Here is a 456685-nt window from a genome sequence, read left to right as displayed (position 1 = left end):
GCTTCTTGCCCGATCTGGCGGATCGCCTCGTTCGCGGTCGCCTTCGCGGCGGCGCTGGCGCGCGCGTCGCCGGGCTTCAGTGCCGCGAGCAATGCGGCCGCCGAAATCTGTTCGCGCAGCAGCAGCATGTCGACCATGCGGTGCTGGAGCGCCTGGAAGCTCGCCAGCGGCTGCCCGAACTGGCGGCGCTGCCGGGTGTAGACGAGCGTGTCGTCGAGCAGGACGCGCGCGAGCCCCGCCGCCTCGGCGCACAGCGCCGCGACCGCGGCCTCGACCGCGGCGGCGAGCGCCGCCTCGCCATCCTGGCCGGCGCCGATCTCGCTCGCGCGCGGCACCCACAGGCCGTCGAGCAGCAGGTCGGCGGCAGGCCCATCGTCGATCGTCAGATAGGCATGGAGCTTGTCGCACAGCGACGCCGCGGGCAGCAGGAACAGGCGGAGCCGCCCGCTCTCGTCACGCGCGGGGAGAATGATGTCGCTCGCTTCGGCGGCGAAGGGCACCGCGATCTTGCGCCCGGTCAGCGTCCAGCCGTCGGGCGCCGGCTCGGCGCGGGTGCGGATCGCGGCGATGGCGCCGCGCGTCTGCGGCTCCTCGATCGCGGTGACGACCAGCGCATCGCCGCGCACGATCGCGCCGACGCGCGCCTCTTCGCCCAGCGCGAGCAGCAATGTCGCCGACAGGATGTGGCAGTCGATGAAGGGGGTGACGGCAAGCGCCGCGCCCAGTTCCTCGGCGACGATCATCGCCGCGACGCGCCCGCCGCCGAAGCCGCCGATGCGTTCGGGAAGCGGCGCGGCGCCGACGCCGATCGCGGCATCGACCTCGCGCCATGCGGCGAGCTGCGCCTCGGCACCGCGCATTGCGCGCCGTTTCTCGAAGGGAAGCTGCTGCGCCAGAAAACGCGCGAGCGAGTCGCGCAGCAGCCGTTCTTCCTCGCTAAATTCCAGGTCCATGCCGCCGCCTATGCGCTGCACGACAAAAATTATCAAGTCTGATAATTTTTCACCAGCCCCGCGAGCAATGTCTCGACCGTATGCTGCCGATAGCGCGCGTGCAGATCGTCGTCGGCGTGGGGCTTCCCCTCGAACACCACCTGCAGCGTCAGCCGGTTCGAATAGAGGCCGTCGGCGGCGCCGATCGTGTTGAAGTAGAAGAGCTTGGGGTCGACGTCGCGGAATTCGCCCGCGGCGATGCCTTCCTCGATGATCCGCGCCTGCGCGCCCGCGATCTTTTTGAGCAGCTCGTCACCGATGTGCCGCACGCGCTCGGGCTCGGCGTCGCGGACCATATATTGGATCAGCCGGTTGAGGTAGGGGATGCGGTAATAGGTGTCGACGATGCCCTCCAGATGGATGCGCATCCGTGTCGTGGGGGTGACGTTCAGCCGGAACAGCGCGTCGAGTTGGCGGATCGCGCGCAGCACGTCGCGGTCGAGCAGCGCGGCGAGCATCCCTTCCTTGTCGCCGAAATAATAGCGGATCATGCCGTGGTTCACGCCGGCGCGCGCCGCGATCTCGACGATGCCCACGTCGATCTTGTCCTGTTCGCGCATCAGCGCGCTCGCCGCGTCGAGCAGGGCTTCGCGAATCGACCCCCGCGTCCGGCTTTCGGTTTTCTCGCTTGCGCTGGCCATCTTCGCTCCTTGCGCCCGACAGACCATCCCTCGCCCGAAATTGCAATTGCTGTTGCAATCTCTATCAGTGCTGATAACTATCACGACTGATAAGAATCGCAACGGGAGGGTTTGATGGACATGAACGGACGGTCGTTTCTGTTGGCGGGCATCGGGGTCGCGGCGCTGGCGGCCTCGCCGGCCCGTGCGCAGGACGCGAATGACGGTGGCGCCGCGGCGGCGGACGATGGCGTGATTGTGGTGACCGCGCAGCGCCGCGCCGAGGCGATCGACGATGTCGGTCTCGCGATCCAGGCCTTTTCGGGCGACACGCTGGAGAATCTGCGCGTGACCTCGACCGAGGATTTGCAGGCGGTGGTGCCCAGCCTCAACGTCTCGCGCGGCTATCAGGGGATTCCGATCTACACGCTGCGCGGCATCGGCTTCAACACGATCAACCTGTCGGCGACCTCGACCGTGGGCACCTATCAGGACGAGGTCGCGCTTGCCTATCCCTTCATGAACAGCGGGCCCATCTACGACCTCGAACGCGTCGAGGTGCTCAAGGGGCCGCAGGGCACGCTCTATGGCCGCAACACCACCGGCGGCCTCGTCAACTTCATCACCGCCAAGCCGAAGTTCGGCGAATTTTCGGGCGGAGTCACGGTCGAGGGCGGCAGCCAGCAGACGCTCAACAGCGAAGCCTTCCTCAACATCCCGCTCGGCGATGCGGTCGCGGCGCGCTTCGCCTTCCGCACCGAGGACAGCTGGGAGGGGTGGCAGCACAGCATCTCGCGCGACGAGAAGCTGGGCGAGGTTCATCGCTATGGCGGGCGCCTGACGCTGACGGCCGAGCCGGTCGACGGCATGAAGATCGAGATCGGCGGCAATATCTGGGTCAACAAGTCGGACACGCTCGCGGGGCAGGCGGTCGGCTTCACGCCGAACACCGACCCCGCCAGCGGCACGGTGTTCAGCCTGTTCAACGCAGCGGGCCTGCCGCAATATGTTGCCGCCAACGCAGGCGGCTGGGATTCGAACAGCGCCGACTGGGCGCCGCGTTCGGTGCGCGGGACCGATATCGGCATCGGCCCCGGCATCGACGGCCCGCTCCGGGAGGACAGCGACTTCGTCGGGCTGCGCGGCCTCATTCAGTTCGATCTCACCGACGACCTCAGCTTCATCTCGCTGACCGGCTACAACCGGGTCAAGCGCAACGCCAAATATGACTGGAGCGGCGCGCCCTATGAGATTCTGATCCAGCACGCCGAAGGCCGGATCGAGAGCATTTCTCAGGAGCTGCGCTTTCAGGGATCGACCGGCCCCGCCGACTGGGTGGTCGGCGGCTATTACGCCAACGACACGCTGACCGACACCAACCAGACCCTGCTCGGCCAGAACGCCAATGTCGGCGCGATCCGGGCGCTGATCGTCCAGCTTGGTCTCTTGAACACGCCGTTCAATTCGCCGGACTACACCGCCGCCGACGTCGCGCAATCCTTCCGCACCTATCGCGACCAGGCGGCGTTCGACACCGAGACATGGAGCCTGTTCGCGAGCGCCGACTGGCAGCTCGCCGAGACGCTGAAGGCGACCACCGGCGTCCGCTACACCAAGGACCGACAGGAATATGAAGGCTGCTCGCGCTCGATCGGCGATTCGATGCTGCCCAACGTCAACCTGTTCAACCGCGCCTTCTTCTTCCAGGTTTATGGCGTCTTCACCCCGCCGATCACCGCGAACCAGTGCAACACCTTCGACGTCGACACCGGCACCTTCGGGGCGGTCACCTCGACGCTGAAGGAGGATAATGTCGCGTGGCGTGGCGCGCTGACGTGGGAGCCGGGAGACGACGCGCTGCTCTATGCCTCGGTGTCGCGCGGTTACAAATCGGGATCGACCCCGGTCAACGCCGCGAACATCGCGACGCAGAACCGCCCGGCGCGGCAGGAACAGCTCACCGCCTATGAGGTCGGCACCAAGCTTGGCCTTGCCGACCGGCGGGTGCATCTCAACCTCGCGGCCTTCTATTACGACTATCGCGACAAGCAGCTCGCGGTCTACTTCGCCGACCCGATCTACACGACGCTGCTGCGCCTCGACAACATCCCCAAGTCGCGCGCCTACGGTCTCGACGGCGACGTCAGCCTCGACGTCACCGACAGCCTGAACCTCAGCGTCGCGGCGACCTGGCTCAAGACCGAGATCCAGGGCTATGTGGGGATCAACGCCGCGGGCCAGCCGTTCGACTTTGACGGCTTCGCCTTCCCCTACAGCCCCAAATTCTCGGGCGCCGCGACGATCACCTACGACGCCCCGGTCGGCGACCGGCTCGGCGTTCGGGCGATCCTCAACGGACGCTACCAGTCGAAGACCGGCAGCACGATCGAGGATTTCGCGCCGCTGCAGATCAAGGGTTATGGCATCCTCAACGCCAGCCTCGGTCTCTACAGTCAGGACGGCAAATGGGACGTGTCGATCTGGGGCAAGAATATCACCGACACCTATTACTGGATGTCGGCGGCGACCAACGCGAACACCGCGGTGCGCTTCCCCGGCCGCAGCCCAAGCTATGGCGTGACCGCGAAGTTCAACTTCTGACGGGCGGGCGGGCGGGCTTTGCCCGCCCGCTGCTTCGTAGCCTCAATGCGAGGCGCCCATCGACACCTGCTTGGGACGCGGCGCGCACCACACCGCGATCGCGGCGATCACGAACACGACCCCCGCCGCGAGGAAGAGGTGGAGCACTCCCAGCGTCGAGGCCTGCACCTCGACCATGCGGGTGACCGCGCCGCGCGCCTGCTCGAGGGTCAGCCCCGCCTGCTGGAGCCTGTCCATCGCGCCGCCAGTGTCGTTCATCGTCGCGACGAGCTGCGCGCGCGCCGAGGCGCTCGAATCGTCCCAGGCGGTGGTCGCGATCGCGGTGCCGACGGCGCCGCTCAGCGTGCGCAGGAAGCTCATTAGCCCCGCAGCATTGGTCTGGTCCTGCGCCGGCACGCTCGACAGCGCGAGCGCGGTCAGCCCGACGAAGAAGAAGGGCATGCCGATCCCCTGCAGGACATGCGGCCAGGCGAGAGTCCAATAATCGACGTCGGCGGTCCAGCCCGCGCGCAGGGTCGAGATGAAGGCCATCCAGAGGATGCCGGCGCTGATCGTCAGGCGGATGTCGACCTTGCCGATCGATCCCGCCGCGACCGGCGACAGCAGCACCGCGAACACCCCGAGCCAGGCGACGACGAACCCGGTGTCGGTCGCGGTATAGCCCGCGACCTGCTGTAGCCACAGTGGCGTCAGCACGACCTGCGCGAAGAAGGCGCCGAAGCCGAGCGATATGGCGAGCGTCGCGAAGCTGAAGCCGCGGAAGCGGAAGACGCGCAGGTCGACCACCGGATTGGCGTCGGTCAGTTCCCAGATGACGAAGGCGACGAAGCTGACCGCGGCGAGAATCGCGAGACCCACGATCCACGTCGAGCCGAACCAGTCATGCTCGCGTCCGGTGTCGAGCATGATCTGGAAGGCGCCGACCGAGACGACGAGCAGGACGAGGCCGACCGTGTCGATGCGCGCCTTGACGCGCTTCGTCTCGAACCCGCCGAGCATGCTCCCCACCCCGAAGGCGCAGATCGCGACGACCGGAAGGTTGATGAAGAAGATCCACGGCCAGCTCCAATTGTCGCTGATCACGCCGCCGAGGATCGGCCCGAGGATCGGCGCGGTGGTCGTGGTCATCGCCCAGATGGCGAGCCCGACCCCGGCCTTTTCCTTGGGAAAGATACGCAGCAGCAGGATCTGCGACAGCGGCATCAGCGGCCCGCCCGACAGGCCCTGCAGGACGCGGAAGAGGATCAGCGCGTCGAGCGTGCGCGACACGCCGCACAGGAAGGAGAAGAGGCCGAAGCCCGCGATCGAGATCAGGAACCAGCGCACCGTGCCGAAGCGCGCGGCGAGCCAGCCGGTGAGCGGCACGCTGATCGCGTCGGCGACCGCATAGCTGGTGATCACCCACGTCCCCTGCGTCGGCGACACCGCGAGACCGCCCGCGATATGCGGCACCGACACATTGGCGATGGTGGTGTCGAGCACCACGACGAAATTGGCGAGCGCGAGCGCGAAGGCCGCGGCGATCAGCCGCATGCCCGAGAGCGGTTGCGGCTCCGCGGGAAGGGTCGAGGCGGCGGCGCTGGCCATCGCGTCCTACCGGCCACGCGTGTCGATGGTCGCTTCCATCGACAGGCCGACGCGCAGCGGGTGCGCCTTCAATTCCCTGGGGTCGAGCGCGATGCGCACCGGCAGGCGCTGTACCACCTTCACCCAATTGCCCGTGGCATTCTGCGCGGGGATCAGCGAGAAGGCGGCGCCCGTGCCGCCGGCGATGCCGACGACCTTGCCGTGATAGACGACGTCGCCGCCATAATAGTCGGAGGTCAGCTCGACCGGCTGGCCGACGCGGATCTTCCTGAACTGGCTTTCCTTGTAATTGGCGTCGACATAGGCGGTGGCGATCGGCACGATCACCATGATCGGGGCGCCGGCGGCGATCCGCTGGCCGACCTGCACCTGCTTGTTGGTGACGATGCCGTCGACCGGTGCGCGGATCACCGTGCGTGCAAGGTCGAGCTTCGCCTTGTCGAGCCGGGCTTCCGCCGCCGCGACGTCGGGGGCGGTGTCGATCGTCGTGCCGCGCACGACTGCCTCAGCGGCACCGAGATCGCCCGCGGCCGAGCCGCGCGTCGCTTGCGCCGAAGTGACCCCCGCCGCGGCGAGGTCGCGCGCCGCCTGCGCCTGCTTGAGGCTCGCGCGCGCCGCGGTCAGTTCCTCGCCCGATACCGCGCCGGTGCCGGCGATGCTCTCGCGCCGCGCCAGCTCGGCGCGGGCGCGCTCGACCGTCACGTCGGCGTCGCGCAGCCGCGCCTCAGCCTGCGCAATCTCTGCCCCGCGCGCCGCGACGCGCGAGCGCGCGGCATCGGCGGTCGCATCGGCCTGGCCGTAGCGCTGGCGCGCCTGGCGCAGCGCCGCCTCGGCATCGGCGAGCGCAATGCGCTGGTCGGCGTCGTCGAGAATGATCAGGATATCGCCCTTCTTCACCGCCTGCGTGCCGCTGACGCGCACCTCCTCGACGGGGCCCGAGACGAGCGCGGTGACCGCGGCGCTGTCGGCGCCGACATAGGCGTTGTCGGTCGACACGCGGCCCGCCTGGGTCAGGAAATACCAGAGGCCCCACAGCGTCGCGATCGTGACGACCGTGATCGCGAGGATGCGGAGCAGCTTCTTGCGCTTCGCCAGCCGCGCCTCCTTCGCCTCGTCGCTTTCGGGCGTTTCCGGGGGAGGGGTGGGGGCGGCCGTAGCCTTGTCGTCGGCCATCGTCATTCTCCTGTTGCGGTCGGGGCCCGATAGCCGCCGCCGAGCGCGCGGATCAGGGCGATGTCGAGCGCGCGCTGGCGCGCCGTCAGATCGGCGACCGAGCGGCTCAGCGCGACCATGCTGTCTTCGGCGGTGAGCTGGGCGAGCTGGTTGTCGAGGCCGGCGCGGTAGCGAAGCCCGGCGAGCTTGGCCGCGTTGGCGGCGGCGGCGAGCGCGGTGCGGCGTTCGCCAAGCTGGCGCGCCGTCGCGGCGCGGCTCGCGACGATGTCGGCGACATCGCGCAGCGCGGCGACCAGCGTGCCGTCGTAGCGCGCGACCGCGGCATCATAATCGGCGCGCGCGCCGCGATAGCGGCCCTCGATGCGCCCGCCTTCGAAGATCGGCAGGCTGATCGCGGCGCCGCCATTGCCATATTTGGACCCGGCGTCGAACAGATTGCCGAGCCCCAGCGACTGGAAGCCGATCAGCGCCGACAGGCTGATGTTCGGATAATAATCGGCGCGCGCGACGTCGATGCGCTTCGCGGCCGCCTCGGCGCGCAGCCGCGCCGCGACGATATCGGGACGCCGCCCGATCAGCTCGATCCCCGCGCCGGCGGGGAGGTCGACCGCGGGAGCGGCGAGGGTCGGCCGCGCGATCGACCGCCCGCGGTCGGGGCCCGCGCCGACGAGCGCGGCGATCCGGTTGCGGGTCAGCGCGATCGCCTCCTCGAGCGCGGCGATGTCGCCGCGTGCCGAGGCGGCGCGGCTGTCGGCCTGGCTGGCGCTCGCCTGATTGTCGAGCCCCGCGCGGGTGCGGTCGGCGGACAGCTGCGCGCTCGCGCCGCGTACGCGCAGCGCTTCCCGGGCGACGTCGAGCGCCTCATATTGGCCCGCGAGGTCGGCATATGCGGCGGCGATGCCGGTGGTCAGCATCAGCCGCGCCTGCGCCGCATCGACGCGCGCCGCCTCGGCTTCGGAGGTCGCGGCGGCGAGTGCGGCGCGGTTCCGGCCCCACAGGTCGAGGTCGAAGGAAAAGGTCGCGGCGACATGGCCGGTGTCCTGAATGCCGTCGGGGACGAACTGCGGCGGGATGCCCATCGTCTTGCTCTGCTGGACGCCCCCCGCGCCGGCTTCGGCGCCGACGCGCGGGAGCAGCGCGGCGCCCGCCTGCTGCGCCAGCGCCTCGGCGGCGCGGACGCGGGCGGCGGCGGCGGTGATGTCGGGCGACCCCGCGAGCCCTTCGGCGATCAGCGTGTCCAGCTGCGGGTCGCCCCACGCCTGCCACCAGCCCCCGACCGGCCATGCCCCCGCCGCGTCGGCGAAGCTTGCGTCGGACGCGAGCGATTCGGGCGCCGCGGGCATTGGCCTGGGCCCCAGATCGGGCGCGGCGCAGCCCGCGATCAGGCTGAGAAGCGCGGTTGTCGTCACAATGAAACGGGGCATGGCATCCAACGATACTAGCTGGTATCATGCGGCCAATAGCGTCAGGAGATGGGTTGTCAATCGAAATGATACCAGTCAGTACGGTTTCCGGGGATGATGCCGCCGCGGTGCGGCGCAAGGCTTTTGTCGATGCGGCGCGCGAGGCTTTTCTCGCCAACGGCTATGCCGGCACGACCATGTCGTCGATCGCGGGCAAGGTGGGCGGGTCGAAGACGACGCTGTGGACCTATTTCCCCTCGAAAGAGGCGCTGTTCGAGGCGGTCGTCGACGATATCGTCCAATATTATGGCGCCGCGCTCCAGGTCGAGCTGCCAGTCGACGAGGCGGTGCTTCCGGTGCTCCGCCGCTTTTGCCAGGTGCTGATCACCACGCTGACCTCGGATCCGCTGCTCGCGCTCTACCAGCTCGTGGTCGGCGAGGCGCGGCGCTTCCCGCATCTGGCCGAGACTTTCTATGATCGCGGCCCGCGCCGCGGCAAGGCGCGGCTCGCGGTATGGGTGGCGGAAAAGATGGCGCGCGGCGAGCTGCGCCATGGCGATCCGCTGCAGGCGGTCTATCAGCTCGCCGGACTTTGCCAATCGGGGCTCTACCAGTTCACTTTGCTCAACCTGCCCGAGGCGCGGCGTGCCGACCGCGCGCGGCTTTCGGGCGAGATCGACGCCGCGCTCGACACTTTCTACCGCGCCTGGGGGCCGGAAGGCTGATCAGTCGCCGCGCAGTGCCACGAGATCGGCGGGCGAATTGAGGTTGGCGAGCGGCATGCCGGCTTCGATGCCCTCCATCCCCGCCTGCGCCGCCCAGCGCCGGACGGCGCCGTCGCCACCCTCGGCCAGATGGCGCGTCAAGGCTTCGGCGAGCGAGGCGGGCCAGCAGCCGACGATCGGCGCTTCGATCAGATAGCGGCCGGGGCCGGGGCGGCAGAGGCGGTCGAGCAGCGCGTCGTCGATCCGCGGCATGTCGCAGCCGAGCGACAGCACCGCATCATGCCCGGCCCCGGCGGCATGATGAAGCGCCGCGCACAGGCCTCCGAGCGGGCCAAGCCCCGGCGCCGGACGGTCGGGCAGATGGGGCAGCGCAAGGGGGCTCGCGGTCCGGCCGCAGACGACCACCTCGTCGGCATGGCGCTCGAGGATCGCCGCGACATGGGCGATCAATGGCCGTCCGTCCCAGACCGCGAGCGCCTTGTCGCTGCCGAAGCGCCGCGACTGCCCGCCGGCCAGGATGGCACCGAGCCGCGTCATGCCCGCCGCGCCGTGGGGTTAAAAAATAATTTACCCCGCCGCCTGGCCCCGCCGCAGGGCGCGCGAGACCGTCCCGCACCGCCGCTTACCGCGGTGCGCGGCGGGTCTGCGATGCCGTTCCGTGCGCGAATCACTTACCACCCCAACTTGATTTCGACCCCTGATGCTCTATTCCCTGCCGCGTGCAAGGTGACCCTGACAATTATATCAGTCTCCTTTCTGCCGCGCAGATCGAAACGTTGCGCCATGTTTTCGAGCACAAAAATTCCAAGGAAATCGCCCGGATCATGAACGTCTCGCCGCATACGGTCGACGAGCGCGTCCGGCGTTCGATAAAAAAACTCAATGTTTCCAATCGAGTGGATGCTGCCCGCTTGCTGGCGAGTAACGGTGTCTTCGACCATGTTACCCCCTATCAGCCATTGAGATATCAATTGGCCGAGCTAGGCGAGGCGCCCCCCGCCGCCGATGCGGAAGCGGGGCGCAGTTCGTTGCGGCGGGTCTTCGATATCGGCCTGCCCTTTCCGACCGCATCCCAGCCGACCAACCGGCATGGGTTGATGGAACGGATCGTCTGGCCGATTCTGATCGCACTCGCGACCATTTTGGCCTTCTCCGCCCTCTATTCGATCCTTGTCGGGCTCGGTCGGGTTTTGACCTGAATGTTCGAACCGAATGCTGCGGGGGGGAAACCGGTGGCATTCCTTTGCAAGGACCAGAGACTATGCTGAACCAACGTGTTTCCGCAGCAAAGAAGATCGCCACCGGGCTGCACCGGGCCGAAGATGCCATAGACGAGACGATGATCCGCATCGCGGAGCTGGCTGCGACGCTGCCCGCCGCGCGCCGCGACACCAATATGTCGGCGATCGTCGGCCAGGATGCGGTGGCGAAGGTCGCCAACGCCCTCGCCGCCGCCGGCGAAGTCCGCCAGCTCCTCACCGACGCGCATCTGGCGCTGAGCGTGACGCAGAAGGAGGTCGGGCTCGGCGCGCGCATGTTCGGCGCCGGCGTCAAGCCTCCTGCGGGCCGCCTCGCCGAGACCGGCAGCAACGATGGCGCCGCCGCGCCTGCGTTCGCTCGGGTATCGTAAGGGCCGACGATCGCATGTGGACCGTGGCGATCTATTATGGCGTGTTGCTGCTCACGGTGGCCGTCGCGGTGCGCCGCGGCGGACCGCTCGAGAAATGGGCGGCGTTCACGGCGCTGATCGCCTCGGTCTGCACAACAATCATGTCGCCTTCCCCGCAATGGACCGACATCGAGGTCAATATCTTCGCCATCGATCTGGTGACGCTCGCCAGCTTCTGGTTTCTCGCCCTTCGGACGCAGCGCTTCTGGCCCTACTGGATTACCGGCTGGCAGCTCATCGCGATCTTCGGGCACCTCCAGAAGCTGATGTTCGCGGAGATATTGGCGCGCCCCTACGCGCTCCTCTCGATGTATATTTCCTACCCGATCCTGCTCGTGATTCTCTATGCATCGAGCTCGGCAGGGCGTAGGGGCGACGTCGGAGCGTGAAGAAATCGCGCCCAGGGGGTCACACATGCAGCAATTTTCGAATCTCGAGATTTCCGAGATCAAGTCGCGGATCGACCAGATCCAGCAACTGCTCGGCAGCCGCGAAAGCGACGCGCTCGCCGAGCGAAGCGCCGATCGCCCGGCCGCGTCGCCGCCCGAGCTGGTCGACCGGATCGCGTTCAACATCCAGATGCGGCGAATCCGCAAAAGCCATTTCGCCGGGGCCCAGATGGCGGGCGCCAACTGGGACATGATGCTCGACCTGATGCTCGCGCGCGCCCACGGCCGCCTGCTCAGCGCGAGCGACCTCGCGACCGGTGCCGACGTTCCCTTGTCGTCGGGCCTCAGGATGATCGCGGCGCTCGAACAGCAGGGCTATGTCCGGCGCACGACCGACGAGAAGGATCGCCGCCGCTCGATCGTCCGGCTGACCGATGAGGGCGCGGCGCGGATGATGGCCTATTTCGACGCGGTGAATAACGCCTGGGTGGACCGGCAGCGCCGCGCGGCGTGATGGCCTGAAGACGTTGCGGCACCGGCCGGCGCCGCCTCCATCATTCCGTCATCGCGCGCATCATCGTCTCGATCCGCGCCATCGCATCGCGCTTGATCTGGCACACGCGCGCCGCGCTGACGTCGAGGGTGACGCCGATCTCCTGCAGGTTCAGCTCCTCGAAGAAATAGAGCTGGAGCACCAGCTGCTCGCGTTCGGGAAGCTCCGCGATGCAGGCCTTGAGCGCCGCGAGCGTGCTTTCGCGCTCGCAGGCGTCGCCCGCATCCACCGCGTCGGCGACCAGAAAGGCGCCGCCGTCGGTCAGCGCGTCGAGCGAGGTCGAGCGGCCATAGGTCGCGTTCTTTTCGAGCGCGAAATATTCCTCCGCCGACAGGCCGAAGGCTTCGGCCATTTCGGCTGCGGTCGGCGCGCGCATCAGATGCTGTTCGAGCGTGTGGCGCACCGATTGCAGGCGCTTGCCCGCGACCATCGCCGAACGGCCGACGTCGGCCTCGCGGCGCAACTGGTCGATCATCGCGCCGCGAATCCGCGTCGAGGCATAGGTGGCGAAAGCATAGCCGCGCTCTTCATAATGGCGGCTCGCCTCGATCAGGGCGATCAGCCCGGTCTGGATCAGGTCGTCGAGCTCGCTCGTCCGCGACACGCGCGAAAACACCTGCCACGCGATCTTGCGCACCAGCGGCGCATGCTCCTCGACCAGCGATTCGACGCTCTCGCCATAGCCGTGCGCGCGGAGCGCATGCGCGGCATGGAGGGCGGGAGCGCCCGCGCCGAACTGTTCGGCAGGCTCAAATCTCATGCGGCTGGTCCTTCATCTGATCGGCAGGCTCGTGCGACAGGCGCGCGGGTTCGGCGCCGATCGTCGCGACGATCTCGGTCGCCTTGTTGGCGGGGATTTCGAGGTAGGAGATGACCGCGACGTCGGGGAAACTCGCGCGCACCAGCCGCGACAGCGCCGGGCGGCAGATCGGCGAGGCGACGAGCGCGAAGCTGCGCGTCGAGAGGAGCAAGGGCTCGACCGCCTGGCCGATCTCGCCGAGGATTTTCATCGCCATGCCGTGCTCGAACGGCCATTCGGCGCCCGGATTGGCGCGCACCGCCTGATTGAGCAGCATCTCGACCTCGGGATTGAAGGTGACGACGGGGAGCGGCATGCGCGCGGGCACGATCGTCTGGACGATCAGCGCCCCGATGCGCTGGCGCACCGCCTCGACCAGTTCGACATCGCCGAGCTGCTGGCCCGACAGCGTCACCATCGCCTCGGCGATCTTGCGGAAATCGCGCAGCGGCACCCGCTCCTCGAGCAAGGTGCGGCAGAGGCCCGCGACGCGCGGCAGCGCATAGCCCTGCGGGCTCAGATTCTGGGCGAGCTGCGGATAGTGGAGCTTCAGATGGTCGATCAGCGCCTGCGCGTCGTCGAGCCCGAACAGCTCCGACGCCGAGGCGATGATGCTGTTGTTGAGGTGGGTGGCGACGACCGTCGCGGGATCGACGACGGTATAGCCCGCGGCGATCGCGTCGTTCTGGCCGCCCTTCGGGATCCACAGCGCGTCGAGCCCGAAGGTGGGGTCCTTGCACGGCCGTCCGCTGACCGGGCTGAGAAGGTCGCCCGAATCGAGCGCGAGCATCTCGTTCGGGAAGATTTCATCCTCGCCGACGATCACTCCGGCGACCGAGATGCGATAGGCGTTGCCGGGCAGCGACAGATCGTCGGCGACCTTCACCGCGGGGATGACGAAGCCGAGCTCTTTCGACAATTGCTTGCGGATGCCGGTGATGCGTCCCATCAGCGGCGCGCCCTTGCGCTCGTCGACCAGCGCGACGAGCGCATAGCCGATCTCGAGCTGGCACGGGCTCGCCTCGCTGACGTCGGCCCATTCGATATGGTGCGGGTCGGCGGCGGGCGCGGCGGGCGGCGCCGCGGCTTCGGCCTCGGCGGCGGCGCGGCGCATCTGCCAGCCGAGCGCGAAGGCCAGCGTGGCGGCGGGCAGGATCAGCATCTGCGGCATCGCGGGGACGAGGCCGAGGACGAAGAGGATGCCGCCGACCGCCATCCAGACGTGCGGCGAGGCGAACTGGCTGCCGATCTGACCCGACAGGTCGAGCGGCGAATTGACCCGGGTGACGATCGCCGCGGCGGCGATCGACAGCAGCAGCGCCGGGATCTGCGCGACGAGCGCGTCGCCGATCGCGAGCGTGACATAGGTGCTGCCGGCCTCGGAGAAGGAGAGGCCGTGGCTCGCCATGCCGAGGATCAGCCCGCCGACGATATTGACGAACAGGATCAGCAGGCCCGCGACCGCGTCGCCCTTCACGAATTTCGAGGCGCCGTCCATCGAGCCGTAGAAGTCGGCCTCGGTCGCCACTTCCTGGCGCCGCGCCTTCGCCTCTTCGGGGGTCAGCAACCCGGCGTTGAGGTCGGCGTCGATCGCCATCTGCTTGCCTGGCAGCGCGTCGAGGGTGAAGCGCGCCGACACTTCGGAGACGCGCCCGGCGCCCTTGGTGATGACGACGAGGTTGATGATCATCAGCACGACGAAGACGAACAGCCCGACGACATAGTCGCCGCCGATCAGCACCTGGCCGAACGCCTCGATGACATGGCCCGCCGACGCGGTGCCTTCATGCCCGTGGACGAGCACGACGCGCGTCGAGGCGACGTTGAGCGCGAGGCGGAACAAGGTCGCGAGCAGCAGCACGGTCGGAAAGGCCGAAAAATCGAGCGGCTTCGACGCCGACAGCGCGACCATCAGGATCGCGAGGCTGATCATGATGTTGCCGACGAAGCTGATGTCGAGAATCGTCGGCGAGACCGGGATCACCATCAGCGCGACGAGGATGAGCATCCCCGCCGGCAGCGCGGCGGCGCCGACCATACGGCCGATCCGGCGGAGGTCGAGCGCGGGCGTCATGCGCCGCCACCCAGCGCCGCGAGCCGCTGATAGGCCTGGGCGGCAAAGCCCATCGACAGGGTTTTCGGCATCGGCTGGATTTCCATCATCTGGAGCGGCGGACGTCCGCCGCCGTTCGCGCCCGAGACGCTCGCCATCCGGGCGTGCCAGCGGCTTTCGGCGGCGGGGGAATAGGCGGCGGCGTCGATCGTGCCGCCGCCTTCGGAGAGCTTGGCGGCGAAGCGCGCGCGGATCTCGCCGAGGCTGCGCATGCTGCCGTCGGCGGCGTAGAAGATGGGGCGGTTCGCCGCCGCCGCTTCGGGCAGCATCGCCGCGCCGGGCTGGTCCGGGTTCGCCTCCCAGCCGGCGAGGAAGCGCGTCGCGCCGCCGCTGCCGAGGAAATGGGCGAGATAGAGGTCGACCGGCTCCATCGCGCGGCCGAAGCGCCCTTCGAGCGCGGCGCGATTGTCGGCCGTCAGCGCCGCCGCCATGCTCGACGCCGCGGCGGGATCGTCGCGAAGACCGAGGATCTGCGCGCGCAGCGCCGGGTCCGCGACCGACAGCCGCCCCGACGCGTCGCGATCGATCGCTCCCGCCGCCCAGCCGAGCCCGTGCGCGGCGCCGTGGCGCTGCAGCGTCGCGAGCCAGGTCTGGCGGGTGAACTGGAACAGTCCGCGCGCCGACGAGGTCGGCGCCTGCGCGCTGGGGTTGAAGCGGCTTTCGACGCGCGCGACGTCGACCAGATAGTCGAAATCGATCCCGGTGCGCGCCGACGCGTCCTGCACCGCCGCCATCACGGGGGCGGCGCCGGGGGCCTGGGGCACGAAGGGGTTGATCGCAGTCATATCGTTGGTTCCGCTGGTTCGCGAAACCAAAAGCAATCATCGTGCCACTTTCGGGAAAGTGTCTCTTAAGCGATCTTTGTCAGTAGCTTAATGCAGCGCCCCGCGGTGCCACGCCGCGTAGGGCATGGTTCCTGTCAATCCGCTGACGCGTCCAGTCCTTGAGCACATTGACGCGGATCGCCGCGGCTTCGAGCTGCTTGAGCACATGGCCGATCAGCACACGCGCGCGCGCTTCGCTGCCCGGCGGGATCGCGGCGCCGCGGAACAGGATGACCGCGGTCGCGAGCGCTTCGGACGCGGCGATGATCGCCCCGGCGTCCTGCCCGTCGAGCGCGGCGACGAGCGCGTCGAGCCGCGCCTGCATCTCGTCCATCTGCATCAGCATGCGGGGCTACCCCGGTGAAAGTCGAGCATCGCGCGCGCGGTGGCTTCGGCGTCGACGCGATAGCTTCCCGACGCGATCGCGGTGCGCAGGCTTGCGACGCGCGCCGTGTCGACCGGCGGACCCTGGTCGGCGATCGTCCGGGTCAGGCCGATCAGGCGCGCGGCGGGTTCGGCTTCGGCGGCGGGCGGCATCGTGGCGGCGGCGGGCGCGGCACTCGCCGATCCGGCGCCGATCTTGCGCACGGTCACGGCGCGCATCACGCCCCCGACCTGCGATCCGATCTTGCTGTCACCCGACATTTTCGGCCTCCATCCTCGCGCCGTCAGAAAAGCGACGGGTCCGTATGGAGGGATTTAACGGCGGGGCGGTGAGGGGATTAAGCGGGGAGGACGGAAAATTTTCGGGAAGGAAAGAAGGCGGCGTCGGAAAGCCGACGGCCGCCCTATGGTGCGGCTCAGTCCTCGATCCGCGCTCGGCCGGGGCCGGTGACGACCGCGCTCAGGCTGCTGCGGTTGCCGTCGCCGCGCAGCGCGATCGTGTCGCCGACGCGCCCGTCCTCCGACGCGACGGCGCTATAGTTGATCGCGAAGCTTTCGGTCTCGATCGACACGCGGACATTGTCGCCGCGGCGGATCACCGGCGCGGCGGGACGGGCCGGGCTCGCGGCTACGAAGCCGGGGACGGCACCCGCGCCGCCGGTCATCGGCACGCGCACGCGCCAGCCGAGCGAGGCGCAGCGCACCGCGAGCGTCTGACTGTCGATCGCGGTGATCGCCGCCTGTTCGGGGCAGCGCTGGAGCTTGATGCGGCGGTCGATGGGGGCCGCGGTGCGGCCCATCGCGCTCGCCACCGTCGCGGTGAGCGCGTCGATCGCCTGCCAGTCCTCGCTCGCCTGCTGGGCATGGGCGGGGGGAACGCAAAGCGCAAAACCGGCGAGGCCGGCGATTAGCCTGATCGTCATGGTCCATCTCCTGTTGGTCCAAAATGGTTGCGGGCAGGGGTGCAGGATGCGTGCCAAGCGGCGTTTCGGGCGCGTTGGCGCGCGGGATACGGGGGCGTCGTCAATCTTTTGACGAGCGGCCGGGGTGACGCGTGAAGCCCCCGCCTCGTTTCGGGACAAGGTGCTGAAAACTCAACGCTAAACCGATTTGGCACGGCGATTGCATCATGTCCTTCGTGATTTTTTCCGCGCGTCTCGCGCCGGCGACCCGCCGGCCGGGACGGCGGCGAAAGGAAGGAATGGACATGGCATCCGAAAAGCTCTTCGGCCTGCACGCGACGGCGCTCCAGCTGCGCAGCCAGCGGATGATGATGCTCGCCTCGAACATCGCCAATGCCGCCACGCCGAACTACAAGGCGCGCGACCTCGACTTCTCGAAGGCGCTCGAACTCGCGCAGGATGGCGGTTCGACCGACGCCGCGATCCAGTATCGTGTCCCCGTCCAGTCGTCGCTCGACGGCAACACGGTCGAAATGGCGACCGAACAGACCGCCTTTGCCGAAAACGCGCTCGCCTACCGCTCCAGCCTCGCCTTCCTGCAGGGCCGGATCGGCACGCTGACGCGCGCGCTCAAGGGCGAATGACGATGGCCAATCTCTCGATCTTCGACATCAGCGGGCGCGCCATGTCGGCGCAGCTCGTCCGCCTCAACACCACCGCGTCGAACCTCGCCAACGCCGGCACCGTCGCGGGCAGCGAGGCGGGCGCCTATCGCTCGATGAAGCCGGTGTTCCGCACCGTGATGGACGGCGCCGGTCGCGCGACGGTCGCGGTCGACCAGGTTGTGACCTCGAAGATGGCGCCCTCGAAGCGGCACGATCCCGATAATCCGCTCGCCGACGCCGACGGCAATGTCTGGGAAGCCGCGGTCGATAGCGCCGCCGAGCTGGTCGAGATGGTCGAGACGTCGCGCCAGTATCAGAACAATGTCCAGGTCCTCGACACCGCAAAGGGCCTGATCAACGAAACGCTGCGGTTGGGGCAATAATCATGGCGATCAATGCGATAAACGGCGGCTCGACCGCCCCGACGACGGCGAGCGTGCAGCAGATGGGGCAGGGCGATTTCCTGCGCCTGATGACCGCGCAGCTCAGCCAGCAGGACCCGTTCAACCCGGTCGATAACCAGCAGATGGTGGCGCAGATGGCGCAATTCTCCAGCCTCGCCGGCATTTCGGAGACCAACACCACGCTCCAGCAGATTTCCGACCAGCTTCAGGCGCAGACCGCGCTGCTCGAGGAGATCCGCGCCAACACCCCGGCGACGCCGGCCACCGCATCCACCCAGGAAGGATAGTCCCATGTCATTCTACACATCGCTTTCGGGCCTCAAGGGCGCCCAGACCGAAATGTCGGTCATCTCGAACAATATCGCCAACGCCGGCTCGATCGGCTTCAAGCGCAGCACCGCCCAGTTCGGCGACATCTTCGCCTCGTCGCCCAACCAGTCGACGCGCACGGTCGCGGGACAGGGCACGCGCCTCAACGGCATCACCCAGCAGTTCACGCAAGGGTCGTATGAAACGAGCGAGAAGACGCTCGACATGGCGATCGTCGGCGAGGGCTTTTTCGTCGTCAAGGGCGCCCCACCCTCGAACGCGGTCACCTATTCGCGCAATGGCGCCTTCACTCCGCTCGAGGACGGCCGCGTCGTCGACACGACGGGCTCGACCCTGCAGCTGCTTCCGGTCGACGCCGACGGCAATGTCACCGACCGCACGCTCGGCGCCAGCTTCGACCTGGTGATCCCCAAGGCGTCGCCCGACAATCCCGATGCCGCGCTCGTCAATGTTTCGGTCGGCACCGACGGCCTGGTCACCGCGACCTTCGCCGACGGGTCGGGCCAGACGCTCGGCAAGGTCGCGATGGCATCCTTCCCGGCCACCGAAGGGCTGCGCCCGATCGGCGACGCGCATTGGCAGTCGACCGGCGAAAGCGGCCAGCCGGTCATCGATTCGCCGGGCAGCGGCGCGATGGGCGCGGTGCGTTCGGGCGCGATCGAGCGCTCGAACGTCGACATCACCGAGGAACTGGTGATGCTGATCGCGGCGCAGCGCAACTTCCAGGCCAATGCCAAGGCGATCGAGGGTGCGTCGCAGCTGACCCAGACCGTCATCAACATGAACTGATCGGCGTTTCGCCGCCTGCCTGGAGCCAAGCCATGGACCGCGTCATCTATACCAGCCTCACCGCGATGCGGGGCAGCATGGCCCGGCAGACGGCGATCGCCAACAATCTCGCCAACGTCAACACGCCGGGCTTCCGCGGCGAAATCGCCGAGGCGCAGACGATCTGGCTGCAGGGCAGCGGGGTCGGCGGGCGCGCGGTGTCGTCGGAGGAAGTGATCGGGGCCGACATGCGTAGCGGCACCATCGCCGCGACGGGGCGCGACCTCGACGTCGCGATGCGCGGCGACGCGATGCTCGTCGTCCAGGCGCCGAACGGCGAAGAGGGCTACACAAGGCGCGGCGACCTGCAGGTCGCGGCATCGGGCCTCCTCACCACCGGCGACGGCCACCCCGTCCAGGGCGCGCAGGGCCCGATCACCATCCCCGCCGCCGACGCGATCAAGATAGACGAAGAGGGGCGCGTCTGGGTCGTGCCCGCGGGCGGCGACCCCGAGAATCCCCAGCAGGTCGATCGGCTGCGCATCGCGAGCACCGCGGGATCGGACATCGTCAAGGGGCTCGACGGGCTGTTCCGCGTGCGCAACGGCGGCATCCTGCCCGACGATCCCGAGGCGCGGCTCGTCACCCGTTCGCTCGAAGGCTCGAACGTCACCGCGACCACCGCGCTCGTCGAGATGATCGAGGCGAGCAAGAGCTGGGATTCGCAACTCAAGCTGATCGGCGACGCACGCGACATGGACAGCGCGACCGCCAATCTGATGCAGCTGCCCCGTTAAGGAGAGTATCAATGAGCTTCGGTGCCTTGCACGTCGCGCGAACCGGCCTGGATGCCCAGAGCTTCCGGATGCAGGTGATCGCGAACAACCTCGCCAACGTGAACACCACGGGCTTCAAGCGCGATCGCGCCAATTTCGAGACGCTGTCGTATCAGATGATGACCCAGCCGGGGGCGACCTCGGCCGCCGACAACCGCTACGCGACCGGGCTCAACCTCGGCACCGGCGTCGAGCTGGCGGGCACGTCGCGCATCGACACGCAGGGGTCGTTCGCGGCCACCGGCAACGCGCTCGACATGGCGATCGACGGCGCCGGCTTCTTTCAGGTGCAGATGCCGGACGGGCGCATCGGCTATACCCGCGCGGGCAATTTCGACCGTGCGCCTGACGGCACGATCGTGACCTCCGACGGCAAGCCGCTGATCCCGCAGATCCAGGTGCCCGAGGACGCGACCGGCCTGTCGGTCGGCGTCGACGGCACCGTCTCGGCGACCGTGCCCGGCCAGTCCGACGCGGTTCAGCTTGGCCGCATCGAACTCGCGCGCTTCGCCAACCCCGCCGGGATGCAGGCGATCGGCGACAATATGCTCGTCGAAACCGCCGCCTCGGGCGCGCCGCAGGTCGGCGCCGCGGGCGAGGAGGGGCGCGGGTCCTTGCGCGGCGGGATGCTCGAGGGATCGAACGTCAACGTCGTCGAGGAGCTCGTCGACATGATCGAGACCCAGCGCGCCTATGAGGTCAATTCGAAGATGATCCAGGCCACCGACGAGATGATGAAAAATGCGACGCAGACTCTCTAGCGCGCTGATCCTCGCGCTCGCCGCCGCGCCCGTCGGCGCCGCCGCGAAGGACGAGGTTCCCGACGACGCCTTCGCCGCGACCGCGCCCGCCCCGCAGGCGCCGCCGCCGGCGAACGGCGCGATCTTTCAGGGCGGCTATGTCGCGCTGACCTCGGGCGGCCGCGCCGGGCGGGTCGGCGACATCGTCACCATCCAGCTCGTCGAGCGCACCATCGCGTCGAAGAGCAACGCCGCGAGCACCCAGCGCGGCGGCAGCCTCGGCCTCACCCCGCCGAGCACCGGCCCGCTCTCGCTGTTCAGTCCGAGCGACATCGGCATGGGCGGCAGCAACGAATTCAAGGGCAAGGGCGAAGCGTCGCAGTCGAACCAGCTCGCGGGCGAGATCAGCGTGACGATCGCCGAGGTTTATCCGAACGGCACGATGCTGGTGAAGGGCGAGAAGCTGCTCACCCTCAACCGCGGCGACGAGCGCGTCCAGATCTCGGGCCTGATCCGCGCGATCGACATCGGCCCCGACAACCGCGTCGCGTCGACGCGCGTGGCCGATGCCAACATCCGCTACGTCGGCAAGGGCGAGATCGCCCGCGCCAGCCGCCAGGGCTGGCTGCAGCGATTCTTCTCCATCATCAGCCCCTTCTGACGCTTTCGAGGATCCCTATCGTGACCCAGCGTTCCTTCCTTCTCGCCTTCCTCGCCCTGCTGGTCGCCAGCCTCGGCCTCGCCGCGCCCGTATCGGCGGCGCGGATCAAGGACATGGGCCAGTTCCAGGGCATGCGCGCGAACCAGCTCACCGGCTATGGCATCGTCGTCGGGCTCGCGGGCACCGGCGACGACAGCCTCGACTATGCGACGCTGGGCATGAAGGGCGCGGTGTCGCGCTTTGGGCTGACCTTGCCGCCGGGGGTCAACCCCGCGCTCAAGAACGCCGCGGCGGTGATGATCACCGCCGAGCTTCCCGCGTTCGCGAAGCCCGGCCAGCGCCTCGACATCACCGTCTCGGCGATCGGCAAGGCGAAAAGCCTGCGCGGCGGCACCCTCGTGCTCGCGCCGCTCTATGGCGCCGACGGACAGATCTACGCGATGGCGCAGGGCAATCTCGTCATCGGCGGGCTCGGCGTCGACGCCGCCGACGGGTCGAAGCTGACCGTCAACGTGCCGTCGAGCGGCCGCATCGCGAACGGCGCGACGATCGAGCGCGCGGTCGACACCGGCTTCGCCTATGGCGACCGGCTGGTCTTCAACCTCCATCAGTTCGACGCGACCAACGCGAAGCGCGTCACCGACGCGATCAACGGCGCGCTCGGCCCGGGGGCCGCGACGATGGTCGACGGCGCGAGCATTTCGATCCGCGCCGGGGGCAGCGGCGACGACCGCATGCGGCTCGTCTCGCTGGTCGAAAATCTCGACGTCGTGCGCGCCGAGCCGCCCGCGAAGGTCATCGTCAACGCGCGCACCGGCACCGTCGTGATCAACGGCGCGGTTCGCGTCGGCACCGCCGCGGTCACCCAGGGCAAGCTCACCGTGTCGATCAAGGAATCGCCGATGGTCGTGCAGCCCGCGCCGTTCAGCCGCGGCGAAACCGCGATCGAACAGTCGAGCGATATCAGCGCGACCGAGGAGTATCGTCCGGCCTTTCTGATGAAGCCGACCGCCTCGCTCGCCGAGCTGGTCGATGCGATCAATCGCATGGGCGTGCCGCCGGGCGACCTTGTCGCGATCCTCGAAGCGCTGTCCCAGGCGGGCGCGCTCACAGCCGAACTGGTAATCATATGATGACGTCCTATTCCACGCCCGCTGCCATCGCCCCCGTGCGCATGTCCGTGCCCGCGGCGGCGACGCCGACGCTGGCCGGCGGCGGCGGCGACGGCCTGCGCAAGGCGGCCGAGGCCTTCGAAGCGGTGATCCTGCGCCAGCTGATGGCGTCGATGCGCCAGGCGAAGCTCGGCGACGACATCTTCGGGTCGAGCGCGACCGACAATTTCCGCGAAATGGCCGACGCGCGCACCGCCGATTCGATCGCGTCGATGCGCCAGTTCGGCATCGCCTCGATGGTCGAGGGGCAGTTCCGCGCCCGCGTCGCGGCGAGCGGCGGGACCGGCTCCGGCGGAGGCGTGCAATGAGCGACCTGCTCGGCATCGGCGCCAGCGGGCTGCGCGCCTATTCGGCCGCGCTCGCGACGATCGGCGACAATATCGCCAACGCGCAGTCGCCGGGCTATGCGCGGCGCACGCTGCAACTGCGCGGCGCCCAGTCGGCCGGCGACACGCCGTTCGTTCGCGCCAACATCAACCCGGGTGGGGTCGACATCAATGGCATCAGCCGCTCGGTCGACGCGTGGCTGATCGACGACGCGCGCATCTCGTCGGGCGGCGCCGAACGCGCGTCGACGCGGCTCGCGTGGATGGACCGCGTCGAGGGCGCGCTCAGCGACGAGACCAACGGCATCGCCTCGGGGCTGACCAGCCTCTTCACCACCGCCGACCAGCTCACCGCCGATCCCGCCAACCGCACGCTGCGCAGCCAGTTCCTCCAGGCGGCCGACGACGTCGCCTCGGGCTTTCGCACCGCGGCGGGTCAGCTTTCGGATATGGCGGACGGCATAGCGGGCGCCGCAGATGGCGCCGTCGATCAGTTCAACGCCGATCTGAAGGCGCTCGTATCGATTAACGTCGGGCTCCGCAAGGCGCGTCCCGGCTCGACCGGCGAAGCGACCTTGCTCGACGAGCGCGATCGGCTGATCGACCAGCTTTCGGCGCAGGGCGGGGTCAGCGCGAGCTTCGACGATCGCGGCGCCGCGACCTTGCGCGCGACGGCGAGCGGCGACGTGCTTGTCGGCGGCGGCGAGGTGCATCCGATTTCGGTAACCACCGGCGCCGACGGCCGCCTGTCGTTCAGCGTCGAAGGCGGCGCGCCGTTCGACACCGCCACGGGCTCGCTCGCGGGCCTCGTCGAGGCGTCGAACCATGTCGCCGACCAGCGTGCGGCGCTCGATGCGATGGCGGCCGATTTCGCGGGGCAGCTCAACGCCGCGCACCAGGCGGGGATCGATGCGAACGGCAATCCCGGCGCGGCGCTTTTCAGCGGCGCCACCGCCGCGACGCTCACCGCCGCGGCGCTGAGCCCCGATCAGGTCGCGGCCGCCGACGCGTCGGGCAGCAACGGCAATATGCTCGCGCTCGGCGCGATGCGGGGAGCGAACGACCCCGAAGCGAAATGGTCGGGGATGATCGCCTCGCAGGCGCAGGCGACCGCCTCGGCGCGCGCGCAGGATGCCGCCGCGACGACGCGCGCCGACGCGGCGAGCGCGGCGCGCTCGGCGGTCAGCGAGATCGACCTCGACCGCGAGGCGGGGGACCTCTTGCGCTTCCAGCAGGCCTATTCGGCCGCCGCGCGGACGATCCAGGTCGCGCGCGAAACCATGCAGACCCTGCTGAACGCGGTCTAAGGAAGGAGGGTCCCTCATGATCAACGCCACCGGCAATCGCATGACGCGCGAAATCGTGCGCCAGACGCAGCTCGCCGACCGGATCGATCAGCTTCAGATCCAGGTCTCGACCGGCAAGCGGCTCCAGCGCGCCTCGGACGATCCTGTCGCCGCGCGCCGCATCGCGACGATCGGCACCGCGCAGGCGAGCGCGACGACCTGGGCCGCCAATGTCGCGACCGCGAGCGCGCAGGTGTCGCAGGCCGACGCCGCGCTGGGATCGGTGAGCAATCTGCTCGTCCGCGCGCGCGAACTCGCGCTCTCGGCGGCGAACGGAACGATGAACGCCTCCGACCGCGCGAGCGTCGCCGCCGAACTCGCGGGGATAGCCGACGAGATCGACGGGCTCGCCGCGAGCCGCGACGCGAACGGCGAGGCGCTGTTCGCGTCGGGCACCGCGAAGGTCGTGCGCTTCGACGCCGACGTCAGCTTCGCGCCCGTGCCCTCGGCGGCGGACGCTTTCGTCGTCGGCGGCAACCCGCTCTCGACCGGACTGCGCGACGCGGCCGCGGCGATCGCGGCGGCGGATACGGCGGGAATCAACGCGGCGCTCGATACGCTGGCGACCAGCATCTCGCACGTCGCCGACCAGCGCGCGACGATGGGCCTGTCGGCCGGCCGGCTCGAGCGTATCGGCGACGGGCTCGCCGCGCGCGGTATCGCGCTCGCCGACGAACGCTCGGCGGCCGAAGACACCGACATGCACGTCGCGATCGCCCAGCTCAACGCCACCACCTTGACGCTCGAGGCGGCGCAGGCGTCCTTCGCGCGCATCAACCGCCAGACCTTGTTCGATATTTTGGGCTGATCGCGCTCAATGTTTCGCGCGCGCCGCCGTTAATCATCGAAACGCCCGCCTGTTTTTCCGGGGTCCGGACCCCGATTGGAGTGAAGCCCGCATGTTTCCCGTCGTCGGCATCGTCGTTCTGATCCTGCTGGTCTTCGGGGGCTTCGCGCTGACCGGGGGCAATCTTACCCCCGTGCTCCATGCGCTGCCGCACGAGATGCTGATCATCGGCGGCGCCGCGGTCGGTTCGCTGATCATCGGCAATTCGGGCCGCGAGCTGAAGGCGCTCGGCGGCGGGCTCGGCAAGGTGTTCAAGGGGCCGACATACAAGAAGGCCGATTATCTCGACTGCATCCTGCTCGTCTCGACGCTGATGAAGATGATGCGCACCGAGGGACCCGTCGCGGTCGAGCCGCATATCGAGGATCCGGCGAACTCGCCGATCTTCCAGCAATATCCGAAGCTCCTGAAGGACCAGACGCTCGTTCATCTGATCTGCGACACGCTGCGCCTCGTCGTCGTTTCGTCGGGCACGCTCGACCCGCATGCGGTCGAGGAGGTGATGGACAATGCGGTGAAGAATCACCACCACCACGCGATCAAGCCTGCCGACGGCCTCCAGAGCCTCGCCGACGCGCTCCCCGCGCTCGGCATCGTCGCGGCGGTGCTCGGGGTCGTCAAGACGATGGGCTCGATCGACAAGCCGCCCGAGATATTGGGCGCGATGATCGGATCGGCGCTCGTCGGCACCTTTCTGGGCGTGCTGCTCGCCTATGGCCTCGTCGGCCCGTTCGCGGCGCGCGCGCGCGCGGTGATCGAAAGCGACGCCGCCATCTATCATACGGTAAAGCAGCTCATCATCGCCTCGCTCCACGGCCATCCGCAGCCACTGGTGATCGAGGCGGCGCGCTCGGGCGTCGACCATAGCAACCAGCCGAGCTTCGCCGAGGTCTTCGACGGAATGCGGGGCCGCTGATGGCGGCGCGTCCCAATACCCCGCTGCGTCCGATCATCGTCAAGAAGGTGGTCGAGGCCGGCCACGCCGCGCATCATGGCGGGGCGTGGAAGGTCGCCTATGCCGACTTCGTGACCGCGATGATGGCCTTTTTCCTCCTGATGTGGCTGCTGGGCGCGACGACCGAAAAGCAGCGCAAGGCGCTCGCCGACTATTTCGCGCCGACGATCGTCCAGGCGAAGCAGGACACCGCGGGCTCGACCGGCCTGTTCGGCGGCGATTCGCTCGTCGATGTCGACAAATATCCGCACGAGGCGGGCCAGACGGGCACCAAGGCGATGACGATCCCGCGCGACGCGACCGGCGGCCCGCGCGAGGCGATGGGGCGCCAGAGCGAGCGCGCCAAGTTCCAGCAGCTCGCCAAGGCGCTGATGCGCGAAGTGCAGGCGAAGGCCGAGCTGCGCCGGCTGGCACGGAACATCCGTTTCACCGAAACGCGCGAGGGGCTGCGCATCGACATCGTCGACGACGCCGATTTCTCGATGTTCGTGCTGGGCACCAACCAGCTCACCCCCGACGCCTCGCGCCTCTTCGCCCAGATCGCCGAGCTGGTGGCGGGGATACCGAACCAGCTGATGATCCGCGGCCACACCGACGCCGCGCCCTGGTCGGCGAAGTCGGGCACCAACAACTGGCGCCTCTCGGTCGAGCGCGCCGAGGTGACGCGCCAGTATCTCGAGTATCGCGGCATCGCCTCGAACCGCTTTTCGCGGATCGAGGGGGTCGCCGATCGCGAACCCTATGTGCCCTCGAATCGCTTCGATCCGCGCAACCGTCGCATCTCGATCACCCTCGGCTGGGGTGTCGCCGCCGAGGATTAGCGCCACTTTGGCACCATCCTGAAATCTTAACGACGCACTTGCGCGGCCATTATCGCCAATATGGTAATAACCCTTTATTTTGAATGGGTTGGTCTGTTTCGGTAAAGATGTTGTTTACCATTTTCCTCAATTCATTGCTCCATCAAAGGGGGCGCCGCCGAAAGGGGCGCGGTGGAGATGAACATGACCAAGGTGGGGCAGAACGACAGCGGCCAGGCTGCGCTCGAAACGGCGATCATCGGCAACAGCCCGGCGATCCGCCAGTTGCGCGAGATGATCCGCCGCGTGGCGCGGTCGAACGCCTCGGTGATGCTCTGCGGTCCCTCGGGATCGGGCAAGGAACTCGTCGCCCGCGCCATCCACGACGAAGGCATCCGCGCCGGCCACGCCTTCTCGGCGATCAACTGCGGCGCGATCCCCGCCGACCTCATCGAATCCGAACTCTTCGGCCATGAAAAGGGCAGCTTTACCGGCGCCACCGCGCGCCGCATCGGCCATTTCGAAGCGAGCGAGGGCGGCACGCTCTTCCTCGACGAAATCGGCGACATGCGCTTCGACATGCAGGTCAAGCTGCTCCGCGTGCTCGAGGACCGGACGATCGTCCGCGTCGGCAGCAGCGAGGCGCGCCGCGTCGATGTCCGCGTCATTTCGGCGACGCACCAGGATCTGGGCGCCGCGATCGCCGACGGCAAATTCCGCGAAGACCTGTTCTTCCGGCTCGGCGTGGTCGTGCTGCAGGTCCCCAGCCTCGCCGACCGCGTCGAGGATATTCCCGCGCTGATCCGCCACTTCCAGTGCCGGATGCCCGCCGACGCCAAATGCCGTTTCGACGAGGCGGCGCTGGCGCTGCTGCTGCGGCACGACTGGCCGGGCAACGTCCGCGAACTTCGCAACTTCGTCGAGCGCGCCAGCGTGCTCCACGGCGGCGAGACGCTCGGCGCCGACGATGTCGCGCTGCTCCTCAATCCCACCGCGCCGCGCCTGGCCGCCCCGACGACGACGGCCGGCACCGAGGACTTCCTCCTGCACGCCGCGCCGAAGACCCCGGCGCCGGGCCGCCCGATCGACCTCAAGCGCGAGATCGAGACGATCGAACTCGAACAGATCCACGTCGCGCTCGACCTTGCCGACGGCATCATCTCGGAGGCCGCGCGCCTGCTGACGCTCAAGCGCACGACGCTGATCGAGAAGATGCGCAAATATGGCGTCCACCAACAGGCGGCCTGACCGGCCGCGCCGCGTTCAGCCCTGCTGAAAAAGGGGTACTGGTCCACCCCTTCGCCGTCACCCGGTCGCCCGTCCCCACCTAGGGCGGCCGGGTGCAACGCGTTTTGGGGGGATGTTACGGGCCCTGTTCCCCCGTTCGCATAGAGCGAAGTCGAGATGCCCCGCGGGCCAGGAGTTAGGACGATGGGTGTCTCGACTTCGCTCGACACGAACGGAACGAGGGATCAGCGCAGCTGCCGCCACGCCGAACTGATCGTCAGAACCCCGTCGAGCAGCTCGGCGAACCCCTCGGCGCTGTTCGCCGCGACCGCGTCGTCGAGCTTGCGCCGCATGCTCCGATACACGCGCGACAGCGCCTCGGCGACCTCGGCGCCCGCCTCGCGGTCGAGCCCGGCGTCGAGGCCGATCAGGATCGCGCGCGCGCGGTGCGCGGGCTCGGTCGCCGACACGCGCTGCCCCTGCCGCACCATCGCGCCGAGGACGCCGACCGCGATCTCCAGCTCGTCGTAAAGCATCTGGACCAGCTCGACCGGATCGGCGGCGGCGGCGCGGCTTTCGTGCTGCAGCCGGCGATAGAGGCCGGTCGCGCGGACGGTCGAGGCGGTCGGTGGCACGGGTGGACGCTCTTAATTCTTCTGGTTGTTCCAGATCTCGATCTGCTGCTCGAGATAGGATTGCGTCGCCTTGAACGCGGCGAGGCGGGCGTCGAGCGACCCATATTGCTTCTCGAGCCGCGCGCGATAGGCGTCTTCGCGTTCCTCGACCTTGTCGAGCTGATCGGCGAGCGTTTCGCTCTTCGCGCTCAGCGATTTCGACACGCGGTCGAGCACGCCGTCGGTTGCGACCGCGGCGTCGCGGATCGCGTCGAGCGCGGCGGCGATGCCCGGATCGGTCGTCTCGGTGTGCGTCGCGTCGCGCCGCGGATTGAACAGCGCCTCGACCGCGCCCGCGTCGGCGGCGAGCGCCTTGTCGAGCTTGGCGCTGTCGAGCGACAGCAAGCCGTCCTTGGTGGTCGAGATGCCGATGTCGGTCAGCTTGCTGATCGCGGGGTCGCTGGTCAGCACCTTGCCGACGAGGTCGGCGAGCTGGCTTTCGAGCTGGCGGAGCGAGCGCGTGCTGCCCGACATGTTGGCCGCGGCCGCCAGGCTCTGCTTGACCTGGTTGTAGACCGCCACGAAATCACCGACGGTCTGCTTGATCATGTCGAGCGGCCGGCTCGCGCCGATGTCGACCGGCTGGCCGGGCGCCGCCTTCTTGAGCGTCAGCGACATGCCGGGGACGACGTCGTCGACGATGTTGGTCGCGCGGCTGAAGGCGACGCCGTCGATCGTGAACTGCGCGTCGCTGGCCGACTGGCCGAGCGTCATGCCGCCGCCCGCGCCGTAGCCGAAAGCGGCGAGCCCGGGGGCGGCGCCCGCGTCGGCGGTCAGGGTGAAGGCGTTCGCCTCGCCCGTCGCGCCCTTGACGATCAGGCGGTAGCCGCCTTCGTCGGCGATGATCGAGGCCGTGACGCCGGCGTCGCTCGCGTTGATCGCGGCCGCCAGCCCGTCGAGGCTGTCGTTCGCGGCGTCGATGGTGATCGCATGGTCGGTGCCGCCGATGCTCAGTGTCATCGCGCCTTGCCCGATGGCGGCCGTGCGATCGCTGACCACGCTCGAATAGGCGGTCAGCGCGCGCGCGAGCTGCGTCACCTCGATCGTTGCCGAGAAGCTGTCGGCGTGGAGGCCGGCGCGCGCGGTCGCCGACAAGACGCTGTCGTCGGACACGGTGGGCGTGCTGCGCAGGGTGCCGTCGCTGACCATCTGGCCGAGCGAATCGGCGAAGCCGTCGAGGTCGGCCCTGGCCTGGCCGACCGCGCTGATCCGCGCCTGGTTCTGCTGCGTCAGCTGGGTCAGCCGCTCGACCTTCGGCTCGCGCGAGGCGTTGGCGAGGTCGCTGACGAGCTGCGGGATGTTGATTCCCGATCCCATGCCGAGATTGTTGATGATGTTGGTGGTCATCGCGATATCCTTCGATCCCTTAACGGCGGCGCGCGGGCGGGATTAAGCCCGAACCTAACCCCTCCCCTTCAGGGGAGGGGCAGCGAGACTTGCGGGCTTGCCCGCTAGTCGCAGCGGGGTGGGCCGCGAGGCACGGCATTCGCTCGATGACCCCACCCCAACCCCTCCCCTGAAGGGGAGGGGCTTTCTGCTAGCCCTGGCGGCGGCCGTCGGGGTCGAAGCGATGCGATGCGGGCACGTCGACGACGGGTTGCGCGCGCCCTTCGGCCGCGGCGCGTTCGAGCTGGAAGACGAAGGCGAGCACGGTCGCGACGGCGACGAACAATTCCTCGGGAATCATCCGTCCGGCGCGCGCGGTGAAATAGATGGCGCGAGTGAGCTGCGGATATTCGAGCAGCGGCACCTCGGCGCTGCGCGCGAGCTCGCGGATCGCGAGCGCGACGTCGCCGCGGCCGCGCGCGACGACGACCGGCGCGGCATCGACGCCGGGGCGATAGCGCAGCGCGACCGAGAAATGGGTCGGGTTGGTCAGGATCACCGTCGCCTCGGACACCGCCTTGCGCGCCGATCCGCTCAGGATGTCGTGTGCGCGCTGGCGCTGCGCCTGCTTGAGTTCGGGGGCGCCGTCGGACTGGCGCATCTCCTCCTTCACTTCCTGCTTGCTCATCATCAGGCGCTTGTTGCGCTGGAACCATTGCGCGGGCACGTCGATCAGCGCGATGATCACCAGCCCGCCCGCGAGCGCGAGCATCGCATGGCCGATCGCGCGGCCCGCGAGCCCGATCGCGGCATTGAGGTCGGCGGAAGCCATCGTCATCACCGCAGGCAGGCTCCGCGCGACGAGCCAATAGCCGATGGTGCCGAGCAGCAGCACCTTGGCGATCGACTTGACGAGCTCGATCAGCCCCTGCGTCCCGAAGATGCGCTTGATCCCGCTCATCGGGTTGATGCGGTTGCCCTTGAAGGCGAGCGCCTTGCCGCGCCAGCCGAGCGAGCCGAGCATCGCGGGTCCGGCGAGGCTCGCGAGGATCGCGAGCGCGAAGAGGCTGGCGAGCGGCAGCAGGACCTCGGCGCCGTTCCGCAGCAGGGCTTCGCCGGGCGCGAAATGCGCGACGTCGTCGGCGCCCAGCGTCAGTCCGCGCCGGAGGAGGTCGCCCGCCGACTGGACGAGCCAGCCGCCCGCCGCGAACAGCCAGCCCGCGCCTGCGAGCATCATCAGCGCGGTCGCGAGTTCGCGCGACATCAGCACGTCACCCTCGCGCGCGGCATCGGCGCGCTTCTTGGGCGTCGGCTGTTCGGTCTTCTGGTCCTTCTCGGTGGTGCCCGCCATCGGATCAGCCCGCCGCGACCAGCCGCGCCATGTCGAGCGCGTCGGAGAGGAAGCGCGCGAGCGTCTCGGCCATCACCGGGGTCGCCATGCCGAGGAGCACGACGCCGGCGAGCAAAGTGGCGGGCAGCCCGACCGCGAACAGGTTCATCGCCGGCGCCGACCGCCCGATGACGCCCATGATCATCTGGACGAGGATGAGGACGAAGCCGACCGGCAGCGCGATCGTCAGGCCCGCCGCGAACATCAGGCTGCCGAAGCGGAGGATGCCGCCGATCGCGCCGAACGACGGAAAGGCGTTTCCGGGGGGCAGCGCGCTATAGCTGTCGACGATGATGTCGATGAGGACGAGGTGTCCGTCGGCGGCGAGGAAAAGCGCGGTCGCGAGCATCGAGAGGAACTGGCCGATCGCCGAGCTTGCGGTGCCGCTGAGCGGGTCGATCATCGACGCGAAGCCGAGGCCCATCGCGTTGCTGATCGCCTCGCCCGCGAGCAGCGCGGCGGCGAGCCCCATCTGGAGCACGAAACCGATCGCGAGCCCGACGACCACTTCGCCGATGATCAGGATGAAGCCCGGCCACGACACCAGCCCGTCCGCGGGCAGCGCCATGCCCGACGCGGCCACCGCGGGCACGCCGACCGCGAGCGCGATGACGAGGCGGAGCTGCACCGGCACGTTGGTCGCGCCGAACACCGGCGCCGCGAGAAAGGCGGCGCCCGGGCGGATCATCCCCAGCATCCAGAGCTGAAGCATCGCCTCCACATTGGGGATGTCGGCGGGGTTCATGCGCGGATGGTCAGCGCACCAGCGCCGGAATCTGCGCGAACAGGTCGCGGGTGAAATCGGTGAGCAGCACGAGGATGCTGCCGCCGAAGATCGCGAGGCAGATCGCGGTGACGATCAGCTTGGGCACGAAGCTCAACGTCTGTTCGTTGATCGAGGTCGCCGCCTGCACCATGCCGAGCAGCACGCCGACGACGAGCACCGAGATCAGGATCGGCGCCGAGGCGAGCGCGAGAATCCACAGCGACTGCTGTGCCACCCCGATGAAATAATCGGCCTCCACGACGCTATGTCCCGAAGGAGGAAGCGAGCGAGCCCATCGTCAGCGCCCAGCCGTCGACGAGGACGAAAAGCAGCAGCTTGAAGGGCATCGAGATCACCGTCGGCGACAGCATCATCATGCCGAGCGACATCAGCGCCGACGCGACGATCAGGTCGATGACGAGGAAGGGCAGGAAGATCAGGAAGCCGATCTGGAAGGCGGTCTTGAGCTCGCTGGTGACGAAGGCGGGCAGCAGGATAGAGAAGGGGACGTCCTTCGGGCTCGCATAGGCCGGCGCCTTCGCGATCTTCGCGAACATCATCAGGTCGGTCTTGCGCGTCTGCGCCATCATGAAGCCGTGCAGCGCGTCGCCCGAGCGCACCATCGCTTCGCCGATATCGATCTGTTCCTGGCCATAAGGTTCGATCGCGACGCGGTTCACCTCGCTGATCACCGGCTGCATCACGAACAGCGACAGGAAGAGGCTGAGACCAACCAGCACCTGGTTCGGCGGCGTTTGCTGCAACCCGAGCGCGTGGCGCAGGATCGACAGCACGATGATGATGCGGGTGAAGCTGGTCATCATCAGCAGCAGCGACGGCAGCACCGTCAGCAGGCTCATCAGGACGAGGATCTGGAGCGAGAGCGACAGCGGGCGGCCATCGCCGCCGATCTCGCTCACCGCGCGCGACAGGCCGTCGGCGGTCTGCGCATGGACGGCGGGCGCCAACGCGAGCAGCGCGAGGCCGCCGGCGAGCGCGGCGGCGCGCAGCCAGGGACGGCGACGGTCAGTCGACATGAAAATCGCCCTCGCGGTTGTCGGCGAGGCGGGTCACGCCGTTCCGCGAGACCGACAGCAAAATCTGCTGCCCCGCGAACTCGACGACCGCGAGCTTGGTGCCTGGGCCGAGCGGGAGCACGCCGATCATCTCGACCGGGCGGCCCTGTTTCTGCGGGCCGAGCGGCACACCCATCTGCACGCGCTTCCACAGCCACAGGCTGCCCCACGCCATGCCGCCGACGATCGGCAGCAGAATGAGGAGGCGCAGAATATATTCGAGCATCAGGCCCTCCGCTCGAAGCCGGCGAGCGCGCGGTCGGGCGCGACGACTTCGGCGACCTGGATGCCATAGCGGCCGTCGACGCTGACGATCTCGCCCTTCGCGATCAGCGTGCCGTTGGCGTAGATGTCGAGCAGGTCGGTCGCGGCGCGGTCGAGCTCGACCACGCTGCCTTCGCCCAGCGTCAAAAGGTCGGCGAGCGCCATCGAGGTCGACCCGACCTCGACCGAGACGCGCAGCGAGACGCCCGCGAGCAGGTCGAAATTGGGCGCGGCGGCGATGCTCTTGCCCTCGCGGCGATCGCGCGCGGCCTTGGGGGCTTCGCTGATGTCACTCATGATCCGGTCCTTTTTCGATGCGATCAATCAAGATGGCCGCGTTTCCATTGGCCTCGCCGATGCTCCCGGACGCGAAATTGCGGCCGGAGACGGTTATCGGGACATGACGCGGTATGGTTAACGGAATGATATCGCCGACCTCCAGAGACAGAAGTTTCGTCAGCGCGACCTCGGGGCGGGCGAGCACCGAGCGCACCGGCAGGCGCACGTCCTTGAGCGCGCGCGACAGCGCGGCGGTCCATACGGGGTCGCCAACCGGCTCGTCGGCGGGCGCGGGCATCGGTTCGGCGCCGCTGATTCCGCGCAGCGCCGCGAGCGGATAGGCGCAGACGATCGTCCGCCCCTCGAAGGGCGCGCCGCGCAGCGTGAAGCGCTGGACATAGAGCTCGTCCTCGGCGCGAACCGCCTGGAGTTTCGCGGGATCGCACGTGACGCAATCGAGCTGCGGCGCGATCCCCATCACCTCGCTCCAGGCGGCGGCGAGCTGTTCGCCGACGTCGCGGCCGAGCCGCGCGGCGAAGCGCTCCTCGGCGTCGGTCAGCTCCTCGCGCGTGCCCGCGAGCTGCCCCTTGCCGCCATAGAAGACGTCGACGAGCTGGAGAATCAGCGGCCGGTCGGCGGCGAGGATCAGCGGACCCTTGAGCGGCGGCGCGTGATAGCGCCAGAAGATCGCGGGCGCGGCGGCGGCGCACCAGTCGCCGAAGCGCACCTGCTCGGCGGACCCGCGCTCGACCTGCACCGTCGGCGCGCCGAGCGCGCGGACGAGATCGCGCAGCGACCGCGCGAAGCGGCTGGCGATGCCGTCGAGCGCGGGAAAGGCGTAATCATCGTCGGCCTTGCGTAGCAGCAGCGACGCCTTGGCGTCGGCGGAAGGGGTCTTGGCGCGCGCGGTCACTGGATCACCAGGCTGGTGAAATAGACATTGTCGATGCCGCCGAAGCCTTCCTTCTCGCGCAGCACGCCGTTGATCGCACTGCTCAGCCGCCGCTGGAGCATTTGCTTGCCCTGCGAGGTCGACAGCATCGCGGGGTCCTGTTCGGCGAGCTCCATCAGCACCGCCGAGCGGATCGGCACCATCTGGCGCTGGACGTTGGCGACCAGCTTGCCGTCGTAGAAGGTCGACAGGCTGATCCCGATCTGGAGAAAGCCCGATCCGTCGGCGAGGTTGGTAGTGAAGGCCTGATCGATCGGAATATAGGTGATCTCATATTTGCGCGGGTCGACCTTGAAGCGGTCGTTGGGCACCGACACGGTGCCGACCTTCGGCGGCGCCTCTTCCTTGCCGCCCTCGCCCGCGGGTGTGGCCTCGCCGCTTTCGCTGCGCAGGACGAGCTTGGGATAATGATCCTCGGGCTTCGAGGCCTCGGCGGCGAGCCCGCCGCCCATATAGATGCCGGCGCCGGCGCCGGCGCCGATCAGCACCGCGGCGCCGACGGTGAGCAGCAGCAGCTTCTTCATCTTGCCGCCCTTCTTCGGGCTTTCGGCTTTATCCTTGGTCATGGCTCGACCTTTCCTGTTCAGGCGAAGCGGCCGCGGCGGGCGGCGGCGCTGTCTTCGCGATGCGGTTCGGAGCGCGGCTGGGCGCGCTCGGCGGCGGTTTCGATGAGGTGGGCGGGGTCGTGCGCCGGCGCGCGGCCCTGGCCCTGCGACTGACGGCCGGTCTCGCCCGGGGTGCAGGTCACTTCGGCGCCGGCGACGCGGATGCCCTGCTGGCGCAGCTCTTCGACGAGCTTGCCCTGCGCGGCATGGACGACCGTCGCGGTCGCCTCGTGCTGGGTGTCGAGCTTCACCGACACGCCCGCCGCATCGCTCGTCATCGCAACGTCGAGGCGGCCGAGGTGGCGCGGCATCAGGCGAAAGCTGATGTCGCCGCTGTCGGATTTCGTTGCCGCGATGTCCGAGGCGAGCTGCGCGATCCACGCATCGTCGGAGCCCATGTCGAGCACGCGCTCGGCGACGGGCGCGGCGCTGGCGGCTGCGGCGACCACGGCAGCTCCGTGCGCGGCCAGCTGCGCGAACAGCACGGTCATCGAGGCGCCGGCGTCGGGGGTGGCCTTGCCGGGCTTCGGCTCGGCGACGACCGGTGAGGCGGGCTCGGCCGCCCGCGCCGTGGCTGCGGTCGTCGCAATCGGTGGCGTGTCGCCGGGCTTCGCTGCGGGCGCGGCGGTGGGCTTGGCATGGGGTGAAACGGGTGCGGCGAGCAGCGGCGGCAAAGCCGCAGCATCGACCGGCAGGTCGATGGCGTCGAGCACGGCGGAGGCGTCCTCGCTGTCGCCTTCCTCCCTGGGCGTGTCGACTGCCGAGCCGGGTTTCGGCGCCGCGGCACCTTGGGTCCCGGACAGGATGACGGCGGGCTGGGCAGTGGCAAAGCTGCCGTTCAGCGCGGCGAGCAGCGTCGCCGCCGCAGTCGCTCCGGGTGCGGCAGGGGCTGGCTGGCCGTCGGTCGGCGCGACGTCGGCATCGGGCGCGTCGGTGGCCGGCGCTGCGACGATCGCGGCATCGAGTGCGGGGGCGCTGACCGCCGGCGCCGCAGCGTGGAGCGGCCGATCGGCGGGAAGCCCGGCGAACAGTTGCTCGAAGCCGCCGTCGGATCCACCCGCCCGCCCGCCGCCGAGCGCGGCGAGGATCGAGGCGATTCCCGCCTGCGCGGGTGCCTGGGGCAGCGCGTTCATCATGCGACGCCGCCGTCGATCAGGCGCAGCTGCATGCCGCCGCGCACGCGATGCGGGCGGTTGGCGTCGGTGCGGCGTTCGAGTTCCTGTTCGGCCGATTTGCGGCCGCGTTCATAGAGGCGCACCGCCGATTCTTCCTTCGCCATCGCGCGCTGCGCGAGCGCCCCCATCTGGTCGCGGCGGGCGCTGGCGTGGGTCAGCGGTGCGGTCAGATTTTCCTTTGCGACGTCGAGCCGCATCGCGAGTTCGCCGACCGAATTGAGTGCGCGGCCGGCGACCGCGCCCTTGGCCATCGCCAGGTCGACGCGCAGCGTCTCGAGCCGCTTCGCGAGCTCGACCAGATTGGCGAGCTCGCCATTGGCGCGCGCCAGATTGGCCTCCGCCATCTGATGTTCGACGGAACGCACGCGAATGATCCGTTTGCGGCGTGCGGTGCGGGTGGTCATGCAGGATATCCTTCGATGAGAGACTGGCGGGAGGTTTCGAAATCGACCTGCGTTCCGGCAGGCTGGGTGACGAAGGCGAGCTGGTCGGCGTGCCGCGCGATCGCTTCGTCGAGCACCGGATCGCCGCCGGCGACGTAGGCGCCCATCAGCATCAGGTCGCGATTCTCTTCATAAGCCGACCACAGCTGGCGAAAGCGCGCGGCGGCGGCGAGGTGCGGGGCCTCGACCGAATCGGCCATGGTGCGCGACAGCGATCGCGCGACGTCGATCGCGGGATAGACGCCCTGCTCGGCAAGCTGGCGCGACAGGATGATATGCCCGTCGACGATCGCGCGCGCCGAATCGACGACCGGATCGTCGATGTCGCCGCCGTCGGCGAGCACGGTGTAGAGCGCGGTGACCGATCCGCCGGTCTCGCGGTCGATCCCGGCGCGCTCGCAGAGCGAGGGGATGAGCGCGAAGACCGACGGCGGATAGCCTTTCATCGTCGGCGGCTCGCCCAGCGTCAGCCCGATCTCGCGCTGCGCATGCGCGACGCGGGTCAGGCTGTCGATCAGCAGCAGCACCTTCTTGCCTTCGTGGCGAAAGGCCTCGGCGATCGCGGTCGCGCGCATCGCGGCGCGCAGGCGAAGCAAAGGGGGGTGGTCGGCGGGCACCGCGACGACGACCGATTTCTTGCGCACCGCGGGGGGCAGCTTGGTCTCGACGAAATCGCTGACCTCGCGGCTGCGCTCGCCGATCAGCCCGACGACGATGACGTCGCATTCGGTGCCCGCGATCATCTGGCCCATCAGCACCGACTTGCCGACGCCCGATCCGGCGACGATCGCGACGCGCTGGCCCTCACCGACGGTGAGCAGCCCGTTGATCGCGCGCACCCCCATGTTGAGCGGGCGGGTGACACGGCCGCGGCGCAGCGGATTGACCTTGCGCCCCGCGAGCGGCCATAGGAACTGCGACTTGACCGGCGGGCGGCCGTCGAGCGGATTGCCCTGCGCGTCGACGATGCGACCGAGCAGCGCCTTGCCGACCGGAACCATGCTCGACGCGCCGTGCGGCTCGACCGGCGCGCCGGTGACGAGCGGCTGATTGGTGTCGAAGGGCAGGACGAGGCTGCGGTGGCCGCGAAAGCCGACAATCTCGCCGTTCACATAATCGCCGCCCGCCGACTTGATGCGGACATTGCTGCCGAGCGGCTGGGGAAAGCCCGAGACTTCGAGCATGATCCCCTCGTGCGCGACGAGCGTGCCGATGCGGCGCGGGCTTGCCTTGGCGAGGTCGATCGGCGCGAGCAGCTGCTGCGCGGTCATGGCGAGGCGGCGCGTCATGCGGGCTCTTCCTCGCGGCCGAGCGCGGCGCGCAACTCGTCGAGATAGACCGATCGGCCATGCTCGATCCAGCCGGCGGAGGTTTCGATGCGGACGGTGCCGCGCATCATCGACGCGTCGGCCTCGACCGGCAGCGTCAGCGGGCTGCCCGTCAGCAGCGCGGCGTCGTCGGGGTGGACCCACAGGGTGCGCGCCTTGTCGCATTCGGCGATCATCGTCGCGGCGGTTTCGGCCTGCGCCGCGAGCCAGACGGCGTCGATCGGCGCCGCGGCGACGATCTGGCGGACGAGCCGCTCGACCGTTTCGGCGATCATCTGCGCGAGCTCCTCGCTCGGCTCGTCCTGCAGCGCCTCGGCCGCGGCGACGAGCGCGAGCAGCTGGTGGCGCTCGGCGGCGAAGCCGCTCTCGGCGAGGCGCTGACCCTCGGCTAGGCCGAGCGCGAACGGATCCTGCGCGGGTTCGCCCGCTTCGGGCTCGCCGGCGTCGGGCCGCGCTTCGGGTGCCGGTGCCGCGGGCTCGAACGAGCGCGGGCGGAAGCCGCCGGTGCGCGCCATGGCGGCGGTCAGCGCGATCGGCGCGAAGCCGGTTTCGATGCTGTGGTCAGACATAGTCGTCGGCTCCGCCCGCGATCACGATTTCGCCCGCCGCCGCCATCTGGCGCACAACCTGCATGATGCTCTTCTGCGCGTCGTCGACGTCGGCGCGCTTGACCATCGTCATTTCGGCCATCTCGTCGCGGATCGTTTCCGAGGCGCGCTGCGACATGGTGGAAAGGCAGAGGTCGGCCATCGTCTCGTCGGCGCCCTTGAGCGCAACCGCGAGCAGCGCTGCGTCGACCGAGCGCAGCACGGTGCCGAGGCTGCGCAGGTCGAGGTCGCGCAGATTGTCAAAGACGAACATTTCCTCCTCGATCGTCTGGGCGAGCTGGCGGTCGTGCTTCTTGAGCGCGCGGATCGTCCGTTCGGACAGGTGGCGCGGCATCACCTTCATGATCTTGGCGACGTCGCTCGGGCCGCCGATCGGCTGCTTGGCGACGCGCTGGCCGCCGATATTGGCGGCGGCGAGCACCGCTTCGAGATCCTCGATCGCGGCGGCGGGAACCGCGTTCAGCATCGCCGCGCGCAGCACCAGGTCGGCCTGCAGTCCCTCGTCGAGCGTCTCGATCGCGCGCGCGGCGACATCGGGGACGAGCACCGACAGGATCAGCGCGCCGACCTGCGGATGTTCGCTCGCGAGCAGCGCGCTGATCGCCTCGACATCCATCCAGCGCAGCATTTCGAGCGACGCAGCGCTCGACTGCGGCGCGACCGCGGCGAGGATATTGTCGGCGCGGACATTGCCGACCGCCTGGTTGATCACGGTGCGGATGCGCGTGTCGGCGCCGACCGCGAGCGCGCTGACCGAGCGGCTGCGCGTCACGAAGCGATCGAGCGCCTGGCCGATCTGGGTTTCGGTCGCGCTCGCGGTGTCGAACATCGCCTTGGCGAGCTGGCGGACCTCGTCGGGATCGAGATGCTTGAGGATCGTCGCCGCTTCGCTTTCGTCGAGCAGCATCAACAGGATCGCGGCGGCGGCCGAGCCGTCGACCGGCTGGGCCGGGGCGACGCCGAGAGCGGGGTCGAGATCAGCCACGGGCGCCCTCCTGCATCAGCTGGCGCACGACCAGCGCGGCGCGGGCCGAATCCTGGCGGACGAAGGCGCGGACCAGATTGGCGCGCGTTTCATAGCTCGGCGCCGCCTCGATCATTTCGAGGGTGATTTCGCGGCCCATGCGGCGGTCGCCGAGCGCCGGCGGCGCATCGGTCGCGGCGAGCAGGCTTTCCTCGAGCGCGGCGTCGCGCTCGGCGCGCGCGGCGGCGCGGGCCTTGGCCGCCTTGATCAGCGGCCGGCCGATGAACAGGAAGGCGAGCAGCGCGGCAAGGATCGCGCCGACCTGCTTGATCAGCGGCAGGAACCAGCCCTGGTCCCAGAAGGCGGGGCTCGCATCCTCGACCTTGGCAAAGGGACGCTGGCCGATCGCGACCAGGTCGCCGCGCGCGGCGTCGAAACCGATCGCGCCCTTCACCAGATTGTCGATCTTGGCGAGGTCGGCCTGACCGAGCGCCTTGGCGCCCTGGTTGAGCGCGACCGCGACCGAGACGCGACGCAGGCGGCCCTGCGGCTGGTGGGTCACCGAAATCTCGCGGCCGACCTCGTAGGAGCGCGCCGCGCGTTCGTTGCTTTCGCTGCCGGATCCCGCGGGGGCCGCACCCGCCGCCGGGGTCTGCGACAGCGTCGTCGCCGGTGGCGGCTGGTTCGACAGCGCGCCCGGAATGCCGACCGCGGGCGGGGTGCCCTGGCCGCTCACCGACTTGGTGATCTGTTCGCTGGTCAGCGCGCGGTCATTCTCGGGAAAGCTCTCGCGCGTCGCCTGGCTTTCGGACATGTCGACGTCGGCGTGGACCTCGACGCTATAATTCCCGGCGCCGAGCATCGGGCCGAGCAGCGTGTCGAGCGCGCGGCGGAAGCGGTCCTCCATCTGCGTCTGGAGCTGGAACGCCTGCATGTCGCCCGACGTCGCGGCGTCGGAGAGCAGCGCGCCGCGCTGGTCGATCACCGACACCTGGTCGGCGTTCATGCCGGGCACCGACGAGGCGACGAGGAAGCGGATCGCCTGCACCTGCCCGTCGGAGAGCGAGCGGCCGTTCTGGAGCGTAAGCATGACCGAGGCGGTCGCCGGCTTGTCCTCGCGGACGAACAGGCTGGGCTCGGCGGCGGCGATGTGGATGCGCGCGGTCTTGACCGCGTCGATCGCCTCGATCGTGCGCGCGAGGTCCGCTTCACGCGCGGCGCGCAGCGTCTCGCCCTCGATCGCGCGGCTCGCGCCCATCGGCAGCGAAGCGATCAGGCTGTCGCCGCTCGGCTGCGCCTTGGGCAGCCCCTGGCCGGCGAGCGCGATGCGCGCCTGATACAGCTTGTCGGCGTCGACGGTCAGCGCGCCGGTCACCGGGTCGATCGTGTGGCCGATGCCCTGCGACTGCAGCGCGTCGGCGACCGCCGCCTTGTCGCTGTCGCCGAGGCCGGCGAACAGCTGGGTCTGCGGCGCGGACTGGGTCATGAACCAGGCGAGCGCGGCGATGCCGATCGCGGTGGTGGTGGCGATGGCGGGCAGGGCGCGCTGGACCGCGGGCTGGCGGACGAACTGGCGCAGCGGCTCCATCCGGCCGGCAAAGGCGGGGGCGGGCAGGCGGTGGGCGTCGGGGACCGGCGCGAGGATCTGGGTGTCGGCCATCGATTACACCGGCATGTTCATGATGTCGCGGTAGGCGGAGAGCAGCTTGTTGCGTACCTGCAGCGTCGTCTCGAAGCCGAGCGAGGCCTTCTGCCGCTCGATCATCACGCTGACGATGTCGTGGGTGTCGCCGCGCTCATAGGCTTCGCTGAGTTCGCTGGCGCGGCCCTGCTGGGCATTGACCTGCTGCAGCGCGGCCGAGATCGCCGATCCGAAATCGGGCGTTTCGCCGCCGCCTTCGACCCCGCCGGCCGCGGCGCGGCCCGCGGCGCGCTGCAGCGCCTGGTTCTGGCTGAGGATCGAACTGCGCATCTGCAGCAGCCGGCTCTGGTCGATCGTGCTCATCTCTCTCATCCGTCCTGGGCGCGGCGGGTCGCCACGCGCCAAAAGAAGAATGCAAGGCGCATGCCAGAATTTTTAATGTCAGCATTTCAAAGTGATAGATATGGACAAGAGTGTCGAAGAACGCTGTCCGGCAAATTTTTGACGCGCCGGACTTAAGCTACGCCACGCCGTGCCGTTACTGGCTTTCGTGACCGCTCACCGAGCCCTCACGCTACGGGAATGGCCCTTTGGGGGGCTGGAAAGGAAGACCATGACTGTCATCAACACGAATGTGAGCGCGCTTCGCGCCCAGAATAATTCGCGTGTCGCGAACCGCATGCAGTCGCAGGCGATGGAACGCCTGTCGAGCGGCAAGCGGATCAACAGCGCGAAGGACGACGCCGCCGGCCTCGCGATCGCGACCCGCATGGACGCCAACGTCCGCGGCCTCAATCAGGCGGTCCGCAACGCCAACGACGGCATTTCGCTGGCGCAGACCGCCGAAGGCGCGATGGGCAACATTTCGAACATCCTCGTCCGCATGCGCGAACTGGCGGTGCAGGCGTCGAACGGCACGCTCGGCACCGACGACCGCGCCGCGATCCAGACCGAGGTCACCGCGCTGGTCGAACAGATCGGCGATATCGCGACGCGCACGACCTTCAACGGCACCGACCTGCTCAAGGGCGGCGCGTCGATCGACATCCAGACCGGCGTCAACAGCGGCGAGAAGGTGACGATCGCGATCTCCGACCTCCAGGCGACCGCGATCGGCGCGGTGGACGGCACCGGCGCCCTCGTCGCCGGTTCCGCGGTGTCGGACATTGACCTGTCGAACGCGGCCGATGCCTCGACGGCGCTCGGCATTCTCGACGACGCGATCCAGACGGTGGCGACCGAGCGCGCCAATCTGGGTGCGCAGCAGAACCGTCTCGAGGCGACCGTCGACAATCTGACGTCGACCGTCACCAATCTCGCCGACGCCAAGTCGCGCATCGAAGACGCCGATTTCTCGGCCGAATCGACGAAGCTCGCCGCCGCCGGCATCCTGTCGCAGGCATCGACCGCGATGCTCGCCCAGGCGAACCAGAGCCAGCAGGGCGTGATGAACCTGCTGCGCTAAGACGGCAGACCCTATCCGGGCTATATTTGGTTGGTCCCTTTCATAGCCCGGCACGATGCCCCGGTCCCCCACGACCGGGGCATCTTCTTTTGGGGCCGGGATCGCCGCGTTGGCGCGTCGCCATTTTTTTGACGCCCGCCGCTTAAGCCGCGCCGACACCCGCCGTTACTATCTTCGTGAAGCTCACCGAGCCGCACGCCACGGGAATGGCCCAGTGGGGCCGGAAAGGAAGATCATGACTGTCATCAACACGAATGTGAGCGCGCTTCGCGCCCAGAATAATTCGCGTGTCGCGAACCGCATGCAGTCGCAGGCGATGGAACGCCTGTCGAGCGGCAAGCGGATCAACAGCGCGAAGGACGACGCCGCCGGCCTCGCGATCGCGACCCGCATGGACGCCAACGTCCGCGGCCTCAACCAGGCGGTCCGCAACGCCAACGACGGCATTTCGCTGGCGCAGACCGCCGAAGGCGCGATGGGCAACATTTCGAACATCCTCGTCCGCATGCGCGAACTGGCGGTGCAGGCGTCGAACGGCACGCTCGGCACCGACGACCGCGCCGCGATCCAGACCGAAGTCACCGCACTGGTGTCGCAGATCGACGATATCGCGACGCGCACGACCTTCAACGGCACCGACCTGCTCAACGGCACGACCGATCTCGACGGCACCGGCGCGGGCACCGACGTCGGCACCATCGTTTCGATCCAGACGGGCATCAACGACGGCGACACGGTCGACATCGCGATCAAGTCCCTGACCGCCGAGTCGCTGGGCGTCCATGACGGCACCGACCCGATCGACCTGTCGAGCGCGTCGTCCGCCTCGGCGGCGCTGACGACGCTCGACACCGCGATTCAGACGGTGGCGACCGAACGCGCCAATCTGGGTGCGCAGCAGAACCGTCTCGAGGCGACCGTCGACAATCTGACGTCGACCGTCACCAACCTCGCCGACGCCAAGTCGCGCATCGAGGACGCCGACTTCTCGGCCGAATCGACGAAGCTCGCCGCTGCCGGCATCCTGTCGCAGGCGTCGACCGCGATGCTCGCCCAGGCGAACCAGAGCCAGCAGGGCGTGATGAACCTGCTCCGCTAAGACGCGTAAAACTACTGGGCTATATTTGGTTGGTCCCTTTCATAGCCCGGCACGATGCCCCGGTCCCCCACGACCGGGGCATCTTTTCATGGTCATCCGTCATTGCGAGCGAAGCGAAGCAATCCAGAGTAGCGTAAACCGCCCTGGATTGCTTCGCTTCGCTCGCAATGACGTTTCTCGGCCTCAATGAAAGTCCCGCGACTTGGGCAGGATGCGGACGTCGCGCGGGTGGCCGTGGCGCGGCATGGGGCCGCGTGGCGCGGCATCGTCCCCCAGCGCATCGAGCATCGCGGTGCGGTCGGCGACGCGGGTCGCCATCAGGTGGACGACGCCTTCCTTGCTCCGCTGCACCTCGCCTTCGACCAGCATCAGCCGCGACGCCATGACGGCACGCCGATAGCGTTCGAAATGCCGCGCCCACAGCAGCACGTTGACGATGCCGCCCTCATCCTCGAGCGTGATGAAGACCGCATTGCCCTTGCCGGGACGCTGGCGGATCAGCACGACGCCGGCGGTGCGGACGATCAGGCCGTTTTTCGTCGCGGCGGTTTCGCGGCAGCTCAGCACGCCTTCCTTCGCGAAGGCGCGGCGCAGGAACGCCATCGGATGCCCCTTCAGCGACAGCCGCGTCGTCTGATAATCGGTGAGCACATGGTGGGCGAGCGGCGTCGGCGGCAGCTTCGCATCCTCTTCCGCACCGAGTTCGTCCGCGCCGGCGGCGCCGAACAGCGGCAGCACCCCCTGCCGCACCCGCCGCGCCTCCCACAGCGCCGGGCGCCGCTCGGCCCCCATCGAGCGGCAGGCGTCGGCCTCGGCGAGCAGGCGCAGCGCGCGGCTAGGCAGCGCGGCACGGCGCGCCAGCTCCTCGACGCTGGCAAAGGGACGGGTGCGCGCACCGGCGATCGCGTCCGCCCATATCTCGCGAAATCCATCGACCTGCCGGAACCCCAACCGCAGCGCGAGGGTGCCGTCGGCGCGCCGCTCAAGGCTGTTGTCCCACCCGCTCGCATTCACATCGACCCCGCGCACCTCGACCCCGTGGTCGCGCGCGTCGCGGACGAGCTGCGCGGGGGCGTAGAAGCCCATCGGCTGCGAATTGAGGATTCCGCAGGCGAAGACGGCGGGGTGATAATGCTTGATCCACGACGAAACATAGACGAGCCGCGCGAAGGACTGGGCATGGCTTTCGGGAAAGCCATAGCTGCCGAAGCCCTCGATCTGCTTGAAGCAGCGTTCGGCGAATTCCTGCTCATAGCCGCGCCGCACCATGCCGCCGATCATCTTGTCGCGGAAATTGTCGATGGTCCCGACATTGCGGAAGGTCGCCATCGCCCGGCGCAGGCCGTTGGCTTCCTCGGGCGTAAAGTCTGCCGCTACCATCGCCAATTTCATCGCTTGTTCCTGGAACAGCGGGACGCCGCAGGTCTTGCCCAGCACATCGTGCAGTTCGTCGGCGGGATGTGGCGGTGCGGGTCGGGGAAACTCGACCGGCTCCTCTTTGTTCCGCCGCCGTAGATAGGGATGCACCATATCGCCCTCGATCGGACCGGGGCGGACGATCGCAACCTGCACGACAAGATCGTAGAATATTTCCGGCTTGAGGCGGGGCAGCATGTTGATCTGCGCCCGGCTTTCGACCTGGAACACGCCGATGCTGTCGCCTTTCTGGAGCATTTTATAAACGGCTTCGTCGTCGCAATCGATGTCGAGCTCCAGCGTGTGGTCGCCCAGTCCATGTTCGCGCATCAGGTCGTAGCATTTGCGGATGCAGGTCAGCATGCCGAGTGCGAGCACGTCGACCTTCATCAGCCCGAGCGCGTCGATGTCGTCCTTGTCCCATTCGATGAAGGTGCGATCCTCCATCGCGGCATTGTGAATCGGCACCAGCTCGTCGAGCCGCCCTTCGGTCAGCACGAAGCCGCCGACATGCTGCGAGAGATGGCGCGGCGCCTTGAGCAGTTCGCCGACGAAGCGATGCAGACGTTCGATCTCGCCATTATGCGGGTTGAGCCCGGCCTCGACGAGCCGTTCGACCGGCACCTCGTCGCCCCAGCTTCCCCAGCTCGTGTCGGCGAGCCGCGCGGTCACATCCTCGCTGAAGCCGAGCGCCTTGCCGACCTCGCGAATCGTGCTGCGCGGACGGTAGTGGATGACGGTCGCGGCGATCCCCGCGCGGTCGCGACCATAGCGGTCATAGATATGCTGGATCACCTCCTCGCGCCGCTCATGCTCGAAATCGACGTCGATGTCGGGCGGCTCGTCGCGCTCGGCCGACATGAAGCGCGAGAAGAGAAGTTCGTGCTTCATCGGGTCGACCGAGGTGACGCCGAGCAGGAAGCAGACGATCGAATTGGCCGCCGACCCACGCCCCTGACACAATATGGGCGGCTCCTGCGCCCGCGCGAAGCGGACGAGATCGTAAACGGTCAGGAAATAATAGACATAGCTCCGGCGCCGGATCAGCCGCAGCTCGTTCCCGATCAGCGCGCGGACTCTGGGCGGCAGCGGCGTCCCATAGCGTGCCTCCGCCGCCGTCTTCACCAGATGGTGGAGATAGTTGAACGGTTTCCAGCCCGGCGGCACCGGTTCGTGCGGATATTCATAGCGCAGGTCGTCGAGGCGGAAGCAGATTCGCGCCAGCAGCTTCGCGCTTTCCTCGACCGCCTTGGGATAGCCATCGAACAACCGCTTCATCTCCTCGGGGGATTTCAGATGCCGTTCGCCATTGGCACGCAGCAGCCGGCCCGCTTTCTGAACGGTTACCCCCTCGCGGATGCAGGTGATGATGTCGTGGAGCGGGCGCTGCGCGGCGGAGGCATAGAGCGCATCGTTGGTCGCGAGCAGCGGAACGCCGGTCGCCGCCGACAGGCGCAGGCGTTCGGCCAGCCGCCGCGCGTCGCTTCCGGTCCGCGGCATGGTTGCCGCCAGCCACACCGATTTCGGCCGCACCCGCTTGAGCGTGCGGAGCAGCGCCGCGTCGCCGTCCATCGCGATCAGCAACAGATCGCCCGAATGCGCGAGCAGGTCGTCGAGGGTCAGGATGCAGTCGCCCTTCTGCGCGCGCCGATTGCCGGTCGAGAGCAGGCGCGTCAGCCGCCCCCAGCCGTGGCGGCTGACCGGATAGGCGACGATGTCGGGGGTGCCGTCGGCGAAGGCGAGCCGTGCTCCAACCACCAGCCGGAAGCCCTCCACCAGCTTGGGCTTCTTGACCTGCAGATCTTTTAGAAAAGCCCACGCCCGCACCACCCCCGCGACGCTGTTGCGGTCGGCGATGCCGATGCCGCCGAGGCCCAGCGCCATCGCCTCCGCCACCATCGCGGCGGGGTGCGAGGCGCCGCGGAGTAAGCTGTAGTTGGTCGCGGCGACCAGTTCGGCGAAGGCGGGGGGCAGGGCGGGGGTCTCGCTCATGCGAACAGCCCGTGGATATACCAGCGCGGATCGGGCTTCTCCTCGTAGAGTCCGTGGCGGAACAGCCAGTAGCGGCGGCCCTGGACATCCTCGACGCGGTAATAGTCGCGCGTCAGCCCCTTGTTGTCGCGCCGCCGCCACCATTCGGCGGCGATGCGTTCGGGGCCTTCATAGCGGCGCACCGCGTGAAGCGCGCGGCGCCAGCGAAAACGCTGCGGCGAGCCGTCGGGCACCTCGGCGATCACCTCGATCGGCTGCGGCGGATCGAAGAGCCAGAAGGGGCGCAGCGGCGGCTCGCCGGGGTCGGGCGCGGGCCAGGGCTGCGGCGACGGCGCGTCGATCGCGGGGAGTTCGAGCTGCGCCTGTTCGGGAATATGCGTGTCGGCGGGGCGGTATCGGCGCACCCGTCCGCGCCCGAGCCGCGTCGCGAGCCGGTCTGCGAGTTCGTCCATCGCCGGCGCGCGCGCCGCGCCGCCTTCGAGCCTCAGCTGGCTCGCGCCCAACGCTTCGAGCCGCGGCACGGCGAGGCGGATCATGTCGAAGCCGAAACCGGGGTCGATCGGATCGCGCAGCACGTCGATCCGCTCGGCGAAAAGGCGCATGACCAGCGCGGCGTCGCGCGTCGGGGCGCCGGTCTCGACCGCGATCGTGCGCGCCAGCCCGTCGCTGCGGAAGAAGGTGGCGCGGAAATCGCGCCCGCCCTTGCCGCGCCCGGCAAGGGTCTCGATCGCTTCACCCGCGAGTTCGGCGAGCACCCCCATCGCGTGCGGCGTGCTCGCGACGGGCTCGGCGAAGCGGCGCTCGGCGGCGACGGGCGGCGGCGTCAGGCGCGGTGCGAGCGGGCTCGGCGCGTCGCCGAGCAGGCGGCGCAGCGCCTCTGCGGCCTCGGCGCCGAAGCGCGCGGCGAGGCTCGCCATCGGCCTGCTCGCGAGGTCGCCGATCGTCCGGAGCCCCGCGCGGGCGAGCGCGCGCGTCGCCTCGGCATCGAGTTCGAGCGCCGCGACCGGCAGGCGGCGGATCGCCGCCGCCTCGTCGGGGGCGGGCGGTGCCGGATAGCGCGCGAGTGCGCGCGCCGCGTCGGCGGTGGGGCCGAGCGCCGGGCGCACGGTCATGCCCGTCCGCTCGAGCCGCGCCTCGACGTCGGCGGCCAGCGCCGCCTCGCCGCCGAACAGATGGGCGGCGCCGGCGATATCGAGGATCAGCCCGTCGGGCGGGTCGAGCGCGACGAGTGGCGTATAGCGCGCGCAGCCCTGCGCGAGCCGGTTGAGCCAGTCGCGGTCGAGCGCCGGATCGTGCGGCACGACGCGCAGACCCAGCACCTGCGCGCGCGCGTCGGCGAGCGCCATGCCGGGGGCGAGGCCGAGCGTCGCGGCGCGCGTATCGACGGCCGCGAGACGCAGCGCGCCGCGCAGCTTTTCGGCAAAGACGAGCGGGGCGTCAGGCGGCCTAGGCGCCGCGCGACTCCAGCGCTCGGCGGGGAGCCAGGGGAAGAACAGCGCCAGATAGCGCCGCGTCGCGGAAGGCTTGATCGTCACGGTTCCACTCCAGCCGCCAGCGCGCGCCCGCGGGGCCAGCGCGCCAGCGCAGCAATTCGAGATCGAAGGCGGGCGCGCCCGGCGCGTTCGCCTCCAGTTCGCGCGAGGGCGCCGCCGCGATGCGCCAGCGCGTCTCGGCGATGCTCGGCACGGGCTCGGCCCCCAGGCGCAGCAGCAGCAGCACCGTCCCGGCATCGCGCGCGCCGAGCGCGAGCCGCCGCCCCGCGGTCAGATCGAGCGCGGGCAGGCGTCCTCGGCTTTCGACGACCACCGCCGTCGACCCGGGGCAGCGCAGCGCGTCATTCGCGGCGGCGAGCAGCGCCCTGGCATCCCCCGTCTCGACGAGCAGCAGCCGGTCGGGATCGCCGCCGAGCTCGGCGATGCCCGGCGCATAGAGATGCCCGCTCTGCCGCCCGGCGTCGGCGGTGCGCAGCCACAGCAGCGGCGCCGTGCCCCCGCCGCGCAAGGCGAGCAGCGCGACAAAGGCGGCGGCGCTCGCGGCGTCGAGCGAATCGGCGAACATCTCGTGCACCCGCCCCACCGCGAGCCCGCCGCCGAGCGCGGCGTCGAACCCTGCATGCCCGCTCGCCAGCCAGCCGTCGGCGCGCGCGCCGGGCGGTCCGCCGGAAGCGGCGATCCGGGCGACGCGGCGGCGCAGCCCGGCGAGAGGGGAAGACGACTCGCGCATAGCATGTTCTCTATATGTTCTATTAGCGCGCGAGTCCGGTCGCTTGTCAAGCGACGGCGATCATGGGTGCGAGAGCGGGGGTAAAATGAGTTCGCACAAAGACACGAAGCCACAAAGAAGGGGGATTCGCGGCGCAGCCGTAACCCTTCCAAGACAGCGTCTCGATACAGGGCTGCGAATGAATGGCGCCTAACGGCGCGATACAAGCCTCTTTGTGGCTTCGTGTCTTTGTGCGAAACAAAAATCCGTCGCTCGCACCCCGGCGCAAACGCCCAATCAGCACACTAAGGCTGTTCCGCCCCCGCTCCGCTATCACCCCCAAGCGCGCGGAACAGCGCGATTCGGGTCTGCGCGAGCAGAAGCTGGGTCGCGATCTCGCTGCGCCGCGCGGTGTAGAGGCTGCGCTGCGCGTCGAGGCTGGCGAGGAAGCTGTCGACCCCGCCCTTGTAGCGCGCGTCGGTCAGCGTCGCGGTGTCGGCCGCCGCCGCGCTGTTCGCCGCCGCGGCGCGCACCCGCTCGGCGATCGTGCCCTGCACCGCAAGCGCGTCGGCGACCTCGCGGAACGCGGTCTGGATCGCGCCTTCATAGCTCGAAAGCGCCGCGTCGCGCTGCGCCTCGGTCACCGCGACCCCGGCGCGGCGTCCCCCGAAATCGAAGATCGACGCGCTCGCCTCGCCCCCCGCCGACCAGGCGAAAGCGCCGCCGTCGAACAGGCCCGAAAGCGCGTCGCTCGCGAAGCCGAGCAGCCCGGTCAGCGAGATGGTGGGGAACAGCCGCGCGCGCGCGACGCCGATGTCGGCATTGGCGGCGCGGAGCTGATATTCGGCCTCGATCACGTCGGGGCGGCGCAGCAGGATCTGGGAACTCACCCCGGCGGGCAGCGCGACGATTGCGTCCGTGGCTTCGGCCAGGCTTGCGGGCAGCAGCGTGCGGTCGACGTCGCCGCCGACGAGCAGGCGAATGAGATTCTCGTCCTGCGCGAGCGCGCTCGTCTGCGCCGCGATCGAATCCTCTGCGGTCGCGAGAATCTGCTCGGCCTGGCGGAGGTCGGTGCGCGGGGCGATGCCGCCGTCGAGCCGCGCCCTGGTGAGCCGCACATTCTCGCGCGCATTGGCCGCGGTGTCGCGCGCGATCGCCAGCAGGTCGCGATCGGCGCCATAACTGGCCCAGGCGTCGGCGAGATCGGCGATCAGCGCGAGCCGCACCGTGCGCGCCGCCGCCTCGGTCGCGAGCGCGCGGTTGCGCTCGGCCTCGGTTGCGTTGGCGAGGCGCCCGAACAGGTCGAGCTCGAAGCCGGTGACCCCGCCCTGCAGCGAGAAATCGGCGCTGGCGCCGTTTGAGCCGTTCCCGCTGCCGCCGCGATCCGAATAGCCCGCTCCGGCGGTGATGCCGATCGCCGGCAATTGCGCCGATCGCGTCACCCGCACCTGCGCGCGCGCCGCGGCGACATTGGCAAAAGCGGTGCGCAGGTCGCGGTTGTTCGCGAGCGCCTGCTCGATCAGCGACTGCAATCGCGGGTCGGTGAAGACCTGCCCATAGGAAAGGGCCGGCAGCGCCGCCTCGCTCTGCAACAGATAGGCGTCGCCGACCGGCCAGCTTTGCGGCACCGGCGGCGGGGGCAGCACTGTCTTCGGCGCGAGCGAGCAGCCCGCGAGCAGCAGCGGCGCGGCGATCAGAGACAGGCGCGCGCGCGTCATGCCGGCATCTCCTGCGCGTCGCCGCGCTTGCCGAAGCGTTCGCGCAGCGCCGCGACCCCGTCGCGCACCCCGCGCCGCACGAGCACGAAGAAGAGCGGGATGAAGAAGATGGCGAGCAGCGTCGCGGTCAGCATCCCGCCGATCACCGAGGTGCCGATCGCGACGCGGCTGTTCGCCCCCGCTCCGGTCGCGACCGCGAGCGGTAGCACGCCGAAGATGAAGGCGAAGCTCGTCATCAGGATCGGGCGCAGACGGATCTTCGCCGCGGCGATCGCCGCCTCGATCACCCGTTTGCCCTGCCGTTCCTGCTGCTCGGCGAACTCGATCATCAGAATCGCGTTCTTCGCCGCGAGCCCCATCGTCGTCAGAAGGCCGATCTGCAGATAGACGTCGTTCTCGAGCCCGCGCAGGCTGACCGCAAGCACCGCGCCGACGAGCCCCAGCGGGATGACGAGCAGCACCGCGACCGGGATCGACCAGCTTTCGTAAAGCGCCGCGAGGCAGAGGAAGACGACGAGCAGCGACAATCCATAGAGCAGCGGCGCCTGCCCCGACGACAGCCGCTCCTGATAGGAGGAGCCCGCCCAAGCGACGCTGGTGCCGGGGATCTGCGCCGCCATCGCCTCCATCAGGTCCATCGCCTCGCCCGAGCTGGTGCCGGGGGCGGGCTGGCCCGAGATTTCATAGGCGGGAACGCCCTGGAAGCGCGAGGTGCTGCTCGGCGTCGTCGACCAGCCGATCCGCGAAAAGGCCGAGAAGGGCGACATGCCGCCGTCCGACGAGCGGACATACCATTGGCCGAGATCTTCGGGCGCCGCGCGATACGGCGCATCGCCCTGCACATAGACGCGCTTGACGCGCCCCTTGTCGATGAAGTCGTTGACGTAGCGGCCGCCCCACGCGGTCGACAGCGTGTTGTTCACGTCGCTGTTGCTGAGGCCATAGGCGGTCAGCCGCTGGGTATCGATGTCGATCTTCAGCGCCGCGACGTCGGGCAGGTCGCTCAGCCGCACCGATCGCAGCCTGGGATTGGCGTTCGCCATGTCGAGCAGCCGGTCGCGCGCGGCGGCGAAGTCCTCGCGGCTCAGCCCGGCGCGGTTCTGCAATTCCATCGTGAAGCCCGACGTGTCGCCGAGCCCGCGCACCGCGCCGGGGACGAGCGCGAAGATCTGCGCGTCGCGGAGCCCCGACAGCGCCCTGCTGGCGCGCTGGGCGATCGCGTCGGCGGTGTTTTCGGGGCCGGGGCGATCGTCCCAGTCGACCAGGTTGACATAGCCCTGGCCGGCGTTCTGCCCCGACGCTCCGCCGCCGCCGCCGGCCACCAGGAACAGCGCCTGCACATTATTCTTTTCGGCGCTGAGCAGGTAATCTTCGACCGCGTCGCGCACCTCGAACGTGCGCTCCAGCGTCGCGCCCGCGGGCAGGCGGAACTGGATCGCGACGCGGCCCTGATCCTCGTTGGGTAGGAAACCGCCCGGCAGACGGAAGAAGAGCAGCACGAGCAGCGCGACCGCGAGCGCGTAGATCGCGAGGAACAGCCATTTGCGGTCGACGACCTTGGCGACGCTGCCCGCATAGCTGGCGCTGGCGCGGTCGAAGCGCGTGTTGAAGCCATGCTTCGCACGCTCGAACATATCGTGGAGGCGCGGGAAGCGGCGGGTCTCGCCTTCCGCGCCATGCGCCCTGGGCTTGAGCAGCATCGAGGTCAGCGCCGGGCTCAGCACCAGCGCGACGAGCACCGACAGCGCCATCGCCGAGACGATGGTGATCGAGAACTGGCGATAGATGACCCCGGTCGATCCGCCGAAAAAGGCCATCGGCAGGAACACCGCGGAAAGAACGAGACCGATTGCGATGAGCGCGACCTGCAATTCCTGCATCGACCGGATCGTCGCCTCGCGCGCGGTCATGCCGGGGTTTTCCTCCATCAACCGCTCGACATTCTCGACCACGACGATCGCATCGTCGACGAGCAGGCCGATCGCGAGGACGAGCCCGAACAGGGTCAGCGTGTTGACCGAGAAGCCGGCGATATAGAAGATCGCGAAGGTGCCGAGCAGCACCACCGGCACCGCAATCGCGGGAATCAGCGTCGCGCGCCAGCTTTGCAGAAAGACGAACATGACGATGACGACCAGCAGGATCGCCTCGAACAGCGCTTTCTGCACCTCGCTGACCGACAGCTTGATGAAGCTGGTCGAATCATTGGCATAGGCATAGCCCAGCCCTTCGGGCATGTCGGCGGCCAGTTCGTCCATCCGCGCCTTGACCAGCTCGGCGGTCTTCAGCGCATCGGACCCCGGAGACAGCGAGATGGATATGCCGGCGCCCGGATGGCCGTTGACGCGGGTGACGCTCGTATAATTTTCGGCCCCCAGCTCGACGCGCGCGACATCCTTGATCCGCACCGTCGATCCGTCGGGCAGTGTCTTGAGGACGATATTCTCGAATTCTTCGGGCGTCTGCAGCTTTGATTGCGCGGTCACCGTCGCGTTGAGCATCTGGCCCTTGGGCGCGGGCAGCCCGCCGACGTCGCCCGCCGCGATCTCGCTGTTCTGGGCGTTGATCGCGCTGACCACGTCGCCGGGCATCAGCGATACCGCGGCGAGCCGCTGCGGGTTGAGCCAGATGCGCATCGCGTGCGGCGCGCCGAACACATCGACGTCGCCGACTCCGTCGACGCGCGACAGCGGGTCCTGGATGTTCGAGGTCAGATAGTCCGACACGTCCTGGTTCGATCGCGTATCGGTGGTGTCGAACACCGCGACGAGCAGCAGCGTGTCCGAATTGGACTTGCTGACGCGCACCCCGCGGCTCTGCACCTGTTCGGGCAGGCGCGAGAGCGCCGACTGGATCTGGTTCTGCACCTGAACCTGCGCGATATCGGGGTCGGTGCCCTTGGCGAAGATGGCGCGAATGGTCGCCTGCCCGCGCGAGTTCGACTGCGAGCTGAAATAGAGGAGGCCGTCGATCCCGGTCAGTTGCTGTTCGAGCACCTGAGTGACGCTGTTCTCGATCGTCTCGGCCGACGCGCCCGGATAGGTCGCGCGGATATTGACCTGGGTCGGCGCGATGTCCGGATATTGCTCGATCGGCAGCGAGAAAAGCGCGCCGAGCCCGCCCAGCATCACGATGATCGCCAGCACCCAGGCGAAGATCGGGCGGTCGATGAAGATGCGCGACATAGCGGGTTACTTGTCCTTCGCCGCCCGTCCGGCGCCCGCGCCCGCCCGCTGGGCACTGCTCGCCGCGACCGGACGGATCGCCATCCCCGTCTTGAGATTGCCGACCCCTTGCGTGATCACGCGGTCGCCGGCTGCAAGCCCCGCCGAAACGACCCAGTTGGTGCCCGACGTGCGCGTCGTGGTCACCTTGCGCCGCACGACCTTGTTGTCCTTGCCCGCCAGATAGACATAGGCGCTGCCGTCGAAATCGCGCTGCACCGCGGGCTGCGGGATGAGGATCGCGTCGGGCTCGATCGCCTGGTCGAACAGGGCGGTGACGAACATGCCGGGCAGCAGCAACCCCTTGGGATTGGGGAAGCGCGCGCGCAGCGTCACCGTGCCCGTCGCTTCGTTGACCGTCATCTCCGAAAACTGGACGGTGCCCGTGAAACCGTAGTCGCTGCCGTCCTCGAGCTTCAGGCGCACCGCGGTGCTGCCCGGCTGGGTGCCGCCGCCCGCGAGCGACTGGCGGAGTGCGGTGAGCTCGGCGCTCGACTGCTGCATGTCGACATAGATGGGGTCGAGCTGCTGGATCAGCGCTAGCGGTTCGGCCTGGCTCGCGCTGACGAGCGCGCCGGGGGTGGCGAGGCTGCGGCCGATGCGCCCGCCGATCGGTGCGGTGATCGTCGCATAGCGCAGGTTGATCCGCGCGGTTTCGAGCGCCGCGGCATTCTGCGCGACGGCCGCGCGGGCGACCCGCGCCGCGGCGAGCGCGTCGGTATAATCCTGCTCGGCGATCGCCTGCATCTTCGCGAGTGGCTCGAAGCGCTTCGCTTTCTCCTCGGCCGCTGCGGCGCTCGCCCGCGCGCTCGCCAGATTGGCCTCGGCCTGATCGACCGCCGCGCGATAGAGGCTCGCGTCGATCTGGTAGAGCGGCTGGCCCGCGCGCACGACGCCGCCCTCGGTGAACAGGCGGCGGCGGATCAGCCCGCTGACCTGCGGGCGCACTTCGCTGGTCTCGAAGGCGACGGTGCGGCCGCCGAGCTCGGTGGTGATCGGAACCGCCGACGCCGCGGCGACGACATAGCCGACTTCGGGGGCACCGCGGTCGCGTCCGTTCCGGTCGTCCTTGTTCGCGCAGGCGCTCAGCGACAGCATCGCGGCGCACAGGGCTCCGGTCAGGAGCAGCGGCCTCTTGTTGGGCATAGTCGATGTATCTCGTGTCGATCCGCGGGGAGGAACGGAGGATTGGGCTCTTATTCACCGCATCGGGCCGCTACTGGCAAGCGGATTAGCCTTTTTGCGACAAATTACGACAAATTTCCGTGTCGGGGGCCTGGCTCACCCCCAAGCATTGACACCGGTTACCATTACCGGTAGCCAGATGCCAGCTCCATTATCCAGCACAAGGACGCCGATCATGTTCGCCAAGACCTATCACGCCACCCATCCCGACATGATGGAGGATGTGTCGAACGACGATCTGCGCGCGCGCTATCTGGTCGCCGGCATGTTCGAGGACGGCCAAATCCACCTCAACTATTCGCACAACGAACGCTTCGTGATCGGCGGCGCGGTGCCGAAGGGCGGGGCGCTGACGCTCCCCGCGCAGAGCGAGCCCGCGTCGGCGGCGGGGCATCCCTTCCTCGAACGGCGCGAGATGGCGGCGGTCAACATCGGCAGCGACGGCGCGATCAGCGTCGACGGCCAACGCTTCGAGATGAAGAACAAGGAATGCCTCTATATCCCGATGGGGTCGAAGGAGGTGACCTTCGAGGGCGACGGCGCGCGCTTCTATCTCGCCTCGCTTCCGGCGCATAAAATATGCCCGATCAAGCATGTCACCCTCGACCAGGCGAACCCGCTCGCGCGCGGCGACCTCGCCAATTCGAACCAGCGGACGATCTATCAGCTCGTCATTCCGGGCGTGTGCGAAAGCGCGCAGCTGCTGCTCGGCCTGACCGTGCTCGAAGAGGGGAGCGTTTGGAACACCATGCCCCCGCACCTCCACGACCGGCGCAGCGAAATCTATCTCTATTTCGATCTGCCCGAGGAAAACGACCGCATCTTCCATTATATGGGCGAGCCCGACAGCATGCGGCACATCGTGATCGCGAACGAGGAAGCGGTAATCAGCCCGCCCTGGTCGATCCACATGGGTTCGGGGACCAAGAAATACGCCTTCATCTGGGCGATGGGCGGCGAAAATCTCGACTATACCGACATGAACGTCCTCGACATCTGCCAATTGAAGTAAGGACTGTTCCTGTCTTCATCGTCACCCTGAAACAAGCTCAGCATGACATTGGATTAAGATAACGATGCGAATGTTCGACCTCACAGGAAAAGCCGCGCTCGTCACCGGCGCCAACACCGGCATCGGCCAGGGCATCGCGCTCGCGCTCGCCGAAGCGGGGGCGGATATCGCGGCCGCCGGCCGCTCGCCCGCCGACGAGACCGTCGAAAAGGTCCGCGCTCTCGGCCGCAAGGCCGCCAATTTCAGCGCCGACCTGTCGGGCGTCGCCGCGGTGCAGCCGCTCGTCGACGCGGCGCTCGCCGAGTTCGGCCGCATCGACATCCTCGTCAACAACGCCGGCATCATCCGCCGCGCCGACGCGGTCGACTTCACCGAAGCCGATTGGGACGCGGTGATGGACACCAATTTGAAAACGCTCTTTTTCCTCTGCCAGGCGGTGGGCAAGCATATGATCGCGCGCGGTTCGGGCAAGATCATCAACATCGCCTCGATGCTGACCTTCCAGGGCGGCATCCGCGTGCCGAGCTACACCGCGTCGAAATCGGGCGTCGGCGGGCTCACCAAGCTGCTCGCGAACGAATGGGCGGCGAAGGGGGTGCAGGTCAACGCAATCGCGCCCGGCTATATCGCGACGAACAACACCGCCGCGCTGCAGGGCGACGAAGCGCGCAACCGCCAGATCGTCGAGCGTATTCCCGCCGGGCGCTGGGGCGACCCCGCCGACATCGGCGGCGCTGCGGTCTTCCTCGCCTCATCGGCGTCGGACTATGTCCAGGGCCATATCCTCGCCGTCGACGGCGGCTGGCTCGCGCGATAACGAAGAGGCGCCTCAAAATTTCCGTTCGCCCTGAGCTTGTCGAAGGGCTGTCCTTATCTTGAATGGCCGGAAGGAAGAAAGAACGGTGCTTCGACAAGCTCAGCGCGAACGGATTTGGGGAGGGACGCTGCGATGACCGGCCGCCTCGTCTTCTTCGGCGAATTGCTGATCCGCCTGACCGCGCCGGGCAACGAGCTGCTCATGCAGTCGCCGGCGCTCGCGCTGCATGTCGGGGGGGCGGAGGCGAATGTCGCGATCGGGCTTGCGCATCTCGGCCACGACTGCGCGATGGTGAGCAAGATTCCTTCGAATGCACTGGGTCGCGGTGCAGTGACGGCGGTGCGCGGCGCAAATGTCGATTGCACCGCCGTCACCCTCCATCCGGGTCGGATGGGCCTCTATTTCCTGAGCGTCGGCGCCGGCCTGCGCGCATCGGAAATCGTCTACGACCGCGCGGGGTCGAGCTTCGCAGCGAGCGGGGCCGAGGATTATGACTTCGACCGACTGCTGGGCGGTGCGCGCCTGCTCCACCTGTCGGGCATCACCCCCGCACTCGGGCCGCGCTCGGCCGCGGCGGCGCTCGCCGCGGCGCGCGCGGCGAAGCGGCTCGGGGTGCCGGTCAGCTTCGACGGCAATTACCGCGCGATGCTGTGGGAGGCGTGGGACAGCGACCCGCGCGCCATCCTGTCCGAACTGATCGGCACCGCCGACATCCTCTTTGGCAACCACCGCGACCTGTCGCTGGTGCTCGGCCGGCCGTTCAGCGGCGAGGGTGAGGACCGGCGGCGCGAGGCGGCCGAGGCGGGCTTCGCCGCCTTTCCCGGCCTCCGGATCATCGCCTCTACCGCGCGCCACACGCTGACCGCCGACCATCATCGCATCGCGGCGCGCGTCGACCTGCGCAGCGGTGCGCACCAGACCGGCGAGGTCGACGTCACCGGTATCGTCGACCGTATCGGCGCCGGCGACGCCTTCGCCGCCGGGGTGCTCCACGCGCATCTGACCGGTGGCGATGCGAAGACGATGGCCGAAACCGGCCTCGCGCTCACCTGCCTCAAGCACTCGCTGCCGGGCGACGCAAGCCGCTTCGGGCAGGCCGACATCGACGCCTTCCACGGCGGCGGGCTCGATGTCCGCCGCTGAGGGCGTCAGCCGCCGCGCGCTGCTCGGCGGCGCACTGGCTCTCGGCCTGGCCGGGCCGGTTCGGTCAGCCCGCGCGCGGGTGGGCGACGACCTCCTTCTCCAGGTCGCGGCACCCGATGGTACTTATCGAAGCCAATTTTATAACGGAACGCCTCCTTCCCATCGCTTCGCGGGAATTCGGTACGGCCGCGCCGCGCGTTTCGGCCGGCCGGTTCCGGTTCGTGCGGCGGAGCAGATGCCGGACGCCGTTTTCGGCCCTGCCTGTCCCCAGCGCGGCGACCGCTACCAGCCGCAATCCGAGGACTGCCTGTTCCTCAACGTCTGGACGCCGTCCCCGCGCGCCGACGCGAAGCGCCCCGTCATGGTCTATTTCCACGGCGGCGCCTATTCGACCGGCAGCGTCACCGACCCCATCAACGACGGCGCGCACCTCGCTGCGCGCGGCGATGTCGTGGTGGTCACCGTCAACCACCGGCTCAACACGCTCGGCTATCTCTATCTCGCGCGGCTCGACCCGCGCTTCCCCGACAGCGGCAATGCGGGGCAGCTCGACCTGATCCTCGCGCTCCAATGGATCCGGCGCAACATCGCGGCCTTCGGGGGCGATCCGGGCAATATCACCCTGTTCGGCCAGTCGGGCGGCGGCGCGAAGATCGCGACGCTGATGGCGATGCCCGGGGCCGAGGGGCTGTTCCACAAGGCGATCACGATGAGCGGGCAGCAGGTCACCGCCTCGGGCCCGCTCAACGCCACGCGGCGCGCCGAGGCGTTTCTCGCGGCGCTCGGCAAAGACGTCGACCCCGCGACCGCGCCGGTCGAGCAGCTGATCGCGGCGCTCTCCGCGACCGACCCGATCCTCGGCGGCGGCGTCTATATGGGGCCGGTGCTCGATATGAAGCACCTGATGCGCCATCCTTTCTGGCCCGATGCCGCGCCGCAGTCGCTCGGCATCCCGATGATGCTCGGCAATGCGGTGATGGAAACGCGCGCCTTCTACGCGCCCGACGGCAAGCAGCTGCGCGGCCTTTCCTACGACAATCTCGCGGCACGGATCGCGCCCGAGATGCGGGTCGATATCCATCCTGAATGGACCGTGGCGCAGTTCCGCGCCCGCTATCCCGCCGCGCCGCCGCTCGAGTTGTTCCACCGCATCGTCACCGCGGCGCGCAGCTGGCGCGGGCAGGTCGAAGAGGCCGAGGCGCGGGCGCGGGCAGGGGTGCCCGCCTTCGTCTACCAGCTAGATTTCGAGGAAGCGAAGCACACCGACGACATCGGCCTCAGCTTCGGCACCATCCCGAACCCGACGCCCGCGCAGCAGGTGATGAGCGATGTCGTAATGGACGCCTTCGTCCGCTTCGCGCGCACCGGCTATCCGGGCTGGCCGGCCTATGATCTCGCGAAGCGACAGACGATGATTTTCGATGCCGAGAGCCGCGTCGAGAATGATCCGCGCCGCTGGGAGCGCGAGCTGTTTGCGCGGGTGCCCTATATTCAGCCGGGCAGCTGACGAGCTTCGCTATCACCTTAGCGTCATCCCGGCGAAGGCCGGGATCTCACCCGTGCATCGTTCCGCGCCGTTGAGATCCCGGCCTTCGCGGGATGACGGAGGGATCAAACGATCCCGTGGTTGCCCAGCCAGTTCCACAGCAGCTCGGGCCAGATCGCGACCGGCAGTCCCGCCGTCTTCATCAGTCCGAAGCCGTGGCCGCCGCGCTCGAAGACATGGCTTTCGCACGAAGCGCCGATCGCGCGCGCCGCTTCGCGCAGGCGCAGGCTGTTCTCGACCTTGACGGCGGGATCATCCTCGGCGTGGAGCAGCCATAGCGGCGGCTGGCCGGGGCGGACATTACGTTCGGGCGAATAGAGTTTCTCGCGCGCTTCATCGGGATTCGCGCCGAGCAGCTTCTCGCGGCTCCCCGGATGGGCGATTGCAGGATCCATCGACACCACCGGATAGATGCCGGCGAGCGCATCGGGCCGCGCCGGCCGCGCGTCGGCCGCGTCGACTGCCCCATAGACGGGGGCGTCGAAGCGCGTGAGCAGGCTGGTCGCGACATGGCCGCCCGCCGAAAAGCCGCCGAAGGCGACGCGCGCCGGGTCGATGCCGTCTTGCTTGGCGCGGCTGCGCACCAGCCGCACCGCGCGCTGCGCATCGGCGAGCGGCACGTCGGCACCATTCGCCCAGCCATCGCCCGGCAGGCGGTAGAAGAGAACATAGGCGGTGACGCCGCGCGCCGCGAGCCAGCGCGCGAGCTCATAGCCCTCCTTGTCGATCACGACATAGCGGTAGCCGCCGCCGGGGGCGAGGATCACCGCCGCGCCGTTTGGTTTCGCCGGGCGGAAGATGTCGAGGCGCGGCCGGGTGACATGCTCGACCATCCGGTCGCTGGCCTGCGGGTCTTCGCTGCGCTGGACGATGCGCTCGACGAGCCCCGCGGGCACGGCGAGATGGCCGTCGGGCCAGAGCGCGACGCTGCCGTCGGGCGCGAGGCCCGCGGGCCGCGTCCACGCCTCCTTCGCGGCGGCGGCGGCCGCGAGGGGCAGCGCGAGGCCGGCGGCAAGCAGGCCGCGGCGGCCGAGCGTCACTGTCCGGCCTTCGGCGGATTCGGGTACGCGACGATCAGCACCAGCGGCTCGCTTCCCGTCTGGCGGATGCCGACCTGCGCACCCGTGTAGAGCCACGCCGCCATGCCGGGCTTCAACGCCTTCTCCTCGCCGTCCGACCGGACGATCCCGGTTCCCGAGACGACATAATAGATTTCGTCGTGCGCGATTCGGTGCACGCCGATCGCGGCGCCGACGTGCAGCGCGCGCTTGCGGAACTCGAAGCTGCGCGGGGCGGGGACGGCGTCGCTGATCCGCCACGCGGTCGATCGTCCGATTTCGCCGTGCGGCGGTGCTTCCTCGCGCACCGTCGCCGTCTCGTCGATCACGACCATCGCCGGAGCGGGCGTCGCCGCGCCGCCGAGCAGCAGCGCGAGCAGCGCGCTCATTTCACGCCGCCGCGCGAATCGAGGTCGCGCGCCGACAGATGTTCCTGCGGCATCGGCGCGGTCTGCGCGGGGTAGCGGCCCGATTTCGGCTCCATCGTCGCGAGGTTCCACTCGGCCTCGACGAAGGGCGCGCGCACCGGTGCCTCGACCTTCGGATAGGCGCTGACCTCCTTCTCGTCGTCGATGATGTCGCCGCGCCCCTCGGCGACGAAGAAGAGGATGCGGATTTCCTCGGCGTCGCGCGCCCACGGCCGCGCCCCCGCGGTCGCGAGCACCGAGGTCTCGACATCGCGCGTCGGCAAAATGTCATAGCCCGCGACCGGCGCGAGCGGCGCCTTGGCGCGGATCATCTCGGCGCGCGTTTCGCCATAGCGGCCGAATTCGGGGAGCGGATTGCCGTGGCGGTCGACCGCCAGATTGTCCTTGCCATAATATTGCAGGTCACCGTCGCCGCCGAGCATCAGAAAGGGCAGCCCCGCGTCGGTGTCGTTGCCGCCGCGCATGACGTTGCCGATCGCGGTGATCTGACCCGTGACATAGTCGTGCCCGACCCATTCGAGGTTCATCAGATTATAATGCACCGCGCGGTGCCCCGGGTTGTAGATCAGATTGTTGATCATCAACACCTGCGCCCCGCCCTTCACCAGCGGCGCACGCTCGACATTATGCGCCCAGATATTGCGGTAGAAGACGATGCCGGTGGTGTTGTCGTGGACGAGCGAGCCCTTGCTGTGCTCGCCCTTCGGATGGCTCGCGTCGGCGAGTCCCTCGGCGGCGAGATTGTTCGAGAAGGTGATGTCGTGGCTCGTGCCCTGGCGCCATTCGGCGACGGTCTTGCCGGCAAAGCGCGGGCCCGACGCCGACATATTCTCGTCGATCGCCCACAGGAAGGTGCAATGGTCGATCACGACATTGTGCGCGGCGACGGTCGACAGCGCGTCGGCCTCCCACCCGCTGCGCTTCGGCTGGCCGTCGACCCCGGTGTAGACGCGCAGATGGCGCATGATCACGTCGTGGGTCTTGAGGTCGATGCCGGTGCGGATCAGCGTGATGCCGGGCCCCGGCGCGGTCTGGCCGGCGATGGTCAGAAAGGGCTCGGTGATCGTCAGCGTCATGCGTCCCATGTCGATCACGCCGCCGACTTCGAAGACGACGATGCGCGGCCCCTTCGCCTCGACCGCCGCCTTGAACGAGCCTGGGCCGTCGGGGGCGAGCGTCGTCACGCGGATGATCCTGCCCCCGCGTCCGCCCGGAGTCGCCGCCGCGGGACCGACCGCCCCGGGGAAGGCCTTCGCCGCCGAATCGGCCGCGAAAGCCGGGCTTGCGGGCAGCGCCGGGGCCATCAGAAGCGCGGCGAACAACAGCTTTTTCAGCATCTATTCTCTCCCGTATCTCTCATCGCGATTGGGGTCTTGACATAGGCGGCGATATCCTTCAATCATTTTTGACACCGGTTACCTAAACCGGCGATAAAACAAGATCCATGGGGGAGAGGGCGCCCCGGGCTGGCCGCATTCGTGCGGGCGGCGCGATCCGCGAACTCTCTGAGCATTTTTGGGACGGCCATCGGTCGATGGGTTTCGTCCACGAAAGTAACCGGTGTCATTTCCTTGCCAAGCGGGGGAGTGCACTGCGAAAGGGAGGAATGACGATGACACTGATCGCAACGCGGGGCGTACGCACCCTGACCCGACTGGCCTGCGGCGCTTCGCTCGCCGCCTTGGCGGTTTCGCCCGCCTTCGCGCAGGACGCCGCCGATACGCCAACCACCGATGCGGCGCCCGCCGACGAGATCGTCGTCACCGGCTTCCGCGCCTCGCTCGACAAGGCGCTCGACCAGAAGCGCAATTCGACCGGGGCGGTCGACGTGATCGTCGCCGAGGACATCGCCAAATTCCCCGACCAGAACCTCGCCGAATCGCTCCAGCGCATTCCCGGCATCTCGATCCAGCGCGACGCCGGCGAAGGCCGCGCGATCACCGTGCGCGGGCTCGGCGCGCAGTTCACCCGCGTCCGCCTCAACGGCATGGAGACGATCGCGACTTCGACCGACGGCGCCGCGGCGAACCGCGACCGCGCCTTCGACTTCAACGTCTTCGCGTCGGAGCTGTTCACCTCGCTCGTCGTCCACAAGACCGCCTCGGCCTCGCTCGATGAAGGATCGCTGGGCGCGGTCGTCGACCTCAACACCGGCAATCCGCTCGGCGGCAAGGAAGGGCTGACGCTCGTCGCCTCGGCGCAGGCGCGCTACAACGACCTGTCGAAGGACGTCGACCCGCGCCTCGCGGGGCTGATCGGCTGGACCAACGCCGACAAGACCTTCGGCGTGTCCGCCTCGGTCGCCTGGTCCGACTACACCACGCTCGAACTCGGCAACAACAGCGTGCGCTGGGCGCAGTCGCCCTTCCGCAGCGTCGACGGCGTCACCTGCATGACGGGGTCGAACTTCGTCGCCACCCCCTCCGCCGAGTGCATCGAAGTCGCCGAGGCCTTCCACCCGCGCATCCCGCGCTACGGCCTCGTCAGCCACGACCGCGAGCGCCTCGGCGCGACGGCGTCGATCCAGTTCGAACCGAGCGAGAACACCAAGATCTCGATCGACGGCCTCTATTCGACCTTCAAGGAAACCCGCGACGAATATTGGGGCGAGGTCCTGCTGCGCAGCAACGAGCGCGGCATCGACGTCTCCAACTATGTGATCGACGAAAACAACAATCTCGTCTCGGCCGACCTCGACAATGTCTATGTCCGCACCGAACGCTATTCGCGCGAGAGCGAGACCAAATTCTACCAGCTTTCGGCGCGGCTCGAGCAGCGGTTGACCGACAGCTTCAAGCTCAATCTGCTCGGTGGCTTTTCCAAATCGAAGGCCGATATCCCGGTCGAGACGACGCTGGCGTTCGACGACACCGACGCGACCGGCTATCACTATGATTATACGAACACGAAATTTCCGCTCCTGAGCTTCGGGGCGGGGATCGACGATCCCGCCGCGTTCGAGCTCGCCGAATTCCGCGATCGCCCGTCCTTCCTGACCAACAAGTTCAAGACCTTCGCGGCCGATTTCGACTGGGATGTCGCCGACCGCTTCAAGCTGCTCGGCGGCGGCTTCTATCGCCAGTTCGATTTCGACACGGTCGGTTATCGCCGCGACAGCACCTATTGCGCGGCCTTCACCTGCGCGCCGGGCACCGGCGGCCTGCCGGTCACGCCCGACATCGCCGAGCTGTTCGAACTCGGCGACGCGGGCCAGCCCTCGGGCAACACCAACGCCTGGATCGTCCCCGATCTCGATGCGGGCACTGCGCTGATCGACCTCTACGGCCGTCCGGCGGTGCTGCAGCAGGGCGAGCAGCGCGCGGTCACCGAAAAAACCTATGGCGGCTGGTTCATGACCGAGTTCGAGACCGAACTGCTCGGCATGCGGCTCACCGGCAACGCCGGGGTGCGCTATGCGAAGACCGAGCAGAGCTCGTCGGGCTTCACCAGCGGCACCTTCGTCACGGTCGATCGGACCTATGACGACTGGCTGCCGTCGTTCAACCTCAACCTCCACCCGACCGACAACATCATCCTGCGCGGCGCAATCGCGAAGGTCATCACGCGCCCGACGCTGGGCAGCCTGACCCCGGGCGGCTCGGTCGACCAGTTCAACTTCCGCATCACCTCGGGCAATCCCTTCCTCGAACCCTATCGCGCGACGACCTTCGACCTCGCCGCCGAATGGTATTTCGCGCCGGGGGCGATCGCCTCGGTCGCGCTGTTCGCGAAGGATATCGAAAGCTTCCCGATCTCGACCTCGCTGCAGGGCACCTATGCGTCGAGCGGGCTGCCGACCTCGCTGTTGACGCCGGGGACTCCCGCCTATGACGCGGTGGTCGGCGGCAGCGACCCGAACCGCCAGTTCGAATTCCGCACCACCGGCAACGGACCGGGCGCGAATCTGAAGGGCGTCGAATTCTCGCTGCAGCTGCCCTTCTCGGTCTTCTCGGATTCGCTCCGCCACTTCGGCGTGCTCGGCAACGCGACCTTCGTGAAGAGCGACGTCGACTACAGCATCTCGGGTCCGCTGGTATATGATCCGGTGCAGAACAAGCTCGTCGCCCAGCCCAACGGCACCTACACCCAGCCGCTGCTCGGCCTCGCCAAGCGCGCGTGGAACGCGACCGTCTATTATGACGACGGCAAGCTGTCGGTACGCACCTCGGCCGCGTGGCGCTCGGGCTACAACGACAGCACCAGCGGCAACAACAATATCTTCGAAGGCTATGGCAGCTCGTTCAACCTCGACGCCTCGATCCGCTACGCGCTGACCGAGCAGATCGAGCTGTCGATCGAGGGCACCAACCTGACCGACGATTATCGCTATCGCTTCAATGACATCTACGCGAACCGCAATTACGAGAATAATCACTACGGCCGCACCTTCCTGTTCGGGGCGCGGTTCAAGATCTGATTTTTCCCGGGAAACCATCCCCCCTCGTGGCCCGGTCTTGGACTGCAGGACCGGGCCATTTTTTAGGCGATGACATATTTTGCATCTCCCACCTTCGTCATTCCCGCGAAAGCGGGAACCCAGGGTGGGGTCAGCCGACGCACGCTCTGGGTTCCCGCTTTCGCGGGAATGACGAAAGGGGGGGCGGGGCCCCATCCCCAAGCCGCCGCTCGCATTTGCAATCGATATAATCGCCATTTTGAACGGAGGCAGGCATGACGGGTCGCCGCGACATGATCAAACTGGCCGGGGCCGGCCTCCTCGGCTCGGCGCTCGCGCCGGGGGCCGCGCGGGCGGCGAGCGAGGCCGACCCCGCATCCTGCCCCGCGCCCGCCTCGCCGCCGCGCTGGGGTACCGGCCTCGACGGGCAGCGCAAGGCCGATCTCGGCGACGGGCGCTTCCTCAACCCGGTCATGGCCGGCGACCATCCCGACCCGTCGATCCTGAAGGACGGGCGCGACTATTACATGACCTTCTCGACCTTCGATTCCTATCCGGGGCTCGTCGTCTGGCACTCGCGCGACCTGGTGAACTGGCGCCCGATCGGGCCCGCGCTCACCCGCAACATCGGCTCGGTCTGGGCGCCCGAACTCTGCAAGCACGCGGGGCGCTATTATCTCTACATCCCGACCAAGGGCCCGAACACGAGCTGGGTGATCTGGGCCGACCGCATCGAGGGACCGTGGAGCGACCCCGTCGACCTTCACCTGCCGAACCACATCGATCCCGGCCACGCGGTCGGCGAGGACGGGTCGCGCTGGCTCTTCCTGTCGGGCGGCGACCGCGTGCGGCTGTCGGACGACGGGCTCCGCCGCATCGGCGAGCCCGAGCATGTCTACGATCCGTGGCATTATCCCGCCGACTGGGTGGTCGAGGGCTTCTCGCCCGAAGGACCGAAGATCCTGCGACGCGGCGGCTGGTTCTACATGATCACCGCGGTCGGCGGCACCGCCGGGCCGCCGACCGGGCATATGGTCATCGCGGCGCGCTCGCGCTCGATCCACGGGCCATGGGAAAATTGCCCGGCGAACCCCATCGTGCGTACCGTCTCGCATGACGAGAAATGGTGGTCGCGCGGCCATGCGACGCTCGTCGAGGGGCCCGCGGGCGACTGGTGGAGCGTCTATCACGGCTATGAGAACGGCTATTGGACGCTCGGCCGCCAGACCCTGCTCGATCCGGTCGAATGGACCGCCGACGGCTGGTTCCGCATGACCGGTGGCGATCTGTCTCGGCCGCTCGCCAAGCCCGCGGGTGGCGTCGCGGGGCCGCACGGCATGGCGCTTTCCGACGATTTCGCCGCGCTCGACCTCGGCGCCAAATGGAATTTCTTCCGCCCCACCCCCGACGAGCGCGCCCGCGCCCGGGTCGAAGGCGGCGCGCTGATCCTGAAGGCGCGCGGCGCGGCGCCGGTCGACTCGTCGCCGCTGCTGCTGATCGCGGGCGACCAGGCCTATCGCTTCGAATGCGATATCGAGATCGCGCCCGGCGGCACCGCGGGGCTGATCCTCTTCTACGACGACCGCCTCTATTGCGGGCTCGGCTTCGACGCGGAGCGTTTCGTCACCCACCAATATGGCATCGAGCGCGGCCGCCCCGTCAACCCCCACGGGCGGCGGATGCGGATGCGCGTCACCAACGACCGCCACATCGTCACCTACGACACCAGCGGCGACGGCGGAAAGACATGGGTGCGCTTCGACCGCGGCATGGAGGTGTCGGGCTACCACCACAATGTCCGCGGCGGCTTCCTGATGCTGCGCCCCGGCCTCTATTCGGCGGGCGAGGGCGAAGCGCGCTTTTCGAACTTCACCTTCCGCGCGCTCGGCTGACGGAGTGGCGTCGATCGCTCCTCTCGTCTCGTCATCCCGGCGAAGGCCGGGATCCCAACGTCTCGTTGTGATGCACCGGCGAGATCCCGGCCTTCGCCGGGATGACAATTATCAACTCTGATCGCGCTACCCCTTGCCGCCCGGCGCCGCGACCGATTGGCGCTCGACGAAGGTCGAGGCGAGCACCGGGCTTTCGCCCTCGGGGATGCGCGCGCCCGAACCGAGGAAATCCGCGACCAGCGTACGCGCCGCGCGCACCCCCATCTCGCGGATCGGCCAGCGCACCGTGCTCAGCGTCGGCCAGATATGCGTCGCGGTCGGCGAATCGTCGAAGCCGATGATCGACAACGCGCCGGGCACCGCGATGCCCTTGCCGTGCGCGACGCTCATCACCCCCGCCGCCATCTCGTCGTTCGAACAGAAGATCGCGGTCGGCGGCTCGGCGAGCGACAGCAGTTTCTCGCCTGCTTCGATCCCTGCGGTATAGCGATAATTGCCCGGCGCATAATGGTCGTCGGCGAGGGTGAGTCCCGCTTCGGCCAGCGCCTCACGAAAGCCCTTCTCGCGCTCGGCGGCCGAGCGGAAGCCCACCGGGCCGCGCACGAAGCCGATGCGGCGGTGGCCGAGCGCGATCAGCCGGCGCACCGCTTCGCCGACCACCTCGCGGTCGTTCGACGACACGCAATGCTTCGCATCGTCGAGCAGCGCCGACCCGACGCGGACGTAACGTACGCCGAGGTCCTCGCAGAGCTTCGCGAGTTCGTCATTCTCCGAAATCGGCGGCAGCAGCATGGCGCCGATCGGCCGCTGCTTTTCGAGAAAGGTGCGGACATCCTCGAGCATCTTGTCCGACCCGCGATCGACCGGCCGCACGAGCAGGGCGAGATCGCTGTCCTTGATCGCGTCGAGCACGCCCTGCTGGAAATTCAGCACCGTTTGCGCGTTCGGATTGTCGTGGAGCAGCGCGATCAGGAAATTGCGGCGAAAGGCGAGGGCGCGCGCCTGCGGATTGGGGACGAACCCCAGCGTCTCGATCGCCTTCTGGACCGCGAGCCGCGTCTTCTCGCTGATGAATTCGGAGCGGTTGATGACGCGGCTGACGGTCTTTTTGGAAACCCCGGCGAGCGCCGCCACATCGTTGATCGTCGGTTGCTTGCCGCCCTGTCCACCCGTGCGTGCCGCCATATCGTCCGCTTTCTCTTCACCGAGCTGCCCAAACTCCCTGAAATTCCTGCCCGGTCAAAACCCTAGTGAGCGTTCGCGGGCGCAAAATCAACCGGGCCAGTGGCTATTTGCTTGCTTTTGACACCGGTGTCTTTTAGACGGTTCCGCGAAAGAGGGAAACGACAAAGATGCGGGCAACCGGCGAACAGGAAAATGTGGCCAGGGCGTTCGTCGCCGCGCGCGCCGAAAAGACACCGCTTACCTTGTATCCGGGCGCGGTGCCGGAAACGATGGCCGATGCCTATGCGATCCAGGATGCGGCGATCGCGCTCGACGGGCGCCGCATCGGCGGCTGGAAAGTCGGCCGGATCGCGGCCGATCTGGTCGCGCGTTTTGGCGACAACCGGCTGACGGGTCCGATCTTCACCGATGAGATCGTCGATGCGAGCGCAGGGGAATGCCCGGCGATGCCCGTCTATGGAGGAGGCTTCGCCGCCGCCGAGGCCGAAGTGCTGCTCCGCCTCGGCGAGGTCGGCGACCGTGCGTGGGACATCGAATCGGTCAAGGACATCGTGGACGAGCTTCGCACCGGGATCGAGGTCGCGAGCTCGCCCTTCACCGCGATCAACGACCACGGCCCCGCGGTCACCGCATCCGACTATGGCAACAACAAGGGGCTGGTGCTCGGTCCGGCGATCGCCGGCTGGCGCGACCGCGATCTCCTGTCGATGCCGGTCGAATTCCGCATCGACGACGCATGCGTCGGCGCGGCGACGATGGCGACGATGCTCGACGGTCCCTTCGGCGCCGCGCTGTTCCTGATCCGCACCCTGCGCGCGCGCGGCATCGCCATCCCCCCCGGCACCTGGGTGTCGACGGGCGCGATCACCGGCGTCCATGAAATCCGGCCCGGCCAGCGGGCCGATGCGCTGTTCGACGGAAAGATCCGCGTCGGCTGCACGATCGAAAGCCTATAAAACAAAGACGGGAGAGACATATGGCGCAGGCCTTCGCAGACGCAGCGGCTCCGCCGCCGGTGCCCCGGACGGGGCGCTATCGGTGGACGATCGTCGCGCTCCTGTTCGCCGCAACGACGGTCAACTATATCGACCGGACGATGCTCGGCCTGCTCGCGCCGACGCTGGGCGACGATCTCGGCTGGACGGAGAACGACTATGGCAACATCGTCATGGCCTTCCAGGCCGCCTATGCCTTGGGCTATCTGTTCATGGGCTGGCTGATCGACCGTTTCGGCCCGCGCATCGGCTATGGCATCGCGATCACGATCTGGACGATCGGCCATGTCGCGCACGGCTTTGCGAGCTCGGTCGTCTCCTTCATGGTCGCGCGCGCGATGCTCGGGGTCGGCGAGGCCGGGCATTTTCCGGCGGTCGTCCGCGCGTCGAGCGAATGGTTCCCGCAAAAGGAACGCGCCTATGCGATCGGCTGGGTCAACAGCGCGACGACGATCGGCGTCATCCTGACCGCGCCTGCGATCTCGCTGCTGATGGTGGGACTGGGGTTCGACTGGCGCGAAACCTTCATCTATTCGGGGCTCGTCGGCGTGGTCCTGCTGGTCTTATGGCTGTGGAAATACAGCAATCCGCGCGACACCGGCCGGGTGAGCGAGGGCGAACTCGCGTGGATCGAGCACGATCCGCCCGAACGGGTCGAGAAACTCGGCTGGGGCCGCATCGTCACCAAGCGCGAGGCGTGGGCCTTCGCGATCGGCAAATTCCTGACCGACCCGGTCTGGTTCCTGATGCTCTTCTGGCTGCCCAAATATTTCGCCGACACCTATAACGTCGACCTGAAGGTCGTGCTGCTGCCGATGATCATCATGTATCTCCTGTCCGACGCCGGCAGCATCATCGGCGGCTGGGTGTCGTCAAGGCTGATCCACACCGGCCACAGCGTCAATTTCGCGCGCAAGGCGACGATGCTCGGCGCCGGCTGCTGCGTGCTGCCTTTGCTCTTCGTCACCGGGCTCAGCAATATGTGGCTCGCGGTGGTGCTGATCGGCATCGCGCTCGCGGGGCATCAGGCCTTTTCGTCGACCATCCTCTCGATCCCGCCCGACATGTTCCCGAAGCGCGCGGTGGGCTCGGTGATCGGGCTCGGCGGTTTCGCGGGCGGCATCGGCGGGATGATCATGGCGAAATCGACCGGCCTCGTCCTCGACGCGACGGGCGGCAACTACACGGTCATCTTCGCCGCCTGCACGGTGGTCTATTTCCTCGCGGTCGGGGCGATCCACCTGCTCAGCCCCAGGCTGACGCAGGTGACGGTCGAAAGCGAACCGCCCGCGGCGTGACGGCGGGGGTCAGGACGGCACCAGCAGCGTCCGCCCCTCGCGTACTTCGGTATCGAGCCAGTCGATGAAGGCGCGGATGCGCGGCTGCGGCGCGACGTCGCGGTGGAGCGCGAGCCAGAAGCTGCGCCCGATCACCTGATCGGGACGCACGCGCACCAGCGCGGGATCGTCGGCGGCGAGGAAGCAGGGGAGCACCCCGACCCCGGCGCCGCTCGCGATCATCCGCCGCTGCGCGAGGATCGACGATGAGCGCACGGTGGCGCGCAGCCCCGGCTCGATCTCGCCCAGATAGTCGAGCTCGGGGGCATAGAGAATGTCGGGCATATAGCCGATCACCGCCATCCCCGCGCGCGACAGCGGCGCCCGCTCGACCGCCTCCCGCCAGTCGGGCCGGTCCGCGGGCGCGTAGAGGCCGAGGCTGTAGTCGGCGAGCTTGCGCGTCAGCAGCGGGCCCTTGCGCGGCCGCGCGAGCAGCACCGCCATGTCGGCTTCGCGCCGCGAGGGGTTGAGGAAACCCGACGAGGCGACGAGGTCGATCTCGATTTCGGGATGCGCGGCGACGAAGCCCGCGAGCCGCGGCGCGATGAAGCTGCTGCCGAAGCCTTCGGAGACGCTGATGCGAAGCTGCCCCGACAGGTCCGACCGCCCCTCGGCGCGGTGGATGCGCGCCGCCGCCGCCGCCATCGCCTCGGCGTGGGGCAGCAGCGCGCGGCCCGCCGCGGTCAGCGCGAAGCCCGCGGGCGCGCGCTCGAACAGCGTCTGCTGCAGATCGGCCTCGAGGCTGCCGACGCGCCGGCTCACCGTGGTCGGGTCGACATGCAGCGCCTGCGCCGCGCGCGCCAGCGTGCCGTGGCGCGCGACCGACAGGAAATATTGCAGCTTGTCCCAATCCATGAACTGCAAATATGCAGCATCGCCCTGCAAGTCTATCCCTTGCAATCGCGCCGCCGTTGGTCTGTGGCTGACGATGAAGACAATCGGGAGACTCGACCCATGCGACAGATCGACCATCACATCGTCGGCGGTGCCGGCGGCAGCGCGCGCCAGAGCGACATCTTCGATCCCAACAACGGCGGCGTCCAGGCCGCGGTCGCGCTCGGCGACGCCGCGCTGCTCGATCGGGCCGTCGCCGCGGCGAAGGCGGCGCAGCCGGCGTGGGCGGCGGTCAACCCGCAGCGCCGCGCGCGGGTGATGTTCGATTACAAGCGCCTCGTCGAAGCGCACCTCGACGAACTCGCCGAACTGCTCGCGAGCGAGCATGGCAAGGTGGTCGCCGACGCGCGCGGCGACGTCCAGCGCGGGCTCGACGTCATCGAATTCTGCTGCGGCATCCCGCATGTGCTGAAGGGCGAATATACGCAGGGCGCGGGGCCCGGCATCGACGTCTATTCGATGCGTCAGCCGATCGGTATCGGCGCCGGCATCACGCCGTTCAACTTCCCCGCGATGATCCCGATGTGGATGTTCGGCCCGGCGATCGCGACCGGCAACGCCTTCATCCTCAAGCCCAGCGAGCGTGATCCGAGCGTGCCGGTGCGGCTCGGCGAGCTGATGCTCGAGGCGGGGCTGCCCGAGGGCATTTTGCAGGTCGTCCACGGCGACAAGGAAATGGTCGATGCGATCCTCGACCATCCCGACATCGGCGCGGTCAGCTTCGTCGGTTCGTCGGACATCGCCCATTATGTCTACAATCGCGGCGTCGCGAACGGCAAGCGCGTGCAGGCGATGGGCGGCGCGAAGAACCACGGCATCGTCATGCCCGACGCCGACCTCGACCAGGTGGTGAACGACCTGACCGGCGCCGCCTTCGGCTCGGCCGGCGAGCGCTGCATGGCGCTGCCGGTCGTCGTGCCGGTCGGCGACGAGACCGCCGAACGGCTCAAGGCCAAGCTGATCCCCGCGATCGAGGCGCTGCGCGTCGGCGTGTCGACCGATGCCGAGGCGCATTACGGCCCCGTCGTCTCGGCCGCGCACAAGGCGAAGGTCGAAGGCTGGATCCAGAAGTGCGCCGACGAAGGCGCCGAGCTCGTCATCGACGGCCGCGGCTTCACGCTCCAGGGGCATGAGGATGGCTTCTTCGTCGGCCCGACGCTCTTCGACCATGTCACTCCCGACATGGAAAGTTACAAGGAAGAGATTTTCGGCCCCGTCCTCCAGATCGTCCGCGCCCCCGATTTCGAGGCCGCGCTCGAACTCCCCTCGAAGCATCAGTACGGCAACGGCGTCGCCATCTTCACGCGCAACGGCCACGCGGCGCGCGAGTTCGCGCAGCGCGTCAACATCGGCATGGTCGGCATCAATGTCCCGATCCCGGTGCCGGTCGCCTATCATACGTTCGGCGGCTGGAAGCGCTCGGCATTCGGCGACACCAACCAGCACGGCATGGAAGGCGTCAAATTCTGGACCAAGGTCAAGACGGTCACCGCGCGCTGGCCCGACGGCGGCGGCGACGGATCGAACGCCTTCGTCATTCCGACGATGGGCTGACGGCTGGACCGGCGATGAAACCGCGCTGTCTCGTCACGCATTCTTCCCTGCGAAGGAGAATGACGATGATGCGTTGGATCTTCCCCGCCGCCGTGCTGATGCTCGCCGCCTGCAGCGGCGGAAAGGACGAGAAGCAGCCGGCCGAGGCCGCCGACAAGGCCGCTCCGGCACCCGTCGCGCCGGTGGAACCCGCGCCCGCCGCGCCCGCGACGGGCGACGCCGGCCTCGCCTACACCCCCGACCCGTCGGTGATGCCGCCCGCCGCGCCCGAGCCGGGCATCGGCAGCGGTGACAAGGCGATCCCCGCCGCGATCCAGGGACGCTGGGCGCTCAAGGCCGAGGATTGCGCGGCGCGTCCCGGCACCGACCTCACCGCACTGGTCATCGATTCGAAGACGCTGCGCTTCTTCGAATCGGCCGGCGACCTCGCCCGCGTGCGCGATCGCGGCGCGAACCGCATCGTCGCCGACTATAAGTTCAGCGGGGAGGGCGAGGAATGGGACCGGCTGATGCTGCTCGCGGTAGAGGATGGCGGCAAGACGTTGGTGCGCCGCGATTATGGCGAGGGTGCCGCGGCCGAACCGATGCGCTATACGCGCTGTGCCGCCTGAGCGGCGAAGGATGAAAGGGAGTTGATGGGATGAACAACCGCTGGATCGCAATCGCCGCCGCCCTGCCGCTCGCCGCCTGCGCCGCGAGCGAGGCCCCCGCCGAATCGACGCCGCCGGCACCGCCCGCCGAAATGACCTGCAACGCCGACGCCGTGCAGAGCTATGTCGGCCAGACCGCGGCGCCCGAACTCGGCGGCGCCATCCTCAAGGCCGCGGGCGCACGCACCCTGCGCTGGGGCCCGCCGCGCTCGGCGATGACGATGGATTATCGCCAGGACCGGGTGAACGTCATGTACGACGACGCCTACAAGATCACGCAGATCACCTGTGGCTGACAGCCCGCGCCGCACCCATAGCTCCGCCTCGCCCTTCGAACCCGTCTACGGCTACAGCCGGGCGGTTCGGGTGGGCGACCGGATCGACGTCGCCGGCTGCGCGCCGATCGAGCCCGATGGCTCGTCGACCGCCGGCGACGCCGGGGTGCAGGCGTCGCGCTGCCTGACGATCATCGGCGAAGCGCTCGCGGCGCTCGGCGGCGCGCCCGCCGACGTCGTGCGCACCCGCATGTTCATCACCGACCCCGCCGACGCCGACCTCGTGGGGCGCGCGCACGGGGCGGTGTTCGGCGCGATCCGGCCCGCCGCGACGATGGTCGTCGTGTCGGCGCTGCTGCGCCCCGAATGGAAAGTCGAAATCGAGGCCGAGGCCATTGTCGGGGCCTCTCCGTCATGCTGACGAAAGTCAGCATCCATTCGGCACTCCATTGGAGGGGGCAAGATGCGCGAACGGAACCCCTGCGTCTATATTATGGCGAGCGAGCGCCATGGCACGATCTATATCGGCGTCACTTCCGATCTGATGGCCCGCGTCCATCAACATCGCGAAGAGATGATCGCCGGGTTCACGAAGCGCTATGGCGTGAAGCGGCTCGTTTTCTACGAGATGCACGACACGATGGAGGCCGCCATCGCACGCGAAAAGCGGCTCAAGGCGTGGCGCCGCGACTGGAAGGCCGCCTTGATCGAGAAGGAAAATCCCTTCTGGGAAGATTGGGCGATCCGCTTGGGCTTCCCGCCGCTGGCCTAGTTTTGAATGGATGCTGACTTTCGTCAGCATGACGGCAGAGAAAAGATGAGCATGACCGACCAGTTTCAACTCACCGACGACCAGCTCGCCATTCAGGACATGGCGCGCAAGTTCACCGCCGATCGCATCACGCCCTTCGCGGCGGAATGGGACGAGAAACATCATTATCCCGTCGACGTGTGGAAGGCCGCGGGCGAACTCGGCTTCGGCGCCATTTACGTGGCCGAGGAATCGGGCGGTATCGGGCTCGGCCGGCTGGAGGCGGCGCTGATCATGGAGGCGATGGCCTATGGCTGCCCCGCGACCAGCGCCTATGTCTCGATCCACAATATGGCGACGTGGATGATCGACCGCTTCGGCGGCGCGGAGATCAAGGCGCGCTTCCTGCCCGAGCTCGTGAGCATGGAGAAGATCGCGAGCTATTGCCTGACCGAGCCGGGTTCGGGGTCGGACGCCGCTGCCCTGAAAACGACGGCGAGGCGGGACGGCGACCATTATATCCTCAATGGCACCAAACAGTTCATTTCGGGCGCGGGCACCAACGACATCTATGTCTGCATGGTCCGCACCGGCGAGGAAAAGTCGAAGGGCATTTCCTGCCTCGTCGTCGAAAAGGACACGCCGGGGTTGAGCTTCGGCGCGCCCGAGAAGAAGCTCGGCTGGAACGCATCCCCTACGGCTCAAGTTGTCTTCGAGGATTGCCGTGTGCCGGTCGAAAACCGGGTCGGCGCCGAAGGCGACGGCTTCCGCTTCGCGATGGCGGGGCTCGACGGCGGGCGGCTCAACATCGGCGCCTGCTCGCTCGGCGGGGCGCAGCGCTGCCTCGACGAAGCGATCGCCTATACCAAGGACCGCCAGCAGTTCGGGCAGCCGATTTCGGATTTCCAGAACACCCAGTTCATGCTCGCCGACATGGCGACCGACCTCGAAGCCGCGCGGGCGCTGCTCTATCTCGCCGCGGCGAAGGTCACCGCGAACGCCCCCGACAAGTCGCGCTTCTCGGCGATGGCGAAGCGGCTCGCGACCGATAACGGCAGCCGGATCGTCAACGACGCGCTCCAACTGTTCGGCGGCTACGGCTATCTGAAGGATTATCCGATCGAGCGTTTCTGGCGCGACCTGCGCGTCCATTCGATCCTCGAAGGGACCAATCAGGTGATGCGGATGATCGTGGGAAGGGACCTGCTGCGCCAATGACCGAAGATGTCTTGATCAGCGTCGAAGGCCGCATCGGCCGCCTGTCGCTCAACCGTCCCAAGGCGATCCACGCGCTCAACCTCGCCATGTGCGAGGCGATGATCGAGGCGCTGCTGGCGTGGCGCGATGACGCCGCAATCGAGGCGGTGATCATCGACCATAGCGAGGGCCGCGGCTTCTGCGCCGGCGGCGACATCCGCATGCTCGCGGAAAGCGGCGCGAAGGACGGGCGGGAGGCGCGCGCCTTCTTCCACACCGAATATCGCCTCAACCATCTGCTCTTCACCTATGCGAAGCCCGTCGTCGCCTTCATGGACGGCATCACCATGGGCGGCGGGGTCGGCATTTCGCAGCCGGCCGCCTATCGCGTCGCGACCGAGCATACCCGCTTCGCGATGCCCGAGACCGGCATCGGCCTCTTCCCCGACGTCGGCGGCGGCTGGTATCTGCCGCGGCTCGAAGGACGCGTCGGCGTCTTCCTCGCGCTCACCGGGGCGCGGCTCGACGGGGCCGAATGCCTCGCGCTCGGGCTTGCCACCCATTATTTGCCGTCCGAGCGGCTGGCCGAGGCCAAGGCGCGGATCGCGGCGCACCCCGACCGCATCGGCGGCATCCTGGGCGAGCTGTCGGTCACCGCGCCGCCCGCCGCGATCACCGGCCAGATCGACAAGATCAACCGCCTGTTCGCCAGCGACCGTTACGAGGACATCCTCGCCGCGCTGGAAAGGGATGGCGGCGAATGGGCGGCGAAGGAACTGGACGCGCTCCACACCAAGTCGCCCCAGACCTGCAAGGTCGCGCTGCGTCAGCTTCGCGAGGGCGCGGCGATGCCCGATTTCGCTGCCGAAATGGCGCAGGAATATGCGATCGGCAGCCGCGTCGTCGCGATGCACGATTTCCTCGAAGGCGTTCGCGCGCTGATCGTCGACAAGGACAACAGCCCGAAATGGGATCCTCCGACTGCCGAGGCGGTCACCGACGCGTGGATCGACGCGATCTTCGCACCGCTGCCCGATAACGAGACATGGACGCCGCTCACCTGATCTTGCCACCCACCTTTCGTCACCCCGGATGTGATCCGGGGTCCCGCTTTCTCGACGTCGCAAAGCGGGATGCCGGATCAAGTCCGGCATGACGAGAATCCGGAGACACCGAATGACCTACGAAACCCTCCTCGTCGAAACGCGCGGTGCCGTCACGCTGGTGACGCTCAACCGCCCGCAGGCGCTCAATGCCCTCAACTCGTCGGTCCTCGACGACCTCATCGCGGCCTTCGCGGCCTTCGAAGCCGATGACAGCCAGCGCTGCGCCGTCCTCACCGGTTCGGGCGACAAGGCGTTTGCCGCGGGCGCCGACATCAAGGAGATGGCCGACAAGCCGGCGGCCGATTTCTATCTCGAGGACTTTTTCTCGAAATGGACGAGCGATTTCGTGAAGAAGGTGAGGAAGCCGTGGATCGCCGCGGTGAACGGCTTCGCGCTCGGCGGCGGCTGCGAACTCGCGATGATGGCCGACTTCATCATCGCGTCGGACAAGGCGAAGTTCGGCCAGCCCGAAATCAAGCTCGGCGTCGCGCCGGGCATGGGCGGGTCGCAGCGGCTGACCCGCGCGGTCGGCAAGGCGAAGGCGATGGAAATGTGCCTGACCGGCCGGATGATGGACGCCGCCGAGGCCGAACGGTCGGGATTGGTCGCGCGGGTGGTCGAGCATGCAACGCTGGTCGAGGAGGCGGTGAAGACCGCGACCCTGATCGCGTCGATGCCGCCGATGGCCGCGATGGTGAACAAGGAGATGGTGGGCGCCGCGTTCGAGACGACACTCGACCAGGGGCTGATCTACGAACGCCGCCTGTTCCAGATTCTCGCCGCGACCGAGGACAAGGCCGAGGGCATGGCTGCCTTCATCGAGAAGCGCGAAGGCGTGTGGAAGGGGCGGTGATCGCGGGTCTTGTTTCGCTGGTTATCGGTGCAGTCGTCCTGTCGGTCGGCTGGAACCACTGGCGATACAGGAAACAAGAGACGGTCAACATGCTGGAAGCCGCTATTCTGCGGTCGACCGGTGAAGAATCGTTGCCGCTGACGAAGCTCGATTGGTTTCTCAAAAATCTTCAAGCCATCCTCGGGTTCATTCTGGGCCCGTTTTTCATCCTTGTCGGGGTGGCTGTCATTCTGGGTGAATTGGAACTGCTATGAAAATCGCTTTCATCGGACTCGGCAATATGGGCGGCGGCATGGCCGCGAACCTCGCGAAGGCAGGGCATGAGGTCCGCGCCTTCGATCTCAGCGAGGAGGCGCTCGCGCGCTCCGTCGAAGCGGGCTGCACCCGCGCCGCCTCGGCGGCCGAAGCGGTAACCGGCGCCGAGGCGGTGGTGACGATGCTCCCCGCGGGCAAGCATGTTGCGTCGGTCTACGAAGCCGACGTCTTCCCCAACGCCGCGCCGGGCACGCTGCTCCTCGACTGCTCGACGATCGACGTCGCGACCGCGCGCGCCAATATCGAGGCCGCGATCGCCAAGGGCCTCGTCGCGGTCGATGCGCCGGTCTCGGGCGGCATAGCCGCCGCCAATGCCGGCACGCTGACCTTCATGGTTGGCGGCACCGACGAAGGCTTCGCGCGGAGCCAGCCGATCCTCGCCCAGATGGGCAAGGCGGTGATCCACGCGGGCGACGCGGGTGCGGGGCAGGCGGCGAAGATCTGCAACAACATGCTGCTCGGCGCCTCGATGATCGCGACCTGCGAAAGCCTCGCGCTCGCGCAGAAACTGGGGCTCGATCCGCAGAAATTCTTCGACATCGCTTCGGTCAGTTCGGGGCAGTGCTGGTCGTTGACCAGCTATGCGCCGCTCCCCGGCGTCGGGCCGACGACCCCGGCCGACAATGATTACAAGGGCGGCTTCGCGGCGGCGCTGATGCTCAAGGACCTGCGCCTCGCGATGGAGGCCGCGGCGAGCGTCGACGCCGACGTCCCGATGGGTAGCCGCGCGCGCGAGCTTTACGAGGCGTTCGTCGCGGCGGACGAGGGCGGCCACGATTTCTCGGCGATCATCCGGACGCTGCAGGGCTGACCGCCCCGTCAAACTTCCTTGTTCCGTCACCCCGGACTTGATCCGGGGTCCCGCTGATTTTGTCTCTGGCAATTGCCACGGCGAAGTTTGTCCGACGGTGAAAGCGGGACCCCGGGTCAAGCCCGGGGTGACGATGAAAACGAGGCGGCATAGTCCCCGGCCAAGCTCAATAAAAATCCGCCGTCTCGCCGCCATTGCGGCGCGGGGTGCGATGTACCTGCGTCGGCGCGTCCGTCCGGCCGGTCCGCACCTCGATCCGTCCGTTCACCCGCCGCATCTCGACGGGCGCCACGATCCGGGCCCGCGCGATGCCGACCGCGGTCGGTTTCGGCGGCGGCGCGGCGGCCGGGGCGCTCGCGACGAGCAGCAGGGCGGCGGCGAGGGGCATGGCGTTCATGCTCTGCCCTAACGGCACCGCTTGCCAGCGCTTTAACCCTGAATCGCAAGATTCCCGCAGGATCGAAGGCGCTTCTCCGGCAGAAGAACGGCCGCCTGCCCCGCATCGGGACAGACGGCCTCGTTTTTGTCCATACGGGAGGGTCTAGAACCCCGCCTTCGCCGCGGCCTTTTCCTTCAGCAGCGGCGCAACTTCGAAGCCGTGCCGTTCCAGCGCCGCGGCGATCTTGTCGGTGCCTTCCAGCCCCGCCCAGAACATCGGGCCGCCGCGATAGACCGGCCAGCCATAGCCGTAGATCCACACGACATCGATATCGCTCGCGCGCTGCGCCTTGCCCTCGGCGAGGATCAGCGCGCCTTCGTTGACCATCGGATAGAGGGTGCGCTCGACGATCTCGGACTCGCTGATCTCGCGCTTCTCGATCCCCGCCTTCTTGCGGAATTCGTCGATGATCTCGGTTACGCGCGCGCTTTCCGACGGATTGCGCTTGTCGTCATAATCGTAAAAGCCCGCCTGCTTCTTCTGCCCCCAGCGGCCCTCGGCGCACAGCGCGTCGCGGATGCTCTCGATCCGGTTGGGGTCGCGGTGCCAGCCGATGTCGACGCCGGCGAGGTCGCTCATCTGGAACGGACCCATCGGCATGCCGAAATCGGTGTGGACCTTGTCGACCTGCGCCGGGGTCGCGCCTTCGAGCAGCAGCTTCTGCGCCTCGATCTGGCGCGGCGCGAGCATGCGGTTGCCGATGAAGCCATGGCACACGCCCGCGACAACCGCGACCTTGCCGATCTTCTTGCCAATAGACATGGCCGTGGCGAGGACGTCGTCGGCGGTCTTGTCGCCGCGCACCACCTCGAGCAGCTTCATGACATTGGCGGGCGAGAAGAAGTGCATGCCGAGCACGTCGCCCGGCCGGCTGGTCGATGCCGCGATCTCGTTGACGTCGAGGTAGGAGGTGTTCGACGCGAGGATCGCACCGGGCTTGGCTACTTGATCGAGCTTGCCGAAAATCTCCTTCTTGACGTCCATATTCTCATAGACCGCCTCGATGATCAGGTCGCAGTCGGCGAGCGCCTCCAGTTCGAGCGAGGGGGTGATCAGCCCCATCATCTGATCGACCTGTTCGGGCTTGAAGCGGCCCTTCGCGGCCGAGGCGTCGTAATTCTTGCGCACCACGCCCAGCCCGCGGTCGAGCGCTTCCTGCTGCGTCTCGACGATCGTGCAGGCGAAACCCTTCTGCAGGAAATTCATCATGATGCCGCCGCCCATCGTGCCGGCGCCGATGATGCCGACCTTCTTGACGTCGCGCAGCTTGATGTCCCTGGGCAGGCCGTCGATCTTCGCGGCCTGGCGCTCGGCGAAGAAGATGTGGCGCTGCGCCGCCGACTGGCTGCCGAACATCAGCTTCGTGAACTGCTCGCGTTCGAAGGCGAGGCCCTCGTCGAAGGGCAGCCGGGTTGCCGCCTCGACGCAGGCGAGGTTGGCGTAAGGCGCCTCGAAGCCGCGCCAGCGCCTGGCGTTCGCGGTCTTGAGCTGCTCGATCACCGCGACGTCGCCGAACACCTCCCGATCCCGGGTAGGCCGCGGACCGTCGGCGATCTTCGCGCGGGCAAAAGCGATGGCGTCGGCGGCCAGGCTGTCCTCGCCCGCCAGTTCGTCGACGAGGCCGAGCTCCTTCGCCTTGGCGGCGGGCAGCGGGTCGCCGAGCGAGGTCATCGTCGCCGCGGCCTCGACCCCCACGACGCGCGGCAGCCGCTGGGTGCCGCCCGCGCCGGGCAGCAGGCCGAGCTTGACCTCGGGCACCCCGAGCTTCGCCGAAGGCACCGCGACGCGATAGTGGCACACGAGCGCAGTCTCCAGCCCGCCGCCGAGCGCGGTGCCGTGGATCGCCGCGACGACCGGCTTCGACGCCGCTTCGATCATGTTGAGGACGGCATTGAAATCGGGGCCGCGCGGGGCCTTGCCGAACTCGCTGATGTCGGCACCGGCGATGAAGGTGCCGCCGTCGCAGCGCAGCACGATCGCCTTGACGCCCTCGTCGGCGAGCGCCGCCTTGAAATTATCTTCGAGGCCCTGGCGGACGTGCCACGACAGCGCGTTGACGGGCGGGTTGTTGACGATGATGACGGCGACGTCGCCGTCCTTCTGCATCGTCACGCTGATGGGGGTATCTTCGGACATGTCTGGCTCCTTGAAAGTCTTTCCGTTCGTGTCGAGCGAAGTCGAGAAGCGTCTTGCGCTGGGCTCGGCGTGTCTCGACTTCGCTCGACACGAACGGAGGCTGGTTTAACGTATCAATCGTCGATCGCGGCGTGGACGAGCGTCTTGACCTCGCGCCGCACGGGATAGGTGGAAGAGGGCATGAGCTGGGTCATGAACACCATGCAGATATGCTCGACCGGATCGACGAAAAAGCCGGTCGAGAACATGCCGCCCCAATAGAAATCCCCCGCCGAGCCGGGGATGCCCGCGGCCGCGGGATCGAGCGTCACCGCGAAGCCGAGGCCGAAGCCGACCCCGGCATTCTCGTCCTCGGAAAAGATGCCGACGCTGTGCCGGGTCAGGTCGCCGCCGCCGACCAGATGGTTCGACGTCATCAGCGCGAGCGTCTTGCGGCTCACGATCCGCACATCGCCCAGCTTGCCGCCGCCGAGCAGCATCAGGCAGAAGCGATGATAGTCGTGCAGCGTCGAAGCGAGCCCGCCGCCGCCCGAATGGAAGCTGCGGTCCTTCGCCCAGCGGCTGCGGTCGCCGGCGTCGAATTGCTGCATCTTGTCCTTCGGGTGAAAGGCATAGGCATCGGTCAGCCGGTGCTGTTGGTCGGCGGGCACCTTGAATCCGGTATCGACCATGCCGAGCGGGCCGAAGATGCGCTCGTGCAAGACTTGCGCGAACGGCTTCCCCTCGATCCGCTCGATCACCGCGCCGAGCACATCGGTCGCCATCGAATAATTCCAGTGCGCGCCGGGGTCGAACTGCAGCGGAATCTTCGCCAGTCCCTCGATGAAGCTGTCCATCGTGAAGGCGGCGTCGAAATCGTCGATCTTGGTCTTGCGATAGGCGGCGTCGACCGGCGTGCGCTCCTGAAAGCCGTAAGTCAGCCCGGAGGTGTGGCGGAGCAGGTCGACCATCAGGATCGGGCGCGCCGGCGGGCGCGTCAGGAAGGGGACGTTGCCGCCGCCCGCGACGAAGACGCCGGTGTCCTTGAACTCGGGGCAGAATTTCACCAGCGGATCGGACAGCGCGACCTTGCCCTCTTCGAGCAGCATCATGAAGGCGATGCTGGTGATCGGCTTGGTCATGCTGGCGATGCGGAAGATGGCGTCCTCCGTCAGCGCCGCGCCCGGCCGCGCCTCGCCGATGCACGACAGGTGCGCGATCTCGCCGCGCCGCGACACCAACGTCGCGGCGTTCGGCAGCCGGCCGGTATCGATATATTTGGCGGCGAGGAACGCCGGGATGCGGTCGAGACGCGTCTTGTCCATCCCGTGACTCATGAAATGCGGACTCCTTCGAGGATGGTGGCGGCTTCGGCGAGCAGCGCCGGATCGATGGCGAGATCGGCGGCCGCGGCGGTCTCCTTGAGCTGCTCGGGCCGGCTTGCACCGACGATCGCGCTGGTGATCCCCGGCTGCGCGAGCACCCAGGCGATCGCGAGCTGCGCCATCGAGCATCCCGCCCTGTCGGCAAGCGGCGCCAGCCTCCGCACCGCTTCGAGGACGGGATCGGCGAGGTAGCGGGTCATGAAACGCTGATCCTCGCTCGCGGCGCGGCTGTTCGCGGGCGGGGCCTCGCCGGGCTTGTACTTGCCGCTCAGCACTCCCATCGCGAGCGGCGACCAGACGATCTGGCCGATGCCGTTCGCGATCGACAGCGGGATCACCTTCGCCTCCGCGCGGCGATAGAGCAGGCTGTATTGCGGCTGGCTCGACACGAATTTGACGTGGGGCGGCGCGAGGTCGAGCGCGGCCTGGATCTGGTCGGGCGCCCATTCGGAAAAGCCGATCGCGCGCGCCTTGCCGCTGCGGACGACCTCGGACAGCGCCGCCATCGTCTCCTCGAGCGGCGTGTCGGGGTCGTAGCGGTGGCACTGGTAGAGGTCGACATAGTCGGTCTGCAGCCGCGACAGGCTCGCGTCGATCTGCTTCGCGACTTGGCGCCCCGACAACCCCTTGTCGGTCTCCGACATCGGAAAGAAGAGCTTGGTCGCGAGGACATAGCTGTCGCGCGGCCGTCCCTTGAGCGCACGGCCGAGAAACTCCTCTGCCGCGCCGGTGCCATAAACGTTCGCGGTGTCGATGAAGTCGATCCCGGCGTCGAACGCCGCATCGATGCACGCGCGCCCGGCGCTGTCGTCGACCCCGACTCCATAGGTCAGCCAGCTGCCGAGGCAGATCGCCGAAACGCGAATGCCGCTGTCGCCGAGGTCGCGATATTGCATGGACCTGTCCTTTCGTCAGTGCGACGTCTGGCCGAGCAGTTGCCGCGTCACCGGATGCGAGCTGGTGAGGCCGCCGTCGACCGCGATCGCCTGTCCGTTGACATAGCTCGCCTGGTCGCTCGCGAGGAAGAGGGCAACGTTCGCGAGCTCCTCGGGTTGACCCGCGCGCTTCAGCGGATTGAGCTGGCCGATCTTGTGCGTCACGCCCTTTTCCTTGGCATAGTCGAAGGTCGGACGCGTCATCCCCGTCTCGGTCAGCCCGGGGCAGATCGCGTTGACGCGGACATTGGCGCTCGTCATCTGCTGCGCCGCGGTCCGGGCAAGGTTGATGACCCCCGCCTTCGACGCCGAATAGGCGGCCGGGCCCGCGCCCGAATTGATCCCCGCGACGCTCGCCGTGAGAACGATCGCGCCGCCGCGGCCCTGGTCGACCATCGCCTTGCCGGCATGCTTCACCATCAGCGCCGGGCCGATCAGGTTGACGCGCAGCGTCTCGGCCCAGCCCTCGGGCGTGATGTCGAAAATGCCGCCCATGTCGCCGATGATCCCGGCGTTGGCGAAGGCGATGTCAAGCCCGCCATATGTCTCCTTCGCGGTGGCGACGAGCTTCGCGACGTCGGCCTCGACCCCGGCGTCGATCTCCAGCGCGACGACGTCGCCGCCCGCGTCCCTCACCGCCTGCGCGGTGTCGTGGACCGCCGCCGTCTTGTCGCCGATGACCAGCCTCGCGCCCTCGGCGGCGAAGCGCAGCGCGCTCGCGCGGCCGATTCCTGATCCCGCGCCGGTGATGATCGCGATCTTGCCGTCCAATGCGCCCATGTTCATCCTCCGCTCGAAGTGTTGCCGCCGTCGATGACGATCGTCTGGCCGGTGGTGAAGCCGCCCGCCGGGCTCGCGAGGAACACCGCGGCGCCCGCGATCTCGTGCGGCTCGCCGATGCGGCGCAGCGAGGAACGGCGCGTCGACACCTCCAGCGTGTCGGGATTCTCCCACAGCGCGCGCGCGAAATCGGTCTTGATCAGTCCCGGCGCGATGCAGTTCACGCGCACCCCCTGCGGACCGAACTCGTCGGCCAGGTTGCGCGCCATCTGCATATCGGCCGCCTTGGAGATCGCGTAGGCGCCGAGGATCGACGATCCCTTGAGGCCGCCGATCGAGCTGATGATCGTGATCGACCCCTTGCCCGCCGCGAGCATCGCGGGCGCGCACATATGGATCAGCCAGTGGTTGGCGACGATATTATTGTCGAGAATCTTGCGGAACTGCTCGTCGCTGATCCCCGCCGAGGGCCCGTAATAGGGGTTCGACGCCGCGTTGCAGACGAGCGCGGTGACCGGGCCCAAAGCGGCGACGGTCGCGTCGACCAGATGCTGCAGATTCTCCTTCGACGAGATATTCGCCGCGACCGCGATCGCGGTTCCCGGCCCGTGTTTCGCGTTCAGTTCGGCGGCGACCGCGTCGCAGGCGTCCTGCTTGCGGCTCGATATCACGACCTTCGCGCCCTGCTCGGCCATCGCTTCCGCTATGGCCTTCCCGATGCCGCGCGACGATCCGGTGATCAGCGCGACCTGGCCTTTCATGTCGAACAGGCTCATGCGCCGGCCTTTCGTGCGAAGTCCCACGCCTTCTGTGCGAGCGGCAGGACGCGTTCGGACATCGCCTTCGCATGCGCCGAAGAGGCGGTGCCGTCGATGACGCGCTTCTTGATCCCCTGCATGATCCCGGCGAGACGGAAGAAATTATAGGCGAAATACCAGTTCATGTCGGGCACGCCGTCGCGTCCCGTCGCTTGGCAATAACGCTCGACCACCTCATCGAGCTCGGGAATGCCGAGCGCCTTGCGGTCGAGGTCCATCACCCCCGAGCGCCCGCCATTCTCGGTCACCCACGCCATCGCGACATAGGTGAAATCGGCGAGCGGATCGCCGAGCGTCGACAGCTCCCAGTCGAGCACCGCCAGAATCTCGGGCCGGTCCTTGGCCCAGATCATATTGTCGATGCGATAGTCGCCGTGGACGACGCTGGTGCGCGTTTGTTCGGGCAGCGTCGCGGGCAGCCAGGCGATCAGTTGCTCCATCTCGTCCATCGTCTCGGTTTCGGAGAGCTTGTACTGCTTGGTCCAGCGGTCGACCTGGCGGCCGAAATAATTGCCGGGCTTGCCATAGTCGGACAATCCCGCCGCCTCGACATCGACGCCGTGCAGCGCGGCGAGCGTGTCGATCATCGCGAAATAGGTCGCGCGGCGGTTCTCGGGCGTCGACCCCGGCATCGCGCCGTCCCAGATGGTGTGGCCGTCGACCATCCCCATCACATAGAACCAGCTTCCGACCACCTCGTCGTCGGTGCAAAGGCCATATTGGCGCGCGACGGGAAAGCCCGTCTTATACAGTCCCGCCTGCACCTTATATTCGCGGTCGACCGCATGCGCCGAGGGCAGCAGCGGGCCGAAGGGCTTGCGGCGGAGGACGTAATTCCCCGACGGCGCCGATATCTTGTAGGTCGGGTTCGACTGGCCGCCGGCGAACTTGCTCTGGGTCAGCGGACCCGCGAAACCCTCGACATGCGCCTCCATCCACGCGGTCAGCTTCGCCTCGTCGAGCAGGTCGGCGCCCTCGGGCGCGACGGTGCCGCTGAAGGCCTTTTGCGCGTCGAGCGTCATTGATCGAACACGATCACCGACCGTGCGGCGTCGCCCTTCTTCATCTTGTCGAACCCTTCGTTGATCTGTTCGAGCGGAATCGTCTCGGCGACGATGCTGTCGAGGTCGAGCAGTCCGCGCAGGTAGAAATCGACGAGCCGCGGGATGTCGACGGGGAAGCGGTTGCCGCCCATGATCGCACCCTGCAATTTCTTGCCCGAGAGCAGGTCCATCGCGCCGAGTCCGACCTTTTCCGAAAGCGGCATCATGCCCAAAATCGTCGCGGTGCCGCCACGGCGGAGCGAGGCGACCGCGAGGCTCGCCGAGGCGGGGCGGCCCACGGCTTCGATCGCATGGTCGACGCCGCCCCTGGTCAGCTCGACGATCTGCTTCGCGGCATCGTCGGCGAGCGCGTCGACGACGTCGGTGGCGCCCAGCTTCTGCGCCAGCGCGCGCTTCTCGGGTACCGGGTCGGCGGCGATGATGCGTCCCGCGCCGGCGATCTTCGCGGCGTTGATCGTGGCGAGCCCGACGCCGCCGCAGCCGACGACCGCGACGGTCTCACCCGGCGTCACCTTGCACGCGTTGAAGATCGTCCCCGCGCCCGTCGTCACCGCGCAGCCGATCACCGCGGCGCGGTCGAGCGGCATCTCGGGGTCGATCGCGACGCAGGCATGTTCGTGGACCAGCATCACTTCGGAGAAGGCGCTGAGGTTGAGCATCTGGTTGACGATGCTGCCGTCGGGGCGGGTGATGCGCGGCGCCGCTCCGGCGGCGCGGCGGGTGTCGCCGCCCATGCACAGCGACATGCGCCCCGAAACGCAGAATTCGCAGTGGCCGCAGAAGGCGGACAGGCAGGTGACGACCGCGTCGCCCGGCTTCACCGTGCGCACCTCGCTGCCGACCGCCTCGACGATGCCCGCGGCTTCGTGGCCGGGGATCGCGGGCAGGGGGTGCGGATAGGCGCCCTCGATGAAATGCAGGTCCGAATGGCAGAGTCCGCAGGCGGCGGTGCGGATGCGCACCTCGTGCGGCCCGGGCTTGTCGACGACGACCTCCTCGACGACGAGCGGCTTGCCGGGTTCGATCAGGACGGCGGCTTTGGTCATCTAAAATCTCCGTTCGTCCCCCTCCCGCTTGCGGGAGGGGTTAGGGGAGGGGATGCCGAACGCGAACCGGGACAGGCCCTCCCCCGGCCCCTCCCGCAAGCGGGAGGGGAGGCTAGCGCGAAACCCCGATGTCGCCCGACGAAAAGCCCGGATCGCTCGCCGGCGAATGCTTGGCGAGCTCGATCCGCGCGATCGCGCGCGCGTGCACTTCGTCGGGACCGTCGGCGAGCCGCAGGGTCCGCTGGTGGGCATAGGCGTTGGCGAGACCGAAATCGTCGGAAACGCCGCCGCCGCCATGCGCCTGGATCGCGTCGTCGATGATCTGCAGCGCCATGTTCGGCGCCTGCACCTTGATCATCGCGATCTCGGCCGCGGCCGCCTTGTTGCCGATCTTGTCCATCATGTCGGCGGCCTTGAGGCACAGGAGGCGCGTCATCTCGATGTCGATGCGCGCGCGCGCGATGCGCTGCTCCCAGATGCTGTGCTCGGCGATCGTCTTGCCGAAGGCGACGCGCGACTGGAGCCGCTTGCACATCTTCTCCAGCGCTTCCTCGGCGACCCCGATCGTGCGCATGCAGTGGTGGATGCGGCCCGGCCCGAGGCGGCCCTGCGCGATCTCGAAGCCGCGGCCTTCGCCCAACAGCATCGCGTCCTCGGCATTGACGCGCACGTCCTTCAGCTCGACCTCCATATGGCCGTGCGGCGCGTCGTCATAGCCGAAGACGGGCAGGTGGCGCAGCACGGTGATCCCCGGCGCGTCCATCGGCACCGCGAGCATCGACTGCTGCTGGTGGCGCTTGGCGCCGAAGTCGGTCTTGCCCATCACGATCGCGACCTTGCAGCGGGGGTCGCCGACCCCCGACGACCACCATTTGCGGCCGTTGATGACATAATCGTCGCCGTCGCGCTCGATCCGCGTCTCGATATTGGTCGCGTCGGACGAGGCGACCGCGGGCTCGGTCATCAGAAAGGCCGAGCGGATCTCGCCGTTCATGATCGGCTTCAGCCAGCGTTCCTTCTGCGCCGCGGTGCCGTAGCGGTGGAACACCTCCATGTTTCCGGTGTCGGGCGCCGAGCAGTTGAACACCTCGCTCGCGAAGCCGACACGGCCCATCTCCTCGGCGCACAGCGCATATTCGAGGTTGGTGAGGCCCGGCCCCTCGAACTCGAAACTCTCGTCGACATGGTGGTGCGCGGCGCTGCGCGGCGGCATGAACAGGTTCCAGATGCCCGCGGCCTTCGCCTCGGCCTTCAGATCCTCGACGATCTGGATCACCTTCCAGCGATCGCCGGTGCGGTCCTGCTCCTTGTAGGTGGCCACGGCGGGGCGGATCTTGCGCTCGACGAATTCGCGTACGCGGCCCTGCCAATGCTTCTGCCGGTCGGTGAGGTCGAAATCCATCGCGTGCTTCCTTTCCCTTTACGTTCACGTAAGCCTTTGGACCGATTCGCCCCCCTTTGCCAAGTCCCGCCGCGCAGAAAGTTGCCAGCCGGAGCGCGGCGGCGCAATCTTCCGTTACGGCCGCGGCTCCTCGCTATCGGCCGGACGCCGCGGGGTCGAGGCGAGGGCGGCCAGCCGTGCCTCGTGACTGGCCCGGTCGATCGCATAGCGGCGCAGCCCGGCGGTCGCCATGATCCCGATCAAAATCATCAGCCCGGCGAAAATCCACGCCATCGTCGCGGCGGTGCTCGCGGGCCAGTCCTCGGGGCGCACCCGGTCGCTGAGGCCGACATAGGCGACGAGCTGGCCGACAAGGAAGATGCCGAGCGCCTGCCCGAACTTCTGGACCATCAGATAGCCGGCGAAGAAGACGCCCTCGATGCGTGTGCCGTGATCGACCTCGTGCGCCTCGACGATCTCGGCGACCATCGACGAGGTCGAAATGGTCGCGACGATCAGCCCGAACAGCGACGTCGTCTGGAACGAGAGGAGCAGCGCCATCGACGTCCAGCTGCCGAGTTCGGGCCACCAGCCGAGGTTGCGCGCCGCATAGGGCAGAAAGGCGATCGCGCCGCTCGCCAGCGCCGCGCCGATCGCGGTGTCGCGCTTGCCGAAGCGGCGATGGGCATGGCCGACCGCGGCGAAGGCGCCGAACACGGCGATCGCGAGCCCGGCGGGATACCAGGCGAGCTGCGCGTCGCTCATCTGCCAGACGTAGAGCATCATGTAGTTGGTCGAGGCGATCGTCGTCGCATAGCCGGTGGTGACGAACAGCGCGCCGCTGGCCAGCGCGACGAAGGCGGGATTGCGAAAGGCGAGGACGATGTCGGCGAGCATCGCCTTGCTGTGGTGCGCGGCGGCGGGCGGCGGCGGCAGCGCGAGGATGCGGCGCTGCTGCCCGAACGCCGAACCGAGCGTCGACACGACGATCAGCGCCGCGCCGAACAGGCCGAAGGCGGCATAGCCCGACGGATCGAGCAGGCCGTTGGTCGCCGGATCGTCCGATTTCAGGAAATAGCCATAGGCGAGCGCGACCGCGAGCAGCCCGCCGAGCCAGCCGAACAGGAAGCGGAAGCGCATCAGCGCGGTGCGCTCGTCATAATCGCGCGTCAGCTCGGCGACGAGCGAGATCGACGGTATCTCGCACGCCGACACCAGCACGCGCACCGCGACGACGTTCAGGAACAGTCCCAGCGTCGAATGCGCGGCCACATCGGGCGACATCCACAGCAACGCCCAGGCGATCGCCATCGGCAGTGCCGCGCCGTACAGCCAAGGCAGCCGCCGCCCGAGCCGCGTACGCGTCGCGTCCGACAGCCGGCCGATCAGCGGGTCGACCATCGCATCGACGAACATCGCGCCGATCAGGATCAGCGAGACCACGCGCGGGTCGAACCCCAGCACCTGGTTGTAATAGATCATGAAGAAGGTGGTGAGCCCCGACTCCTTGATCCCCAGCGTCACGCTGCCGAGGCCGTGCGCGGCCTTGATCCGCGTCGGCAACCGGAGCGGGAGAGTGCTTTGCGTCATCGCGCCGTGCCCGCCTCCGCCGCGGCGAGCGCGGCGACGCGCGCCTCATGGTCTTCGCGGTTGATCGGATAATAGCGGAAGATCATCGACGAAACGATCGCGAACAGGATCACCAGCACGCAGTAATAGAAGGAGAAATTGTCGACCACGCTTTCGGGCACCTTGGCCGGATCGGCCTTTTCGGGGATTCCCGCAAGGTCGACGAGCAGCCCGGTGACGAAGATGCCGAGCCCGGTCGCGCATTTCTGCATGAAGAAATTGCCAGCGAAGAAAGTGCCCTCGCTGCGCCGCCCGGTCTGAACCTCCGATGCCTCGACGATATCGGCGATCATCGACCCGCCCGAGATCATCACCGAAACGCTGAACAGATTGGCGAGGAAGAAGAAGACGAACAGGCCGGCGGTCGACGCGACGCTCCCCTCGACCGGCCACAGGTGCAGGTGGCGCAGCACGAAGGGCGTGACCCAGAAGACCATGCCGATCAGCCCGCCGGCGATCGCGGTCGTCCGCTTGCCGAAGCGCCGGTGCGCGGGGCCGACGAGCAGGAAGGTGCCGACGACGCTCGCGAACAGCACCCAAGGATAGAGCATGAAGGCTTCGGGGGAGAAGCGCCAGATGAAGAGATAGAGATAGTTGGAGATGGAGAAGGTGATCCCCTGGCTCGTATAGGCGATCGCGCCCGCGGCGAGCAGCACCAGGAAGGCGGGATGGGTCAGCGATTCGCGAATCTCGCGAAAGGCGGTGCCGAGGCTGAAGGCCGACGGCTTGCGGTCGGGCCAGCGCGCCGCCCAGCGATGCTGGCCCGCGGCCGAGATGAGCACCGTCGCCGCCATCAGCAGCCCGCCGAACAGTCCATATTGATAATAGCCCTCGACCGCGAGCAGCGACTTGGCGAGAAACACGTCATAGGCGAGGAAGAGCATCAGCAGCCCGCCCGCCCAGCCGAACAGATAGCGATAGCGCATCAGGGTCGTGCGCTCGTCATAGTCGCGCGTCAGTTCGGGGAGCAGCGCGACCGACGGGACCTCGCAGCAGGAGACGAGGCTGCGCACGATCACCGCGACGGCGACGAGATGCCAGAATCCGGGCGCCCCTTCGCCGCCCGGCGTCCACAGTGCGAACCAGGCGAAGGCGAGCGGGATCGGCGCGAGATAGAGCCACGGCAGCCGGCGGCCCCAGCGCGTGTGCGTCTGGTCGGACAGATAGCCGATCACCGGATCGACGAAGGCGTCGAGGACGAGCGCGAGCATCAGCGCGAAGCTGACCAGCTTCGCGTCCATCCCCAGCACCTGATTGTAGAAGAGCAGCAGAAAGGTCGAAAAGCCGTTGTCCTTGACCCCATAGGCGATGCTGCCGAGGCCGTGGAACATCTTGAGGCGCAGCGGCAGCCGCGCCGGCGCGGCCGCCTCGCTCACGCGCCCGCCCCGGCCTTGGCCGCATCCTCCATCGCGGTGAGCGCGTCGAACAGCCCCGGCGCCTCGGGGTCCCAGGCGTGGCGCTGCCCGATCGTCAGCCCGCCGTCGACCAGCAGGTGGGTGCCGGTCATGAACGACGAGTCCTCGCCGGCGAGATAGGCGACCGCGTTGGCGATATCCTCGGGCTGCCCGCCGCGCGCGACGGGCTGTGCCTGCGCGCTCATCCCCGCGATGATCGCCTTCGCCGCGTCCTTGCTTTCGTCGGGCACTTCGAGCGACGAGGTGAAGATATTGGTGTTGATGAAGCCGGGGCAGATCGCGTTCACGCGGATGCCGTACTGCGCGAGGTCGGTCGCCGCGACCTTGGTCAGGTGGAGCACCCCCGCCTTCGCCACCGCATAGGCGGTCGGCGAATAGCCCGCGCCGAGCGCCGCGACGCTCGCGGTGTTGACGATGCTCGCGCCCTTGCGGCCCTTCATGTGCGGGCTTGCATAGCGGATGCCCATCGCCACCGATTTCAGTAGCAGGTCCATCGTCCGGTCCCAGCCCTCGGGGGTGATCTCGTCGATCGGAGCGCGGTCGCCGCCGGCGCCGGCATTGTTGAAGACGATGTCGATGCCGCCCGCCTTCGCCGCGGCCGCGTTCATCAGCGCCTCGATGTCGGCGGGCCGGGTGACGTCGCAGCGGACGAAATCGATCTTGCCGTTCGACTGTTCGGCGAGCGCGCGTCCGCCCGCCTCGTCGATGTCGGCGGCGAAGACGTGCGCGCCCTCGCCCGCGAGTTTCAGGACGGCCGCCTTGCCGATGCCCGATGCCGCGCCGGTGACCACGGCGACCTTGCCTGCGAATCGCATGATGCTGCTCTCCCGTTTTCTTTTGCGACCTAGCTTAGGGGCGTCACAAGGCGCGTCAACGGCCAGCCATCCGACGCTACGGCGCCGTAACGGCAGGTCGGCCGGGTCAAGTTGACGCTTGCGTAAACTTGGCGACTCCCCTTAATTTGCATGCCAGAAGAGGAGCCCGAAAGATGAGCGAGCTGGACGCTTTCCGCGCCGACGTGCGCGCCTGGCTGGAAGCCAATTGCCCCCCCGAAATGCGCGAGCCCGTCCGCGACGAGGGCGACGTCTGCTGGGGCGGGCGCAAATGGGTGTTCAAGAACGACGCGCAGAAACAGTGGCTCGAAGCGTGCGTGGCGAAGGGCTATACCGTTCCCGACTGGCCGAAGGCCTATGGCGGCGCGGGCCTCAGCCCCGAAGAGACGAAGGTGCTGCGGCAGGAAATGAAGCGCATCAATGCGCGCTCGCCGCTCGACAGCTTCGGCATCTGGATGCTCGGCCCCGCGCTGCTCAAATTCGGCACCGAGGAGCAGAAGGTCCATTATCTCACCCAGATCGCGCGCGGCGAGATCCGCTGGTGCCAGGGCTATTCGGAACCGGGTTCGGGCAGCGACCTCGTGAGCTTGCAGACCTTTGGCGAAGACAAGGGCGATCACTGGGTCGTCAACGGGTCGAAAATCTGGACCAGCTACGCCGACAAGGCCGACTGGATTTTCTGCCTCGTCCGCACAGACAAGGCGAACAAATATCAGGGCATCAGCATCACCTTCATGCTCTTCGACATGGAGAGCAAGGGCGTCACGACCAAGCCGATCCTGCTGATTTCGGGCAACAGCCCCTTCTGCGAAACCTTCTTCGACGATGTCGAGGTGCCGAAGACGCAATTCATCGGCGAAATCAATCGCGGCTGGGACGTCGCCAAATATCTGCTCGGCCACGAACGCGAGATGATCTCGGGCGGCGGCGCGGGCGGCGACATGGTCAGCATCGGCGGCGCGTTCGCGAAAGCCTTTGGCAAGAACGCCGCGGGCGAACTCGACGACCCGATCCTGCGCGCCGAAATGGCCGCGTTCGATGTCGACGTCTTCGCCTATCGCGCGATGGGCGAGCGCTTCATGGATATGTGGAAGACCGGGCGCGCGCACCCGGCCAGTTCGAACATGATGAAATATGTCGGCACCGAGCTCAACAAGCGCCGCCACGAGCTTGTCATGTCGGGCGGCGGCAGCGAAGCGCTCGAATGGGACAGCGAAGAGACGAAGGGCGGCGCCCGCGCGCGCGGCTGGCTCCGGACCAAGGCCAATTCGATCGAAGGCGGGACGAGCGAAGTCATGCTCAACGTCATCGCCAAGCGCATCCTCGATTTGCCGGGGGCGTAGCTGGTTTCACCCCTCCCCTTCAGGGGAGGGGCAGAGAGACTTGGTCCGGCGTCAGCCGGGCCTTAGTCGAGCGGGGTGGGGTTCATCGGCCTTGCGCACCGCTGACAGACCCCACCCCAACCCCTCCCCTGAAGGGGCGGGGCCAAGGAGAAGACAATGCCGCTCTACCACAATGACGACCAGGCGATGCTCAAGGACAGTGTCGCGCCCTTTATGACCGAACAGGCCCCCGTCTCGCACCTCCGCAAACTCCGCGACAGCGCCGACGCGACCGGCTTCTCGCGCGACCTCTGGGCGCAGTTCACCGAAATGGGCCTCCCCGGCATGCTGGTTCCCGAGGCGCACGGCGGGCTCGGCATGGGGCATATGGAGGCGGGGATCGTGCTCGAGGAGATCGGCCGCAACCTGACCCCGTCGCCCTTCCTCTCGACCGGCGTCGGCGCGGTCGCCGCACTGGCGAAGGCGGGCGGCACGCAGGCGGGCCGCTGGCTCCCCGCCATTGCCTCTGGAGAGGCGATCGTCGCGCTCGCGATCGACGAAGGCGCGAAGCACCGCCCCGACCGCATCGCGACGACCGCGACGCGCGCCGGCAACGGCTTTCGCCTCGACGGCAAGAAGAGCTTCGTCCTCCACGGCCATGTCGCCGACATGAGCATCGTCGCGGCGAAGACCGACGGCGGTATGACGCTGTTTGCGGTGCCGAAGGACGCCAAGGGCCTCACCGCCGATCCGCGCCGCCTCGTCGACTCCAGCCTCGCGAGCCACGTCACCCTCGACGGCGTCGAGGTCGACGCCGACGCGGTGATCGGCGAGGTCGATGCCGGCGGCGAGATCCTCGATGCGCTGCTCGCCGCGACGCGCACCGGCGCCGCCGCCGAGATGGTCGGCGTCGGGCAGGGCGCGATGGACATGACGGTGAACTACCTCAAGGAACGCAAGCAGTTCGGCAAGCTGATCGGCGAGTTCCAGGGCCTCCAGCACCGCGCCGCGCATCTCTATGGCGAGATGGAAGTCGCGCGCGCCACCGTGATGAAGGCGCAGCAACTCTTGGACGAGGGCAGTGAAGGCGCGAAGCTGATGGTCTCGGTCGCCAAGGCCAAGGCCGGTCGCGCCGCGAACCTCGCGGTGCGCGAGGGCGTGCAGATGCATGGCGGCATCGGCATGACCGACGAATATGACATCGGCCTCTACATGAAACGCGACCGCGCGCTGGCGGAGTATATGGGCGATGTGCACTACCACATCGACCAGGTCGCGCGGATGAACGGGTACTAATCTCACCCCTCCCGCTTGCGGGAGGGGCAGCGAGACTTGCGAGCTTGCTCGCTAGTCGCAGCGGGGAGGGCCTGCAACATGCCCCACCCCAACCCTCCCCTGAAGGGGAGGGAGTCGAAAGGATGATCTTATGAACCTTCAGAACATGTTCGGCCTCGACGGCCGCATCGCGCTCGTCACCGGCGGCTCGCGCGGGATCGGCAAGATGATCGTCGAGGGCTATCTCGCCGCCGGCTGCGCGCGCGTCTATATCTCGGCGCGCAAGACCGCGCAGATCGAGGAAGCCGTCGCCGATTTCGAAACCCGCTATCCGGGCAAGGTCGTCGGCCTCCCCGTCGACCTCGCGACCGTCGAAGGCTGCCGCGCGCTGGCGAAAGAGATTGAGGCGCGCGAGGAAAGGCTCGACATCCTCGTCAACAACGCGGGCGCCGCGTGGGGCGAGCCGTTCGAGGGCTTCCCCGAGGCGGGCTGGGACAAGGTGATGGACATCAACGTCAAATCGCCCTTCTTCCTGACGCAGGCGCTCCACGGGCTGCTCAAGGCCGCGGGCACGCACGAACGTCCCGCAAAGGTCATCAACATCGGCTCGATCGACGGCATGCGCCTCAACCCGTGGGAAACATACAGCTACCACGCGTCGAAGGCGGCGATCCTCTATCTCACCAAGCGCCTCGCGGCGCGGTTGGTCACCGATCATATCCTCGTCACCGCGATCGCGCCCGGCGCCTTCCAGTCGGACATGAACAAGGCCGCGCGCGACCATGGCGACGCGGTCGCGAAGAGCATCCCCGTCAAGCGCATCGGCGTGCCCGAGGATATGGCGGGCGCCGCGATCTTCCTCGCGTCGAAGGCGGGAGACTATGTCGTCGGCGACACGATCGCGGTCGACGGCGGCCTCGTCCACGGCGACCTCAAGACCAGCATCGACGCCTGAGCCAGCCCGCTGCTCCTCCCTCGTCACCCCGGACTTGATCCGGGGTCCATTCCTGCCGCCGTGGTCATGGATGCCGGATCAAGTCCGGCATGACGAAAGAAACGTTGATAGAGGTGTCTCCCTAGTGTATTATCAAGATAACGCACCAAGGAGACCCGCCATGCGCCTCGCTTTCCTGATCCCCCCGATCCTTCTGCTCGCCGCCTGCGGGCAGAAGGACGAGAAGAAGACCGAAACCGAAATCTCGATCAACGCCGACGGCGAGGGCGGCGGGGTGCAGATCAAGGCCGGTCAGGATGGCGGCAAGCTCAAGATCGGGGGCAAGGACGGCACCGCGATCAACATCGACATCCCCGATTTCGTCGACCTCGACGTCCAGGGTGATTTCGACATCGACGGGGTCAAGCTCTATCCCGGCAGCACGGTGACAAAGGTGGATGTCAACGCGAGCGACAGGGGCGGTGCCGACAAGGCGACGGTGAACCTCGGCTTCACCTCCCCCGCCGCGCCCGCCAGGGCCGCCGACTGGATGGCGGCCGAATTCGCGAAGAAGGGCGTCAAGGTCACGCGCGACGGCGACACGCTCGCGGGCACTGACAAGGACGGCGACGATTTCACCATCCGCTTCGGCCCCGATGGCGCCACGAGCAAGGGCGAGGTGCGGATCGTTTCGAAATAGGGCGTCGCCCCAGCGAAAGCTGGGGCCGTTGTCGGCGTGGCGCGAGGTCGCCGGCGGTCCCAGCCTTCGCTGGGACGACGATTCAGCCGCTGTTCCGCAGCGCCGTCGCGATCGCGTTGATGGTGAGCTGGATGCCCTCGGCGATGCGCGGATCGGTTTCGCCGGCGCGATGGCGCTTCATCAGCTCGATCTGGAGCAGGTTCAACGGCTCGATATAGGGCAGCCGCAACCGGATCGACGCCTCGAGCGCCGGATTCTTCTCGAGCAGCCGCGTCTGGCCGGTGATCGTCAGCAGCCCGTCGTGCGCGCGGTTCCAGCCGTCGCGGATGCGGGCGAAGATCGCGTCATGCCCGTCGACCGCGCTCGCCAGCCCGGCATAGCGCGCCGCGATCCCCATGTCCGATTTGGCGAGCACCATCTCCATATTGTCGAGCAAGGCCGCGAAGAAGGGCCAGCTTTGCGCCATGTCGGCGAGCAGCGCCTGATCCTCGAACGCCGTGAACGCCTCGCCCGTCCCGTACCAGCCGGGCAGCATGGCGCGCGACTGCGCCCAGCTGAACACCCAGGGAATGGCGCGCAGGTCCTCGATCGCGCCGCTCTTGGTGCGGCTCGACGGGCGCGACCCGATCTTCAGCGTCGCGATCTCCGCGATCGGCGTCATCGCGCGAAAGAAATCCTTGAACCCCGCCGTCTCGTAGACGAGTCCGCGATAGGCGGCGAAGGCGGTGTCCGACAGCGCCGCCATCGCTGCGGCGTAGCGTGGGTGGTCTTCCTCGCGGATCGCATCGGGCTCGAGGCTGGCGAGCAGGCTGGCCGAGACCATCGCCTCCAAATTGGTCGCGGCGCTGTCGACGCCGCCATATTTGGCCGCGATCACCTCGCCCTGCTCGGTGATGCGGATGCGTCCCTGCACCGTCGCCGCCGGCTGGGCGCGGATCGCCGCGAAGGCGCTACCGCCACCGCGACCGACCGCGCCGCCGCGGCCGTGGAACAGCTGCATCGCGCTGCCCGCCTTTTCGAACACCGGGGTCAGCGCCTGCGATGCCTGGTGCAGCCCCCAGGTCGAGGTCAGATAGCCGCCGTCCTTGTTCGAATCCGAATAGCCGATCATCACTTCCTGATATCCGCGGACCCCGATCTGCGGGCCGACCTCGGGCATCGCGAAATAGCGCGTCATGATGTCGGGCGCGCGGCCGAGGTCGTCGATCGTCTCGAACAGCGGCACCACCATCAGGTTCGCCGCGCCCGCCTCGGCGCCGCTCCGCCACAGCCCGCCCTCGCGCGCCAACACATGCACTTCGAGCAGGTCGGACAGGTCCTGCGCCATCGAGATGATCCACTGGCAGATCGTGTCGTTCCCCAGCCGCCGGCGCACGTCGGCCGCGGCATGGACGATCGCCAGCTCGCCCGCGGTCTCCTCGCTCCATTCGTGCCACGGCGCCGCGAGCGGGCGGTCGCTGGCGAGCTCGGCGGTGAGCAGCGCGACGCGCTCCGCCTCGCTCAGCGCCCGATAGTCGGCGCACACGCCCGAAACGCTGAGCAGCTCGGCGAGCACGCGCTCGTGCACCGCGCTGTTCTGCCGCATGTCGAGCGTCGCGAGGTGAAAGCCGAAAACCTCGACCGCGCGGATCAGCCGCCCGAGCGCGCCGATGCCGCCGAGCTGGCCCTCGCCGCTCGCCGACAGGCCGCCGGCGATGGTGACGAGGTCGCGGCGGAAATCGGCCGGCGCGGCATAGGGCTCGCCCGCCAGCGTCGAGGGGCGCGGCGGCGGCTTGCCGACGATCCCGGCATAGGTCGCGCACAGCCGCGCATAGAGGCCCGACAGCGCGCGGCGATAGGGCTCGTCGCGGCGGCTCGGCGCCGCGTCGCCGCTCGCCTCTGCGAGCGCCTCGACCGCCGCCGGGACGGGGGCGAGCGCCGACGATACCGACAGCTCGGCGCCGAGCGCGTGGACGGCATCGAGATAATGGCCGAGCACCGCGGCGGCGTTGCGCCCGGTCGCCATGCGCAGCGTCTCGGCGGTGACGAAGGGGTTGCCGTCGCGGTCGCCGCCGATCCAGCTTCCGACGCGCAGGAAGCTCGCGGGGCGCTGCCCCAACTCCGTCTCCCAGCGCGCATAGAGCTTGGGCACCACCGGCAGGAAGACGTCGCGCAAATAAGTGAGCGCATTGTCGATCTCGTCGGCGACGAACAATTTTTCGGTGCGCAGCGGGCGCGTCTGCCACAGCAGTACGACCTGGCGGCGGATCGCCTCTTCGACAAGGTCGCCTTCGGGCGTTTCCATGGCCCCGGCATCGCGCAGCCGCATCAGCTCGGCGATGCGGTTCTTGTGGTCGAGCATCGACTTGCGGCGCACCTCGGTCGGGTGCGCGGTCAGCACCGGCGCGATCAGCGCGGCGTCGAGCAGCGCCGCGACCGCCGCCGCGTCGACCCCGTCGGCGTCCAGCTTCGCAAGCGCCGCGGCGACCGTCGCCTCGGGCTCGGCGGCGACCCCTTGCCGGTCCTCGGCGAGGTTGGCGAGCATCGAAAACAGCATGAAACCACGCACGAAGGCGATGGTGTCGTCGAGGCTCAGCGCCTCGAGCCCCGGATCGATCGCCTCGGCCCCGGCGATGCCGCGGTGCCGGTCGACGCTTGCTGAGCGGATATATTCGGTCTGGCGAAACAGCTTTTCGCCGCCATAGGCGCGGATGACGTCGCCCAGGATCCGCCCGAGATAGCGGATGTCGGGGTTCTGCGAAATCTGGATCGGCGGGCCCATGGGCGCTAGTTGCTGCACCGCAGCAGACGCTGCGTCAAGCAGCGCATAGCTATGCGCCGCACGGCGTGCGGGCGCGCGTCAGCGCGTCCGCACCATCACCAGCGTTCCCATGTCGATCCGAGGCCGCCCGTCGAAGGTCACGCCATTATGCGTGTCGGTGATGAACATCAGCTTTCCCGAGGCGTCGGTGATCCGCGCCGAAACCGAATAGCGGCCGCGCGGGTCGAGCTTGCGCTGGTCGACCGTCAGCGAAAAGGCGAAGGGCACCTGGCGGCCGTCGGCGGTGAAGGATTGCCGCGCGATCGTGCGCGACGGCGCATCCATCAGGCTGACGTCGGCGAGCTGGATCTCGACCTGTGCCGTCGGCGGCAGCGCCATGCGCTCGCGATAGGTGACGCTGCCGGTGACGCTGACCGGCTGCTCAGAGGGCATCAGCGTCGCGCAGGCCGCAAGCGGCAGCGTGGCGAGGCTCAGGGCGAGGGTGCGGGCGAAACGAACCATGACTATTCTCCTGTTGGGTCGGGGGTGCCCTGGACCCGCCGCGATGAACCTGTGCTGTCGCGCTCGTTATGGGCCCGTCAACCCTCCAGCTCGACGTCCCAATAGAGCCAGTCGATCCAGCTTTCGTGCAGATAATTCGGCGGAAAGGCGCGGCCATTGTCCTGGAGCTGCCAGCTCGTCGGGCGCCACGGCTGGCGGTGGATCGGCATATGCGCTTGGCTCGGCGTGCGGCCGCCCTTCTTCAGGTTGCACGGGGCGCAGGCGGTGGTGACATTTTCCCAGCTCGTCCGCCCGCCGAGCCGGCGCGGCACGACATGATCGAAGGTCAGATCCTTGCCCGACCCGCAATATTGGCAGGCGAAGCGGTCGCGCAGGAACAGGTTGAAGCGCGTGAAGGCCGGATGCTGCGACGGCTTCACATATTGGCGGAGCGCGATCACGCTCGGAATCGGCATCGTCTTCGTCGGCGAATGGATCTCGCGCTCATAATTCTCGACGATCGTCACGCGGTCGAGGAATACCGCCTTGACCGCGGTCTGCCACGGCCACAGGCTCAGGGGATAATAGCTCAGCGGCGTATAATCGGCGTTGAGGACAAGCGCAGGACAGGCATCGGGATGGCGGGCGAGATCGGGATGGAACATGGCTTTACGACGCTGCCCCCTTTGCTGCGCGGGATGGCGCGCCACTGCCGTTCCCAAGTGACAGCGTCATTACATCACGCATATGATTCTGACGTCAAGGGGGCATCTGCCGCAACATATGGAAGGATTCGCCGGCAGCGGCTACAGCATCTGGATTCGGCCGCGCGCCCATGCTGACCCGTTTCGCGCCGAGCCCGACCGGCGAACTCCATCTCGGCCACGCCTGGAGCGCGCTGCTCGCGCATGATGCGGCGCGCGATGCGGGCGGCGAATTCCATCTCCGCATCGACGACATCGACGGCAGCCGGTCGCGCGAGGCCTATGTCGATGCGGCGCTCGCCGACCTCGAATGGCTCGAGCTCGGCTGGGACGGCGCGCCCGTGCGCCAGTCGCAGCGCCTCGGCGATTATGACGCGGCGCTCGCCGATCTCCGCGCGCGCGGCCTCGTCTATCCGTGCTTCTGCACCCGCGCCGACATCGCGGCGAGCCTTGCGGCGCCGCACGGACCGGCCGGCGCCGTCTATCCCGGCACCTGCCGCCACCTCGGCGCCGCGATGCGCGAGCGCCGGCTCGCGGAGGAGCCGCATTGCTGGCGGCTCGACATGCGCCAGGCGGCGGCGCGCGCGGGCGATCTCGCCTGGGAGGAGGCGGGGCGGGGGATGCGCGCCGCCGACCCCGCGGCGCACGGCGACATCGTTCTCGCGCGCAAGGACGCGCCCGCGAGCTATCATCTCGCGAGCACGCTCGACGACGCCGCGATGCGGGTCACGCACGTCGTGCGCGGCGCCGACCTGATCGCCTTGACCGACGTCCACCGCCTGCTCCAGGCGCTGCTCGGCCTCGCCACCCCCGTCTATCGTCACCACGCGCTCGTCTGCGGCGCCGACGGGCAGCGGCTCGCGAAGCGCGACGCCGCGGCGTCGCTCGCTTCGCTGCGCGAAAGCGGCGTCGACGGCAAAATGCTCGCCGCCGATTTGCGCGCCGGGCGCCTTCCCGCTGGCTATTCGCTGCAAACTCCCTAAATAGGGCGCATGACCATCCTGCTCGTCCTTGCCGTCATCGTGGCCGCCGGCCTCGTCCTGTTCGCGCTGGCGCGCGGCCTCTTCTATTTCGCGCAGGGCCACCGCGCCGCGATGGACGGCACGGCGCACGACAATCAGGTGATGCAGAACAAGATGATGATGGCGCGCGTGAAATGGCAGGCGATCACGATCATCCTGCTCGTGCTGATCGGCTTCCTCGCCGCCGGCAGCTAAAAGCCGCGCGCAGCCCGACCGATGGTCAAGCTCAACAAGATCTACACGCGCACCGGTGACGACGGCACCACGGGGCTCGTCGACGGCTCGCGTATCGCCAAGGCGGCGCCGCTGATGGCGGCGATCGGCGATGTCGACGAAGCGAACAGCGCGGTCGGCCTCGCCGCCGCCGCACTCGCCGCGGACAGCGCCGAAGCCGCGATGCTCGCGCGCATCCAGAACGAGCTGTTCGACCTCGGCGCCGACCTTGCGACCCCCGCCGATGCCGAACACGGCTTCGGCCCGCACGACATGGCGCTGCGCATCGTACCCGGCCAGATCGCGCGGCTGGAGGCCGAGATCGACGCGATGAACGCCGCGCTCGAACCGCTCCGAAGCTTCATCCTGCCCGGCGGTACCGAGGCGTCGGCGCGCCTCCACCTCGCGCGCGCGATCGCGCGCCGCGCCGAGCGCGCGGCCGTCGCCGCGGTCGCGACGCGCGACCTCAACCCGCTCGCGCTCGCCTATCTTAATCGGCTGTCGGACCATCTCTTCGTGATGACGCGCCACATCAACGCCGCGGCGGGCGGCGATATCCTGTGGAAGCCCGGCGCTACGCGCTGACGGAATAAACCTCCCGCTTCGGAGGCGATTCCTTCGTTTGCAAGCCGGCGGCTGCTTTGGGGTGGGGAGGTGCCGTTCAAAATCACGTCATGCTGAACTTGTTTCAGCATCCATGGCCAGACCTCTCGTTCGATGCCGCGTCGAAGTAGACGGCAGGCCATGGACCCTGAAACAAGTTCAGGGTGACGATGGTGAAATGGCCGCTACGGTCGATTCCCGACATTCGTCATCCCGGACTTGATCCGGGATCCCGCTTTTTGAGGCATCGACTGGCTTGGACATCCAGCGGGACCCCGGATCAAGTCCGGGGTGACGATCGACCACCGGCCGCTCTCGGCCGAAAGCTGCCATCCCGTCTCTCCATCCTCACTCAATCGTTCCCTTTATGTTCTAGACAAATCACTCCACCGTAACCATAATCGGACGGCACGCGAAACCGAATCGCACTCCGGGGAATTGTCTTCCTATGGCCAGCCGTACCGATGCTTCACCCCCGACCGACACCCTTCCGCACGCGAATCTGGGCCGGCGCTTCGCCGCGACGCGGCGTCTGTCGCTCGACCTCGCGGCGCCGCTCTCCGACGCCGACGCGAGCGCGCAGTCGATGGCGGACGCCTCGCCCGCCAAATGGCATCTCGCGCACACGACCTGGTTTTTCGAGACCTTCGTGCTGCGCGACCATGCGCCCGGCTACCACGTGTTCGACACCCGCTACCCCTATCTCTTCAACAGCTATTACGAGGCCGAGGGGCCGCGCCATACGCGGGCGCGGCGCGGGCTGCTGACGCGCCCCTCGCTCGACGAAGTCCGCGTCTGGCGCGCGCATGTCGATGCCGCGTTGCAGAGCGCGCTGCCCGACCTGCCGCGCGCGGCGCATATGCTTGTCGAACTCGGCATCCAGCACGAGCAGCAGCACCAGGAACTGCTCCTCACCGACATCAAGCATCTCTTCGCGCAGAACCCGCTCGGCCCCGCGGTCTGGGACGAAACCGCTTTCGCGAGTGAAGTCGCGCAGTTTTCCACGGTTTCAGGATCGGCATCCGAAGCGGCGGGGGCGATGCGATGGGTCAAGGGCGCGGAGGGTATCGTGCCGATCGGCCATGCTGCCGACGGCTTTGCATTCGACTGTGAAGTTCCGCAGTTTTCGGCGCTTCTGACCCCGCACGCGCTCGCCAGCCGGCCGGTGACGAACGGTGAGTGGCAGGCGTTCATCGCCGACGGCGGCTACCATGCACCCTCGCTCTGGCTCAGCGATGGCTGGGCATGGGTAGAGGCCGAGAATATCGACGCGCCGCTCTATTGGCGCGAGGGGCGCCAATTCACGCTGGCGGGCTGGCAGTCGATCGACCCCGCCGCGCCGGTCGCCCACATCAGCTTCTACGAAGCCGACGCCTTCGCGAGCTGGGCCGGCGCGCGCCTGCCGACCGAATTCGAATGGGAAGCGGCCGCCGCGGCGCTCGACCCGCTGGGCGGGCAGCAGCTCGACGTGGCCGGGCCGGCGCAGCCGGAGGCGGCGGGCGGCGACACCGGATTGCAACAGATGTTCGGCAGCGTGTGGGAATGGACCGGCAGCGCCTATCGTCCCTATCCGGGTTTCCGCCCCGTTCCCGGCGCGGTCGGCGAATATAATGGCAAGTTCATGAGCGGCCAGTTCGTGCTGCGCGGCGGCAGCTGCGCGACCCCGCGCGGCCATGTGCGCGCCAGCTACCGCAACTTCTTCTACCCGCACCAGCGCTGGCAGTTCACCGGCGTGCGGCTTGCCAAGGATCTTTGATATGGGCGTGGTCCGTCACCTGCGGCAGGTCGACGCCGACGACGCCGGCATCGACATCGCCTTCCGCGCCGACGTTCACGCCGGGCTTTCGCAGGCGCAAAAGGCGGTTCCGGCGCGCTGGTTCTACGACGCGACCGGCTCGGCGCTGTTCGAGGATATCACCGCGCTTCCCGAATATTATCCGACGCGCAGCGAGACCGACCTGCTGAAGCGGCACGCCGCGGCGATGGCGGCGGCGATCGGCCCCGGCCGCGCGGTCGTCGAGCTGGGATCGGGCAGTTCGACCAAGACGCCGCTTCTCCTGGAGGCGATCGCGCCCGCCGCCTATGTTCCGGTCGATATTTCGGGCGATTTTCTGCGCGACAGCGCCAGGGCGCTCGCGGCGCGCTTTCCGGGCCTTGCCGTCTATCCGGTCGAGGCCGATTTCACGCACCAGATCGAACTGCCGCGCGAAATCGGTCCGCTGCCCAAACTCGGCTTCTTTCCGGGCTCGACGATCGGCAACATGGTCGCGCGCACCGCGATCGACCTGCTCCGAAGCTGGCGCGGGGCGCTCGGCGACGGGTCGCTGCTCCTGATCGGGATCGACCGGATCAAGGATATCGGCGTGTTGACGAGCGCCTATGACGACCCGGCGGGGGTCACCGCGGCGTTCAACCTCAACCTGCTCGAACGCATCAACCGCGAGCTGGGCGGAACCATCCCGGTCGAGAATTTCGCCCATCGTGCGATCTGGAACGACGTTCACGCGCGGATCGAGATGCACCTTGTCGCCGCGTGCGACATGGAATTCCGCGTCGACGGCCGCGCCTATCATATGGCGAAGGGGGAGACGATCCACAGCGAGAACAGCCACAAATACGGCCCGCGCGACGCGAATCTGCTGCTCCGGGCGGGCGGCTGGACCCCGGTCGCGGCCTGGGACGACGCCGACCCCGCCTTCGCGCTGATCCTCGCGCAGGCGACCGAGTTCCGCTCGGCCCCTTGACGCAGGCGACCGATCACTTAGGGCAACCTGCCATATCGTCATCCCGGCGAAGGCCGGGATCCCGCCGTTTCCGTAAAACGCGTCGGCGAGATTCCGGCCTTCGCCGGGATGACGGACTGGACCTCAAGATTTTTCGGGAGATAGAGTCATGATCGTCGGCGTGATCGGGGCGGGGCAAATGGGCGCGGGGATCGCGCAGGTCTCGGCGGGCGCCGGGCACGATGTGCTGCTGTCCGACATCGACCTCGCGCGCGCCGAGGCGGGCAAGGCGGCGATCGCCAAGGCGCTCGGCCGCCTCGTCGCCAAGGAGAAGATGGGGCAGGCCGACGCCGACGCGCTGCTCGCCCGCATCGCCCCGGTCGCCGATCATGCCGCCTTCGCCCCCGCCGAACTGGTGATCGAGGCGGCGACCGAGCGCGAGGAGATCAAGCGCGCGATCTTCGCCAGCGTCGGCGCGCACCTGTCGAACAGCGCGATCCTCGCGTCGAACACCAGCTCGATCCCGATCACCCGTCTCGCGCAGGCGGCGCCCGACCCGGCGCGCTTCATCGGCGTCCATTTCTTCAATCCGGTGCCGGTGATGGGGCTGATCGAGCTGATCCGCGGCCTCGCCACCTCCGACGATACGCTCGCGAAGGTCGAGGCCTATGGCCGCGGGCTCGGCAAGGAGATCGTCCATGCGAACGACGCGCCGGGGTTCATCGTCAACCGCGTGCTGATGCCGCTGATCAACGAGGCGGTGTTCGCGCTGGGCGAGGGGGTCGCGACGATGCAGGACATCGACACCGGATGCCGCCTCGGCCTCAACCATCCGATGGGGCCGATCACGCTTGCCGACTTCATCGGGCTCGACACCTGCCTCGAGATCATCCGCGTGCTCCACAGCGGCACCGGCGACCCCAAATTCCGCCCCGCGCCGCTGCTCGTCCAATATGTCGACGCCGGCTGGGTCGGCAAGAAGGCCGGGCGCGGCTTCTACGACTGGACGGGACCGGAGCCCGTGCCGACGCGGTGAGCGGCTACGATCCTTCGACCCTGCAATTCTACGCCGACGAAGCGCCGGTTTACACCGCGTCGGGTGCGGGCGGCGTCAGTCGGCATCTCCCCGCCTTCGCTGACCTCCTGCCGCCCGGCGCGTGCATCCTCGAACTCGGATGCGGCGGGGGGACCGACGCCGCCTATCTGGCCGCTCGCGGCTTTGCCGTCGATCCGACCGACGGTGTCGCGGCGATCGCGGCCAAGGCCTCCGAGCGGCTCGGCCGCGCCGTCCGCGTGATGCGGTTCGACGAACTCGACGCCGACGCCGCCTATGACGCGGTCGTCGCCTCGGCGTCGCTCCTGCACGTGCCTCGTCCGGCGCTGACCGCCATCCTGGCGCGCGTCCACCGCGCGCTGCGGCCCGGCGGCTGGCATCTCGCGACTTACAAGGGCGGCGGGTGCGAGGGGCGCGATCGGTTCGGGCGCTATTTCAACTATCTCTCGGCCGATGACGCCGCGACCCATTACCGTGCCGCTGCGCTCTGGGCTCAGGTCGAGATCGAAGAGGGCATGGGCGGGGGTTATGATGGCGTCCAGGGACCGTGGATCAAGGTAACCGCGCGGCGCTGACACGGGGGGCATGGGTGGGGCATGGGCGGTGCCGCCGAAGCGGTCAGGGAAAACAGAGGAGGAAGCGATGCAGGTCACCAACATCCGCCCGTTCACGGCCGCTGTGCCGCAGGCGGCGCTCGACGATCTCAAGGACCGGCTTGCGCGGACGCGCTGGCCCGAGAAGGAGACGGTCGACGACTGGGACCAGGGCTTGCCGCTCGCCTATGCGCAGGAGCTGGCGGCCTATTGGCGCGACCATCACGACTGGCGCCGCGTCGAAGCGCGGCTCGATGCGCTGCCCAATTTCCTCGCCACGGTCGACGGGCTCGACATTCATTTCCTCCATATTCGCTCGGCGAATCCGGACGCGCGGCCGCTGATCCTGACCCACGGCTGGCCGGGGTCGGTGCTCGAATTTCTCGACGTGATCGAACCCCTGTCGACCGACTTTCATCTCGTGATCCCGTCGCTTCCCGGCTACGGCTTTTCGGGCAAGCCCGCGGTCGCCAAATGGAGCGTCGAGCATATCGCGGCGGCATGGAACGCGCTGATGCTCGCGCTCGGCTACGACCGCTATTTCGCGCAGGGCGGCGATTGGGGCAGCGCGGTGACCTGCGCGATCGGGGTGGCGCACGGCGATCATTGCGCGGGCATCCACGTCAACATGGTCGTCGGCGCGCCGCCGCCCGAGATGATGGCCGAACTCAGCGACACCGAAAAGGCCTATCTCGCGCGCTTCGCCTGGTATCAGGCAAAGGACAGCGGCTATTCGACGCAGCAGGCGACGCGGCCGCAGACGATCGGCTATGCGCTCACCGATTCGCCGGCCGGGCAGATGGCGTGGATCGTCGAGAAATATCACGGCTGGACCGACTGCGGCCACCAGCCGGGCGGCCAGTCGATCGGCGGCCATCCGGAAAATTCGCTGTCCAGGGATGCGATGCTCGACACGGTCAGCCTCTATTGGCTAACCGCCAGCGCCGCCTCGTCGGCGCGGCTCTACTGGCACAGCTTCCGCAGCTTCGTCGCCGGCGAGATTCACGTCCCGACCGCGTGCAGCCTGTTCCCGAACGAGATCATGCGCCTGTCGCGGCGCTGGGCCGACGGGCGCTATCGCAACATCGTCTATTGGAACGAGCTCGACCGCGGCGGCCATTTCGCAGCCTGGGAACAGCCAGAGCTGTTCGCGGCCGAACTGCGAAAGGCTTTCGCGTCGATGACGCTCTAAATTGGCCGCGGCACCGGCCCGGTGCCGCCGCAATACTCCCTAAAGCGGCGTCATCACCACGCGGCAGGTTTCTGCCGCGGAGCGCGCGGCGGTGTTCCACGTCGCCTGATTGCCGTTGCGGTGGAGGCGGGCGCCGGTCTTGTTCTCATAAACCTGCCCGCGGTTGGCCGGGGTCTCGCGCAGCACCAGCGTCTGGCGCCCGTTGACGCGGACGATCGCGCCGTCGCGGACATAATCGACCTTCAGCCGGGTTCCGCGGTCGCATTCATAGCTGGTGCCCGTGTTGCGCGGTACCGACGAGCAGCCAGCAATCGCGAGCATTGCGGCGGTCATGGCCATCACCCTGTTCATCGGCCTTCTCCCCTTCAATAGCCCGACCGGACGCACAGCACGTCGGCGAGGTAGATGCGTCCGTTCACCGTTTCCATATGTTCGCGCGCCGAGCCGTTCCAGCCGATCGAACGGCACCAGTTGTCGGCGGTGCGCGCGGCGCAGTTCGCGGTTCCCGATCCGCTGGCGCAGGCGAGCACCCGCGTGCGGCCCGTCATCGGCTGGGTGTGGAATTCGGCGAAATTGCCGCGCACGCTCTGGTCGTTGGCGGGTGGATAGGGATCGCCGCCCCCGGCGGGCCGCATCGACTGGACGGTGATGCCGCGCAGGATATTGCCGAGCATCGGCGTGTCGCGGTCGACGGTGCGGCACGTGCCGCGATAGCGCGTCTTCTCGCACAGCTCCCAGCGTCCCTGCGTCACCCGGATCGAATTGACCGGCCAGGCGAGGCCGAGATTCGGCTTCGCCTCGCCGATGAAAACGGCGGGCCCGCGATAGGCGGCGTCGCGATAGATGGTCGCCTCGGCCGGGCGATACATCCGGTCATCGGGCGTTTGCGCCGACGATGTCGCAAGACCGGCGCTTCCGGCGAAGGCGAGGCCGGCCAGAAGCGGCCAGCGAAATAAGGTTCCAGTCACGGCAACATTCTCCCCTGTGCAAAGAATATCGTCCCACCAATGTTGAAATTATGCTATATTCTTTGGATTGGCAATCGAAGTAATAGCGGCCGCTTTTCGGGCTGCGAAGCGTGAAGCAACGGTGCAACCAACCGGCGCGAGCGCCGTTTGTCTCCTGTCATGTCCGACCTTTCCGCCTCCGGGTTTTCGGCCAGCGCGGCGTTCGCCGAGTATATCGCGGACCAGATGTTTCCCTGCGTGGGGGCCAAGTCGGCGCTTGCCGCCGGCGGGCTTTCGATCATCGAGGTCGGACCGCTCGCATGCGGACGCGACGACGACCGGATTCTGGATGCGCTCGAGCGTACGGCGGACGCCTTCTGGAGCGGCAGTGGCCGGCGGTTCCACTCGCTCGCCGTCCTGTTCGCGAAGCCCGCGCCGTGCGGCGAGGCGGCGTTCGAAGGGCAGATGTGGGCACGGCTGCAGGCGCTCGCCGATCGTGACGCGGCGCGCGGTGCGCCGGCCGATCCCGAGGTCAGCGAACATCCGGCGAGTCCGTGGTTCGCGCTCAGCCTCGGCGGGCATGGCTATTTCGTCGTCGGATTGCACCCGGCGGCGAGCCGCCCCGCGCGCCGCTTCGGCAGGCCGGTGCTGGTCTTCAACCTGCAGGCGCAGTTCGCGGCGCTCCGGCGCGCGGGACTTTACGACAGGATGCGCGCCGCGATCACCGCCCGCGACGCCGCGCTGGCCGGCGCCCCCAATCCGATGCTCGCCGATTTCGGCAATGCGAGCGCGGCCGCGCAGTTCAGCGGGCGCGCGGTGGACACCGACTGGTTCTGCCCCTTCCTGCCGCCCCGGCGGAGGACACGCGCTGCCTGAGATCGCGCCTCGCTCGGGAACCGCCTTCACGCTCGACCGCGGGCAGCGGCTGGTCGTGATCGACCCGCGCGGCGAACAGGTCGCCGACCTGCTCGCCTTCGATCGTACCGACGTCGCCGAGGTGATCTCTTCGGGGCGGACACTCGACTATGCGGGCCGGATCTACCTCACGACCGGCGACAAGCTCTATTCGAACCGCAGCAACGTCCTGCTCGAAATCGTCGCCGACGACGTCGGGCGCCACGATTTCCTGCTCACCCCCTGCTCGCGCGACACCTTCCGCATCCTCTATGGCGATGCGGACCCGCATCGCGGCTGTTTCGGCAATCTCGCCGAGGCGCTCGCGTGCTATGGCATCGGGTCCGACGCGATCCCGGTGGCCTTCAACTGCTTCATGAACGTCCCCGTCGATGGTGTGACCGGCGAACTGCGCGTCGATCCGCCGCTCAGCAAGGCGGGCGACAGCATCACCTTCCTCGCCCATGCCGACCTGGTCATCGGGCTCACCGCCTGTTCGGCGCCGCAATCGAACAACGGCAGTTTCAAGCCGATCGCCTATCGGATCGAAGGATGAGCGCCGCGCCGTTCCCGTCGCTGGGCGCCCGGCTGCGCGCACATATCCTCTATGCCGCGCGCCATCGCCGACGGCTCGACCTCGTCAACCCGCGGCGCTTCACCGAATGGGTGCAGTGGCGCAAGCTGTTCGATCACGATCCGCGCCAGCCCGCGCTGCAGGACAAGCTCGCGGTCAAGCGCCACGTCGCCGAACTGCTCGGCCCCGACTGGGTGACCCCGACGCTCTGGCACGGAACGATCCTGCCCGATCGGCCGCTGTGGCCGGCGCCGTTCGTCGTCAAGGCGCGCCATGGCTGCAACCAGAACCGCTTCGTGCGCGACGCGGGCGCGAATTGGCCCGAAATCCGGCGCGCGGGCGCGCGCTGGATGCGCCATCGCTACGGCCACTGGCTGGACGAATGGCTCTATCGCGGCATCCCGCGCGGCCTGCTCGTCGAACCCTTTGTTGGGGAGAGGGGGCGGCTGCCGATCGACTGGAAAATCTATGTCTTTGGCGGGCGCCCCGTCGCGGTGCAGGTTCACCGCAACCGCGAGACGGCGCATAGCTGGGCGCTGTTCACCCCCGACTGGGTACGGCTCGCGGCGCCCGACGGCCTGCCCGACCCCGCGCCGCCCGAAAGCCTGCCGCGCATGCTCGCGGCCGCGGCGCTGCTCGGCGAAGGCTTCGATTTCATTCGCGCCGATTTCTACGAAGTCGGTGGCGCGCCGCGGTTCGGCGAGGTCAGCTTTTACCCCGGATCGGGTCTCGACCCGTTCCGGCCCGACGCGATCGACCTGTGGCTCGGCGAGCTGTGGCGCGCGGCGCGCGATGGCCGGCGGGCGGGCGCGGTGGCGGCGGGCGACTGGCTCGACCGCTCGGCGCGCCGCGCCGACGCGCTAGACCAGCCCTAGCATCAGCCCGGCGAGCGCCGCCGACATCAGGTTCGACAGGCTGCCCGCGAGCAGCGCCTTGAGGCCGAGCCGCGCGATCATCGGGCGCTGGTTGGGCGCGAGGCCGCCGGTCACCGCCATCTGGATCGCGATCGAGCTGAAATTGGCGAAGCCGCAGAGCGCAAAGGTCGCGATCGCGACCGAGATCGCCGAGAAATCGCCCTGCACCTTGCCGAGGTCGATGAAGGCGACGAATTCGTTGAGCACGACCTTGGTGCCGAACAATCCGCCGACCGCGGCGCTTTCGTCCCACGGCACCCCCATCAGCCACATCACCGGGCGAAAGACCGTGCCGATGATCGCCTGGAACGACAGGTCGGGGTAGCCGAACCAGCCGCCGATCCCGCCGAGCAGCCCGTTGGCGAGCGCGACCAGCGCGACGAAGGCGAGGACCATCGCGCCGACCGCGACGGCGAGCCGGACACCGGTCTGCGCGCCCTGCGCCGCGGCCATGATGATGTTCGCGGGTTTTTCCTCGTCGTGGCTCGCCTCGGGCATGATCACGGGCTCGATGCCCAGATCCTTGGGGTCGTCGGGCATCATGATCTTCGCCATCAGGATGCCGCCCGGCGCCGACATGAAGCTCGCGGCGAGCAGATAAGGAAGCAGTTGCTCGCCGATCATGCTCGCATAGGCGCCGAGGATCGTGCCCGCGACCCCGGCCATGCCGACCGTCATCACGGTGAAGAGCTGCGACGGGGTCAGGCTGGCGAGATAGGGGCGGATGACGAGCGGCGATTCGGACTGGCCGACGAAGATGTTGGCCGCGGCGCCGAGGCTTTCGACCTTGGTGATGCCGGTCACCTTCTGGATCGCGCCGCCGACCCATTTGATCACGAGCTGCATGATGCCGAGATAATAGAGGATCGAGATCAGCGAGGCGAAGAAGATGATCACCGGCAGCGCCGCGATCGCGAAGCTGTTCGCGCCCATTTCGGGCGAGGCGAGCGGGCCGAAGATGAAATCGGTCCCCGCCTTCGCATAGCCGAGCAGGTTCGACACGCCGTTCGACATCGCCTGGATGACCGCGCGGCCCCACGGCGTGCCGATCACGAGCAGCGCGAAACCGGCCTGGAGCAAGAAGGCGGGAACGACGACGCGCAGCCGGATCCAGCGGCGGTTCGACGAAAAAGCGAGAGCGATCGCCAGCAATGCGACGATCCCCAGCAGACCAATCAGGCGTTCCATATTCTCGTCGCGTCCCCCGCAAGTTTATCCGGTCTGTCTAGCGGCCTTTGGCGACGGGGCAAGGGGCGCGCGTCGAGCCGTGCTTCTCGGACTTTCCAGCCCGCGCAAAAGCGACTATCGGGCGGCATGACCGAACCGACCTCGGCGGCGCTGCCGCGCACGCTTTCCCCCTCGCTCTTCCTTTTCTCGATCGTCTATGGCGGCATGGTCGTGCTCGCGGGCGTGCTCGGCAACAAGCAGGTCGCGTTGGGCAGCTGGCTCGCGGTCGAGGCGGGCATCTTCGCCTTCCTGCTGCTCGTCGCGCTGTCGAGCGCGGTGTCCGAACTGCACGGACAGTCGGTTGCGAACCGGCTGGTGCTTTGGGGCTTCGTTCCGCTGGTTCTCTCGATCATGCTGACGGCGCTGGTTCTCGCGCTCCCGGCCTCGCCCGAAATGCAGCCCGAGAGGCTTGCGGCGTTCGACCTGATCCTCGGCCAGAGCCCGCGCCTGATGGCGGCAGGGATCGTCGCCTATGGCACTTCGCAATTCCTCAATGTCACGATCTTTTCGAAGCTGCGCGGGCGTGAAGGGGCCGGCACGACCTGGCTGGCGATTCGCGGCGCCATCGCGAGCGCCTTGAGCCAGATCGTTGATACGCTGCTGTTCGTGACGATCGCCTTCTATGGCGTGTTCCCGATCGCCAACCTGATGGGCGGGCAGATGCTCGCCAAGGTCGCGCTGTCGGTGCTCGTCATTCCTTTCGTCATCACCGGCCTGGTCGCGCTCGGCCGCAGCCTCGATGCGAAAAACGCCGGATGATATCGATGACCGACCCCTCCAAAATGCCCGACCTGCTCGCCAAGGCCGAAACGCTCGTCGAGGCGCTGCCCTATCTGCAGCGCTATGCCGGCGAGACCTTCGTGATCAAATATGGCGGCCATGCGATGGGCGATCCCGAGGCGCAGCGCGACTTCGCCGAGGATGTCGTGCTGCTCAAGGCCGTCGGGATCAACCCGGTGGTCGTCCACGGCGGCGGCCCGCAGATCGGGGCGATGCTGAAGCAGCTCGGCATCGAATCGACCTTCGTCGGCGGTCTCCGCGTCACCGACGCCGCGACCGCCGAGGTCGCCGAAATGGTCCTCGCGGGCAAGATCAACAAGGAGATCGTCGGCTGGATCGCCGGGCTCGGGGGGCGCGCGGTCGGCATTTCGGGCAAGGACGCCAATCTGGTGCTCGCCGAGAAGGTGCGGCGCAGCGAGCCCGACCCCAATTCGGGGATCGAGCGCCACGTCGACCTGGGCTTCGTCGGCGAACCGGTCGGCGTCGACCCGACGATCCTCACCAATCTGACGAACGATCATTTCATCCCGGTCGTGGCGCCGGTCGCGCTCGGCGCCGACGGCGCGACCTACAATATCAACGCCGACACGATGGCGGGGGCGATCGCCGGCGCGCTCGGCGCCAAGCGCTTCTTCCTGCTCACCGACGTCGCGGGGGTGCTCGACAAGGCGGGGGCGCTGCTTACCGACCTCGACCGCGCAGGGATCGACGCGCTCAAGGGCGACGGAACGATCACCGGCGGCATGATCCCCAAGGTCGACACCTGCTTGTCGGCGGTCGACGCCGGGGTCGAGGCGGCGGTCATCCTCGACGGGCGCATTCCGCACGCGATGCTGCTCGAAATTTTCACCGCCAGGGGTGCGGGCACGCTCATTCATCGCTAGGATGAAGCGAAGACCCGACGAACCCGGCCGGAGACCTTAATGTACCTCATGCTTCTTCAGATTCTGTCGATCCTCCTCAACATCCTGTGGTGGATCATCATCGTCCAGGCGGTGATGTCGTGGCTGCTCGCGTTCAATGTGATCAACACCCACAATGAATTCGTGCGCCAGCTCTGGTATGTGCTCGAACGCATCACCGAGCCGCTCTATCGCCCGTTCCGGCGCATCATGCCCGATTTCGGCGGCATCGACCTGACGCCGATGGTCGTCCTGATCCTGCTCATCATCCTGCGCAGGCCCGTGATGGACTACCTCTACACGCTCGGCGTCAACGCCGGGGTGATCTGATGGCGGCCGCGGTCATCGACGGCAAGGCGTTCGCCGCGGCGCTGCGGCTGCGGATCGCCGACGCGGTTCCGGCGTTCGAAGCGGCGACGGGCCGCGTGCCGGGCCTTGCGGTCGTGCTCGTCGGTGACGATCCGGCGAGCGCCGTCTATGTCGCGTCGAAGGGCAAGGCGACGCTCGCCGCCGGCATGGCGAGTTTCGAGCATCGGCTGCCCGCCGACGCGACGCAGGGCGAGGTCGAAGCCTTGCTCGCCCAGCTCAACGCCGACGAGGCCGTCGACGGCATCCTGCTGCAACTGCCGCTGCCCGGCCATCTCGACGAACAGGCGGCGGTCGCGACGATTGATCCCGACAAGGATGTCGATGGGCTGACCCCGGCCAGCGCGGGGCGGCTCGCGCTCGGCATCCCGGGTATGGTGCCGTGCACCCCCTATGGCTGTCTGCTGCTGCTCCAGGACCGGCTCGGCGACCTGTCGGGCAAGGACGCGATGGTGATCGGCCGCTCGATCCTCGTCGGCAAGCCGATGGCGGCCTTGCTGCTCGGCGCCAATTGCACCGTGACGATGGCGCACAGCCGGACAAAGGATCTCGCCGAACGCGTCCGCCGTGCCGATATCGTCGTCGCCGCGGTCGGACGGCCCGAGATGGTGAAGGGCGATTGGATCAAGCCCGGCGCGGTCGTGATCGACGTTGGCATCAACCGCCTGTCGCCCGCCGAGGGCGCGGCGAAGGGCCGGCTCGTCGGCGACGTCGCCTATGACGAGGCGGCGGCGGTCGCGGCGGCGATCACTCCCGTCCCCGGCGGGGTCGGGCCGATGACGATCGCCTGCCTGTTGCGCAACACGCTGGTCGCCGCGCACCGCCGCGCGGGGCTCGCCGATCCGGAGGGTTTCTGATGCGCAGGCTGCCGTTGGCCGTCCTCGGCCTCGTCCTGCTCGCCGGCTGTGCACCGCGCGGCGACATGTACAACCGCCCGCTCGGGGCCAATCCTAGCGCCTTCATCGCCGCCGAAATCGCCTTCGCGCGGCTCGCGCAGGACAAGGGACAGTGGACCGCCTTCCGCGAGACCGCGGCAGCGGATGCGGTGATGTTCGTGCCGCAGCGGGTGAAAGCGCGCGACTGGCTCCGATCGCAGAAGGACCCCGCGACAGCGGTGAAGTGGCAGCCGCACGCGGTCTTTATCAGCTGCGACGGCAATGCCGGCGCGACGACCGGCGCGTGGCAGAACGGGCCGGCGCAGGGCTATTTCACCACGGTCTGGCGGCGCGACCCGATGAAGGGCGATATCCGCTGGGTGCTCGACCATGGCGACGCGCTGGCGACGCCGCGCGAGGCGCCCGACTTCATCGCATCGCAAAAGGCGGTTTGCGGGTCGCGTCCCGCCGCGGCGCTGACCACGGCCGGGGAAGGCGACGACATGGCGGTCGGCCTGTCGCCCGACCAGACGCTGAGCTGGACCTCGATCGTCCGCGCCGACGGGTCGCGCCGCGTGACGGTGCGGATGTGGGACGGCAGCGCGATGACGCCGGTGATCGACGATCAGGTCGCGGCGCCGGCGAAGCCGTGATCGACCTTTTCATCTCGGCCTTCGTCACGCTGTTCGTGGTCATCGACCCGCCGGGCTGCGCGCCGATCTACGCCAGCCTGACGACGGGCGCGAGCGCGGCGCAGCGGCGGTCGATGGCGATCCGCGCGACCCTGATCGCCGGCGCGATCCTCGTCTTCTTCGCGATGTTCGGGGAGGCTTTGCTGAGCTTCCTCCACATCGACCTCGACAGCTTCCGCATCGCGGGCGGGATCATGCTGTTCATCATCGCGATCGACATGGTGTTCGAAAAGCGCACCGAGCGGCGCGAGCAGCGGGCGGAGAAGCTGCGATCGACGCCGGAGGTCGAGGATGTCTCCGTCTTTCCGATGGCGATGCCGATGCTGGCGGGGCCGGGCTCGATCGCCTCGGTGATGCTGCTCGTCGCGCAGAACAACGGACTCGACCGCGCGCTGGTCATCTTCGCCGCGCTGCTGCTCGTGCTCATGCTCACGCTCGCGGCGCTACTGACGGCGGGGCCGCTGATGCGGCTGATCGGGGGCAAGGGCGAGGCGGTGATCACCCGGCTGCTTGGCGTGCTGCTCGCCGCGCTCGCGGCGCAGTTCGTGATCGACGGGCTGAAGGCGAGCTTTCCGAGCCTGGGGTGATGGACCTTCCGCTTTGCGGAAGGCGCGGCACCGGCCCGCTCCCCCACCCGGCCTCCCATTTCAGGATACGCTGTTGGGAGGCCGGGTGGGGGAGCGGGCCGGTGCCGCATTGGGCGTCAGCCCGATAGGTTACCGCGCCGCGTTGACGTCGCTCTGCGTGACCGGCGCGATGCGGATTTCGACGCGGCGGTTGCACTGGCGGTCGGCCTCGCTCGTTTCGGGCGTGCATTTGAGCTGCGATTCGCCGTAGCCCATCGTCGCCATGCGCGCGCGCTGGACGCCGCGGGTGCCGAGGTAATCGGCGACCGATGCGGCGCGACGTTCGGACAGGCCCTGGTTGTAGCTGTCGCTGCCCGACGAATCGGTGTGACCGTAGATGTCGATATAGGTGCTCGGATATTCGCTGAGGGTCGAGGCGACGCTGTCGAGCGCGCTGCGGAACTGGCTCTTCACCACCGCGCTGTTGAGGTCGAAGGTAACGTCGCCCGGCATGTTGAGCACGAGCTGGTCGCCCTGACGCTCGACGTCGATGCCGGTGCCCGCGGTGCGTTCGCGCAGCTTCTTTTCCTGCTGGTCCATATAATAGCCCGCGCCCGCGCCGGCGACCGCGCCGATGCCTGCCCCGACGATTTCCTCGGTGCGGCTGTTCTTGCCGCCGATCAGGTCGCCGAGCAGATAGCCGCCGAGCGCGCCGCCGACGCCGCCGATCGCGGCCTTCGAAATCTTCTTTTCGCCGGTGACGGGGTCGGTGACGCAGCCGCTGAGGACGAGCGCGCCGATGCCGGCGAGGGTGGTGAGCTTGATCATCTTGGTCTTCATCGTTTCGCTCCCTTTTCTCCGGCGGCGCGCCATCCCGCTCGCCGCCATTCCATCCCGATAACAGATGGCCCGGCAAGTGGTTCCAAAATCTTGCTGAACCGGGGCTGACCTCGCATACCGCGGCGCCATTGTGCATCGCGGCGGCTTTGTCCTATAGGGACGCGATGACCGAAGATTGCCGGGGCCAGGCGCGCTCGCGCCCGCTACACATCCCATGACCCCCTTTCCCTGGAGCGACGTGGCGATCATCGCCGTGCTGATCCTCCTCAACGGCGTCTTCGCCCTGTCCGAACTCGCGATCGTCTCGGCGCGCGGCCCGCGGCTGCAGGCGGCCGAAAAGCGGGGAAGCCGCGGCGCCAAGATCGCGCGCCAGCTCGCCGCCGATCCGGGGCGCTTCCTGTCGACCGTCCAGGTCGGCATCACGCTGATCGGCATCCTCGCCGGCGCCTATTCGGGCGCGAGCCTCGGCCAGCCGGTCGCGGAGCGGCTGCAGGCGGCGCTCGGCCTCGACGCCGAAAGCGCGCGCAACGCCGGGTTCGCGGTCGTCATCGCGGTCACCACCTATTTCTCGCTGATCGCGGGCGAGCTGGTGCCCAAGCAGTTCGCGCTGCGCGCGCCCGAAAATATCGCGATCGTCATGGCGGTGCCGATGCTGTGGCTGTCGCGCATCGCCGCGCCGCTCGTCTGGCTGCTCGACACCAGTTCGGGCCTCGTCTTCCGCCTGCTCGGGCTCAAGCGCGAATCGGAGGATCGGGTGACCGCCGAGGAACTCCACCTGATCGTCGCCGAAGCGTCGAAATCGGGGGTGATCGAGGAAAGTGAGCGCGCGATCATCTCGGGTGTCGTGCGCCTCGCCGACCGCCCGGTGCGCGAGGTGATGACGCCGCGCATCGACGTCGACTGGATCGACATCGCGTCGGACGCCGACGCAGTGCGCGCGAAGCTGCTCGAAACCCCGCACACCCGCCTGCCCGCCGCGCGCGGCTCGGTCGACGACATCGTCGGCATCGTCCAGGCGCGCGACATCGCGGGAGCGCTGTTTCGCGGCGAGGCGCTCGACCTCGAGACGCTGATCCGCCGCGCCGCGGTGATCCACGACCAGATCGACGCGATGGACGCGCTCGAAAGCCTACGCGCCGCCGAAGTGCCGATGCTGCTCGTCCACGACGAATATGGCCATTTCGAAGGGCTGGTGACCCCCGCCGACCTGCTCTCTGCGATCGCGGGCGAATTCGCGTCGGACCAGGACATCGGCAGCGAGCCCTTCGTCATCGAGCGCGACGACGGCAGCCTGCTGATCGCGGGATCGATGCCCGCCGACCAGATGGCCGAACGGCTGGGGATCGAGCTAGGCGACGACCGCGACTATGCGACCGCGGCGGGCCATGCGCTCGCGATCCTCAAGCATCTGCCGACCGAAGGCGAGAGCTTCACCGACCACGGCTGGCGCTTCGAGATCGTCGACATGGACGGGCGCAAGATCGACAAGCTGCTGGTCAGCGCGATTCGCAGACCGAAGGGCGAGGACGCCGAATAGGCTCTTGACGCAACGACAGCCGGGCACCGGCCATTCGGTGTCGGCTTTGGGGTGGGGAGTGGGCGTTGCATGACTCGTCGCCCCCGCGAAGGCGGGGGCCGCTGGAGGCCTATTCCTGCGCCGCTGCGTAAAACGACGGCGGCCCCCGCCTTCGCGGGGGCGACGGCTATTATCGGTCGCTTTTAGACCTTCGTCATCCCGGACTTGATCCGGGATCCCGCTTTTTGAAGCATCGACTGACCTCGGAAGGTCGAGCGGGACCCGGGATCAAGTCCGGGGTGACGATGAAAGACAGGCGCGCGCTCCGGTGGATAGCCATTTGGTTCACGCCGGATAGGACTGCTCCCACTATAGCTCCCCGCCGAGCGCGCCGTACTTTGCCTCGAAGCCGGCCTTGTCGCCGCGCGCGAGATAGCCCGCCTGGTCGACCCAATTGTCGCGGGTGATGCGGCCCGTAAAATTGCCGAGTTGGGGATCGATCGCGGCAATGTCGGCGTCGGTCCAGGCGGCGATCTGGTCGAAGCGGGTGACGCCGAGGCCGTTCAGCAGCGCGACCAGCTTGGGGCCGACGCCCTTGAGCAATTGCAGATTGTCGGTTCTGCCCGCGGCGGGTGCGGGTGCGGGTGCGGGTGCGGGTGCGGGTGCGGGGGGTGGCGGTGCGGCGGGTTCGGGTGCCGGGGGCGGCGGAGCGGCCTCGACCGGTGCGGGCGGCGGAGTTGGCGCCGGGGCAGGGGCTGGCGTTGCGGCCTTCCTGAACGCGGGCTCGGCGGCGACGATGTCGGGCTTCGCCGGTTCGAGCGGCTTGGCGGGCTGCGCGGGTTCGATCGCTGGCGGCGCGATATCCTGCGGTCTCCGCCGCGCCGCGAGCCACCAGACGAGCGCGATGACGACGATCAGCACGACGAGCGCGACGATCCAGTTTTCCTGAAGCCAAGTCATGGGATTCTGCTCCTCATTCTCGTGCTCCCGCGGAGGCAGGAGGCCAGAGCGTCATGGCAGCTTGCGCTACTCTGGGTCCCCGCCTTCGCGGGGACACATTGGAAAGATTTAGATATCGAACAGCTTTGGTTCCGTCCAGCCTTGCTACTCGGCCTCGCGCGCGACCTCGCGCCAGCCCCTAGCGCGCTTCGCGCGCGACCTCGCGCCAGCCGATGTCGCGGCGGCAGAAGCCGGTTGCGAAGTCGAGGCGGTCGACCGCGGCATAGGCGCGCGCCTGCGCCTCGGTGACGCTCTTGCCCGTCGCGGTGACGTTCAGCACGCGCCCGCCCGCGGCGACGATCGCCCCGTCCGCCCGCGCGGTGCCGGCGTGAAAGACGCGAACGCCGCCCGCCTCGGCATCGGCGATGCCGCGGATCGCGCCGCCCTTTTCGGGGGTCCCCGGATAGCCGTTCGCCGCCATCACCACGGTCAGCGCATAGTCGTGCGCGAAGGCGGGTGGGGTCGCATGTCCGAGATCGCCCGTCGCCGCGGCGTGGAGCAGCGCGGCGAAATCGCCGGTGAAGCGCATCATCAGCACCTGGCATTCGGGGTCGCCGAAGCGGCAATTATATTCGATCAGCTTCGGCCCCGCGTCGGTGAGCATCAGCCCGGCGAAGAGGACGCCCACATAAGGCGTATTCTCGGCGGCGAGCGTGGCCACGGTCGGGCGGATGATTCGGTCCATCACCGCGGCCTCGAGGTCGGGGGTCAGGACGGGCGCGGGGCTGTAGGCGCCCATGCCGCCGGTGTTCGGCCCGGTGTCGCCGTCGCCGACGCGCTTGTGGTCCTGCGCGCTGCCGAACGCCATCACATCGGTGCCGTCGGAGAGCGCGAAGAAGCTCGCCTCCTCGCCGGTCATGAACTCCTCGATCACCACCTCGGCGCCCGCACCGCCGAAGGCGCCATCGAACATGTCGTCGATCGCCCCCGCAGCGTCCTCGCGCGTCTCGGCGATGATCACGCCCTTGCCCGCGGCGAGGCCGTCGGCCTTGATCACGACGGGGATCGCAAAGCCTTCGAGAACGGCGTGCGCTTCCTCGGCGGAGGTGCAGCGGACATAGGCGGCCGTGGGAATGCCGGCGCGCGCGCACAGATCCTTGGTGAAACCCTTCGACCCTTCGAGCTGCGCCGCGGCGGCGGAGGGGCCGAAGGCCGGGATGCCGATTTCGCGCAGCCGGTCGGCGAGCCCGGCGACGAGCGGCGCCTCGGGACCGACGACGACGAAGTCGATGGCGTGCGCGCGGACGAACGCGATCAGCCCGTCCAGATCGTCGGCGGCGACGCCCACGCATTCGGCGAAGGTTTCGATCCCCGGATTGCCCGGCGCGGCATAGAGCTTGCGGCAAGACGGCGATTGCGCCAACTGCCAGCTCAGCGCATGTTCGCGGCCCCCCGAGCCCACCAGCAGGATGTTCATGTCCATTCCTTTTCCCGATCCGGCATCCGACGAAGACCCCGCGGCGCGGCTGTTAGCCGAGGCCGGGACGCACGACAATGCACGCGCTTTGTCGGTCAGCCAATTGTCGGCAGCGATCAAGCGTACGGTCGAGGACGGTTTCGCGCGCGTGCGGGTGCGCGGCGAGCTGTCGGGGGCGAAGCGCGCGGCGTCGGGGCATTTCTATGCGGGATTGAAAGACGATAATGCGCTGATCGACATGGTGATGTGGAAGGGGCAGGCGGCGCGGCTGGCCTTCCGGCCCGAGGACGGGATCGAGGTGATCGCGACCGGCAAGCTCACCACCTATCCCGGCCGCTCCAAATATCAGCTTGTCGTCGAAAGCCTCGAGGTCGCGGGCGAGGGCGCGCTGATGCTGCTCTTCGAGAAATTGAAGGCGCGGCTCGGCGCCGAGGGGCTGTTCGACCGCGAGCGCAAGCAGCGGCTTCCCTATCTGCCGTGGACGATCGGCGTCGTCACCTCGCCCACGGGCGCTGTGATCCGCGACATCCTCCACCGCCTCGCCGACCGCTGCCCGACGCGGGTGATCGTCTGGCCGGTGCTGGTGCAGGGCGAGGGCGCGGCGGCGCAGGTCGCCCATGCGATCCGCGGCTTCGATGGCCTTGCACCCGGCGGACCGGTGCCGCGTCCCGACCTTGTCATCGTCGCGCGCGGCGGCGGCTCGATCGAGGACCTGTGGGCGTTCAACGAGGAGATCGTCGTGCGCGCGATCGCCGACTGCCGCATCCCGACGATCAGCGCGGTGGGGCACGAGACCGACGTGACGCTCGCCGACCATGCCGCCGACGTGCGCGCGCCGACGCCGACCGCCGCGGCCGAGATGGCGGTGCCGGTCCGCGCCGAGCTGATGGCGCAGCTCGCGACGTGGCGCGGACGGATGATCGGTGCGGCGACCCGGGCGCAGGCGCTGGGCGGCGAGCGCCTTGCCGCGCTTGCCCGCCACCTGCCGCGGCGCGAGGCGCTCTATGCGCCGCAGCGCCAGCGGCTCGACGATGCCGGGGACAAGCTCGACCGCAGCCAGCGGCACCGGCTGGCGGTGACCGCCGAGCGGCTGGCGAGCCGGTCCGCGGCGCTGCGCCCGGCGCTGCTCGCGCGGGCGTGGGACCGCGACCGCGCCCGGCTCGAGGGGCTGGCGCGGCTGCTCGCCTCGCTCGATCCGCGCGCGCTCCTGTCGCGCGGCTATGCGATGGTGCGCGATGGGGGCGGGGCAATCGTCACCCACGCCGCGACGGCGCGCGCCGCGGGGCATCTGCGGCTCCAGTTCGCCGACGGCGAGGTGCCGGTGGCGGTCGCGGACGGGGGGGCGCCGTCGCCGCGGCCGGCGCGCAAGCCTTCGCCCGCTCCGCCGGGCAAGGGGCAGGGGGAATTGTTTTGAGGCGGTGAGGCCGGTTCGGAGTGGGAAATTGACATCCTCACCTTCGTCATTCCCGCGAAAGCGGGAACCCAGAGCGTGCTCCGGCTGGCCCCACCCTGGGTTCCCGCTTTCGCGGGAATGACGAAGGTGTGAGGCGGGGATGTCTTCAACCGACCGCTAGCGAATGCGCCGACAAACGCTACGGTGCTCTATCCTAGCGGCGAGCGGGGGTGGCCGCGCGGCGCGATGCTGCTATAGTCGTCCGCCCGATACGTCTCTTCCCGATGGATATGCCCCCATGCTGATCGCCAGCCGCAACCGCCTCGCCCGCCTCCAGTACGGACCCAACGGGTTCCGCATCCTGTCGCCGGGCGACCATGTGCTGTGCGCGGTGACCGGCGCGCCGATCGGGCTCGACGAGCTGCGCTATTGGTCGGTGGCGCGGCAGGAGCCCTATGCCACCGCCGCCATCTCGGTGCAGGCCGCGCTCGACGACGCCAGCAAGGCATGAGGGTGCGCCGCGGCTGGCCGTTTCCCGCGGCCGTGCTGACCTTGCTGATTCTCCCCGCGAGCTGCGTGCCGCCCGCCGCGGCGCCCGAAAGTGCGTCGCCGCCTGTTTCTTCACCGGCACCGCGCCCGGCTCCGACGTCCGCGCCGCCGCCGGCCCCGCTCCACACCGACTTCGCCATCGTGCGCGGGACGCCGGTGCAGGGCGGCACGCTGCTCGGGCAGGCGCCCGACACGACACAGGCGCTGACGCTCGACGGCAAGCCCGTTCCGGTCGCCGACGACGGACGCTTCCTGATCGCCTTCGACCGCGACGCCGCGAGCGAGCAGCACCTCGTCGCGACGCTCGCCGATGGGCGGCGGGTCGAGCGCGCGCTTAGCGTCGCGCCGGGGAGCTGGCGGATCGAGCATATCAACGCGCCGTGGCGCGGCGGCGCGGCGAGCGATGCCGAGTTCGCGCGCCGCCGCCCCGCCGAACTCGCGCAGATTGCCGAGGCGCGCCGGGTCGACCACGACGTCGACGGCTGGCGCCAGCCCTTCCGTTGGCCCGCGACCGGCCGATTGTCGGGCTTCTTCGGGTCGCAGCGCGTCTATCAGGGCAAGCCCGGCGCCTATCACAGCGGCACCGACATCGCGGTTCCGGCGGGCACGCCCTTCTATGCCCCCGCCGACGGGGTGGTCGTGCTCGCGGCGGCGACGCCCTTCACGCTCGAAGGCAATCTCCTGATGATCGATCACGGCATGGGGCTGAACAGCGCCTTCCTCCACTGCCAGCACCTCGAGGTGAAGGTCGGCGACCGGGTGGTGCAGGGGCAGCGGCTGGGGACCACCGGATCGACTGGACGTGCCACCGGCCCCCACCTTCATTGGGGACTCAAATGGCGCGACGCGCGGCTCGATCCGGGCACGCTTGCGGGGCCGATGCCGCGCTGAGGATTTTGCTGCACTGCAGCAAAACCGGTAACGACTGAAACAAAATGTCGCGAAATGGGCGGTGTTAGCACATTGTATTTCGCCGCTTCTCGCGGATGTTGCAAATACGTCACAATGGCCCGCGAAACCGCAAAAATGGCGGGGAATTTCCTTTACTCAAAATGAATGAGGGGTCATCCCGCAGCCTATCGGGGTGTCTCGCGCGCTGGGCAGGGAGTCTGCGCGCGCAATTCATTCAGGTATCATAGCCACCAGTAGCAAGGGACTGCACTGTGAAGAAAACTCACTTTTCGAAGCTGAAAATGAGCGCCGCGCCCATCGTCATGGGCATCGCGCTGGTTTCGGCTCCTGCGTTCGCGCAGGATGCGCCGGCCGACGAGGGCGCGGCCACTTCCGACGACACGATCGTCGTCACCGGCTCGATCCTCCGTCGCACGGACACGGAAACGCCGTCGCCGGTCACCGTGCTTAGCTCGGAAACGCTCCAGGAGCGCGGCATCAACACCGTCTCGGACGCCGTTCAGCGCCTGTCGGCCAACGGCGCGGGCACGATCACCCAGGGCTGGAACACCGGCTTCAACTTCGCGTCGGGCGCGAATGCTCCGGCGTTGCGCGGCCTGACCGTGCAGGCGACGCTGTCGATCTCCGACGGCCTGCGCATGGCTCCCTACCCGCTCGCGGATGACGGCCAGCGCAACTTCGTCGACCTCAACACCATTCCCAATGCCGTCGTCGACCGCATCGAAGTGCTGCGCGACGGTGCGTCGTCGACCTATGGCGCCGACGCGATCGCGGGCGTGATCAACATCATCACCAAGAAGGAAATCCAGGGCCTCCACCTCGGCGGTTCGGTTGGCGTGTCGCAGCGCGGCGATGCCGGCGAGCAGCGCGTCGACGTGACCTGGGGCTATGGCGACCTCGCCGACCAGGGCTTCAACTTCTACGTCAGCGGCGAATATCAGAAGCAGGATGCGCTCTATGCGCGCGACCGCGGCTATCCGTTTAATTCGGCGGACTGGTCGGGCAAGTGCGGCGCGAGCGGCAGCTGCCTGCCCAACCTCAACTGGAACGGCCTGACCCAGGAAATCATCGACGGCTTCATCGCTTCGGGCCGCCCGGGCTTCATTCCCGTTCCCGATCCGGGGTCCGATCCGGAAGATCCCACCTACGATCTTGGGTACACCACGGCGAACTGGGGTGCGGCTTATAACGGGCTGATCTCCATACCGGGCGTGGCGCTCGTGCGTCGTACTGGCGTGGGCGCGGCAAATCCGGCCGATCCGCGCAACAGGTTCCAGTTCCTGAATCCGGCAGCGGGTTGTCGCGGTTACGACGAGATCACCATCACGCCGGAAATATCGAACACCTCGCCGTTGACGGCATGCGAGGTCGATTTCCAGAACCAGTATATCATGCTGCAGCCGGAGATCGAGCGTAAGGGCCTGACCGCGCGCTTTACCGCCAACGTCGGCGACAATGCGCAGGTCTATGCGATCGCCAACTATTATCAGACGAAGAGCCATGCGTCGTTCACGCCGCTCGGCTTCAACGGCACGCCGACGCCGCCGAATAACGGCGCGGCTGCTTACAACGTCATCCTGCCGGTCTATGTCTGCGCCAACGGCGTCGGAACGGCTAACGGGCTGAACACCGGTTGCGACGCCACCAATGGCGTGCTCAACCCGTACAACCCGTTTGCCGCCGAGGGCGCGCGCGCGCAGATGCTCGTTCGTTCGACCCGCGGCCGTACGGTCGATACCAACTCGCGCGCGTTGCGCGGCGTGCTGGGTATCGACGGCAGCTTCGGCGACGACTGGCGTTATTCGGCCAACTTCACGGCGTCGGAAACGCGCCTGAAGCGCGCGCAGGAAAATTACCTGATTCCGCAGCGTATCATGGATCTCGTCGCGCGCGGCGAGTTCAACTTCAACGATCTGGAAGCCAATTCGCAGGATGCCTGGGACTATATCGCTCCGCGTCAGGTGACGACTTCCGTGTCGCAGCTGTGGCAGGTTCAGGCGACGCTCGCCAAGGATCTGTTCGAGCTTCCGGGCGGTCCGCTGCAGGCGGCGGTCGGCGTGTCGTATCGCGACGAATCGATCGACGCTCCCAGCGCCAACCCCGGCACGCTTGGCAACCAGTATGATCGCTACTACAGCATCAACTCGGTCGGCACCGCGGGCAGCCGCAACGTGAAGTCGGCGTTCTTCGAAGTGAGCGCGCCGATCATCGACCAGCTCGAACTCGGCTTCTCGGGCCGCTACGACGATTATTCGACGGGCCAGTCGAACTTCTCGCCGAAGCTCAGCGCCAAGTTCACGCCGATCCCGCAGGTCGCCATTCGCGGCACCTTTTCGAAGGGCTTCCGTATCCCGAGCTTCAACGAAAGCTTCGGCCTGCCGACCACGGGTTATGTGACCCGCACGGTCGACTGCGACACCTACCAGGATTTTTGTGACGCGCACGGTAACAACTCTTATGCGACGGGCAATTATTCGCTGGGCCTGACGCAGGTCGGCAACCCCGATCTGGATCCCGAAAAGTCGACGGCATTCACCGCCGGCGTGATTTTCGAACCGATCCGCAACGTCAGCCTGACGGTCGATTTCTGGCACATCAAGGTCAAGAACCTGATCACCGGCGTGACGGATACGAGCGCGGCCGAAGCGGCTTATTACGCTAACAACGGCAATGTTGACATTCCGGGCATCACCGTTCTTCCGGGGCAGCCGGATCCGGCGTTCCCGAACGCACTGCCGGTGCTGGGCTTCATCCAGTCGTCGTTCACCAATCAGGACCAGCAGACGGTCAGCGGCATCGACTTCGGCGCCCGCGCCAGCCTGCCGATCGGCAGCTCGCTGACCTGGCGCACCGACTTCGACGCTTCGTACATGCTGAAGTACGAGCTGAAGACCGACGGCGGCGATGTGCTGCGCTACGACGGCACGCTCAGCCCCTGCAACATCACGTCCTGCTCGGGTTCGCCCAAGTGGCGCGCGACGTGGCAGAACACGCTGGAGTTCGGCGATACCGCGGTCAGCCTGACGGCCTATTACACCAAGGGCTATGACACGGCGTCGATCGACTTCGGCGGCATCAAGGGCGATTGCGCGTTCAACGCCGCCAATGGCACCTCGACGCACAGCTATGTCGATGGCACCCCGGTCAATTGTAAGACCAAGGACATCTGGAACCTCGACATGACGGTTTCGCAGAAGATTGGTGACAAGTTCACGGTTTACGCGAACATCCTCAACCTTCTCGACACCAAGCCGCCGTTCGATCCGGACTCGGCCTATGGTCTGTTCGGCTTCAACCCGGCTTGGGCTGGTCCGAACATCATGGGTCGCTACTTCCGCATCGGCGCGAAGGTCGACTTCTAAGTCAAGGACTTGTAGGAAAGTGGGCGGTTCCCTCGGGAGCCGCCCATTTTCTTTGGCCCAGCAGCGCGGCTTTGCGGCGCTGGCCCGACGAAAGGAACAATCGGAGTGATTCGCATTCTCTCTCTCGCCGCCCTGTTGGCGGTCGCCCCGGCGGTGTCCTATGCCGCGGCACCCGAGAAGGCGTCGGCCGACAAGCCCGACACCGAAAAGAAAATCTGCAAGCGCGAGGTCGCAACCGGTTCGATCATGTCGCGCCGCGTCTGCCACACCAGGGCCGAATGGGACCAGCTCGAAGCGCAGGGCAAGGCCGACCTCGATCGCACCCGGGCGATGGAGCGCTCGCGCTCGCTTGTCGAAGGCAACCGCTGAGCGGTATCGAACGTCCCGGCCCTGAAGCCGGGACATTCTCATTTCCGGCGATCAGGGGCCCGGCGTCAGCACCAGCGCTCCATCGCCCTCGTCGACCTTGATGGTCGACCCGTCCTTCACCTCACCCTTCAGGATCAGGTCGGCGAGCGGGTCCTGCAGATATTTCTGCACCGCGCGCTTCAGCGGCCTTGCGCCGTAGACCGGGTCATAGCCGACCCGGCCGAGCCACGCGCGCGCGGCGTCGGTGAGGTCGAGCGTCACCTTGCGGTCGGCGAGCAGCTTCTGCACCCGCGCGACCTGAATATCGACGATCCCCCCCATATGCTGCTGCGCGAGGCGGTGGAACAGCACGATCTCGTCGAGCCGGTTCAGGAACTCGGGCCGGAAATGCGCGCGCACCACCTCCATGACCGCGGGTTCGGCCTGCTCGACCGGCGCGTCGTCGGGTAGCGCGGCAATCGCCTGGCTGCCGAGGTTCGAGGTCAGGATGATCAGAGTGTTGGTGAAGTCGACCGTGCGGCCCTGCCCGTCTGTCAGCCGCCCGTCGTCGAGCACCTGAAGCAGGATGTTGAACACGTCGCCATGCGCCTTTTCAACCTCGTCGAAGAGGACGACCTGATAGGGGCGCCGCCGCACCGCTTCGGTGAGCACCCCGCCTTCCTCATAGCCGACATAGCCCGGCGGCGCGCCGATCAGCCGCGACACGGCGTGCTTTTCCATGAACTCGCTCATGTCGATGCGGACCATCGCATTGTCGTCGTCGAACAGGAAACGCGCGAGCGCCTTGGTGAGTTCGGTCTTGCCGACGCCCGTCGGGCCGAGGAAGAGGAACGAGCCGAGCGGCCGGTTCGGATCCTGTAGCCCGGCGCGCGCGCGGCGCACCGCGGTCGAGACCGCACGCACCGCTTCGTCCTGACCGATCACCCGCTGGCCGAGCGTATCCTCCATGCCGAGCAGCTTTTCGCGCTCGCCCTCCATCATCCGGTCGACCGGGATGCCGGTCCATTTGCTGACCACCGCGGCGATATCGTCGGCGGTGACCTCTTCGCGCAGCATCGCGTTGCCGGCGATCGCCTGCGCCTCGTCGAGCTGCTTCTCGAGCCCGGGGATGGTGCCGTAGCTGAGCTCGCCCGCCTTGGCGAGGTCGCCCGCGCGCTGCGCCTGTTCGAGCTGCCCGCGCGCGGCGTCGAGCTGCTCCTTGATCTTCGCTTCGGCGTGGATCTTGTCCTTCTCGGCCTGCCATTTCTGGGTGAGTTCGGCCGACTGTTGCTCGAGGTTGGCGAGGTCGGCCTGGAGCGAGGCCAGCCGGTCCTTCGACGCCGCGTCGCTTTCCTTGCCGAGCGCCGATTCCTCGATCTTCATCTGAATGATGCGGCGGTCGAGGCTCTCGATCTCCTCGGGCTTCGATTCGACCTCCATGCGGATGCGGCTCGCGGCCTCGTCCATCAGGTCGATCGCCTTGTCGGGCAGGAAGCGGTCGGAGATATAGCGGTTCGACAGCGTCGCGGCGGCGACGATCGCGCCGTCGGTGATCCGCACCCCGTGGTGCAGCTCGTACTTCTCCTTGAGCCCGCGCAGGATCGAGATCGAATCCTCGACCGTCGGCTCGCCGACGAACACCGGCTGGAAGCGCCGCTGGAGCGCGGGGTCCTTCTCGACATATTTGCGATATTCGTCGAGCGTCGTCGCGCCGATGCAGTGAAGCTCGCCGCGCGCGAGCGCCGGCTTCAAAAGGTTCGAGGCGTCCATCGCGCCCTCGCCCTTGCCCGCGCCGACGAGCGTGTGCATCTCGTCGATGAACAGGATGATCTCGCCCTCGGCCGCTTTCACGTCGTCGAGCACGCCCTTCAGCCGCTCCTCGAACTCGCCGCGATATTTGGCGCCCGCGATCAGCGCGCCCATGTCGAGCGCGAGCAGGCGGCGGTCCTTCAGGCTGTCGGGGACGTCGCCATTGGCGATGCGCAGCGCGAGGCCTTCGGCGATCGCGGTCTTGCCGACGCCCGGCTCGCCGATCAGCACCGGGTTGTTCTTGGTCCGGCGCGCGAGAATCTGCACGGTGCGGCGGATTTCCTCGTCGCGGCCGATGACCGGATCGAGCTTGCCCGCGCGCGCGACTTCGGTGAGGTCGCGGGCGAATTTCTCGAGCGCTTCGTAGCGATCCTCGGCCGATGCAGTGTCGGCGGTGCGGCCGCCGCGCAGATCGTTGATCGCGCCGTTGAGCGCGTCGGCCTTGACCCCGGCGTCGGCGAAGACCTTGCCGACCGGCGTCGCGGCCGAAAGCACCATCGCGAGCAGCAGCCGCTCGACGGTGACGAACCCGTCGCCGGCTTTCGTCGCGACCTGCTCGGCTTGGTCGAGCAGGCGCACCGCGTCATTATCGAGCCCCGGGGTCGCCTGCGCGCCCGACCCCGACACCGCGGGGACTTTGGCAAGCAGCGCGTCGATGCCCTGCACGGCGCGCGCGGCGTCGCCGCCGCTCTTCGCGATCAGCCCCGCGGCCATGCCGTCCTTGTCCTCGAGCAGCGCCTTGGCGATATGCTCGGGACCGATCCGCTGGTGGTTCATGCGGATCGCAATCGTCTGCGCCGCCTGCAGGAAGCCCTTGGCGCGATCGGTGAATTTTTCGAGGTTCATGAAGTAAGCCCCTTTCTCGCAACCAGAGATAGTGTTGCTGTTTTGCAACACAAGGGCGGTTTTGAAGATTCACGCGGAGGCGCGAAGGCGGTTTATACGGCCTCCTCTATATCTCGTCATGCTGAACTTGTTTCAGCATCCATGGCCTGCCCTTTCATCCGGCGCAGCGCCTATTTCGTTTCACGCGAAGGCGCAAAGACGCGAAGAGGTCGCGCCTGCCGCGAAGCGGCATTCCTGTCGCAACATCGTGGCAGGACGCGCTGTCCTGAAGATTATGGGGCCTATCGGCCCAAGCCTTCTTCTTCGCGTCTTTGCGCCTTCGCGTGACATAAACTGGCACCACCCTATCAGGCGACCACTGGGCCATGGATGCTGAAACAAGTTCAGCATGACGAAAGTGGAGCAACAGCTTGCCTTTGCATCCTTCGCTCGCCACACATCGCAGCCGAAGACAGGAAGGAAGGCGGATATGCTGCGTCGGGCGTTGTTGGGATTGGTTTTGCTGATCGCCGCCATCCTGGTCGGGCTCGCCGTCTGGGAACCGCTGACCGCGAAGGCGCCCGCCGCGCCCGTCTTCAAACCCGGCGACGTGCAGATCGCCCGCGACCGGTTCGGGGTGCCGCATATCTTCGGCAAGACCGATGCCGACGTCGCCTATGGCGTCGCCTATGCCCATGCCGAGGATGATTTCGCGACGCTGCAGGAAGTGCTCGCGATGACGCGCGGGCGCACCGGCGCGCTGCTCGGCGCCGATGGCGCGAAGGTCGATTATGTCGCGGCGCTGCTCGGCGTGCGCGAGACGAGCGCGCGCGACTGGCCGCGATTGCCGGACGACGTGAAGGCGCTGTTCACCGCCTATGCCGCGGGGCTCAACCATTATGCCGACAAGCATCCGGACGAGGTGCGGCTGTCGGGGCTGTTCCCGGTGACCGGCGAGGATGTCGTCGCGGGCTTCGTGCTGCGCTCGCCCTTCTTCTTCGGGCTCGATTCGGTGCTCGGCGAGTTGACCGAGGGGCAGCCGCTGGGGCGCGAGGGCGGGCCGGCGATCGACGTCACCGGCAAGCTCGTCCCGCGGTCCGACACGCCCTTGGGGCGCGATCCGGGGTCGAACGGCTCGAATGGAATCGCCGTCGCGCCGTCGCGCTCGACCGACGGCGCGACGCGGCTCGTCTCCAATTCGCACCAGCCGTGGACCGGCGGAGTCGCCTGGTACGAACTGGTCGTGCATAGCCAGGAGGGGTGGGATTTCGCCGGTGCGAACTTCCCCGGCTCGCCTTATCCCTTCCTCGGGCACAATAAGTATCTCGGCTGGACCAACACGGTGAACCGGCCCGACCTGATCGACGTCTACCGCCTGACCCTCGACGAGAGCGGCGAGAAATACCGCTTCGACGGCGCGTGGCGGCCGCTCGAAAAGAAGCGGATCTGGCTCAAGGTGAAGTTCGGACCCTTCGTGCTGCCGGTGCCGCGCACCATCTGGCGATCGGTGCAGGGGCCGGTGATCAAGAACAACAAGGGCGCTTTCGCGATCCGCTATGCGGGGCAGGACCAGGCGAACATGGTCACCCAATATTACCGGCTCAACAAGGCGAAGACTTTCGCCGAGTGGCGCGCCGCGATGGCGGGGCAGGGGGTGCCCGCGACGAACTTCGTCTATGCCGACGCCAAGGGGAATATCGGCCTTTTCTATAATGCGATGTTCCCCGACCGCCAGCCGGGGTTCGACTGGCGCGGGATCGTTCCGGGCGACACCTCGGCCGATCTGTGGACCAGGACGCTGCCCTTCGACCGCGTCCCCGCGCTGGTCAATCCGGCGTCGGGCTATGTGATCAACGCGAACAACACGCCGTGGGTCGCGGCGGGGCCGGGCGACGAGCTCGACGCCGCCGCCTTCTCGCCGCTGCTCGGCATCGAGGACGACATGACCAATCGCGCGGCGCGGCTGATCGCGCTGTTCGAGGCATCGGGGCAGATCGACGAGGCGCGGCTGAAGGCGATCAAATACGACACCGCCTATGCGAAGACGGGCTATGCGAAGGCGTGGATCGACAAGCTGCTCGCGCTCGACACGAAGGGCGATCCGGCGCTCGCCGAGGCGCAGGCGCTGCTGCGCAAATGGGATTGGAACCTCGACGGCAAGGGGCATGGCGACGCGCTCGCGCTGATGGTGCTGCGCCCCGCGGGCGGCGCCCACTATCAGCGCCGCGCCGCGCCCGACCCGCGCACCGTGCTGAAAGAGGTCGTTGCGCATCTGCAGGAGCATTTCGCGGGGCTCGACCCCAAGCTCGGCACGGTGCTGCGGCTGCGCCACGGCGAGGGACCGCACCGCGTCGACCTGCCGCTCGACGGCGGCAACGATACGGTGCGCGCCTCGACCCTGTGGGACGTCGAGCCCGACGGGCGGCTGAAGGTGCGCCACGGCGACAGCTTCATCATGTTCGTGACCTGGGATAGGGCGGGGCGCGTGCATTCGGAATCGATCCAGCCCTTCGGCGCCGCGACGACGCGCCCGGCGAGCCCGCATTACAACGACCAGGCGCCGCTGTTCGCGGCGCATCGGCTGAAGCCGGTGCTGTTCGATCCGGCGGCGCTGAAGGCGAACGGCGCGCGCTTCTATCGGCCTTGAACGCGGCGGGCCGCTGTCCTAAACCGCTGATACAGTGCCGTCCGGCATCCGCGCGATCCTGCGCGCCTTTTCAAGAGGATCGTCCATGCTTCGTTCTCATCGCTTCGCCCTTGCCCTTGCCGCCTCGACCGCGCTCGTCGCGGCAGGGCCCGCGCTCGCCAGGGCGAAGGCCGCCGACCCCGCGCCGATCGCCGAGTTGGTGAAGGCGGTCGACATTCCATACGAGGCCTTCACTCTCGACAACGGCCTGCGCGTCATCGTGCACGAGGATCACAAGGCCCCCGTCGTCGCGGTGTCGGTGTGGTACCGCGTCGGGTCGAAGAACGAGCCCGCGGGCAAGACGGGCTTCGCGCATCTGTTCGAACATCTGATGTTCAACGGGTCGGAAAATGCGCCGGGCGATTTCTTCGAGCCGCTGCAGCAGGTCGGCGCGACCGACAGCAACGGCACCACCAACATGGACCGCACCAATTATTTCGAGACGGTGCCGACCGGCGCGCTCGACCGCGCGCTGTTCCTCGAAAGCGACCGCATGGGGCATCTGCTCGGCGCGGTGACGCAGGAGAAGCTCGATAACCAGCGCGGCGTCGTCCAGAACGAAAAGCGCCAGGGCGACAACAATCCCTATGGCCTGCTGCGCTACGAGATTTTCGAGAATCTCTTTCCCTCGGGTCACCCCTATCACCACAGCACCATCGGCTCGATGGCCGACCTCAACACGGCGAGCCTTGCCGACGTGAAGAAATGGTTCACCGACAATTACGGGCCGAACAATGCGGTGCTGGTGCTCGCGGGCGACATCGACGCCGCGACGGCCAAGGCGAAGGTCGGCGAATGGTTCGGCGACATTCCGCGCGGCCCCGCGGTCGAGATGCCCAAGGTCACGGTGCCGACGCTGCCCGCGCCGCTGGCGAAGGAGGTCAAGGACCTGATCCCGACGACGCGCATCTACCGCATGTGGGCGATCCCGGGGCTCAACGATCCCGAGGCAGTGCCGCTGCAGATGGCGATGGGCGTCCTCGGCGGCCTGTCGAGCTCGCGCCTCGACAATGCGATGGTGCGCAAGGATCCGGTCGCGGTTAGCGTCGCCGCCTATGCGCAGCCGTTCGAGGACGCCGGCATCCTGATCGTCCAGGCCGACGTCAAGGACGGGGTCGATCCCGCGCTGGTCGGCAAGCGGCTCGACGAGGAAATCGCCAAATTCCTGGCGACCGGCCCAACCGCCGACGAACTGCAACGCACCGCCGCGAGCACTCTCGGCGGGACGATTTCGGGGCTCGAATCGGTCGGGGGCTTCGGCGGCAAGGCGGTGACGCTCGCCGAGGGCGCGCTCTATTCGAACGATCCCGCCTATTACAAGACCGAGCTCGACCGGATGGCGCAGGCAACCCCCGAACAGGTGAAGGCGGTCGCGAACAAATGGCTGTCGCGCCCCGCCTTTTCGCTGACCTACACGCCCGGTGAGCGCACCGAGGGCGGCGAGGCGCGCGGCGGCGCGGTCACCGCGGGCAAGATCGCGGAAGCGGTCCAGCCCGACCGCTATTGGAACCCGGCGCTCGGCGACGTCGGCCCCGACACGGGTGTCGGCGCGGCGAGCTCGATCGCCGACCGGTCGCAGATGCCCGCGGTCGCCGACTTGAAGGCACTCGATTTCCCGGCGATCGAGCGCACGACGCTCAAGAACGGGATCGAGGTCGTGTTCGCGCGGCGCGACACGGTGCCGACGGTCCAGGTCGCGGTCAGCTTCGACGCCGGCTATGCCGCCGATCCGCACAAGGCGCTCGGCACCCAGTCGCTGATGCTCAGCCTGATGGACGAAGGTACGACGAGCCTCGATTCGATCGCGTTCGCCGAGGCGAAGGAGCGGCTCGGCGCGCAGATCGACGGGTCGGCGAACGCCGACGAGACGATCTTCAGCCTGTTCGCGCTGAAACCCAACCTCCGCGCGTCGCTCGGGCTGCTCGCCGACTATATCCGCAACCCCGCCTTCGACGCGAAGGAGCTCGAGCGCGTGCGTGCGCAGCAGCTCAACCGGCTGAAGGCCGAGCTCAACAACCCGAGCGCGATCGCGGCGCGGGTGCTGCGCCCGGTGCTCTATGGCGCGGACCACCCCTATGGCATTCCGCCTTCGGGCCTCGGCAACGCCGACGCGGTCAAGGCGGCGACGCGCGATCAGCTCGCGGCTTTCCACGCGACGTGGATCCGCCCCGACAATGCGCGCGTCTTCGTCGTCGGCGACACGACGCTGGCCGAGGTGAAGAAGGAGCTCGACGCGACGCTGGGCGCGTGGAAGGCCCCGTCGACGCCGAAGCCCGCGAAGCATTTCGAGGTTGCGATTCCCGCGCCCAAGCCGCGCATCCTGCTCGTCGATCGGCCGAAATCGCCGCAATCGGTGATCATGGCGGGCAAGGTGCTCGACGCCAAGGGCAGCGATCATCTCGAGATCCTGCGTTCGGCGAACGACATATTCGGCGGCAATTTCCTGTCGCGCTTCAACATGAACCTGCGCGAGACGAAGGGCTGGTCCTATGGCGTGCGCTCGCAGGTGTCGGCCGACAAGCAGCGGCTGACCTGGGTCGCGATCGCGCCGGTGCAGGCCGACCGCACCGGCGATTCGATCAAGGAGTTCCGCAGCGACCTGACCGCCTATCTCGGCGACAAGGGCACCACCGCGGAGGAGCTGCAGCGCACGATCAACGGCAGCGTGCGCGAGCTGCCCGGCAGCTTCGAAACCTCGGGCGACGTGCTCGGCGGCTTGCGCTCGATCGTCAAGTTCGACCGTCCCGACGATTATTACGAAAAGCTGCCCGCGACCTACGAGGCGATGACCGCGCCCGAGATCGACGCCGCGGCGCGGAAGGCGCTGAGCGTCGACGACCTCGTCTATGTCGTCGTCGGCGACGCGGCGACGGTGAAACCGCAGCTTGACGGATTGGGTTTGCCGGTGGAAATAGCGACACCAGCTAATTAACATCAGTTTCAGTAGGAGGGATTCGATGGCCCAAGTCGACGGCAGCTACGAATGCATTACCAAATCGCCGATGGGTGACCAGAAGTCGGTCTTCACCGTGAAGAGCGACGGCGACAGCTTCACCGGCCAGAACGCGGGGGCGATGGGATCGCTCGACGTCGAGAATGGCAAGGTCGACGGCAACAAGCTCAGCTGGACGATGAACATGAAGGTGCCGATGCCGATGACGCTGGAGGCCGAGGCGACGATCGACGGCGACACGCTGACCGGCACGATCAAGGCCGGACCCTTCGGTTCGATGGCGATGACGGGAACGCGTCAGGGCTGATCGCCCGGCGGGTTCAGGGATCGGGCCGTCCGTCGCGAAGGCGACGGGCGGCCCCTTTCGTTTGAGGCGGCGCGTTTCCCATCGAATATCGGCGGGGTGGTGAGCGGACATCCCCATTTTCCCTATCCCGGGTCCCGATCCGGGATCGAAGGACGCAAGGCCGTATGGGACTTATGGTCCGGCATCGGCCGGGAACCGTGCAGCAATATTTGCAAAGTTCAGAAAAGTTCAGCCCTGTGCATCGCCGGATCTGGACCTCCCCGCGTGCGGGATGCCGGGCACGCCCCGCCGTGACCGTACCGGCGAGCGACAGCCTTTATCCACCCAATGAAAGAGCCCGATGAAGGCTGACACAGCGGAATAATGTAGGAAAGGCCTATTTGAAGGCGACGCGGCTTTGGGGTGGGGAGCGGACATCCAAGCTCGTCATGCTGAACTTGTTTCAGCATCCATGGCCAGGTCTCTCCTTCGGCGCCGCGTCAAATTCGAGGACAGGCCATGGACCCTGAAACAAGTTCAGGGTGACGAAGAATTCAATGTCTTGTTCCGGCCGCCTTCCGCCATTCCCGTCGCTCGTCGAAAAGCATTTGGCGTCCGTCGTCGGGCGTCCAATAGTCAGCGCCGAACTATAGCGTTCGGAAAAACGGGGAAAATCATGCAGAAATCCAAGCTGTCGGCCTCGCTGGCCGTGCTCGCGCTGGTCCTGGCGGGCGTGCCGCTGTCGGCCGCCGCCGCGGACAAGCCCGCCGCCGCTTCGTCGGAGGCCGCGGCGATCGCCGACACGGTCGCGGCGATCGATATTCCCTATGAGCAGTTCACGCTCGATAACGGGCTGACCGTGCTCGTCCATACCGACCGCAAGGCGCCGATCGTCGGGGTGACCACCTATTATCGCGTCGGATCGAAGAACGAGCCCAAGGGCAAGACGGGCTTCGCGCACCTGTTCGAGCATCTGATGTTCGGCGGCAGCGAGAATGTGCCCAATTTCGACGAGCCGCTCGAGGCCGCGGGATCGACCCCGACCAACGGGTCGACCTGGCTCGACCGCACCAACTATGTCGAGACGGTGCCGACCGGCGCGCTCGACCTCGCGCTGTTCATGGAAAGCGACCGCATGGGGCATCTGCTCGGCGCGGTGACGCAGGAGAAGCTCGACCAGCAGCGTGGCGTCGTCCAGAACGAAAAGCGCCAGGGCGACAACCAGCCCTATGCGATCGTCGAATATGAGGCGCAGGACGCGCTCTTCCCGGTCGGGCACCCCTATCGCCACTCGACGATCGGTTCGATGGCCGATCTCAATTCGGCGAGCCTCGCCGACGTCAAGAAATGGTTCACCGACAATTACGGGCCGAACAACGCGGTGCTGGTGCTCGCCGGCGACATCGACGCCGCGACCGCGAAGCCCAAGGTCGAGCGCTGGTTCGGCGACATTCCGGCGGGGCCGCCGATCGCGGCGGTCGAGGCGCCGGTGCCGACGCTGAGCGCGCCGTTCGCGAAGACGATCACCGATCAGGTCGCGACGACGCGGCTCTATCGCAACTGGGCGGTGCCGGGGCTCAACGACCCGAGCTATCCGGCGCTCGCGACCGGCATGTATATCCTCGGCGGGCTCGCGAGTTCGCGGCTCGACAATCTGCTGGTGCGCAAGGAGCAGCTCGCGGTCGCGGTCACCGCCTATCTGATGCCCTTCCAGCACGCGTCGATGGTGCAAAGCTATATCGACGTGAAGCCGGGGGTCGACGTCGCCAAGGCCGAGGCGCGCTATGATGCGATCCTCGCCGATTTCATCGCCAGGGGACCGACGCAGGCCGAACTAGACCGCGCGGTCGCGAGCCTCGTGTCGGCGCAGGTCGGGCAGCTCGAGCAGGTCGGCGGCTTCGGCGGCAAGGGCGCGACGCTCGCCGAAGGTCTCGTCTTTTCGGGCAATCCCGAGAAATACAAGCAGGACCTCGCGGCGCTGACCGCGCTGACCCCCGCCGCGGTGCAGGGCGCGATGCAGACATGGCTGACCCGGCCGGTGGCGGCGATCCGCGTCGACCCCGGCGAGCGCACCGAGGGCGGCGAGAATCGCGGTGGCTGGGAAAAGGCGGGCAGCCCGCGCATCGGCTATTATCGCGGCGCCGACGCGGATGAAGCGGCGCCGGCGGCCACCCCCGCGACGCCGACGGCGACCGCGAAGCGCAGCTTTCCCCCGGTCGAGCCGGTCGGCAGCTTCGATTTTCCCGCGATCGAGCGCGCGACGCTCGCCAACGGCATCCCGGTCTATTTCGCGAAGCGCAGCGCGGTGCCCAAGGTGACGGTGTCGCTCAGCTTCGACGCGGGCTTCGCCGCCGACGCGCCCGATGCGCGCGGCACGCAGAGCTTCATGGCGGCGATGCTCGAGGAGGGTACGAAGAGCCGCGACGCGATCGCGATCGCCGAGGAGCAGGAGCGGCTCGGCGCGAGCATCAACGTCAGCGCGGGGCTCGATTCGACGACCGTGTCGCTCGACACGCTGACGAGCAATCTGGCGCCGTCGCTGGCGCTGATGGCCGATATCGTGCGTGCGCCCGCCTTCGCCCCGGCCGAGGTCGAGCGCGTGCGCGGCCAGCGGCTGGCAGGAATCGCGCAGGAAGAGAATAGCCCAATGGTGCTCGCGATGCGCGCGCTGCCGCCCCTGCTCTATGGCCCCGGCCATCCCTATGGCGCGCCGCTGACCGGCACCGGCAGCCGCGACGTCGTCGCGCGGCTGACCCCCGCCGACCTCGCGGCGGCGCACGCCGCCTCCTTCCGTCCCGACAAGGCGCGGATCATCGTCGTCGGCGATGTCGACGAGGCGGCCGCCGTCGCGGCGCTCGACAGCGCGTTCGGCCAATGGGTTCCGCCGGCGACGCCCGCGGTGCAAAAGGACCTGAGCGTCGCGATCCCCGCGGCGCGCCAGCGCATCGTGCTGATCGACCGGCCCGGCGCGCCGCAGTCGGTGATCGCGGCGGGACAGGTGCTGCCCGAGACGGGCAAGGACAGGAACGAGGTGCTCCAGGCGTCGAACGAGATCCTCGGCAACGGCTTTCTGTCGCGGCTCAACATGAACCTGCGCGAGACCAAGGGCTGGTCCTATGGCGTGCGCAGCACGATCCAGGAAACCGAAGGGCCGATGCCGCACATCGTCCGCGCGCCCGTCCAGAGCGACCGGACCGGCGACGCGATCGCCGAGATGCTGCGCGAGATGCGCGACTATCCGGCGACGCGCGGCGCGACGCCGGTCGAGGTCAACCGGATCAAGGAAGGCAATATCCGCGGCCTGCCCAACCGGTTCGAGACGCGCGGGCAGATCGCGGGCGGGATCGACGAGATCGTCCGCTTTGGCCGGCCCGACGATTATTACGAGACGCTGCCGGCGATCTACGGCGCGCTGACCGCGGCGACGCTGAACGCCGCGGCTGCGAAGGAGCTGCAGCCCGGCCATCTGGTCATCGTCGTCGTCGGCGATGCCAGGACGGTGAAGCCGCAGCTCGCCAAGCTGGGGCTGCCGGTCGAGGAGATGGCGGCGCCGAAGGAGTAGGTCGCGCCCAGGCGCGCATAGCTATGCCCGGCTGACCGACGGAGCCGGCACTGGTCAAAGCGGCCGGCTCCGTCCATAGGGTTGCTGCAATGCACAATCCCGCGATTCCTTCCGACGACCAGCGCGCCCGCCTGCCCGGCGCGCGCGAGATGGTGTTCATGATGGCGATGGTGATGGCGCTCAACGCGCTCGCCATCGATTCGATGCTGCCCGCGCTGCCGGCGATCGGCGACGCGCTGGGGGTCACGGTCGCGAACGACCGGCAATATGTGATCTCGACCTATCTGCTCGGCATCGGCGTGGGTTCGCTCTTCTATGGGCCGCTGTCCGACCGGTTCGGGCGCAAGGGGGTGCTGGTGCCGGCGCTCTTCGCCTATGTCGCCTTCTCGATCGGTTGCGGCCTCGCGAACAGCTTTCCGCTGCTCCTCGCGCTGCGCTTCGGGCACGGGATGATCAGCGCGGCGCTCGGCGTGATCGTCGTCGCGGTGATCCGCGACCTCTTCTCGGGCGATGCGATGGCCAAGCGGCTGTCGATGATCTTCCTCGTCTTCATGATCGTGCCGGCGATCGCGCCGACGATGGGGGCGGGGGTCACCGCCCTTGCCAACTGGCGCGCGATCTTCATCGTGCTCGCGGTGATGGGGGTGGTCATGCTGCTGTGGCTGCGGCGGCTGCCCGAGACGCTCGATCCCGCCGACGTGCGGCCGCTCGACGCGCGGACGATGATCGCGGGCTGGGCGACGGTGACGCGGCACCGCCGCGCCGCGGGCTATATGTTCGCCTCGGCGATGATGCAGGCCGCGTTATACGGCTATCTCAACAGCAGCGAACAGATCATCGCCGAAGTGTTCGGGGCGCAAAGCTGGTTCCCGCTCGTCTTCGCCTGCGTCGCGGCGGGAATCGCGATCGCCAATTTCTCGAACGCCGCGATCGTCGAGCGCTTTGGCGCGCGGCGCGTGTCGCAGAGCGCGACCTTCGCCTTCATGGCGACCTCGATCGTGCAGATCGCCGTCGCGCTGAGCGGCGCCGAGACCTTGTGGATGTTCACCGCGCTGATGATGGTCAACGTCGGGCTGATCGGCTTCATCGGCAGCAATTTCGGGTCGATCGCGATGGAGGATTTCGGCCATATGGCCGGCGTCGCCTCCTCCTATCAGAGCTTTGCCAAGACGCTGGTCGCCGCGCTGATCGGCGCGCTGATCGGGCAGCAATATGACGGATCGACGCTGCCGCTCGCCTATGCTTTCCTGATTTCGGGGGGCGTCGGGCTGGCGCTCGTCTTCTGGGCCGAGCGCGGCAAGCTCTTCACCCGGCCGGGTACTGCGCCGAAAAGCCCCTATTGACGGACAAAGAAAAGGGGGCCGAAGCCCCCTTTTCCTATTCGGCGATCGGCGGCACCGGCTGCGGCGGCGCATCGGGATCGTCCTCGTGGACCTCGATGATGCCGCGCCCGACATAGCTGCGCGAGCGGCTGTAGGCGAAGTAGACGAAAAGCCCCACCGCGGCCCAGATCAGGAAGAGGATGATGCTCTTGTGATCGAGCTTGATGAACAGATACAGGCAGCCGAGGATCGCGATCGGCGCCGTGAGGTAGATCAGCGGCGTCTTGAACGGCCGATGGCGGCTCGGATCGGTGCGGCGGATCACCATGACCGCGATCGACACGGCGGCGAAGGCGAACAGGGTTCCCGAGTTCGAGATGTTCGCGAGCTGTCCCACGGGGAAGAAGGCCGCGAACAGGGCCACCGCGATCCCGGTGATGACCGTGATGACGTGCGGCGTGTGGAACTTCGGATGGATGCGCGAGAACGCCTGGGGCAGCAGGCCGTCGCGGCTCATCACGAAGAAGATGCGGGTCTGGCCGAACATCATCATCAGGATGACCGAGGGCAATGCGAGCGCGGCGGCGAGGCCGATCAGATTGCCGATCTGCGGCCATCCGATTTCGCGCATCGTCCACGCCAGCGCTTCCTTGGAGCAGACCACGGCCTGATCGCCGATCGCGCCGCAGGCGGCCGCGAGTTCGCGGCTGCCGGGTTCGAGGGCATGGCCCGTCGCGGCATCGATGCCGACCGGCTGCGCGCCGACGCTGCCGATGACGCCGGCGGCGACGAGCAGGTAGAAGATGGTGCAGATGCCGAGACTGCCGATCAGGCCGATCGGCATGTTGCGCTGCGGATTCTTGGTCTCCTCCGCCGCGGTCGAGACCGCGTCGAAGCCGACATAGGCGAAGAAGATCGACGCGGCGGCGGCGCCGATGCCCCCGAAGCCGAGCGGCGCGAAGGGTTCGAACTTCTCCATGTTCATCACGGGCAGCGCGAGGATGATGAACAGCGTCAGCGCGGTGACCTTGATGACGACGAGGATCGCATTGACCGTCGCGGACTCGCGCGTGCCGATGACCAGCAGCCAGGTCACGAGCCCGGCGATGAACATCGCGGGCAGGTTGATCATCCCGCCGTCGAACGGCCCGAGCACGAGGGTCGACGGTATGTCGATGCCGAGTGCATGTTCGATCAACCCGACGACATAGCCCGACCAGCCGACCGACACGGCGCCCGCCGCGACCGCATATTCGAGGATCAGCGCCCAGCCGACCATCCACGCGATCAGTTCGCCCATCACCGCATAGCTGTAGGTATAGGCGGACCCCGAGACGGGGACCATCGAGGCCATTTCGGCGTAGCACAGCGCCGCGAAGGCGCAGACGAAGCCGGCGATCACGAAGCTGATCATCATGCCCGGGCCCGCCTTTTGCGCGGCTTCCGCGGTCAGGACGAAGATGCCGGTGCCGATGACGGCGCCGATGCCGAGCATCGTCAACTGGAAGGCGCCGAGCGACCGGTGCAGCGATTTCTTCTCGGCCGTGGCCAAGATGGCGTCGAGTGATTTGACGCGACCAAATATCATAGAAACATCCCCTTGTCGGGCGGCCTTTGGGCGGCGCCCTCTCCTGGCGGCGCAGACTAGCCGCTCCTCCAGTCAGCGCAACTTAATTTCATGGGGTCCGGTATAGCTTCGGTCGGGGGCCAGGCCCGCTTACCGTACCGTAAAGCGCACCCGGTCGATCGTCCGCCCGCCCGGGTCGACGAGCGCGAGGACGTGGCTGCCCGGCTGCGGCACGATCTGCAGGCCGGCGTCGGCGTCGCCGGCGAGGCGCTTGTCGAGGATCAGCCGGTGCCCCGCGACCGCGCCGCTGACCGTCACCGCGAGCCGCTGGCGATCCCCCGGAATATCGGGGTCGATCGCATAGACGCTGCCGCTGACCGGGCTGGTGATGCGCGGGCGGCGGGCGGCGGCGGGAGCGGCCGCCATCTCGGCTTGCGCGGTGCCGCGCACGAAATATTCGCGCCGCGGCGGCTCGCGGGTGCCGGGAAGCGCGATCTGCCGCGCCTCGACGCCGCCTGGCATCGCGGGCGGCTTGCCGGGATGGCCGGCGTGGAGCGCCATCATGACGTCACGCCATACCGGCGCGGCGCCCGAGGTGCCCGAGACGGCGCGCATCGAATCGCCCTCTAGATTGCCGACCCAGACCGCGACGGTGTAGCGGTCGGACCAGCCGATGCACCAATTGTCGCGCATCCCCTTCGACGTGCCCGTCTTCGCCGCCGCCCAGAAGGGCAGGCGGAGCGCGCTGTCGGCGCCGAAGGCGTCGGCGCGGGCGGTGGCGTCGGCGAGGATGTCGCCGACGATGAAGGCGGCGGCGGGGCTCACGATCTGGCGCGTCTCGTCCGCATCCTCGCCGATCAGGAAATGGACGGGCGACCAGCGGCCCTGATTGGCGAAGGTGCGAAAGGCATTGGCCTGTTCGACCAGGCTGACCTCGGCCGAGCCGAGCGCGAGGCTGAAGCCGTAATAATCGCCATCCTCGACAAGGCCGTGATAGCCGAGCGCCCAGAGGCGGTCGCGGAATTCCTGGACGTCGTCGATGACGAGTGTGCGCACCGCGGGGACGTTCAAAGAGCTGGCGAGCGCCTGGCGCACGCTGACGGGCCCCTTGAAGCTGTGGTCGTAATTCTTGGGGACGTAGAGGCCCGAGGCGGTGTCGAGCTGGACCGGGCTGTCGTCGAGGATCGACGCCGCGGTGAGCCAGCCTTTTTCGATGACCTGCGCATAGAGGTGCGGTTTGAGCGTCGAGCCAGCCTGGCGCATCGCATTGGCGCCGTCGACCGCCGCGGCGGTCGATTGGAGCCCGACGCCGCCGACATAGGCGAGCACCTCGCCGCTCGCATTGTCGAGCACCACGACCGCGCCGTCGCGCACCCGGCCGGCGCCGAGCCCGGCGAGCTGGCGGCGCATCGCCTGGATCGCGAGGATCTGGATGCGGCGGTCGATCGTCGTCGTGACGCGCTTGCCGGGCCGATCGAGGAGGCGGGTCGCGAGGTGCGGCGCGAGCGCGGGGTCGAACCGCGCGGCGCGCTCGCCCGAGACGAGCGTCGCGGCGGCGGCGCGGATGGCGCCGCAATCCTTCGCGTGGGCGATGCGGCACGCGCGGTCGCCGAGCGCCTTCGCGCCCGCCGCCGGGTTGGGGAGGAGCCCGGCTAACAGCGCGGCATCGGTGCGGCTCATCTCGGCGGGGCGCTTGCCGAACAGGCTGTTCGCGCCGGCGCCGATCCCCTGCGCCTCGCCGCGCAGCGGCACGAGGTTGAAATAGGCCTCGAGCATCTGCTCGTGGGTCCAGTGCGCCGCGAGCGCCTGCCCCGCGCGCATCTGCCGAAGCTTGGCGAGCCAGCCGCGCTGGCCGGGCTGTGCGAGCTCGGGCGCGAGGAAGGCGGCGAGCTGCATGGGCAGCGTCGAGGCGCCGCGCGAGCGGCCGCCGGTCCCCCCCTTCGTCAGGCGCGCGCGTACCGCCGCCGCGATCGCGAGCCAGTCGACCCCGCCGTGCGCCCAGAAGCGGCGGTCCTCGGCGCGCACCACCGCGCTGCGAACCGCGGGACTGATGTCCTTCAGCGGCACCCAGGCGAGGCGGCGGCGCTCGAAATCGACGCGCTCGGTATCGAGCAGCCGTCCGTCGCGGTCGTAGAGCCACGCCTCGCTGGGCTTCCAGCCGGCGCGCACGTCGGCGTAGGCGGGCATCGCCGGTGGTTTCGTGACGAGATGCGCGGCGGTGGTCAGGATCAGCGCCGCGAGCGCGATCCAGGCGATGGCGTCGAAGAGGCGGAATCGGCGCTGCTGCTGGACCATCTGATAGAGCGATAATTCCGTTGCGGATGTCACAATAAGCCCCTCCCCTTCAGGGGAGGGGTTGGGGGTGGGGTCCATCAGCCTTGCGCAAGGCCGATGGACCCCACCCGCTGCAACTAGGCAGCGAGCTGCCAAGTTTCGCTGCCCTCCCCTGAAGGGGAGGGGCTTGGGTTTTTTGCCGAGCCACCGGGATCATCACTCCGCCGATCCCGCGACTGTCATCGGGCCGTTCGGCCACTGGCCGCGGATCGCGGGCGAGTACATCGCCTCGACGCGCGTCGGGGGCAGGGTGAAGCGGCCCGAGCCGCCCAAGCGCACGACATATTCGACCGCGTGGGTGCCCGCGGGCATCCAGCCGAAATAGCCGCGCCAGCTGTCCTTGCGGCGCTCGACATAGCTCGGCTGCCAGCCCGATCCGTCGGCCTGATCGGCGAGCATTTCGGACTGGCCGCCGAGATTGCCGACGATCGTCGCGCCGGGCGGGATCGGGTCATTAACGATCACCCAGGTGCGGCCGGCGGCGGCGATCACCTCGATCCGCACCTTGATCACGTCGCCGCGCGTCAGCCGCCTGGGGTTCGCCGCCTTGACGATGCTCACCTGGCGCTTGACCCGATAGCCGGCGTTCAGCGGCTCGGTGAGCGGCACCGCCGCCTTGACGCTGACCGTCGCCCAGGGAGAGCCGCCGCCCTGGTGGCGGAGGCTCATCGTGCCCGCGGCGAGCGGGACGCTGAGCGGCTGGGCGTCGGCGGGACGCGGCCAGCTCGTCGTCGCGCTGCCGCCCGCGAGCGCCACGTAAGTGGTGCCGGTGATCGCGCTCGCCGGATAAAGCTCGGCGAAGCGGCGGACGACGGTCGCGCCCCACGCATTGGCGGGCGTCGTGTCCCAATGGCCGCGGCGCTGGCGCTGGGCGATGCCGACCATCAGCTTGCCGGCGTCATCCTCCCACCCCTTGCGGCCGAGCACCGCGTCGAGTGTCTTGATCGCCATTTCGTCGCCGCTGGTCATCATCCACCACGGCGCGCGCGCATCGTCGACGAGGTCGAGGCGCGTGCCTTCGTAGACGATCCGCTTTCTGAGCTCCGCCTCGGCGGCGGCGCGCAGTCCGGCGGCGCCCCGCACCCCCGGCGTCCGCTCGATCGCGATCAGCCAGTCGGCGAGCGTCCCCGTCGCCATGTCGGCGGGCGCGAGGTCGATCGCCGCGACGAGGCCGGGGCTCGACGCCTTGTTGCGCGCGAGCGCCGCGAGCGCGGCGATCCGCACCGGGCGGATATCGTAGGGGCCGTAGCCCTTGCGGTCGAGGCGGCCCTCGACCACCGCCTGCAGCGCCGCGATCATCTTTGCCTTCGAGGCTTCGGGGATCGCGAAGCCGTTGGCGGCGGTCACCGCGAGGACATAGGCGGTGAGCTCGGGCGACCCCTGCATCCGCTCGCTGGGCCAGTAGCGCAGCAGGCCGTCGTCATCGAGATAGACGGGCATCGCGCCGGCGAGCGCCTGCCAGCGGCCGAAATCGCCGAGCGCGACCGCGCGCGACGTCTGTTGTTCGAAGCAGTCGTAGGGATAGAGCGCCATATAGTCGCGCACCCCAGCGAGTGGCGGCGCGGGCGTGTCCGACAGCGCGACGTCGACATAGCCGCCGGGGAGCGCGCCCGCGGGCGCCGCGACGGGCAGGCTGGTGTCGGCGCCGACGCGCATCAGGCTGGCGGCCCAGGTCTCGACCGGCACCGCGGGCTCGACCATCTGGTCGAAGACCAGCCGGTCGCGCTGCTTGCCGTTCTTCGACACCGCCTCGACCGTCCATTGCAATTTGCCGACCGTTTCGGGCGCGGTCATCGTCCAGCTGATCGGCACCGCGCCGCCCGCCGGAATGGTGACGGTGAGCGGCTGGCCGGTCGCGACCGCGGGGGTCAGCGACGGGGTGGCGGTGACCGTCATCGGCTGGTTGGTGCCGTTCCTCAGCGTGAAGCGCGCGTCATAGCTGTCGCCGGTGCGGACGAGTTCGGGGAGCCCGGCGAAGACGCCGAGATCCTGCACGGTGCGCACGCTCGTCTCGCCGGTGCCGAAGCTCTGCGATCCGTCGGTCGCGATCGCGACGAGGCGGAAGGCCGAGAGATTGTCGGAGAGCGGCACGTCAACCATGGCGCGCCCTTTCGCATCGAGCGCGACATGGCCCTGCCACAGCAGCACCGGGCGGAAATCCTCGCGCGTCAGTCCCGACAGGTCGCCGCCGCCCCCGCCGCCGGGTTCGAGCGCCTTGCGGCCGTAGTGGCGTTTGCCCACCACCTGCATCTGCGCGGTCGAGGTGAGCACGTCGAGAGTGCGGTCGCCCATCATCGCGTCGAGCAGCTTCCAGCTCTCGTTGGGCGCGAGCTGGAGCAGCGCCTCATCGACCGCGACGAAGGCGACGTCGGCGCCCGCGGCGGGCTTGCCGGCCGGGGTGCGGACCTCGATGCTCGCCTTCGCGGTGTCGCGCACCGCATAGCTTTCCTTGTCGGCCTTGACCTTGACGCCGAGTTGGTGACCTTCCCAGCCGACCTTGATCTTCGCGATGCCGAGCCGGTAGCTCGGCTTGGCGAGGTCGACCAATGCCGTGGGGGGAGCGCCCTCGCTCTTCTCGATCTCGAAGCCGACCGCGCGCTTCATCTTGCGGAACCAGCTTTCGCCGCCGGTGACGCGCCCGCGCACCGCCATCACCGAGACATAGACGTCGGGGGCGTAGGTCGCGGGCAGCTTGACCTTCACCACCGGATCGGTGCCCTTCAGGGGGGTGACGAAGCTCGACAGCACGCCCTCGCGCTCGACGGTGACGAGCGCGGTCGCCTCGCGGAAGGGCATGCGGACCTGGAAGGTCGCGGTGTCGCCCGCGTCGTAGCGCGGCTGTTCGGCGATCACGTCCATGCGGTCGCCATTGTCGCCGCCGAACCACCAGTCGTCGTCGCCCGCGAGCCAGACCGAGCGCACCGCACGCGCCTCGTTGCCGTCGGTGTCGGTGGTCGTCGCGACCACGGTGACTTCGCCCGAGACGCCGGGCGCCATCGCGCAGCTCGCGCGGCCGAGCTTGTCGGTCGTCGCGCTGCAATGCGCGTCGAGCCGCGTCGTGCGCATCTGGTTGTCATAGGCGTAGAAGCCGCCGATCAGCCGGCGCCGCGCGGTGATGATCTCGCGATTATAGAGCGCGACCGAGACGCGCTGGCCGCGGATCGGCTTACCTTCGAGGTCGAGCGCGATGAATTTCAGCCGCAGATCGTCGCCCCGCATCAGCCAGCCGTCGGTTTTGAGCCCGAGCCGGACCGCCGACGGATAGAGGGTGATGCGGCGGCTGGACGTCAGCGTCTCGCCATTGGCGTCGGCATAGTCCATCTCGACCGCCATCATCGTCGGTTCGGTGATCGGCTGGTCGACGGCGACGCTGGTCGCCGCGGTGCCGTTCGCGTCGAGGGTCAGCGGCACCGAGCGCGCGAGCGGCATGTCGGCGTGCGGCTCCTCGCCGTCGTCGTCGAGCTGGACGACGCCCTCCTTGACCGGCTGGCCGTCGAAATCCCAGTCGCGATAATCCTCCGGCGGCGACCAGCTGGGGCGGAAGTTGGTGCGCAGCTCGACCGGCAGGTTCGGCGCGGGGCCGCCCGAAAGATAGCCGACGAACAGCGACAGCGGCACCGCGGTCGGCCGCACCGGCGGGGTCTTCGGCCCCGTCACCTCGGCCTTCATCGTCGGCAGGCGATATTCGTCGACGCGGATCGACTGGTCGGTCCAGATCGTCTTGTTCTCGCCCTTTTCATCCTTGGTGACGAAGACGAGGTCGTAATCGCCCATCGGCGCCGATTTGGGGACGTTCCAGACCGTCTCGCCGCTGCCGCTCGCTTGAATCGCGAAGGGCATCTCGAACTCGGTGTCCGAACCGCGGTGGACGAGACGGAGCTTGCCCGCCATCGGCTCGGGGATCCGGAAGCCGGTGCCGATCGGATGGCGCAGAATATGCTTCATATTGACCGTCTCGCCCGCCTTGACGAGCGCGCGGTCGAAGACGGTGTGGAGAATGTCGCCGCGCTCGGACCAGCCGTAGGGCAGGTCGAAGTCATAGGGCCGGATTCCGCTACCCCAGTCGGTGAGGGTGAAGCTGAAATCGCCCGCCGCGCGCGCGGTGACCATCAGCGCATGGCCTTCGCTGCTCGTCGGGTCGGGCGTGTCCTCGCAGCTCGAATAGGTCTGCGGCTCGGGGAGCCCGGTCGGGAAGGCGAGGCGGCCCGCCTTGTCGGCGGTGCCGCGCGCGAGCAGGCGGCCGGTGCAGCTGTCGGTGACGCGGATCTCGGCGCCCGCGACGGGCCGTCCGCTGTCGAGCGACGTCACCCAGGCGAGCGAGCTTTCGCGGCCCCATTTGAAATGCACCGCCATGTTGGTGACCAGCGCGGCGGTCGCGACATAGCGCGTCGCCCGGTGCCCGAGCAGCGCGGCGCCGAGTTCGGGGCTCGCGATCTCGACGACATGGAAGCCCTTTTCGGTCAGGGGAATGCCGACGACCTCGAATTCCTTGCCGCCGCCGGGCGGGGTCAGCGTGAGCTCGCGGCGGGTGCCGCCATCGGGCGCGTCGTCGAACACCGACTGGGTGCCGGTATAGTTGACGGTGACCTCCTTGCCGGTCGCGTCGCGTTCCTGGCGATAATCGACGTCGTCGGCGTCGTCGACGCGCTTCAGCCAGCGCGCGATCGCGGCATCGTCGTCGCCGACCTTGAGCGCGGTCGCGGGCATCTGGAGGTTTTTCTGAACCAGCGACGCCTCGACCCCGCGCACGGTGACGGGCAGCACGCCGCCCTCGCTCGCCTCCAATATGCCGAAGGGGGCGGCGAACTTGACCAGCGGCGGGGCGCGGTCGATGTGGAATTTCAGCGGGAAGTTCGACTGGTTCTGCAAGCGTCGGCCGCTCTGGTCGGTGACGCCGTCGGGCAGGGTCAGCGTCGCGTCGACATTCTGCGGCAGCGGCCCCGCGAAATGCACCTCGGCCAGCCAGGGGTCGTTCTTGTCGTCGTCGGAGGTCTTGGCGGCGAGGCGCTTGCCGTCGGCGGTCGCGAGCGTCGCGGCGAGCGCGGTGGCGCGCGCGACGGGCGAGGCGAATTTGAGCGTGATGTCCTTGATCGGGTTGCAGCCCGCCTGCGGATTGACGCGGCTGCACGCCATTTTCGCGGTGAAGGCGGGGCGCACGTCATAGTCGAAACGCTGATCGCGCCCGGCGGTGCGCGCGGGGACGCCCGCCTGGCCGATGCGCGCGTCCCAGACGAGCGCCATCTCGCGCCCCGGCGGCAGCGGACGGCGGCACTTGACCGGCACGATGCGGTCGAGCGCGGCGTCGCGGTCGGCGCCCGCGGCGGGAAGCCGCTCGGGCAGCCCGGCGTCATAAGCGAAGGAGCGGGCTTTCCAGTCGTTGGTGCCGAGGCCGGTGAGGATTTCGGTCGCGGTCTCGCGCGGCAGCACGTCGACCGGAATCTTCTCGCCGATGCCGTCGACCGCGCAATAGGCGAAGCGGCCGACCGAGGCGCGATCGGCGGCGACGTTGGTCGCGACGAGGAAGATCTGATCCTCCTCGATCCCATCGTAAGTTCCGCCGGCGAGCACCGCGCGCGCCGAAGGGCCGCCGGTGTCGAGCGCGAAGCGGTCGTTGCCGACGACCGACACCCCGCGCGCGGTGACGAGGTCGGGGCGGAGCGAGACGTAGCAGCGCTTGCCGCCGGGCAGCGGCGCGTCGAATTCGAGCACCCAGGTGCGCGTGTCGACCCAACGGCCGGTCGCGGGAAGCTTGCAGTCGTCGGTCGCGGGCGCCTTCGCGCGCGGATCGCCGAGCGCCACCATGTCCTCCGAAAAGCGCAGGGTGAAGCGGGTGATGGTGCCGTCGCCGGTACCCGAGCTGCCCGGCGTGGCGAGCGTGACCTGCGGCACCGTGTCGCCGCCCGCGGCGGCGGCGAGCGCCGCGAGGGGAAGGATCAGCGCGAGGCGCATCCTGCCGGCCAGCCGATTCGCGAACCCGCGCCATCCCTGCATCATTCCGCCGCCCTTCCCTGTCTGGCACGCGCCGCTATCCTGCTGGAAACAGGGGCGAGAGTCCACCCGTCACCGCGCGCGCCAAGGATAGTGGGGTGGTCGGGAAAGGCTGTGACGGCACGCACAGACGCGGGCGCGAAGCAGAGACCGTCGCCGCAGCGAAAGCGGGAGCCGCTGGCGGCCGGTTGTGGCCAGAAGCCGACATTATTTTTGATCGTCATCCCGGACTTGATCCGGGATCCATTCACGCAGCGTCGAGCCAATGGATCCCGGATCAAGTCCGGGATGACGATGCAGGAGAGGTCCGTTTCCGACCGGGAACGGACATCCAAGCCCCTCCTCTTCAGAGGAGGGGCCGGCGAGACTTACGAACTTGTTCGTTAGTCGCAGCGGGGTGGTGAATGCGGTGGTGCGCTGGCCTTCGGCCACCACCCCGCTCGACTAAGGCCCGGCTGCGCCGGACCAAGTCTCTCTGCCCCTCCTCTGAAGAGGAGGGGGTGGTTGTGGCAGCCCCCCACCTCAATTCTGACATTCGCGGCCGATCCAGCCTTTCCCGCGGCGCCGCGTAAAACCGACCCGCGGCCCCAGTTTTCGCTGGGGCGACGTGTTTTGGTTCTCAGCGCGCGAGCATCGGTCCGAGCGGCTGGCCGGCGAAGATGTGGACGTGAAGGTGCGGGATTTCCTGGTGGCTGTCGAAGCCGACATTGGCGAGCAGGCGATAGCCCGGCGCGACGAGGCCCTGGTCGCGCGCGATCTGGCCGACGGCACGGACGAAGCCCGCGATCTCTTCGGCGCTGCCGTGCTCCGAAAAATCGTCCCAGCTCACATAGGCGCCCTTGGGGATGACGAGGATGTGCAGCGGCGCCTGCGGATTGATGTCGTGGAAGGCGAGGGCATGCTCGTCCTCATAGACCTTCCGGCACGGCAGCTCGCCGCGCAGGATGCGCGCGAAGATATTGGTCTCGTCGTAGGGCAGGGTGGCGTCGATCGGCATATTCGCTCCTATTGCTGGCGACTGGCCTTTTCGGCGTGGCCCGAGGTGCCTTGGCGGCGGGCAAGCTCGGCCGCGACGGCGTCCCAGCCGAGGCCGCGTTCGGCGAGCAGCACGGTCAGGTGGAAGATCAGGTCGGCCGCCTCGCCGGTCAGCGCGGCGTCGTCTTCGGTGAGCGCGGCGATGATCGTTTCGGTCGCCTCCTCGCCGAGTTTCTGCGCGATCTTGCCGCGGCCCTTCGCCGCGAGGCTCGCGACATAGGAGGCGCCGGCATCGCCCGCGGCGAGCCGGTCCTTCACCACCGCCTCGAGCCCGGTCAGCCTTTCGCCGATGTCATCCGCCATTGCCGCATCCTTTCGCCGCGTGCCTAGCCGCCGACAAGCCTCTGGACAAGGCCGCGCGGCTCTGGTCGAAGGGCGCGCATGGCCGAGGTCAAGCTTCATCCCGACTGGCTCGCGCGGATCGGCGGCGAGTTCGAACAACCCTATATGGCAGCGCTCAAGGCGTTCCTCGCGGGCGAGCGCGCGAAGGGCAAGGCGATCTATCCGCGCCCCTCGCACTGGTTCGCGGCGCTCGACGCGACGCCGCCGCAGGACGTCCGCGTCGTCATATTGGGGCAGGACCCCTATCACGGGCCGGGACAGGCGCACGGGCTCTGCTTTTCGGTGCAGCCGGGAGTGCGCGTGCCGCCGAGCCTCGTCAACATCTACAAGGAAATGCAGGCCGACCTCGGCGTCCCGCCGGCGCGGCACGGTTACCTCAAGCATTGGGCCGAGCAGGGCGTGCTGCTGCTCAACAATTGCCTGACGGTCGAGGCGGGCATGGCGGCGTCGCACCAGGGCAAGGGGTGGGAGCGTTTCACCGACGCCGCGGTCGCCGCGGTCGCGGCCGATCCCGCGCCCAAGGTCTTCATCCTCTGGGGCAGCCACGCGCAGCGCAAGGCGGCGAACGTGCCGGGGCTCGGGCCGGGCAGCCCGCACCTGATCCTGCGCGCGCCGCACCCGTCGCCGCTGTCGGCGCACAACGGCTTCTTCGGCTCGAAACCGTTCAGCCAGGCCAATGCGTTTCTCGAGGCGCATGGGCGCGGCGCGATCGACTGGCGGCTGCCCGAAATGGCGGACATCGACGCGGCATGAATCTGCTGGCCGATCCGGCGACGCTTGCGATGCTGGTCGTCGCGGTGGTCCTGCTCGGCATGGCGAAGGGCGGGCTCGCGGGGGTCGGCGCGCTCGCGACGCCGCTCGCGGCGCTGGTGCTGCCGCCGGCCACCGCCGCGGCGCTGCTGCTGCCGATTCTGATCGTTCAGGACGTCGTCAGCGTCTGGGCCTTTCGCAAGACGTGGGACGGCTGGATCATCGGCTGGATGCTCCCCGGCGCCGCGCTCGGCATCGCGGCGGGCTGGTTCTACGCCGACCGGGTGAACGAGGCGCAGTTGATGGCGGCGCTCGGCGCGATCACGTTCGCCTTCGGCCTCTATCGCCTGTGGGTCGAACGCGGCGGTCGCATCGTCGCGGCATCGCAATCGCCGGGCTGGGTCGGCACCCTGTTCGGCGGCGTGATGGGGCTGACGAGCCAGATCGCGCACGCGGGCGGTCCGCCGTTCCAGATGTGGGTGACCCCGCGCAAGCTGCCGCACCTGACCTTCATCGGGACCAGCGCGATCCTGTTCGCGATCGTCAACTGGATGAAGGTCCCCGCCTATCTCGCGCTCGGCGCTTTTCCGCACGAAGTGATCGTCGCGGCGTTGCTGCTGATGCCGCTCGCGATCGTCTCGACCCTGCTCACCGTGCGCTGGCTGAAGCGGATCGACGGCGCGCGCTTCTATGGCCTCATCTATCTGCTGATGGTGCTGCTCGGCGCCAAGCTGATCTGGGACGGGCTCGCGGGATGAGCGCGCCCGAAATTGCCTCCCCCCTGATCCTCGTCGATGCCGACGCCTGCCCGGTGAAGGACGAGGTTTATCGCGTCGCGTGGCGGCATGGCGTCGCGGTGAAGATCGTCAGCAACAGCCGGCTGCGCGTCCCTGAGCATCCGCTGGTCGAGCGGGTGGTCGTCTCCGACGGCTTCGACGCCGCCGACGACTGGATCGCCGAAGCCGCGACGCCGCGCAGCGTCGTGATCACCGCCGATATCCTGCTCGCCGACCGGGCGCTGAAGGCGGGTGCGGCGGTGCTCGCGCCGACGGGCAAGCCCTTCACCGCCGCGTCGATCGGCCCGGCGATCGCGACGCGCGCGATCATGGCCGACCTGCGCGCGGGCATGGGGGATGGCATCGGCGGCCCGCCGCCCTTCTCCAAGGCCGACCGCTCGCGATTCCTGCAGGAACTCGACGCCGTGCTGGTGCGGCTGAAACGCCAAGCGTAAATTTCTTTCCTTCCTATTCAAAGACTTGTGCGAATTTTTCGCGCAGTGACCGCGATCACCGCGGCGCGGGTCGCGGTGCGGCATAAGCGGGGCATCGGGACACTCCCGAGACAGTTTTCGATACCGATGCCCCCGTTTGAAAGAATATGACGATGACCAGGAAGATTCTTTTCGCCCCCGTGATGGCGCTGACGATCGCGCTGACCGCGACCCCCGCGATGGCCCAGTCGGCGCAGCCGGCGCAGAGCGGGATGACGATTACTTCCAATCCGGTGCAGATTCTGATCGGCCTGCTGCTCCCGGCGGTGCAGAAGATACGCGAAGCCGCGCGCTGAATATTCTCGCGCTACCGTAGGGGCGGGATGGCGGCCCTCCGGAGCCCTCCCGCCGCGCTATGTCGGCGGGAGGGTTTTTTGGCTGGGAAGACGGCTTTCGGCCGGTAGCGGCCATATTCTCCCTGCACGCATGCGGGAAGGGCGGTTCGCCGGTCTTCCGGTGCTGCGTCCTCCCAACACCCTTGACCCCGCTCTCCCGCCGCCGCATCCTCGCAGCATGGCGCGGACCTATACGAGCTTCGCCGATTTCTGGCCCTTCTACCTGCGCGAGCACAGCAAGCCTTCGACGCGGGCGCTGCACTATGTCGGGACGAGCCTGGTCGTGCTGATCGCGCTCGCCGCGATCGTCACGGCGCGCTGGTGGTGGCTCGCGGCACTCCCCGTGGCGGGCTATTTCTTTGCCTGGGTCGCGCATTTCGGGGTCGAGAAGAACCGGCCCGCGACCTTCACCTACCCGCTGTGGAGCCTCGCCGCCGATTTCCGCATGTGGGCGCTGTGGCTGACCGGGCGGCTGGGCCCCGAACTCGACCGGGCGGGGGTGGCGCGGGTTTCGCGCTGACCGCCGCCGAACCGAAGGAGACGATAATGACCGTGAACAGCGCAACCGCCCGCTACGAAGGTTTCGGCAAGGACGGCAAGGGGCATATCTGGACGAAGCGCGGCGCGCTCGACGGCGAACCCTATGGCTTCGCCTCGCGCTTCGAGGACGGGCCCGGCACCAACCCCGAGGAGCTGATCGCCGCCGCGCATGCGGCCTGTTTCACCATGGCGCTGTCCTTCGGGCTGGCGCGGGCGGGCCATTCGGACGGGCAGCTCGACACGCGCGCAGAAGTGACGCTGGACCGCGACGGCGAGGGTTTCAAGGTCACCAAATCGGCGTTGACGCTGACCGCGAAGGTCCCGGGCATCGCGGCCGACGATTTCGCCCGCCTCGCCGCGGATGCCGAGGCGAACTGCCCGATCTCGAAGCTGCTCGATTGCGAGATCACCCTCGCGCACAATCTCGAAAATTAGGATCTAGGCCGCGAGGCGCAGCGGGGGTTCGTCGAAGGCGAAGCTCGCCTGCGCCGGAGGCGCGAGCGGCAGGCGCAGCAGCACCGCATGGATGCCCCGGCCAACATGGCTTTCGATGAGCAGCAGTTCGTCGGGGAGCCACCAGGCGGCCATGTCGAAGGGCGCGAAGTCGCAGGCGTCATAGCCGAGCGTCACATGCGGGCGCAGCCCGGCCTTGCGATGCAGCGGGTCGATGCCGTGCGGCCTGAGCCGCGCGGCGACGGCATCGTAGAAGGCGCAAACCTCGCGGCGACTGCCGCGCGTGACGACTTCCGCTCCCTTCGTGCGCGCATGCACCCGGCCGAGGCGGATCGGCGGCGCTTCCGGAAGGCCGCCCGCGAGCGCGGCGGCGGTGCGCGCGACAAGCGCGGCGTCGGAGGTCGTGGTCTCGGCGATCGTGCAGAGCGTGAGATGGAGGCGCGGTGGCGCGACGCGGCGCTCGTGCTGGCCGGCGCGCGGCTGAAGCGCGGCGAGGCTTGCCCGGAGCGGGGGATCGGGGCGGAAGCCCAGGAAATAACGGAAGGCGGGCGACATGCTTTCCTCCGAATCGAGAATATGTTCCCATTATGTTCTTATCAGATGCAAGAGTCGAATCGGGGTGGAAATTGGACTCGCGGTCAGGCTTCGCTTAAGATGACATCGGTTACCTCTGAGCGGGAGATCGACGATGCGCAGGCGAATGGCAGCGATGCTGGTGATCCTACTGACGGCGGCGTGTGGCGCGCCGTCCGACCAGCCCAAGGCGGACGATGGAGCCGCGAAGGCGGTGTTGCCCGCGGGGTCCGCGGCGAAAATCGAGACCGTCGCGGCGGCGGATCTGCCCGCGGGGGTGCGCGAGGCGGCGCTGGCGCGCGTGCCCGGCCTGACGATCGCGGGGGCCGAGCGCAAGCAACGCGACGGAATGATCTTCTACGATGTCGAGGGCACGCGCCCCGACGGCAGCGAGGTCGAGCTCGACCTGCTGGAAGAGAAGGGGCGCTTCACCGTCGTCGAGGTGCAGCGCGACATCGCCTGGGCCGAGGCTCCGCCGGCGGTGATCGCCGCTGCCAAGGCCGCGCCCGACGCGTTCGAGCCGGTGCGCGTGATCGAAAGCACGCAGGAGGACGGTACGGTGATCTATGAGCTGTTCGCGGCGGGCAGGCCCGACGAGCCCGCCGCCGAGATCGACTGGAAGGACGGCAAGGCGGCGCTGCGGCGCGAGCGCGCGATCTATTGATCGCCGGCCGCGGGATCGGTCAGATCGTCGGTGACCTCGAGGAGCAGCAGCGGCGCGTCGCCCGCGTCGGCGATCGCATCGACGAAGGCGGCGCGCGTCGCGGGCTCGTCATAGACCATCTTCGCATCGAACGCCGCCTGCCAGGTCGCGCGGTCGGGCCATTCGGCGATGCCGATGAAGCGCGCCGTGTCCACGGGGCCGTCCTCGCGGTGGAGGCGCGAGCCGAGCGAGCCGTATTTCGCGCGGATCAGCTCGGTGCCGCGGCGCCAGGCGGCGCGGAACTGCTCTTCCTTGCCCGGGTGCACCTTCCACCAATAGGCGGCGACGAACATCAATCCTGCCCGAGCTGGCAGTTGCCGTCGCGCCATTCCTCGGTCCCCGCGGCGAGGAACCAGTGCGACCGGTCGCGGTCGACGCCCTCGTCATAATAGCAGACGTCGGTCGCGCCGGTCGCGGGGTCGATAAGCACCGACCATTGGTGCGGGCCGCAATTATGCGCCTCGCACGCCCAGGCCGCGACCTTGCCCTCATAGGTCTCGATCGGCGCCGCGGGGCCGGCGAGCGTCTCGATCGTCCTGCGCACGTCGGCGTTCGTGACGGTCCTGGCGATGCCCGCCTTCACCACGGGATGGTCGTTCCACGCGACCCCGTTCACCGTGTCGAACGGATAGTGGCCGACATAGGCGGCAAGGCCGGTGTCGGCCTTCGGTGCGGCTGCCGGGGCGGAGGCGTCTGTCGCGGGTCGAGCATCGGGTGTTTCCGACGCGTCGGCGGTCTTCGCGCTCGGGCCGCAGCCGGCGAGCGTCAGCGCGGCAAGCGCGGCGAGGGTGGACAGGCGGCGGTCGGTCATGGCGGTCTCCCTTCGGAAAAGGCTTATGCCATGGCCGGCCGGCCGCCGGAAGCCTCAGCGGCAGCGGACGTCGTCGTCGCCGCCCCGGTCGATCGCGCGTCCCGCGACCGCGCCGCCGATCGCGCCGAGCACGGTGCCCAGCGTCTTCGAATCGCCCGGGGCGATGACGTTGCCGAGGGCTCCGCCGGCGATGCCGCCGACGATGAGCCCGGTCGTGCCGTCGGAGCGGCGGCAGTAATATTTGCCGTTGCGTCCGCGATAGACGCGGTCGTCGCGGTTCAGCCGGCGCTCGCGGTAGCGTCGGTCGCCCCGGTAGTAATTGTCGGCATAATAGCCGCCGTAGCGCGGGTCGGGGTTGTTGTAGTCGTAGCGGCCGTAGCGGTCGTGATAAGCGCTGTCGTAATAGCCGTAGCCGCCATCGTCATAGCCGTAGCCGCCGGTCGAAGCGCAGCCGCCGGCGAGCGCGGTCGCGGCCGCGAGCGGGAGGAGGGGGAGCATTTTCATCGAAGGTCTCCTGACTTGGCCGGCGTGTGCGACGCTCGGGCGGGGCAAGCCGGCAATGGACCTGATGAATAGACCCCCCAGTCGGCCGGGAGTTCCGCGCCGCGGACTCAGTCGGTCGCGGCGCCCTGCGGGATCGGGATGCGAGTGACCTGGATGTGCACGGCCTGCCAGCCGCCGGCACGGCGGCGGAAGACGTCGGTGTAGCGCAGGCGGACGCGGAAGGGCTGACCGGCCGAGCGGCCCGACAATATCGCCTCGGCGCTGGCGAGTCCGGCGTCGCTCCCGAGCGCGGTGATCACCCGGTCGGAGAGCCGGACGGGATCGTAGCTGTCGTCCGCCCCGGTCCAGCCGGCGATGAAGTCCCGTTTGCCCTGCCGCTTGCCGCTGCCGTCGATATAGACGAGGTCGTCGGCGACCATCGTGTCGAGCTTCGCGCCGTCCTTGGCGATCTGCGCCGCGTCGAAGGCATCGGCGAAGGCGGTAAGATCGGCGACGCTCGCCGCGCCCGCCGGATCGCGCGTTGCCGCGCCGCACGCCGAAAGCGCCAGCGCCATCGCGCCCAGCGTTCCCGCCGCGGACCCGCGTGTCCAGAGCCTGACCATATGCGTTCCTCCCGCTTTGGCCCCCGCCGCCCCCGGGTCATAGCAGGACCGCGGCGCGCCGCAATCGGCCCTCGCGGTCCGGCGCTTGACCTCAACCCCCGTTGAGCTTTCATAAGCGCGGGCAGTGATTCGCGAGACGGAGCTTCGCCCATGCTGTACCGCCCCCTGCCGACCGAGTGCGACGCCATTCCGACGCCCGATCCCGATCCCTTCCTGCCGCGCTATCTGGCGCGGATCGGCTATGCGGGCCCCGTGGAGGCGACGCTCGAGGTGCTGCGCGCGCTGCAGGCGGCACATATCGCGGCGATCCCGTTCGAGGCGTTCGACGCGCTGGTCGAAGGCGGGGTCGACATCGACCCCGCCGCGATCGAGGCGAAGCTGGTCGATGCCGGGCGCGGCGGATATTGCTTCGAACAGAACGGCCTGTTCCTGCGCGTGCTGCGCGCGGTCGGCTTCGACGCCGAGGGGCTGCTCGGCCGGGTGCGCTGGATGCGGCCGCCGGGCGCGCCGCCGACGCCGCGCAGCCACATGGTGCTGCGGGTGCGCATCGAGGGGCGGCCGTGGCTCGCCGACGTCGGTTTCGGGTCGGCGGTGCCGCCCGCGCCGCTCGCGATGGACAGCGAGGCGCCGCAGCCGACCGCGCACGAGACATATCGCGTCGTGCGGCGCGGCGACCGGTGGAGCGTGCGGATCGCGGTCGAGGGCGAGTGGCGGCCCGTCTATGTGATCGACGACGCCGTGCCTCCTGCGATCGATTACACCGTCGCCAACTGGTACACGTCGACCCATCCCGATTCGCATTTCCGCCATCAGCTGATCGCGGCGCGGACGACCCCCGCGGCGCGCTATGCGCTGCGCGACAACCGGCTGACGATCCGCCGCGCGGACGGCTCCACCGAGCGCCGCTATCTGACCGCCGACGCGATCGAGGCGGCGCTCGCCGAGCTGTTCGGCCTGCCGGTGCGCCCGCACTGGCGCGCCGCGATCGAGCGCGCGGCGACCGCCGAGATCGAGGGATAGGAACCTTCGCGACTTCGGCGGGGTTGTTCGGGATATCCAGCGGGAGACGATAGGATGACGAACAGGCTTTGGCTCGGTGTTGCCGCGGTGATGGCGGCTGGCGTCGCGGTGCCCGCCGCGGCGCAATATACGGTCGATACCGCGCTGTCGGACTCGGTTTTGGGCGAGACGCGCAAGATCGGCGAGAAGCCCGCCAAATCGACTCGCATGACCGACGAGCAGCTCGCCTTCTGGCGCGACTATTGCGGCAAATGGCCGAAGGGCGGCGCGTGCGACAGCTATCGCGCCGAGGTCGCCGAGCGCGCCCGCGCGGCGAAGGCGAAGCCGAAACGGCGCTGAGCTTGACTCGGCGCGCCGCGGCGCCCCTAATGGCTTCGATACCGGAAGGAGAGGGACGCCATGACGATTGCCCCTTCGCGGGAGGCCTTCACCCGGCTACAGGTCGCGCCGCTGACCCCGGCGATTGGCGCCGAGATCGCGGGGGTCGACCTGCGCGAGGAGCAGGATGACGCGGTGATCGCCGAGATTCGCGCCGCCTTGCTGGCGCACAAGGTGATCTTCTTTCGCGACCAGTTCCTCACCCCCGCGCAGCATATCGCCTTCGCGCGCCGTTTCGGCGAGCTGGAAATCCACCCCGCGACGCCGAAGGACCAGCCCGATCCCGAGGTGCTCCACATCGCGCACGGCCCCGATTCCAGGGGGCAGGAGAATGCCTGGCATTCGGACGTGACCTGGCGGCCCGAACCCTCGCTGGGGTCGATCCTGCGCGCGGTCGAGGTGCCGCCGGTCGGCGGCGACACACTGTTCGCCGACATGGGCGCGGCGTTCCGCGGCCTGTCGCCGGCGATGCAGCAATGGTGCCGCGGTCTGACCGCGGTGCACGACATCGCGCGCGTCTTCGCCCGGCGGCTCGGCAAGGATCCGAAGGAGCTCCACGACCGCTACCCGCCGCAGACCCACCCGGTGGTGCGCACCCACCCCGAAACCGGCGAGCAGGCGCTCTATGTCAACACCGCCTTCACCAGCCATATCGAGGGGCTGTCCGAGAAGGAGAGCGCCGCGTTGCTCGCGCATCTCTACGCGCAGGCCGCGGTGCCCGAGATCCAGTGCCGCTTCCGCTGGGCGGCGGGTTCGATCGCCTTCTGGGACAATCGCGCCGCGCAGCATTATGCGGCGTCGGACTATTTCCCCGCGGTGCGCCGGATGGAACGCGTGACGATCGCGGGCGACCGGCCCTTCTACAAGGACGAGCGGGGCTAGTCGCAGCCCCTCCCCTCCTGCCGCGCCGCCCAGCCGATCGCGCCGTCGACCAGCTTCAGATGCGCGGGGTCGCTCCACGCCGCCGCCTGGTGGCCGAGCGCCGAGAAGAAGATGCGCGCGCGGCCTTCGCAGCGCCACCAGATCAGCGCGTGATCCGCGCCCATCCGCAGCCTGGGCTCGAGGCGCATGCCGCTCTCGTCGAGCCGGGCGAGGATATGTGCGCCGGCGGCGGGCGGGGCGTCCCAGCTGTAATATTCGTCGGTCCAGCGCCAGCGCGCGGGGAGACCGCGTGTCGCGGGATGGCCGCGGTCGGCGACGAGGATGTCGGCGCTCTGGAACTGGTCGGCGCCGCCCGGATGGCCGACGAAGTTGCCGTTTCCGCGCAGCGCCACGAACCAGCCGGGGTGGCTGCCGTCGCCCGCGCTGTGCAGCCCGACGAAGCCGCCGCCCTTCGCGGCCCACGCCCGAAAGGCGGCGCGCTGATCGGGGGTGTAGATGTCGCCGCTCGCATTGGCGAAGACGATGACGTCGAACTTCGCGAGCTGTTCGGGGTTGAACACCGCGGCATTCTCGGTCGCGAAGCTGCTCCAGCCGCGCGCCGTCACGAGGCGCTCGATCGCGGGCACCGCCTCGGCGATGCTGTCGTGGCGATAGCCGTTGGTCTTGCTGACGATCAGCACCGCGGGATGCGCGAGCGCGGGCAGCTCGGGCGGCACCGTGTCGAGCGTCGGCGCCGGGCGGTGCGGGTCGGGGGCGGCGGGTGCGGCCTGCAGCGCGAGCAGCAGGGCCGCGGCGAGTTTGGCGGCGATCATGGCATCCTCCTCGATTGATCCTTACTCAGCGCGCCGGGATGACGGAAGGCGGTCAGTCGATGATCTCCGCCTTCCCCTCGGCCTGCAGCCGGGCGAGGTTCGCCTTCATCGCCGCGAGCACGTCGGGCGCGTGCGGGGTCCAGCTTTCGACCTCGCCGACGATGCGTAGCGGCGACCGGCTGCGATAGCTGCGCGTCGGATTGCCGGGGAATTTCTTGTCGGTGAGATTGGGGTCGTCGAACCAGTCGCCGGTCGGCCGAACGATATAGATGCGCTCGCGGCCATCGCCCTGCGCCAGTTCGCAGCCCCAGACGGCGGATTCGAGCGCGGCGGAGAAATAGATCCACGACAGCGGCGTGCCGTCGGCGAAATTGCTCGTCCAACCCGCGGCGAGCAGGTCGCCGACGGACAGGTCGGCGCGGGTGCCGTGGTAGAAGGTCGCGCCGGCATCGGGGCCGGCGGGGGCGGTGGCGTCGGTCATGGGAACGATCCTCTCGATTCGGCTGGCGCAACAATGTCGCGTCGGGCGCTGGTGCTTCATGGCGACGCGTTCGGCGAGCGCGAGCAGCCAGCGCGGCGCGCCAAGGCCCGGCGGCGCCCCGCGTCAACGCCCGATCGCGGCGAGCATCGCGTCGACGCTGGTGAATTTCTCGCGCGGGGCGCCCGCGATCGCCGCCTGAACCTCGGCCTCCTCGATGCGGCGCCAGTCGCGGAAGGTCACCGGGGTGAGGTCGCGGCTCGCGAGCAGCGCGTCGAGCCCGGCGCGCCCCGCCTTGCCGGCGCCGTGGCCGATATCCTCGAGCAGCATTTCGGCGATGCGCGCGCCGTCGGGCTTGTTGGTGCCGATCGTCCCCGACGGCCCGCGCCGCGCCCAGCCGACGGCATAGAGGCCGGGGAGAATCCGGCCCTCGTCGCTCGCGAAGCGGCCGCGGCCATGCTCGTAGGGGACGCCGGGAATCGGCGGGGTCTGATAGCCGATACAGCTCACCACCAGCCCCGCCTCGACCGCATAGGTCTCGCCGGTGCCGTGGCTGCGCAGCTCGGTGTCGAGCTCGGTCTTTTCGACGATGACGCGGCTCACGCGGCCGTTCCCCTCGATCGCCACCGGCATGGCGAAGAAGTCGAAGTCGATCGTCACCGGCTTGGCGACCGGATTGGCGGCGAAGCTCCTCAGGTGCGTCACCGATTTGCGCATCCCGGGCTCGAGCATCGCGTCGTCGCCCTCGGGCGGCATGTCGGCGGGGTCGACGCGCGGGCTCGCGCGCTCGAGGTGGCCCAGCTCGCCGAGCTCCTTCGGCGTCATCGCGATCTGGTGCGGGCCACGGCGGCCGAGGATGTGGATGTGGCGCACCCCGCTCTGTGCCAGCGCGTCGCGCGCGTGGGCGACGATGTCGCTGCCTGCGAACTCGCCCGGCGTCTTGGCGAGGATGCGCGCGACGTCGAGCGCGACATTGCCGTTGCCGATCACCGCGACGCCGGGGGCATCAAGCGGGGGATCCAAGTCGGCGAAATCGGGATGGCCGTTGTACCAGCCGACGAAGGCGGCGCTGCCGATCACGCCCTTGAGGTCGGCGCCGGGAATGTCGAGCGGCCGGTCGTTCGGGGCGCCGGTCGCGAGCACGACCGCGTCGTAGAGCTGGGTCAACTCGTCGATCGTCACGTCGCTGCCGACCGAGACGTGGCCGACGAAGCGGACATTGTCGGTGAGCGCGACGCCCTCGTAACGGCGCGACACCGCCTTGATCGACTGGTGGTCGGGGGCGACGCCGGTACGGATCAGGCCATAGGGAACGGGCAGGCGATCGATGACGTCGATCGCGATGTCGTCGGCCTTCTGCAGGGTTTCGGCGGTATAATAACCCGCCGGGCCCGACCCGACGATCGCGACATGACGCATCAGCCCACTCCTTCGGGGTGTCCGGCGCGAACTGCCGTCCCCCTCTTCATTGCCACCGATGCTAGCGGCGAAATGCGCGAGGGCAAGCGGGCTTGTGCACGAAGGCGCAGCGGCCTTGACAGGCGCGCCGCGCAATCATATTGCGCCCGCCTCATTGCCCCGTCGTCTAATGGTAAGACTACGGATTCTGATTCCGTCTATCGAGGTTCGAATCCTCGCGGGGCATCCACCCTCCATCTCCTGTCGCTCTGGGCGCCGCTACGCGTTCGAGACGAAGTCTTCGAAACGATCCTTCCAGTCCGCGTGCCAGCGCGACAGCGCGGGGCGGTTCTGCGCGAGATCCTCGGCGCTCCAGCGGATGCGGGCGGCGTCGAGCGCGGGGGAGACCGCATTGTCGGGGCAGAGGATGTAGAAGTCGCCCGCGATGACGCGTTCGATCATCAGGTCGATAACCTGTTCGGCGCTCCACGCGCCTTCGGGTTTTTCGGTCGCCGCGCCCGCCGTCATGCCGGTGAAGGTCCAGCCGGGAACGAGCAGATGCGCGCTGACCTGCGATCCGGGCTCCTCCCTCAGCGCATGGGCGAGCTGTTCGGTGAGGGTGCGGACGCCGGCTTTTGCGACGGCATAGGCCGGGTGGCCCGGCGGATTGGTGATCCCCTGCTTGGAACCCGTGTTGACGATGGCCGCGGGGCGCGCCTGCGCGATCATCCGGGGCACGAAGGCGTGAACGCCGTTGATGACGCCCCACAGGTTGATGTCGATGATGCGCCGCCAGTCGTCGATCCCCCGCCAACTCTCGTCGCCGCGCCCGCCGATCGCGGCGTTGTTCATCAGCAGGTCGACCCGGCCGAAGGCGTCGAACGCCGCGTCGCGCAACCGCTCGACGTCGGCCATGCTGGCGACGTCGCCGGCGAACGTCCGCACATCGGCCTCCAGCGAATCGGTCAGGGCGCGAAGCCCGTCGGCGTCGCGGTCGAAGAGCATGAGCTTCATGCCGGCGTCCGCGAACCTGCGCGCCGCCGCCGCCCCGATTCCGCTCGCGGCACCGGTGATGACGGCGACCGCATCCTTGGCGAAGACGTTGGTCACTGCTGATTTCTCCTTGGGAATCGGGGGTGGGGAATCACGGTTGCGTCTCCATGCGCGGGCCGCCGCCCAGCGCCTGATAGAGCGCGACATAGGCGGTCAGCCGGTCGGCGTGAAGCTGGATCAGCGCGAGGTCGACCGACAGCAAAGCGCGCTGCGCGTCGATCTGTTCGAGATAGGGCGAATAGCCCGCGCGATAGCGGTTGGTCGCGTGGCGCAGCGCGTCGGCGACCGCGCTACGCTGAGCGAGCAGCGCCTGTTCCTGCGCGCCGAGCCGGTCGATCACCGCGAGCTGGTCCTCGACCTCGCGAAAGGCGGTGAGCACGGTGCGGCGATAGGCGAAGGCGGCCTGGTCGCGCTGCGCGGTCGCGGCGTCGAACTGGCCGTGCAGCCGCCCGCCCTGGAACAAGGGCGCGAGGATGCTGCCGCCGATCGACCAGATGCCGACCGGATCGGACAGCGCCGACGAGACCACCGCTCCCGCCGACGCCGACAGCCGGATCTGCGGCAGGAACTGCGCGCGCGCCGCGCGCAGATTGGCATCGGTCGCGGCGAGCGCATATTCGGCCTGCGCGATGTCGGGGCGCCGCCGGACGAGGTCGGAGGGCAGCCCGGCGGGTACCGCGGGAGTCGCCAGCGCGTCGAAGCCCGCGCCGCGCTCCACGACCCGCGGCGTGTCGCCGACGAGCACCGACAGCGCATTTTCCTGCCGCGCGATCGCGGCCTCGATCGCCGGGATCTGCTGCTCGGTGGCGCGATATTCGGCCTCGGCCTGGCGCAGTTCGAGCTCGGACGTATAACCCGCCTCGGCGCGGTCGCGCGCAATGCGCAGCGCCTCGCCGCGCGACGCCAGCGTCTGTTCGAGCAGATCGCGCCGCGCGTCGAGTGCGAGGAGCGTGATATAGCCGCTCGCGGTCGCGGCGCTCACCGACAGCGCCGCCGCCTCACGCGCCGCCGCGACCGCCGCGGCGTTGGCATGCGCGGCATCGGCCTGCGCGGCATTGCGGCCGAACAGGTCGAGCTCGTAGGAGGCCTGGAAGGCGGGCTGCGCGACGCTGCTCGTCGTCGCGGTGCCGAAGGCGTTGAGCGCGCGCTGCTCGGCCGCCGGGCCGCCGACGCTGAACGACGGGAGGAGCAGCGAGCGCGCCACCCGCTCCTGCGCGCGCGCCTCGGCGACGCGCGCGGTGGCGATCGCGAGGTCGGCATTGTTCGCGCGCGCCTGTTCGACCAGCGCGGCGAGCCGGGCATCGCCGAAGCGCGTCCACCATGTCCGGTCGATCTCGCCGCTCGCGGGCAGGGCGGTGCGCCAGTCGGCGGGTGGCGCGATGGCGCTCGCCGCGGGACGCGGGGCGATCGGCGGCGCGCAGGCGGCGAGCAGCAGCGGCAGCGCGAGGGCGGCGCGGGCGAGCGAGCGCCTCATCACTCCGCCCCGGTATGCACGGTCGCGACCACCGACATGCCGGGGCCGAGCCGCTCGGCGAGCTTTTGCCCGGCATCGATGCGGATGCGCACCGCGATGCGCTGCGGCACCTTCACGAAATTGCCCGACCCGGTGTCGGGCTTGATCACGCTGAATTCGCTGCCCGCCGCGGGCGCGACGCTTTCGACATGCCCCTTGAGCTTCGCGCCGCCGAGCGCGTCGACGCGCAGGGTCGCGGGTTGACCGATGCGGATGTTCGCGGTCTGCGCTTCCTTGAAATTGGCGACGACCCAGTGGCGCTGGGGGACGAGATACATGAGCTGGGTCCCGGGGCTGACGAGCTGGCCGACGCGCACCGTCACCTCGCTCAGCCGCCCGTCGCGCGGCGCGCGGATGACGGTGTTTTCCAGGTCGATGTCCGCGAGCCCGCGCTGCGCCTTCGCATTGGCGACTCCGGCCTCGAGCCCGCTGCGCCCGACCCTGACCGAGCGGACCTGCTGCGCTGCGATCGCGCGCTGCGCCTCGGTCTGGCGCACCGCCGCCTCGGCCTGACGGAGCGCGGCGAGCGTCTGGTCGCGCTCGCGCAGCGACACCGACCCCGCGTCGACCAGCTCATTGACGCGCCGCATGTCGGCCTGCGCTCGCGCGAGCTGCGCCTTCGCGCTGACGATCGCGGCGTCCTGCGCCTGCACCTGCGCCTCGGCCGAGCGCAGGCTCTGCGCGCTATTGTCGAGGCTCGCGGCCTGTGCGGCGATCGACGCGGTTCCCTGCGCGACGCGCTGGCGATAGATGCGGTCGTCGATGCGGACGAGCAATTGCCCAGCCTTCACCCGCTCGAAATCCTGCACCAGCACCTCGGTCACATAGCCGCCGACCTGCGGCGCGATGATCGTCGTCTGGCCGCGCACATAGGCGTTGTCGGTGGTCTGGCTCGCGGGGCGGAAGGGCGGCAGGCCCCAGGCGTAGAGAATGGCGAGCGCGCCGATCAGGATCAGGCTGCCGAAGAAGAGGATGCGCGGGCGCGAACGCGGCGGCTTCCACCCTTCGTCGGTATCGGCGGGGGGGTGGTCGGTCTGGGCTTCGGTCTTCGTTTCTTTGGTCATTGCTTTGCAGCCCTCATCTTCTGGAGTGCTTCGAGTTCGGCGGCGAGCGGATTGTGCCCGCGCCGGCGGTCGTAGAGCCAGCGCGCGAGCATGACGGCGAAGGCGAGCGCCGCCAGTGATCCGATGACGAAGAACACGTCGTTATAGGCGAGGATCGCCGCCTCGCGCGCCGCCTCGCGCACGACCCGCGCCCCGGCGGTCGCGCTGCGCAGCGCGGGGTCGGCGATCGTCCCCGCCTGCGCCGCGGCGAGCCGCGACAGGCCCTGCGCGACATCGGGGTCGGCGGCCGAAATGCTGCCGCCGAGCGTCATCAGATGCGATTTGGCGCGCAGCGTGTGAAAGGCGGAGAGCGCCGCGACCCCCGCGAGCCCGCCGAGCGTCTGCGACAGGCTGAACACGCCGACGAAGCTGACCAGATAGGACGGCCCCTTGGTCATCGCGCGCAGCAGCCCCTCCATCAGCATCGGGCCCATGAAATAGACCGCGGCGAAAGCGATCATGGCCTGCGAGACATAGAGGTTCATTGGCCCGGTGCGCAGCCCCGAATGGGTGTCGAGGAAGGCGCCGACGGCGATGACGCCAAGCGACACCAGCGTCGGGCGCCGCAGGTCGGTGGGGTCGAGGCGGACGATGGCGAGGAGCGCGCCGAACAGCGTCGCGACAGTCAGCACCGCATAATAGGTGACGAGCTGGTCGTTCACCAGGCCGATCGAGGCGAGCAGGCCGGTCGCGCCGAAATTCTGCTCCGACGTCAGCACGCGGACGAGCGCGCCGGTGAGCGCGAATTTGACGAGGTCGCGGCTCCCCATCCAGCGCGTCTGCAGCATCGGGTTGGCGCGGTTGTGCTCGATCAGGAAGGCGGCGCCGATCAGCACCACCGACGCCGCGAGCGCGCCGCCGAGCCACGGCGTCGACCACCATTGGATGCGCCCCTGGACGAGGAAGGCGCAGAGCAGGCCGACCCCGCCCGCGAGCAGGGGGAAGGTCAGAAGGTCGAGCTTTTCGAACGAGCGGATCGTGTCGCCGGGCGGCAGGTGGAGGATGTTGACCAGCCCGACCGCGACGAGCGACAGCGCGAACTGCAGCACGAACAGATTATAGATGTCGCCATCGGCGAGCAGCAGCGGCGAGATCGTGCGCGCCAGCGGCACCGCGACCTGGGTCAGCCCGATCGCGAGCAGGAAACCCGCGATGCGCTTTTCCTGCGTCAGCCCCTGCATCAGATAGAAGGCCGCGAGCGTGGTGAGCCCGCTCGCCGCGATCCCCGACACACCGCGCGCGACCAGCTCCATCCGGTAGCCGGCGTCGAACAATTGCAGGAAGTTGGCGAGCAGCAGCGCGAGCATCATCGCGCGCACGAAGCGCTGGATGCCGAACTGCTGGCGCGACTTGTAGAGCAGGATGCTCATGCACGCGTTGGTCATGTTATAGGCGACCGTCACCCAGCCTGCGTCGACCGGGGTGAGGTCGAGATGCCCCTGCATCGCGGTCAGATTGGCGATCAGCAAGCCGTTCTGGAACCCGCCGACGATCGCGAGATAGAGGCCGATCAGGAAATAAAAGGCTTTGCGCCGCACCGGATGGTCGGGCGAGGCGGGCGATCCCGGCATGAAGGGGCGTTCGTGCGGCTTGAATACATAGCCGCCGGTGGGGTTCGGGGCGGCGGGGTCAGCCATGGCGGAAATGCGGTTCGACCAGGGTGGTGCGGAGCGCGGCGCGGAACGCGGCTTCGTCCGCAAGCTCGGGCGCGAGGCGGGCGAGAGTCGCGCGGCGGATGACGTGGCCCGCGATCCCATAGGCGAAGTTGAGGAAGAACAGCGCGGGGATCGGCGCGGTCACCGCGCCGCTGGCCATCGCCCGCTCGATCAGCGGCAGGAACTCGTCGAGCACGGGGCGCGAGACATGATCGAACACCCACGCGGCGCGCACGGGGTCGTGGCTCGCGTCGCGGAGCAGGACGCGCGGGATCGCGTCGTCGTCGCAATTGATGTCGATGAAGGCGTTCATCGCGGCGGCCAGGGCTGATCCGGCATCCGTCGTCTCCGTTCGCGCAACGCCCCGCAGCCGCTCGACCATTGTCGCTCCGACGCGTTCGACGATAGCCTTCCACAAGTCGAGTTTCGACCCGAATCTGTAGGAGACGAGCGCGACGTCGACTCCGGCCTCGGCCGCGATGTCGCGCAGGCTGGCGCCGTCGAACCCCGCATCGGCGAAGCGGCGCAGCGCGGCTTCGCCGATGCTCTTTTCCGTCGCATTGTTGTTCGCCCGGCGGCGCCCGCGGCGTGGGGGTTCGGCCATGAATCGTCTCCGTCGGGGCCGGAGCCCCGTTGCGGATATATTGCACTGCACAAATATTTCAACAGGTGATGAATAAAACGGCGCCTGCCTCCGGTCGGCGCGTCAGAACAGGCCCGGCAGTTCGCGCTGGGCGGTGGTTGGTTTGGCGGGGACCAGCATCTCGGGCCCCGGCGCCGGGCTGCCCGTCATGCGGCTCGCCGAGGCCGATCGGGTGTCGGCGATGCGCGTCGTGCAGGACTGACCCGACAGGAAATCGATCGCGGCGCGCACCGACGCCTCGCGCGGGTCGCCGAGCGGGAAGCCGAGGTCGTCGTCGGCAGCGCAGCTGTTGGGGATCTTCGACGCGAGGCCGTTGTAATAATCGCCCTGGCCGTCGGCGTTGGTCAGCGCGAAGGCGATCACGCGCATCCGGTCGTCGCACTCGGCTTTGTCGAGCGCGATCTGGCCCACCGGCTTGCCATAGGTATTGTCGCCGACCAGCGTCATGTTGGTGCCGAGGTACGGCAGCATGCCGTTGATCACCAGCTCGCTCGCCGACGCGGTCGAATTGGTGCCGATGAAGGCGAGCCGCGTCGGAGCGATCGCTTCGGGCTGCGCGGTGAAGAAATGCTGGCTATTCTCCGCCGCCGCCTTCTCGGGCCGGAACTTGATCTCGTCGAACAGGTCGCTCGTGCTCCGATTGCGGCCCAGCAGGTCGCCGAACAGCTCGGCGACCGAGACGAGCCCGCCGCCGTTGTAGCGCAGGTCGATGATGACGTCGGTCACCCCCTGGTCGCGGAAATTCTGGAAGGCGGCGCGAAGCTGCGGGTTCGCCGAGGTGATGAAGGTGCGCAGGTTGACATAGCCGTAGCGATGCCCGCCCTCGGTGATGATCTTCGCGCCATAGCGGTCGGAAACCGGGTCGATGTCATACTCGGCCTTGGTCACCGTGACGTCGCGCGTTCCCGCCGCGTTGGTGATCCGCAGTACGCGCGTCACCCCGGCCTGATCGGGGCCGAGCGCGTTGATCAGCCCCGCGGTGCCTTCCGCCGCGACGATGCTCGACGTGCTGCGCAGATTGCTGCTGCTCGTCCCGATCGCCGAGATCTCGGTGCCGCGGTCGATTCCCGCTGCCAGCGCCGGCGCGCCCTCATAGGCTTCGGCGATGACGATGCGCTGGGTGAAGGGGTTGTAGGCGAGGCGGACGCCGAAACCGGCGCTCGACCCGCTCGCATAATAGGCATCCTCCTCGGCGATCGAGGTGATGTAGGTGAAATAGCGGTCCTTGCCCTGCGCGCGCGCCGGGGCGAGCAGCGCGTCGATATAGGTCTGGACGTCGCCATAGCTTGCGGGGTTGACGTTCGTGGCGACGTCGCTGGGGAACAGATACCATTCGCCGATCACCGACTTGGCGAAGGCCTGGCGCGACGACAGGCTGCAGCCCGCGGTCGGGGTCGGAGTGGGAGTCGGCGAGGGTGTCGGGGTGACGGTGACCGGCGGCGCGCTGCCGCCCCCGCCGCCTCCGCCGCCGCACGATGCCAGCATCAGCGCCGCGATCGTCACGGCCGCTACCGACTTTCCGGACCCGATCATTCTCTCTCTCCCCATTTCCGGTCCCGCGGCCCCTCCTCGGGCAGACGGTCCCGATTTCCGTGCGTCAGCCGTCCTCCGCCGCGTCGCTGCGCCCCTTGAAGCCCTGCGCGATGACATAGAGTTCGGGCGATCCCTTGCGGCTCGCGGGCGGCTTGGCGTGCTTGACCGTCGCGAAATGGCGCTTGAGCAATGTCAGCAGCTCGCGGTCGGCGCCGCCTGCGAAGACCTTGGCGACGAAGGCGCCGCCCGGCAGCAGCGTCTGCACCGCGAAATCGGCGGCGGTCTCGGCAAGCCCGATCGTGCGCAGATGGTCGGTCTGCGGATGGCCGACGGTGTTGGCCGCCATGTCCGAAATCACGAGGTCGGGCGCGCTGCCGAGCGCGTCGATAAGCGCGTCGGGCGCCGCATCGTCCATGAAATCCATCTCGAGGATTGCGACCCCTTCGATCGGCTCGCAAGCGAGGAGATCGATCCCCGCCACCCTCGCGCGCGGGTTCGACTTGCGCACCACCTGCGACCAGCCGCCGGGGGTGATGCCGAGGTCGACGACGGCGCGCGCCTTCTTGAGGAAGCCGAATTTCTCGTCGAGCTCGATCAGCTTGTAGGCGGCGCGCGAGCGATAACCCTCGGCCTGCGCGCGGCGGACATAGGGGTCGTTCAGCTGCCGCTGCAGCCAGCGCGTCGATGAAGCGGTGCGCCGCCGCGCGGTCTTTACCCGCTCGTGCAGGCCGCCGCGTCCGCTTCCGCCCCCACTGCCCCCCTTTCGGCTCATTTGCGATACTCGCGGCGGGTGACCGGCACGGTCCGGCCCTGCACCGCCAGCGTGCGCAATATGCCCTCGCGGATGCCGCGGTCGGCGACGCCGACGCGCGCTGCGGGCCACAGGTCGATGATGCTTTCGAGGATCGCGCAGCCTGCGACGACCAGGTCGGCGCGCTCGCGCCCGATGCAGCCGATCTCGGCGCGGTCGACGATGCTCGCTTCGGCGAGGCGGCGGCTGATTGCGCGCATCTCGTCGGCGGGGACGACCAGCCCGTCGACCGCGCGCCGGTCGTAGCGCGGCAGGTCGAGGAAGACGCTGGCGAGCGTCGTCACCGTGCCGCTGGTGCCGAGCAGGCGCAGCGGCTGGCCGGCGAAGCGCGTCGCGCGTTCGGCGAAGGCGGCGAAGGCATCGCGCGTCACCGCGCGCATCTGGGCATAGCCCGCTTGGCGGGCCTCGAGGCTGTCCTCGGCGGGCGGGACATGCTCGGTCAGCGACACGACGCCCCACGGGACGCTGATCCAGTCGCGGATCGCAATGTCCTGGCCGTCGGATTCGACGTGCATCAATTCGGTCGACCCGCCGCCGATGTCGAAAATCAGCGCGGGGCCGTCGCCGGGCTCCATCAGATTGTGACAGCCGAGCGCCGCGAGTCGTGCCTCCTCAGCGGCGGTGATCACGTCGAGCACGATGCCGGTCTCGCGCCGCACCCGGTCGGCGAGTTCGTCGCAATTGGCAGCGCGGCGGCACGCCTCGGTCGCGACGGCGCGCGACAGCGCGACGTGGCGGCGGCGCAGCTTGTCGGCGCAGATGGCGAGCGCGCCCACCGCACGATCGATCGCTGCCTCGCTGATCCGCCCGCTGCCGTGCAGCCCTTCGCCGAGCCGGACGATGCGCGAAAAGGCGTCGATGACGACGAGCTCGCCATCCTGCGGCCGTGCGATCAGCAGGCGGCAATTATTGGTGCCGAGATCGATCGCGGCATAGCTTTTGGGTCGCGTGAATGCTGCGGGGCGGAGCCCGGGGGCACCCGTCTTCCTGTCCTTCGCCACCGCTGCCTGGGGCCGCGGCGGTCGCCCTGTTGGCGCTGCCATTTGCCGCATGGCTATTTTGACCTGTCTGCTCACGCGCCCGCATGGTCGCGGGCGTGCACTTGGGGGCAAGACTAGGCGGGGCCGGCGGTGATGGCAAGGTGCATCGCTGGTAGGCTGGGCGCGCAAAGAAAACCCCCCGCCGCGCAAAGGCGGGCGGAGGGCAGGGACGGAGTAATTTCTTGGGGGTCGGGTCAGGCCTTAACGGCAGCCGTCATTCCCCTTGTCGATGGCGCGGCCGGCGAGGGCGCCGATCGCGCCGCCGATGATCGTGCCGACCGTGCGGTCGCCGCGGCCGGCGATTTCATGGCCGGCGAGACCGCCCGCCACCGCGCCGATGATCGTGCCGCCGGTGCCGTTGTCGCACTGGCGATAATTGCGGCGATCATAGCGATTGTTGTAATAGCGGCGGTCGCTGCGGCGATCGTAACGACGGTCATAACGGTCGCTGCGACGGTCATAACGGCGGTCGTTGCGGTCGTAGCCGGCATGATAGCTCGAATAGCCGTCGCGGTCGTAATAGCCGGTCTGCGCTGCGGCGGGAGTCGCCATGCCCAGCGTCGCGGTCGACATCAGGGCGGCGATGGAGAGCGTCATCATCTTTTTCATCGTCTTTCTCCTTCTTCGTCGTTGGGCCCTTCCTGGGGGCGGTGGATCGATGAGGCCGTTCTGCCCGATTCGCTTTGAGCAAGGCCTGAACATCGCTGTCGGCGTTCGTTCAGCTTCGGTTGCCTGACGTTCAGTTTCGGGGGTGCCCTTTCCTTTCGCGCCCGACCCCTCTACCCCCGCGCGGATGCGCCGCCTGCTCCCCGCCGCCCTGATCTTCCTGACCCTGGGCCCGGTGCCGGGCACGGCGATGCGCTTTCCGGTCAACGACTATCGGCAGGAGATATTGGCGCGCCCGATCGCCTTCACGGCGCAGGCGTCGGGGATGCTCCGCTTCGTGCGCGGCTGGCATCTCACCAGTCCGCACAGCCGCTTCGGCGGGTTGTCGGCGGTCGCGGTGACGGCGTCCGGCCGATTCCAGTTCGTCGGCGACAACGGCTATTGGACGCGGCTCATACTGCGCCCCGACGGCGGGGTCGCGGCTTTCCACATCGGTGCCTTGCCCACCCCCGACGGGCGGCTGCGCCGCAAATCGATGATCGACGCCGAAGCGATGGCCTATGACCCGACGAGCGGGAAAAGCTGGGTCGCGTTCGAGGGCACGAACCAGATCTGGCGCTTCGATCCCGGGCTGACGCGCATCGAGGCGCGGCACGCTCCGGCGGCGATGCGGCGCTGGTCGGCTTACTCGGGTCCCGAATCGTTGGTCCGCCTCGCCGACGGGCGGACGGTCCTGTTCTGCGAGGCGCCCGGCGATGATCCGCGCGGGTCGGAGGCGCTCGTCTTCGCGGGCGATCCGGCGCTGCCGGGTCCGCCGCCGCTCCGCTTCTTCTACGACGCGGAAGACAAGGGGGCGGTCAGCGATGCCGCCGCGCTTCCCGACGGCCGCATCCTGCTCGTCCACAGGCGGCTCGGCTTCGATCCCGTGTTCACGACGATCCTCGGCCTTCTCGACCCGGCCGACATCGGCCCGGACAAGGTCGTGCGCTCGCGCACGATCGGGCGGGTGCCAAAGCCGCTTGCCGACAATTTCGAGGGCGCCGCGATCGAGGCCCGCGACGGGCGCATCCGGCTCTGGCTGGTGTCCGACGACAATTTCAACAGCTGGCAGCGCAGTCTGCTCCTGCAGTTCGAACTCGTCGGCCTGCCGCCGCGCGCGCCGGACAGCAAAAAGGCCGCGTGGTAATCCGGCGGCCTGATTGCGCTTTTAATACCCTAAAACGGTTCCGGCCCGCTCCCCCACCCAACCTCCCGACATGGTAGCCTATGGGAGGTTGGGTGGGGGAGCGGGCCGGAACCGCACCAGATAAAGCGCTCAGGCGGCCTTTTCGGCCAGCTTCTTCGCGACTTCCTTCTTCACCTTGCGGGCGTTGGCCGAAAGCTGCTCGTCGCCGGCCTTCAGCAGCCAGTTGTCGAGGCCGCCGTTGTGCTCGACCGAGCGCAGGCCGTGGGTCGACACGCGCAGCTTCACGCCGCGGCCCAGCGCGTCCGAAAGCAACGTCACATTCTGCAGGTTGGGCAGGAAGGTGCGCTTGGTCTTGTTGTTGGCGTGGCTGACATTGTGGCCAATCTGGCGGCCCTTGCCGGTCAGTTCGCAAATGCGCGACATGATGCTCTTCCTCGTCAAAAAATTTCGGGTCGGCGTCCGGGCGCTTCCCGAAAAACGGGGAAGGGCAGGACCGGGTGAGCCGGGAAAGGCGCGCGCTTATCGGCTTGCCGGGGATTCGTCAAGGGATTAGCGGTGGGGAATGTCCCGCTTCCCGCTTCCCGAACCCATGCGCCGCGCGCTCGATCTCGCGCGGATTGCGGCGGAATGGGGTGAAGTGCCCGTTGGCGCGGTGGTCGTCAAGGACGGTGCGATTATCGCCGAAGGCCACAACCGCCCCCGCGAATCGCACGACCCGACCGCCCACGCCGAAATCGTCGCGATTCGCGCGGCGGCGGCGAAGATTGGGAACGAACGACTCGACGGCTGCGACCTCTATGTCACGCTGGAGCCTTGCGCGATGTGTGCAGGGGCGATCGCCCACGCCCGCATCGCGCGGCTCTACTATGCCGCCGATGACCCGAAGGGCGGTGCGGTCGTCCACGGCCCGCGCATCTTCGCGCAGCCCACGATCCACCATCGGCCGGAGATTTACGACGGCATCGGCGCGGGGGAAGCGGCGGCGCTGCTCAGGGATTTCTTCGCGGCGCGGCGCTGAAGAAATCTCACACAAAGACACAAAGAGGATATTTTTCTCCGTTTGCCCTGAGCTTGTCGAAGGGCCGTCCTTCTCTCTTCCGACGTTGAAAGGAAAACGGTGCTTCGACACGCCCAGCACGAACGGTGAAGGAAGAGCGTCCTCTTTGTGTCTTTGTGTGAGACTTAAATCCCCAGCATTTCCTCCACCCACGCCGGTACCAGCGCGGTCGCGGGCCCGTGGCGCGCTTCGTCGAACCAATAGCTCCCCTGGCTCGGCTCCATGTTGAGTTCCAATGTCCGCGCCCCGGCCGCGCGCGCCTCGCGCACGAAGCCCGCGGCGGGATAGACCGCGCCCGAGGTGCCGATCGACACGAACAGGTCGGCGTTATTGATCGCGTGATAGATATCCTCCATCCGGTACGGCATCTCGCCGAACCAGACCACGTCGGGGCGGAGATAGCCCGCCATGCCGCACGCCGGGCAGCCGGGGCGGTCGATCAGCGGGCCGGTCCACGCGCTTCGCCGGTCGCACGCGGTGCACCAGGCATTGAGGTGCTCGCCGTGCATGTGGATCAGCCGCCTCGCCCCCGCGCGTTCGTGCAGGTCGTCGACATTCTGGGTGACGATCAGCAGTTCGCCCGGCCACGCCGCGTCGAGCCGCGCGAGCGCCTCGTGCGCCGCGTTCGGCGCCTTTTCCTGGATCGCGGCGCGCCGTGCGTCGTAGAAGCGATGGACGAGGTCGGGATCGCGCACGAACGCCTCGGGGGTCGCGACATCCTCGACGCGGTGCTGTTCCCACAATCCGCCGGCGTCGCGAAAGGTGTCGATGCCGCTTTCGGCCGACACCCCGGCGCCGGTGAGGACGACGATGTTCCGAACTTCGCGCAAAAGGTTTAAACTCCATTCGTTCCGAGCTTCAAAGGACCGTCCTTCCCTTTTGGGCGGTGATGGCGCAAGGACGCCCCTTCGACAAGCTCAGGGCAAACGGGGATCGGAGTCATGACCAGCATCGGCATCATCGGCAGCGAGGGCCGGATGGGCGTCGCGCTCGCCGCCGCCATATCGGAGGCGGGGCAGCGGAGCTGCGGCGTCGACAAGGGCGGCAATGTCGCGAAGCTCGCGGCGGCGGCCGACGTCCTCGTCGATTTTTCCTCGCCCAAAGCGCTCGAGGCGACGCTCGACGCCTGCGTGGCGGCGAAGAAGCCGATCGTCATCGGGACCACCGGGCTCGAGGAGCGCCACCATTATCTGATCGACGATGCCGCGAAGGACATCGCGGTGCTCCAGACCGGCAACACCTCGCTCGGCGTCACCCTGCTCGCGCATCTGGTGCGCGAGGCGGCATCGCGGCTCGACCCCGAATGGGATATCGAGATCCTCGAAATGCACCACCGAAACAAGGTCGACGCGCCGAGCGGCACCGCGCTGCTGCTGGGGGAGGCGGCCGCCGCGGGGCGCGGCATCGACCTCGCCAAATGCTCCGAGCGCGGCCGCGACGGCGTCACCGGCGCGCGCGGCCATGGCAAGATCGGCTTCGCGAGCCTGCGCGGCGGCACCGTCGCGGGCGACCATGACGTGATCTTCGCGGGCCCCGAGGAGATGATAACCCTCGCGCACCGTGCCGAGAACCGCATGATCTTCGCGCGCGGCGCGGTGAAAGCGGCGCTGTGGCTGATCCACCAGAAGCGGGGGCGCTACACCATGCCGCAGGTGCTGGGGCTGTCGTGAAGGCGATGACCAGGGCGGAGATCTTCGAATTCTTTCGCCGCCTCGCCGAGCTCGATCCCGATCCGCAGACCGAGCTCGAATATGGCAACACCTATCAGCTCCTCGTCGCGGTGGTGCTCTCGGCGCAGGCGACCGACGTCGGGGTGAACAAGGCGACGCGCAAACTCTTCGAAGCGGTGAAGACGCCGCAGCAGATGATCGACCTCGGCGAGGCGGGGCTCAAGAGCCACATCAAGACGATCGGGCTGTTCAATGCGAAGGCGAAGAATGTCATCGCCCTCTCTGAAATTCTGGTCCGCGATTATGACGGACAGGTCCCCGCCGACCGCGACGCGCTTGTCGAGCTGCCGGGCGTCGGGCGCAAGACCGCGAATGTCGTGATGAATTCGGCCTTCGGGGCGGAGACCTTCGCGGTCGACACCCATATCTTCCGCGTCGGAAACCGCACCGGCCTCGCGCCGGGGAAGACGGTGCTCGCGGTCGAAAAGCAGCTCGAAAAGAAGGTGCCGGGCCCGTTTCGCGTCGGCGCGCACCACTGGCTGATCCTCCACGGCCGCTACATCTGCAAGGCGCGCACGCCCGAATGCTGGCGCTGCCCGGTCGCCGACCTCTGCCGCTACAAGCCCAAGACCCCGGCGCCGAAGGCGAAGAAGGCGGCGTGAGGCAGGCTGGCGCCGGGCGTCGGCATCGGGGCGGGGAGCTGCCATTTCCCAACCGTCGCCATTCCCGCGAAAGCGGGAACCCAGTGTGGGATCAGCCGACGCACGCTCTGGTTCCGGCTTTCGCGAGAATGACGACGTTATGAGACGCGGAATGTCTCGAAGCGGTCGGTTTTAGATATTCGTCACCCCGGACTTGATCCGGGGTCCATTATTCCGGCGTTCGCGAGAATGGATCCCGGATCAAGTCCGGGATGACGATCAAAATAATGTCGTCTTCCGGTCGAAAATCGCCGTAAAGTGGCCCAATTGCCGCTTGCCGCCGATCGAAGATGCCGCTTAACTCGCGTCCCATGCGCACCGTCACCGCCCCGCTCGCCCTCGCCGCCGCGCTGATCGCCGCGGCGCCCACTCACGCCAGGCCCGCCGATCCCGCGGTGGCGAAGAAGATATTGATCGACAGCGTCGCGATCCCGACGGTCGAGGGGCGCGGCAAGGTGCCCGAACTCGCGGCCTATTATGCCGGGGTGCTCAAGGCCGCGGGCTTCACCGACGCCGATATCGAGATCACGCCGATCGGCGAGACCGCGACCCTGGCCGCGACGCTCAGGGGCAGCAGCGCCGAAAAGCCGATCCTGCTGCTCGGCCATATGGATGTGGTCGAGGCCGACGCGAAGGACTGGACGCGCGATCCCTTCGTGCCGGTCGAGGAGAATGGCTATATCTTCGGCCGCGGGTCGGAGGACAACAAGTTCGACGTCGCGATGATGGTCGCGACGATGGCCCAGCTCAAAAGGGATGGCTTCAAGCCCAAACGCTCGATCGTCCTCTTGCTCTCGGGCGACGAGGAAACCGCGATGGTGACGACGCGCGCGCTCGCCGCCAAATATAAGGACGCCGAATTCGCGCTCAACGGCGATGGCGGCGGCGGGCTGATCGGCGAGGACGGCAAGCCCAAATATTACGGGCTGCAGGCGGGCGAGAAAACCTATGCCGACTTCACCCTCGAAGTGACCAACCCCGGCGGCCACAGCTCGCGCCCGTCGGACATCAATGCGATCGTCCAGCTGGCGAATGCCCTTTCCAGGGTCGGCGCCTATCGCTTCCAGCCGCAGCAGAACGAACTCACCAGGGTCGGCATGCCGATCGTCGCTGATCAGGTCGGCGGCGAGATCGGCGCGGCGCTCAAGGCTTTCGCCGCCGATCCGACCGACGCCGGGGCGATCGCGGCGATTCGCGCCGACCCCGAATATGTGGGCCAGATCGGCACCACCTGCGTGCCCACGCTGGTCAAGGGCGGCCATGCCGAGAATGCGCTTCCGCAGCGCGCCACCGCGAACATCAACTGCCGCATCTTCCCCGGCGTGAGCATCGAAGCGGTGCGCGCCGAGCTCGAGAAGGTGATTGCCGATCCCGCGGTCAAGGTGAACACCGATCCCGATGCGACCGCGAGTGATGCCTCGCCGCTGCGTGCCGACGTCGTGGCGGCGGTGACCAAGGCGGTGCACGCCCGCGCGCCCGGACTGCCGATCATCCCGTCGATGAGCGCGGGCGCGACCGACAGCCTCCACTTCCGCGCCGTCGGGGTGCCCAGCTATGGCGTTGCGGGGCTGTTCTCGAAGGCGAGCGACAGCTTCGCGCACGGCCTCAACGAACGCGCGCCCGTCGCCGCGATCGCCCCGGCGCTCGCGCATTGGGACAGCCTGCTGCGGGATTTGTCGAAATAAGGTCGCGGCGGGTTCTCGACAGCGCGGTCGCGGCGGCTTTGGCGGTGATGGCCGGGGCGGCGCGCGACGCGAAGCGCGCCGGGCAGGCGACAGACCCGAATTCAAGGGGCTCGATGCTGCGGATGAACAGCCGCAGAAGCGGCTGGAAAGCTGGTGACCCCTACGGGAATCGAACCCGTGTTTCAGCCGTGAGAGGGCCGCGTCCTGACCGCTAGACGAAGGGGCCGGCTAAAAGCCTAGTGCGCTGGAGCCGATGTCAGAATTGTAGCGCGATGTCTACCTGTAACAATCGCGTCTGCGCTACTGGCAGATTTTCGCTGCCTTTCGAGCTTTCGACGTTTCAGCTTTTTTGAGCGTGACCTTTGCCGTCTTGGGTGCGTCCCCGTCGATCACATCGCGTTTCAGAACATCGTTGGTAAGGAGGACACGCACCTCATCGTCGCTCGTTTTCAGATCGAATAGCCGTTTAAACTCACGGCGAATAACGCCAACGACCGCATCGCTCTGGACAATCCCTGCAACCACATGCCGATTGAAAATTTGTGCTTGGCGATGAAATTCCTGCAAGGCGTCGGTGCTGATACTTTCGCGGCACAGCATAGCCAATTTCGCGAGGTCATCGGACGATCGTGACGACAGTGCGCCCATGTCGAAGCAATAGACTTCCTCCCAGTCTATGGGTTGCCCAAACTTGATCCGATAAACCTTCCATACAATGGCGTTTGTCAGGATGATCCATTCGATGCCCTGATGCGCGCCGTAATTCACCGCTTGGCGAAGATGGGATTCATTAAGCGTTGTTCCAGCCGACTTCACTTCTGCGAGATAATGAACCTTTCCTTCTACCCGGATAGCCAAGTCGCAAAATGTCCCGCGGATTTGCTGCTCGCTCGTTAATTCAGTATATTTGTCGTAGCCGAAGATATCGGAGAGCATGTCCTTGATAACCGTAACCGTGTCGGCTTCCGAGATGTCGCGTTCTGCGAGTTTCCGCACAATCGGTTGATATTTTCGGAGGCCTGCAACAAGCCTGTCCTGAGTGCGCTTCGCAATTTTCATGTGATTTCTTCCCCCAGTTCTCCAACCTACCCCAGACCTCATCACAGTCAAATCATTGGACGGACTTAGGGTTTGCCAAAGCGCTCCGATGACTGCCAGTTCGTTGACGTCGCCCTTTCAACGAGAAAAGGTGAGGTCGTCCTTATATAACTGATTTTACGCGAATTTTTTGCATGGATTTGATGTCGCGTATCCCCCTTGGGATACGCTTGGCGTTCGATTAGGACTTGACGCTCGGATCACACAATGCGGCATTTCAGCCTAAATATATGGAAATGCAGCATAATTCGAAATTTGGAGGCTGGCCGACAGCGGCGCATAGCAGCGCATGGAGATACAAAGCGTATCCCACCCAAAGCTCAACGATTTAGAGAAAATATCTGTATTTCAAGGGTTTACAGATGGTGACCCCTACGGGACTCGAACCCGTGTTTTCGCCGTGAAAGGGCGACGTCCTAGACCGCTAGACGAAGGGGCCGTCATCGGTGAAGCGGCGCATTAGACGGGGATGTCGCAGCGGTCAAGGATTCTGTCGGGGCGCGTTTCAATCGGCCCAGGCGGCATCCTCGAGGTGGAGCTCGGCGGCGGGGCGGCTGCCCCAATCGTCGCGCTTGGCGCGGCCCGCGAGCCACAGCTTGCGGTTCCCACGCGCATGGAGCAGCGCCTGGCCGAGTTCGGTTTCGGCGCTGCGGAAGGCGATCGCCTTGAAGCGCGCGCCGTCGTCGCCCGACACGATCAGCCGGACATGGTCGGTGCCGACCACCCCCGATTCGACGATCCGCACCGGCCCCGTCGCGACGCGCGGCGCGGGCCAGCCGGCGCCATAGGGGCCCGCGCTCTCGATCGCGTCGCACCACAGGGGATTGATCCCCTTCGGCGCGAGCACCGCGTCGATCAGCAGCGACTTGTCGCCGCTCGCGCGCTCGACGTCGGCGGCGAGGCGGTCGTTGAGGAAGGCGCCGAGCGCGTCGACCTTGTCTGCGGCGACGGTGAGCCCCGCCGCCATCGCATGGCCGCCGCCCGCGACGAGCAGCCCCGTTTCCTTCGCGGCGAGGATCGCGGCGCCGAGGTCGACGCCCGAGATCGAGCGGCCCGAACCCTTGCCGACGCCCTCTTCATCGAGCGCGATGACGATCGCGGGACGGTGGAGCTTTTCCTTGAGCCGCCCGGCGACGATGCCGATCACCCCGGGATGCCAGCCCGCGCCCGCGACGATCGCGACCGGCGCATTGGCGCACGCGGCGCTCGCCGCGATCGCCTCGTCGAGCACCGCCGCCTCGATCGCGCGCCGCTCCTCGTTGAGCCGGTTCAGTTCCTGTGCGATGTCGGCGGCTTCCTGCGGGTCCGACGTAGTGAGCAGCCGGACCCCGAGGTCGGATTTGCCGACGCGCCCGCCAGCGTTGATCCGCGGGCCGAGCGCGAAGCCCATGTCGCTCGCGCTCGGCGGCTTGGTCAGCCGCGCCGCGTCCATCAGCGCCGCGAGGCCGATGTTGCCGCGCCGCGCCATCACCTTCAGCCCCTGCGTCACCAGCGCGCGGTTGAACCCGGTCAGCCGCGCGACGTCGGCGACGGTGCCCAGCGCGACGAGGTCGAGCAGTTCGATCAGCGCCGGCTCGGCGCGCTGGCCGAAAAAGCCCCGCGCGCGCAGGGTGCGGAGCAGCGCCGCGCCGAGCAGGAAAGCCACCCCGACCGCGGCGAGATTGCCGTGGATCGCCGCGTCCGCCGCCTCGTCGAGCCGGTTGGGGTTCACCACCGCGAACGCCTCGGGCAGCGTCGTCGCGCATTGGTGATGGTCGACGACGATCACCTCGACTCCCGCCGCCTTGGCTTCGGCGATCGCGTCGAACGCCTGCGCGCCGCAATCGACCGTGACGACCAGCTTCGATCCCGCCTCGCCGATCCGGACCAGCGCCGCGCCCGAGGGGCCATAGCCCTCCATCAGCCGGTCGGGGATATAGGCGCCGACCGGCACGTCGAGCGCGCGCAGCAGGCGGACGAGCAGTGCCGCTGAGGTCGCGCCGTCGACGTCGTAGTCGCCGAAGATCGTCACCGCCTCGCGCGCCTCGACCGCGTCGGCGATCCGCGCGGCGGCGGCATCCATATCGCGGAACAGCGCGGGGTCGGGCATGAAGCCGCGCAAGGTCGGCAGGCGCTGGCGCTCGATATCGTCGCGCGCCACCCCGCGCGCGAGCAGCAGCTGGGTCACCAGATCGTCGGGGGCAAGACCTTCGCTGCCCATGTCGGCGCTGGCGCGGCGCCAGTGCCACGGCTGGCCGAGGATCGAGTGGTCGATGCCCAAAGCCAGGCTGCTCGCTACGCCGCTCATGCGCGGCTCCGTGCGGCCAGAATGCGCGTGCGCAGCGCTTGCGCGGTGGCCAGCGGGATCGCCGGAATCTCGTGGCTGCCCAGCGCGCTGCCGCCGGGCACCCCGAAGACGAGCGTCGCGAGGCCGAGCGGGCGGAGGATGAAGTCGGTCCGGAGGTCGACGCTCTGTACCGAAGCGTGGGGGAGCAATGTCGTCTTGGGCTTGAGCCAGCCGCGGCGGATCGCGACCATGTCGGGCAGGTCGGTCCAGCTATGGAAGCGCGCGCTGAAGAGGGTGACGGCCGCGATCAGCGCGCCGGCGGCGATGCCGATTCCACCAAGCGGCTGGCCGAGCAGCATCGCGATTGCCCCGCCTGCCGCGGCGCACAAGGCGCCGAAGAGGCCGCCGGCCGCGATGACGCGGTGGCTATGTTCCCAGGGCTGAGACGCATCGGGCCGCTCAATCGCGATCTCGGCGAGCACCGGGTCGATCTCGGCGAGATGGCCGAAGGGGACGACCTGATGGTCCTTCTCCTTCTCGCCGTCGCTGGCGAGGCTCTGCAGGCGCAGTTCGTGCCAGTCGAAGCGTTTCCTGAGCCAGCCGGTGACGAGGATCGCCGCCTGCACGCGGCGCACCGGCAGCGCGACGTCGGTACGCGTCGTCAGCCCGCGCGTCCGGCGGAGCGCGCGCGGCTCGCGGGTCAGGCGGAAATCCCAATTGGCGACGAACATCAGCAGGACCCCGCTCGCGAAGCCGATGAAGAGCAGCGACAGCGCCGCGCCCAGCCCGGCGACCCAGCGGTGCGCGACGATCCATTGCTCAAGGCCGTAGCGCTCGGCAAGGTCGAACCAGTCGACGGGATTGAAGATGTTGAAATCGAAGGGCAGCAGATTGTCGAAGAGCTGCATGCCCGCGCCGACCACGGCGAGCGCGGCGAGCGAGAAGTTGAACAGTCCGGCGATCAGAAGCCGCTGCGGCGACATCGCAAAGAGCAGCCGGTCCTCGGTCACCGCGGGCGCCATGGTCTCCGCGTCTCCGTTCGCTGACGGCGTCGCGGCGGCGGGAACCGTGTCGCCGCGATGCGCGCGGATCGTCGTGCGGAGCGCCTGCGCCGCGTCGAGCCCGATCGCGTCGAGCCGCGCCTCGTCCTTCTTGCCGCCCCCCGCGCCGGTTTCGAAGCCGACCGTGGCGATGCCGAGCGCGCGCTGGATCAGCCCCTGTTCGATGCCGACGTCCTGAATGCGGTCGAAGGGGATGGTACGGTGCTGGCGCGACAGCACGCCACTCTCGATCACGATCTCGTCGGTGCCGACATGGAAGCGGAAGCGGAGCCACGCGAGCCAGGCGACGACGAGCGAGATCAGCAGGAAGGCGCCGAGCGCCGGCAGCACATAGATCCATTTGCCCGCGATCCCGATCGCCGCGAGCGCGGGCAGGAAATTGACCGTGCGCGGCCCGAGCCTGATGATCGCGAGCGCGAGCGTCGCGGGGTGCAGCCGCTGCCACCCGGCGCTTTCGGGCGCGGCGTCGGACGAAAGGGCGGCGGCGCCGTCGCTCATGCGAAGTCGGTCTGGATGTGGCGGCGGATCGTCTCGCGCATCGCGGCGGCGAGGTCGGCGCGGAGGCCCGGCAGCGTCACCGTGCTGTTGTGGGTGCCCGAGGTATGGACGACGAGGTGCGACAGGCCGAACCAGCGCTCGACCGGTCCCTGGCCGACATCGATATGCTGGACGCGTACGAAGGGAACGATCGTGTCGGTCCGGAACAGCCAGCCGCGCGCGACGCGAAGCTGGCCCTCGCCGATCTTGAATCCCCAGCGCTGCGCGCGCCGCGCCGGAAAGGTCACGACCGCGATCACCCCGAGCAGCCATGCGAGCACGGTCAGCAGGCCGTACGGCCCGCCGACCTCGCGCACGACCAGCATGTCGAGCACGGTCGCGCCGATCGCGATCGGCAGCATGTTGAACAGCGTCGTGACACGCAGCACATGGCTGAAGGCGGGATCGACCGAATCGAGCCCCTCGGCGGCGTTGAGCGCGTGGGCGTCGAAGGGATCGACGGGGTGAGCGGCGACGGTCTCGGTCATCCCCCCTCGATAGTCCGACGGGCCCCTAAGGCACAACTATATTGAAGCGCGGGTCGGCGCGCGGGTGGAGCGCGAACCACGACAGGAACGCCGCGCGGTCGCCGTCGATGCGGATCGCGCCCGACTGCATCAGCGCGGGGAATTGCGCCTGCCCCAGCATGACGTCGTCGAGCGTCCCCCGGTCGATCGTGATCGTCGCCGTCGGCGCCGCGTCGGTGACGCCGTAGCGCGGGAACTCCACCCCGCCCTCGACGACGACCGCGACCGCTTCCTTGCTGTCGGGCAGCACGAACTGGAAGACGCCCTTCAGCGCCGATCCCTGGGCGGCGTCGAAGCGCGTCGCGAGCGCGTCGAAGAAGACCGACGTCGGGATCGCGCTCACGAAGCTGCGGCTCTGCCCGTTGCTCGTCGATGCGGCGACCTCGGTGCCGCGCAGGCTGGCGGCGGCGGCGAGATAATAGTTGCGCCACGCCCCCGATTCGGCCTGATAGCCGAGCTGGTCATAGGCCGAGGCGAGAGCGCTCCGCGCCGCCTGATTGGCGGGCTCGGCGAAGACGAGCTTGTTCAAGAGCTCGGCCGCCCAGCGATAGTCGCCCGCCGCGACCGCCGCCTTGCCGGCGGCGAGCAGCTTGTCGGCACCGCCCGCGAGCGCGACATATTTGGGCGCCGACTGTTCGGGCGGCAGCGGGTTGAAATTGGCCGGATTGCCGTCCCACCAGCCGAAATAGCGCTGATAGGTCGCCTTCATGTCGTGGTTGAGTGTGCCATAATAGCCGCGGGTCGAGAAATCCGCCGCCTGCACCGGCGCTTCCGCCGTCTGGTCGGCGAGCTCGTGCAGCGTCGCGCCGCGGTTGGCGAGGAACAGCGTGCGGTCGTGGACGTAACGATAGGCGTCGCGCTGGCGCGTCAACAGCGTGCTCACCTCGTCCGCGCCCCAGGTCGGCCAATGGTGCGATCCCATCGCGACCTCGGCCTCGCCGCCCCATTTCAGCAGCATCGCGTCGATCACCTTCGACCAGTGCAGCGCGTCGCGCACCTGCGCCCCGCGCAGCGTCAATATGTTGTGGAGATTGTGGGTGACGACCTCGGTCGTGTGCAGCGCCTTGTAGGCGGGGATGTAGAAGACCATCTCCGCCGGCGCCTCGGTGCCGCCCGCGTCGAGGAAATCGAACGCGAGCCCGTCGATGGTCAGCGTCGCGCCCTTGGCGGGCACCGTCTCGGTCGGCTCCATATAGCCGATCGTCCCCGACGACAGCTTGGGCCCCAGCCCGGTGTCGACCTGTCCCGTCGGCCCCGGCGCGAGAATCGCCCCGAACATGTAGAGCGCGCGCCGACCCATCGCGCCGCCCGCGAGGACATTCTCCGCGGTCGCTTCCTCGGAGAAGCCGTGCGGGGCGATGATGCGGATCTTCTCCTTCGCGACCTGTTCGGGGGTGACGATGCCGCCGACGCCGCCGAAATGGTCGCTGTGACTGTGGCTGAAGATCACCGCCCTGATCGGCCGCTTCCCCGATTTCGCTTCGACCGTATCGGCGAACAATTTCCAGCCCGCCGCCGCGGCCTCCTCGGACAGCAGCGGGTCGACGACGATCCAGCCGGTCTCGCCGCGGATGATCGTCATCACCGAAATATCATAGCCGCGGACCTGCCAGATCTTGTCCGGCACCACTTCGAACAGGCCGTGGATCGCGTTGAGCCGCGCCTGCCGCCACAGCGACGGATTGACCGTGTCGGGCGCCTTTTCGGCGTTCAGAAAGGCATAGGCGCGGCGGTCCCATACGATCCCGCCGTCCTTGCCGGTGATCAGCCCATCGGCGATCTCGGCGATCTTGCCGCGCGAGGCGTTCTCGAAATCTTTCGGGTCGTCGAGCGGCAGCCGTTTCGCAAGCTCGGCCTGCGCCGCGCGCGTCGCGTCGCTCGCCGCATCTTGCGCCGCGACGCCCGGCGCCATCAGCAGCATCGGAAGCGCCATCGCCATCCACGCCTGTTTCATCGCATTCCCTCCCTGTTTTCGATTGGCTTGCGCGCCGCGCCGCGGCTTGGCAAGCCGGCAGTATAGGGAATGGCGTGGTGGCAGACTGCAAACTTCTTATCATTTGGCACAGCCGCACCGGCGGCAGCCGCGCGCTCGCCCGAGCCGCCGCCGAGGGTGCGGGCGCGTCGGGAACGCTGATCGCGGCCGATACCGCGACGCCCGCCGACCTCCTTTCCGCGCAGGGCTATCTCTTCGTCGGTCCCGAAAATCTCGCCGCGCTGTCGGGCGCGATGAAGGAGATGTTCGACCGCTGCTATTATCCGTGCCTCGGGCGGATCGAGGGGCGCGCCTATGCGACGATCATCTGTGCGGGGTCCGACGGCGAGAACGCGCAGCGCCAGCTCGACCGCATCGCGACCGGCTGGCGGCTGCGACGCGTCGCCGGCCCGGTGATCGTGAACACCGCCGCGCAGACCCCCGAGGCGATCCTCGCGCCCAAGGCGATCCCCGCGGACCGGCTTGCCGAGGCGCGCGACCTAGGCGCGGCGCTCGCCGAAGGGCTGGCGGCGGGGATTTTCTGAGGCGGCGGCATTGGGGTGGGGAGAGCGGACGTTCAGATCCTCCCCACTTGTGGGGAGGTGGCAGCCCCGCAGGGGCTGACGGAGGGGGTTCGCGTCCTTACGCGACGTCGCTTCAGGCCGCCCGCCCCCTCCACCGCCTTCGGCGGTCCCCCTCCCCGCAAAGCGGGGAGGATTTGATTGGCCGATACCGGCCGTTTCCCACTTCCTATTTCGCCGCCGCGCGCCGCGCCTTCAGCGTTGCGGGGTCGGGAATCGCGGGGGACAGCGCCGCGATCACCGCGTCGGCGTCGAGATAGAGCGACGCCGGCATGGTCTCGTCGCCGAGGCTGCCCGCGCGCACAACCGCAGCGAGATATTTGTCGAACAGCGGTGCGAAGGTGAAGCCCTGCCTGCCCTGCGCCTTCGCGTCGAGCGCCGCGTGGAGCATCATCGAATCATAGGCGACGTCTGCCTGCACGCCATAGAGGAAGGCGATCTTGGTCCCCGGCTCGAGCGTGTCGTCGGTCTTCAGCTTGATGAATATCCTCGACTTGTCGGTGCGCCACACCAATTTCGACTGCGCCTCGAACGCCGAGGCGGCGACATAGGGCTCGATCAGCTGGAACAGCGTCTTGTTGTCGCTGTCCTTTGCGGTCAGCTCGGCACGCGCGGCGGTCGCGCGCTCGGCCCACATCGCATCGGCGGGCTGAGCGAGCTGGGCGACGCGATCGGCCGCCGGCGCATCGGCGTAGAGCAGGCGGTTCGCCGCCATCACCGCGCCGAACGACGGGGCGAGCCAGCGCGACCGCGCGGTGAACTGGCGCCGCGCCGCCTCGCGCTTGCCGTCCTTCGCGAGCAGCAGCACCTCATAGAGGTCGAGCACCTCGGTGGTCTGCAGCCGGACGTCCATCGCCTCGGGCTTGCCTTCGCCGACGCGGGCGTCGTCGATGCTCCGCGCCTGCTTCGCCGCGGCGGCGGCGGCATCCCAGTCGCCGGCGAGCGCCTCGGATAGCGCGAGCTGCGCTACCGCGAGTGTGCTCGGGCGGAGCGGCTGGCCCTCCCTGGTCCTGCCGATGCTCTGGAACCGCACCAGATCAGCGCGCATCCGCGCCGCCTCGCCATAACGGCCGATCTCTTCGAGCCGGTCGGCGGCGAGATCGGTCATTCCGGGCGCGAGCCGCGCCACCGCCTGGACGTGCGCGATGTCGGCGTCGCTGCCGAGCGGCGCGAGCTTCGCATAGTCCTGCATCGAAATCAGCGGCAACAGCGAGAAGCGATGTGCGTCGGTGGCGGCGAGCGCGACGCGCATCGCGTCGGGCACGCGGTCCTGCCGGACGAGGATCGCGGCCTCGACCTGGTCGAACGACAGTCCCATCGACCGGTTGAAATAGGGGTCGGCGGTAAGCTGCGCGGCGTCGGCCTCGGCGCGCGCCTTGGCGACGTCGATGCTCGCTGCGGCGTAATCCTTCGTCTCGATCCGATGCACCGCGCGCGCGAGGATCAGCGGGATGCGGCGGCGCGGATTGCCTTCGGCCTTCTCGCCTTCCAGAATTCCGCTGCACGCCGCGACGCCGTCGGCGCCCAACTTGCGCTTGCTCACGTCGGCCGATTCGGGCGGCGGCGCGAACAGCCCGAGCAGCGTGACGGCGCCGAGCAGGCGCGCGGCCGATTCCCCCGCGGTCATATTGTTCGGATTGCCGTCGCACTGGAGATAGAGCGAGCCCTCCTCCTTCTTGGCCGCGGCTTGCGCCTCGGCAGCCGGCGCGACGGCAGGCACCAGCATCGCCGCCATCGCGGCGGCGGCGAACATGCGATTCTTCATTCCCCCCAAAACCCCCTGTTTCGAACCCCGCCCCGGTGTTCCGTTCGGCGGAGATGCCCGATGCGGAGGCGGCTGTCGAGGGGGCTTCGAAGGAGGTGGATCAGACGATCCGGTGCTCGCCCTTGACCCAGCGCACCGTACCCGACGAGGCGCGCATGACGACGCTTTCGGTGGTCAGAATGCCGCCGCGGCGATGCTTGACGCCGCGCAGCAGCGACCCGTCGGTGACGCCGGTCGCGGCGAAGATCACGTCACCCCTGGCGAGATCGCCGAGGTCGTAGACGCGGTCGAGATTCTCGATCCCCCACTTCTTCGCGCGCAGCCGCTCGTCGTCGTTACGGAATAGCAGGCGGCCCTTGAACTGGCCGCCGACGCAGCGCAGCGCCGCCGCGGCGAGCACGCCCTCGGGCGCGCCGCCCGACCCCATATAGATGTCGATATTGGTTTCGGGGTTGGTCGTCGCGATCACCCCGGCGACGTCGCCGTCGGGGATCAGCGCGACGCCGCAGCCGATCGCGCGCAATTCGCTGATGATCGCCTCGTGGCGCGGGCGGTCTAGGACGCAGACGATGATGTCCTGCGGCGACACCCCCTTCTCGCGCGCGACCGCCTCGACATTCTCGCGCACGCTGTTGTCGAAGTTGACGATGTCGGGCGAAAAGCCGGGGCCGACCGCCAGCTTGTCCATATAGACGTCGGGGGCATTGAGCAGGCAGCCCTCCTCGGCGATCGCGAGCACCGCGAGCGCGTTGGGGCCGGCCTTGGCGGTGATCGTCGTGCCTTCGAGCGGGTCGACCGCGATGTCGATCTTCGGCCCCTTGTCGGGCGCGTTGCCGACCTTCTCGCCGATATAGAGCATCGGCGCCTCGTCGCGCTCGCCCTCGCCGATGACGATCGTGCCGTCCATATAGAGGGTGTTGAAGGCATCGCGCATCGCCTCGACCGCGGCGGCGTCGGCGGCCTTTTCGTCGCCGCGTCCGATCAGCCTGGCGGCGGCGATCGCCGCGGCTTCGGTGACGCGCACCATTTCGAGCACGAGCACCCGGTCGAGGTTGCTGCCGCTGCTGTTCGTCATCCGATGATCTCCATATTCCCTGTTGTCTTGTCGCGCCGGTCGGGCATGGTGCGCGCCATATGGCCCGCCGCCGCGCTTGTCGAGAATGCTTCGCCCGATTCGGCGCCGCTTTCGCCGCGCTGTGCGTCGCGGGAATGACAGCGCCGCACGCCGCGGCGCAGACCGCCGAGGGCCCGGTGGCCGACGCCGATACCGCGATCGCCCATACGAAGACGCTGGTCGACCCGATCAGGCGCTGCGAGCCCGCGGACGGCGACGAGATCGTCGTGTGCGGCAGCGACACCGAACGCTACCGGCTGCCTCCCGAACTGCGCGCGATCGCGAACGAGGGCCGCGAAGCGCCGCCGAAGCTGCCGCGCGCCGAAGCCAAGGCGATGAGTCTCGACCGGCTGCCCTATAATTGGATTTCGATCGGCGGCCGCTACCCGCCCGGCCCCGAATATAATGCGCTCTACGAAATGGCGAAGCGCGCGACCGATCCCGAAACCGGCGAACCCGCCGCGCCGGAGGAGGAGCCCTAGGTAAAGACTTCGGCTGCGACGTGCAGCTGCGCGGCGCGATGGAGGCCTGCCGGGATGAGGATCTGGCCGAGGGAAAGCGCAGGGTAACAGGGGGACGCCGGCGATGGCAAGCGGGTCAGAGCGCTAGGATCGGCATGTGCATCGGCTCGCCCACGACATGGTCCGACGCGGCGAGCGCGGCGAGCGCGGCGTGGATCGCGCGCGCGGGGCCTTCGTGGGTGACGAGCGCGATCACGACGCCGCCGCCCGCTTCGTCGCCGCGCTGGATGAAGCTTTCGATCGACACCCCCGCGTCGCGCATCGCCGCCGCGATCTCGGCGAGCACGCCGATGCGGTCCTCGACGACCAGCCGGACATAATGCTTGCCGACCCGCGCCCCCGCGTCGGCGGCGGGCGCCTGGTCGAGCGCGTCGACGGGCATCGCGAAGGCGGGGCCATATTCGTCGCGCGCGATGTCGATGATGTCGGCGACGATCGCCGACGCCGTCGGCCCAGCGCCCGCGCCCGCGCCCTCGAAGAAAAGGCGGCCGACGAAATTGCCTTCGGCGACGACGGCGTTCAAGGCGCCGGGAACATAGGCGAGCGGATGATCGGCGGGGACGAGGCAGGGCTGGACATGCTGATAGAGCGCGCCGCCGTTCGCCGGATCGCGCTCGGCCATGCCGATCAGGCGGACGCGGTGGCCCAGCGCCTCGGCCTCGCGGATGTCGGCGGCGATCAGGCCGCGGATGCCGGTCGCCGCGACCGCGTCGATGTCGAGCCGGGTCCCGAAGCAGAGCGCGGCGAGGATCGACAGCTTATGGGCGGCGTCGATGCCGTCGACGTCGAAGGTCGGGTCGGCCTCGGCATAGCCCTCGGCCTGCGCCGCGGCGAGCGCGTCGGCGAAGCTCGCGCGCTCGCGTTCCATCAGGGTCAGGATGTAATTGCAGGTGCCGTTGAGGATGCCGTAGACGCGCGCGATCTCGTTCGCCGAGGCGCCCTCGCGGATCGCCTTGATCACCGGGATGCCGCCCGCGACCGCGGCCTCATATTTGAGCGGCGTGTCCTTCTCCTCGGCGAGGCGGGCGAGGCCCAGCCCGTGGTGCGCGATCATCGCTTTGTTCGCGGTCACCAGCGCCTTGCCCGCGCCGAGCGCCTGCCGCGCGAGAGTCAGCGCCGGGCCGTCGGCGCCGCCGACCATCTCGACGACGACGTCGACATCGTCCGCCGCGACCAGCGCGCCCATATCGTCTTCCCAGCGATAGGCCGACAGGTCGACGCCGCGGTCCTTGTGCCGGTCGCGCGCCGAGAGGGCGACGATCTCGATCGGCCGGCCGGCGCGGCGCGCGATCAGCTCGCGATTCGCCTCGAGCAGCCGCACGACCCCGCTGCCGACGACGCCGATCCCGGCGAGCGCGACGCGCAGCGGGGGGCGGGAAGCGTTGGGGACGGGATGGGGCGACATGCGGGCACTCCGTATACTATATACTATAGAAGGCGCGGGCCATCGCCCGCCGAGTGCCAGCGCCCTATCCGCTTTTCGTCGCGATACAAGCCCGGCGCGGCTTCGGCGGGGCCAAGCCAGGCTTTACCGTCACCCCTTCGGCGGCGTCCGCGTCCGCGTGCAGTCGCCGAGCGCGCCGAGCACGACGGCATAGTCCGAAGCCGCCTTCCGGCGGTCCTCGGCGGGCGTGCCCGCGAGCTTGGAGAGCGGCAGGGTACGGGGCAGGCCGCAGGCGAGCCGATACCAGGCGAGCGTGCCCCGCTTCGGGACCCCGGCGCCCTCGACGATCTCGCCGAAGGCGGCGGCCCAACTGCGCGACCCGTCGGCGCGGGTGGTGATGATGAGCGACACAGGTTCGCCGGTCGCGGTGTTGAGGAACAATTGCGTCTCGCCCTCGCCGGGAAGCGTGCCCGAAACGTGAAAGCCGTTGGCGATGCCGGTCACTCTCGGCGGCGCGCCGGGCTTGACCAGCTCGGTCAGGATCGCGCGGAGTTGCGCCTCGGTCGCCGGGTCCCAGCCGAGCTGGGCGTCGGGGGCGACAAGCTGCACGCTGCTCGTGCTCGCGCCGCCGGAGGCTCCGGCTGCGACGGGACGAGCGAAGAGCAGGACGGGCTGCTTGCGCTTGAGCTTCGCCGGCTTCCCGTTGGCGCCGAGCGGCAGGTCGACGAGATAGGAGATGCGCTTCGCGAGCGGTCCCGAGCCGCGAATCAGGCTGGCAACCTCGGCCTCGACATAGAATCGGGCGTGGCCCGGAGCGAGCCCCGGCGCGCGTTCGGGCTTCAGGACCGTGCTGTCGGCGATGCGCGCCTGCAGCACCATGGGAGCGATGGACGCAAGATCGGCGAGGTCGGCGTAGCTGTAGGGGCTGGCCGCCCCCGCGTCGGCCGGGGCGGCGGTCTGCATCGCTGAAACCCCGGAGTTTCCGATGGTTAGGACGCTAAGGCTGGCCAGGGCGGCGGGGAGGAGCAGGCGTGTCATCGCATCTCTTTCTGTCGTCGTCGACGCGCGTTTCGGCGTCGAAGCCCCATCATGGGGCAGGGCACATTAACCGCTGATAAAGGGTTTGCGAACTTGCCGCCACCGCGATAGGACGTGCGGCGAAGCGCCCGGAAAAACAAAATAACCGGAAGCTGACCGCCGGGTCCCGCGGAACGCATCGGAAATCATCCGGGCACATGTGGCAACCGAACCGGGCGGTATGGATTGGTGTCAGGATGATCTAGCAAGGAGCGTCGTCCCTGAATGGCTTATGGTGATAATGTCGACCCTAAAAATAGGGTAGTGGCGATTGTCTTGGTCGGTCTGTTTACTGCTGTTCTGGGCTATGGCCTGGTCAACGGCCTGAATATCAGTATCGTCAAGAAAATCGCCGAAAAACTGGATGTGGTGGATGTCGAAGAGCCACCGCCGCCTGAGGAACCGCCGCCGCCGCCGCCGCCGGACAACAAGTTGCCGCCGCCGCCGCCGGTCGTGACGCCGCCGTCGGTGATTCCGCCGCCGGTGACCACGAACACGGTTCAGTCGGTGCCGACGCCGCCGCCGACGCCGCCGGCGCCGGTCTATATTCCGCCGGCCCCCCCGGCGCCGCCCGCCGTCAACAAGTCGGCCCCCGCGAAGCCCAAGGGCTCGCCCGGCCGCTGGGTGACCGACGACGACTATCCGGCGCGCGCAAAGCGTGAAGAGCGTGCGGGAACCACCGGGTTCCGCCTGACGGTCGGCGCTGACGGCCGCCCGACGGATTGTTCGATTACCTCTTCCAGCGGTCATGCCGACCTCGACGAGACCGCGTGCCGCCTGATGATGCGTCGCGCCCGGTTCTCGGCGCCTCTGGACCGCGAGGGCAATCCCACCACGGGATCCTGGTCGAGCCGGTTCACCTGGAAGCTCAACAACTAGGGCCGCGTCCCGGCCCATGCTGCAATTTCAAGACTTTGACTTTTTTGAGAGGGAATAACCTATATGTTTAATCTGATCGCAAATGCCGCTGCTGCGGCGGGCAGCCACGAAGCCGGGCTGACCCTCATGCCGGCTTCGATGTGCGTGAAGAGCGAGGGCGAAAACCCCTACGGCCTCATTCCCGCGCTGTGCGAAGGCGGCATCGTCTCGCAGATCACCTTCCTGGTGCTGCTGATCATGTTCGTCGGTACGCTCTACATCCTGTTCACCAAGCTGTTCGAGCAGAACAAGGTCATCAGCCAGAGCAAGGCGGTGGACGCCAATTTCTGGCGCGCGCCGACGCTCGCCGACGGCGCCGCGAAGCTCGAAAAGAACAGCGCCTATCGCCAGGTCGTCGAAGACGGTCTGCGCGCCAGCGAAGAGCATAACAAGCTGACCGACCCCGTCGAAGCGCACGACTGGATGCACGGTACGCTCGAGCGGTCGCAGAACCATATCAACTCGAAGCTCAACTCGGGCCTCGCCTTCCTCGCGACCGTGGGTTCGACCGCGCCGTTCGTCGGCCTGTTCGGTACCGTTATCGGTATTCTGCGCGCCCTCGTGAAGATCGGTGCCTCGGGCCAGGCGTCGATCGACACCGTCGCGGGTCCGGTCGGTGAAGCGCTGATCATGACCGCCATCGGTCTGATCGTGGCGGTTCCCGCGGTGCTCGCGTTCAACTGGCTGCAGAGCCGCAACAAGTCGATTGCGCGTCGCCTGTCGACCTTCTCGAACGACGTTCTCGGTTCGATCATGTCGAACGGCCAGGTGAAGCCGGCCGTCGTCGCCGCCAAGCCGGCCGCCCCGGCCGCGGCGCCGAAGAAGGCCTGATTTTTCGGATACCCGCTCCTGCCGCGAGCCGGCGGGGCGGGGTCCGGGGACGGCGCGGCCCGCATTGCGGTCCGCGCCGGGCCATGACAGAAATTTTGTGACAGGATGCTAATCCTATGGCGATGAGTGTAGGCGATAAGGGCGAAGATGCCCCGATGTCCGACATCAACACGACTCCGCTCGTGGACATTATGCTGGTGCTGCTCATCATCTTCCTCATCACGGTCCCCGTGGTGCTGGAGACGGTGAACCTCAAGCTGCCTTCGGTGGTCTTCGAACCGACGACGACCAAGCCCGAGAATGTGAATCTCTCGGTGCGCTCGGCGGATACTGACGGCGATGGCGAGCCCAATCCCGAAAGCACGGCGTGCGAAGTCTATTGGGGCCAGACGCCGGTCGATTCGCGTCAGCTGCTCGAAAAGGGGCAGAAGAAGCTCGAGGATCTCCTCGCGGAGATCGGCGGTCCGCAGAATATCACCGAAGACAATTTCCCCGAAGTGCATATCCGCGGCGACATCAACACGCCGTACCAGTGCATCGGCGGGGTGATCTATACGATGCAATATGCCGGCTTCCAGAAGATCGGGTTCATTTCCGAGCCTGCGCCTGGTTCGGGCACGCTGGGCCGCCTGTAAGGGCGTAGGTCCGCTCAGTTATGAAGGAATAATCCTATGTCCATGGCCGTTGGCGATCGGGACGAAAATGAACCGATGATGGAAATGAACACGACGCCGCTGATCGACGTCATGCTCGTGCTCCTCATCATGTTCATCATCACCATCCCGGTCCAGACCCACGCGGTGAAGATCGACCTGCCTGTCCCGACGGACAATCAGAACAATGTCGATCCCCAGAAGAACAAGGTGATGATCGACGCCGCCGGCGTGATCAGCTGGAACGGCACCGCGATCGACCTCGCGCAGCTCGCGCAATATCTGGAAGAGACCAAGGCGTTGCCGGTCGAACCCGAATTGCAAGTGCAGCCCGATCCGTACGCGCGCTATTACATCGTCGACAATGTCATGGCGGTGATCAAGCGCAGCGGCGTCGGCAAGCTGGGCTTCGTCGGGAACGAACAATACGCCCGCGTTTTCTGATCATCGATCCTTAACGCGATTGTCGGAAAGGGCCGCGAAGCAATTCGCGGCCCTTTTCCATTGGGCCATTTGTCCCTAAGGACACGCCGCCGCCACGCGCGGCGCAAACAGAAGGTGCGCCATGAAAATCGCCATGATCGGAACCGGTTACGTTGGCCTGGTGTCGGGGGCCTGCTTCTCCGATTTCGGGCATGACGTGGTGTGCGTCGACAAGGACGCCGGCAAGATCGAGGCCCTCGATGCGGGGCGGATGCCGATCTACGAGCCGGGGCTCGACGCGCTGGTCGCGGCGAACGTCGCGGCGGCGCGGCTGTCCTTCACCACCGAGCTCGCGCCCGCGGTCGCGCAGGCCGACGCGGTGTTCATCGCGGTCGGCACGCCCTCGCGGCGGGGCGACGGCCACGCCGACCTTTCCTATGTCTTCGGCGCCGCCGAGGAGCTCGCGGCGACGCTGACGCATGACTGCGTGATCGTCACCAAGTCGACGGTGCCGGTGGGGACGGGCGACGAGGTCGAGCGCATCCTGCGCGAGCAGGCGCCGGCGCGCAGCCACAGCGTCGCATCGAACCCCGAATTCCTGCGCGAGGGTGCGGCGATCGGCGACTTCAAGCGCCCCGACCGCATCGTCATCGGCGCCGAGGATGCACGCGGCGAGGCGGTTCTGCGCGAAATCTACCGCCCGCTCTTCCTCAACGAGGCGCCGATCCTCGTCACCCGCCGCCGCACGGCGGAGATGATCAAATATGCCGCCAACGCCTTCCTCGCGACGAAGATCACCTTCATCAACGAGGTCGCCGACCTCTGCGAGGCGGTGGGCGCTGATGTTCAGGATGTGGCGCGCGGCATCGGGCTCGACAACCGGATCGGCGCGAAATTCCTCCACGCCGGCCCCGGCTATGGTGGCAGCTGCTTCCCCAAGGACACGCTCGCGCTTCTGAAGACCGCGCAGGACAATGACGTGCCGCTGCGCCTCGTCGAAGCGACGGTCCAGGCGAACGACCTTCGGAAACGCGCGATGGGGCGCAAGATCGTGACCGCGATGGGTGGCAGCGCGCGCGGCAAGACCGTCGCGCTGCTCGGCCTGACCTTCAAGCCGAACACCGACGACATGCGCGATTCGCCCAGCCTCGCGATCGTCCAGACGCTGCTCGACGCCGGCGCGCGGGTCACCGCCTACGACCCCGAGGGCATGGCGATCGCGGCGCCTATGATGCCCGATGTGGAGATGAAGGACAGCGCCTATGCCGCCGCCGAAGGTGCAGATGCGGTCGCGATCGTTACCGAATGGGACGCCTTCCGCGCCCTCGACCTCGCGCGCCTCGGCGCGACCATGACCGGCAAGTTGCTCGTCGACCTGCGCAACATCTATCGCCGCGACGAGGTCGCACGCCATGGTTTCAAACACATCGCTATTGGAACCAGCGACGAATAGGGGCATCATCGCCCCGACGGATTCGCCGCCGGACGGCCGGTCCAGCCGATAACGGCCAGCAGAAAACGGGGAGCAAGGTGATGACGATCGGTTCGAAACAGCTGGCGGGCATCGCCGCCGCCACGCTCGGCGCGCTGGCGCTTACCGGATGCGCGACGATAGGCGGCGGCAAGGAAAAGCTGCCCGTGCCCGACGCGACCGCGCAGCTCCACGATGCGCGCGGCGCCGATCGCGGCCGCGTCGACATCTTCAAGGACGGCAGCGGCCTTCGGATCGAGGTGATCGCGCGCGGGTTCGAAGCCGGCACCTATGGCATGCACGTCCATGCGGTCGGGCAGTGCACCCCGCCCGGCTTCACCAGCGCGGGGCCGCACTGGAATCCGACCGGCGCGCAGCACGGCCGCGACAATCCGATGGGCGCGCACCACGGCGACCTGCCGAATCTGGTGATCGAACCCGACACGATCGGCCGTGCGTCGCTCCACCTCGTCGGTACGCCGCTGTCGGGAGAGAATGGCATCCTCGATGCTGACGGCGCCGCCTTCGTGATCCACGCCGGACCCGACGACATGCGCACCGACCCCAGCGGCAACAGCGGCGCGCGTGTCGCTTGCGGGGTCATCGGGACTCCCGCCGGCGCGTGATAGATGCGCGCGCCCGCTTTCGCGGGCGGGCGCGGCTATCCTTCCGAAATCACACCGGCTCGCCCGCGTTCCGCGCGCGCTCGATGACGTTCGCCGCCGCAGCGGGGACGGTGCGATAGGCGATGACGAGGGCGATCAGGCCGAGGGGAACGATCGCCAGCGTCGACAGCACGCCGGTCGACAGGCTGCCGCTCATCGCCGACACCTGCCCCGCCATATAGGGGCCGAGCGCGAGCCCGACGAGCGTGGTCGCGAGGAAGAAGGTCGCGGTCGCGGTGCCGCGCATCCGCGGCAGCACCAGATCCTGCGTCGTCGCCGCCGCGGCGCCGAGCGCGCTCGACGCGAGCAGCCCCGCGAGCGAGGCGAAGGCGGTGAAGCGGATGAAGTCGCCGCTCCCGGGTTCGGACTTGGTCGTGAAGGCGATGATGATCGGCGCGATCGGCGCGAGCAGTCCGAACGCCACGACCAGAATCCGCCCAGCCTCGTTGCGCATGCGCAGCCAGTCGGACATCCGCCCGCCGAGAATCACGCCCAGGAAGCCCGCGAGCGCGCCGAAGCCGCCGACCCAGAAACCGACCGTCCCCGCGTCCTCGCCCAGCACCTCGAGCGCATAGACCGGCGCGAAGGCGCTCGATGCGTAGGACATGAAGGCGACGGTCCCATAGCCGAGGATCGTCGCGAGAAAGGCCTTCGACCCCCAGATCAGGTGGAAGGTCGGGCCGTCGCGGTTGCGGAGCGAGCTCGCCCACGAGAAAATGGCGTAATAGCCGAACGCGATGCACCACCATTGCAGCTGCGCGCCGGTGACCGCGATCATCGCCAGCGCGCCGATCGCCAGCAGCGCCGCCGCGGCGAGATTGGCCGCGAGCGCGCGCGGCCCGCGCGACAGGGCGGAGAGGAGGGTGAAGGGCGGGATGATCGCGTAAAGCTCTTCGAAAAAGCCCTTGAACGGCGTCGGCGAGGGCGGGGTCGGGATGCCGTCGACGAGGCCGCGCACCGGCTCCTTCAGCGTCGCGACCCATGTCGCGAGCAGCAAGCCGGGAATACCCACCGCCATGAACGCCGCCTGCCAGCCGACGAGGCCGAAGGGGCCGCCGCCGGGATAGGCCTGGTTCCAGCCGTCGACGATGAAGCCGCCGATCATCAGCGAGATGCCGCCGCCGAAATAGAGCCCCGCCGAATAGATGGCGAGCGCGGTCGCGCGCATATTCTTCGGGAACAAGTCCGAAATCAGCGAATAGGCCGCCGGCCCCGCCGTCGCTTCGCCAACGCCGACCCCCATGCGCGCCGCGGCGAGCTGGTAGCGGCCCGTCGCGAGTCCCGACAGCGCGGTCATCGCCGACCAGACCGACAGGCCGATCGTCAGCAGCCGGATCCGATGCCACGCGTCGGCGAGGCGGCCGAGCGGCACCCCGAACAGGGCGTAGAAGACCGCGAAGGCGGTGCCGTAGAGAAAGCCGATGTCGGCATCGTCGAGCCCGAGGTCGCGCTTCAGGTCGGGGGCGAGGATCGTGATGATCTGCCGGTCGATGAAATTGAGCACATAGACGAGGAACAGGATGCCGAGCGCGTACCAGGCATAGGGGCTCGCTCTGGTCGCCGGACCCGGCACCCCGCCATCCTTCGCATCCGCGCCCGCATCGGCCATTGGCAACCCTCTCCCTCTCCGATTATCGTTGTTCGGTCATGGCTAGCAGAGTGAAGGGCGCGCGCAAGTTGAAAGGTCATTCAACTTCGTGCGGGATGGGCGATATGGACGATGATAGGCACGATGCGCCGGCGATCCTCTTCCTCTGCCTGGGCAACATCTGCCGCTCGCCGCTCGCCGAGGGCGCGGCGCGGGCGGCTTTCGACGCGGCGGGGATCGCGGCGACGCTCGATTCGGCGGGCACCGGCGACTGGCATGTGGGCGAAACGCCCGATCCCCGCGCCCAGGCCGAGGCGCGGCGGCGCGGGGTTGACATCGGCACCCTTTGCGCGCGCCAGATCGTCCCCGATGATTTCCGCCGCTTCGACCTGATCCTCGCCGCCGACGCGCAGAATCTGCGCGACGCGCGCGCGATCCGGCCCGCCGATGCGACCGCGCGTCTGATGCTGATGCTCGATCTGGTGCCGGGACGTGCGGGCGAGAGCGTCGCCGATCCCTATTATGGCGACGACGGCGGCTTCGCGGCGACCTGGGCCGACGTCAGCGCGGTCGCGTCGGCGCTCGCGTCCGCATTCGCCTCGAGCGGATAGCGCGCGACCGGGTGATAGCGCGACCCGCCGTGCGCGAGTTCGCTTTCATAGAGAATGACATGGTCGAACAGGAAGGGCGCGCTCGCGAGGTCGCCGTGGAGCGCCAGAAACGGCGCGACCGGCCCCGCCGAGCGGTTGAGGCGCGCAAGCGTGATATGCGGCGTGAAGGCGCGCGTTTCGGGCGCGACCCCGACGCGCGCGAGGCACTGGTCGACCTTGCGGTGCAGCGCGGCGAGCGGCGCCGGCGGCTCGACCCCGGCCCAGATCGTGTGCGGGCGCCCCTGTCGCTCGAACAGCCCGATCCCCGCGATGCGCGCGGCGACCGCGGGCGCGTGCAGGACGCCCAGCGCGGCGGCGATATCCTCGGCGCGGTGGCGATCGACTTCGCCGATGAAGCGCAGCGTCAGATGCAGTTGCTCGTCGCTCTGCCAGCGCGCCGCCGCCAGCCCGTGCATCGCGCCGATCAGCGCGGCGCGGATGGCGCGCGGCGGGCGCAGGGCGACGAACAGACGGTGCGTGGACATGGCGCCGCCCAGCATAGGCGCTCGTGCGCGCGATGCCACCGCGATCATCCTCCGCCGCCATTGTCCGGTTTCGCTTGAAAGCCGGGGGCAAAACACCGATATTGCCCGCACGGCCGGTATGCTCTGGCCGGTGATGGAGATTTGACAATGGCGAATTGGAACGACCCCAATATGGCGGCGTCCGGCTTTGGCACCGTCGGCACGGCGGACGGAGCCGTCGATGCCGGCCTGCGGTCGTACATGCTGTCGGTGTACAACTATATGGCGTCGGGCGTGCTGCTGACCGGCGTCGTCGCGCTGCTGTTCTCGCGCTGGAGCGGCGCACCCGACCTGCTGTTCGGCCCCGGACCGATCAAATATGTGATCATGCTGGCGCCGCTGGCGTTCGTGATGGTGCTGAGCTTCGGGATCAACAAGCTGTCGACGGCGGCGGCGCAGGCGCTGTTCTGGGCCTTTTCGGCGGTCATGGGCGTGTCGTTGGCGTCGATCTTCTTCGTCTATACCGACGCCTCGATCGCGCAGACCTTCTTCGCGACCGCGGCCGCCTTCCTCGGTCTCAGCCTCTATGGCTACACGACCAAGAAGGATCTGTCGGGCTTCGGCACCTTCCTGATCATGGGCGTGTTCGGCATCCTCGTCGCGATGCTGCTCAACGCGTTCATCTTCAAGTCGAGCGCGCTCAGCCTCGCGATCAGCGTCATCGGCGTGCTCGTCTTCGCGGGCCTCACCGCCTATGACACGCAGAAGATCAAGAGCATGTATTTCCATGTCCGCGGCAGCGACTTCGTGGGCAAGTCGGTGGTGATGGGGGCGCTGAACCTCTACCTCGACTTCATCAACATGTTCCTGTTCCTGCTCCGCCTGTTCGGCAGCAGCCGCAACTGAGCGGTTCGGCAGGACCAGCGATCAAGAGGAGCCCGGCGGAGCGATCCGCCGGGCTTTTTTGCGCGCTGGGCGGATGGTAGCGGGTGCGAGCCGGCTGACCGGTTTCGGCTGGTAGCGGTCGCTTCCCTCTTTCGTCATCCCGGACTTGATCCGGGATCCATGACGACGGCGCAGCTATGGATCCCGGATCAAGTCCGGGATGACGAATGTCTAAAATCGACCGATTGCGGTCATAAGGGTCCTCCCCGGTACGGGGAGGGGGACCATGCGAAGCATGGTGGAGGGGCACAGGCGGTTACCGCTCCGTTTCAGGACTGATGCGCCATGACGCACCTGCCCCTCCACCACCTTCGGTGGTCCCCCTCCCCGTGCCGGGGAGGGTCGTCGGTGTCCGCTCCCCACCCCGAACCCGCCGTGGCGCGGCGGATCAGCTCGCTGCCGGGTTCGCCGCCTGCATTTCGGCGATCAGGCCGTTGTCGATCGCCTTCGCCCGCTTGTAGGCCGCGCGCTCGCGCAACGGCGCGACATAGGCTTCGAAGGCGGGGCGGGAGGGGATGGTGCCGAACTGCAGGCCCCAGTCGATCTGGCTGCCGACATAGACGTCGGCGGCGCTGAAGCGATCGCCCGCGACATGGGCCTTGCCCGCGACCGCGCCTTCGAGCGCGTCCAGCGCCGCCGCGAGCGAGCCGAACCCCGCCATGCGCTGCTGGTCAGCGTCGGGTTCGACGCCGAAATGCTTGGCGGTGATCGCCTGCTCGACCGGGCCCGCGGTGAAGAAAAGCCAGCGATAATAGGCGGCGCGCTCGGCGGGCGCGGGCGCGAGCCCGGCCGCGGGGAAGGCGTCCGCCAGATAGGCGCAGATCGCGGCGCATTCGGTGACGGCCCTGCCCGCATGGACGATCGCCGGAACCTTGCCCATCGGATTGACCGCCAGATAGTCGGCCGCCTTCATCGTCGTGCCATAATCAAGCAGGCGCGTTTCATAGGGCGCCCCGACCTCCTCGAGCATCCAGCGGACGATCTGTCCGCGCGACATCGGGTTGGTGTAGAAAATCAGTTCGTCGGCCATCCATCGTCTCCCTTCGAGTCGGAAGGAACATATCAGGAACATATATGTCGTTCCAGCGGGCTTGTTTTGTCACGGCGCCGGGTTAAGGCAAGGGGATGAGCGACGAACGCATCTGGACCGCCGCCGTGCTGGTGATCGGCGACGAAATTCTCTCGGGCCGCACGCAGGACAAGAATGTCGCGCAGATCGCGACCTGGCTCGACGTGCAGGGCATCCGCCTGCGCGAAGTGCGGATCGTCCCCGACGTCGAGGCCGAGATCGTCGACGCGCTGACCGCGCTGCGCGCGCGCTACGACTATGTCTTCACCACCGGCGGGATCGGCCCGACCCACGACGACATCACCGTCGACGCGGTGGCGAAGGCGCTGGGGGTCGAGGTCGTGATCCACCCGCAGGCGCGCGCGATCCTCGAACGCTATTATACGGCGCGGGGCGGCGAGCTGACCGAGGCGCGGCTGCGCATGGCGCGCGTTCCCGCGGGCGCCGAGCTGATCCCCAACCGCATGTCGGGCGCGCCGGGCATCCGGATCGGCAATCTGTTCGTGATGGCCGGGGTGCCGCACATCACCGCCGGGATGCTCGACGCGCTGACCGGCGAGCTCGAGGGCGGGGCGCCGCTCGTCGCGCACACGATCGGCGCCTGGGCGCCCGAGAGCGAGGTCGCCGACGTCCTGCGCGCGGCCGAGGTCACGCATGCCGGCGTCGCGATCGGCAGCTACCCCTTCTTTCGCGACGGGCGCACCGGCGCCAATTTCGTGATCCGCTCGACCAAGGCCGACGCGGTCGCCGCCTGCGTCGCGGCGGTGACGGCCGGGGTCGAGGCCGCGGGCTATGCGGTAACCGACGGCGGCATCTGAGCCGGCGTCTCGTCGTCCGTGCCCCGCGCCGCGCGGGGCAGGCGGCGGAGCATCGCGGCGGCGAACAGCCCGAACAGCGCCGCGACCAGAAAGGCCGCGCCCGGAAAATGCACCGGCGCGTTGCTCCCGGTGAACCACGCCATCGTTCCGGTCAGCAGCAGCGGTGCGACGAGCTGGCCCAGCCCCATCACCATCGCCGAAATCCCCTGCACCTCGCCCTGCGTGTCGGCGGTCGCGCGGCGCGACATCATCGCCATCAGCGCGGGCTGCACCGGCGATTGCAGCGCGACGGGAACGAGCAGCAGGAAAGCGCCCCAGGTCGTGCGCACGAAGGCGAAGCCGATGAAGATCGCGACCGCGACGAGCAGGCCGAGCGTCGCGGCGTCGCGCTCGCCGAAGCGCGCGACCGCGGGGCCGACGACGAAAGTCTGGCCGAGCGCGATCATCACCCCGACGGCGGCGAGGCTGGCGCCGATCATCCCCGGCGTCCAGCCGAGCTGCGCGATGCAATAGAAGCTCCACGTCATCGGATAGACGAGGCTGGCGATCTGCCACAGCAGCAGTACCAGCGCGACGCCGCCCATGCCGGGCAGCGCGCGCATCGCCTGCCACGCGCCGAGCGGGTTGGCGCGCCGCCAGTCGAAGGCGCGGCGGCGTTCGGGCGCCAGCGTCTCGGGAAAGATGAACAGGCCATAGAGCATGTTCGCCGCCGCGAGCGCCGCCGCGGCGACGAAGGGCGCGCGCGGCCCGATCTCGCCCAGAAAGCCGCCGATCACCGGCCCGGCGACGAAGCCGACGCCGAAGGCGGCGCCGACGAAGCCGAAGTTGCGCGCGCGATCCTCGGGGCGCGTGACGTCGGCGATCGCCGCCTGCGCGGCGGCATAGCTGCCCCCGAACAGCCCCGACAGCGCACGGGCGATGAACAGCCAGGGCAGGGTATCGATGACGGTCAGCAGGATATAGTCGGCGGTCAGCCCGGCGAGCGCGAGCAGCAGCACGCGCCGCCGCCCGAAGCGGTCCGACAGATTGCCGAGCAGCGGCGAGGCGAGGAAGGTCGCGACCGCCATGACGAGGCCGATCCACGCGCCGACCTCGATCGCGTGCGCCAGGTCGATGCGGCCAACCTCCATCACCAGCTGCGGCAGCACGGGCATGATGATGCCGAAGCCGACCGCGTCCATGAAGATGGTGGCGATGATGAAGGGGATGGTGCGCGAAGCGGTCACGATGATCCTGTCCGGTTGATGGGGCGCGGCGCGCGGGCGCCGCCATATCGTGTCGAGGCGGTTTGCGCATCCTTGCATTTGCGCCGGCGCGGCCATATTCGCTGCCGCTCGCCACCGAATCCCGGCCCGTGCGTTGTCCATCGATGAAGTTCCAGATTTCCGCCCTCCTCGATTATCGCCTGCCCGAGCCCGCCCATCTGATGCTTCAGGTCGAGGCGGCGGCGTTGCCGGGCGAGCAGCACGTCGCGCGGTCGCGCTTCGACGCCGGCACGCCCGAACATTTCGCCCGCATCGCCGCGCCCGACGGCATCGGCGAACGGATCTGGCTGCGCTGCGGCGGGCGGCTCCAGGCGCGCTATTCGGCGACGGTCGAGGTCCGGCGCGCGGGCTCCGCGATCGAGCCGCTGGCGCAGGTGCCGCTCCACCGCCTGCCCGCGGGCGCGGTGCAATATCTCAACGAATCGCGCTACTGCCCGTCGAACCAGCTCGTTCCCTTTGCGAAGGCCGAGTTTGGCGGGATCGAGGGCGGCGCGAAGATCGCGGCGATACGCGACTGGATCGCGCGGCACTTCACCTATGCCGCCGGCGCCAGCGACGCCGCGACGACCGCGATCGACAGCTTCCTCGCGCGGCGCGGCGTGTGCCGCGACTATGCCCATGTCCTCGTCGCGCTCGCGCGCGCCGCCGATTTCCCCGCGCGCGTCGTCAGCGCCTATGCGCCCCACGTCGAGCCGCAGGATTTCCATGCCGTGGCGGAGGTGTTCGTGGGCGGGGAGTGGCATCTGGTCGATCCGACGGGAATGGCGAGCGCGGCGGAGCTGGTGAAGATCGCCGCCGGCCGCGACGCCGCCGACATCTCCTTCCTCACCGCCTATGGCGAGGCGGAGCTGATCGAACAGCGGGTGACGGTGAAGGCGGGAAACTAGGCACAGCCGGGAAAGGCTGGAGCGGGTGAAGGGAATCGAACCCTCGTCGTAAGCTTGGGAAGCTTCTGCTCTACCATTGAGCTACACCCGCGATGCGCCCGGCGATTGCCACGGCGACCCGGTGGCCGTCAACATGCTTCTTTCGGGCCTTGCGCGTGATAGCGGACGATCAGCAGCCCTCGCCCTCGCTGCGGGCGGCCCAGCGGATCGCGCCCGCGATCAGCGTCTGGTGCAGCGGTTCGGCATAGGTCTCGGCCTTGTGCCCCAGCGCGGAGAAAAAGACGCGGCCGCTGCCGACGCAGCGCGTCCAGATCAGCGGATGCACCGCGCCCATGCGGGTGCGTTCGGGATAGGGTTCGTAGCTGGTCTCGTCGAGCGTCGCGAGAATGCGCGTGCCGTTGCCGCTCGGCACCTTGTCGAACGAATACCATTCCTCGGTCCGCACCCATTGGTCGGGCAGGTCGCGCGTCGCGGGATTGCTGCGGTCGCGGACCTCGATCCTGCCCTGCTGGAACTGCTTGGGGCGCCCGGTATGGCCGATGAACTGCGCGCCGATCAGCGTCCGCGGATACCAGTCCCAGTCATATTCGGGGTCGCCGCCCGCGCCGTGGAGCAGCACGATGCCGCCGCCCCTTTCGACCCAGCCGCGGAAGGCCGCGCGCTGGCGTGCGTCGAAAATATTGCCCGAGGTGCTGTTGAGGACGATCACCGAAAATTTGGCGAGATCGCGCGGATTCATCACCGCGGCATTCTCGGTCGCGAACGCGTCGCGGCCCTGCCGGCGGACGAGATCGACGAGCACCGTCCTGGCGGCGTCGATCTGCTCGGGGTCGCGGAAGCCGTTGGTCTTGGAGAGGATCAGCACCGCGCCGGGCCGAAGCGTGGGCAGCTCGGGCGGCACGCTGTCCATGACCGGCGCCGGCCAGTTGCGCGGATCGCGGACGGGGGCGGGCGGCGTGGCAACGGCGGCCTGGGCGGCCAGCGCGAGCGAGAGAAAGGCGGTGATCATCGGATCAGGCCACCGCGTTGGTGGGCTTGCTGCCCCACAGCGCGTAGAAGAGGACATAGAGTTCGCAGGCCGCGGTGAGCAGGAAGGACGCCTGCAAGCCATAGGCATCGGCGATCCAGCCCTGCACCACCACCAGCGCGCCGCCGGCGATCGCCATGATCAGCAGGCCCGATCCCTCTTCGGTCAGCGGGCCGAGGCCGCGGATGCCGAGGGTGAAGATCGTCGGGAACATAATCGAGTGGAACAGGCCGACGAGGATCAATGCCCACATAGCGACGGGGCCGGTCGTGAACACCGTGACCAGCATCACCACGAAGGCGCCGATCGAAAAGGCCGCGAGCACCGTTTCCGCGGGCACCCGCTGCATGATCGCCGAACCGGCGAAGCGGCCGATCATCATTCCCGCCCAGAGCAGGGTGAGGTAGCGGCCCGCCGCTTCGTGGGTCAGATTGGCGATGTCGGGCTGGCTCACGAAGTTCACGAACAGGTTGGCGACGCCGATCTCGGCGATCAGATAGATGAAGATCGCAGGGATGCCGAACACCAGGTTGCGGTGCCGCCAGAGCGAGTGATGCTTGCGCTCCTCCCTGGCGAGGCGGCGCGTCGCCGCCCCCATTGCGGGAAGCGGAAAGCGCGCGATCACGATGGCGAGCACCACCAGCACCGCGGCGACGAGCGCATAGGGCAGGATCACCGACTGCGCGTCGGCGAGCTTTTCGGCCTGGGTGAGCACGACGCCGGCCTCGGACGTGCCGCCCTTCGAGCGGCCGAGGATCAGATAGGCCCCGAACAGCGGGGCGAGCATCGTGCCGGCCGAGTTCATCGCCTGCACCAAATTGAGCCGCGATGAGGAGGTTTCGGGCGGGCCGATCACCGCGACGTAGGGGTTGGCCGCGACTTGGAGCAGGGTGATGCCGCTGGCGATCACGAAGAGCATGACGAGCGTCACGCCATAGGAAGGAAGGCTCGCTGCCAGCGTCATGCCGAGCGCGCCCGCGGCCATGATCAGCAGGCCGATGACCAACGACTTTCGATAGCCGACCCGCTCGATCAGCTTCGCCGACGGGATCGAGGCGAAGAAATAGGCGATGAACCACACGCTCTCGATCAGCGTGGTCTGCGTGTAGTTGAGGTCGAACACGCTGCGCAGGTGCGGGAGCAGCGTGTTGTTGATGACCGTGATGAAGCCCCACATGAAGAAAAGCGTGGCGAGCAGCGTCAGCGCCTTCGCATAGCCCGCGCCTCCGCCGCCGGTTCCATCCTGAACTTCGGTCTGAACCGGTGTCGGAGCCATCGCCATATTCGCTGCATCCCTCGTTGATCTTATATTTGTCTGAGTATATCGGTCGAAGCGTCTCGTCAACGCGGAGTAGCCGAATGTCCGTTTCCCAACCGCCGAAGCTCCGCAGCCGTGCGTGGTTCGACAATCCCGACAATGTCGACATGACCGCGCTCTATCTCGAGCGCTATCTGAACTTCGGGCTGAGCCTCGAGGAATTGCAGTCGGGCAAGCCGGTCATCGGCATCGCGCAGACGGGGTCGGACCTGTCGCCGTGCAACCGCCACCATCTGGTGCTGGCGGAGCGCGTGCGCGAGGGCATCCGCGAGGCCGGCGGGATCGCGATCGAATTTCCGGTGCATCCGATCCAGGAGACGGGCAAGCGCCCGACCGCGGGCCTCGATCGCAACCTCGCCTATCTCAGCCTGGTCGAGACGCTCTACGGCTATCCGCTCGACGGCGTGGTGCTGACGGTCGGCTGCGACAAGACCGCGCCGGCCTGTCTGATGGCGGCGGCGACGGTGAACATCCCCGCGATCGCGCTGTCGGTCGGACCGATGCTCAACGGCTGGCACAAGGGCGAGCGCACCGGTTCGGGCACGATCGTGTGGAAGGCGCGCCAGATGCTCGCGGCGGGCGAGATCGACGATGCCGAGTTCATCCGGCTCGTCGCCTCCTCGGCGCCGTCGACCGGCTATTGCAACACGATGGGCACCGCGACGACGATGAATTCGCTGACCGAGGCGCTGGGCATGTCGCTGCCCGGATCGGCGGCGATCCCCGCCCCCTATCGCGACCGGCAGGAAGTCGCCTATCGGACCGGAAAGCGCGCGGTCGAGATGGTTCGGGAGGATCTGAAACCCTCCGACATCATGACCAGGGACGCGTTCCTCAACGCAATCGCGGTCAGTTCGGCGATCGGCGGATCGACCAATGCGCCGATCCATCTCGCCGCGATCGCGCGCCACATCGGCGTCGATCTGCCGCTCAAGACCTGGCAGGATCATGGCCACGCCATCCCGCTGCTCGTCAACCTGCAGCCGGCGGGGGAATATCTGGGCGAGGATTATTACCGTGCCGGCGGCGTGCCGGCGGTCGTCGCGCAATTGATGGCGCAGGGGCTGATCGCCGAAGAGGCGATGACGGCCAACGGCCGGACGATCGGCGAGAATTGCCGCGCCGCCGAGATCGAGGACGAGAAAGTCATCCGCCGCTACGCTGACCCGCTGAAGACCGAGGCGGGCTTCATCGTCCTCTCCGGGAACCTGTTCGATTCGGCGATCATGAAGACCAGCGTGATTTCGGACGAATTCCGCGCGCGCTACCTCTCCAACCCCGACGATCCCGACGCGTTCGAGGGGCCGGTGGCGGTGTTCGACGGGCCCGAGGATTATCATCGCCGCATCGACGACCCCGCGGCGGGCATCACGGCGGAGACGCTGCTCGTCATGCGCGGAACCGGGCCGATCGGCTATCCCGGCGCGGCCGAGGTGGTGAACATGCGGCCGCCCGCGCATCTGATCCTCGATGGCGTCCACGCGCTGCCATGCCTCGGCGACGGGCGACAGTCGGGGACGAGCGGCAGCCCCTCGATCCTCAACGCCTCGCCCGAAGCCGCGGCGGGCGGCGCGCTCGCGCTGCTGCGCACCGGCGATCGCGTGCGCATCGACCTGCGGCGCGGCACTGCCGACGTGCTGGTCGACGCGGCCGAACTCGACGCGCGGCGTCGGGCGCTGGAAGCGGAAGGCGGCTACGCCTATCCGGCATCGCAGACGCCGTGGCAGGAATTGCAGCGCTCGGTGGTCGGGCAGCTCGGCACCGGCGCGATCCTCGAAGGCGCCGAAGCCTATCAGCGGATCGCGCAGACGCGCGGGCTTCCGCGCGACAATCACTGAGGGCGCGGCAACATCAACCCGGCGTGATCGGTGCGTGACAGGGCCTAACCCGGCCGCGGCAGCGCCATATCTTCCAGCGCGAGCCGGAGCAGGCCGGCCATTTCCGCGCGCGCGGCGTCGGCGTCGCCGGCCTCGATCGCATCGAACACGCGGACGTGCTCGGGCAGGGGGTCGCGCGGTTTTCCGCGGCGGCTTTGCTTGAACTTGGTGGTCCATCGCACCGCCGCGCCGACGCTGCTGGCGAGCGCGGCGAGCGGCTCGTTGCGGGCGGCGGCGAGGATCGCGCGGTGGAAACGCTGGTCGGCAGCGCGCCCGCTCTCGTTGCCGAGGCCATGGCGTCGCATGCCATCGAGCGCGTCGCGCATCTCGGCGACGTCCGCCGCGTTGCGCCGGGTGGCGGCGAGCGCGGCGGCGGCGGGTTCGATCACTTCGCGCAATTCGAACAGGTCGACGACGAACTGCGGGTCAGGCTTGCCTTCGAACGACCAGGCGAGCACGTCGGGATCGAGCAGGTTCCAGCGGCCGCGCGGGGTGACGCGCGTTCCGACCTTGGGCCGGCTTTCGACCAGCCCCTTGGCGGCGAGAATCCGGATCGCCTCGCGATAGGCGGTGCGCGAGATGCCGAACTCCCCGCTCGCCTCGATCTCGCCGTCCAGATGATCGCCGGGCTTGCGTCGCCCTCCGACGATGTCGATTCCCAATTTGCGCGCGATCGTTCCGTGAATGCGGGGCGGGGGGCTGCGTTCCTCGTCCATCTTTCCCCTGATCCTGCGGTCCGGCGCTCACCCTAGCCGAAACTCCCTGGTCCGCAAGGCGCTTGGAGTCAGTCTTGAACGTCCCCGTCTTCATCGAGCGCGAATTCGGCGACGATCGTCGCGCTATGCTCGCCGACCCTCGGCGCGCCCCGGTCGATGCCGGCGCGGCTGCCGTCGATCCGCAGCGGGCTGCGCGTCGTCGCGATGCAGGCGTCGTCGCGGCGGATATGCTGCGTCATGTCGAGCCGGCGGAAGGCCTGTTCGGAGAGGAGCCGGGGCCAGTCGTTGACCGGCGCGCACCACAGGTCGTGCGGGCGCAGCCGCGCGATCCACTCCTGCGTCGTCGCCTGTTTCAGCCGGCCGGCGATCAGCGCCTTGATCGCATCGCGCTCGGCAAAGGCGTCGCGGCCGGCGATCGGCAGAACGAGCAAGGGCGCGAGCGCGTCGAGCGGGATCATCGCCAGCGCCAGCCAGCCGTCGGCGGTGCGATAGACGCCATAGGGCGCGGCGAGATAGGCATGGGCGTTGTTCACCGCGGCGCGCTGCGGCGGGCGTCCGCCGTCGTTGAGATGCGTGGTCAGCACCTCGAACTGCAGATCGATCAGCGCTTCGAGCAAGCTGGTTTCGACGGTCGCGCCTTCGCCGGCGATGCCGCGCCGGACGAGTGCGGCGAGGATGCCCTCGACCAGTATATGGCCCGCCAGCATGTCCGCGACGGACAGGCCGAACGGCACCGGCCCGTCGCTCGCGCTGCCGTTCAGCCACATCGCGCCCGACAGCGCCTGCGCGAGCAGATCCTGCCCCGGAAGATCGACCCACGGGCCGTCCTCGCCATAGCCCGAGATGCTGGCGACGATCAGCCGGGGATTGCGCGCGCGGAGCATCGCGGGACCGAACCCCAGCCGCTCGGCGACGCCGGGCCGGAAGTTCTGGATCACGACGTCGGCGCGGTCGATCAGCCGGTGGACGCGTCGCGCGTCGCGCGGGGCCTTGAGGTCGGCGGCAAGGCTTTGCTTGTTGCGGTTGATCGCGTGGAACAGCGTCGAATCGCCCGCGATGTCGGTGTCGCTGAGATAGAGGGTGCGGCAGATGTCGCCGCTGCCGGGTCGCTCGACCTTGATGATCCGCGCGCCGAGATCGCCCAGCCGCAGCGCCGCCGACGGACCCGACAGGAACTGGGCCATGTCGACGACGAGCAATCCATCGAGCGGCGCGGTCATGGGGCCCTGCGATACAGTTGATTGAGCGCGGCGATCGCCTGGTCGGTCGGCTCGCCCGCGCGGAGCGCCGCGTTGAGGCGCTCCGAAGCGGCATGCTGGAAGGCCATATAGCCGTGATGGCGCGGGCGGATCCAGGCGCGGTCGAGCGTGGCGCGGGTGGCGCGGTAGAAATCGTGCGTCGCGGCGTTGACGCTGTCGGCGGTCCACGCATCGGCGTGGCCGGGTTGGCCGCCGTGGGGCGCCACGAGATCGCGCTGCACCGCCCCGCCCGAAACCCAGGCGGCGAAAGCGGCGGCGCCCGCCGGGTCCGACGCATAGGCGGAGACCGCCATGCCGGTGCCGCCGAGGGTCGAGCCGCTGGGGCCGTGACCGAGCGCCGGAATGTCGGCGAAGCGGATGAGCTCGGGGCGGAATCCGGCGATGGCGTAGCTCACATAGCCATAGATCAGCGGCACGACCGCGAGCCTCGAATCGGGCCGCGCCATATCCTCGAACATCGCGATCGGGTCCATCTCGTACGCCGCCGGATCGACGCGGCCGGCCAGCGCCGCGAGCCGATCATAGGCGCGCGCGGCCTCCGCCGGGAACAGGTCGTCGTCTTCCGGGGCGAGTGCGACGCCCGCGACGCCGCAGAGCGTGAACAGGCTCATCAGGCTGTGCGGCGGGCGCAGCGGCAGCGAAGCGCGGCCTTCGGCGGCGAGCGCCGCGAGCGCGGTCCAGTCCGCGACCGGCGCATCGATCCGCGACGGAACCCACGCCTGCACCTGCGCGGCGGCGTCGACGGGAAAGGCCCATTGATGGCCGTTCCAGTTGTAGCTTTCATAGGATCCGCCGACCGACCCCGCCGCGATCTCGGCGAGCGTCGCGGCGTTGATCGCCGTGTCGAGCGCGACGAGGCATCCGCTGTCGGCGACCTGCCCGACATGCGGATGGTCGATGACGATCAGGTCATAGCGCCGCGCGAGATCCTCGACCGGATAGCTTTCGAAATCCTGCAGTGAGCGCTGGTCCCAGACGATCTCCTGCCCGGTACGGGCCTGCCATGCGGCGGACGCGGCGACGAGCGGATCATAGCCACGCGAATGGTTCCAGGTCATTCCGCGCATGGCGCGTCCCTCCAGCCAGTGTCGATCGCTCAAGGATCGGGAAATCGGTTGACTCGCCATAGCCCCCTCAATAGCGTTTTCAAGCATACATAATATAAAACGACTAATTGGAGTTTCGGCGTGACGGCAGGCGAGGAGGACAATGGTGGGGTCGCCGGGGGCGGGCCGGTCGACGGGCTGCCGCTCGAAGGCCTGACGATTCTCGACTTCAGCCAGTTCCTCGCCGGTCCGTCCTGCGCGCTGCGCCTCGCCGATCTCGGCGCGCGCGTGATCAAGGTCGAGCGGCGCGATGGCGGCGATGCCAGCCGCTCGCTGTTTCTCGCCGACATGGGGTTCGACCAGGACAGCGCGCTGTTCCATGCGATCAATCGCGGAAAGCAAAGCTACGCGGCCGATCTCAAGGATCCGGCCGATCTCGCCGCGGTCCGGCGGCTGGTCGCGCGGGCCGACGTGCTGATCCACAATTTTCGTCCGGGCATCATGGACCGGCTGGGGCTCGGCTGGGCGGACGTGTCGGCGCTGAACCCCGGGCTCATCTATGCCGGGGTCAGCGGCTACGGCCCCGACGGGCCGTGGCGCGACCGGCCGGGGCAGGATCTCCTCGTCCAGTCGCTGTCGGGCATCGCCTGGCTGTCGGGCGAGGGCGGCGGGCCGCCGGTGCCGGCGGGGCTGTCGATCACCGACATGGCCGCCGGGGCGCAGCTCTGCCAGGGCATCCTCGCGCTGCTCGTGCGGCGCGGACGAACCGGGCGTGGCGGGCGGGTCGACGTGAGCCTGCTCGAAACCGCGATCGACCTGCAGTTCGAGCATCTCTCGGTTCATCTCAACCGCGACGAGCCGATGCCCCCGCGCGCGGGCATCGCCAACGGCAATGTCTATCTCGCCGCGCCTTACGGCATCTACGCGACGGCGGACGGCTATCTCGCGCTGGCGATGACGCCGGTCGACCGGCTGGGCGAAGTGATCGGCCTGCCGGCGCTCGGCGCCTTCCCGCGCGAAACATGGTTTGCCGATCGCGATGCGATCAAGGCGGCGATCCGCGATCATCTCGCGACGCGCGGCACCGCCGAATGGCTGGCGCTGCTCGATCCGGCGGGCATCTGGGCCGCGCCCGTGCTCGACTGGCCGGCGTTGCTCGCCGAGCCGGCCTTCGCCGCGCTCCACGCCACGCAGACCGTGCGCGCGCCGGATGGGGATCGCTTGTCGCTGACGCGCTGCCCGATCCGCGTCGACGATACCATCCTCACCTCGCCCCGCGCCGCGCCCCGGCTGGGCGCCGATCGAGCCGCCATCGACCAGGAGTTCGCCCCATGATCGTCGAGCAATATTTCGAGGAATATGAGATCGGCGCCGAGCGCACGAGTTTCGGCCGGACGATCACCGAGACTGATTTCGTGGTGCATGCCGGCCATACCGGCGACTTCTTTCCCCATCACATGGATGCCGAATGGTGCAAGACGCAGGATATCGGCCAGCGCATCGCGCACGGCACGATGATCTTTGCGATCGGTATCGGCCTCACCGCGACGACGATCAACCCGCACTCGATGTCCTACGGCTACGACCGGCTGCGCTTCATCCGGCCGGTGCATATCGGCGACACGATCACCACCGTCACGCGTATCGCCGACAAGCGCGATCATCCCAAGCGCGCCTCGCACGGCGTCGTGACCGAGGCCGTCGACATGCGCAACCAGCGCGGCGAGACGGTGCTCGCCTGCGAGCATCTCTACCTCGTCGCGCGCCGCCCCTCGGCCTGAATATCATGGCGCTGCGCCCGGTTCCCCTCGTCCTGACGCTGGCGGTCGCGCTCGTCGCGATCGCGTCGCTCGCCGGCGTGCGGCAGGCGGCGCGTGCGGCGAACGGAGCGGTCGCGAGCGGAAACGGCGGCGGGCCGCGCTATGGCCTGTCGACCGTCGGCCTCAGCTATCCCTTTGCGGCGGCGATCGCCAAGGGCTTCAGCGAGGCGGCGGCGCGCGCCGGGGCGACCGCGATCATCCTCGATGCCAAGGGCGACGTGCAGAAACAGGCCAATGATATCGACGACCTCATCGCCCAGAAGGTGAAGGGGATCGCGGTGATGCCGCTCGATTCGGTTGTGGCGCAGGGCTGGGTCCGGCGCGCCAATGCGCAGCGGGTGCCGATCGCGGCGGTCGCGGCGCTGGTCGGCGATCCGCGGACGCGGTCGATCACCGACGTCTACCCCGGTCTGGTCGCGCTGGCGTCGCAGGACGAGGTGGAGGCCGGGCGGGCGGCGGGCCGGCTCGCCGCGACCTGGCTGCCCCGGGACCGCGTGGTGCGCATCGCGGTGATCGAGGGCGCGGCGGGTTTTCCCGAAGTCGAGCAGCGCGCGCGGGGCTTCCGCCTCGGCCTCGATGCCGCCGGCGCGCGCTATCGCATCGTCGCCTCGCAGCCGGGCAACTGGACCAGCGAGGGCGGCGAGGCGGCCTGCCAGAACATCCTCGCGGCGCAGCCCGGCATCGACCTCTTCTACAACGAGGCCGACGACATGGTGATCGGCTGCGCCCGCGCCGTCCGCGCGGCGGGGTCGCGGGCCCGGCTGATCGGCGTCGGCGGATCGAAGCTCGCGATCGCGTCGATCAAGGCCGGCGCGGTCGATGGCACGGTCTGCTTCAAGCCCGAGGCGCTGGGCGCGCTGGCGTTCGAGGCGCTGCACGAAGGGGCGGGGGGCAAGGGCGCGCGCTTTCGCACCTATCCGATCCCCGCGGTGACGCGGGCGACCGTCGGGCAATGCGTCGGCCAATGGTGACGCCTTTGCTCTCGCTTGCCGGGGTCGAGAAGGTCTGGCCCAACGGCACCGTCGCCTTGCGCGGCGTCGACCTGAACGTGCAGGCGGGGCGCGTGCACGGGCTGCTCGGCGCCAACGGGGCCGGCAAGTCGACCCTGATCAAGATATTGGCCGGCGCGATCCCGCCGACCGGCGGCGCGGTGAGCTGGCAGGGCGAACCGGTGCGCTGGAACAATCCGCGCAGCGCGCGAACCGCCGGCGTGGCGACCATCTATCAGCATATCCCGCTGGTGCCGACCCTCTCGGTGGCGGAGAATATGCTCCTCGAACAGCGGCGCGGCTGGCGCCAGGATCGTCTCGGCCGCACGCGCGCCGCCGCGGTGGCGCGCATGCTCGGCGATCCGTTCGATCTCGACGCCATCGTCGGCGACCTGCCGATCGGCACGCGCCAGATGGCCGCGATCGCGCAGGGGCTGATGAGCGACCCCGCGCTGCTGATCATGGACGAGCCGACCGCCTCGCTGGCCGGCCACGAACGCAAGCAGGTCTATCGCACGATCCGCCGCCTGACGGACGAGGGCCGCGCGGTGCTGTTCGTGTCGCACTTCCTCGACGAAATCGTCGCGCTGACCGATGAGGTCACGGTGCTGCGCGACGGCCGCGCGGTGCTGCATGCCGAGACGGCGACGCTCGACGAGGCCGCGATCGCGGCGGCGATTGCCGGGCGGTCGGTCGCGGCACTCGAGCGGGCCGAAAGCGGGCGCCGAACCGGCGCGCCGCTGCTCGAGCTCCGCGACCTCGCCTCGCCCGGCAAGCTCGCGCCGGCGAGCTTCGCGGTTGCGAAGGGCGAGATCGTCGGCGTCGCCGGCATGCTGGGGGCGGGGCGCAGCGAGCTGCTGCACGCGATCTTCGGCGCCGATCCCGCGGCGCGGGGGCTGGTTTCGCTGGATGGCGACCCTGTGGGCCGCACGCCGTCCGAAGCGGTGGCGGCGGGCATCGCGCTCGTGCCTGAGGATCGCGCGGCGCAGGGCTTCGTCCCCGGCATGACGATCGCCGAGAATCTCGCTTTGCCGCGCACCGGCACATTGATCGTCCGCGCGGCCGAGGATGCCGCCGCGCGCGCCGCGATCGACCGGCTCGCGATCAAGGCGCCGGGACCCGACGCGCTGGTCAGCGAGCTTTCGGGCGGCAACGCGCAAAAGGTGGTGATCGCCAAGTGGCTGACGCCCGAGACGCGCGTCCTGCTGCTCGACGAGCCGACGGCGGGCATCGACATCGGCGCGCGCACCGACATTCTCCGCCTGATCCGCGCCTTGGCCGACGACGGCCTCGCTGTCGTTCTCGTCAGCTCGGAATTCGAAGAATTGATCGCCGTCGCGGACCGCATCCTGGTGATGCGCGACGGCGCCGTGGTGGCCGAGGTCGACCCGGCGGCCATCGACGAGGCGGGGCTGATCCAGCTCGCCAGCGGAACCCACACCGACACAGGAATCGCAGCATGAACAGGACCACCGACTGGCGCCAGATCTTCGGGCTGCGGGAGGCGGGCGTCTATTACGCGCTGCTGATCCTGCTCGTGCTGCTGGCGGCGATCGCCCAGTCGCACGGGCTCCCCAATTATCTCTCGGCGCAGAATCTCGGCAACATCGCCTATCAGGCGTCGCTCGTCGGCATCATGGGCGTCGCGATGACGGTGATGCTGATCACCGGCGCGTTCGACCTGTCGGTGGCCTCCGTCGCCGCGCTTGCCGCGGCGGTGCTGATCGGGCTGGCGCCCGGCATCGGCTTTCCGCTGGCGGCGCTGGCGGCGATCACCACCGCGATCGGGGTCGGGATCGTCAACGGCGTCATCGTCCAGTTCGTCGGGATCAACGCCTTCATCGTCACCCTCGGCACGCTGACCGCGGTGCGTGGCCTCGTGCTCGTGCTGACCGACGGCCGTTCGCTGATGGTCGAGCGGCCAGAGGTGCTCCAGCAGATGCTCGCCTTCGAAAGCACGCGCGTGCCGCTGTTCTGGCCCCTGCTGGCGATCGCGGCGGCGCTGTTGGTGCTGGCGGCGCTGAAGCGGCGGCCGCTGCCGGGGCTTGGCGGCGTGGTCATCGCGGCGCTCGCGCTCCTTGCCGGGCGGGGCTTCGCGGTCGCCGCGCCGGTGGTCTATCTCGTCCTGTTCACCGCTATCGTCTGGGCGGTGCTGCGCTTCACGGTCGTCGGCCGGCGCGTCTACGCCGTCGGCGGCAATGCCGAGGCGGCGCGCCTCTCGGGCATCAGCGTCCATGCCTACAAGATCGGCGCCTTCATCCTGTCGAGCGCGGCCGCGGGGTTCGCCGGGGTGCTGTTCGGCTGCCGGCTCGGCGCGATCAATCCCACCGCGTTGCAGGGCGCCGAACTGACCGTGATCGCCGCGGCGATTCTCGGCGGCACGTCGCTGCTCGGCGGCGCGGGCAGTGTGGTCAAGACGGTGGTCGGCGCCTTGCTGCTCTTCACGCTCACCAACGGTTTCAACGTGCTCAACCTCGGCGCGAGCTATCAGGGGCTGATCGAGGGTATCGTCGTGATCGCCGCCGCCGCCATCTACACGGTCGGCGGCAAGCGCGGCGCGCGCAAGGCGGCGGCATGACCCGGCTGCGCGTCGCCGTCCGCCGCTTCGGGCCGTTCGAGGGCGCCATCGCCCGGCAGTTCGCCGATTTTGCGCGCGTATACGGTGTCGAAGCGACCATCGAGGCGGTGCCGATGGACCTCAATCCGCTGCACCACAGCGTCATCGCCGAGCGCGGCCTTGCCGATGGCACGTGGGATATTGCCTTCCTCAACACCGACTGGCTGGCCGAGGCGGTGGCGGACGATCTGCTCGAGGATCTGGCGCCGCACATGGCGCGCGCGCCGGTGCCGGATTGGCCCGATGCCTGGAGTCCGTCGCTGACCGGCCTCCAGCGCTTCGGTGGTGGCCTCTGGGCGATGCCCTATCACGACGGGCCCGAGTGCCTGGTCTATCGCAAGGATCTGATCGCGGAGCCGCCCAAGACATGGGAGGCGTTTCATGCGCTCGCGCGGCAGCATCATGCGCCGGACGAGGGGCGCTACGGCACGGTGCTTGCGCTGTTCCCCGACGGCCACAACAGCTTCTACGATTTCTGCATCCATATCTGGTCGCGCGGCGGCGAGGTGTTCGATCGCGACGGGCGGCCCGACTTCACGTCGGACGCCGCGCACCCCGCGCTCGATTTCCTGCGGATGCTGGCAAGCGACGACCGGGCCATCGCGCCCGATTGCCGGTCGCTCGACAGCGTCCGGTCGGGCGCGCTGTTTGCCGAGGGCAAGGTCGCGCTGATGGCGAACTGGTTCGGTTTCGCGGCCCATGCCGACACGGCGCCCGAGAGCGCAGTGCGCGGGCTGGTCGACGTCGCGCCGCTGCCGGCCGGGCCGGGCGGGCGCAGCGTGTCGCTCAACGTCTTCTGGGTGCTCGCGATCGGGGCGGGGTCGCGCAACAAGACGCTGGCCTGGGATTTCCTGCGCCACTGCGCGACGGCGGAGATGGACCGGCTGACGACCACCGAGGGGGCGATCGGCGTCCGGCGGTCGACCTGGGCCGACGCGGAGATCAACGCGCGCCTCCCCTATTATCACCGGCTCGAATGGCTGCACGAACATGCGCGCGCGATGCCGATCACCCCCGACCTCGCGCGGATCAGCCATATCGTCGACGATCTGGTGACCGAGGCGGTGACGAGCGACCGGCCGACCGGCGAACTGCTCGCCGCGGCGCAGGCGCGAGCGGTCCCATGAGCGCGTTGCAGCAAGCCTGGCCGATGCCGAGCGCACCGCGGCCGATCGTCATCATCGGCACCGGCGGGATCGTGTCCGACGCGCATCTGCCCGCCTATCGCAAGGCGGGCTTCGCCGTCGCGGGCCTGTACGACCTCGACCGCGCGCGCGCCGAGGCGCTGGCGGCCGAATGGGGCATTGCCCGCGTGTTCGGCTCGATCGAGGAGGCCGCGGCCGAGGATGCGGTGTTCGATGTCGCGGCGCCCCCGGTGGCGCATCGCGCGATCCTCGAAGCGCTGCCCGAAGGGGCGGCGGTGCTGCTCCAGAAACCGATGGGGCTCGACCTGTCGGAGGCGACCGCGATCCGTGACACCTGCCGCGCGCGAGGGCTGACGGCTTCGGTCAATTTCCAGCTCCGCTATTCGGCGATGATCCTGGCGATCGGCGATGCGATCCGCCATGGGCGGCTCGGCGAGCTCACCGAGATCGAGGTGCACATCAACCTCGTCACGCCGTGGCATCTTTTCCCGCATCTGAAGCCCAATCCGCGGGTTGAGATCGTCAGCCATTCGATCCACTATCTCGACGCGGTCCGCGCGCTCGCCGGCGATCCGCAGGCGGTGTTCGCGCGCAGCTTCGGCCATCCGGCGAGCGACCTTGCCGACACGCGCACGTCGATGATCCTCGACTATGGCGACACGCTGCGGGTCCAGCTCTCGATCAATCATCATCATGATTTCGGCCGCCGCTTTCAGGACGCGAGCTTCCGCGTCGAGGGCGCCGAGGGCGCCGCGCTCGCCAAGCTCGGCCTGCTGCTCGACTATCCGGTCGGCGAGCCCGACGAGCTGTGGCTCGCCGGCCGCGGCGGACCGTGGGAGCAGGTGCCGCTGGCGGGCGCCTGGTTTCCCGATGCCTTCATCGGCCCGATGGCCAATCTCCAGCGTTTCGCCGCGGGCGAGGACGACTGGCTCGCGACGAACGTCGAGGACGCCTGGCGGACGATGGCGCTCGTCGAGGCCGCCTATCGAGCGGGCAGCCAGCCCGGAACTTCCATCCCCCAAGACTGAGGATTTTCAAACGTGATCGACCTGACCGGAAAAACCGCCTTCATCACCGCCGCCGCCCAGGGCATCGGCCGCGCTTCGGCGCTCGCGCTCGCCGCCGCCGGCGCGCGCGTGATCGCCACCGACGTCAACGAGGCGGGGCTCGACGGTCTCGCGGGCGAGCGTATCGAAACGCGCCGGCTCGACGTGCTCGACCCGGCGGCGGTCGCCGCGCTTCGCGACGAGGCGATCGACATCCTGTTCAACTGCGCGGGCGTGGTGCACGGCGGCACGGTTCTGGAGACGAGCGACGCCGATCTCGATTTCGCCTGGCGGCTCAACGTCATGGCGATGACGCACACCTGCCAGGCGGTGCTGCCCGGCATGGTGGCGCGCGGCGGAGGAGCGATCATCAACATGGCGTCGGTCGCGTCGAGCGTGAAGGGCGTTCCCAACCGCTACGCCTATTCGGTGACCAAGGCAGCGGTGATCGGCCTCACCAAGTCGATCGCCGCCGACTTCGTCGGACAGAATATCCGCGTCACCGCGATCTGCCCGGGGACGGTCCAGACGCCGTCGCTCGACGAGCGGCTCGCGGCCGGCGGGGATTATGAAGGCGCCCGCGCGGCGTTCATCGCGCGCCAGCCGATCGGGCGCATCGGCGCGCCCGAGGAGATTGCCGACCTCGTCGTCTATCTGGCGGGCGCGACCTATACGACCGGCCAGGTGCAGATCATCGACGGCGGCTGGGCCATCTGACAAAAAGGCCGCCCGGTCGCTATGACCGGGCGGCCCATCTGTCCGTCTTTGCCTCTCTAGAATTTGAAGCGCACGCCGGCGAGGAACTGGCGGTCGTCGATCGACACCTGCCCCGGGCGGGTCTCGTCGACATAATAGGTCGCCTCGGCGGTGCGCAGCAGATTGCTTCCCTCGAGCGACAGAGTGATGTTCGGGGTCACGTCATAGTTGATCGACGCATCGAGCCAGCCATAGCCCTTGCGATAGACAAGCCCGACATTGCCGTCGCCGGTGAACAGCCCCTGATAGAATTTGGAGCGGTAATTATAGGCGACGCGCGCCGACAGGCCGCCCTTTTCATAGAGGCCGCTGATGTTGAAGCTGTGCTTGGACAGGTTCGGCAGCGGGGTGATGAAGCCCGCGACCGCGCTGGGCGTCTTGGAATCGACATAGGTGTAGTTGGCCTGGATGCCGAAGCCCGACAACGCCCCCGGCAGGAAGTCGAAGAAGGCCTGCCCGCCGATTTCGGCGCCCTTGATGTCGCCGCTCTCGCCGTTGGTCGGCTGCGAGAGATTATAGAGGATGCCGTCGATCGGGACGTTGGGCGTCACGGTGGTGAAAATGAAGCCCTTCACCTTGCGATAGAAGCCCGCCGCATAGACCGAGCCGGTCGGCGAGAAATAATATTCGAGGCTGACGTCGGCCTGGTCGGCGCGCAGCGGTTTCAGGAACGGGTTGCCGCTCGACGCCTGGCCGTTGGCGGGCACCAGGGTCAGCGACGGCGAGAGCTGGCTGAAGTCGGGCCGCGTCAGCGTCTTCGACGCCGACAGACGAAGCTGCAGATCGTCGGCCAGGCGGAAACGGATGTTGCCGCTCGGCAGAACGCTCACATAGCTCGAGTGGACGTTGAGCGGCGTCAGGACGACGGTGCCGCCCACGGTCGAGTTCTGGTTGCCCGTCACGTTGAGCTGGGTCTGCACCACGCGAACGCCGACATTGCCGTCGATGGGCAGCGCGCCCTCGGTCTTGAACAACAGCTGGGCATAGCCGCCCGTGGTTGTCTCGTTGATGTCGAAGATGGTCTTCGGATCGACCGCTGGCGCTGTCGTGATGCCGATCGCATTGCGGACGGAGTCGAAATCGTTGCGCAGGAGATCGGGATTAGCGACCAGCGGGTTATAGGTGATGTTGGACGCGCTCCGGTAGAAATCGTCGAAGGGCATCGGCTCGAACAGGTCGGCATAGGGCGTCGCGTCGGTGCCCGCCGCCGGGCTGCTGAAGAAACGGATCGGGGTGAATTCCATCGAGCGTTTGGCCCAGCGCACCCCGACCTTGAAGCCCGACAGGAAGTCGCTCTCGATCTGGAAATCGCCATCGAGACGCCCCGCATAGCTGTCGCCCTTGTAGTGATTCTCGCTGCGGGTCAGCGACGACAGGTCGTACGAACCGATCTGGGTCAGGTCGACGCCCGACAGCAGGGTCGTCGCGACGCCGCCGTTTGTGTTGCCGGTCACGTCGATCTGCACCTCGGGCACCGTCGTGCGCAGGTCGAGTTCGGAGTAGTAGAGCGTGTTGGTCGACTTCTGATAGGAGAAGTCGGCCGAAAGAGTGGCGGCATCGGCCGACCATTTGCCGCCGAACGAGAACTGGCGGTTCTTGTCATAGGTGTCGCGCGCCACGCCGAAGGTCGAGACCACGACGTTCGAGAAGGTGCCGCTCTGGAAGTCGTTGGTGCCCGGGAACAGCGTCACGCTGCCCGGCACGACCGCATAGCCGTTGGTCGCGACGTTGAGGCCATATTGCTCCTGGATCGAGCGGAATTCCTGATAGCTGCCCTGCGCATAGATTTCGAAATCGGGCGTCGGGCGCCATTGCCAGGTGCCATCGATGCCGATGCGGGTGCGCTTGCCGTCGATCAGCGGTTCATAGGTGCCGTTGGGCGTGATCACCTCCTGGCCCGCAATGACGTCGGTGCGGCGGCTGTGCGCGCCGACCGAGACGATGTCGGCGCGGAACGAGCGCTGCTGGAACGAGCCCGAGAGCAGCACGCCCATCTCGCCGTCGCCCACGCCCCATTTCGTCGAGATCAGGCCCGACGCCATCGGGTTCCACTTGTCGGCGAGATCGTTGTAGCGGCCGCGGAGGCTGCCGCTGACGGTCAGATTGTCGAGATCGAGCGGCATGCGCGTGCGCAGATCGATGACGCCGCCGATGCCGCCTTCGACCAGGTCGGACGAGGGCGTCTTGTAGATGTCGATGCCGGCGAGCAGTTCGGCCGGGAAATCCTGAAGGTTGAAACTGCGCCCGCCGCCCGCGGTGAAGATTTCGCGGCCGTTGAGAGTCGCGAGCACCTGGGTCAGGCCGCGGATCGCGACCGATCCGCCTTCGCCGCGGTCGCGCGACACCTGGATGCCGGATACGCGCTGCAGCGCTTCGGTGGTGTTCATGTCGGGCAGCTTGCCGATGTCGTCGGCGACGATCGAATCGACGATCTGATTGGCGTCGCGCTTGCGCTGCTGCGCGGATTCGAGGCTGGCGCGAATGCCGGTGACGACGATGGCATCGCCCTCGTCAGCGGGAGCCGCTTGGGCATTGTCGGCGGCTGCATCCTGGGCAAAGGCCGGAAAACTCAGGCCCGTCAGCGAGACGGCGGCGACACTGGCGAACAGATAAGCGGTGCGTTTCATGGAATTTTTCCTCCTCCTCGGTATATTGTATTATGATTCGCTCGATTAGTATTATTTTATGGGCAGATGCCATAGCTCGTTTTGTCTGACAATATAAAATTGTGCCGAATAGGGTCTGGAGAAGGAGAAAATGACGATGGAGCGACGCAAATTGCTGGGCAGCGGTGCGGCCATGCTGGGCGCCATGGCTTTGCCGGGGGCGGCCCGCGCGGTGTCGCGGCACGACCCCGTGGCGCCCTTTCGAACGCCCTATAAATATCCCCGCCGTATCCTGGACGGGTCGGGCATAGCGGGCAGCTTCGACGAGAAAGCGGTCGACTGCCCCTTCGTCTTCTCGGCGAACGGCAAATTCTACCTGACCCATGTCGGTTTCGACGGGCAGGGCTATCAGACCGGCATCTGCGAATCCGATGATCTGATCCACTGGAAGCGGCTAGGGCTGATCATGGCGCGCGATCCCGATGATCCGATCACCCGGCACAATATCGCTTGCGCCTCGATCCTGCGCGAGAATGAGCTGCAATCGGCCGGCCGGCTGATCAAGGTCGACGGGCGCTATGTCGCGGCGTGGCACGCCTATCCCAATCCCGGCTATGAGGAGGGGGCCGCGGTGATCGGCCTCGCGTTCAGCGACGACTTCATGCACTGGGAGCGCGGGCCGGTGATCCTGCGCGCCGAGGAGGGCGCCGAGTGGGAGCGCGGCGGGCTCTACAAGCCCTATCTCGTCAAGATCGGCGACACCTTCCACCTCTATTACAATGCCAAGACGACCGGCGCGCCGTGGAAGGAGCAGACGGGCCTTGCGACCTCGAAGGACCTCAAGAGCTGGACGCGCCACCCCGCGAACCCGCTGCTGCGCAACGGCCCCGAGGGCGCGCCCGATTTCCGCTTCGCGAGCGACCCCGTGGTCGTGTCGCACGAGGGGAAATGGGCGATGTATTATTTCGGGCTCGCCAAGGACGGCTATGCGCGCGACCTGCTCGCGATCGGCGACAGCCCGACCGATTTCAGGAAGGTCGACGAGGTCCTGATCGACGTCGGCGCGCCCGGCACGATCGACGAGAAATACGCCCACAAGCCCGCGCTGATCTATCACGACGGCGCGCTCTATCACTTCTATTGCGCGGTCAGCGGCAAATGGCCCAACGACGTGCGCGGGCTGGCGGTGGCGCGCTCGAAACCCTGGACCTAGTCATAATCGTGGTTATGAAATCGTCATCCCGGCCTTCGCCGGGATGACGAGATAAGGAAGGGCGGTGTTTGAGCCGCCCTAGCCCAGCGGGATGAGCCGCGCGCCGAGCAGCCGTACCGGCCCGACCAGTCCCGATTCGAGCAGCGGCGAATCGGCCGCATAATGTTTCCACGTCGTGAAGGCGACGCGCTGGCCGGGCGGCTTCGGCTGGCCGGTGCGATACCATTCGGGCAGCGCCGAAATGCCGCCGTCCCAGCCAAAGGCGTTGACGTCATACGCATATTCGGCCGGCAGCTGCTCATCGCCGATCAGGCGGTTGGGCCACAGATTGGTGACCTGGACTTCCAGCAGATTGTCGCCGGCGCGGACTGCGTCGGTCACGTCGATGCGATAGGGCGGTTTCCACAGACTGCCGAGCGGCTTGCCGTTGACGATCACGCGCGCCATCACCTCGACCCGGCCGAGGTCGAGGTAGAGCCGCCGCGTACCGCCCTGCGCCGCCGCGGGGACCGCGAAGCGCGTGCGATAGGTGGCGGTGCCCGAAAAATAGCGCACCCCCGCATCGGCGTGGCGATGGAGCGAGCCGAGCCGGTCGAGCGTCACCCGCGCCGGCGCGCCGAGATCGGGCGGAAAGGCGACGTCCCAGGGGCCATCGAGCACGACCGTCGGTGCGACGGCTTCGACGTCGATGGAGCGGCCGCCCAGGCGATATCGACCGCCTTCCCAGAGGAGCAATCCCGCCGGGGTGCATTCGGCGGCCGGCGGAGCGTCGGGCGGCGGCAGCGGTTGGGCCGCCAGATTCGCGATCTCCGCCGCCGAAAGCGACGTCCGGTGTAGGGTCAGCGCCGCCGTGTCGCCCTCGAACAGGCGCGGCCGGGTGATCGTGGCGCCCAGCACGGCGTGGAGCGCGTGCGGCGACGCCCTGCCGTGCGCGACCGGTGCGCCGTTCAGATAAAGCGCCAGTCCCTCGTCGCCATGGGTCGCCGCGAGATGGGTCCAGCCGGCGATCGCCGCCGGCGCGGTCAGTGCGGCGCGATAGGTCGGCCCGGCATGGTCGTAGAGGATCACGCCGTTGCGCCCCGCCGATATCGCCAGCGTGGCGTGGCCGGTGCCGAACAGATCGGCGCCCGCGGGCGGATCGACGAGAAAGCTCGCGCCCCCGACGCCGAGCCGATCGAGGCTGGCGCCGCGCGCGAGCGCGTTCGCACGCGCCGCGACGATCTCCGGCCGGTCGCTGTCGGACGCGATCTCGGGGCTGATCGGCCAGAGGTCGGTTTCGGGCTTGATCCAGGCGGTCACGGCGAAGCGGCCGCTGGCGTCCTGCCGGGGTTCGGCGGTCAGCGGCTGCGCTGCCAACAGCGTCCCCGTCGGCCCGGTCAGTGTGCCGGCGGCGGCGCCCGCGGCGGGCCTGCGAAAGACGATGAAGCAGGACCCGGCTTCGTCGAGGCGCAGCGCGACGCGCGTGCGGCCGTCCGCCGCCGCATGGACGGGAAGCGGATGGCTGTGCCCGGTCATCGGGTCCCAGCATTCGGGCGCGCGCCCGGCAACGCGGAAGGTCGCGACCACATCCTCGGCGCGGCGCCGGGCATTGGAGACGAAATAGACGTCGGCGTCGTCGATGCGGCGGTGAATCCAGTGCAGCACCGCGTCGCCGGTGCGCGTGGCGAGCTCGACGTCGGGCGCGAGTCCCGCCTCGCGCAGCACCCGGTCGAGCGGCACGCCCCAGAAGACGCGGCCCTTGCCGTGCGCCCGCGCGGTTCGCGTCCGGCCGTCGAGGTCGCCCCATAGCTCGGCCGCCAGGCGCTTCACCTCGGCGTCGCTTTCGGGATAGCCGGAAAGGCCGTGTGATTGCTCGACGGGCGCGCCGACGAGCCACATGCCCTGGCGCACCAGATCGGCGATTCGGGCCAGCGTCTCGCGCGTGATCCGCCGGTCGTCGGGCATCACCAGCACGCGGTAGCTCATGCCGTCCGGCAGGACGATACGCCCGCCCTCAATCCGCGCGCGCGTGAGCAGCACATCGGCGTCGCAGACGTCGTAATCATGGCCGGGGGGCACCGGCTGCGCGAGTTTCGGACGCGCCCCCGACAGGGTGGCGGCGACCGGTTCCTCGATATGCACCGGACATTGCACCGGCGAGTTTTCACCCGCGAAATAAAGCAGATCGGCCACGAAATGGCCCCGCGACAGCAGATTCTGGCAGCGCGCCGCATAGGTCAGCCAGGGTCCGGCTTCCTCGAACCAGGTGTTGGTGCGCTCGAAGTGAAAGCCCCACGGCCCCATCGTCATGCCGGGCCGCGCGGTGGGGTGCGGCTGCTGCGCATAGCGGTGAAAGACAAAATGATTGAGGCCGTAGGAATACATCTCGTCGCCGAGGGCCTTCATCGCATAGGGATATTCGAGCCAGCGCGACTGCGCAGGGCGGCCGGTGAAGGATTCGGCACCGACGAAGCGCTTGCCGTGAACATGCGCGGTGGTCGCGGCGACCTTCACCGAGTAAGCGGCGGCTCCGCCGCGCACCCAGAATTCCCCCATCAGCGCATCGACCCGCGCGCCGGCCTGCTGGTCGTCGAACGGACCGTTGCCATAGGGTTCGGTATAGGAATGCAGCCCATGCGCCTCGCATAGCTCGTGGAAACGACCGAAATAGCGATCTTCCATCAAGGTCGCCTGGACGCGGCGGAAGTCCCACAGGAAGCGTTCGGTCCTCTCGGCGCTCGCAACGAGCCGCCCGGTGAGCGCGGGCATGTAGCGGGTGAGCGGATAGCCGCGCCGCGCCGCGAACTCGGCCGGAAAGTCCGCGGTCCAGTTCTGCATCCCGGTTTCGTAGCTGTCGATCAGCGCGCCGGCGAGCTCGCGCTTGCCGAGCCGTTCGAGCGTCGGCAGCAGTTCGCCGAAATATTTCCCGAAATGGAAATCGAGCGCGGCGGTGCTGAACTTGTCGCATTCGAGGCCGCCGCCGTCGTCGGGATAGGAAAGGTTGCGCGCGCCGGTGGCGGTATGGCCGAACCGCAGCACGGTCCACTCGCCCGGCGGCGGCGTCCAGCGCAGCCGCCCGTCCGCGTCCATATGCGCCGTCAGGTCGATCACGGTCGCGGGATCGATCGTCGCCGCCGGATCGGCTGGCCCCGGCGCTTCGCCGACATTGGGACGGCGGCCCCAGCCGGCCTTGGCGCCGACGTCGGCGATGCGCGGATCGGACGAGAGCGTCAGTTCGGCGAGCCGGCAGGCGGCGGGCACCGAGAGCCGGAAGAAGCGCGCGCTGGTCGAGACGAAATTGATCGCGATCGGCGGCGTGGTGTGCAGCCGCCACACCGGCACCGGCATGTCGGCGAGCGGATGCCAGCGTTCGCCGTCGCTCGAGGCCTCGACCTGGAACGCCGCCTGCGCCGTGAAATTGGCATTGTCGTCCACCGGCGCCGCCTGCACCATCAGCGACCGGGCGCGATAGGGCTCGGCGAATTCGATGATGAGCTGCGACGGCGCGGCGCCCGGCGCGATATCGAGCATCGTCGCCGCGTCGCCGTCGGTGATGACGCGCATGTCGACGGTTTCGCCGTTCAGCGACGCGCGCGCGATCTGGCCGCGCGCCGCCGTCCGGTCGCCGGTCAGCGCGGGAAAGGCGACGACCATCGCGTCGCGATAATGGTCGAGCCGGGTAAAGGGCTGCGGCAGTATGCGGTCGATCGCCTTGCCGCCGGCGAGCGTCACCTCGCTCCACACGAGCTGCTGCATCGCCAGTTCGGGGGTGATCCAGGGGCCGCCGCTCGACGACCAGCCCGGGCAATTGTGAAGTGTGAAATGCAGCCCGAGCCGCCCGCACTCGTCGGCCGCATGGCGGATCAGCCGCACCCATTCGGGGCCGAGCGTCACCGCGGGGCCCTGCGGAATGCCGCACCCGACGTCGAACATCTGCACCCCGCCGACGCCGACCCGCGCCAGCGCCTCCAGGTCGCGCGTGATGCCGTCGGCAGTGACGTTGCCGTTCATCCAGTGCCACCAGGTGTGCGGCCGCGCGTCGGGTCCGGGCGCGCGGAAGCTCTCCAGCAGCGCGTCGTCACCCTCTGCGAGCGCGGGAACGGGCCAGTTCAGCGTCACGGCAAACGCGCCCACCGCGCCGCTCGCAAGAAAGTCCCGCCGATCCATCCACCCTCTCCCTCTCGTCGGCGCCATCGATTGTGACGCCGATCTTCTTATGTCATCATACCAGTTGAATGGGCAACGTCCACAGCGGCGGTGAAAAATCGGAAGAGAATGAGACAAGCAAGCCGGTGATCCCCGGCGAAAGCCGGGGTCCATGCCATGAAGGCGCGCAATCTAGACCCCGGCTTTCGCCGGGGATCACCAATGGTCTGAAGGAATAATCGCTGATCAAATCCAAGATTCTCGCAATGATGCCAGTGATGATACTCAGGGTGCGATCCGTGATTCCCTTGTCCGCCCTTGCGAACGCCCGGCTATCGCAGCACGGGCGGCGCGGCTATGATGCGGCGCTGAAGACAGAGGAGGCAGGAAAAGGGTGGTGCTAGGAGCGCAAGAGCCGATCGTTCGGCGGAAACTTTCCGACGAGGTGTTCGACCGGCTGAAGGCGATGATCGTCAGCGGCGAACGCGGACCCGGCGAGACGCTGCCCTCCGAGCGCGAGCTGATGGCGCGCTTCGGCGTCGGCCGCCCCGCCATTCGCGAGGCGATGCAGGCGCTCGCCAATCTGGGGCTGGTCACCATCCACCATGGCGAGCGCGCGCGGGTGCGCCAGCTCACCGCCGAATCGGCGATGCGGCAGCTCGACCCGATCGCGCAGCTGCTGCTGTCGCTGTCGCCCGAATCGCTCGAGCATCTGAAGGAAGCGCGAAGCTTCTTCGAGCGCGGCATGGTGCGCCGCGCCGCCGAGCTGGCGACCGACGCGGACGTCGCCGACCTGCGCGAGATCCGGGCGCGCCAAGCCTCGCTGGTCGGCGACGCTCCCGCCTTCATGAGCGCCGACATGGCGTTTCACACGCGCATCGCGCGGATCACCGGCAACCCGATCTATGTCGCGGTGAGCGAGATGATGCTGGGCTGGCTGCGCGACTATCACGCGCATATGCTGATCTGGCAGGGGCACAGTGACCGGACGCTCGCCGAGCATGAAGAGGTGATCGAGCGGATCGCGGCGCACGACCCCGATGGCGCCGAGCAGGCGCTGATCCGGCATCTGGCGCGCTCGAATCATCTCTACGCGCATCCGGAGAGCGACGCGGGCTAGACGAGCGGAACGGACGCGATTCCGAAGGGGGGAAGCGCGATCTCCATCGCTCCAATCCGCGCGATCCGGTCGTCGGCGGTCAGGTTGGCGAAAAGGACGACCTCCGCCGTCGCTACGGCCGCCACCTCGCCCGGCGCGGCGGAGCGGCAGGCGCGGCGGGAGCGGCCGGCCATCTTCGCCAGCGCCGCGACGGCCGCGAACACCGGCCGGGGTCCTTCGTCGTCGATCACCCCGAGCGGGCCGGACAGCGCGCCGAGCGTCAGCGTGTCGAGCGCGCCTTCCTCGGTCGCGGCAACATAGCCGACCGTCCACGCCGCGGCGAAGGCGCCGTCCTGGCGCGGATCGCGCCTCGCCATGGCGATCCGATCGCGGTGCGGATTGGGCATGGTGCGCGATCCATAGGGATTCTGCCGCATCCCGATCGTCACCGGCCCGAGCCGATAGGGCAGACCGCCGATGATCGCGCGCGCCGACCGCATGATGTGCGGAATCGCCTCCAGCGACTGCATGACGCTGAGGTCGTCGGCGGCATGGACGATCGGACAGGTCGCATGCGACAGGAAATCGAGCGCATCGAGCGGCGGGCGCTTGCGGTTGAGTTCGGTGAAATAGCCGAACATGCCGCCGCCCAGCGGCAGGCCCGGAAAGGCGCGGCGTGCGGCGGCATAGACGTCGGCGAGCGGCGGGCAGGCGGGCCAGGCGCTTCCCGGCGGGGTCGATTGCAGGTCGGGCGCGGGATATATCGCGACCGCATCGATATGCAGCCCGGCGCGGTCGACCTGGTCGGCGACCGCGCGAAGCTCGGCGTCGAGGTCGCCCGTCGCGGCGATCACGCATTCGAGCGTCCTGCGCTGCGACAGGCCCTCGACGACGTCCGCCAGCGCCTGCATCTCGGCGAAGCTGTGATCCGCGTAGGGGGCAAAGCTCAACAGCAGGTCCTGCACGCCGGCCTCTTCCAGCGCACCGCGCCAGCCGCGGTCGGTCGCGGCCTGCTCGGGCGTCAGCGCCAGTCCGACGCGCGGCATCGTGCCGATCGACGCGCCGAGCTCGATTTCGGCGATCCGGCCGGGGGTCGATGCCTTGCGCGGCGCGGCGCCGGCGATCGCGATATGGACCGACTGCCGGTCGATCGTTCCCGCCGGCACCCCATAGGGCCACGGCCTGGCGAGCGGCCGGACGTAGGTTTTGTAGGACGCGTCCGACCAGTTGCGCTGGTCCTCCATCTCGAAACCGTCGCCGTCGAGCCGACAGGCGACGGTGAGGCCGTTCTGCCGGTGGATCAGCGCGGCGATGTCGGTGAAGGGCTGCCAGGGGTCGATCCGCTCGGGGAAAACGCTGTTCTCCGCGCGGCCATCGCCATGCTCGACCCGGAGCGGCGCGCCCGCGAGTCCGGCGGGATGGAGCAGGCAGAAACCGAGCCGGTTGACGGTCACGTCATCGATCGCGACCGCCTCCACGGTGAAGGACAGGCCGTTCGCGCGCGCGACGACCCGGGCGCGATAGGTCAGGCGATCGCCATCGGGGCCGATGCAGTGCGCGGTGAAGCCGAGGGCGAGCTCGCCATCCTTCTCCTCCACCCGCAGATCCGAAATATCGGGCGTCAGCGTGCCCCAGTCGCGGTCGCGCACCAGATACTGGATGCCGCGCACCACCTCGATCCCGCCGAAGCGGATCGCGCGCAGATTGCCGCCGACGAGGTCGAAGGCGAGCGGGCCGACCGCGAAGCGCCGCGCGGCGGCGTCGGGCGCCGCGGTTCCATAGAGCGTTCGCGCGCTTTGGGTGTCCCTGTCCTCCACCGTCCCTCCTGCCATCGATGCTGCCGCGCCGGTGCGGTTCATGCAATGCTTGCGTAACTCATCATACCATCATACCATTAGCGCAAGACAATGAGACAAGGATAGAGAATGACCGCGATTGCGCTTTTCGGTGCGGGTGGGAAAATGGGCGCGCGCCTGTCGCGCAACCTCGCCGCCAGTGATTACAGCGTCCGTCACGTCGAGCCGGGCGAGGCGGGGCGAAACCGACTGCGCGACGAACTCGGGATCGCGTGCGTCGACGTCGCGACCGCGCTGGACGGCGCCGATATCGTCATTCTCGCCGTGCCCGACACGCATGTCGGGTCGGTCGCGCACGAGATCGCGCCCGCGCTGCGGCCGGGGGCGATGGTGATCGCGCTCGATGCCGCGGCGCCCTTCGCCGGCCATCTGCCCGACCGGCCCGACCTCACCTATTTCGTCACCCATCCCTGCCACCCGCCGATCTTCAACGACGAGACCGATCCGGCGGCGCGCGACGACCGTTTCGGCGGGCTCCACGCGCGCCAGAGCATCGTCAACGCGATGATGCAGGGCCCCGAGGAGCATTATGCGCTGGGCGAGGCGATCGCGCGGACGATCTGGGCGCCGATCCTGCGCTCGCACCGCGTCTCGGTCGAGCAGATGGCGCTGCTCGAACCGGGCCTTTCCGAAACGGTGTGCGCGACGCTGCTCGACACGATGCGCGAGGCGATGGACGAGGTCGTGGCGCGCGGCGTGCCCCAGGAGGCGGCGCGCGACTTTCTGCTCGGCCATATGAACATCCTCGCCGCGGTGATCTTCAAGCATGTGCCGGGGCAATTCTCCGACGCGTGCAACAAGGCCATCGCCTTCGGCAAGCCGACGATGCTGCGCGACGACTGGAAGCGCGTCTTCGACGCCGACGAACTGGCGATGAGCATCCAGCGAATCACCTGAACCGGGCTGGGGGATCAAGAACGGGATTGACAGGTTCCCGTGAGTCATGATCTCATCATACCAGTTGAGGGAATGCGCGGCGTGATCGTCGCGGCCAACAGGGAGAGGGATGATGGCGCGTACCTGGTGGCAGCGGAAAGGGCTGCATATCTGTTTGAGCGTCGCCGCCGCGGCGGGCCTGCTCGGTTTCGCGCCCGGCGCCGCCGCCACCCCCAAGATCGACGGCGAGCGTCAGCAATGGCATGACGTCACGCTCAGCTTCGCCGGCCCGGCGACGAGCGAGACGGCCGATCCCAATCCTTTTCGCGACTATCGGCTGAACGTCACCTTCACCAAGGGGCAGAAAAGCTACGTCGTCCCCGGCTATTTCGCCGCCGACGGCAACGCCGCCGAAACCAGCGCGACGCAGGGCAATGTCTGGCGTGTCCATTTCGTTCCCGACGAGGTCGGGACGTGGAGCTACAAGGTGTCCTTCCGCACCGGCAAGGATGTCGCCGCGAGCCTGGACGCCGGGGCGGGCGCGGCGACTGCGTTCGACGGCGAATCGGGCAGTCTCCAGATCGCCGCCAGCGACAAGCGCGGGCGCGACAACCGCGGGCAGGGCATGCTGCAATATGTCGGCAGGCATTTCCTCCGCTACGCCGGCTCGGGGAAATATTTCGCGATGGCGGGCACGCAGAGCCCGGAGAATTTCCTCGCCTATTTCGAGTTCGACAACACCAAGGACTATCGCGGCGAAAAGGGCTTCGCCACGCCCGACCAGCTCCACCATTATGCGCCGCATGTGAAGGACTGGAAGCCCGGCGACCCGATCTGGCAGGGCGGCAAGGGAAAGGGGATCATCGGCGCGCTCAACTATCTCGCCGGCAAGGGAATGAACTCCTTCTACACGGTGACGCTGAACAATTACGGCGACGCCATGGATACCAATCCGTGGATCGGGTACGACGAGCATAGCCGCTACGACGTCTCGAAGCTCGCGCAGTGGGAGATCGTCTTCTCACACATGGATCGCCTGGGCATGCAGGTGATGCTGATCACCCAGGAAGAGGAAGGCGAGCAGACGCTCGGCAAGATGACGCCCGAGCGCAAAATCTATTATCGCGAACTGATCGCGCGCTTCGCGCACCACCATGGGATCATCTGGGATCTCGACGAGGAGATGGATCGCTTCCGCTATTTCACGACCAGGGATATCGAGGACATCTCGAATTATATCAAGGCGGTGGACCCCTATAAGCACCCGATCCAATATGTGCAGTGGAAGGCGGAGCTGATCGCCGACGACAAGACCTACGGCCGGCTGCTGGGCTTTCCGAATTTCGACGCGACCGCGCTCCAGCACGATCCTGAGAACACCCACAGCGAAACGATCAAGTGGCTCGACAAGTCGGCGGCCGCCGGCCACCCGTGGCTGGTCCACCTGATCGAGATGAACCCCGGGGTGCGGACGGACATCGAGGATCCGGGCCACGACAGGGTGCGCAAGCTCGCGATCTGGGGCCATTATATGGCGGGCGGCACGGGAACGATGTTCTTCTTCACCGACCCGATCGGCGACCTCAATGTCGAGGATTTCCGCACCCGCGACCAGCTCTTCGACCAGATCCACTATGCGCACGACTTCGTGACCCGATATCTGCCGTTCGAGGCGACCCGGCACGACGATGCGCTGACGCCGCTCGCCAATGATTATGTGCTGGCGAAACCCGGCGAGGCCTATGCCGTCTATCTGCCCGACGGCGGCACGACGACGCTCGACCTGTCGGGCGCGACCGGGCGCTTCGAGGTGAAATGGTACAATCCCCGCATCGGCGGCGCGCTTCGCGACGGGAGCGTGCGGACCATCGAGGGCGGCGGCGTGCGCGCGCTCGGGCAGGCGCCGAACGATACCGCGAAGGATTGGGCCGTGCTGATCCGCAGGGCGGGAAACCGCTGAATCGCAGTCAAGATATGATGGATGGGATCAAGCCATGAACATGAAATCGAACATGCTGCTCCTCGGCGCCCTGCTCCTGCCCTCGAGCGCGCTGGCCCAGGAGGGGCCCGCGGAGGGGCCGGTCATCGCCGCGTCGAACAGCACGATGCTGGTCAAGATGACCAGTTCGGTGAGCACGACGACGAGCAAGCCCGGCGACAAGGTGACCGGCATCCTGATCGATCCGCGCGGCCTGCGCGGCGCCACGGTCGAAGGGACGGTGATCCGCGCCGATCATGCGATCCTGAATTTCACGTTCGACACGCTCCACCACGAGGGCAAGACCTATCGGATGCAGTCGCGGCTCGTGTCCGTCACCAGCTCGAAGGGCAATGACGGGATGGACGACCTCGACCAGCGGCTGCGCATCGAGGGCGTGGGCATCATCGCCTACGGCACCCGGACCGCGATCGACGAGGGCGCGGAAATCCGCATCACCGCCTGGGAGGAATGATCCCTGCGGCACGCCCTTGCCGGGTGGTCCTACAAATAATAGTATGATAGGATAAAATCCTCGATCGCGGTGGAACGCGATGATCAGATTCGAGAACCGGGCGGCCATCGGCCGGAACCCGATTTCAGGGAGAGATATGAAAGTGACGTCGATCAAGCTCATCCTTCGCGCGTCGGCGGCCTGCGCCGCGCTGGCGATCTGCCAACCGGCGGCGGCGGAGGTGCCCGGCTATCAGGCGAAGGTCGAGGCCAAGCTGCGCGAGGTGAAGGCCGAGGTCGCCAAAGGGCCGTTCAAGCCCGATTGGGACAATCTGCGCACCCAATATCGCACCCCCGAGTGGTTCCGCGACGCCAAGTTCGGCATCTTCATCCACTGGGGTGTCTATTCGGTGCCCGCCTTCGCGAACGAATGGTATTCGCGCAACATGTATGTGCCGGGCAACCCGGCCTATGAGCATCACGTCAAGACCTACGGGCCGCAGTCGAAATTCGGCTACAAGGACTTCATCCCGCAGTTCAGGGCGGAGAAGTTCGACGCCGCGCGCTGGGTCGATCTGTTCGCCGACGCCGGCGCCAAATATGTCATCCCGGTCGCCGAACATTGCGACGGCTTCGCGATGTATGCGTCCGATTTCACCGAATGGGACGCGTCCGACATGGGGCCGAAGCGCGACACCACGGGCGAACTCGCCAAGGCGACGCGCGCGGCGGGTCTGCACTTCGGCCTGTCGTCGCACCGTGCCGAGCATTGGTGGTGGTATCACAAGGGCCGCAGCTTCCCTTCCGATGTCAGCGATCCGAAATATGCGGGCCTCTATGGCCCCGCCGCCCCGACCGGCCTTCCCGCCGACGATCCCGACTTTTGGCCCGACGGTGGCCAGCTCCAGCAATGGATGCCGCCGAGCAAGGCATTCCTCGACGACTGGATGGCGCGCACCGCGGAACTGGTCGACAAATATCAGCCCGAGCTGATCTATTTCGACTGGTGGACGTCGGCGCCGCTGTTCGAGCCGCTGATGCGCGACACCGCCGCTTATTATTACAACCGTTCGGCCGAGCGGAACTATCAGGGCATCATCGCCTACAAGGGGTCGCAGTTCGCCGAAGGCAGCGCGCTGTTCGACATGGAGCGCGGCAAGACCGACGCGCTCAAGCTGACGCCCTGGCAGTCGGATACCTCGGTCAGCGTGCATAGCTGGGGCTATGCGAAGAACGACGAATATCGCACCCCGCAGTCGCTGGTCGCCGACCTGATCGACATCGTCAGCAAGAACGGCAATCTGCTCCTCAATGTCGGGCCCCGGGCCGACGGCACGATCCCCGACGAGATCGCGACCGTGCTGCGCGGCATGGGCGGCTGGCTGAAGGTCAATGGAGAGGCGATCTACGGCACACGCCCCTTCCACTATTTCGGCGAGGGACCCACCAAGTCGGGGCAGGTGCGCGTCGGCGGCCAGGTCGAGGAATCGGCGCGCAAGGGCTTCGTTCCCGCCGACATCCGCTTCACCACCAAGGGCGACACGGTCTACGCGCTGGGCCTCGCCTGGCCGCAGGACGGCGAGGTGCTGGTCAAGACGCTCTACAAGGGGACGCCCTATCTCGACGCGCCGATCAAGAGCATCGAGCTGCTCGGCGGCGGCGCGATCGACTGGGAACAGACGCCGACCGGTCTGCGGGTCAAATTGCCCGCGAACGCGGCGGCGAGGGATTATCCCTATACGCTGAAAATCCGGGTGCGTTGACGCCCGGCTGACCTGGGAGGGTAGGATGGTTGCCATGCGCAGGCGCGGGAGGATGCTCGCCGCGATCTGTCTCACGATCCTTTGTCCGGGGATGGCGGCGAACGCGGCGGCGCAGGATGCGCCGGTGCCGCTGCAGCCCTATCCGGTCAATCACGAACTGCGCGTCGATTCGGACGCCGATGTCCGTTTCCTGCACGACGGGCCGGCGGGCAGCCACGGCTTCATCGAGGTTCGGGACGGCCATCTCTATCGCCCCGACGGCAAGCGCTTCCGCTGCTGGGGCGTCAACATCACCGGATTCAGCCTCGGGTCGGCCGAAATCCCCCCGAACGCCGAAGCGCGTGAGACGGCGGCGGCACTCGCGCGGCTCGGCATCAATTGCGTGCGCATGCACTTCCTCGACATGCCGGTGAGCCGGACGCCCAAGGAGGGAAGTGGCAAGGGCCCCGACCCGACGCCGCACAAGGATTCGCCGTCGGGCCTGATCGCCGACGGGCCGACCTCGCGTGTGCTCGATCCGGCCGCGCTCGCGCGGTTCGATTACTGGTTCGCCGAGCTCAAGAAGAACGGCATCTACGTCAATTTCAACCTGAACGTCGGGCGGACCTATCGCAGCGGCGATGGCGTGCCCGACGCCGATCTGATCGGCAGCGCCAAGGCCTATACCTATTTCGGGCCCGAGCTGATCGCGCTGCAAAAGGAATATGCGAAGCAGCTTCTCGGGCACCTCAATCCCTATACCAAGCTGCGCTATGCCGACGATCCGGCGGTCGTCACGGTCGAGGTCGTCAACGAGAATTCGCTGCTCGAATTCTGGATGCGCAACTGGCTGCGCGGCGAGCGGGTGAAGGGGGGCAGGAACCTCCAGCTCGACATGACGCCGCACTATCAGGCGCTGCTGGTCAAAATGTATAACGACTGGCTCGCGAAGAACCGCACGCCGGCCGAAGTTGCCGAGCTGCACCGGATCGCGGGCGTGGCGGCGGGGCAGCCGGTGCCCTTCATGCGCCGCGGCGACCATCCCGCCGCGCCGCGGCTCCGCCTCGATGCCGAACTCGGCTTCCTGACGCAGGTCGAGATCGACTTCCACGCCGACATGAAACGCTTCCTCACGCAGGAAATCGGCGTCAAATCGCCGATCGTCCCGATGGCCGACCACACCTATTTCATCGCCAACCAGCCGCTGATGCGCACGGCGATGAAGTCCGATATCATGGACGCGCACGTCTATTGGCAGCACCCCGCCATCTACGGGAAGCGGGGCGAACCGATGGTGAACAGTCCCGAGCTGTCGATCATCCAGAAGCTCGCGCGCTCGGCGGTCGCGGGCAAGCCGCTCACCGTCAGCGAGGTCAACCATCCGTGGCCGAGCGGCGACTATGGCGCCGAGATGATCCCCATCCTCGCCTCCTACGCGGCTTTTCAGGATTGGGACGGCATCTTCTTCTATACCTATGAGCCCAAGCTGCACGGCCAATGGACGCCGCTGGTAACGGGCGAATTCGACATCGCGCTCGACCCCGCGAAGATCGCGCAACTGCCTGCGGGCGCATTGATCTTCCTGCGCGGTGACGTTTCGCCGGCGAAGAAGGTGCTGACGCGCTCCTATTCGACCGACCAGATCAGCGAGGCGTCGCGGATGCCGCGCGCCGAGATGCCCTACTATACGCCCGGCTTCGACATGATGCTTCCGCTGGTCCACGGCTCGCGGGTGTCGTGCCTCGACTGCAAGCCGAGCCTGCCGGCGCCGCTGCCCCCCGCCAACCCGATCGTCTCGGATACCAGCGAACTGAGCTGGAAGACGAGCGACGGCGAGAACGGCATCGTCAGCGTGAACGCCCCGCGCAGCCAGGCCCTGGTGGGCTTCGTCAGCGCCAACCCCAAGGTGCAGACGCGCAACCTCTCGGCGGACATCCGCAATGATTTTGCCGCGATCACCCTGTCGTCGCTCGACGGCAAGCCGCTGAATCTCTCGGACCGCATGCTGCTCACCACGACCGGCAAGGTCGAAAATACTGGGCAGAGCTGGAATGCGCGCCACGCGATGCTCTCCAACTGGGGCACCGCGCCGACGCTGATCGAGCCGATCACGGGCTGGATCCAGCTCAAGGACCTCGAGGGCGCGATCGGCGTCTCGGCGCAGGCGCTCGACGGATCGGCGCGGCCGATCGGCCCGGCGATCCGCGGCAAGATGATCGAGCCCGGCTGGGAGATTGCCGTCGGCACGCCCGCGACCACCACTTATCTGATCCGCGTCGAGCGCTGATCCACGAACAGGGGGAATGAACATGAAGCTTGGTCTCGTCAGCGCGCTCGCGCTGATCGCCGCGACGCCGGCCGCCGCGCAGGACATTGCGATGCAGCCCTTTCCGGTCGACCATGAGGTGCGCGTCGATTCGGAGGCGGATGCCCGCTTCCTGCTCGACGGGCCGGCGGGCAAATATGGCTTCATCGAGGCGCGCGACGGCCACCTCTATCGCCCCGACGGCAAGCGTTTCCGCTGCTGGGGCGTCAACCTGACCGGCTGGACGGTCGGGGGCGAGGAAATTCCGTCGCACAAGGACGCCGAAACCTATGCGGCGGCACTGGCGCGGCTGGGCGTCAATTGCGTGCGGATGCACTTTCTCGACCGGCCCGATACCGAGAACAAGGTCCGCAACGAAGGCGCCGATCGCGGCCCCAACGCCGGCCCCTTCACCCACGGACCGCGCGGGCTGATCCGGGGCGACGTCGACAACAGCCGCGAGCTCAATGCCGAGCGGCTGGACCGGCTCGACTATTGGTTCGCCGAGCTCAAGAAGAACGGCATCTACGTCAATTTCAACCTGAATGTCGGCCGCGTCTTCAAGCCCGGCGACGGCGTGCCCGACGCCGATCTGATCGGCAATGCCAAGGCCTATACCTACTTCGGGCCGGAGCTGGTCGCGCTGCAGAAGGAATATGCCCAGCAGCTCCTGGGGCACCTCAATCCCTATACCAAGCTGCGTTATGCCGACGACCCGGCAGTGATGACCGTCGAGGTCGTCAACGAGAATTCGATCCTCGAATTCTGGATGCGCAACTGGCTGCGCGGCGAGCGGGTGAAAGGCGGCAAGAACCTCCAGCTCGACATGACGCCGCACTATCAGGCGCTGCTGGTGAGCCTATATAACGACTGGCTGGCCAAGAATCGCAAGCCGGCCGAAATCGCGCAGCTTCGCACGCTGGCCGGCGTCGCGGCGGGGCAGCCGGTGCCCTTCATGCGCCGCGGCGACCATCCGGACGCGCCGCGGCTCCGCCTCGATGCCGAGCTCGGCTTTCTGACGCAGGTGGAGATCGACTTCCACGCCGACATGAAGCGCTTCCTGAAGGAAGAGATCGGGGTGAAGGCGCCGGTCGTCCCGCTCGCCGATCACACCTATTTCATCGCCAACCAGCCGCTGATGCGCACCGCGATGAAGTCCGACATCCTCGATGCCCATGTCTATTGGCAGCATCCCGCCATCTATGGGAAGCGCAACGAGCCGATGGTCAATTCGCCCGACCTGTCGATCATCCAGAAGCTCGCGCGCAGCGCCGCGGTCGGCAAGCCCTATACGGTCAGCGAGGTCAATCATCCCTGGCCGAGCGAATATGGGGCGGAGATGATCCCGATCCTCGCCTCCTACGCGGCGTTGCAGGACTGGGACGGCATCTTCTTCTACACCTTCGAGACGAAGATCAGCGGGCAATGGAAGCCGGCGGTCGCCGATCATTTCGACATCACGCTCGACCCGGCGAAGATGGCGCAGATGCCCGCGGGGGCGATGATCTTCCTGCGCGGTGACGTCTCGGCGGCGAAGGAGGTGATGACGCGCTCCTACTCGACCGACCAGATCAGCGAGGCGTCGCGGATGCCGCGCGCCGAGATGCCCTACTATACGCCGGGTTTCGACAAGACGATCCCGCTCGTCCACGGCTCGCGCGTGTCGTGCCTCGATTGCAAGCCGAGCCTGCCCGCGCCGCTGCCGCCCGCCAACCCGATCGTCTCGGACACCGGAGAGCTGAGCTGGAAGACCAGCGACGGCGAGAACGGCATCGTCAGCGTGAACGCCCCGCGCAGCCAGGCGCTCGTCGGGTTCGTGGGCGCCAACCCCAAGGTGCAGACGCGCAATCTGGCGGCGGGCGATATCCGCAACCGCTTCGCCGCGATCACCCTGTCGTCGCTCGACGGCAAGTCGCTCAATCTTTCGGACCGCATGCTGCTCACCACGACCGGCAAGGTCGAGAACAGCGGGCAGAAATGGGACGAGCGCCGCGCGATGCTGACCGATTGGGGCACCGCGCCGACGCTGATCGAGCCGATCACGGGCTGGATCCAGCTCAAGGATCTGGAGGGCGCGATCGGCGTCTCGGCGCAGGCGCTCGACGGATCGGCGCGGCCGATCGGCCCGGTGATCCGCGGCAAGATGATCGAGCCCGGCTGGGAGATCGCCGTCGGCACGCCCGCGACCACCACCTACCTGATCCGCGTCGAACGATGATCCGCACCCCGCGCGTGACCCGCCGCGGTCTGCTCGCGGCGACGCTGGCGACCTCTATCGTGCCTGGCCGCGCGCTGGCGGCGGGGCGCGGCGGCGTGCGGCCGGTGGACCTGCGCGTCGAGTGGCGCAGCCGGCCGCTCGGTATCGACGGGCTGCGGCCGCGCTTCACCTGGGCGATCGCGGCCGGTGCCGAGGTGCGCGGCGTGCGCCAGTCGGCATGGCGGATCGTGGTGGCGGAGAGCGCGGAGGCCGCGGCGGCGGGCCGGGGCGATATCTGGGACAGCGGCCGGGTGGCGGATCGCCGACTGCGCGGGCAGCCGGCTCAGCATCTCCCCCTGGTTTCGCAGACGCCCTATTTTTGGTCGCTGATGGTCTGGGACGAGGCGGGACGCGCGTCGGACTGGTCAGAGCCCGAGCGCTTCGTCACCGGCGTCATCGGCGACTGGCAGGCGCGCTGGATTGCGGCCGAGAAGGGCTGGCCGGTGGGAATCGCCGAATCGCGCAAGCCCGCGCCGGTGCCAGGGCCCAAGCCGATGCCGCTGTTCCGCCGCGACTTCGCCCTCGACGGGCCGGTCGCGCATGCCTTTCTGTCGATCGTCGGGCTCGGTCATCATGCGGTGAGCATCAACGGGCGCGAGGCGCACGCGTCGATGCTCGATCCGGGCTGGACCGACTATCGCAAGACCACCCTCTACACGACCTACGATGTGACCGACCTGCTGCGGTTGGGCGAGAACGCGATCGGCGTGATGCTCGGCAACGGCATGTACAATGTCGAAGGCGCGGAGGGCCGCTACAAGAAATTCGTCGGCACCTTCGGCCAGCCGCGCCTGCTGGCGCAACTCGTCGTCGTGCTGGCCAGCGGCGAGCGCGTCGTCGTCGCGAGCGACGGCGCGTGGACGACGCGGCCGGGCCCGATCGTCTTTTCGTCGATCTATGGCGGCGAGGATCATGACGCGCGGCGTGAGATCGCGGGCTGGGACCGCGCCGGGGCGCCGCGCGGCGGCTGGGCGCCGGTGCTGCTGGTCGATGCGCCGGAGGGACGTCTGAAGGCGCAGGCGATCCCGCCGATGGCGGTCGCGGCGACCTATCCGACGGTTGCCGTGACCGAGCCGCGGCCGGGCGTCTTCGTCTATGATTTCGGCATGAATTGTTCGAGCCGCCCGGCGCTCGCGGTGCGCGGGCCGGCGGGCGCGACCGTCCGGCTCAGCCCTTCGGAGGTGCTGGGGGCGGACGGCCTGATCGCGCCGCGCAGCATCGGCGCGCGGCCGGGACTGCCGGTGCATTACAGCTACACGCTCGCGGGGCGCGAAGGGGGCGAGACATGGCGCCCGCGCTTCACCTATTGCGGGTCGCGCTATCTTCAGGTCGAAGGCGCGGTGCCGGCCGATCGCGCCGGGCCGGGCGACGTCGCGATCGTCTCGCTCGCGAGCGAGTTCGTGCACACCGACATGCCGCAGGTGGGGCGTTTCGGCGCGGGCCAGGCGCTGCTCGTCCAGACCCACGACCTGATCCGCCAGGCGGTGCTCAGCAATTCGGCGAGCGTGTTCACCGACTGCCCGCACCGCGAGAAGCTCGGCTGGCTCGAACAGGACCATCTCAACGCCGAGACCGTGCTCTATCTCGAGGACGGCGCGACGATGTACGAAAAGACGATCGCCGACATCGTCGACGCGCAATTGCCGAACGGGCAGATTCCCGAGATCGCGCCAGAATATGTCCAGTTCACCGGACCCGACGAGATGTTCCGCGATTCGCCCGAATGGGGCGGCGCGGTCGTGATCGCCGCGTGGAAGGCCTATAAATTCTATGGCGACCCGCGCATCCTCGAAGTCGGCTATCCCGCGATGCGGCGCTATGCCGATCATATCGAGGGCAAGCGCACCGCGAAGGGCCTCGTCGACTATGGCCTCGGCGACTGGCTCGACCTCGGCCCGCGTGAAAACGGCAAGCGGGTCCAGCTGACCAGCATGGGGGTCACCGCGACCGCGACCTATTTCCAGATGCTCGCCTGCCTCGGCGACATCGCGCGGCGCCTGGGGCGGCCGCAGGCGGAAATCGCGGACTTCGCGCGGCGCACGGCGAACGTGAAGGCGGCGTTCAACGCGGCCTTCTACCGCGCCGACAAGGGGCTCTACGACAGCGGCAGCCAGACTGCCAACGCGATGCCGCTGGCGCTCGGCATGACCCCGGTGGGCGAGGCGGGGCGGGTTCTGGATGCGCTGGTCGCCGACATCCGGGCGCGCGGCGATCATGTCAGCGCGGGCGACATCGGCTTTCATTATGTGGTGCGCGCGCTCGCCGAGCACGGCCGGCCCGACGTGCTGCACGCGATGCTCTCGCGCACCGACGCGCCGAGCTATGGCGCGCAGATCGCCGCGGGCGCGACCGCGCTAACCGAGAATTGGGACCCGTCGCACGGCGGATCGCAGAATCACTTCATGCTCGGCCATGCGCTGGGCTGGCTCTATGGCGGGCTCGGCGGGGTGACGGTTGATTTCTGGCGGACGGATGCGCCGCCGATCCGCATCGCGCCGCAATGTGTTCCGGGGCTGGATTCGGCGTCGGCGGAATATCGGTCGGTTCTCGGCCCGATCCGCAGCGCCTGGACGCGCGAAGGACGCCGGATGCGGTTCGACGTCGACATCCCCGCGGGCAGTGACGCGACGATCATACTGCCGGTCGCGCTATCGGAATTGCGCGAGGGGCGTGCGGCGGCGGGACGAGCCCAAGGCGTGGCGCGCGCCGTCGAGCGGGGCGGCGAGACGGTACTGACTGTCGGCTCGGGCCGCTACCGGTTCACGGCTTAAAGGTGTGTCATCCCTGATGGAAACGTCATCCCGGCGAAGGCCGGGATCTCGCCGTTCCGGCCTGCTTCACCGGTGAGATCCCGGCCTTCGCCGGGATGACGAGATAAGGCGAGCGGCGTTTCGGTCTAACCCGATCATGCCCTAGCGGCAGCCTTGGCCCAGGATCACCGGCAGCGCCGTCTTCGCCATCGTCGCATAGCCCGCGTCATTGGGATGAAGATGGTCGCCGATCTGTTCGGAGAGGCGCATCACCGACGGCTTGCCGGGTTCCCCCATCGCCGCGTCGAAGTCGATCAGGCCGTCGAAGCGCGCGCGGTTCGCGCGGATCCAGGCGTTGACCGCCTGGCGGCGCTGCTCGCCCTCCGCGCTCGCATAGGCGGCGCCTTCATAGGGGAGCAGCGTGCCGAAGATCACCTTGAGCCCGCGGCCCTTCGCGCGGGTGAGCAATTGCTCATAGGCGGCGATCAGCCGGTCGGCGGGGGCCTGCCACTCCCTGGCGGGGTCCCTGACGTTGCCGATGTCGTTGATGCCTTCGAGGATCACGACGTGCGTCGCGTTGGGCACGCCGAGCACGTCGCGGTCGAAGCGCGCCAGCGCCGCCGGGCCGCGGCCCTGGCTGAGCAGCCGGTTGCCGCTGATCCCTTCGTTGGCGATCGCCCAGCAGCGCCCCTTCGGGTTCGCGGCGAGCAGGCGGCCGAGCTGGGCGGGCCAGCTCATCGCGCGCGACGCGCCCGCGCCTTCGGTGATCGAATCGCCGAAGGTCACGAGCACGCGGGTGGTCGCCGACGCGCCGCCGACCTCAAGCGCGCTGGCGACGCCGGAGGCGCGCGCGCGGCGCGGATCGGGAAGGTCGACCAGCGCGGTGGCGTCGCCCGCCACGATATCGACCATCTGCGCATGCGCGGGCGGCGCGACCTCGTCGGGAAAATAGATCGACAGGGCGAGCCGTTCGCCGGCCTCGACCGGATAGTCGATGGCATCGGACAGCATCGGCGCATGCGCGGGAATCCGGGCATCGCGGGCGCCGCCGAAGGTCAGCGCACGCAGGCTGCCCGCGACGGGCTTGCCATCCGCGTCGAGCCGGAGGATCGACGCGGCGCCGATGCGCAGCGGCGCCTCCGACAGCTCGTTGCTCAGCCGGACGCGCAGGGTCCGTCCGGCGGTCCCCACGTGCAGCTCCTGCCGCACCGTCTCGTCCTTGAACGGGCGGCCGAGGCCGTCGCGGATCGCGGGCTCGTAACCGATCGGCGGCCCCGACCAGGCGGGCACCCAGCGGTCGGGCTCGGCGGCGTGGACGCTTCCCGCCGCGGCGAGCAGCGCCGCAAGGGCGAGCATCGGCTTCATCGGGCGGCTCCGGACAGGGTGAACCAGGCGACGCCGTGCGCTGCGACCCGGCCGCCCGCCCAGTCGCCGCCGGCCGGTTTCGCGCCGGCGGGAAGCGTCAGGGGATGCGCCTCCTTGCCGTGATTGATCGCGATCAGGATGCGCTTTCCCTTCCCTTCGCGCTCGGCGATTTCGAAGTCGGGATGCGCGCCGGCGATCACCGGCGTCACCTTCGCCTCCGCGAGCAGGTCGGCGGCGAGCGTGTTCATCGTCGCGGGGTCGAGCCAGGCGCCGACATAGGTGATGCTGCCGCTTCCGACCTTGCGCGTGACGATGGCGGCCTTGCCGTCGAGCCAGCCGCCCGGGTCGCGATAGGTGGCGAGCGTGCGCACGTCGGGCGCGGTCGGCGTCAGCTCCTCGGCCCAGATCGACGCCTTGCCGGCGATGGCGCCGGTCAGCGAGACGCCTTCGTCGAGCGCATAATATTGCGCGACCTCGGCGCCGAGCAGGTCGGCGAGCGGCCCCGGCTGGGTGCGGGGATAGAGCGCGTTGGCATCGTCGCGCATCCCCGACCGCGGGCCGAGGACGAGATGCCCGCCGCCGCGGACATAGGCGGTGAGCGCCGCGGCCTCCGTTTCGGTCATCACCATCATGTTCGGCGCGACGACGAGGCGGTAGCGCGCGAGGTCGGCGTCGGGCGAGATCACATGCACGCCCTGCGACTGCACCCGGATCGGCCGGTAGAAATCGGTGAAGGCCTTGATCGGATCGAAATCCCGGTGATGGCGCTGGAGATCGATCGCCCAGCGGCTGTCATAGGAATAGAGCATCGCGACGTCGGCCGCCGGCGCCGTGTCGGCGAGCAGCGGCGCGGCGCGCGTCAGGTCGGCCGAAACGCGGGCGATTTCGGGCTGGATCGGATTGGGCTTGCCGTCCTGGCCCAGGATCGCGCCGTGATAGGTTTCCTGCCCGTTGGCGGCCGGGCGCCACTGCCAATAGAGAATGGCGTCGGCGCCATGCGCCACCGCCTGCCACGCCATTTCGCGCACCTGGCCGGGGTCGAGCGCGCGGTTCACCGGCACCCAGTCGACGCGGCCGGGCTGGGTTTCCATCAGCCAGAAATTGCGCTGCTTGTAGCCGCGCACGAGGTCGTGATTGGCGCCGTTGGCGACCCAGTCGGGGCGGCCGTCCGGAATGTAATTGTCCCACGAGGCGATATCGAGGTCGCGGTGCATGACGAAATGGTCGAAGCCCGCGTTCCAGAACATCGTGTTGGTCGTGATGAAGGAGCGCTTGTCGATCAGCGGCCGGATCGCCTTCACCTGATTCTGGACGAAGTCGGTCCACATTCGGGTGGTGAAATGCCGGAAATCGAGCAGCAACCCGGGGTTCTGCTGGCCGGTCTGGCGCAGCGGCACCTGGTCGAAACTGTTGTAGAACTGGCTCCAATATTGCGTCGTCCAGCGCTTGTTGAGATTGTCGATCGTGCCGTAGCGCTGCTTCAGGAAGGCGTGCCAAGCCGCGATCGCCTCGGGGTCCCACGACGGCGGCCCGACCTCATTGTCGATCTGCCAGCCGACCACCGCAGGGTGCCGGCCGTAGCGTTTCGCCATTTCGGTCGCGATGCGGCGCGAGAAATCGCGGTAGCGCTGGCTGGCGAAGGAGAAGTGGCGGCGCCCGCCGTGGCCGGCGCGCTCGCCCTTTTCGTCGATGCGGAGCGTGTCGGGATAGGCCTGGGTCAGCCACGCCGGCGGCGCCGCGGTGGGCGTGCCGATCACCACCATGAAACCGTGGCGCTGGGCGGCGGCGATCGCGCGGTCCATCCAGGCGAAGTCGAACTTACCTTCGACGGGCTCCATTCGGCTCCATGCGAATTCGCCGATTCGCACGGTGTTGAAGCCGGTGTCGCGCATCATCTTGAGATCGACGTCCCAGCGCTCCTCGGGCCATTGCTCGGGATACCAAGCAACGCCGACCGCGATCGCGGGCCGGTCGGGATAGGCGGTGGCGCGCTGGGGGAAGGCTGTGGGCGCCGTATCGGCGGCGGGCTGCGCGTGCGCCGCGGTTCCCGCCAATGCGACCGCCATCAACGCCCATTTTCCCCAGCCAGCCATGACCCCTCCGATTGTCCGCTTCGTTGAATGTTGGAGAGGCGCATAACATAGTGGCGCGGCAAAATAATAGTTTTATATGACATTTGGCGACGACCTGTTATCGACAGGCGAACCGGGAAAAAGGAGAGGACGAACGATGGCGCGTTTCGGATATTGGCTGGCCGGAAGTGCCTTGATCCTCCTCCCGATCTGGAGCGCGGCGGCGCAGACGGCGCCCGACGGGCCGACGCCCGAGGCGTTCCGCGATCCCCCCGCCGAAGCGCGCCCCGGCACCTTCTACCACTGGATGAACGGCAATGTGACCGCGGCGGGACTCGATGCCGACCTCGCGTCGATGCACGAGATCGGGCTCGGCAGCGTGATGGCGTTCGACGGCAGCAACGACGTGCCCAAGGGGCCGGTCGATTATCTCAGCCCCCACTGGCTCGACCTGATGACGCACATGATGGACAAGGCCGACCAGCTGGGGCTGAAGGTCGGCATGCACAATGCGCCGGGCTGGTCGTCGTCGGGCGGGCCGTGGATCACCCCCGACCGCTCGATGCAGCAGATCAGCTGGACCGAAACCACGGTCACCGGCGGCAAGCCGCTCCGGCTCAAGCTCGCGCGGCCCTATGCGAAGCGCGGCTATTACCGCGATGCCGCGGTGCTCGCCTATCCGGCGAGCGCGGGCGACGACAGCGTCTACCGTGATGCGGTGCAATCGATGCGCGCGGCCCTCGACATAGCGCCGGCGACGCTGACCGATCGCGATCTCCACAGCGCGGCCGAAATCACCCCCGCCGCACCGCTGGTGGTGACGATGAAGCGGCCGTTCGCGGCGCAGTCGGTCACGCTCTATGGCGATGCGGAGTCGGGGCCCTTCACCGCGACGATCGAAGCTTCGACGGACGGCAGCAACTGGACGCGGATCGGGCAGGTGTCGGCGCCCGTCCAGCATGAGCGCGGGATCGAGGCGCCGGGGACGCTCAACTTCCCGGCGGTCGAGGCGCGCTATTTCCGCGTCACGCCCAAGGCCGGGGTCAAGCTGGCCGAGGCTCTGTTCCACGCGACGCCGCGCATCGACGACTGGGGCGCGAAGGCCGAGCATCTCTATCGCCCGCCGACGGCGGTCGAGACGCATCCGACCGATCTGCGCGCCGATGACGCGATCGATCCCGCGAAGGTGATCGACATCACCGCGAACCTCGGTGCCGACGATGCCCTCGACTGGACGCCGCCGCCGGGCCGCTGGACGATCCTGCGCTTCGGCCACACCACGACGGGGCATCTGAACGTCGCGGCGTCGGATGCCGGACGCGGGCTCGAGGTCGACAAGCTCAGCGCCAGCGCGGTCGATTTCCAGTTCGAAAACAGCGTCCAGCGCATGCTGAAGGCGGCCGGACCGCTGGCGGGCAAGGCTTTCGATTCGCTGATGATCGACAGCTATGAGGCGGGGCTGCAGAACTGGACGCCGGACCTGCCGGCCGAGTTCGGCAAGCGCGCGGGCTATGCGATCACCCCCTATCTGCCCGCGCTGACCGGCCGGATCGTCGGTGACCTCGATGCCTCGAACCGCTTCCTGTTTGATTTCCGGCGAACGCTCGCCGACCTGACGGCCGACAATTATTACGGGCGGATGCAGGAGCATGCGCGCGCGGCGGGCCTTAATTTCCATGTCGAAGCCTATGGGCCGGGGCCCTTCGATTCGCTTCAGGTGTCCGGACTGGTCGACGTGCCCTCGACCGAATTCTGGACGCGCACCCCGTGGACCGACAACCGCACGGTCAAGATGGTGGCGTCGGCCGCCCACACATACGGCCGCCCCGTCGTCGCGGCCGAATCCTTCACGGGCGAGGCCGAAACGAGCCGCTGGCAGGATTATCCCTATTCGCTCAAGACCCTGGGCGACCAGATGTTCGTTCAGGGCGTGAACAAGATCCTCTTTCACCGCTACGCGCACCAGCCCAATCCGAACGCCGTGCCGGGCATGACGATGGGGCCGTGGGGGGTGAATCTCGACCGGTCGAACACCTGGTTCGGGCAGGCGCGGCCGTGGATCGACTATCTCGCGCGCAGCCAGTATATGCTGCGCCAGGGCCATTATGTCGCCGATGTGCTGTTCTTCGTCGGGGAGGAGACGCCCAATCAGTCGGAATATGTCCGCCCCGACGTGTCGCCCGACACCAACCCCAGGATCGGCCAATATTTCGACCCGCAGATGCCGCCCGGCGGCTATCAGTATGACCTCGTCAATGCCGAGGTGCTGCTGACGCGGGCGAGCGTGAAGGACGGGCGGATCGTGCTGCCCAACGGCGCGAGCTATCGCCTGCTGGTGCTGCCCGCGACGCTTTCGAGCATGACGCCGAAGCTCGCCGCGCGCCTCCGTTCGCTGGTCGAGCAGGGGGCGGCGATACTGGGGCCCAAGCCCGAGCATTCGATGACGCTGGCGGGCAAGGCCGACGGCGACGCGGCGTTCCGCGGCGCGATCGACGGGCTGTGGGGCGCGGCTTCCCCGGACGCCGCGCCGCGCAAGGTGGGCGCGGGCACGGTCTTCGCGCAGGGCAGCATCGCCGACGCGCTGACCGCGCTCAAGGTCGCGCCCGACGCGCAATGCCGCACGCGGACGCCCGATGGGCAGCTCGTGTGGATGCACCGCGCGCTGACCGGCCGCGATATGTATTTCGTCGCCAACCGCCAGCGCCGTGCGGAGACGGTGACCTGCACCTTCCGCGTCGGCGACGCGGCGCCCGCGCTCTGGGATGCCGAGACCGGGACGATTGCCCGGCCGGCTTTGTTCGAGACCGGCCGCGACGCGACCACGGTAACCTTCGACCTGACACCCGCGGGCTCCACCTTCGTCATGCTCGACGATGCCGCGGGCGCGAAGGGCGTGGGCTGGGTCGCGCGCGATGGCCAGCGCGTCGCCGCGGTCGATCCCGCACCGGCAACGCGGGCGGAGGCGCCCGCCGACAGCTTCACCCTGTCGCTCTGGGCCAAGCCCGATATCGACCTGCGCGTCATGCCCGATGAAGCCGTCGACGGACGGATCAACGAGACCGGCAAGAATTACCTGATCAATGCCCGCTCGGGCCGCGACATGCACGGCGACGGCACGGCGATCGCGGGCCTCGCGCTCGGGCGCAACGGCGCCTTCGTGATCGAGCGCGCATCCCCCGACAGCGTGCCGGCGGTGCTGGTCAGCCACGCGCCGGTCGCCGGCTGGACGCATGTCGCGCTGGTCTATGATCGCGGCACGCCGAGCCTGTATCTGAACGGCAAACTCGTGCGGACCGGCCGCAAGAGCGAGCGCCGCGTGTTCGCGGGCGGCAGCGATGCGCCGTCGCCCAATGGCGTCACCTATTTCTTCGAAGGCAATGCGACGCCGCTCGCGACGGTGCCGCGCGCGCTCTCGGCGGCGGAGATCGCGTCCAAGGCTGCGGGCGGTCCGCCGCCCGCGCCGATCGCCGCCACGCCGGTGGCGCTCGAACGGCGCGGCGACGGGCGGCTGCAGGCGCTCGTATGGGAAAGCGGGCGCTACACGGTCGAGGGCAGCGGCAGCTTCACCGCGAAGATTCCCGCGCCGATCACGGTCGAGGGCGCGTGGACCGTGCGCTTCCAGCCCGGCCGCGGCGCGCCCGAGACGATCACGTTGCCGCGCCTCGCGTCGCTCAGCCGTCACGCCGACGACGGTGTGCGCCATTTCTCGGGCACCGCGACCTACGAGCGGACGATCGACGTGCCCGTGGCCGCGCTTCGGAAGGGGCGGCGCGTGTTCCTCGATCTCGGGCGGGTCGAGGTGTTGTCGGGGGTCAAGGTCAACGGGACCGATCTCGGCGTCGTGTGGAAGGAGCCCTATCGCGTCGACATCACCGATGTGGTCAAGCCGGGCGCGAACCGCGTGTCGCTCGCCGTCACCAATTTGTGGGCCAACCGGATGATCGCCGACGCGGCGCTGCCCGAGGAAGGCCCGTTCGTCGACGCCGAATGGCCGGTCGGCGAGCGTTTTTCGGTGGACGGTAAGAAAACCCCGGTCATGGCGCGCAAGATCACCGCGCTGCCGGAGTGGTACAAGGCGGGCGAGGCCAAGCCCGCGGGTGGGCGCGTCACCTTCTCGACCTGGACCTTCTACGGCAAGGACGAGCCGTTGCTCGATTCGGGGCTGCTCGGACCGGTGCGGCTGCTGTTCGCGGACGAGGTGACGGTCAAATGAACGGTGCGCGCTCCCCTGCTGGCGCAACGAAGGGGTCGGGATGAAATACGCGCTGCTCGGCAACACCGGCCTGATCGTGTCGCGCCTGGCGTTCGGCGCGCTGACGCTGACGCGGGGCGACACCATGTCGGGCATCGCCAAGCTGCAGGGAGCCGATGCCGATGCGATCGTCGGCCGGGCGCTCGATGCGGGCGTCAACTTCTTCGACACCGCCGACATCTATGCCTCGGGGCAATCGGAGGAGGTGCTCGGGAAGGCGCTGGCGCCGCATCGCGACGGCGCGGTCATCGCGACCAAGGTGATGGGCCGCACCGGAAGCCCGATCGTCCAGGCGGGCCTTGGCAAGCGCCATGTGAGCTGGGCGATCGAGCAAAGCCTGCGGCGGCTCGGCACCGGCTGGGTCGACGTCTATATCGCGCACAACGAGGATCCCTACACGCCGCTCGAGGAGACGCTCGAGGCGCTCGACGCTGTCGTGCGCGCCGGCAAGGCCCGCTATCTCGGCTTTTCCAACTGGTCGGCGTGGAAAGTCGCCGCGGCGCTCGAACTGCAGCGCGCAAACGGATGGGCGCCCTTCACGCACGGGCAGGTCTATTATTCGCTGCTCGGCCGCGACATCGAACGCGATCTGGTGCCGCTGACGCAGCGCTACGGGACCGGCCTGACCGTCTGGGGCCCGCTCGCCGGCGGGTTCCTGTCGGGCAAGTACCGACGCGATGCCGCGGCGGCGCCCGGCGACCGGCTCGCGTCGATCGATCCGCTGCCGTTCGATCGCGACCTGGGTTTCGCGGTGCTCGACGAACTGCGCGCGATCGCTGGCGACACGGGCGCCAGCGTCGCGCAGGTGGCGCTCGCCTGGCTGCTCGCGAAGCCCGCGGTGACCAGCGTGATCCTGGGGGCGTCGAGTGCGCCGCAACTGGACGAAAATCTCGGCGCGCTCGATTGTTCGCTCGATCCCGCGACGCTGGCGCGGCTCGATGCGCTGACCGAGCCGGCCGAACTCTATCCGCACTGGCACTGGCGGGGCGCCGCCGACCGCGTCATCGAGGAGGCGATCGGAAAGGATGGCGGGCGCGGATGATCGAAATGCGCGCCACTTCGCTTGCACGGCCGCGCGCGATAATATTATGAATTGCTGCTGTACTGAATGACCGACTCCGGAATCTTTTGAGGAAAAAATAAACATGCACGCGCAATCGAATTTCGGACGGTTCACCGACACCGCGCTTTCGAGCCACGACCAGGTGGCGCGCGCGCTGGGCGGGGAAATCCTGGCCGGCGTCTATCCGCCGGGCGCCAAGCTGCCCTCCGAAGCCGAGATGCTCCACCGCTTCGGCGTGTCGCGCACCGTGCTGCGCGAGGTGTTCAAGACGCTGACGGCCAAGGGGCTGATCGTGTCCAAGACGCGCGTGGGCACGACCGTGCTCGACAGCGCCTTCTGGAATTTCTTCGATGCCGACGTGCTGGCGTGGAAGGTCGCGCAGGGGTTCGACATCGCCTTCATCCGCGATCTCGCCGCGATCCGTGTCGCGATCGAGCCGGCCGCGGCGCGCGCGGCGGCGGAAAATGCGACGGCGAAGGATATCGCGTCGATGCGCCGCAGCGTCGCGAGCATGGCGGCGGCATCCACCAGCGCGAGCGAGTTCGCCGAAGCCGACCTCGAATTCCACAAGGCGGTCGGGCAGGCGTCGGGCAACGTCCTGATGCGGTCGCTGGCGGCGGTGATCGAAACCGCGCTGCTCGCCTCGTTCCGGATGAGCTCGCCGGTGCACGAGGCCGAGGAACATGACGACAGCGTGAAGGGCCATAGCCGGATCGTCGACGCGATCGAGGCGGGCGACGGCGAAGGGGCCGCGCAGGCGATGCGCGCGATCATCGGCCACGGTGTCGAGCGCATCGAGCGCGCCAAGGCGTCGCGCAAGCGCCGCTCCGCGCGCTAGACGGCGCCCGATCGCCGGCCCGAATGCACGCCGCGCTTGCGCGCGCGATTTGTATTATTATAAACATAATCCGATCGGGGTAGCGCGCGCGAATCGGCGCGCCGACATCGCATGAGAGGATTGGTATGAAGGGCATGGAGCTGGCGGGTGTTTCCCGCCGAGAGTTCGTTCACTGCGCAGCCTGCGCTACGGCCGCCGCGAGTTCGCTGGCGGTGAGCCCGATGGCCCTGGCCGCGGCGCAGCCGGCCGCGCTCCGCGGCAAGGAAGCCGTGCACGAATTTCCCTATGGCGCGGTCAAGCTGACCGGCGGCCGCATCAAGCGCCAGTTCGACCATATCCACGCGCATTTCCTCGCGCTCGACAACGACCGGATCCTCAAGGTCTTCCGCCAGAATGCGGGTCTTCCCGCCCCCGGTCCCGACATGGGCGGCTGGTACGACCGCGACGGTTTCGTCGCCGGCCTCACCATGGGTCAATATATCTCGGGCCTCGCCCGCCTCGGCGCCGCGACCAACGATAAGGCCGCGCACGAAAAGGTGGCGCTGCTGGTCAGCGAGTGGGGCAAGGCGATGGTCACCGCCACCAACCCCTATGCCGGCCCCAAGGCGCAGGCGCAGTGGGCCGCCTATGTGATGGACAAATATGTCGTCGGGCTGGTCGACGCCTACCGGCTGAGCGGCGTCGAACAGGCGAAGACGCTGCTGCCGATCATCATCGAAAAATGCCGCCCCTATATCTCGCCCGTCTCGCGCGACCGGATCGGCAAGGTCGATCCGCCCTATGACGAGACCTATGTCATTTCGGAGAATCTGTTCCACGTTGCCGAAATCACCGGCGACCAGAAATATCACGACATGGCGGTCCACTATCTTCTGAATAAGGAATGGTTCGACCCGCTCGCCGCTGGCCAGGACGTGCTTCCCACCAAGCACGCCTACAGCCACACGATCGGCAATGCCTCGGGCGCGCAGGCCTTCCTCCACCTCGGCGACGAGAAATATCGCAAGGCGCTGATCAACGCGTGGAAGTTCATGGAGCCGCAGCGTTTCGCCAGCGGCGGCTGGGGCCCCGAAGAACAGTTCGTCGTGCTCGGCCAGGGGAATCTCGCCAAGAGCCTCGGCAGCTCGAAGGCGCATTTCGAGACGCCGTGCGGCGCTTTCGCCGACCTCAAGCTCGCGCGCTATCTGGTCCGCTTCACCGGCGAGGCGCAATATGGCGACGGCCTCGAACGCACACTCTACAACACGATGCTCGCCACGCGCCTGCCCGACAGCGACGGCGGCTATCCCTATTATTCGGATTATGGCGCGGCGGGCGAGAAACGCTACTATCACCAGAAATGGCCGTGCTGCTCGGGCACGCTGGTGCAGGGCGTCGCGGACTATGTCCTCAACGCCTATTTCCACGACGACGACAATCTGCTGGTCAACCTCTATACCCCGTCCGAAGTCACTTGGGATCGCGCGGGCGGCGCCGTCGAGGTGGTGCAGGAGACCGACTATCCGGTCGGCGACAGGGTGAAGCTGACGGTGCGCAAGGCCGGGAACGGCCGCTTCGCGATGAAGCTGCGCATCCCGGCATGGACCCGCGGCGCGAGCCTGTCGGTCAACGGCCGCGCGCAGGAGGCTACTCCCGGCCAGCTTGCCGTCGTGAGCCGCAACTGGAAGGCCGGCGACACGGTCGAGCTGACCATCCCGCAGCCGCTTCGCACCCTGCCGATCGATCCCGAAAATCCCAATCTTCAGGCGGTGATGCGCGGCGCGGTGATGTATGTCGGCATCAATCCCTGGGAAGGGATCGACAAGGAGGCGATCGCGCTGCCGGGCGCGCTCGAGCCGATGCCGGGCCATGCCGAAAGCTATCGGGCGAAGGTCGGTCAGCGCAATCTGGTGTTCGTGCCCTATTATGCGGTCGATACCGAACGCACGACGACCTATTTCAAGACCGCCTGACCGATGCGCCGCTTCGAGGGCGAATGCGTCGTCATCTCGGGCGGCAACAAGGGGATCGGCCTCGCGATAGCCGAGCGGTTCGCGGCCGAAGGCGCGAATCTGGTGATCGGCGCGATCGAGGAGGATCAGTCGGCCGCGCGGGCGGCGCTGGCGGGCTACGGCGTTGGCGTCGTGACGCGCCGCTGCGACGTGACCCGCCCTGCCGAGGTGCGCGCGCTGTTCGACGAGGCCGAGGCCTTCGGCGGCGTCGACGTCGCGGTGCAGAATGCCGGCGTCATCACCATCGCCCGGGTCGAGGACCTCACCGAAGCCGAGTGGGACCTGAACCTCGCGGTTAATACCAAGGGCGTATTCCTCTGCTGTCAGGAAGCGATCGGGCGGATGCGCGCGCGCGGCAAGGCGGGGCGTCTGATCAACACGGCGTCGGGGCAGGCGCGCGACGGCTTCATCTACACGCCGCACTATGCCGCCTCGAAGTTCGGCGTGGTCGGCCTGACCCAGAGCCTCGCCAAGGAGGTCGCGGTGGAGGGCATCACGGTCAACGCGATCTGCCCCGGCATCATCCACACCGACATGTGGGATTATAACGACCGCGAATGGGGCAGGCTGATGGGCGACTATGGCCCCGGCGAGCTGATGGCGGAATGGGTCGCGGGCATCCCGATGAAGCGCGCGGGCCAGGGCAGCGACGTCGCCGCGCTGGTCGCTTTCCTCGCCAGCGATGATGCGAGCTATATCACCGGCCAGACCATCAACGTCGATGGCGGGCTGATCATGTCCTGACGCACGAGGAACCCAGTAAACCCATGACCGAACTGCGCATCACCGCCACTTACTGGATCGAGACCGCCTTTCCGCTTGCTGAGGCGGCGGAAACGATGGCCGGCGAGCAATCGACGGGCACTTTCGTCCGCGTACCCGGCGAGACCGACGAACTGCGCGAGGCGCATGCGGCGCGCGTCGAGGAGATCGTCGAGCTGGGCGAAGCGGCCGCGCCCTCGCTGCCGGGATCGGGGTTGCCGAAGTCGGGCGATGCGACCCGCCGCACCGCGCGCGTGCGGCTGTCGTGGCCGGTCTCGAACATGGGACTCTCGCTTCCCAACCTGCTCGCGACGATCAACGGCAACCTCAGCGAGCTCAAGGCCTTCTCGGGCCTGCGCCTGCTCGATGTCACGCTGCCGCCCGAGTTCCTGACCTGCTATCAGGGGCCGCAATTCGGGGTGGAGGGCACGCGCCGGCTCGCCGGCGTCCACGGTCGCCCGATCATCGGCACGATCATCAAGCCGAGCGTCGGCCTGTCGCCCGAGGCGACCGCCGAGCAGGTCCGCGGGCTGGTCGAGGCGGGCATCGATTTCATCAAGGACGACGAACTGCAGGCCGACGGGCCGCATTGCCCCTTCGACGCGCGGGTGCGCGCGGTGATGCGGGTGATCGACGATCATGCCGACAAGACTGGCAAGAAGGTCATGTATGCCGCCAACCTGACCGGCGAGATCGACGAGATGCTGGCGCGGCACGATTTCGTGCTGGCGGCCGGCGGCACCTGCGTGATGGCGAGCATGAATTCGATCGGCCTGCCGGCGATGAAGGTCCTTCGCGCGCATTCGCAGCTGCCGATCCACGGCCATCGCAACGGCTGGGGCCTGCTCGGCCGCTCGCCCGCGATCGGCATGAGCTATATCGCGTTCCAGAAGCTGTGGCGGCTCGCCGGCATCGACCACACCCATGTGAACGGCATCGATAATAAATTCTGCGAGAGCAACGAGAGCGTGATCGCCTCGGCGCGCGAATGCCTGACCCCGATGTTCGACCCGCCGCATCCGGGCTGCGAGATCATGCCGGTCTTCTCCTCGGGCCAGTCGGCGCGGCAGGCGGCGCCGACCTATGCGGCGCTCGGCTCGGTCGACTGCATGTTCGCGGCGGGCGGCGGAATCATGGCGCATCCGGGTGGACCCGCAGCGGGCGTCCGCGCGCTGCGTCAGGCCTGGGACGCCGCGGTCGCGGGCGTCCCGGTCGACGAGGCCGCGAAGGACGCGCCCGAGCTCGCCGCTGCGCTGGGGGCGTTCGGCGGGTGAGCCTGCTCTACGCTTTTTACGGGGACGATTTCACCGGCTCGACCGACGTGCTCGAACAGCTCGCCGAGGGCGGGGTGCCGTCGGTCCTGTTCCTGCGGGTGCCCGACGCCGCGCTCCGCGCGCGCTTCGCCGACGCGCGCGCGATCGGCATCGCGGGCGACAGCCGCAGCCGCCCGCCGGCGTGGATGGACGCCCATCTGCCCGCCGCCTATGGCGCGCTCGGCGAGGCCGCGATCGTCCATTACAAGACCTGCTCGACCTTCGATTCCAGCCCCGAAACCGGCTCGATCGGGCGGGCGCTCGATATCGGCCTGCGCCGCTTCGATGGGCGCGCCGCGATCATGGTCGGCGCGCCGCATCTGCGGCGCTACGTCGCCTTCGGCAATCTGTTCGCGGCGGCGGGCGAGGAGGTCTATCGCATCGACCGCCACCCGACGATGTCGCGCCACCCGGTCACGCCGATGCACGAGCCCGACCTGATCCGGCATCTGGCGGCGCAGACCGAGGCGTCCATCGCGCTGGTCTCGCTCGAAGCGATCCGCGCCGGCCGCGCGGGCGAAGCGTTCGACGCCGCCGATGCCGACGCGGTGCTGTTCGACGGACTATCGATGGACGACCTTGCCGCGACCGGCGGTGTGCTGACCGGGCGCGGGGTGCGCTTTGCCGTGGGCAGCTCGGGCGTCACGCGCGCGCTCGTGCTGGCCTGGCGCGCCGCGGGGCGGATCGCGCAGGCGCCCGCCGAGGCGCGCGCCGCCGAGGCCGACCGCCTGCTCGTCGTCAGCGGAAGCTGTTCGCCCGTCACCGCCCGGCAGATCGCGCGCGCGCCGGCCTCCGGCTTCGCGACCATAGCGGCCGATGTGGGCGCGCTGCTCGACGGGTCGTCGGCCGAAGCCGCGCGGCTGGCGGACGCCGCCCTCGCCGGCCTGGCGCACGGCCGCCGCGCCGTGATCCACTCGGCCGAGGGTCCGCTCGACCCCGCCGCGCCGGCGGCCGGCGAGAAATTGGGTGAGGCGCTCGGGCGGATCGCGCTCGATGTCGTCCGCCGCGCGAGCCTCAAACGGCTGCTGTTCGCGGGCGGCGACACGTCGAGCCACGGGGTCGCGCAATTGGGCATCGATGCGCTGAGCTGGGCGGCGCCGATCGAGCGCGGCGCGCCGCTGGTGCGCGCGCATGCCGAGGACCCCGCGATCGACGGGCTCGAACTCGTGCTCAAGGGCGGCCAGATGGGCAGTGAGGACTTCTTCGAGGCGGTGCGGCAGGGGCGTTCGGCCCCGCCCGCCGACGCGCCGTGACGATGCGGCTGGCGCGCCTCGGCCTGCTGGCCGCGGCCCTGCTCGGCCAGGGGGCCGCGGCGCAGGACCATCGCCCGCAATGGGTCGAGGCCTATCAATCGAGCCCGGCCGACTTCGACTTCGTGATCCCGAAGGATATGAAGCTCCCCGACGAAGCGCGCGAGCGGCTGCGCGATCGCCCGCCCGTGGTCGGAACCTTGCGCATGCGGTTGACGCTGGGGGCATCGGGCCATGCGCTCCGCATCCGGATTTCGAACGAGGACGGCACGCAGCCGCTGGTCGTCGACGGTGCCAGCGTCGGCCTCGCCGCCGAGAGCTTCGACGCGCGCGCCGGAACGCTCCGCCCGCTCGCCTTCGGGGGCCAGCGGCGCATCACCATCGCCCCGGGCGCGCCGGCGCTCAGCGATCCGGTCGACCTCGACGCCGCCGCGCTCGATGATATCATCATCAGTCTGCATCTGCCGCGGCCTCTCAAGCTCAAGGCGTTCGGCAACCAGCGGATGGCGTTCGCGGCGGGGGATCAGTCACTGTCGCCGCGGCTTGACGGCGGCGACACGATCATCGGACGGCCTCCGGTCAGCGGCGCGCTGGTTCTGAGCGCACATCCGCCGCGGGTCGTCGTCGCATTGGGCGATTCGATCACCGACGGCAACCGGCCATACGCCGGACAGTTGCACGGGTGGCCCGAACAGCTGCTGCGCCGTCTGGTCGCGGCCGGGGGGAGCGATCCGGTGACCGTCGTCAATGCCGGCATCGGCGGCAACCGGGTGCTGTCGACGAGCTGGGGCGATGCCGCGCTCGCGCGGTTCGATCGCGATGTCGCGCGGGTCAGGGGCGTGTCGCACGTCATCCTGCTCGAAGGCATCAACGATATCGGCCACGGCGGCTCGAGCACGATGTTCGGCCGGAACCCGCCGCTCGACGTTGCCGACCTGATCGCCGGATATGAGCAGATCATCGCCCGCGCACATGTCGCGGGGATCAAGGTCGTGATGGGGACGCTGACGCCCTTCGGCGGATCGACCAGCCATTCCCCCGAGCGCGAGGCGCAGCGTCAGGCGGTGAACCAGTGGATTCGCACCGCCGGCATCGCCGACGCCACTATCGATTTCGATGCGGCGGTCCGCGATCCCGGCAATCCGCTGCATCTGCGTCCCGACTATGATTCGGGCGATCATATCCACCCCAGCGAAGCGGGTTATCGCGCGATGGGCGATGCGATCGACCTTTCGCTGTTCGAGCCGGACTGACCCGACTCCGCTCTAGCGCGTGTTGCGCGACAGCACCGCGACGCCCTCGGCGGCCAGCGTCACCTTCGCCACCCGATCGCCGCCCAGCACATCGGTCATCGCCGCGGGCAACGTCACCTCGCGCGGCTCGCGGCCGTGGTTGACCAGGATCACGATCTCGCGGCCCTCGCCCTCGCGCGTCATCAGTTCGACATTCTCGGGCACCGCGAAGGCGCGCGCCACGCCGGCGTCGTTCAGCGCGCCGTCGATCAGCCCCTTCATCACCGCATCGTCGACGAGCGCGCCGACATAGGTGATGCGGCCCTTGCCGACCTTGCGGCTGATCACCGCGGGCTTGCCGTCGAGCCAGCCGTTCGCCTGACCATAGCGCAGCAGCACCTCGGTATCGGGGGCGCTGGTCGAAAGCGCTTCGGCCCAGATGCTCGCCTTTCCCGATCCCACCGCGATCTCTTCGTCGAGCGCGTAATACTGCTCGACCTGCCCGCCGAGCAGCGCCGCGAGCGGTCCCGGCTGGCGCACCGGTTCGAGACGGTCATATTCGTCCTTCATGCCCGATCGCGGCCCCAGGATCAGGTGGCCGCCGCCGCGGACATAATCGGCGAGGCGCCGGGCCGCCGCGTCGGTGATGACGTTCAGGCTTGGCGCGACCACCAGCTTGTAGCGCGCGAGCGGCGCTTCGGCCGCCTCGACCACGTCGATCGCGCCGAGCGCGTTTTTGAGCGGTCGATAATAGTCGAGCAGCACCTCGATCTGGTCGTAATCCTTGTGGTGAAGCTGGAAGTCGATCGCCCAGCGGCTGGGATAATCCTGCAGGATCGCGACCGGCGATACCGGCGTCGTGCCCGCGAGCGCCGCCGAGGCCTTGGCGAAATCGCGGCCGATCTGCTCCACCTCGGCATAGATGGGGAGCGGCTTGCCGTCGGGGCCGACGATCGATCCGTGCATCGTCTCCTGCCCGTTGAGGGCGTTGCGCCACTGCCAATAGAGCACCGCGTCGGCGCCGTGGCCGACCGCCTGCCATGCGAGCGCGCGCGTTTCGCCGGGGTAGAGCATGTTCGACACCGGCGCCCAGTTCACGAAGCCCGGCTGGGTTTCCATGACCCAGAAATTCTGCCGCTTCCACCCGCGCACCAGATCGTGCGTCGCGCCGTTGCGATAGGGCTTGAGGTGCCCCATGCCGACATAATCGTCCCACGAGGTCACATCGAGGTCGCGGTTCATATCGTAGCGGTCGAAGCGGTTGGCCCAGCCGAGGCCGCCGAAGTTGATCGTGATGAACTGCTTGTCGCCGATCACCGCGCGGAGCGCGTCGATCTGGTTGCGATGGAAGGCGCGCCACTGCGAGGTAATGAAGCGCTTGAGCTCCAGCATCCAGCCCGGGTTCGCCTTGTCATTGTTGAACGGCACCTGCTCCCAGTCGGTATAGGTCTGCGACCAATAGGCGGTGGTCCACGCCGCGTTGAGCTTGTCGAGCGTGCCGTAGCGCTGCTTGAGCCACGCGACCCAGGCGGCGCGCGCCTCGGGATCATAGCTTTCGTCGGTTGGCTCGTTGCCGATCTGCCAGCCGATGACATTGGGTTCGTCCTTCAGCGCCTCGGCCATCTTGGTGACGATCGTTCGCGCGAAGGCGCGGTAGCGCTGCGACGAGATCGAGAATTGGCGGCGCCCGCCATGGCCGAGGCGCTTGCCGCTGCCGTCGACCTGCAGCGTGTCGGGATATTTCTGCGTCATCCACGCCGGCGGCGTGTCGGTCGGCGTGCCGATGACGACCTTCATGCCATATTTGCCGGCGAGGCGCACGGCGCGGACCAGCCAGCCCATCTCATACCGGCCCTCGGTCGGTTCCATCCGGCTCCAGGCATATTCGCCGATGCGCACGACATTCGCGCCGTGCCCCCGCATCAGGCGGAGATCCTCCTCCCACGCGCTTTCGGGCCATTGTTCGGGATACCAGGCCGAGCCGAGCCACAGCCGTTCGTGCGCGACGTCGCGCGCCGCCGCCGACGCCTTTTGCGCGGCCGTCTGGGCGAGCGCCGTGTGCGGCGCGGCGGCTCCTGCGAGCAGGGCGAGCGCGGCGAGGGGGAGAGCGAAGGTCTTCACGGGTTGGTCCTTGTCATCGAGGCGTCGTCGAGCAGCAGCGCCCAGTCGTTGCCGGGCGCGGGCGTGCCCGGCGGGGTGAACAGCCGCTTGCCTGTGTTCGCGAAGGTGCCGATCGGCGTCGCCCTGCCGGTGCGCGGATCGAACCAGGCGGCGCGCACGCGCTTGCCGCTGATCTTGCCCATCTGCACGTGGAAGGGGCGGCCGGTGTAGGTATAGGCGATGGCGTAGCTCTTGCCCCGGCTCGCGGCGACCCGCTCGTAACGGGGGCCGCTGTCGGGAACGAGCGACTGGTCGGGCACGCGCTCGAGGAAGGGGCGCGAGAGGATCAGGTCCTTCAGATGGTGCATCTGGGTGGCGCCCGGCGCGTCGAGCGCCTCCTGCCACGAGAGGGTGGGCCAATAGGCGTTGGCCTGCGTCCCGCGGACGAAGAACTGCATCACGCTGTTCTCGCCATAGGTGTGACCGAAGGCGCCCGCGAGCACCGACCACCAGGCATAGCGGCGCACGTCGGCCGGGCCCCAGCGCGGCTCGGGTGCCCGGTCGAGCCCGTGCGGAATATTCTCGTAGCTCGGCTCGGCGTCGATCGTCGGCTTGGCCGGGCTGCGCGACAGGTCGTCGGTGGTGTAGACCCAATTATCCTCGCCGCGCGCGTTGAGCTGATGGTCCTGCGCGTAGCTCTGGTGGCCCGACTGATACATGTTGAAGTCGAGCCATTCGGCCGTGTGGAACATCCAGGATGAACTGGCGCGCCCGGCGGGGTGATAGGTCATGAGGTGATCGGGGTCGATCGCGCGGATCGTCTTGCCGAGCGTGTCCCAGGCGAGCGGCGAGAGTTCGGGATAGCGGTCGCCGCCGTTCACCCAGATGAGGTTCGGCTTGTCCTTGTAGCGTTCGGCGACGAACTTGCCGATGACCGGGGCGGTGTCGGCGTTGAGCAGGCGGAAGTCGGCGAAATCACCCCAGACGGGAACCAGCGCGATGTAAAGGCCGTGCGCCGCGGCGCGGTCGAACACCCAGTCGAGATGGTCCCAATAATCATATTCGCCGGGCTTCGCGGGGTCGCTGCCCGGCGTGACGCGCGGCCGGGTAAGGTCGCCGTCGACCAGCGCCGGGCCGGCGACGGGATTGGCCATGGTCGGGCGATGCAGCATCATCACCTGGATGACATTATAGCCCTGCGCCTCGCGCTTGGCGAAATAGCGCTCGGTCTCCTCGCGGTCGAGCTTGGCGAGCAACAGCCAGCCGGTGTCGCCGAGCCAGAAGAAGGGCTTGCCGCCCGCTTCGAGATAGCGGCCGCCCGCCGACACGGTAAGCGGCGGTGTCTTGTCCTGCGCGATGGCGGGCGTCGCGGTCGACAGGGCGGCAGCGGCAAGCACGGTCATCAGGCGGCGCATGTCATTCATCCCCTCGGTTCTTCCGCCCGCTCGAACGGGCGGCGTTTTCGGTCAGGCCGCGACGGGCGCTGGCTTGTGGTCGAATCCCCTGGTGCAGTCGATCATCGCGAACAGCATGGCGGAGATCAGCACCATCGCGGCGACGCCCTGCAGCGGCAGGGCGTAGTTGTTGGTCGCCGCGACGACATAGCCGAAGGCGACCGAGCAGACGAAGCCGCCCATATTTCCCGCGGTGTTCATCATGCCGCTGGCGATGCCGCCGTAGCGGCCGCCGATCGCCATGCACATCGCCCAGGCGGCGGGCAGCATCAGGTCCATCACCATGAAGGCGGTTCCGGCGAGCGCCACGATGGCGAGCTTGCCGGTGGCGAGGCTCATCGCGACGAGCAGCGCGGCGGTCAGCGTCAGGCAGATGCCGGCAATCAGGCTGTAGGCGCGGCGGATGCCGATCCGCTCGGCGAGGCGGTCGCACAGGACGCCGCCGGCGAGATTGCCGACGATGCCGAGCAGGAAGGGGACCGAGCCGTAGAGGCCCATTTCGTCCACCGTGAAGCCCGCCCCCTTGACCATCCAGACAGGGAACCAGCCGAAGAAGAACCAGGCGCCGAAGGCATAGAACCAATAGGCGACGGAGATGAGCCAGAGCTGCGGCAGGTCCATCAACTGGCGCCACGGTGTGCTCGCATGGCTGGCCGCCTCGTCGCTGCCGATCAGCGCGACCTCCTCGGCCGAGATGCCCGGCTGGTCGGCGGGGCGATCGTGGAACCAGCGCCACCAGATGATCGCCCAGACGAAGCCGACCGCGCCGAGGATGACGAACACCGTCTGCCAGCCGAAATATTTGTTCGCCGGTACCAGCAGCAGCGGCGCGAGCGCGCCGCCGAAGCGGCTCGCGGCCCAGATCACCCCCTGTCCGCGTGCGCGCTCGCGCGCCGGCAGCCAGCGATAGAGCACGCCGGTCATGTTGGGATAGGCGCCCGCGGCGCCGAGGCCGAACAGGAAGCGCGCGGCGGCGAGCTGCCAGAAATTGCGGCAGACCGCGGTGATCGCGGTGAAGAAGGACCACCAGACGGTGATGCGCGTCAGTTCCTTGCGATACCCATGCTTGTCGCCCATCGCGCCCGATGGAATCTCGAACACCGCATAGGCGATGACATAGGCGCTGAGGATCCAGCCCCATTCGTCGGGCGTGATGTTCAGATCCTTCTGGATCGCCGGCCCGGTCACCGCGATGGCGAGCCGGTCGATGAAGGTGATGATCGACAGCGCGGCGAGGATGCCGAGGACGGCGCGCCGCTTCGTCACTGGCCGGCGCTCCGGGCGAGGCGCGCGAGAATGTCGCGCGCCTGCTCCATGCCGAGCTCGGGGCTCGCGAAGACGGGCGCCGATACCGCGCCCTCGGGCAGGCTGGCGACGACGCGCGCCATCGACGCCTGGGCGAGGACGATGGCGTCGACGCCCTTCAGGCCGACGGTCAGACCTTCGCCGACGATGCGGTCGTGGGTCGCGCCGTCGCCGGCCATCACGGCCTCGAAGGCGCCTTCGCACAGATGCTCGACCAGCTCGATCTCCTTGCCCTGCTCGGCGGCAACGCGGCGGACGAGGTCGGCGGTGGGCTGCAGCGTGGTCGACAGCGTTGCGACGACCCCGATGCGCTTGCCCGTCGCGACGGCCTTTTCGGCCATGGCGCGATCGACACGCAGCACCGGCTGGTCATAGAGGTCTGCGGCCATCTCGACCGCCTTGCCGATCGACGAGCAGGTCACCATCGCGACGTCGCAGCCGGCGTCGAAGGCCGACCCGACGAGGCGGATCACCTGGCGCATCGTCGTCTTTTCCAGATGGCCGGCGGCGATCGTGTTCTTGATCGTGCTCTCGTCGACGAAGTGCAGCAGCTTGACGTCGGCGGGCATGATGCGCGCCGCGATCTCGTTGAACACGCCGGCGAGCATCGGGGAATTATGGATGAGTCCGAGCGTGGGCATGGGGTCGTTCCTCTCTCAATATCTTGTAAAATCGTGATGGCCGGCGCCGACCGTGAGGCGAGTCAGCGAGCCATCGGTCGTCAGGCTCCGGCCGCCGTCGCGCCAGCCGATGCCGGGGAGTTCGACCTCGGCGCGGGCGTTGGCGGGCACGGTCAGCCTGAAACGGGTGAGGCCGCTCGCGTCGCCTTCGGTTTCGGTCGCGATAGTGCCGACGAGCGAATCGTAGCGGGCGCTCACCCGCCCGATCGCGGGATACCAGAGCGGCCGCGCGGCGATGGTGCGGAAGCCCGGCGACGCCGGCGCGATGCCGGCGAGACGGCGGTAGAAGAAGCCGACGACCGCGCCGAAGGCATAATGATTGTAGCTGTTCATCGACAGGTCGCCGGTGTCGCCGTTCCACCGCTCCCACATCGTGGTCGCGCCCTGGCTCGGCATATAGCCCCAGCTCGGATAGCCGGTCTGGAGCAGCAGGCCGGCGACCTCTTCGTGCAGCCCGGCATCGGCGAGCACGTCGAGAATATAGGGGGTGCCGAGAAAGCCGGTCGACAGCTTCATGCCGCGCGCGCGGATGTCCTTCGCCAGCACCGCGGCGGCCGCGGCGCGGCGGCCCGAGGGAACGAGGCCCATGTGGAGCGCGAGGACCTGACTGCACTGGCTGCCGTTGCCCGCGGTGCCGTCGGCCGCGACGAATTCGCGCGCGAAGGCTTCGCCGATCGTCTCGCGAAGATCGTGATAGAAGATGGCATCGGCATGCCGGCCGGTCGCCTCGGCCATGTCGGCCATCAGCTCCGCTGCCCATGCCCAATAGGCGGTGGCGCAGAGGATGCGGGGGGTGGTCTCGTCGTCGGGCTTGACGGCGTCGACCGACAGCCAGTCGCCGAGGTCGAGCCCGCGATCGTGGCGCCAGATGCCGTCGGGGTTGGCGCGCGCGACATAGGCCATCCACGCCGCCATCGCGTCCCAATTCTCGTCGATCGCCGCGGTGTCGCCATAGCGCTGCCAGAGCTGCCACGGCAGGATGATCCCGGCCTCGCTCCACCCCGCCGTGACCACGTCGGGGAAGGACAGCGGCTGGGGAACGACGATCGGATAGGCGCCGTCGCTCCGCTGGGCGGCGCGCGCCTCGAGCAGGAAGCGGCGGATGAAGGGGTCGACCTCCATGTTGAAGGCGGCGGCGTCGAGGAACACCTGGATGTCGCCCATCCACCCCATGCGCTCGTCGCGCTGCGGGCAGTCGGTCGGCACCGCGAAAAAGTTGCTGCGCTGGCTCCACAGCGCATTGTTCCAGATCGTCTGGAGCAGTGGCGCGTCGGGGAAGGTCATCTCGCCGGTCTCGCGGCACGCGCTGTGGACGACGACGCCCTCGATATCGTCGGCGGTCGGCACGCCCGGATAGCCGGTGATCTCGACATAGCGGAAGCCGTGATAGGTGAAGCTCGGCTCGAAGATCTCGTCGCCGGTTCCCGCGAGGGTGAAGCGGTCGGTCGCCGCGGCGAGGCGCAGGTTGGCGAGGTCGGCGGTGCCGTCCGCATGGAGCAGCTCGGCGAATTTTGCGGTGATCGTCGTGCCTGCTGCCCCGTGCGCGCGGATGCGCACCCAGCCCGAGAAATTCTGGCCGAAGTCGAAGACGTAGCGGCCCGGTTGCGGCTCGCTTACGCTAAGCGCGCGGCGGTTGCCGGTGCGCTTCAACGCGGGCGAGGTCTGGGCGATCAGGCGTGCGTCGGGCGCCGCGCCGCGCTTTGCCGCTGTCCAGCCGCTGTCGTCGAAGTCCGGCCGGTCCCAGCCGGGTTGCTCGCGCCGGGCATCGCGCGTTTCGCCGTCGTAGATTTCGGACAGGAGGATCGCCGACGGCGCGAGGCGCCAGTGGGGGCCGGTCGCGATCCATTCGCTGCTGCCGTCGGCATAGTCGAGGCGGAGCTGCGCGCGGAAGCGACGCGGGGCGGGGCCGAAGCCGTAGCGCTCGATGCGCCAGCCGAACGGGCTTGCGTACCAGCCGTCGCCGACCGTCGCCCCGAGCGCATTGGCGCCGGGCCGGATCAGGTCGGTGACGTCGTGGACCTGATAGAGGACATGGCTCTTCGCGACGCTGATCTCGGGCGCGAGGATCGCATCGCTCACTGCGCGGCCGTTGATCCGCGCGTCATAGGCGCCGAGCGCGGTGGCGTAGAGCCGCGCCGCGACCACGGGCTTGGCGGGCGTGAATTCGGTGCGCAGCAGCATCGCGGGCTCGCTCGGGCGCGGGTCGCCCTCGGCCCAGCTCGTGCTCGGAACCACTCGCGCCCAGCCGCTCGCGTCGAAATCGGGGCTCGTCCAGCCTTCGGGCGCATCGGAGCGGACGCGAAACGCCGTGCCGGTGATGCGCTCGACGCTGCCGTCGGCAAGATGAAGGCGGATCAGCGCCGCGAAGGCGCCGCCATCGACGGGAAAGAAGCCTTCGGTGTCGGCCTCGACCAGCGCGCACACGCTGTTGCGGCCGGGCCTTGTTTGGCCCGCATAGGGCGCGAGCGTGCCCCAGAAGGGCAGATAGGTGTCCCAGCCGAACGGCCGGTCAAGCGGCGATGCTTCGCCGTTGATCCAGACGCCGCGCAGATGGTCCTTGCCCGCCATCAGCACCTCGGCGCGCGCCAGATCGGCCGGCGCGTCGAAATCGAGGCGGAAGGCGTGCGGACGGGCATCGAGCGCCGTCTCGCCCCATATCCACGCGACCCCGGCGGCGCGGTCGGCGGCGGCAAAGGCGTCCTCGGCCTCGATCCAGTCGGCGTGCCAGTCGTCCGGCGACAGCAGGCCGGTCTCGAACCACGCCGGCGCCGAGCGGACGGTTGTGCCCGCATTGTCGGTCGCCTCGACCGACCACCATATACGCTGCATCGACCGGGGCGCGGGGCCGCCATAGGCGATGTCGAAGGTCGCATCGCTCGCGACCTCGCCCGAATCCCATAGAGGATCGCTGTCGAGCGCCTCGACGCTGGCCGCCGCGCGGATGCGATAGCGCGTCTGCACAGCGTCCGGCGCATCGCTTTCGATCTGCCACGACAGGCGCGGACGCACCGCCTCCGTGCCGAGCAGGTCGGCGGTATGTTCGGTGCGCAGATCGACGATCTTCATGGCCTAGAGCACAAGGCCGAGCCGATAGATGCGGTTGGCGTTGCCCGCGAACAGCGCGGCGCGCTCGCTGTCCGAAAAGTCCGCGGTGATCGCGTCATAGGCGCCCAGATGCTTGTCGAAGCTGCCGAACAGCTTGTCGGTCGGGAAGTTGCTGGCGAACATCGCGCGGTCGGTGCCGAACAGCTCGATCGTCTCGAGGACATAGGGGCGCGCCTGTTCGGCGTCCCACGGGCGCCAGGTGAAACCCATGCCCGAGATCTTGACCGCGACATGGGGCAGCGCGGCGAGCTTCGCCATACCCCGTCGCCACACGCCCCAGCCATCCGCGTCGCCCGGGATCGCCATGCCGCTGTGGTCGATGATCACCTGCGTGTCGGGGTGCTTCGCGATCAGTTCGGCGAGATGCGCGAACTGGCCGGGATAGGCCTGAAGATCGAAGCTGAGGCCGTGGCGGGCGAGGAGCCCGAACCCCCGCGCCCAGGCATCCGACGTCGTGACGTCGGCGGGCGAATAGCTGCGCGCCGGATCGGGGTGCCAGTTGACGATATGGCGGATGCCGCGAACATTGCGATGCTCGACATGCCGCGCCAACAGCCATTCGAGGTCGGGGTCGTCGAGCGCGGCGAAGGCGACGATGCCCGTCGGCAGGCCGCGCGCATCGGCCATCGCCTGCAGCCATTCGGTCTCGCGCAGCGCATCGTCGGCATGGGCGCCGGCGTCGATATGCACGATTCCCCGCACGTCCCACCCCGCCGCGTCGGCCAGATAGGCGTCGAGCGGATAGTCGACCGCGATCGGTTCGACGCTGCCGTTCGGATTGTCGGCGTCGAACGGCGGCGCCAGCCACGGATAGCGGATGTGCGCCAGGTCCCACAGATGGACGTGCGGGTCGACGAGGGGCGGGCGCGCGCGCATCGTCAGAAGGTCGTCCGGCCGCCCGAGGTGTCGAAGGTCGAGGCGGTGGTAAAGCTGCACTCCTCGCTTGCCATGAAGCAGACCATCGCCGCGCTTTCGTCGACCTCGCCGAGGCGGCCCATCGGGATTTTCGAGCGCATGTAGTCAACCTGGCTTTGCGGCATCTGTGCCAGGATCGGGCTTTCGAAGGTCGCGGGGGTCAGGGCGTTGACCATCACGCCCTTGCCCGCCAGCTCCTTGCCGAGCGACTTGGTCAGGCCGATCACCGCGGCCTTCGACGCCGAATAGGCGCTGGCGTTGGGATTGCCTTCCTTGCCCGCGACCGACGAGATGTTGACGATCCGGCCATAGCCCGCCTCGAGCATCAGCGGCACGACCGCGCGGTTGCAATAGAAGAGGCCGTTCACGTTGATGTCGAAGACGCGCAGCCAGCTGTCGATCGGGAATTCGTGCACCGGCACCGTCGCGCCGGTGATGCCCGCCGAACAGACGAGAATGTCGATCTTGCCGCCGAGCGCCGCGGCGCTGGCCTTCGTCGCCGCCTCGACCGCCGCGGCGTCGGAGACGTCGAGGGCCTGCACGTCGCTCGCGCCGACCTCTTCGCGCGCCGCGGCGAGCGTGTCGGCGTTGACATCCCACAGCGCCGCCTTGCCGCCCTCGGCGACGATGCGCGCGGCTACGGCCTTGCCCAGCCCCGACGCGCCGCCGGTGACGATCGCGCTGCGCCCGGCGAAGCGGCCCGCATAGGCGCTCATCGGCCCGCCTCCCACGCGACGAAGTCCTGGCGCTGCTGCCCCAGCTTCTCGATGCCCAGTTCGACGACGTCGCCCGCCTTCAGATACCAGGCCTCGGGCTTCTGGCCCATGCCGACGCCCGGCGGGGTGCCGGTGGTGATGATGTCGCCGGGCTGCAGCGTCATGAACTGCGAGAGATAGGCGATGATCTGCGCGACGGTGAAGATCATCGTCTTGGTATGGCCGTCCTGTACCTTCTGGCCGTTGACCGACAGCCACATCGACAGCGCCTGCGGGTCGCCCACCTCGTCGGCGGTGACGAGCCAGGGGCCGACGGGGCCGAAGGTCGGGAAACCCTTGCCCTTGTCCCAGGTCATGCCGCGTTCCTGCTGCCAATGGCGTTCGGACACGTCGTTGATGACGCAATAGCCCGCGACATGATCGAGCGCGTCGGCTTCGGAGACATAGGAAGCCGCGGTGCCGATCACGACGCCGAGTTCGACCTCCCAGTCGGTCTTCTTCGAATCCTTCGGGATGGTGACCGGATCGTTCGGTCCCTGGATGCAGCTCACCCATTTATTGAACACGACCGGTTCCTCGGGGATCGGCAGGTTCGATTCGGCGGCGTGATCGGCATAGTTGAGGCCGATCGCGACGAAATGGCGCGTGCCCGCGACGCAGGGGCCATAGCGGACCTCGCCTTCGACCAGCGGCAGCGAGGCCGGGTCGATCGCGGCGAGCCGGGCCAGCCCGTCCTTGCCGACCGTGCCGGGATCGATGTCGGCGACATGCGCCGACAGGTCGCGGATGCGGCCGTCGGCGTCGATCAGACCGGGTTTCTCGGCGCCCGCGGCGCCATAGCGGCAGAGTTTCATGAAATCTTCCTCAGTTCGGATAGGGACGGTGGAGAGCGATGTCGCGGTTGAGCTCGACGCCGAAGCCCGGCTTGTCGAGCTCGCTCGCGCGGATCTTGCCGTTCACGGGCACGGGTTCGCCCAGAAGCTGCGGCGCGAACATCGGCACGACCTCGGTCGGGCCGGGGTGCATCATCAGGAATTCGGCGAAGGGCGAATTGTGCCGGGTGATGACGAAATGATAGCTGTAGACCGACGATCCGTGCGGGACCATCAGCACGCCCCTGCTGTCGGCGTAGCTGGCGATCTTGATCAACTCGGTGACGCCGCCGCACCAGCCCACGTCGGGCTGGATGATGTCGCAGCATTCCATGTCCATCAGCATGCGAAAGCCCCAGCGCGTCGCTTCATGCTCGCCGGTGGTGACGAGCAGCCCCCTGGGCGCATTCTTGCGGAGTTCGGCATAGCCCCAATAATCGTCGGGGCTGAGCGCTTCCTCGATCCATTTAAGCCCGCATTCGTGCCACGCGCGCTGGGCGAGACGCGTCGCATAGTCGAGGTCGAGGCTCATCCAGCAATCGTACATCAGCCAGAAATCGTCGCCGCATTTCGCGCGCATGTCGGCCAATAGCGCGATATTCTTCTCGAGCCCTTCGAGTCCCTCGGCGGGGCCGTGGTGGAGCGGCAGCTTGCCGCCGATGAAGCCGAGCTGCTTCGCGACATCGGGGCGCGCGCCCGTAGCATAGAACTGCAGCTCCTCGCGCACCGCGCCGCCGAGCATGTGATAGACGGGCTCGCCGCGCAGCTTGCCGAGCAGGTCCCAGATCGCGAGGTCGACGCCCGAGATGGCGTTCACCACCAGCCCCTTGCGGCCGTAATATTGGGTCGAGAAATACATCTGGTCCCAGATCAGCTCATAGTCGGCCGGACTGCGGCCGACGAGGAAGCGGGAAAGATGCTTTTCGACGATGAAGGCGGCGGGTTCGCCGCCGGTCGTCACCGCGAAGCCGACCGTGCCGTCGTCGGCTTCGAGCTCGACCACCAGCGTGCCGAGCACGTTGATGCCGAAGCTCTGCCGCGACTGGCGATAGGCGGGGTATTTCGCCATCGGCGTCGCGATATGGTCGTCGATCCAGTGGCCTTCGCCCTGGTCGTGATAGTCGGCGCCGCCGCCACGGACGGTGAAGGCACGGACATATTTGATCTTCGGCAGGGCCAAGGCGGATTTTCCTTATTCGGTCGCCGTGCGCCGGGCGTCATCGAGCACCAGCACCCAGTCGTTGCCCGGAGCGGTGTCGCCCGGCGGATCGAAGCGGCGCGTGCCGCTGTTGCTGAAGGTGCCGATCGGCGTCGTGGTGCCGTCGCGCGGCGAATACCATCCGGCACGCACCTGCTGGCCCGCGATCGCGCCGAGGCGCATCGTGAACGGCCGACCGGTGTAGCTATAGGCGAAGGCATAGGCCTTCCCCCGGCTCGCCAGCACGCGGTCGTAGCGTTCGCCGTTGTCGGCGATCAGCGACTGGTCGGGCACGCGTTCGAGCATCGGGCGCGATTCGATCAGCGTGCGGACGAAGCGCATCTGGTCGGCGCCCGGCGCGCGCGGCGCCGCGAGGGCGTCGCGCCACGGAATGTCGGCCTCGAAATTCCGCGTGTCGGCACCGGGCAGGAAGAATTGCATGACGTTGTTTTCGCCATAGGTGTGGCCAAACGCCCCGGCCATCACCGCCCACCAGGCGTAGCGGCGCACGTCGGCGGCCAGCCAGCGCGGCTGCGGCGGCGCTTCGTGCAGCCCGTGCGGGATATTCTCGTAGGAGGGCTCGCCGTCGATCGTCGGCTTGGCGGGCAGCCGCACCCAATCCTCGGCGATGTAGCGCCAGTTATCCTCGCCCTTCGCGTTCGCGCCTTCCTGCGCGTAGGAACGGTGGCCCGACTGCAGCATGTTGAAGTCGAGCCATTTGGCGTCGTGCCATTGCCACGAGGAATCGGTGCGGCCGATCGGGTGGAAGGTCATCAGCTGCCGCGGTGCGATCGACTTGATCGTCGTGCCGAGCGCGTCCCACACCGCGGTGTTCGACTCCGAGCGCGTGTCGCCGCCGTTGAGCCAGATGATGTTCTTCCGCTTGCCGTAGCGCTCGGCGATGAACCGGCCGTAGACAGGCGCATTGTCCCTGGTCAGCACCTTGTTCATCGCAAGGTCGCCCCACACCGGCACCAGCGCGAGATAGATGCCGAGTTCCTCGGCGCGTCCCGCGACCCAGTCGAGATGGTCCCAATAATCATATTCGTCCGGCTTGGCGGGATCGTTGCCGGGCGTGGTGCGCGGCCGGGCGGGGTCGCCGTCGACCAGCGCCGGCGCGCCGCTGCTGCTCGTCATCTTCGGCGTGTGGAGCACCATCACCTGGATGACGTTGAAGCCCTGGCGCTTGCGCGTCTGAAGATAGGTCTCGGTATCGGCGCGATCGACCCGGCTGAGCAGGAGCCACGCGGTGTCGCCGAGCCAGAAGAAGGGCTTGTCGCCGGCAAGAAGATAATGGCCGCCCGGCGCGACCGACAGTTCGGGGGTCTGGGCCTCGGCCGGCAGCGCCATGGTGGCGGCCAGTGCGGCGAGCAGGATCGAGCCGAGCTTCATGTTTCAGACGTCCTTCCCCTGAACGCGGGGGCATTTTCGCAGCCCGCCGCCCAAGACGTCTCATTGTATAATATTATTAATTGAGTCAATCGCCGATGCGCGTTTCGTGCCCCTTTAATTGCGCCGGCGCCGGGCCGCCGGTGGCCCAGTCGAGCAGTTCGACCATGTGCACGACCGGCACGCCGATCCGCGGGGCGATCTGCATCGCGCAGCCGATATTGCCGGTCGCGACGACGTCGGCGGCGAGGCGCGCGAGGTTCGCCGCCTTGCGGTCGCCGAGCTGCCCGGCGATGTCGGGCTGGAGGATGTTGTAGGTCCCCGCCGAGCCGCAGCACAGATGCGCCTCGGCCGGCGTCCGTACGGCATAGCCCGCGGCGGCGAGCAGGCGCTTGGGGGCTTCGGTGACCTTCTGCCCGTGCTGCAGCGAGCAGGCGGCGTGATAGGCGACGGTCAGTCCGCGGCCGTCGCCGGGCGGCAGATCGGCGTCGATCAGCAGTTCGGAGATGTCCTTCGCCAGCGCCGAGACCCGGGCCGCCTTTTCGGCATAGGCGGGGTCGCCGCGCAGCATGAAGCCATAGTCCTTGATCGTCGTGCCGCAGCCCGACGCGGTGACGACCACCGCCGCGAGGCCGCCGTCCTCGATCTCGCGCGTCCAGGCGTCGACATTGCGCCGCGCGGCGGCGAGCCCGTCCTCCTCGCGCCCCATGTGATGGACGAGCGCGCCGCAGCATTGCTCTCCTCCCGCGAACAGCACGTCATAGCCCGCGCGATTGAGCAAACGGATCGCGGCGGCGCGGAATTCGGGGCGCAGCACCGGCTCGGCGCAGCCCTGCAGGAGCGCGACGCGGCCCCTGGCGCGCGGTACGCTCGACGGCTCGGCGCCCGCCTTGGGTGGCAGACGACGCGGCGCCAGCGCGAGCATCGCCGCGAGCGGCTTCAGCGCGCCGACCTTCGCGAACAGGGGCGCCAGCGGGCGGCCGATCCTGGCGGCATGGAGCGCGAGGCGGAAGCGGCCGGGGTAGGGAAGCACCCAGGCCAGGATGCGGCGGAGCGCGCGCTCGGGCCACGGCCGGTCGTAGCGCTCGTGGATATAGGCGCGCGCATGATCGACGAGGTGCATATAGTTCACGCCCGACGGACAGGTCGTCATGCACGACAGGCAAGAGAGGCAGCGGTCGACATGCTTGACGACCTCGGCGCTCGGCTGCCGCTCATTCTCGAGCATGTCCTTGATCATGTAGATCCGCCCGCGCGGGCTATCGAGCTCGTCGCCGAGCAGCACATAGGTCGGGCAGGTCGCGGTGCAGAAGCCGCAGTGGACGCATTTGCGGATCACGCCTTCGGAGGAAGCCATGGCCGGGTCGGCGAGCTGCTCGGGCGAGAATTTGGTCTGCATGTCAGAAGCGCCCCGTTTCGAACACGCCGTTCGGATCGAACGCGCGCCGCACCCGCGCCTCGAGCGCGGCGAGCGGCGCGGGCTGGGGGTGAAGCGTCGGCACCGCGGCGCGCATCGCGGCGTCGGCGCGAATCAACGTGGCGTGCCCGCCGCGTTCGCTCGCGGCCCGGCGGATCGCCTGCGGGTCGGCATCGCTTGCCAGCCAGACGAGGCCGCCGGCCCAGTCGAACAGCCAGTCGCCGCCCCTTGCCGCGACGAAGGCGGGCGCCTCTGCGGCGGGGACGATCGCGCGCCACAGGGGCTTGTCCGCCGGCAGTGGCGCCGCGTGGCGCACCGCCGTCCACAGCTCGTCGCCCGCCGGCGCGTCGAGGGTTTCGAGGCCGCCGAGCAGCCGGGCGAGTGTTTCGGCCCGGGCGTCGATCGAACTGGGGAAGCCGTCGAGCCGGAGAGCGGTGAGCGCGTCGCCGCGCCATACCGGCAGGTGTGCGGCGGCCGTAACCTCCGCCGCCGATCCCAGCGCGCGCGCCATCGCCGCGACCGCATCCTCGGCGGAAAGCCCGCGCAATAGCAGCGTGCGCCGCTCGCGCGGGGCGGGTAGCACCTTCAGCGTCAGCTCGGTGATCGCCGCGAGGCGCCCCCAGCTTCCGGTCAGCAGCTTGGAGAGGTCGTAGCCGGTGACATTCTTCACCACCTTGGCCCCGGCGACGAAAGCCTCGCCGCGGCCTGAAACGCCTGCGAAGCCGAGCAGATGGTCGCGCGCCGCGCCGCGGCTGAGCCGTGCCGGGCCCGAGACGCCCGCCGCGATCACGCCGCCGATCGTCGCCTGGCCCGTGGGGCCGCCGAGCAGCGCGGCGTGGTCGAAGGGATCGAACGCAAGCATCTGGCCCTCGCGCGCGACCAGCGCCTGCACCTCGGCGAGCGGCGTGCCGGCGCGAACGGTCAGCACCAGCTCGGGCGGATCATAGTCGACGACGCCGGCGAAGCCGCGCATGTCGACGATGGCGGCATCGCGTGCGGGTGCGCCGATCGCGTCCTTGCTGCCGCCGCCGCGCAGCATCAGCGGGCCGCCGGCGGCGATGGCCTCGCACAATTCGTCGGTGGTCGCGGGACGCAGCATCAGAAGCGCGGCAGGTCGGGAAAGGGCAATTGTCCCTTGTGGACGTGCATGCGGCCGAGCTCGGCGCAGCGGTGCAGCTCGGGGAACATCTTGCCCGGATTGAGCAGCAGTTCGGGGTCGAACGCGCATTTGACCCGCTGCTGCTGCGCGAGATCGGCCTTGCTGAACATCACCGGCATCAGATCGCGCTTTTCGACGCCGACGCCATGCTCGCCGGTCAGCACGCCGCCGACCTCGACGCAGAGCCTCAGGATGTCGGCGCCGAACGCCTCGGCCGCATCGAGCTGGCCGGGCTGGTTGGCGTCGTAGAGGATCAGCGGGTGGAGATTGCCGTCGCCGGCGTGAAACACGTTGATCACGCCAAGGCCGTGATGATCGGACAGCTCGCGCATCCGGGCGAGCACGTCGGGCAGGCGCCGGCGCGGGATGGTGCCGTCCATGCACAGATAATCGGGCGCGACGCGGCCGGCGGCGGGGAAGGCGGCCTTGCGCCCCGCCCAGAAGGCGGCGCGTTCGGCATCGTCGGTCGAACTGCGCACCGACACCGCGCCATTGGCGCGCGCGATACCCTCGACCTCGCCGAGAAGGTGGCTGCATTCGGCCGCCGGGCCGTCGAGCTCGACGATCAGCAGCGCCTCGACGTCGAGCGGATAGCCGACCTGGACGAAGGCCTCGGCGGCGTGCACCGCGGGGCGGTCCATCATTTCCATGCCCGCGGGGATGATGCCCGCCGCGATCACGTCGGCGACGCATTGCCCCGCGCCCTCGACCGAGGAAAAGCCGATCAGCAGCGCGCGCGCCGTTTCCGGGCGGGGGAGGAGGCGCACGGTCACCTCGGTGACCACGCCGAGCAGCCCCTCCGAACCCACCACGACCCCGAGGAGGTCGAGACCCGGGGGCTCGAGCCCCCGGCCGCCGAGACGGATCACCTCGCCCTCGATCGTCACCAGCTCGACCCCCAGCACATTGTTGGTGGTCAGGCCGTATTTCAGGCAGTGCACCCCGCCCGAATTCTCGGCCACATTGCCGCCGATCGTGCAGGCGATCTGGCTGGAGGGGTCGGGGGCGTAATAGAAGCCCTCGTCCTCGACCGCGCGGGTGATCGCGAGGTTGGTGACGCCGGGCTGTACCACGGCGATCCGGTCGGCATAGTCGATGGCGAGAATGCGGTTGAAGCGCGCCATCCCCAGCAACACGCCGTCGGCCAGCGGCAGCGCGCCGCCAGAGAGCGATGTGCCCGCGCCGCGCGGCACGACCTTGACCTTGTTGGCGTGGCACCAGGCGAGCACCGCCGCGACCTGTGCGGTGGTTTCGGGCAGCACGACCACCATCGGAAGCTGGTGATAGGCGGTCAGCGCGTCGGTCTCATAGGGCCTCAGCCCATCGACATCGTCGATCACGCCTTCTCCCGACACGATCGCGCGCATCGCGGCGACGATGTCGTCGCGGCGCGCGAGCGTCCGCGCATCGGGTTCGGGCATGGTCAGCGACATGGGCGATCCGGCCTATTGCAGATTCACGAACGCGCCGCCATCGACCAAAAGCGCCGCGCCGGTGACATAGGCTGCCATGTCGGACGCGAGGAAGACGATCGGTCCCGCCAGATCCTCGGATTCGCCGAGTCGGCCGAGCGGAATGCGCGCGGTCATGCGGTCGCGCTTCGCCTGGTCGGCGAGATCCTCCTTGTTGATTTCGGTCAGGATCGTGCCGGGCAGCACCGAATTGCAGCGGATACCGTGCCGGCCGAGCGCGATCGCGGCCGACTGCATCAGCGAATGCACCCCCGCCTTGGTCGGCGTATAATGGGTCTGAAACTCGCCGCCGACCAGCGCAGAGATCGAGGAAACCGCGACGATCGCGCCGCCTTCGCCTTGCGCGACCATCTGGTTGGCGGCCGCCTGCACCATATAATAAGCGCCGTGCAGATTGACGCGGAAGGTGCGGTCGACCGTCTCCACCGGCATGTCGAGAAAGGCGTGGAACGGGCAGATGCCGGCGTTCGAGACCATGACGTCGACACGGCCGAAGGCCTCCACCGCCCGGGCGACGAAATCGGTCGCGGTTTCGGGCAGCGCGACGTCGCCCTTCACGGCGAGGCCCTTCTGTCCGAGCGCCTCGATCTCCGCGATGCACGACGCGGCCTTGTCGTCGCTCGACGCATAGTTGATCGCGACGTTCGCGCCGTGGCGCGCGGCGCCGATCGCTGCCGCGCGGCCGATGCCGGTCGAGCCGCCGGTCACCAGCACGCTCTTGCCTTCGAGAAGCTTCATCACTCGTCCTCCGCGAGGATCGAGCGGTCGATCGCGTCGATCCGGTTGACTCCGGTGAGCGTCATCGCGACCACCATTTCCTTGGCGATCAGCTCGAAGAGTTTTGCGACGCCGGCCTCGCCCTGGGCGGCGAGGGCATAGATCCACGCGCGGCCGAGCAGCACGCCCTTCGCGCCGAGCGCGAGCATGCGCACCACGTCGAGCCCGTTGCGCACGCCGCCGTCGGCGAGCACGGTCAGCTGCTCGCCGACCGCATCGGCGATGGCGGGCAGCGCGCGCGCGCTCGATCGCACGCCGTCGAGCTGGCGGCCGCCATGGTTCGAAACGACGATGCCGTCGGCGCCGATCGCCGCGGCCTCGCGCGCATCCTCGGGATCGAGAATGCCTTTGATGAGCAGCGGGCCGTCCCATTCGGCGCGAATCCAGTCGAGATCGCGCCACTGGATCGACGGATCGAAGTTGGCGCCGAGCCAGCCCATATAGTCGTTGAGCCCGCTGTTGTTGCCGAGCACCGGCTTCAAGTTACCGAGCGTGTGCGGGCGGCCGAGCAGGCCGACGTCGACCGCCCAGCGCGGGTGGGTCATCGCCTGGAGCACGCGGCGCAGCGGCGCATTCGGTCCCGACATGCCCGAATGGGCGTCGCGATAGCGCGCGCCCGGCACCGGCATGTCGACGGTGAACACCATCGCCTCGGCGCCATGCGCCTTGGCGGTGGCGATCAGGTCGCGCATGAAGGCGCGATCCTTGATCACATAGAGCTGGAACCAGAAGGGGTCGGCGACCCTCGCGACGTCCTCGATCGGGCAGATCGAGACCGTCGACAGGCAGAGCGGCACGCCCGCCGCCTTCGCCGCCCGCGCCGCCTGCAGCTCGCCGCGCCGCGCGTACATGCCGCCGATCCCGACCGGGCCGAGCGCGACCGGAAGCGCGACCTTGCGGCCGAACAGGGTCGTGCCGAGGTCGATCGACGCGACATCCTTGAGCACGCGCTGGCGCAGTTCGATCCTCGCGAGATCGTCGACGTTGCGGCGCAATGTCTCTTCGGCATAGGCGCCGCCGTCGGCATAATCGAAGAGGAAGCGCGGCAGCTTGCGCCGCGCCGCCTCGCGAAAATCAGTGGCGGATGAAATAATCATATTATTTGCCGTGACGCGCCCCGGTCCCGCCGTCAAGAGGCGTGTGATCCGACGCGCGCCTTCAATAGGAGGTGAACAGCGCCTCGCGCGCGAGCTTGAGCGCGGTGACGGCGTCGTGCGCGTCCTGTGCCTTCTGCATCGCGTCGAAATCGAGCTTGTCGAGCGCGCGCTCGATGCCCTTGAGGAAGCCGATCGCCGAATTGGCGACCGCGACCGAATCCTCGCGGAACGGGAACTGGTCGAGCTGCCAGACGCCTTCCCACTTGTTCTTGCGGAGCGTGTAGAAGAATTCGAACAGCTCGATCGGGTGGACCGAACCGGCGATCAGGTCGTCGTCCCAGCTGCGGAAATTGTCGTTCACGTCCATGCCGAACAGGCGGCCGTGGTCGATCGCGAGCTGCGCGGCGTCGGCCGGGCTCTCGCCGCCGTAGAGCGAGTGGCCGAAGTCCAGCAGGATGCCGACGTTGGGAACGCCCATCTTCTCGATGCCGAGCAGGGTGCGCGCGACGCTGTCGTAGCTCATGTGCACGCGCGGCTCGCGCGGCTTGTATTCGATCACGAAGTTGAGGTCGGGATTCTGCCCCGCGAGCTCGGCGATGCCCTCGATCGAATGCTGCCATAATTTCTTGTGGTCGACCTGGAACGGATAGTCCCAGCCGTCCTGGCCCGGCCACAGCTTGACGTAGCTGGCGTTGAAGCGGCGCACGACGTTCGCCGCGTCGTTGACCATCTCGTTCGCGAGCCGGCGGACGCCGGGATCGGGATTGGTGAACGCGCCCTTGGCGAACTGGCGCGTGTAGATTTCGGGGGTGATGCCGATGACCGAGAGATTGTTGCGCTTCAGCGCCTCCTCGACCTTCTCGAACGACGTTTCGCCGCCGGGGAAGGGATAGTTGATGTCGACCACCGACAGATCGTCGACCTGCCCGGCGAGGTCGATCATCTCGATCAGCGAGCGCGGCGGGCCGTAGCCGTCGGTCGCGTAGCGATCGACATAGGTCGCGAAGTGCCAGATGCCGGCGCCGTATTTCTGCTTGCTCACGGTAATTCTCCTGGGAGGAAAAGGCTTCAGGCGACGATCACCTCGACGCCGGCGGCTTCGATGGCGGCGCGATCCTCGGGCCGGATGCCGTCGTCGGTGATCAGGACGTGGACGAGGTCGAGGCCCCCGAGCGACGAGAAGGAGCGCGCGCCGATCTTGCTCGAATCGGCGACCAGATAGACGCGTTCGGCCGCCTCGATCATCGCGCGCTTGACCGCGATGTCGGACAGCGCCGGATAGGTCAGCCCCGCCTCCAGATCGAGCGCGGCGGTGGCGAGGAACAGCTTCTGGGCGAACAGTCCCTTGAAATAGTCGGCCGAGCGCTCGCCGCTCAGCGACAGGGTCGGCGCCTTGAAATGCCCGCCGCTCATATGCACCTCGAACCCCGCCTCGGCGCCGAGCATCAGCGCGATGTTGAGCGCGTTGGTGATGACGGTCATGTCGCGGCGATGGAGGAGATTGGCGGCGACCTCGGTCGTGGTCGACCCCGAATCGAGCACGATCGTCTCGCCGTCGCCGATGAGTTGCGCGGCGGCGCGCCCGATGCGCTGCTTGGCGTCCATGTTCTCGCGGTGCTGGAGCGCCATTTCGCGCACCTGCTGCGGCACCGACTTCAGGAAGGCGCCGCCATGCTCGCGCGCGATATGGCCTTCGGCCTCGAGCTTCTCGAGATCCTGCCGGATCGTCACCTCGGACACGCCGAACGCGTCGGCAAGCGTGCGGACGCGCGCGCTGCCTTCCTCCTGAAGCCAGTCGAGCACTTTTCTGCGGCGTGTTTCGGCGAGAAGGCGGGTTTTCATTTGGGCGAGCTCATTCGATCGGCGGCCCGGAAAGGGCCGGAAAACAGGGTCGCCTTCGTTGTACAATCGCGCGACGAGCCGTTGGCAAGATTTTTCAATGCACGTCCTCTTCCCCGGTGCCGCGCCTTGGACAGGGCGGTCGTCGCATCATGGGTATCGCGGACTTTCGTATTTTGTCAATTTTTATAGGGGATTTTATTGAAACGAAAAAAATCGAAAGCAAATTTCTTGCGAACATCGAAAGGCTAGGCTAATTGCGGGGCGAGAGAGAGGATGATGGGCAATCCGGATATGGTAGATGTGGCCGCTTCGGCGGATCGGCGCGATTCCCTGGCCGCGCGGGCGGAATTCGTCCGTGAGCGGGCCAATTGGATGCGTCGCCGGCTATTGAAGATGATCGTCGATGCGGGTCAGGGGCATCCTGGCGGCGACCTTTCGTCCGCAGATGTAGTGGCTTGCCTCTATTTCGATATTCTTCGGATCGACCCGAAGGTCCCGGCCGCTCCGGGCCGCGATCGCTTCGTGCTGAGCAAGGGGCATTGCACGGGGGTGCTCTATACCGCGCTCGCCGGCCGCGGCTTCTTTCCGGAGGCCGAACTCGACACTTATCTGAAGCCCGAGTCGCGCCTCAACGGCCATCCCAACCGCACCTATCTGCCCGGCATCGAAACCAACACCGGGCCGCTCGGTCATGGCCTGCCGGTCGGCGTCGGCGTCGCGGTGGCGGGCCAGATCGACGAGGCCGGCTATCGCGTGTTCGTGCTCACCGGCGACGGCGAGCTGCAGGAAGGCAGCATGTGGGAAGCGGCGATGTTTGCCGGCCACCGCGGCCTTGGCAACCTCACCGTCATCGTCGACCGCAACCGCCTGCAGCAGGGCGCGCGCACCGAAGAGACCAATGCGCTCGAACCGCTCGCCGACAAGTGGCGCGCCTTCGGTTGGGACGTGGTCGAGGTCGACGGGCACGATCATGCGGCGCTGCTCGCCGCCTTCGACGATGCTGCCGAAGCGCGCGCGAAGCCGCGCGTGATCATCGCCAACACCTTCAAGGGCCAGGGCGTCAGCTTCATGCGCGATCAGGCGGGCTGGCACCATGGCGTGCCCAACGCCGAGCAATATGCGCAGGCGATCGCCGAACTCGAAGCGGAGATGGACCGATGAGCGCCGCCGCACCCGCCGCCGCAGGTGCTTTCGATTGCCGCGATGCCTATGTTCGCGCGCTCGAGGAGCTTGCCGAGGGCGACGACCGCATCGTCGCGGTCGTCAACGACTCGGTCGGCTCGTCGAAGCTCGGCAAGTTCCGCAACCGTTTCCCGGCGCGGCTGATCAACGTCGGCATCGCCGAGCAGAATATGGTCGGCGTCGGCGCCGGCCTCGCCAACGGCGGCAAGATCCCGTTCGTCAGCGCCGCGTCCTGTTTCCTCTCCGCGCGCGCACTCGAGCAGATCAAGGCGGATTGCGCCTACAGCCGGCAGAACGTCAAGCTGTGCGGCATCTCGTCGGGGGTCGCCTATGGCGAGCTGGGCGCGACGCACCACAGCATTGAGGATGTCGCCTGGCTGCGCGCGATCGACAAGCTGACGGTGATCGTCCCCGCCGACCCTTGGGAAACTGCGGCGGCGGTCAAGGCAGCGGCCGCGCATGACGGGCCGGTCTATATCCGCATCAGCCGCATGCCCGTGCCGGCGCTGCCGCGCCCCGAAGGCGCGGCCTTTGCGATCGGCAAGGCCGAGACGCTGCGCGACGGCGGCGACGTCGCGATCGTCGCCAACGGCACGCTGGTGCATCGCGCGCTCGACGCCGCGGCGGCGCTGGCGGCCGAAGGGATCGCGGCGCGCGTGATCAACATGGCGACCGTTTCACCGATCGACGCCGACGCCATCGCGGCCGCGGCGGCGACCGGCGCGATCGTCACCGCCGAGGAAGGACTCGCCGCCGGCGGCCTGGGCGGCGCGGTCGCCGAATATTGCGCCGACCATCATCCGGTGCGCGTGAAGCGGCTCGGCTTCCCCGGCTTCCTCCCGACGGGCTCGCCGAGCTGGCTGATGGAGCGCTACGGCCTGACCGCGGAGGGCATCGCCGCCGCCGCGCGCGATCTGGTTACGGCGAAAAGCCTATGACCGAGCGGCTCGTCCTCGCGATCGATCAGGGCACGACCAACACCAAGGCGCTGCTGGTGGCGCCCGACGGTTCGGTGCGCCTGTCGCGGTCGCGGACGATGAGCCTCGACTATCCGCAGCCGGGCTGGGTCGAGCAATCGGCCTCGGACATCTGGGAAACCGTGGCTGGGCTGATAGCCGAAGTCGTCGCAGCCGCCGGCGCAGCCGACATCGCCGCGGTCGCGATTTCCAACCAGCGCGAGACGATCGTCGTCTGGGACGCCGCGACGGGCCGCCCGATCGGCCCCGCGATCATCTGGCAGTGCCGGCGCTCGGCCGACCGCTGCAACGCCCTGCGCGCCGCCGGTCACGAGGCCGAGATCGCGGCGCGCTCGGGCCTTGGGGTCGATCCGCTGTTTCCGGCCGCCAAGATCGCGTGGCTGCTCGACGAAACTCCCGGAGCGCGCGCGCGCGCCGAGCGCGGCGAGCTCAAGTGCGGCACGATCGACAGCTGGCTGCTCTGGAACCTGACCGCCGGCGGCGTGCATGCGACCGACCATGGCAATGCGTCGCGGACGCAGCTCTTCAATCTCGATACCCTGTCCTGGGACGCCGACCTCGCGCGCCTGTTCGACGTGCCCCTTTCGCTGTTGCCGACGGTCATGCCCTCCGACAGCCGTTTCGGCGCCGTCGCGCCCGGCGTGACCGCGCTTGCCGAGCACACGCCGATCCACGCGATGATCGGCGACAGCCATGCCGCGCTGTTCGCCCATGCCGCGAACGGCGCGCGCCTCAAGGTCACGATCGGCACCGGCAGTTCGCTGATGACCGCGACCGACGGGCGCGTGCGCTCGTCGCACGGCCTGTCGAGCACGATCGCCTGGAGCCGCGGCGATGCGGTGCAGCACGCGCTCGAAGGGAATATCTCGGTGTCCGGCCAGGCCGCGGCCTTCGCCGCGACGCTGCTCGGCCTGCCCGACGAGGAAGCGCTGACCGCCCTCGCGGCGAGCGTCGACGACAGCGATGGCGTGGTGTTCGTTCCCGCGCTGGCGGGGCTCGGGGCGCCGCACTGGTGCAGCGACGCGCGCGGCGAGATCACGGGCCTGTCGCTGAGCAGCGGCCGGGCACACGTCGCCCGCGCGACGCTCGAGGCGATCGCGCTGCAGATCGGCGATGTCGTCGCGGCGCTCGATGCCGATCTCGGCACACGGCTACCCGAATTGTCGGTCGACGGCGGCGCCACCCGCAATACGCTGTTGATGCAGTTGCTCGCCGATCTGCTCGATCGCGAGATCGTGCGGCCTGCGATCGCCGAGGCGAGCGCGCTGGGTGCCGCCCGCCTTGCGGGCGAGGCGCTGCTGGGTCTCGCCGCGGCGGAAAGCCATTCGATTCAAGCGGAGCGTTTCGCCCCGGCCATGGTGGCCGAGCAGCGCGCCCGCGTGGTGCGCCGCTGGCGCGATGCGGTGGCGCGCGCCGTGCGCGACGCCGCGCAAGGAGGGACGTGACGATACGGCGGGGCCGTACCGCGGAACGTGCGGCGTCCGGTGGACGCCAAAAAACATGGGAAGGGAGTGGACAATGAGGAATTTCAGAACTTCGCGTTCCGCGCTGCTACGCGGAATGCTGCTCGGAACGAGCGTGATGACGCTATTCGCGGGCACGACGGCCTTTGCGCAGGACGAGGCCGGCGCCGAGCCGCAGCAGACCGGTGCGCAATCGGCCGATAACGACATCATCGTCACCGGCAGCCGCATTCGCAACCCCACGCTGACCTCGTCTTCGCCGCTTCAGGTCGTCACGGCCGAGAAGCTCGAAAATGCCGGTGCGACCAACGTTCAGGAAGTGCTGACGCAGATTCCGGCGGTCGGCGTGCCCAGCCAGACGCGCGTAGGCAACGCCGGCGACACCAACCCAGGCCTCGCCACGGTCAATCTGCGCAACCTCGGCACCGATCGCACGCTGGTGCTGATCGACGGCCGCCGGACGGTCGCGGGCATCCCCGGCACGGCGCAGGTCGACCTGTCGATGATCCCGACCTCGTTCATCGAGCGCGTCGACGTGCTGACCGGCGGCGCCTCCGCCGTCTATGGTTCGGACGCGATCGCGGGCGTGGTCAACTTCATCTACAAGAAGAATTTCGAGGGGCTGGATGCCAATCTGCAGGCGGGCATCTCGGAGCTCGGCGACGACAAGCGCTATTCGATCAACGCCACCTTCGGCCAGAATTTCGCCGACGGCCGCGGTAACGTGATGATCTACGCCGGCTACAACCATGAGGGCAATGTTCCCAACAGCAAGCGCGAACGCACCGCGTCGGGCTGGGGCAGCCTCGGCAACCTGCTGCGCGTCGGCGGCGACAGCGACGACAACCTCACGGCCGCGCAGAATCTGTTCAACCGCTATTATCAGCCGTCGAACGTCGGCCCCGGCGGCACGTTCAACTTCGGCGGCGTCGGCAGCCGGCTGATCCTGCCCGACGGCACGCTCGATCGTTTCCCGTCGCTGACCGCCGCGACGATCAACGATCCCGCCGTTCTCGCGAAGATCGAGAAATATGGCTATAACGCCGCCGCGCTCGGTCAGCAGGCGTCGCCGTCGAACCAGTTCACGATCGCGATGCGCACCAATTTCGACGTGACCGACAATCTCAACCTGTTCGCTGAATCGACCTTCTCGAACTACCGGACCGTCGGCCGCCGCGAAGCGTCGCCGATGCGCACCGACAGTGCGCTGGGTGCGTTCACGGGAACCAACGGCTTCTTCCCGATCGAGTTCATGGTCGTCAATCCGAACGATCCGAATGACGTCCGGCAACTCGCCAACCCGTTCGTTCCGCAGGCCGCGTTCGATGCGGCGGACAACCGCGCCGCCAACGACGCCTTCGGGTCGAAGGACATGAGCTTCCTGCTGCGCACGACCATGTTCGGCGACGGTACGCGCAGCACGCCGACCGAGCGCGACAATTTCCGCGCCGCGGCGGGCGGAACGCTGAAGCTGGGCGGCGACTGGGCCGCGGACTTCTATTATCAATATGGCTTCACCAAGCAGCGCCAGGGGATGACCGGCCTCGCCGACCTCTATCGCCTGGCCCAGGCCGTCCAGGTCATTCCCGACGTGTTCGACTATGACCATGACGGCAATTCGACCGAGGCGATCTGCGTCGACGCCAATGCGCGCTCGCAGGGCTGTGTGCCGATCAACGTCTTCGGCCTGAACCCCGACGGATCGAGCAAGGTCACGCCGGAGGCCGCCAACTGGCTCTATACCGAGATGAGCCGCTATTCGAAGCAGGTGATGCAGACTGCGGCGGTGAACGTCGGCGGTACCGTGTTCGACCTGCCCGCCGGCCCGCTGCAGGTGTCGGTGGGTGCCGAATGGCGCAAGGAATCGAGCCTCGACGATTTCGATCCGCTGACCAACGCCGCGCGCAACGGCTATGTCCAGCTGCTCGATACGTCCGGCGCCTTCACCGTCAAGGAAGGCTATGGCGAAGTCGTCGTGCCGTTGATCCACGACACGCCGTTCATCCATAACCTGACGCTGCGCGGCGCGGCCCGCGTGTCCGACTATTCGACGGTCGGCACCTTCTGGGCATGGAACCTCGGCGCCGAATGGTCGCCGGTCGAGGACATCCGTTTCCGCGCCGTCTATGCCCACGCGGTCCGCGCGCCGAACATCGGTGAGCTATACGCGGCCGCGGCGGCAGGCATCATCACCATCACCGACCCCTGTCAGGGCGTGACGATGGCGCAGAACAGCGCGGTGGCGGTGAACTGCCGCGCCGATCCGGGCGTGCTTGCCAATATCCAGGCGAACGGGTCGATGACGCTGACCTCCTCCGATACGGCGGGTGTCGGCAGCATCACCGCGGCGAACCCCGACATACGCGAGGAAACGGGCAAGACGCTGACGCTGGGCATGGTGGTCAATCCGCGCTCGATCGATGCACTGCGCAACTTCGTCTTCACGGTCGACTATTTCGACATCAAGCTCGATGATGCGATCAACCGCCTCAGCGCCGCGACCGTGCTCAACAAATGCTATGTCGATGGCCTGGCGGACTTCTGCCAGTTCGTCACCCGGCGTCAGCAGCCGTCGGGCGCGTTCAGCGTCGGTTCGGTCGAGCAGGTCGTGCGCGGCCTGATCAACAGCGGCGGCTCGTTCGCCCGCGGTCTCGACTTCACCGCGAGCTACAGCCACGATCTGTTCGGCGGTACCGCCACGATCCAGGGCAGCTGGACCCACCTGCTCAAGCAGGGCGTCGTCCCGCTCAGCGGCGACCCCTATGACAACACCATGGGCGAAATCGGAACGCCGCGCGATTCGGGCAATGTGACGCTTGGTTGGGATAACGACACCTTCGGCGTGACGCTCCTCAACCGCTATATCGGCAAGCAGATGTTCGACTATGAAAACTATCAGACGCGGTTCCGGCTCGCGGATGGTTCGCTGCCCGACAAGAAATATTTCACGGTCGGGTCGAAGATCTACACCGATGCCCAGGTTCGCTACAAGGGCATCAAGAATTTCGAGATCTTCGCCGGCGTGAACAATCTGTTCAACGTCAAGCAGCCGCCTCTCTGGGTTGGCACGCCGAACGGCAGCCCGAACGCGATCTGGGACATCATCGGACGCCGTTACTACGGCGGCGTTCGCGCGAAGTTCTGATCTTACCCATCTCCCCCTTACTGGGGCGGCGCCTATGGCGCCGCCCTTTTTGTTTGGGGATCGGGCCGCTTGCAATCCATGCGGCGGCATTGGCGTGGCCGATCGCTGTGGCCCATCGCCATTGCCTATTTCATCATCCCGGGCCGGATACTGGATCCGGTCGGCGCAAGGGCCGCGTACCAAGTCCAAAGTTCAGGAAAGTTCAGCCTTATGTGCGCGCTGGTCTGGACCTCCCGGCGTGCTGGGCGCGCCCGGCACGCCCCGCCGAGGCGGCCCCCCGCAAGTCGGGGAGCGGCCGCTTTTGTTCACCCAATGAAAGAGCCGGATGAAGGCTGGCACAGCCGGATAATGTAGGAAAGACTCATTTGAGGGTGATGTCGGCTTTGGGGTGGGGAGTTGCCATTCCCCACCTTCGTCATTCCCGCGAAAGCGGGAACCCAGTGTGGGGTCAGCCGACGCTCGCTCTAGGTTCCCGCTTTCGCGGGAATGACGAAGTTATGAGACGCAGAATGTCACTAAGCGGTCGAAACGCGGCATTCTATAAAATTCGCGCAAGAAGACCTACGCGGCCGCCTTGAGTTCGGCCTCGAGCTCCTCGAGCGACTTGCCTTCGTTGCGCGGCGCCCAGATGAAGCCGATCAGGCCGCTGATCACGAGGAAGCCGACCAGGATCCACGCAAGCGTGGTGAAGCCCGTCGCGGTCAGCGCCGGCACGAAGAAGCTGAAGATGCCGAGCGCGATGCGGACTACCGCGAACATCACGCCCTGCGCGGTCGAGCGCAGCAGCGTCGGGAACATCTCCGAGCTCCAGAGCTGGAAGAAGCTCTGCGCGCCGAAGCCGCCGCCGATCGACATCAGGAAGACGTGCAGGATCGCCAGCGGCAGGGTAAGCGGAAACAGCGCGAGCAGCGACATGCCGATGATCTGGGTGACCGCCGAGATGCCGAACAGGAGGCGCTGGTTCACCCGGTCGGCGAGCTTCATGAAGATGAAGAAGATCGACGCCATGCCGAGCAGGAAGCTCAGCGTCTGCACCGCGACCGCGACGGCCTGGCTCTGGTCGCCGACGGTGCGCAGGATATAGGGAAAGAAGAAGCCGTTGGTGCCCGCCCACAGGTTCCAGAACAGATACATGCCGCTCAAAAACGCCATCGAACCGATATGCTGGCGCGTGAACAGCTCCCTGATCCGGCCGGGCTTGGCCTGGGCGGTATCGCGCGGCGCGGCTTCCTGCGCGGCGAGCCAGCGTTGCGATTCCTGCATGCGCGAACGCAGGAAGGTGAGCGCGATCGCCAGGATCGCGAGATGCGCGAAGACGATGCGGGCGCCGAGCAGGCCGAGCGGGGTGAGGATCAGGAACATCAGCAGCACCACGACCGGGCCCAGATACCAGAGCACCTGCGCGACGCCGCTATGCTTGCCGCGCTCGTTCTTGGGGGCCATTTCGGCGATCAGCGACCAGGATGCGGGAATGTCGGCGCCGACCGCGAGGCCGACGAGGAAGAAGCCGAGCGTGACCATCCACGCGTTGACCGCGAACACCAGCCACAGCATGCCGAAGGCGTAGAAGAGCATGTCGTACTGATAGATCTTCTTGCGCCCGAACAGGTCGCAGAGCCGCCCGCCGATCATGGCGCCGACCCCCGCCGAGATGGCGTTGGGACCAAAGGCGGCGATCAGGCCGATCAGGTCGTTGTTGAGCTTGTAGGCTTCCTGCCACAGCGCCAGCGCGGCCGATCCGGCGACGATCGATCCGGCGTCGATATAATTGGCGAGACCGGCGAGGATGGTGTTCTTCCAATCCTCGTTCCGCGGTTCCGCCGCAGCGCTGCTGGTCGGCATGGACATACCCTCTCTCTGGACATATGATAGTATTATTGACGGTCTAGCCGCGACCGACGGCAACAGCAAGCATCTGCATGACGATTCACGCAGACGGGGAGGGATTTGAGTGACGATTTCGCGCCGTAGGATTCTCGCGCACGCGGTTGCCGTGGGCGCCGGCACCGTCGCGACGCCGCTCGTCGCCGCGGCGCCCGGTGCGCCGCCGCGCAGCGTCGAGCGCTGGGGCGTCTGCGAAATCGCCCTCGACGGCCCCCGCGTGGGCAATCCGTTCGTCGACGTGACGCTGGCCGCGACCTTCGAAAGCGCCGGAAAGCGCGTGCGCGTTCCCGGCTTCTACGACGGCGACGGCGTCTACCGCATCCGCTTCAGCCCGCCCGACCTCGGTGAATGGCGCTGGCAGGTCGAAAGCAATGCGCCGGCGCTGAACGGCCGGAGCGGCAGCTTTGCCGCGATCGCGCCGGCCAAGGGCAATCATGGGCCGGTGCGGGTGACCAGGGACGGCTATCACTTCGCCTATGCCGACGGCACGCCGTTCCGCCAGATCGGCACCACCTGCTACAGCTGGGCGCTGCAGTCGGACGCCAAATGCGCCCAGACGCTGAAGACGCTCGCCGCCGCGCCCTTCAACAAGATGCGGATGCTGGTGTTCCCCAACGTCGAATCGGTCGCGACCAACCCCTTCGTCCGCACCGGCAACGGGCCGCGCGACTGGGACCCGGCGCGGTTCGATCCCGCCTATTTCCGCCGCTACGAGGATCGCATCCAGCGCCTCGGCGCGCTGGGGATCGAGGCCGACGTCATCCTCTTCCACCCCTATGACGAAAAGCGCGGCTACAACGACATGACGCGCGCCGACGACGAGCGCTATCTGCGCTATGTCGCCGCGCGCTGGGGCGCCTATCGTAATGTCTGGTGGTCGATGGCGAACGAGTATGACAATATCGAAACCAAGACGATCGCCGATTGGGATCATCTGTTCGAAACGCTCGTCGCCGCCGATCCGCACGATCGGCTGCGCTCGATCCACCAGATCAACATCTATTACGACCATCGCAAGCCGTGGATCACCCATGCGAGCGTCCAGAACGGCGCCGCGGTGCTCGACGATCTGCGCGCCGAACTGCATCGCGCGATGACGCTGAAGCCGGTAATCTTCGACGAGGTGGTCTATGAGGGCAATTCGCCGAAACGCTGGGGCAATCTCAGCGGCGAGGACATGGTTCAGCGCTTCTGGTGGGGGCTGATCGGCGGCACCTATGTGGGCCACAGCGAGACCTTCGACCCGAACCGCAACGCCGATTTCTCGTGGCTCGGGCAGGGCGGCACGCTGGTCGGCACCAGTGCGCCGCGGCTCGCCTTCCTGCGCCAGGTGATGGAGGAGGGGCCGGTGCCGGGCATCGAGCCGATCCAGCCCTGGTGGAACTATCATCTCGGCGGCAAGCAAAACGAATATTATCTCAAATATTTCGGCGCCGAAGCGCCCGAGGAATGGGCGGTCGTGCTCCCTGGCCGGGGCGAGGCGGCGCTGCAACGCTATCGCGCCGAGATTCTCGATACCTGGGACATGACGGTGACGCCGGTCCAGGGCGTCTTCACCATGGCGCGCAAGAATGAATATGACGTCCACGACCCCGCGCGGCCGACGGTGAAGCTCCCCGGCAAGCCGTGGATCGCGCTGCGCCTGACGAAGATATGAGGCGCGGGCGTGGGTGATGTTTTTCTGGCCGTCGACTGGGGGACCACCAACCGGCGCGCCTTCCTGATCGAAGATGGCGCGGTCGTGTCGACCGAGCGCGATGCGACCGGCATCCTCGCGGTGCCCGCGGGCGGGTTCCCGGCCGCGGTGGCCGCGCTGCGCGCGCGATACGGTCCGGTCCCCGCGATCCTCGCCGGGATGATCGGGTCGAATCGCGGCTGGATCGACGCGGGCTATGTCGGCTGTCCGGCGGGTCTCGACGCACTGGCCGGCGCAGCGGTGACGCCAGCCGAGGGGATTCGCGTCGTGCCCGGCGTCTCGCGCAGCGACGGCGGCCGCGCCGACGTCATGCGCGGCGAAGAGGTCCAGTTGCTCGGCGCGGTTGCCGCCGGGATGGCGCCGGCCGACGCGCTGCTCTGCCAGCCCGGCACCCACTGCAAATGGGCGACGATACGGGATGGCGCTATCGCCGACTTCGCGACCGCGATGACCGGCGAGATGTTCGCGCTGCTCAAGGCGCACGCGCTGATCGGCGGCGCGATGACCGCTGAGGTCGCTGACGATGCGGCGTTCGCGCAGGGCGTCGCCGATGCCGACGACGACGACCTGCTGGCGCGGCTGTTCGGCGTCCGGCCGGCGAGCCTGCTCGGGCTGCGCGACGACGCCGATGCGGCCTCCTATGTCAGCGGGCTGCTGATCGGCAGCGATTGCCGGGCGCGTCTGCGGGGTGGCGCGCGCGACGTCTTCCTGCTGGCCGATCCGGTGCTCGGCGGGCTCTATGCGCGCGCGATCACGGCATGCGGCGGCCGGGCGGTTCTGGTCGACAGCCACGCCGCCTTCGTGGCCGGGATCGTGAGACTCAGGGAATGGATGCGATGATGACCTTCGATGACGCTTTCGCCCGCTGCCCGCTCGTGGCGATCCTGCGCGGGGTGCGCCCCGACGAGGTGGAGGCGATCGGCGCGGCGCTGGTCGAAGCCGGCTTCACGCTGATCGAGGTGCCGCTGAACTCGCCCGATCCGTTCAACAGCATCGCGCGCCTTGCGGGGCGCTTCGGCGACCGGGCGCTGATCGGGGCGGGCACGGTGCTCGATGTCGCGGCGGTCGAACGCCTTGCCGCGGCGGGCGGGCGCATGGCCGTTTCGCCCAACACCAACGAAGCCGTCATCCGCGCCAGCGTCGCCGCCGGCATGGCGTCGCTGCCGGGTTATGCCACGCCGTCGGAGGCCTTCGCCGCGCTCGCCGCGGGGGCGACGGCGCTCAAGCTGTTTCCGGCCGAAGGCGCGAGCCCGGCGGTGCTCAAGGCACATCGCGCGGTGCTGCCCCGCGAGGTGCCGGTGCTCGCCGTTGGCGGCATCACGCCCGTCACCATGGCGCCGTGGGCTGCGGCGGGCGCGGCCGGGTTCGGGCTCGGCTCGGCGCTCTACAAGCCCGGCGCCGGCGCCGTGGAGGTGGGCGCGGCGGCGCGCGATTTCGTCGCGAGCTGGCGCGCCCTGACCGCTGGTCAGCCCGCGTAGCGCCCGGCCGGGAGTCCCCGACAGCCGGGATCGACCTCGAACAGCGCGCCCGCCTCGGGTTCGTCGCGTTCGACCCCGTCGGCGGCGGAAGTCACGAACATCCGGTCGAGGGCCGCGCCGGCAAAGACCATGTTGGTGATCTGCGACGCGGGCAGGGCGATGCTGCGCTCGGGCCTGCCCTGGGGGTCGAAGCGCCTGACGCAGGATCCGCCCCAGCAGGCCACCCACAGTCCGCCCTCGGCATCGAAGGTCATGCCGTCGGGCGATCCCCAATCCGGGTCGAAGGCGATGAACGGCTGGCGCGGCCCCAGCGAGCCGTCGTCGCGGATGGCGAAGCGGAAGATCGTGCCGAGCGCGGTGTCGGTGTGCAGCAGCGTGCTACCGTCAGGCGCGATCGCGGGGCCGTTGGCGATGGTATAGGGCCCGTCGACCCGCGCGATGCGGCCATCGGGGTCGAGCCGGTAGAAGGCGCCGCTCGGGCGGTCGCAGGTGACGGGCATGGTGCCCGCCCAGATGCGGCCCAGCGCATCGGCCTTGGCGTCGTTCATGCGATTGCCGTCGCAGTCGGGTTCGGGCGCGGCGATGGTCTCGATCGTCAGCGGGTCGAGCGTCAGCCGCACGATCTCGCGGCCGTGCCCTGCGATCAGGCCGGGCGCGCCCTGCCGTTCGATCACCCAGCCGATCGTCTGCGGCACCTCCCAGCTGTCGGTGCGCCCGTCGGTGAGCGTCAGCCGGTTGACGCGGCGCTCCAGAATGTCGGTCCAATAGACCGCCTGCTCGCGGTCCGACCACAGCAGGCCTTCGCCCAGCCGGTCGCGCCGCGCGCGCTCCACAATGCGGATTTCGGCCATCGCCCGCCCGATCATCCGTTCCAGTCGAACGCGCCGACCGTCTCGCGCTCGCCGAGCAGGAAGGCATCGGCGACGAGCCGGAAGGGCGACAGGTCGGTGTCGCTTTCGCGCGCGGCGACCAACTCGGCGAAGCGTTGATAGAGCCGGGCATATTCGGGCACATCGGGCACGGCGACGGGGATGCCATCCACCGCCATCGTCGACGCGCCCTTGCCGAGCGCCAGCGTTCCGCGATCGGTCTCGACGAGGATGTCCCAGCTCTGCGGCCCGCGCTGGTCGAAATCGAACGCGACGGCGACCGGCGCGCCGCCCGCGCTGCGCAGCGACAGGTCGGCCGCGATCGGCGCCGCCTTGTTGGCCGGAAAGCGCAGGCGGGCCCGGTCGAGCAGCAAGGCGCCCGGCAGCAGCCGGGTCACGACCGACAGCGCGTTGATGCCGGGGTCGAACACCCCGATGCCCGGCTCCCAGATCCATTCCTGCCCCGGATGCCACACGCGGACATCTTCTTTCCAGTCGATGGCGACGCGGCGGATTGTGCGTCCGGCGAGCCACGCGCGCGCGGGCTCGACCGCGGCGGCTTCGCGCGAATGCCAGGTGACATGGAGCACGCTGCCGCTTGCCGCCGCCGCGGCAACCAGGGCTTCGGCCTCGCTCAGGCTCGCGGCAGGCGGTTTTTCGAGCATCACGTCGAGGCCGAGTGCGATCGCCTCGCGCATCAGATCGAGCCGGCCGCGCGGCGGCGTGCAGATTGCGATGGCCTGAAGGTCGGGCACCGCCCTGCTGAGGTCGGCGAGGTCGGTGAAGGCGGGAACGCCGTCGAGCGCGTTGTGGCGCGACAGGGTGGCGGCGAGATGGAAATTCGGGTCGGCGGCGATCGTCGGGACATGCTGATCGCGGGCGATCTTGCCGACGCCGGCGATAGCGATGGAAATGGGTGGGGTCATCGGGCGGGTCCGGGTGAAGCGAAAGGGTTCGAGCGATCGGCTATCACCTGAATTAATAATATTAAAGCATATATTGTCGCGCCTCTGCGCGAATCCCGTTTCTCGCTGGCGGATGTCGGTTTTGTACGAGAGCGGACGATGAAATCCTCCCCGCTTGCGGGGAGGGGGACCGCCGAAGGCGGTGGAGGGGGCGGGCGGCCTGAAGCGGCGTGGCGCAAGGACGCCAACCCCCTCCGTCAGCGCTTCGCGCTGCCACCTCCCCACAAGTGGGGAGGATCCAAATGACCGCCCCCCTCCGCTTCCCGATGCTTACGCCCCCGGCACGCCCAGCATCGCGGCCTGCGCCTTGAGCCGGCCCGCGGCGCCGGGATTGGCGGCGATGGCGTCCTTCAGCGCCTGCGCCGCTTTCGCGGTCTCGCCGAGCGTCATGCGGCTGCGCATCAGCATGATCCAGCGGTCGACGTCGGCGGGGTTGGCCTTCAGCTTCGCCTCCAGCCCGTCGACCATCCCCGCGATCATCGCGTCCTGCTGGCCCTTGGGAAGCTGCGAGGCGGCTTCCATCTCGGCGCGGCTCGGGCCGGGAATGGCGCGCGCGGCGACGGGCATTTCGGCGGGGGCAAGCGCCCTCGCCTGCGTCTGCGCAAGCCGCGATGCGACGTCGATCTTGTGGATCGCGCCGACCTGCTCGATCGTGCGGCGAAGGTCGGCCTCCCACGGCGCGCCCTGCGGCGTGTCGGCGAGCAGTGCGAACCAGTCGTCGATCGCGCCCTTGTGATCGCCCGCGAGATCCTTTTTCACCGCCATGAAATAGCGCGCGCGCGGGTCCTTCGCGTCGAGCGCGATCGCCTTGTCGAAGGCTTCGCGCGCGGCGGGCGGCATCGGGTCGCGCGCGCTCGCCATCACGCGCGCCTCGCCGAGCGCCGACCAGATCGCAGCGCTTTCGGGAGCGAGCGCCACCGCCTTTTCATACGCGCCCGCCGCGCCGGCGAAATCGCCCATGTCGAAGCGCGCGGCGCCGAGCATCGTCCACGCCTCGGCGCTCTGCGGCTCGCGTCGCGTCCGTTCTTCGAGCGCGGTGAGTTCATCCCCCGGCGCGGCGGTGGCGACCGGGGAAGCGGGCGCCGGGGCATCCGAATCGCGCCACAGCGCATAACCAACAGCGGCGAGCAGCAGCACGAAGGCCGCGATCAATATCGCGCGGTTGGTACCTGACAGGCCTTTGGTCTCGCTCATTTTTGCCCCTCCGCATCGCGCGTGAAAAAGGTGACGGTCCGCTCGCTGCCATCTTGCCTTTGCGCCGCGATGGTGTAGCCTTTGTCGGGCAAGGTCGGTCAACGACAATTTCGTCAAAACATGGGGGTCGCACCAATTTTCCCGGTCTGAGCGAGGGGGAGGGTGCAATGGCAGTTTCGGATCACGTCGATTTTCCGACGTTCATGCAGGGGGTGAAGAAACGCAACCCCGGCCAGGACGAGTTCGTGCAGGCGGTGCAGGAAGTCGCCGAGGATATTTTCGACTTCATCGCCGACAAGGAAGATTATCATTCGCAGCAGATATTGCGGCGCATCGCCGAACCCGACCGGGTCGTGTCGTTCCGCGTCTGCTGGGAGGACGATAACGGCCATATCCGCGTCCAGCGCGGCTGGCGCGTCCAGAACAACAATGCGATCGGCCCCTATAAGGGCGGCATCCGCTTTCACCCGAGCGTCACCGAGAGCGTGCTCAAATTCCTGGCGTTCGAGCAGACGTTCAAGAATGCGCTGACCGGGCTGCCGATGGGCGGCGGCAAGGGCGGGTCGAACTTCAACCCCAAGGGCAAGAGCGTGCGCGAGATCATGCGCTTCTGCCAGAGCTTCATGACCGAGCTCTATCGCCACATCGGCGCCGACGTCGACGTGCCCGCGGGCGACATCGGGGTCGGCGGGCGCGAGATCGGCTATATGTTCGGCCAGTACAAGCGGATCACCGGCGAATTCACCGGGGTGCTCACCGGCAAGGGGCTCGAATGGGGCGGCTCGCTGATCCGCACCGAGGCGACCGGCTATGGCGCGGTCTATTTCCTCGCCAATATGCTTGGCGCGAAGGATCAGGATCTGGTCGGCAAGACCGCGGTGATCTCGGGCTCGGGCAATGTCGCGACCCACGCGGCCGAAAAGATCGTCCAGCTCGGCGGCAAGGTGCTCACCCTGTCCGATTCGGGCGGCTTTATCCACGATCCCGACGGCATCACGCAGGAGAAGATCGACTGGGTGAAGGCGCACAAGACGCATCGGCGCGGGCGGATCGAGGATTATGTCGGCGAGTATAAGTCGGCGACCTTCATCCCCGGCAAGACGCCGTGGGGGGTCGAATGCGACGTCGCGCTGCCCTGCGCGACGCAGAACGAGCTCAATGGCGAGGATGCGAAGACGCTCGTCAAGAACGGCTGCATCGCGGTCAGCGAGGGCGCGAACATGCCCACCGATCTTGCGGGGGTCCACGTCTTCCGCGACGCGAAACTGATGTATGCGCCGGGCAAGGCCGCCAACGCCGGCGGCGTCGCGGTGTCGGGCCTCGAAATGAGCCAGAACAGCGAGCGGCGGAGCTGGAGCGAGGGCGAGCTGCAACAGATGCTGAAAGACATCATGGCGGGCATCCATGCGCGCTGCCTGACCTATGGTGACCAGGGCAATGGCTATGTCGATTATGTGAAGGGCGCCAATATCGCGGGCTTCAAGAAAGTGGCCGACGCGATGCTGGCGTTCGGGGTAGTGTAAGGGACCGCTCAGGGGCAAAAGCGCCGGGTGAGGAAAGGGGACTGTTGCGGATGACGACGCACGCTGGAAAGGAGCGCGGCGATCGGCCTTGGGCGGCGTTGGCGGGCTTCGTGCTGATGCTCGCAGCGCTCGCGCTCGCGGCTGTCGTCGCGGCACCGCCGGCGCGCTCGCAGGGCGAGAGCGGCGGGCGCTTCCTCGGCGTCGCTTCGTGCGCCGGATCGACCTGCCACGGCCGGATGGAAGGCGACGGCACCGTCGTCCGCCAGGACGAGCTGATGAAATGGCAGGAGCCCTCAACCCCCGGCGGCGCGCACAGCCGCGCCTGGGCGGTGCTCGGGAACAGCCGCAGCCAGTTCATCGCGCGCAATCTCGGCATCGGCGACCCGAGCCGAGCCGCGATGTGCCTCGGCTGCCACAGCGACGCGGCGGCGAGCCGCGGCACCGCGCCGCTCGAGGACGGGGTGAGCTGCGAATCGTGCCACGGCCCGGCAGGCGGCTGGATCGCCAGCCATTATGCCGGGGTGGGGGCGAACGCCGATCCCGGCGCCGAAATGCGCGAAAAGCATCTCGCGAACCTTCGCGCGGGCCTTCGCAAGCTCGAGGATCCGGTGGTGCGCGCGGGCGTGTGCGTCGACTGCCATTTCGGATCGGCGGGCGAGGGGCAGTTCGTCACGCATCGCATCATGGCGGCGGGGCATCCGCGCATCTCGTTCGAGCTCGACCTCTTCTCGGCGCTGCAGGCGCATCATCAGGAGGACGCCGACTATGGCTGGCGCAAGTTCGGCGGCGCGGGCGGGCGCACCGATCATGTCCAGATGTGGGCGGTCGGACAGGCGACCGCGCTCGAACGCAGCCTCGCGCTCTTCCAGTCGAAGCGTGGGACCGAGGGGATGTTCCCCGAATTCTTCTTCCTCGACTGCCATAGCTGCCACCGCCGCATCTACGACCAGGCGAAGCCGGTGAAGACGAGCCTCGACAATCCGGGCCGCCCCGGCATCCCGGAGGGGATGCCGCCCTATAATGACGAGAATCTGATCATGCTGTCGGCCGCGGCGCGGCTCGCCTCGCCCGCGCTCGCCGAGCAGCTCGGCGCGCGCAGCGCGGCCTTCCACCGCGCCATCGCCACCGACCGGCCGAGCGCGGTCGCGGCGGCGGCCGCGCTTGCGCAGACGGTCGCGGCGCTGAAGGCGGCGTTCGCGTCGCGCGGCTTTTCGGGCACCGACGCCTTTGCGATGGTCGATGCGATCGCGGCGAAGACGGTGGGCGACCGCTTCACCGACTATGCCGGATCGTCGCAGGCGGTGATGGGGGTCGACACCCTGCTCGGCGCGATGGTGTCGTCGGGGCGCGTGACCGTTGGCGCCGCCGCGGGCATCCGCGCCGACATCGACCGCGCTTATGCGGCGGTCAAGGACCCCAATTCCTATCGGCCCGCCGATTTCCAGGCCGCGCTCGGCAGCGCGGTGCGCGCGATCCAGGCGCTCAGATAGTCATGCAGAACCATCAAATCCGATCCGCATCCCCGAGCGAAGACGAGGGGCATTGCCGAGCGAAGTCGAGGCGCTGTGCGGGTTCTCGCTCCGCTCGAACGGCCCCCTCGTCTTCGCTCGGGGATGCGGGAGCTAGGGGTGTGCAACGCTCCGCCCTCTTTCGCTCGGTCGCCTTTGCCGCGCTCGGCGCGCTGCTCCTCGCCTCGTGCGGCGGCGGAGGCGGGGGCGGGGGCACCACGCCGACGCCGAGCCCCGCGCCGACGCCCACCCCGACCCCCACCGGCGGGCTCTACACTCCGCCCGCCGCCCAGGCGCTGAGCATCGCCGAGGTGCAGCAGATCCTTGCGAACGCCGTCGCCGAGGCGCAGGCGCGCAGCCTGCCGTCGATGATCGCGGTGACCGACCGCGTCGGCAATGTCCTCGCCGTTTTTCGCATGACCGGCGCGCGCGCGACCGCGACGACCTCGGGGGCGCCGAACGGCGACGATATCGACGCGCAGAATGTCCCTTTCCCGGCCGAGGCCGGCGCGATCGCCAAGGCGATCACCGGCGCGTACCTCTCGAGCGGCGGCAACGCCTTTTCGACCCGCACCGCGAGCCAGATCGTTCAGCAGCATTTCCCGCCGGCGCCGACGACGCTCGGGCTCGAAAGCGGGCCGCTGTTCGGGGTGCAGTTCAGCCAGCTTCCGTGCAGCGATTTCTCGTCGCGCTTCGGCGCCGCGGGGACGGCGGCGCTGATCGGGCCGAAGCGTTCGCCGCTCGGCCTTTCCGCCGACCCGGGCGGGCTGCCGCTCTACAAGAATGGCGTCCTCGTCGGCGGCATCGGGGTGATGGGCGACGGCGATTACGGCAGCGATCCCGACACGCTCGACATCGACAATGATGCTGAGGAGTTCATCGCGCTCGCGGGCACGCGCGGCTTCGAGGCGCCCGCGGGCATCACCGCCGACAAGATCACCGTCGACGGGACGAGCCTGCGCTTTTCCGACGCGACCTACGCGGGGCTGATGACCGGCGGCGGCGCGAGCTTCGCGAGCGTCAACGGCAGCGCGGGCAGCCTGATCGCGGTCACCGGCTATGCGAGCGCCGCGGTGATCGCGGGAACCGCCTATGGCAGCGAGGCGTCGGGCATCCGCGCCTCGACGGCGGGCGAGTTTTCGAACCGCGACGCCTTCGTCCTCACCAACGGCAGCGGCGCGAACCGCTACCCGATCCGCGCCGGCACCGACGGCGCGTCGAACAGCGCGCCGTTGACCGCCGCCGAGGTGCGCGCGCTGCTCGAGGAAGCCTTCGCGGTGATGAGCCGCGCCCGCGCGCAAATCCGCCGCCCGCTCGACAGCCGCGCACAGGTGTCGATCAGCGTCGTCGACACCAATGGCGAGATCCTCGGCATCGTCCGTTCGCCCGACGCGCCGATCTTCGGCACCGACGTGTCCTTGCAGAAGGCGCGCACCGCGACCTTCTTCTCGAACCCGCAGGCGGGCGCCGAGCTGTCGGCGAACGGCAGCGCCGACGTGCGCCAGTTCGTCCCCGCGCTGCGAAGCTTCCTGAACGACCCCTCGGCGCTGACCGGCACCTATGCCTTCGCCGACCGCTCGGGCGGCAATCTGTCGCGTCCCTATTTCCCCGACGGCGAGCTCGGGCGGCCGCACGGCCCGCTGTCGCGCCCGATCGACCAGTTCAACCCCTTCTCGACCGGGCTGCAGTCGGCGCTGATCATCGGCAATCTCGGCCAGCATCTCGCCTATGTTTCGGGCGCGAGCGCCACCGATACGCCGCAGCGCTGCACGACGCTGCCCGACGTCGCGCCGGGGCACAACCGGCTGCAGAACGGCATCCAGATTTTTCCGGGCTCGGTGCCGCTCTATCGCGGCACCCGGCTGGTCGGCGGCATCGGCGTGTCGGGAGACGGCATCGACCAGGACGACATGATCAGCTTTTTGGGCGCGCACAACGGCGGGGCGCGGACGGGGGCGTTCGGCAACGCGCCGGTGGACATGCGCGCCGATCGCATCGTCGTGCGGCTGGCGGACGGGGCGACGGTGCGGCTGCGCTACATCAGCTGCCCCTTCGCGCCCTTCCTCGACACGGCGCAGCAAAATGTCTGCGACGGGCTCTAGGCGATGATGGCAGGGGGGAGCCTTTGGCCGCTGATCGCGAGCCTCGCGGCGCAAGGAGCGCCGGGCGACGCGCCCGCGCCCGCCGCGCCGCCTGCGGCCGGGCAACCGGCCGCCGAACAGCCCGCGCCCGCCGAGCCCTCGCTCGACGAGCTGACCCCGCCGCCGCCGCCGGTCGACTGGCGCGAGATGATGGGCGACGATCTCGTCACCCAGATCCTCGATGGCCGCCGCCGGCCGGGCTACAACCCCGATCTTCCCGACCGGTTGACCCAGGACAATGAAGGCGCGCTCCGGCCACCGCCGCCGCAGGCATTTCCGGGGATCGAGGACCAGCTTCCCATTCCCGACCGCTGGCGGCTGATCGAGACGCTGGGGGTGGTCAAGGAACGCTGGTTCGATCCCTATCACCAGAATACGCTGAAGGGTGACCGGCCGATCGACCGCAGCAAGGTCAAATGGCTGCCGATCAAGGGTGACGACTGGTTCTTCGTCGCCAATCTGATTTCGGACAGCGTGTTCGAGCCGCGCACCTTCCCGATTCCCAATGGCGTCCAGACGACGGCGCGCCCCGGCAGCCTCGACGTGTTCGGCAAGAACCGCAGCTTCGTCGCGTCGCAGACCTTCATCGGCGGTTTCGCGCTGATCAAGGGCTCGACCGCCTTCAAGCCACCCGACGTCGAATATCGCCTGACGCTCGCCTACAATATCAACTATGTCGACGTGCCCGAACGGCGCGTGCTCGACGTGCGCCCGTCGAAGAAGAGCCATCGCTTCGACCATTTCATCGGGGTGCAGGAAGCCTTCATCGACAAGCATCTCGGCAATGACAGCGACCGCTACGACTTCCATTCGATCCGCATCGGCATCCAGCCGTTCCAGAGCGATTTCCGCGGCTTCCTGTTCAACGACAGCCAGCTCGGCATCCGCTATTTCGGCAATCGCGACAACAACCGCTTCCAATATAATCTCGCGGCCTTCTGGCGGCTCGAAAAGGACACCAACAGCGGGCTCAACGATATCACGCAGACCCCCCGCGACGATTTCATCCTGACCGCCAACGTCTATCGCCAGGACTTCCCCTTCGTCGGCCTGACCAGCCAGGTCAGCGCGACGTGGAACATCAACCGCGAAAAGGGCGATATCCAGATCGACCACAACGGTTTTCCGGTGCGGCCGGCGCTGCTCGGCGATCTGCGCGGGCGCGATTATGACGTCGTCTATCTGGGCTACAGCGCCGACGGACGGATCGGCCGGCTCAATTTGACCGCGAGCTTCTATGCCGCGCTCGGCGAGGACCGGAACAGCTTCTTCACCAGCGAGCCCGCGAATATCCGCGCCGGCTTCGGCGCCGCCGAACTCAGCTACGATCAGGACTGGATGCGCTTTCGCCTGTCGGGGCTCTACGCGACCGGCGACGGCGATCCCTATAACGACACCGAGGGCGGCTTCGACGCGATCTTCGAAAATCCGATCTTCGCGGGCGCCGACACCAGCTACTGGATCCGCCAGACCATCCCCTTCGCGGGCGGCGGGCGCGTTATCTCGATCAACGGCCGCAACGGCATATTGAACTCACTGCGCTCGTCGAAGGAGGAGGGGCAGTCGAACTTCAACAACCCCGGCACCATCCTCCTCGGCGCGGGCGCCGATTTCGACCTGTCGCCGCAGGTGCGCGTCAGCGCCAATGCCAACCATCTGTGGTTCGAGAACACATCGAGCCTGCAGGTGCTGCGCAGCGAAGGCTCGATCCCCAGGGATGTCGGCTGGGACCTGTCGCTGGCCGGCATCTGGCGGCCCAAGGCGACGCAGAATATCGTCGGGCGGTTGAGCGCCGCGGTCCTCGTCCCCGGTGCGGGGTTCAAGGATTTGTTCGAGAACAAGCAGCGCGACGACATCTATGTGTCGATCCTCGCCAATCTGATCGTGAGTTTCTAGCCGATGCCGCGCAAGCTCCTCGCCCTTTTCGCCTTTCTCGCGATGTCGCTCGCCTTCGGCGCGCAGATGGTTCGCGCGTCGGAGGAGGAAAAGCCGGTCAAGGTCGACTATCGCTTCACCCCGCCCGCGCCGCGCGAGCAGAGCGAGGCGGAGATGATGGCGAAGTCGCAAGGCTGCTACAGCTGCCACGTCCGCACCGACCGGCCGACGATGCACGCGACCCCTGCGGTGCGCCTCGGCTGCACCGACTGCCACGGCGGCGACGCGCGCGAGGTCGGCGACCCGAAGCTCGGCTACGACGACCCGCACAACAAGGCGGTGATGCAGCGCGCGCACCCGCAGCCGACGCTGCCCGGCGCGTGGGGCGGCACCTCGGCGAACCCCAAGCGCAGCTATACGCTGCTCAACAAGGAAGCGCCCGAATATATCCGCTTCGTCAACCCCAGCGACTATCGCGTCGCGCGCGAGGCCTGCGGCGCCTGCCACCTGGAGATCATCGAGGCGGCCGAGCGCTCGCTGATGTCGACCGCGGCGATGTTCTGGGCGGGCGGCGCCTACAACAACGGCATCGTCCCCTTCAAGAACTCGATCTTCGGCGAGGCCTATACGCGCACCGGCGAGGCGGCGTGCGTGCTGTCACCCTCGTCGCGGCTGACGGCGGAGGAATATAAGGAGGCGTGCAAGCCCAGTTTCCCGTCGGACAAGATCTTGACCGACAGCGAGACGAAGCGCGGCGCGCTCGCGCGGCTCTATCCGCTGCCGCGCTGGAGCGTGATGCCGCCGAGCGACGTGTTCCGCGTCTTTGAGCGCGGCGGGCGCAACATCAACACGCAATTCCCCGAGATCGGCCTGCCCAACCCGACCGGCAGCATCCAGCGGCTCGAAGAGCCGGGGCGTCCCGACCTCAAGCAGTCGAACCGCGGTCCGGGCACTGGCTTGCGCGTCGCGATCGCGGTGCTCAACCTCCACAAGACGCGCCTCAACGACCCCTATATGTGGTTCATGGGGACCAACGACCAGCCCGGCGACTATCGCCAGTCGGGCTGCGCGGGCTGCCACGTCATCTATGCCAACGACCGCGAGCCGCGCCACAGCCTGACCTACGCCCCCTATGGCCGCGACGGCGAGAGCGCGACGGTCGACCCGACCATCGCGGGCAAAAAATGGATGCCCGATGATCCGGCGCACGGCGGCGGGCACGCCGATGCCGCCGCGCATGCGCCCTCGCCCGAGGGGCATGGGGCGCTGATCGACCCCGCCGCGGCCGCGGCCGGGGCGCAGGCGAAGCCGCGCGGCGAATCGGGGCACCCGATCACCCACGCCTTCACCCGCGCGATCCCGACCGCGCAGTGCATGAACTGCCACATGCACCAGCCGAACATCTTCCTGAACTCCTATCTCGGCTACACGATGTGGGATTATGAATCGGACGCGCCGCAGCTCTGGCCGGGGCCCGAGAACACGGCGCCGCGCCCGCCGGGGATGAGCGACGAGGAGTATCGGAAGACCTACAAGCAGCAGCGCTATCCGACCGCGGCCGAGGTCCATCGGACGCTCGAACGCAACCCCGAGGGGGCAAGCCCGCGCGGGCTCTGGTCCGACGTCGAATTCCTGCGCGACGTCTATGACGTCAACGACAGCAACAAGGACACGCAGTTCGCCGACTATCACGGCCACGGCTGGAACTTCCGCGGTGTCTTCAAGCGCGACCGCAACGGCAATCTGCTCGACGCCGAAGGCAATATGGCGACCTACGGCACCGACACCGCGCATATCGTCGACCCCAGGGATCCCGAGAAATGGCGCAAGAGCTGCGCGCATTACAGCGACGCGAAGCAGCGCGACCTCTGCCTCGCGAGCGCCGACCCGGGCAAACCCGGGGTCGAGGGTAAGTTCGTGCCGCCCGGGCTCAACCCCGGCAAGACGGTCCATATGATGGATATCCATGCCGAAAAGGGGATGCAGTGCGCCGACTGCCACTTCGCGCAGGACGCGCACGGCAACGGCTATATCCAGGGCGAGGTCGCGAACGCGGTCGAGATCGGCTGCAAGGACTGCCACGGCACCGCCGACGCGCTGCCCAACCTTCTGACCTCGAACGTCGCGGCGCGGCCGCAGGGGACGAACCTCGCGCTGCTGCGCAACTCGGACGGGCGGCGGCGCTTCGAATTCCAGTACGGCGACGACGGCGAGGTGACCGGGCTGATCCAGCGCTCGATCGTCGACCCCAAGCTCGAATGGCAGGTCAGCCTCGTCAAGCAGGCGGTGACGCCGGGGCCGCATTTCAACGCCAAGGCCGCGCGCGCCAAGCTGATGTCGCGCTCGGGCGCCGACGACGGCAGCTTCGCCTGGGGACCGGGGGTCGGACGCGAGGATCGCGCCCACGGCGACGACCGCATGGCCTGCTTCACCTGCCACCTCTCGTGGACGACGAGCTGCGGCGGCTGCCATTTGCCGATCGAGGCGAACTGGAAGACGAGCATGCACCATTTCGAGGGGGAGGAGACGCGCAACTTCGCGACCTACAACCCGCAGGTGGCGCGCGACGAGATGTTCCAGCTCGGCCGGCACATGCTCACCAAGCCGGGCGAGCCCGACGCCGACGGCAGCCCGCGCGGCATCATTGCGCCGATCCGCTCATCCTCGGCGCTGATCCTGTCGTCGACCAACATCAACCGCGAGCGCATCTATGTGCAGCAGCCGCCGATCTCGGCGGCGGGCTTTTCGAGCCAGGCCTTCGCGCCGCATTTCCCGCATACGGTGCGGCGCCAGGAAACCAAGCAGTGCACCGACTGTCACCTGTCGGCGGCCGACGACAATAATGCGATCATGTCGCAGCTCCTCTTGCTGGGCACCAATTTCGTCAACTTCACCGGGCTCAATGTCTGGTCGGGGCTCGAGGACGGCTTCCAGGCGACGCGCGTCACCGAATGGGACGAGCCGCAGGCGGTGATCGGCAGCTATCTGCAGCGCTACGCCTATCCCGATTACTGGAAGCTGCACGTCGAACAGAATGGCCGCGAGCTCAAAAATTGGGTGCGCGGCAAGACCTTCGACAGGAAGGGGTCGGGCGAAAGCCACGCGCTCGAGGAATTCCGCAACATCGTCCAGGGGACGAGCGGGCGGGTGAACTGCCTCCAGCAGCGCGGCGAATATATGTTCGTCGCCGAGGGCAAGGGCGGTTTCCGCGTCTACGACGTCGCCTCGATCGGCAACAAGGGCTTCTCCGAGCGCATCGTCCGCGCGCCTTTCTCGCCGCTCGGCCACGACACGCATGTGAAAACCGCGAACGCGACCTGCATGGCGATCGGCACCACCCAGCCGATCAGCATGGCGCGCAACGACTATATCCGGAAGAATTTCCCGGAAAACCATGAGCAGGCGCTCCATCCCCTCTATCGCTACGCGGTGATCACCGACAGCGTCGAGGGGCTGATCCTCGTGGACATCGACACCCTCGCCGACGGGGAGTTCCGCAACAACAGGCTGACCCGCGCGCTGACGTGGAACCCCGACAATATGCTCGCGGGCGCGCGGCACGTCACGCTCGCGGGCGACTATGCCTATATCGCCGCCGACACCGGGCTCGTCGTCGTCGATCTCTCGAGCCCGCTCGAACCGAAAATCACTGCGCGGCTGCCGCTCACCGACGCGCGGGCGAGCGCGGTGCAGTTCCGCTATCTGTGGGTCACCGATGCCGAGGGGGTGAAGCTGTTCGACATCACCCATATGGAGCGGCCGGTGCCCGTGCCATCGGGGACGGTGCGGCTTGCCGACGCGCGCAAAATCTATCTCGCGCGCACCTATATGTATGTCGCGGCGAAGCGCGACGGGCTGGTCATCGTCGATGTGACGCGGCCGACGGCACCGATCGCCGGGCCACCGCTGACCTTCGGCGGCGCGATGAGCGATGCCGAGGATGTGATCGTCGCGACGACCAACGCCTCGCTGTTCGCCTATGTCGCCGATGGGCGGAACGGCATCAAGGTGCTCCAGCTCACCAGCCCCGACAATCCCGGCCTCTACGGCTTCTCGCCCAGGCCGACGCCCGAGCTGATCGCCTGGGCGAAGACCCCGGCGCCGGCGCTGTCGCTGTCGAAGGGCCTTGACCGCGACCGCGCGGTCGACGAGACGGGCGGACAGATCGCGATCTTCGGCCGCGTCGGCTCGCGTCCCTTCACCCGGCCCGAAATGGAGAAGCTGTTCCTGAACGGCAAGGGGCTGGTCTACAAGGTCAGCGACGCGGTCGATCAGAGCGGCTGGCGGCCGCCGCTTGCTTATCCGAACTGAAGGCGAAGGCAGCTGACGGCCGGTTTCGGTCCTATCCGATGTAATTCCCGGCGAAAGCCGGGATCCAGAGCGTAATGGCGCAGCGTCGGCACTCCAACGCCCTGGACCCCGGCTTTCGCCGGGGATCACCGATTGGCTATCCACCGGAACGCGCGCCTGTCTTTCATCGTCACCCCGGACTTGATCCGGGGTCCCGCTTGACCTTCCGAAGCCAGTCGATGCCTCAAAAAGCGGGATCCCGGATCAAGTCCGGGACGACGAATGTCGAAGAACGACCGGAAGCGGCCATAAGATCCTCCCCGGAACGGGGAGGGGGACCGCCGAAGGCGGTGGAGGGGGCGGGAGGCCTGAGGCGGCGTGGCGTGAGGACGCGAGCCCCCTCCGTCAGCCGCTGCGCGGCTGCCACCTCCCCACAAGTGGGGAGGATTTGAATGTCCGCTCCCCACCCCGAAGCTGACCGAGTTGAGTCTATAACCGTTCCGCCTGCACCACCTGATCCGACGCGCGCAGCGCCGACAGGATGCGCATCACATGGTGGACGTCGCGCACCTCGACGACGACGTCATAGGTGTGGAAATCGCCCTCGCGGTTCGACAGGCGCAAATTGGTGATGTTCGCCATATTGGCGGCGAGAATGCCCGACATTTCGGCGAGCGTGCCCGGTTCGTTGAGGATGACGACGCAGAGGCGCGCATTGCCGCCCTCGCTGTCCTCCTGCCAGCGCAGGTCGATCCAGTCGGCGTCGACCCCGTCGGCGAGGCTGGGGCAGTCGATGACATGCACCTCGATCCCCTCGTCCGGGCGCGCGAGACCGACGATGCGGTCGCCGGGCACCGGGTGGCAGCAATCGGCGAGCTTGTAGGCGACGCCGGGGGTCAGCCCCTCGATCGACACCGCCGCGCCCTGCTTGAGCTTGCCGGGTTTCGACTTCATCTCGGCGGTGATGCCGGGGACCAGTGCCTCGAGCACCGCATTGTCGCCGAGTTGCCGCTTGCCGATCGCGACATAGAGCGCGGTGTCGTCCTCGAGCTTCAGCCGCTCGATCGCCGCCGCGCGCGCCTTGTCGCCGATCTTGCCGGGCAAGCGGCGCGCGATCTCGTCGTACATCTTGCGCCCTAATGCGGCGAGCTCGACCTTTTCCTTCGAGCGGACATGGCGGCGGATCGCGGCGCGCGCCTTGCCGGTGACCGCGAAGCCGAGCCAGGCGGGCTGCGGTGTCTGCTTGTCCGACGACAATATCTCGACCGTGTCGCCGTTCGCGAGCTGGGTGCGCAGCGGCACCAGCCGGCCGTTGACCTTGGCGCCGACGGTGCGGTCGCCGAGCCCGGTGTGCACCGCATAGGCGAAATCGACCGGCGTCGCGCCCTTGGGAAGCTGGTGCAGGCTGCCCTTCGGGGTGAAGGCGAAGATGCGGTCCTGATACATCGCGATGCGCGTGTTTTCGAGGAACTCGTCGGGGTCGTGCGTCTGTTCGAGGATTTCGATGAGGTCGCGTATCCACCCCGCCTGCCCGTCGGGGGCAGCACCGCCCTGCTTGTAGGCCCAATGCGCCGCAAGCCCGAATTCCGACTGCTGATGCATGTCGAGGCTGCGGATCTGGATCTCGATCCGCATATTCTGCTGGTGCATGATCGTCGTGTGGAGCGACTTGTAGCCGTTGCGCTTGGGGGTGGAGATATAGTCCTTGAAGCGGCCGGGGACCATTTTCCACTTGCGATGGATCAGGCCCAATGCGGCATAACAGTCGGCATCGGTCGGGGTGACGATGCGGAACGCGATGATGTCGGTTACCTGTTCGAAGCTGACATGGCGCTCCTGCATCTTGCGCCAGATCGAATAGGGGTGCTTCTCGCGCCCCGAGACCTCGGCCTCTATGCCGTTCTTCGCGAGCAGCTCCTTGAACTCGCGGGTGATCGCGGCGACCTTGTCCTTGCCGCCCGCGGTCAGCTTGGCGAGGCGGCCGGTGATCGTGGCATAGGCTTCGGGCTCGAGCTCGCGGAAGGCGAGGAGCTGCATCTCGCGCATATATTCATACATGCCGATCCGCTCGGCGAGCGGGGCATAGATGTCCATCGTCTCCTTGGCGATGCGGCGGCGCTTGTCGGGATTCTTGATGAAATGCAGCGTTCGCATATTGTGCAGCCGGTCGGCGAGCTTGACCAGCAGCACCCGGATGTCGTCAGACATGGCGAGCAGGAACTTGCGCAGATTTTCCGCCGCGCGCTCATTCTCTGTCTGCGCCTCGATCTTCGACAATTTGGTGACGCCGTCGACCAGCCTTCCGACGTCGCTGCCGAACAGCCGTTCGATCTCGTCGGGCGTCGTCAGCGTATCCTCGAGCGTGTCGTGGAGCAGCGCGGTGACGATCGTCTCGCTGTCGAGGTGGAGGTCGGTCAGGATGCCCGCGACCTCGACCGGATGACTGAAATAGGGGTCGCCCGAGGCGCGCTTCTGGCTGCCGTGCTTCTGGACGGTGAAGACATAGGCGCGGTTCAGCAACGCCTCGTCGACGTCGGGGTCGTAAGCGCGCACGCGCTCGACAAGTTCATATTGCCTGAGCATTGCCTCCAATGTCGTTGCTGAGGCCATAAATGCAATGCGAAACTTGCTTGCGCCATCAGGAATTGGTTAGCAACTTTGGTAAAGCCGTTTGGAAGCATCAGGCGCGCGCTCTAGGACGGAGCGATGGGGACCGATGCTCTTGATTCGATGCCGTTCCGTGCGCGGGCGCCCGTGTCTGCGGGTGCGGGAAAGCATCTTCTGCTCCTCAGCTACTGGTTTCCGCCCGCCAATGCGGTCGGCGCCTCGCGCCCGGTCGCGATGGCGCGCCATTTCGCGAGCCGCGGCTGGCGGGTGACGGTCGTCGCCGGGGCTGCGTCGACGGTCCCCCCTACCTTCACCGCCGACCTGACGGGGTTCGACGTTCATTATGTGCCCGATGGCTGGCTGACGCGGCAATCGGGCTTCAGGGCCGAACGGAGCGTCGCTGCGCAGTGGCTGAGCACGGCGCTGCGCCTCTCGTCCTGGCCCGACCATTGCTGGACTGTCGCGCGCGCCATGAAGCGCCGCGCCTTTGCGCTGTTGCGCAGCGGGCTGCGGCCCGACGTCATATTGTCGACCGCGCTGCCCTTTTCGGTCCACACCGCCGCCCGGGCCGTCGCCCGGCGCAGCGGCGCGCTGTTCGTCGCCGACAATCGCGATATCTGGGCGCGCAATCCCTATAAGTGGATCGCACCCCTTTATGTACCGTTCGAGCCCGGCCATGAACGGAGGATGCTGTCGTCGGCCGATCTGGTCGTCGCGGTCAGCGAAGGGATGAGCGGCTATTACCGGGCGGCCTATCCGCATCTCTCGGACAGGATTCTCATCGTGACGAACGGCGTCGACGAGAGCACCGCCGCCGCCGGACATCATGTTCGCACGCGCTCGCGGCTGAGGCTGGTCTATACCGGCATCCTCTATGGCGAGCGGCGCGACGTTAAGCCGCTGCTGCGCGCGGCGCAGGGGCTGGATTGTCAGGTTGCCATCGACTTCTACGGCTCCGAACCGGAGATCGTGCGCCAGCTCGCCGCCGAATTCCCAGGGCTCGCGATCGTGGATCGCGGCAAGGTCTCGCGCGCCGAGGCGCTGAGGGCGCAGGCCGAGGCCGATGCGACGGTTCTGGTGGTCGGCACCGACCCGTGGGAGGATACGCTGCTGCCCGGCAAGCTGTTCGAATATATCGGTTCGGGGCGACCGATCATTGCGCTGGCCAATGGCGATTCCGATTCCGGCCGGATCATTGCGGGGCACGACCTGGGCATTGCGACGACGGACGAAGCCGTCCTCGCGAATTTCCTGACACAGCTCGCGGAGCAGGGCATGGCGAGCCGGGCATCGGTGCCCGAGGGTCTGACGCGCACCCATCAGCTGGGCCTGTTGGAAGACCGGCTCCTGGCGATGATGGCCGCCCGGTGCGCCGCCCGCGCCGGTACGGCCGATCACAAAGTTTTTGGCGTTGAAGCGGATAATGGGTTAGGGCTGGGCCCATGGAAAAATTACGCGAACCGCTGAACGATCTCTATGGCGGCAATTGTGCGCTGCCGCTTGCGCTCGAGGCGATGGGCGAGCGATGGTCGTTCATGATCCTTCGCGCCGCCTTCAACGGCGTCCATCATTTCGAGGAGTTTCAGCAGGAACTCGGCATCGCGCGCAACATCCTGTCGAACCGCCTGTCGCGGCTGGTCGACCATGGCATCATGGCGCGCGAAGTGATGGCCGAAGACCGGCGCAAGGTGCATTACCAGCTCACCGAAAAGGGCATCGAGCTGCTTCCGGCGATGATCGCGCTGCGTCAGTGGGGTGAGAAATGGGGCGCCGGCGTGCCCTCGACCCCGGTGCTCGTCGACGTGCGCGACGAACAGCCGATCGGCCCGGTGACGATCACCGCGCACGACGGACGCCCGCTCGGCTACAAGGAGCTGGTCTGGAAGCATCGTTCGGAACTGCAGCCGCTCGGCCAGGCGCGGGTGCGCGCCGACCGCATGGCGCCGGTCGCGGCCGAATGACCGCGGACCTCGTCCGGCAGCCCGCGCCGGGCCGCTGAACCATCGCATCGCGGGCAGCCTCCATGCCGCTCTTCGGATTGACCTCGCCGGGCCCCTTTTTCGGCAACAAGGTTCGCGCCTTCTGGAATCTGCAGATTCTCGGCTGGGTCGCGTGGCTTGGGCTGCGCGGCATATCGGGGCTCGCCGGGGGGCAGTCCTTCACCTTCCTCGTTCCGGTGGTCGTCTCCGCAATTACGGGCTTCTCGCTGACCCTGCTGCTGTCGGTCTGCTACCGCGCGCTGATCAACCGCCGGCCGATCCTGATGTGGAGCGCGAGCTTCGGTTTGATGGCGGTCGCCGCGGCGCTTTGGGCCTTCATCGACGCCTGGGTGCTGCAGGTCGTGAACCCTAACAGCGAGTCGGGTCTGACGGGGCTGCTGCTCGCCTTGGTCTACGTCGATGCGACCTCGCTCGCCGCCTGGTCGGCGCTCTATTTCGCGATCAACTATTTCCTCCAGCTCGAGGAACAGAACGACCGCGTGCTTCGGCTCGAGGCGCAGGCGGCCTCGGCGCAGCTCGCGATGCTGCGTTATCAGCTCAACCCGCATTTCCTGTTCAACACCTTGAACAGCATCTCGACGCTCGTACTGCTGAAGCAGGCCGAGCCCGCCAATGCGATGCTGTCGCGCCTCTCGGCCTTCCTGCGCTACACCCTCGCCAACGAGCCGACCGCGCAGGTCACGCTGGCGCAGGAGATCGAGACGCTGAAGCTCTATCTCGATATCGAGAAGATGCGCTTCGAGGACCGGCTGCGCCCGCATTTTGCCATCGATCCCGCGGTTGCGCGCGCGCGGTTGCCCTCGCTTCTGCTCCAGCCCTTGATCGAAAATGCGATCAAATATGCGGTCACGCCGCAGGAAGACGGCGCCGATATCACGATTTCGGCGCAGCTTGCCGGTGAAAACGTCCGGATTACCGTGTCCGACACCGGTGCGGGATTGTCAGCGGGGGGTCCGGACCCCACGACAGGCTATGCAACGGAATCGACGGGTGTGGGTTTAGCCAACATCAGGGACCGGCTGGCGCAGGCCTTCGGTGACCAGCAGCGGTTCGAGGCGCAATCCGGCGCCGATGGCGGCTTCACGGTCCGTATCGAATTTCCGTTTCAGCCCGATGGACAAGCGACGATTGGAACCGGACAGACATGACGATCAGAACCATCCTGGTGGATGATGAAAAATTGGCGACCCAGGGCCTGCAGCTGCGGCTCGAAGCGCATCCGGATGTCGAGATAGTCGACACCGCCCAGAATGGCCGCGAGGCCATCCGCAAGATCAAGACCCACAAGCCCGACCTCGTCTTCCTCGACATCCAGATGCCGGGGTTCGACGGCTTTTCGGTGATCCAGGGGCTGATGGAGGTCGAGCCGCCGCTCGTCGTCTTCGTCACCGCCTATTCGGATCATGCGATCCGCGCATTCGAGGCGCAGGCGGTCGATTATCTGGTCAAGCCGGTCGAGCCCGAGCGGCTCGCCGACGCGCTCGACCGGGTGCGCCAGCGTCTCGCCGAAAAGCGCGGCGTGGCCGAGGTCGAGCGGCTGAAGAGCGTGCTCGCCGAGGTGGCGCCCGAAGCCGCCGAGGAATTCGAGGGCGAGGCGGCGCCCGACGCGCACGCCGCCGATCGCTATGAGAAGATGATCAACATCAAGGACCGCGGCCAGATCTTCCGCGTCGACGTCGACAGCATCGAGCGCATCGACGCCGCGGGCGACTATATGTGCATTTATACCGCCGACAACAGCCTGATCCTGCGCGAGACGATGAAGGACCTCGAAAAGCGGCTCGACCCGCGCAACTTCCAGCGCGTCCACCGCTCGACGATCGTCAATCTCAGCCAGGTGAAGCAGGTCAAGCCGCACACCAACGGCGAATGCTTCCTTGTGCTGGGGTCGGGCGCACAGGTGAAGGTCAGCCGCAGCTATCGCGACGTGGTGGCGCGGTTCGTGCATTGAATCGGCTCGCACAAAGCCACGAAGCCACAAAGACTTCTACAATCCGTTCGCCCTGAGCTTGTCGAAGGGCCGTTCTTTTTTCGCGACGCCGCAAGGAAGAACGGTGCTTCGACAAGCTCAGCACGAACGGGATGAGAGGGCTTCTTTGTGGCTTCGTGGCTTTGTGCGAGCCGAAATCACAACGTCGCGGTTAAAGCTGATGCCCCGTCCTGTCGCGCTTGGTGGCGAGATAATGCTCGTTATGCGGGTTCGTCGGCAGCGCGAGGGGCAGGCGCTCGACCACCTCGACGCCCTCTTTCTCCAGCCGTGCGACCTTTTCGGGGTTGTTGGTCATCAGCCGGATACGCGGGATGGCGAGCAAGTCGAGCATCCGCGCCGCGATCGCGAAGTCGCGCGCCTCGACCGGAAAGCCGAGCCGCAGATTGGCGTCGACCGTGTCATACCCCTGATCCTGCAACGCATAGGCGCGCAGCTTGTTGACGAGCCCGATCCCGCGTCCCTCCTGCCTCAGATAGAGCAGCACCCCCCACGGCGCGTCGGCCATCGCGTGCAGCGCGGCATGGAGCTGCGGCCCGCAATCGCATTTGAGGCTGCCGAGCACATCGCCGGTCAGGCATTCGCTGTGCAGCCGCACGACGGGGGGATGGCCGTCGCGCTTTCCGATCACCAGCGCGACATGGTCCGACGCTTCCTCGGGGCTGCGGAAGGCGACGATCTCGGCCGCCTCGCTCGCTTCCACCGGCAGCCGTGCGCGCGCCGCGATCTCGAGCCGCGTCGGGTCGAGCAGCGCCGCGACATCATCCGCCGCGCATGCGGTCTCCGCCGCGCCAGCCGCTTCGCGGACGAAAAAGGCGGGGAGGAGCCCGGCGTGGCGCGCCATCGTCATCGCGGCGGCGGCTGCCGCCTCGCCCCCCGTCGTAACGGTGTGAAAGGGGCCCTTGAACGGATGCGCGAGGTCGAGCGCCGGGTCGGCGATCGCGAGCGCCTCGGCGACGCTCGCCGCCGCGCCGGCGAGGCGCACCGGCCCCGGCGTCGCCGCGGCGCGCTGGTTGGTGAGCTTCAGCGTCACCGCGCGCTCGCCCGAGAGCAGCAGGTCGGCGCTGGCGAACGCGGCGAGCGCCGCGTCGCGCGCGCTTTCGACCGCCAGCAGGTCGAGCGTGCCGTTGGCGCCGCCGACGCGCAGTGGCCAGCCGCGGCGCAGCGCATCGATCGCGCGCGCCGCCCGGCGGGCGCCCTCGCCGGCCGCGGCGTCGCTCAAAAGGAAAACTCCGTCACCAGCGGAATATGGTCGGACGGCCGTTCCCAGCTTCGCGCCGGCTGGACGACGCGGTGCGCGACGGCCTGGTCCCTGAGGCCGGGCGTCACCCACATATGGTCGAGCCGGCGGCCGCGGTTCGATGCCTCCCAATCCTTCGCGCGATAGCTCCACCAGGTATAGAGCGGGGTCGGCGGCGCGACGAAATGGCGGCCGAGATCGACCCAGTCCGCCGACGCCTGAAGCCGCGCCAGCGTCTCGACCTCGATCGGCGTATGGCTGACGACGTCGAGCAGCGCCTTGTGGTTCCACACGTCGCTTTCGAGCGGCGCGACGTTGAAATCGCCGGTGAGGACGGTCGGCGTCGCGGCGAGCGCGCCCGCCCATTCGATCATCCGGCCGAAGAAATCGAGCTTCTGCCCGAATTTGGGGTTGAGATTGCGGTCGGGAATGTCGCCGCCTGCGGGAATATAGACATTGTCGAGCCGCACGCCCGAGGGCAGCGTCACCCCGATATGGCGCGCCTCGCCGTTCGCCTGCCAGTCATATTGGCGCACCTCGGTCAGCGGCAGCCGGCTGACGATCGCGACGCCGTGGTGCATCCGCTGGCCGTTGGTAACGATGTGGGAATAGCCGAGCCGTTCGAACATGTCCTTGGGAAACAGGCCGCATTCGACCTTGGTCTCCTGAAGGCAGAGAATGTCGGGCGCCTCTTCGCGCAGAAATTTCTCGACGATGCCGATGCGGGCGCGGACGCTGTTGATGTTCCAGGACGCGATGCTTGTCATGCCATCGGCTCTATCGGCGCGGATCGGGCTTCGCAATGGCGCTGCGGCGCGAATGGCGGAATCATAAACCCCCGTCCCAGGGGCGGTGGAACGGGGGTTCAAGGTCAGCGTTCGTCACGCTCTTGAATGAAGGCACCTGACCGTCCGGGTGGGGCAACAGGGGGAAACCCAAATCCGGGGGCCGTGTCGGCGCCTTCGAGAGTTCAAATAGCCGCCTTTCCCTGTCGCCAAGCTGAACGAGAGCGGGTCATCGGGGGATGGACGGCCGTTCGTCGGCTTCAGAATGCCATTCGTCGAACGCCGGCCGCTCCCCTGGGGGAGGGCCGGCGCCGGCGCGACGATCGCGAAAGGGACGGATCAGCGTCCGCGCTTCTTCGGCCGCGGGTCGGTCCAGCGGAAGGCCGAATCGGCGACCGCGACGTTGAATTTCTGGTTGCTGAGGTCGATGCGGGTGCGGTTGTTCTGCGAATCGAGCGCGACCCAGCCGCGCAGGCGCAGCCCGCCTGGCGCGCCGCCGTCGCGCATGAACACCATGGTGATCGTGCCATATTCGGGGCGCTTCGGGTCCTTGACCTCGACGCTGATCACGCCGTCGTTGCCGGTCGGCAGGACCTTCGCATATCGGCTGAGGTCGCGGTCGGGGTCGAGCAGCGCGCCGAGCGGCGAATTCTTCACCGGCCAGCTCTGCACCTGCTTGACCTCATAGTCGATCATGGTCAGCCGGCTGCCATCGCCGACGATCAGCAGCGGCACGCCCTTCTGATACTGGAAGCGGATTTTGCCCGGGCGCTTCAGCGTCAGCTGGCCGGTCAGCCGCTGGCCGTTGCGGTCGGTCTGGACGAAATCGGCGGTCATCGAGCTGGTGTTCTTGAGGTGCGCCTGCACCGCCGACAGCGCGCCCGACGCCTGCGCGATGGCGGGCGCGGTGAAAACGAGCCCCGCGGCGGCCGCGGGCGCGAGCGTCCAGGCGGCGATGCGGGTCAGGGTCCGGCGGGATGGGATGGGGATCATTTTGCTCTCATCTCTGGTCATGGTTGTTCGGCCTCTCGCATTCGGGCTTTGAATAGGCGCTGAACTGTCCTTTCATCTCTCCGTCATCCCGGCGAAGGCCGGGATCTCGCCGTGGCGCCATGCTGCGAGACAGAGATCCCGGCCTTCGCCGGGATGACGATGAAAAGAAGGAAATGCTCTGAAGTCGCGGGCCTTGCAAAAATTCCTCAGCGCGGCTGGCCATATTGGTCGGTCAGCACGTCGCGGCGGCCGACATGGTTGGGCGGGCTGACGAGGCCCTCTTCCTCCATCCGCTCGATCAGCCGCGCGGCGCTGTTGTAGCCGATGCGCAGTTGTCGCTGGAGCCAACTCGTCGACGCCTTCTGGCTGTCGACGACGATCTGGCACGCCTTCGCATACATGCGGTCCTCGGCGCTGTCGCCGCCGGCGGGGGCGCCTTCCATCGCGAAACCGCCGTCCTCGGGATCCTCGGTGACGCTCTCGACATAGTCGGGCGCGCCCTGGCCGCGCCAATGGTCGGCGACCGCGCGCACCTCGTCGTCGGAAACGAAGGGGCCGTGGATGCGGGTGATCTGCTTGCCGCCGGGGACATAGAGCATGTCGCCCTTGCCGAGCAGCTGCTCGGCGCCCGCTTCGCCGAGGATCGTGCGGCTGTCGATCTTCGAGGTGACGTTGAAGCTGATCCGCGTCGGCAGGTTCGCCTTGATGACGCCGGTGATGACGTCGACCGACGGGCGCTGGGTCGCGAGGATCAGGTGGATGCCCGCGGCGCGCGCCTTCTGCGCGAGGCGCTGGATCAGGAATTCGACCTCCTTGCCTGCGGTCATCATCAAATCCGCGAGCTCGTCGACGACGACGACGATCTGCGGCAGTGGCGCATAGTCGAGCGTCTCTTCCTCATAGACCGGCTGGCCGGTGTCGGGGTCGTAGCCGGTCTGGACCCGGCGCCCGAGCGACTTGCCCTTGGCGAGCGCGCCGCGCACCTTGTCGTTGTAGCCCGCGAGGTTGCGAACCGACAGCGACGACATCATCCGGTAGCGGTCCTCCATCTGCTCGACCGCCCATTTGAGCGCCCGGATCGCCTTCTTGGGTTCGGTGACCACGGGGGCGAGCAGGTGCGGGATGCCGTCATAGACGCTGAGCTCCAGCATCTTGGGGTCGATCATGATCATCTTCACCTGGTCGGGGCCGAGGCGGTAGAGGAGCGAGAGGATCATCGCGTTCAAACCGACCGACTTGCCCGACCCGGTCGTGCCCGCGATCAACAGGTGCGGCATCGGCGCCAGGTCGGCGATGACGGGATCGCCGCTGATATTCTTGCCGAGGATGATCGGGAGCGCGCCCGTCTGGTCCTGGAACAGCGCGCTGCCGATCATTTCCTGCAGCACCACCGCCTCGCGGTGCGCGTTGGGCAGTTCGATGCCGATGACGGTGCGCCCGGGGATCGGCGCGATGCGCGCCGACAGCGCCGACATGTTGCGCGCGATGTCGTCGGCCAGGTTCGACACGCGGCTCGCCTTCGTCCCCGGCGCGGGTTCGAGTTCGTACATGGTGACGACCGGGCCGGGGCGCACCGCGGTGATCACGCCCTTGACCTGGAAATCCTCGAGCACCGATTCGAGCAATCGGGCGTTGCGTTCGAGCCCCGCCTTGTCGATCTGCCCCGACGGGCCCTCGGGGGGGGCGGCGAGCAGGTCGATCGACGGGAGCTGATAATGGGTGAAAAGCTCGGTCTGGGGCTTCGCCTTGGGCTTCGAGGGCAGCGAGCGCTGGACGGGTTCGGCGATCTCGGGCGGCGCGCGGTCGCTCGGCTCGGCGCGCGGGCGCGGGCGGACGACGCGTTCCATCAGGTTCGGCGCGCGCTCGGCGGTCGCCGCGGCCGCGGCGCCGGCGGGAACGGCGACGCGGCTGCCTTCGGCGGCGGGAAGGCGGAAGCGGCTCGCCCATCCCTTTTCGAGCCGCAGCGCGCGCGCCGCGAGCCACAGCCCGGCGGTGACGAGCAGCAGGATCGCCGCGATGCGGATCAGCGCCGCGGCGGGCTCGCCCGCGCGGCCGAACAGCGGCGCGACGGCATTCCCGAGCACCAGCGGCACGATGCCGCCCCAGCCCGCGGGCAGCGGCGCGTCGCTGTCGGGCGCCCAGAGCTGGGCGCCGAGCCCGACGAGCGAAATGGCGACGAGCATGAAGATGAGCTGGCGCTTCCAATAGGGCTGCGGCGTCGCCGCCCACAGCCGCCATGCCATCACCCCGAGCAGCGGCAGCAGCAGCACGACGGGAATGCCGCCGATGAACAGCAGCAGATCGGCGAACCACGCGCCCGCGCTGCCCATCCAGTTCGACGGATTGCCGCCCGCCGCGGTGTGGATCGCGGCGTCGGTGCCGTCGTGGGTGATCAGCGCGAGGGTCAGGAACAAGGTGAACAGGCCGAGCGCCACCGCCGCGCCGATCACCAGCGAGCGGGCGATGCTGGCCCGGAAAACGGTGCGCCAATCGGCCTTTGCGGTCGCGGCCTTGCGGCTTGCCATGCGAAATCGGTCCCCAATGCAGTCAATCCCGGGGATATGCGCATGCGCCGGACTCGCCGTCAAGCGCAGCCCCGCCGCCTCCCCGCTTCCCAAGGGCGTCCTGGCGGGCTAGGGCGGCATTCATGACCGAAACGCTGCGCAGCGATGTCCTGATCTCGGGCGGCGGCCTCGTCGGCCAGGCGCTGGCCCTCGCCCTCGCGCACCACGGCCTTTCGTCGCAGATCGTCGATCCCGCCGACCCGGTCGCGACGATCGCCCCCGGCTTCGACGGCCGCGCCTCGGCGATCGCCAGCGCGACGTGGCAGATGTTCGAGGTGCTGGGCCTCGCCGACCGGCTCGCGGGCCATGGCTGCGCGATCCGCGCAATCAAGGTCAGCGACGGCGGGCAGGCGGGCGAACTCGACTTCGTCACGCGCGACGACGATCCGGCGCTCGGCACGATGATCGAGAACCGCCAGCTCCGCCTCGCGCTCGCCGCCGCGCTCGCCGATGCGCCGCTGGTGCGGCTGCACATGCCGGCGAAGGTTGCCGCGCGCGCGGTCGACGCCCATGGCGTCACGCTGACGCTCGCGGACGGCGCGCGGCTCGCCGCGCCGCTGCTGATCGTCGCCGAGGGGCGCCGCTCGCCGACCCGCGACGCCGCCGGGTTCAGCATCGCGAGCTGGTCCTACCATCATCACGCGATGATCGGCGCGGTCGCGCACACGCGGCCCCACGACCAGGTCGCGCACGAGATTTTCTTCCCCTCGGGACCCTTTGCGCTGCTGCCGCTCGTCGACGATGCCGAGGGGCGGCACCGCTCGGCCTTCGTCTGGACGGTGTCTGAAAAAGACGGGCCGGGCTTCGCCAAACTGGGCGATCGCGGTTTCACCGCCGAGCTCGAAAAGCGCGCCGGCGGCTTGCTCGGTGCGATGGAGCTCGTCGCGCCGCGGATGACCTACCCGCTCGGCTTTCATCACAGCGCGCAGATTGTCGCCGATCGCATCGCGCTCGTCGGCGACGCCGCGCACGGCATCCATCCGATCGCGGGGCAGGGGCTCAACCTCGGCCTGCGCGACGTTGCGGCGCTTGCCGAGGTGCTGGTCGACGGCGCGCGGCTCGGGCTCGACCTCGGCGATGCGGCATTGCTCGCGCGCTACCAGCGCTGGCGCGGGCTCGACAATCTGATGGTCAGCCTCGCAACCGACGGCCTCACCCGCCTGTTCGGCATTCCCGGCCGCACCGCCTCGGCCGTTCGCCGCGCGGGGCTCGGCGCGGTGCAGCGCCTGCCGACGCTCAAGCGTTTCTTCATGGACGAGGCGCGCGGCGAATCGGGCGATCTGCCCCGGCTGCTCGCGGGGGCGGAGATATAGGTATTACTACCTAGCCTCTCGTCCCGCCGCCGCTAACCATGTCCCAATATCCCCGTCCATGCGGCGTGCTGCCGTGTCAGGGAGGGGATGGATCATGTCCGACAGGAGCGATGCGCTCGAAGGCGCGTTGACCGACTGGATCGCAGCGCGCGGCGCGCTCCACCGTGATAGCGGAACGCGCGCCCGCGTCCGCGCCGACCGTGCGTTCGCGCGGCTCGCCGCCCTGCTCGCGCCGCGCGTCCGCTATTTTACCCGGCGCTATGGCCTCGCCGACGCCGCGGAGGATGCCGAGCAGGCCTGCGCGATCGCGATCTACCGCGCCGCCGAGCGCTACGACCCCGTCCGCGCGCGCTTCACCACCCATGTGAGCTGGCAGATTCGCGCCGAGCTGCAGGCGCTGCGCCAGCGGTTGCGCGGCAGCGGCCCGCGCGCCGCGATGCTGTCGCTCGACGCCTTCTCCGCGGCGGACGCGGACGCGTGGCTGGCCGACGCGAACGCAGAGCTTGCGGCCGAGGCCGCAGCTTCGAACCGCCTCGCGCATCGCTGCGCCGACCGGCTCATTGGCGACTGGGTCGCGCGCCGCCGTGCGTTTTTGATGCGCCATCGCGCGGGGCTGCCGGTCGATGCGCGGGTCTCGGCCGAGGCGGCGCTCGTCCGCCGCCAGCTTCTCGGCACCGATAGCGCGGCGCAGCGCCTCAACGAAAGCGAGCGTCATATCGTCCGCCGCGCGCTCGCCGACATCGCGCAGCGCGCCGCGGCGTAAGGGCGTTATTGGAGCGTTGCGCGACCGTCGTCGCCGTCGAAACGGCCGAAGAACTGCATCATCTGGACGACCAGCTCGGCGCGCGCGTCGATCGGGGTCGCTTCGAGCAGCGCCTGTTTCGCCGCCGCATCGAAGGGGGCGACCTGCGCGATGCCGTTGACCAGCGTCGCATCGTCGAGCTGGCCGACCGAATCCCAATCGACGACATAGCCCTGCCGCGCCGCAAAGCGTTTCGCCTCGCGTTCGAGGCTCGCGCGCTCGATGCTCGATAGCACCGCATCCTCTTCTGCCTCGGTTTCGATCTCGGCCTCGACTTGGCGAAAGGGCGTAGTGACGTCGAGCTCGCGGCGCACGCGGAAACGCGCGACGCCTTCGAGGACCAGGTTGAAGCGCCCCTCATCGAGTGCTTCGACGTCGACGATCCGCCCGACGCAGCCGACGTCATAGAGCGCGGGCGGCTCGCGGGTCTCCTCGCCCGCGATCTGCCGCGGCTGGATCATCCCGATCTGGCGGTCGCGCGCCAGCACCTCCTGCACCATCGCCTTGTAGCGCGGCTCGAAGATGTGGAGCGGCAGATGCAGCCCCGGAAACAGCACCGCACCGGGCAGCGGAAAGATCGCGATCCGCTGGATGGTCAGGGGCGCGGCTTCGGTCATCGGGTTCAGCCGAACAGGATCAGCGACAGGCGGCGGCGCTGCGCCGCGACCCACGGATCCTCGAGCCCGACCGCCTCGAACAGTTCGAGCAGCTTGGCGCGCGCGGCGCCCTCGTGCCATTCGCGGTCGGCTTCGACGATGCGGAGCAGATTGTCGGTGGCGGCGTCGCGCTGTCCCGCGCCGATCTCTGCCACGGCGAGGTCGAAGCGCGCCTGATGGTTGTCGCCGTCCGCCGCGACCGCGGCTTCGAGCGCCGCGAGCTCGCCGGCATCGGGGGCATCGGCGGCAAGCGCCACCGCGCTCTTCGCCTGCGCGATCGCGGGGTCGCCCGCGATCGCCTCGGGCACCGCGTCCAACGCCGCCTGCGCCGCATCGGCCTCGCCCGCCGCGAGCAGCGCGCGGATCAGCCCGCCGTGCGCATGGGGCTCGTCGGGCGCCATGTCGAGGATCTGGGTGAAGATGCTCGCGGCGCGCGGCGCATCGCCCTCGGCGAGCACGCTCTCGCCCATCTCGATCAGCGGCGCGATCTCGACCGCGCGGGCGCTCGCCTCGCTCTCGATCGGCAATTGCGCGAGAAGCTGGTCGAGGATGGCCTTCAACTGGCTTTCGGTCCGGGCGTTGGTCAGGTTGGCGACCGGCTGCCCCTGGAAGATCGCATAGATGGTCGGGATCGACTGGACCTGGAACTGGCCCGCGATGAAGCGATTCGCGTCGACGTCGACCTTGGCGAGCACGACGCCCTTGTCGGCATAGTCGGCGGCGACCTTTTCGAGGACCGGCGCGAGCTGCTTGCACGGCCCGCACCATTCGGCCCAGAAATCGAGGATGACGAGTTTCGTCATCGACGGCTCGACGACCTCGCTGCGAAAGGCTTCGACCGCTTCCTTTTCCTGCGGGTTCAGACCCAGAGTGGCCACGATGTGATTGCTCCCTTGCTGTGCGCTTCGCCCGCTTATGTGGGAATTGCGCCGCCAATGCCAACCCTTCGCGCCTCGCGGGCGGGAAAAGCGCAAACAGGGCTTGCCGACTCCAAAAGCCGGTGCTAATCGCCCGCCTCACCCGCTGGCACCCACCCGGTCGCCAGCCGCCAGAGCGGGCGTAGCTCAGGGGTAGAGCACAACCTTGCCAAGGTTGGGGTCGAGGGTTCGAATCCCTTCGCCCGCTCCAGTTTTCCTAACAATTTCAGACACTTACGCCGAATGGCGGCGTAATACGCGTCGTTACGTGGGCTCGATTTTTGCCTCGCGTAATAAGGACGTAATATGATGGGAGCGAGCTGTCGGGTGCCTCTAGGGCAGGATCGGCGACGTTGTTCGCAGAGGTCCGAACATTCTTCCGCCGATCCGACACGCCTCACATGCTCTAATCTTTCTGCTGTTTGGCCTCTTGGCGGGCGTCGCGAAGGATTTCGATGCCGCCCTTGATCGCGATCAGCGCAGTCGCAAATCCAACCAGAAGGTCCGGCCAGTTCGTACCGAGCCACCAGACGAGGACACCCGCGATCAGGATGCCGCCGTTCGAGATGAAGTCGTTGTAGCTGAAGGTTGTCGCGGCTCTGAGGTTGACGTCCGGATCCTGAATGCGCTGCAAGAGCTTCAGACAAGCATAGTTCACCACCGCAGCGACGGCCGACATGATCATCATTGTCGGACCGATCGGTTCGCTGCCTTCGAAATAGCGCCGTCCTACATCGAACAGGACGCCGGCCGCGAAGACCAGCAGCATGACACCCGATGCCGTGGCAGCACGGGTTTTCCATTTCAGGCCGTGGCTGAGCGCAACGAGGCTCAAGGCATAGACCGCGGCGTCGGACAGATTGTCGAGCCCATTGGCGATGAGCGCGCTCGAATCGCCGAGCCCGCCGGTTACGAGGAAGGCGATCGCGATAGCCGAGTTCAGGACGAGAACGATCTGGAGCGTTCGCTTTTCGCGTTCGCTCCCGGATGCTTTTTCATTCATTGCAAGCTCCTCAATCCTCACCATCCCTAAAAGGAGGCGGAACCCGCTTGGGTTCCGCCCCAGTCAGCACTCTCGGTTGCCGCCGACAGGGGGGAATGGCGGCCATCCGGGAGTGTCTCAGCCTTCGGGGCTGGGGACGCTGCTCGGGCGCGCCAGCTCTTCCTCTTCGGCCTTCGCGGTCCGTCGATGGACCAGGAGGTACAGGGCCGGCAGCACGAGCAAAGTCAGGATCGTCGACGAGATGATCCCGCCGATGACGACAGTTGCCAGCGGCCGCTGCACCTCGGACCCAGCCCCGACATTGAGCGCCATCGGTACGAACCCGAGCGACGCCACCAGCGCCGTCATCATCACCGGTCTGAGGCGGGTCAGCGCGCCTTCGCGGATCGCCTCGACGAGCGCTTTTCCGCGTTCGCGCAGATCCTTGATGAAGGATAGCATCACCACGCCGTTCAGCACCGCGACCCCGGACAAAGCGATGAAGCCGACGCCCGCCGAGATCGATAACGGAATGTCGCGCAGCGCCAGCGCCGCGACCCCGCCCGTCAGCGCCAGAGGCACGCCCGAGAAGACGATCGCAGCATCGCGCACCGTGCCGAACAGCATGAACAGCAGCCCGAAGATCAGCAGCAGCACCAGCGGCACGACGATCTGGAGGCGCTCGGTCGCGGACTGAAGCTGCTCGAATGTGCCGCCATATTCGATGTAGTAACCATCGGGCAGCACGACCTCAGCTTCGACCTTTTGCGTGAGCTCGTCGATGAACGAGCCCAGATCGCGCCCACGAACATTCGCCGTGATCACCGCGCGGCGCTTGCCATTTTCGCGGCTGATCTGGTTCGGCCCCGCCGCGAGCGATATCTCCGCCAGCTCCGAAAGCGGCACGAAGCCGCCGGCCGGAAGTGCAACGGGGAGATTGCCGAGCGACGCGAGATCGGTGCGAATGGCCTCGGGAAGCCGGACGATGACGTCGAAGCGGCGGTCACCCTCGAAAAGCTCGCCGGCCTGACGGCCGCCGGTCGCTGTCGAAACCGCATCCTGCACCGTTTCCATGCTGACACCGTAGCGCGCGAGCTTGTCGCGATCGGGCGTGACCGAGAGCATCGGCAGGCCGGTGACCTGTTCGAGCTTCACGTCCTGCGCGCCCGCAATCCCGCCCGCGACTTCCTCGATCGCCTGCCCCGATTCGAGCAATTGATCGAGGTCGTCGCCGAACAACTTGATCGCCACGTCGGCGCGAACGCCGGCGATCAGCTCGTTCATGCGCATCTTCACCGGCTGGGTGAACTCATAATTGTTCCCTGGCACCTCGTTCGCCGCCTTGTTGAGTTCGGCAACGAGCTGGTCGCGCGTCTTTCTCGGATTGGGCCATTCCTTCCGGTCCTTGAGCATGATGAAATTATCGGCGACCGACGGGGGCATCGGATCGGTCGCTACCTCGGGAGTGCCGATCTTCGCGAACACCCGCTCGACTTCGGGGAACTGCCTGATCCTCTTCTCCAGCGCCTCCTGCATCGCGATCGACTGGGTGAGGCTCGTCCCCGGAATGCGCATCGCGTGCATCGCGATATCGCCTTCGTCGAGGTCCGGGATGAACTCGGACCCGAGACTGGTCGCCGCCACGCCGCTCAGCGCGACAAGCGCCAAAGCACCAGCCAGCGCAGCCTTCGGCCAATTGAGGACGCGGTCGAGCATCGGGCGGTAGCCCTTGCCGAGCCCGCGCATCAGCCAATTTTCCTTTTCTTCGACCTTGCCGGTCACGAACAGCGCCACCGCGGCCGGAACCAGGGTGAGCGACAGCAGCAGAGCGGCGGTAAGCGCGAGGACGACGGTGATCGCCATCGGATGGAAGGTTTTGCCCTCGACGCCCTCGAGCGCGAAGATCGGCAGATAGACTGCGGTGATGATAATAATGCCGAAGATGCTCGGCTTGATCACTTCTGCGCTTGCGGAAGCGACTAGGCCGAAGCGCTCGTCGCGGTCGAGCAGGCGTCCGAGCCTGTGCTGAGCCTCGCCGAGCCGGCGGAGGCAGTTCTCGACGATGATGACGGCCCCGTCGACGATGAGGCCGAAGTCGAGCGCCCCGAGGCTCATGAGGTTTGCCGATGTCCGCGTCTGGAGCATGCCCGTCAGCGTCATCAGCATCGCGACCGGAATGACCGCCGCCGTGATCAGCGCGGCCCGGAAATTGCCGAGCAGCAGGAACAGGATCACGATGACGAGCAGCGCGCCCTCGGCGAGATTCTTCTGCACCGTCGAAATCGTCCGCTCGACGAGCGCGGTGCGATCGTAGAGCGGCTTGGCAACGACACCCTTCGGCAACGCACGCGAGGCTTCGACGAGGCGTTCGGCCGAGGCCTGCGCCACCACGCGCGGATTCTCGCCGATCAGCATCGAGACCGTCGCGAGGACGACTTCCTTGCCATTTTCGGTTGCGGCGCCTGTGCGGAGCCCCGAGCCGATCGCGACATCGGCGACGTCGGCGATCCGGATCGGAACCCCGCCGCGGGTGGTGACGATGATCTGCGACAGGTCACGCTCATTATTGGCCTGACCCGGCACGCGGATCAGAATCTGTTCGCCGCTGCGCTCGACATAACCGGCCCCGCGGTTGGCATTATTGGCCTCGAGTGCGGTGACGACATCGTTGAGCGAGAGATTGAGCGAGGCGAGCGAGGCCGGGTTGGGTGTCACATGATATTGGCGGGCATAGCCGCCGATCGTGTTGATCTCGGCGACCCCCGGAATCGTGCGCATCTGCGGCCGGATGACCCAATCGGACATCGTCCGGAGGTCTTCCGCCGTATAAGGCGTGCCGTCGGGTTTTCGCGCGCCCGGTTCGGCCTCGATCGAGAACATGAAGATTTCGCCGAGGCCCGTCGAGATCGGGCCCATTTCGGGCTCCATCCCGGGCGGAAGCTGGCCGCGCGCGGCCTGGAGCCGCTCGTTGACCTGCTGGCGCGCGAAATAGATGTCGGTCCCGTCCTCGAAGACGACAGTGACCTGGCTCAGGCCATAGCGCGAGATCGACCTGGTATAGTTGAGGTTCGGGATGCCCGCGATCGCGGTCTCGATCGGATAGGTGATGCGCTGCTCGGACTCGAGCGGCGAATAGCCTTCCGCCTTGGTGTTGATCTGGACCTGGACGTTGGTGATGTCGGGAACGGCGTCGATGGGCAATTTGGTCGCGCTCCACGCGCCGATCGCGCAGAGGAGCGCGACCACCGCGAGGACGAGCCATCGTTGCCGGATCGAAAAGCCTATGGTTCTGGCTAGCATGTTATCCTGCTCCCCGATCAATGGTCGTGGCCCGCGCCGGACTTTTCGATGTCGGCGCGAACGAGGAAACTGCCCTTGGTGACATAGGCGGTGCCGGGCTTGATGCCCGACAGGACCTCGGTCCATTCGGGCGACGAACGGCCGAGCTTCAGCATCCGGACCTCATAGTCCTGCCCGAAATTGGCATAGACCACCTTGAAGTCGCGGAAGGGCTGGATCGCCTCGGTGCGCACGGCAAGCGGCACGGTGACGGGGTTGACCATCACGCGGCCGCGCAAGGCCATGCCAGGGCGGAGCGTTCCCGAGCGGTTCGGGATGGTCGCGCGGATGAGCGCAGTGCCCGCCTCGACATTGCCGTCGGGCAGGAACTGCCCGAGCGGCGCGGTCGCGATTTCGGCGCCGTCCTGCGTCTCCACCGTCACCCGCATGCCCGGACGTATGATCGCGAGGTCGCGGGGGAAGATGTTGAAGACGACCGTGGTCTGCGCCGGGTCGGTGACCACATAGAGTGCGCGCCCGTCGGTGACGTCGCCGGGGTTGGCGTTGCGCTCGGCGATCACGCCGCCGACCGTCGCATATACCGGATAGACCTGGAGGCTCTCGCTCGACTCGATGCGCGCGAGCAGTTCCCCACGGCGGACGCTGTCGCCCACCGCCTTGGTCACCGAGACGACGCGGCCGGGGAACTGGCCGCGAATTTCGGAGCGGGCGGTCGGCGACAGTTGGACGGTGCCGTAGAGTTCGCGCATTTCGCCCACCGTCGCCGGTCCGACGACCGCGGTTTCGATGCCTCCGGCCTTGGCGGCGTCAGCCCCGATCCGCGTGCGCCCTTCGGGGTTCGCATATTTCCAAACGTGCCGCTTGCCGCCCGTCACCGCGACAACCTCGACGTCGAAGCTGTGCGGTTCGGTGACGACACCTTGCCCTGCGAGGAATTTGCCCTGCGGGCGGAAGGTGAAGCGATCGACGTCGCCGCCAAGCCGCGTGAGGGTGATGGCGAGCTGGACATCCTTCGGGTCGACCGGTTTGCCGTCCCGCGTTGCGAAAACGCGGAATTGCGGCTCGGTGCCATTCTCGAAGATTATGACCTCGACCGCGAAATCGCCATTCTTGAGCAATTTGCCACCGTTCGGGCCTTTGGCATCTTCCTCGCCTTCGCCCTCAGCGTGGCTTTCGCCTTCTTCATGCTTGTCTTCGCCCTCGGCTCCGCCACCGCAGGCAGCGAGAGGCACAGCAAGGAACAGCGCCGCAGCCGCGGCGGGAAATGGAAACTTCTTCATGGAATATTCTCCGCAAGGGGAGCCGCATCGAAGCGGCCGGTCAGGCGATCGATCTCCGCGAGCAAATCGCGGTAGCGTGTCATGGCCTCGGCCCACTGACCCTGGATCTGGATGATGACGTCGGCGGCATCCTGTACGTCGGCGAACAGGAACCCGCCGCGGGCATAGCCTTCGCGCACCTGGCCGAGCGTCTTCACCGCCTTGGGATAGACGTCGTTCATGATGCCCTCGGCCCGGACGCGTGCGGCGTCGGCATCGGCGCGCAGCGACGCGAGGCGCCGCAGCCGCTCGAGCCGGCTCGCTTCGGATTGGAACTCGAGCTGCCGCCGTTCGGCCTGCGCCCGGGCGATATTGCCCTGGTTGCGGTCGAACCGTCCGAGCGGGATCGAGATGCCGCCAAGAACGGCGACATCATTGGTCTCGCGAAGAAAGCGCGTGCCGCCCGAGACCGTATAGTCTTGGTGCGCACGGCTCTGCTCGACGACGACCTGCGCGCGGGCCCGGTCGACGGCGGCGTCGAAGACCGCCGCGTCGGCTTCGGCGAGCGGCGGATCGCGCGGATCGGGTTTCTCGATCCCCTCGGCGATAACGAGGCTGTCAGGCGTGCCGCCCCAGAAGGAGGTGAGCAATGCGCGTGCGGACTGCCGCTTCGCCTGGGCTTCCTTCAGGGCCAGTTCGGCTTCGAGAATGCGGGCATCGGCGCGCGTCTCGACGAAGAGCGGATCCTTGTAGCCGCGCACGCGCCTGATCGCTTCGGTCCGCATCTCCTTTTCAAGTTTGACGCGATCCTCTGCGATCCAGACCATCTGCTCGGCGATCTGGACGTCGATATAGGCGCGCTGCACTTCCTGGGCGATGTCGAGCCGGACGAGCCGCCACTGCGCCTCGGCGAGAACGACACCGCGCTCGGCAAGCGCCATTCGCGCCTCGCGCTTGCCCCCGCGTTCGAGCGGCTGCGAATAGGTGACGGTGAGTTCCGATTGCCGGAACAGGCCATAGCCGCCCGTCCCGACGCCATTGTCCATGTCGACCGACACGGTCGGATTGGGACGGACGCGGGCTTGCAGCTGGTCGGCGCGCGCGGCGTCGACCCCCGCTTCGCCCGCTCTAAGCTCGGGCGATGCAGCGATGGCCCGCTCGACCGCCTGGTCGAGCGTTAGCGGCTGGGCCCAAACGGACCCCGCCAGCAGCGCAGCCCCGGCCAACAGGGCGGCGCGCATATGGATATGCATGAATGATCACTCCTGAACGATTCGACTGAGCGCAGGCCGAAAAGGGGCCGCGCGGCAGGCGGCGTTCAGGCGAGGGGAGGGTTCAGGGGCGGTGCGAGCGCGCGCGAAGCGAGGCGCGTCGCGGGCAACGCAAAGTGCAGGCCGCCGGAAAAACAGGACAGATCGTCATGACCCGAAAGGGCCTGATCGGATGCGACCGGGCAATTATGGTGACTGCCGTGGAGGTCGGCGTCCTGCTGACCTTTTTGCGTGTCCTTGTCCGACGCATGGCCCGGCTCGACATGGTGCGAAAGATGCGAATCCGTCGCATGGTGCGTCATGCCCGCCATCGCCGGCGCAGCATTGTGGAGCCCGCTGAGCAGCAGGATGAACACAAGCAACAGGCGAAGGGTAGCGCCGGACATGGTCGCGCCCCTAACAGCGAATGACCCGTTCCGGAAGTCCAAAACCGGATCAATCGGTTCGCGCAGCGCGGCTCTCCGTCGACCGGGCCGTTTCGATCAGCGCTTCGAGGGCCTGCGGCATCGGCATCGGCTCGAAGGCGCTCACCCGCGCGCGACCATTATTCCCTGCGGGGAGGCGGCCGGTCAGCGAACCGAGCGGGACGAGCAGGAACCGCATTGCCTGACCGGTAGCTTCACGGGCATCGCCGAGCTCGATCGCATAGCGAAACATGTGCCAGTGGGAGGCGAGATGCGCGCCCATATAGGGCTGGCTCAATATATGTTCCCATTCCAGCGCCTGCCACGCAGCGGCTTCATCTCCGATTCGGCGTGATTCGCAAAACAGGCGATATTGCTCGCGCAGCAGCGGCTCGATGACGGCCATGCTCACGGGATTTACTGTCGGCGGCACCATCCTCTTTCCCCCTTTTTTGTGCAGGGCAGGCTCTTGCACCCTGTAGTAGATACAGGGTCAAGCCCTGATGTTCCGGCAGGACGCTGTGCCGCTCTGCGTCCGATTTACCCCCTCGTCTCACGGGAAGCATATCGCTCGAATGTCGTCCCGAACAAAGGAGGCGGGAGCCAATAGCGAAGCGATAGAAATAAGAGTGAAAGACAATTGTAGAATTATTGTGCTTAACGCGTGATTGTTCGGCCGATATCCTGTTTCTTGAGGCGCATCTGCAACTATAGAGGGGCAAGGTGCACTGCTCTCTTACCTCCATGAGATAAAATTACGGAGCCGGTTCGGGGGTTCGAAGAGTGCCGCCGAAGTTGATTGAAAATCTTCTACTTTTCACCGCGCCGTTTCGATGCTAGGGGCCGGTTTCAATGCGACGGGTGATCCTCTTCCTCCTGACCCTTCTCCTTGCATCCGGAACGGTTGCGGGGTCGCTCGCACATGCGACCGAGGATCGGGCCGAGGCGAGCCTTTTCGTTGCTGTGATCGAAGCCGGCTGCGTTCCCGCACCGGCGATCGAAGGCGCCGAAGTCGACAAGAAAAAATCCTCTCCCGGCGAAAAGCAGCAGGTGCCTGCCGCCGCTCATGGCTGCCACGGTCACCATTCGGGCGTCCCGGCGGAATCGCTGTCGGCAGCGACCGAAACGCCTGCCCCTGAAGCGCATACGCGCATCCTGACGGCCGCCTTGCCGCCCGTCGCCTATATCGGGACGTTCCGCCCTCCAATCGCCTGACGCTCTAGGTCTGCGCGTGCCCTTCGCGTGCGCTTCTCCCTGGAAACGTCAGGAGTCTCCTTTTCATGAAATCCATAGTTGTCGCCGCGAGTCTCGTGGCGCTCGTTGCAGGCTCAAATTCCGCGCCCGCCGCTGCCCAGTCGGCAGCGACGGAGCTGGTGGGACCGCCTTCTTCCGCAGGCGAGGCCGTGCGTACCGGCCCGCTTCCCGCTCGATTGTCCCTCGCGCAGGCGATGGAGGAAGCCGACGCGCGCTCGCCGCGCGTGGTTGCCGCCGAAGCCGAAGTGGAGGCCGCTCGCGGTCGCCAGCGTCAGGCGGGCTATCGCTACAATCCGACGCTCAATGTCGATGTCGAGAATTTCGCAGGCACCGGCCCCTACTCGGGCCTGAACGGTCTCGAAACGACCGTGTCGGTCAATCAGCGTCTCGATATCGGGGGCCGGCGCCGGTCGCGCATGACGCTCGCCGACGCCGAGTTTCTGGCCGCGAAGTACAAGTTGGAGATTGCACGCGCAGATCTTGCGCTCGATGTCCGCAACCAGTTCGCGACCGCTCTCGCGGCCCGCGATAGCCTCGCGCTCGCACGCGAAAATGAAGCGCGTGCCCGCGAACTCGTCCGCGTGGCACAGGCCATGGTCGATACCGGCAACGAGCCGCCGCTCCGTGCGTTCCGCGCCAATGCGGCTCTCGTTCAGGCCACCGCCGAGCTACGCACGGCCGAGGCCGAAGAAAGGACCGCCCGGCGTTCGCTCGCGGCGCTCCTTGGAAGCTCGGTCCCGCCTGCCGAGTTGATGGAAGGCGATATGTGGGTGGCACCGGAGACGGTGGACTCGCTCGCGACGCTCGACGTTCGCTTGGCAGAAACCGAGAAGCTGATTGCTGAAGCGCGGCTCCAGGGGCAGCGCGCCGATGGCCGGCTCGATCCGTCGGTCGGCTTCGGGGTGCGTCAGCTTCGCGACACCGGCGATCGCGCATTGATCGCCAATGTTTCCGTGCCGCTCCCCGTCTTCGACCGCAACCGCGGCAACATCTCGGCAGCCAAATCCGATGTCGCCGCCGCCATTGCGCGGCGCGAGAATGCAGTGGTCAATGCTCAGGCGGAGATCGCCAATGCGCAGGCCGAACTCGAAGCCGCAGAGGCCCGCCTCGCGGCGCTTGAGGGTAGCGGCATCGAGCAGGCGCGCGAAGGTGTCCGGCTCGCCGAACTCAGCTACCGCGCCGGCAAGTCCTCGCTCGTCGAATATATCGACGCGCAGCAGGCCTATGCGGCAACGCAGGCCGAACTGATCGCGGCGCGCCAGGCCCGGGCCGAAGCCCGCGCCATCCTATCGCGCCAGGCAGCCGCCGACGGCGATGCGGATCATCAGCCATGAGCGCGCCGAGCCTTCCAGTGGACGGAGGCGCCTTCGCCATCGTCCTTCCAAGTCAACAGGGGTGCGCCGCCGGTCGGCGCGCGAACCGCATCAACAGCGGAGATAGAATATGATCACCAAGGACAAGCGTCTCCTCGGCACTGTCGCGGGCGCCATGATACTCGCTGCCGTCACGGGCTTCGGCGTTGCACGCTGCACCGCCGACCCGGCCGCCGCGCCGGCTGCCGAAGGCGAAAAGGAAGCGGCGAGCGAAGCCCTTCCGAGCAGCCTCGCCATCACGCCCGAAGCGATCAAGGCCGCCGAGATCGGCGTCGAGACGATCGGCGCCGGCGGACTCGGTTCGGAAATCATCTCGCAAGCGACCGTTACCGCCGCGCCGAGCGGCGAGGCGATCGTCACCGCCCGCGCGGGCGGCGCGGTCACCCGTCTCTTCAAGCGGCTCGGCGATCCGGTCAGCGCCGGTGAGACGATCGCGATCGTGCAAAGCCGCGACGCCGCCCAGATTGCGGCCGAACGGATTGCCGCCGATGCGCGCTCGACGCTCGCGCAGAAAAATCTCCACCGCGAGAAGACCCTGTTCGACCAGAAGGTGTCGGCGCGCGTCGACTATGAGCAGGCGCAAGCCGAAGCCGCGGCCGCCGCGGCCGAAGCGCAGCGCGCGCGTGCCGCAGCGAGCGCCGCGCAGGTCACGCGCGATGGCAGCAGCGTCATCGTGGCAAGCCCGATCTCGGGACGGATCACGGCCGAGAACGCCAGCCTTGGCGCCTTCGTTCAGCCCGAAACCGAATTGTTCCGCGTTGCCGATCCCAGCAAGGTGCAGATCGAGGCCGCCGTCGGTCCGGCCGATGCCCAGCGGCTCTCGCCCGGAGACCGTGCGATCATCGAACTTCCCGACGGACGGACGATCGATGCCCGCGTGCGCGCCGTCACGCCCGGCCTGTCGGGCGACACGCGCTCGGCAACCGCCGTGCTCGACGTACCCGGGGCGCTCCAGCCGGGCTTGGCGGTCCGGGTGCGGCTGCTTCCGAGCCGCGGCGCCGAAACCGGTGGGCCGGCCCGTATCGTGATCGCGGACGAAGCCCTCCAGACGCTCGAAGGCCGCGACGTGGTGTTCGTCCGCACGAAGGACGGCTTCCGCGCGCAGCAGGTGACCGTCGGCCAGCGCAGCGCGGGCCGTGTCGAAATCCTCGCCGGGCTGAAGCCGGGCCAGATCGTCGCGACCAAGAACGCATTCCTGCTCAAGGCCGAACTCGGCAAGGGCGCGGGCGAGGAGGAATAAACCGTGATCGCGAAACTGATGGCGCTATCCGTCCGCGCGCGCTGGGCGGTACTCTTTCTCTTCCTCGTGATCGCGGGACTCGGCGTATGGCAGCTCACCAAGCTGCCGATCGACGCGGTTCCCGACATCACCAACAAGCAGGTGCAAATCAACACGATCGATCCGCGTCTCTCGCCGGTCGAAATCGAGAAGCTCGTAACCTATCCGATCGAAATCTCGCTCGCCGGCATTCCGGGGCTCGAGACGACACGCTCGATCTCGCGCAACGGCTTCAGCCAGGTGACGGCAATCTTCACCGATGAAACCGACCTCTATTTCGCGCGCCAGCAGGTGGGCGAACGGCTTCTCCAGGCGGGCGAGAATCTTCCCGACGGGGCCCAGCCGCAGATCGGTCCCGTCACGACGGGTCTCGGCGAGGTCGTCATGTACACCGTCGGCTACAAAAATCCCGACGGGAAGGGCGCCAAGAAGGTCGCGGGCCAACCAGGTTGGCAACCCGACGGCAGCTATCTGACCCCCGAGGGCGATATCCTCACCGACGAGATCGCCAAATCGGGCTATCTTCGCACGGTCCAGGACTGGATCGTCAGCCCGCAATTGAAGTCGGTCGGCGGCGTCGCCGGCGTCGACTCGATCGGCGGCTATGCCAAGACCTTCGTGGTCGAACCCGATCCGACCCGCCTCACCAGCTACGGCATTTCCTATAGCGAACTGGGCGAAGCCCTTGAACGCGCCAACCTCGCGGTCGGTGCCAACTACTATAACCGGGCAGGCGAGGCCTATCTCGTGCGCGTCGATGCACGCGTCCGCTCGGTCGACGAAATCCGCAACGCCGTCGTCGCGACGCGCGGCGGCGTGCCCGTGACGGTTGGACAGCTCGCCAATGTGAAGATCGGCGGCGACCTCAGAACCGGTGCGGGCAGCATGAACGGCAAGGAGGCGGTCATCGGGACCGTGCTCATGCTGATCGGGCAGAATAGCCGCACTGTTGCGGAGGATGTTTCGGCGAAGATCGCGCAGGTGTCGAAGACCCTGCCGCCCGGCGTCGAAGTGAAGGTGGTACTCGACCGCGCCAAGCTCGTGAACGCAACCGTCGGCACGGTTGAAAAGAACCTCACCGAAGGCGCGCTGCTCGTAGCGGCCGCGCTCTTCTTCCTGCTCGGCAACTGGCGCGCCGCGATCATCGCGGTGCTCGTCATTCCCTTCTCCTTCCTGATGATGGCGATGGGCATGAACGCCTTCCGGGTCCCCGGTAACCTGATGAGCCTCGGCGCGCTCGACTTCGGTCTGATCGTCGACGGGGCGGTGATCATCATCGAAAACTGCCTCGCCAGACTGGCGCACCGGCAGGAGCATGAAGGGAGATTGCTCAACCTTCGCGAACGTCTCGAGGAGACGATGCGCGCGAGCCAGGAGATGATCAAACCGACCGTCTTCGGCCAGGCGATCATCCTACTGGCCTTCGCGCCGTTGCTGATGTTTACGGGCGTCGAGGGGAAGACCTTCTCGCCGATGGCCATCACCATCATGCTCGCGCTCGTTGCGGCCTTCATTCTCGCGATCACCCTGGTTCCGGCGCTTGTCGCGCTGATGATTCGCGGCAAGGTTGCCGAGAAGGAAGTCTGGGCGATCCGCAAGTCGAAGGAGCGCTACCTGCCCTTGCTCGACAAGGCGCTCGCCAAGCCGTGGGCTTTCATCGCCGGCGGCTTTGCCTTCTTCGTCCTTGCGATCCCGGCGTTCGGACTGCTCGGCTCGGAATTCATTCCGCAGCTCGACGAGAAGAATATGGCGCTTGCCTCGACGCGCGTGCCTTCGGTGAGCCTCGAACAGTCTCTGGTCATGCAGCGCAACGTCGAGACGGCGATCTCGAGCCTGCCCGAAGTCGAGCTGATGTTTTCGAAGACGGGTACGGCCGAGGTGGCGACCGACCCGATGCCGCCGAACATCTCCGACGGTTTCGTGATCCTGAAACCCCAGGATCAGTGGCCGGCAGGTGTCGATTCGAAGGCCGATGTCGTCGAGCGTATCGAGAAAGCCGCTGGCGGCCAGCTCGGCCAGCTTTATGAAGTCAGCCAGCCGATCCAGCTTCGTTTCAACGAACTGATCGCGGGCGTTCGCGGCGACGTGGCCATCAAGCTCTACGGGGACGACCTCGACAAGATGTCGCTCGCGGCGAACGAGATGGTGCGCGTGCTCCAGGGCATACCGGGTGCGGGCAGCGTCAAGGCCGACCAAGTGGGCGGCGCTCCGACGCTCGACGTGAAGCTCGATCGCAATGCGATCGCGCGCTACGGTCTCTCGGTACAGGAGGTTGCCGATACGGTGTCGGCGGCGCTCGGCGGGCGGGAATCCGGCCTGCTCTATGAGGGCGACAGGCGCTTCGACATCACGGTTCGCGTCCCCGACGCGACCCGGGTCAATCTCGACGACATCCGCGCGCTGCCCGTGTTGCTGCCCTCCGAGGGCGGCAATCGCGGACAGATACCGCTCGCCCAGGTGGCGCAGATCCGGCTGACCGAAGGGCTCAACCAGATCAGCCGCGAAAATGGCAAGCGGCGCGTCGTCGTGCAGGTGAACCTCGAAGGCCGCGATGCGGGATCCTTCGTGGCCGAAGCGCAGGCGAAGATCGCCAATGTGAAGCTTCCGGCGGGCTATTACCTCGAATGGGGCGGGCAGTTCGAAAGTCTGCAGGCCGCATCGCAGCGGCTCTCGATCGTGGTGCCGCTCTGCTTCGCGGGCATCTTCATCCTGCTTTACATGGCGCTCGGCACGTTCGGGCGCGCGACCGCCGTGTTCCTCGCCGTGCCGCTTGGGCTCGCGGGCGGGGTGTTCACTCTCGCGCTTACGGGCATCAACTTCTCGGTGTCGGCGGCGGTGGGCTTCATCTGCCTTGCCGGCGTCGCGGTGCTCAACGGTCTCGTCGTCATGACGGCGATCCGCGAACGGCTCGAGAATGATGTCCCGCTCACGGAGGCAATCCGCGAGGGCATGACCGAGAAGATGCGTGCGGTGATCATGACCGGCTTCGTGCCCGCGATCGGCTTCGTGCCGATGGCGATCGCGACCGGCACGGGTGCCGAGGTGCAGAAGCCTCTCGCGACGACCGTCATCGGCGGTCTCATCGCGGCGACCATCCTGACGCTGCTCGTTCTCCCCGCGATCGCAAAAGTCGTCCTCGGGGCGAACTGGCAGCCGAAGTTCCTCAAGCGAAAAGCGGAGTCGGCGGTCCAGCCGGTCACGGAATAGGGAGAGACTGTCATGACAAAAGCATCCAAGCTCTTGCGCATCTACACCGATGAATCCGCCTTCTTCGGTGATCAGCGGGTCTTCGAGTTCATTTCCGAACTCGCTCGCCAGCAAAAGCTGGCAGGCGTTACGGTGCTCGAAGCGGTTCTCGGTTTCGGTCGCTCGGCGCATCTCCACCGCAAGCATGCGCTGGAGAATGACCGGGCGGTCGTGATCGAGATCATCGACGAGGAGCAGCGGCTCCGCGACTTTGCGGCGCAGCTGACCGAAATACCGGACATCGGGCTCATCACGCTCGAAGCGGTCGAAATCCTCGGCGGGAAATCCGCCGCGGAGCCCCCCGATGTTCAGAGCTGACCGGCATCTTGCCGGTCTACACCGCGGCGCAGGTCCCCGGCCTGCGTCGCGGACCAGCTCGTGCGAGCGAGGAGGTCTCCGATGTTCTCGGTAGGCACCTCGCTCCGCTTGCCGGTCCCGATCGGGCGGGTCTGGCGACTGCTCGTCGATATCGAGCGGTACGACGACTGGCATCCGACGCTCCGTTTCACCGATCGTCCGGGAGATGATGAGCGCGTAGGCTATGTCTATTCTCCGCGCGGGAAGCGGGGTCCGGAATTTGCATCCGAGGGGCGGATAACCGGCCTCGACTGGCTGACGGGCTTCTCCTGGCGGACAGGCACGCGCGGGCTGCTCGTCATCGAGGAGAGCTACCGGCTCGAAAAGCTCGGCCAAGGGGTGGAGGTTACCCATCGCCTGGAATGCGCGGGTCTCTTCTCATGGCTCGGCTATCCCATTCTGCGGCGGGTTTGCAGCGTTTTTCTCAAGCGCTCGAACATGGCGCTCGAACAGCAACTCCGTCGCACGACAGTTCAGTCCCGCTACGCGCGGCCAAGCGGGCGCCGCGCATGATCTTGAATTCGAAACCTGGCCGTCGGAGGCCCCTCTCAATCGCCCCCCTCACCACGGGCAGGGATTTCCGGCTGTCAGGGAGGTGCGGGAGCCGGGTCGCATCCCGCAATGGCTCCCGCACCTCATCCTGCCGCGCGTTTAACATGCGCCCGGATCGCATTGCCGACCGCCAACAGAAAAGGATGGCATCATGAGTGACCAGTTGCGGCTCGATATTCCGCTTCTCCTCCCCGAAGTCGCCGATACCGCCGACCGCTGCGTCGCGCGCCTGACGAGCGAACTCGAAGGACGCGAAGGCGTCGACAAGGTCCATGTTGTCCGCTCAAGCGACGGTTCGCCGCCACAGCTCTGCATCCATTACCGTCCGGATATTCTCCCGCTCGAACGCGTGCGGCAGCTCGCGCGCAGCGCCGGTGCCGAGCTCACCGGCCAGTATCAGCATCTCTTCTGGGATGACCTCGAAGGCGTCGGCCACGCCCGTCGCGCGCGGACGATCGGACTGAAGCTTCGCGAAATGCCGGGCGTGATCGAGGCCGAAGTCGGCGCCGCCGGTACGCTGCGCGCCGAGTTCCAGCGCTCGGAGACCTCCATCGAAATGATCAGAAAGACACTCTCGGATATGGGCGTCACTCAGAAATCGACTGTCGTCGCCGCGGCTGCCCCGGCACAAGCCGCCCACCAACATGGCGATGATGGCCATGACCATGGTCCGGATCACGCGCATGGGCCAGATCACAAACATGGCCATACGGGCGAGGATAGCCACGACCATGGCCATGATCATGGCGGCATCTTCGGCGAGCGGACCGAGCTGATCTTCGCGCTGCTGTGCGGTCTCGTCCTCGGCATCGGCTTTGCGATCGAGAAGCTCGCCGCGGCGCCGGAGTGGGTGCCGCTCGCATTCTATATTGCCGCTTATGGCTTCGGTGGCTGGTTCACTGTCCGCGAGGCCATCGAGAATCTGAAGCTCAAGCGCTTCGAGATCGACACGCTGATGCTCGTCGCCGCGGCCGGCGCTGCCGCGCTTGGTGCGTGGGCCGAAGGCGCGCTGCTCCTCTTCCTCTTCAGCCTCGGCCATGCGCTCGAACATTATGCCATGGGCCGCGCCAAGCGCGCAATCGAGGCGCTTGCGGAGCTGGCGCCGCAGACCGCGACGGTGAAGGATGCCGACGGGACGGCTCGCGAAGTCCCGGTCGAGCAGCTGGCGATTGGCGACACCGTCATCGTCAAGCCCAACGAGCGTCTTCCCGCCGACGGCTTCGTCGTCGTTGGCCGCACGGCGATAGATCAGGCTCCGGTGACCGGCGAGAGCGTCCCCGTCGACAAGGAACCGGTGGCCGATCGTGCGCAGGCCGCGGCAAAGCCCGATGCACTCGACGCAAAATATCGCGTCTTCGCGGGCACCATCAACGGCTATGGCGCGATCGAGATCGCGGTAACCCGTCTTGCGGCCGATACCACGCTCGCTAAGGTCGTGAAGATGGTGAGCGAGGCGGAAACGCAGAAATCGCCGACCCAGCGCTTCACCGACAAGTTCGAGCGCATCTTCGTGCCGAGCGTGCTCGCGCTTGTGTTCGTCCTGCTCTTCGCCTGGGTCGTTGTCGACGAGCCGTTCCGCGACAGCTTCTATCGCGCCATGGCGGTCCTTGTCGCGGCAAGCCCGTGCGCGCTCGCGATCGCGACGCCGAGTGCCGTCCTGTCGGGCGTTGCGCGTGCGGCGCGCGGCGGCGTGCTGGTCAAAGGCGGTGGCCCGCTCGAAAATCTCGGCTCGCTGACCGCGCTGGCGTTCGACAAGACGGGAACGCTCACCGAAGGAAAGCCGCGCATCACCGACGTCCTGCCGGCCAGCGGCGTGCCGAAGGAGGAACTGCTGCGGATCGCGGTGGCGGTCGAGCGGCTGAGCGATCATCCGCTTGCCGCTGCCATCGCGCGCGATGGCGAGGCCATGCTGACGTCGACGCGCGTACCGGTGGCGGACGACCTTAACAGCCTGACGGGTCGCGGCGTCACGGCAAAGGTCGAGGGCGAAACCGTCCTGATCGGCAAGGCCGAAATGTTCGGTGCCGACGGCATCGCGCCGATCGGCGGCGAAGTGGCGGCTGCGATCGCCGGCCTCCGCGAGCAGGGCCGCACGACGATGGTCGTTCGTATGGGCGACCGCGATCTTGGCGCGATCGGTCTGATGGACACGCCGCGCGAAGCGGCGCGCACCGCGATCGCCAAACTGCGCGAGCTCGGCATCGGCCGGATGATCATGATTTCGGGCGATCACCAGAAGGTCGCGGAATCGATTGCCGCCGAGGTCGGGATCGACGAGGCCTGGGGCGACCTGATGCCCGATCAGAAGGTCGACGCCATTCGCGACCTCAAGGCGCAGCAGCCGGTCGCCATGGTCGGTGACGGCGTCAATGACGCACCGGCGATGGCGAGCGCCACCGTCGGGATCGCGATGGGCGCCGCGGGGTCCGATGTTGCCCTCGAAACCGCCGACGTCGCGCTGATGGCCGATGACCTCGCTCATCTGCCGTTCGCGATCGGACTTAGCCGCCAGACGCGCCGCATCATCCGCCAGAATCTGGTGGTCAGCCTCGGCGTCGTCGTGGTCCTCGTGCCGGCGACGATCTTCGGACTCGGAATCGGTGCGGCGGTCGCGGCGCACGAAGGCTCGACCCTCGTCGTCGTCGCCAACGCGCTTCGCCTGCTCGCCTATCGCGATCGCAGCATGGGCTGAGGGCGCACAGTCGCGGTGGGATCGAACCGGAAGGGGGAGAGAGGATGAACTTCAAGAATATCTCGGCCTGGTCCATCCGGAACCCGATCCCGCCGCTCGTCATGTTCTTCGGTCTGACGGTGGCGGGCATCGTCTCCTTCCTCATGATGGGGGTCCAGAGCGATCCCGACATCGATTTTCCGGGCGCCATCGTCATCATCGCCCAGCCGGGCGCCGCGCCCACCGAACTCGAAACGCAGGTCACGCAGCGTGTCGAGGCGGCGGTGCGGACGATCGAGGGGATCGACGAGCTCAATTCGACGGTTACCGAAGGCCAGTCGCAGACCTTCGTCCAGTTCGCGATCGGCACGCCGATCGACCGGGCGGTGACTGACATTCGCGACAAGATCACCCAGATCCGCAGCAACCTGCCGAACGGCATCCTCGAACCGCAGGTTATCCGCCTCTCTACCTCGGGCAACACGCTTGCCTATTGGTCGGCTTCGGCCACCGATATGACGCTCGAGGAATTGAGCTGGTATGTCGACAATGTCGTCGCGAAGCGGCTGATCGCGGTCCCCGGCATGGGCGACGCCTATCGCCGGGGCGGCGTCAGCCGCGAAATCCGCGTCATCCTCAACCCCGAACGCATGCGCGCCTACGGCCTTACCGCCGCCGCGGTGAACACCCAGCTCGTCCAGCTCAATGTCAATGCGGCCGGCGGCCGGATGGAGGTCGCGGGCTCCGAGCAGGCGGTGCGTATCCTCGGGAACGCGAGCAGCGCCAACGCGCTCGGCGAGACGCTAATCTCGGTCGGGACGAACCGGACCGTGCGCCTCGCCGATATCGCCGAGGTCAAGGATCTCTACGCCGAGCAGCGCTCGGTCTCGAAGCAGGACGGGCGGCAGGTGCTGACCTTCGGCTTCGAGCGCGCCAAGGGCGCCTCGGATGTGACCGTCTATGACGCTGCGGTCGAGGAGCTGCGAAAACTCGAGAAGGAAAACCCCAAGGTCAAATTCACCGAGCTGTTCAGCGATATCGAATATACCAAAGGCCAATATCATTCGGCGATCAATGCGATGGTCGAGGGCGCGATCCTCGCGGTCGTCGTCGTCTTCCTTTTCTTGCGCGACTGGCGGGCGACGTTGATCTCGGCGCTCGCCATCCCGCTGTCGGCGGTCCCGACCTTCCTGTTCATGGACCTCATGGGCTTCTCGCTCAACATGATGACCTTGCTCGCGCTCAGCCTCGTTGCCGGCGTGCTGGTCGACGATGCGATCGTCGAGATCGAGAATATCGTGCGCCACATGCGGATGGGCAAATCGGCCTATCAGGCCTCGATCGATGCGGCCGACGAGATCGGCCTCGCGGTGCTCGCGACAACCATGACGATCGTCGCGGTGTTCCTGCCGGTCGGGCTGATGCCGGGCGTCGCCGGGCAATATTTCAAGAATTTCGGACTGACGGTCGTGGCCGCGGTGCTGATGAGCCTCGCGGTCGCGCGCATGATCACACCCATGCTCGCCGCCTATTTTCTCTCTGCGCAGGGTCCGCAAAAGCATGGCGAGGGCCCGCTGATCGACACCTATATGCGCATCTTGCGCTGGAGCCTCGACACCAGCGGGGCCGCTGCCGCGCGTGCGCGCGGCGGGCGCTGGAAATGGCTCGGTTACATCAAGGACCATCGCGTCTGGGTGGTCGGCATCGGTGTGCTGGCGCTCTTTGCGACCATTTTCAGCTTCTCGCTGCTCCCGATGACCTTCCAGCCGTCGATCGATTCCGACACGAGCCGCGTGGCCATCCAGCTCGCCCCGGGCGCAACGCTCGAACAGACCGAGGCAGTGGCCGACGAGGTGACCGATCTCATGAAGCGCGACCCGCTCGTCGAATCCGCCCTGTCGCGGATCGATGTCGGCACGGCGACGGTCTATCTGAAATTGCGCAAGGACCGCGAGCTGACCTCGACCGAGTTCGAAAAGGACCGCGCGCCGCGGCTAGCGCAGGTTCCCGATGCCCGAATCAACTTCCAGTCGCAGCATGGCGGCGGCGGCGGCAGCAGCCGCGACATCTCGATCACGCTCGGCAGCGACGACCCGAAGAAGCTCGAAGATGTCGGCAACCGGCTGCTTGCCGAGATGGCCCGCGTGAAGGAAATCCGGTCGCCGCGTGTCGAGGGCAATCTTCAGCGCCCCGAGATCGTCATTCGCCCGCGCTTCGCGCTCGCGGCGCAGCTCGGCGTGACGACGCAGGCGCTCAGCCAGTCGATCCGCGTCGCGACATTGGGCGAGATCGACCAGAATAGCGCGAAATTCTCGCTGTCCGACCGGCAAATCCCCGTTCGCGTCGCGCTTGCGGAAACCGCGCGCGAGCGGCTCGATACGCTGCGCAATATGCCTGTTCCGACCCGGAACGGGGGAACGGTGCCGCTCTCGGTTGTGGCCGAGATCGGCTTCGGCGCCGGCCCGACCCAGATCAATCGGACCAACCAGGTGCGCCAGCTCACCATCGGGGCCGACCTGGCTCCGGGTCTCGTGACCGGTCAGGCGATGGACAAGGTCGAGGCGCTGCCGGCGCTCAAGGCGCTGCCCGCCGGGGTCACGCGGCTGGTACTCGGGAGCGCCAAGTGGCAGGCCGAGATGCTGCGCAACTTCGCGATCGCGGTCGTATCGGGGATTTTTCTCGTGCTCGCTGTGCTGATCCTACTCTATCGCAAGATCATCCCGCCCTTCGTCAACATGGGCTCGCTTCTGCTCGCCCCGCTCGGCGGGGCGGTCGCGTTGCTGCTGACGGGCTATCCGCTCTCGCTTCCCGTGTTCATCGGCGTGCTGATGCTGCTCGGTATCGTCGGCAAGAACAGCATCCTTCTCGTCGACTTCGCGATCGAGGAAATGGCGTCGGGGGTGCCGCGCGACGAGGCGATTGTCGACGCCGGACACAAGCGCGCGCAGCCGATCCTGATGACCACGGTCGCGATGGTCGCGGGCATGATCCCGACCGCGCTGTCGCTCACCGGCGACGGCGCATGGCGCGCGCCGATGGCGGTCACGGTGATCGGCGGGCTCATCCTGTCGACGATGCTGACACTGCTGATCGTGCCGGCGTCCTTCAGCCTCGCGGCGGGCTTCGAACGCCGGATGGTCCCGCGCTTGCGCCGCTGGTTCACGACGGGCGGCGCGCACGCCGACCCATCGCCTGCGGGCGTCACCGACATCGGCGCGGGGCAAAGCCCGGCGGCCGATCGATAGAGGAGTTAAGCTGATGGAGTTCGAGCGGGAGCATGACCTCCCCTATAGTCCGGAGCAGATATGGGCGGTCCTCGGCGATTTCGAGAACCACCGGATCTGGAATCCCTATGTCCGGATCGAGCAGCTTGCCGAGGACCCGATCGCGATCCGCTATTCGATGCGCATGGATCCGCACAAGCCCAAGTTTCTCGAAGTCTCCGCGGCGGTGCTCTCCGCGCGCCCGGGCGAGGAGCTGATACTCGACGTCAAGCCGAGCTTCATCCTCCAGTTCGAGGAGAGTTATATCCTGACGCCGACGGCGAGCGGGACGAAGTTCGTTCACCGCTATCGTTGCCGCGGGCCCTTTGCCTGGCTCCGGCTTCCCGGCATCAAGACCAGCTTCCAGCGAATGATCGCGTCGATCGACGGCATCCTGCTCAGCTACCTCAAGTCCAAATACAGCAAGCCGCCACCGCCGCCGCGACGGCCCAAGTCCAAGTTCAAAGGTGGCCGGCGATGACGAGCTTTCCGCTGCTCGCGCCGCACAAATGGCGTCCGCTCGGCGCGGCCTGGGCAATCGCCCTCCTGTCGAGCCTGGCCGTCCTCTTCGTCGGCGAGGTCATGGGCCAGGCGCCGTGCGACCTCTGCTGGTTCCAGCGTAGCTTCATGTTCCCGCTTGCGATCATTCTCGGCATCGCGGCGTTCAGGTCGGACCGCGCCATCGTTCCTTATGGGCTGGCGCTGGCTGCGGGCGGTGGTCTCGTCGCTTTCTATCATAGCCTGCTCTACGTCGGCGTCATTCCGGCCCCGATCGTCCCCTGCACCGGCGGTCCATCATGCTCGGGAGAGAGCATGGCAATCGGAGGCGTGCCGCTGCCCCTCCCGTCGCTGACCGCGTTCGCGCTCATCCTCACCCTCTTGCTCAACTTCCAAAGGAGACTGAAATCATGAACAAACGCATCGGAGTGGTGGCCACGCTTGTCGTTTCCGCACTCGCTTTCACCGGCGGCGCGATGCTCTACAGCGGAACCGCCGAGGGCGAACCCACGAAGAAGGTCGTGGCGGGGCCCGTCGACAGCCTCATTCGCCCGCATTCGCCGATCATCGGACCGAAAAATGCCCCGGTCACCATCGTCGAATTTTTCGACCCGTCGTGCGAGGCCTGCCGCGCCTTCTATCCCACGGTGAAGGGCATCGTTGCCAAATATCCCAAGGATGTGCGTCTCGTTATGCGCTACCTGCCGCTGCACCCCGGCTCGGCCGAGGCGATCGTGATCCTCGAAGCCGCCCGCGTCCAGGGCAAGCTCGAGCCGGTGACGGCCGCCCTGCTCGAAGCGCAGCCCGAATGGCACGACGGCAAGATGGACGGTGCCTGGGCGGCCGCCGAGAAGGCCGGCCTCAATGTCGCGAAGGCGCGCGCGATGCCGACAACCGATGCGATGGCCTGGATGGAGCAGGACATCGCCGACGCGCGTGCGGTCGGCGTCCGGGGCACGCCGACCTTCTTCGTCAATGGCGAGATGCTCGTCCAGCCGAGCCCCGAACAGGTCGAGGCCCGAGTCCAGGCCGCGGTAGCGGCAAAGGGCAAATGAGGGCCCGCACCCGTCCCGCTTCGTCCACGCGGGACGGGTGCCCACCATGCGGCGCGATACTGTCTCTCCCGCCATCGGCCTGTCGCATGGAGACGCCGGGTCACCGTCCGATCGGCAGCATCGGAGCCAATATTCACAGCGCATTCAAACATGAAGGGGGATTTTGAACGCCACGAAAAGGAGAGACTGACATGCGAAAACTGATGACGATCGCGGCCGCGATGCTCGCCTTCGCGCTCCCCGGAACAGCGCTTGCCCAGCACCATGGCGATCGCGGGGGATATAGCCGCGGACATGACGCGCCACGTGGTCATGACCGCGACTATCGTTCCTCACGCCACGGCGTGCCCAATTATGGCTATGATCGTGGCTATCGTGGCTACGATCCCTACTACCGCGGCCATGATCGCCGCTATGAACGGCGGGACCGCTACGAGCGGCGCTATCAGAAGCGCCGGATGCACCACCATCACCGCGGGCGTCACTGGCGCGGCTAGCCGCGACCGCGCGGGCCGGGCGAGAAACTACCGCTTCGCCCCATAGATTGAAATCGAGCCGGTCGGCGTCGGGATGACTCTCATCTCTTCGACCGCCTCGAAACCCGCGGCTTTAAGGATCACCGGGACGCAGCCCTTAGCGTTGGGTTCGGTATATTCGAACCCGTCGAGCAGCTGGATCTGTCGAAAAAGCATGCGCATCAGCAGCGAGCGCTGCTCGCCATAGTCGGCTATGAAAAGGGTCCCGCCCGGCCTCAGGAGCCTGAACATCTGCGCGGCAATCGCTTCCTTAACGGCCATCGGGCACTGGTGAAGGACCAGGCTCGATACGATCTTGTCGCATTGCCGGAGTGCGTCGATGCCGTCCAGCTCGTCGCCCATAGCCTCGAACCATCGAATCTCGGCATCGGCAACCTCAGCCTTGGCGCGCGCGATTTCCAGCACGGCGGGGTCGGGATCGACCGCCAGAACGATGCTCTCCGGCGCCGCCTGCTTGAGGGCGATCGCAAAGGTTCCCGTGCCGCACCCGATATCGACGATCCGCTCGCCCGGCCGCGGTTCGGCGAAGCGCAGCAAGTCGCTTCGCCATCTTTTCTCTCTGGTCATGAGGGCTATGGCGGCATCGTAGCGGTCGAGCGATCCGCTCTTGCCGAGTGCCGGGACGAAGTCTCTGTGTGCGTCTGACATGATGCGCCTCTACCAGGCGCGATCACGCACCGGCTTGAACGGAGAGGCTATGATTCGATGAAAAGGTCGCTTGCCCGGATACCGAACATCGCCTTGATCGTGCGGGCGAAATGCGCGCTGTCGCTGAACCCTGCCATGTGTGCGGCCTCGGTCGCGCTGCGGCGCATTCCCAATTCGTCGAAGGCGATAATCAACCTTCGCCAGAGCACAAAGCGCTGGAAGGGCATGCCGATCTCGGCGGCAAAGAGATGCCGGAAGCGGCCGAGCGAAAGGCGGCTCTCCTCCGCCACAGCCGCGAGACGGACAGAGCCCATGGGGATCAGGCGGTCAATCGAGGCGGCGGCGCGGGTGATGCGCGGATCGAGCGGGGGTCGGGCGCCTCGCGTGAGCCAGTTTTTCCAGAAGGACCGCTGTCCCGGCAGCGCGACATGAATCGGATCGGAGCAGATCAGCCGGTCTTTCAGATCTACCGGCGGACCGAAGACCACTGTCGGCTCGACGAACCATAATTCAGCCGTGGGCGCGGGGAGCAGCCGGTGCACGGTATCGGGTTCGATGAGCAAGCAACGCCCCGACAGGCGCGCGCCATCAGCATCGACCACGGTAAGCGGCTCGGCACAAAACACTGCCTGCGCCGCAAAATGGCGGTGCGCGGCGGCATCGCCAACCGAACCCGACCAGAGAGCATGATAGTCGCCGAGGCTAAGTCGGCCGTTCCAGTTGGACGTTTCGGGCATCGGGTCGCAATAGCAGGCCTAACTCGTGTGCGTAACGGGCGCCGGGTAAGCACTCTGGCTCGGAGGCTCTTTTCGGAAGCCGTCTTACGGCCAAGGAGGAGTGCGCCGACCCCGTGATGATTCCCCTCATCGACCGGGCGCTGTCTCGATGCGGCGATGTTGCCGACTGTTGTAACGATAGCCGATCCAGAGGATTGCAAGCGCGAGAAGCTGGAGCAACAACGGTTCGAGCGAAGGAAATATCCCCATCGCCGGGAAGCGGGGAAAATGAGCTAGCGGGGTGATGCCGAGGAGGCCGGCTTCCTGTAGCGCGCCCGCGCCCTTGCCGGCCAGGACAACCGCGAGGATAGCGATGAGCGAAGAGCTGTAAGCGAAAAATCTTCCGATCGGCAGGACCCGGCTGTAACGAAGCATGACCCATGCGATTGCTGCCAGGATCACCACTGCGGTTCCGGCTCCGGCGGCGATCGCGCTGCGGCTTCCTTGCGCGGCGAGAGCTGCGAAAAACAGGATGGTCTCAAAGACTTCCCGATAGACCACGAGGAAAGCGAGCCCGAACAGGAACCAGGCCGAGCGACGTGAAAGCGCTTTGCCCATCGCTTCGCGAATATAGCGCTGCCAGCTCTCCGCATGTGACTTTCCGTGCATCCAGATGCCGACCCAGACGAGAACGACTGCGGCGAAAAGCGAGCCAAATCCCTCTGTCAACTCGCGGTTCGCTCCGCTGATCGAGATTGCATAGGTCGCGACTGCCCAGGTTGCGCCGCCGGCTGCCAGGGCTGCGATCCAGCCGCCATGGACATAGGGTAGGACCTCAGGCCGTTCGGCCTTTCGTAAGAAAGCGATCATCGCCACGATGATCAGAAGCGCTTCGAGACCCTCGCGCAGCAAGATGGTAAGCGCCCCGACAAAGGTCGATGCGTCGCTGGCTGCATCGGGAGACAGTGCAGCTTCGGCATCGGCGAAAAGGGTTTCGACTGCGGCGGCTTTACCCGCGACCGCATCGACCGGCACACCTCGCGCGATGGACACGCGATAATCGGACATCGCGGATTCGATTTGCGCCATAAGGGCGGAATCGCGCGTCGTCAGGATCGGCTCAATCGGTTCGAAACCGTCGAGATAGGCGGACAGCGCGAGACGCTCTGCCTCGCTCCGATTTCCCTTGCGGTACGCGGCAAGGCTTTGCGCCAATTTGTCACGGGCAACCGCAAGCGTCGCGGGCGAAGCGGTTGTCAATGCTTGGGGATCTGAGCGCAAATAGGCGGTAAGCGCGTCGGCCTGCTCCGATCCCAGCCCACGACCAAGCACTTCCGGGCTGAGACTCGTGAAGGCTTGCAGGTCGGGGACCAGTTCGCGCGCCGCAGGGGTCTGGTTCCAGACACGCCGGCCGGCTGCGACGTCGCGAAAGGCAAATCCACCGGCATAGGCTGCTACCGCCCAGCGGTCGTCGGAGGGCAAATGGGCAAAACTGGGCATGGACGTGCCTTCGAGCCCCTGTCCTATCACCTGATAGAGCGCGAACAGACTGCGCTTGCGAGCGCGTCCGGCGTCGGTGAAATCGATAGGTGCCGGGTCGAGCCCCTTGGCCTGAGGTCCATTGCCATCGCCGCGCGCGCCGTGACAGCTGGCGCAATTTTCCAGATAGACTTGGGCTCCGCGCCGGGGATCTGGAGCGTTGCGCGGCGCGAGGGGCACAGGGTAGGCGGCGAGGAGGTCCGCCGCGAGTCCGCGCGCCTGGCCAGCCACCTTGCCGGGGTCCGCCTTCGATGCGATCGCCGTCTGGAGTTGTCCCGCTTCACTGACAAGGCGAGCCCGCGCCGGGGATACCGGAAGCGCTTCGATCCCCTTGCGAACGGTGGCGGAAAACTCGGTCATCTCGGCATATTCGACCGTGCTCGTCACCGCGCCATTCGAGACCGCTCCACCATAGTCGACCGCAACATAGTCCAGCAGGCGCCAGATGGTCTGGACTTCGCCGGCATCAGTGCGGGCCTGTGCCGTCGGCACGACGAGGCCGCAGATTGCAGCGAGCGCGATCAGCAGAGAGAGAAAGCGGCGGGCGGGGGGCATTGGCCCTATTGTCCGGGCACAGTCGACAGTTCGCGCAATTCGGTCCGCGCGCTGCGTAGAATCTCATAGGCCGAATGCAGGAAAAGCGTGGCAATGATGGCGGCGACTGCAAGGTCGGGCCAGGCTTGCCCGGTCCATGCGACGAGGCCGGCGGCGATGATCACCGCCACATTGGCGATCGCGTCGTTGCGGCTGAACAGCCACACCGCCCGGACATTGGCGTCGCCTTCGCGGAACCGCGAGAGGACCGCGGCCGAGGTGAGGTTGACGAGGAGGGCGGCGGCGCCGATGCCGCCCATCAGCTCGGCTTCGGGCGGAACCGCGGTCAGGGCACGCCACAGCGCGACGCCGATGACCCCTATGCCAAGCGACAGCAGGAACAGGCCTTGGGCTAAGGCGATACGCGTGCGGGCGAGCGCAGTCCAGCCTATCGCGACGAGGCCGGCCAACGTGATCGTGCCGTCGCCGATAAAGTCGAGCGAGTCGGCTTTCAGCGCCTGGCTGTTGGCGATGAACCCGCCGACGATCTCGATCGCGCCGAAGCCGAGATTGAGAATTACGACGATCCACAAGGCCCTTCGATAGGCGGGATCGCGTTCGGCCCTGACGGTGTCGCCCGTGCAGCCGCAATTGCTGTCGTTGCTCATTCCCCTGTTCTACATTCTACAGTAACTGTAGAAGCAAGCTGAAATCGAAACGAGACTGAGAGGAAGGGAGATGGCGCGCGACACGCGGCTGCCGATCGGCGGCCTGGCGAAACGCACCGGCACCAAGGTAAACACGATCCGCTTCTATGAGGATATCGGATTGCTGCCTTGCGCAGCGCGCACAGCCTCTGGCCGGCGCACCTACGGGGATGAGGATGTCGGGCGCCTCGCATTCATCCGCAATGCCCGCGGCCTCGGCTTTTCGATCGATGAAATCCGGTCGTTGACGGCGCTGGCCTTGGGGCCGGGGCAGGACTGCGCCGAAATCCGCGCAGTTGCGGCGCGTCACCTGCTCGATGTCGATGAAAAGCTGGAACGGATGGCGCGGCTCCGTGCTGAACTTGCCCGTATCGTCCAGCTCTGCGATGGCGGGCCGGTGTCGGATTGCCGGGTCATCGAGGCCATCGCCGCCGGAAATGCCTAGCCGCCGCGCTATCGGGACTGTCGGCGGCTTGCGGCTCAGCCGCAGCAACTGCCCTTGCCGCCGTCAACCTGTATTGGCGGGCAGGGTACCGTGCCATAGGAACAGAAGACACAGCAGTCTCCTGGCAGCGGCTTGAGCAGCGCGCCGCATCCCTTGCAGTCGTAGAAATACTGACACGCATCGGTGGGCATGATTTCGTCGGCGATTTGACCGCAGAGCGGACACGTCAGCGTCGATTGCAGGACCGGCGAGGGATCAAGCATAGCGATAGCCGAGCCAGAGGAGGACGGCGGCGAGGAGCAGTCCGATCAGGGTCACAAAGCGCAGCGACGCGGGCACGCACAGGCCATCGGCGCCGCAGCGCGCCGCGCGCATCTGCTGGCGCGCCAGCAGGACGCCACCGGCGACGAGCGAAATTGCGCCGAATGCGACGAACCAGAGCCGGTAGGGCGCGGCCGGGACCGCTATGCCGACGAGCCAGGCGGACCCGAGCCCCGCCGAGGCCAGCAGCATGGGGAGGGCGCAGCAGGTGGCTGCGAGAAAGCCCGATGCGATCCCGCCAAGCGCCAGCGAAATGGCCCCAAATCCTTTTGGACGCCTTGCATCTCCAGCCAAATTCAAACTCCTTGTTTCGCGGTAGCGGCAAGTCTACCATCTGTAGTGACTACAGATGCAAGCGGAATCGCAATGGCCCCCTCAAGCACCATCCCCATCGGCGAGCTTTCTCGGCTTACCGGCTGCAATATCGAGACGATCCGCTATTATGAGCGCATCGGCATTCTGCCCGCGCCGGTCCGGTACGGGCGATTTCGCCGTTATGATTCAGCTGGTGTGCGGCGCCTTGCATTTGTGCGCCGCGCGCGCGAACTGGGGTTTCCCCTCGATACGGTCCGGACTTTGCTCCTTCTTGCCGAAGGCGGCGGCCATAGCTGCGATCAGGCGCGCCATATGGCCGAGAGCCAGCTTGCCGACGTCCTCGCCAAGCGCGCCGACCTCGACCGGATGGCCGCTGTCTTGGGCGATCTTGTCGAGGCGTGCGGCGCCGGCGATGCCGGGGGCTGCCCGCTTCTGGAGGCGCTGTCCGACTAGGTTCGAGTACAGCCGTCTTCCGCCAGCGCCCCAAAGCAGCCATTGCGCGCGGCAACTAGGGCCACCGCGCGCAATGGCGGCGCGTTACGGCGCCTTGTCGAGCTTGGTGATCGTCCCGGCCTTGCCGTCCCAATTGAGCTCGAACGCGACCTTGTCGCCGACCTTGATGTCCTTCAGCAGCTCGGGTTTCGCCGCAAAACCCATCGTCATCGGCGGCCATTCGAGTTCGGCGATCGCGCCATGATCGAGCGTGACCTGGCCTTTTGCCGTATCGATCGCGGTCACGGTCGCCGTGCCCTTGCCATGCTTCGTTTCGGCCGGGGCCGCCATGGTCCCTGTGTCATCGGCCATCGCGGCCTTTTCTTCCGTCTTCGGTGCTTCGCCTTGCTTGCCGCAGGCGACAAGTCCAGCGCCGAGCGCAAGGCTGAGCGTAATCGCAGTGAGTTTATTCATGTCGTTTCTCCTTCGGGTTGGACGGGATGAGCCGCACGCCTTCGCATCAGCAGATAGGCGGCGGGAATGATAAGCATCGACAGCAGCGGCGCGGTGAGCATGCCGCCGATCATCGGCGCGGCGATGCGGCTCATCACTTCGGAGCCGGTGCCGGTCCCGACGAGGATCGGGAACAGGCCCGCGAGGATAACCGCAACGGTCATCGCCTTCGGGCGGACGCGGAGCAGCGCGCCTTCGCGAACCGCGGCCAATATGTGGCCGTCGCTGCGATCGGCGAGCGCATGCTTGAGATAGATGAGCATGACGACCCCGAACTCGGCGGCAACGCCCGCAAGCGCGATGAACCCGACCGCGCTCGCGACCGACTGGTTATAGCCAAGCAGATAGAGGAGCCAGAGCCCGCCGGTGAGCGCAAAGGGCAGGGTCGCCATGATGAGCAGCGCCTCGTCCCAGCGGCGGAAGGTCAGGTAGAGCAGCAGGAAGATGATCGCGAGCGTGACCGGCACGACGACCTTCATCCGCTCGGTCGCACGAACGAGGAACTCGAACTGCCCGGTGTAGGAAACGCTGACGCCGGGCGGCAGATCGACATCGCGCGCGATCGCCCGCTGGATGTCCTGCACGAGGCCCTGCAAATCGCGGCCGCGGCTGTCGACGTAGATCCAGGTCACCGGGCGGCCATTCTCGCTGCGCAGCATCGGCGGCCCGTCGCTGACCTTGACTCTGGCCACCGTGCCGAGCGTGATCTGCTGGCGCGACGGCGTCAGGACCGGAAGGCTCGCGAGCTCGCCGATACTGTCGCGCAGCTCGCGCGGGTAGCGGACGCTGATCGGATAGCGGGCGAGCCCCTCGACCGTCTGGCCGATCGTCTCGCCGCCGATCGCGCCCGAGACGATCGCTTGCACGTCGGCGACATTGAGGCCGTAGCGTGCTGCGGCGGCGCGATCGATGTCGACATCGATATAGCGCCCACCAGTCAGCCGCTCGGCCAGCGCCGACGCTACGCCGGGTACGGTCTTGACGACCGCTTCGATGCGCTTGGCGGTGCGATCGATCCCGGCAAGATCCGAGCCCGCGACCTTGATGCCGACCGGGCTCTTGATCCCGGTCGCAAGCATGTCGATGCGATTGCGGATCGGGGGAATCCAGAAATTGGCGAGCCCCGGAACCCGGACCCGCGCGTCGAGCTCCTCGATCAATTTCTCCTCGGTCATGCCGGGGCGCCAACGGTCCTTCGGCTTGAAGCGGATCGTCGTCTCGAACATCTCGAGCGGCGCGGGGTCGGTCGCGCTGTCGGCCCGCCCCGCCTTGCCGAACACGCTCTCGACCTCGGGCACGGTCTTGATCAGTCGGTCCGTCTGCTGGAGCAGGCTCGATGCCCTTGCGGCCGAGATGCCGGGTAGCGCCGAGGGCATGTAAAGGAGGTCGCCTTCGTGCATCTGCGGCATGAACTCGCCGCCGATCTGGGTCATCGGCCACAGGCTGGTGGCGAAGACGAGGCCGGCGATCACGAGCGCTTTTTTCGGCCGTTCGAGCACCCAGTCGAGTGCCGGGCGATAGATGCGGGTCAGCCAGCGGTTGACCGGATTACTCTGTTCGGCGGGTATCTTACCGCGGATCAGCCAGCCCATCAGCACCGGGATGAGCGTGATCGAGAGGATCGCGGCGGCCGCCATCGCATAGGTTTTGGTGAAGGCGAGCGGCGAGAAGAGCCGTCCCTCCTGGCCTTCGAGCGTGAAGATGGGGAGGAAGGAGAAGGTGATGATGAGGAGGCTGAGGAAGAGGGCGGGCCCAACCTCGGCGGCGGCGTCGGTGATGACGCGCCAGCGTTCGGCGCCTTTCAGTTCCTCGCCCGGATGATCGCGCTCCCAATGTTCGAGATGCTTATGGGCATTTTCGATCATCACCACCGCAGCGTCGACCATCGCACCGACCGCGATGGCGATGCCGCCGAGCGACAATATATTGGCGTTGAGTCCCTGCAGCCGCATCACGATGAAGGCGATGAGGATGCCGAGCGGCAGCGTCAGGATCGCGACCAGTGCCGAGCGCGCGTGCCAGAGGAAGAGCGCGCAGACGAGCCCGACGATGATGAACTCTTCGACGAGCTTCGAGGTAAGATTGTCGACCGCGCGGTCGATCAACCCCGAGCGGTCATAAGTGGTGATGATCTCGACCCCGGGCGGCAGGCTGCGCTTGAGCTCGGCGAGCTTGGTGCGCACGCCGTCGATGACTTCGCGGGCATTCTTGCCCTCGCGCATGACGATCACGCCGCCCGCGACTTCGCCCTCGCCGTTGAGTTCGGCGATGCCCCGCCTTGTGTCGGGACCGATCTGCACCGTCGCGACATCGCCGACCGTTACCGGGAGTCCGCCCGCGGCGGTGCGGATCGGGACGGCGCGGAAGTCGTCGAGCGACTCCAGATAGCCGCTCGCGCGGACGATATATTCAGCCTCAGCGAGTTCTAGGGAGCCGCCGCCGCTTTCCTGGTTGGCGCGCTTGAGGGCGTCGGCGACGTCGGTTGCAGTCACCCCGAACGCGGCGAGCTTCTGCGGATCGACGATGATCTGATACTGGCGCACCATGCCGCCGATGCTCGCGACCTCGGCGACGCCGGGAACCGATTTAAGCTCGAAGCGGAGGAACCAGTCCTGAAGACTGCGGAGTTCGGCAAGATCGTGGCGGCCGCTTTTGTCGACGAGCGCATATTCATAGATCCAGCCAACCCCGGTCGCGTCGGGACCGATGCTCGCGCGCGCGCCCTCGGGGAGACGGCTTTGCACCTGGCTCAGATATTCGAGCACGCGGCTGCGCGCCCAATAGGGATCGGTGCCGTCGTCGAACAGGACATAGACGAAGCTGTCGCCGACGAAGCTGTAGCCGCGCACCACGCGCGCGCCCGGCACCGAGAGCATCGTCGTCGTGATCGGATAGGTGACCTGGTCCTCGACGATCCGCGGTGCCTGTCCCGCATAGCTGGTGCGGACGATGACCTGGACGTCCGACAGGTCGGGCAGGGCGTCGACCGGAGTCGTGCGCACCGCGGCGATCCCGAGCAAGGTCAGGATCAGCGCCGAAGCGACGACAAGCCCGCGCGCCGCGACCGAGGCGCGAATAATGCGTGCGATCATTGCGCTGGCTCCAGCGGACGAACCGTGAGACCGGTCAGGCTCGCCTCGGAATCGAGCAGGAACTGGCCCGACGCGACGACCTTCTCGCCGGGGGCGAGCCCTCGCAATATCTCGGTCTTGCCGCCGCCTTCGCGTCCGGCGACCACTTCGGCGGGATGGTAGCGTCCGTCGCCCTTCTCGAGCATCACGATGCTGCGCGTGCCGGTGCGGATCACCGCTTCGCTTGGCACCAGCAGCGTTGGCTTGGCGTCCCCGCCGAGCGCGACGACGGCGAACATGCCGGGGCGTAGGCGACCGCCGCGGTTGGCGAGCTCGATGCGCACTGTCAGCGTCCGGCTGTCCGCCGCTGCGGTCGGCAGGATCGCGACGACCCGCCCGGTAAAAGCCTCGCCGGGAAAGGCGGTGAGGTTCGCGGTGGCAGGTTGGCCGATCTTCACCAGTCCGGCCTGCGCTTCGGGGAGCGCGGCATTGAGCCACACCGTTCCAAGTCCCGAGATTTCGGCAAGTGTCTGCCCCGAGGCGAGAGTCACGCCTGCACGGGCATTGAGCGTCTGGACCACGCCGCCGATCGGCGCGCGCACCGTCAGTCTGCCGCCGGTCCGTCCGCTCCGGTCGACCTCGGCGATCACGCCTTCGGGCATGCCCATCAGCCGCAGCCGCTGCCGCGCGGCCGCCGTGAGTTCAGGTTTGCCGAGCTTCTTGACGCTCAGATATTCGGTCTGGGCGCTGCCCCATTCAGGCAATTGCAATTCGGCGATCGGCGCACCGGCGCCGATGACATCGCCAGGCGCGAGGCGATAGACGCGTTCGACGAAGCCGCCCGAGCGCGCCTGGACGATCGCGACATCGCGCTGGTTGAAATCGATACTGCCGTTGACGTCGAAGGTTGCGGCAAGGCTCCCCATTTCGGCCGCGACCACTCTTATGCCGAGGCTCTGACGCGCCGACGGGTCAATCGACACGCCGGGCGCCGCGCCGCCACCCTCGTCGGCATATTTGGGCTCGAGCTGCATGTCCATGAAGGGCGACTTGCCGGGCTTGTCGAACTTCTGGTTCGGGAACATCGGATCATAATAGTAGAGGATCTTGCGCCCGCCGCTTGCCGTCTCGGTTGGTGCATCGCTCTTGCCGCTCTGTCCCAACCAATAACCGCCGCCGCCCGCGATCAGCACCGTGGCCAGGATTGCGACGCGCCAGCGCGCCGCTGATGTTGCATCGGTCATCGACCTGCCTCCCCATAAATATAATTGATCCGGATCGCGTCGCGCGCGACCTCGGCTTCGCGCGCCAGCGCATCGACTTCGGCCTCGGCAAGCGCGAGAGTCGACAGGAGCGCGGTCCCGAGGTCGAGCTTTCCGGCGGCGTAGCTTGCAAGATCGAGCTCGGCGCGCTTCTTCGCGAGCGGCACGAGCCGCGTACGTGCATTGGCGAGCTGCTCATGATGCATGCGGTGATCGGCGAGATCGGCGTCGAGCGCTGCCGCGATGTCGCGCTTGGCAGCCTCGCGGTCGAGCCGGGCGCGCATCGCCTCGCTGGCGCGCGCGGCGATCTTGGGGTCCTGCCGCTTTTTCGAGAAGAAGGGCAGGTCGACGGTGACCCCGACCGTGACGAGATCACCGTAATTGGGCTCGCGGCGCCCATAGGCCGCGTTGACGCTCCAGTCGGGTCGCTTGTCGGCGCGTGCGAGACCGGTCTCGGCGTCGGCGGCGAGGGCGCGGGCATCGAGTGCTCTGAGCTTTGGCAGGGCGTCGATGCCGGCGCGCAATCCTTGTTCGTCGATCGACTGCGGCGGCAAGTCGCCGAGCGTGTCGGCGGCGGGGTCGCCGGTGAAGCGGGCGAGCTGCGCGCGGGCGCGGGCGATCTCGGCGGCGAGCGCGCTGCGGCGATCGTTGATCGCGGCGCGAAGCTGATCGGGTTCGAGCGCCTGCGCCGGGCGCGCCGCACCGCTGGCAAGCCGCGCCGTCACGGTCGATTGAAGGTCCTCGAGGCCGCTATCGAGCAGGTCGAGTTCCTTCAGCTCCTTCTTGGCATAATAGAGATCGACCCAGGCGAGCGCGGTCGCGAGCCTGATGTCCTGCGCGGTGACCGCTTCGTCGGCGCGGGCGATTCCAATGTCGGCCTGCGCGCGGGTCGCGCGCGCGCGGCGTTTGGCGGGGTTCGGAAAATCCTGGCTGACGCCGATGACCTGCATCGTGAAATCGTCGCGATTGAACCGGCCCGCGTCGGGTCCGGTCACCGGGAAATCCTGGAGGACGATATTGAGTTTCGGGTCGGGCAGCCGGTCGGCGGCGATCGCCGCCGATTGGGCGGCGTCGACGCCCGCTTCGCGGCTTTGCAGTTCGGGTGCCTCCGATGCTGCTCGGCTGAGCGCCGAATCGAGCGTCATCGGCTCGGCGTGAAGAGCCGAGGGCAGCGCAAGCAAGGCTGCCGTAAAATATGGGCGCATGATGTCCCCCTGCTGTGGACTGGGCGAAAGCCTCCCCGGCGTCTGTACGCCGGGGAAGAAAGACCGTTACCCTTGCGGGGGCATCCTTTGGTCGCCGGACATATTCTTCATGCAGTCCGCCGGACTCACCTTCATCATGTCGCAGTCGCAATGCGCCATCTGTCCCGGCTTGTCCTTGACCCAGACGCGGACTCGCGAGGTGGTATTGGACTTGTTCGGCCCTGGCACCTGGCGGGTCTGCCATTCATGATGGCCGCCGGACGGTTCTTGGGCGAGGACGGGAGCGGCAAGCGTTGCTGCCGCGAGCGCGGCAACGGCAAAAAACGGTTTCATGTTGAATTCCTTGATTGAAAAGCGTGAAACCGCGCGCCGGGACGAGCCGGTGCGCGTCGGCAATTCAGGCAAGAAATAGGGGCGGGTCGGGTTCGGGGCCGAATGTTCTTCCGGCGAGGCGCCGGACAGGAAGCGGATCGAAAGAGCCGGCGACAAATGTCTTTTCGGCAAGGGGGGTAGCCGGAGAGACGACGGCGGGCGGTAGCGCGCAGCCCATCTTGGCGATGCAGTCGAGCGTGAGGCCCTTGCACGGAGCGCTCTTCTGGGATTTTTTAATCCCCATCATCTCCGCGCATTCGTCGCTCATCGCCGCCGCGAACGCCGTCTCGGCCGACGGGAGCGCGGGCGCCGAGGCGAATGCGGTCTCCTGCGCCAGAAGGCCGAGTAAGGCTCCGACAAGAAGTAGAAAGGTGAGCCAGCGTTTCACGGTCGAAGCATGATCCTTGTCAAACTTGGCGTCAATCTAAACCGGGGTGGAGATCCCGCTCACTTGTTCGCCGACTGTCCCGTCGTGGTTACGCCGGACCCGTTAAGAATGGCCCATTGTCATGGCGGCGGGCGCGACCAGCATCCACAGCGCCATGGCGATCATCATCAGATTTTCGGTCAGTGAGATGAAACCCAGCGGCACATTGCTGTCGCCGCCGACGCAGGCGCATTTGAGTTCGCGCTTGTCGATATACACCGCCTTGAACACCGACACGGCGCCGATGATCCCGATGAACAGCGCCACCGGAATCGATATCCAGTTCAGCGCGCCAGAAATCATCAGGATGCCGGCAAGACCCTCCGCAAAGGGATAGATGGTAGCATAGGGTACCCAGCGTTTGGCGAGCAAGTCATAGTTCAGGAACATGCTCGAGAAGCTCTCGATGTCGCGGAGCTTGAGGAAGGCAAGCAACGCCATGCTGAACCCGATAAACCATTCGGCGGCACGGATTGTGAAGGGCGTGCCCGACACCGCTTGGCTGGCGGCCAGCGCCATCAGCGCGGTGATAGAGAAGAGCGCGATGACGGGCTTATAGGTAAGCGCCTTAGGATCGCGGACTTTCAGACCGAGATGGCGCCTCAGATCGTCAAGACCGCCGATCCGCTCGCCTTCGATGAAGGTCTGCGGCGTCGTCGCGACGCCATGTTTCGCCTTGAATGCGTCGGTTTCCTCGCGGGTCGTCAGCCAGACATCCTCGACGTCATAGCCGCGGCTGCGCAACAGATGCAGCGCCTTCAGGCCATAGGGGCAGATATGCTGCTCCATCACCATGCGATAGATGGTCGCCCGCGGCTTGCCCGAAACCGCCGCACCAGTGTGCGCTGGCGCGCTTTCGTTCGCGCGCTGAACCTGCATATTCATCGATTCGCCTTTCTTGATTCCCGATCGCTTCCCGCTATATAGGCTCCGTACCATAGTACGGAGTCAAGGCCTTGCGTGACATGACCATCGGCCAGCTTGCCCGGCAGGGCGGCGTCAATGTCGAGACGATCCGCTATTACCAACGCCGCGGCCTGTTGCCCGTTCCGCCTCAGTCGGCCAGCGCCCCGTCGGAAGGCCGAGTCCGGCGTTACGACGAGGCGGTTCTGCGCCGTCTGCGCTTCATCAAATCGGCACAAGCAGCGGGATTTACGCTCACCGAGATCGCCGAACTGCTCGAACTCGACGCGTCGAGCGATCGCGCGCGAGCGCGCGAACTGGCCGATGCGCGCATCGCGGCGATCGAAAAGACGATCGCCGAACTCGATGCGGCGCGGCGCGCGCTCATGGGCCTGTCGCGCCAATGCGCTGCCGCCGACACGCTCCACTGCCCGATCATAGCGGCGTTCGAGCAGGTCTAGCCCGACTGGCCTTGGCGGCGGATGGTGCTGACGGCCGGTCTCACCTCCCAACTGGTGTCAATCGGTCGCAAATGGTTCCAGCATCCCGGCTACAAGCGATGGGATGGTAATTCCGGCTGCGACATCGAGCAGAAGGCTAGCGCGGATCGCAGCCGCAGGTCTCGCCGCTGCCGCGTCCGGAGTTGCGACGGCCGTCCGAAGTGCCTGGGTCAGGCGCCATCGAATCTCCGCGGCTAGGACCGGCATCAGAGCGAACAAATAGGCTTCCACGGGGAAGACCTGACCATAGGGTCAAGCGAGCGATTGCGTCACGTGCACGGCGCCGACCAAGGCTCCGACGAGGGGCAGAAGCGAAAAGCGCCGCTTCTGGATGAAGGTAGGAGCCTTTGGGCGTTCCGGATCAACTTCATCCTGGCGATCTGAACAAATCGGGGAGCCCAATTCCAATGGTTTTACGTCGCCCGAACCATTTTTGAGGGATGAGTCGTTCTGGTGCGTAATCAATGTCAGTAGGGGATGTTGGGTGCTTGAACTCGGAAGCCGTAAGCAGCGGTTTCCGGGCATGCATGTTTTTGTCCTCGACTTCCCCGAAACTCATTTGGGCTGCGCGAAAGGGCAGTTCTTCGAAACAGGGGAAGCATAATGAACAAATTATACTGTTATTCGTCGACGAAGCGCGCAATGCAGCGAAGCTCGATGGCGGCGATTGCGGTGGCGGTCGCGTTTCCCGCGCAGGCTCAGGAAGCCCAGTCGGACGGCCTCGCCGAGATCATCGTAACGGCGGAGAAGCGCGAGGAAAATCTGCAGTCCGTTCCCGTCTCGGTGACAGCGATGACCGGCGAGGCGCTTACGGCAACGGGCATATCAAACGTCGAAGACCTCCAATTTTTTGTGCCGGGCGTGTCGATCACCAACGATTCCATGGCGATCATCAATATTCGTGGAATTGGCACCTCGGCGTTCGGCGTTGCGACCGACCCCAGCACGACAGTCCATTATGACGGCGTCTACATCTCGCGCCCGACCACAAGCTATCAGGATTTGTTCGACGTCGAACGCATCGAGGTGCTGCGCGGACCGCAAGGCGTTCTCTTCGGTCGCAACTCCGCCGGCGGCACACTCAACATCATTTCCAAAATGCCTACGGAGGATTTGACTGGCGCGCTGGGGCTCACCGTCGGAAATTACGAGAAGCGCTCGCTGAGCGGCACGATTTCTGGACCGCTTGGAGCGGGCGTCCGAGGCCGCCTCACCTTGCTTGCCAACCAGCGCGACGGCATCTACCGCGACGTCGTCTCGGGACGGCGATACCAAAACGAAGATAATCTCGCTGGACGACTGACGCTTGCGATTGACGCGAGCGACCGTCTTGAGATCGTGTTGCGGGCGGATGCCAGCCGTGATCGCGAGACCGGCGCGCGGTCTGTTCGGCCCTTTTATCCGCAAGGCTTCGTCGATGCGGGGGCGACGATCCCGGCCAATGACAAAGAGGCCGCACTCGACCGCCTGCCGCGTTACGATGTCGATGCCTGGGGCGTGTCCTCGACCATGAACTGGGACGGCGGCCCGGTCACGCTCCGCTCGATTACGGCGCTGCGCAAGAGCAAGGTCGTCCAGGCGCTCGACGTTGACTCGACTGACCTCTTCCTCCGCGATATCGAATTTTACGAACGTTCCCGCAGTTTCACGCAAGAGTTCCAACTTCTCAACAACGATGCGGACAAGCTGCGCTGGATCGTCGGAGCATTCTATCTGAATGAAAAGGGCAACGACGAAATACGGATCATCGAACCGGGTCGTCGGCTCGCGATCCCGGAAAACAATACGACGAATGCATTCGCGCTCTTCGGACAAGCAAGCTACGAACTCATCGACCGCCTGCGATTGACCGGAGGGCTTCGATACTCATACGAAAAAAAGGATTTCGGATATCGTGTCCTGCTGAACGGAAATCAGGTCGATGCCGGTCAGCCCAAATCATCCTGGACCGCCTGGACTCCGAAAATTGGGATCGATTACGACCTTGCCGATGACGTCATGGCTTATGCGTCGGCAACCCGCGGGTTCAAATCGGGTGGATTCCAGCTGGGAGACGGGCGGCCTTTCCTCCCGGAGTATGTCTGGAGCTACGAAGTCGGCCTGAAGTCGACGCTCCTCGATCGCCGGCTTCGAGCTAATTTTTCCGCCTTCTATTATGATTACACCAATCTTCAGGTGGTCGAGTATAATAATGGCGTTGCCAGTACCACCAACGCCGGCAAGGCGACGATCAAGGGCGTTGAAGCGGAACTGATGGCACGGCCGTTCGATCGCCTGACGCTTACATCCACGATCGCTTATCTCGATGCGCGCTACGATGTCTATTTTGACGACGTCGGCGCAAGCCTCAAGGGCAAGCGGCTGCCGAACGCGCCGAAGTGGAACATCACTTTCGGCGGAGAATATAAGGCCTCCCTGGGCGGCGGAATGCTGACATTACGGACCGATATCTCCTGGCGCGACAGCGTCTTTTTCAAGCCCAGCAACAATCCGCTTTTTTCCGGAAACGCCACGACCCTTATAAATGGGCGTGTCACATGGCAGCCGGCGAGCGAAGCGTGGGAAATTGCGCTTTATGGCCGAAATCTCACCAACGAGCGCTATGTGAGCTATAGTACGATCGGGACGGACGCGACGGGTGTCTCGAACCCTACTCTTCCGCTCTACATCTACGGCGAGCCGCGCCAGTATGGACTGCAGCTGCGCTACTTTTTCTGAGGTTCCTCGTCCTGCGAGGTCCCCCGGCGACTCCCCTACGGTCGTCGGTCCCCCTGGGCGCTTGCGCCCGGGGGGAATACTTCCTCTGAACGCAGGACATGATATGTCCCTGTTCTCACCGGCGCCGTTACTTGAACGGCCCTGCTGATGGCACGATGAGCCGGGCAGTAAGATGGCACGAACAGATACGGGCTAGTCCCATCCTGAACGTCGGTAGCGCGCGCGATTTCGATGCCCGGCTTTCCCTGTGACGCCGCGAGGATGCAAAGACCAACTGCTTTCGGAGGCCTACGCGTCGTCGGCTGCCTCACGGCAATGGATGGGAGATCGCCTTGATCGCCTTCAGGCCCGTACCGAAGCGGGCAATGGCGACCCTGTTCTGTTCGAGCTCGGCGTAGGGCAGGTAGGAAATGTCGAGATCACCGATCCGGCTGAAAGCCGGGCGTCGGAGCTGAGCGCGGACATCGGCTTCTCGCGCATCGGGTGCAACCAGGAAAAGTGGCGTCGACAAATGAAGATTCTCGCTGCTCAGCGCGAGATCAAGCATGCGGACAATTCCGGAATAAATGGATGTCGAATGCTCCACTTCGAATGCCGCCGCGACCGTAGCCGTCGATTGCTCGAGCCATAAGATGTCGATCAGTCTTATGGCATCGCTTCCTTGAGCGGTTGCGATGGCATGCGGCAAGCTATCGAGGCATCGAGACCCGAGCGGCACACCCTCATGAAGGCGCCCCCGGTCATTTGCCGCTACCCAGACGTCATATCCAAGTGCAAGCCCGAGGTCCCGAAGCCAGGATTGGACTTCGCTATGCGTCCGGTCGGTCTCTTTCTGATTTGCAAGCCCCTTATCGAACTTGTCGGACTGTGAGCGCGTTTCATTCAGCAAGGCCATCCAATCGCGCGCATTTTCGCTCGAACCGCTGAGCGGTGGGGCTGGAAACCGTCCCGATCCGATATCGAACAGCAGCCCTCCTATCGCCCCCAAATCGTTGGAAAGAAGATCCCGGTAGCGATCGTTGAGATCCAGAATGCCCGCGCGCATCGCGAGAAAATGCTCCCAACTGCCAAGCTTCACATTCGCACCCGTTAGCGCGTTGTAGCCCTTTACGATTGCCGTATTGAACGGAGGCACAAGAGTGGGATGCAGAAAATAGAGAATGTTGGCCACCGCAGGACCCAACCCCTTGATCTTCTGTCTATCGATTGCGAGGATCCCGGCGACGACCTCCTCGGCGGTATCGCAACAGGAGCAATGGTGAAGAAGTCTGCCAAAAGCTCGTTGATTGTCGGCGTTCTCGTAGATGTCCGGGATTCGGAGTTTGGGCTTCCACAAGAAAGCATGATCCGCACCTTTGAAAATCTGTCGTTGCTCGGCGATTGAATGAACAATGATCTCCAATGACGAGCCCCGATATGCCGCTCCGAAGGTGCCGGCCTCAATTTCGGCGACGACCTGCGAGATGCCTCTTCTGATCGACCGAAAATTCTTCAGTCGCTCCTCCCACAGGAACCAGCTTTGATAGGTCGAGCCGGAATCGCCGCGCCAGCGCTCGATCAGTTCGCGAACAAGGTCGCGCTTCATGTTTATAGCCCCCGCTTGATCCATTCCGAATTGCTGTTTTCCACCTGCGGCTTGCCGGCCAAGACAGTTCGCTCGATTCGGCCCTTAGCGAAAGGCGAAACCTTCCGTCCCACCGGCAAGGTGGGCGGGAATGGAAGGTCGAAACGAGCCCGTTCACGCCCGGCGCTGCATAATTGTCGACGACCTCAGTGCCCTGCGTGTTCGCCCGCTCCGCTTGGTTTCTGACTCGCGCCTTCCGCCTCTGTCATGCCCTTCATCATCGCGTCATGGTCCATTGGCGCATTCTGCGTAATAGCCTGATATTGTGCCGGCGACAGGCCAGGGAGTTTTCGGACAAACGCGACCATATCCCAGATGAGACGATCATCATGCGTTTTCCCCCAGGCCGGCATGGCGGTCATCTTGATGCCATGCTTGATGATCCAGAATTGCTCCGCAGCCGAACGTTCCGAACCTTTGAACAAGACGGGCGCTTGCGGATACAGCCCTTGACTCATTTCGGTCTTTTCCATCCCGGGCGCGAGATGGCAGCCGCTGCACATCTCGGTATAGAGACCTGCGCCCGACGCGATCCGCGCCGGAGCCGCCAAATCTGCCGGCACCGCGATCGATCCGGATCGCGCTGCGATGGACTTCTCCCTGAATGTTTCGATGACGCTGTAAGTCAGCCGGTTATGGGGGGCATCGGCCGCTATATTATATAGGCCGAGATAGACGGTGATCGCACCCGCGCCCGCTATCAGGGCCACCGCCAGCAGCGTGAACGTCACGCTCGGCATATGCTTTCGGAAATCGAAAGTTCGAAATCGCTCCATTATCTATCTCCCGCATAACAGGCCTTGAGCTTTGCAGCCGAACGCAATGCGGCGGCTGTTCAACAGATGATACGCACCCCAACAGCTTTGCCCTTGTCACAGACGAGGCAGGCGTTTCCGTACTTGCCGCGACGAGCCATTTCAGGGTGCCCACACCCGCTCGGGCTCATGCGTCCTGCTAGGTGTGGGTTCGGAGAGATCGTGAGGACTAGCCCCTTTTTTGCCCGCTCAGCTGCCACCCGCCGGTCGCACCTTCGGCTTGCGTGAGGAGCTGTGGAGATTGAAGATCTGCCACTTTCCGTTGTCCTGTTTGAGGACACTCGTAGCGACGCCATCCCGTTCGATGGTCTCGCCGCTCGCGAGCACAATCGAGAAGCTGTAGGTCTCGGTTGCGATCGCGATATTTCCTTCGCCGCGAACCGAAATCTTGTAATTGCGGAAGGTGAAGGATTTGAATTCCTTGAGTTCGGGACCCAGGTGATGGTCGCGATAGTGGGCGAAATTCCCTTCAACGCCGCCGGATTCGAATATCTGGGCGTCTGGCGAAAAGAGGGCCTCGACGCCGGTCAGGTCCAGTTTCTCCATCGCCGATTTATACTGCGCGAGCGCTGCCGCCGCGCCCTGAAAATCCGCAGGCTCGGTCGCCTGAGCCGGGACGGCCACCAGCATGGCCAATGCGATTGCTGTAATCGTCAGTCGTCTCATATCATTTCCCCTTGTTGTGCCGACACTTCACGAGTGCCTCCCGTGGTTTCGATCAGATTCTGGCAAAGCGCAGCCGCAAAGAATTGGCAATGACGCTGACGGACGAGAGTGCCATTGCAGCGGCGGCAATGACCGGCGAGAGCAATAGTCCGAAAATCGGATAGAGCACGCCCGCAGCGACGGGAATCCCGGCGACATTATAGGCGAAAGCGAAGAAGAGATTCTGACGGATGTTCGCCATCGTCGCATGGCTGAGATGCCGCGCCCGCACGATGCCCAGAAGGTCGCCGCGCAGTAGCGTCACACCCGCGCTTTCGATGGCGACATCGGTTCCCGAGCCCATCGCGATGCCGACGTCGGCGGCGGCGAGCGCGGGGGCGTCGTTGACCCCGTCGCCGGCCATGGCGACGATCCGGCCCTCTTCGCGCAGCCGCTGCACGACCGCGCTCTTCTGGTCGGGGAGGACATCGGCCTCGACGTCGTCGATGCCGAGGCGCCGCGCGATCGCCTCGGCGGTGACGCGATTGTCGCCGGTGAGCATGATGACCTTGATTCCGGCTTCGCGCAGCGCAGCGAGCGCGTCGCCCGTCGTTTCCTTGACGGGGTCGGCGATGGCGATGACCCCGGCCGCCTTGCCATTGACCGCGATGTAAATCGCCGTCGCGCCGTCTGTGCGAAGGCGGTCGGCTGCCTCGGTGAGCGCGCCCAGATCGACGTCATATTCTTCAAGAAAGCTCGCATTGCCGAGGACTATCGCCTTGTCGTCGACGACCCCGACGATACCCTTGCCGACCGGCTGGTCGACCCCCGATGGCTCGACCAGCGCGAGGCCCCGGTCCTCGGCGGCCTTGACGATCGCGGCCGCCAATGGATGTTCGCTGCTGCGCTCGAGGCTCGCGGCAATCCGGAGCAGATCCTGCTCCTCGAAGCCGCCGGCGACTTCGATGGCGACGACCGAGGGTCTGCCTTCGGTCAGCGTCCCGGTCTTATCGACGACGAGCGTGTCGACCTTCTCCATCCGCTCAAGCGCCTCGGCATTTTTGATCAGCACGCCGGCTTCGGCGCCGCGCCCCACGCCGACCATGATTGACATTGGCGTCGCGAGGCCGAGCGCGCAGGGACAGGCGATGATGAGCACCGAGACGGCGGCGATAAGGCCATAGGCCATGGCGGGCGCGGGCCCCAGAAGCGACCAAACAACGAAAGCGACAATGGCGACGACGATGACGCCGGGCACGAACCAGCCCGAAACGGTATCGGCGAGACGCTGGATCGGCGCCCGGCTGCGCTGCGCGTCGGCGACCATTTGTACGATCCGCGCGAGCATCGTGTCGCGCCCGACCTTCTCGCTGCGCATGAGCAGGCCGCCCGTCTGGTTGATCGTTCCGCCGATCAGCGCCGCGCCGGCCGCCTTGGTCACCGGCATCGATTCGCCCGTGACCATCGATTCGTCGACCGTGCCGCGGCCTTCTACGACGATGCCATCGACGGGGACTTTTTCGCCCGGACGGATGCGCAGCATGTCGCCGACCGCGACTTCCTCGAGCGCTACCTCCTCGTCGCTTCCATCGCTGCGGACGCGCCGGGCGAGCTTCGGTGTCAGGTCAAGGAGCGCGCGGATCGCGCCGCTCGTCGTCTCGCGGGCCCTGAGTTCGAGCACCTGCCCGAGTAGCACCAGCACCGTGATGACCGCGGCGGCCTCGAAATAGACCGCGACCGAGCCATCGGCGGCGCGGAAGGCTGCCGGGAAGATTTGCGGGAGAATCGCCGCGATCATGCTGTAGCCCCAGGCAACGCCCGTCCCCATCGCAATGAGGGTGAACATGTTGAGGCTCTTGTTGCGGATCGAGAGCCAGGCGCGCTCGAAGAAGGGCCAGCCCGCCCATAGAACGACGGGGGTCGCGAGCAGCATCTGGACCCAGTTGTTCGTCTGGCGGCCGACATATTGGTGGAGGCCTGTCAGATGGCCGCCCATTTCGAGCGCAACCACCGGGAGTGCGAGAAGGAGCCCGATCCAGAAGCGCCGCCGCATATCGCGATATTCTTCGCTGGGGCCGCCCGATGCTGTCGGCATGACGGGCTCGAGTGCCATGCCGCAGATCGGGCAGCTTCCGGGGCCGGCGCGCTGGATCTCGGGATGCATCGGGCAGGTCCAGATGGCGCCTTCGGGTGCATCGGCTGCGGCCGGCTCGCGTTTTGCGGCATAAAGATCGGGATCGGCCTCGAATTTGGCGAGGCAGCCTGCGCTGCAGAAATAGTGATGCTTGCCGCTATGCGTCGCGATATGAGGTGTGGTGGCCGGATCGACCATCATGCCGCAGACCGGATCAGTCGTGCTCCCGCTGCCTTTTTCTGCGCCCTGATGATCGTGCATCGCCGCCGCTCCCGTATGTGTCGGATGCCCGCCTCGCGGCGGGGCGGTCCAAACGCCACCGGTCGAGTTCGCCGTTGGCGTCGTTCCTGGCGGTTCCAGAATGGAGCCGCTTCTATCGATACGCAAGAAGAGCGGTTATCCCTTGGATTTTCTTTGCCCCGTGCCGTCAGGTCCCGGGCTTTCGGGCCTCGATGATCCCGATCGCACCGGTTGGCGTGCGGAACGTCTCAAGCTCGCGAACATCGCAAAAGCCTGCCTCTCTCATCAGCACCGGGAGCAATCCATCGGCGTTGGGCTGGGTGTCCTGGACGCCGTCGAGCTGCTGGATCGTGAGGCGGAACAACAACCGCATGAGGCGGCTGCGCTGTTCCCCATAGTCGGCAACATAGAGTTTGCCGCCCGGCGCGAGCACCTGCCGGGCCTCGCGTAGCAGACGTGCCTTTTCCTCAAGCCCGACCTGATGAAGGACGAGGCAGATCGCAATCTTGGCAGGCGGGGGCCAGTCATCGATCGCCGAAGCCGCGAAAAAGCCAACTCGAAACTCCGGCGGTGGAACAATCTGCGCGGTCTTCGTTCGGGCAATTCGCGTCGCTGCCTCGTCGGGGTCGAAACCAAGATAGCGGACGTCCCGGCTATGGCGAGCGATCGCCAGCGCAAGATTTCCCGTACCCGAGCCGATATCGAGAATGACGTCACCCTCGCCGAGCGCCATATGGCGAACGAGACGGTCGCGCCACACGCGCTCGCGCGTTGTCACCGCGACGCCGAAATCATAAAAGGGCGTCAGGAAGTGATATCCTGCCGCTGGCGTGTAGGATCTTGCTACGGGTTTCGGGTCGGGCATGGCCGTCTCCTTTCGACGCTTTGGCTTGCCGCCGGATTGCGGCCGCAATCGCCGGTCTCGACGAGACGCTTAAGGGCAAACAGGCGCGGCAGTCTTGAATGTTTCGCCGGGGCGACGCGGTGCGAGGCGCATCCGGCTCAGGGCACGATTTCGAACGCGAAGGCACTAAGGCCGGCCGAAGGCGTCACGCCTAGCCATTGAGCGCAGCGGCGCGTGAAGTGCGACTGATCGGCGAAGCCTCCCGCCGCCGCGGCGTCGGCAAGACCTCCGCCGCCGACCAGCGTCCGCACGGCGCGTTGAAGCTGGAGCCATTGCAGCAATTTGGCCGGAGGCACGCCGAAGTCGCGGCTGACGATTTCGCGGAGGCGCGAGGGCGAAAGGCAGGCGACGTCGGCCAAGGCGCGCGCGGTCGACAAATCGTCAGGGGCCGCGAGCACTTCGGACAGGCGGGCATCCACCGGACGCGCCTGCGAGCGGTCGAGATAGTCGGACGCCCAGCGCTTCGCGTCCGCGCCGCTTGCGATGTCACCTAGTCCGGCTGTCTCTATCGGCGTCAACAGGACAGGCGCCGATCCGGCGGACAGCCGGGTGCCGGCACGAAAAAGCGGGTCGAGATAAAATGACCGCACGAGGGCGCCCGGCGGCCCGAGGCGGTGCCGGACATGCGACGCTATCGCAATGGCGTGTCCGGCGGGAACTATCAGGTCGGCATCACCGGAAATTTCGAGGTCGCGTTCGATGGCGAGGCTGATCTGGTGCGCCACATGGTTATGGGGACGGCTGCTCCCGATGCGCGCGTCAATGAGCGCCCAGCCGGTCCCGAGCATGATCGAACCCGACCAAGAGGCGGTGCTTGGGGTCAAACCGGATCGGCGGTGACGAAGGGTTCGAGCGTACCGAACCAGGCAACCAGCGCGAGTATGGCGAGCGCGGCCGACGCTTCGATGATGAGGCTTCTGCGCATGGCTGCAATCGCGAGGTCGGGGTCGGCGTCGACATTGTCGGTATCGGTCCCCGGGACGGCGGCCGCGAGCGCCGGGGTCAGCCGCCAGCGGTTCGCCGCCGCGAGCGCCAGCATCAGTCCGAACAGCGCAAGCTTGGCGAGAAGCAATTGTCCATAGGGCGAGCCGAGGGAACGGCCGAGATTCTCGGCGCCGACGATCATCTGGCTGTTGACGAGGCCGGTGGCGGCGATGACGAGGACGCAGATCGTACCGACGCGCGAGAATTGATCGAGGCTCCGCGCCGCAATTTGGAGTCCGCCCGGCCATTCGCGGACACGACGTGGTGAGATCAGGATCAGGAAGGCGCCGATCGCGCCGATCCAGACCGCCGCTGCAATCAGGTGCAAGATGTCGCTGATCCGGTGCACGGTGCCTGCGGCGCCTTCGGTCGCGCCGGCGTGGCCGGACCAGACCAGACTCGCGACGGCCACCGAGCCCGCGGCCGCGAGTACGGCGGCCGAAGTTGTCGGCCAGCGGACCATCCAGATCGCGACTCCCAGCGCGAGCAGCAGCGCTGCGCTCCGGTAGACCCAGGCTGTGCCGACCTCGGTCTCGCGAACAAGGTCCCAAAAAGGCTGGAGTTCCAGGGAGAGGAGCCCCACACCCTGCATCGAAGCCGCGAGCACGCCCATCCCCAAGATGGAGAGAAGCAGTCCGGCGGCGCAGAGCCATCGCTCTGCGCGCCAGATCGAGGCCATCATCGACTGCGGCGCAAGGCGTTCGCTCCGTGTCAGCGCAAAAAGCGGGAACGCAGCAAGGCCGGCGATGAGCATCAGGTCCGCATAAAGTGCGAACCTGATGCCGATCAGAACGGGGTCCCCCACCGTCTTTTACTTTACGGTGAAGCTGAATTCGCTGCCCATGCGGTGGGTATCAGCGCCCGCCGCCGACCATGTGACCTTGTAGGTTCCGGCTGTCAGCGGCCGCTTGAGCATCAGCATCGCCGACTTGCCCTCTTTGCCCATCATCGACGAGTAAGGCACCTTCATCGGGGCATGATTGGCCATGCCGGGCATGCCGGTCATGACCAGCTCGATCTTGAGGGTCGAGGCGACGATCTTTTCGTTGAACTGAAGATTGACCGACGTGACCTTCGAAACGGTCGAATTGGCGGCGGGCGTCGAGCTGACGAGCTTGGTGTGCGCGCTTGCCGTGGCCGGCATGAGAAGCAGAGCGAAAGCCGCCGCTGCAGAGGGGAGAAGAGACTTGAACATGAACACCTCCAAATGCGTGTCTGTCCTGCTAATACGCAGGATATCGGCATGGCCCTCAAATATTCCGGAATAATATTCTGGTGTGAGGGGTGAGGCGCTTCGGCGCGTATGTACAATGATGGAAAGGTTTGAAGAGACGATCGATGGATAAGGAGCTTCGCATTTTGAACAGGATCGATCTGCCCGCAGCGCTCGATGCGCTCGATGATCGCATCATGGGCGCATTGGCGATCCGCCGGCGCGAAGCGGTAGCGATGCGCCGCCTGATGGCGCTCGCGGCCTTTGTCTCGCTCGGCGGCGGTGTCTTTGCGGGGAGTGCGATTTCCCAGCCGGCGGTCGCGGCAAGCCCCCTGACCCCATTCGGCCCGCCTAGCGCATTGGTGCCTTCCACCTTGCTGGATGTACAGTAGCGATGCCGTCGCGCCGTCTTCTTCTCTTGGGGCTCATTGCCTTCGCCGCGGCGATTGCCGGCGTGTTCATCGGCCGTCTGGTAGCCGATGCGCCCAAAGCCAGCGAAACCGAACTTCATGCGCTTCTCCACGGCCAACTCGACCTGACCCCGGAGCAGGAAAAGAAACTCGAGCGGATCGAAGCCGACTTCGCCGGTCGCCGCCAGGCGCTCGAACTCGAGATGCGCGCCGCCAATGTCCGGCTCGCGCAGGCGATCGAAGCCGAGCATGGCTATGGACCGCGCGTCACCGAGGCGATCGACGAGACGCATGAGGTGATGGGGACATTGCAGAAGGAAACGCTCCAGCATCTCTTCGCGATGCGCGGGGTTCTCAACCCCGATCAAGCGGAAATGTTCGACAAAAGCGTGGTCAAGGCGCTGACCGCCGATGCGCGGTGAGCGCCGACCTATCGCAATGTAGCGACCAGGATCTGGCGGCCTTTGCGCGCGCGCACCGCGAAGACGCCTATCGCGAGTTGCTGCGCCGTTACAAAACGGGCGTCTACCGGCTCATCGTAAAGCAGATCGGCGATGCCGACGAGGCGATGGATTTGACGCAGGAGACGTTCGTCTCCGGCTTTTCGGCGCTCGATCGCTATGATGGCGAACGCCCCTTCCGCACATGGATCGCCCGTATCGCGCTCAACAAATGTCGCGACTGGGCACGACGGCGAAAGGTGCGCGCCTTTTTCTCCCGCGCGCTCCCGCTCGAAAATGCGCATCACGTAGCAAGCGATGGTCCTGGGCCCGATTCCGCGGCGACCGACAGGCGAGAGCTCGCCAGGGTTCGCGGGGCGATCGATCAGCTGCCGCAGAATTTGCGCGAAGTGTTGCTCCTCCGCGGTGTCGACGAGGTCAGCCAGGCCGAAACAGCGGTCATTTTGCGGGTCAGCGAGAAAACAGTCGAAACGCGCCTCTATCGAGCGCGGACCAGGCTCCGGGAATTGCTCGCGGGAACATCTGCGAGCGCCGAGGGTTGAGGGTTCGACCGCTCGTTCAGGCGGCATCTCCTCATCGTCCGGCATTTTTATTGAGGGGCAGGCGTGCCGCCTGCGTATAGCTTTAGGAACAGTCAGTAACGGTCGGAAAGAATATGCAGATGGAAAGGCGTCGGTTCGTCAGTGGAGCTTTGGGTGGAGGGGCTGCTGCGGCGATGGCCGCATGGTTCCCGGCCTGGGCCCAGCCGGTGTCGTCCGGCATCACCGCGCCGCTTCCGACCGTATCCGGCAATGACATAACGCTGCGCATCGCGCGCCAGACGATGCGCATCGACGGCAAGGTCAGTCGCGCGATCGGGATCAACGGCACCGTGCCCGCGCCGCTCGTCCGGCTGAAGGAGGGACAAAACGCGCGCCTCACCGTCGTCAACGATCTCGACGAGGACAGCTCGATTCACTGGCACGGCCTGATCCTGCCGTTCCAGATGGACGGCGTGCCCGGCGTCAGCTTCCCCGGGATCAAGCCGCGCTCGAAGTTTGTCTATGAATTCCCGGTCGTTCAATCGGGGACCTATTGGTATCACAGCCATTCGGGGCTTCAGGAACAGCTCGGCCATTATGGCCCGATCGTCATCGATCCCGCGGGCGCCGACCCGATCGGCTACGACCGCGAGCATGTCGTCGTCCTGTCCGACCACAGTCAATTGTCGCCCGAGGCGATCTTCCGCAAGCTCAAGGTCAATCCCGGCCATTTCAACATGCAGCGCCAGACGCTGGCGGGCCTGCTTGCCGGCAAGGATCAACCGCTCAAGGAGCGGATCGATTGGGGCAAGATGCGGATGGACCCGACCGACGTCGCCGACGTCAATGGTTCGACCTACACCTTCCTCGTCAACGGCCATGGTCCGCGCGACAACTGGACCGCGCTCTTCAGCCCCGGCGAGCGGGTACGCCTGCGCATCGTCAATGCGTCGGCGATGACGATCTTCAACGTCCGTATCCCGGGCCTCAGGATGACCGTCGTCCAGGCTGATGGGCTCAATGTCGTGCCGACCGAAATCGACGAGTTCCAGATCGCGGTCGCCGAAACCTATGACGTCATCGTGACCCCGGTCGAGGACCGTGCTTATACGCTCGTTGCCGAGGCCAATGACCGCTCGGGCATGGGACGCGCGACGCTCGCACCGCGCGCTGGCATGGTCGCCGAGGTGCCGCCGCTCCGCGAACGGCCGCTCGCGACCATGAAGGACATGGGCATGGGCGACATGTCGGGCGGCGCGATGGCGGGTATGGACCATTCGGGCGGCGATATGGGCGCCATGCCCATGCCGGCGAGCGACCCTTCTTGTCCTCCCGAACATGCCAAGATGGGCCATTGTACGCCAGCGGGGGAAAGCGGCGCGATGGCGGGCATGGATCATGGATCTGGCGGAGGCATGCAGCACAGCATGCGCGACTTCAGTGTCGCGCCGCAGGTCAAGCGCGATCCCAGCGTTCAGACGATCTCGCCGATGCCGATGGATCGCATGGGCGAGCCGGGGCAGGGACTGGAGAATGTCGGGCACAAGGTGCTGACCTACCATGACCTTGTCGCGCTCGAGCGCAACCCCGATACCCGCGCCGCCTCGCGCTCGCTCGACATCCATCTGACCGGCAATATGGAACGCTTCATGTGGTCGTTCGACGGCATCAAGATGTCCGACTATCACGAGCCCATCCCCTTCATCGAGGGAGAGCGCGTGCGGATCAACCTCATCAACGATTCGATGATGAGCCACCCCATCCACCTCCACGGCCATTTTTTCGAACTGGTGACGGGCAAGGGCGACCGGTCGCCGCGCAAGCATACGGTGCTTGTCCAGCCGGGCGGCATCGCGAGCTTCGATTTCACCGCCGACGCGCTCGGCGACTGGGCGTTCCATTGCCACCTTCTCTATCACATGCACGCGGGGATGATGCGCGTCGTCAGCGTCCGTCCGAAGGGAGACGGCGAATGACCCGGGTCGCGCTTCTCCTCGCGGGTATCGCCCCGCTGGCCTTTGCTGTGCCCGCCGCGGCGCAGTCGATGGATCATTCGATGCATGGTGCGGCGCCCGCGCCGACACCCGCTCCCTCGCCAACGCCAGCACCCGTAGCGCAGTCCGCGCCCGAAGCGCCCGCCGAAGGGTCGATGGAGCAGATGGACCATGGGAACATGCAGGGCATGGACATGGAACCCGAGGCTTCAAGCTGCCCGCCCGAACATGCGGCGATGGGTCATTGTACGCCTGAGGCGGAAGCTCCAGGCAAGGGCGCTTCGGACATGGGTGCGATGGATCATGGCGCACCGCAGCCGTCCGATCCCGATTGCCCGCCCGAACATGCCAAAATGGGCCATTGCACCCCGAAGGGCGGATCTGCGGACGCGATGGCGGGAATGGAAGGCATGGCGACCACGAGCAGCGCTAGCGGCACCGATTTGCCGCCGGGCGATGCTACCGCGCCTGCGCCTCCCGGCGACTGGTATGCCGATCGCATTTATCCCCAAGCCGAAATGGAGCATTCGCGCCACGACATGATGAAAGAGAATGGTGCGCAGACCATCGCTTTCATCAGCTTCAACCTTGCCGAATATCAGGCGCGCAAGGGCCGCGACGGGTTCCGCTGGGACGGTGAGGCTTGGTACGGCGGCGACATTAACCGGCTGACGATCAAGAGCGAAGGCGAGGGCGTGTTCGGCGAAGGCATCGAGAGCGCCGAGGTACAGGCGCTCTACAGCCGGGCGATCGGACCCTATTTCAACGCGCAGGCGGGTATCAGGCAGGATCTTGGGCCCGGCCCCGACCGCACCTATGCGACGATCGGCTTCGAGGGGCTCGCCCCCTATTGGTTCGAAGTCGAGGGCGCGCTGTTTCTTTCGAACAAGGGTGATCTGCTCGCCCGGCTCGAAGGCTATTACGACCAGCGCATCACCCAGAAACTGATCCTCCAGCCGATGGCGGAGGTCAATTTTGCGCTCCAGGATGTCCCCGAGACCGGCGTTGGTTCGGGGCTTTCGGATTTCGAGCTCGGGCTTCGCCTGCGTTACGAGGTCGTGAAGGAATTCGCGCCTTATGTCGGCGTCGAATGGGCGCGCAAGGTCGGCGATACCGCGCGTTTTGCCCGCGCCGCGGGCGAGGATGCGAGCGGCGTCAGCTTCGTGATGGGGGTGCGGGCCTGGTTCTAGAAGTTTCGCGGGGTGGCGACACGTCGAGGAGAAATGCCGTGAAACCAGCCTATCGCAGCCTCGCGCTGCAGACGATCGTCAGCGGCGTCATCATGTATCTGGTGATGTTCGTCATGATCGACCGCCTCTCGAGCTTCTACAATAATCTCAACATGCTCTACATGACGCTGATGATGGTCTCGCCGATGGTCGTGCTGATGATCGTCGCAATGCCGGGCATGTTCCCGTCGAAACGTCTCAATACGTTCCTGCTGCTGGGATCGGCAGTTGCCTTCTTCGGGAGCTTCGGGCTCATCCGGACACAGACGACGATCGGCGACACGGCCTTCTTGCGTTCGATGATCCCGCATCACTCGGGCGCGATCCTCATGTGTGAACAGGCTTCTCTCAAAGATGCCGAGATACGCGAACTCTGCCGCGGCATCATCGCGGGGCAGGCGGCCGAAATCGAACAGATGAAATCCATTCTCGCGAGGAAATGACATGAAAAATCTGATGACGCGCCGTCATCTTTTCGGCCTGATTGCGGTCGGATCGGGGATGGCGCTTGCGGCATGCAATTCTGCCTCGGGCCCGGCGGCGACCAGCGATAAGAATGGCGCGGCGCCCGCGCCGGGCGCCGAGACGTCCAGCCCCAAGCGAATGCTCGTTTATCGCGATCCCGAATGCGGCTGCTGCGAAGCTTGGGCGGATATCGCACGCAAGGCCGGTTATGATGTGACTGTCGAGAACCGCGCTGACATGGCCGCCGTAAAGACGCGATATGGTGTGCCTGGCCAGCTGGCGTCGTGCCACACGGCCGTGATCGGCGGCTATGCGATCGAGGGTCATGTGCCGATGCGGCATGTTGCGAGACTCCTCCACGACAAGCCACGCGACATTCGCGGAATCGCCGTGCCCGGCATGCCGCGCGGTTCTCCGGGAATGGAAATGCCGGACGGAAGCGCGGACGCATTCGAAGTGATGGCATTCGGCAGCGACGGCAAGGTTTCTGAATTCCGCGCATGACCTGCCGACACGAAGAGGAGACAGATATGACGAGATTCATTCCCCTAGCGAGCGCCGCCGCGCTGATATTTGCTCTGGCAGGATGCGGCACTGAGCCCGCGCAGCAGAGCGACGTCACACCGGAACAGAGTGAGGTCACTGCCGGTGAGCCGCCCGCAATGGTCGAGACCATGCCCGTAGCGGACGAGCCGCCCGCCGCGTCTGCCCCGGCGGCGCCGACCGAAGAAGCGATGCCTCCGGAGAAATCCCGCCCCAAGCAAGAACCCGCCGCGAAGGCCGCTGTGCCGCCGCGGGCAAAGGCCGCGCCGGAAGCGCCGAAACCTGTCGAACCCGAACCCGATCCTCATGCCGGGCACGATATGGACAAAAAATAAGGAGCATGTGCCGACGCGGCATGTCGCCCGGGCGGTCGAGGACAAGCTGCGCGAAGTGTCCGGCATCGCCGCGCCCGGCATGCCGCGCGGTCGGGCGCTGCTCGATGCCGCAGCGAGAGATATAACCATATGGAATAACCATCTCGTTTATAGCGATGAGTGGTGATTATTTCTGGTCATGCCAAGGCCGCGAAGATAGCTCGGTGGCGAAGCCGAGAGCTTTCGCAAATGGGAGGGGACCATGAGAAAATTGCTTCGCACGAGTGGCTCGATTATCGCCGTCCTGGCAGGCATGTCGGCCGCCGCCGCCTTCGCGCAGGATAACGCCAAAGAGGCGCCGGGGCCAGGCGCGTCGCAGGGCGAAATCGTCGTGACGGGTACGCGGCGGAACGATCTCAAGGCGGCCGATTCCGCTCAGCCGATCGACATCATCACCGGTGCCGAACTGCTCGAAAAGGGCACGGCCGACATGAATGATCTCCTGCGCACCGAGGTCCCGTCGCTCAATGTCCAGCGCCTCGTCAGCAACGACGGCGCCGTTTTTACCCGGCCTTTCTCGCTGCGCGGCCTGCCGCCGGACCAGACGCTGGTGCTCGTGAATGGCAAGCGGCGCCATCGCGGCGCGACGGTCCAGTTCACCAATGTTCCCTATATCCGGGGATCGCAGGGACCCGATCTTTCGGCGATCCCGTCGATCGCGATCGGCCAGCTCGAGGTTCTGCGTGACGGCGCGTCGGCGCTCTATGGATCGGATGCGATCGCCGGCGTCCTCAATTTCGGTCTGCGCCGCGACCGCGAAGGCGGATTGCTGATCGCCCGCTATGGCCAATTCTATAAGGGCGACGGCGAGGATTTCCTCGTCCAGGGCAATGTCGGGCTTCCCTTCACCGACGCCGGTTTCGTCAACATCAGCGGCGAATATGTGAACGCCAGCACGACGTCGCGCGGCATTCAGCGTCCCGACGCGCAGGCGCTCATCGATGCCGGCGTTCAGGATGTCCCGGTCCCGGCGCAGCGCTGGGGAAATCCCGAATCCGAGGCGGCGCGCATCTTCGTCAATGCCGGCATCGAACTGTCGGACGAGATGGAATTCTACACCTTCGGCAACTATAGCTGGAGCCGCGGCACGACGGCCTTCTTTTACCGCAACCCCGATGCCAGCTTCATTTCCACCTCGATTCCGCTCACCAATACGCCCGGAGGACAGCGGTTCAGCTTCCGCCAGCTCTTTCCCGGCGGTTTCACCCCGGATTTCGGTGCCACGGTGACCGATGCGGCGCTGGCGGCCGGCCTCAAGGGCGAATTCTCCTCGGGCCTGACCTATGACCTCAGCGCTTCCTATGGTCAGAACCATGCTTCCTACCGGATCGAAAATACGGTCAATCCGTCGCTTGGCCTCGCGTCGCCGACCTCCTTCAAGCCGGGGCAGCTCGAGCAGCGCGAACTCGCTTTCAATCTCGATCTCACTTACCCCATCGCGATCGGCACCTCCGATCCGCTGACGCTTGCAGGCGGTCTCGAGTATCGGCGCGAGACATATGAGATCACGGCCGGCGACATCGCATCATGGCAGGTTGGTCCTTTCGCGTCGGTCATCGATCCCGATACCGGAAACCGCGTCGGACTGCCGGTCGGCTCGAACGGCTTCCCGGGCTTCAGTCCCATCCAGGCGGGCGAGTTCGCGCGCAGCAACTGGGCCGCCTATACGTCGCTCGAAGGCAATCTCACCGACGCGCTCCAGTTCGGCCTTGCCGGCCGCTACGAGAATTACTCGGACTTCGGCTCGAAATTCACCTGGAAGATCAACGGGCGATATGATTTCTCGGACGTCTTCGCGGTGCGCGGATCGGTCAACACCGGCTTTCGGGCGCCGACGCCGGGCCAGTCGAACGCCTCGCAGGTCCAGACCAACATCGACTCGATAACCGGGGCGCCGCTGACCGCAGGCATTATCGCGCCCAACAATCCGGTGGCGCAATTCTTCGGCGCGACGCCGCTTCGGCCCGAGAATTCGTTCAACGTCGCCGGCGGCATCGTGGTGAAGCCCTCCAATCGCATCACCTTCACGCTCGACTATTTCAACATCAAGGTCGAAGACCGGATCGCCGTATCGGGCAATTTCAATCTCACCCCGGCGCAGCGTGCGCAGCTCGCGGCGCTTGGCATTCCCGGTGGGGATTCCTTCCAGCAGGTGAGCTTCTTCACCAATTCCTTCGACAGCCGCACCCAGGGCGTCGATGCGGTGCTCACCGTGGGCTTCGACCTCGGCGACGGCAAGGCCACGCTCGGCCTCAACGGCAACTATACCAAAACCGATGTCATCAAGGCCTCGCCGGTGATCACTGCGGACCGCGAGCGGCTGCTCGAACTCGAGGGCTTCGTTCCGAAGTGGAAGGGCAATGCGTCCTTCACTTATGCGGGCGAGCGCTTCGGCTTCGTCGCGCGCGCGAACTATTATGGCAAATGGACCGACTATGGCGCCGCACCGGCTGCCGACCAGACGGGCGGCGCCGAACTGCTGGTCGATCTCGAGCTGTCCTACAAGGTTAGCGACATGCTCAAGCTCGCGGTCGGCGGCGAGAATATCTTCGACAATTACCCCGACGTCGAGGCGCGGCAATCCCAGATCAACAACGGGATCCGATATCTCCGCTTCGCGCCGACGGGGTTCAACGGGGGCTTCTGGTACGTCCGCGCGACCGCCTCCTTCTGATCGGTGGCCGTGAGGGCCGTGCGGCGTCTTGTGTCTTCAGCTGGCGTCGGAGCCGAACATCGCGTCGCGGTGGGATTCGAGCACCGCGATAAAGGCCGCAGCGACTTGGGACATCGGCCTCAACTTCGGCGTGAAGAGCATATATTCGAAATGGACCTCCGGCGCGAAATCACGGACCGTAAGGCCCCGCTCGGCATAATCCGCTGCGGTCACGGGGTTGAGAATCGAACATCCGACCCCCTGCATGACAAGCGCGCAGATGGTCATCGCATATTGGGTTTCGATGACCATCTCGCGGTGGACGCCCGCGTCCTCGAAAATGCGGTCGATGCGGTGACGCACGCCGTCCTCGAGCGCGAGCGAAATGAAGGGCTCGCCCTCGAGATCGGCCGGCCGGATGACGTCCTTGACGGCCAAGCGGTGGCCGGCAGGGAGAACGCAGGCGCCGGGGCAGCGCAGGAAGCGCTCCATCCTTATGCCGGGCAATTCGCGCGCCGGCGTCGCGAGCCCGATGTCGAACTGCTGGTTCGCCATCCATTGCCGCACCGTCGAGGAACTGCGGGTCTGGAGCTGAACGGTGACGCCGGGATGTGTCTCGCGAAAGGCCGCGATCACACGCGGCAGGAAACTGACCGCGAGCGCCGGAAGGGCGGCGATCCGGAGCGTGCCGGTCGCCATGTTGCGGATGTCTTCCGCTACCCGCTTCAGGGCCGCAATGCCCGAGAAGCTCCGCTCGACTTCGTAGAAAAAGGCGTCGGCTTCGGGCGTCACGGTGAGCGCGCTGCCGCGCGAACGCAGGAAGAGCTGAAAGCCCAGCTGATGCTCGAGCTCGGCAAGCATCTTGCTCACCGCGGGTTGCGACAGGTTGAGCGACTGCGCGGCCTGGGTGACCGATCCCGAGAGCATCACGGCCCTGAAGGCTTCGAGGTGACGCAGGTTCATCGGACATCGCTCCCTATAGCTATTTCTTATGGCGCTAGCATTGAAAGCCTCGTTTATGAATAGGTCGCACGCATCGCGCCGCTGGTTACCGGCGCTGCTCGCCGCAGGCGCCCTGTTACTCGGCGGCTGCGGCCGCGAGCCCGCCGGCACCGGTGGGCATGAAATCGCCGCGGCGAAGGGATCGACGCTTGCGCGGATTCGCGCGCGCGGAACGCTCAATTGCGCAATTCATACGGGGCAGCTCGGCATGTCCTATCTCGACAAACGCGGACGCTGGCAGGGCTTCTTCGTCGATTACTGCCGGGCGCTCGCCGCTGCGGTCCTCGGCGATGCCCGCAAGGTCCGGTTCATGCCGGTCGCCTCGAACAAGCGCTTCACGATCGTGCAGACGGGCGAGGCCGACGTCCTGTCGCGGACGACGACATGGACGCTGACGCGCGACACCGACCTCGGGGTGAATTTCGTCGGCACCATGTATTATGACGGGCAGAGCTTCCTGGTGCCCCGGCGATCGGGTGTGCGGCTTCCGACGGATCTCGATGGCGCATCGATCTGCATCACCAAGGGGACGACCTCCGAACTCAACACCGCCGAATATTTCGAGCGCAAGGGGCTGCGTTTCCAGTCCGTCGTGTTCGAGAATCCCGAGGAAGCCAAGCTCGCCTTCTTTGCCGGGCGGTGCGACGCAATGACCACCGATGCCTTCACGCTGACGGTGATCCGCCTGGCCGACACCGCGCATCCCGACGATTATGTGGTGCTGCCCGAGCGGCTCACCAAAGAACCGGTCGGCCCAGTCGTGCGCAGCGACGACGAGCAATGGTACGAGATCAACAAATGGGTGCTGAACGCGCTCTTCGCTGCCGAGGAAATGGGGGTCACCCGCGCGAATGCCGCGCGCATGCGGATGGCCTCGCGCGACCCTGAAGTGCGCAAGATGCTCGGCGGCTTGCCCGGATTCGGCAAGTCGCTCGGCCTTGACGATGACTGGGCGTACCGGGCAATCGAGGCGACCGGCAATTATGGCGAAATCTTCGACCGGCACATTACGCCGCTCGGCGTCGAACGCGGACAGAATAAGCTCTATCGGGACGGCGGGCTGATCTACCCGTTGCCGATGCGATGACTCATAAACACAGGCGGCTTGCCATCGCTGCGTTACCCTGGCTGCTGATCGCGGGCGGGCTTGTGGTCGCCTACGGCCTGTTTGCGACATTGGCGGACAATCTCGCGGACCGAAACATCCGGACGGGGTTCGGTTTCCTGTTCGACCGGGCGGGTTTCGCGATTGGCGAAACGCTGATTGCTTACGCGCCGGGCGATTCCTATGCCGCGGCGCTGGCGGTGGGTCTTCTCAACACGCTCCTGATATCGGCGCTCGGCATCATCTTCTCGACCTTGCTCGGCCTCGCGGTCTGCATGGCGCGCCTGTCGTCCAACTGGCTGCTTGCGAGGCTCTCCGGCCTTTATATCGAGCTGGTTCGCAATATTCCGCTGCTGCTCCAGATGTTCGTCTGGTACGCCGCGCTGCTGTTCGGTCTGCCCGGACCCGGCCCGGGCGCCGTCGGACCGTTCGACCTCGATAATCGGGGATTGCACCTCCCCGCGCTCTCCTTGGCCGATCCGGGACGGCCGGTCTTTCTCATCGCGATCGTCGCCTGTGCGATCCTGCTGGGTGCCGTGCGGCGAGGAGCCGTTCGCACGCGCACTGCGCTGGCCTTCGCCGGCATCTCCCTGGTGCCGCTCTTGCTGTGGGGCGGGATCGATCTGCCGCGGGCGGGGCGCTTCGGAACCGTCGGCGGATTGTCGCTCTCCACGGAGTTTCTGACGCTGGTCGCCAGCCTTTCGGTCTATGCCTCGGCCTATCTGGCCGAGATATTCCGCGGCGCGATCCTCGCCGTTCCCGCAGGGCAGAGCGAGGCCGCCAAAGCGCTCGGCCTGTCGCCCGCGCAAACAATGGGACGGATCGTGATGCCGCAAGCGCTGCGCATCGCCATACCGCCGATGACGAGCTGGCATCTCAACACGATCAAGAACAGCTCCCTGGGGGTCGCGATCGGATATCCCGAATTTGTCTCGGTGGTCGATACCGTCATCAGTCAGACAGGGCAGGCGATCGAGGGCGTCGGCCTGATCGTCGCGACCTTCCTGCTGCTTTCGCTATCCTTGTCGTTCGTCACCGGCCTCTATGCCCGCCAGTTGGGCTGGAGCGTCGCCGGGCAGCCCGGCCGGAGCATCCAGTCGGCGCCCCTCGAACCCTTTCCGCTGCGCTCGGCGACCGCCTGGCCGTCGTGGATACGGCGCAATCTGTTCAGAGGAGGACGCCAGTCGATACTCACCATCGCGATCCTCGCCATGACCGCGGCTTTCGCCGGCAAGGGGCTCTCGTGGCTGCTGTTCGACGCGACCTTCGCCGGGGGCGCGGCCGATTGCCGTTTGGCCAGCGGTGCTTGCTGGCCATTCCTCCGCGAAAATGCGCGGCTGATATTGTTTGGCACCTATCCCGAAGCCGAGCAGTGGCGGTCCGCAGCAGCGGCGGCCGCGCTGCTTTCATGCCTTGCCTTCTCCTTCGTCCCGCGATTCTGGCGCAGCCGCCTCGGGCTTGTCTGGCTCGGCGCAATCGCCGTGGCGGTACTTCTGCTACGAGGAGGATTCGCGGGCCTTTCCTATGTCCCGATGGAGAAGTGGAGCGGCCTGCCGGTCACATTGCTGCTCGCGAGCCTTGCGGTGGTCGGCGCTTTTCCATTGGCTATACTCCTCGCGTTCGGCCGCAGGTCGGCGCGGCGCGGCATTCGCTGGCCGAGCGTCGCCTTCATCGAGCTGGTTCGCGGAACGCCGCTGATCGGAGTGCTCTTCCTCGCTGCGGTCCTGTTCCCGCTGTTCGTGCCCTCCTATCTCTCGATCGACAGCCTGCCGCGCGTCCAGCTCGCGCTCATATTCTTCACTGCCGCCTATATGGCCGAGGTCATCCGGGGCGGCCTGCTGGCGGTTCCCGTCGGGCAAGCCGAGGCCGCGCATGCTCTTGGCCTCACCAAATGGCAGGCGCGGCGCCATATCCTGTTGCCGCAGGCGCTGAAAGTCAGCGTGCCGGGGCTGGTCAACACTTCGATCAGCGAGGTCAAGAACACGACGCTCGTCCTCATCGTCGGCGTCTTCGATTTGTTGCAGACGACCCGCCTCTCCTACGTCGAGGCGCAATGGCGACCCTATTTCGCCGAAGCCTATCTTTTTACCGGGACAATCTTTTTCCTCCTCTGTTTCTCCCTGTCCCGGCTCAGCATGAAGATCGAACGGAAACTAAACTATGCAGGATAATCACGACAGAAAATGGCCCGGGGAGCCGGCAAGCCCGAAAGGGCACGCCTGGCAGGACCCGACGCGTGCCGTTCACGGCGGTCCCCGCCCGCGCGATCAGCGGGGCCTCATCAATCCGCCCGTCGATCGAGCCTCCACCATTATCTACGGCAGCGTCGAGGCCTATATGGACCGGCACCAGGGTCTCTACGATGAGGTCATCTATGGCCTGTACGGAACGCGAACGACCTTTGCGCTCGCCGAGGCCGTCAGCGAACTCGAAGGCGGCTGCGCCACCGTCATCACCTCGTCTGGAACCAGCGCGATCGCGCTAGCCCTCACGGCTTTCGTGGCCGGGGGCGATCATCTGCTCGTTGCGGATTGCGTCTATGGGCCGACCCGCAAGTTTCTGACCGACGTTCTCGCGCGCTTCGGGGTCGAGGTGGAATATTTCCGGCCCGATATCGGAGCGGAGATTGCCGGGCTGTGCCGCAGCAACACCCGGCTCATCTACATGGAGACCCCGGGCTCGCAGACATTCGATATGATCGACGTCCCCGCGATCACGGCGGTTGCACGCAGCCGGGGCATATTGACCGCTCTCGACAACACCTGGGCGACGCCGCTTTTCTTCAAACCGTTGGCCCATGGGGTCGACATCTCGCTTGCTTCGGCAACCAAATATCTCTCGGGGCACTCCGACTGTCTGCTCGGCACGATGACCGCCGCCAGCGATGCCGTCTACCGCCAGCTCAAGGATGCGGCGGCGCGCTGGGGCAACTGCGCGAGTCCCGACAATTGCTATCTCGTCCACCGGGGCATCAGGACGCTCGATGCCCGCCTTGAACGCCACCAGCGTACCGCGGCGACGCTGATCGAATGGTTCGCCCAGCAACCCGAAGTGGTCGCGGTCCGCTATCCGGCCCATCCTTCCGATCCCGGCCATGCGATCTGGAAGCGGGATTTCACCGGAGCGTCCGGATTGTTCGGTGTTCAGCTCGATGGTCTTACCCCTCCGGAAACCAGCGCCTTTTTCAACGAATTCTCGCTGTTCCAGCTCGGTTCGAGTTGGGGCGGCTTCGAAAGCCTCGCGGTTCCGGCGTGGCCCGCTCCGATCCGCGATTTTCCCAATGGCGAGGCAGATGGGGCGCTGATCCGTATTCACGCCGGCCTCGAAGCGCCGCAGGATCTGATCGCCGACCTCGCCGCAGCCTTCGCGCGGGTACGGGCGATACGCGGCCGGGGGCAGGCGTCATGACCGATGCCTCGGGCCACGCGGCCGTCAGCTTGCGGCAGGTCGACAAATATTATGGCGCCTATCATGCCCTCCGCTCGATCGACCTCGAAATCGCCCCGCGCGAGCGGATCGTGATTTGCGGCCCTTCAGGCTCCGGCAAATCGACGCTCATTCGCTGCATGAACAGGCTCGAGGTGCCCGACTCCGGTGCCGTCCTGATCGAGGGAACCAGGATAACCGACGCGTCGCGAGAGGCCGTTGCGGCGCTCCGCGCCATTGGCATGGTTTTTCAGCAGTTCAATCTGTTCCCGCACAAGACGGTGCTGGAGAATTGCACCCTCGCGCCCGTCCTGCTCGGCGGCTTGTCTCTTCCGGAGGCGGAGGCGCGCGCCATATCCTATTTGGACAAGGTGAGGATTGGCGACCAGGCGGGCAAATATCCGGGGCAGCTCTCGGGAGGGCAGCAACAGCGGGCCGCGATAGCCCGCGCTCTGGCGATGGAGCCCCGGATTCTTCTCTTCGACGAGCCGACATCGGCGCTCGATCCCGAGATGATCAAGGAGGTACTCGATGTGATGACGTCCCTTGCCGGCGAAGGACGGACGATGGTGTGCGTGACGCACGAAATGGGATTCGCGCGCGAGGCGGCCGATCGCATGCTTTTCATGGATCAGGGCCAGATCATCGAAGACGCAAGGCCGGCAGATTTTTTCGCCGCGCCGAAAAGCGAACGCGCACGGACCTTTCTCGAACAGATACTTTCGCATTGAGCGGCTCAAGTCGGTCGCGCCCCCAAGCTGTGCCGACCCACTTAATCATGTCATTTCATAAGCAAGCCGAGGGAGGGGCCCGCCGGCTCCTTGCGCGAAAAGGCTCAGGCCGGAAAAAATTTCAAAATTGATGAGGGGTAGAGCTTTGGGGTGCGTATCTAGTAGGTATCGTGCGCCCGGAATTTACTTCATAACCAATTGATATGATTCAATAAATTCCTATTGACCTGTATATACATTTGATGCTCTCTGAGGGGAATCAGCCAACCATCAGGGGGTTTCGCTATGATGACCAGGACAATTTTGCTCGCCAGCGCCGCAGCGGTCGCGACCTTTGCAACGCCAGCGCTCGCGCAGAGCGATGCTGCGACGCAGTCACCCGCCGCGGAGGATGCTCCGAACGGATCGGACATCGTCGTGACCGGCTCGCGCATTCGTCGCCAGGATCTCGCGGGCGTCGGCCCCGCGACCGTCGTGTCGGCCGAGCAGATCGAGAACACCGGCGTCGTCAATATCGAGACGGTGCTGCAGCGCCTTCCCGCCAACGCCGGCTTCGCAGGCAACCAGACCTCCGCCTATTGGGCGAACAATGGATATGGCACGGCGCAGGTGAACCTGCGCGGTCTCGGCATCAAGCGCACGCTTGTTCTGCTCAACGGCCGCCGCCTCGTCGCGGGCGGCACCGGCGCGAACTCCTCGCCCGATCTTAACATGATCCCGGTCGCGGCGCTCGCGCGCACCGATGTGCTCAAGGACGGCGCCTCGGCGATCTATGGCGCCGACGCGATGGCGGGCGTGGTCAACCTCGTGACCCGCACTGACTATGAAGGCCTCGGCCTCAGCGTGCGCCAAGGCATCACCGAAAAGGGCGATGGCTCGGACTTCACCGCCGACCTCCTGTGGGGCGTCCGCAACGATCGCGGCGGTTTCATGGCGGCGGTCACCTATCAGAAGACGAGCGCGGTCAATATGGCAACGCGCGCGCCTTGCTCGCTTGCCGAAACCACGCCCGGCATGCTGAGCTGCGTGAACAGCGCCTCGACGATCGGCGGCCGCGCGGTGCTGCCGAACGGCCAGCAGATCAACTTCAATCAGGTGCTGGGCGGTAACGGCAACTTCTTCGAGCCGTACAGCGCTGCCAAGCACAACTTCAACTCGAACCCGTTCCTCAACGCGGTGAGCCCGGTCGAGCGCGTGAGCACGGCGTTTTTCGCCGACTATGACATCACTGACAATATCGAGGCGTTCGGCGAATTCCTTTACACCTTCCGCAAGTCGAATCAGATCGCGACGCCCGGAACGCTGCGCAACCTCTCGATCGCGGCGAGCAATCCCACCAATCCGACGGGGCAGAATATCGTCCTCATCCAGCGCCGCCTCGCCGAGCCCGGCCCGCGCCAATTCTTCCAGGAAACCGATACCTGGCAGGGTACGTTTGGCCTCCGCGGCAAGCTCTCTAACGATTGGGGATGGGAAATCGCGGGCGCCTTCGGCCGCAACACCGCGGTCGATGGTTCGACCAACATCGCCAATCTCGAGCGAGTGGCGAATTCCCTCGATACGACCAAGTGCAGTCTTGCTGCCGGTGCCACGATCCCCTGCGCCGACTATCTCGGGTTCGGCGACCTGACCCCGGAGGTTCTCGACTATATCCTGTTCACGTCGCGCGACCGCGGCGGCAACGAGCTTGCGACGGTCACCGCCGATATCAACGGCGATCTCTTCAAGCTGCCCGCAGGCCCCGTCTCCTTCGCGGCGGGTGTCGTCTATCGCAAGGAAAAGGGTTGGCGCGATCCCGATCCGCTGACGGTGCTCGGTATTGCCAACACCAACCAGCAGGATCCGATCTCCGGAACGAGCACGGCGAAGGAAGCCTATCTCGAACTGTCGGTGCCCGTTCTGGCCGACACACCCTTCTTCCAGTCGCTTACCCTCGACGGCGCGGTTCGCTACTCGAACTACGACCTGTTCGGCAGCGACTGGAACTACAAGGGGAGCGTCGACTGGGTCATCAATGACAGCTTCCGCCTGCGCGGCACCTACGGCACCGGCTTTCGCATTCCGAACGTCCCCGAATTGTTCGGCGGCGTCTCCGAGGGCAATCTGACGACCACCGACCCCTGCTCGCGCTATTCGACCAGCGGCAATGCGACACTGATCGCCAATTGTCAGGCGTCGGGCGTGCCGGCCAATTATGTTCAGCTCGGTACAACGATCCTGACAACGGTCGGCGGCAACGAGAATCTGAAACCCGAAAGCTCGACGACCTGGACCGTCGGGACGGTGATTTCACCGAAGGGACTGGTTCCGGGACTCTCGCTCACTGCCGACTGGTTCGACATCAAGATCAAGGATGCGATCCGTGCTATTCCGGGCTCGACAAAGCTCAGCATTTGTTATGCGAGCCAGAATCTTTCGCATCCCTTCTGCGAAGATTTTACCCGCAGCCCGTTGACCGGCGAGGTTACCTTCCTCTCCGCGCAACCGATCAACACGGGCCGCGAAGAAATGAACGGCCTCGATCTGGGTCTCGTTTACAACAATGACATCGGCAGCGTGAACGTCTCGCTCGACGTCAACGTGACCTATCTCAACAAATATGTGGTCCTGCCTTTCCCCGGCGGCGCGCCGATCGACTTCGACGGCTTTATCGGCGGCGGCAATGGCGGCTATCCGAAATGGCGCGGCTATGGCGTGCTGACCGCTGAAAAGGACGGGGTCAGCGCGACCTGGTCGACCCAGTGGATCGGCAAGGCGACCGACTTCAATGCGGCCCCCGGCGACATCGGCTACAGCACGCCGAATGTCTTCTACCACAATCTCCAGGTCGCTTTCGAAATCGACGAGAAGACCCGGTTCCAGGTCGGTGTCGACAATCTTTTCGATCGCAAGGCGCCCTATATCCAGAGCTTCACCGATGCGAACACCGACACGATGACCTATGACCTGCTCGGACGGCGTTTCTACGTCGGCTTCCGCACCGCGTTCTGAGGGTAATCGATATGGCGATCCGTTGGCCGCTGCTCGTCCGGCGAACGCATAAATGGCTGGCCTTGGTGGTCGGCGTCCAGGCGCTGCTCTGGACGCTGACCGGCTTCTACATGGTGGTCGTGCATATCGACACCATCCATGGCGACCATCTCGTGCGCGCGCCGATGGTTCAGCCCTTCGACCTCGCGGGCCTCGCGCCGCCGTCGCGGATCGTTGCGGCCGCGCCCGGTGCGTCCGAGGTTCGCTTGCAGCGGTTCTTCGATCGCCCCGTCTGGCGCGCTGAAACTCCCGAAGGGGCGCGGCTGTTCGATGCCCGCTCGGGTGCGCCGCTGCCTGCGCTTACCGAGTCCCAGGTCCGCGAGCAGGCGCGGCGCATCTACACCGGCGACGGCAAGATCGTGTCGGTGCGGCTGTTGACCGAAGCGCCACAGGAAATGCAGTCGCGCAAGCCGCCCTATTGGCAGGTCGAGTTCGAGGGCTGGAACCGCCCGACGCTCTATCTGTCGCCGACGACCGGTGAGCTTATCTCGCGCCGGCACGCATTGTGGCGCGTGTTCGACTTCGCGTGGATGCTCCACATCATGGACTATGATGAGCGGACCGACGTCAACAACCCGTTGCTCCGCGTCGCGACCTGGAGCGTCTTCGCGATGGCGATCAGCGGGGCGTGGTTGCTGATCTGGTCCTTCAAACGCCGCAAGAGGAAGCAGGCATGAAACGCATCCGACTGACGCCGCTCTTCTTCCGGCGCATCCACAAATGGGTCGGGCTGATCCTGGGTCTCCAGTTCCTGCTCTGGGCGCTCAGCGGATCGGTGATGGCGCTGCTCGACAAGGATAAGGTCGGCGGGCACGGCGGCGGGATGTCGCATGCGCATCCACTGCCACCGGGGGAATATTTCGACGTGGCGGCCCTGCCGCGCGGCGAACCTGTCACGGGCGTGATCCTTCGCGATCTCGGAACCCGGCCGGTCTATGAAGTGCGCTCCGCAAAAGGCGTCCGTCTCGTCGACGCGACAAGCGGCGAGCACATCCGGGTCGACGAGGCCATGGCGCGCGAAGTCGCCTCCATGATGAACGAGGCGCCGATCCGAGAGGTGAGCGTAATCGCCAAGCCGAACCTCGAATCGCGCGATCATGAGGGGGCGATGTGGCGCGTCGATTTCGCGGACGACGAGAACAGCAGCGCCTATGTCTCGCTCGATACCGCCCGCTTTCTCGTGATGCGCGGCGATACCTGGCGCACATGGGACTTCTTCTGGATGCTCCACAATATGGACTATATCAACCGGTCGAGCTTCAACCACCCGCTGATCATCTTCGTCGCCTTCGGTGTACTATGGCTGTCGGGAACCGGCTTCTACCTGCTGTTCAAAAGCTTCAGCAAAGCCGACTTCCGTTGGCTGCGCCGGCGCCGCAAGCCGGTCGTGGTCACCCGCACCGGCTGACCGGCCTCAATCGTCGATCGAAAAGGCGGCTGACAGCTCGAAGCGTGTTCCGGGGTGTGTCAGCCAGGCATGCGACACAAGGCGCGAGCGGCTCCAAGTCCGGCGCGTCATCTGGAGCACCGGTTCGCCGTCGGACAATCCCAGCATGCCGCGCATCCGCTCGTCGGGCATCGTCGAGCAAACGCGATGCTCGACCCGTTCGAGCGGTGCAATGCGCGTCAGATATTCATTTGGTGTCATCCGCGTGAAGTCGAGCGTGCCATAGTCGGGGGCGATCGACGCGAGAACGAACCTCTCTTCTATCTGTATCGGAAATTCGGCTTCGTGATGGACGATGATCGAATGGAACAATTTCGTGCCCACGGACACCTCGAGCAGCGGCGCCGTCTCTACATTGGCGCGCTCTTCGCGGTTCTGGATCACGCGGGCGCGGTACGCATGACCGCGCTCCCGGATTTCCTCGGCGATGTTGCGGATTTCAATCATCTGGCCGATCGGCTTTGGCTCTGCGATGAACGATCCGCTGCCGGCGCGCCGCACGACGACGCCCGCCGCCTGCAACTCGCGTAGAGCGCGGTTCGCGGTCATCCGCGAAACGTCGAACTGCTGAACCAGCTCCGCTTCCGACGGCACCCGGTCTCCTGGGTTGAGGCGGCCGTCCCGCACTGCATCGCAAATGCTTTGCTTGATGGCGACGTACCGGGGCATCACCTCGCCTCCCGTCTCTTCGGGCGGCCGGGTTGCCTCGCGGGGCCGAGATTCTGAAGCGGGGGATTTTCGAGTGAGCGAAGGGTTCATAAGTCGTCTATACAACTTCGCCGACTCCCAGCTAGGTAAAACAGAATGTCACGCGCCGATTGCGCAAAAACTTGCGCGCCAAGCCACTCTCGGTGAGAGCGGGAGACTAATTGTCTCGATTCCGCTTGCGATCGGGAAAGTAGCGTGCCGGCGTTACACCGGTCAGTTCGCGAAACGAGCGGATAAAGTTACTCGCCGTCCCAAAACCGAGTTCGAGCGCGATCGATGTGACCGCCTCGCCCTGCGCCAGCCGCAAGAGCGCGGCCTTGAGCCGAATCTGGTTCCGAAACGCGGTAAAGCCTGTTCCGGTATCGCGTTGGAACAGCCGCGCAAGGCTTCGGCTCGAGATATGGAGTTGCTCCGACCAGGCTTCGAGGCTCCTCCGGTCGCCGGGATTGCGATCGAGTGCCGCGGCGATTTGCGCGATACGGGGCGCTGTGACCGACGGGATCGTCAGGGCAGGCGATATTTTCAACGCCATCTCGTCGGCGAAGAGGAAGGCCAGATGCCGCTGACGCGCCCCTGCGCCCGTGCCTGCGGCCGCAAAAATGATCTCGCGCATCAAGGGGCTCACGGAAGTTAGCCCGGCTTCTTTCGGCAGCCTCCGTAGAATGCTGCCGAAACAATATATGCTGTACATCTCGAAACCGCCCGAGGTCTCGACGCGATGCTCATGGTCCGCGGGCAGCCAAACGCCCTGCTGGGGCGGAACGACCCATTGTCCCTCACGGGTGTGCAATATCATGACCCCCCTGCTCGGGTATATCAGTTGGACTACTGGGTGCCGGTGCCACTCCCCGATGCTTCGTGCATGGAATGTGGCTCGTTCCACCTCGATCGAGACCGAAGGAGCATTCTTGTCGGATAGTGAATTCATTATGTCCTGATATCATCTATCGGACATAGTCTCCAACGCTCAGCATCGTCTTCGCAATCGACGGAGACCTTATGCGCCTACCCATGATGATCCAGTCCACGAAGCGTTCGTCCGCCGCCCGTCCCCATGGGGAATATAAGCGCCAATTGCTCGACGAAATTGTCGCTCTCAAGCCGGCAACCTTACTCGACGTCGGATGCGGCACGGGCGATCTTCTCGTCGCAGCGCGCGAAGCGGGCATCGCCCGCACTGTCGGGATCGAGCCGGAAACCCAAGCTTGCGTCCGCGCGCGATCCCGGGGTTTGGACGTCATTTCATGTCGTGCCGAAGCGCTGCCATTCGAAGACCGCAGTTTCGACGTCGTGACGCTCGATTATGTCGCACATCATACGGAGAATTTGCCGAGAGCATTGCGCGAGGCGTCGCGCGTCGCGCGCTGCGCCGTGCTCATCCTGGATTGCTGGTTCGACGACACCCTTGCTTCCCAGCGCGTCGCACGACGCTATGACAACTGGCTGAAGAGGCGCGACCGCAAGAGCGGATATGTGCACAACGCCTGCCCCACGGCGATCGAACTAATCTCTATGTTTGCAGCCGAAGAATTTTCGATCGACTATTTTTGCCGCCTTATCCTTTCGCCGCTCGACGTCGCCGAAGTCGAACGATCGGCCCGCGGTCTCCTGGAAAATGACGACGACCCGATCGGGAGGCTGGAACTGGAGGGCATTCTAGACGATGCCCGCCGCGACGGAATAAGCGATGATGGCTGCATCGTCGCTCGCTTTCTTCGCGACGGCGAAGCTGCAGACACCGCCTAGGCCCGAGAATGAAGGAGAGGCGATCATGTCGAGGCAAGCGGCTCTGGCCGAGATCCGGTTTCTGGGCGATGATCGATGTGAGTTGTCTGCCTGGGTGTCGGCGGCGGCTCCAGGGATCGAGAATCCAACGCCGATCCTGCTATGCCACGGTGGCGGACCCGATCACGCAATGTTCCTGCCCCTGATCGAGACAATCCCGGACGAATATGCGGTAATACTTCCCGATGTGCGCGGCTATGGCCGATCGCGATGTCGCGACACGGCGCGCCACACTTGGGCCCAATATGTATCCGATGCAGTCGCGTTGCTTGACGCCCTTGGTTTCTCGCGCGCCATCATCGGAGGCGCCGGACTTGGATCGACGATAGCACTCCGCTTCGCGGTGGATCTTCCGACCTATGTTCTGGCTGTCATCGCGATCGGGATCGAGGATATCGAGGACGATAAGGCAAAGGAGGCTGAAATCCGGATGATGGAGGCGTTCGCCTTGCGAGTACAGCGTGACGGCATTCTGGCCGGATGGGAGCCCCTCTTGCCGCATCTATCTCCGATCATCGGCGCGATGGTTTGCGAGGCGATCCCGCGTTCCGATGCGGAGAGCATTGCCGCGGCTGCGGCGATCGGTCGCGACCGATCCTTTAAAGATCCCGAAGAGCTTGCCGTCATTTCCGTTCCGGTCATCTTGTTCGCGGGTGACGACGCGAGACACCCGCAGTCGCTGGCCGAAGAGCTTGCGAGCATCATTCCCCGTGGCCGATTGGCGGCGGCTTCGCTGTCATCGAACGTGAAAACAAGCCGCGATTTCGGTCGGTTCATCGCGCCCGCTCTTCTCGACTTTATTGCCGAAGTTCGAGCCGCACCCACAGGATGATCGCAGCCTCTACGATCTGACCGACGGATAACCGCCGAAGCAGGCCCATCCAGCCGGACCTGGCGCGCACCCGATTGCGATAGCAGCAAGCGGTCTCGGCCGGCACCTGCGTCGGTGGTGCGATGTCCCGCCGCGAAGCGCGGCCCCCTTCGGCGGCCGCAGAGGGAGAGGAGAGAGGGGCCAGGTGACGGGTTGAAACCGGGAGAGAGTCTTCCGGACCCGTCGCGGAGACACGCCATGACACTTCTACCCAGCACCCTCGCCCGCGATTCGTCCCCGGGCTACAAGGTCGATATCTCGCGAGGCCGGCGCATCGGCCGCGTCTCGTCCGAATGGTTCTCCCGGCCCGACGACGAGCGCTACCTGTCGCTCTCCGACCTTTATGATGCAGTGCGCGCGCGGGCCGAGACCGCGACTGCGCGGACTGTCGAAACCCGCGCCATTCGCGTCATCGCCGCGCCCGACGAACCCGAGCGACTGAGCCTGCTCCTTCCCGACCGCGAAGCGCCGGTTGCACCCACGCACTGGTCTTTCGGGCAAATGTGCAGTCTCGTCGGGGCGCCGTCGGCCTATCTGCGCCAGCTTCCCGCCGCATTGGCGGGCATCAACATGCAGCACGGTCTGCTCGCGCATCGCGGGGAATTGGTGAAGACGCTCGAGACCGGCGACGGGCGCACCGAGCTGCGTGCCGTGACCGGCCCCGATTATGGCCGCATCTGGGATCATGAGCTTGTCGCCGCGGTCATGAAGATCGCGGGCAATGGCACTGGCGACACGCGGTGGAAGGTGCCGGGGCTCCTCGACTGGTCGACGATGCGCCACAATCCCTTCGTCGAGGTCATGAAAGATACGACGACGCTCTACGCCAGCGACCGCGACGTCTTCCTCTTCCTTGTCGACGACGCCAATCCGATCGAGGCCGGTCGTCTGCCCAACGGCGATCCCGACCTCTTCTTCCGCGGCTTCTACTGCTGGAACAGCGAGGTCGGGTCGAAAGCCCTCGGCATGGCGACCTTCTATCTTCGCGCCGTCTGCATGAACCGGAACATCTGGGGCGCCGAGGGCTTCGAAGAGATCAGCATCCGGCACAGCAAGTTCGCGGCCGGTCGCTTCGCGCAGGAAGCGGCGCCCGCGCTCGAACGCTTCGCCTCTTCCTCGCCGGTCTCCTTTATGAACGGCATCAAGGCCGCTCGGGCCGCGATCGTCGCGCGCGACGATGACGATCGGCAGACCTTCCTGCGCAAACGCGGCTTCTCGAAGGGCGAGAGCGAGCGGATCATCCGCAGCGTGCTGCAGGAAGAGGGGCACCCGCCCGCATCGATCTTCGACTTCGTGCAGGGGATCACCGCGCTGGCCCGCGAGCGTCCGCATCAGGATGGACGGCTCGAGCTGGAAGCCAAGGGTGCCAAGCTTCTGGCCTCGGTCCACTGAGCAAATCTCGCGTTCGCCGGCGGCGTGGTCCTTTCCCTTCAGAGGGAGAGGGCTGCGCCGGAGCCATGACGGGCTGAGAGCCGGGAGAGAGTCTCGCGGCGGCCTGTCATGGAGAAGCATCATGACGAAACAGGCAAAAATCACCCTCAGCGGCGCGCGGGAAATTCCCTTCAGCGCGCTCGTGCTGAGCCAGGCCAATGTGCGGCGCGTGAAGGCCGGGGTGTCGATCGACAGCCTTGCCGCGGACATCGCGCGGCGCGGCCTCCTCCAGAGCCTGACTGTTCGCGCCCAGCGCGACGAGGCGGGCCAGGAAACCGGTCGCTTCGAAGTCCCGGCCGGCGGTCGCCGCTTCCGCGCGCTCCAGATGCTGGTGAAACAGCGGCGCCTGGCGAAGACCGAGCCCGTGCCCTGCATCGTCCGCGAGGATGATGCCGTGTCGGCCGAAGAGGATTCGCTCGCCGAAAATGTCCATCGCGAACCGCTGCATCCGCTCGACCAGTTCCGGTCGATGCAGAAGCTCGTCGAACAGGGCACCGACATCGAAACGATCGCGGCGACCTTCATGGTCACGCCCGCGGTCGTGAAACAGCGCCTCAAGCTCGCCGAGGTCTCGCCCAAGCTCCACGACATCTACGCCGATGACGGCATGACGCTCGAACAGCTGATGTCCTTTTCGGTGTCGAGCGATCACGCGCGGCAGGAACAGGTCTGGGATATGCTCGCCTCGAGCCACACCCAGCAGCCCTGGTATATCCGCGCGCGGCTGACCGAGGACAAGGTTCGGGCATCGGACAAGCGCGTCCAGTTCGTCACCCTCGACGCCTATCGCGAGGCAGGCGGACATATTCTTCGCGATCTCTTCGAAAGCGATGACGGCGGCTGGCTCGAGGACGTCGCGCTGCTCGACCGGCTGCAGGCCGAGAAGTTCGAAGCCGAGGTTGCGCGTGTCGCGGCGGAAGGCTGGAAGTGGATCGAGACGGCGGTCGACTTCCCCTATGGCCACACCTTCGGCCACCGCCCGCTCGATGGCGTGGCGGCCGAGACGAGCGCCGACGATGAGGCGCGGATCGAAGCGCTGCGCGAGGAAGCCGACCGGCTCGAAGACGAATGGGCGGGCGCCGAGGACATCCCCGATGAAATCAGTGCCCGGATCGATGCGATCGACGAGGAGATCGCGCCGCTCGTCTCGAAGCCGCTGATCTACGACCCGGAGGAAGTGGCGATCGCCGGCACCTTCGTGAGCATCGATGTCGACGGGTCGCTGCATATCGAACGCGGCTTCGTTCGTCCCGAGGACGAGCCGCAAGAGCCCGTTGACGAGGAAGCTGCGGGCGGCGAGGAAGCGGCCGGCGGCGTGATCGGCGACGAAATGCAGGAAGATGCGGTCGGCGCGACATCTCCGGAAGAAGGCGGCACCGGCGAGGGCGAAGATCCGGATGATCTCGTCCGCCCGCTTCCGGACAAGCTCGTGACCGACCTCACCGCGCACCGCACCCTTGCGCTGCGCGACGCGCTGGCCGCAAGCCCGCTGGTGGCGTTTGCGGCGATGCTCCACGCCATCGTTCTCGAATGCTTCTACACCTATGCCTCCTCGGCGAGTTGCGTCGGCATCGCGCTGCGCAATCATTCGATGGTCGGCTATGATGCGGGGCTCAACGATACGCCGTCCGCGCGGGCCATTCGCGAACGGCACGAAGGCTGGTCCGAGCGGCTGCCCGATGCGACCGCCGATCTGTGGGACGTGCTTGCCGGTCTCGACGCTGATGACCAGGCAGCACTGTTCGCGCACTGCGTCTCCTTCGGCGTCAATGCGGTGTGGGAGCCGGCGACCCGCTATAATGAAGGCCGGGTGTCGGCCCGCGCGGTGGCGAGCCGGATCGACCATTCGCACATCCTCGCGCGGGCGTCGGGCCTCGACATGGTCCAGGCGGGCTGGGTTGCTACCACGGCCAATTACCTCGGACGGGTGACCAAGCCGGGGATCCTCGATGCCGTCGAAGAGGCTTGCGGGGCCGAAGCGGCGGCGCGGATTGCGGGACTGAAGAAGCCCGAGATGGCGAGCGCCGCCGAGGACCTGCTCAAAGGCACCGGCTGGCTTGCACATCCGCTGCGCACGCCCGTCATCGACGAGCCCGACGGTGATGGGGAGCTGGCTGCGGCCAATGACGATGGCCCTGCAATCGAAGCGGGCCATGACGAGCTGGGCGACGACGACATCGAAGCGATTGCCGCCGAATAACGCCACCGACTATCATTCGGGGAGTTCGGCGCTGTGCCGGGCTCCCCATTTTTTCGCTGGCCCTTGAAATCAGGACGCTCCGCGCGAACATCGGAGGTGTCCGGCAGGGGCTGCCAGACCGCCGCATGCCTTCCTGACCCGCTCCACCGGGCGGGATCGCGCGCAGCCTGTCTTGTGAAGGAGGCCCCCATGTCGAGTCCTGCAGCCGAGGTCGCGCGACGCCTCGCCGACGATGCCGAGGCGGTTTGCCGCCGATATCTCTCCCATGGACGCCGCGAGGGACATTATTGGATGGTCGGTGACGTCCGTAATTCGCCGGGCCGCAGCCTTTACGTTCGCCTTTCTGGCACCGCCGACGGTCTTCGGTCCGCTGGCAAATGGACCGATGCCGCCAGCGGCGATCATGGCGATCTTCTCGATGTCATCGCCGCGAGCTGCGGCCATACATCCTTCCGCGACACGCTCGACGAGGCGCGCCGCTTTCTGAGCCTGCCTGCCGTCATGCCCGGCGACCGAAATCCGGCTCCGCGTAAAGCACCGCGCGGCACCCCCGAGGCCGCCCGCAGGCTATGGGCCGGATCGAAGCCGCTCAGCGGCACCCTTGCCCGCGCCTATCTGTCTGCCCGCGCGATCGGCGACCTTCGCGATGCCGAATGGCTTCGTTTCCATCCCCATTGCTTCTATCATCCATCCGAGGACGACGCCCCCGATGTCCGCCGGGCATGGCCCGCCCTGATCGCGGCGATCACTGACGAGGCGGGCAATGTCACCGGAGTCCATCGCACCTGGCTCGACTCGGCCGCCTGCGACAAGGCGCCGGTTGCCTATCCGCGGCGCGCCATGGGCCAATTGCTCGGTCATGGCGTTCGGTTCGGCACGTCGGCTGCGGTCATGGCGGCGGGCGAAGGCATCGAAACCATCCTGTCTTTGCGTCAGATCACACCAGCCCTGCCGATGATCGCCGCCCTTTCGGCGGCCCATCTGGGAGCGTTGACCTTCCCGCGCGGACTGCAGCGACTGTATGTCGCGCGTGACGACGACCCGGCGGGTGCGGCCGCCTTCGGGACGCTTTGCGACCGAGCCCGGCCGCTCGGCATCGAGGTCATCGCGCTCGAAGCGGATCGCGGCGACTTCAATGCCGATCTCATGACACTCGGCCGACAGCGAATGATCGGCTCGCTTCGATCCCAGCTCCGGACTGCGGATCGTTCACTCCTGCTCTGACGCCTCAGCATCGGCCGGAAGGAGGGCGGGCGAGGGATGGACCGGTGCTGATGCAGCACCACGGGGTGGCCGCGCTCCGGCCTTCGCAAGAGGGCGACTGCGGCGAACCGTACCGGGCCCGCAATGGCGGGCGGGCGGCTATTTTCCGCCGGGGCGCGCGGCGCCCCTTTGCATCGCGAAACAAAATAGCCTTCGCCCGCCATCCTCCGCCTTCGGCTTCGGCCGCGGCCGGGGCCGCGGTGCAGTTCGGTACGGCGCGCCGCGAGGGGTCGCCGCGAAGGCCGCGCGAGCGCGGCAAAACCCGACTGGAGACGATCATGTTGAGCCCCACCGAACCCGCCGACGATCCTGCCGAAGCCGGCGCCACCCATCTCCTCCTTCAGGAGATGCAACTCTTCGGACATCGCCCCTTCGAAGACGAACCCGACCCGCGCCCGCTGCCCGATGCCCGCCTGGCGGCCGGCGCTGTCGCCGACATATTCGATGCCCTTGTCGGCTGTCTCGACGATACGCGGATCGAGCCCGATCTCGAAGAGCTCCTCTGGAACGTCGTCAACCTCTTCCACCGCGCGGGGGAGCGGGTCGAACGCAGCCTCGACGACAATGAACAGGCGCAACGCCGAGCCCAGCGCGAACAGGACGGGAGCGAGATCCGGTCGGTCGAGCTCGAACGCCTCGTGCAGCAGGGGATCAGCCTGATCGAACGGCGCGATGCGATGGAATTCTTCCGCGAAAGCGCCGCCGAACAATTTCGGACCCACTGCCGCAAGGCCTGGTCACCGCGCACCGGATCGCGCGCGCATCACCGGTCGATGACCGCGGCGATGATCGACAGCCGTGACTTTCTCGACGCGCGGTTGCGCCAGAAAGCGGCTGCACTTCTTCCCGAGGGCACGCGCATCCTGTTCACCGGCGGCGCTGATGTCGACGATCATAGGGCGATCTGGGATGCTCTCGATCGCGCACGCGACCGCCATCCCGATATGATCCTGCTCCATGGGGCAACGCCGACGGGGGCCGAACGCATCGCCGCCTGCTGGGCCGAAACCCGCAAGGTGACGCAGGTGGCCTTCCGTCCCGACTGGAGCCGGCATGGCAAGTCCGCGCCGTTCAAGCGCAACGACCGGATGCTCGAAGCACTGCCGGTCGGGGTCATCATCTTCCCCGGCACCGGCATCCAGGACAATCTCGCCGACAAGGCTGCGAAGATCGGCCTTCCGGTCTGGGATTTTCGCAAGCGGGGCCGATGACAGCCGTCGGGCATTCGGACGCTTTCGGCAAAATGGCCCCAATCTGGTTCTATCTCCCGAATATAATTGAAATATATTCGTAACATCCGCAAATTTACATCATTGTAGATCGCTATGACCAGCGGCGATCACCCGTCGCCGGCGGGACGGCCCATTGAGAGGGCACCGCTCGCAGGCCATGACGAGGAGCAGGGACGGTCGGCCGACTTGGCGACGACTGCCGTCCGCTGCCATGGGTCGCAATGCCGACGATGGACGCTGCGCATGCTTTTGCGCTCGACGTCACGCGGGTGAAGGATGCGGCGGGTCTGGCCGATCTGCTGGCGGAGGCCTGCGCGCGCATGGGCTGTTCCTGGTTCGCGCTGAGCCACCATGTCGATTTCCTCGCGGCTCCCGACAGGGGTGTTCGCGTCCACAACTATCCCGAGGATTGGGCCCGCTGGTTTGACGAGCGCGGCCTAGGGCTTACCGATCCGGTGCATCGCGCCAGTCACCGCAGTCTCGAGGGTTTCTTCTGGCGCAACATGAAGCCGCTTTCGGGCGAACGCCCCGAGGACGAACTGGTTCTCAGTGAGGCGCAGCGGCACGGAATAGGAGACGGGCTTACCATACCGGCGCATATTCCTGGCGAGGCGCATGGTTCGGTGTCCTTCGCCTGGACGCCGGGGATCGCCGCGAATGATATGGCGCTCCTCTTTGCCCGAATGATCGGTGGGCCAGCCTTCGAAGCCGCGCGGCTGCTCGCCAATCCCGAACTCGCGCAGGTCGGGCCGCGGCTGACGGACCGCCAGCGCGAATGTCTGATCTTGTCCGCCAAAGGCAACAGTGCCCCGAAGGTTGGACGCATCCTCGATCTCAGTCCCGACACGGTTCGCGAGCATCTTCGCAACGCGCGGCAGCGTTACGACGCGAATGGTGGGATCACGCTGACGGTGCGCGCGCTTTATGCCGGCGACCTCAGCTACGAGGATATCGCCAAGCGCTGAACTTTTTTCGCCGACACCCCCCGATCGTGCTATGGTGGAGTGGCAAAAAGCCGTTCAATTGGATGGTCTCTTTCGAAAAGGAGACACATCCATGCTTTCGGTAATCGACCATTCCAACCGCGCGCACGAGCATCAATTGCTCCGCGCGATGTTCGAGGCGCGTAAGCGCGTCTTCATCGATCTTCTGAAATGGGACCTGCCGGTGCTCGCCGACCGGTTCGAGATCGATCATTTCGACGATCCCCATGCGACCTATCTGATCGTCGGCGATCAGGAGGGCGGGCATCTCGCCTCGGCGCGCCTCCTTCCCACCACGCGCCCGGCTCTTCTCGATGGTCTCTTCCCCGGCCTCGTCGACGGCATCCCGCCGTCCGGCCCCGACATCTTCGAGATCACGCGCTTCTGCCTGTCGCCGGGGATCGGTGCGCGCCAGCGCCGCACCGCGCGCGACACGCTTCTTGTCGGGCTGGTAGACTATGCGCTCGCCAACGGCATCCGCTCCTACACCGGCGTCGCAGAGCTCGACTGGTTCGCTCAGATCCGGACCTTTGGCTGGGACTGCAAGGCGCTCGGCGAAGCCGGCATTTACGACGGCCGCGCGCTGACCTCGCTGCGGATCGAGATCGACGCCGACACCCCCGCAAGGCTCAAGTCGGCGGGGATTGTTTCGGGCAGCGCTGCGACGCCGGTCGCGGCCAATGCAGCGTGAAAGGAGCGGGACCATGATTACCGATATCGCTCCAGTCGATAGCCACCAGCCGCCCTCTGCTTCGATGCGGGCGCTCAAGGAAAACGGCTACGCGATCGTTCGCGAAGCCGTTCCCGCCGAGCTGATCGCGGCGATCGATCGCGACCTCGATCCGCGATACGCCGCGACGCCCTTTTGCGAGGGCGGCTTCTATGGGACACGCACCAAGCGCTTCGGCCGCCTGCTCATCCGCTCGCCGCATGTTGGCGCATTGGTCATGAACCCGGCGATCCTCGCCCTCGCCGAGGCCGCGCTCGGCGACTGGTGTGAGCGCATCCAGCTCAATCTCGCCCAAGCGATTGAGCTGCATCCGGGAGCGCTTCCGCAATTCCCGCACCGCGATCAAGATATGTGGCAGGGCACACTCGGTGAGGTCGAATATCTCGTGAATGTGATGTGGCCGCTGACGCCCTTCACCACCGAGAATGGCGCCACGATCATCTGGCCGAAAAGCCATGGGCTCGAGGCGCTCATCGAGGAACCGGCGGAGGAGCCGATCATTGCCGAGACCATGCCGGGCGATGCCATCGTCTTCCTGGGTTCGACGCTCCACGGAGCCGGCGGCAATTGCAGCGCGTCGGTGCGGCGCGGGATCATCATCAGCTACTGCCTTGGCTGGCTGAAACCATATGAGAACCAGTGGCTCGCCTATCCACCCGACGTCGCGAAGGACTTTCCGCCGGAGCTGGCGGCCTTGACCGGCTATGTACAGCATCGCCCAAACCTCGGCAACTTCGAGGGCCAGTGTCCCTCGATCCTGTTCCGCGGCTATCCCCCCGACCCGATCGCAGCCGTTGATGCGCTCCGGCCCGACCAGCAGGCGCTTCTTGCCGACTATATCGGCGACCAAAGATCGGCGGGCGGAGACGGGACGCTCGCGGCATGAGCCCGGGCACCACGATGGAGCGGGTCTATCTGGACCTCAAGGCGCGTATCCTGTCGGGCACCTATCCGCCCGGTACGCGCCTCGAGGCGGCGCAGCTCGCAAAGTCGCTGGCGGCCAGCGCTACCCCCGTTCGCGATGCCCTGTATCGCCTGTCGGGCGAGCGGATCATCGAGAGCTGGCATCAGGAGGGGTTTCGGCAGCCCCTTCTTAATGAGGCGGATTTGGTCGAACTCTATTGGTGGACCGGCGCCCTTCTCTCGCTGGCGTTGAAGGGGAGGACGCCGAGGCCCGATTTGCCAGGCGGACTGATCTCGCTCGCGAATCACCAGGCCTATCCTGAGGGGCTCAATGGCCTCTTCCGGACCATCGCAATCGGCAGCAGCAACGGCGAACTTCGCGCTACCATCATCAATTGTGTCGAGCGAAGCATGACAATCCGCACATTGGAGGTTCGTGTCGATGGGTCTGTGGGCGACGCGCTCACGGCGATGGCGGACGATTACCGGTTCGGTCGATGGAGCGCTTTACGCAGTAAAATCACGCGCTTCCATCGCCGCCGCGCGTCATATGCCGGCCGCGTCGCGGCCGAAATCCGGCGCCGGTCCGAGCCGCTGGATAATATTCGGAGAATATGAGTCGTATTAAATTCCTATACGGCGCGGCCTCCCTAGCTTCGAGAGGGCCGCAATTCCGCGGCAATCATGGAAGGAAGCGATCATGGACCGCGAACTCAATGAGTTGATCGAACTCGGCAGCGTTACCGGCGACACCGCGGGCAGCGAAGACGTCGGCATCGAAACGAACGGCAAGTTCAAGCCGCTCGGACTCAGCCAGGACTGACCAGCGCTCCGGGGACCGGCCCGAGGCCGGCCCCCGGTCGTTTCCTTGTGTCTGAGAAGGGAAGCAACATGGAACGCGATAACGACACGCTCGTCGAACTCGGCTCGGTCTCCGGTGACACCGCCGGCGACTGGGGCCTGTATGTCGAAGCCGGCGGCCGTATGCCGACGCCCGGTCTCGTCCAGGACTGACTGGTGTATCCGGGAGCCGTCCAGCATCGAGCGGCTCCCGGGTCTCGCGCGGCGCCATGACGACCGGCTGGAAACTGGCAACCGGAACGGGCTATTGCGAAGTCGACGGAGATCTCGTCTTCCTCGACCTTGTCCGGGACAAATATTTCGCGCTGCGCGGGCAAGACCGCGCGGCCTTCGAGCGGCTTCGGGCAGGCGAGCCGAACGACAGCGAGGCGATGGGGCGTCTTGTGGCGACAGGATTCCTCGCACGGTCGAGCGAGCCGACGAAGCTCGATCCGGCCTCGCCTCACATTCCGGCCAACGATTTGTCGGCGGTCGCCGACGGACCGACATCGCTCCGCATGGGTTTCGCAGCGTCCCGCGCGCTGCGCTGGGCAAGACGTTCGATGCGGCCAAACCGGATCGCGTCAACGGTGGAAGCCATGCGGAACGCAAAGCTTCGGCTCGGCGTGCCGGGCGCCGAAGCGGCGGTTCGGGGCATCGCTTCATCCTATGCAGCATCGCGCTGGATGGCGCGGACCCCGCCACGATGTTTGATCGACGCGCTAGCGCTCGACCACATCCTCCTGTCGCACGGCCTAGGCGCGCGGCTGGTTTTTGGGGTGCGTCTCAGCCCCTTTGCCGCACATTGCTGGTTACAGAGTCCCGGCGCGGTGTTGACCGGAACCTCGGCCGAGGCCCGCAACTTCACACCAATATTGGCGATCGGATGAAACGCGGCATTCTCGCACTTGTGGGAACCACGTCCGGGGGGCTGGCGCTTGCGGCAGCTGCCGAGCGCCACGCATTGCGATGCGTTCAGAATGCGGGCGCACTGACCGTCTATGCAGGCGCCGGCATTGCTGACCAAGTGATGGAAAGCGGTGCCCTATTGCTCGGGGACATTTATTCGCTTTCGGGCGCTACCTGCCACGCGCCCGGCGACGGCTGGGGAAGCTATCTGGCCTTCACCGTCGACGATGCATCGGTCGAGATCGCGCGCGCCGCGCTCACCGGCATGCCGATCTACTGGACCCGGTTTGAAGACGGCTTTCTGCTTTGGAACGATCTCGAGCTGGTCGCGCCAATGCTTGGCATCGGGTCATTCGATTGGCAGTTCATCGCCGGGACTTTGGCGTACGCCAATCTGCGGACCGAACGGACCGGGCTTGAAGGTGTGAGCGAGCTATTGCCCGGCAGCTGTGCCAAGTTTTTGGCCGAGGAGTCAGCTGTCCAGACTTTGTGGACGCCTTGGAAGGCTGTCTCGCAGCCCGATCTTCGACCAGTCGCTGAACTTGCGCTAGACCTCGAACGTCGGTTCCTTGGGTGCTTGCGAGGCTGGTGTGGGAATCGGAGCGACATCCTGCTCGAGCTGTCGGGCGGACTCGACTCTTCGATCGTCGCGGCAGGCCTGTCATCGGCGCAAGCCAATTTCTCTGCCGTCACTTTCGTTTCGTCCGGTGCCGACGGCGACGAGCGTCCCTACGCGCGCGCCGTCGCGGCGCATTGCGGTGCTGAGCTTCTCGAAATGCCCCACGCGGATACCGGCATCGATCTGGTATCGCTACCGCCTGTCCTTCACGCGCGGCCCTCCGCCTATGGCGTGCTCGGCGGGATCGACGATGCCTTCGAATCGGCGTTCCCCGTTTCCGATGCCGCGATCTTCGGGGGCATCGGTGGGGACAATATCTTCGATTTCGACACGAGCGTCGCGCCGATCCTCGACGCCTTTCGTCATTTCGGGCCGCGGCGCCCTGCATTCGAGACGATGCGCGACGTCGCGCGCGCGGGCGATGCAACGGTCTGGCAGGCCGCTCGCTTGGCGTATCGGGCGGTGCGGGACGGCCCGAGCGGCTGGCGCCGTGAGACCGGCTTCTGCGTCGCGGACCAGGTGCCGGCCTCGCCGCCGGCTCATCCCTGGGATGCGGGCGAGGAGGATGCGCCGCGCGGCAAGCGCAACCATGTGCGCGCGCTTCGGCGCATCCTCGACTTCGTCGACCGGCCGCGCCGCTGGCGGGACCGCGATGTCGTAGCGCCGCTGCTTTCACAGCCGGTGGTAGAATTTTGCCTTACTGTTCCGAGCTGGGCGTGGGTGAGGGGCGGTCGCGACCGCGCGGTTGCCCGCGCCGCATTCGCGTCGCGACTTCCGCCGGAGGTCGTTTGGAGGCGCGGCAAAGGGCGGCTCGATTCCCTCTGTACCGCAAGCTATCTTCGCCAGCGCGGTGCGCTCGCCGACCTCCTGCTCGGCGGGCGGCTGGCGGAACGCGGGCTGCTGGACAAGCCTGCGATCGAGACCTACCTCGCGCACGATCTCGTCGAGGGCGACTTCGCCTATTTCCGGCTGCTCGAAATCGCCGATGTCGAACGTTGGGTGCGGTCGGTAGAAGCCTCGCCCTTGATGGGGCCGAGCAGCCGCCAGCGACGATACTGATCGGCCTTCGCTGGATCGGGGTCGATCTCGCCTTTGAGCCAGAAGCGGAACCAGTCGAGATTGCGCTCATAGGCCGCGAGCTTCTGGCGGGGTTCGACCTTCAGATGCGGGGCGAGGGGGAAGAGGTGGGTCTCGCCGAGACCGTTGGTAGCAAGCTTGCTCATCAGTTCGGCCGACTGGCGCGCTTCGCTCTCGGGAAGTTGCAGCAGCATCGGCGCCGTGATCATATCAATATTGAGCGCGGCCGAAAGCGCCTGCCACTCGGCAGGTTCGGTATCCGGCGGGCCGAGCTTCCAGTTCTGCCGGATATTGCGGGCGAATGTCTCGCGGCCCGGGCGAGCATTGTACCAGTAATACGTGGGTTCGATCTGGACCGAGGCGATCGAAACCGCCTTGAGAAGATCGCTGTGCATGGCAGTCCATACCGCAACCTCGCTTCCGAAGCTGAGACCGCCCATGCCGACGCGGCTGCGATCTATCGTTCCGCGCCGGTCGAGGGTGTCGATCGCGGCCCGCACGGCTTCCATGCCGATCTGGTAGCGATCCTGCGCGATCTCGCCGCCTGGGAGGACGTCGATGCAGAGCGATGCGATGCCGCCCGCGGCAAGCGCGCGCAGAGGCCATTCGTCGCCTGTTCCGCCGCGCAGATATCCATTGCAGCGATAGTAGGTGACGAAGAGCGGCAGCCGCCCGGGGATCTTCGGGCGGATGAGTATGCCCGACGCACGGCTGCCGCTCACCTGCCACGCGATCGTTTCGACAAGGAGCCCGTCGCGGCCAGGAAATGAATTTGGGGAATCGATGATCTTCTTGCGGCCAGAGGCCTCGATCCGGACGAGGCGGGGTGAGACCGACGCGGCCGCCTCGACGCAAAAGATTGCTTTTTCGCCTGCAGCGCAGGGCTTGCTGTCGCTCCGCCCACTCGAGAGCTGTCCTGCCGAGACCGCGATCATCTTGAACTTCGCCGACGCGGGCGTCCACACATGCAGGGTCGTTTGGCCCGATTGGGCGCGGAGTGCGATCAGGACGCGGCCGTCGGCAAGCCCGCTCCGCCATGCGATACGCTCCGCATCGTTCGGGCAGCCGCTCGCCGCGACGCAGACGCCGCGCTGCCGAAGAATGCCGCGGAGGCTTTCGGGGATGTCCGGCCCGGGCGCCGGCTTGAGCAGGGCGCGTTCAGCGTCGTTCGCCGGGCGCTCGCTGGTGCCGGATGCGTCTCGGGCAACGACAGCGCGCGGTGTATCTTCGAGCAGCGGCACGCGGTCGAACCAGTCACCAGAGAAGCGCTGCGTCGAAGGACGTCCATTGATTGAGGCGCCGCGATAGAGGGGTTGGGCAAGATCGACGCGCGCGTCGAACAAGATACCGGTGTCGCGCTCGGCCTCCTCTGCCCGCGCGATCGCATCGCGCGGAGGTCCTTCGCGCGAGATGACGGTACCGTCAGCGGCGATGGCAAAGGCCTCGATTTCGCCTTCGCTTGGCCCGATCTCGTGGAATCCCGACCCGTCGATGGGACTCACCCACAGGCCGATTCGTCCGTCGACAAGGGCACGGACAACGACTGCCTTGCCGTCGGGCATCCATGTGGCTTCGCCGGGCAGGACGCTCCCGGCGTCGTTCCACATCGCGGTGCCGAGTCGTCCGAGCGCGCGGGGAGGGGCGGTGGCGTCCGTGGGCGCTAGATACCAGTCGATATCGATCCGGTTGGTGACGGTGGATGGGCGCTCGACCCGATAGGCGATCCAATTTCCGTCAGGAGAGACCGCGAGCCCCGACAGGTCGGCAATCTCGGCGATTTCGCGCGGGGTCGTCTGGCTGGCCGCGGGCGATGCCGCGGCCAGGAGACAGCCGAGGATCGCGGCTTTGCTCACCATCGGATGGTGGCCTGGAGCGACATCATGCGGCCGAGCGGGCTCGCCTTCTCGGGGTCGTAGCCGAGCGCGGACGACACGCTGCGGTTGTTCACATAGGGCGGATCCTTGTCGAACAGGTTGGTGATTCCAAGGCTGAGCCGCAGGCCCCGCCCTTCCACGCCATCGCCGCCCCCGATGCGCTGCGAGATGCTGAGGTCGAACGTGGTCCAAGAACCGACCCGCTCCATCGGCGTCACGACCTGGTTGAGATAGCCGTCGATGTAGTTGACGAAGGCATTGGCCGAGAAGCCGCCCGTCGCCCAACCGAAGCGACCGCGAAGGCGCCATTTGACCGGCTTGGCATAGGTGCCGACGACATCGACCTGCGGCCCGCCCGGAGTCAGTTGCTGTTTTATCGAGAAGATATGCGTGCCCGCGATGCCGAGGTCGAGCGTTCCGCCCGCGAATGCGGGGGAATAGCCGACATCGAAATCGATCCCGCGCTGGCGTTCGGCGGCGAGGTTGCGGATGCGACCGTCCAGGATCGCGGCGACCTGGCCCGGCGCGATGTTTGCTGCGTTCACGAAGCTGGGACGTGCGAAATATCCCTCTACCAGTGCCAGCGACGGATTGTCGGTGATCAGCCCGCCGAAGCGCGCCCGGTCGACAAGAAAGCGGGTGTAATCCTCGCTCGCCGTCCCGATGCGGTCGCGATAGTCGACGTCATAATAGGTGACCGACGCCTTGAAACCGGCAAGCGACGAGGGGGCGACGTCGATGCCCGCGGTCCAGGTCGTCGCTCTTTCGGGACCTACGTCCGGTGCATAGCCGAACAGGCCGAGTATGTTGGTCGTGCCCGTCGGCGAAGCGGGGTCGGGGACCGCTTCGGTCTGAAACAGCGAAATCGCCTCGCCGATGAGCTCGTCGAAGGCGGGCGCGCGGAAGGATTTTCCGTAGGACCCGCGCAGCGCAATGCCCTGGAACGGTTCCCATCGGACGCCGACCTTGGGATTTTCGCTTCGGCCGACGTCGCTGTATTTCTCGGCGCGCCCGGCCAACGAAATGTCGAGCCTGCGGAAACCCGGCATCCCGTTATCCGGCCCGAAGACCGGCACGAGCAGTTCAGCATAGGCTGCGCGAACCTTCCGCACGCTCGGAATGATGTCGAATGGGTCGGTGAAGGGCGTCGCGAGGCTGAATCCGTTGACGGTGTAATAGTCGAAATTCTCGCGGCGATACTCCGCGCCGATCGCGAGCCGGACCTCGCCGCCGGGCAGGCGGAAGAGCGGGCCGTCACCGCGGAGCGCCGCCGACCAGCTTTCGAAATCATTGACCGACTGGAATGTGCCGCGAATGCTGTCGATGGTGACCGGATTGTTTGCGGTGCCGTTTCCGAAGACGTTGAATGCGGTTGCTCGGTTGGTGTCGGCAAGCGCCGCAGCAAGGCGCGGGCGATTGACGAGATTGGCCTTGTTCGCGATGCCGCGCTGATGGCCATAGGCGCCGCCGACCTGCACGCGCCAGCGGCCAATTTCCTGGTCGAAGCCCGCTGAGGCGGTGAGGCCGCGCGCCCGGCCGCTGTCGATCTGCGGTCCCAAGTCGTTCACGAAGCGATAGGCGACGCTGACCGGCTGGTTCGTGCCGATCGGATCAACGTAGAAAGGATTGGTAACCGGCACCCGCGCGGCCTGGATGAAGTCTCCGGTACTGACGCGGCTGTAGCGGCGCTGCGCCGCGAGCGCGCTTGCGCGAAAGGTCAACGTGTCGGTAAGGTCGAATTCGGCAGCGGCATAAAGGCTGTGAATGCGCGTTCTCGGCAAAATGTCGCTGTTCACGCGACCGTCGTAGCGGTTCTGGACACCTGGAATCAGCTGAGCGGCAGTCAATGCGCGGCCGTCTTGTCCGGCCGGGATGCCAAACCGCTGTCCATTCGCGGCCGTAATCGTCCCGGGCACCGCGAAGTTGGTCCGATAGTCGGGGCCTCCGAAGGCCCGCAGATCCTCGCGCGCGAAATCGCGGGAGGCGCCCGCGAGCGCACCGCGCTGCGAGTATTGGTAAGCAAGCACCAGCCGTGCGCCGCCGAAGTCACGACCAAAGATTTGGCCGAACTGCAACTCGGTCGTATCGCCATCGGCGGTGCCCGCGCGCAGCATTGTCTCGGCTCCCTCGAAGCGACTCCGCATCCGCACGTTCACCACCCCGGCGACCGCGTCGGCGCCGTAGATCGCCGATGCGCCGTCGATCAGCACTTCGATCCGTTCGACCGCGCCTACCGGGATGAGCGAGATGTCGGCGAAGACGCCGCCGATCCCGCCAAGCGCTGGGCGCGCATTGTCGATGAGGACGAGGGTCGACGAGGTCCCGAGGCCGCGCAGGTTGATGCTCGAGCCGAAAGTCGAATCCGAACCCCCGCCGTTCCGGGTCGTGGTCGTCGAGACTGCCTCGTTGGGGCCGCCGCCAAATGCCTGTGGCAGTGATTGGAGCATCTGCTGAACAGTGCCATAGCCGCTCTTTTCGATGGCTTCGCGGTCGATGGTGACGACCGGAGAACCGGTCGGTCCTGCACCGCGAATGCGCGAGCCTGTAACGATGATCGCTTCGCCGTTCGTCTCAGTCGATCCAGTCTCCCCGGCATCGACGTTTCCCGAGCGAAGGACCCATGCGCCTTCGACGAGTTCGATCGTCAGGCCCGTGCCGGTGAGGAGTCGGGAAAGGGCGGCGTCGGGAGAGAGTCGCCCGCGGACACGGTTGCTGCGTCGGCCTTCGAGCAGGCTCGAAGCCGCGATGACCTCGCGGCCGGAAATGTCCGAATATTTGCGAAGTGCGTCGCTAAGGCGCTGACCCTCGATATTGTAGGTCTGCTCGCCCGTCTGCGCACACGCGCTGGGTGCATAGAGTGCGGTCGCCGAGACGCCCGAAGCCAGAACGGCCGCGAAAAATTTCATCGTCATTCATCCCTCCCGTGCGGCCGATTTTGGCCGTCTGAAGGGAAAAAATGACGGGGGCTCCGAACACCCTATGGGTTTTTCTTGGGTGTCCTACTCGGATTTCGCGCCGAGAATCGGTCCGTTCGCACCGAACTCGACCTTGAGATCGAGCGCGGCGCCGAGCTTCAGCGCAAGTTTCCGGGCATCGGTCATGTCGAAGCGTCCCGTCACCTGCAGCGATGCCAGCGCCGGATCGGCCAAGCTGATCTTGACGCCATTCTCGCGGCCAGCGCGGTCGAGGATCGCGCCAAGCGGGAGATTGTCGGCCCACAGTGATTTGGCCGGGGCGTTCGCCTCCTCGCTCTTGATCGTCTGGGGGCCGGTCGACCTGACCTCGGCGCGTTCGCCGGGGCGGAGGCGAAGTGCCTTTCCGCCTTCGAGGCGCCGCACTTCGACCGAGCCTTCGACCAGCGCGATGCGCGGAACATCCGCGCGGAGATCGACCTCGAAGATGGTGCCGAGCGCGCGCGTGACCGAATCTCCGGCCTCGACGAGAAAGGGACGCGACGCGTCGTGTGCGACCTCGAACCTGGCTCGGCCGTCATACAGAATGACGCGGCGTTCGCCGTCCGAGAAGCGCGTCTCGATGCGGGCGCCGTCCATCAGCGTCACGCGCGTCCCGTCGGCGAGCTGGCTCTCGCCTTGCGCCGAATTGGTGGCGATGATCGGCTGATCGCTGTCGCGGCCGACCAGATACCAGGCGAACCCGACCGCGATCACCGCAGCGAGAATTGTGGCAAAAGCCCATCGCCGCCCGCCGGGTTCACGCTCCCGGGCATCGGCCCGAACATCGGCCTCGATCCGGGACGGCGACATCGCCGCAGACCAGTTCCAATTGTCGCGCGCTTCGTCATAGGCCTTGGCGTTGTCCGGCTTGGCCAGCCATTCGTCGAACGCCGCCCGGTGCTGGTCGGCATCGGGGCCCATCATCTTGTCGAGCCAGGCGGTGGCTTCGCTTTCGGCGCGGCTCACTGCTTACCCCGCGCGCGCTTGATGGCGGCAAGGGCTTTGGTCATGTGGCTTTCGACCGTCTTCACGCTGATTCCCTTGATTCGAGCGATCTCGGGATAGCGTAGTCCTTCGAAGCGATGCATCAGGAAAATCTCGCGCGTGAGCGGAGATAGCCTCGAAATGGCTCTTTCTGCCCGGCGAAGGACGTCGCGCGCTTCGAGCGCGGCGTGCGGGTCGCTCGCTCCCTCATGCTCGTCACTGAAACTGTCGTGCTGCGACCGGTGACGGCGCCCGTCGGCGCGACCATATTCGGCGAGGAGCATCCGGGCGCTCTTCACGAGATAGGCTCCGGGGCCTTCGACCAGCGCAGCGAGGCCGCCGCGCGCGCTCGCAAAGCGGCTGAAGACTTCCTGCACAAGGTCGCCGACATCTTGGGTCGGCGCGCGGCTCTTGAAGAAGCGGGTTATTTGGGGGCGGTGTTCGGAGTAGATCGCCTCGATGCGCGCCGATCGGCCGAAGCGCTCCCAATCCTCTGGCGGCAAGGGGTCGCCGCCGGCAATACCCGGTCGCTCGCTGTCCTTGTCCTCGAAGTCCATACCTGCCGCCTTCCCGTTCGGGACGAAGGCGGCAAGCCGGGCGTTGAGAACTTGCTTAGCGAACAAGCGCCGCCGCCTTTAGCCCGAGGGCTTGGACATGCGCAGCGGCCACCCGGCAGGATGGAATAGGAAAACTAAGCTAAGCAGGTTCTCACGCCTGGCACCGTGCGCCTTGCCCGATGCACCTCAAAGCATAGCTTTGCCCCTGTCGCTTGCAAGCCGGCTGTGCGGAGATAGGTCCAGATCGAGTCAAATTCCTGCGGACCGCGAGGCTATTTCGCGCCCTTTAGTTCGTCGTCGAGTGAGCATTCGGTGACCATCCCCGAAAGGTCGGGAAGGGCGGGCAGCCCCGAGGGGCCGGGTCCCGTGTCTGGCTTGAAAGCAGGCATCATGAACGACGGGAAATTGAACTCTGGAGGATTTTCGGCCGCGAGCGTCTTGCCGACCTCGGCGAACGGGTGTTTGAAAAAATGTTGGTTGAGCGCGTCGGCGATACCCTTTTCCTTTCCGGCACGCGCCAACGCAAGAACCGCATCCCCGTCCTTCCAGTCGATCGGCGCCTTGGACCGCTTGGCCTTTTCTTCCTTGAGAAGATAGAGAGCGTCGGCATCGATCGTTCCGCTCGTCCATATCTCGAAGCGATGTTCGGCTTCTCGTAGGGCGGCATGGTTCGCATAGTGCGCACGAAAGATCGGAATCTTTTTGAGCCAGATTTCGACCTCAGCGCGCGACAGTGATCCGCCGGGCTCTTTGCCTTTACATTCGATCGCTGTCACCGCGCTCGACTGCTGGGTGATGGCCTGAACGTCTATGTCCGCGGTCTGGCCGGTCGCAGGATTTCGCGCGGTAACCCCCATATCGATAGAGATAGCGCTTCGCCGGGCGAGGTAGCCGACCACTAACTCGAATAGGATGCCGCGCAGGTTGAGGCTGCGTCCCTCGATGTCGAGCAAATTGTCGAGGAGGTATGTGAGCCGCTCAGGACTGGACGATGCATATTTGGCGGCATTTTTTAGGACTTCGCATAGTGACGCAATCGCCACCCCAACCCGTTTGCCGAACAGATCTTTCGGCGTGGCGAGCATCACGCCCGCGGCATGGCCAGCCTTCATTGCTTCGCCGGTAAATTCTTCCGCGACAATGATCGACAACACCCCGATATTCTTGAGGGTCGCCTTGAGCATCCTCGCCTTGCGGATGAAGAACTGGATTTCGTCGGCGGTAAGCCGCCCCTCAGCGAACACGTCGGCGACAATGAAGCCGGGCTTGCCGCCGGGACCCTGGAGCGGAAGCAGGTAGCTCGGGCCGGCGAAATCGAAGGCGAAGGGGCCGATGGGCTGGAGTTCTTCGTCGCCGCGGATGCGGATCAGATTGTAGCTCGCAAATCCGATCTTCCTCGCCCATTCGCGCATTCCGTCGAGCAGAATCCCCTCTGTGAGGTCGCGGGCCCTTAGTCCGGCAGGCGTGCCGAAAGCCAGCGACGGCGCGAGCTCGAAACATCGGCCGTGGTCGATATTATGTATTTCCTTGATGAACCCTGCGGCGATCAGGCGTTGCGCGACCGTCTCGACCGGCAGCTGTCCGCGCTGCGGGATGACCGTCGCGCCGCTGATCGACGCGAATTGGTCGGCACGGATGAGGCCGCCGCGTGCGATCATGCCATCGACCGATGCAGCGAAGACCGAATTGGTCGCGCGCATGTCGCGAATGAAATTCTGCCAGAAGCGTTCGCTGTTCCGATCCTTGTCGAGATAGAGAAAGGCTTCGCGCTTGGGCAGCATCGGGACTGGAAAGCGGCGTATCGGTTTTGCGACCCGAGCGACGCGCTGGCGCGCTGCCTCTGGGCTCGCTCCGGCAGCGACGAGCGCCTCGACAATCAGCGACGAGCGCGATGGGCCATGCTCTGAAAGATATTGCGCGATGGTGGTCATGGTCGATGTCACACTGCTTAATTTATTAATTTAACTACCCTGTGCCTCCTCGTTTTTCAACCTTCGATATGAACTCAAATTTTTCAAATACTTAACGAGACGATTTTTGGACGTCCGCGCGGCGCGATGTCACAGAGCCATTTCGAACGACTGAAAATCGTCGCCGCACGCTGCAGCCGCAACTGCGCTGGGCCTTCGCTCGGTCAGTGATGGTAGAGCGGGAATTGCCGTGCGGTGGTCGGGCATTCGCACGGGGCGAGCACCGATATCGCTCGAGGCAAGACGCGGAAATGCGCAGGCGTCGCGGTGACGATCTCACCGTCGGTGTTCACCGGCATCGGCCGCCGCGTCTCGATATCGAACTCGACGCATTTGGCGGTGCGCACTTCCTTCCACGCGCCATGCGTGCCGGACCGGAAGGCGCGAAGCATGAGGGCGAGCTTCCAGAGGTTTTTGACCTCGAGACTATAAAGATCGAGCGTGCCGTCGTCGATCGCGGCATTCTCTTCTACGACATTACCTCCCCCGTAGAGACGCCCGTTGCCGATCGCGACCTGATAGGTGCTGACGGTCCTCGACTCGCCCTTCTCCCTGATCCTCGCCCGGAACCGCTGGGCAGCCAGGATGACCCGCAGCGCGGCGACGGCATAGCCGAGGCGGCCGAACCTTTTCTTGATCGCCGGGTCGAGCTTCCGCGCAAGTTCGCTGCTGATCCCGATGCTCGCGACATTGAAGAAGGCATGGCCATTGACCATGCCGACATCGATCCGTCGGCTGTGACTCTCGACAATGACGTCGGCCGCCGCCGCGAAGTCGAGCGGGATCGACAGGGTGCGCGCCAAGTCATTCGCGGTTCCGGCGGGAATGATTCCCAGCGGCAGGCCGCTCTCGATCACCGCGGGCGCGGCGGATGAGATCGAACCGTCGCCGCCGCACACGACAATGATATCGGCGGTCTGATGCAAGCGTGTCACGTCGCGTGCAATTTCGGGCAAGCTCTCGAACGGCTCGACCGTCACCAGAAGGCCGCCGGCAGCGAGGCGCTCGCGAACGGGAACGAGCGCCTGCTCGCCCTGCCGCGCCTTTGCATTGTGCAGCACGAGGGCGCGCGTACCTTTGGGCCACGGCATCGACACGATCCTGTTCAGCAGAGTTACGACCGTCGAGCGCGTGCCTTCAGAAGAACCACGCCCGATAGAGCAGGCCTATATATCGCCGCGACGAGGCCGGGAAGCATCCGTATCGATGCAGCTCCCTTTTCGGCTTCGTCATATCCTTGGCGCGATCGCTCGCCCTGATCGCTCTTCCATTTTCGAAGTTCGACCGGTCCCACCCAAGAGCGCTCCGCCAATCTGGTCGGCGGCGGCGCCCGCGCAAGCGAGGCGTAGCCTCACTCCTCCGCTGCGCTTCGGCCCTTCGGGTGCGCAAGCGCCTCAAGCCGCCGACCCGCCCGGCTGCACGCCCGGGATGGTCCCGGGCAAATCAGCAGGAGTATCGACATGGCGAGCATCGGCATCGTCAGCGGCAGCATCGAGAAGGGCTTTGTGGGCCAGCTCATCACGCTGTCGATCAAGGCACCGATCGAGATACGCCCCAACCGCGGCAAGGCGAGCGATGTGCAGCCCGACTATCGCGTTTGGTCCGATGGCGTCGAGATCGGAGCCGGCTGGATTCGCGTCGCCGAGCAATCGGGGCGTCCCTATGTCTCGCTCTCGCTCGCGACCCCCGAGTTCGGGCCGCGGCGCATCTACGCCAATCTCGGGCGGGCCGCGGGGCAGGATCGCGACGATGTTTTCGCGATCATCTGGACACCCGCCGACTGAGCGGCGGCCATCTTGCGGCATCCTTGCGCATCGGAACAATCTTCCGGGTGCAAGGGTGCCGCCACCTTGTTAGGGTGACCCCAATGCAGAGCAGCCTCGAACATCTTCCCCCGCACAAGCAACGCGAGATCGAGCGCGTCGTCGAGATCATCTTCGAGGAATTCGAGGATGCGCTGGCGCTCGCGACGCAGGACTGGAAGCGCAAGGGCCGGATTTCCAAGATCATCCTCTACGGCAGCTATGCACGGGGTGGGTGGGTCGACGAGCCGCACACGGCGAAGGGCTATCAGTCGGACTATGACCTGCTGATCATCGTCAACGACAAGCGGCTGACCGATCGGGCGGACTATTGGTCGAAGCTCGACGACCGGCTCATTCGTGAGCTGTCGGTAACGAAGCGGCTCCGCACGCCGGTGAATTTCATCGTTCACAGTCTCGACGAGGTGAATGCCGGACTGACGCAGGGTCGCTATTTCTTCATCGACGTCGCTCGTGACGGGATCGCGCTGTACGAGGCCGACGGGAAGGAGCTCGCAGAACCCAAGCCGATGACGCCGCATGCGGCGCTCGAGATGGCGCGCGAGTATTTTGATGAGTGGTATCCTAGCGGAGCGCAGTTTCTTCATCACTATCGAAGCGCTGTCGCTGCAGGTTGGTTGAACAATGCGGCCTTTCAGCTTCATCAGGCGACGGAACGATATTACCACTGCATCTTATTGGTATGCACTTTCCACACGCCGCACATCCATAATCTTGTTTTCCTGCGCACCCAAGCCGAGCGGATCGATGATCGATTGATCGAGGCATGGCCGCGAGAAGTTAAGGCCGACCGGTCGCGGTTCGAAAAGTTGAAGGAAGCGTACATCAAGGCGCGCTATTCGAAGCATTACGCGATCACCGCCGACGAACTGGAATGGCTCGGCGCGCGGGTTCAGCATCTCGCCGGTATCGTCGAGACTATTTGCCGTGACCGCATCGCTGAGCTTGAGACAACAGCGCGTCAGGCAGGTTGAGACCCGCTACTTTTTCCCGCGGAACCGCTCGAATTTGGCCTTTCCCTCGGCAGTCTCGACCGCGACATTGGCATTGCTGCATTCATCGCCGCGCTTGTCGCCCGCCGTGCAGCTTTGGACGACGTCGCGTGCCTCATCGAGATTGGCCTCGAAATATTGAACGCTGCGTGGCTCCGGCGGAGCACATGCTGTCAGGATCGTCAGGCTGGCGATCGCCAGCATCTTGAAAATGATCATCGTCACCTCCGACGATCAACTCTAGCGTCGGCGACCCGGTCCATGCAGTGGCGATTTGAGATTTAGAACCAAATTGAGGCTAGTTCTCCGTCCATCGGCCTATGTGAGCCAGTTTTGCGCCATTCTTAGCTCTCTCTCAAGCGTCGCATTGGGCGGCGAGGCTCAAGGGAACGATTGAGGAAATCCGTCGCAAAAGCTAGTTTGCAACGATGAGCGAACCACCAGCACCGCGCGGACAGCGCCTCGTCACACCATATGCTTTCATCGATACCGAGGCTTTTCGTGCGGCGGGTCTCGACTGGCAATCGCGAACTTGGTCCAGCCTGATCGATCTAGCGTCGAAGAGCACGCTCGAGCCGATCACGACTTCCATCACCACGCGGGAGGTTGAAGCGAGACTTTCGGAAGCGCTGGCGGAGGCGGAAGCAGCAGCGAAGAAGCACGGCGCGATTTTTGGCCAGCTTGGAGAAAGCGGTCCCTTTGGTGATACCGATCCAGCCGATCGGAAGGCACTGCTTCACGCGCGCTTTCGAGAATTCCTAGCGACAGCAAAATTTACCGAAATCCCCGTTGTTGCCGATCACAAAGCGATTTTTGACGATTATTTTGCTGGTGCTGCGCCCTTTGGGGAGGGCAAAAAAAAGAGCGAGTTTCCGGACGCCTTTGTGCTGTCGAGCCTCCTCGCCTGGATCCGGCCCGGTCGACCCAGAATATATGTGGTTGGCAAGGATCCGGACCTGGTGAAATTCTGCGAGGGACGGGACGATCTGATCCAATTGGACTCCGTTGCCCAGCTTCTCTCGCTGGCTCTGGCGTCAGCCCAGTTGGTGAAGCGTCTTGAAGCGCATGTCCGTGGAGACGCGTCCCTGCTCGAAAGGCTGAGGGCACGCCTTAACTCCTATCGTCCGCGCCGTGTCGATATCGAGGTTGAAGATGTCGAGTTCTTCGATCTTGAGATTTCGAGCGTGTTTCTCGTCGACGAATCCGAGGAGGGACAGGATTTTGTCCTTGAGGTCGAAGTCTTGGCTGAGGTCGAAGCCGACGTTCGTGAGACGGGTCATGAGTATGTCATCTCGCGGCGGGGAGAGCCTGATTTGGATATTCGGACTTACCATGCTCGTCCAACTTCCAGCGCGGCTATTTATGTTGAGGTGCTGGTGTCCGAGGACGATAGTGGCGAAGAGCCAGCCTTGGTGACGACCGATTGGGCTATCACATCGGGCGATATCGAGATCAAATTGCCATCTCAGTTCAGCAGGCGTGAAATCACCCTCGAGGCGCGGTGACGCCAAAATCCTTCGTTGACGCCACCGGAGCGTTGCCAGTTTCGACGCTTTCCAGATTTCAGATGAAATTTTTTCCATTTTTTTAATGCAAATTTTCTGCGCAGCAAATATCAAGGTTTTTCCGAATATTCACTTTTAGGGTGATTTTTGCTGGGCACAAAATATGGCCGAATTTGAAAATTCTCAGCGCGAATTGCTCGATGCGCTTTTGGAGGCGCTTTTGGCGCTGCCGCAGTCGCACGCGCAAATCGAGCGATATGAGGTCGAAATCGGGCCTCGCGGCCGCGCCGACGCCCTGATCGGCGCATATATCGGCCGCCAGCCGCTCTTATTGCTTGTCGAAATCAAGGCGCAGCTTTTTCCGCGCGATGTGCGCGAAGCAATCTGGCAGCTTCGGAATAATCAGGCCCATCTCAGCAATTCCGGTGACGACCGGGAAATCATTCCTTTTTTTGTCGCCCGTGCGATCTCGCCGGGCGCTCGAGAGATTTTTCGGGAAGAGCGCGTCGGATATTACGACCTCGGAGGCTCGCTTTATATTCCGGGGAAAAAGGCATTCATATTTCTCGATAAACCGGCTCCGAAAAAAGGGACGAAGAAATTCGATTCCATTTTTCAGGGGCAAAAGGCGCGCGCACTCCATGAAATTTATGAGAGGCGGCAGGACTGGCTGGGCGTGAAGGATCTCGCCGATGCGAGCGGCGTATCGCCCGCTACGGCTTCCGAGACCCTCACGGAACTCGAACGGCGCGAGTGGGTGGATGTGCAGGGGGCGGGTCCGTCGAAACAGCGTCGATTGCGCGCCGCACGGCCCCTTCTCGAAGCTTGGACCAGCTATGCGAGCGATCAGAAGGCGCCGACAGTGCGGCGTTACTATGTCCCGAAAGGGAGTGACGCACTGGCGCTGGCGCTGCGCCTTGATCAGGCGTGCGACGAGGCGAAAGCCGCCTATGCGGTCACCGGCGAGGTAGCCGCTCAAATCTATGCCCCCTATCTTTCTTCCATCTCGCAGCTTCGTTGCCGGATCGAGCCCGGGCAGAAGCTGATCGAGGCGCTGCTCAATCTCGACGCCCGGCCCGTGGCGGAGGGGTGGAATCTCGGTATCATCGAGGCGAAGAGCCGGCGCGATGTCGCGGTCGGCCAACGGATCGATGGCGTCTGCTATGCGCCGCCGCTGCAGGTCTATCTCGACCTGCTCCAGGCGTCCGGCCGTTCCCGTGAATTGGCGATGCACCTCCGTAGCGAATGTCTGGATAAATAATGCCCAAACCACAGACGATCAGCGGCTATGAGGACATGGTCACCGACGCGTGCGAGCGCGTACTGGTCACGCTCCTGCGCGGGCTTGGACCATGGAAGGATTCGGTCTTTCTCGTCGGCGGACTCGCGCCGCGCTATCTCGTGACCGCCAGGCCGCCGAAAGTCCCGAAACATGCGGGCACGGGTGACGTCGATATCGTCGTCGACGTCGGAATCCTCACGACGACCGAAGCCTACAGTACGCTAGAAGAAAATCTAAAGGCGATGAACTTCGAGCGCGCCGAGAATGAAAAGGGTGCGAAGCAATCCTGGCGGTGGCGCGCCGAGATCGAGGACGGCACGACGATGATCCTCGAGTTTCTGGCGGACTCGCCGGAACTTGGAGGCGGCAAGGTAAAGGAACTTCCTTCGGACGGAAATGTCTCGGCGTTGAACATCCCCCACGCTTCCATGGTGTTCGACCATCACGGGACCGTCGAAATCACGGCGGACCTGCTGAACGGTAAGGGCCGTGCCACCGAGGTCGTGCGCTACGCTGATATCGTCACCTTCACCTGTCTCAAGGCCTTTGCTTTCGATCAGAGGTTCGAGCGCAAGGATGCGCACGACCTGATCTACTGCATCGAGAATCTGGAAGGTGGCGTCGGCGCGGCGCAATCCGCATTCGCGGCTGCACTGACCGGTCCGCATGCCGAGGCGATACGCGAGGCTCTTACTCGCATGGCGGCTCGCTTCCGCGATCCCAATCCCGACGAGAGCTATTTGCGCGACGGGCCCGTCGCCGTGGCAAGTTTCGAAGACGACGAAGCCGATGTCTCGGCCGACCCCGATCTGCTGAACGCCCGGATCTTGCGGCAGCGACATGCCGCGGAAATTATGGCCGACTTCCTCAAGGCATTCGAAATCTGATGACGAAGGCTGTGATCGCAGTTTCGTTCCGGCGCATTCCAAGAGCTTGCCCGTGAACAAAGCGATCATAGTCGGCGCGAGTTCAGGGATCGGCCGAGAGCTGGCGATGCTGCTCTCGCATCATGGCTATTCGGTTGGCGTCACCAGTCGGCGCCGCGACCTGCTCGCCAATCTCGCTGGCAATTCTTCCGGTTCGATAATCTACGAGGCGTTCGACGTGGCCGACACGACCGCGATGCAACGCGGACTCGCCGCCCTGATCGAGCGGCTTGGCGGGCTCGACTTGCTGGTGATCAGTGCCGGGGTCGGCCACATAAATGCCGATCTTGTCTGGGAGGCGGAACGCGAGACCATCGCGGTGAATGTCGAAGGTTTCGCGGCCGCGGCCAATATCGGCATGCAGCACTTCATCGCCCAAGGCACGGGGCATCTGGTGGCCATTTCGTCGATCGCGGGATTGCGGGGAAGCGGCGACGCGCCTGCCTACAATGCGTCCAAGGCCTTCGTCTCCAACTATATGGAGGCGCTACGCCAGAACATGGCGCGCCGGGGCCTGCCGATTGCAACGACCGACGTGCGGCCCGGCTTCGTCGACACCGCGATGGCGAAGGGTGACGGACTCTTCTGGGTTGCTTCGCCTGAAAAGGCGGCGAAGCAGATCTACGGCGCCATCCGCGCCCGTAAGTCTCATGCCTATGTCACCAAACGCTGGTGGCTCGTCGCTGGCCTGATGAAACTTCTGCCGAACGCCATCTACGACCGACTCTAGCCGCTCGCGATCATCGCCCGTGGCAGATTTTGTATTTCTTGCCAGAACCGCAGGGACATTTTTCGTTGCGGCCGACCTTTTTCCTCGGCTCAACCTCCCTGGGGGCACCGCGACGCTGATCGAACAGCGCCTGCAAAGGGGCAGGAATCACAACCTGTCGCTGCGGGGGACCGCCTTTGCGCCGAACCTCGCGAATGATGGCCTTCTGCTCCTGGAATGCCGCGCGATGGTTCGGATCCATCGCATCCTCGAACGGCAGCAGCCGCTCGACCTCGTTCGCCGCCGCATCATGGTCGCCGCAGTACGCAAGAACCACCGCATATAGAGCGCGAGCTTCGAGAACGGGCCCCGCGAGGCCCGCGCCTTGCAAGATGGGGAAGATGTTCCGTTCGAAGGCCTCGCGGGCGCTTATGAAGTCGTTCACCCAGACCAGTTCTTCGACAAGATCGAGACCAACCCGGACGAATGACTGGTAGGATTGCGACAGTTCGTAGAATTTCATCGCATGGATGCGTGCGAGAGTAGATCGCTGGCTCTTCCGGCCCAAGGCCTGCGCGAAAAGATCGTGACTGTCTGCCAGATGTTTCAGCCGATCGGTGAGATCTTCGTCTTTGGGAAGAAGCTCCCGAAGTTCGGGGGCGTTCCGTCCTATCACATCGTCGGGCCTGATCCCGAGCTCCCGATAATATTCGCCGATGAGGGCGAGTGCCTCACTTACCGCTGTATCGTTGTCGCCGAGCTTGAAGAGGGCGAGGGCGCGATTGTAGCGAAACACGCGCAGATGTTCGGGCTGGTCGGGAAGTCGATCCGAAACTTCGTCAAGCATGGCCCGGACGCCATCAATGTCGCCAAGCTCGGACAAGAGCAACATCCGCTTCATGCCCCAGGCCATCCACTCCTCGTCGCCGAGCTCGTTCGCCCTCAGCAGCGATTCCATCTCGTCGACCCGCTCCCGGCCGGCCTCATAATCTCCCTCGCGCAGATCATTGAAGACCAGGCCGTCGAGCGCCCACAGCCTTGTCTCGGCATCTCCGTTCGGATCGGCCGCGATCGTCAGCAGATAGGGTTCGATTTCCGGCCAGACCCCGAGTTCGTGGAACAATTCGTCTGTGGCAAACTGCACCAATATTCTCGCCTGACCGAGAAGCCCGAACAGACGGATGAGCAGTCCTAACTTCGCGAGGCTCCAGTTGGTCCGGATCGAGCTTACGATGACCCGCTGCAGCGAGCCCAAGGCTTTCTGCTCGAAGTCCTGACCCTTTGCCGAGACGTCCGCTTTGCCGAGTATCCTCACCGCGTCGTGAATTTTTAGGCCGCTATTCCCGAATAATTCCAGCGCACCCGTTGCGGGAAGCGCGCGCAACCGGGCCGTGGCCGCCTTCGCGTCGATGTCGCATGCGGCTTGAAGCAAGGCACTGGCTTCGTCCCGTGAGAGCGCGACATCGGCGAGGCTCAGGACCGCGATCGTTTCTCTGTCGACCGGCGGCAAGCCTTCGAACGCGCGCCTCAGGATAATCTCTTGAGCCGTCTCGACGATATTGGTCTGCTGCTCGATATCCGTACAAAAGGCCCTAATGTCGCCGCCATATTCGCGCGCCGCGATCGTCGCCGCATTGAGTACATAAAATGGCAGGCCTCCGGTAATTCTGGATAGCCGCTCGCAATCGCCGAAATCGGCACGGCAACCAGCATCTTGAACTGCCGCCGCGATAGTGTCTTCGTCCCAGCCGTTCAGAGTCTCGGCTTGAATATCTAGTCCTGCTTCGAGTTCGGCGATGTGCCGACCCGGTTGGCTCAGCAGGACAAATCGGAGATTGGGGCCCCGTGCTACCAGCGCCTCTATATCGGCCGCGGGAATGCGGTGGCTGTTATCGATGACGACAGCCGCGTGAAGGCCGTCTTCGCCGAGCTTGATGCTCAGCGCGCTCACCATGTCCAATCCGCTCGCGCCCGGCAGAAGAATTTCGCCGAGCTTGTCGTTGGAGCGACCGAACATCTTCGCCGCCACTTCGCGCGCTACCGCTGACGCGAGCGCGGGTCCCGGCGTGTCCCCAACGTCGAGATAGGTGACCGGGAGCGCAGCATGGACCGCGGCCTCGGCCATCCAGGCGGTTTTCCCCGAGCCCGAAAGTCCCGCTATGATGCGGACGGGCTGGTCACTTAGCAGGGCGGGTTCGTCGACCTGGGCGCGGTACACCGGGGGCGGCGCCGGAAGCTGCTGCATCTGGACCACGAGCTGCTCGAACAGGTCCGGCAATTCCTCGCGGGAAAAACTGTGATCCTCGCGCGGAGGCGTGCCAGCGGATGCGAGCATGACCATGGCGGCCAGCTTCCAGGTCAGCGTCTCCGGCCTGAGCAACCCGAATGGCAGCTGCGCCGCGAGATCCGAGCAATATGCAGCCATACCGGCAACATTGTCGGCAGGTCGAGGCAGGCAATTGTCGGAGGGCTCAGGACCGCCTGGCCAATGCAGCTCGACATCGTCAGGCCAGTCATCCGCGGCAATCTTCTTGAGCAGGGCTGGCGACGGAGGCGCATTCGTCGCGATCACGAATCTCGCGTCGCCAGCTCGCAGGCCGTTCTGATGATCCGCACGTATGTCCTCGAAACGCTCTAGTGCTCCTGAAATATCACTGGGATTGAGGACGTCCTGCCGCGTTTTGACCTGCGCATAGATACGGGCGTCCGGAAGCTGGACTTCAATGTCCTCGTCCCGCTCGACGATGATATGTTCGGCTCCCGCCTTTCCCGCGAGGAGAAGGCACGCTGCCGCGAAAAGATGCTGGTAGAGGAAACCCCTGTGTACGGCCTCGATCCGGATGAGTTGGCGCTCGTCGAGAACGAGGAGTTCGTCGACCGGCGGCTGTGGGCGTTCTGCCTCATCCTCCGCGCGGTGATCGGCCGCATTATGACCGGAATTGTCTCCGGGATCTTCTGACGCGGTCATCGTGTCGTGAAGGCTGCGACGACCTTGTTCGTCCCGTCCATGAGCAGGCCGCACTGAATGTCGGCGACCAGGACCGTCGAATTCACCGTGATATCGGTCGGATTGCTGATCGTCGTCTTGCCATAGGGGTAGGTGGCGCGAACGACATTCGGGAGCTTCGGCACGACAACAAAGGCAATCTTGGCTTGGGGTTTGAAGGCTTGCGCTTCGGCGACGCTCATGGGGATGGTCCCGATGACCCCACCCTTGTTGGCGATGAAAAGCTCTTCGCCATAGCGCGCCGGTTCACCCTCGAAGATCGCGTTCTCGGTCCGGGTAATCTTGCTGATGGTGGCCTTCGCCCCGAAGCCATTCTGCGCGGAATAGGTGCCGGTCGTGACCTCGCTGCTCGAAATCGTCACGTCGAGGTTGCTGAGGGTGCTGGCCTTCGGACTTTCGACTTTTGCATAATAGAAGGTGTCCCAAGCGCTGAAGTTCGTATTGTCGAACAGGTAGGACTTCACCTCGAAGGCTCCGAGATCGGCATTATAGGCCAGATATTCCGCGCCTTCGATCTTCTTCGAGATGATGAGGGGGCCGGAGCCGCCCGCTGCTGCGAGCCGGGCGCGGTATGCATCGCTGGTCTCGAATTCGTCCTTCGGCGCGACGGGCTTGATGGACGCGATAGCCTGGTCGAAGGTCTGGGGCTGCACCATGGTGCCCGTATAGGCTGCACAGCCCGATTGCGCCTGCGCCAGTCCCGGCGCGCAGATCAGCGCCGCAGCCAGAATGATTTTCCTCATTGGTTTTGCTCCCCCTTGAGCCCGTGCAAAATATCGAGACTAACGCTCCAGGCGAACGCGCAGGCGCCGTGCGCGCTCGCGAAACGCATGTTCCCCGCCCTCGAGAATGTCGCAGACCATCTTGCGGATCGGTGCATCTTCGAGGCCGCCGCTCGCATAGGCGATCTCGGGCAAGCCATCCCCCGGATGCGGGCCGGCCGATGCAACGATGACCTGATCGGCGTCGGTGTTGATCACCAGATTGGCGTTATGCGTGACGATGATGACCTGGCGCTTCGCCTTGGCCTTGAGGAACAGGCCGACGAGTTCATCATAGATCGACTTGGGATCGAGATTTTCCTCGGGCTGATCGATGATCAGCGGCCGCTCATCTGCGTTGTCGAGCGCGAGGTACAGCAGCAGGAGTACGATGCCGCGCGTGCCCGGCGAAAGTTTGCGGATGTCGACCCCATCATAATCGACGCTGTACCGGACTTCGATATGATCGGTGCCATAGAGCCAGCGCGCGAACAGCTTGAGCCAGCCGCGGAATGCGGCGGCATCGCTGCGCTGTGCGAGAGCATGTTCGAAGAAGCTCTTCTGATATTTTTGGCGAAAGTCTTTGAGCGCCTCGGTCACTTCTTCGGCGGTCCCACTCTCCCAAACGCCGCGAAGCTCGTCATTCGCGGCCTCGAGCAATTTGCCCTCGCCGCGGAACGGGCCCTGTCGGCGAAGGTCCAGCAGATCCTCGCCGCGCTTTGCCCACTCCGCCATGTCTGCTCGGCGGGTGACGGTGAATGCAAGCTTCCCGAGCGTCCCGCCCGTCTCGTCCATTCGCGCCCGGATGGGTGCGTAAAGGTCGTTGAGGACCTGCTGTTCCGAAAACACCGCTTCGAAGATCCGCCGGTAGCTTGACTGCCTTTCCGTAGGCAGGCCCTTGGCGCGCTCCTCTGCGCCCTCATAGTCCTTCAGCTTGTCCTGCAGGACCGAGAGCAATTCGGTCTCGGTCGTGATTTTCGTCGACAGGGAATTGAACCGTTCGCGTGTTTCCTTGTCGACGTTTATGATATCGCCGAGCCGCCGGATTTCCGCATCGAGCCGGCCAAGGGGAAGTCTCGTCAGATCGGCATCGTCGGCGATGAGCGGGGTCGCTGGATCGGTGATTGCGATATCGATCCCGCGCCACCCGTCACGGTTCTTCCGGGTGGAGGACAGGTTGTCGTTGATGATGCCGTCCACATTGCCGCTGTACTGCGTCAGAAACGGGTCCCACGCCTCTCCGGCTATGCCGGCATCCTTGTGGCGCTCTTGCGCATCGCGCAGATTTTCGGGCGCCTGATGGGTCCGGAAGTCCGAAACCTCGTCCTGGACGAGTAGCAACTTCTGCTCGCGATTGGTCAGGCGCCTAACCCGTGCGCGCACTTCGTTTGCCGCCTCGGTCAGGGCCTCGAGGCGCTTGATCCGGTCCTCGCTGCCTTTGCGGACAAGCTTGCCGCGGTCCTCGGTGAGCTGGGTGATCTTGAGCTTCTTCTCGTCGACCTGCTTCCGAATGGCCACGATCTGAGATTGCTTCTCGAGCTCGATGTTGATCCGGTCGGACAATTCCTCGAGCTTCTGTTCTTCGCGGCGTCGCGCCTCGCGGAACCGGGCTGCCTTGAGGTCGCGAAGGTCCGCAAAATCGACCGCGCCCTCTCGCTCGGTCGGGCTGTGGGCGTCAAAGACCACGCGCTCGACTTCCGACAGCAGGCCATCGGTCATTCCCTCCGGTGAGCAGAGCGATTCCACGAACTGCTGTGTCAGGTATCGAGCGCGGGCGTAGCCGTCCCATGCCGCCGCGGCATTATCGAGGCCGCGTTCGGTGACAACGCCATTGCCCCAATCGAGCTTCACCGTCGCATCGTCGAGATATTCGCTCGCCCGAACCAGGAAAGACTGCATAGGGAGCTGGTCGGCATGGGCATCGCAGCCCGCTGCGATCATGTCGGCCAGCGCGGTCTTGCCGGACCCGCGCGCACCAATGATCGCGACGAGGCCCGGGTTGAGATCGATCACCGAATTGGGGGCCCACGGCGCATTCGTCAGGGTCACACGGTGGATCGTCTCAGACGGCGCAGCTGCGGGCGGCGCCTCGGTCCCGACGTAAGCGCGGCCCTCGGGATCGATGCAGGCCTGCTTCAGTCCGTCGAATGTCGCCGCACCTTTGATCCAGGTATAGCGGTCGCCATCGGGCGCGCCCGTTCGTTCCACAGAATGCCCGTCGCTGCCGTGCATGCAGGGCTTGAGCCCGCCGTAGGTCTCGCAGATATGCTCGCGACTGGTTTTTCGGCCGAGCCAAAATTCACGTTGCGCCGGGCTCGACGCGAACATGATGTGAGCAAAATGTTCAATCTGCTGGCGCAAAGCTTGGTCTGCGCCATCTTGAAGTCCCGATGTCCCATCGCCCTTCGCGCCGGCGACCGCGATCAGGATATTCTCCTGCGCCCAGCTCATCCCCTTATATTCTTCACGGAGCTGATCGAAGCTTACCTTGAATTGTTCGGAGCCGTGGCGAAGCGCTGAACGATCATCGGTCAGCTCGGAATTGAGCGAACGTCCCAGGCGGATCAGCTCCGAAGGATTACAGGCGAAGGTGTCGGTCGTGGTCTTGAAGGTCAGGCGCTGAAGGAAGCGCGTGAGCTGCTCGATATGATCGGGATCGTCGGGGCAGACGAGCAGATGGGCGTTGATCCACGACCGCGCGGTTCCCACGCTGAACCGAAGCTCGATATTCGGAAAGATCAGGTCGCAGTCCTTGAGGCGACCTTGCTCCTTGCGCGCGCGAACCTCCTTGTAGAGTTCAAGCCCGTAATAGTCGGTAATACCGAGCGCACGGATCGCCGGCGTCGCACCCTCGATCGCGGCAAGATAGGCTTCCCAATCGCCCTTGAACTGGTCGTTGAAGATCGTGCCCGGGGCGTGGACGTGCGGATCCCATCGCAGCCACAACGATCCCGGTCCGATCGATTCCTCTTCCCCCACGGTCATGGCGCGGCACGCTATCGTCAACAGGGGGGAAACGGAAGTGCCGCCGCCAGATCAAACCATTTTGGATCTATTTTGTGCCGGGGCCTGCGGCCTGATCGCAGGGCGGCTCGGGCTCGCCGGAACCGCAGGACTTGCCGGCCGTTTCCCAGTGGCAACGTCCATAGGAGCTGTCATGGCAAGCGCACCGCCCGACCCGCATCCCGATTCTCCCCCGACCGGCCCCGAGCAAGTTCCGGAGCAGGTTCCCCTTCCTGATGACGACGGTCGGGAAAGTGTCGAGGACGTGCCTGACGCAGAATGATCGTCGGGCCGCTTGGCTTCTCGCCTGCGGCATGGCGCCCGCATATCTGCGGAGCGGAAATGGTAAGCCCCGCTACATCGCTGCAGCGGGGCTTCCCTAGATTGCATCCGAAGATGCGATCAAATTCTGCCATTCTTTCGTCTGGACAGGTAAGTGAAACGTGCCGGGCGCGCGATGGTTCCGTGGGCTACTTCGAGGCCCGGAATTTTTCTATCGCCGCAGCGTGACCGCGATCGGGCAGTGGTCCGAATAATGCTTCTCGCCGGGCGCATAGAGCGTTTCGCTGAACCCCGTCCGGTCGGCGGCGGCGCGCCGGTCGAGCACGATATGATCGATGAAACTGTCGTAACGCGGATCGCAGGCCGGCGGCTGGCCCGCGTCGGCGAGCATCAAATCGGCGTTGGCCGGATCGCCATCGTCGATTTTAGTCCAGATCGCGTCGCCGGGAAGCGCGAGCCGCCGGTTCCAGTCGCCCAGCACCGCGAAGCGCTCGGGCCCGGCGGCGGCCGCGTCGATCCAGGCTTCGAGCGCCGGAATCTGGTCCTGGAATATGGGGCAGGCCTTCGCCTCGTTCCCGGAGAAGCAGCCTGACTTGAGGTGGATGCCGAGAAGGCGGATCGGTGTGCGGCCCTCGGGGCGGAGCGTGATGTCGACGCCCGAGCGAAGCTGTTCGTTGCCGCGCATCAGCGACGTCACATCGGCATGGCGATCGAAGGCCATATCCTTGCGGATCGCAAAACCGACCGCTTGGCGGATCACCGTCTGCGACGGGAACTTGCCGCCGCAGGTGCCGCCCGGCGCGCCCTTCCGCGCTTCCATGATCACGACATATTTGGCGGGGTCGAAGACCCGCGCCGCGGCGGTCTCATTCTCGGCCTCCTGAAAGGCGATCACATCGGCGTCGAGGTCGTCGACGATGCGGCGCATCGCGGCATAATCGCTGTCATCCCTGGGGTTGCAGCCTTCGCCGTTCCTCGCGGCGAGAAATTCCAGGTTCCAGCTCGCAAGCTTGAGCGGTTTCGATGGAGCAGACGGGTTCGCGGGTGCGGAGGTCGCGGGCGAGCAGGCGGCAGCCAGCAGGAGCAGGGCGGATGCGATGAGGCGGTGGGGAAGCATCCGCCGCTACTGCCGCACGCCGCCACCGAGTGCAACTCGCCGTGCCGCGCCTTGGCGCGGCGCAGATGGCGCCGATCCGTCCGCGGCGCTATAGCGCCCGCCCGGCCGGGATCCTTCCGGCCGCTCAAGGAGATGATTTTATGAACCACGCCGAACTGTCGGACAGCGTCGCAACCGCACTTGGTCTGAGCAAGGCCGATGCGAAGAAGGCTGTCGATGCCGTTTTCGCTGCGATCACCGACGCCGCCGCCAAGGGCGACGAAGTCTCGGTGAACGGCTTCGGCAAGTTCAAGGTCAAGGAATCGGCCGCGCGTGAAGGCCGCAATCCCTCGACTGGCGAAACCATCCAGATTGCGGCTTCGAAGAAGCTGACCTTCGGCGCCGCGAAGGCCGTCAAGGATCGTCTGAACGGCTGAGCCGGTACGTCCCGCCGGCGTGCCCGGCGGGACGGCCGCGCGGCGGCATGTCGGGCGCGGCATCTGATGAGCGCGCTCTGGCCTCGCAGGCTCGGCCAGGGGTCGCACTTTTGTTTTGGCCGCGCGGCACACTCGGCTCGCTATCCTTGCGGGGCGGCGGCTAGGCACGGGAGCGCATCGCACGCCGCCCCGCTGCGGGCTCGCCAAGAGTGCGGTTGTTCGGGCCCTGCGGGCCGGCGACATCATGACCTAGAGCGGAAGTTCCGCCTGTTTGCGCAAAGGCTCAACGAACAGCGTGCGACGCGGCGGTTCCTCGAACAGCAGCTCGTTCGGCAGGCTGCCGTCGAGCCAATGGTTCGCGTCGCGCCGCTGGATGATCACGCCGTGGCGCGACTGATAGGGAATGACATCGGCGCCCGCCGGGATGGTGAGGATGCGGTAGGACAGCGGCCAGTCGGCGAGTGGCGGGTCCCACACTGCGGCGAGATAGAAGAAATTGCCGCTGTCGAGCGTCACCCGGTAGCGGTGATCGCCGGTTCCCATGCGAAACTCGGACGCCGGGATCAGGCAGCGGCGCGCCGGGAAGGCGCGGCCCTCGGCGCGCACGAAACGATAATTGATCCCGTCGCTAAACCGCGGGTCGGAACCCCAAACCGCTTTGACCATTTCGATCTCGGTCATATTGTCGGGATTGCGCCGGACGAGCGCTTGCACGCCTCCGCTCGGGGCGTCGGGATCGAAAGGGGTTGGCGCGATACCCATATGTGGAACATAATGGGAACGATGTTGAGTCGCAAGGGCGAGGGGGCCGACGCGCATGTGCAATGATTATCGGCTCGAAATTGACATCGCGTCGATCGCCGAGGACTTCGACAACCTCCAGATCAAGATCGACATGCCCGAGGGCGCACCGAACGTGCCGGCGCGCGAGGATGTCCGCATCACCGATACAGCGCCGATCGTGAAGAGCAGCGACGGCGCCGCCGCCGGATCGCTCGTCAACCGGCGCTGGAGCTGGCCCGGACAGGGCGGCAAACCGGTCTATAATGTGCGCTCGGAGCGCCGCGATCTCGGCATGCAGCGATGCCTCGTCCTCTGCGACGGTTTCTATGAGTTCACCGATCCCACCGACCCTGCGCAGAAGCGGCTCGACAAGTGGCTGTTCACGCTGAAGGACCATCGCTGGTTCTGCATGGCCGGCGTCTGGCGCGACAGCCATGTCGGCGAAGCCTTCAGCCTCCTGACCATGGACGCAGGTCCCGACATCGCACCCTATCACCATCGCCAGATCATTCCGCTGCCACGCGATCAATGGGCCGCTTGGCTCGATCCGCGCGTTCCGGCCGAGGACATATTGAAATGGCTTCCCGAAGGCAGCCTCGAGGTGACGCAGGTATATGGTAAGCCGCCTGCACAAGGCGCTCTTGCCTTATGACGAACGAAGAGGGACTCGATCTGTTCGTGACCGCGCAAGAGCAAATCTACCCGCGCGCGCTCGGCGAGATTCGCCGCGGCAAGAAGTGCTCGCACTGGATGTGGTTCATATTCCCGCAGCTGGCAGGCCTTGGCCGAAGCGCGACGTCGAAGCTCTACGGTCTCGCGGGAGCCGATGAGGCGCGGGCCTATCTGGCCCATCCGCTTCTCGGCGCGCGCTATGCCGAATGCGTCGAAGCGATCCAGGACCTGCCGGCAAGCGACCCGGTGGCGGTCTTCGGCGAGGTCGACGCCGTCAAGCTGCGTTCATCGCTGACATTGTTCGAGGCCGTGAGCCGGCGGCCGCTCTTCTCCGCCGCGCTCATCCGCTGGTTCGGCGGCGAGCGCGATGAGCGCACCCTCGGCCTGCTCAGCCGCGACGACAGCATGCCGTGACGCCGACGCGTGTCAGCCGCGCGGATTGCGAAACAGCGGCAGCATCCGGTGGAGCACTTCGTCCTTGTCGAAAAAATGATGCTTGAGCGCGCCGAGAACATGCAGCGCGAGCACGACGTAAATGGCCTTCACCATCAGCTTGTGTATGTCGCCGAGCTCTTCGGCGAGATCCTCGTTCAGCGGTAGCGGAAGATTGGGCGCGGGCACGGCGCCGTAAAGCGGCACTTCAGGCGCCCCGCCCGCCGACGCTGCGGCCCAGCCGAGAAGCGGGGCGCCGATCATCAGCACATAGAAGAGGACATGGGTCGTGCGCGCGAGCATCCGTTCCCATGACGGCATGCCGCCGGGGAAGGCCGGCCAGGGATGGCCGAAGCGCCAACCGAGCCGGATAATGCTGAGCGCGAGGATCGTGATCCCGACCGATTTGTGCAGATGATAATAGCCAAGTTTCTCGCTGTCCGAGGCGTCCTCCATCCAGCCGCCAAAGGTGGCATTGGCGATGATCAGGATGGCGATCGTCCAGTGCAGGACGATCGAGACGGTGGAATAGCGGCTGTGATTCTCACGCATGATTCGCCTCGCAATAGGTCCGTCACCGGTCTTCCAATGCTTTGGCGGCGATCCTCGTTCCGTCAGCAGGACGCAGCCGTCACGATCATGAGCCCAATTTGTTTCGCTTTTACAGAGGCCGGGCGGAAGGCGCGCACCGATTCCCGGCGGTTCGTCGCGGCCCGCTTGACGCGCCCTTTGACTCGGTGGAACATAAAGGGAACATTTGAGTCGATATTTCCCATGAGCACGACGCCCCAATCTGCACCTCGGCCAAGTGCCAGAGATATCGACGTGCTTCGCGCGGCGGTGGCGCGTGTAGCCGCCTCGCGCGGGCCGGTCTTGCCGTTCGGCGTCGGGCCGGTCGATCATCTTCTCGCTGGCGGCGGGCTCGATGGCGCAGGCCTGCACGAGGTCACGGGCGCCTCGGCAAGCTGGAGCGATGACGCTGCGGCAACGCTCTTCGCGGCTGGAATCGCGTCGCGCTTCGCGGCGGCGCCCGACGTGTCGGCGCTCTGGGCGCTGACGCGGTTCGATCTCTATGCCCCCGGTCTCGAACAGGCGGGGCTCGGTCCGGACCGCGTGCTCTATGCTCAAGGCAGGACCGACAAGGAACTGCTGGCGCTGTGCGAGGACGCGCTGCGCGACGGTTCGCTCGCCTGCGTCGTTGCCGAAGTGAAAGCGGCCGATCAGACCGCGACGCGCCGGCTGCAACTGGCAGCATCCGAGGGCAACACGCCGATGATCCTCTATCGCCGGTACCGGCGTTATGGCCAATGCCCGCTCGCCGATCCGTCGCTCGCAATGACCCGCTGGCGCATCGGCACCTTGTCGTCGGGCCGCCTCGCCTCGCCCGGCGTCGGGCGCGGGCGCTGGAATGTCGAGCTGGTCCGGCAGCGCGGCGGGCCGCCTTTTTCCCTCGAACTGGAGGCGTGCGATGACCAGGGTCGCCTCGCTCTTCCTGCCGCAACTGCCGATCGAGCGGTTGCGCCGGGCAGAACGGACACCGTCGCATTCGGGCACGCCGCCTGATCGGGCGCGGGCGGGTCCGCGCTTCCCCGAGCCTGTCGACGACAATCCCGGCACCTGTTCGGTGCCGCGCGGCGGCGGCTGGCGTCCGGGCGCGCGCTGGGCGCAAGGCACGCACTCCGGCGAGCCGTCGCTCGACGCCCTCCCGGCGCACCAGCGACCGACGATGCGCGAGCTCGGACGGCGGAGCGAAGCTGCCGCACCGGTGTTCCGGGCGTTGCGCTCGGACGACGGGACGTCGGGCGGGATCGCTGCGCCGCTGCCGCCGCTCTGGGGCCTCCGTCCGACGATCGTCGTCGCGCGAACCGGCCAGCGCGACGTCGTGACCGCCGCCTGTCCGGCGGCGCTCGATCTCGGCCTCGTGCCCGGCATGGCGGCCGCCCATGCCCGCGCGCTGGTCTCCGATCTCGACATACTCGATGCCGCACCCGACGCCGATCGCGCGTGGCTCGATCGCCTTGCGCTCCACGCCGCCCGCTGCTGGACGCCGACGGCGGCAGTGTCGGGCATCGACGGGCTGTGGCTCGACCTGTCGGGCACGACGCATCTCTTCGGCGGCGAAGAGCGTTTCGCGGCGCGTCTGCTCGGTTTTCTACGGCGCCTCGGCTTCACCGCGCGTGTCGCGATCGCCGGCACGCCCGGCGCCGCTCACGCGCTCGCACGCGATGGCGGCGCGGGCGTGCGGATCTTGCCGGAAGGAGGCGAGAGCGAGGCGCTGGCGCCTTTGCCGCTGGCGGCGCTCCGGCTGGCGCCGGAGGCGCTCGCCGCGGCGGCGCGCTTCGGGATCGAGCGGATCGCCGATCTTTATCCGATGCCGCGCGGGCCATTGGCCCGGCGGCTCGGGCGCGGCGCGGTCGAGCGGCTCGACCAGGCGCGCGGGTTCGTACCCGAGCCGATCGTGCCCGTCGTCCCGTTCGACATGCCCGAGGCGCGCCGTTCCTTGCTCGAGCCGATCGGGACCGCCGAGGCGATCGAGCAGGTCATCGCCGACCTGCTCGGCGATCTCGTGCTCGCGCTGCGCGAGCGCAGTCTTGGCGTGCGGAGCCTCGTCTTGCGCTGCGACCGGCTCGACATGGGCGCGCAGTTCGTCACCGTCGGCACGGCGCGCGCGACGCGCGATGCGAAACATCTGCTGCGCCTGTTCAGGCTCCGGATCGACCGGATCGAGCCGGGGCTCGGGATCGAGACGATGGTTCTCGCGGCGCCGCAGGTCGAAGCGCTGGCGCCCGAGGCGATCGCCGCCGTGCTCAACACGGCACGCCAGGCGCCCGACCTCGCGCCGCTCGTCGATGCGCTGGCCGGCCGCGCCGGCGATGCCGCGCTGTTCCGCCTGTCCGCGATCGAAAGCGATGTCCCCGAGCGCGCGATCGTGCGCGCCGGGCCTTTGGCCCAGCCTGCCGGCTGGCCCGTCTGGCCGCGGCCGATCCGGATGCTCGCGCGGCCCGAGGCGCTGTCGGGCGTCGTCGCCTTGCTTCCCGACCATCCGCCGCGCCGCTTCGCGTGGCGCGGGCGGAGCTATGCGGTGGTCGCAGGCGATGGCCCCGAGCGCATCCATGGCGAATGGTGGCGCCGCCCGGGCGAGATGTGGGCGGTTCGCGACTATTTCCGGGTCGAGGCGACAAGCGGCGAGCGCTTCTGGCTCTTCCGCCGCGGCGACGCGATCACCGACAAGACGGGTGACCTCAGCTGGTACATGCACGGCGTGTTCGGATGACGGACCCCGTTACGACCTATGTCGAACTCTACGCCACGAGCCATTTTTCCTTTCTGCGGGGGGCCTCTTCGCCCGAGGAATTGTTCGCGGCCGCCGCTGCCCTCGGCCATTCGGCCCTCGGGCTTTGCGACCGGGGCAGCGTCGCCGGCATGGTGCGCGGTCTGTCGGGACAGGAAGCAACCGGCGTCCGGCTGATCGCGGGGACGCGCGTCGACCTTCGCGACGGTCGCTCGATCCTCCTCTATCCGACGGACCGCGCGGCCTGGTCGCGGCTGACCCGGCTGCTCTCCTTGGGCAAGGGGCGCGGCGGCAAGGGCAATTGCTGGCTCGACTGGCCCGACGTCGCGGCCTCGGCCGAGGGCCTCGTCGCGATCCTCCTGCCCGGTGAAGCCGACGAACGGGCGCGGCTCGATCTCGCCGAGCTCAGCGGCGCCTTCGGCCCGCGCGCCTTTCTCGCGCTCGCGCTGCGCCGCCGGCCCGGCGATTTCGCGCGGCTTCGCGCGCTCGATGCGCTGGCGCAGGAAGTGGCGGTGCGGAGCGTCGCGCTCGGCGACATCCTCTACCATGCGCCCGAACGGCGCCCGCTGCAGGACGTGCTGACCGCGATCCGCGAGAAGACGACGGTCGATGCGCTCGGGTTCAAGCGCGAACGCTTCATGGACCGGGCCTTGAAGAGCCCGGCCGAGATGGAAAGGCGCTTCGCGCTGTTCCCCGACGCGATCGCGGCGACCGCCGACATCGCGGCAGCCTGTCGCTTCGACCTTGCCGAGATCCGCTACCAATATCCCTATGAGCAGGTGATGGAGGGCCGCACCGCGCAGGAAGCGTTGGCGGCGTTGACCGAGGAAGGTGCGAACCGGATGTTTCCGGGCGGCGTGCCGCCTGCCTTTCGGAAACAGATCGATCACGAGCTGCGCCTGATCGGCGAGCTCGGCTACGCGCCCTATTTCCTGACCGTCAATTCGATCGTCGCCGAGAGCCGGCGGCGCGGCATATTGTGCCAAGGGCGCGGGTCAGCCGCGAACAGCTGCGTCTGCTTCCTGCTCGGCGTGACTTCGATCGACCCGATCAAGCACGAGCTGCTCTTCGAGCGCTTCGTGTCGGGTGAACGCAAGGAGCCGCCCGATATCGACGTCGACTTCGAACATGAGCGGCGCGAAGAAATCATCCAGTGGATCTACGAGACCTACGGGCGTCACCGCTCCGCGCTGACCGCCGTGGTCACGCGATATCGAACCCGCGGCGCCGTCGCCGAGGTGGGAAAGGCGCTCGGCCTGCCGCGCGACCTCACCAAGATGCTCACCGGCCTCGTATGGGGCTGGTCGGTCGACGGCATCCCCGAGGAGCGCATTGCCGAGCTCAACCTCAACGCCGGAGATTATCGGCTCCGCCTCACCCTCGATCTCGCGCGGCAGCTGATCGGGACGCCGCGGCATCTCTCGCAGCATCCCGGGGGCTTCGTGCTGACCGAAGAGCGGCTCGACGATCTCGTGCCGATCGAGCCCGCCCGGATGGAAGACCGGCAGATCATCGAATGGGACAAGGATGATATCGACGTCCTCAAATTCATGAAGGTTGACGTGCTGGGTTTGGGGATGCTCGGCTGCATGAACCGGGCGTTCAACCTGCTCCGCGAGCATAAGGCGGTGGATGTGGGTATGGCCGACCTGCAGGACGACGACCCGGCGGTCTATGGCATGATCCAGAAGGCCGACACGCTCGGTGTCTTCCAGATCGAGAGCCGCGCGCAGATGTCGATGCTGCCGCGGATCAAGCCCAAATGTTTCTACGACCTCGTGATCGAGGTCGCGATCGTGCGCCCCGGTCCGATCCAGGGCGACATGGTTCATCCCTATCTTCGCCGCCGCGAGGGCAAGGAGAAGCCCGAATATCCGAAACCCGAACTCCGCGCCGTGCTCGAGAAGACGCTGGGCGTGCCGCTCTTCCAGGAGCAGGCGATGAAGGTCGCGATCGTCGGCGCCGGCTTCACGCCAGTCGAGGCCGACCAGCTGCGCCGCGCGATGGCGACCTTCAAGCTCACCGGCGGCGTGTCGCATTTCTACGACAAGCTCGTCGGCGGCATGGTCGAGCGGGGCTATCCCAAGGATTTTGCCGAGCGCACCTTCAAGCAGATCGAGGGCTTCGGGTCCTATGGCTTTCCCGAGAGCCACGCCGCGAGCTTTGCCAAGATCGCATACGCCTCCTGCTGGATGAAGCATCATCATCCGGACGTCTTTTGTGCGGCCTTGCTGAACGCGCAGCCGATGGGCTTCTACGCGCCCGCGCAAATCGTGCGCGATGCCCGGAATCACGGCGTCGAGGTACGCCCGGTCTCGATCAACGACAGCCATTGGGACTGTACGCTGGAAAGGAGCGACGGGCGCTATCTCGCCGTGCGCCTCGGTTTCCGCCAGGTGCGCTCGCTCGCGAACATCCATGGCGCGGCGATCGTCGGCGCGCGCGGCGATGTGCCCTACGACTGCGTCGAGGATGTATGGCGGCGCGCCGGCGTGCCGCGCGCCGCGATCGAGCGGATCGCCGAAGCGGATGGATTTGCCTGTCTGTCCGAGGACCGGCGGCAGGGGCTGTGGAACGTCCGCGGCCTCGGCGAGGCGCCGCTGCCGCTCTTCGCGGCCGCCGACGCGCGCGAGGCGAACTTCTCGCCCGAAGGGCTCGAACCGCCGACCGCGCTTCGGCCGATGACCGAAGGGCGCGAGGTGGTGGAGGATTATCGCACGCTTCAACTGAGTTTGCGCGCGCATCCCTTAAGTTTCCTGCGCGAGGAGCTGGACGCGATGGGGATCGTCCGCTGCGCGGATCTTGGCTCGATCCGCGATGGCCGGAATATCGAGGTCGCCGGCGTGATCCTCGTGCGGCAACGGCCCGGCTCGGCGAAGGGCGTGCTGTTCGTCACGATCGAGGATGAGACCGGTATCGCCAACGGCATCCTCTGGCCCGATCGCTTCGACATCTATCGGCGTCAGGTCATGGCGGCGTCGATGATCGCGATGCGCGGCCGCGTTCAGAAGGAAGGCGAGATCATCCATGTCATCTGTGACCGGATAACCGATCATGACGCGATGCTGCGGCAGGTCGGGCGGAGCAATCTTCCCATTGCGCCGGGACGCGGGGACGGGGCGCGGAACGGGAGCGGGCCCGATAGCCGTGAGCCTGCGCTGCGCGTCCGGAGCCATGACTTTCACTGATGGTGGCCAAATGCTCCGGTTGCAGGACCACTCCCTCCTTGGCTGCCTGACTGCGGGCCTCGGCTCGCCTCATGCCGTCAACCCCCTGCGGGGGTTCGCCCTCGCGTGCCGCTCGGTGACGGCGGCTCGCAGGCCCTTCGGTTGGCGCCATCGGGGATGGTCCCGAGCAACCCAAGGAGACACGACATGGCCACCATCGCAAATCTCACCGTCAAGGCCGACGGCAGCTTCGAAGGCACGCTGACGACCCTTCTGGTCACCGCGCCGATCGCGATCGTCCCGAACGGCCGCAAGGTGAAGGACAATGAGCCCGACTTCCGCGTGATCGCGCGCAAGAACGGCTACGAGGTCGGCGCCGGCTGGACCCGCACGTCGCAGTCGAACGGCACCGAATATGTCTCGGTCACCCTTTCGGCCCCCGAATTCGGCACGATCTACGCGAATATCGCGAACGCGCCCGGCGACGACCCGATGAAGAAGGTGCTTATCTGGAACCCGCCGAGCTGACGGATCGATCAGGCCCCGCCTTCGGGCGGGGCCTTTTTCGCGGCTTTCTTGTCGGGTACGACCTCGTGGAAACCGTCTTGCATCCAGCCTTCCCGCTCACCGATATGCTTGTCCCAGAAGCCGCGCATCGCCTCGAGCCGCTTCTCGGCGAGATAGGGCTCGGTGAGATGTTCGAACATATTGTGCTGGGGAACGGGGACGGGCGAGGCGCGCCAGACGCCGAACAGCACAACCGACAACGTCTGGAAAACCGCGAAGAGGAGATAATGGGCGCGGTCGAGGTCGTGGATGGTGAGGCCGGACCGAAGCCCGGCCGCTTGCGCGCGCGAAAAGGCATCGGCGGCATGCGCGATGCTCTTGTTGCGCAGCGCCTTGATCTCGGGAAGCGGCGGCCTCGCCATCAGCTCGTCGAGCCGGTCGAAAAAGGCCTCGCCAATCAGGTCGCCGCGCGCGCGATTTTCGGGAGCGACCCCCGACAATTGATCGAACAGCTCATGTTCCGCCTTGGCCTGGTCGAACCCTTCGGGTCCCGACAGGCTCAGGCTCACGCGCCTTGCCTTGTTCGGATTGGCTGCCATATCCGCGGCAAGCCGCTCGAGCTCGGCCGCAAGCAAGGCCTCATAATCATAGGGCAGCGCGTCGCGGCACACGAAATTCTCGCGTGTCATGAGCTCGCGCGCCGCGCGCATCTCGTCGACGATCCGCGGGAGTGAGATCACGGCCTTCTTCGGCTGGTTCGCAGGTGGTTTCTCGAGCAGCCGGGTGATGGCGATGACCTGTCCGGCAAGATAGCCGCGGTCTAGCATCATCGCGATGAGCGGCGCGGTCGAGCCGCGGGTGCCGTCGTCATCGGCGAATTTCCGCGCCTCGTTCGCCGTGCGCCAGGCTATGTCAAACCACATCATGTCGGCGAACTGCCCCGCGAGCGACGCGTCGGGATCGCGCTCGAACAACTCGGACCAATGCTGGAGTTTCTCGCGAAACGCTTCGAGCGAGGCCTTGTCGCTGACGTCGCAGGCATCGATCGGATAGTGAAAGATGGACGGATGCGGGCGCGCGGGGACCGCTGGCGCCGCTGGTTTGGTTACGGGAGCCGCCGCCTTGTCGTCGCTACCCGCGACGCCTTGCGGCGCAGTCACGATTGTCTCCCCTGCATTGCCGAGCCGGGGCGGATGGCGAAATTCTGCCGTTTGCGTTCAGCCAAGATCGAGTCCCTGTGTTTGGCGCGTGCCTGTGGATGAGCTTATGTAGCGATTGTTCCGTGCGCCGAGGAGAGCGACGAGCAGACGCGATACCAGGCCGGACATCTCGAGCGTGAGGTTTGGTCCCCCGCCGACGCCGTGCAGCGCAAAGCCGAGCGGTTCGCCCATATAAAGGGCTTCATGCACCGTCGGATTGCGCATCCCGGCGACTTGCGCACCGCCACTACTCGCGGGGTCGGCCCATGCGGGAACCGGCATCCCGAGCCAGTCGCACATCCACGCGATGCGCTGGGAATGCGTGAGGCTTTTGGGAGGCGGGTTCATGGACTTTGCGAGAGCGAAGCACGCATCGAGCGCAGTGTAGAGCAGCGTGAAGCGCTCGAACTGAAGATGTTGCGGATTCTGGCTCATGAAGAGGGCATGGACCGCCGCAACCCAGATCCGGGCCCGTTCGGGCGAGGCCCGATTGGCGGTCCAGAAAGCCTCGGCGAGTTCGATCGACTTGGCCAGGCTCCCGCCCAGCAGCACGAAGTCGACGAGAACGCCGCGCTCGATCGGTGTCGAATCGAGGAAGCCGGCCTCGGTAATCGTGAAGCGCATGCCGTGGAAAAAGGACAGGCTCCAGACATGGAAGTCGACCTGATCAATCTCCGACGCTGTCGCGTGGACGATGGCGTGCGTCTTCGGCAGGCCGAAGATGCGCGCCGGATAGGGCCGAACAGTCGTCCCGCCCCCAAGATGGGCAACCGGCTGTAGCTGGGCGTAGATCCATTTCCCTTCGCGGCCAGGATCGGCCTCGATGTCCGCCACCGTCTCCGGGAGACCGGCAAGGGTCGCGATCGATACCGGCCCGACCGTGATATCGAGCGGCCGCGGAAAATATCCGAACTCGCTGCGCTGACCCGCCATTACGTCATTCTCCCTGTTCTTCGCGCACGCCGGGGCGACGAAGCACGCAGATTATGGTCTGGGAGGAAGGCGCAAGGGCCTCTCGTCCCCCCGCGAAACCGTACCCGCTCTCGATAGCCGCTGATCCCTGGGCGCGGAGCCGGGCCTCCTTCAATCAACCCGTGAAGGGTCCGCTACGCTCCGCGTGCGGCCGCAGCCTTGCTGCGGTGATTGCGGCCCGCCCCCGGCCGGCGGGGCGACTGTCGAGCGGGAACGGTCCCGCTCCGAAAGGACAGGAGCCAAACCCATGCCGCTTTCCACCGCTCAATCGCTCGGCTGGAGCCTCGCCCGCACGATGATGACGATCATCGTCCTTATCGAAACGACAAAAGGCTATGCGGTGATGCCCATCGAAGAGTTCGACGGCGACCCCGAACACATCGTGTGCGAATATGACCCGTTCAACCGCTGAACCCGCAAAATTTGCCCCGCGATGGTTCCAGTTCCGGTTCCGTCGCGGGCGGCCGTCTGCTAGATTGACGGTGCAGACCGCGCTGTGGTGGTGGTGGAGAGCGCGTCCCCAAGGAGGACGCTCGTGACTTTCATGCTCATCCTCGGCGCCGCCGCAAGCCTCTATCTCATCTGGCTTCTGTTCCGGCTGGCGGCCCTCGCGCTGCCGCTTGGCACCGGCATTGCTCTCGCCTTCGAACTTCAGGACCGCGGCTATGGCATTGGCGCTGCCCTTGCGATGGCATTTCTGGCGGGGCTCCTGCTCCATCTTGCTGGACGGCACCTCTATGCCCACGGTGGATCGACATTGCTGCGAACCTGTGTCGCAATGCTCTTCCTCCTCCCGGCGGGGGTCGCAGGCTATTATGGCATGACGGGGATCGTGCGGCTCTTCGCTACGGAGGGCATGCTGGTAACGATCCTGCCTGTGCTCGCTGCCGTCGTCGCCGCCGTGGCGGCGGTCCGGGGTCTTGACGGGTCTTCGGTGGATGCAATTGGCGTCGGCGACCGGGAATGCGATGATCGCGCACCCGCGACCCCGGCGTCCGCTTCGCCCGCTTCCGACCGCCTCTGAGTCCCTCGCTCCCGCCGCAGGAACACGGTCTCTTTCCTGCGCGATCTGCCGGTAAGCCGCTGCGCTGAGCCCGCTGGCCGCAACGGCGCTCCCCGATTTTCTTCCCCCGGCGTGCCGCCGTTCCTCGCGCACCAAGAAAATCGCTGCGCTGCCGTCCTCCGCTTCGCTTCGGGCCTGCGGCTGCGGCGCGGCCTCCTTTCCGGCCACCGATGCGCATCGAGACCGCGATCCTGCGGCTCGAAAGCAAGGAAAGGACTTCAAGATGGCCAAGATCGGAACCTTCAAGAAAGCGAAGGGCGAATATCGGGGCGCAATCGCGAGCCTCGCCCTCTCGGTCGACGCGGTTCGCATCGTCCCCGAGGACAATCCCAAACCCAGCGCTCCGACCCACCGCATCTATGTCGGCGACGTCGAGGTGGGCGCAGCCTGGGAGAAGACCAGCCAGGACGACCGCACCTATCTTTCGACCAAGTTCGACGACCCGAGCTTCACCGCGCCCCTCTTTGCGCAGCTCTTCGAAGGAAGCGACGGCGACTATGATCTCGTCTGGACCCGCCCCCAGCGGCGGGACTGATCGAGCACGCCGCCCGGCCGCAAGCCGGGCGGCGATACTCTCATTTTGAGGCTTTTCGCGCGGGGATTCTCCGCCGCAATGCGTTACGATGATCCTTTGCATGCCGCTAACCATGTTCCAGCCGATGCGGGCAAGCTGCTGATAGGCTTTGCTTTCATTCCTGAAGATCAGCCGGAGGTGCGAATGGATCAGGTCGTCGATTGGCAATCGCCATATTTTCCGAGAATATTCGAAACATATGATCGCGCCGATTTCGCGCAGGAGTTCCTGCGCCGAAGCCCGGCCTATCGCCGCGCCTATCGGTCGGCGGCGTTGGCGCCGACGCGGCGGCGCACCGCGCGCCTAGCTGGGCTCGCGCGACGATGGGGGTTGGTCTTTCGCCCTGGACCCTGACCGATCCGTCACCGAATCCCCCGCGCTCTGGCAGCCCGAGGCCTGCGCGCATGTCGCCATCGCCGAACCGGCGCCCGACGGCTTCGCCGCGCCGCGGCTCGCCGAGCTCATCGCCTCGGCAGACATCGCCTCCGAGATCATTCTGCCGGGCGAGTGGCATCTCGTCTTCGTGGCCGACGGCCGGCGCTTCCGCCTCTGGCTTCGCCGCTTCCTCGCCGATGAACGGCTCGCCTATGTAAACCCGGCCGATCCGCACAGCGAGCTGCGGATGGCCGTGAGCCTCGCCGTGCAGCGCCGCTTCTCGGCGGGCGTCACGACGCACCGCTTCCTGCGGGGAGGCGCCCCCGGACCATCCGAGCGCTGGCGTCTCATCCAGTGGCTGCGGCTCCTCGACGCCTCCGCCGAGGGGCGTTCGGCGCGCGACATCGCGGCCGCCCTCATCCTTGACGATGCCCAGGATTTCTCGGCCGCCGACTGGGACGGATCGAGCGAGCGCCGTCGCATCGCGCGCTGGCACCGCGCGGCGGTCGCGATGCGCGACGGCGGCTATCAGGAGCTGCTCGGCGCCACCTGATCGGGACATTCCGCGCGTCGTCACTTTGTCCGTTCCTAAACCGCATCCCGATTTCCGAATGTCGCCGCCTCTCCGCCGGAGCCCGCCACGGGACCCGGCGCTGCGAACGGAGGCCCCTTTGAGCGACATGCATACCCCCATTTCGCCGCGCTACCTCAAGACGCCCGACGCTGCGCTACACCTCGGCCTGTCGAGCCGGACGCTCGAAAAGCATCGCTGCTTCGGAACGGGTCCCGAATACCGCAAACTTGGCGGGCGGATCGTGTACGCGATCGCCGATCTCGACGCCTGGGCCGAGATCGGCCGCAAGAAGTCGACGTCCGATCCCGGCAAGGGCGTCGTCCATCCCGCGCGCCCGGTTCGCCGCTGATGCGCCCGGCCCAGAACATCGCGCGCGCTTTGGGCGTGCAGCCGGTCGAGGCGACCGCGAGCGGTCTCACCGACCTTGAGCTGACCTGGATCGAGCAGCGCCTCGAGCATTGGCTGCGCTTCGGCCGCGTCGCCGCCGAGCGCATCGTCAGCCGCCGGACCCGCATCGTCTCCTTCCGGCCCGAGGCCGTCTTCGGCTTCGTCCGCTGGAGCGCGAACGACTTCGGCACCATCTTCTCGAGCATCTCGGTCATCGTAGCGCCTGCGCCGCGCGCGCCCTTCGCGACGCATCCCTACGTGCGCCCCGGCGGCGACATCCTGCTCCGCGTCGACGGTTGGCCGAGGGTTCAGCAGGTGCTCTCGGCGATCGATGCGATCGAGGCCGACGGGCTCGACCCGTGCGAGACGGCACCGGATCATTGGCGCCACATCGGCAGCCATATCGCCGCCGGACTGCCGTTCCGGCCCTATGGTCCGGAGCGGCACCGGGCATGGCTCCAGCGCAAGGCGATCGCGCCATGAACCGCCGCTGGCTCCGCGCGACCGCGGCGAGCGCTACGCTCTTCGCGGCGCTGTTCGTCGCGGCGGCTGCGCTCGCGCCGCAACCGCGCCTCATCTGGAATGCGAGCCCGAGCGTCCCGATCGGCTTCTACCGCGTCGATGTCGGTGCGGAGCCCGCGGTCGGCGACCTCATCCTCTTCCACCCGCCCGAGGCGGTCGCGGCGCGTCTCGCCGTGCGCGGCTATGTGCCGCGCGGCGTGCCGCTCCTGAAGCATGTCGCCGCCGGCGAAGGCGCGCTCGTCTGCCGCAGCGGCACCTTCGTGACGATCGACGGCGCGCCAGCAGCGCGCGCGCGGGACGCCGACCGCGTCGGGCGGCCGCTGCCGCGCTGGCTCGGCTGCCATCGCCTGCGCCCCGGCGAACTGTTCCTCCTCAACCCCGCGCCCGACAGTCTCGACGGCCGATATTTCGGACCGCTCCCCGACACCGGCGTCGTCGGCGTCGCGCACCCACTGCTCGTGCGCGCTGCGCCCGGCGCGCCGCTGCGCTGGCGCCGTGACGCCGATCGCTCCGCATTCACCCCCGAAGGAAAGGATATGTCCTCATGATTATCGGAAGCTTTCAATCCGCTGGCGACGGCTATGCCGGACAGATCCGGACGCTGCTGCTCGATGCGATGATCGCGATCGTTCCGGCGAAGCCGAACGACGCGGAAAATGCACCGGCCTGGCGAGTCCTGCTCGTCGAAGCCGACACCGGCGTCGAGATCGGCGCAGGCTGGGAACGCCGCAGCGAACGCGCCGGCTCCTATATCGCCCTGCAGATCGACGATCCGGCGCTCGCGGTTCCGCTGCGCGCCAATCTGCTCCGTTCGACGCAGAACGAGGATGAATATCATCTCCTCTGGACGCGTCCCGTCCCACGCGAACAAGCGTGAGCATCATGCATCCGGCTCGCTCGGCGCGCGTCCGCGCCGTGCGCCTCGCCTTGCTGCTGCTCTGCGCGGCGAGCGCCGCCCCGGACCGGGCATGGGGCGCGGCACCGGCGGAAACGCCGGCGGCCGCGGTCCACCCCTATGCCGCCCATGTGGCGGAGGCATCGCAACGCTTCGGCGTGCCGGAGGTCTGGATATGGCGCGTGATGCATGTCGAGAGCCGCGGCAAGCCGCGGGCGCTCTCGCATGCCGGTGCAATGGGGCTGATGCAGATCATGCCCGCAACCTGGGCGATGCTGACGGCGCAGCATCGTCTCGGGTCTGACCCCTTCGACGTGCGCGCCAACATCCTCGCGGGCGCGGCCTATCTGCGCGCGATGTGGGATCGATATCGCGACGTTCGCCTCATGCTCGCTGCCTATAATGCGGGCCCCGGCCGCGCCGACGCCTATGCAGCGGGGCGGCGCGGCTTGCCCGCCGAGACGGTCGCCTACGTCGCAGCCATTGCGCCCGCGCTCGGTGCGCCGGCTGTGCCGTCGGCGGCGATGGCGCGGACGGCCGAACCGCCGAGCTGGCGCAGCGCGTCGCTCTTCACCGAGCAGCGATCGGACACGCCGGCTGCAACTTCGGTGCAGCGCGGCGACGTCGCGGCTGCAGGGCCGTCGCATTCCGTGCCTGCTCCCTCGCCCCTCTTCGTCCCGCTTTCCGGGGACAATCGGTGATGGTCGTCCTGGCGATATTTGCTGGCGTGCGCGGGTCCATGGATAGGCACTGCTTGGCGTTCAGAAGGGGTTCGGGGGGATGGCAAGATAAAAGACCTGCCAGCTCGCTGGCAGATTGTGGTTGGATTACAGCGCTTTATGCGTATGGCACCCCCCTCCGGCTGCCATATCGACCTCTGGATTTCCGAGGCAGAACAAGCGCTTACGATATGGCATCGGCGTTGTGAGCGGCGACGAGCATGATTTTCGGGTGCGACCGGGAAGAGGGCGCGATGCTGGTTCGGGATCGGCGCGGCGCGGGAAAAGGCTCGCGGCGCAGGTGCGCAAGGCAGCCGCCCGCTCGGGTTACACCCGCTCCCGTCGCGGCGGCGGCGGTCGCAGCGGGACCGGTCGGCATGGCCGCGGCCGTGCCGCGCTTGCGACGATGCGGCGGGGTCCCGCGCAGCGCCGCGTGACAGTCATGGCGCGTATCGTCCGGCACAAGGGCGCGCAGTTTCGCTCCGCGCCTCTCGCACGGCATATCGCTTATCTCGAACGCGACGGCGTCACCCGCGATGGACGCGATGCCATGATGTTCGATGCGTCTGGAGACGCCGCCGACCGCGAGGCCTTCGCCGATCGCTGCGCCGACGATCGCCATCATTTCCGTTTCATCGTCAGCCCTGAAGATGCGGAGCAGCTGCAGGACCTTCGGACCTTCACCCGCGATCTCATGGGCCGGATGGAGAAGGATCTCGAAACCCGGCTCGACTGGGTGGCGGTCGATCACTGGAATACCGACAATCCGCATATCCATATACTCCTGCGCGGCGTCGCCGAGGGCGGAAGCGACCTGGTCGTCGACCGCGCTTATATGTCGGAAGGCGTGCGCGGACGGGCGTCGGAGATCGCCACTCTCGAACTCGGTCCGCGAAACGAACGGGAGATCGACGCCAGCTTGGCGCGGGAGGCGAGTGCCGAGCGTTGGACCGGGCTTGACGCGCGCCTGCGCGAACGCGGCGGCGAAACGGGGATCGTCGATCTTCGTCCCGACCCAAGCTCGCCGCCGGGCCGCGATCGGCATCTCCTCGGACGTGCGGCGAAGCTCGAAGCACTTGGGCTCGCGACGCGCCTTGGACCCGGCATTTTCGAGATCGATCCGCGCGCCGAAACCCTATTGCGCGATCTTGGCGAGCGCGGGGATATCATCAAGGGCGTCCACCGCGCCATGCGCATGCAGGGGCTCTCCTTCGACGCATCGAGGCTCGCTCTTCACGGCGAGGCGGAGCGATCGGGCCTCGTCGGGCGGCTGGTCGCACGTGGCCTCGACGACGAGCTTGTCGGTTCCGCCTTCGCCATCGTCGACGGGACCGATGGCCGGACCCATCGCATCAAATTCTCCGACCTCCAATGGACCGGGGACGCGAAGCCGGGCGCGGTCGTCGAGCTGCGGCGCTGGGAAGGACGCGACGGCGGCGAGCATCTCTCGCTCGCCCTGCGATCGGACCTTGCGGTTGCCGACCAGATATCCGCGCGCGGTGCAACCTGGCTCGACCGCGAACTGGTCGCGGCGAAGCCCACGGCAGGAACCTCGGGATTCGGCATCGATGTTCGCCGCGCCATGGCAGCGCGCGCCGAGTTTCTCGCGAGCGAAGGTCTCGCGAGCCGTCAGGACGGAAAGCTCGTACTGGCGCCCGATCTCATCGAAACGCTGAAGCGGCGCGACCTCGAGGCCGCCTGCGAAACCATCGCCGCGCGCACCGGACTCGCGCATCGCCCGCCGGCCACCGGCGACGCGGTGAGCGGGACCTACCGCGAGCGCGTGTCGCTCGCCTCGGGGCGCTTCGCGATGATCGACGACGGGCTTGGCTTTCAACTCGTGCCCTGGCGCCCGGCGCTCGACCGACACCTCGGGCAGCATGTCACCGGCACCGCCACCGCGGGCGGCATCGACTGGAGCCTTGGCCGCAATCGCGGGATCGCAATCTGAGAAAGGATGAACGATGAGCGACAGGATATTATGGGGCCAGATCTTCGCGGTGCTGCTGATCGTCGTCGCGGCGGTCTGGACCGCGACCCAAACGACGGCGGAAGCGCTCGGATTTCAGGCGGCGCTAGGTACCCCCTGGTTCCGCATCGGCGACTATCCCGTCTATCCGCCGCCCGCCTTCTTCTGGTGGTGGTTTGCCTTCGACGCCTATGCGCCGCCGATCTTCTACCGCGGTGCCGCGATCGCCGCGTCGGGCGGGCTGCTGTCGGTTGTCGTCGCGATCAGCATGTCGGTGTGGCGTGCGCGCGAGCGCCGGCGGGCCGAGACCTATGGATCGGCACGCTGGGCGCAGGAGCGTGAGATACGGGCTGCCAACATGCTCGGCCCCGATGGCGTCATTCTCGGGCGCATGGCCGGAACATACCTGCGTCACGATGGCGCCGAGCATGTCCTCTGCTTCGCGCCGACCCGATCCGGAAAGGGCGTCGGCCTCGTGGTGCCGACCCTGCTGACTTGGCCGGGGAGCTGCATCGTCCATGACATCAAGGGCGAGAATTGGCAGCTCACCGCGGGCTTCCGCGCAAAGCATGGCCGGGTGCTGCTCTTCGATCCGACGAACCCGGCATCGGCAGCCTATAATCCGCTCCTCGAGGTCCGACGCGGCGCATGGGAGGTACGCGACGTGCAGAATGTCGCCGACGTACTGGTCGATCCCGAAGGAAGCCTCGAGCGTCGAAACCACTGGGAGAAGACCAGCCACGCGCTGCTCGTCGGCGCGATCCTCCATGTTCTCTACGCCGAGGAGGAAAAGAGCCTCGCCGGTGTCGCGGCCTTTCTGTCGAACCCCGAGCGCAAGATCGAGGCGACGCTCCACCGGATGAAGACCACCCGCCATTTGGGAGATGGCGTCCATCCGGTCGTCGCCGCGGCGGCGCAGGAACTACTCAACAAGAGCGAGAATGAGCGGTCGGGCGTGCTGTCGACCGCCATGTCCTTCCTCGGCCTTTATCGCGACCCGGTGATCGCCAAGGTCACGGGACATTCGGAGTGGCGCATCGCGGACCTGATTGGAAGCGAGCGCCCGGTCTCGCTCTACCTCGTGGTGCCGCCCGGCGATATCAGCCGGACCAAGCCGCTCATGCGCCTGATCCTCAACCAGATCGGGCGGCGCCTGACCGAGGAGCTCAATCCCAAGGCGCGGTCGCAACGGCTGCTGTTCATGCTCGACGAGTTTCCCGCGCTCGGGCGCCTCGATTTCTTCGAAAGCGCGCTCGCCTTCATGGCGGGCTATGGCATCAAGGCCTTTCTGATCGCCCAGTCGCTCAACCAGATCGAGAAGGCCTATGGCCAGAGCAATGCGATCCTCGACAATTGCCATGTCCGGGTCAGTTTCGCGACGAACGACGAGCGAACCGCCAAACGGATTTCCGATGCGCTCGGTACGGCAACCGAGCAACGCGCGATGAAGAATTATGCCGGCCATCGGCTCTCGCCCTGGCTCGGTCATTTGATGGTGTCGCGCACCGAAACCGCCCGGCCGCTGCTGACCCCCGGCGAAGTGATGCAGCTCCCACCGGACGACGAGATCGTGATGGCCGCCGGCCTCGCGCCGATCAGGGCCAAGAAGGCGCGCTACTATGGCGACCGGCGCCTGGCCGGCCGCGTCATGCCGCCCCCGGCGCCTGGCCGCGGCGCTCCCGCCGCCCATGACTGGATCGCCGACCGGGTACAGCAACCGGTGGAGGCGAAGCCGGGGCAGAAGGATGCCGATGACGCTGCCAATGGCGGTATCCGGCAGGAACCCGAACTTCCCGTCCACGAAGATATCGCGCCGCCCCCGCAGCGCAGCGCGAGCGGCGAGTTTGATTTCACCGAAGATGGAGCACAAGCCGATGCAGCGCGGCTTCGCGCCGCCGCGGATCGGCGGATGGCGCGGCGCGCTCAGGCTGCCGCGCTCGATCCCGACGACGGGATCCAGCTGTGATCCGATCGCATGTCAAACAGACATTCCGCATCGAAACCGGGCTCTCGCGCGACCTGACAGACCTTGCCCGCCGACGCGGCCTGACGCGGACCGAAGTGCTGGAGGCTGCACTGCGCTCCTTTCTCTCGCCCGATCAGGAAGAAAGGATCGAGGCGCTGCTCACCCGGCGCCTCGACCGCATCGGCCGCCAGCTCGACCGCATCGAATGGCATGGCGAAATGTCGGGCGAAGCGCTGGCCCTGTTCGTCCGGCACTGGCTCACGAGTACGGCGCCCTTGCCCGATGATGCATTGCCGGCCGCGCAGGCCAGTGGGAAGCGGCGGTGGGAGGCTTTCGTCGATGCGCTTTCACGCCGGATGGAAGTTGGACCAAAGCTCGCCGCAGAGCTGATGCGCGACGTCGGCGGTTCCGATTGAAGCCTTTAAGCGGCTCATCCAGCACGGAGTTTTGCGAGAAAGCTGATGGCCTCGGCGGGGACATCGCACAGGGCAGCCACGAGGAGCAGTATCGTGAGAGCCAGATATTTGGCCAAAGGAGTTCGGGACAGTTCGAGGAGCACCGCCGTTTTGTGGCGGCCCTGTTGCACGAGCGCCATAAACTGGGCGAGCTCGGCCTCCCGGTCAGTCATCGGACGATCGCCTATGGGCGGGAGAGGGGGAATGTCGGTCATCACAAACCTCACGGATTCATCGCGAAAATGGCGCGCTGTTACAGATGCGCGTGCGGGTTACCGTGAGGGATAAGCCCTCCGGGCTGGAGTGCCCCTCAGGCGAGTCGCTTGTCAACAGTGTGAATCGCAATTCCTCGACGAGTCGGGGGTGCGTCTGGGGATATCTTGCCGCATTTCCGGGAAACCCGGAGTTCATTCAATCCTCTTCGCCAAGCTGCTCGCGCTCGCGCAGTCTTTCGGCGTAGCGGTAGCTCGCTTCCATTGAATGATAGGTATCGGCGTAGCGATCGATGTCGCCGAGGGCGCATTCGACCTCATAGGCCACTGTATGGGGAGACGAGCCCGGGCGCTTTCGGCCCAGCCAGCGCTCCAGCTTGTCGAAGCGGCTCTGCATCCCCTGCACGCTGCAGGCAATGCGCAGATCGTCGAGATTGCTGCTCGTTCGATTGCGGCTCCAGGCCCTGCAGGCGAACTCAAGCTCTTCACCCCGCGTCGGAGGGCGGTCGCTGAGATCGGCCCCACCATCTTTCCCAAGGGTCGGGTCGGCCTGTACATTGGCAAGGCCCGCACTGAGCGCTTCGCAGAGTTCGCTATGATATTCATCCCGGCGCGCGGCGTCCCAATCATAGGGGCCAGCGCCGACGAAAAGATGCGGCAGGTTGAAATGCGCCCGCACCGCCTTCGGCAGCATCTTCTCGATCCGGATCACTCCGCGAATGACGTCGAGGAGATGCTCTGCGTCGATCCCGGCCCACGGTCGCGCAAGATTCTCGATCGCACTGAGGTTCGAATTGGTAGGTGTGTCCCCCGTGTTCCAGTATCGCATAGTCAGGGTTTCCGCTTCTCTTTGGCCTTGATCCCGAGAACAGCCTTCGCCTCGGCGCTTGCGCTCTTCGCAATCTGATCGAGGCGAGCCTTGAAAATAGGATCGGCGAGGAGCTGGGCCTTTGGCCCTTCGCCGGAATCGCACACGATGGCGTAAAAGAGCCGATAAAGCATCTGCGCTCGCTCCGCTTCCGCGATCGCGTCCTCGAAGTCAGGCCGCCGATAGACCAGGATCTCCTGCTCATCGATCGGCATGGGCCGGATCACACCGCGGCCGTCGGGAAGTTCCTCCACGCGCTGGCGATGGCTGATGTTATATTTCACTATGGTCTTGGGGTGGGTGAGCAGGATCGCTTCCGTGAGTTCGGAGCAATTTCCCCAAATGCGGTGAGCGAAATGATTGCGGGTCTTGCGTGACTCCTCGGCTACCGAGCCGATCGCCTTGAACAGCAGTTGCTGCCACTCGGGGAGCGCTTCCTGCGCTGCTGCATCGAGGGCGCCGCGCTGCGCCCCGGCTCCGACCAGCGAGAGATACATCGCGGTGCCGACCGCAATGTCGCTTTTCAGCATCCGGCTGAGGATCGACGCGATGTCACCATCGATATGCGCCCACAGCGCGATGACATAAGCAAC

The 456685-nt window shown here is 67.1% G+C and carries 400 protein-coding genes and 5 tRNA genes (2 of these 405 cut by a window edge); 217 read left to right on the top strand and 188 right to left on the bottom strand.

The window, feature by feature from the left end; genetic code table 11:
- Positions 1-953, bottom strand: partial view of an acyl-CoA dehydrogenase family protein gene (locus ACOTSS_RS17410; protein WP_448689237.1) — the 5' portion only. Its footprint begins 145 nt before the window's first position; only the first 953 of its 1098 coding nucleotides appear in the window; it begins with the start codon at positions 951-953; its stop codon lies beyond the left edge, outside the window.
- Between the two features lie 32 nt (positions 954-985).
- On the bottom strand, positions 986-1633 hold the full coding sequence (locus ACOTSS_RS17405; protein ID WP_448689236.1) for a TetR family transcriptional regulator: 648 nt from the start codon (positions 1631-1633) through the stop codon (positions 986-988).
- Between the two features lie 120 nt (positions 1634-1753).
- Here ACOTSS_RS17405 and ACOTSS_RS17400 point away from each other — a divergent pair, with 120 nt between their 5' ends.
- Positions 1754-4213: a TonB-dependent receptor gene (locus tag ACOTSS_RS17400; protein WP_448689235.1), complete on the top strand. Its 2460-nt coding sequence runs from the start codon at positions 1754-1756 to the stop codon at positions 4211-4213.
- Positions 4214-4255: 42 nt separating this feature from the next.
- Here the strand turns inward: ACOTSS_RS17400 and ACOTSS_RS17395 are convergent, their stop codons facing one another.
- From ACOTSS_RS17395 to ACOTSS_RS17385, 3 genes are read right to left on the bottom strand one after another with little or no spacing between them, the layout of a single operon-like run.
- Complete coding sequence (locus ACOTSS_RS17395; protein ID WP_448689234.1) at positions 4256-5800, bottom strand: DHA2 family efflux MFS transporter permease subunit; 1545 nt, start codon at positions 5798-5800, stop codon at positions 4256-4258.
- A 6-nt stretch (positions 5801-5806) separates the two neighbouring features.
- Positions 5807-6979 (bottom strand): HlyD family secretion protein, encoded by a 1173-nt coding sequence (locus tag ACOTSS_RS17390; protein WP_448689233.1) that lies wholly within the window; start codon positions 6977-6979, stop codon positions 5807-5809.
- Complete coding sequence (locus tag ACOTSS_RS17385; protein ID WP_448689232.1) at positions 6976-8397, bottom strand: efflux transporter outer membrane subunit; 1422 nt, start codon at positions 8395-8397, stop codon at positions 6976-6978. The genes ACOTSS_RS17390 and ACOTSS_RS17385 overlap by 4 nt, the downstream gene beginning before the upstream one ends.
- A 107-nt stretch (positions 8398-8504) precedes the next feature.
- Between ACOTSS_RS17385 and ACOTSS_RS17380 the strand changes: the two genes are divergently transcribed.
- Positions 8505-9101: a TetR/AcrR family transcriptional regulator gene (locus ACOTSS_RS17380; RefSeq protein WP_448689231.1), complete on the top strand. Its 597-nt coding sequence runs from the start codon at positions 8505-8507 to the stop codon at positions 9099-9101.
- Here ACOTSS_RS17380 and mobA read toward each other — a convergent pair whose 3' ends face one another.
- Positions 9102-9638 (bottom strand): molybdenum cofactor guanylyltransferase, encoded by a 537-nt coding sequence (mobA, locus tag ACOTSS_RS17375; RefSeq protein ID WP_448689230.1) that lies wholly within the window; start codon positions 9636-9638, stop codon positions 9102-9104.
- A gap of 182 nt (positions 9639-9820) precedes the next feature.
- Here mobA and ACOTSS_RS17370 point away from each other — a divergent pair, with 182 nt between their 5' ends.
- The 4 genes from ACOTSS_RS17370 (at position 9821) to ACOTSS_RS17355 (ending at position 11673) form a co-directional block, all read left to right on the top strand.
- Complete coding sequence (locus ACOTSS_RS17370; RefSeq protein WP_448689229.1) at positions 9821-10300, top strand: response regulator transcription factor; 480 nt, start codon at positions 9821-9823, stop codon at positions 10298-10300.
- A 62-nt stretch (positions 10301-10362) separates the two neighbouring features.
- The gene (locus ACOTSS_RS17365; RefSeq protein WP_448689228.1) at positions 10363-10731 is read left to right on the top strand and encodes a hypothetical protein; all 369 of its coding nucleotides are present in this window, start codon (positions 10363-10365) and stop codon (positions 10729-10731) included.
- Between the two features lie 14 nt (positions 10732-10745).
- On the top strand, positions 10746-11159 hold the full coding sequence (locus tag ACOTSS_RS17360) for a hypothetical protein (protein WP_448689227.1): 414 nt from the start codon (positions 10746-10748) through the stop codon (positions 11157-11159).
- A gap of 25 nt (positions 11160-11184) precedes the next feature.
- Positions 11185-11673, top strand: coding sequence for a winged helix DNA-binding protein (locus ACOTSS_RS17355; RefSeq protein WP_448689226.1), 489 nt, complete (start codon positions 11185-11187; stop codon positions 11671-11673).
- Between the two features lie 40 nt (positions 11674-11713).
- On the opposite strand, the gene ACOTSS_RS17350 is transcribed toward ACOTSS_RS17355, so the two are convergent.
- The 6 genes from ACOTSS_RS17350 to ACOTSS_RS17325 form a co-directional block, all read right to left on the bottom strand.
- A complete protein-coding gene (locus ACOTSS_RS17350; protein WP_448689225.1) occupies positions 11714-12472 on the bottom strand; it encodes a sigma-70 family RNA polymerase sigma factor in 759 nt (252 codons plus the stop codon).
- Entirely contained in the window at positions 12462-14585 is a 2124-nt protein-coding gene (gene flhA, locus ACOTSS_RS17345; RefSeq protein WP_448689224.1) for a flagellar biosynthesis protein FlhA, read from the bottom strand. Before flhA ends, ACOTSS_RS17350 begins: the two co-directional genes overlap by 11 nt.
- Positions 14582-15409, bottom strand: a complete 828-nt coding sequence (locus ACOTSS_RS17340; RefSeq protein WP_448689223.1) for a transglycosylase SLT domain-containing protein — start codon at positions 15407-15409, stop codon at positions 14582-14584. The genes flhA and ACOTSS_RS17340 overlap by 4 nt, the downstream gene beginning before the upstream one ends.
- Positions 15410-15488: 79 nt before the next feature.
- Entirely contained in the window at positions 15489-15794 is a 306-nt protein-coding gene (locus ACOTSS_RS17335) for a hypothetical protein (protein ID WP_448689222.1), read from the bottom strand.
- Entirely contained in the window at positions 15788-16093 is a 306-nt protein-coding gene (gene flgM, locus ACOTSS_RS17330; RefSeq protein WP_448689221.1) for a flagellar biosynthesis anti-sigma factor FlgM, read from the bottom strand. Before flgM ends, ACOTSS_RS17335 begins: the two co-directional genes overlap by 7 nt.
- Positions 16094-16248: 155 nt before the next feature.
- The gene (locus ACOTSS_RS17325) at positions 16249-16755 is read right to left on the bottom strand and encodes a flagella basal body P-ring formation protein FlgA (RefSeq protein ID WP_448689220.1); all 507 of its coding nucleotides are present in this window, start codon (positions 16753-16755) and stop codon (positions 16249-16251) included.
- A 284-nt stretch (positions 16756-17039) separates the two neighbouring features.
- On the opposite strand from ACOTSS_RS17325, the gene flgB reads away from it, so the two are divergent.
- From flgB to ACOTSS_RS17255, 14 genes are all read left to right on the top strand, one after another.
- The gene (gene flgB / locus ACOTSS_RS17320; RefSeq protein ID WP_095387330.1) at positions 17040-17378 is read left to right on the top strand and encodes a flagellar basal body rod protein FlgB; all 339 of its coding nucleotides are present in this window, start codon (positions 17040-17042) and stop codon (positions 17376-17378) included.
- On the top strand, positions 17375-17782 hold the full coding sequence (gene flgC, locus ACOTSS_RS17315) for a flagellar basal body rod protein FlgC (RefSeq protein WP_448689219.1): 408 nt from the start codon (positions 17375-17377) through the stop codon (positions 17780-17782). Before flgB ends, flgC begins: the two co-directional genes overlap by 4 nt.
- Before the next feature lie 2 nt (positions 17783-17784).
- Positions 17785-18090, top strand: coding sequence for a flagellar hook assembly protein FlgD (locus ACOTSS_RS17310; protein ID WP_095386605.1), 306 nt, complete (start codon positions 17785-17787; stop codon positions 18088-18090).
- Positions 18091-18094: 4 nt separating this feature from the next.
- Positions 18095-18922: a flagellar hook-basal body complex protein gene (locus ACOTSS_RS17305; RefSeq protein ID WP_095386606.1), complete on the top strand. Its 828-nt coding sequence runs from the start codon at positions 18095-18097 to the stop codon at positions 18920-18922.
- Between the two features lie 32 nt (positions 18923-18954).
- Positions 18955-19698, top strand: coding sequence for a flagellar basal body rod protein FlgF (locus ACOTSS_RS17300; RefSeq protein ID WP_095386607.1), 744 nt, complete (start codon positions 18955-18957; stop codon positions 19696-19698).
- Positions 19699-19709: 11 nt separating this feature from the next.
- Entirely contained in the window at positions 19710-20498 is a 789-nt protein-coding gene (flgG, locus tag ACOTSS_RS17295; RefSeq protein ID WP_448689218.1) for a flagellar basal-body rod protein FlgG, read from the top strand.
- Complete coding sequence (locus ACOTSS_RS17290; protein WP_448689217.1) at positions 20479-21138, top strand: flagellar basal body L-ring protein FlgH; 660 nt, start codon at positions 20479-20481, stop codon at positions 21136-21138. The genes flgG and ACOTSS_RS17290 overlap by 20 nt, the downstream gene beginning before the upstream one ends.
- Positions 21139-21158: 20 nt before the next feature.
- Complete coding sequence (locus tag ACOTSS_RS17285; RefSeq protein ID WP_448689216.1) at positions 21159-22271, top strand: flagellar basal body P-ring protein FlgI; 1113 nt, start codon at positions 21159-21161, stop codon at positions 22269-22271.
- A gap of 41 nt (positions 22272-22312) precedes the next feature.
- A complete protein-coding gene (locus ACOTSS_RS17280) occupies positions 22313-22618 on the top strand; it encodes a rod-binding protein (RefSeq protein WP_448689215.1) in 306 nt (101 codons plus the stop codon).
- Positions 22615-23943, top strand: coding sequence for a flagellar hook-associated protein FlgK (flgK, locus tag ACOTSS_RS17275; RefSeq protein ID WP_448689214.1), 1329 nt, complete (start codon positions 22615-22617; stop codon positions 23941-23943). The genes ACOTSS_RS17280 and flgK overlap by 4 nt, the downstream gene beginning before the upstream one ends.
- A gap of 16 nt (positions 23944-23959) precedes the next feature.
- Positions 23960-24790, top strand: a complete 831-nt coding sequence (locus tag ACOTSS_RS17270) for a flagellin N-terminal helical domain-containing protein (protein ID WP_448689213.1) — start codon at positions 23960-23962, stop codon at positions 24788-24790.
- A gap of 91 nt (positions 24791-24881) precedes the next feature.
- Positions 24882-25745 (top strand): flagellar motor stator protein MotA, encoded by an 864-nt coding sequence (gene motA, locus ACOTSS_RS17265; protein ID WP_448689212.1) that lies wholly within the window; start codon positions 24882-24884, stop codon positions 25743-25745.
- Positions 25745-26605 carry a flagellar motor protein MotB gene (locus tag ACOTSS_RS17260; protein WP_448689211.1) on the top strand — a complete coding sequence of 287 codons (861 nt, stop codon included), beginning with the start codon at positions 25745-25747 and terminating at the stop codon, positions 26603-26605. The genes motA and ACOTSS_RS17260 overlap by 1 nt, the downstream gene beginning before the upstream one ends.
- A gap of 177 nt (positions 26606-26782) precedes the next feature.
- Positions 26783-27832 carry a sigma-54 interaction domain-containing protein gene (locus ACOTSS_RS17255; RefSeq protein WP_448689210.1) on the top strand — a complete coding sequence of 350 codons (1050 nt, stop codon included), beginning with the start codon at positions 26783-26785 and terminating at the stop codon, positions 27830-27832.
- Between the two features lie 224 nt (positions 27833-28056).
- On the opposite strand, the gene ACOTSS_RS17250 is transcribed toward ACOTSS_RS17255, so the two are convergent.
- From ACOTSS_RS17250 to fliE, 17 genes are all read right to left on the bottom strand, one after another.
- Positions 28057-28446, bottom strand: a complete 390-nt coding sequence (locus ACOTSS_RS17250) for a flagellar export chaperone FliS (RefSeq protein WP_095386615.1) — start codon at positions 28444-28446, stop codon at positions 28057-28059.
- A gap of 12 nt (positions 28447-28458) precedes the next feature.
- Positions 28459-29832, bottom strand: coding sequence for a flagellar filament capping protein FliD (gene fliD / locus ACOTSS_RS17245; RefSeq protein WP_448689209.1), 1374 nt, complete (start codon positions 29830-29832; stop codon positions 28459-28461).
- Between the two features lie 190 nt (positions 29833-30022).
- Positions 30023-31162: a flagellar type III secretion system protein FlhB gene (gene flhB / locus ACOTSS_RS17240; RefSeq protein WP_448689208.1), complete on the bottom strand. Its 1140-nt coding sequence runs from the start codon at positions 31160-31162 to the stop codon at positions 30023-30025.
- 4 nt (positions 31163-31166) lie between these two features.
- Positions 31167-31946, bottom strand: coding sequence for a flagellar biosynthetic protein FliR (gene fliR / locus ACOTSS_RS17235; protein WP_095386618.1), 780 nt, complete (start codon positions 31944-31946; stop codon positions 31167-31169).
- Between the two features lie 10 nt (positions 31947-31956).
- Positions 31957-32226: a flagellar biosynthetic protein FliQ gene (locus ACOTSS_RS17230; RefSeq protein WP_448689207.1), complete on the bottom strand. Its 270-nt coding sequence runs from the start codon at positions 32224-32226 to the stop codon at positions 31957-31959.
- Between the two features lie 4 nt (positions 32227-32230).
- Positions 32231-33004 carry a flagellar type III secretion system pore protein FliP gene (fliP, locus tag ACOTSS_RS17225; RefSeq protein ID WP_448689206.1) on the bottom strand — a complete coding sequence of 258 codons (774 nt, stop codon included), beginning with the start codon at positions 33002-33004 and terminating at the stop codon, positions 32231-32233.
- On the bottom strand, positions 32994-33269 hold the full coding sequence (locus tag ACOTSS_RS17220; protein ID WP_095386619.1) for a flagellar biosynthetic protein FliO: 276 nt from the start codon (positions 33267-33269) through the stop codon (positions 32994-32996). The genes fliP and ACOTSS_RS17220 overlap by 11 nt, the downstream gene beginning before the upstream one ends.
- A complete protein-coding gene (fliN, locus tag ACOTSS_RS17215) occupies positions 33269-33604 on the bottom strand; it encodes a flagellar motor switch protein FliN (protein WP_448689205.1) in 336 nt (111 codons plus the stop codon). Before fliN ends, ACOTSS_RS17220 begins: the two co-directional genes overlap by 1 nt.
- The gene (locus ACOTSS_RS17210) at positions 33597-34499 is read right to left on the bottom strand and encodes a flagellar motor switch protein FliM (RefSeq protein ID WP_448689204.1); all 903 of its coding nucleotides are present in this window, start codon (positions 34497-34499) and stop codon (positions 33597-33599) included. The genes fliN and ACOTSS_RS17210 overlap by 8 nt, the downstream gene beginning before the upstream one ends.
- Positions 34496-35104, bottom strand: coding sequence for a flagellar basal body-associated FliL family protein (locus tag ACOTSS_RS17205; protein ID WP_448689203.1), 609 nt, complete (start codon positions 35102-35104; stop codon positions 34496-34498). Before ACOTSS_RS17205 ends, ACOTSS_RS17210 begins: the two co-directional genes overlap by 4 nt.
- A gap of 17 nt (positions 35105-35121) precedes the next feature.
- Positions 35122-36276 carry a flagellar hook-length control protein FliK gene (locus ACOTSS_RS17200; protein ID WP_448689202.1) on the bottom strand — a complete coding sequence of 385 codons (1155 nt, stop codon included), beginning with the start codon at positions 36274-36276 and terminating at the stop codon, positions 35122-35124.
- On the bottom strand, positions 36276-36722 hold the full coding sequence (locus tag ACOTSS_RS17195; RefSeq protein WP_448689201.1) for a hypothetical protein: 447 nt from the start codon (positions 36720-36722) through the stop codon (positions 36276-36278). The genes ACOTSS_RS17200 and ACOTSS_RS17195 overlap by 1 nt, the downstream gene beginning before the upstream one ends.
- On the bottom strand, positions 36719-38050 hold the full coding sequence (locus ACOTSS_RS17190; protein WP_448689200.1) for a FliI/YscN family ATPase: 1332 nt from the start codon (positions 38048-38050) through the stop codon (positions 36719-36721). Before ACOTSS_RS17190 ends, ACOTSS_RS17195 begins: the two co-directional genes overlap by 4 nt.
- Entirely contained in the window at positions 38047-38658 is a 612-nt protein-coding gene (locus ACOTSS_RS17185; protein WP_448689199.1) for a FliH/SctL family protein, read from the bottom strand. Before ACOTSS_RS17185 ends, ACOTSS_RS17190 begins: the two co-directional genes overlap by 4 nt.
- Complete coding sequence (fliG, locus tag ACOTSS_RS17180; RefSeq protein WP_448689198.1) at positions 38651-39682, bottom strand: flagellar motor switch protein FliG; 1032 nt, start codon at positions 39680-39682, stop codon at positions 38651-38653. The genes ACOTSS_RS17185 and fliG overlap by 8 nt, the downstream gene beginning before the upstream one ends.
- On the bottom strand, positions 39675-41321 hold the full coding sequence (fliF, locus tag ACOTSS_RS17175; protein ID WP_448689197.1) for a flagellar basal-body MS-ring/collar protein FliF: 1647 nt from the start codon (positions 41319-41321) through the stop codon (positions 39675-39677). The genes fliG and fliF overlap by 8 nt, the downstream gene beginning before the upstream one ends.
- Before the next feature lie 3 nt (positions 41322-41324).
- Positions 41325-41666, bottom strand: a complete 342-nt coding sequence (gene fliE / locus ACOTSS_RS17170) for a flagellar hook-basal body complex protein FliE (protein ID WP_095386629.1) — start codon at positions 41664-41666, stop codon at positions 41325-41327.
- Positions 41667-41916: 250 nt separating this feature from the next.
- On the opposite strand from fliE, the gene ACOTSS_RS17165 reads away from it, so the two are divergent.
- Together ACOTSS_RS17165 and ACOTSS_RS17160 are read left to right on the top strand one after the other, a co-directional pair.
- Complete coding sequence (locus ACOTSS_RS17165; protein ID WP_448689196.1) at positions 41917-42768, top strand: flagellin N-terminal helical domain-containing protein; 852 nt, start codon at positions 41917-41919, stop codon at positions 42766-42768.
- A 235-nt stretch (positions 42769-43003) separates the two neighbouring features.
- The gene (locus ACOTSS_RS17160) at positions 43004-43867 is read left to right on the top strand and encodes a flagellin N-terminal helical domain-containing protein (protein ID WP_448689195.1); all 864 of its coding nucleotides are present in this window, start codon (positions 43004-43006) and stop codon (positions 43865-43867) included.
- A 183-nt stretch (positions 43868-44050) separates the two neighbouring features.
- Here the strand turns inward: ACOTSS_RS17160 and ACOTSS_RS17155 are convergent, their stop codons facing one another.
- The 6 genes from ACOTSS_RS17155 to ACOTSS_RS17130 form a co-directional block, all read right to left on the bottom strand.
- Positions 44051-47275 (bottom strand): error-prone DNA polymerase, encoded by a 3225-nt coding sequence (locus tag ACOTSS_RS17155; protein WP_448689194.1) that lies wholly within the window; start codon positions 47273-47275, stop codon positions 44051-44053.
- Positions 47272-48810, bottom strand: a complete 1539-nt coding sequence (locus tag ACOTSS_RS17150; RefSeq protein ID WP_448689193.1) for a Y-family DNA polymerase — start codon at positions 48808-48810, stop codon at positions 47272-47274. Before ACOTSS_RS17150 ends, ACOTSS_RS17155 begins: the two co-directional genes overlap by 4 nt.
- Positions 48722-49498 (bottom strand): ImuA family protein, encoded by a 777-nt coding sequence (locus ACOTSS_RS17145; RefSeq protein ID WP_448689192.1) that lies wholly within the window; start codon positions 49496-49498, stop codon positions 48722-48724. Before ACOTSS_RS17145 ends, ACOTSS_RS17150 begins: the two co-directional genes overlap by 89 nt.
- Positions 49499-49782: 284 nt before the next feature.
- Entirely contained in the window at positions 49783-51195 is a 1413-nt protein-coding gene (locus ACOTSS_RS17140; RefSeq protein ID WP_448689191.1) for an efflux transporter outer membrane subunit, read from the bottom strand.
- Positions 51192-54380 (bottom strand): efflux RND transporter permease subunit, encoded by a 3189-nt coding sequence (locus ACOTSS_RS17135; RefSeq protein ID WP_448689190.1) that lies wholly within the window; start codon positions 54378-54380, stop codon positions 51192-51194. Before ACOTSS_RS17135 ends, ACOTSS_RS17140 begins: the two co-directional genes overlap by 4 nt.
- A gap of 6 nt (positions 54381-54386) precedes the next feature.
- Positions 54387-55565, bottom strand: a complete 1179-nt coding sequence (locus ACOTSS_RS17130) for an efflux RND transporter periplasmic adaptor subunit (protein ID WP_448689189.1) — start codon at positions 55563-55565, stop codon at positions 54387-54389.
- Positions 55566-55779: 214 nt separating this feature from the next.
- Between ACOTSS_RS17130 and kduI the strand changes: the two genes are divergently transcribed.
- The 4 genes from kduI to ACOTSS_RS17110 all read left to right on the top strand — a co-directional run bounded on the left by kduI (position 55780) and on the right by ACOTSS_RS17110 (position 60083).
- Complete coding sequence (gene kduI / locus ACOTSS_RS17125; protein WP_448689188.1) at positions 55780-56616, top strand: 5-dehydro-4-deoxy-D-glucuronate isomerase; 837 nt, start codon at positions 55780-55782, stop codon at positions 56614-56616.
- A 64-nt stretch (positions 56617-56680) separates the two neighbouring features.
- Entirely contained in the window at positions 56681-57433 is a 753-nt protein-coding gene (gene kduD, locus ACOTSS_RS17120; RefSeq protein ID WP_448689187.1) for a 2-dehydro-3-deoxy-D-gluconate 5-dehydrogenase KduD, read from the top strand.
- A gap of 132 nt (positions 57434-57565) precedes the next feature.
- The gene (locus ACOTSS_RS17115; RefSeq protein ID WP_448689186.1) at positions 57566-58576 is read left to right on the top strand and encodes a sugar kinase; all 1011 of its coding nucleotides are present in this window, start codon (positions 57566-57568) and stop codon (positions 58574-58576) included.
- On the top strand, positions 58563-60083 hold the full coding sequence (locus ACOTSS_RS17110) for a carboxylesterase/lipase family protein (RefSeq protein ID WP_448689185.1): 1521 nt from the start codon (positions 58563-58565) through the stop codon (positions 60081-60083). Before ACOTSS_RS17115 ends, ACOTSS_RS17110 begins: the two co-directional genes overlap by 14 nt.
- A gap of 104 nt (positions 60084-60187) precedes the next feature.
- Here the strand turns inward: ACOTSS_RS17110 and ACOTSS_RS17105 are convergent, their stop codons facing one another.
- Genes ACOTSS_RS17105 through ACOTSS_RS17095 form a run of 3 tightly spaced genes read right to left on the bottom strand, consistent with a single transcriptional unit; the run spans position 60188 to position 62945 of the window.
- The gene (locus tag ACOTSS_RS17105; protein WP_448689184.1) at positions 60188-61162 is read right to left on the bottom strand and encodes an alpha/beta hydrolase; all 975 of its coding nucleotides are present in this window, start codon (positions 61160-61162) and stop codon (positions 60188-60190) included.
- A complete protein-coding gene (locus tag ACOTSS_RS17100; protein ID WP_448689183.1) occupies positions 61159-61569 on the bottom strand; it encodes a cupin domain-containing protein in 411 nt (136 codons plus the stop codon). The genes ACOTSS_RS17105 and ACOTSS_RS17100 overlap by 4 nt, the downstream gene beginning before the upstream one ends.
- Positions 61566-62945, bottom strand: coding sequence for a pectate lyase family protein (locus ACOTSS_RS17095; RefSeq protein WP_448689182.1), 1380 nt, complete (start codon positions 62943-62945; stop codon positions 61566-61568). Before ACOTSS_RS17095 ends, ACOTSS_RS17100 begins: the two co-directional genes overlap by 4 nt.
- 275 nt (positions 62946-63220) lie before the next feature.
- Here ACOTSS_RS17095 and ACOTSS_RS17090 point away from each other — a divergent pair, with 275 nt between their 5' ends.
- Together ACOTSS_RS17090 and ACOTSS_RS17085 are read left to right on the top strand one after the other, a co-directional pair.
- Complete coding sequence (locus ACOTSS_RS17090) at positions 63221-66025, top strand: TonB-dependent receptor (protein WP_448689181.1); 2805 nt, start codon at positions 63221-63223, stop codon at positions 66023-66025.
- A 272-nt stretch (positions 66026-66297) separates the two neighbouring features.
- Positions 66298-67896, top strand: coding sequence for a family 43 glycosylhydrolase (locus tag ACOTSS_RS17085; RefSeq protein WP_448691368.1), 1599 nt, complete (start codon positions 66298-66300; stop codon positions 67894-67896).
- A gap of 126 nt (positions 67897-68022) precedes the next feature.
- Here the strand turns inward: ACOTSS_RS17085 and ACOTSS_RS17080 are convergent, their stop codons facing one another.
- The gene (locus ACOTSS_RS17080; RefSeq protein WP_448689180.1) at positions 68023-69081 is read right to left on the bottom strand and encodes a LacI family DNA-binding transcriptional regulator; all 1059 of its coding nucleotides are present in this window, start codon (positions 69079-69081) and stop codon (positions 68023-68025) included.
- 167 nt (positions 69082-69248) lie between these two features.
- On the opposite strand from ACOTSS_RS17080, the gene ACOTSS_RS17075 reads away from it, so the two are divergent.
- Both ACOTSS_RS17075 and ACOTSS_RS17070 read left to right on the top strand, forming a co-directional pair.
- On the top strand, positions 69249-70037 hold the full coding sequence (locus ACOTSS_RS17075) for a 2-keto-4-pentenoate hydratase (protein WP_448689179.1): 789 nt from the start codon (positions 69249-69251) through the stop codon (positions 70035-70037).
- A gap of 20 nt (positions 70038-70057) precedes the next feature.
- A complete protein-coding gene (locus ACOTSS_RS17070; protein WP_448689178.1) occupies positions 70058-71374 on the top strand; it encodes an MFS transporter in 1317 nt (438 codons plus the stop codon).
- A gap of 9 nt (positions 71375-71383) precedes the next feature.
- Here the strand turns inward: ACOTSS_RS17070 and ACOTSS_RS17065 are convergent, their stop codons facing one another.
- Entirely contained in the window at positions 71384-72268 is an 885-nt protein-coding gene (locus ACOTSS_RS17065) for a LysR family transcriptional regulator (protein WP_448689177.1), read from the bottom strand.
- Between the two features lie 99 nt (positions 72269-72367).
- Here ACOTSS_RS17065 and ACOTSS_RS17060 point away from each other — a divergent pair, with 99 nt between their 5' ends.
- From ACOTSS_RS17060 to mmsB, 10 genes are all read left to right on the top strand, one after another.
- Positions 72368-73861, top strand: a complete 1494-nt coding sequence (locus ACOTSS_RS17060; protein WP_448689176.1) for a CoA-acylating methylmalonate-semialdehyde dehydrogenase — start codon at positions 72368-72370, stop codon at positions 73859-73861.
- 65 nt (positions 73862-73926) lie between these two features.
- Positions 73927-74472 carry a hypothetical protein gene (locus tag ACOTSS_RS17055; protein WP_448689175.1) on the top strand — a complete coding sequence of 182 codons (546 nt, stop codon included), beginning with the start codon at positions 73927-73929 and terminating at the stop codon, positions 74470-74472.
- Positions 74473-74501: 29 nt separating this feature from the next.
- Positions 74502-74807: an I78 family peptidase inhibitor gene (locus tag ACOTSS_RS17050; RefSeq protein WP_095386649.1), complete on the top strand. Its 306-nt coding sequence runs from the start codon at positions 74502-74504 to the stop codon at positions 74805-74807.
- Positions 74800-75207, top strand: coding sequence for a RidA family protein (locus ACOTSS_RS17045; RefSeq protein ID WP_448689174.1), 408 nt, complete (start codon positions 74800-74802; stop codon positions 75205-75207). Before ACOTSS_RS17050 ends, ACOTSS_RS17045 begins: the two co-directional genes overlap by 8 nt.
- Positions 75208-75249: 42 nt before the next feature.
- On the top strand, positions 75250-75558 hold the full coding sequence (locus ACOTSS_RS17040; RefSeq protein ID WP_448689173.1) for a GIY-YIG nuclease family protein: 309 nt from the start codon (positions 75250-75252) through the stop codon (positions 75556-75558).
- 51 nt (positions 75559-75609) lie between these two features.
- Entirely contained in the window at positions 75610-76755 is a 1146-nt protein-coding gene (locus ACOTSS_RS17035; RefSeq protein ID WP_448689172.1) for an acyl-CoA dehydrogenase family protein, read from the top strand.
- Complete coding sequence (locus tag ACOTSS_RS17030; protein ID WP_448689171.1) at positions 76752-77798, top strand: enoyl-CoA hydratase/isomerase family protein; 1047 nt, start codon at positions 76752-76754, stop codon at positions 77796-77798. Before ACOTSS_RS17035 ends, ACOTSS_RS17030 begins: the two co-directional genes overlap by 4 nt.
- A gap of 112 nt (positions 77799-77910) precedes the next feature.
- The gene (locus tag ACOTSS_RS17025; RefSeq protein WP_448689170.1) at positions 77911-78693 is read left to right on the top strand and encodes an enoyl-CoA hydratase-related protein; all 783 of its coding nucleotides are present in this window, start codon (positions 77911-77913) and stop codon (positions 78691-78693) included.
- Positions 78690-78947 carry a hypothetical protein gene (locus ACOTSS_RS17020; protein WP_448689169.1) on the top strand — a complete coding sequence of 86 codons (258 nt, stop codon included), beginning with the start codon at positions 78690-78692 and terminating at the stop codon, positions 78945-78947. Before ACOTSS_RS17025 ends, ACOTSS_RS17020 begins: the two co-directional genes overlap by 4 nt.
- On the top strand, positions 78944-79819 hold the full coding sequence (gene mmsB, locus ACOTSS_RS17015; RefSeq protein ID WP_448689168.1) for a 3-hydroxyisobutyrate dehydrogenase: 876 nt from the start codon (positions 78944-78946) through the stop codon (positions 79817-79819). The genes ACOTSS_RS17020 and mmsB overlap by 4 nt, the downstream gene beginning before the upstream one ends.
- 166 nt (positions 79820-79985) lie before the next feature.
- Here mmsB and ACOTSS_RS17010 read toward each other — a convergent pair whose 3' ends face one another.
- The 12 genes from ACOTSS_RS17010 to ACOTSS_RS16955 form a co-directional block, all read right to left on the bottom strand.
- Complete coding sequence (locus ACOTSS_RS17010; RefSeq protein WP_448689167.1) at positions 79986-80216, bottom strand: hypothetical protein; 231 nt, start codon at positions 80214-80216, stop codon at positions 79986-79988.
- 144 nt (positions 80217-80360) lie between these two features.
- The gene (locus tag ACOTSS_RS17005) at positions 80361-82394 is read right to left on the bottom strand and encodes a 3-hydroxyacyl-CoA dehydrogenase NAD-binding domain-containing protein (protein WP_448689166.1); all 2034 of its coding nucleotides are present in this window, start codon (positions 82392-82394) and stop codon (positions 80361-80363) included.
- A gap of 113 nt (positions 82395-82507) precedes the next feature.
- Positions 82508-83710, bottom strand: coding sequence for a serine hydrolase domain-containing protein (locus tag ACOTSS_RS17000; protein ID WP_448689165.1), 1203 nt, complete (start codon positions 83708-83710; stop codon positions 82508-82510).
- The gene (locus tag ACOTSS_RS16995; protein ID WP_448689164.1) at positions 83707-84654 is read right to left on the bottom strand and encodes an aldo/keto reductase family protein; all 948 of its coding nucleotides are present in this window, start codon (positions 84652-84654) and stop codon (positions 83707-83709) included. Before ACOTSS_RS16995 ends, ACOTSS_RS17000 begins: the two co-directional genes overlap by 4 nt.
- 15 nt (positions 84655-84669) lie before the next feature.
- Positions 84670-85473: an SDR family NAD(P)-dependent oxidoreductase gene (locus tag ACOTSS_RS16990; protein WP_448689163.1), complete on the bottom strand. Its 804-nt coding sequence runs from the start codon at positions 85471-85473 to the stop codon at positions 84670-84672.
- Positions 85474-85475: 2 nt separating this feature from the next.
- Positions 85476-86249: an SDR family NAD(P)-dependent oxidoreductase gene (locus tag ACOTSS_RS16985; RefSeq protein ID WP_448689162.1), complete on the bottom strand. Its 774-nt coding sequence runs from the start codon at positions 86247-86249 to the stop codon at positions 85476-85478.
- Positions 86246-87313: a phosphotransferase family protein gene (locus ACOTSS_RS16980; RefSeq protein ID WP_448689161.1), complete on the bottom strand. Its 1068-nt coding sequence runs from the start codon at positions 87311-87313 to the stop codon at positions 86246-86248. The genes ACOTSS_RS16985 and ACOTSS_RS16980 overlap by 4 nt, the downstream gene beginning before the upstream one ends.
- Complete coding sequence (locus tag ACOTSS_RS16975; protein ID WP_448689160.1) at positions 87310-88401, bottom strand: Zn-dependent alcohol dehydrogenase; 1092 nt, start codon at positions 88399-88401, stop codon at positions 87310-87312. Before ACOTSS_RS16975 ends, ACOTSS_RS16980 begins: the two co-directional genes overlap by 4 nt.
- Before the next feature lie 112 nt (positions 88402-88513).
- Positions 88514-89803, bottom strand: a complete 1290-nt coding sequence (locus ACOTSS_RS16970) for an acyl-CoA dehydrogenase family protein (RefSeq protein WP_448689159.1) — start codon at positions 89801-89803, stop codon at positions 88514-88516.
- Between the two features lie 114 nt (positions 89804-89917).
- Positions 89918-91372 carry an MFS transporter gene (locus ACOTSS_RS16965; RefSeq protein ID WP_448689158.1) on the bottom strand — a complete coding sequence of 485 codons (1455 nt, stop codon included), beginning with the start codon at positions 91370-91372 and terminating at the stop codon, positions 89918-89920.
- Complete coding sequence (locus tag ACOTSS_RS16960; RefSeq protein WP_448689157.1) at positions 91369-92787, bottom strand: MFS transporter; 1419 nt, start codon at positions 92785-92787, stop codon at positions 91369-91371. Before ACOTSS_RS16960 ends, ACOTSS_RS16965 begins: the two co-directional genes overlap by 4 nt.
- Positions 92784-93641 carry an SDR family NAD(P)-dependent oxidoreductase gene (locus tag ACOTSS_RS16955; protein ID WP_448689156.1) on the bottom strand — a complete coding sequence of 286 codons (858 nt, stop codon included), beginning with the start codon at positions 93639-93641 and terminating at the stop codon, positions 92784-92786. Before ACOTSS_RS16955 ends, ACOTSS_RS16960 begins: the two co-directional genes overlap by 4 nt.
- 173 nt (positions 93642-93814) lie before the next feature.
- On the opposite strand from ACOTSS_RS16955, the gene ACOTSS_RS16950 reads away from it, so the two are divergent.
- From ACOTSS_RS16950 to ACOTSS_RS16935, 4 genes are all read left to right on the top strand, one after another.
- Complete coding sequence (locus ACOTSS_RS16950; protein ID WP_448689155.1) at positions 93815-95002, top strand: acyl-CoA dehydrogenase family protein; 1188 nt, start codon at positions 93815-93817, stop codon at positions 95000-95002.
- Positions 95003-95158: 156 nt separating this feature from the next.
- A complete protein-coding gene (locus tag ACOTSS_RS16945; protein WP_448689154.1) occupies positions 95159-96277 on the top strand; it encodes an acyl-CoA dehydrogenase family protein in 1119 nt (372 codons plus the stop codon).
- Between the two features lie 130 nt (positions 96278-96407).
- Entirely contained in the window at positions 96408-97211 is an 804-nt protein-coding gene (locus tag ACOTSS_RS16940) for an SDR family oxidoreductase (protein WP_448689153.1), read from the top strand.
- A 160-nt stretch (positions 97212-97371) separates the two neighbouring features.
- The gene (locus ACOTSS_RS16935; protein ID WP_448689152.1) at positions 97372-97890 is read left to right on the top strand and encodes a hypothetical protein; all 519 of its coding nucleotides are present in this window, start codon (positions 97372-97374) and stop codon (positions 97888-97890) included.
- A gap of 82 nt (positions 97891-97972) precedes the next feature.
- Here the strand turns inward: ACOTSS_RS16935 and ppc are convergent, their stop codons facing one another.
- From ppc to ACOTSS_RS16920, 3 genes are all read right to left on the bottom strand, one after another.
- Positions 97973-100651: a phosphoenolpyruvate carboxylase gene (ppc, locus tag ACOTSS_RS16930; RefSeq protein ID WP_448689151.1), complete on the bottom strand. Its 2679-nt coding sequence runs from the start codon at positions 100649-100651 to the stop codon at positions 97973-97975.
- 78 nt (positions 100652-100729) lie between these two features.
- Positions 100730-101152 (bottom strand): YbaY family lipoprotein, encoded by a 423-nt coding sequence (locus tag ACOTSS_RS16925; protein ID WP_448689150.1) that lies wholly within the window; start codon positions 101150-101152, stop codon positions 100730-100732.
- 77 nt (positions 101153-101229) lie between these two features.
- Positions 101230-101796 (bottom strand): HNH endonuclease, encoded by a 567-nt coding sequence (locus tag ACOTSS_RS16920; protein WP_448689149.1) that lies wholly within the window; start codon positions 101794-101796, stop codon positions 101230-101232.
- Positions 101797-101966: 170 nt separating this feature from the next.
- On the opposite strand from ACOTSS_RS16920, the gene gluQRS reads away from it, so the two are divergent.
- The 8 genes from gluQRS (at position 101967) to ACOTSS_RS16880 (ending at position 109235) form a co-directional block, all read left to right on the top strand.
- The gene (gene gluQRS, locus ACOTSS_RS16915; protein ID WP_448689148.1) at positions 101967-102818 is read left to right on the top strand and encodes a tRNA glutamyl-Q(34) synthetase GluQRS; all 852 of its coding nucleotides are present in this window, start codon (positions 101967-101969) and stop codon (positions 102816-102818) included.
- A gap of 9 nt (positions 102819-102827) precedes the next feature.
- Entirely contained in the window at positions 102828-103052 is a 225-nt protein-coding gene (locus ACOTSS_RS16910; RefSeq protein ID WP_448689147.1) for an HIG1 domain-containing protein, read from the top strand.
- A gap of 21 nt (positions 103053-103073) precedes the next feature.
- Complete coding sequence (locus tag ACOTSS_RS16905; RefSeq protein WP_448689146.1) at positions 103074-103655, top strand: cob(I)yrinic acid a,c-diamide adenosyltransferase; 582 nt, start codon at positions 103074-103076, stop codon at positions 103653-103655.
- A 466-nt stretch (positions 103656-104121) separates the two neighbouring features.
- Entirely contained in the window at positions 104122-105429 is a 1308-nt protein-coding gene (egtB, locus tag ACOTSS_RS16900) for an ergothioneine biosynthesis protein EgtB (RefSeq protein WP_448689145.1), read from the top strand.
- Between the two features lies 1 nt (position 105430).
- Positions 105431-106417: an L-histidine N(alpha)-methyltransferase gene (gene egtD / locus ACOTSS_RS16895; RefSeq protein ID WP_448689144.1), complete on the top strand. Its 987-nt coding sequence runs from the start codon at positions 105431-105433 to the stop codon at positions 106415-106417.
- A gap of 148 nt (positions 106418-106565) precedes the next feature.
- On the top strand, positions 106566-107432 hold the full coding sequence (locus ACOTSS_RS16890) for a 3-hydroxyacyl-CoA dehydrogenase NAD-binding domain-containing protein (protein WP_448689143.1): 867 nt from the start codon (positions 106566-106568) through the stop codon (positions 107430-107432).
- The gene (locus ACOTSS_RS16885; protein ID WP_448689142.1) at positions 107429-108025 is read left to right on the top strand and encodes a class I SAM-dependent methyltransferase; all 597 of its coding nucleotides are present in this window, start codon (positions 107429-107431) and stop codon (positions 108023-108025) included. Before ACOTSS_RS16890 ends, ACOTSS_RS16885 begins: the two co-directional genes overlap by 4 nt.
- 67 nt (positions 108026-108092) lie before the next feature.
- The gene (locus tag ACOTSS_RS16880; protein ID WP_448689141.1) at positions 108093-109235 is read left to right on the top strand and encodes an epoxide hydrolase family protein; all 1143 of its coding nucleotides are present in this window, start codon (positions 108093-108095) and stop codon (positions 109233-109235) included.
- A 39-nt stretch (positions 109236-109274) separates the two neighbouring features.
- Here the strand turns inward: ACOTSS_RS16880 and ACOTSS_RS16875 are convergent, their stop codons facing one another.
- The gene (locus tag ACOTSS_RS16875) at positions 109275-109586 is read right to left on the bottom strand and encodes an MliC family protein (RefSeq protein ID WP_448689140.1); all 312 of its coding nucleotides are present in this window, start codon (positions 109584-109586) and stop codon (positions 109275-109277) included.
- A 14-nt stretch (positions 109587-109600) separates the two neighbouring features.
- A complete protein-coding gene (locus tag ACOTSS_RS16870) occupies positions 109601-110203 on the bottom strand; it encodes a beta/gamma crystallin-related protein (protein ID WP_448689139.1) in 603 nt (200 codons plus the stop codon).
- A 159-nt stretch (positions 110204-110362) separates the two neighbouring features.
- Between ACOTSS_RS16870 and gntA the strand changes: the two genes are divergently transcribed.
- From gntA to ACOTSS_RS16855, 3 genes are read left to right on the top strand one after another with little or no spacing between them, the layout of a single operon-like run.
- Positions 110363-111058, top strand: coding sequence for a guanitoxin biosynthesis heme-dependent pre-guanitoxin N-hydroxylase GntA (gene gntA, locus ACOTSS_RS16865; protein ID WP_448689138.1), 696 nt, complete (start codon positions 110363-110365; stop codon positions 111056-111058).
- 49 nt (positions 111059-111107) lie between these two features.
- Positions 111108-111632, top strand: a complete 525-nt coding sequence (locus ACOTSS_RS16860) for a DUF1989 domain-containing protein (protein ID WP_448691367.1) — start codon at positions 111108-111110, stop codon at positions 111630-111632.
- On the top strand, positions 111629-112525 hold the full coding sequence (locus tag ACOTSS_RS16855; RefSeq protein ID WP_448689137.1) for an ATP-grasp fold amidoligase family protein: 897 nt from the start codon (positions 111629-111631) through the stop codon (positions 112523-112525). Before ACOTSS_RS16860 ends, ACOTSS_RS16855 begins: the two co-directional genes overlap by 4 nt.
- Here the strand turns inward: ACOTSS_RS16855 and ACOTSS_RS16850 are convergent.
- Positions 112511-113752: a NupC/NupG family nucleoside CNT transporter gene (locus tag ACOTSS_RS16850; protein WP_448689136.1), complete on the bottom strand. Its 1242-nt coding sequence runs from the start codon at positions 113750-113752 to the stop codon at positions 112511-112513. The genes ACOTSS_RS16855 and ACOTSS_RS16850 overlap by 15 nt on opposite strands.
- Before the next feature lie 126 nt (positions 113753-113878).
- Here ACOTSS_RS16850 and ACOTSS_RS16845 point away from each other — a divergent pair, with 126 nt between their 5' ends.
- The 6 genes from ACOTSS_RS16845 to ACOTSS_RS16820 are packed head-to-tail and all read left to right on the top strand — an operon-like array spanning position 113879 to position 117993.
- A complete protein-coding gene (locus tag ACOTSS_RS16845; protein WP_448689135.1) occupies positions 113879-114550 on the top strand; it encodes a queuosine precursor transporter in 672 nt (223 codons plus the stop codon).
- A gap of 5 nt (positions 114551-114555) precedes the next feature.
- The gene (argB, locus tag ACOTSS_RS16840) at positions 114556-115455 is read left to right on the top strand and encodes an acetylglutamate kinase (protein WP_448689134.1); all 900 of its coding nucleotides are present in this window, start codon (positions 114556-114558) and stop codon (positions 115453-115455) included.
- A gap of 39 nt (positions 115456-115494) precedes the next feature.
- A complete protein-coding gene (locus ACOTSS_RS16835) occupies positions 115495-115803 on the top strand; it encodes a YggT family protein (RefSeq protein ID WP_448689133.1) in 309 nt (102 codons plus the stop codon).
- Complete coding sequence (gene folD, locus ACOTSS_RS16830) at positions 115803-116696, top strand: bifunctional methylenetetrahydrofolate dehydrogenase/methenyltetrahydrofolate cyclohydrolase FolD (protein ID WP_448689132.1); 894 nt, start codon at positions 115803-115805, stop codon at positions 116694-116696. Before ACOTSS_RS16835 ends, folD begins: the two co-directional genes overlap by 1 nt.
- Positions 116696-117367 (top strand): hypothetical protein, encoded by a 672-nt coding sequence (locus ACOTSS_RS16825; RefSeq protein ID WP_448689131.1) that lies wholly within the window; start codon positions 116696-116698, stop codon positions 117365-117367. The genes folD and ACOTSS_RS16825 overlap by 1 nt, the downstream gene beginning before the upstream one ends.
- Positions 117364-117993, top strand: coding sequence for a MarC family protein (locus ACOTSS_RS16820; protein ID WP_448689130.1), 630 nt, complete (start codon positions 117364-117366; stop codon positions 117991-117993). The genes ACOTSS_RS16825 and ACOTSS_RS16820 overlap by 4 nt, the downstream gene beginning before the upstream one ends.
- A gap of 129 nt (positions 117994-118122) precedes the next feature.
- On the opposite strand, the gene ACOTSS_RS16815 is transcribed toward ACOTSS_RS16820, so the two are convergent.
- Positions 118123-118812 (bottom strand): OmpA family protein, encoded by a 690-nt coding sequence (locus ACOTSS_RS16815; RefSeq protein WP_095387339.1) that lies wholly within the window; start codon positions 118810-118812, stop codon positions 118123-118125.
- A gap of 214 nt (positions 118813-119026) precedes the next feature.
- On the opposite strand from ACOTSS_RS16815, the gene ACOTSS_RS16810 reads away from it, so the two are divergent.
- The gene (locus ACOTSS_RS16810; protein ID WP_448689129.1) at positions 119027-120349 is read left to right on the top strand and encodes a hemolysin family protein; all 1323 of its coding nucleotides are present in this window, start codon (positions 119027-119029) and stop codon (positions 120347-120349) included.
- Between the two features lie 348 nt (positions 120350-120697).
- Here ACOTSS_RS16810 and ACOTSS_RS16805 read toward each other — a convergent pair whose 3' ends face one another.
- Together ACOTSS_RS16805 and purD are read right to left on the bottom strand one after the other, a co-directional pair.
- On the bottom strand, positions 120698-121288 hold the full coding sequence (locus tag ACOTSS_RS16805) for a hypothetical protein (protein WP_448689128.1): 591 nt from the start codon (positions 121286-121288) through the stop codon (positions 120698-120700).
- A gap of 178 nt (positions 121289-121466) precedes the next feature.
- Positions 121467-122744, bottom strand: coding sequence for a phosphoribosylamine--glycine ligase (gene purD / locus ACOTSS_RS16800; protein ID WP_448689127.1), 1278 nt, complete (start codon positions 122742-122744; stop codon positions 121467-121469).
- On the opposite strand from purD, the gene xseA reads away from it, so the two are divergent.
- The 5 genes from xseA to ACOTSS_RS16775 all read left to right on the top strand — a co-directional run bounded on the left by xseA (position 122743) and on the right by ACOTSS_RS16775 (position 129329).
- Positions 122743-124158 carry an exodeoxyribonuclease VII large subunit gene (gene xseA, locus ACOTSS_RS16795; RefSeq protein ID WP_448689126.1) on the top strand — a complete coding sequence of 472 codons (1416 nt, stop codon included), beginning with the start codon at positions 122743-122745 and terminating at the stop codon, positions 124156-124158. The two genes, purD and xseA, sit on opposite strands and share 2 nt — an antisense overlap.
- Before the next feature lie 277 nt (positions 124159-124435).
- On the top strand, positions 124436-124648 hold the full coding sequence (locus ACOTSS_RS16790; protein ID WP_448689125.1) for a DUF2093 domain-containing protein: 213 nt from the start codon (positions 124436-124438) through the stop codon (positions 124646-124648).
- Positions 124645-125577, top strand: a complete 933-nt coding sequence (locus ACOTSS_RS16785) for a M23 family metallopeptidase (protein WP_448689124.1) — start codon at positions 124645-124647, stop codon at positions 125575-125577. Before ACOTSS_RS16790 ends, ACOTSS_RS16785 begins: the two co-directional genes overlap by 4 nt.
- Positions 125578-125879: 302 nt before the next feature.
- Positions 125880-128960 carry a TonB-dependent receptor plug domain-containing protein gene (locus ACOTSS_RS16780; protein WP_448689123.1) on the top strand — a complete coding sequence of 1027 codons (3081 nt, stop codon included), beginning with the start codon at positions 125880-125882 and terminating at the stop codon, positions 128958-128960.
- A gap of 105 nt (positions 128961-129065) precedes the next feature.
- The gene (locus tag ACOTSS_RS16775; protein ID WP_448689122.1) at positions 129066-129329 is read left to right on the top strand and encodes a hypothetical protein; all 264 of its coding nucleotides are present in this window, start codon (positions 129066-129068) and stop codon (positions 129327-129329) included.
- A gap of 51 nt (positions 129330-129380) precedes the next feature.
- On the opposite strand, the gene clpB is transcribed toward ACOTSS_RS16775, so the two are convergent.
- Entirely contained in the window at positions 129381-131963 is a 2583-nt protein-coding gene (gene clpB, locus ACOTSS_RS16770) for an ATP-dependent chaperone ClpB (protein WP_448689121.1), read from the bottom strand.
- Between the two features lie 469 nt (positions 131964-132432).
- On the opposite strand from clpB, the gene ACOTSS_RS16765 reads away from it, so the two are divergent.
- The 5 genes from ACOTSS_RS16765 to ACOTSS_RS16745 all read left to right on the top strand — a co-directional run bounded on the left by ACOTSS_RS16765 (position 132433) and on the right by ACOTSS_RS16745 (position 142772).
- Entirely contained in the window at positions 132433-134589 is a 2157-nt protein-coding gene (locus tag ACOTSS_RS16765) for a penicillin acylase family protein (protein WP_448689120.1), read from the top strand.
- Positions 134590-134674: 85 nt separating this feature from the next.
- Positions 134675-137560: a M16 family metallopeptidase gene (locus ACOTSS_RS16760; RefSeq protein WP_448689119.1), complete on the top strand. Its 2886-nt coding sequence runs from the start codon at positions 134675-134677 to the stop codon at positions 137558-137560.
- A gap of 25 nt (positions 137561-137585) precedes the next feature.
- Positions 137586-137888, top strand: a complete 303-nt coding sequence (locus tag ACOTSS_RS16755; RefSeq protein WP_448689118.1) for a hypothetical protein — start codon at positions 137586-137588, stop codon at positions 137886-137888.
- Positions 137889-138543: 655 nt separating this feature from the next.
- Positions 138544-141429 (top strand): M16 family metallopeptidase, encoded by a 2886-nt coding sequence (locus ACOTSS_RS16750; RefSeq protein ID WP_448689117.1) that lies wholly within the window; start codon positions 138544-138546, stop codon positions 141427-141429.
- Between the two features lie 89 nt (positions 141430-141518).
- Positions 141519-142772: a multidrug effflux MFS transporter gene (locus ACOTSS_RS16745; protein ID WP_448689116.1), complete on the top strand. Its 1254-nt coding sequence runs from the start codon at positions 141519-141521 to the stop codon at positions 142770-142772.
- A 34-nt stretch (positions 142773-142806) separates the two neighbouring features.
- On the opposite strand, the gene ACOTSS_RS16740 is transcribed toward ACOTSS_RS16745, so the two are convergent.
- The 5 genes from ACOTSS_RS16740 to ACOTSS_RS16720 all read right to left on the bottom strand — a co-directional run bounded on the left by ACOTSS_RS16740 (position 142807) and on the right by ACOTSS_RS16720 (position 153978).
- Positions 142807-144339: an amino acid permease gene (locus tag ACOTSS_RS16740; RefSeq protein WP_448689115.1), complete on the bottom strand. Its 1533-nt coding sequence runs from the start codon at positions 144337-144339 to the stop codon at positions 142807-142809.
- 129 nt (positions 144340-144468) lie between these two features.
- The gene (gene pbpC / locus ACOTSS_RS16735) at positions 144469-146613 is read right to left on the bottom strand and encodes a penicillin-binding protein 1C (RefSeq protein WP_448691366.1); all 2145 of its coding nucleotides are present in this window, start codon (positions 146611-146613) and stop codon (positions 144469-144471) included.
- Between the two features lie 195 nt (positions 146614-146808).
- A complete protein-coding gene (locus ACOTSS_RS16730; RefSeq protein WP_448689114.1) occupies positions 146809-152646 on the bottom strand; it encodes an alpha-2-macroglobulin family protein in 5838 nt (1945 codons plus the stop codon).
- Between the two features lie 613 nt (positions 152647-153259).
- Positions 153260-153637 carry a histidine triad nucleotide-binding protein gene (locus ACOTSS_RS16725; protein ID WP_448689113.1) on the bottom strand — a complete coding sequence of 126 codons (378 nt, stop codon included), beginning with the start codon at positions 153635-153637 and terminating at the stop codon, positions 153260-153262.
- Positions 153638-153645: 8 nt separating this feature from the next.
- Positions 153646-153978: a phosphoribosyl-ATP diphosphatase gene (locus ACOTSS_RS16720; RefSeq protein ID WP_448689112.1), complete on the bottom strand. Its 333-nt coding sequence runs from the start codon at positions 153976-153978 to the stop codon at positions 153646-153648.
- A 78-nt stretch (positions 153979-154056) separates the two neighbouring features.
- On the opposite strand from ACOTSS_RS16720, the gene ung reads away from it, so the two are divergent.
- The 6 genes from ung (at position 154057) to ACOTSS_RS16690 (ending at position 157347) form a co-directional block, all read left to right on the top strand.
- Positions 154057-154770, top strand: coding sequence for a uracil-DNA glycosylase (gene ung / locus ACOTSS_RS16715; RefSeq protein WP_448689111.1), 714 nt, complete (start codon positions 154057-154059; stop codon positions 154768-154770).
- Positions 154767-155525 carry a sulfite exporter TauE/SafE family protein gene (locus ACOTSS_RS16710; RefSeq protein ID WP_448689110.1) on the top strand — a complete coding sequence of 253 codons (759 nt, stop codon included), beginning with the start codon at positions 154767-154769 and terminating at the stop codon, positions 155523-155525. The genes ung and ACOTSS_RS16710 overlap by 4 nt, the downstream gene beginning before the upstream one ends.
- A complete protein-coding gene (locus ACOTSS_RS16705; RefSeq protein ID WP_448689109.1) occupies positions 155522-155998 on the top strand; it encodes a YaiI/YqxD family protein in 477 nt (158 codons plus the stop codon). The genes ACOTSS_RS16710 and ACOTSS_RS16705 overlap by 4 nt, the downstream gene beginning before the upstream one ends.
- 152 nt (positions 155999-156150) lie before the next feature.
- Positions 156151-156333 (top strand): hypothetical protein, encoded by a 183-nt coding sequence (locus tag ACOTSS_RS16700; RefSeq protein WP_448689108.1) that lies wholly within the window; start codon positions 156151-156153, stop codon positions 156331-156333.
- 217 nt (positions 156334-156550) lie between these two features.
- Entirely contained in the window at positions 156551-156892 is a 342-nt protein-coding gene (locus tag ACOTSS_RS16695; protein ID WP_448689107.1) for an Mpo1-like protein, read from the top strand.
- Positions 156893-156918: 26 nt separating this feature from the next.
- Entirely contained in the window at positions 156919-157347 is a 429-nt protein-coding gene (locus ACOTSS_RS16690; RefSeq protein WP_448689106.1) for an OsmC family protein, read from the top strand.
- 3 nt (positions 157348-157350) lie between these two features.
- Here ACOTSS_RS16690 and ACOTSS_RS16685 read toward each other — a convergent pair whose 3' ends face one another.
- A complete protein-coding gene (locus tag ACOTSS_RS16685) occupies positions 157351-157920 on the bottom strand; it encodes a 2'-5' RNA ligase family protein (protein WP_448689105.1) in 570 nt (189 codons plus the stop codon).
- Between the two features lie 133 nt (positions 157921-158053).
- Between ACOTSS_RS16685 and ACOTSS_RS16680 the strand changes: the two genes are divergently transcribed.
- Positions 158054-158602 carry a hypothetical protein gene (locus ACOTSS_RS16680; protein ID WP_448689104.1) on the top strand — a complete coding sequence of 183 codons (549 nt, stop codon included), beginning with the start codon at positions 158054-158056 and terminating at the stop codon, positions 158600-158602.
- Here ACOTSS_RS16680 and ACOTSS_RS16675 read toward each other — a convergent pair.
- The 4 genes from ACOTSS_RS16675 to ACOTSS_RS16660 form a co-directional block, all read right to left on the bottom strand.
- Positions 158596-158934 (bottom strand): antibiotic biosynthesis monooxygenase family protein, encoded by a 339-nt coding sequence (locus ACOTSS_RS16675; protein ID WP_448689103.1) that lies wholly within the window; start codon positions 158932-158934, stop codon positions 158596-158598. The two genes, ACOTSS_RS16680 and ACOTSS_RS16675, sit on opposite strands and share 7 nt — an antisense overlap.
- Entirely contained in the window at positions 158934-159452 is a 519-nt protein-coding gene (locus tag ACOTSS_RS16670) for a hypothetical protein (RefSeq protein ID WP_448689102.1), read from the bottom strand. Before ACOTSS_RS16670 ends, ACOTSS_RS16675 begins: the two co-directional genes overlap by 1 nt.
- 54 nt (positions 159453-159506) lie before the next feature.
- Positions 159507-159956 (bottom strand): glycine zipper 2TM domain-containing protein, encoded by a 450-nt coding sequence (locus ACOTSS_RS16665; protein WP_448689101.1) that lies wholly within the window; start codon positions 159954-159956, stop codon positions 159507-159509.
- Between the two features lie 107 nt (positions 159957-160063).
- Complete coding sequence (locus tag ACOTSS_RS16660; protein ID WP_448689100.1) at positions 160064-160558, bottom strand: nuclear transport factor 2 family protein; 495 nt, start codon at positions 160556-160558, stop codon at positions 160064-160066.
- 150 nt (positions 160559-160708) lie between these two features.
- Here ACOTSS_RS16660 and ACOTSS_RS16655 point away from each other — a divergent pair, with 150 nt between their 5' ends.
- Genes ACOTSS_RS16655 through ACOTSS_RS16645 form a run of 3 tightly spaced genes read left to right on the top strand, consistent with a single transcriptional unit; the run spans position 160709 to position 162838 of the window.
- Positions 160709-161578 (top strand): arylamine N-acetyltransferase family protein, encoded by an 870-nt coding sequence (locus ACOTSS_RS16655; protein WP_448689099.1) that lies wholly within the window; start codon positions 160709-160711, stop codon positions 161576-161578.
- Positions 161579-161632: 54 nt separating this feature from the next.
- The gene (locus ACOTSS_RS16650; protein WP_448689098.1) at positions 161633-161917 is read left to right on the top strand and encodes a hypothetical protein; all 285 of its coding nucleotides are present in this window, start codon (positions 161633-161635) and stop codon (positions 161915-161917) included.
- Positions 161918-161977: 60 nt separating this feature from the next.
- A complete protein-coding gene (locus ACOTSS_RS16645) occupies positions 161978-162838 on the top strand; it encodes a TauD/TfdA dioxygenase family protein (protein ID WP_448689097.1) in 861 nt (286 codons plus the stop codon).
- Here the strand turns inward: ACOTSS_RS16645 and ACOTSS_RS16640 are convergent.
- From ACOTSS_RS16640 to ACOTSS_RS16630, 3 genes are all read right to left on the bottom strand, one after another.
- Positions 162835-163650, bottom strand: a complete 816-nt coding sequence (locus ACOTSS_RS16640; RefSeq protein WP_448689096.1) for a ThuA domain-containing protein — start codon at positions 163648-163650, stop codon at positions 162835-162837. The genes ACOTSS_RS16645 and ACOTSS_RS16640 overlap by 4 nt on opposite strands.
- A gap of 52 nt (positions 163651-163702) precedes the next feature.
- The gene (gene arr, locus ACOTSS_RS16635) at positions 163703-164131 is read right to left on the bottom strand and encodes an NAD(+)--rifampin ADP-ribosyltransferase (RefSeq protein WP_448689095.1); all 429 of its coding nucleotides are present in this window, start codon (positions 164129-164131) and stop codon (positions 163703-163705) included.
- A gap of 123 nt (positions 164132-164254) precedes the next feature.
- Positions 164255-165547 carry an FAD-dependent oxidoreductase gene (locus ACOTSS_RS16630; RefSeq protein ID WP_448689094.1) on the bottom strand — a complete coding sequence of 431 codons (1293 nt, stop codon included), beginning with the start codon at positions 165545-165547 and terminating at the stop codon, positions 164255-164257.
- Positions 165548-165702: 155 nt separating this feature from the next.
- Between ACOTSS_RS16630 and ACOTSS_RS16625 the strand changes: the two genes are divergently transcribed.
- Positions 165703-165776 (top strand) — tRNA-Gln (locus ACOTSS_RS16625).
- Between the two features lie 29 nt (positions 165777-165805).
- On the opposite strand, the gene ACOTSS_RS16620 is transcribed toward ACOTSS_RS16625, so the two are convergent.
- The 9 genes from ACOTSS_RS16620 to ACOTSS_RS16580 form a co-directional block, all read right to left on the bottom strand.
- Positions 165806-166636 (bottom strand): SDR family NAD(P)-dependent oxidoreductase, encoded by an 831-nt coding sequence (locus ACOTSS_RS16620; RefSeq protein WP_448689093.1) that lies wholly within the window; start codon positions 166634-166636, stop codon positions 165806-165808.
- Between the two features lie 34 nt (positions 166637-166670).
- The gene (locus ACOTSS_RS16615; protein WP_448689092.1) at positions 166671-168053 is read right to left on the bottom strand and encodes an efflux transporter outer membrane subunit; all 1383 of its coding nucleotides are present in this window, start codon (positions 168051-168053) and stop codon (positions 166671-166673) included.
- On the bottom strand, positions 168053-169156 hold the full coding sequence (locus tag ACOTSS_RS16610) for an HlyD family secretion protein (protein ID WP_448689091.1): 1104 nt from the start codon (positions 169154-169156) through the stop codon (positions 168053-168055). The genes ACOTSS_RS16615 and ACOTSS_RS16610 overlap by 1 nt, the downstream gene beginning before the upstream one ends.
- Entirely contained in the window at positions 169153-170832 is a 1680-nt protein-coding gene (locus ACOTSS_RS16605) for an MFS transporter (protein ID WP_448689090.1), read from the bottom strand. The genes ACOTSS_RS16610 and ACOTSS_RS16605 overlap by 4 nt, the downstream gene beginning before the upstream one ends.
- Positions 170825-171454 (bottom strand): TetR/AcrR family transcriptional regulator, encoded by a 630-nt coding sequence (locus tag ACOTSS_RS16600; RefSeq protein ID WP_448689089.1) that lies wholly within the window; start codon positions 171452-171454, stop codon positions 170825-170827. Before ACOTSS_RS16600 ends, ACOTSS_RS16605 begins: the two co-directional genes overlap by 8 nt.
- A 102-nt stretch (positions 171455-171556) precedes the next feature.
- Positions 171557-173026 carry a S41 family peptidase gene (locus ACOTSS_RS16595; RefSeq protein WP_448689088.1) on the bottom strand — a complete coding sequence of 490 codons (1470 nt, stop codon included), beginning with the start codon at positions 173024-173026 and terminating at the stop codon, positions 171557-171559.
- Positions 173027-173090: 64 nt separating this feature from the next.
- Positions 173091-173798, bottom strand: a complete 708-nt coding sequence (locus tag ACOTSS_RS16590; RefSeq protein ID WP_448689087.1) for an RlmE family RNA methyltransferase — start codon at positions 173796-173798, stop codon at positions 173091-173093.
- Complete coding sequence (locus tag ACOTSS_RS16585) at positions 173795-174889, bottom strand: Ppx/GppA phosphatase family protein (protein WP_448689086.1); 1095 nt, start codon at positions 174887-174889, stop codon at positions 173795-173797. The genes ACOTSS_RS16590 and ACOTSS_RS16585 overlap by 4 nt, the downstream gene beginning before the upstream one ends.
- Before the next feature lie 189 nt (positions 174890-175078).
- On the bottom strand, positions 175079-175486 hold the full coding sequence (locus ACOTSS_RS16580; RefSeq protein WP_448689085.1) for a glycine zipper 2TM domain-containing protein: 408 nt from the start codon (positions 175484-175486) through the stop codon (positions 175079-175081).
- Between the two features lie 184 nt (positions 175487-175670).
- Between ACOTSS_RS16580 and ACOTSS_RS16575 the strand changes: the two genes are divergently transcribed.
- Positions 175671-176669, top strand: a complete 999-nt coding sequence (locus ACOTSS_RS16575) for an esterase-like activity of phytase family protein (protein WP_448689084.1) — start codon at positions 175671-175673, stop codon at positions 176667-176669.
- Between the two features lie 129 nt (positions 176670-176798).
- Here ACOTSS_RS16575 and rpmB read toward each other — a convergent pair whose 3' ends face one another.
- Entirely contained in the window at positions 176799-177092 is a 294-nt protein-coding gene (rpmB, locus tag ACOTSS_RS16570) for a 50S ribosomal protein L28 (protein WP_095386785.1), read from the bottom strand.
- A 139-nt stretch (positions 177093-177231) separates the two neighbouring features.
- On the opposite strand from rpmB, the gene tadA reads away from it, so the two are divergent.
- Positions 177232-177687, top strand: coding sequence for a tRNA adenosine(34) deaminase TadA (tadA, locus tag ACOTSS_RS16565; protein ID WP_448689083.1), 456 nt, complete (start codon positions 177232-177234; stop codon positions 177685-177687).
- A gap of 164 nt (positions 177688-177851) precedes the next feature.
- On the opposite strand, the gene ACOTSS_RS16560 is transcribed toward tadA, so the two are convergent.
- A complete protein-coding gene (locus ACOTSS_RS16560) occupies positions 177852-178556 on the bottom strand; it encodes an NAD-dependent deacylase (protein WP_448689082.1) in 705 nt (234 codons plus the stop codon).
- A gap of 111 nt (positions 178557-178667) precedes the next feature.
- Between ACOTSS_RS16560 and dapB the strand changes: the two genes are divergently transcribed.
- From dapB to ACOTSS_RS16545, 3 genes are all read left to right on the top strand, one after another.
- Entirely contained in the window at positions 178668-179396 is a 729-nt protein-coding gene (gene dapB / locus ACOTSS_RS16555; protein ID WP_448689081.1) for a 4-hydroxy-tetrahydrodipicolinate reductase, read from the top strand.
- A gap of 5 nt (positions 179397-179401) precedes the next feature.
- A complete protein-coding gene (gene nth / locus ACOTSS_RS16550; RefSeq protein ID WP_448689080.1) occupies positions 179402-180058 on the top strand; it encodes an endonuclease III in 657 nt (218 codons plus the stop codon).
- A 350-nt stretch (positions 180059-180408) separates the two neighbouring features.
- Complete coding sequence (locus tag ACOTSS_RS16545; protein ID WP_448689079.1) at positions 180409-181782, top strand: M20/M25/M40 family metallo-hydrolase; 1374 nt, start codon at positions 180409-180411, stop codon at positions 181780-181782.
- A gap of 151 nt (positions 181783-181933) precedes the next feature.
- Here ACOTSS_RS16545 and ACOTSS_RS16540 read toward each other — a convergent pair.
- The 7 genes from ACOTSS_RS16540 to ACOTSS_RS16510 all read right to left on the bottom strand — a co-directional run bounded on the left by ACOTSS_RS16540 (position 181934) and on the right by ACOTSS_RS16510 (position 189225).
- Positions 181934-182008 (bottom strand) — tRNA-Glu (locus tag ACOTSS_RS16540).
- A gap of 74 nt (positions 182009-182082) precedes the next feature.
- Entirely contained in the window at positions 182083-182841 is a 759-nt protein-coding gene (locus ACOTSS_RS16535; protein ID WP_448689078.1) for a hypothetical protein, read from the bottom strand.
- Between the two features lie 402 nt (positions 182842-183243).
- Positions 183244-183319, bottom strand: a tRNA-Glu gene (locus ACOTSS_RS16530).
- A 66-nt stretch (positions 183320-183385) separates the two neighbouring features.
- A complete protein-coding gene (gene recJ, locus ACOTSS_RS16525; RefSeq protein WP_448689077.1) occupies positions 183386-185167 on the bottom strand; it encodes a single-stranded-DNA-specific exonuclease RecJ in 1782 nt (593 codons plus the stop codon).
- Positions 185164-186705: a PH domain-containing protein gene (locus ACOTSS_RS16520; protein ID WP_448689076.1), complete on the bottom strand. Its 1542-nt coding sequence runs from the start codon at positions 186703-186705 to the stop codon at positions 185164-185166. The genes recJ and ACOTSS_RS16520 overlap by 4 nt, the downstream gene beginning before the upstream one ends.
- Positions 186702-187232 (bottom strand): PH domain-containing protein, encoded by a 531-nt coding sequence (locus ACOTSS_RS16515; RefSeq protein ID WP_448689075.1) that lies wholly within the window; start codon positions 187230-187232, stop codon positions 186702-186704. The genes ACOTSS_RS16520 and ACOTSS_RS16515 overlap by 4 nt, the downstream gene beginning before the upstream one ends.
- A 25-nt stretch (positions 187233-187257) precedes the next feature.
- Entirely contained in the window at positions 187258-189225 is a 1968-nt protein-coding gene (locus ACOTSS_RS16510; protein ID WP_448689074.1) for an alkyl/aryl-sulfatase, read from the bottom strand.
- 77 nt (positions 189226-189302) lie between these two features.
- Here ACOTSS_RS16510 and ACOTSS_RS16505 point away from each other — a divergent pair, with 77 nt between their 5' ends.
- Entirely contained in the window at positions 189303-189788 is a 486-nt protein-coding gene (locus ACOTSS_RS16505) for a flavodoxin family protein (protein ID WP_448689073.1), read from the top strand.
- Positions 189789-189993: 205 nt separating this feature from the next.
- Here the strand turns inward: ACOTSS_RS16505 and ACOTSS_RS16500 are convergent, their stop codons facing one another.
- Positions 189994-191589 (bottom strand): hypothetical protein, encoded by a 1596-nt coding sequence (locus tag ACOTSS_RS16500; RefSeq protein ID WP_448689072.1) that lies wholly within the window; start codon positions 191587-191589, stop codon positions 189994-189996.
- Positions 191590-191689: 100 nt separating this feature from the next.
- Positions 191690-192664, bottom strand: a complete 975-nt coding sequence (gene glpX, locus ACOTSS_RS16495; RefSeq protein WP_448689071.1) for a class II fructose-bisphosphatase — start codon at positions 192662-192664, stop codon at positions 191690-191692.
- 134 nt (positions 192665-192798) lie between these two features.
- Between glpX and ACOTSS_RS16490 the strand changes: the two genes are divergently transcribed.
- Positions 192799-193185, top strand: a complete 387-nt coding sequence (locus ACOTSS_RS16490) for a hypothetical protein (RefSeq protein WP_448689070.1) — start codon at positions 192799-192801, stop codon at positions 193183-193185.
- Between the two features lie 115 nt (positions 193186-193300).
- Here the strand turns inward: ACOTSS_RS16490 and ACOTSS_RS16485 are convergent, their stop codons facing one another.
- Both ACOTSS_RS16485 and ACOTSS_RS16480 read right to left on the bottom strand, forming a co-directional pair.
- Positions 193301-194629, bottom strand: coding sequence for a homoserine dehydrogenase (locus ACOTSS_RS16485; protein WP_448689069.1), 1329 nt, complete (start codon positions 194627-194629; stop codon positions 193301-193303).
- Between the two features lie 129 nt (positions 194630-194758).
- A complete protein-coding gene (locus ACOTSS_RS16480) occupies positions 194759-195571 on the bottom strand; it encodes a hypothetical protein (RefSeq protein WP_448689068.1) in 813 nt (270 codons plus the stop codon).
- Between the two features lie 339 nt (positions 195572-195910).
- Here ACOTSS_RS16480 and ACOTSS_RS16475 point away from each other — a divergent pair, with 339 nt between their 5' ends.
- The 6 genes from ACOTSS_RS16475 to ACOTSS_RS16450 all read left to right on the top strand — a co-directional run bounded on the left by ACOTSS_RS16475 (position 195911) and on the right by ACOTSS_RS16450 (position 200607).
- Positions 195911-196564, top strand: a complete 654-nt coding sequence (locus tag ACOTSS_RS16475) for an energy transducer TonB (protein ID WP_448689067.1) — start codon at positions 195911-195913, stop codon at positions 196562-196564.
- A 63-nt stretch (positions 196565-196627) separates the two neighbouring features.
- A complete protein-coding gene (locus ACOTSS_RS16470) occupies positions 196628-197434 on the top strand; it encodes a MotA/TolQ/ExbB proton channel family protein (RefSeq protein ID WP_448689066.1) in 807 nt (268 codons plus the stop codon).
- Positions 197435-197550: 116 nt separating this feature from the next.
- Positions 197551-198069, top strand: a complete 519-nt coding sequence (locus tag ACOTSS_RS16465) for an ExbD/TolR family protein (protein WP_448689065.1) — start codon at positions 197551-197553, stop codon at positions 198067-198069.
- Between the two features lie 36 nt (positions 198070-198105).
- The gene (locus ACOTSS_RS16460) at positions 198106-198531 is read left to right on the top strand and encodes an ExbD/TolR family protein (protein ID WP_448689064.1); all 426 of its coding nucleotides are present in this window, start codon (positions 198106-198108) and stop codon (positions 198529-198531) included.
- A gap of 121 nt (positions 198532-198652) precedes the next feature.
- Entirely contained in the window at positions 198653-199963 is a 1311-nt protein-coding gene (locus ACOTSS_RS16455) for a UDP-glucose dehydrogenase family protein (protein ID WP_448689063.1), read from the top strand.
- Positions 199964-200043: 80 nt separating this feature from the next.
- Positions 200044-200607: a superoxide dismutase family protein gene (locus tag ACOTSS_RS16450; protein WP_448689062.1), complete on the top strand. Its 564-nt coding sequence runs from the start codon at positions 200044-200046 to the stop codon at positions 200605-200607.
- A 49-nt stretch (positions 200608-200656) separates the two neighbouring features.
- Here the strand turns inward: ACOTSS_RS16450 and ACOTSS_RS16445 are convergent, their stop codons facing one another.
- Positions 200657-202255, bottom strand: a complete 1599-nt coding sequence (locus tag ACOTSS_RS16445; RefSeq protein ID WP_448689061.1) for a spinster family MFS transporter — start codon at positions 202253-202255, stop codon at positions 200657-200659.
- Positions 202256-202359: 104 nt separating this feature from the next.
- Between ACOTSS_RS16445 and ACOTSS_RS16440 the strand changes: the two genes are divergently transcribed.
- Positions 202360-202845, top strand: a complete 486-nt coding sequence (locus ACOTSS_RS16440; RefSeq protein ID WP_448689060.1) for a low molecular weight protein-tyrosine-phosphatase — start codon at positions 202360-202362, stop codon at positions 202843-202845.
- Here the strand turns inward: ACOTSS_RS16440 and thpR are convergent.
- A complete protein-coding gene (thpR, locus tag ACOTSS_RS16435) occupies positions 202755-203369 on the bottom strand; it encodes an RNA 2',3'-cyclic phosphodiesterase (RefSeq protein ID WP_448689059.1) in 615 nt (204 codons plus the stop codon). The genes ACOTSS_RS16440 and thpR overlap by 91 nt on opposite strands.
- Before the next feature lie 147 nt (positions 203370-203516).
- On the opposite strand from thpR, the gene ACOTSS_RS16430 reads away from it, so the two are divergent.
- Entirely contained in the window at positions 203517-204254 is a 738-nt protein-coding gene (locus ACOTSS_RS16430) for a Bax inhibitor-1/YccA family protein (protein ID WP_448689058.1), read from the top strand.
- Between the two features lie 427 nt (positions 204255-204681).
- Here ACOTSS_RS16430 and ACOTSS_RS16425 read toward each other — a convergent pair whose 3' ends face one another.
- Complete coding sequence (locus tag ACOTSS_RS16425) at positions 204682-205323, bottom strand: glutathione S-transferase family protein (protein WP_448689057.1); 642 nt, start codon at positions 205321-205323, stop codon at positions 204682-204684.
- A gap of 95 nt (positions 205324-205418) precedes the next feature.
- On the opposite strand from ACOTSS_RS16425, the gene ACOTSS_RS16420 reads away from it, so the two are divergent.
- Positions 205419-206180 carry a competence/damage-inducible protein A gene (locus ACOTSS_RS16420; RefSeq protein ID WP_448689056.1) on the top strand — a complete coding sequence of 254 codons (762 nt, stop codon included), beginning with the start codon at positions 205419-205421 and terminating at the stop codon, positions 206178-206180.
- Here the strand turns inward: ACOTSS_RS16420 and ACOTSS_RS16415 are convergent.
- Positions 206153-207406, bottom strand: coding sequence for an MFS transporter (locus ACOTSS_RS16415; protein ID WP_448689055.1), 1254 nt, complete (start codon positions 207404-207406; stop codon positions 206153-206155). The two genes, ACOTSS_RS16420 and ACOTSS_RS16415, sit on opposite strands and share 28 nt — an antisense overlap.
- A 143-nt stretch (positions 207407-207549) precedes the next feature.
- On the opposite strand from ACOTSS_RS16415, the gene ACOTSS_RS16410 reads away from it, so the two are divergent.
- Positions 207550-208332 (top strand): transglutaminase-like domain-containing protein, encoded by a 783-nt coding sequence (locus ACOTSS_RS16410; RefSeq protein WP_448689054.1) that lies wholly within the window; start codon positions 207550-207552, stop codon positions 208330-208332.
- A 17-nt stretch (positions 208333-208349) separates the two neighbouring features.
- Here ACOTSS_RS16410 and ACOTSS_RS16405 read toward each other — a convergent pair.
- From ACOTSS_RS16405 to ACOTSS_RS16395, 3 genes are all read right to left on the bottom strand, one after another.
- Positions 208350-208423, bottom strand: a tRNA-Gly gene (locus ACOTSS_RS16405).
- Positions 208424-208501: 78 nt separating this feature from the next.
- A complete protein-coding gene (locus tag ACOTSS_RS16400) occupies positions 208502-209341 on the bottom strand; it encodes a ThuA domain-containing protein (RefSeq protein ID WP_448689053.1) in 840 nt (279 codons plus the stop codon).
- A 4-nt stretch (positions 209342-209345) separates the two neighbouring features.
- Entirely contained in the window at positions 209346-210635 is a 1290-nt protein-coding gene (locus ACOTSS_RS16395) for a sugar MFS transporter (protein WP_448691365.1), read from the bottom strand.
- An 83-nt stretch (positions 210636-210718) separates the two neighbouring features.
- On the opposite strand from ACOTSS_RS16395, the gene ACOTSS_RS16390 reads away from it, so the two are divergent.
- Entirely contained in the window at positions 210719-212515 is a 1797-nt protein-coding gene (locus ACOTSS_RS16390; RefSeq protein WP_448689052.1) for an IlvD/Edd family dehydratase, read from the top strand.
- Between the two features lie 44 nt (positions 212516-212559).
- Here ACOTSS_RS16390 and ACOTSS_RS16385 read toward each other — a convergent pair whose 3' ends face one another.
- The 3 genes from ACOTSS_RS16385 to ACOTSS_RS16375 form a co-directional block, all read right to left on the bottom strand.
- Positions 212560-213270, bottom strand: a complete 711-nt coding sequence (locus tag ACOTSS_RS16385; protein ID WP_448689051.1) for a FadR/GntR family transcriptional regulator — start codon at positions 213268-213270, stop codon at positions 212560-212562.
- A 68-nt stretch (positions 213271-213338) separates the two neighbouring features.
- Positions 213339-214490, bottom strand: a complete 1152-nt coding sequence (locus ACOTSS_RS16380) for a CaiB/BaiF CoA transferase family protein (RefSeq protein ID WP_448689050.1) — start codon at positions 214488-214490, stop codon at positions 213339-213341.
- Positions 214487-215596, bottom strand: coding sequence for an extracellular solute-binding protein (locus tag ACOTSS_RS16375; protein ID WP_448689049.1), 1110 nt, complete (start codon positions 215594-215596; stop codon positions 214487-214489). Before ACOTSS_RS16375 ends, ACOTSS_RS16380 begins: the two co-directional genes overlap by 4 nt.
- A 120-nt stretch (positions 215597-215716) precedes the next feature.
- On the opposite strand from ACOTSS_RS16375, the gene ACOTSS_RS16370 reads away from it, so the two are divergent.
- The 8 genes from ACOTSS_RS16370 to ACOTSS_RS16335 are packed head-to-tail and all read left to right on the top strand — an operon-like array spanning position 215717 to position 223909.
- Positions 215717-216910: a CaiB/BaiF CoA transferase family protein gene (locus ACOTSS_RS16370; protein WP_448689048.1), complete on the top strand. Its 1194-nt coding sequence runs from the start codon at positions 215717-215719 to the stop codon at positions 216908-216910.
- The gene (locus ACOTSS_RS16365; protein ID WP_095387950.1) at positions 216907-217356 is read left to right on the top strand and encodes a MaoC family dehydratase; all 450 of its coding nucleotides are present in this window, start codon (positions 216907-216909) and stop codon (positions 217354-217356) included. The genes ACOTSS_RS16370 and ACOTSS_RS16365 overlap by 4 nt, the downstream gene beginning before the upstream one ends.
- A 5-nt stretch (positions 217357-217361) precedes the next feature.
- Entirely contained in the window at positions 217362-218366 is a 1005-nt protein-coding gene (locus ACOTSS_RS16360) for a sugar ABC transporter substrate-binding protein (RefSeq protein ID WP_448689047.1), read from the top strand.
- Positions 218360-219847 (top strand): sugar ABC transporter ATP-binding protein, encoded by a 1488-nt coding sequence (locus tag ACOTSS_RS16355; protein WP_448689046.1) that lies wholly within the window; start codon positions 218360-218362, stop codon positions 219845-219847. Before ACOTSS_RS16360 ends, ACOTSS_RS16355 begins: the two co-directional genes overlap by 7 nt.
- Positions 219844-220962: an ABC transporter permease gene (locus ACOTSS_RS16350; RefSeq protein ID WP_448689045.1), complete on the top strand. Its 1119-nt coding sequence runs from the start codon at positions 219844-219846 to the stop codon at positions 220960-220962. The genes ACOTSS_RS16355 and ACOTSS_RS16350 overlap by 4 nt, the downstream gene beginning before the upstream one ends.
- Positions 220959-222128 (top strand): extracellular solute-binding protein, encoded by a 1170-nt coding sequence (locus ACOTSS_RS16345; protein WP_448689044.1) that lies wholly within the window; start codon positions 220959-220961, stop codon positions 222126-222128. Before ACOTSS_RS16350 ends, ACOTSS_RS16345 begins: the two co-directional genes overlap by 4 nt.
- A gap of 23 nt (positions 222129-222151) precedes the next feature.
- Entirely contained in the window at positions 222152-223174 is a 1023-nt protein-coding gene (locus ACOTSS_RS16340) for a Gfo/Idh/MocA family protein (RefSeq protein WP_448689043.1), read from the top strand.
- A gap of 12 nt (positions 223175-223186) precedes the next feature.
- Positions 223187-223909: an SDR family oxidoreductase gene (locus ACOTSS_RS16335; protein WP_448689042.1), complete on the top strand. Its 723-nt coding sequence runs from the start codon at positions 223187-223189 to the stop codon at positions 223907-223909.
- 56 nt (positions 223910-223965) lie between these two features.
- On the opposite strand, the gene ACOTSS_RS16330 is transcribed toward ACOTSS_RS16335, so the two are convergent.
- Positions 223966-226575: a TonB-dependent receptor gene (locus ACOTSS_RS16330; protein WP_448689041.1), complete on the bottom strand. Its 2610-nt coding sequence runs from the start codon at positions 226573-226575 to the stop codon at positions 223966-223968.
- Positions 226576-226711: 136 nt separating this feature from the next.
- Here ACOTSS_RS16330 and ACOTSS_RS16325 point away from each other — a divergent pair, with 136 nt between their 5' ends.
- The gene (locus ACOTSS_RS16325; protein ID WP_448689040.1) at positions 226712-227767 is read left to right on the top strand and encodes a hypothetical protein; all 1056 of its coding nucleotides are present in this window, start codon (positions 226712-226714) and stop codon (positions 227765-227767) included.
- Between the two features lie 78 nt (positions 227768-227845).
- Here the strand turns inward: ACOTSS_RS16325 and ACOTSS_RS16320 are convergent, their stop codons facing one another.
- Positions 227846-231913, bottom strand: a complete 4068-nt coding sequence (locus ACOTSS_RS16320; protein WP_448689039.1) for a glycosyl hydrolase — start codon at positions 231911-231913, stop codon at positions 227846-227848.
- Positions 231914-232289: 376 nt separating this feature from the next.
- On the opposite strand from ACOTSS_RS16320, the gene ACOTSS_RS16315 reads away from it, so the two are divergent.
- Positions 232290-233012, top strand: a complete 723-nt coding sequence (locus tag ACOTSS_RS16315; RefSeq protein WP_448689038.1) for a transcriptional regulator NanR — start codon at positions 232290-232292, stop codon at positions 233010-233012.
- Here the strand turns inward: ACOTSS_RS16315 and ACOTSS_RS16310 are convergent.
- Positions 233009-234850 (bottom strand): hypothetical protein, encoded by a 1842-nt coding sequence (locus ACOTSS_RS16310; protein WP_448689037.1) that lies wholly within the window; start codon positions 234848-234850, stop codon positions 233009-233011. The genes ACOTSS_RS16315 and ACOTSS_RS16310 overlap by 4 nt on opposite strands.
- A gap of 66 nt (positions 234851-234916) precedes the next feature.
- On the opposite strand from ACOTSS_RS16310, the gene ACOTSS_RS16305 reads away from it, so the two are divergent.
- The 7 genes from ACOTSS_RS16305 (at position 234917) to ACOTSS_RS16275 (ending at position 247229) form a co-directional block, all read left to right on the top strand.
- The gene (locus ACOTSS_RS16305; RefSeq protein WP_448689036.1) at positions 234917-235744 is read left to right on the top strand and encodes a phosphogluconate dehydrogenase C-terminal domain-containing protein; all 828 of its coding nucleotides are present in this window, start codon (positions 234917-234919) and stop codon (positions 235742-235744) included.
- A gap of 112 nt (positions 235745-235856) precedes the next feature.
- On the top strand, positions 235857-237683 hold the full coding sequence (locus ACOTSS_RS16300) for a DUF5060 domain-containing protein (RefSeq protein WP_448689035.1): 1827 nt from the start codon (positions 235857-235859) through the stop codon (positions 237681-237683).
- Positions 237684-237717: 34 nt separating this feature from the next.
- A complete protein-coding gene (locus ACOTSS_RS16295; protein ID WP_448689034.1) occupies positions 237718-238176 on the top strand; it encodes a hypothetical protein in 459 nt (152 codons plus the stop codon).
- A gap of 136 nt (positions 238177-238312) precedes the next feature.
- Positions 238313-239917, top strand: coding sequence for an alpha-L-fucosidase (locus tag ACOTSS_RS16290; RefSeq protein ID WP_448689033.1), 1605 nt, complete (start codon positions 238313-238315; stop codon positions 239915-239917).
- Positions 239918-239951: 34 nt separating this feature from the next.
- Positions 239952-242183 (top strand): hypothetical protein, encoded by a 2232-nt coding sequence (locus tag ACOTSS_RS16285; RefSeq protein ID WP_448689032.1) that lies wholly within the window; start codon positions 239952-239954, stop codon positions 242181-242183.
- A gap of 22 nt (positions 242184-242205) precedes the next feature.
- On the top strand, positions 242206-244419 hold the full coding sequence (locus ACOTSS_RS16280; protein WP_448689031.1) for a hypothetical protein: 2214 nt from the start codon (positions 242206-242208) through the stop codon (positions 244417-244419).
- On the top strand, positions 244416-247229 hold the full coding sequence (locus ACOTSS_RS16275; RefSeq protein ID WP_448689030.1) for a family 78 glycoside hydrolase catalytic domain: 2814 nt from the start codon (positions 244416-244418) through the stop codon (positions 247227-247229). Before ACOTSS_RS16280 ends, ACOTSS_RS16275 begins: the two co-directional genes overlap by 4 nt.
- Before the next feature lie 141 nt (positions 247230-247370).
- Here the strand turns inward: ACOTSS_RS16275 and ACOTSS_RS16270 are convergent, their stop codons facing one another.
- Positions 247371-248573 (bottom strand): SGNH/GDSL hydrolase family protein, encoded by a 1203-nt coding sequence (locus ACOTSS_RS16270; protein WP_448689029.1) that lies wholly within the window; start codon positions 248571-248573, stop codon positions 247371-247373.
- A complete protein-coding gene (locus ACOTSS_RS16265; protein WP_448689028.1) occupies positions 248570-250666 on the bottom strand; it encodes a beta-galactosidase in 2097 nt (698 codons plus the stop codon). Before ACOTSS_RS16265 ends, ACOTSS_RS16270 begins: the two co-directional genes overlap by 4 nt.
- Positions 250667-250802: 136 nt before the next feature.
- Here ACOTSS_RS16265 and ACOTSS_RS16260 point away from each other — a divergent pair, with 136 nt between their 5' ends.
- The 8 genes from ACOTSS_RS16260 to ACOTSS_RS16225 all read left to right on the top strand — a co-directional run bounded on the left by ACOTSS_RS16260 (position 250803) and on the right by ACOTSS_RS16225 (position 263367).
- Entirely contained in the window at positions 250803-254858 is a 4056-nt protein-coding gene (locus ACOTSS_RS16260) for a glycosyl hydrolase (RefSeq protein WP_448689027.1), read from the top strand.
- A 40-nt stretch (positions 254859-254898) separates the two neighbouring features.
- The gene (locus ACOTSS_RS16255; RefSeq protein WP_448689026.1) at positions 254899-255939 is read left to right on the top strand and encodes an aldo/keto reductase; all 1041 of its coding nucleotides are present in this window, start codon (positions 254899-254901) and stop codon (positions 255937-255939) included.
- Positions 255940-256042: 103 nt separating this feature from the next.
- Positions 256043-256798, top strand: a complete 756-nt coding sequence (locus tag ACOTSS_RS16250; RefSeq protein WP_448689025.1) for a FadR/GntR family transcriptional regulator — start codon at positions 256043-256045, stop codon at positions 256796-256798.
- Positions 256799-257019: 221 nt separating this feature from the next.
- Entirely contained in the window at positions 257020-258750 is a 1731-nt protein-coding gene (locus ACOTSS_RS16245) for a beta-L-arabinofuranosidase domain-containing protein (RefSeq protein ID WP_448689024.1), read from the top strand.
- A 3-nt stretch (positions 258751-258753) separates the two neighbouring features.
- Positions 258754-259533: an SDR family oxidoreductase gene (locus tag ACOTSS_RS16240; protein ID WP_448689023.1), complete on the top strand. Its 780-nt coding sequence runs from the start codon at positions 258754-258756 to the stop codon at positions 259531-259533.
- A gap of 23 nt (positions 259534-259556) precedes the next feature.
- Complete coding sequence (locus ACOTSS_RS16235) at positions 259557-260825, top strand: ribulose-bisphosphate carboxylase large subunit family protein (RefSeq protein ID WP_448689022.1); 1269 nt, start codon at positions 259557-259559, stop codon at positions 260823-260825.
- Positions 260822-262117: a four-carbon acid sugar kinase family protein gene (locus ACOTSS_RS16230; RefSeq protein WP_448689021.1), complete on the top strand. Its 1296-nt coding sequence runs from the start codon at positions 260822-260824 to the stop codon at positions 262115-262117. The genes ACOTSS_RS16235 and ACOTSS_RS16230 overlap by 4 nt, the downstream gene beginning before the upstream one ends.
- 2 nt (positions 262118-262119) lie before the next feature.
- Complete coding sequence (locus ACOTSS_RS16225; RefSeq protein WP_448689020.1) at positions 262120-263367, top strand: SGNH/GDSL hydrolase family protein; 1248 nt, start codon at positions 262120-262122, stop codon at positions 263365-263367.
- 12 nt (positions 263368-263379) lie between these two features.
- Here the strand turns inward: ACOTSS_RS16225 and ACOTSS_RS16220 are convergent, their stop codons facing one another.
- The 17 genes from ACOTSS_RS16220 to ACOTSS_RS16140 all read right to left on the bottom strand — a co-directional run bounded on the left by ACOTSS_RS16220 (position 263380) and on the right by ACOTSS_RS16140 (position 284844).
- Positions 263380-265467: a beta-galactosidase gene (locus tag ACOTSS_RS16220; RefSeq protein WP_448689019.1), complete on the bottom strand. Its 2088-nt coding sequence runs from the start codon at positions 265465-265467 to the stop codon at positions 263380-263382.
- Positions 265464-266861 carry a glycoside hydrolase family 140 protein gene (locus ACOTSS_RS16215; protein ID WP_448689018.1) on the bottom strand — a complete coding sequence of 466 codons (1398 nt, stop codon included), beginning with the start codon at positions 266859-266861 and terminating at the stop codon, positions 265464-265466. Before ACOTSS_RS16215 ends, ACOTSS_RS16220 begins: the two co-directional genes overlap by 4 nt.
- 51 nt (positions 266862-266912) lie before the next feature.
- Positions 266913-268166 carry an MFS transporter gene (locus tag ACOTSS_RS16210; protein WP_448689017.1) on the bottom strand — a complete coding sequence of 418 codons (1254 nt, stop codon included), beginning with the start codon at positions 268164-268166 and terminating at the stop codon, positions 266913-266915.
- On the bottom strand, positions 268163-268846 hold the full coding sequence (locus ACOTSS_RS16205; RefSeq protein ID WP_095387982.1) for an aspartate/glutamate racemase family protein: 684 nt from the start codon (positions 268844-268846) through the stop codon (positions 268163-268165). The genes ACOTSS_RS16210 and ACOTSS_RS16205 overlap by 4 nt, the downstream gene beginning before the upstream one ends.
- Before the next feature lie 15 nt (positions 268847-268861).
- Positions 268862-271951: a family 78 glycoside hydrolase catalytic domain gene (locus ACOTSS_RS16200; protein ID WP_448689016.1), complete on the bottom strand. Its 3090-nt coding sequence runs from the start codon at positions 271949-271951 to the stop codon at positions 268862-268864.
- Positions 271952-271954: 3 nt separating this feature from the next.
- The gene (locus tag ACOTSS_RS16195) at positions 271955-272866 is read right to left on the bottom strand and encodes an amidohydrolase family protein (protein WP_448691364.1); all 912 of its coding nucleotides are present in this window, start codon (positions 272864-272866) and stop codon (positions 271955-271957) included.
- A gap of 2 nt (positions 272867-272868) precedes the next feature.
- Positions 272869-273621, bottom strand: a complete 753-nt coding sequence (locus ACOTSS_RS16190; protein WP_095388097.1) for an SDR family NAD(P)-dependent oxidoreductase — start codon at positions 273619-273621, stop codon at positions 272869-272871.
- On the bottom strand, positions 273618-274475 hold the full coding sequence (locus tag ACOTSS_RS16185; RefSeq protein WP_095387985.1) for a fumarylacetoacetate hydrolase family protein: 858 nt from the start codon (positions 274473-274475) through the stop codon (positions 273618-273620). The genes ACOTSS_RS16190 and ACOTSS_RS16185 overlap by 4 nt, the downstream gene beginning before the upstream one ends.
- 10 nt (positions 274476-274485) lie before the next feature.
- Positions 274486-275673 (bottom strand): L-rhamnonate dehydratase, encoded by a 1188-nt coding sequence (gene rhmD / locus ACOTSS_RS16180; protein WP_448689015.1) that lies wholly within the window; start codon positions 275671-275673, stop codon positions 274486-274488.
- Between the two features lie 12 nt (positions 275674-275685).
- Positions 275686-277083, bottom strand: coding sequence for a glycoside hydrolase family 140 protein (locus ACOTSS_RS16175; protein ID WP_448689014.1), 1398 nt, complete (start codon positions 277081-277083; stop codon positions 275686-275688).
- An 85-nt stretch (positions 277084-277168) separates the two neighbouring features.
- On the bottom strand, positions 277169-278479 hold the full coding sequence (gene glcF, locus ACOTSS_RS16170) for a glycolate oxidase subunit GlcF (RefSeq protein WP_448689013.1): 1311 nt from the start codon (positions 278477-278479) through the stop codon (positions 277169-277171).
- Between the two features lies 1 nt (position 278480).
- Positions 278481-279596, bottom strand: a complete 1116-nt coding sequence (gene glcE / locus ACOTSS_RS16165) for a glycolate oxidase subunit GlcE (protein WP_448689012.1) — start codon at positions 279594-279596, stop codon at positions 278481-278483.
- Positions 279596-281089 (bottom strand): FAD-linked oxidase C-terminal domain-containing protein, encoded by a 1494-nt coding sequence (locus ACOTSS_RS16160; RefSeq protein ID WP_448689011.1) that lies wholly within the window; start codon positions 281087-281089, stop codon positions 279596-279598. Before ACOTSS_RS16160 ends, glcE begins: the two co-directional genes overlap by 1 nt.
- A gap of 12 nt (positions 281090-281101) precedes the next feature.
- On the bottom strand, positions 281102-281866 hold the full coding sequence (locus ACOTSS_RS16155; protein WP_448689010.1) for an SDR family NAD(P)-dependent oxidoreductase: 765 nt from the start codon (positions 281864-281866) through the stop codon (positions 281102-281104).
- Positions 281866-283002 carry an FMN-dependent L-lactate dehydrogenase LldD gene (lldD, locus tag ACOTSS_RS16150; protein WP_448689009.1) on the bottom strand — a complete coding sequence of 379 codons (1137 nt, stop codon included), beginning with the start codon at positions 283000-283002 and terminating at the stop codon, positions 281866-281868. Before lldD ends, ACOTSS_RS16155 begins: the two co-directional genes overlap by 1 nt.
- A 61-nt stretch (positions 283003-283063) precedes the next feature.
- The gene (locus ACOTSS_RS16145) at positions 283064-284044 is read right to left on the bottom strand and encodes a sugar phosphate isomerase/epimerase family protein (RefSeq protein WP_095387993.1); all 981 of its coding nucleotides are present in this window, start codon (positions 284042-284044) and stop codon (positions 283064-283066) included.
- A 26-nt stretch (positions 284045-284070) separates the two neighbouring features.
- Positions 284071-284844, bottom strand: a complete 774-nt coding sequence (locus ACOTSS_RS16140) for a DeoR/GlpR family DNA-binding transcription regulator (protein ID WP_095387994.1) — start codon at positions 284842-284844, stop codon at positions 284071-284073.
- A gap of 393 nt (positions 284845-285237) precedes the next feature.
- On the opposite strand from ACOTSS_RS16140, the gene ACOTSS_RS16135 reads away from it, so the two are divergent.
- The 4 genes from ACOTSS_RS16135 to ACOTSS_RS16120 all read left to right on the top strand — a co-directional run bounded on the left by ACOTSS_RS16135 (position 285238) and on the right by ACOTSS_RS16120 (position 291611).
- Positions 285238-286005 carry a transketolase gene (locus ACOTSS_RS16135; RefSeq protein WP_448689008.1) on the top strand — a complete coding sequence of 256 codons (768 nt, stop codon included), beginning with the start codon at positions 285238-285240 and terminating at the stop codon, positions 286003-286005.
- Entirely contained in the window at positions 286002-286964 is a 963-nt protein-coding gene (locus ACOTSS_RS16130; RefSeq protein WP_448689007.1) for a transketolase family protein, read from the top strand. The genes ACOTSS_RS16135 and ACOTSS_RS16130 overlap by 4 nt, the downstream gene beginning before the upstream one ends.
- Positions 286961-288448: an FGGY family carbohydrate kinase gene (locus ACOTSS_RS16125; protein WP_448689006.1), complete on the top strand. Its 1488-nt coding sequence runs from the start codon at positions 286961-286963 to the stop codon at positions 288446-288448. The genes ACOTSS_RS16130 and ACOTSS_RS16125 overlap by 4 nt, the downstream gene beginning before the upstream one ends.
- Positions 288449-288584: 136 nt before the next feature.
- Positions 288585-291611, top strand: a complete 3027-nt coding sequence (locus tag ACOTSS_RS16120) for a TonB-dependent receptor domain-containing protein (protein WP_448689005.1) — start codon at positions 288585-288587, stop codon at positions 291609-291611.
- Positions 291612-292172: 561 nt separating this feature from the next.
- Here the strand turns inward: ACOTSS_RS16120 and ACOTSS_RS16115 are convergent.
- Entirely contained in the window at positions 292173-293453 is a 1281-nt protein-coding gene (locus ACOTSS_RS16115) for an MFS transporter (protein WP_448689004.1), read from the bottom strand.
- A 109-nt stretch (positions 293454-293562) separates the two neighbouring features.
- Here ACOTSS_RS16115 and ACOTSS_RS16110 point away from each other — a divergent pair, with 109 nt between their 5' ends.
- Genes ACOTSS_RS16110 through ACOTSS_RS16100 form a run of 3 tightly spaced genes read left to right on the top strand, consistent with a single transcriptional unit; the run spans position 293563 to position 296669 of the window.
- Positions 293563-295152 carry a DUF5060 domain-containing protein gene (locus tag ACOTSS_RS16110; RefSeq protein ID WP_448689003.1) on the top strand — a complete coding sequence of 530 codons (1590 nt, stop codon included), beginning with the start codon at positions 293563-293565 and terminating at the stop codon, positions 295150-295152.
- A gap of 9 nt (positions 295153-295161) precedes the next feature.
- Positions 295162-296031, top strand: a complete 870-nt coding sequence (locus ACOTSS_RS16105) for a 2-dehydro-3-deoxygalactonokinase (protein WP_448689002.1) — start codon at positions 295162-295164, stop codon at positions 296029-296031.
- The gene (locus ACOTSS_RS16100; RefSeq protein WP_448689001.1) at positions 296028-296669 is read left to right on the top strand and encodes a 2-dehydro-3-deoxy-6-phosphogalactonate aldolase; all 642 of its coding nucleotides are present in this window, start codon (positions 296028-296030) and stop codon (positions 296667-296669) included. Before ACOTSS_RS16105 ends, ACOTSS_RS16100 begins: the two co-directional genes overlap by 4 nt.
- On the opposite strand, the gene ACOTSS_RS16095 is transcribed toward ACOTSS_RS16100, so the two are convergent.
- The 3 genes from ACOTSS_RS16095 to ACOTSS_RS16085 all read right to left on the bottom strand — a co-directional run bounded on the left by ACOTSS_RS16095 (position 296657) and on the right by ACOTSS_RS16085 (position 299697).
- Positions 296657-297520, bottom strand: a complete 864-nt coding sequence (locus ACOTSS_RS16095; RefSeq protein ID WP_448689000.1) for an SMP-30/gluconolactonase/LRE family protein — start codon at positions 297518-297520, stop codon at positions 296657-296659. The two genes, ACOTSS_RS16100 and ACOTSS_RS16095, sit on opposite strands and share 13 nt — an antisense overlap.
- Before the next feature lie 11 nt (positions 297521-297531).
- Entirely contained in the window at positions 297532-298464 is a 933-nt protein-coding gene (locus ACOTSS_RS16090) for a Gfo/Idh/MocA family protein (RefSeq protein WP_448688999.1), read from the bottom strand.
- 309 nt (positions 298465-298773) lie between these two features.
- Positions 298774-299697: a TPR domain-containing protein gene (locus ACOTSS_RS16085; protein WP_448688998.1), complete on the bottom strand. Its 924-nt coding sequence runs from the start codon at positions 299695-299697 to the stop codon at positions 298774-298776.
- A gap of 167 nt (positions 299698-299864) precedes the next feature.
- Between ACOTSS_RS16085 and gdhA the strand changes: the two genes are divergently transcribed.
- The 5 genes from gdhA (at position 299865) to ACOTSS_RS16060 (ending at position 311055) form a co-directional block, all read left to right on the top strand.
- Positions 299865-301220, top strand: a complete 1356-nt coding sequence (gene gdhA / locus ACOTSS_RS16080) for an NADP-specific glutamate dehydrogenase (RefSeq protein ID WP_448688997.1) — start codon at positions 299865-299867, stop codon at positions 301218-301220.
- A 50-nt stretch (positions 301221-301270) separates the two neighbouring features.
- A complete protein-coding gene (locus tag ACOTSS_RS16075; RefSeq protein ID WP_448688996.1) occupies positions 301271-302710 on the top strand; it encodes a multiheme c-type cytochrome in 1440 nt (479 codons plus the stop codon).
- 140 nt (positions 302711-302850) lie between these two features.
- Positions 302851-304830, top strand: coding sequence for a heme-binding protein (locus ACOTSS_RS16070; protein WP_448688995.1), 1980 nt, complete (start codon positions 302851-302853; stop codon positions 304828-304830).
- A gap of 3 nt (positions 304831-304833) precedes the next feature.
- Entirely contained in the window at positions 304834-306765 is a 1932-nt protein-coding gene (locus ACOTSS_RS16065) for a hypothetical protein (protein WP_448688994.1), read from the top strand.
- 3 nt (positions 306766-306768) lie between these two features.
- Positions 306769-311055 carry a hypothetical protein gene (locus tag ACOTSS_RS16060; RefSeq protein WP_448688993.1) on the top strand — a complete coding sequence of 1429 codons (4287 nt, stop codon included), beginning with the start codon at positions 306769-306771 and terminating at the stop codon, positions 311053-311055.
- A gap of 468 nt (positions 311056-311523) precedes the next feature.
- On the opposite strand, the gene ACOTSS_RS16055 is transcribed toward ACOTSS_RS16060, so the two are convergent.
- Positions 311524-313617: a RelA/SpoT family protein gene (locus ACOTSS_RS16055; protein WP_448688992.1), complete on the bottom strand. Its 2094-nt coding sequence runs from the start codon at positions 313615-313617 to the stop codon at positions 311524-311526.
- 123 nt (positions 313618-313740) lie between these two features.
- Here ACOTSS_RS16055 and ACOTSS_RS16050 point away from each other — a divergent pair, with 123 nt between their 5' ends.
- The 4 genes from ACOTSS_RS16050 to ACOTSS_RS16035 all read left to right on the top strand — a co-directional run bounded on the left by ACOTSS_RS16050 (position 313741) and on the right by ACOTSS_RS16035 (position 317592).
- Positions 313741-315108, top strand: coding sequence for a glycosyltransferase family 4 protein (locus ACOTSS_RS16050; RefSeq protein WP_448688991.1), 1368 nt, complete (start codon positions 313741-313743; stop codon positions 315106-315108).
- Positions 315084-315602 (top strand): winged helix-turn-helix transcriptional regulator, encoded by a 519-nt coding sequence (locus ACOTSS_RS16045; RefSeq protein WP_095388007.1) that lies wholly within the window; start codon positions 315084-315086, stop codon positions 315600-315602. The genes ACOTSS_RS16050 and ACOTSS_RS16045 overlap by 25 nt, the downstream gene beginning before the upstream one ends.
- 62 nt (positions 315603-315664) lie before the next feature.
- A complete protein-coding gene (locus ACOTSS_RS16040) occupies positions 315665-316789 on the top strand; it encodes a sensor histidine kinase (RefSeq protein WP_448688990.1) in 1125 nt (374 codons plus the stop codon).
- Positions 316786-317592, top strand: coding sequence for a LytR/AlgR family response regulator transcription factor (locus ACOTSS_RS16035; RefSeq protein ID WP_095388009.1), 807 nt, complete (start codon positions 316786-316788; stop codon positions 317590-317592). The genes ACOTSS_RS16040 and ACOTSS_RS16035 overlap by 4 nt, the downstream gene beginning before the upstream one ends.
- Before the next feature lie 190 nt (positions 317593-317782).
- On the opposite strand, the gene ribA is transcribed toward ACOTSS_RS16035, so the two are convergent.
- The 4 genes from ribA to ACOTSS_RS16015 all read right to left on the bottom strand — a co-directional run bounded on the left by ribA (position 317783) and on the right by ACOTSS_RS16015 (position 323171).
- Complete coding sequence (gene ribA, locus ACOTSS_RS16030; RefSeq protein ID WP_448688989.1) at positions 317783-318850, bottom strand: GTP cyclohydrolase II; 1068 nt, start codon at positions 318848-318850, stop codon at positions 317783-317785.
- On the bottom strand, positions 318847-319635 hold the full coding sequence (locus ACOTSS_RS16025; protein ID WP_448688988.1) for an exodeoxyribonuclease III: 789 nt from the start codon (positions 319633-319635) through the stop codon (positions 318847-318849). Before ACOTSS_RS16025 ends, ribA begins: the two co-directional genes overlap by 4 nt.
- A 357-nt stretch (positions 319636-319992) precedes the next feature.
- On the bottom strand, positions 319993-320646 hold the full coding sequence (locus ACOTSS_RS16020; protein ID WP_448688987.1) for a LolA family protein: 654 nt from the start codon (positions 320644-320646) through the stop codon (positions 319993-319995).
- A gap of 206 nt (positions 320647-320852) precedes the next feature.
- A complete protein-coding gene (locus tag ACOTSS_RS16015) occupies positions 320853-323171 on the bottom strand; it encodes a DNA translocase FtsK 4TM domain-containing protein (RefSeq protein ID WP_448688986.1) in 2319 nt (772 codons plus the stop codon).
- A gap of 122 nt (positions 323172-323293) precedes the next feature.
- On the opposite strand from ACOTSS_RS16015, the gene ACOTSS_RS16010 reads away from it, so the two are divergent.
- Complete coding sequence (locus ACOTSS_RS16010; protein WP_448688985.1) at positions 323294-324523, top strand: FAD-dependent monooxygenase; 1230 nt, start codon at positions 323294-323296, stop codon at positions 324521-324523.
- A 94-nt stretch (positions 324524-324617) separates the two neighbouring features.
- Positions 324618-325286 carry a sigma factor gene (locus tag ACOTSS_RS16005; RefSeq protein WP_448688984.1) on the top strand — a complete coding sequence of 223 codons (669 nt, stop codon included), beginning with the start codon at positions 324618-324620 and terminating at the stop codon, positions 325284-325286.
- A 5-nt stretch (positions 325287-325291) separates the two neighbouring features.
- Here the strand turns inward: ACOTSS_RS16005 and ACOTSS_RS16000 are convergent, their stop codons facing one another.
- Both ACOTSS_RS16000 and ACOTSS_RS15995 read right to left on the bottom strand, forming a co-directional pair.
- On the bottom strand, positions 325292-325942 hold the full coding sequence (locus ACOTSS_RS16000; RefSeq protein ID WP_448688983.1) for an LON peptidase substrate-binding domain-containing protein: 651 nt from the start codon (positions 325940-325942) through the stop codon (positions 325292-325294).
- Between the two features lie 5 nt (positions 325943-325947).
- Positions 325948-326859 carry a tetratricopeptide repeat protein gene (locus ACOTSS_RS15995; protein WP_448688982.1) on the bottom strand — a complete coding sequence of 304 codons (912 nt, stop codon included), beginning with the start codon at positions 326857-326859 and terminating at the stop codon, positions 325948-325950.
- Positions 326860-327034: 175 nt separating this feature from the next.
- Here ACOTSS_RS15995 and ACOTSS_RS15990 point away from each other — a divergent pair.
- Positions 327035-327109, top strand: a tRNA-Gly gene (locus ACOTSS_RS15990).
- Positions 327110-327304: 195 nt separating this feature from the next.
- Here ACOTSS_RS15990 and ACOTSS_RS15985 read toward each other — a convergent pair.
- The 6 genes from ACOTSS_RS15985 to ACOTSS_RS15960 form a co-directional block, all read right to left on the bottom strand.
- Positions 327305-327901: a cation transporter gene (locus ACOTSS_RS15985; RefSeq protein WP_003046522.1), complete on the bottom strand. Its 597-nt coding sequence runs from the start codon at positions 327899-327901 to the stop codon at positions 327305-327307.
- A gap of 117 nt (positions 327902-328018) precedes the next feature.
- Positions 328019-331180: an efflux RND transporter permease subunit gene (locus ACOTSS_RS15980; protein WP_037553392.1), complete on the bottom strand. Its 3162-nt coding sequence runs from the start codon at positions 331178-331180 to the stop codon at positions 328019-328021.
- 17 nt (positions 331181-331197) lie between these two features.
- Positions 331198-332460 (bottom strand): efflux RND transporter periplasmic adaptor subunit, encoded by a 1263-nt coding sequence (locus tag ACOTSS_RS15975; protein WP_003046516.1) that lies wholly within the window; start codon positions 332458-332460, stop codon positions 331198-331200.
- Positions 332457-333692 carry a TolC family protein gene (locus ACOTSS_RS15970; protein ID WP_003046513.1) on the bottom strand — a complete coding sequence of 412 codons (1236 nt, stop codon included), beginning with the start codon at positions 333690-333692 and terminating at the stop codon, positions 332457-332459. The genes ACOTSS_RS15975 and ACOTSS_RS15970 overlap by 4 nt, the downstream gene beginning before the upstream one ends.
- Before the next feature lie 65 nt (positions 333693-333757).
- The gene (locus tag ACOTSS_RS15965) at positions 333758-334096 is read right to left on the bottom strand and encodes a hypothetical protein (protein WP_003046510.1); all 339 of its coding nucleotides are present in this window, start codon (positions 334094-334096) and stop codon (positions 333758-333760) included.
- Positions 334097-334145: 49 nt separating this feature from the next.
- The gene (locus ACOTSS_RS15960) at positions 334146-334520 is read right to left on the bottom strand and encodes a DUF3703 domain-containing protein (protein ID WP_037553271.1); all 375 of its coding nucleotides are present in this window, start codon (positions 334518-334520) and stop codon (positions 334146-334148) included.
- 446 nt (positions 334521-334966) lie between these two features.
- Here ACOTSS_RS15960 and ACOTSS_RS15955 point away from each other — a divergent pair, with 446 nt between their 5' ends.
- From ACOTSS_RS15955 to ACOTSS_RS15900, 12 genes are all read left to right on the top strand, one after another.
- Entirely contained in the window at positions 334967-335329 is a 363-nt protein-coding gene (locus tag ACOTSS_RS15955; RefSeq protein WP_003046504.1) for a hypothetical protein, read from the top strand.
- 95 nt (positions 335330-335424) lie between these two features.
- Positions 335425-336702 carry a TolC family protein gene (locus ACOTSS_RS15950; protein WP_448688981.1) on the top strand — a complete coding sequence of 426 codons (1278 nt, stop codon included), beginning with the start codon at positions 335425-335427 and terminating at the stop codon, positions 336700-336702.
- 109 nt (positions 336703-336811) lie between these two features.
- Positions 336812-337981, top strand: a complete 1170-nt coding sequence (locus ACOTSS_RS15945; protein WP_003046498.1) for an efflux RND transporter periplasmic adaptor subunit — start codon at positions 336812-336814, stop codon at positions 337979-337981.
- A 3-nt stretch (positions 337982-337984) separates the two neighbouring features.
- Positions 337985-341227, top strand: coding sequence for an efflux RND transporter permease subunit (locus ACOTSS_RS15940; RefSeq protein ID WP_003046495.1), 3243 nt, complete (start codon positions 337985-337987; stop codon positions 341225-341227).
- A 12-nt stretch (positions 341228-341239) separates the two neighbouring features.
- The gene (locus ACOTSS_RS15935; protein WP_003046493.1) at positions 341240-341584 is read left to right on the top strand and encodes a DUF190 domain-containing protein; all 345 of its coding nucleotides are present in this window, start codon (positions 341240-341242) and stop codon (positions 341582-341584) included.
- Between the two features lie 81 nt (positions 341585-341665).
- Positions 341666-342136 carry an SRPBCC family protein gene (locus ACOTSS_RS15930; protein WP_003046490.1) on the top strand — a complete coding sequence of 157 codons (471 nt, stop codon included), beginning with the start codon at positions 341666-341668 and terminating at the stop codon, positions 342134-342136.
- A gap of 190 nt (positions 342137-342326) precedes the next feature.
- Complete coding sequence (locus ACOTSS_RS15925) at positions 342327-344867, top strand: heavy metal translocating P-type ATPase (RefSeq protein ID WP_448688980.1); 2541 nt, start codon at positions 342327-342329, stop codon at positions 344865-344867.
- A 44-nt stretch (positions 344868-344911) separates the two neighbouring features.
- Positions 344912-348091: an efflux RND transporter permease subunit gene (locus ACOTSS_RS15920; protein WP_003046483.1), complete on the top strand. Its 3180-nt coding sequence runs from the start codon at positions 344912-344914 to the stop codon at positions 348089-348091.
- Between the two features lie 13 nt (positions 348092-348104).
- Positions 348105-348590 (top strand): SRPBCC family protein, encoded by a 486-nt coding sequence (locus tag ACOTSS_RS15915; protein WP_003046480.1) that lies wholly within the window; start codon positions 348105-348107, stop codon positions 348588-348590.
- Positions 348587-349021, top strand: coding sequence for a disulfide bond formation protein B (locus ACOTSS_RS15910; protein ID WP_003046478.1), 435 nt, complete (start codon positions 348587-348589; stop codon positions 349019-349021). Before ACOTSS_RS15915 ends, ACOTSS_RS15910 begins: the two co-directional genes overlap by 4 nt.
- A complete protein-coding gene (locus tag ACOTSS_RS15905; RefSeq protein ID WP_003046475.1) occupies positions 349018-349662 on the top strand; it encodes a DsbA family protein in 645 nt (214 codons plus the stop codon). The genes ACOTSS_RS15910 and ACOTSS_RS15905 overlap by 4 nt, the downstream gene beginning before the upstream one ends.
- 191 nt (positions 349663-349853) lie before the next feature.
- Complete coding sequence (locus ACOTSS_RS15900; RefSeq protein ID WP_003046472.1) at positions 349854-350159, top strand: hypothetical protein; 306 nt, start codon at positions 349854-349856, stop codon at positions 350157-350159.
- Between the two features lie 27 nt (positions 350160-350186).
- Here the strand turns inward: ACOTSS_RS15900 and ACOTSS_RS15895 are convergent, their stop codons facing one another.
- The 4 genes from ACOTSS_RS15895 to ACOTSS_RS15880 all read right to left on the bottom strand — a co-directional run bounded on the left by ACOTSS_RS15895 (position 350187) and on the right by ACOTSS_RS15880 (position 354303).
- A complete protein-coding gene (locus tag ACOTSS_RS15895) occupies positions 350187-350846 on the bottom strand; it encodes a class I SAM-dependent methyltransferase (protein ID WP_037553277.1) in 660 nt (219 codons plus the stop codon).
- Positions 350847-350893: 47 nt separating this feature from the next.
- The gene (locus ACOTSS_RS15890) at positions 350894-351583 is read right to left on the bottom strand and encodes a helix-turn-helix transcriptional regulator (protein ID WP_003046466.1); all 690 of its coding nucleotides are present in this window, start codon (positions 351581-351583) and stop codon (positions 350894-350896) included.
- Between the two features lie 126 nt (positions 351584-351709).
- Positions 351710-353656, bottom strand: coding sequence for a cytochrome c/FTR1 family iron permease (locus ACOTSS_RS15885; protein WP_003046463.1), 1947 nt, complete (start codon positions 353654-353656; stop codon positions 351710-351712).
- A gap of 5 nt (positions 353657-353661) precedes the next feature.
- Entirely contained in the window at positions 353662-354303 is a 642-nt protein-coding gene (locus tag ACOTSS_RS15880) for a cation transporter (protein ID WP_037553278.1), read from the bottom strand.
- Between the two features lie 70 nt (positions 354304-354373).
- Here ACOTSS_RS15880 and ACOTSS_RS15875 point away from each other — a divergent pair, with 70 nt between their 5' ends.
- Positions 354374-354787: a MerR family transcriptional regulator gene (locus tag ACOTSS_RS15875; RefSeq protein ID WP_003046458.1), complete on the top strand. Its 414-nt coding sequence runs from the start codon at positions 354374-354376 to the stop codon at positions 354785-354787.
- Positions 354788-354822: 35 nt separating this feature from the next.
- Here the strand turns inward: ACOTSS_RS15875 and ACOTSS_RS15870 are convergent, their stop codons facing one another.
- Together ACOTSS_RS15870 and ACOTSS_RS15865 are read right to left on the bottom strand one after the other, a co-directional pair.
- Positions 354823-355050 (bottom strand): GDCCVxC domain-containing (seleno)protein, encoded by a 228-nt coding sequence (locus tag ACOTSS_RS15870; protein ID WP_081611194.1) that lies wholly within the window; start codon positions 355048-355050, stop codon positions 354823-354825.
- The gene (locus ACOTSS_RS15865) at positions 355043-355300 is read right to left on the bottom strand and encodes a hypothetical protein (protein ID WP_003046455.1); all 258 of its coding nucleotides are present in this window, start codon (positions 355298-355300) and stop codon (positions 355043-355045) included. Before ACOTSS_RS15865 ends, ACOTSS_RS15870 begins: the two co-directional genes overlap by 8 nt.
- A 174-nt stretch (positions 355301-355474) precedes the next feature.
- On the opposite strand from ACOTSS_RS15865, the gene ACOTSS_RS15860 reads away from it, so the two are divergent.
- On the top strand, positions 355475-355876 hold the full coding sequence (locus tag ACOTSS_RS15860) for a MerR family transcriptional regulator (RefSeq protein ID WP_003046453.1): 402 nt from the start codon (positions 355475-355477) through the stop codon (positions 355874-355876).
- Between the two features lie 84 nt (positions 355877-355960).
- Here ACOTSS_RS15860 and ACOTSS_RS15855 read toward each other — a convergent pair whose 3' ends face one another.
- The 7 genes from ACOTSS_RS15855 to ACOTSS_RS15825 all read right to left on the bottom strand — a co-directional run bounded on the left by ACOTSS_RS15855 (position 355961) and on the right by ACOTSS_RS15825 (position 363590).
- A complete protein-coding gene (locus ACOTSS_RS15855) occupies positions 355961-356329 on the bottom strand; it encodes a copper-binding protein (RefSeq protein WP_003046451.1) in 369 nt (122 codons plus the stop codon).
- The gene (locus ACOTSS_RS15850) at positions 356326-359460 is read right to left on the bottom strand and encodes an efflux RND transporter permease subunit (protein ID WP_037553279.1); all 3135 of its coding nucleotides are present in this window, start codon (positions 359458-359460) and stop codon (positions 356326-356328) included. The genes ACOTSS_RS15855 and ACOTSS_RS15850 overlap by 4 nt, the downstream gene beginning before the upstream one ends.
- On the bottom strand, positions 359457-360683 hold the full coding sequence (locus tag ACOTSS_RS15845; protein WP_003046445.1) for an efflux RND transporter periplasmic adaptor subunit: 1227 nt from the start codon (positions 360681-360683) through the stop codon (positions 359457-359459). The genes ACOTSS_RS15850 and ACOTSS_RS15845 overlap by 4 nt, the downstream gene beginning before the upstream one ends.
- Complete coding sequence (locus tag ACOTSS_RS15840; protein ID WP_003046442.1) at positions 360680-361906, bottom strand: TolC family protein; 1227 nt, start codon at positions 361904-361906, stop codon at positions 360680-360682. Before ACOTSS_RS15840 ends, ACOTSS_RS15845 begins: the two co-directional genes overlap by 4 nt.
- Before the next feature lie 66 nt (positions 361907-361972).
- Positions 361973-362302, bottom strand: a complete 330-nt coding sequence (locus ACOTSS_RS15835) for a hypothetical protein (protein WP_231732868.1) — start codon at positions 362300-362302, stop codon at positions 361973-361975.
- A 1-nt stretch (position 362303) separates the two neighbouring features.
- Positions 362304-362666: a hypothetical protein gene (locus tag ACOTSS_RS15830; protein ID WP_003046437.1), complete on the bottom strand. Its 363-nt coding sequence runs from the start codon at positions 362664-362666 to the stop codon at positions 362304-362306.
- A gap of 102 nt (positions 362667-362768) precedes the next feature.
- Positions 362769-363590 carry a MauE/DoxX family redox-associated membrane protein gene (locus ACOTSS_RS15825; protein ID WP_003046430.1) on the bottom strand — a complete coding sequence of 274 codons (822 nt, stop codon included), beginning with the start codon at positions 363588-363590 and terminating at the stop codon, positions 362769-362771.
- A gap of 80 nt (positions 363591-363670) precedes the next feature.
- Between ACOTSS_RS15825 and ACOTSS_RS15820 the strand changes: the two genes are divergently transcribed.
- Both ACOTSS_RS15820 and ACOTSS_RS15815 read left to right on the top strand, forming a co-directional pair.
- Positions 363671-364069 carry a MerR family transcriptional regulator gene (locus tag ACOTSS_RS15820; protein ID WP_003046425.1) on the top strand — a complete coding sequence of 133 codons (399 nt, stop codon included), beginning with the start codon at positions 363671-363673 and terminating at the stop codon, positions 364067-364069.
- A 642-nt stretch (positions 364070-364711) separates the two neighbouring features.
- Positions 364712-366826 carry a TonB-dependent receptor gene (locus ACOTSS_RS15815; RefSeq protein ID WP_052181951.1) on the top strand — a complete coding sequence of 705 codons (2115 nt, stop codon included), beginning with the start codon at positions 364712-364714 and terminating at the stop codon, positions 366824-366826.
- 307 nt (positions 366827-367133) lie between these two features.
- On the opposite strand, the gene ACOTSS_RS15810 is transcribed toward ACOTSS_RS15815, so the two are convergent.
- The 8 genes from ACOTSS_RS15810 to copC all read right to left on the bottom strand — a co-directional run bounded on the left by ACOTSS_RS15810 (position 367134) and on the right by copC (position 375316).
- Entirely contained in the window at positions 367134-368411 is a 1278-nt protein-coding gene (locus ACOTSS_RS15810) for a hypothetical protein (protein WP_037553287.1), read from the bottom strand.
- Positions 368412-368596: 185 nt separating this feature from the next.
- Entirely contained in the window at positions 368597-369190 is a 594-nt protein-coding gene (locus ACOTSS_RS15805; RefSeq protein WP_223181176.1) for a c-type cytochrome, read from the bottom strand.
- A gap of 264 nt (positions 369191-369454) precedes the next feature.
- On the bottom strand, positions 369455-369931 hold the full coding sequence (locus tag ACOTSS_RS15800) for a YybH family protein (RefSeq protein WP_037553291.1): 477 nt from the start codon (positions 369929-369931) through the stop codon (positions 369455-369457).
- Between the two features lie 52 nt (positions 369932-369983).
- Positions 369984-372305: a heavy metal translocating P-type ATPase gene (locus ACOTSS_RS15795; RefSeq protein WP_037553293.1), complete on the bottom strand. Its 2322-nt coding sequence runs from the start codon at positions 372303-372305 to the stop codon at positions 369984-369986.
- Positions 372306-372471: 166 nt separating this feature from the next.
- Positions 372472-373149 carry a class I SAM-dependent methyltransferase gene (locus ACOTSS_RS15790; RefSeq protein WP_003046415.1) on the bottom strand — a complete coding sequence of 226 codons (678 nt, stop codon included), beginning with the start codon at positions 373147-373149 and terminating at the stop codon, positions 372472-372474.
- A gap of 137 nt (positions 373150-373286) precedes the next feature.
- Complete coding sequence (locus tag ACOTSS_RS15785) at positions 373287-373976, bottom strand: helix-turn-helix domain-containing protein (RefSeq protein WP_003046411.1); 690 nt, start codon at positions 373974-373976, stop codon at positions 373287-373289.
- Positions 373977-374008: 32 nt separating this feature from the next.
- A complete protein-coding gene (copD, locus tag ACOTSS_RS15780) occupies positions 374009-374977 on the bottom strand; it encodes a copper homeostasis membrane protein CopD (RefSeq protein ID WP_003046408.1) in 969 nt (322 codons plus the stop codon).
- Between the two features lie 6 nt (positions 374978-374983).
- A complete protein-coding gene (copC, locus tag ACOTSS_RS15775) occupies positions 374984-375316 on the bottom strand; it encodes a copper homeostasis periplasmic binding protein CopC (protein WP_448688979.1) in 333 nt (110 codons plus the stop codon).
- Positions 375317-375510: 194 nt separating this feature from the next.
- Here copC and ACOTSS_RS15770 point away from each other — a divergent pair, with 194 nt between their 5' ends.
- From ACOTSS_RS15770 to ACOTSS_RS15730, 9 genes are all read left to right on the top strand, one after another.
- A complete protein-coding gene (locus ACOTSS_RS15770) occupies positions 375511-375777 on the top strand; it encodes a hypothetical protein (RefSeq protein ID WP_003046403.1) in 267 nt (88 codons plus the stop codon).
- Between the two features lie 2 nt (positions 375778-375779).
- On the top strand, positions 375780-376217 hold the full coding sequence (locus ACOTSS_RS15765) for a periplasmic heavy metal sensor (RefSeq protein WP_003046401.1): 438 nt from the start codon (positions 375780-375782) through the stop codon (positions 376215-376217).
- Complete coding sequence (locus ACOTSS_RS15760) at positions 376214-376798, top strand: RNA polymerase sigma factor (RefSeq protein ID WP_003046398.1); 585 nt, start codon at positions 376214-376216, stop codon at positions 376796-376798. The genes ACOTSS_RS15765 and ACOTSS_RS15760 overlap by 4 nt, the downstream gene beginning before the upstream one ends.
- A gap of 119 nt (positions 376799-376917) precedes the next feature.
- A complete protein-coding gene (locus ACOTSS_RS15755; RefSeq protein ID WP_374046507.1) occupies positions 376918-378753 on the top strand; it encodes a copper resistance system multicopper oxidase in 1836 nt (611 codons plus the stop codon).
- Positions 378750-379961: a copper resistance protein B gene (locus ACOTSS_RS15750; protein WP_003046391.1), complete on the top strand. Its 1212-nt coding sequence runs from the start codon at positions 378750-378752 to the stop codon at positions 379959-379961. Before ACOTSS_RS15755 ends, ACOTSS_RS15750 begins: the two co-directional genes overlap by 4 nt.
- Before the next feature lie 92 nt (positions 379962-380053).
- Entirely contained in the window at positions 380054-380443 is a 390-nt protein-coding gene (locus ACOTSS_RS15745) for a DUF305 domain-containing protein (protein WP_223181178.1), read from the top strand.
- A gap of 1 nt (position 380444) precedes the next feature.
- Positions 380445-380969, top strand: coding sequence for a DUF411 domain-containing protein (locus tag ACOTSS_RS15740; protein ID WP_003046385.1), 525 nt, complete (start codon positions 380445-380447; stop codon positions 380967-380969).
- 26 nt (positions 380970-380995) lie between these two features.
- Positions 380996-381343 carry a hypothetical protein gene (locus ACOTSS_RS15735; RefSeq protein WP_003046382.1) on the top strand — a complete coding sequence of 116 codons (348 nt, stop codon included), beginning with the start codon at positions 380996-380998 and terminating at the stop codon, positions 381341-381343.
- A 241-nt stretch (positions 381344-381584) separates the two neighbouring features.
- On the top strand, positions 381585-384056 hold the full coding sequence (locus ACOTSS_RS15730) for a TonB-dependent receptor plug domain-containing protein (RefSeq protein WP_003046379.1): 2472 nt from the start codon (positions 381585-381587) through the stop codon (positions 384054-384056).
- A 36-nt stretch (positions 384057-384092) separates the two neighbouring features.
- Here the strand turns inward: ACOTSS_RS15730 and ACOTSS_RS15725 are convergent, their stop codons facing one another.
- On the bottom strand, positions 384093-384998 hold the full coding sequence (locus ACOTSS_RS15725; RefSeq protein WP_003046376.1) for a LysR substrate-binding domain-containing protein: 906 nt from the start codon (positions 384996-384998) through the stop codon (positions 384093-384095).
- Between the two features lie 55 nt (positions 384999-385053).
- Between ACOTSS_RS15725 and ACOTSS_RS15720 the strand changes: the two genes are divergently transcribed.
- From ACOTSS_RS15720 to ACOTSS_RS15690, 7 genes are all read left to right on the top strand, one after another.
- Positions 385054-386124: an amino acid ABC transporter substrate-binding protein gene (locus tag ACOTSS_RS15720; protein WP_003046368.1), complete on the top strand. Its 1071-nt coding sequence runs from the start codon at positions 385054-385056 to the stop codon at positions 386122-386124.
- On the top strand, positions 386121-388313 hold the full coding sequence (locus ACOTSS_RS15715) for an ABC transporter permease subunit (protein ID WP_223181174.1): 2193 nt from the start codon (positions 386121-386123) through the stop codon (positions 388311-388313). The genes ACOTSS_RS15720 and ACOTSS_RS15715 overlap by 4 nt, the downstream gene beginning before the upstream one ends.
- On the top strand, positions 388303-389550 hold the full coding sequence (gene metC, locus ACOTSS_RS15710) for a cystathionine beta-lyase (protein WP_037553302.1): 1248 nt from the start codon (positions 388303-388305) through the stop codon (positions 389548-389550). Before ACOTSS_RS15715 ends, metC begins: the two co-directional genes overlap by 11 nt.
- Positions 389547-390299 (top strand): amino acid ABC transporter ATP-binding protein, encoded by a 753-nt coding sequence (locus ACOTSS_RS15705; RefSeq protein ID WP_037553304.1) that lies wholly within the window; start codon positions 389547-389549, stop codon positions 390297-390299. The genes metC and ACOTSS_RS15705 overlap by 4 nt, the downstream gene beginning before the upstream one ends.
- A gap of 285 nt (positions 390300-390584) precedes the next feature.
- Entirely contained in the window at positions 390585-393290 is a 2706-nt protein-coding gene (locus ACOTSS_RS15700) for a TonB-dependent receptor domain-containing protein (protein ID WP_037553305.1), read from the top strand.
- Between the two features lie 11 nt (positions 393291-393301).
- A complete protein-coding gene (locus tag ACOTSS_RS15695; protein ID WP_011542692.1) occupies positions 393302-394006 on the top strand; it encodes a PepSY domain-containing protein in 705 nt (234 codons plus the stop codon).
- The gene (locus tag ACOTSS_RS15690) at positions 394003-394737 is read left to right on the top strand and encodes a PepSY domain-containing protein (RefSeq protein ID WP_037553306.1); all 735 of its coding nucleotides are present in this window, start codon (positions 394003-394005) and stop codon (positions 394735-394737) included. Before ACOTSS_RS15695 ends, ACOTSS_RS15690 begins: the two co-directional genes overlap by 4 nt.
- A 6-nt stretch (positions 394738-394743) precedes the next feature.
- Here the strand turns inward: ACOTSS_RS15690 and hutC are convergent, their stop codons facing one another.
- On the bottom strand, positions 394744-395535 hold the full coding sequence (hutC, locus tag ACOTSS_RS15685; RefSeq protein ID WP_037553307.1) for a histidine utilization repressor: 792 nt from the start codon (positions 395533-395535) through the stop codon (positions 394744-394746).
- A gap of 106 nt (positions 395536-395641) precedes the next feature.
- Positions 395642-396412: an AraC family transcriptional regulator gene (locus ACOTSS_RS15680; protein WP_081932949.1), complete on the bottom strand. Its 771-nt coding sequence runs from the start codon at positions 396410-396412 to the stop codon at positions 395642-395644.
- Between the two features lie 83 nt (positions 396413-396495).
- Here ACOTSS_RS15680 and ACOTSS_RS15675 point away from each other — a divergent pair, with 83 nt between their 5' ends.
- The 14 genes from ACOTSS_RS15675 to ACOTSS_RS15610 all read left to right on the top strand — a co-directional run bounded on the left by ACOTSS_RS15675 (position 396496) and on the right by ACOTSS_RS15610 (position 410309).
- A complete protein-coding gene (locus ACOTSS_RS15675) occupies positions 396496-397230 on the top strand; it encodes a class I SAM-dependent methyltransferase (RefSeq protein WP_052181955.1) in 735 nt (244 codons plus the stop codon).
- A complete protein-coding gene (locus tag ACOTSS_RS15670; RefSeq protein WP_197411521.1) occupies positions 397172-398101 on the top strand; it encodes an alpha/beta fold hydrolase in 930 nt (309 codons plus the stop codon). The genes ACOTSS_RS15675 and ACOTSS_RS15670 overlap by 59 nt, the downstream gene beginning before the upstream one ends.
- Positions 398102-398338: 237 nt before the next feature.
- Positions 398339-399532: a hypothetical protein gene (locus ACOTSS_RS15665; protein WP_037553308.1), complete on the top strand. Its 1194-nt coding sequence runs from the start codon at positions 398339-398341 to the stop codon at positions 399530-399532.
- A 121-nt stretch (positions 399533-399653) separates the two neighbouring features.
- On the top strand, positions 399654-401771 hold the full coding sequence (locus ACOTSS_RS15660; RefSeq protein ID WP_037553309.1) for a ParB/RepB/Spo0J family partition protein: 2118 nt from the start codon (positions 399654-399656) through the stop codon (positions 401769-401771).
- A 189-nt stretch (positions 401772-401960) separates the two neighbouring features.
- Positions 401961-402995 carry a DUF7146 domain-containing protein gene (locus tag ACOTSS_RS15655; protein WP_037553310.1) on the top strand — a complete coding sequence of 345 codons (1035 nt, stop codon included), beginning with the start codon at positions 401961-401963 and terminating at the stop codon, positions 402993-402995.
- A gap of 317 nt (positions 402996-403312) precedes the next feature.
- Positions 403313-404245: a DUF2493 domain-containing protein gene (locus tag ACOTSS_RS15650; protein ID WP_037553311.1), complete on the top strand. Its 933-nt coding sequence runs from the start codon at positions 403313-403315 to the stop codon at positions 404243-404245.
- Positions 404246-404496: 251 nt separating this feature from the next.
- The gene (locus ACOTSS_RS15645) at positions 404497-405231 is read left to right on the top strand and encodes a helix-turn-helix transcriptional regulator (protein WP_052181956.1); all 735 of its coding nucleotides are present in this window, start codon (positions 404497-404499) and stop codon (positions 405229-405231) included.
- A gap of 91 nt (positions 405232-405322) precedes the next feature.
- Positions 405323-405940, top strand: coding sequence for an acyl-homoserine-lactone synthase (locus ACOTSS_RS15640; protein ID WP_052181957.1), 618 nt, complete (start codon positions 405323-405325; stop codon positions 405938-405940).
- Positions 405941-405953: 13 nt separating this feature from the next.
- The gene (locus ACOTSS_RS15635; protein WP_037553312.1) at positions 405954-406865 is read left to right on the top strand and encodes a phytanoyl-CoA dioxygenase family protein; all 912 of its coding nucleotides are present in this window, start codon (positions 405954-405956) and stop codon (positions 406863-406865) included.
- The gene (locus ACOTSS_RS15630; protein ID WP_052181958.1) at positions 406862-407500 is read left to right on the top strand and encodes a GntR family transcriptional regulator; all 639 of its coding nucleotides are present in this window, start codon (positions 406862-406864) and stop codon (positions 407498-407500) included. Before ACOTSS_RS15635 ends, ACOTSS_RS15630 begins: the two co-directional genes overlap by 4 nt.
- Before the next feature lie 82 nt (positions 407501-407582).
- Complete coding sequence (locus ACOTSS_RS15625) at positions 407583-407705, top strand: hypothetical protein (RefSeq protein ID WP_255265930.1); 123 nt, start codon at positions 407583-407585, stop codon at positions 407703-407705.
- Between the two features lie 68 nt (positions 407706-407773).
- Complete coding sequence (locus ACOTSS_RS15620) at positions 407774-407896, top strand: hypothetical protein (RefSeq protein ID WP_255265931.1); 123 nt, start codon at positions 407774-407776, stop codon at positions 407894-407896.
- Positions 407897-407952: 56 nt separating this feature from the next.
- Positions 407953-408612: a lasso peptide biosynthesis B2 protein gene (locus tag ACOTSS_RS15615; protein ID WP_037553313.1), complete on the top strand. Its 660-nt coding sequence runs from the start codon at positions 407953-407955 to the stop codon at positions 408610-408612.
- Positions 408609-410309 carry an asparagine synthase-related protein gene (locus ACOTSS_RS15610; protein WP_039579005.1) on the top strand — a complete coding sequence of 567 codons (1701 nt, stop codon included), beginning with the start codon at positions 408609-408611 and terminating at the stop codon, positions 410307-410309. The genes ACOTSS_RS15615 and ACOTSS_RS15610 overlap by 4 nt, the downstream gene beginning before the upstream one ends.
- Here ACOTSS_RS15610 and ACOTSS_RS15605 read toward each other — a convergent pair.
- The 6 genes from ACOTSS_RS15605 to ACOTSS_RS15580 all read right to left on the bottom strand — a co-directional run bounded on the left by ACOTSS_RS15605 (position 410210) and on the right by ACOTSS_RS15580 (position 419757).
- A complete protein-coding gene (locus ACOTSS_RS15605) occupies positions 410210-412183 on the bottom strand; it encodes an Atxe2 family lasso peptide isopeptidase (RefSeq protein WP_037553315.1) in 1974 nt (657 codons plus the stop codon). The genes ACOTSS_RS15610 and ACOTSS_RS15605 overlap by 100 nt on opposite strands.
- Entirely contained in the window at positions 412177-415113 is a 2937-nt protein-coding gene (locus ACOTSS_RS15600) for a TonB-dependent receptor (protein WP_052181959.1), read from the bottom strand. The genes ACOTSS_RS15605 and ACOTSS_RS15600 overlap by 7 nt, the downstream gene beginning before the upstream one ends.
- Positions 415114-415200: 87 nt before the next feature.
- Complete coding sequence (locus ACOTSS_RS15595) at positions 415201-416121, bottom strand: FecR family protein (protein ID WP_052181960.1); 921 nt, start codon at positions 416119-416121, stop codon at positions 415201-415203.
- Entirely contained in the window at positions 416118-416696 is a 579-nt protein-coding gene (locus ACOTSS_RS15590; RefSeq protein ID WP_052181961.1) for an RNA polymerase sigma factor, read from the bottom strand. The genes ACOTSS_RS15595 and ACOTSS_RS15590 overlap by 4 nt, the downstream gene beginning before the upstream one ends.
- Before the next feature lie 272 nt (positions 416697-416968).
- Positions 416969-418627 (bottom strand): hypothetical protein, encoded by a 1659-nt coding sequence (locus ACOTSS_RS15585; RefSeq protein WP_037553316.1) that lies wholly within the window; start codon positions 418625-418627, stop codon positions 416969-416971.
- 203 nt (positions 418628-418830) lie between these two features.
- Positions 418831-419757 carry a lipid kinase gene (locus tag ACOTSS_RS15580; protein WP_448688978.1) on the bottom strand — a complete coding sequence of 309 codons (927 nt, stop codon included), beginning with the start codon at positions 419755-419757 and terminating at the stop codon, positions 418831-418833.
- Positions 419758-420126: 369 nt separating this feature from the next.
- On the opposite strand from ACOTSS_RS15580, the gene ACOTSS_RS15575 reads away from it, so the two are divergent.
- Entirely contained in the window at positions 420127-420450 is a 324-nt protein-coding gene (locus ACOTSS_RS15575) for a DUF736 domain-containing protein (RefSeq protein WP_037553318.1), read from the top strand.
- 83 nt (positions 420451-420533) lie between these two features.
- Positions 420534-421463: a HEPN domain-containing protein gene (locus ACOTSS_RS15570; protein WP_037553319.1), complete on the top strand. Its 930-nt coding sequence runs from the start codon at positions 420534-420536 to the stop codon at positions 421461-421463.
- A gap of 6 nt (positions 421464-421469) precedes the next feature.
- On the opposite strand, the gene ACOTSS_RS15565 is transcribed toward ACOTSS_RS15570, so the two are convergent.
- Positions 421470-421685: an EexN family lipoprotein gene (locus ACOTSS_RS15565; protein ID WP_448688977.1), complete on the bottom strand. Its 216-nt coding sequence runs from the start codon at positions 421683-421685 to the stop codon at positions 421470-421472.
- A gap of 224 nt (positions 421686-421909) precedes the next feature.
- On the opposite strand from ACOTSS_RS15565, the gene ACOTSS_RS15560 reads away from it, so the two are divergent.
- From ACOTSS_RS15560 to ACOTSS_RS15545, 4 genes are all read left to right on the top strand, one after another.
- Positions 421910-422986 (top strand): PIN domain-containing protein, encoded by a 1077-nt coding sequence (locus ACOTSS_RS15560; protein ID WP_037553323.1) that lies wholly within the window; start codon positions 421910-421912, stop codon positions 422984-422986.
- Between the two features lie 163 nt (positions 422987-423149).
- Positions 423150-424247, top strand: coding sequence for a MarR family transcriptional regulator (locus tag ACOTSS_RS15555; RefSeq protein WP_037553325.1), 1098 nt, complete (start codon positions 423150-423152; stop codon positions 424245-424247).
- Entirely contained in the window at positions 424247-425155 is a 909-nt protein-coding gene (locus ACOTSS_RS15550; protein WP_037553327.1) for a hypothetical protein, read from the top strand. The genes ACOTSS_RS15555 and ACOTSS_RS15550 overlap by 1 nt, the downstream gene beginning before the upstream one ends.
- Before the next feature lie 52 nt (positions 425156-425207).
- Positions 425208-425924 (top strand): SDR family NAD(P)-dependent oxidoreductase, encoded by a 717-nt coding sequence (locus ACOTSS_RS15545; protein WP_037553328.1) that lies wholly within the window; start codon positions 425208-425210, stop codon positions 425922-425924.
- Between the two features lie 10 nt (positions 425925-425934).
- On the opposite strand, the gene ACOTSS_RS15540 is transcribed toward ACOTSS_RS15545, so the two are convergent.
- The 4 genes from ACOTSS_RS15540 to ACOTSS_RS15525 all read right to left on the bottom strand — a co-directional run bounded on the left by ACOTSS_RS15540 (position 425935) and on the right by ACOTSS_RS15525 (position 434073).
- Positions 425935-428871 (bottom strand): YecA/YgfB family protein, encoded by a 2937-nt coding sequence (locus tag ACOTSS_RS15540; protein ID WP_197411522.1) that lies wholly within the window; start codon positions 428869-428871, stop codon positions 425935-425937.
- A complete protein-coding gene (locus ACOTSS_RS15535; RefSeq protein ID WP_037553329.1) occupies positions 428868-429653 on the bottom strand; it encodes a hypothetical protein in 786 nt (261 codons plus the stop codon). Before ACOTSS_RS15535 ends, ACOTSS_RS15540 begins: the two co-directional genes overlap by 4 nt.
- 39 nt (positions 429654-429692) lie before the next feature.
- Complete coding sequence (locus ACOTSS_RS15530; RefSeq protein WP_037553330.1) at positions 429693-432656, bottom strand: TrlF family AAA-like ATPase; 2964 nt, start codon at positions 432654-432656, stop codon at positions 429693-429695.
- Positions 432657-433167: 511 nt separating this feature from the next.
- A complete protein-coding gene (locus ACOTSS_RS15525; RefSeq protein WP_037553331.1) occupies positions 433168-434073 on the bottom strand; it encodes an endonuclease/exonuclease/phosphatase family protein in 906 nt (301 codons plus the stop codon).
- A 140-nt stretch (positions 434074-434213) separates the two neighbouring features.
- On the opposite strand from ACOTSS_RS15525, the gene ACOTSS_RS15520 reads away from it, so the two are divergent.
- On the top strand, positions 434214-434489 hold the full coding sequence (locus ACOTSS_RS15520) for an HU family DNA-binding protein (RefSeq protein WP_037553418.1): 276 nt from the start codon (positions 434214-434216) through the stop codon (positions 434487-434489).
- Between the two features lie 249 nt (positions 434490-434738).
- Here ACOTSS_RS15520 and ACOTSS_RS15515 read toward each other — a convergent pair whose 3' ends face one another.
- Complete coding sequence (locus ACOTSS_RS15515) at positions 434739-435251, bottom strand: SOS response-associated peptidase family protein (RefSeq protein ID WP_037553332.1); 513 nt, start codon at positions 435249-435251, stop codon at positions 434739-434741.
- A gap of 55 nt (positions 435252-435306) precedes the next feature.
- On the opposite strand from ACOTSS_RS15515, the gene ACOTSS_RS15510 reads away from it, so the two are divergent.
- Positions 435307-435924 (top strand): SOS response-associated peptidase family protein, encoded by a 618-nt coding sequence (locus tag ACOTSS_RS15510; protein WP_037553333.1) that lies wholly within the window; start codon positions 435307-435309, stop codon positions 435922-435924.
- Positions 435921-436358, top strand: coding sequence for a DUF1810 domain-containing protein (locus tag ACOTSS_RS15505; RefSeq protein ID WP_037553335.1), 438 nt, complete (start codon positions 435921-435923; stop codon positions 436356-436358). The genes ACOTSS_RS15510 and ACOTSS_RS15505 overlap by 4 nt, the downstream gene beginning before the upstream one ends.
- A 12-nt stretch (positions 436359-436370) precedes the next feature.
- Here the strand turns inward: ACOTSS_RS15505 and ACOTSS_RS15500 are convergent, their stop codons facing one another.
- Positions 436371-436928, bottom strand: a complete 558-nt coding sequence (locus ACOTSS_RS15500; RefSeq protein ID WP_037553336.1) for a cytochrome b — start codon at positions 436926-436928, stop codon at positions 436371-436373.
- Positions 436929-437150: 222 nt separating this feature from the next.
- Here ACOTSS_RS15500 and ACOTSS_RS15495 point away from each other — a divergent pair, with 222 nt between their 5' ends.
- The 4 genes from ACOTSS_RS15495 to ACOTSS_RS15480 all read left to right on the top strand — a co-directional run bounded on the left by ACOTSS_RS15495 (position 437151) and on the right by ACOTSS_RS15480 (position 443363).
- Positions 437151-437939, top strand: coding sequence for an ImuA family protein (locus tag ACOTSS_RS15495; RefSeq protein ID WP_228383753.1), 789 nt, complete (start codon positions 437151-437153; stop codon positions 437937-437939).
- The gene (locus ACOTSS_RS15490) at positions 437845-439650 is read left to right on the top strand and encodes a DUF6504 family protein (protein WP_081932951.1); all 1806 of its coding nucleotides are present in this window, start codon (positions 437845-437847) and stop codon (positions 439648-439650) included. The genes ACOTSS_RS15495 and ACOTSS_RS15490 overlap by 95 nt, the downstream gene beginning before the upstream one ends.
- A complete protein-coding gene (locus ACOTSS_RS15485; RefSeq protein WP_448688976.1) occupies positions 439647-442856 on the top strand; it encodes an error-prone DNA polymerase in 3210 nt (1069 codons plus the stop codon). The genes ACOTSS_RS15490 and ACOTSS_RS15485 overlap by 4 nt, the downstream gene beginning before the upstream one ends.
- Before the next feature lie 186 nt (positions 442857-443042).
- The gene (locus tag ACOTSS_RS15480; RefSeq protein WP_037553339.1) at positions 443043-443363 is read left to right on the top strand and encodes a DUF736 domain-containing protein; all 321 of its coding nucleotides are present in this window, start codon (positions 443043-443045) and stop codon (positions 443361-443363) included.
- Between the two features lie 8 nt (positions 443364-443371).
- Here the strand turns inward: ACOTSS_RS15480 and ACOTSS_RS15475 are convergent, their stop codons facing one another.
- Together ACOTSS_RS15475 and ACOTSS_RS15470 are read right to left on the bottom strand one after the other, a co-directional pair.
- Positions 443372-444502 carry a hypothetical protein gene (locus tag ACOTSS_RS15475; protein ID WP_293701690.1) on the bottom strand — a complete coding sequence of 377 codons (1131 nt, stop codon included), beginning with the start codon at positions 444500-444502 and terminating at the stop codon, positions 443372-443374.
- A gap of 57 nt (positions 444503-444559) precedes the next feature.
- Positions 444560-445474, bottom strand: a complete 915-nt coding sequence (locus ACOTSS_RS15470; protein ID WP_293701692.1) for a hypothetical protein — start codon at positions 445472-445474, stop codon at positions 444560-444562.
- A gap of 286 nt (positions 445475-445760) precedes the next feature.
- On the opposite strand from ACOTSS_RS15470, the gene ACOTSS_RS15465 reads away from it, so the two are divergent.
- The 13 genes from ACOTSS_RS15465 to ACOTSS_RS15405 all read left to right on the top strand — a co-directional run bounded on the left by ACOTSS_RS15465 (position 445761) and on the right by ACOTSS_RS15405 (position 454973).
- Positions 445761-445925 carry a hypothetical protein gene (locus ACOTSS_RS15465; protein ID WP_162928261.1) on the top strand — a complete coding sequence of 55 codons (165 nt, stop codon included), beginning with the start codon at positions 445761-445763 and terminating at the stop codon, positions 445923-445925.
- Positions 445926-446048: 123 nt separating this feature from the next.
- Positions 446049-446537 carry a hypothetical protein gene (locus tag ACOTSS_RS15460; RefSeq protein ID WP_448688975.1) on the top strand — a complete coding sequence of 163 codons (489 nt, stop codon included), beginning with the start codon at positions 446049-446051 and terminating at the stop codon, positions 446535-446537.
- Between the two features lie 262 nt (positions 446538-446799).
- Positions 446800-447111, top strand: coding sequence for a DUF736 domain-containing protein (locus tag ACOTSS_RS15455; protein WP_448688974.1), 312 nt, complete (start codon positions 446800-446802; stop codon positions 447109-447111).
- A 78-nt stretch (positions 447112-447189) separates the two neighbouring features.
- Positions 447190-447504, top strand: a complete 315-nt coding sequence (locus ACOTSS_RS15450; protein WP_322787390.1) for a transcriptional regulator domain-containing protein — start codon at positions 447190-447192, stop codon at positions 447502-447504.
- Between the two features lie 169 nt (positions 447505-447673).
- Positions 447674-448078, top strand: coding sequence for a DUF2285 domain-containing protein (locus ACOTSS_RS15445; protein WP_293701711.1), 405 nt, complete (start codon positions 447674-447676; stop codon positions 448076-448078).
- A gap of 127 nt (positions 448079-448205) precedes the next feature.
- The gene (locus ACOTSS_RS15440; RefSeq protein WP_037553423.1) at positions 448206-448448 is read left to right on the top strand and encodes a helix-turn-helix transcriptional regulator; all 243 of its coding nucleotides are present in this window, start codon (positions 448206-448208) and stop codon (positions 448446-448448) included.
- Complete coding sequence (locus ACOTSS_RS15435) at positions 448448-448969, top strand: DUF2840 domain-containing protein (protein ID WP_293701714.1); 522 nt, start codon at positions 448448-448450, stop codon at positions 448967-448969. The genes ACOTSS_RS15440 and ACOTSS_RS15435 overlap by 1 nt, the downstream gene beginning before the upstream one ends.
- Positions 448966-449556, top strand: coding sequence for a S26 family signal peptidase (locus ACOTSS_RS15430; protein WP_448688973.1), 591 nt, complete (start codon positions 448966-448968; stop codon positions 449554-449556). Before ACOTSS_RS15435 ends, ACOTSS_RS15430 begins: the two co-directional genes overlap by 4 nt.
- Positions 449553-449885, top strand: coding sequence for a DUF736 domain-containing protein (locus ACOTSS_RS15425; RefSeq protein ID WP_288987356.1), 333 nt, complete (start codon positions 449553-449555; stop codon positions 449883-449885). The genes ACOTSS_RS15430 and ACOTSS_RS15425 overlap by 4 nt, the downstream gene beginning before the upstream one ends.
- Before the next feature lie 5 nt (positions 449886-449890).
- Positions 449891-450604 (top strand): lytic transglycosylase domain-containing protein, encoded by a 714-nt coding sequence (locus ACOTSS_RS15420; RefSeq protein WP_448691363.1) that lies wholly within the window; start codon positions 449891-449893, stop codon positions 450602-450604.
- Between the two features lie 223 nt (positions 450605-450827).
- The gene (locus tag ACOTSS_RS15415; RefSeq protein WP_448688972.1) at positions 450828-452573 is read left to right on the top strand and encodes a relaxase/mobilization nuclease domain-containing protein; all 1746 of its coding nucleotides are present in this window, start codon (positions 450828-450830) and stop codon (positions 452571-452573) included.
- A gap of 13 nt (positions 452574-452586) precedes the next feature.
- A complete protein-coding gene (locus tag ACOTSS_RS15410; protein WP_448688971.1) occupies positions 452587-454557 on the top strand; it encodes a conjugal transfer protein TraG in 1971 nt (656 codons plus the stop codon).
- Positions 454554-454973, top strand: coding sequence for a CopG family transcriptional regulator (locus ACOTSS_RS15405; RefSeq protein ID WP_293701731.1), 420 nt, complete (start codon positions 454554-454556; stop codon positions 454971-454973). The genes ACOTSS_RS15410 and ACOTSS_RS15405 overlap by 4 nt, the downstream gene beginning before the upstream one ends.
- A 14-nt stretch (positions 454974-454987) precedes the next feature.
- On the opposite strand, the gene ACOTSS_RS15400 is transcribed toward ACOTSS_RS15405, so the two are convergent.
- The 3 genes from ACOTSS_RS15400 to ACOTSS_RS15390 all read right to left on the bottom strand — a co-directional run.
- On the bottom strand, positions 454988-455227 hold the full coding sequence (locus ACOTSS_RS15400; RefSeq protein WP_293701733.1) for a hypothetical protein: 240 nt from the start codon (positions 455225-455227) through the stop codon (positions 454988-454990).
- Positions 455228-455423: 196 nt separating this feature from the next.
- The gene (locus tag ACOTSS_RS15395; protein ID WP_448688970.1) at positions 455424-455936 is read right to left on the bottom strand and encodes a hypothetical protein; all 513 of its coding nucleotides are present in this window, start codon (positions 455934-455936) and stop codon (positions 455424-455426) included.
- 119 nt (positions 455937-456055) lie between these two features.
- Positions 456056-456685 carry the 3' portion of a hypothetical protein gene (locus ACOTSS_RS15390; protein WP_448688969.1) on the bottom strand. The gene runs 87 nt beyond the window's last position, so only the last 630 of its 717 coding nucleotides appear in the window; the start codon falls outside the window, past its right edge; it ends in the stop codon at positions 456056-456058.

The sequence above is a fragment of the Sphingopyxis sp. NJF-3 genome (genome assembly GCF_053514865.1).
Note: the sequence above shows the minus strand (reverse complement) of the source record. Positions and strands in the feature narration are given on the sequence as shown.

What these genes read in the sequence shown, in the direction of transcription:
- ACOTSS_RS15825 (WP_003046430.1), bottom strand. Translation starts at nt 363,590, where the DNA reads ATGAATATGCAGGTTCAGCGCGCGAACGAAAGCGCGCCAGCGCACACT.
- ACOTSS_RS15630 (WP_052181958.1), top strand. Translation starts at nt 406,862, where the DNA reads ATGAGCCCGGGCACCACGATGGAGCGGGTCTATCTGGACCTCAAGGCG.
- ACOTSS_RS17305 (WP_095386606.1), top strand. Translation starts at nt 18,095, where the DNA reads ATGTCATTCTACACATCGCTTTCGGGCCTCAAGGGCGCCCAGACCGAA.
- ACOTSS_RS17220 (WP_095386619.1), bottom strand. Translation starts at nt 33,269, where the DNA reads ATGCTCGAATATATTCTGCGCCTCCTCATTCTGCTGCCGATCGTCGGC.
- ACOTSS_RS15735 (WP_003046382.1), top strand. Translation starts at nt 380,996, where the DNA reads ATGACGAGATTCATTCCCCTAGCGAGCGCCGCCGCGCTGATATTTGCT.
- ACOTSS_RS15480 (WP_037553339.1), top strand. Translation starts at nt 443,043, where the DNA reads ATGGCCACCATCGCAAATCTCACCGTCAAGGCCGACGGCAGCTTCGAA.
- ACOTSS_RS15490 (WP_081932951.1), top strand. Translation starts at nt 437,845, where the DNA reads ATGACCAGGGTCGCCTCGCTCTTCCTGCCGCAACTGCCGATCGAGCGG.
- ACOTSS_RS16300 (WP_448689035.1), top strand. Translation starts at nt 235,857, where the DNA reads ATGGCGCGTACCTGGTGGCAGCGGAAAGGGCTGCATATCTGTTTGAGC.
- ACOTSS_RS17195 (WP_448689201.1), bottom strand. Translation starts at nt 36,722, where the DNA reads ATGACCACCCGCACCGCACGCCGCAAACGGATCATTCGCGTGCGTTCC.
- ACOTSS_RS16515 (WP_448689075.1), bottom strand. Translation starts at nt 187,232, where the DNA reads ATGACCGAGACCGTCGCCGCTCACCCCGTCGATCCCTTCGACGCCCAC.
- ACOTSS_RS16390 (WP_448689052.1), top strand. Translation starts at nt 210,719, where the DNA reads ATGTCCGTTTCCCAACCGCCGAAGCTCCGCAGCCGTGCGTGGTTCGAC.
- ACOTSS_RS16130 (WP_448689007.1), top strand. Translation starts at nt 286,002, where the DNA reads ATGAGCGCCGCCGCACCCGCCGCCGCAGGTGCTTTCGATTGCCGCGAT.
- ACOTSS_RS16340 (WP_448689043.1), top strand. Translation starts at nt 222,152, where the DNA reads ATGCCGAGCGCACCGCGGCCGATCGTCATCATCGGCACCGGCGGGATC.
- ACOTSS_RS16255 (WP_448689026.1), top strand. Translation starts at nt 254,899, where the DNA reads ATGAAATACGCGCTGCTCGGCAACACCGGCCTGATCGTGTCGCGCCTG.
- ACOTSS_RS16025 (WP_448688988.1), bottom strand. Translation starts at nt 319,635, where the DNA reads ATGACAAGCATCGCGTCCTGGAACATCAACAGCGTCCGCGCCCGCATC.
- ACOTSS_RS15550 (WP_037553327.1), top strand. Translation starts at nt 424,247, where the DNA reads ATGCCCAAACCACAGACGATCAGCGGCTATGAGGACATGGTCACCGAC.
- flgC (WP_448689219.1), top strand. Translation starts at nt 17,375, where the DNA reads ATGACGATGGCCAATCTCTCGATCTTCGACATCAGCGGGCGCGCCATG.
- fliD (WP_448689209.1), bottom strand. Translation starts at nt 29,832, where the DNA reads ATGACCACCAACATCATCAACAATCTCGGCATGGGATCGGGAATCAAC.
- ACOTSS_RS15935 (WP_003046493.1), top strand. Translation starts at nt 341,240, where the DNA reads ATGACAAAAGCATCCAAGCTCTTGCGCATCTACACCGATGAATCCGCC.
- ACOTSS_RS17355 (WP_448689226.1), top strand. Translation starts at nt 11,185, where the DNA reads ATGCAGCAATTTTCGAATCTCGAGATTTCCGAGATCAAGTCGCGGATC.
- ACOTSS_RS17000 (WP_448689165.1), bottom strand. Translation starts at nt 83,710, where the DNA reads ATGAGTCACGGGATGGACAAGACGCGTCTCGACCGCATCCCGGCGTTC.
- argB (WP_448689134.1), top strand. Translation starts at nt 114,556, where the DNA reads ATGACCGACCCCTCCAAAATGCCCGACCTGCTCGCCAAGGCCGAAACG.
- ACOTSS_RS15605 (WP_037553315.1), bottom strand. Translation starts at nt 412,183, where the DNA reads ATGGTGAGCAAAGCCGCGATCCTCGGCTGTCTCCTGGCCGCGGCATCG.
- ACOTSS_RS15745 (WP_223181178.1), top strand. Translation starts at nt 380,054, where the DNA reads ATGTATCTGGTGATGTTCGTCATGATCGACCGCCTCTCGAGCTTCTAC.
- hutC (WP_037553307.1), bottom strand. Translation starts at nt 395,535, where the DNA reads ATGAACCCTTCGCTCACTCGAAAATCCCCCGCTTCAGAATCTCGGCCC.
- ACOTSS_RS15645 (WP_052181956.1), top strand. Translation starts at nt 404,497, where the DNA reads ATGGACGCTGCGCATGCTTTTGCGCTCGACGTCACGCGGGTGAAGGAT.
- ACOTSS_RS15720 (WP_003046368.1), top strand. Translation starts at nt 385,054, where the DNA reads ATGAATAGGTCGCACGCATCGCGCCGCTGGTTACCGGCGCTGCTCGCC.
- ACOTSS_RS15905 (WP_003046475.1), top strand. Translation starts at nt 349,018, where the DNA reads ATGAACAAACGCATCGGAGTGGTGGCCACGCTTGTCGTTTCCGCACTC.
- ACOTSS_RS15465 (WP_162928261.1), top strand. Translation starts at nt 445,761, where the DNA reads ATGCCGCTTTCCACCGCTCAATCGCTCGGCTGGAGCCTCGCCCGCACG.
- ACOTSS_RS16310 (WP_448689037.1), bottom strand. Translation starts at nt 234,850, where the DNA reads ATGAACCGCACCGGCGCGGCAGCATCGATGGCAGGAGGGACGGTGGAG.
- ACOTSS_RS16455 (WP_448689063.1), top strand. Translation starts at nt 198,653, where the DNA reads ATGAAAATCGCCATGATCGGAACCGGTTACGTTGGCCTGGTGTCGGGG.
- lldD (WP_448689009.1), bottom strand. Translation starts at nt 283,002, where the DNA reads ATGATTATTTCATCCGCCACTGATTTTCGCGAGGCGGCGCGGCGCAAG.
- ACOTSS_RS16765 (WP_448689120.1), top strand. Translation starts at nt 132,433, where the DNA reads ATGCTGCGTCGGGCGTTGTTGGGATTGGTTTTGCTGATCGCCGCCATC.
- ACOTSS_RS16595 (WP_448689088.1), bottom strand. Translation starts at nt 173,026, where the DNA reads ATGATCGGGTCCGGAAAGTCGGTAGCGGCCGTGACGATCGCGGCGCTG.
- ACOTSS_RS16910 (WP_448689147.1), top strand. Translation starts at nt 102,828, where the DNA reads ATGACCATCCTGCTCGTCCTTGCCGTCATCGTGGCCGCCGGCCTCGTC.
- ACOTSS_RS16675 (WP_448689103.1), bottom strand. Translation starts at nt 158,934, where the DNA reads ATGTTCGTCGCCGCCTATTGGTGGAAGGTGCACCCGGGCAAGGAAGAG.
- ACOTSS_RS15790 (WP_003046415.1), bottom strand. Translation starts at nt 373,149, where the DNA reads ATGCCCGACCCGAAACCCGTAGCAAGATCCTACACGCCAGCGGCAGGA.
- ACOTSS_RS16380 (WP_448689050.1), bottom strand. Translation starts at nt 214,490, where the DNA reads ATGACCGCGCCGCTCGATGGATTGCTCGTCGTCGACATGGCCCAGTTC.
- ACOTSS_RS16135 (WP_448689008.1), top strand. Translation starts at nt 285,238, where the DNA reads ATGATCGTCGATGCGGGTCAGGGGCATCCTGGCGGCGACCTTTCGTCC.
- ACOTSS_RS16185 (WP_095387985.1), bottom strand. Translation starts at nt 274,475, where the DNA reads ATGAAACTCTGCCGCTATGGCGCCGCGGGCGCCGAGAAACCCGGTCTG.
- ACOTSS_RS17155 (WP_448689194.1), bottom strand. Translation starts at nt 47,275, where the DNA reads ATGAGCGAGACCCCCGCCCTGCCCCCCGCCTTCGCCGAACTGGTCGCC.
- ACOTSS_RS16725 (WP_448689113.1), bottom strand. Translation starts at nt 153,637, where the DNA reads ATGCCGATCGACGCCACCCTGCCCTACGACGAGACCAATATCTTCGCG.
- ACOTSS_RS15850 (WP_037553279.1), bottom strand. Translation starts at nt 359,460, where the DNA reads ATGATCGCACGCATTATTCGCGCCTCGGTCGCGGCGCGCGGGCTTGTC.
- ACOTSS_RS16845 (WP_448689135.1), top strand. Translation starts at nt 113,879, where the DNA reads ATGACCGAACCGACCTCGGCGGCGCTGCCGCGCACGCTTTCCCCCTCG.
- ACOTSS_RS15980 (WP_037553392.1), bottom strand. Translation starts at nt 331,180, where the DNA reads ATGCTAGCCAGAACCATAGGCTTTTCGATCCGGCAACGATGGCTCGTC.
- ACOTSS_RS16660 (WP_448689100.1), bottom strand. Translation starts at nt 160,558, where the DNA reads ATGGTCAGGCTCTGGACACGCGGGTCCGCGGCGGGAACGCTGGGCGCG.
- ACOTSS_RS16665 (WP_448689101.1), bottom strand. Translation starts at nt 159,956, where the DNA reads ATGAAAATGCTCCCCCTCCTCCCGCTCGCGGCCGCGACCGCGCTCGCC.
- ACOTSS_RS16090 (WP_448688999.1), bottom strand. Translation starts at nt 298,464, where the DNA reads ATGACCCCACCCATTTCCATCGCTATCGCCGGCGTCGGCAAGATCGCC.
- ACOTSS_RS16095 (WP_448689000.1), bottom strand. Translation starts at nt 297,520, where the DNA reads ATGGCCGAAATCCGCATTGTGGAGCGCGCGCGGCGCGACCGGCTGGGC.
- ACOTSS_RS16325 (WP_448689040.1), top strand. Translation starts at nt 226,712, where the DNA reads ATGGAGCGACGCAAATTGCTGGGCAGCGGTGCGGCCATGCTGGGCGCC.
- ACOTSS_RS15715 (WP_223181174.1), top strand. Translation starts at nt 386,121, where the DNA reads ATGACTCATAAACACAGGCGGCTTGCCATCGCTGCGTTACCCTGGCTG.
- ACOTSS_RS16520 (WP_448689076.1), bottom strand. Translation starts at nt 186,705, where the DNA reads ATGAGCGACGGCGCCGCCGCCCTTTCGTCCGACGCCGCGCCCGAAAGC.
- ACOTSS_RS16950 (WP_448689155.1), top strand. Translation starts at nt 93,815, where the DNA reads ATGAGCGAGCTGGACGCTTTCCGCGCCGACGTGCGCGCCTGGCTGGAA.
- ACOTSS_RS15725 (WP_003046376.1), bottom strand. Translation starts at nt 384,998, where the DNA reads ATGAACCTGCGTCACCTCGAAGCCTTCAGGGCCGTGATGCTCTCGGGA.
- ACOTSS_RS16395 (WP_448691365.1), bottom strand. Translation starts at nt 210,635, where the DNA reads ATGGCTCCGACACCGGTTCAGACCGAAGTTCAGGATGGAACCGGCGGC.
- ACOTSS_RS16295 (WP_448689034.1), top strand. Translation starts at nt 237,718, where the DNA reads ATGAACATGAAATCGAACATGCTGCTCCTCGGCGCCCTGCTCCTGCCC.
- ACOTSS_RS16430 (WP_448689058.1), top strand. Translation starts at nt 203,517, where the DNA reads ATGGCGAATTGGAACGACCCCAATATGGCGGCGTCCGGCTTTGGCACC.
- ACOTSS_RS16085 (WP_448688998.1), bottom strand. Translation starts at nt 299,697, where the DNA reads ATGAGCGAGACCAAAGGCCTGTCAGGTACCAACCGCGCGATATTGATC.
- ACOTSS_RS16330 (WP_448689041.1), bottom strand. Translation starts at nt 226,575, where the DNA reads ATGAAACGCACCGCTTATCTGTTCGCCAGTGTCGCCGCCGTCTCGCTG.
- ACOTSS_RS15875 (WP_003046458.1), top strand. Translation starts at nt 354,374, where the DNA reads ATGGCGCGCGACACGCGGCTGCCGATCGGCGGCCTGGCGAAACGCACC.
- ACOTSS_RS16855 (WP_448689137.1), top strand. Translation starts at nt 111,629, where the DNA reads ATGAGCGCCGCGCCGTTCCCGTCGCTGGGCGCCCGGCTGCGCGCACAT.
- ACOTSS_RS15910 (WP_003046478.1), top strand. Translation starts at nt 348,587, where the DNA reads ATGACGAGCTTTCCGCTGCTCGCGCCGCACAAATGGCGTCCGCTCGGC.
- ACOTSS_RS16065 (WP_448688994.1), top strand. Translation starts at nt 304,834, where the DNA reads ATGATGGCAGGGGGGAGCCTTTGGCCGCTGATCGCGAGCCTCGCGGCG.
- ACOTSS_RS16250 (WP_448689025.1), top strand. Translation starts at nt 256,043, where the DNA reads ATGCACGCGCAATCGAATTTCGGACGGTTCACCGACACCGCGCTTTCG.
- ACOTSS_RS16225 (WP_448689020.1), top strand. Translation starts at nt 262,120, where the DNA reads ATGCGGCTGGCGCGCCTCGGCCTGCTGGCCGCGGCCCTGCTCGGCCAG.
- ppc (WP_448689151.1), bottom strand. Translation starts at nt 100,651, where the DNA reads ATGGGCCCGCCGATCCAGATTTCGCAGAACCCCGACATCCGCTATCTC.
- ACOTSS_RS16120 (WP_448689005.1), top strand. Translation starts at nt 288,585, where the DNA reads ATGACGCTATTCGCGGGCACGACGGCCTTTGCGCAGGACGAGGCCGGC.
- ACOTSS_RS16440 (WP_448689060.1), top strand. Translation starts at nt 202,360, where the DNA reads ATGGACGATGATAGGCACGATGCGCCGGCGATCCTCTTCCTCTGCCTG.
- ACOTSS_RS17145 (WP_448689192.1), bottom strand. Translation starts at nt 49,498, where the DNA reads ATGCGCGAGTCGTCTTCCCCTCTCGCCGGGCTGCGCCGCCGCGTCGCC.
- ACOTSS_RS16100 (WP_448689001.1), top strand. Translation starts at nt 296,028, where the DNA reads ATGATGACCTTCGATGACGCTTTCGCCCGCTGCCCGCTCGTGGCGATC.
- ACOTSS_RS16810 (WP_448689129.1), top strand. Translation starts at nt 119,027, where the DNA reads ATGACCCCCTTTCCCTGGAGCGACGTGGCGATCATCGCCGTGCTGATC.
- ACOTSS_RS16510 (WP_448689074.1), bottom strand. Translation starts at nt 189,225, where the DNA reads ATGAAACAGGCGTGGATGGCGATGGCGCTTCCGATGCTGCTGATGGCG.
- ACOTSS_RS16650 (WP_448689098.1), top strand. Translation starts at nt 161,633, where the DNA reads ATGACGAACAGGCTTTGGCTCGGTGTTGCCGCGGTGATGGCGGCTGGC.
- ACOTSS_RS17115 (WP_448689186.1), top strand. Translation starts at nt 57,566, where the DNA reads ATGACCGGCCGCCTCGTCTTCTTCGGCGAATTGCTGATCCGCCTGACC.
- ACOTSS_RS17090 (WP_448689181.1), top strand. Translation starts at nt 63,221, where the DNA reads ATGACACTGATCGCAACGCGGGGCGTACGCACCCTGACCCGACTGGCC.
- ACOTSS_RS15455 (WP_448688974.1), top strand. Translation starts at nt 446,800, where the DNA reads ATGGCCAAGATCGGAACCTTCAAGAAAGCGAAGGGCGAATATCGGGGC.
- rpmB (WP_095386785.1), bottom strand. Translation starts at nt 177,092, where the DNA reads ATGTCGCGCATTTGCGAACTGACCGGCAAGGGCCGCCAGATTGGCCAC.
- ACOTSS_RS16275 (WP_448689030.1), top strand. Translation starts at nt 244,416, where the DNA reads ATGATCCGCACCCCGCGCGTGACCCGCCGCGGTCTGCTCGCGGCGACG.
- ACOTSS_RS17165 (WP_448689196.1), top strand. Translation starts at nt 41,917, where the DNA reads ATGACTGTCATCAACACGAATGTGAGCGCGCTTCGCGCCCAGAATAAT.
- ACOTSS_RS16890 (WP_448689143.1), top strand. Translation starts at nt 106,566, where the DNA reads ATGATCGTCGGCGTGATCGGGGCGGGGCAAATGGGCGCGGGGATCGCG.
- ACOTSS_RS16670 (WP_448689102.1), bottom strand. Translation starts at nt 159,452, where the DNA reads ATGACCGACCGCCGCCTGTCCACCCTCGCCGCGCTTGCCGCGCTGACG.
- ACOTSS_RS15580 (WP_448688978.1), bottom strand. Translation starts at nt 419,757, where the DNA reads ATGCCGTGGCCCAAAGGTACGCGCGCCCTCGTGCTGCACAATGCAAAG.
- nth (WP_448689080.1), top strand. Translation starts at nt 179,402, where the DNA reads ATGACCAGGGCGGAGATCTTCGAATTCTTTCGCCGCCTCGCCGAGCTC.
- ACOTSS_RS16925 (WP_448689150.1), bottom strand. Translation starts at nt 101,152, where the DNA reads ATGGTTCGTTTCGCCCGCACCCTCGCCCTGAGCCTCGCCACGCTGCCG.
- fliN (WP_448689205.1), bottom strand. Translation starts at nt 33,604, where the DNA reads ATGAGTGACATCAGCGAAGCCCCCAAGGCCGCGCGCGATCGCCGCGAG.
- ACOTSS_RS16425 (WP_448689057.1), bottom strand. Translation starts at nt 205,323, where the DNA reads ATGGCCGACGAACTGATTTTCTACACCAACCCGATGTCGCGCGGACAG.
- ACOTSS_RS15430 (WP_448688973.1), top strand. Translation starts at nt 448,966, where the DNA reads ATGAACCGCCGCTGGCTCCGCGCGACCGCGGCGAGCGCTACGCTCTTC.
- ACOTSS_RS16035 (WP_095388009.1), top strand. Translation starts at nt 316,786, where the DNA reads ATGACGATCAGAACCATCCTGGTGGATGATGAAAAATTGGCGACCCAG.
- ACOTSS_RS16450 (WP_448689062.1), top strand. Translation starts at nt 200,044, where the DNA reads ATGACGATCGGTTCGAAACAGCTGGCGGGCATCGCCGCCGCCACGCTC.
- egtD (WP_448689144.1), top strand. Translation starts at nt 105,431, where the DNA reads ATGGGCGTGGTCCGTCACCTGCGGCAGGTCGACGCCGACGACGCCGGC.
- ACOTSS_RS16305 (WP_448689036.1), top strand. Translation starts at nt 234,917, where the DNA reads ATGACCGCGATTGCGCTTTTCGGTGCGGGTGGGAAAATGGGCGCGCGC.
- ACOTSS_RS16720 (WP_448689112.1), bottom strand. Translation starts at nt 153,978, where the DNA reads ATGGCGGATGACATCGGCGAAAGGCTGACCGGGCTCGAGGCGGTGGTG.
- ACOTSS_RS15845 (WP_003046445.1), bottom strand. Translation starts at nt 360,683, where the DNA reads ATGACCGATGCAACATCAGCGGCGCGCTGGCGCGTCGCAATCCTGGCC.
- ACOTSS_RS16590 (WP_448689087.1), bottom strand. Translation starts at nt 173,798, where the DNA reads ATGAGCCGAAAGGGGGGCAGTGGGGGCGGAAGCGGACGCGGCGGCCTG.
- ACOTSS_RS15795 (WP_037553293.1), bottom strand. Translation starts at nt 372,305, where the DNA reads ATGCACGATCATCAGGGCGCAGAAAAAGGCAGCGGGAGCACGACTGAT.
- ACOTSS_RS16760 (WP_448689119.1), top strand. Translation starts at nt 134,675, where the DNA reads ATGCTTCGTTCTCATCGCTTCGCCCTTGCCCTTGCCGCCTCGACCGCG.
- ACOTSS_RS16585 (WP_448689086.1), bottom strand. Translation starts at nt 174,889, where the DNA reads ATGCGGCAAATGGCAGCGCCAACAGGGCGACCGCCGCGGCCCCAGGCA.
- ACOTSS_RS16475 (WP_448689067.1), top strand. Translation starts at nt 195,911, where the DNA reads ATGGCTTATGGTGATAATGTCGACCCTAAAAATAGGGTAGTGGCGATT.
- ACOTSS_RS16200 (WP_448689016.1), bottom strand. Translation starts at nt 271,951, where the DNA reads ATGAAGATCGTCGATCTGCGCACCGAACATACCGCCGACCTGCTCGGC.
- glcF (WP_448689013.1), bottom strand. Translation starts at nt 278,479, where the DNA reads ATGCAGACCAAATTCTCGCCCGAGCAGCTCGCCGACCCGGCCATGGCT.
- flgB (WP_095387330.1), top strand. Translation starts at nt 17,040, where the DNA reads ATGGCATCCGAAAAGCTCTTCGGCCTGCACGCGACGGCGCTCCAGCTG.
- flgK (WP_448689214.1), top strand. Translation starts at nt 22,615, where the DNA reads ATGAGCGACCTGCTCGGCATCGGCGCCAGCGGGCTGCGCGCCTATTCG.
- ACOTSS_RS15640 (WP_052181957.1), top strand. Translation starts at nt 405,323, where the DNA reads ATGCTTTCGGTAATCGACCATTCCAACCGCGCGCACGAGCATCAATTG.
- ACOTSS_RS17400 (WP_448689235.1), top strand. Translation starts at nt 1,754, where the DNA reads ATGAACGGACGGTCGTTTCTGTTGGCGGGCATCGGGGTCGCGGCGCTG.
- ACOTSS_RS15860 (WP_003046453.1), top strand. Translation starts at nt 355,475, where the DNA reads ATGGCCCCCTCAAGCACCATCCCCATCGGCGAGCTTTCTCGGCTTACC.
- ACOTSS_RS15920 (WP_003046483.1), top strand. Translation starts at nt 344,912, where the DNA reads ATGAACTTCAAGAATATCTCGGCCTGGTCCATCCGGAACCCGATCCCG.
- ACOTSS_RS15560 (WP_037553323.1), top strand. Translation starts at nt 421,910, where the DNA reads ATGAGCGAACCACCAGCACCGCGCGGACAGCGCCTCGTCACACCATAT.
- clpB (WP_448689121.1), bottom strand. Translation starts at nt 131,963, where the DNA reads ATGAACCTCGAAAAATTCACCGATCGCGCCAAGGGCTTCCTGCAGGCG.
- ACOTSS_RS16260 (WP_448689027.1), top strand. Translation starts at nt 250,803, where the DNA reads ATGGCGCGTTTCGGATATTGGCTGGCCGGAAGTGCCTTGATCCTCCTC.
- fliP (WP_448689206.1), bottom strand. Translation starts at nt 33,004, where the DNA reads ATGTCGACTGACCGTCGCCGTCCCTGGCTGCGCGCCGCCGCGCTCGCC.
- ACOTSS_RS16155 (WP_448689010.1), bottom strand. Translation starts at nt 281,866, where the DNA reads ATGAAGCTTCTCGAAGGCAAGAGCGTGCTGGTGACCGGCGGCTCGACC.
- flgM (WP_448689221.1), bottom strand. Translation starts at nt 16,093, where the DNA reads ATGTCGGGTGACAGCAAGATCGGATCGCAGGTCGGGGGCGTGATGCGC.
- ACOTSS_RS16240 (WP_448689023.1), top strand. Translation starts at nt 258,754, where the DNA reads ATGCGCCGCTTCGAGGGCGAATGCGTCGTCATCTCGGGCGGCAACAAG.
- ACOTSS_RS17390 (WP_448689233.1), bottom strand. Translation starts at nt 6,979, where the DNA reads ATGACGATGGCCGACGACAAGGCTACGGCCGCCCCCACCCCTCCCCCG.
- ACOTSS_RS16780 (WP_448689123.1), top strand. Translation starts at nt 125,880, where the DNA reads ATGAGCGCCGCGCCCATCGTCATGGGCATCGCGCTGGTTTCGGCTCCT.
- ACOTSS_RS16345 (WP_448689044.1), top strand. Translation starts at nt 220,959, where the DNA reads ATGACCCGGCTGCGCGTCGCCGTCCGCCGCTTCGGGCCGTTCGAGGGC.
- ACOTSS_RS16045 (WP_095388007.1), top strand. Translation starts at nt 315,084, where the DNA reads ATGGAAAAATTACGCGAACCGCTGAACGATCTCTATGGCGGCAATTGT.
- ACOTSS_RS16005 (WP_448688984.1), top strand. Translation starts at nt 324,618, where the DNA reads ATGTCCGACAGGAGCGATGCGCTCGAAGGCGCGTTGACCGACTGGATC.
- ACOTSS_RS15600 (WP_052181959.1), bottom strand. Translation starts at nt 415,113, where the DNA reads ATGACGATGAAATTTTTCGCGGCCGTTCTGGCTTCGGGCGTCTCGGCG.
- ACOTSS_RS15585 (WP_037553316.1), bottom strand. Translation starts at nt 418,627, where the DNA reads ATGACCACCATCGCGCAATATCTTTCAGAGCATGGCCCATCGCGCTCG.
- ACOTSS_RS15565 (WP_448688977.1), bottom strand. Translation starts at nt 421,685, where the DNA reads ATGCTGGCGATCGCCAGCCTGACGATCCTGACAGCATGTGCTCCGCCG.
- ACOTSS_RS16215 (WP_448689018.1), bottom strand. Translation starts at nt 266,861, where the DNA reads ATGCGCCGCCTGATGACCGTGCTTGCCGCTGCCGCCCTGTCGACCGCG.
- ACOTSS_RS17185 (WP_448689199.1), bottom strand. Translation starts at nt 38,658, where the DNA reads ATGTCTGACCACAGCATCGAAACCGGCTTCGCGCCGATCGCGCTGACC.
- flgG (WP_448689218.1), top strand. Translation starts at nt 19,710, where the DNA reads ATGAGCTTCGGTGCCTTGCACGTCGCGCGAACCGGCCTGGATGCCCAG.
- ACOTSS_RS15620 (WP_255265931.1), top strand. Translation starts at nt 407,774, where the DNA reads ATGGAACGCGATAACGACACGCTCGTCGAACTCGGCTCGGTCTCCGGT.
- ACOTSS_RS15885 (WP_003046463.1), bottom strand. Translation starts at nt 353,656, where the DNA reads ATGCCCCCCGCCCGCCGCTTTCTCTCTCTGCTGATCGCGCTCGCTGCA.
- ACOTSS_RS16730 (WP_448689114.1), bottom strand. Translation starts at nt 152,646, where the DNA reads ATGATGCAGGGATGGCGCGGGTTCGCGAATCGGCTGGCCGGCAGGATG.
- ACOTSS_RS16610 (WP_448689091.1), bottom strand. Translation starts at nt 169,156, where the DNA reads ATGACCAAAGAAACGAAGACCGAAGCCCAGACCGACCACCCCCCCGCC.
- ACOTSS_RS16075 (WP_448688996.1), top strand. Translation starts at nt 301,271, where the DNA reads ATGACGACGCACGCTGGAAAGGAGCGCGGCGATCGGCCTTGGGCGGCG.
- ACOTSS_RS17350 (WP_448689225.1), bottom strand. Translation starts at nt 12,472, where the DNA reads ATGAGATTTGAGCCTGCCGAACAGTTCGGCGCGGGCGCTCCCGCCCTC.
- ACOTSS_RS15695 (WP_011542692.1), top strand. Translation starts at nt 393,302, where the DNA reads ATGGCGATCCGTTGGCCGCTGCTCGTCCGGCGAACGCATAAATGGCTG.
- ACOTSS_RS16745 (WP_448689116.1), top strand. Translation starts at nt 141,519, where the DNA reads ATGCACAATCCCGCGATTCCTTCCGACGACCAGCGCGCCCGCCTGCCC.
- ung (WP_448689111.1), top strand. Translation starts at nt 154,057, where the DNA reads ATGGCCGAGGTCAAGCTTCATCCCGACTGGCTCGCGCGGATCGGCGGC.
- ACOTSS_RS17255 (WP_448689210.1), top strand. Translation starts at nt 26,783, where the DNA reads ATGAACATGACCAAGGTGGGGCAGAACGACAGCGGCCAGGCTGCGCTC.
- ACOTSS_RS17110 (WP_448689185.1), top strand. Translation starts at nt 58,563, where the DNA reads ATGTCCGCCGCTGAGGGCGTCAGCCGCCGCGCGCTGCTCGGCGGCGCA.
- ACOTSS_RS15670 (WP_197411521.1), top strand. Translation starts at nt 397,172, where the DNA reads ATGATGGCTGCATCGTCGCTCGCTTTCTTCGCGACGGCGAAGCTGCAG.
- ACOTSS_RS16485 (WP_448689069.1), bottom strand. Translation starts at nt 194,629, where the DNA reads ATGTCGCCCCATCCCGTCCCCAACGCTTCCCGCCCCCCGCTGCGCGTC.
- ACOTSS_RS15660 (WP_037553309.1), top strand. Translation starts at nt 399,654, where the DNA reads ATGACGAAACAGGCAAAAATCACCCTCAGCGGCGCGCGGGAAATTCCC.
- ACOTSS_RS15955 (WP_003046504.1), top strand. Translation starts at nt 334,967, where the DNA reads ATGCGACGGGTGATCCTCTTCCTCCTGACCCTTCTCCTTGCATCCGGA.
- ACOTSS_RS17310 (WP_095386605.1), top strand. Translation starts at nt 17,785, where the DNA reads ATGGCGATCAATGCGATAAACGGCGGCTCGACCGCCCCGACGACGGCG.
- ACOTSS_RS17280 (WP_448689215.1), top strand. Translation starts at nt 22,313, where the DNA reads ATGTCCGTGCCCGCGGCGGCGACGCCGACGCTGGCCGGCGGCGGCGGC.
- flhA (WP_448689224.1), bottom strand. Translation starts at nt 14,585, where the DNA reads ATGACGCCCGCGCTCGACCTCCGCCGGATCGGCCGTATGGTCGGCGCC.
- ACOTSS_RS16755 (WP_448689118.1), top strand. Translation starts at nt 137,586, where the DNA reads ATGGCCCAAGTCGACGGCAGCTACGAATGCATTACCAAATCGCCGATG.
- ACOTSS_RS17095 (WP_448689182.1), bottom strand. Translation starts at nt 62,945, where the DNA reads ATGCTGAAAAAGCTGTTGTTCGCCGCGCTTCTGATGGCCCCGGCGCTG.
- ACOTSS_RS16630 (WP_448689094.1), bottom strand. Translation starts at nt 165,547, where the DNA reads ATGCGTCATGTCGCGATCGTCGGGTCGGGCCCGGCGGGTTATTATACC.
- ACOTSS_RS16040 (WP_448688990.1), top strand. Translation starts at nt 315,665, where the DNA reads ATGCCGCTCTTCGGATTGACCTCGCCGGGCCCCTTTTTCGGCAACAAG.
- ACOTSS_RS16970 (WP_448689159.1), bottom strand. Translation starts at nt 89,803, where the DNA reads ATGGATTTCGACCTCACCGACCGGCAGAAGCATTGGCAGGGCCGCGTA.
- ACOTSS_RS16480 (WP_448689068.1), bottom strand. Translation starts at nt 195,571, where the DNA reads ATGCAGACCGCCGCCCCGGCCGACGCGGGGGCGGCCAGCCCCTACAGC.
- ACOTSS_RS16410 (WP_448689054.1), top strand. Translation starts at nt 207,550, where the DNA reads ATGAAGTTCCAGATTTCCGCCCTCCTCGATTATCGCCTGCCCGAGCCC.
- ACOTSS_RS15635 (WP_037553312.1), top strand. Translation starts at nt 405,954, where the DNA reads ATGATTACCGATATCGCTCCAGTCGATAGCCACCAGCCGCCCTCTGCT.
- ACOTSS_RS16905 (WP_448689146.1), top strand. Translation starts at nt 103,074, where the DNA reads ATGGTCAAGCTCAACAAGATCTACACGCGCACCGGTGACGACGGCACC.
- dapB (WP_448689081.1), top strand. Translation starts at nt 178,668, where the DNA reads ATGACCAGCATCGGCATCATCGGCAGCGAGGGCCGGATGGGCGTCGCG.
- ACOTSS_RS15425 (WP_288987356.1), top strand. Translation starts at nt 449,553, where the DNA reads ATGATTATCGGAAGCTTTCAATCCGCTGGCGACGGCTATGCCGGACAG.
- ACOTSS_RS16600 (WP_448689089.1), bottom strand. Translation starts at nt 171,454, where the DNA reads ATGGCCGAACCCCCACGCCGCGGGCGCCGCCGGGCGAACAACAATGCG.
- ACOTSS_RS16880 (WP_448689141.1), top strand. Translation starts at nt 108,093, where the DNA reads ATGCAGGTCACCAACATCCGCCCGTTCACGGCCGCTGTGCCGCAGGCG.
- ACOTSS_RS15750 (WP_003046391.1), top strand. Translation starts at nt 378,750, where the DNA reads ATGACCCGGGTCGCGCTTCTCCTCGCGGGTATCGCCCCGCTGGCCTTT.
- ACOTSS_RS15440 (WP_037553423.1), top strand. Translation starts at nt 448,206, where the DNA reads ATGCATACCCCCATTTCGCCGCGCTACCTCAAGACGCCCGACGCTGCG.
- ACOTSS_RS16815 (WP_095387339.1), bottom strand. Translation starts at nt 118,812, where the DNA reads ATGAAGACCAAGATGATCAAGCTCACCACCCTCGCCGGCATCGGCGCG.
- ACOTSS_RS15655 (WP_037553310.1), top strand. Translation starts at nt 401,961, where the DNA reads ATGTCGAGTCCTGCAGCCGAGGTCGCGCGACGCCTCGCCGACGATGCC.
- ACOTSS_RS17300 (WP_095386607.1), top strand. Translation starts at nt 18,955, where the DNA reads ATGGACCGCGTCATCTATACCAGCCTCACCGCGATGCGGGGCAGCATG.
- ACOTSS_RS16010 (WP_448688985.1), top strand. Translation starts at nt 323,294, where the DNA reads ATGACCGAAACGCTGCGCAGCGATGTCCTGATCTCGGGCGGCGGCCTC.
- ACOTSS_RS15970 (WP_003046513.1), bottom strand. Translation starts at nt 333,692, where the DNA reads ATGCATATCCATATGCGCGCCGCCCTGTTGGCCGGGGCTGCGCTGCTG.
- ACOTSS_RS15700 (WP_037553305.1), top strand. Translation starts at nt 390,585, where the DNA reads ATGATGACCAGGACAATTTTGCTCGCCAGCGCCGCAGCGGTCGCGACC.
- ACOTSS_RS15520 (WP_037553418.1), top strand. Translation starts at nt 434,214, where the DNA reads ATGAACCACGCCGAACTGTCGGACAGCGTCGCAACCGCACTTGGTCTG.
- ACOTSS_RS16750 (WP_448689117.1), top strand. Translation starts at nt 138,544, where the DNA reads ATGCAGAAATCCAAGCTGTCGGCCTCGCTGGCCGTGCTCGCGCTGGTC.
- tadA (WP_448689083.1), top strand. Translation starts at nt 177,232, where the DNA reads ATGTCCCGCTTCCCGCTTCCCGAACCCATGCGCCGCGCGCTCGATCTC.
- ACOTSS_RS16115 (WP_448689004.1), bottom strand. Translation starts at nt 293,453, where the DNA reads ATGCCGACCAGCAGCGCTGCGGCGGAACCGCGGAACGAGGATTGGAAG.
- arr (WP_448689095.1), bottom strand. Translation starts at nt 164,131, where the DNA reads ATGACCGACGCCACCGCCCCCGCCGGCCCCGATGCCGGCGCGACCTTC.
- ACOTSS_RS16920 (WP_448689149.1), bottom strand. Translation starts at nt 101,796, where the DNA reads ATGTTCCATCCCGATCTCGCCCGCCATCCCGATGCCTGTCCTGCGCTT.
- ACOTSS_RS15730 (WP_003046379.1), top strand. Translation starts at nt 381,585, where the DNA reads ATGAGAAAATTGCTTCGCACGAGTGGCTCGATTATCGCCGTCCTGGCA.
- fliE (WP_095386629.1), bottom strand. Translation starts at nt 41,666, where the DNA reads ATGAGCACGATCGACCAGAGCCGGCTGCTGCAGATGCGCAGTTCGATC.
- ACOTSS_RS16290 (WP_448689033.1), top strand. Translation starts at nt 238,313, where the DNA reads ATGAAAGTGACGTCGATCAAGCTCATCCTTCGCGCGTCGGCGGCCTGC.
- ACOTSS_RS16320 (WP_448689039.1), bottom strand. Translation starts at nt 231,913, where the DNA reads ATGGATCGGCGGGACTTTCTTGCGAGCGGCGCGGTGGGCGCGTTTGCC.
- metC (WP_037553302.1), top strand. Translation starts at nt 388,303, where the DNA reads ATGCAGGATAATCACGACAGAAAATGGCCCGGGGAGCCGGCAAGCCCG.
- thpR (WP_448689059.1), bottom strand. Translation starts at nt 203,369, where the DNA reads ATGTCCACGCACCGTCTGTTCGTCGCCCTGCGCCCGCCGCGCGCCATC.
- ACOTSS_RS17130 (WP_448689189.1), bottom strand. Translation starts at nt 55,565, where the DNA reads ATGCCCAACAAGAGGCCGCTGCTCCTGACCGGAGCCCTGTGCGCCGCG.
- pbpC (WP_448691366.1), bottom strand. Translation starts at nt 146,613, where the DNA reads ATGGTCCAGCAGCAGCGCCGATTCCGCCTCTTCGACGCCATCGCCTGG.
- ACOTSS_RS16995 (WP_448689164.1), bottom strand. Translation starts at nt 84,654, where the DNA reads ATGCAATATCGCGACCTCGGCGACAGCGGCATTCGCGTTTCGGCGATC.
- mmsB (WP_448689168.1), top strand. Translation starts at nt 78,944, where the DNA reads ATGAAAATCGCTTTCATCGGACTCGGCAATATGGGCGGCGGCATGGCC.
- ACOTSS_RS15590 (WP_052181961.1), bottom strand. Translation starts at nt 416,696, where the DNA reads ATGGACTTCGAGGACAAGGACAGCGAGCGACCGGGTATTGCCGGCGGC.
- ACOTSS_RS16235 (WP_448689022.1), top strand. Translation starts at nt 259,557, where the DNA reads ATGACCGAACTGCGCATCACCGCCACTTACTGGATCGAGACCGCCTTT.
- ACOTSS_RS15800 (WP_037553291.1), bottom strand. Translation starts at nt 369,931, where the DNA reads ATGAGACGACTGACGATTACAGCAATCGCATTGGCCATGCTGGTGGCC.
- copC (WP_448688979.1), bottom strand. Translation starts at nt 375,316, where the DNA reads ATGCCGGCCACGGCAAGCGCGCACACCAAGCTCGTCAGCTCGACGCCC.
- ACOTSS_RS17200 (WP_448689202.1), bottom strand. Translation starts at nt 36,276, where the DNA reads ATGAACGCGCTGCCCCAGGCACCCGCGCAGGCGGGAATCGCCTCGATC.
- ACOTSS_RS16140 (WP_095387994.1), bottom strand. Translation starts at nt 284,844, where the DNA reads ATGAAAACCCGCCTTCTCGCCGAAACACGCCGCAGAAAAGTGCTCGAC.
- gntA (WP_448689138.1), top strand. Translation starts at nt 110,363, where the DNA reads ATGTCCGACCTTTCCGCCTCCGGGTTTTCGGCCAGCGCGGCGTTCGCC.
- ACOTSS_RS17290 (WP_448689217.1), top strand. Translation starts at nt 20,479, where the DNA reads ATGCGACGCAGACTCTCTAGCGCGCTGATCCTCGCGCTCGCCGCCGCG.
- ACOTSS_RS17395 (WP_448689234.1), bottom strand. Translation starts at nt 5,800, where the DNA reads ATGGCCAGCGCCGCCGCCTCGACCCTTCCCGCGGAGCCGCAACCGCTC.
- ACOTSS_RS15575 (WP_037553318.1), top strand. Translation starts at nt 420,127, where the DNA reads ATGGCGAGCATCGGCATCGTCAGCGGCAGCATCGAGAAGGGCTTTGTG.
- ACOTSS_RS15785 (WP_003046411.1), bottom strand. Translation starts at nt 373,976, where the DNA reads ATGCTCGGGACCGGCTGGGCGCTCATTGACGCGCGCATCGGGAGCAGC.
- ACOTSS_RS16060 (WP_448688993.1), top strand. Translation starts at nt 306,769, where the DNA reads ATGCCGCGCAAGCTCCTCGCCCTTTTCGCCTTTCTCGCGATGTCGCTC.
- ACOTSS_RS16710 (WP_448689110.1), top strand. Translation starts at nt 154,767, where the DNA reads ATGAATCTGCTGGCCGATCCGGCGACGCTTGCGATGCTGGTCGTCGCG.
- flhB (WP_448689208.1), bottom strand. Translation starts at nt 31,162, where the DNA reads ATGGCGGGCACCACCGAGAAGGACCAGAAGACCGAACAGCCGACGCCC.
- glpX (WP_448689071.1), bottom strand. Translation starts at nt 192,664, where the DNA reads ATGACGAACAGCAGCGGCAGCAACCTCGACCGGGTGCTCGTGCTCGAA.
- ACOTSS_RS16365 (WP_095387950.1), top strand. Translation starts at nt 216,907, where the DNA reads ATGATCGTCGAGCAATATTTCGAGGAATATGAGATCGGCGCCGAGCGC.
- ACOTSS_RS17040 (WP_448689173.1), top strand. Translation starts at nt 75,250, where the DNA reads ATGCGCGAACGGAACCCCTGCGTCTATATTATGGCGAGCGAGCGCCAT.
- ACOTSS_RS16605 (WP_448689090.1), bottom strand. Translation starts at nt 170,832, where the DNA reads ATGGCTGACCCCGCCGCCCCGAACCCCACCGGCGGCTATGTATTCAAG.
- ACOTSS_RS15485 (WP_448688976.1), top strand. Translation starts at nt 439,647, where the DNA reads ATGACGGACCCCGTTACGACCTATGTCGAACTCTACGCCACGAGCCAT.
- ACOTSS_RS15770 (WP_003046403.1), top strand. Translation starts at nt 375,511, where the DNA reads ATGGATAAGGAGCTTCGCATTTTGAACAGGATCGATCTGCCCGCAGCG.
- ACOTSS_RS16985 (WP_448689162.1), bottom strand. Translation starts at nt 86,249, where the DNA reads ATGAGCCTGTTCGACATGAAAGGCCAGGTCGCGCTGATCACCGGATCG.
- egtB (WP_448689145.1), top strand. Translation starts at nt 104,122, where the DNA reads ATGGCCAGCCGTACCGATGCTTCACCCCCGACCGACACCCTTCCGCAC.
- gdhA (WP_448688997.1), top strand. Translation starts at nt 299,865, where the DNA reads ATGGCAGTTTCGGATCACGTCGATTTTCCGACGTTCATGCAGGGGGTG.
- ACOTSS_RS17270 (WP_448689213.1), top strand. Translation starts at nt 23,960, where the DNA reads ATGATCAACGCCACCGGCAATCGCATGACGCGCGAAATCGTGCGCCAG.
- ACOTSS_RS16690 (WP_448689106.1), top strand. Translation starts at nt 156,919, where the DNA reads ATGACCGTGAACAGCGCAACCGCCCGCTACGAAGGTTTCGGCAAGGAC.
- ACOTSS_RS15610 (WP_039579005.1), top strand. Translation starts at nt 408,609, where the DNA reads ATGAAACGCGGCATTCTCGCACTTGTGGGAACCACGTCCGGGGGGCTG.
- ACOTSS_RS17160 (WP_448689195.1), top strand. Translation starts at nt 43,004, where the DNA reads ATGACTGTCATCAACACGAATGTGAGCGCGCTTCGCGCCCAGAATAAT.
- ACOTSS_RS15740 (WP_003046385.1), top strand. Translation starts at nt 380,445, where the DNA reads ATGAAAAATCTGATGACGCGCCGTCATCTTTTCGGCCTGATTGCGGTC.
- ACOTSS_RS16055 (WP_448688992.1), bottom strand. Translation starts at nt 313,617, where the DNA reads ATGCTCAGGCAATATGAACTTGTCGAGCGCGTGCGCGCTTACGACCCC.
- ACOTSS_RS17340 (WP_448689223.1), bottom strand. Translation starts at nt 15,409, where the DNA reads ATGACTGCGATCAACCCCTTCGTGCCCCAGGCCCCCGGCGCCGCCCCC.
- ACOTSS_RS16740 (WP_448689115.1), bottom strand. Translation starts at nt 144,339, where the DNA reads ATGATATTTGGTCGCGTCAAATCACTCGACGCCATCTTGGCCACGGCC.
- ACOTSS_RS15540 (WP_197411522.1), bottom strand. Translation starts at nt 428,871, where the DNA reads ATGACCGCGTCAGAAGATCCCGGAGACAATTCCGGTCATAATGCGGCC.
- gluQRS (WP_448689148.1), top strand. Translation starts at nt 101,967, where the DNA reads ATGCTGACCCGTTTCGCGCCGAGCCCGACCGGCGAACTCCATCTCGGC.
- fliF (WP_448689197.1), bottom strand. Translation starts at nt 41,321, where the DNA reads ATGGCCGACACCCAGATCCTCGCGCCGGTCCCCGACGCCCACCGCCTG.
- ACOTSS_RS15890 (WP_003046466.1), bottom strand. Translation starts at nt 351,583, where the DNA reads ATGCCCGAAACGTCCAACTGGAACGGCCGACTTAGCCTCGGCGACTAT.
- ACOTSS_RS15675 (WP_052181955.1), top strand. Translation starts at nt 396,496, where the DNA reads ATGATGATCCAGTCCACGAAGCGTTCGTCCGCCGCCCGTCCCCATGGG.
- ACOTSS_RS16205 (WP_095387982.1), bottom strand. Translation starts at nt 268,846, where the DNA reads ATGCCCACGCTCGGACTCATCCATAATTCCCCGATGCTCGCCGGCGTG.
- ACOTSS_RS15925 (WP_448688980.1), top strand. Translation starts at nt 342,327, where the DNA reads ATGAGTGACCAGTTGCGGCTCGATATTCCGCTTCTCCTCCCCGAAGTC.
- kduD (WP_448689187.1), top strand. Translation starts at nt 56,681, where the DNA reads ATGCGAATGTTCGACCTCACAGGAAAAGCCGCGCTCGTCACCGGCGCC.
- ACOTSS_RS17360 (WP_448689227.1), top strand. Translation starts at nt 10,746, where the DNA reads ATGTGGACCGTGGCGATCTATTATGGCGTGTTGCTGCTCACGGTGGCC.
- ACOTSS_RS16645 (WP_448689097.1), top strand. Translation starts at nt 161,978, where the DNA reads ATGACGATTGCCCCTTCGCGGGAGGCCTTCACCCGGCTACAGGTCGCG.
- ACOTSS_RS15985 (WP_003046522.1), bottom strand. Translation starts at nt 327,901, where the DNA reads ATGAATGAAAAAGCATCCGGGAGCGAACGCGAAAAGCGAACGCTCCAG.
- ACOTSS_RS17050 (WP_095386649.1), top strand. Translation starts at nt 74,502, where the DNA reads ATGAACAACCGCTGGATCGCAATCGCCGCCGCCCTGCCGCTCGCCGCC.
- ACOTSS_RS15650 (WP_037553311.1), top strand. Translation starts at nt 403,313, where the DNA reads ATGTTGAGCCCCACCGAACCCGCCGACGATCCTGCCGAAGCCGGCGCC.
- ACOTSS_RS15500 (WP_037553336.1), bottom strand. Translation starts at nt 436,928, where the DNA reads ATGCGTGAGAATCACAGCCGCTATTCCACCGTCTCGATCGTCCTGCAC.
- ACOTSS_RS15870 (WP_081611194.1), bottom strand. Translation starts at nt 355,050, where the DNA reads ATGCTTGATCCCTCGCCGGTCCTGCAATCGACGCTGACGTGTCCGCTC.
- ACOTSS_RS15960 (WP_037553271.1), bottom strand. Translation starts at nt 334,520, where the DNA reads ATGGCCGTCATCGAGCCGCTGCTGCGCGAGCAATATCGCCTGTTTTGC.
- ACOTSS_RS16680 (WP_448689104.1), top strand. Translation starts at nt 158,054, where the DNA reads ATGCGCAGGCGAATGGCAGCGATGCTGGTGATCCTACTGACGGCGGCG.
- ACOTSS_RS15515 (WP_037553332.1), bottom strand. Translation starts at nt 435,251, where the DNA reads ATGGGTATCGCGCCAACCCCTTTCGATCCCGACGCCCCGAGCGGAGGC.
- xseA (WP_448689126.1), top strand. Translation starts at nt 122,743, where the DNA reads ATGTCCATTCCTTTTCCCGATCCGGCATCCGACGAAGACCCCGCGGCG.
- ACOTSS_RS16285 (WP_448689032.1), top strand. Translation starts at nt 239,952, where the DNA reads ATGCGCAGGCGCGGGAGGATGCTCGCCGCGATCTGTCTCACGATCCTT.
- ACOTSS_RS15900 (WP_003046472.1), top strand. Translation starts at nt 349,854, where the DNA reads ATGCGAAAACTGATGACGATCGCGGCCGCGATGCTCGCCTTCGCGCTC.
- ACOTSS_RS16965 (WP_448689158.1), bottom strand. Translation starts at nt 91,372, where the DNA reads ATGACGCAAAGCACTCTCCCGCTCCGGTTGCCGACGCGGATCAAGGCC.
- ACOTSS_RS15915 (WP_003046480.1), top strand. Translation starts at nt 348,105, where the DNA reads ATGGAGTTCGAGCGGGAGCATGACCTCCCCTATAGTCCGGAGCAGATA.
- ACOTSS_RS17385 (WP_448689232.1), bottom strand. Translation starts at nt 8,397, where the DNA reads ATGCCCCGTTTCATTGTGACGACAACCGCGCTTCTCAGCCTGATCGCG.
- ACOTSS_RS16835 (WP_448689133.1), top strand. Translation starts at nt 115,495, where the DNA reads ATGTACCTCATGCTTCTTCAGATTCTGTCGATCCTCCTCAACATCCTG.
- ACOTSS_RS16940 (WP_448689153.1), top strand. Translation starts at nt 96,408, where the DNA reads ATGAACCTTCAGAACATGTTCGGCCTCGACGGCCGCATCGCGCTCGTC.
- ACOTSS_RS17070 (WP_448689178.1), top strand. Translation starts at nt 70,058, where the DNA reads ATGGCGCAGGCCTTCGCAGACGCAGCGGCTCCGCCGCCGGTGCCCCGG.
- folD (WP_448689132.1), top strand. Translation starts at nt 115,803, where the DNA reads ATGGCGGCCGCGGTCATCGACGGCAAGGCGTTCGCCGCGGCGCTGCGG.
- ACOTSS_RS17010 (WP_448689167.1), bottom strand. Translation starts at nt 80,216, where the DNA reads ATGAACGCCATGCCCCTCGCCGCCGCCCTGCTGCTCGTCGCGAGCGCC.
- ACOTSS_RS16500 (WP_448689072.1), bottom strand. Translation starts at nt 191,589, where the DNA reads ATGAAGAATCGCATGTTCGCCGCCGCCGCGATGGCGGCGATGCTGGTG.
- ACOTSS_RS15820 (WP_003046425.1), top strand. Translation starts at nt 363,671, where the DNA reads ATGACCATCGGCCAGCTTGCCCGGCAGGGCGGCGTCAATGTCGAGACG.
- ACOTSS_RS15895 (WP_037553277.1), bottom strand. Translation starts at nt 350,846, where the DNA reads ATGTCAGACGCACACAGAGACTTCGTCCCGGCACTCGGCAAGAGCGGA.
- ACOTSS_RS15765 (WP_003046401.1), top strand. Translation starts at nt 375,780, where the DNA reads ATGCCGTCGCGCCGTCTTCTTCTCTTGGGGCTCATTGCCTTCGCCGCG.
- ACOTSS_RS16955 (WP_448689156.1), bottom strand. Translation starts at nt 93,641, where the DNA reads ATGCGATTCGCAGGCAAGGTCGCCGTGGTCACCGGCGCGGCATCGGGC.
- ACOTSS_RS16790 (WP_448689125.1), top strand. Translation starts at nt 124,436, where the DNA reads ATGCTGATCGCCAGCCGCAACCGCCTCGCCCGCCTCCAGTACGGACCC.
- ACOTSS_RS15930 (WP_003046490.1), top strand. Translation starts at nt 341,666, where the DNA reads ATGTTCTCGGTAGGCACCTCGCTCCGCTTGCCGGTCCCGATCGGGCGG.
- ACOTSS_RS15810 (WP_037553287.1), bottom strand. Translation starts at nt 368,411, where the DNA reads ATGAAGCGCGACCTTGTTCGCGAACTGATCGAGCGCTGGCGCGGCGAT.
- ACOTSS_RS16615 (WP_448689092.1), bottom strand. Translation starts at nt 168,053, where the DNA reads ATGAGGCGCTCGCTCGCCCGCGCCGCCCTCGCGCTGCCGCTGCTGCTC.
- ACOTSS_RS17260 (WP_448689211.1), top strand. Translation starts at nt 25,745, where the DNA reads ATGGCGGCGCGTCCCAATACCCCGCTGCGTCCGATCATCGTCAAGAAG.
- ACOTSS_RS16655 (WP_448689099.1), top strand. Translation starts at nt 160,709, where the DNA reads ATGCTGTACCGCCCCCTGCCGACCGAGTGCGACGCCATTCCGACGCCC.
- ACOTSS_RS15880 (WP_037553278.1), bottom strand. Translation starts at nt 354,303, where the DNA reads ATGAGCAACGACAGCAATTGCGGCTGCACGGGCGACACCGTCAGGGCC.
- ACOTSS_RS15495 (WP_228383753.1), top strand. Translation starts at nt 437,151, where the DNA reads ATGAGCACGACGCCCCAATCTGCACCTCGGCCAAGTGCCAGAGATATC.
- ACOTSS_RS16945 (WP_448689154.1), top strand. Translation starts at nt 95,159, where the DNA reads ATGCCGCTCTACCACAATGACGACCAGGCGATGCTCAAGGACAGTGTC.
- ACOTSS_RS16000 (WP_448688983.1), bottom strand. Translation starts at nt 325,942, where the DNA reads ATGACCGAAGCCGCGCCCCTGACCATCCAGCGGATCGCGATCTTTCCG.
- ACOTSS_RS16360 (WP_448689047.1), top strand. Translation starts at nt 217,362, where the DNA reads ATGGCGCTGCGCCCGGTTCCCCTCGTCCTGACGCTGGCGGTCGCGCTC.
- ACOTSS_RS16420 (WP_448689056.1), top strand. Translation starts at nt 205,419, where the DNA reads ATGAGCGACGAACGCATCTGGACCGCCGCCGTGCTGGTGATCGGCGAC.
- ACOTSS_RS16350 (WP_448689045.1), top strand. Translation starts at nt 219,844, where the DNA reads ATGAACAGGACCACCGACTGGCGCCAGATCTTCGGGCTGCGGGAGGCG.
- ACOTSS_RS16545 (WP_448689079.1), top strand. Translation starts at nt 180,409, where the DNA reads ATGCGCACCGTCACCGCCCCGCTCGCCCTCGCCGCCGCGCTGATCGCC.
- ACOTSS_RS17365 (WP_448689228.1), top strand. Translation starts at nt 10,363, where the DNA reads ATGCTGAACCAACGTGTTTCCGCAGCAAAGAAGATCGCCACCGGGCTG.
- ACOTSS_RS15400 (WP_293701733.1), bottom strand. Translation starts at nt 455,227, where the DNA reads ATGACCGACATTCCCCCTCTCCCGCCCATAGGCGATCGTCCGATGACT.
- ACOTSS_RS16785 (WP_448689124.1), top strand. Translation starts at nt 124,645, where the DNA reads ATGAGGGTGCGCCGCGGCTGGCCGTTTCCCGCGGCCGTGCTGACCTTG.
- ACOTSS_RS15615 (WP_037553313.1), top strand. Translation starts at nt 407,953, where the DNA reads ATGACGACCGGCTGGAAACTGGCAACCGGAACGGGCTATTGCGAAGTC.
- ACOTSS_RS16700 (WP_448689108.1), top strand. Translation starts at nt 156,151, where the DNA reads ATGACCAGGAAGATTCTTTTCGCCCCCGTGATGGCGCTGACGATCGCG.
- ACOTSS_RS17035 (WP_448689172.1), top strand. Translation starts at nt 75,610, where the DNA reads ATGACCGACCAGTTTCAACTCACCGACGACCAGCTCGCCATTCAGGAC.
- ACOTSS_RS16490 (WP_448689070.1), top strand. Translation starts at nt 192,799, where the DNA reads ATGACAGCGCCGCACGCCGCGGCGCAGACCGCCGAGGGCCCGGTGGCC.
- ACOTSS_RS16695 (WP_448689107.1), top strand. Translation starts at nt 156,551, where the DNA reads ATGGCGCGGACCTATACGAGCTTCGCCGATTTCTGGCCCTTCTACCTG.
- ACOTSS_RS16460 (WP_448689064.1), top strand. Translation starts at nt 198,106, where the DNA reads ATGTCCATGGCCGTTGGCGATCGGGACGAAAATGAACCGATGATGGAA.
- ACOTSS_RS16470 (WP_448689066.1), top strand. Translation starts at nt 196,628, where the DNA reads ATGTTTAATCTGATCGCAAATGCCGCTGCTGCGGCGGGCAGCCACGAA.
- ACOTSS_RS15510 (WP_037553333.1), top strand. Translation starts at nt 435,307, where the DNA reads ATGTGCAATGATTATCGGCTCGAAATTGACATCGCGTCGATCGCCGAG.
- ACOTSS_RS16375 (WP_448689049.1), bottom strand. Translation starts at nt 215,596, where the DNA reads ATGCGCGGAATGACCTGGAACCATTCGCGTGGCTATGATCCGCTCGTC.
- ACOTSS_RS16385 (WP_448689051.1), bottom strand. Translation starts at nt 213,270, where the DNA reads ATGGACGAGGAACGCAGCCCCCCGCCCCGCATTCACGGAACGATCGCG.
- ACOTSS_RS16245 (WP_448689024.1), top strand. Translation starts at nt 257,020, where the DNA reads ATGGCCCTGGCCGCGGCGCAGCCGGCCGCGCTCCGCGGCAAGGAAGCC.
- ACOTSS_RS16580 (WP_448689085.1), bottom strand. Translation starts at nt 175,486, where the DNA reads ATGAAAAAGATGATGACGCTCTCCATCGCCGCCCTGATGTCGACCGCG.
- ACOTSS_RS16705 (WP_448689109.1), top strand. Translation starts at nt 155,522, where the DNA reads ATGAGCGCGCCCGAAATTGCCTCCCCCCTGATCCTCGTCGATGCCGAC.
- ACOTSS_RS16990 (WP_448689163.1), bottom strand. Translation starts at nt 85,473, where the DNA reads ATGGGCGCATTGGACGGCAAGATCGCGATCATCACCGGCGCGGGATCA.
- ACOTSS_RS17205 (WP_448689203.1), bottom strand. Translation starts at nt 35,104, where the DNA reads ATGACCAAGGATAAAGCCGAAAGCCCGAAGAAGGGCGGCAAGATGAAG.
- ACOTSS_RS16400 (WP_448689053.1), bottom strand. Translation starts at nt 209,341, where the DNA reads ATGATCACCGCCTTTCTCTCGCTCGCGCTGGCCGCCCAGGCCGCCGTT.
- ACOTSS_RS16355 (WP_448689046.1), top strand. Translation starts at nt 218,360, where the DNA reads ATGGTGACGCCTTTGCTCTCGCTTGCCGGGGTCGAGAAGGTCTGGCCC.
- ACOTSS_RS15965 (WP_003046510.1), bottom strand. Translation starts at nt 334,096, where the DNA reads ATGTCCGGCGCTACCCTTCGCCTGTTGCTTGTGTTCATCCTGCTGCTC.
- ACOTSS_RS17075 (WP_448689179.1), top strand. Translation starts at nt 69,249, where the DNA reads ATGCGGGCAACCGGCGAACAGGAAAATGTGGCCAGGGCGTTCGTCGCC.
- ACOTSS_RS15865 (WP_003046455.1), bottom strand. Translation starts at nt 355,300, where the DNA reads ATGCTGCTGGCCTCGGCGGGGCTCGGGTCCGCCTGGCTCGTCGGCATA.
- ACOTSS_RS17140 (WP_448689191.1), bottom strand. Translation starts at nt 51,195, where the DNA reads ATGACGCGCGCGCGCCTGTCTCTGATCGCCGCGCCGCTGCTGCTCGCG.
- purD (WP_448689127.1), bottom strand. Translation starts at nt 122,744, where the DNA reads ATGAACATCCTGCTGGTGGGCTCGGGGGGCCGCGAACATGCGCTGAGC.
- ACOTSS_RS16020 (WP_448688987.1), bottom strand. Translation starts at nt 320,646, where the DNA reads ATGATCCCCATCCCATCCCGCCGGACCCTGACCCGCATCGCCGCCTGG.
- ACOTSS_RS15530 (WP_037553330.1), bottom strand. Translation starts at nt 432,656, where the DNA reads ATGACCGTGGGGGAAGAGGAATCGATCGGACCGGGATCGTTGTGGCTG.
- ACOTSS_RS16935 (WP_448689152.1), top strand. Translation starts at nt 97,372, where the DNA reads ATGCGCCTCGCTTTCCTGATCCCCCCGATCCTTCTGCTCGCCGCCTGC.
- ACOTSS_RS17190 (WP_448689200.1), bottom strand. Translation starts at nt 38,050, where the DNA reads ATGACGCGCCGCCTCGCCATGACCGCGCAGCAGCTGCTCGCGCCGATC.
- ACOTSS_RS15805 (WP_223181176.1), bottom strand. Translation starts at nt 369,190, where the DNA reads ATGCCGAGCGTGACGTTCACGCTGCTGGCGGTGGCCCTGATAGCGGGC.
- ACOTSS_RS16465 (WP_448689065.1), top strand. Translation starts at nt 197,551, where the DNA reads ATGGCGATGAGTGTAGGCGATAAGGGCGAAGATGCCCCGATGTCCGAC.
- ACOTSS_RS16850 (WP_448689136.1), bottom strand. Translation starts at nt 113,752, where the DNA reads ATGGAACGCCTGATTGGTCTGCTGGGGATCGTCGCATTGCTGGCGATC.
- ACOTSS_RS16265 (WP_448689028.1), bottom strand. Translation starts at nt 250,666, where the DNA reads ATGGCTGGCTGGGGAAAATGGGCGTTGATGGCGGTCGCATTGGCGGGA.
- ACOTSS_RS16050 (WP_448688991.1), top strand. Translation starts at nt 313,741, where the DNA reads ATGGGGACCGATGCTCTTGATTCGATGCCGTTCCGTGCGCGGGCGCCC.
- ACOTSS_RS16270 (WP_448689029.1), bottom strand. Translation starts at nt 248,573, where the DNA reads ATGAAGCCGATGCTCGCCCTTGCGGCGCTGCTCGCCGCGGCGGGAAGC.
- ACOTSS_RS16160 (WP_448689011.1), bottom strand. Translation starts at nt 281,089, where the DNA reads ATGTCGCTGACCATGCCCGAACCCGATGCGCGGACGCTCGCGCGCCGC.
- fliR (WP_095386618.1), bottom strand. Translation starts at nt 31,946, where the DNA reads ATGAACCCCGCCGACATCCCCAATGTGGAGGCGATGCTTCAGCTCTGG.
- ACOTSS_RS15420 (WP_448691363.1), top strand. Translation starts at nt 449,891, where the DNA reads ATGCATCCGGCTCGCTCGGCGCGCGTCCGCGCCGTGCGCCTCGCCTTG.
- ACOTSS_RS16805 (WP_448689128.1), bottom strand. Translation starts at nt 121,288, where the DNA reads ATGACTTGGCTTCAGGAAAACTGGATCGTCGCGCTCGTCGTGCTGATC.
- ACOTSS_RS16535 (WP_448689078.1), bottom strand. Translation starts at nt 182,841, where the DNA reads ATGAAAATTGCGAAGCGCACTCAGGACAGGCTTGTTGCAGGCCTCCGA.
- ACOTSS_RS15570 (WP_037553319.1), top strand. Translation starts at nt 420,534, where the DNA reads ATGCAGAGCAGCCTCGAACATCTTCCCCCGCACAAGCAACGCGAGATC.
- ACOTSS_RS15690 (WP_037553306.1), top strand. Translation starts at nt 394,003, where the DNA reads ATGAAACGCATCCGACTGACGCCGCTCTTCTTCCGGCGCATCCACAAA.
- ACOTSS_RS15450 (WP_322787390.1), top strand. Translation starts at nt 447,190, where the DNA reads ATGCGTTACGATGATCCTTTGCATGCCGCTAACCATGTTCCAGCCGAT.
- ACOTSS_RS16015 (WP_448688986.1), bottom strand. Translation starts at nt 323,171, where the DNA reads ATGGCAAGCCGCAAGGCCGCGACCGCAAAGGCCGATTGGCGCACCGTT.
- ACOTSS_RS15680 (WP_081932949.1), bottom strand. Translation starts at nt 396,412, where the DNA reads ATGAATTCACTATCCGACAAGAATGCTCCTTCGGTCTCGATCGAGGTG.
- ACOTSS_RS15840 (WP_003046442.1), bottom strand. Translation starts at nt 361,906, where the DNA reads ATGCGCCCATATTTTACGGCAGCCTTGCTTGCGCTGCCCTCGGCTCTT.
- ACOTSS_RS16190 (WP_095388097.1), bottom strand. Translation starts at nt 273,621, where the DNA reads ATGAGCGCCTATGCGGGCCGCTTCGCCGGGCGCAGCGCGATCGTCACC.
- ACOTSS_RS17405 (WP_448689236.1), bottom strand. Translation starts at nt 1,633, where the DNA reads ATGGCCAGCGCAAGCGAGAAAACCGAAAGCCGGACGCGGGGGTCGATT.
- ACOTSS_RS15410 (WP_448688971.1), top strand. Translation starts at nt 452,587, where the DNA reads ATGAGCGACAGGATATTATGGGGCCAGATCTTCGCGGTGCTGCTGATC.
- ACOTSS_RS15855 (WP_003046451.1), bottom strand. Translation starts at nt 356,329, where the DNA reads ATGAATAAACTCACTGCGATTACGCTCAGCCTTGCGCTCGGCGCTGGA.
- ACOTSS_RS17060 (WP_448689176.1), top strand. Translation starts at nt 72,368, where the DNA reads ATGCGACAGATCGACCATCACATCGTCGGCGGTGCCGGCGGCAGCGCG.
- ACOTSS_RS17325 (WP_448689220.1), bottom strand. Translation starts at nt 16,755, where the DNA reads ATGACGATCAGGCTAATCGCCGGCCTCGCCGGTTTTGCGCTTTGCGTT.
- ACOTSS_RS16195 (WP_448691364.1), bottom strand. Translation starts at nt 272,866, where the DNA reads ATGCGCGCGCGCCCGCCCCTCGTCGACCCGCACGTCCATCTGTGGGAC.
- ACOTSS_RS17065 (WP_448689177.1), bottom strand. Translation starts at nt 72,268, where the DNA reads ATGGATTGGGACAAGCTGCAATATTTCCTGTCGGTCGCGCGCCACGGC.
- recJ (WP_448689077.1), bottom strand. Translation starts at nt 185,167, where the DNA reads ATGAGCGGCGTAGCGAGCAGCCTGGCTTTGGGCATCGACCACTCGATC.
- ACOTSS_RS17080 (WP_448689180.1), bottom strand. Translation starts at nt 69,081, where the DNA reads ATGGCGGCACGCACGGGTGGACAGGGCGGCAAGCAACCGACGATCAAC.
- ACOTSS_RS16445 (WP_448689061.1), bottom strand. Translation starts at nt 202,255, where the DNA reads ATGGCCGATGCGGGCGCGGATGCGAAGGATGGCGGGGTGCCGGGTCCG.
- ACOTSS_RS16640 (WP_448689096.1), bottom strand. Translation starts at nt 163,650, where the DNA reads ATGATCGCCGCCAAACTCGCCGCGGCCCTGCTGCTCGCGCTGCAGGCC.
- ACOTSS_RS16980 (WP_448689161.1), bottom strand. Translation starts at nt 87,313, where the DNA reads ATGACGCTCGACGCGCAAAAGGCCTTCAGCGGCACCGTCGCGCCCGAG.
- ACOTSS_RS16685 (WP_448689105.1), bottom strand. Translation starts at nt 157,920, where the DNA reads ATGTCGCCCGCCTTCCGTTATTTCCTGGGCTTCCGCCCCGATCCCCCG.
- ACOTSS_RS15665 (WP_037553308.1), top strand. Translation starts at nt 398,339, where the DNA reads ATGACACTTCTACCCAGCACCCTCGCCCGCGATTCGTCCCCGGGCTAC.
- ACOTSS_RS17025 (WP_448689170.1), top strand. Translation starts at nt 77,911, where the DNA reads ATGACCTACGAAACCCTCCTCGTCGAAACGCGCGGTGCCGTCACGCTG.
- ACOTSS_RS15470 (WP_293701692.1), bottom strand. Translation starts at nt 445,474, where the DNA reads ATGGCGGGTCAGCGCAGCGAGTTCGGATATTTTCCGCGGCCGCTCGAT.
- glcE (WP_448689012.1), bottom strand. Translation starts at nt 279,596, where the DNA reads ATGCTGCGTCCCGCGACCACCGACGAATTGTGCGAGGCCATCGCCGCC.
- kduI (WP_448689188.1), top strand. Translation starts at nt 55,780, where the DNA reads ATGTTCGCCAAGACCTATCACGCCACCCATCCCGACATGATGGAGGAT.
- ACOTSS_RS17055 (WP_448689175.1), top strand. Translation starts at nt 73,927, where the DNA reads ATGATGCGTTGGATCTTCCCCGCCGCCGTGCTGATGCTCGCCGCCTGC.
- ACOTSS_RS16825 (WP_448689131.1), top strand. Translation starts at nt 116,696, where the DNA reads ATGCGCAGGCTGCCGTTGGCCGTCCTCGGCCTCGTCCTGCTCGCCGGC.
- ACOTSS_RS15505 (WP_037553335.1), top strand. Translation starts at nt 435,921, where the DNA reads ATGACGAACGAAGAGGGACTCGATCTGTTCGTGACCGCGCAAGAGCAA.
- ACOTSS_RS15525 (WP_037553331.1), bottom strand. Translation starts at nt 434,073, where the DNA reads ATGCTTCCCCACCGCCTCATCGCATCCGCCCTGCTCCTGCTGGCTGCC.
- ACOTSS_RS17030 (WP_448689171.1), top strand. Translation starts at nt 76,752, where the DNA reads ATGACCGAAGATGTCTTGATCAGCGTCGAAGGCCGCATCGGCCGCCTG.
- ACOTSS_RS15975 (WP_003046516.1), bottom strand. Translation starts at nt 332,460, where the DNA reads ATGAAGAAGTTTCCATTTCCCGCCGCGGCTGCGGCGCTGTTCCTTGCT.
- ACOTSS_RS15705 (WP_037553304.1), top strand. Translation starts at nt 389,547, where the DNA reads ATGACCGATGCCTCGGGCCACGCGGCCGTCAGCTTGCGGCAGGTCGAC.
- ACOTSS_RS17005 (WP_448689166.1), bottom strand. Translation starts at nt 82,394, where the DNA reads ATGTCCGAAGATACCCCCATCAGCGTGACGATGCAGAAGGACGGCGAC.
- ACOTSS_RS15755 (WP_374046507.1), top strand. Translation starts at nt 376,918, where the DNA reads ATGGAAAGGCGTCGGTTCGTCAGTGGAGCTTTGGGTGGAGGGGCTGCT.
- ACOTSS_RS15555 (WP_037553325.1), top strand. Translation starts at nt 423,150, where the DNA reads ATGGCCGAATTTGAAAATTCTCAGCGCGAATTGCTCGATGCGCTTTTG.
- ACOTSS_RS16125 (WP_448689006.1), top strand. Translation starts at nt 286,961, where the DNA reads ATGACCGAGCGGCTCGTCCTCGCGATCGATCAGGGCACGACCAACACC.
- ACOTSS_RS17135 (WP_448689190.1), bottom strand. Translation starts at nt 54,380, where the DNA reads ATGTCGCGCATCTTCATCGACCGCCCGATCTTCGCCTGGGTGCTGGCG.
- ACOTSS_RS15815 (WP_052181951.1), top strand. Translation starts at nt 364,712, where the DNA reads ATGAACAAATTATACTGTTATTCGTCGACGAAGCGCGCAATGCAGCGA.
- ACOTSS_RS16280 (WP_448689031.1), top strand. Translation starts at nt 242,206, where the DNA reads ATGAAGCTTGGTCTCGTCAGCGCGCTCGCGCTGATCGCCGCGACGCCG.
- ACOTSS_RS17100 (WP_448689183.1), bottom strand. Translation starts at nt 61,569, where the DNA reads ATGAGCGCGCTGCTCGCGCTGCTGCTCGGCGGCGCGGCGACGCCCGCT.
- ACOTSS_RS15535 (WP_037553329.1), bottom strand. Translation starts at nt 429,653, where the DNA reads ATGAGGAAAATCATTCTGGCTGCGGCGCTGATCTGCGCGCCGGGACTG.
- ACOTSS_RS16875 (WP_448689140.1), bottom strand. Translation starts at nt 109,586, where the DNA reads ATGAACAGGGTGATGGCCATGACCGCCGCAATGCTCGCGATTGCTGGC.
- ACOTSS_RS16575 (WP_448689084.1), top strand. Translation starts at nt 175,671, where the DNA reads ATGCGCCGCCTGCTCCCCGCCGCCCTGATCTTCCTGACCCTGGGCCCG.
- ACOTSS_RS17335 (WP_448689222.1), bottom strand. Translation starts at nt 15,794, where the DNA reads ATGCTGATGCAGATGGACGAGATGCAGGCGCGGCTCGACGCGCTCGTC.
- ACOTSS_RS15945 (WP_003046498.1), top strand. Translation starts at nt 336,812, where the DNA reads ATGATCACCAAGGACAAGCGTCTCCTCGGCACTGTCGCGGGCGCCATG.
- ACOTSS_RS16175 (WP_448689014.1), bottom strand. Translation starts at nt 277,083, where the DNA reads ATGAAGCTCGGCTCGATCCTGCTCGCCGCACTGGCCGCCACCATGGCG.
- mobA (WP_448689230.1), bottom strand. Translation starts at nt 9,638, where the DNA reads ATGACGCGGCTCGGTGCCATCCTGGCCGGCGGGCAGTCGCGGCGCTTC.
- ACOTSS_RS15625 (WP_255265930.1), top strand. Translation starts at nt 407,583, where the DNA reads ATGGACCGCGAACTCAATGAGTTGATCGAACTCGGCAGCGTTACCGGC.
- ACOTSS_RS15435 (WP_293701714.1), top strand. Translation starts at nt 448,448, where the DNA reads ATGCGCCCGGCCCAGAACATCGCGCGCGCTTTGGGCGTGCAGCCGGTC.
- ACOTSS_RS16975 (WP_448689160.1), bottom strand. Translation starts at nt 88,401, where the DNA reads ATGACCAAAGCCGCCGTCCTGATCGAACCCGGCAAGCCGCTCGTCGTC.
- ACOTSS_RS17085 (WP_448691368.1), top strand. Translation starts at nt 66,298, where the DNA reads ATGATCAAACTGGCCGGGGCCGGCCTCCTCGGCTCGGCGCTCGCGCCG.
- motA (WP_448689212.1), top strand. Translation starts at nt 24,882, where the DNA reads ATGTTTCCCGTCGTCGGCATCGTCGTTCTGATCCTGCTGGTCTTCGGG.